Origin of the sequence: Cellulomonas algicola (assembly GCF_019024305.1) — a bacterium.
Classification (GTDB): domain Bacteria; phylum Actinomycetota; class Actinomycetes; order Actinomycetales; family Cellulomonadaceae; genus Cellulomonas; species Cellulomonas algicola.
Window position 1 is genome coordinate 341,842 of record NZ_JAHKSJ010000006.1, and the last position, 336,784, is coordinate 678,625.

The window sequence follows — 336,784 nt, forward strand, 5'->3', positions numbered from 1 at the left end:
CCCGTCGGCACCGTCAGCGTCCGCTGGGACAACGACTGCGACCCGCCGCACCCCTGGATCTACGGGCTGCACGTCGACGCCGGACACCGCGGCCGCGGGGCGGGCGAGGGGCTCGTGCACGCCGCCGAGGACGCGGCACGCGACCGCGGCGCCGCCGCGTTGAGCCTCGACGCCGACCGCGACGACCCCGTCGTCGGCTGGTACGAACGTCGCGGCTACCGGCGCGTCCGCCCGCACGAGCACCGCTGGACCAGCGTCGACCCGCGGACCCGCCAGGTGACCGCGTCGGGGACCGCGGCGACGTGGGTGCTGCGCCGGTCGCTCGACGGGCACGACGCCGACACCCGTGCCCGCACGACCGACGCCGGCAGCGGCACCGGGGAGGCCTCGTGACGTCCGCGCTGGAGCGGTACGACGCCCTCCCGCCCGTCGCCACGACCGACCTGCGCGGCACGTGGCGCGGTGCGGGGATCCCCACCGGTCATCCGCTCGACGGCGTGCTCGAGCACCTCGGCTGGTTCGGCAAGAGGTTCGACGACGACGACACCGCGCACCCGCTGCTGTTCCGGTCGGGCCACGGCGTGGTGCGCGTCCACCCGGGCCTGGTCCCGTTCGGGCTCGTGCTGCGCGCCGCCCCGCTCCTGCGGACACCGCCCGCCGCCGCGGCGTTCGCGCTCGTGCGGCCGTTCGTCACGACGCGTCGCCCCCGCGCCCGGCTGCGCGAGGTGTGCTACCGCGGCGTCGTCTCGGCCGCGATGGTCTACGACGACCTGCCGATCGTCGACGCGTTCCGCGCCGACGACGACGGCTCCGTGGTCGGTGCGATGGACGCGCGCGGCATGGCCGAGCCCTACCTGTTCCGGCTCCGCCGGGTCCGCTGACCCGGGACGACGAGCGCAGCGGCGGCGCGGCGGCGGCGCGGCGGCGGCGCGGCGGCCTGCGACGCCTCGTCGGCGCCTGGGCACGCCGGATCCGCGGATGCGACGGGCCACGTCGAGTCGGCGGATGCGTCTGGGGACAAGTTGGACGGTGGTCGGCGTCGCGCGGCTACGGTCCCGTCCCGTGCAGCGACTCAACCCGCCCCCGAACTGGCCCGCCCCGCCCGCCGGCTGGACGCCTCCGTCCGGCTGGCAGCCCGACCCCGCGTGGGGCCCGCCGCCGGCGGGCTGGGACCTGTGGGTCTCCGACGACGGCGGCACCCGCCGCGACCGCCAGGCCGCGTTCGGCCCCGTGGGGATCGTGGCGGGCGCGCTCGTCGTCGTCCTGGTGCTCGCGCAGGCCGCGCTCGGGATCTTCTCCGCGCGGGCCATGGGCAGCGCGGTCGGGTCCGCCCTGCTGCCGTGGCTGATCGTGTCGCTCTCGGTCCGCTACTCCCGGCGTGAGTGGCGGTGGTGGGCGATCGTGCTCGTGTTCTTCGCCGTCTGGGTGGTGCTGCGGCTGGTCAGCGCTGCGGGCCAGGCCGCCGGGGGCACCTGACGGCGGGACCGCGGTCAGAACGTGAGCAGCACCTTGGTCGCACGGCGCTCGTCCATCGCCTGGTAGCCCTCGGCGGCCTTCTCGATCGGCAGGGTGAGGTCGAAGACCAGGCCGGGGTCGATCTCCCGGTCCCAGATGAGCCGGATCAGCTCGGGCAGGAACCGGCGCACGGGTGCGGGGCCGCCGTGCAGGTGCACGCCGGAGAAGAACAGCTCCTCGCCGGGCAGCGCGACGTCGTGCGAGACGCCGACGTACCCGACGTGACCGCCGGGCCGGGTCGAGCGGATCGCCTGCATCATCGACTCCTGCGTACCGACGGCCTCGATCGTGCTGTGCGCGCCGAGCCCGTCGGTGAGCTCCTTGATCCGTGCGACGCCCGCGTCGCCGCGCTCCTCGACGACGTCCGTGGCGCCGAACCGGCGCGCGAGCTCCTGCCGGTCCTCGTGCCGGGACATCGCGATGATCCGCTCGGCGCCGAGCTGCTTCGCGGCGAGCACGCCGAGCAGGCCGACGGCTCCGTCGCCGACGACGGCGACGGTCTTGCCCGGGCCGACCTCGGCGGCGACGGCCGCGAACCAGCCGGTGCCGAGCACGTCGGACGCCGCGAGCAGCGACGGGATCAGGTCGGGGTCCGGCATGCCGGGCGTGGCGACGAGGGTGCCGTCGGCCAGGGGGACGCGCACGTGCTCGGCCTGCGCACCGGGGAGGGCGCCGGGCTGCCGGTGCACGCAGTGGGTCTGGTAGCCGGCCTGGCAGATCGCGCACGTGTTGTCGGACGCGAAGAACGTGCCGACGACGAAGTCGCCGACCTTCACGTGCGTCACGGCGGAGCCGACCTCCTCGACGACGCCCACGTACTCGTGGCCCATCGGCTGGTGGTCGACCTGGTCGGTGCCGCGGTAGGGCCACAGGTCGGAGCCGCAGATGCAGGTCGCGGCGAGCCTCAGGATCGCGTCGGTCGGCTCGACGATCGTCGGCCGCTCGGTCTCGTCGACCCGGACGTCGCCCGGGGAGTGCATGACGACTGCACGCATGGTGGTGGTGCCTCTCTGTCGGGACTCTGTCGGGATGCGTCCAGCGAACCCGACCGGCGTCGACGCGAGGAGTCCCTGACGTGGGGTGTACCGGCGGTGCACCCCACGTCACGGCCTGTCTCGCGGGCGCGGTCCGGCCTACCGTCGGGAGCATGGACAACCGGTCGGACGTGCGCGAGTTCCTCATGTCGCGGCGCGCGAAGGTCAGCCCGGAGGCGGCGGGCGTCGTGGGCGGCGCGAACCGTCGCGTCCCCGGCCTGCGGCGCAGCGAGGTCGCCGCGCTGGCGGGCGTGAGCGTCGAGTACTACGCGAAGCTCGAGCGCGGGGCGATCGGCGGTGCGTCGGCGTCCGTCCTCGACGCGGTCGCGCGGGCGCTCATGCTCGACGACGCCGAGCGGGCGCACCTGTTCGACCTGGCCCGGGCCGCCGACGGCATCCCGTCGTCCGGACGCGTCCGCCGACGGACGACGCGCTCGACGACGCCCCGGCCGAGCCTGCAGTGGGCGCTCGCCGCGATCACCGACGGCGTCGCGTTCGTCCGCGACCAGCGGCAGGACCTGCTGGCGACCAACGCGCTCGGCCGCGCGTTCTACTCCCCCGTGATCGGCGACGGCGGCCGCACGCCCAACCTCGCCCGGTTCCAGTTCCTCGACCCGGCGGCGCGCGACTTCTACCCGGACTGGGACCTGTTCGCGGAGATGTGCGTCGCGATCATGCGCGCGGAGGCCGGGCGCGACCCGCACGACAAGGGCCTCCAGGACCTGGTCGGCGAGCTGTCGACCCGGAGCGAGACGTTCCGCCGGCTGTGGGGCGCGCACGACGTGCGGACGCACGGCGCGGGCACCAAGCGGTTCCACCACCCGGTCGTCGGCGAGCTCGTGCTCGCGTACGAGGAGCTCGCGATCACCGCCGAGCCGGGCCAGGTGCTCATGGTCTACACCGCGGAGCCGGGGTCGCCGTCGGCCGAGCGGCTGCGCCTGCTCGCGTCGTGGGCGGCCGACCCGGTCCACGCGGCGACGCCGCCCGCATGACGCGCCCGCCCGCCGACGAGGAGACGCCCGTGGACCTGCAGGACTTCCTCGACCACGTCGGGGCACGCCGGCTGCTCGAGGCCGGCTCGCCCGCGCACGCCTTCCTGCACGACGCCGCCCAGGAGGCGATGCGCGTCGGTGCCGAGCTCAACACCGGGTACCGGACGCCCGACGACGTGCGCGCGCTTCTGTCCCGCCTCACCGGCCGCCCGGTGCACGAGTCCGTGACGCTCTTCCCGCCGTTCCACTGCGAGTTCGGCAAGAACCTGACGCTCGGGCGGGACGTCTTCGTCAACATGGGCTGCCGCTTCCAGGACGCGGGCGGCATCTCCGTCGGCGACGGCTCCCTGATCGGTCACGGCTGCACCGTGGTCACGTTGAACCACGCTTCCGACCCGGCCCGTCGGGGCGACATGCTCCCCGCACCCGTGGTGATCGGGCGCAAGGTGTGGCTCGGCGCCGCGGTCACCGTCGTGCCGGGCGTGACGATCGGCGACGGCGCGATCGTCGGCGCGGGCGCGGTCGTCACGAGGGACGTGCCGCCCGACACGGTCGTCGCGGGCGTGCCGGCGCGCGTCCTGCGGCCGACGGGCTTCTGCTCCACCGACGGCTGACGCCTCACGTCGGACCCCCGGCACGCGAGGCCCGACGCCCGGTGCGTCGGGGACGGCTGCGCCGACCAATTCGCAACCGATGGTTGCGTTGGGCCCCCGCCGGGTCTACCGTCATACGCAACCAATCGTTGCGAACAACGGGAGAAGCCATGGAGTTCGGCAGCATCGAGCGCGAGATCCACGTCGACGCGGCACCGGAGGTCGTGTTCGAGGTGCTCAGCAGCCCGGAGCACATCCGGGACTGGTGGAACGGCGCGGAGACCGACCTCTCCGCCGAACCCGGCAGCGGGACCGAGGTCGTGTGGGGACGCGGCACCGCCGACGAGCACGTCGAGCCGCTCACCGTCGTCGCGGCCGACCCGCCGCGGCTCTTCTCGTTCCGCTGGGTGCCCGACGACGCCGACGACCCCGTCGCTGCCGCGCTGCTCGTGACCTTCGAGCTCGTGCCCGCCGGGTCCGGGACGCTGCTGCGGCTCACCGAGACCGGCTTCCGCGAGAAGGGCTGGGAGGCCGCCGTCATGGAGGCCGCCTACGCCGACCACGTCAACGGCTGGGACGTGTTCGTCCCCGCCATCGCGGCGCACGCCGAACGGCTGGTCGCGACGCGATGAGCACGGCCGTCGACGACGACCTCTGGTCGGCGGTCGGGGACCCGACGCGTCGCCGCATGATCGACCTCCTGCTCACCGACGGACCGGGCACCGCGACCTCGCTCAGCGAGCGCCTGCCCGTGACGCGGCAGGCCGTCGCCAAGCACCTCGTCGTGCTCGACCGCGTGGGGCTCGTGCGCGTCACGCCCGCCGGGCGCGAGCGGCGCTACGAGGTCGACGAGGCCCAGCTCGCCCGTGCTGTCGCCCAGCTCGCCGACGTGGGCCAGGCCTGGGACGCCCGGCTCCAGCGCATCAAGCGGATCGCCGAGGCGATCGCACGCAGCCAGAAGAAGTGACCGGTACCCCGAGGAGAACCGGCACCGAGCAGAAGGAAGGGTTCGAGATGGTGGACATCATCCACAGGGTCGGCATGCGATCGGCCGCCCTGGACGACGTGTACGCGGCACTCACCACGATCGACGGTCTGTCGGGCTGGTGGACGACCGACACGACCGGCGACCCGGACGTCGGCGGGCTGCTGGCGTTCCGCTTCCCGCAGGGCGGCTTCGACATGGTCGTGCTCGAGTCCGAGCCGGGTCGGAAGGTCGTCTGGGAGGTCGTCGACGGTCCCGAGGAGTGGATCGGCACGACCGTGCGCTGGGAGCTCCGGCAGGACGGCGAGTACGTCATCGTGCTGTTCGCGCACGAGGGCTGGCGCGAGCCCGTCGAGTTCATGTCGCACTGCAGCACCAAGTGGGCCACGTTCCTGGTGAGCCTCAAGCAGCTCGTCGAGACCGGAGCAGGCGCCCCGGCACCCGACGACCTCGCGATCTCCGACTGGCACTGACCCGGGAGGGCCCGCCGGCTACGGGTGGACCGTGTGCGTCACGGGGTACCACGCGTCGCCGGCGGGCTCGCCGTCGAGGTTCCAGCTCCACGACTCGGTCGGTCGCACCCGCACGTACCAGCCGGGCCCGATCATCCCGGCCCGCTCGACGGGGTCGTCGGCGACGCCGTAGACGCGCACGCCGCGGGCCGTGAACGGGTCCATCGACGGCACGTCGTCGAAGACGATCGCGACGCGGCGCCGGCCCGCGAGCACGTGGCGGACCTTGCGCGTCCGCAGGACCGCCTCACCGCCCCCGAACCAGAACGCCTCCCCGTCGAACTCGCACGCGACCGGCACGACGTCCGGCTGGTCCTGCTCGCCGACGGTCGCGACGCGTGCGACCGGGTGGTCGCGCAGGTAGGCGACCTCCTGCGGGGTGAAGGCGGTGCCGTCCATCGTCCCTCCCGGGGTGTCGGTGCCCGAAGGTGCAGCGTCGTCGCGGTGAAGCCTTTCGGTCGGCCGACGGGCGCGCTCGGCCGGGTCCCACGCCCCTAGTGTGCGCACCACGCCGACACCCGGGAGGGCTCGATGACGAGACGGACGCGGTTCGGACTGACCGTCGGGGCGGTCGCGGTGCTCACGATGCTGCTGCCCGCGCCTGCGTGGGCCGGCGACGTGCAGCGTGAGGAGTTCACGCGCCCGCCCGCCGACCCGTGGCAGGTGATCGGGTTCGGCGGGGACCCGGTCACGAGCACGCGCGGCGGCGCGATCACGATCGGCCGCGAGACGCTCGTGATGCTGCTCGAGACCGCGGGGACGTCGGAGTGGACCGGCGCGTCGGGGCGGCTCACCGGGTGGGACGTCGACGTCCGGATGCGGCTCGGCCGCGACGCGACGGGCGCGTGCCTCGACGAGGAGACGGGCACGCCGCCGCCGACGCTCCTGTGGGTCGGCGACACCATGGACCTGGTCCAGGTCGGCTTCGCACCCGGCGAGGTGTGCGTGCTCTACCCGTACGAGGACCGCCAGGTGATCCCGCTCGACACGCACCGCTGGCACCGGTACCACCTCGAGGCGCGCGGCCAGCAGGTCCGGCTGACGGTCGACGGCCGCACGGTGCTGGACCGGACGTTCACGGGACGCGGCGCGGGGACGGTCGGGCTGGGGTTCGAGACGTACCGGGGCTCGTCCACGTGGGACTACGTCCGGTACGACACCGCCCCCGGCCGCCCGTGCACGATCCGCGGCACCGACGGGCCCGACGCCCTGACGGGCACACCGGACGCGGACGTCATCTGCGCCGGCGCGGGCGACGACCGCGTCTCGGGTCTCGGCGGCGACGACGTGCTGATCGGGGGCGACGGCGACGACGTGCTGCTCGGCGGCGGCGGCCACGACCTGCTGCAGGGCGGCTGGGGTGCCGACGTGCTCGACGCGGGCGCGGACAGCGGCCGGTCCGAGGGCGGTCAGGGCGGCGACCGCTTCGTCCTGGGGGCGGCCCCCGACGGTGCGCACCAGGTCGTCGGCGGTCCCGGGCACGACGTCGCGGACTACGGCGCGCGCTCGGCGCCGGTCACCGTGACGCTCGACGGCTTCGGCGGCGACGGGTCGGCCGGCGAGGGTGACGCCGTGGGTGCGCCGCCGCCGTGGAACGCGTCGCCCGACGTCGAGGAGGTGCGCGGCGGTGCGGGCGACGACGTCCTGACGGGCTCGCCGTGGCGGGACGCGCTCGTCGGCGGCCTCGGTGCCGACCTGCTGCGCGGACTGGGTGACGCGGACACGCTGCGCGGCGCCGACGGCGTCGAGGGCAACGACCGGCTCGACGGCGGCGACGGCGCCGACACGTGCACGGCCGACCCGCTCGACGTGCTGACGTCGTGCAACGACCGGTACCCGCCGTACCCGACACCGACGCCGATGCCCACCCAGTCCGGCACACCGACCCCGGCCCCGACCGCGACGACGTCCGGCGGCGCGGCGCCCGGACCGTCCGGCGGCGTGTCGCGCATCGGGCCCGCGCGCGTCCTGCCGACCGTCGCACCCCTGTCACCCGACCGTGGCTGAAACGTTTACCTCACGTCCGGACGGGCCGCCGCTGTAGCGGTCAAGCGCTGACGGGCGCACCCTCCTCACGAGCGGTCGCGCACCTCGCCGGTGGACGACGCGCCGCCCAGCACCCACCACGCACGAGGAGCTCCATGTCCCAGCGCACGAGAGTCGCCGCGCTGCTGTCCGCGGCCGTGCTCGCCATGTCGGGGATCAGCGCGATCACCGCCATGTCGGCACAGGCCGCCGCCGGCTGCAAGGTCGACTACCAGATCACGAACCAGTGGAACCCCGGCTTCGGGGCCAACGTCACCGTCACCAACCTCGGCGACCCGGTGTCGTCGTGGACCGTCGGCTGGACGTTCCCGTCGGGCCAGAAGGTCACGCAGGCCTGGAACGCCGACGTCACGCAGTCCGGCAGCGCCGTCACCGCACGCAACGTCGCGTGGAACGGCGCGGTCCGCACGGGCGGCACCGCGAGCTTCGGCTTCAACGGCACGTGGAGCGGGTCGAACGCCGTCCCGACGCAGTTCACGCTCAACGGCGTCGCCTGCACCGGCTCCACGACCGGGACCCCGACGCCCACGACGTCGCCCACCCAGAGCCCGACGCCGACCCCCACGCAGACCACGACTCCCCCGCCGCCGACGGGGACGACGCCCGTCGCGATCAACGGCCAGCTGCGCGTCTGCGGCGTCAACCTCTGCAACCAGTACGGCAAGCCGATCCAGCTCCGCGGCGTCAGCACGCACGGGCTGCAGTGGTTCGCGAAGTGCTACAACACCGCGTCGCTCGACACCCTCGCGAACGACTGGAAGGCCGACGTCCTGCGCATCGCGATGTACGTCAACGAGGACGGCTACGTCACCGACCCGGCCGGCTTCACGTCGCGCGTCAACAGCCTCGTCGACCAGGCCGAGCAGCGCGGGATGTACTCGATCATCGACTTCCACACGCTCACGCCGGGCGACCCGAACGTGAACCTCGAGAACGCGAAGACGTTCTTCCGCAACGTCGCGAGCCGGAACGCGGCCAAGACGAACGTCATCTACGAGATCGCGAACGAGCCGAACGGCGTCTCGTGGGAGCAGATCCGCACCTACGCCAACCAGGTCATCCCGATCATCCGGGCCGCCGACCCCGACGCCGTGATCCTGGTCGGCACGCGCGGCTGGTCGTCGCTCGGCGTGTCCAACGGGTCGAGCTCGGCGGAGATCGTCGCGAACCCGCTGTCGTTCCCGAACATCATGTACACCTTCCACTTCTATGCGGCGTCCCACCTGGACAACTACCGCGCCGAGGTGCGCAACGCCGCCGGAAGGCTGCCGCTGTTCGTGTCCGAGTGGGGCACCACGAGCGCGACGGGCGGCGGCACGGTCGACATCCAGTCGTCCACCGCGTGGCTCGACCTGCTCGACTCGCTCAAGATCAGCCACGTCAACTGGACGTACTCCGACGCGAACGAGAGCAGCGCGGCCTTCCGGTCGGGCACCTGCTCGGGCTCGAGCTACGGCACGTCGCAGCTGTCGCAGTCCGGCCAGTTCGTCCGCAGCCGCATCGTGACGGCGGACAGCTTCCCGACCGGCTGACGCCGCACCACCGCACACCCGCCGCCCCTCGGAGATCCGCCTCCGGGGGGCGGCGGTGCCTCGTCGTCGTCCGTGCCGGCCCCGACCGTCGCGGACGCCCCACCCCACGGCGGCGTCGCGGTCCGCCGCGGCCCGACGCCGAGCGACGCCGGTTGTCGTGAACGGGCGTCCTCGCCCGTCACCCGGGCATGACCCTCGCCGTACCTCCCGCCGCGCACCGCGCCGCGGCTGCGCTGTTCCTCGTCAGCGGCCTGTCCTTCGGCGGCTTCGTCGTCCGCTCCGCCGCGCTCAAGGCCGAGCACGGCCTCGACGACCGCGCGTACGGGCTGACGAGCGTGCTGTTCGGCGCGGTCGCGATCGCCACCATGCAGGCGCTCGGCCCGCTCCTTCGCCGCGTCGGCCCGGAGTCCGTCGCCCGGGTCTCCGCCGTCGCGCTCCCCCTCACGGTCGCGCTGCTGGGCGCGATGCCGGGCACGGCCGCCTACCTCGCGGCGATCGCGGTCGTCGCCGCCGCCAACGGGGCGCTCGACGTCTCGATGAACGCCACCGCGGTCCGCGCCGAGCAGCGGATCGGCCGTCCGATCCTCAGCGGCTGCCACGCCGCGTGGAGCGTCGGGATCACGGTGGCGACGCTCGCCGGGACCGCGAGCATCGCCGCGGGGGTCCCGACCGTCGTCCACCTCGCCGTCGCCGCGTGCGTGGCGGCGCCCGTGGCGCTCGCCGCCGGGAGACGACTGCCCGTGGCGGTCGAGGGAGCCGAGGCGGGCGGGCCGCAGCGCGGGAGCGACCCGGCGACGGACGCCCCGGCGTCGCGGTCGACCGACGGTCCCACGGGTCGACCGGTCCGCAAGCCGCGGTCTACCTGGTCCCCGGCGTTCGCGCGCGTGGCCGTCGTGGGCGTGGTCCTCATGGTCGCCGAGGGCGCCGCGCTCGCGTGGGGTGCGGTCCTGCTGCACGAGCAGCGAGGCGCGTCGCTCGCCGTCGCCGCAGCGGCGACCACCGCCTTCACCGCGGCCCAGACCCTCGGCCGCCTCGTCGGCGACCGACTGCGCACCGTATGGGGCGACCCGCGGCTCTTCCGACGCGGTGCGGTGGTCGGTGCGTGCGGGCTCGCGCTCGGCGTCGTCGCGCCGGACCCCGCGTTCGCGGTCGCCGGGTTCGCGCTGCTTGGCCTCGGTGGCGCGACGCTCGTGCCGATCGCGTACGCGGAGACCGGCCGCCTCGACCCGAGCGGGCAGTCCGCCTCCCGCCTCTCGGTCTTCGTCTACGCCGGAGTCCTCGCCGGTCCGGCGGCGATCGGACTGGTCGCCGGGGGCGCGGGCCTCGTGGCGGCCGTCGCGCTCGTCGCTCCCCTGCTCGCGGCGTCCGCGCTCGTCCTGCCCCGGTCGTCGACGCGACGCACGACCGCGCCCAGCGCGAGCGCCCCGACACCGTGAGTCGCGGTGCGGCGCGACGCACGCACCGCGAGCGGGAAGACCGCGTGCGGCATCGGGGTGAATGCCGTCGCCCCCGCCCGTGGGGGCACGTGAGACTGCGCGGGTGACGAGCGAGGAGTGGGCGGACCCGGGCTCCTTGCTCGGGCGCCTACGGCGTGGACGCGGCCTCGGTCACCGCGAGGCGATCGCCACGGTCGGTGCCGAGACGCTCGTGCTCGAGTGCCTCCGGCACGAGCCGCGGTGGGATCCCCAGGTCGACGAACGCGGCGAGTACTACGCGCGACTGGTGCTGCGGCTCGGCATCCCCGTCCACGCGATCCCGTTCGACCGCGACGACCCCGACGTCACCCGCGGCGTGCCGTTCGAGGTCCTGGTCGCGCTCGCGTCCGAGGGCTCGGCGGCTGCGGCGGCCGTCCTGCACACCTACTTCGAGTCGGCGGACGAGCCGGACTGGGGGGCCGTCGACGACGTCTGGCGAGACGGAGGCCCGGCGGCGCGGGACGGGCTCGTGGACGTCGTCCTCGGACGGATCGGCGACGCCGACCTCGCGGCGGTCGTCACGCGGTTCGAAGGCGGGCCGTGGGCCGCGTGGGCCGAGCACCCGCGGGTCGCCGTCGCGCTCGCCCGGGAGGTGCGCGAGCCGTGGCGCCGCCCCGACCTGGGCGACCGCACCACCGCGGAGCTCCACGACATCGCACTGGGGCCGGTGACCGGCGAGCGTCGCTGGGCGTCCGACGAGCTCGCCCGGCGGGGCGACCTCATCCTGCTGGACCTCGCCGAGCGCACCGACCTGCGCGACGGCAACGGGGCGATGCCGTGGCTCGGGTCGTCCGTCGTCCGGCTCGGCGGCGCGGCGCTCCCCCGAGCACGGGCCTGGGCGCGCGGTGACGACGAGTGGCTGCGGCACCTCGGACGACGGGTCGTCGGCGCGCACGGCACCGCCGCGGACGCGGACGACGTCCTCGCCTGGTTCGAGGCGGCCGTGTCCGTGGAGGACTGGTGCGCGACCGAGGGGTTCGCCGAGTGCCTCGGGCGGCTCCGGCACGTCCCGTCGGCGGTGCCGATCAGGCACGCGTGGGAGGTCACGCCGCACTCGCTCGCACGCACCCGCTACCTGCCCGCGCTCGTCGCGATCGACGGCGGCGCCTCGGAGGTCGACGAGGCCGTCGACGACTGCGAGAGCCTGACCCGGAGGGCCGCGCGCGCGGCGATGAAGCGCGTCAGCAGCGGCGGCTGACGCTTGGCGCGCGTCGGAGTCACGGCGTGCTGTCGTCGTTGGCGCCGAGACCTTGACTGCGAGTCGGGCACGTTCGTATCGTCTGCTCACGACGTCGCAAGAACTTGACATGCGCGTGCACAAAGTTGTGCGGAAGGTCGCAACACGCGTATCGAGGCGTCGGGCCGCTGCCTGCGCACTCAGCGGTCGCTCCTGGTCCACCACTGAACGCCGTGCACGTGCCGGCGGGGTCAGCGACCCCGCGACGCGTCCGGGGAGCACGCGGCCGACGACGACCGCGACGCGCCCGGCCGCACCCACGCGCTCGGCCCGGACCCGCCGCTGAGGCGGGAGAACGAGGACGACCCATGAGAAGGAACGTCAGGCACGCGGTCGTGGCGCTCGCCACGGCGGCGCTCGTCGCACCGCTCGGCCTCGCGCTCGTCGCGCAGGGCGCCGCCGCGGCACCCGTCAACCTCGCCGCGGGCAAGCCCGCGACGGCCAGCAGCACGACCGACGTCTACGGCGCCGGCAACGTCACCGACGGCAACCAGGCCACGTACTGGGAGTCGACCAACAACCAGCTCCCGCAGTGGGTGCAGGTCGACCTGGGCGCCGCCGCCACGGTCACGGACCTCGCGCTGAAGCTGCCCACCTCCGGGTGGGGAGCGAGGACCCAGACGATCACCGTGCAGGGTTCGACCACCGGCTCGACCTTCACGACGCTCAAGGCGCAGGCCGCGTACACGTTCGCCCCGGCGTCCGGGAACACCGTCGCGGTGGACGTCACCGACACGTCGGTGCGGTTCGTGCGGCTCAGCATCTCGGCGAACACCGGCTGGCCCGCCGGGCAGCTCGCGGAGCTCGAGGTGTTCGGCACGGCGGACCCGACGCCCACCCCGACGACGCCCACGACCACCCCGCCGACCGGCAAGGACCTCGCCGCCGGACGGCCGGTCGTCGCGTCGTCGACCGAGTGGACGTACGTCGCCGGGAACACGGTCGACGGGTCGCTGAGCACCTACTGGGAGGGCGCGGGCGGGCAGTACCCGTCGACCCTCACCGTGAGCCTCGCGTCGGCGAGCCAGCTCTCGGGCGTCGTCGTGAAGCTCAACCCCGACGCGGCGTGGGGCAACCGGACGCAGACGTTCGAGGTGCAGGGTCGTACCGGGACGGGCGCGTTCACGACGCTCGCACCCTCGGCGGCCCGCGCGTTCAGCCCGTCGTCGGGCAACATCGTCACCGTCCCGGTGACCGGCACCGCGTCCGACGTGCGGCTCGTGTTCACGGGCAACACGGGGGCGGGCAACGGGCAGGTCGCCGAGCTGCAGGTGCTCGGCACGCCCGCGCCGAACCCGGACCTCACGGTCACGGGCGTGACGACGTCGCCCGTGAACCCGACGGAGTCGACGGCCGTCACGCTGAGCGCGACCGTCCGCAACGCCGGCACGGCCGCGTCGGCCGCGACCTCGGTCGCGTTCCAGGTCGACGGGCAGACGGCCGCCACCGCGTCGGTCGGCGCGATCGCCGCGGGCGCGACGGCCACCGTCACCGCGTCGATCGGCGCACGCGCCGCGGGCTCGTACACGGTGGGCGCGACCGCCGACCCGGCGAACACGGTCGTCGAGCAGGACGAGTCGAACAACGCGTACAGCAGCCCGACGAGGCTCGTCGTCGCGCCCGTCCCGACGTCCGACCTCGTCCCCGTCGTGAGCTGGAGCCCGGGCAACCCGGCGGCCGGCGCAGTCGTCACGTTCACCGGGGCGGTCGCGAACAACGGCAACGTCGCGACGTCGTCGGGCGCGCACGCGCTCACCGTGACGATCAAGGACTCGACCACGGGTGCCGTCGTGAAGACCCTCACCGGCTCGCCCAGCGGCGCGATCGCGGCGGGCGCGACGAGCGCCACGGTCAACCTCGGCACCTGGACCGCAGCGAACGGCACGTACACGGTGTCGAGCGCCGTCGCCGCCGACAGCACCGAGGTGCCCGGCAAGCAGGCCAACAACGTCGTGACCGGCGGGATCTACGTCGGCCGCGGCGCGCACCTGCCGTTCGACATGTACGAGGCGGAGGACGGCCGCACGGGCGGCGGCGCGGTGCTCGTCGGGCCCAACCGCACGGTCGGCGACCTCGCGGGCGAGGCGTCGGGGCGCCGGGCGGCGACGCTGTCCGCCACGGGCGCCTACGTCGAGTGGACGCTCAAGAACCCGACGAACACGCTGGTCACGCGCTTCTCGATCCCGGACAACGCCGCGGGGACCGGCCAGAACGGCAGCATCGACATCCTGGTCGACGGGACGTTCCTCAAGCGCCTCGACCTCACGTCGCGGTTCGCGTGGCTGTACGGCAACGAGACCAACCCGAACAACCAGCCGGGGTCCGGCGGGCCGCGGCACATCTACGACGAGGCGAGCACCCTGCTCGGCGCGACCGTGCCGGCCGGCGCGACCATCCGCCTCCAGCGCACCGCGAGCAACCCGCTCCCGGTCACGGTCGACTTCGTCAACACCGAGGTCGCGACGGCGAACCCGAACCCGAACCCCGCGCAGTACGTGCAGCCCACGGGCTTCACGCACCAGGCCGTGCAGGACGCGCTCGACAAGGTCCGCATGGACACGACGGGCGCGCTCAAGGGCGTCTACCTGCCGACCGGCGACTACAGCACGAGCAGCAAGTTCCAGGTGTACGGCAAGCCCGTCGACATCGTCGGCGCCGGACCCTGGTTCACACGGTTCTTCGCGCCGAGCGGGCAGGAGAACACCGACGTCGGCTTCCGGGCCGAGGCGTCGGCGAACGGCTCGAAGTGGCGCGGCTTCGCGTACTTCGGCAACTACACGTCGCGGATCGACGGGCCGGGCAAGGTCCTCGACTTCACGAACGTCGCGAACATGACGGTCGACGACCTGTGGGTCGAGCACATGATCTGCATGTTCTGGGCGTCCAACATGGACTCCTCGACGATCACGAGCTCGCGCATCCGGAACACGTTCGCCGACGGCATCAACATGACCAACGGGTCGGCGAACAACCGGGTCGCGAACATCGAGGCACGCGGCACGGGCGACGACTCGTTCGCGCTGTTCGCGGCAACCGACGCGGGCGGCACCGGCCAGACGGGCAACGTCTACGAGAACCTGACGTCGCTGGTCACGTGGCGGGCCGCGGGCCTGGCCGTCTACGGCGGGTACGGGAACACGTTCCGCAACATCTACATCGCGGACACCCTCGTGTACTCCGGCATCACGATCAGCTCGCTCGACTTCGGCTACCCGATGGACGAGTTCGGGTCCGCCGCGCCGACGAGCTTCCAGAACATCTCGATCGTGCGTGCCGGCGGGCACTTCTGGGGCAACCAGACGTTCCCCGCGATCTGGGTGTTCTCCGCGTCGAAGAAGTTCCAGGGGATCCGGGTGAGCGACGTCGACATCGTCGACCCGACCTACTCCGGGATCATGTTCCAGACGAACTACGTCGGGAACCAGCCGCAGAACCCGATCACCGACACGACGTTCACCAACGTGTCGATCACCGGGGCACGCAAGAGCGGCGACGCGTGGGACGCGAAGTCCGGGTTCGGCATCTGGGTCAACGAGATGCCCGAGGCCGGGCAGGGGCCCGCGGTCGGCTCCGCGACGTTCACGAACCTGCGGATGAGCGGGAACGCGCAGGACATCAGGAACACGACGTCGACGTTCACGATCACCCGCAACTGACGCCGACGCGCTGACCGCCCGGGCCGGCTCCCTCCCCGGCCCGGGCGGCTGCGTCGCTCGCAGGCGACGTCAGCGGACCAGCCCGTTGCTGATCCGCAACGTCCCCTCGAGGCGGATGTCCTGCGACGACGAGCCCACGTACACGGGCACGCTGCCGGTGGGCGTCTGCCAGCGGTCGCGGTCGACGTCCCAGTAGGACACCGACTCCGGGCTGAGCGTCACGGTGACCTGCTTGCGCTCACCGGGCGCCAGCGTCACCGTCTCCCACCCCGCGAGCACCTTCGGTGCGGTCTCGACGCGCCGGGTCGGCAGGTTGCCGACGTACACCTGGACGGTCTCCGTGCCGGCCACGGCACCGGTGTTGCGGACGGCGACCTTCACCTGCAACCGCGGCCCGTCGGCCTCGCCGCCGCCGTTGCTGACCGTCGTGCGCAGGTTCCGGTAGTCGAACGTCGTGTACGACAGACCGTGACCGAAGGGGTACTGCGGCGTGATGTCGTCCTCCTCGTAGCCGCGGTAGCCGACGTAGATGCCCTCGGAGAACTGCTGGTCCAGCCCCTCGCCGGGGTACTGCGCAGGTGCGCTGGTCGGCGTGCTCTCCTCGTCGACCGGGTACGTCACGGGCAGCCGCCCGGACGGGTTCACGTCGCCGAACAGGATCCGCGCGAGCGCGTTGCCCTGCTCCTGCCCGCCGAACCACGACTGCACGACGGCCGGCACGTCCTGGTCCCAGTCGGACGTCTGGACGACGCCCCCGGTGCTCAGCACGACGACCGTGCGCGGGTTGGCCGCGGCGACCTGCCGGATGAGCTCGACCTGGCCGTTCGGCAGGTCGAGATCGGGCTTGTCGCCACCCTCGGACGAGTAGTCGCGGACGACGACGACCGCCGCCTGCGCGTTCCTCGCCGCGTCGGCGGCCGCGACGGCCTGCGGCGCGACGACCCCCTCGGGCGGCGTCCACCCGAGCTGGAAGACCGCCCCGGCGTCGGTGCCGCCGGGGCCGTCGTTGACGAACTCGACGCGCAGGTCGCGCGCGACGCCCGCCTCGAGGTCCACGTCGGCGGTGGTCGTCGTCGGCGTCTCGGCGCCGCCCAGCGGGGTCGTGAGGACCGGCTCGTCGTCGAGGTGCACGACCGCGGTCCCCGTGGTCGTGACGGCGAGCTCGTACGTGCCGGTCGCCGGGGCCGTGAGCTGCCCGGTCCAGCGGATCGACGCGCCCATGTCACGCGTCTGCAGCGGGAAGTGCGGGGACTGCGCGTTGAAGCCCTCGAACAGGAAGAACCCCGCGTTGATCGCCGCGTACGGGTCGGTGCGGTCCGCGATGGTGTCGGTGAAGTCGTCGTTCGCGAAGTACTCGGCGCGCAGGCCGGCGCCGTCGCCGAGCGCCGACGTGAGGAAGTCCGACGGGATCGGGTCGGGGCCCGGGATCAGCGCCGCCGACGTCACGGGGTCGGACCCGGCCACGTGCGTCACCCGCACGCCCGCGCCGACGCGGTCCTGGATGCCCTGCAGCGGGCTGACCGTGGACGTGGGCTTGACGAGCGAGCTGCCACCGCCGGCGACGGTCGTGTCAGCGTCCGCGCCGATGACCGCGATCGAGCCGACCGCGCTCGTCAGCGGCAGCGCGGCGTCGTCGTTCTTGAGCAGGACCATCGCCCGCTCGGCGACCGACCGCGCGAACGCGCCGTGCTGCTGCTCGGGCAGCGCCTGGATCACCGGCGGGTGGTCGAACAGGCCGAGGCCGAACATCGGGCGCAGGATGCGCAGCACCGCGTCGTCGATCCGCGACACCGGCACCTGGCCGGCGCGGACCGCGTCGAGCAGCGGACCGCAGAAGTAGCAGGTCCCGGGCCCGACCTCGGGGGTCGTGTTGCCGGGCATCTCCTGGTCCAGGCCGCCGAGGACCGCCGGGACGGTGCTGTGCGTCGCGCCGTAGTCGCTCATGACCCAGCCCTCGAAGTCGAGCTGCGTCTTGAGGATCTGGTTGAGCAGCTCGTCGCTCTCGCACGCGAAGACGCCGTTCACCTTGTTGAACGCGCACATCGCCGACCCCGGACGACCCTCCTCGACGCCGATCGCGAAGGGCCGCGTGTAGACCTCCTGCAGCGTGCGCTCGTCGACGACCGCGTTGCCGCCGGAGAGCCGGTTCGCCTCCTGCGTGTACACGTTGTAGTGCTTGATGTCCGCGACGACGGGGTGCTGCTGGATGCCGCGGATGACGCCCGCGCCCATCGTCCCGGACAGCAGCGGGTCCTCGCCCAGCGCCTCGAACGCGCGCCCGGCCTGCGCGACCCGGGCGATGTCGACGGCGGGGGCGAGCAGCACGTTGTGGCCGGTCCGGAACGCCTCGTCGCCCGCGACGTCGCCGTACTGCTGCGCGAGCGAACGATCCCAGGTCGCCGCCAGGGCGATCGGCGCCGGCAGCTGCGTGGCGCGCTGCCCGTTCACGTCCGGGTTCGCGATGCGCACGCCCGCGGGCCCGTCGGCCATGGTCAGCGCCGGGATGCCGAGGCGTGGGATCGGGCCGTTGTAGAACCCGTAGTAGTTGTTGAGCTCGCCGTGCATCATGTCGACCTTCTCGTCGAGGGTCATCCGACGCAGCAGGTCCCGGGCGCGCTCGGTGTCGTCCTCCGACTCGTCCCACCACCACACGGGCGGGAAGGACTGGGGCCGGAGCTCGGCGGCGATCTGGGCCTCGCGGTCGAGGTCCGGTTCGGCGGCGGCGGCGGGCACCGTCGCGGCGATCAGGGCGGTCGCCGACAGGGCGACGGCCAGGCGCGTGCGGGCGCGCCGAAGGAAGGGTGCTGACATCGTGGGGCTCCCCTGCACTGACGGCCGCGGCGGTGAAGGCGGGCTTCTCTGCCCCCGGCTGCTGCACGGCCGCGTCCAGTAGGTCACCCGATCGAGAGGGCGTCAAGGGTGCGCGGCAGGCGTCCAGGTCAGAGCCGGACGGGCCGCCCGCCGCGCTCGGCGACGAGCGGCGCAGCGCATCCCGGACGGGCCGCCCCTGACGCCGTCGCGGCCGCCGTCAGGCGTCGTCGCGCAGCCGCCGGTACGTCGTCGTCAGCCGGTAGTCCTTGCGCGGCCCGACGGCGTGCCAGACCTCCTCGTAGGCGTCGTCGCCGACGAACCGGCCGGTCACCGTGTACGTGTCGTCGCCGCACCCGTGCACGCCGGACCACCGGTCGTCGAGCAGGTCGAAGCCGTAGAACGGCCGCCCGTCGCCGAACAGCACGTCGACCGACCCGCCGTCCCCGGCCTGCAGCAGCAGCCGTCGCGCCGCGGGCCGCTCGTCGCCGCCGAACGTCAGGACGCCCTCCTCGACGCACGCGAGCCCGCCCTCCTCCCTCGGCGCGAACGTCGCCGTGCCGCGGAACGTCCCGTCGAGGCCGGCGCGCGCGTCGGCGACGCCGCGGTCGACCGACCACGTCCCGGCGAACCTCGCGAGCACGTCCACGTCCGTGACGGTCTCACGACGCGCCCGTGCGCCGGAAGCACAGGGAGCCGGCCCGCCCGGTTGCGACCCGCGGCGCCGCGCGTAGCGTGCGTGCTGGTCGACGACGACGACGCCTGAGGGGGCCAGCATGGTCGCGCGCACCGAGGTCGAGCACGTCCGGACGGACCCTGGTCTCCCGCCGGTCGCGGTGGTCGAGCGCGGCCCGCTCCCCGCCTCGCGTCGCGCCGTCCTCACGGTGGTCGCCGTCGTCGGCGCCGTCGCCTGGTCGATCCTCGCGCTTGTCCGCGGCGAGCAGGTCAACGCCGTGTGGTTCGTGTTCGCGGCGGTCTGCACCTACGTCATCGCGTACCGGTTCTACGCGCGGCTCGTGGAGTCGAAGATCGTGCGCCCGCGCGACGACCGCGCCACGCCCGCCGAGCGGTACGACAACGCCAAGGACTTCATGCCGACGGACCGGCGCGTCCTGTTCGGGCACCACTTCGCGGCGATCGCCGGAGCCGGGCCGCTGGTCGGGCCCGTGCTGGCCGCGCAGATGGGCTACCTGCCGGGCACCGTGTGGATCATCGTGGGCTGCGTGCTGGGCGGTGCGGTCCAGGACTACCTGGTGCTCACGCTGTCCGTCCGGCGCCGCGGCCGCAGCCTCGGCCAGATGGCGCGCGACGAGCTCGGTCGGTTCGGCGGCGTCGCGGCGCTCGTCGCGGTGTTCGTCATCATGATCATCCTCATCGCGGTCCTCGCCCTGGTCGTCGTGAACGCGCTGGCCGCGAGCCCGTGGGGCGTGTTCTCGATCGCGATGACGATCCCGATCGCGCTGTTCATGGGCGCGTACCTGCGGTTCCTGCGGCCGGGCCGGGTGTCCGAGGTGACGATCATCGGCGTCGCGCTGCTGCTCCTCGCGATCGTCGCGGGCGGCTGGGTGGCCGAGACGGACTGGGGTCAGGACTGGTTCTCCCTGAGCCCCGTCGCGCTCGCGTGGTGGCTCGCCGCCTACGGGTTCGCCGCGTCCGTCCTGCCCGTGTGGCTGCTGCTCGCCCCGCGCGACTACCTCTCGACGTTCATGAAGGTCGGCACGATCGTCCTGCTCGCGGTGGGCATCCTGGTCGCGCGGCCCGAGGTCCAGGCGCCGGCGGTGTCCTCGTTCGCCCTGCGCGGCGACGGGCCCGTCTTCGCGGGTGCGCTGTTCCCGTTCCTGTTCATCACGATCGCGTGCGGCGCGCTGTCCGGGTTCCACTCGCTCATCGCGTCGGGCACGACGCCGAAGCTGCTCGAGAAGGAGAGCCAGGCGAAGCCGATCGGCTACGGCGGCATGCTCACCGAGTCGTTCGTGGCGATCATGGCCCTGGTCACCGCCGTGGTCATCGACCAGCACCTCTACTTCGTGATGAACGCGCCGGCGGGCGCGACCGGCGGGACGCCCGAGACGGCAGCGGCGTACGTCAACGGGCTGGGCCTGGGGGGCACGCCCATCACTGCGGGGGAGATCGAGAGCGCCGCGCAGTCCGTCGGGGAGGAGTCGATCGTCTCGCGCACGGGCGGCGCGCCGACGCTCGCGTTCGGCATGTCGCAGGTGCTCAGCACGGTCCTCGGCGGGTCCGGCCTCGCGGCCTTCTGGTACCACTTCGCGATCATGTTCGAGGCGCTGTTCATCCTCACGACGGTCGACGCGGGCACGCGCGTCGCGCGCTTCATGCTGTCCGACAGCCTGGGCAACGTCGGCGGGCCGCTGCGGCGCTTCCGCGACCCGTCGTGGCGCGTCGGCGCGTGGGTCTGCTCGGTCGTCGTCGTCGGCGCGTGGGGGGCGATCCTGCTGATGGGCGTCACCGACCCCCTCGGGGGGATCAACACGCTCTTCCCGCTGTTCGGCATCGCGAACCAGCTGCTCGCCGCGATCGCGCTCACGGTGGTGACCGTCGTGGTCGTCAAGAAGCGGCTGTACCGGTGGGTGTGGATCCCGGCCGTCCCGCTGGTGTGGGACCTCGCCGTGACGATGACCGCGTCGTACCAGAAGGTGTTCTCCGCCGAGCCCCGGATCGGCTACTGGGCCCAGCACCGGGCCTTCCAGGACGCGCGTGCCGCGGGCGACACGTCGTTCGGCGTCGCCACGTCCCCCGCCGAGATCGACGCCGTCATCCGCAACACCGCCGTCCAGGGCACCCTGTCGATCATCTTCGCGGTGCTCGTGATCGTCGTGGTGGTGGTCGGTGCGGTCGTCGTCGTGCGGTCCGTGCGCGCGGGCGGCCTGCCCACGACCGAGGAGCCCGACGAGCCGTCCCGCATCTTCGCGCCCCGCGGGATGGTGCCGACCGCAGCCGAGCGCGAGGTCGAGGAGCTGTGGGACGCGCACGCCCGCGCGGCGTCCGGGACGGGGACGCGGTCGTGACCGGGCGGGGCGCCACCGTCGGGGTCCGCGCGGTCGCGCGCGCCGTCACGCGCGTCGCCCGGGGGGTGCACTGGTACACGACGTCGCTCCTCGGGGACCGCGACTACGACCGCTACGTCGCGCACCTCGCGCGCGTGCACCCCGACGTCGTGCCGCCGTCGGCCGCGCAGTACTGGCGCACCCGCCACGCGGAGGCCGACACGCACCCCGGCGCGCGCTGCTGCTGACGCGCCGCTCCGGTCCGGTCCGGCCGGGGCCGGTCCGTCCAGCCCGGCCAGGCCTGGTCCGGTCCGGTCCGGTCCGGTCCGGTCCGGTCCGCCGAGCGTCGGACGACCGTCTCGGGCCGACGACAGCCGCCGTCTCGGGCCTAGCCTCGGGACATGGCCGACACCGGAGTCCCCGGCCGCCTCGCACCGCTCCTGTCGCAGTACGACTGGGCGTGCGAGCGGCTCCTCGCGCGCCTCACCGGACCCGACGCGGACAGCGGCGACGGCGAACGCGTCGCGGTCCCGCCGCTCACGGACGTCGAGTACCTGTGGGAGCCGGCACCGGGAGCCTGGTCGGTCCGGCGGAAGGTCGACGGGCCCGGACGCGGCGCGACCGTGCTGGTCGGCGCGGGCGAGTGGGGTCGCGACGGTGGCAGGCCGCACCCGTGGCCGCCGCCCCTGACGACGATCGCCTGGCGCATGGCGCACGTCGCCGAGATGCTCCTGCTCCGCGCCGAGTACACCGTCGGCAGCCGGCAGGGCTCCGAGGCGGACCTCGTGTACCCCGGCACGGCCGACGCCGCCGTCGACCTCCTCGCCCGCGGGGTGCGCGCGTGGCGCGAGGCGCTGGTCACCGCCGACGACGCCGCCCTCGACCAGGTAGGCCGCTGCACCTACCCCGACGGCGACGACGCCGAGCAGCCGTTCCTCGAGATCGTGTGGTGGGTCAACCAGGAGGTCCTGCACCACGGCGCCGAGATCGCCCTGCTCCGCGACCTGCACGGCGCGCTGCACACGGGCTGACCGTCCGACCGTCCTGCGACCGCCGGTGCGTCGACCGGTCGGACGACGCCCTGCGGCCCTTTGGGTCGACCGGTCGGAGGACGCCCTGCGGCCCTTTCGGTCGACCGGTCGGAGGACGCCCTGCAGCCCGTTCACCCGCACGACGCACGGGACCGGCCGCGACGGTCGACCGATCAGGGGAAAAGTGCGAAACGGACATCGCGTACCGTGGGAGCGCGTGCACACTCGGGGGAGCGACGCAGGACGGCGTCGGTCATCGACGCCAGGAGGACCCGTGCTCGGCATCCGCAGGACCCACGACGACCAGCCGCTCCCGGCGCACGGAGACGACTGGTCCGCGGACCGGCTGAGCGTCTTCCACCGCCGCCTCGCCGTCGCCGCGTCGGGCGCACCCTCGCCCGGCCAGGTCGACGCGCTGCTCGACGAGGTTCCCACGACCCCGCGCAACGTCGCCGCGCTGCTGGAGCACCTGGTCGACGAGCACGCGCGACGAGCCCGCGCCGCCGGGCGCTCGCGCGCCGTGGTGAGCGCGCCCCTGCCCGACGGCGCCGTCGCACGCGTCGGGCACCTGCTCGTCGTGCGCTGGCTCACGCGCCGCCAGGAGATGGGACGCCGGGTCATCCGCCGCGTCGCGCACTCCCCCGCCGCCGTCACCGCGCCGTCCGAGCGCACCGGCTGGCTGCTCGTCCGCCACCTGACGGACGGCCTCACGACACCGGCGCCGGCCTGACCGTCGACCCTCCGCGACGCAGGCCGGCGCCGGCACCCACCGTGCCGCGCGGTCGACGGTCGACTGCCGTCCTCGACGACGGGCAGGCGCTCCGCTCGTCGTGACCGACGCCCCGACGCGCCCGTGCGTGCTTGACTGCGGCGCGTGACGTACACGCCCGGGGGTCCCGATGGCGCCTGAGACCGACATCTCGAAGCCTGAGGCGGTCGCGGCGATCCAGCGACGGACGCTGCGGGTCGTCGTCGCGAGCCAGGTGCTCGGCGGGGCCGGGCTCGCGGCGGGCATCACCGTGGGCGCGCTGCTCGCCGAGCAGATGCTCGGCTCGCAGCAGCTCGCGGGCGTCCCCGCGGCGCTCATGACGACGGGTGCGGCGCTCAGCGCGTTCCTCGTCGGGCGGCTCACGCAGCGCCGCGGGCGCCGGGTCGGCCTCGTCGCCGGGTTCGCGGCGGGCGGGCTCGGCGGGCTCGGCGTCGTCGCCGCGGCGGCCCTCGGCAGCGTGCCGCTGCTGCTCGGCGCGTTCCTGCTCTACGGCGCCGGGACGGCGACGAACCTCCAGGCCCGGTACGCGGGGACCGACCTCGCGCTCCCCGACCGCCGCGGGACGGCCGTCTCGGTCGCGATGGTGTCGACCACGCTCGGCGCGGTCGCGGGTCCGAACCTCGTGGCTCCGCTCGGCGAACTCGCGACCCGCCTGGGCCTGCCCGCGCTCGCCGGCCCGTTCCTCCTCGCCGGAGCGGCGTTCCTCGCGGCGGGCGCCGTGCTGCTCGTGCTGCTGCGCCCCGACCCGTACCTGGTCGCGCAGCGCCTCGACGCGGCGACCGCGCCGTCGACCGACCACGTCCCGGGACCCGTCGTCGCCCCCGGCCGCGGTGTGGCGGTCGGGGCGACCGTCATGGTGCTCACCCAGGTCGCCATGGTCGCGATCATGACGATGACGCCCGTGCACATGCGCGCCCACCACCACGACCTGACCGCCGTGGGCCTCGTCATCGGCATCCACGTCGGCGCGATGTTCCTGCCGTCCCTCGTCACCGGTCCGCTCGTCGACCGCGTCGGCCGCATCCCCATGGCGATCGCGTCCGCCGTGACGCTGCTGCTCGCGGGCGTGACCGCGGCCCTCGCGCCCGCCGACTCGATGCCGCTGCTGATCGTCGCCCTCGCGCTGCTCGGCCTGGGCTGGAACTTCGGGCTCATCGCCGGCACGGCCCTGGTCGTCGACGCCACCGTTCCCGCCAACCGCGCCCGCACGCAGGGCTCGCTCGACGTCCTCGTCGCCCTGGGCGGCGCGGGCGGCGGCGCGATGTCCGGCGTCGTCATGGCCGCCACGAGCTACGCGACGCTCTCGCTGATCGGGGGCGTGCTGTCGCTCCTGCTCCTGCCCGTGCTGCTGTGGACCCGGCGCCCGGTGCCCGCACCCGTCTGAGGACGCCGCACGCCGGTCACGTCGAGCCGTTCGGGGGTCGGCCGGGCGAGCTCGGGCCTACGCTCCGCTCATGACCGACCACGACCGCGGCACCTCACCGATCCCCGGCGAGGACCGCCTCACCCTCGTCGTGATGGCCGTGATGACGGGGATCGCCGCCGTGTGGACCGTCGTCGGGCTGGTCGTCGCGCTCGCGGCGTCGGCCGGGTGGGCCGTCTTCTGGGTCGGCTTCCTGGTCCTCGTGATCGCACTGCTCGGGCTCGGCTGGGCGGTGGTCACGCGTCGCGAGTACCTGCGGAAGGTCCGCAACGGCGACGTGATCGTGCGCGAGCCGTGGTCGGGCGCCGACCTGCTGCCGCCCGGCTGATCGCGCAGTCCCGGGGCACGTGCCACCCGCGCCCGCCCTGCCCCGCCCTCCCCTGCCCGCCCGCACGCGCCCGGCGGGGAGCGGTGCCTACACTGACCGCGCCGTCGGCGGTGGCCGCGGACTCCCCCTGAGCCCCGAGGAGCAGCCATGCGCGCGACCGTCATCCACGGCGAGCGGGACGTCCGCGTCGAGGACGTCCCGGACCCGGTCCTGCGCGAGGGCGGCAGCGGGCGCGACGCGGTCGTGCGGGTCGTCGCGGCGTGCGTGTGCGGGTCGGACCTGTGGACGTACCGCGGCGTGCAGCCCGTGCGGTCCCCCAAGCGCATCGGGCACGAGTTCATCGGGGTCGTCGAGCAGGTCGGCGACGCGGTCGAGCACGTCGCGGTCGGCGACGCCGTCATCGCCCCCTTCTACGTGTGCGACGGCACGTGCGTGAACTGCCGCAACGGCGTGAGCACGTCGTGCCTGCACGGCGGCTGGTGGGGCTCGAGAGACCGCGAGGGCGGCTTCGCCGACGGCGGCCAGGGCGAGCGTGTCCGGGTGCCGCTGGCCGACGGGACGCTCGTCGTCGTGCCGGACGTGGACCTGGAGAGCGAGTCGGGCCGCGCGCTCGTCCCGCACCTGCTCACCTTGTCCGACGTCATGGGTACCGGTCACCACGCGGCCGTCTCGGGCGGTGTCGGCCCGGGCTCGACGGTCGCGGTGGTCGGTGACGGCGCAGTCGGCCTGTGCGCCGTCGCGGCCGCCCGCCGGCTCGGGGCGTCGCGGATCGTCGCGATGTCCCGGCACCCGCAGCGGCAGGAGCTCGCGCGCGAGCTCGGTGCGACCGACGTGGTGCCCGAGCGTGGGGACGAGGGCGTCGCGCGGCTCAAGGAGCTCTTCGACGGCGTCGGCCCCGACGTCGTGCTCGAGTGCGTCGGGACGGCCGAGTCGATGGACCAGGCGCTGCGGTCGGCGCGGCCCGGCGGCCAGGTCGGCTTCGTCGGGGTCCCGGCGGGCGGTCCCGAGCTGCCGGTGCGGACGATGTTCGACACCAACGTCGGCGTGCGCGGCGGCGTCGCACCCGTGCGCGGCTACATCGAGGAGCTGCTGCCCGAGGTGCTCGACGGCCGCCTGCAGCCGGGCGTCGTGTTCGACCTCGAGCTCCCGCTCGACGAGGTCGCCGAGGCGTACGCCGCGATGGACGAGCGGCGCGCGACCAAGGTGCTGCTGCGCCCCTGACGCACGCCACGGGCACGCTCGCCGGTCCGCGGCGCCACGTCGAGCCGACGTCGCGGGCACGCACGCGCGCGACGACTCGCGTCGACGCCGTCGCGACCTGCGCGGACGGCCCGTCCTCGCGCGCGCCCCACCGCCTACGGTGTCCGGCGTGACCCGACTGCCGCTGCACGCCGCCGCCCTCTGCCTGCCTGCCCTGCTGGTCGCGGGGTGCTCGGGCGCACCGGAGGAGGCGGAGCCCGCGACGACCGTCCCGGCCGCGTGGCTCGACGACGCTGCCGAGGGCTGGCCCGGATCGGCCGGCCACGGCAGCTCCGCGCCGGTGCTGTCGGGCGACGACTGCGTCCTCACCGACGAGGTCGTCGCCCGCGGTGCGACGGCGCGCACCGACCTCAGCGGCTGGGGGCCGTACGGCGACGACGCGTCCGCCGACGACGCCTACCGCTACGTGTGCGAGTTCCGCGGCGACGACCTGAGCGCGCAGCTCCAGCTCATCCAGGCCGGCTCGCCCACCGACGCCGCGGCCACCGTCGACCTCTTCCTCGACCAGCGCACGACGTCGGACCAGGAGAACGAGGCGTCGACCGTGCAGGTCGCGGGTGTCGACGTGCACGTCAACCACCGCTGGTACCCCGGGCCGGGGTACGGCGAGGCGACCGCGCTGTTCCACGACGAGGACGCGGACGCGCTCGTCCAGCTCGAGGTCTCGTCGCTCGACGAGGACGCGTTCGAGGCGTACACCGCGCAGCAGGTCGCCGACGACCTCATGGAGCAGCTCGGGCGCGCCTGACCCGGCGGCCGACGGGGACCGCCGTCGTCAGGCCGCCACCGGCACGGTCGGCGCGAACGGCAGGATCTCCTCCTGGCCCCCGTCGACGACGAGGCAGCTGCTCTCCGGCACCTCGAGCCACGCACCGCGCAGGTCGCCGAGCGGCTCGGAGACGACGATCCGCGTGTCGTCGGACAGGTCGTGCAGCACGGGGTTGTCCGGGTACTGGTGGCGCAGCACGGCGACGTCCCGGTTGCGGAACAGCGAGCGCGAGCGCCCCTCCGACGAGTACCGGAACGCCCACAGCCGGCGGCCGTCGGTCACCGCGACGGTGCCCTGCACGGGGTAGGTGACGCCGTGGCGCTGCCCGGTGTCCTCGACGAGGCCGATCGCGGCGGCGACGGCGGACGGCGGGTCGTCCTGGAGCCCGAGGGTCAGCGCGAGGTGGAACAGCGTCTCGGAGTCGGTCGTGCCCTCGATGTGCGGGAAGAGCGACGGGTCGACGGCGAGCTGCAGGTCACGCTTGATGCTCGCGAAGCCGTCGACGAAGCCGTTGTGCATGAAGAGCCAGCCGTCGTGCCGGAAGGGGTGGCAGTTGGTCTGCTGGACGGCCGAGCCGCTGGTCGCACGGACGTGCGCGAAGACCGTGCCGGACCGCACGTGCGCCGCGAGCTCGCGGAGGTTCCGATCGCTCCACGCGGGCTCGATGCTGCGGAACAGCCCGGGTGTCGCGGAGTGCTCGTCGTACCAGCCGACGCCGAACCCGTCGCCGTTGGTCGGCTCGGCGCCGAGCCGGCTGTGCAGGCTCTGCACCACGAGCGAGTTCGCGGGCTTGTCGAGCAGCTCGTCGAGCGTGACCGGGGAGCCTGTGTAGGCGAGCCAGCGGCACATGGTCGGCCTCCTTGCCGGCGCCCGCGGGTCGGGCCCGTCGTGCTCACTCTGCGCCGGTTCGTCGGCGTTGCCCAGCCCCGCGGACGGTCATGAGCGCCGCGGCGACGGTGCGACGGGGCGCGGCACCGCCGCGCGGCGCCTCGAGCGCCGACACCGGGCCGCTCGACTATCGAAACTCACGGCCCTGAGCTGCGCGCGCGACGTCGCGTCGACGCCGGACCGGGCCGTCCGCACTTAATCGGTTCGGGATCCTGGCAACCCCTCGGCATTGCGTCCGAGTTGGTCCACACTCGGCGTCGATAACGATATCGACGCCGCTGGGCTCTCCTCACGCCCGCGGCACGTCCGGTCGCCGACCGCGTCGCACCGCCTCGCGGGACACGTCCGGACGACCTCCGCCCGTCCCGACGATCGGCACGAAGGAGTGCACGATGACCGATACTTTCGTTCGAAGCCGCGGCGGCCCCCGCCACCGGCGGCGCCGCCCGCTCGCGGCGCTGACGGCCCTGCTGGCCGCCGGCGCGCTCGTGGCCGCCGGCCTCGCGATCGCCAGCCCGGCGTCCGCCGCGGTGACGTCGAACTCCACCGGCACCAACAACGGCTGGTGGTACTCGTTCTGGACCGACAGCCCCGGCACCGTGTCGATGGACATGGGGTCGGGCGGGCAGTACTCGACGCAGTGGAGCAACACCGGCAACTTCGTGGCCGGCAAGGGCTGGCAGACCGGCGGCCGCAAGACCGTCAGCTACTCAGGCCAGTTCAACCCCTCGGGCAACGCGTACCTCACGCTGTACGGCTGGACCCAGAACCCGCTGATCGAGTACTACATCGTCGACAGCTGGGGCACGTACCGGCCCACCGGCACGTTCATGGGCACCGTCACGAGCGACGGCGGCACGTACGACATCTACCGCACGCAGCGCGTCAACAAGCCGTCCATCGAGGGCAACAGCTCGACGTTCTACCAGTACTGGAGCGTGCGTCAGCAGAAGCGGGTCGGCGGCACCATCACGTCCGGCAACCACTTCGACGCGTGGGCCTCCAAGGGCATGAACCTCGGCAACCACAACTACATGATCATGGCGACCGAGGGCTACCAGAGCAGCGGGTCGTCGAACATCACCGTCTCCGAGGGCTCGGGCGGCGGTGGCGGCGGGACCGGCGGTGGCGGCGGCGGGACCGGTGGCGGGGGCAGCTCGGGCTGCACCGTGACCGCGACGCGCGGCGACGAGTGGTCCGACCGCTTCAACGTCACCTACTCGGTCAGCGGCTCGAGCTCGTGGACCGTGAACCTGGGGCTCAACGGGAGCCAGTCGATCCAGAACTCGTGGAACGCGAACGTCTCCGGCAGCGGCTCGACCCGCACGGTCACACCCAACGGCAACGGGAACTCGTTCGGCGTCACCGTGATGAAGAACGGCAACAGCACGACGCCGTCGGCGACGTGCAGCGGCGGCAGCACCGGTGGCGGCGGAGGCGGCGGAGGCGGGACGGCGACACCGACGCCCACCCCGACGACGCCACCGCAGTCGTGCTCCGCGGGGTACGTCGGTCTGACGTTCGACGACGGACCGAACAGCGGGACGTCGAACCAGATCATCTCGACGCTCAACCAGTACGGCGCGACCGCGACCGTCTTCCCGACCGGGCAGAACGCGCAGAACAACGCGTCGCTCATGCAGGCCTACAAGAACGCCGGCCTGCAGATCGGCAACCACAGCTGGGACCACCCGCACCTGGTGAACATGAGCCAGAGCGACATCCAGTCGCAGCTCTCGCGGACCCAGCAGGCGATCCAGCAGACCGCCGGCGTCACCCCGACGCTGTTCCGGCCGCCGTACGGCGAGACGAACGCGACGCTCAAGTCGGTCGAGCAGTCGCTCGGCCTGCGGGAGATCATCTGGGACGTCGACTCGAACGACTGGAACAACGCGAGCGCCGACCAGATCCGGCAGGCGGCGTCGCGCCTGACGAACGGCCAGATCATCCTCATGCACGACTGGCCGGCGGCGACCGTCCAGGCCCTGCCGGGGATCCTGCAGGACCTGCGCTCGCGCAACCTGTGCGCCGGGCACATCTCGTCCTCGACCGGCCGGGCGGTCGCACCGTCCACCGCCGGCGGGGGCGGCGGCGGTGGTGGCGGTGGCGGTGGCGGTGGCGGCACCGGCTCGTGCACCGTGACCGCGACGCGCGGCGACGAGTGGTCGGACCGCTTCAACGTCACCTACACGGTGAGCGGCACCAGCAGCTGGGTCGTCACGCTGACGCTCAACGGCGGCCAGTCGGTGCAGAGCAGCTGGAACGCGACGCTGAGCGGCAGCGGCAGCACGCGTCAGGCCCGTCCCAACGGGTCGGGCAACTCCTTCGGCGTGACGTTCTACAAGAACGGGAGCAGCACGACTCCGGGTGCGACGTGCGCGACCGGGTAGACGTCACCTGAACGGGAGGAACGACCGGCCCCTCCCGGACCGAGGCCGTCCGCGCACGTCACCGCGGGCGGCCTCGGTCGCGTCCGGGCCCTGCCCACCAGCGGCACGTCCCGCCCGGGGCCGTCGGTCCCGAACAGAGGCTTCGATCTTGCCGCACCTCACGTGAAACGATAGCCTTCTATCGTTTCTCGATAGATCGACTCTCCGTGAGGTGCCCATGGGCCGGTTGGCCATCCTCGCCCTGCGCGTGGTGATCGTGCTCGCGTTCGCCGGGCTGCTGTTCGTGCAGTTCTTCCTCATGCCGGTCGTCTACCTGGATCTCCAGGACGCCGGCCCCGACGTCGCGCACCTGCGCTGGGGTCTGCCGGTCATCGGCTTCCTGTTCGCGCTCGCCGCCGAGGTCGCGCTGGTCGCCATCTGGCGGCTGGTGACGATGGTCAAGCGCGACACCGTCTTCTCGACGCGGGCGTTCCGCTGGGTCGACGTCGTCATCGGCTCCGCCATCGCCGCGACCCTCGTCGCGGTCGTGCTGTCGTTCCTGCTCGCCCCCGGCGAGGAGGTGCCGCCCGGCATGGTCATGCTCGTCGTGATCGGCGGCGTCGGCACCGCGCTCATCGCGCTCGTCGTGTTCGTGCTGCGCATGCTGCTCGCCAAGGCCGTCGCGCTCGACACCACCGCGACGACCCTGCGCGCCGAGCTCGACGAGGTGATCTGATGCCCATCGTCGTCGACATCGACGTCATGCTCGCCCGCCGCAAGATGTCCGTCGGCGAGCTCGCGGACCGCGTCGGCATCACGCCCGCCAACCTCGCGGTCCTCAAGAACGGGCGCGCCAAGGCCGTCCGGTTCACGACGCTCGAGTCGCTGTGCCAGGTGCTCGACTGCCAGCCCGGCGACCTCCTGCGCTGGGAGGCCGCCGCCGAGGGCGACCCCGACGACGACCTCCGCGCGGCCGGCTGACACGTCGGCCGGACGGACGCCCACCACGGGCCCGGCTCCTCGACGAGGGGCCGGGCCCGTGCGCGCTGCGCGCCGACATCAGGACGTCGCGCGCGCCGCCGCCGTCCTGGCGGGATCGGCCGACAGGACCACCGTCGCGCCACCCGCCTCGACGGCCTGCAGCGTCCGCAGCTGGAGCAGTCCCGGCTGCCCGTCGAGCAGCCGCGCCGCATTGGCCAGGGCTCGTGTCGCGGCGACCTCGGACCGCGCCCGCTCCAGAGCAGCGAGCCCCTGCGCCCGCGCCGTGACGACCTCGGCCGCAGCCCGCCGCAGCTCGGCCGGCACGATCACGTCGCGCAGCGCGAGCCGGTCGACCGCGAGCCCGACCTCGGCGGCAGCCGGCGCGACCGCCGCGACCAGCTCGTCCGGGAGGACGGTCCGGTCCGCGAGCAGCTCGTCGAGGGTCCGGCGCGCGACCGCCTCCCGCAGCGCGACCTGCATCGCGGCGTGGAGGAACGCGTCCGGCCCGTCGACGGCCTCGAACCACGTGCGCGGCTCGGCGACCCGCACGGCCGACGTCAGGCTCACCCGGACCGCGAGCCCGTCCCCGGTGAGGACCTCCTGGAGCGGCACCAGGACCACGCGCGGCCGCACGACCACGCGGACCGTCCGACGCCGCCACGCCGAGAGCCGGTGCCGGCCGGGGCCGAGCACGCGCTCGAACCGCCCGTCCTTGTGCACCAGGACCCGCTCCCACTCCTGCACGACCAGCCTCATCTGCTCGACCTCCTCCCGTCCGACGTCCCGGCGCCGACCGTCGGCACGGGGATCCTGCGTCCTGCGCGGGCGCACCGACCGGCGCGTGGTCGGGCCGGACACGGGGGACGTCCCGTCGTCGACGGGCGTCGCAGACCGCGTCAGGCCCGCTCGACCACGCGCCGGTCGGCAGACTGGGAGTCGAACCCACAACGCCTCCGAGGGCGCCTGCACCTGACGCAGGTGCTCCGGACGACACGCAGGACCCGCGGCGGCGACACCGCCCGGCTGCTTCCGGAGCGTGGGCGAGCGTAGGCGCGGGCAGCCGAACGACGCACCGGGTTATCCACAGCCCCGACCGCTCGGCTCGTCGCTCGGTCGGCGAGCCCGCCCGCCGCACGCTCAGCCCCCACCTGGTCTCGTCGACGACGAGGCCGGTCAGTTGAGCGACGCGTCCTCCGCGAACGTCGAGACGATCGCCAGGTCGCCGCCCTGCCGCCGCAGCACCCGCCGCCACAGCGTCGACGGGTCGGCGGTGACGGCGTCGTCGGGCTCCGCGGGCAGCACGTACCAGGACCCCTCCTCGAGCTCCCCCTCGAGCTGCCCCGCTCCCCAGCCGGAGTGGCCCGCGAACACGCGCACGCCCGTCACGAGGCCGGCGAGCGCCTCGGGGTCGGAGTCGAGGTCGACCAGGCTGAACGGCCCGACGAGCCGGTCGACGGTCGTCGGCAGGCGCGCGCCCGGGGGCGCGGTGACCACGCCGATCGCGCCGTCGAGCCCCACCGGTCCGCCCTGGAAGAGGGTCGCGGGCATGCTCACGTGGTCCTGCCACGCGGGGAGCACGACGTCGACGTCGACGGGCACCGGCCGGTTGAGGACGACACCGAAGGCCCCCTCGTCGCCGTGGTCCAGGACCAGCACGACGGCGCGGTGGAAGTGGGGGTCGAGCAGCCGGTTCTTCGCCACCAGCAGCCGGCCGCTGAGCGCCGGGTCGTCCGTCACCGTCCCATCATCCGCGACGCCTGCCGGACCCGCAGCGGGCCGGACGAGGCCCGTGCCGGGTGACGTGCACGGTCGCCCGCGCGGCGACGGACGGTGTCAGGGACGGCGGTAGACGGAGACGTGCGACGTCGACGACTCGTCGAACGGCGCACCCTCCCAGTCCGCCCACCGCGACTCGAGCTCGAGCCCGGCGAGCCGTGCCATGAGGTCGAGCTCCGCGGGCCAGACGTACCGGTGCGGGCTGCGGCCCAGACGGACGCCCTCCTCGCCGCCGAACCGCACGTGGTGCGAGACGACGAGCTGCCGCACGACGTCCACGGTGTCGACGCCGACGTACCCGGGCTCGACGGCGAACACCGTCGCGTGCTGCCCGGGCGGGAGGATCCGCAGCTGCGGGACCCACAGCTCGACGACGAACCGGCCGCCCGGCTCGAGGTGCGCGGCCGCGTTGCGGACGCACTCGACCTGCGCGTCCTGGCCGAGCAGGTTCGAGATCGTGTTGAAGACGAGGTAGACGAGCCGGAACGTGCCGTCGACGCGCGTCGTCGCCATGTCGCCGTGCACCACGGGCAGCGTCCGCTCGTCGACCTTCTCGCGAAGCCGAGCGATCATGGCCCGGGACAGCTCGAGGCCCGTGACCGGCACCCCGCGCCCGGCCAGCGGGATCGCGACGCGGCCCGTGCCGACGGCGAGCTCCAGGGCACGCCCGTCGCCGGCCAGCGCGGCGAGGCGGTCGACGGTCGGCCCGAGCACCTCGGGCGCGAACATCCCCTCGCCCGGGGTGTCGTACCGGGCGGCGACGTCGGCGTCCCACAGCTCGTCCTGCGTCAGGTCGAAGATCGAGCGCTCCATGACGACCAACCTCGCACCCGGAGCCGCGCGACCGGCACTCCTTTACCGCTGCCGCCAGGTATTGGAGGGGACCGCGTCGCACCGCGGTGGAAGGATCCGCGGGGTGACCGACACGGACAGCACCCCGGACACCGCGCCCGCACCGGCCCCCGTCGCGGTGTCATCCGTGCGGGCGGGCCTCGACCGGACGCGCGCCGCCTTCTCCTCGCTCGCGGACCGGCGCTACCGGTGGTGGTTCTCCGGTCAGGTGCTGTCGTCGTCGGGGCACGTCACGCAGGCTGCTGGACTCGCGTGGCTCGTGCTCGACCTGTCCGGACGCGCCGTCGACCTCGGGCTCGTGACGACCGCCGCGATGCTGCCGATCCTCGTCGGCGCGGCCCCCGCGGGCACGCTCGTCGACCGGTTCGACCGCCGCCGGCTGCTGCTCGTCACGCAGGTCCTGCTGCTCTCGCTCGGGGCCGTGCTGGCCGTCCTCACCGCGACCGGCGCGGTCACCGTGCCCCTCGTCCTCGCGTTCGCGTTCGCGTCGGGCGTCGTCGCCGCGGTCGACGGCCCCGCGCGGCAGGTGTTCGTGCTCGACCTGGTGGGCCCTGAGCGCCTGGCCAGCGCGGTCAGCCTGTACGAGGTCGTGATGAACGCGGCACGCGTCATCGGGCCGTCGGTCGGCGGCGTGCTGCTGGCGCTCGTCGGGCCCGCGGCGTGCTTCGCGTTCAACGCGACGACGTACCTGCTGCCGCTCGGCGTGCTGCTCGCGCTGCGCGGGCTGCGCGCCCGCACGCCGGTCCACGTCGGCGAGCGGCCCGCCGCAGGCTTCCGCGCGGGTGTCGCGTACGCGTGGGGGCAGCCCGTCATCCGGGCGTGCGTGCTCCTCGCGGCGGCGAGCACCATGATCTTCAACCAGGGCGTCATGGTCCCCGTCCTGGCGACCGACGCGCTCGGGCTGCCGCCGCAGGGGTTCGGCGCGCTCATGGCCGCGTTCGGCCTGGGGGCGCTGCCAGGGGCGATCGCGGCCGCGGGCGGCGGGGCGCCGTCCGGCCGACGCGTCGCCGTCCTGGCGTTCGCGACCGGCGTCGCGATCCTGCCCGTCGGTCTCGCTCCCGGGTTCGCGGTCGCGGTGGTCGCGGCCGCGGTGCTCGGGTTCGTCTCGATCTGGTGGGTCGCCGCGGCGAACACGCTCGTGCAGCTCGTCGCCGCTCCGCACCTGCGCGGCCGCGTCATGGGGGTCTGGACCGCCGCGCTGCCGGGGAGCGGTCTCGTCACGGCGCTCGCGCTCGGGGCCGTGACCGACACGTGGGGCGTCCGGTGGGCGTACGTCGCACTCGCCGCGTCGTTCCTCGCGGCAGCGGCGGCCGGTGCCCGTGCGCTCGTCGCCCACGACCGGATCACCGGCGACCCTGACCAGCCCTGACGCGCACGCCCGTCGCCCCGGGCGGGTCGGAGCCGCGGGGTCAGCAGCGGACGATCGAGCCGCCCGTCACGTTCGCGATCGTCAGGTTGACGGTGCACGGGTTCTCGACGACGCGCGCGCCGCCGGACAGCGCCAGGTTGCGGATCGCGATGTCGCGGTTGGCAGGCATCGTCGAGCGCGCGGCGAGCCGCACGTCTCCCCCGACGACGGTCCCGCTCGTCGCGGCGAGCGTGACGTTGGTGCAGTTCTCGATCAGGACGGGGTTGTTGCCGGTCCGGCTGATCTCGACCCGGTTGATCCGGAGCCCGCCGGACTCGGAGACGCAGAACACGCCGCGCCCGCCGCCGCTCGCCTTGACGGTGCCCACGGTGATGTTGGTCGGGTAGGACGAGCCGACGCGGCCCGCGCGGTTGGCGATGCGGAACGCGGCGTACCCGGTGCCGCTACCGGCATCCTGCGCGTCGACCGTGCCGACGGACGCGTTGATCGTGGCGTTGAGCAGCAGGCCGGACTCGCCGACGTCGCGTGCGGTGACGGTCCCGACGGTGAGCCCGTCGACGCCGTAGGTCTCGACGGCGTGCGACCCGGCGCCCGAGACGTACGCCCGGTCGATGGTGATGTTGCGCGCGTACCGGCTGGTGTCGCCGAGGTTGTCGACGCGCACGCCGATCCCGCCGCCGGACAGCCGCATGTCGACGTCCCGCAGCCGCAGGTTGTCGACGTTGCGCGCGAAGATCCCGTAGACGGGCGTGCCGGTGAGGTACAGGCGGGCGACCTCGATGTCGGTCGCGCCGCGCATGTACACGCCGGCGACGTTGCCGGAGCCGGACCCGGCGACGTGGATCGTGCCGCACGACTCGAGCGTCGTGAAGCTCGGCAGCGTGATGCGGGCGTTGGCCGACATGGTGCCGCTGCCGTTGACGACGACGCGCTGCTTGCTGGTGCGGCCCGCGTCGAGGCCGCCGATCGCGGTGTTGATCGCGGTGAGCATGTCGCTGCCCGACCAGAGCTCGCGGCTGCCGCGGTAGGCGCGCCAGGTGCTGCCGTCCTGGACGGCGGAGCCGTGCACGGTCGAGCCGGTACAGCTCGTGCCGGGCGCGGCGTGCCCGGGCGGGGCCGTGACGAGCGCGGCGACGGCGAGCGCGGTCGCGGTGAGCCCGGCCAGGAGCGCGGCGCGGACGGGTCGGTCGGCGCGTGCGAGGGGTGTGACCACGGTGTCCACCTTTCGAGGGTGACCGGGCCGGGTGGGCGGCACCCTCGGTCGGGCACCCCGACGGTCCGGTCGGCATCCCGCAGGCTAGGAGGCCCGAGCGGGCGGGGACAGGGTCTTGAATCGTTTCGGTAAACGCATTCCGCCCCCGTCGGGTGCGCCATCACGACGACCGCGCCGCGACCTCGCCCCGCTGCCGCGCGCGCCACACGACCAGGCACGCGAGGCCCAGCGCGAGCGTCCCGAGGATCGTCACCACCCGCCACACGATCGTCGCCGCGACGATCGCCGCCTCCTGCTCGACGCCCACGGCCGTCGTCCAGGCCCCGACCAGCAGCGCGTCGAGCAGCCCCAGCCCGAACAGCGGGAACAGGGTGAGCGGGTACACCAGCAGGAACGGCCCGAGCACGTCGACGACCGACAGGCCCGTCACCCCGCACGCCCGCAGCGCGACGAGCAGCACGAGCCCGTCCGCGAGCACCATGCCCACGAGCGCCACCATCGACGGCAGCAGGCCGCGCCGCAGGCTCGCCGACGACCGCGCACGCACGTCGACCATCGCCGCCGCCCACGCGTCGGCGTCGACCGTCGAGCCCCGCCGCACCGCCCCGACCACTCGCGCCGCCGCCCGACCGAGCCAGGCCGCGAGGTGGTCGCCGCGCAGGAGCAGCACGAGGCCCGTGAGCATCGCGCCCGCGACGAGCCCGCACAGCACGGCCACGACCCACTGCCGACGCTCGACCCCGCCCCACACGAGGAGCAGAAGGCCCAGCGTCGGCGCGAGGAACCGCACCGCGTAGAACTTCGCGGTGTTGAGCGTGACGCCCGCCATCCCCGCGGTCGGGTCGACGCCCCACGACCGGAACATCGCGACGCGCACCACGATGTCCGCGGGCGGCGGGGTGAACGTCGCGACCACGTTCGCCGTCAGGTCGTTCTGCATCGACCGGCGGAGCCCCAGGCCCGGCACGTAGGAGGTCAGGGGCACCGCGTTGAGCGCCTGCCGCAGCAGCAGCGCGAGCACGAGCGGCACGACGACGAGCACGGGGAGGCCCGCGAACGCGTCGGCGACCGCCGCCCAGTCGACCGCCCCGACGAGCCGCGTCACCGCGACCCACGCGCACGCGCCGACGACCAGCCACACGACGGCCCGCACCCACCGACGCCGACGGGCACCCGCGACGACGACCACCCCGACCCGTCCCTCGTCGCGCGCATCCGCGGTGCGTTCGTCGCCCGCGACCGCCGTGCCGTCGTCACCGGCTCCCGCGGTGCCGTCACCGGGCGACGTCATGCGGTGCCGGTGCGCGTCAGCGTCCCGAGCTGGGTCGCGTCCTTGTCGACGAACACCAGGTGGTCGTCCTCGAGCAGCGCCGTCACCGCGAGCGACAGCCACGGGTCGACGGCCGGGCACGCCATGCGCGTCGTCGCCCACGCCGAGAACGCGACACCCTCCTCGCTGCGCGACCACTCGCCCGTCATGCGGTTGCACCCGTCGGAGCCGGACGCGGTGCCGTCCTCCGCGAGCTCGAGGTACGCCTCGCCCTCCGTCGACGACGCACCCCACGACCCGACGACGTCCTCCCCGGCCGACCGCGGCTCGACGTCGGCCTCCGCGCACGCGACGAGCACGGAGGCGCACACCAGGGCCACGAGGACGAGCCGCGTCGGGCGCATGCCGCGATCGTAGGCCCGTCGGGCCGCGCCCACCGGGAGGAAACGGGCGATCCCACCTAGGGTGGCGAACACACCCGGACCGTCAGGAGGCGGCGTGTCGGACGCGGCGGTGAGCCTGCTGGTGCTCGGCGGCGTCGTCGGCCTGTTCGTGTGGAACCGGCTGTCCGTCGGCGTCGTCGCGATCCTCGCCGCCCTCACGCTCTGGGCCACCGGCCTGGTCGACGCGACGGCCGCTGTCGCCGGGTTCGGCGACCCCGTCGTGATCTTCATCGCGACGCTGTTCGTGCTGAGCGAGGGGCTCGAGTCGTCAGGCGTCACGGCGTGGGCCGGGCAGCTGCTGGTCAACAGCGCAGGGACGCGACGCGGTCCGCTGCTCGTCGCGGTCATGCTGCTGTCGGCGCTCATGGCCGCGTTCGTCACGCCGAACGGCGCGGCCGCGGCGCTGCTGCCGGTCGTCGTCCTCGCCGCCCGGCGGTCCCGGCAGGCTCCCGCCCAGCTGCTCATGCCGCTGGCCTTCGCCGCGAGCGCCGGTGCGCTGCTGGTGCTGTCGGGCAGCACGGTCAACGTGATCGTGTCCGACGCCCTGGCCGACGCGACGGGCGAGCGGTTCGGGTTCTTCGAGTTCGCCCTGGTCGGCGCGCCGCTCGTCGCCGTGACCGTCGCGGTCGCGGTGACGCTGGGACCGCGGCTGCTGCCCGAGCGCCAGCCCGACGTGGTGCCCGCGGACTTCTCCGACCACCTGGGCACGCTCGTCGAGCACTACCGGCTCGAACGGGGGTTCTTCCGGGCGCGCGTGCGGGCGTCGTCGGACCTGGTCGGGGCCGCGCTCGGCGACGTGGCGGCGCCCGACGACGTCGTGGTGCTCGGTGTGCAGCACCCGGACGGGCGCCCGGGCGGTGTCGAGGAGGTCATCGCCGCGGACGACGTGCTCGTGGTGAGCGGACCCAGCGACGCGGTCGCGCCGCTCGTCGCCGCGCACGACCTCGACGTCGTCGCGACCCCGCTGACCCGGCACACGCGCGAGGCGCTGCTGGGCCGTGAGGTCGGCGTCGCGGAGCTCGTCGTACCGCCGCGGTCCGCGCTCGTCGGGCGGCGGGTCTTCCCCGGCCTGCGGTTCGCGGACGTCTCGGTGCTGTCCGTCCGGCGGCTCGGGCTGCCCCGCGGCGCGCGTGCGACCGAGCTCGCCGAGGGTGACATGCTGCTCGTGCACGGGACGTGGCCGGCGGTCGAGGCGCTGTCCGGGTCCGACGACGTGCTCGTCGTCGACGACCCCGACCTCGTGCGCCGCTCGGTCCCGCTCGGGGCGACCGCGTGGCGGGCCGTCGCGGTCCTCGCCGTCACGGTCGGGCTGCTGGCCAGCGGCCTGGTGCCGCCCGCGGTCGCCGGGCTCGTCGGGGCCGTCGGGATGGTGCTGCTGCGCGTCGTGCGGCCCGCGCAGGCGTACCGGGCGGTGTCGTGGCAGACGGTCGTGCTGGTCGGCGGCCTCATCCCGCTGTCCACGGCGATCAGCACGAGCGGTGCGGCGGACCTCGTCGCGGGGTACCTGGTCGACCTCGTCGCGGGCGGGGACGCGCGCCTGCTGCTCACCGCGCTGTTCGTCCTCACGCTCGTGCTCGGGCAGGTCGTGAGCAACACCGCGACCGTCCTCATCGTCGTGCCGATCGCCGTCGCCGCCGCGCAGGAGTCCGGGGTCGCGCTCGCGCCCGTGCTCATGCTCGTCGCGGTGGCCGGGGCGGCCTCGTTCCTCACCCCGATCGCGACGCCCGCCAACATGATCGTGATGAACCCGGCGGGGTACCGGTTCGGCGACTACTGGAAGCTGGGGCTCGCGACGACGGCAGCGTGGTTCGTCGTCGCCGTAGGCCTGATCCCGCTCGTCTGGCCGACCGGCTGACGGGCGCGCAGGGGCACTGCAGGAGCACCACCCTCGAAGGAGACCACCATGGCGTTCGACCCGGTCCCGTCCCTCCCGCTCGTGCGCGCGCTGCGCGTCGAGGTCGTACCGCCTGACGCGGCCGCCCGGACCGTCGGCGTCGGCGTGACCAGCGACGGCGACCTCCCACCCGGCGTCGGCCTGGACCGCGACGCGCTCGCCGCGTGGGGGTTCCGCGCGACGCCCGGCGCGACCCTCGCGCTCCCCCGGCCCGGCGACGAGCCGTCGCTCGTGCTCGTCGGGCTCGGGCCCGCCGCGGACGTGACGCCCGCGGTGCTCCGCGACGCCGCCGCGGCGTTCGCGCGGGCCGACGGACGCGCCGCGCACCTCGCGACCGACCTGGCGGCGGTCCCGCTCACGGGCGGTTCCGGCGTGGGTGCCGCCGCACAGGCCGTCGTCGAAGGCGTCGTGCTGGGCCGCTACCGGTACGACCCGCTGCGGTCGGAGCCGGACACGGTCGCCGTCGAGCGGCTCGACCTGCGGGTCCCCGACGCCGACGCGTCCGCCGCACGCGACGGCGTCGCCCGTGGTCTGGTCCTCGCCCGCGCCGCCGCCCTCTCGCGCGACCTCGCCAACACGCCCGCAGGTCACCTCACCGCGCCGGACGTGGCCGACGTCGCGCGTCGCCTCGCTGCGGACGCCGGGCTCGAGATCACGGTGCACGACAAGGCGGCGCTCGTCGCGCTCGGGTGCGGCGGGCTGCTCGGGGTCAACGCCGGGTCCGCCGTCGAGCCGCGCATGGTCGTGCTGCACTACGTGCCCGAGGGCGGCGCGGCGCCCGGGCACCTCGGGTTCGTCGGGAAGGGCATCACCTACGACTCGGGTGGCATCAGCCTCAAGCCGTCGAACGCGATGCACGCGGCGATGAAGATGGACATGACCGGCGCCGGTGCCGTGCTCGCCGCGATGAGCGTGCTGCGCGAGCTGCGCGTGCCCGTGCGGGTGTCCGCGTACCTCGCGCTCACCGACAACATGCCGTCCGCGACCGCGACCAAGCTGGGCGACGTGCTCGTCACGCGCGCGGGCCGGACGATCGAGGTCGTCAACACCGACGCGGAGGGCCGGCTCGTCATGTCCGACGCGATCACGCTCGCGCAGGAGGACGGCGTCGACGCGATCGTCGACATCGCGACCCTGACCGGCGCGTGCCTCGCAGCTCTCGGACCGCTCACCGCGGGGCTGCTCGGCAACGACGACCGCGTCCAGAGGCTCGTCGAGGACGCCGCGGACGCCACCGACGAGCGCGTCTGGCGTCTGCCGCTGGACCGCCGGTACCGGTCGTGGATGGACTCCGAGGTCGCCGATCTCAAGAACCTCGGCGGGGAGTTCGCGGGCGCGATCACAGCGGCGCTGTTCCTCGCGGAGTGGGTCGGCGACACCCCGTGGGCGCACCTCGACATCGCGGGTCCGATGCGCTCGGAGAAGGACGACGCGTGGCGGACCAAGGGCGCCACCGGGTTCGGCGCGCGCCTGCTCGCCGAGGTCGCGTCGGCGTACCGCGCACCGGAATGACGGACCCGCCACGACGCGGCGCGCACGGGGAGGGCGTGCCCCGGGACGGGGTGCACGGCGACGGCGCGTCACGCGACGGCGCGCCACGCGGCGGCTCGCCGGAGGACAGGGAGCGACGGGCGCTCGTCGTGTCGATCGCCGCGTCGGCGGTCATCGGCGGTGGTGCGGTCGTCTGGGGGGTGCTCGCCGACTCGGGCGTGCTCGTGTTCGACGGCGTGTTCCTGCTCGCGGGCATCCTGCTCTCGGGCGTCTCGCTCGCCGCCGCCCGCGCCGCCGCCTCGCCGCCGACCGTCGAGTACCCGTTCGGCAGGCACGCCGTCACGCCGCTCGCCGTCGCGCTGCAGGGCGCCGCCCTGCTCGGCACGGTCGCGTACGCGGCGGCGGACGCCGTGACGACCCTGCTGGCGGGCGGCTCCGACGCGAGCCCCGCGACGATGCTGCTCTACGGCGTCACCAGCGCCGCCGTGTCGCTCGGCGTCGTCGCGTGGCTGCGGCGGACGAGCGGCTCGGACCTCGTCGACGCGGAGGTCGCGCAGTGGCGGGCCGGCGCCGTGCTGAGCGCGGTCGTCGGCGTCGGCGGTGCGGCCGCCCTCGGGCTCGACGCGCTCGGCGCGACGGCCGCGACGCGGTACGCCGACCCGGTGCTGCTGCTGGTGGCGTGCGCGGTGATCGTCCCGGTGCCGGTCGGGCTCGTGCGTGCGGCGGCGCGCGAGCTGCTGGAGGCGTCGCCGTCCGGGCCCGTGGCCGCGGCGCTCGCGGCTGCCGTCGCCGACGTGCGGGACCGGTTCGGGCTGCCCGAGCCCGTCGTGCGCGCGACGAAGCTCGGCCGCCGGCTGTACGTCGAGGTCGACTTCGTCGTGGAGCCGGGCACGTGGGACGTCGACGCGGAGGACCGGGTGCGGCGTGCGGTCGTCGACGCGCTCCGGGCGCTCGACGGGGACGTGTGGGCGACGGTCGAGGTCACCGGCGACCCGGACCTCGCCGCCTGAGCCTCGCCGGGGTCACTCCAGGTAGATCGACGCGCCGGGGCCCAGCGGGATGCCCAGCAGGTACCAGACGACGAGCAGCGCGCTCCACGTGACCAGCAGCGCGACCGTGTACGGGAGCATGAGCGAGATGACCGACCCGACGCCCACCTTGCGCCGGTAGCGCTCGGCGAAGATGACGATGAGTGCGAAGTACGGCATGAGCGGCGTCGCGACGTTGATCGGCGAGTCACCGACGCGGTAGGCGGCCATCGCGAGGTCCGGCGAGACGCCGAGCTGGATGAACAGCGGCACGAACACGGGCGCGAAGATCGCCCACTTCGGCACGACGCCGCCGATGAAGATGTCGATCACGGCCGTCATCGCGATGAGCCCGAGGATCAGCCAGACCGTCGACAGGTTCGCTGCCTCGAGCGCGTCCGCCATGCCGACCGCGGCGATCGTGCCGAGGTTCGAGTAGTTGAAGTACGCGATGAACTGGCTGATGACGAGCAGCAGGAAGATCAGGCCCGAGAGGTTCGCGATGGTCTTCGTCATCGGGTTGATGACGTCCATGCTGCCCTTCACCGTCCCGGCGCCCTTGCCGTAGCAGAGCCCCATGACGAAGAAGAACAGCAGGATGAGGAAGATGATGCTGTTCAGCAGCGGGGAGTCCTCGACGAGGCTGCCCGTCTCGGGGTTGCGCAGCGGCGCGCCCGGCGGCAGCGACAGCGCCAGGACCAGCAGCAGGACGCCGACGAAGCCCCAGAACGCCCAGCGCAGGCCGTTGCGCTCCTGCGGGCTGAGCTCCCCGCTCGCCGCGGCGGGGGCCGGGCCGACCTCGGGGTCGTCGGACGCGGGCGCCTCCTCCTCGCGGCGGTAGGTGCCGAGGCGCGGCTCGACGAACTTCTCCGTCAGGAGGGTCGCGACGACCGCGACGAGGAACGACGAGACGATCCCGAAGAAGAGGTTCCCGGTGATCGACACGTGCTGCGCAGGGTCGGTGATCGCCTCGTTGGTGATCTCCGTGAGCATCCCGTCCACCGGCGTGATCAGCAGGTTCACGCCGAACCCGCCGCCGACGCCCGCGAACGCGGCGGCGAGGCCCGCGAGCGGGTGGCGGCCGAGCGACGCGAACACCGCGGCGGCGAGCGGGATGAGGACCAGGTAGCCGGCGTCGGTCGCGATCGACGAGATGACGCCGAGCAGCACGATCGAGAACGTCACGAAGCGCGGCGGCGTGACCTTGACGAGGCGCTTGATGAACGCCCCGATGAGCCCGACCTCCTCGGCGAGCCCGACGCCGATCATCGCGACGACGATGACCCCGACCACGCCGAAGCCGTTGAAGTTCGCGACGGCCGAGGTGAACACGAACCGGATGCCGTCGGCGTCGAGCAGGCTCTGCGCGCTGACGGTCACCGTCTGGACCTCGTCGGACCCGAGCTGCGCCTGCTCGAACGTCACGCTGCTGCCCGCGGCCTGGAACACCGCCGACAGCACCATGATCAGCGCGATCAGCGCGAGGAAGATGATGACCGGGTGCGGGACCTTGTTGCCCGCCCGCTCGACCGCGTCGAGCACCTTCTGGAGAGCCCCGCGCTGCGCCGCGGGTTCCTGGACGACCTCGCTCACCGCACACCTCCGGACGGCTGGCACGGGCAGGCCCTTCTTCTGGGCTCCCCCGCTGGCGACGCTAGAGCATCCCGGACAGATCCGGCGGACGACGTGCACAGGGCCGGCCGCTCGGCCTCGGCGTCGGGCCGTCGGTGCGACGCATACCAACTAGTCGGTTGGCTCTTCCGTCGACCGCTCGACGCGCGTAACGTCACCAATGACACGAGTCGTCGACTCGTCCGACTCCTGGGAAGGCACATCGATGAAGATCCGACCCTCCGGAGGCCGTCTCGCCACCGTCCTGCTCGCCGCCGCCCTGGCCGGGATCGCCCCGGCCGGCACGTCCCCCGCGCTCGCCGCGGACAACCCCTACGAGCGCGGCCCCGCACCCACCACCGCCTCCGTCGAGGCGGTCCGCGGCCCGTTCGCCACGTCGTCCACGTCCGTGTCCCGATGGCTGGTCAGCGGGTTCGGCGGCGGGACGATCTACTACCCGACCGACCGCTCGCAGGGCACCTTCGGCGCGGTCGCCGTCTCGCCCGGGTACACCGCGCGGCAGTCGAGCATCGCCTGGCTCGGCGACCGGATCGCGTCCCAGGGGTTCGTCGTCTTCACGATCGACACGACGACCACGTCCGACCAGCCGTCGTCGCGCGGCGACCAGCTCCGTGCGGCACTGCGCTACCTCACGACCGGCAGCGCCGTCCGCGACCGCGTCGACGCCACCCGGCTCGCCGTCGCCGGTCACTCCATGGGCGGCGGCGGCACCCTCGAGGCCGCGAAGGACGACCCGTCGCTGCGCGCCGCGATCGCGCTCACGCCGTGGAACCTCGACAAGACGTGGCCCGAGGTCAGCACGCCCACGCTGATCGTCGGGGCGCAGAACGACTCGATCGCGTCCGTCACGACCCACGCCGAGCCGTTCTACGCGTCGCTCCCCGCGACGACACCGCGGACCTACGTCGAGCTGCGCGGCGCGAGCCACTTCGCGCCCAACACGTCGAACACGCCCATCGCCCGCAACGCGATCGCGTGGCTCAAGCGGTTCGTCGACCAGGACACCCGGTACACGCAGTTCCTCTGCCCGCCGCCGTCGGGCCTCGCCTACTCCGAGGTCCGCAGCAGCTGCCCGTTCTGACGGTCGCCGTCTCCCCGCAGGGCTAGCCTGCGGGGAGACGCACCGCCGACGACGGAGGACGCATGGACGACGCACCGGCACCGCAGCCCGACCCGCGCGACCCTCGCGCGCGCTGGGCGACGCTGCCCGAACCCGTGCGCATCGCCGACACCATCACGTCGCAGGCGAGCAGCGACGCACCCGACCCGGTGATGGGGCGCGACACGGAGACGGAGTTCATGCTCCGCAACGCAGGCTGACGAGACGTCGTCGATCGCCCGAACGTCCGCGCGGGGTGCGACGGAAGCGCTACGTTCACGTCCACGAGCACGCCACGGCTCCCTGGAAAGGCCGACGATGACGCGGACGCCGACGACCGCCCCCCTGCGCGAGACCCGAGGAGACGCCCTCCTGCGGCGCTGGCTCTCGCTCGGCGGGCTGCTCACCGCGACCGGCGTGGGCAACCTGATCGCGGCGCTCAACTGGAACGCGATCAGCCGCGGCTCCGGGGACGTCCGCGCGGTGGCGGCGATGGAGCGCTACGCGATCTGGGGCTTCCTCTTCCTGATCCTCGGTCAGGCCGTGATGACGCGCCGGGCGTTCCTCGAGTCGCGTCGTGGGGACCGCGTCGCGGAGGCACCGTCCGACGACGACGTCGCCCCCCGCACCCGCGCCGCGGATCTTCCGGTCCACCAGCTGCATGCTCCGGTCGACGACCTCGACGCCCCTCCCCGCCTCGCTCCGGCGGGGTGGCGCCGCGTCCTAGCGGGCTGGGCGGTGGTCGGCGCGGTGCTGGCCGCGGTGAGAGGCGCCTGGCTCGTCGCCGAGTGGGCCGACCACTGGTACGTCGCCGAGCGCTTCTACGCCGTCCACCTCGACCCGTCGAACCCCGCGGACCCGACCTACTCGGACATCGCACGGCTCCTGGGGTCGGGCAACGAGGCGCTGGTCACGGGCGCGGTGCTGCTCGTCGCCGCCGCCGCGCTGGTGGTCGCTGCCCGGCTGCTGCGCCGGGCCCGACCCGCCCGCTGACAGGCCATCGCGGCCCGCCACGACCGCGCGCCCTCCACGCGCGATATCTTGATGTCGAGATATCTGCCGTCTGCGTGGGAGGTCGGTCATGTGGGACCCGCAGCAGTACGCGCTGTTCGCCTCGCACCGCGGGAGGCCTTTCGCCGACTTGCTCGCGCGCGTGGGCGCCGGCCAGCCGTCGCTCGTCGTCGACCTCGGGTGCGGTGACGGGCCGCTCACGCTGAGCCTCACGCCGCGGTGGCCGGGGGCACGCGTCGTCGGGCTCGACTCCTCGCCGCAGATGCTCGACGCCGCCCGAGCGCTCGACGCCGACGGGCGCGTCGAGTGGGTCGAGGTCCGGGTCGAGGACTGGGACCCTGCCGCGCTCGGGCAGCCCGTCGACGTGCTCGTCACCAACGCGGCCCTCCAGTGGGTGCCCGGCCACCTCGACCTGCTGCCGCGCTGGGTCGACGCGCTCGCCGACGACGGCTGGTTCGCGATGCAGGTGCCGTCGAACTTCGACGCCCCGTCGCACGCGCTCATGCGTGAGGTCGCCGCCCGGCACGCGCGCGCCGACGACCTGCTCCCGGTCCTGCACCGCGCCGCCGCCGTCGCCGCGCCCGCCGAGTACCTGGGGGCGCTCGCGTCGCTGGGGCTCGACGCCGACGTCTGGCAGACGACGTACGAGCACGTGCTCGACCCCGAGGGCGCGCAGCGCTCGCCGGTGCTCGAGTGGGTGCGCGGCACAGGGCTGCGTCCCGTGCTCGACGTGCTCACCGACGACGCCGAGCGGGCGGCGTTCCTCGACGACTACGCCGCCACGCTCGACGCCGCGTACCCGCGGCAGCCGTGGGGGGTCGTGCTCGGGTTCACGCGCACGTTCGCCGTCGGGCACCGGCCGCCGCGCGCGTGACGGCCCGATCGGTTCGGCTGCACAGCGTCCGCTGACGCGCGCCCGACGGGTGGACGGCGTCAGCGGGCGCGCCCCACGAACGGACGGCGTCAGCAGGCGCGCACGCGGGAGGGCACGGCGTCAGCGGTTGACCATCGACATCCCCGCGTCGTTGTAGCGGTTCCCCGCGACGCCGACCCGCGCGGCGAGCCCGTCCAGGTCGGCGACCTCGTCGGCGGACAGTGCGAGAGCGGTCGCCCCCGCGTTCTCGGCGACCCGCTCGATCCGGCGCGTACCCGGGATCGGCACGACCCACGGCTGCTGCGCGAGCAGCCACGCGAGCGCGACCTGCCCGGGCGTCGCGTCCTTGGACGCCGCGAGCGCGCGCACGTGGTCGACGAGCGCCTGGTTCGCGGTGCGGTTCTCGGCGGTGAAGCGCGGGACGCGCTGGCGGATGTCGTCGTCGGCGAACGTCGTGGACGCGTCGACCGTGCCCGTCAGGAAGCCCTTGCCGAGCGGGCTGAACGGCACGAAGCCGATGCCGAGCTCGGCGCACGTCGGCAGCACCTCGGCCTCGGGGTCGCGCGTCCACAGCGAGTACTCGCTCTGCACGGCCGCGACGGGGTGGACGGCGTGCGCGGCACGGATCGTCGCAGCGCTCGCCTCGGAGAGCCCGAACGCGCGGACCTTCCCGGCGGCGACGAGCTCGCCGACCGTCCCGGCGACGTCCTCGATCGGCACGTCGGGGTCGACGCGGTGCTGGTAGAAGAGGTCGATCACCTCGGTGCGCAGGCGCTGGAGCGACGCGTCCGCGACGCGGCGGATCTGCTCGGGCCGGGAGTCGAGCCCGGCCATCTGCCCGTCCTCGATGTGCCATCCGAACTTCGTCGCGATCACGACCTGGTCGCGGACCGGTGCGAGCGCCTCGCCGACGAGCTCCTCGTTGACGTACGGGCCGTACACCTCGGCGGTGTCGACGAACGTGACGCCCAGGTCGACGGCGCCGCGCAGGACGCCGATCATCGCGTCGCGGTCGCCGGGGTTGGGGCCGTAGCTCATCGACATGCCCATGGCGCCGAGGCCGACGGCGGAGACGCGCAGGTCGGGTCCGAGCGAGCGGGTGTGCATGGTTCGACCGTACGTCCGGGCGCGCGTCGGTGGGATGCCCTGCCGGTACACGTCTCGACGAGGACTCCCCGCGGCCGCCGCGCGGTGGTCGGATGGTCGTGACGGCCGCGACGGCGACCGTCGGTACGGAAGGACAGCCGCATGGAACAGCTCGACACCCCGCCGACCACGAAGGGGCCCGCCGCCTGGTTCACGGGCGACGTCTGGTTCGACGTCCTCGCCGCCCCGCCCGCGCCGTCCCGCCTGCGCGTCAACCGCGTGCGGTTCGCGCCCGGGGCGCGCACGGCCTGGCACCGGCACGCCGCGGGTCAGGCGCTGCACGTCACGCAGGGCGTCGCCCGGGTCGGCACGCGCGACGGGCGCGTCCTGACGCTGCGCCCCGGCGAGTCCGTGTGGTGCCCGCCCGACGAGTGGCACTGGCACGGCGCAGGCCCCGACGCGTTCATGGAGCACCTCGCCATGTGGGAGACGGACACCCCCGACGGCGGCGCGACGTGGGCCGAGCACGTGACAGACGAGGAGTACGGGCGATGAGCGGCTGGACCGCCGAGGAGCTGGCGGTGGTCGAGTCGACCGACGAGCTGCGCGTCGCGTCGTACCGGCCCGACGGGACGCTGCGCCCGAACGTGACGATCTGGGTCGTGCGCGCCGGCGACGACGTGTACATCCGCTCCGCGTACGGCCCGGGCAACGGGTGGTTCCGGCGTGCGCAGTCGTCCGGGACGGGCCGCGTGCAGGTCGGCGGTCTGGAGAAGGAGGTCACGTTCGCGACACCCGCACCCGACGTGCACCCCGCGCTCGACGCCGCGTACCACGCGAAGTACGACCGGTACGGCGCGCGGATCGTCAACACCGTCGTCGGGCCGTCCGTCGTCGACGTGACCCTCCGCCTCGACCCGCGCTGACACGGCGTCGCGCCGAGCCGCGCGACACCGGTCCAGCGCGAGGAGGCGACGCCGCGCGGGACGGCACCGGCGCGGAGCGGCGGCCCTAGGCTCGACCGGTGCTCCGCCTCACCGACGCCCAGCTCGCGTTCGTCACCGAGCGCCACCTCGCGACGCTGACGACGCTGCGCGCCGACGGGACCCCGCACGTCGTGCCGGTCGGGTTCACGTGGGACGAGGTCGCCGGGGTGACCCGCACGACGACCGGACCGCGCAGCGTCAAGGCGGCCAACGTGCGTCGCGCCGTCGAGGGCGGTCGCGTCGCCCGCGCCGCGCTGTGCCAGGTCGACGGGCGGCGCTGGCTCACGCTCGAAGGCGAGATGACCGTCGTCGACGATCTTCCTGAGATCGAGGACGCCCTGCGCCGGTACGCCGAGCGCTACCGGCCGCCGCGGCCGGGCGTCGAGCGCGTCGTCCTTCGTCTGGCCGTCGACCGCGTGATGGCGTCGCGCGACCTCCGCTGACCGGCTGACGACCGCGCGCGCCGGCTCGCGGCCGCGCGCCGGGTGTCGGTGCTGTCGAGCGGGTCGGTTCAGACGAGCACGACGCCGTCGCGGGCGACGACGCGGCCGCGCGACACCACGAGCGCGCGCGGCGGGACGCGGACGAGCGCGTCGGGGACGTTCTCGGCGTCGAGCAGCACGAGGTCGCCGGGGGCGCCGACGACGAGGTCGTGGACGTCGCGCCCGACGAACGCGGCGGCGGACGACGTCGCGAGCCGGACGGCACCGGTGAGGTCGTCGTCGGTGCGCAGCCCGTGCAGGCGCGCGAAGCCGAGCGCGATGCGGAGCAGGTCGCCGTCGCCGAACGGGGACCACAGGTCGCGGATGCCGTCCGTGCCGAGCCCGACGGGGATGCCGCGCTCACGCATGCCGCGCCACGGGAGCGGTGCGGTGCCGACGGGCGCGACGGTCGCCCAGCCGATACCGGCGTCGCGGAGCTCGTCGAGCAGGTCCTCCTGGCGGCCGGCGGGGAGCTCGCCGAGCGCGAAGCCGTGCGACACGGTGACCTTGCCGTGCAGGCCGGCGCGTCGCGTGCGCTCGACGATGAGCTCGACCTGGAACGCGCCGAGGTCGCCGCGGTCGTGCAGGTGCACGTCCACGCCGACGCCGCGCCGCTCGGCGATCTCGAACAGCCCGTCGAGCTGCGTGACGGGGTCGCGGTCGATGCCTGCCGGGTCGAGCCCGCCGACGTGCGTGGCGCCCGCGGCGGCGGCCTCGTCGAGCAGGCGCAGGACGCCGGGACGTCGGACGACGCCGTCCTGCGGGAACGCGACGACGTCGACCTCGACCGCCCCGCCGAGGTCCTCGGCCGCTGCCCGGACGTGCTCGATGCCGCGCAGCCCGACGCCCAGGTCCACGTCGACGTGCGTGCGTGTGGCGGTCGTGCCGTGCCGGAGGAGCTCGCGCAGCACGGCCGTGGTCGACGCGACCGACGGGATGCCGTACCGGTCACGCTCGGCGCGCTCGTGCGCGATCCGCCCCTGCGTCGTCGCCTCGCCGCCGTACGACACCCACGGCTGCCCCCACCACGACTTGTCGACGTGCGCGTGCGCGTTGACGAACCCGGGGAGCGCGAGCAGGCCGCGCCCGTCGACGACCTCGGCACCCTCCGGCACGGCCGCGGTGCCCGCCGGGACGACGGCGCTCACGACACCGTCGGTCACCACCACGTCGGACGGCTCGGTTCCCCACGGACGGACGTTGCTCACGACGAGGTGCATGCGACCGACGGTAACCCGGTCGGGCGTCGCGCCCGGACGGTCACCGGGGGACGGGCGAGGACGGCTCGGAAGGCGGACGACCGGGCAGGACGGCCCGACGCCTGGTTCGCTACCGGGATGGCTCCCCCGCTCACCGCCCCGTCCGACGCCTGGACCGTCGAGTGCCGCGGCGTGCTGTTCGACGTCGACGGCACGCTCGTCGACTCGGCGGACGCGATCCGCTCGGCGTGGCGCTGGCTCGCGGAGACGATCGGGATCGACCCCGAGCCGATCGTCGCGGCGTCGGTGGCCGCGCGGGCGCAGGACCTGGTCGACCGGTTCGTGCCGCCGGACCTGCAGGCGCGGGCGCTCGACCTCTCCCGGGAGGCGGGCCTCGCCGCTGCGGCGTCGGTCGTCGCACTCCCCGGGGCGGCCGCGCTGCTCGACGCCCTCCCGTCGACGGCGTGGGGCTGCGTGACGTCCGGACGCGAGCAGATCGTCACCACCCGGCTGCGCGCGGCGGGGCTGCCGATCCCGTCGGTGTTCGTGACGTCGGAGGACGTGTCGCGGGGCAAGCCCGACCCCGAGCCGTACCTGCGGGGCGCCCAGGTGCTGGGCCTCGACCCCGCCGACTGCCTCGCGTTCGAGGACACGACGGACGGTGTCGCGTCGGCGCGCGCGGCGGGCATGCCCGTCGTCGCCGTGGTCGGCACGTTCGCGCCCGACGCGCTCGTCGACGCCGGTGCGACGGCGCTCGTGCACGACCTGCGTCGCGTGTCCGTCGGCAGCGCCGACGGCGTGCTCCGGGTGGCCGCCCGATGACCCGCCGCACGCTGCCCGGTGCCGGCTCGACGGCCCGTCGCACGCTCCCGGCCGGCGGATCGACGGCTCGGCGCACGCCCCCCGCGCCCGGCCGCCTCTCGCGCGGTCCGGTGACGTCGTCCGGCGGTGTGCCGACCGCGAGGCGCGTCGCGACGCTCGCGCCGTGGCAGCCGTCGGACGCCGAGGCGCTGGTCGCCGCCGTCGCGGAGAGCCCGGACCTCGTCCTGCAGCTGGGTGGCGGTGCGGTCCCGAGCGTCGACGCCGCGCGCGAGCTCATCGAGAGCCAGCTCGTGCAGTCCGCGGACCCGACGTGGGCGTTCGCGGTGCGCGTCGACGGGCGCGCGGTCGGGCACGTCGCGCTCGCGCACGTCGAGCACCGGCACGCGACGGCGTGGGTGTCGTACTGGCTGACGGCGAGCGAGCGGGGTCGCGGGCTGGCGACGCGGGCGGTCGCGTCGGTCGCGCGGTTCGCGTTCGACGACCTGGGCCTGTTCCGGCTCGAGCTCGGGCACCGTGTGAACAACCCGGCGTCGTGCCGTGTCGCGGTGGGTGCGGGGTTCGCGGCCGAGGGCGTCGAGCGCGCGAAGCTGCGGTACGGCGACGAGCGGTTCGACGTGGAGACGCACGCGCGGCTCGCGTCGGACCCCGACCCGGGTGTGGCGCTCCTCACGCTGAACGCCGGGTGAACGGACGCGGTCTCGCATTGCACTGAGTGCAACGGTGCACTTAGTGTCGCAAGAGTGACCATCGGACGACGCGCCGCGCTGCGGGAGAAGCACCACCGCGCGATCGTCGACGCCGCTGCGGCCCTCATGCGCGAGACCGGCGGCACCTCGTTCGGCGTCGACGAGCTCGCGCACCGCGCCGACGTGTCCCGCCGCACGGTGTTCAACCACTTCGAGTCGCTCGACGAGATCGTCATCACCGTCTGCGGCGACATCCTCGGCACGGTCGTCGACAGCTTCGAGTCGCACACCGCCCCCGACGCCGACGCGACGATGTTCGACGAGCTCGCGCACGCCCTGCGCGCCACCGACCTCGTCACCCCCATCGCCTACCTGACGCGCGTGCTCGGCAAGGACTCCGACGACGCGCTCACCCCGCGCCACGCCGCGCTGATCGGGCGCGCGTTCACCGAGGTCAGCGCGCGGATGTCCGCCGAGATGATGCGCCGCCACCCCGACGCCGACGAGCTCGACGTCCGCCTGCTCGTCGGGTCGCTCATGAGCGGCGCGCTCGTCCTGCACGGCTACTGGCACCAGGCCACGGGCGGTGGGGACGACGACCGCTCCCGCCGGGTCTGGGCCGACCTCGTCGAACGCCTCCTCGCCGCGGCCCGCACGGGCTACGGCGCGACGGGCACCCCACCGCCCGCCCTGCACTGACCCGCCCGGAGCCGCACCCATCCGCCCCGAGCCCCCACCGGCCACGCCACGGCCGGCACCGCACGACCAGCCCGCACCGCATCCGTCCTGACCGGAGAGACCCACCATGGCAGAGCTCCTGTACCGCCTCGGGCGCGCCTCGGCCCGCCACGCGCGCGCCGTCGTCGCCGGCTGGTTCGCCGTCCTCGTCGTCGTCGGCATCACGTTCGTCGCCTTCGGCGGCACCCTGGCCAGCGCGTTCACGATCCCCGACACCCCGACGGCCGAGGTCACGGACCAGCTCCAGCGCGAGCTCCCGTCGGCCGCGGGCGGCACCGGCACGGTCGTGATCTCGACCGAGGACGGGTCGGCGTTCACCGACGAGCAGAAGGCCGCGATCGTCGACCGCATCGAGACCGCGCGCGACGTCGACGGGGTCCGCGACGTCGTCGACCCGTTCGCGACGCAGGCCGACCTCGAGGAGCAGCGCCAGCAGCTCGACGACGGTCGCGCGCAGCTCGAGCAGGGCCGCGCGCAGCTCGACGCGGGTCAGGAGCAGCTCGACGCGGGCAAGGCGCAGCTCGAGGCCGGCCAGCAGCAGCTCGACGCGGGTCGCGCGCAGCTCGAGGCCGCCGCGCAGCAGGCCGCCGGTGCCGGTCCGGTCGCCGAGGCGCAGGTCGCGGCCCAGCAGGCACAGCTCGACGCGCAGCAGGCACAGCTCGACGCGCAGCTCGCGGTCGTGGCCGAGCAGCAGGCGACGATCGACGCGGGCCGCGACGAGCTCGAGGCGTCCGAGCCGCAGCTCGAGGCGGGCTCGACCCTGCTCGACATGGCGTCCGAGATCCGTCTGGTCTCGTCCGACGGCAGCGCCGTCGTGGTCCCGGTGTCGTTCACCGAGGCGTCCATGAACCTGGCCGACGACACCAAGGAGGGGCTGCTCGCCGCGTTCGACGAGCCCATCGACGGCGTGCAGGTCGACTACTCCTCCGAGATCTCGGGCGGCGTGCCCGAGCTGCTCGGCGTCGGCGAGGTCATCGGCGTCGTCGTCGCGGGCGTCGTGCTCGTCGTCATGCTCGGCACGTTCCTCGCCGCGGGATTGCCGATCCTGCAGGCGCTGCTCGGCGTCGGCATCGGCGCGCTCGGCGCGATGTCCCTGTCGGGCGTCGTCGACATGGTGTCCGTGACCCCGATCCTCGGCGTCATGCTCGGGCTCGCCGTCGGCATCGACTACGCGCTGTTCATCGTCAACCGGCACCGCCGCCAGCTCAAGCAGGGCTACGACGTGCACGAGTCCATCGGGCTCGCGAACGGCACGTCGGGCAACGCCGTCGTCTTCGCCGGCGCGACGGTGCTCATCGCGCTGCTCGCGCTCAACATCACGGGCATCCCGTTCCTCGGCCTCATGGGCACCGTCGGCGCGTTCTCCGTGCTCGTCGCCGTCCTCATCGCGATCACCATGACGCCCGCCCTGCTCAAGATCCTCGGCACGCGCGTCCTCAACACGAAGGAGCGTGCCGCGTTCACGGCCGCCGGCGCCGGGACCGGCGACGTCGTCGTGGCCGCACCCACCAAGCCGCTGCGACCCATGACCACCTGGAAGGCCGTCCTGGCCGCCCTCCTCAGCGTCGGGGCGCTCGTCGTCGTCGCACTGCCTGCGACCGAGCTGCGGCTCGGGCTGCCCGACGGCTCGTCCGAGCCGCACGACTCCACGCAGTACCGCGCCTACTCCACGATCGACGAGCGGTTCGGCGAGGGTCAGAACGGCACGCTCGTCGTCGTCGCGACGCTCCCCGAGGCGCCCGCCGAGGGTCAGGAGACCGTCGAGCAGGCCCGCATCGGCTCGGCGATCTTCGACCAGGACGACGTCGTCGCCGTCGCGCCCATCGGCTCGTCCGAGGACGGCACGACGATCGCGTTCCAGGTCGTGCCCGCCGAGGGCCCGACCAGCGAGTCGACCGAGGAGCTCGTGCACACGCTGCGCGCCCTGTCCGTCGACGGCGTCGAGTCCGTCGGCGTCGCGGGCCAGGCCAGCGGCAACATCGACGTGTCCGACACGCTCGCCGACTCCCTGCCGACCTACCTCGCGGTCGTCGTCGGGCTGTCGCTGCTCATCCTCATCGTCGTGTTCCGGTCGATCTTCGTGCCGGTCGTCGCGACGCTCGGGTTCATCCTGTCCTTCTTCGCCGCGATCGGCGGTGTCGTCGCGATCTACCAGTGGGGCTGGCTGTCCGGCGTCTTCGGCGTCGAGACGCCCGGCCCGGTGCTGAACTTCCTCCCGACGATCCTCGTCGGGATCCTGTTCGGCCTCGCGATGGACTACCAGCTGTTCCTCGGGTCCGGCATGCGCGAGGCGTACGCGCACGGCGCCCCCGCGCGCATCGCCGTCGTGCAGGGCCTACGGGCCGGGCGGGCCGTCGTCACCGCCGCGGCGATCATCATGATCTCCGTCTTCGGCGGCTTCGTGTTCTCGCACTCGGCGATGATCCGGCCCATCGGGTTCGCCCTCGCCTTCGGCGTGCTGGTCGACGCGTTCGTCGTCCGCATGGTGCTCATCCCGGCGCTCCTGCACCTCGCCGGCGACAAGGCGTGGTGGATCCCGAGGTGGCTCGACCGGGTCCTGCCCGACGTCGACGTCGAGGGCGCCGCCCTGGAGCGCCGCCACCCGCACGAGCACGAGACGCACCTCGACCCGGAGCCGTCCACGACCGCCTGACGCCCCCACCGGTCCGCGCCCGGGCCGTCGGCACCCCGACGGACCCGGGCGCCGCCGTCTGCCCCCCCGCCCCTCCTCGACCCGCCGAACGCAACGTCGTGTGCGCTTCGAGGGCTTCAGACGTGCCTGATGGCGCGTTCGGCGCGCGTCTCGTCGGGCGGCGACCCCCGTCGGTGACCTGATGGGATGGGTGCGTGACCGAGTGGACCGCGCCCCAGCCCTCAGGCCCCGACGACCCGCGTCGGCCGAACACCCCGTACGACCGTGTGCCGCCGCCGCTGCCGCCCGGGCAGGAGGCTCCCGTCAGCGGACCGCCGACGACCGGCGCGGGTGCGTGGTGGTGGGGGCTCGGGCTGCTGCTGTGCGTTCCGCTGCTCAGCAACCTGCTGGTCGTCGCGGGCGCGCTCGGGTACCGGGCCGCCGTGCGGAAGACGCTGACGCCCACCGGCCACGAGGTCGTGCGGCGGGCGGTGAACTGGCACCTGAGCCAGCTGCTCTACACGGCCGTGCTGCTGGCGGTGCACGTCGTGCTGCTCATGACGTTCGCGAGCGACGAGCCCGTTCCGCTGGCCAGCCCGGTGAGCACCGCGATGGGTCTGCTGGTGCTGCTGGTGATCTACGGGCTGGTGCTGTCGATCGTCTCCGCCAACCGGGCGTCGCGAGGCGACGTCACGCGGACCGTCGGCGCGATCCCGTTCGTCCGCGCCTGACGACGTCGCGCCCGACGGCGCCGCGCTCGACGGCCGGTGTCCGTCATGAGCGCTCCACCGACGGCTCGCTGACCCGGTCGCGCACCCGTCGCCCGGCGCGCACGCTGGACGACGGGAGTGGTGCGCGTGGAGTGGTTCGACGCCGAGGGCTACACCGTGGCGCGCGCGGCCGTGCAGCGCGGGGTCGCCGCCGTGTACGTCGTCGCGTTCGTCGCGGTGCTGCGCCAGTTCCGGCCGCTGCTCGGCGAGCACGGGCTGCTGCCGGTGCCGTCGTTCGTGGCGCGCGTGCCGTGGCGGTCGTCGCCGAGCCTGCTGCGCCGGTACTCGGACCGGCGGCTCGTCGTGCTCGGCTGGGTGGGGCTCGTCGTCGCGGCGTCGCTCGTCGTCGGGCTCCCGCAGCGAGGACCCTGGTGGGTGCCCACGGTCGCGTTCCTCGTCCTGTGGGTGCTCTACCTGTCGGTCGTCAACGTCGGGCAGGTGTTCTACGGGTTCGGCTGGGAGTCGCTGCTGCTGGAGGCCGGATTCCTCGTCGCGTTCCTCGGGTCCGACGACGTCGCGCCGCCGATCACGGTGCTCGTGCTGCTGTGGTGGCTCGTGTTCCGGCTCGAGCTCGGCGCCGGGCTCATCAAGTGGCGCGGCGACCCTGCGTGGCGCGACCTGACGGCGCTCTCCTACCACCACGAGACGCAGCCGATGCCCGGCCCGCTCAGCCGCCTGTTCCACCTGCTCCCCCGTCCGCTGCACCGCGTCGAGGTCGCCGCGAACCACGTCGCGCAGCTCGTCGTGCCGTGGTTCCTGCTGGTCCCCGGCCGGGTCGCGGCGATCGCGGCGGCGGTCGTCGTGGTCACGCAGCTCTGGCTCGTGCTGTCCGGCAACTTCGCGTGGCTCAACTGGCTGACGATCGTGCTCGCGCTCTCCGCGATCGACGACGCCTCCTGGGCCGCGGTGCTCCGCCCGTTCGGCGTCGACCTGCCCAGCACGCCACCGGCCCGGGATGAGCCGGTCGCCTACGTCGTCGTCGCCCTTGCCGTGTCCGCGCTGTGCGTCGTGCTGTCGTGGTGGCCGCTGCGGAACCTCGTCTCGAAGCACCAGCGCATGAACGCGTCGTTCAACGTCTGGCACCTGATCAACGCCTACGGCGCGTTCGGGACGATCACCCGGCAGCGCACCGAGGTCGCCGTCGAGGGCACACGTGACGCCGACCCCGGCCCGGGCGCCCGCTGGGAGGAGTACGGGTTCCACGGCAAGCCCGGCGACGTCCGCCGGCTCCCGCGGCAGTTCGCGCCGTACCACCTGCGGCTCGACTGGGGCATGTGGTTCCTCGCGCTCGGGTCGTCCGCACAGCTGCGCTGGTTCGTCCCGCTCCTCGTCAAGCTCCTCGAGGCCGACCGCGCGACGCTCCGGCTCCTGCGGCACGACCCGTTCGACGGCGAGCCGCCCCGCTGGGTCCGCGCCCGCACGTACCGCTACCGGTTCGCACGCCCCGACGAGCACCGCGCGACCGGCGAGCGCTGGGTCCGGGAGGACACGGGTGTCATGATCGACGCGCTCGACCTCGCGACGCTCGCCCGTCGCCGCTGACGGCGGAGCGGCCTGCTCGGAGGTCGACCGCACGGCACGACGGGCGGACGAACGGCGGACCGGCGGCAGGAGGCGCGACGACGTGCGCGTGGTGTGGGCGACGATCTTCCTCGACCTGCCCGGGGACCGGTTCCCCGACGGGGTCGCGTTCTGGCAGGCGGTGACCGCGACGCACCTGTCGGCGCCGCGCGGGCCGGGCGGCGAGTTCGCGACGCTGCTCCCCGGGGACGGCGACGCGTTCCTGCGGGTGCAGCGGTTCGACGACGGCCCGCGCGTGCACCTGGACCTGCATGTGGACGACGTGTCCGCGGCGGCCGCCCACGCCGTCGCGCTGGGTGCGACCGAGCTGCACCGCGAGGAGCACGTCGTGCTCGCGTCGCCCGGCGGTTTCGTGTTCTGCGTCGTGCCCGACGGCGGCGAGCGTCGGCGGCCGGCACCCGTCGACGGACCGCGCGGTGGGCGGGCGCGCGTCGACCAGCTCTGCCTCGACATCCCCGCACCCCTCGTCGACCGCGAGCGCGCGTTCTGGTCGGCGCTCACCGGGTGGGCCGTCACGGGCGACACCACGCGCGAGCTCGTCCCGCTCGCGCGGCCGGACGGCATGCCGGTGCGGCTCCTCCTCCAGCGTCTGGGCGACGACGACGGACGGGCGGAGGTGACGGCGCACGTGGACGTCGCGGCGGCCGGCCCCGACCGGGACGACGTCGTCGCGGAGCACGAGGACCAGGGCGCGGAGGTCGTCGCGAGCTTCGCACGGTGGACGGTCATGCGTGACCCGGCCGGCCTCGTCTACTGCCTGACGGGCCGATCCCCCGACACGGGCGTCGTGCCCGTGTGAGAGACCTCCGTGCGCACGGGTCGCACGCGTCGGAGGGTCGCGCCCCGGCACGGCCGTCGTACCCGTCCGCCCTACGCCGCATCCACCCGTTTTCTCTGGCCGACGGCACGGGCGGCGTGTGTAGCGTCGGCGCATGACTGCCGCTCCTACGCGCTTCCCCACCGACGCCGACGCCTGGCCGGCGTTCCTCGCCGAGACCGTCGACGCGTCCCTCGACACGGCCCGCGCCCACCTGGCGACCCTCAAGGACGGCACCGCGCGCACGACCGCGCAGGTGCTGGACCTGTGGGACCGCAGCGACCTGGCACTGGGGCGCGCATCGGCCGCCGCGCACCTGCTCGCGGAGGTCCACCCGGACGCCGACCTGCGGTCCGCCGCGGAGGAGCGCGCGCAGGCCGCGGAGGACCTCGCGACGTCGCGCGGCCTCGACCGCGACCTGTGGGAGGTCCTGGCGGCGACGACGGAGGACGGGCTCGACGACGACGCCCGCCGCCTGCGCGAGCACGTGCTGCGCGACTTCCGCCGAGCCGGAGTCGACCAGTCCGACGAGCAGCGCGCCAGGCTCAAGGCGCTCGCCGAGCGGTGCACCGAGCTCGGGCTGGAGTTCGCGCGCAACATCCGCGAGGGCACTCGCCGCATCCAGGTCCGCCCCGAGCAGCTCGACGGGCTGCCCGACGACTTCCGCGCCGAGCACCCCGCGGGCGACGACGGCCTCGTCACGCTGACGACGGACTACCCCGACCTCATCCCGGTCCGCACGTACGCGCGCGACGCGTCGGTGCGCGCGGCGCTGACGTCGGAGTACCTGCGCACCGCCTGGCCGGAGAACGGCCCGGTGCTCGCGGAGCTGCTGCGCCTGCGCGACGAGCGTGCGCACCTGCTCGGGTACGCGGACTGGCCGAGCTACGACGCCGAGGTCAAGATGATCGGCTCGGGCGCGGCGATCAGGGACTTCGTCGACCGGCTCGACGGCCTGACGGCGGACCGCGCGCGCGACGACGTCGAGGTGCTGCTGACCCGCTTCCGCGCGGACGACCCGGAGGCCGCCGCCGTCACCCCGGCCGACAGCCTCTACTACGACCAGGTCGTGCGGCGCGAGCAGTACGACGTCGACGCGCAGGAGGTCCGCCGCTACTTCCGCTACCCGCAGGTCCGCGACGGCGTCGTCGGCACGGTCAGCCGACTGCTCGGGCTGACGTTCGTGCCGGTCGAGGCGCCGACGTGGCACCCCGACGTGGACGTCCTCGACGTCGAGTCGGACGGCGAGCGCATCGGCCGCGTCTACCTCGACATGCATCCGCGGCCCGGCAAGTTCAACCACGCCGCACAGTTCCCGCTCGTGCCCGGTGTCGTCGGCGAGCACCTGCCCGAGGGCGTGCTGGTGTGCAACTTCCCGACGGGCACGATGGAGCACGACGACGTCGTGACGTTCTTCCACGAGTTCGGGCACCTGGTGCACGAGATCGTCGGCGGCGCGCAGCGCTGGGCCGCGTTCACGGGCGTCGCGACGGAGTGGGACTTCGTGGAGGCGCCGAGCCAGCTGCTCGAGGAGTGGGCGTGGGACCCGGGCGTGCTGCGCACGTTCGCGACGGACGACGCGGGCGAGCCGATCCCGACGGACCTCGTCGAGCGGATGCGTCGCGCAGACGCGTTCGGGCGCGGGGCGTGGACGCGCCGGCAGCTCAACTTCACGGCCCTGTCGTACGGGCTGCACGCGGCGCCACCCGAGGACCTCGACGCGTACACGGCCGAGATCGACGCGCGGTTCGGGCCCTACGCGGCGCTGCCGGAGACGCACCAGGTCACCGGTTTCGGGCACCTCGAGGGGTACGGCCCGGCGTACTACACGTACCTCTGGAGCCTGGTCATCGCGAAGGACCTGCGGACGGCGTTCGGCGACGACCTGATGAACCCGGAGGTGGGGCGCCGCTACCGCGACGCGATCCTCGCGCCCGGCGGCACGGCCGACGCCGCTGACCTCGTCGAGCGGTTCCTCGGGCGGGCGACGTCCTTCGACGCGTTCGAGACCTGGCTCGCGACGCGCCCCTGACGCCCGCCCGCACGGGAGCCGGGGTCGCCGCCGCGCCGGTCAGGACGGCGGCGGCCCCGGCGGTCCGCGGCGCGCTGCTCGGACCTCGGCACGATGTGCCGTCCCGGAGCGTCGCCCTCAGGGCGTGGTGCCGAACGTCCCCCACCGCTGCGGCCGACGACCGTCGACGAGCGAGGGGAACCAGGGCGTCTCGCCGACGGCCTGCTGGTGCGCGGTGAGCGCCATCGCGGCGGCGGCACGGCTGACCCGGTCGACACCGCCGGACCGCGTGAAGCCGACCTGACGGCCCCGGTCGTCCCGTTCGACGAGTCGCGTGATCGTGACGACCGACCCGTCGGCGAGCTCGACCGCGCGGCTGCGCCCGTACCCGGGGCGGATGCCCACGCCCTGCACCACGGTGACCCCGGCGAGCGCCGCCTCGAGCCGCCGCAGGTCGCGCACCGCGAGCGGCCGCAGCGCGAGCCACGCGGCGACCGTGCCGACCGGGACGCCGACGGCGCTGCCCGACAGCCACACGGCGACCGCGACGAGCGCGGCGACCAGCAGCCCACCCTGCGCGACGGCACCCAGGGCGGTCGTCGTCGGGGCACCGCTCACCGCACCGCTCGCGCCGGCGACCAGGGACAGCGCGGGCACCAGCGCGAGCGTCGTCGCGGTCACGACCACGGCGCGCATGACCCGCGGGCCGAGCGCGGCGTGCAGCCGACGTCGCTGGTGGCGCATTCCGCGCGGGGCCGCGACCGGTGCCGGCGGTGCGGCGGGGGCGAGGACGCGCGCGTCGGGGACGACGGCGAGCGGGGAGGTGGCGACGGCGACGGGCACGGCGCGCACGCTATCGGCGCCGATATGCCCGACTTGAGGGTTCGGCGTCCGATTCGCCCGACCGGAGCAGTGGGTCAGGAAAGACCGAGCACGCGTCCCAGGCCGGCGGTGACGGCGAGGCCGAGGGCGGTCCAGCCGAGCATGCTGCCGCCGAGGTACGCGACGAAGCGCCACCGGTTCGCCGGGGTGCCCTCGAAGCGCGGGGCGGGAGCCCAGCGGACGGTGTCGACGAGCGCGGCGACGCGCTGGCCGATCGGCTCGTCGTGGCGGGCGGTGACGGGTCCGGGCAGGGTGTCGGTGGCCATCGGGACGCTCCTCGTGAGTGCGCGGGGGGCGTCGCACGGACGCCCGGGGATGCGGGGTCGCCGGGGTCACCGGCCCCTCCATCGTCCCATCATGTGGACGCTCGTGGCCTGGGCCGAAAGGGCCATCTTCGTCACACCCGGACGGCTGTCCAGGCGCGCCGTCACCCCGCCCGCGCCGGTCCCGGGTCACGGTCCGGCGACGAACCGGAGGATTGGGGGCGAACCGTCACAACCGGGCGGTACCAGGCAGTAGGTTGTGCGGCCGTGGCCGTCACCCTCCAGTACATCGCCGAGCGCCCGACGCCCCTCGACCCCGAGGAGCTGTCACGGGTCGCCCGCCTCGTCGAGCAGGGGAACGCCGGCGCCCCGGACGGCGCTCCGCGTCTCGTGCCCGACACCGACCTGCCGGAGGCCGTCGTGCTGCGCGGCCGGACGGAGCTCCCCGTGCACCCGCTGCACGCGCTCACATCCCTGCTGCACTGGTGCGCGACGCTGACCGAGCTGCGTCGCGCGGTGCCCGACGCGTGGTGGTCGGTGCGCCTCGACCGCGAGCAGGTCCCCTGGGACGACGCGACGGGGTACGCGGTGCCGGGCATGGACGACCCGGAGCTCCTCGCGGCGCTGCGCTGACGGCATCGTTGGAGGGTTCCGCGCAATCATCGGCATGGCCCGAGGCCGTGGAGACGCTGCTCGTCCTGCCGGCGACGGTCGCCGAGATCGGGCTGCTGCTCTACCTGCTGGTCGTCGGCGTGCGGACGTCGGCCGCCCGACCGGCGATGCCGCAGCCCGCCGTCGTCGGCTGACCCCGTCGGCTCCTCCAGGCCGCGTCTGCGGTCCGCGTATCGGCTGTGAGCGGGACGGCACGCCGGGCTACCGTGCTCGGCGTGTCGTCGCGGATCGTCGAGTCCGTCGTCCCGCACAGGCTCGGCACCGGGTTCCGGTGGCTGCTCGCCTCGTCGTGGACGACGAACCTCGGCGACGGCATCGTCCTCGCCGCCGGACCCCTGCTGGTCGCGTCGCGGACCGACGACGCGTTCCTCGTCGCGAGCGCCGCGCTCCTCCAGTGGCTGCCGCCCCTGCTGTTCGGGCTCTGGGCCGGGGCGCTGACCGACCGGCTCGACCGCCGTCGGCTCGTCATCGCCGTCGACACCGTCCGGGCCGTCGTCCTCGCGCTCCTCGCGACCGCCGTCCTCGTCGACGCCGCCCCGATCGCGCTCGTCCTCGTCGCGATGTTCCTGCTCGGCACCGCCGAGACGTTCGCCGACAACGCGTCCTCGACCCTCGTGCCGATGCTCGTGCACCGCGACGACCTCGCCGTCGCGAACTCCCGCATCCAGGCCGGGTTCGTCACCGTCAACCAGCTCGTCGGCCCGCCGATCGGCGCGGCGCTGTTCGCGGCCGGGCAGGCGACGCCGTTCTTCGCCGACGCCCTGCTCGTCGCCGCCGGCGCCGTCATGATCTCCCGCCTGACGCTGCCGCCCGTCCACACCGAGCGGGTCGCGACGCACATCCGCCACGACATCGCCGAGGGTGTCCGCTGGGTCCGGCACCACGCGGCCGTCCGCACGCTCGTCCTGACGATCTTCATCTTCAACGTGACCTTCGGGGCCGCGTGGTCCGTGCTCGTCCTGTACGCGCAGCAGCGGCTCGGCCTCGGCGCCGTCGGCTTCGGGCTCGTCACGACCGTGCAGGCCGTCGGCGGGCTCGTCGGGACGTTCGGCTACGGGTGGCTCACCCGCCGGATCAGCCTCGCGAACCTCATGCGGATCGGCCTCGTCATCGAGACGCTCACGCACCTCGCGCTCGCGCTCACCACCACGGCCTGGTTCGCGATGGGCGTGTTCTTCGTGTTCGGCGCGCACGCGTTCGTCTGGGGCACCACGTCCGTGACCATCCGGCAGCGCGCCGTCCCGACCGTCCTGCAGGGGCGGGTCGGCAGCGTCAACCTGGTCGGCGTCTTCGGCGGGCTCGTCGTCGGCGCCGGGATCGGCGGTGTCCTCGCGCAGCACTACGGCGTGACGGCGCCGTTCTGGTTCGCGTTCGTCGGGTCGGCCGTGTTCGTCGTCCTCATCTGGTCGCAGCTGCGGCACGTCGCGCACGCCGACGAGCAGGACGCACCCGAGCCGGAGTGACGGCCCGCGCACGACGTGCCCGCAGGTCGCGCAGCGCGACCACGCCCGTGACGGCCCGCGGCGACAGGACGACGACGCCCAGCAGCAGCGCCTCCCAGAACGCCCACGTCGACGGCCCGTGCACCAGCACCGACTCGACGACCCAGCGCAGCATGAACCACGTCGACGGCAGGAACACCGCGACGAAGAACGCCGCGGCGAGCGCGTACCCCGTCACGTGCACCCACCGGTACCAGCGCGCCACCGCCAGGTCCCGTGCGGGTGCGGCCGCGAGCGCCGCCGCCTGCTCCGGGGTCAGCCGACGGACCGACCTCCGCAGCAGCAGGCGCGTCGTGCGGTCGAGCGACGTGCAGCCCAGCAGGGCCGTCATCACGGCGTAGACGTCGGACCGCAGGAACACGAAGAGCTGCACCACGATCGCCGTGAGCTCGATCATCACGACCGCCGCGAGGAACGCGTCCGGGCCGACGCCCGCGGTGCGCAGCGCCAGCGCCGCGCCCAGCACGAACGCGTCGAAGCCCATCCCGGCCAGCAGCGGCCCGACGCGGCGACGCGGCGGCAGCGCCCACAGGCCCGTCAGGTTGGTCTCGAACGTGAGGAAGTACGTCCGGCGGGTCACCCGCAGCCGCGCCGGGACGCCGAGCGCGGCCGCCGCGAGGACGTGCGCGAGCTCGTGCACGCCCGCCAGCACGTACGTCACGACGACGACCGCGGCGATGCTCTGCGCGGGGCTCGCCAGGAAGAACAGGTCGAGCGCGTCGGGGCGCACGCGCGGGACGGCGGCGACGAGGACGATCGACGTGAGGGTGGCGAGCAGGGCGAGCACGCCCGCCGTGCGACCGAACAACCAGGGGAGACGGATCCGCGGGGCGACGGCCCAGCCCGTGCCGGCGGGGCCGACGTCCTGCGGTGCCGGTGCCGCGACGGCAGACTCGTCGACCGCCGCGACGAAGCCGAGCCGGACGAGCGAGCGCGCGAACGACAGGACGTCGACGGGCTCGGGTGCGTCGGGCGGGGTCACCGCACGCTCGACGTCGGCGACCGTCCGCCCCTGCGCGAGCAGGGCCAGCGCCTGCGCGCCGACCGCCGGCAGCGCCACGAACCGGCCCGTCGCCGGATGCCCGACGACGACGCGGTCGCCCTGCGGGGTCGTCGTGAGGTCGTGGAGCCGCAGGACGGACGACGGGGTGACGAGGTCGGCGTCGAGCGTCGTCGTCATCGTCGGACCTCAGGCCGCGGCGCGAGCAGCGCGGGCGGGAGCCGTCGCGCAGACCGGGCAGTCGGGGTCGGCCGGCCACGGGTCGGTGCGGGTCGCGCCGTCGCCGCCGAGGTCGAGGAGCTGGTAGCGACCGGCCGCCGCGGGCGGCGTCAGGCCGGTGAGGTAGCGCATCGCCTCCATCGCGACGAGCCCGCCGAGCACCTGCGCGACGGGCCCGATCCCGCGGTTGCGGTGCTCCTGGCGCAGCACGAGCGGCCACTCCAGCGCGACCCGGTCGACGCCCTCCGCGAGGCGCTCGCGGTGCCGCACGAGGCACTCCTGGCAGGCGCTGACACCCGGGTCGACCGACCAGTAGAGCCCCTGCGTGTAGGCGAGCCCGCCGCGCACGAGCGGCACGCCCGCGGCGACGCACGCACCGTTGACCCAGCGGTCGATCTCGGCGGGGTCGTCGATCGCGTGCACCACGAGGTCGGGACGGAACCGGCGCAGCAGGTCCGCGACGTCCTCCTCGGAGTCGACGCGCCGCCGCTCGGCCGTGACGTGCAGCGCCGGGTCGAACGCGCGCAGCCAGTCCGCGACCCGCTCCGCCTTCGGCTGCCCGACCTCCGCCTCGGTGTAGGTGAACTGGCGCGCGAAGTTGCGCAGCTCGACCCGGTCCTGGTCGACGACCGTGAGTGTGCCGACGCCCAGCCCCGCGAGGCTCATGAGCGCCGCCGACCCCAGGCCGCCCGCGCCCAGGACGAGCACGTGCGCGGCGCGCAGGCGGCGCTGCGGCTCCTCACGCGGGACGTCGAGCGTCGTGAACGCGTCGAACCAGAACAGGTTGCTCGCGTAGCGCTCGCGGTCGTGGGCGTCGAACGTCTCGGGGGCGGCCGCGTCCTCGAGCCAGCCGAGGCCGTCGAGCTGCCGGACGACGGTCGTGACGTCGTCGTCGGAGGCGGCGAAGCCCTGCGCCCGCAGCGCCGCCGCGAGGGCGGGGACGTCGCGTGTCCCGTCGAGCAGCAGCCGCAGGAGCGCGAGGACCCGGCCGTCCGGGTCGGCGACCCGCACGCGGGTCTTCGGGTCGAGGCTGACGATCAGCTCGCCGTCGTGGGCGAGGCACGTGAGCGACTTGAGTCGGGGAACCATGACGTCCTCGTTCGGGTCCGGGGGCGGCGGCGTCGCTGCCAGTGGGCGCCGCCCGTCGGGCAGGCGGCGGGGCGAGGGCGCGTCCGGCGCAGGGGCCCTGACGCGCGGAGGCCGGCCCGGCGGTTGTGGCCGGGCCGGCCTCGGTACGTCGTCAGGCCGCGCCGTAGACGTAGGCGTCCGGGTCGAGGTGGATCCGCGTCGCGGTGATCTCCTCGACCTCCATGATCTCGATGGTCATCTGCTGTTCACCCCCCTGCTGTGGTCCGGTGCGCTGCCGTACCGGGCAGCAACACCCGACCAGGAGGGGCACCCCCGACATTTGATACTCGCGAGTACGTTTCTCACCCGGTGCTCACCCGGACCACGCAGCGGGACGGCCCTGGTCAGGCCGCGCGGACACGGGGACCCTGGACACGTGCGACGACGCCCACCCGCGGCCCGGCCGACGACCGGACCGGACCGCCCGACGCCCCCGCCGGCAACCCGTCCGGCGACCCGGTCGCCGGACCGCAGCACGTCGTCCCCGGCGCCCCGACGCGCGCGCCACGTCGTCGTCCTCGGCGCGGGAGTCGCAGGCCTCCTCGCCGCCGCCGCGCTCGCCCGGCCCGGTCGGACCGTCCTGCTGCTCGAGCGCGACGACCTGCCCGCCGCACCGCGGCCGCGTCGTGGCGTCCCGCAGAGCCCGCAGCCGCACGTCTACCTGCACCGCGGGCTCGAGGCCGTCGAGGAGCTGCTGCCCGGCACCCGCGCGGACCTTCTCGCGGCCGGCGCCGTGCCCTTCGACACCGGCGACCTCGCGTGGCTCGCGGCGTCCGGGTGGACCCCTCGCGTGCGTCAGCTCGTGATCCTGTCCGTGAGCCGCCCGGTGTTCGAGCACGTCGTGCGGCGACGCGTCCTCGCCCTGCCCGGGGTCGACCTGCGGACGGGCGTGCGCGTCGACGGCGTCGCCCACGCGCCGGTCGGCGGCCCGGACTCCCACCCGTGGGCCGTCGAGGTCGCCGACGGCGACCCGGTCCCGGCGGACCTCGTGGTCGACGCGACCGGCCGGTCGTCACGCCTGCCCGGCTGGCTCGAGCACCTCGGGGTGAGCCCCGCCCGCACGGACACGATCGACGCCCGGGTCGGGTACGCCTCGTGGCTCGTCGACCTGCCGCACGACCGCGTCGACGTGCCGGGGATCGTCGTGCAGGCGCAACCGGGCTCACCCGGCGGCATCGCGCTGCCCGTCGAGGACGGCCGCTGGATCGTCGGGGCCGTCGGCGCGGGCGACCAGCGCCCCCCGCGCGACGCCGACGCGCTGCGCGCGTTCCTCGACGAGCTGCCCGACCCCGCGCTCGCCGAGCTCGTCGACGCCGGCCGCACCGCGAGCGAGGTCGCCGTCCACCGGCAGACCGGCAACCAGCGGCACCGTTACGACCTGCTGCCCGACTGGCCCGACGCGCTGCTCCCGATCGGTGACGCGCTGTGCGCCTTCAACCCGATCTACGGCCAGGGGGTGACCGTCGCCGCGCTCGAGGCGCTCGCGCTGCGGGCCGCGGACCGACGCGGGGCGCTCGGCCGTCCCGGCGGCGCGCACGCGCTCGTGCGCCGGTTCCGGCGCCTCGCCGACCTCCCCTGGGGCATCGCGACCGGCGTCGACCGCGCCTTCGTGCCGTCGGCTCGGCGCCCCTCACCCGTCGACCGGGCCATGGGCTGGTGGATCGGCGAGGTCAACCTCATCGGAGCGCACGGCCACACCCGCGCGCAGCTCGTCCTCGGGCGGCTCTACCACCTCGTCGGGTCACCGCTCGCACTGCTGCACCCCGCGGTCGTGGCGGGCGTCGTGCGCGCCCGCGCGCGCGGCTACGGCCCCCCGGTGCCCCGCCCGCAGATCCTCGTGCCCGCCCCGGCCACCGCGCCCGACCCGGCCTGACGACGCGTCGCCTGCTCCCTGACCGTCGGTCAGGGACGGGTGACCCACGCGCGGTCCCGGAGGATCGTGCGGCCCGCGAGCTCGTTCGCCTCGCGCCACGCCTGGACGGTCCGCGGGCGGGCGCGGAACCACGTGTACTCCTGGGGCTCGGCGCGCGGGTCGAAGCCCGTGGCCGCGGCGAACGCGTCGGCGACGTCGTCCGGCACCGTGTCCGACGCCTCGACGTCCGCGTCGACGAGCACGACGTCGCGCGTCGCGCCGAGCGCGAGGCGGGCCCGGCCGCTCGCCACCAGGTTTCGCGCGGTCGGGGAGGCAGCGGTGGTCGAGACGAGGACCGTCTCCCCGTCCCAGAGGAAGGACAGCGGCACGAGGTACGGCTCGCCCGCGGCGTCGGCGGTCGCGACCCAGAGGTCGACGTCGGTGCGGAGCCGGTCGAGCGTGTCGGCCACGCGCTGCTCGGCGGTCCGGGCGGCGGGCGTCTCGGTCATCGCACTCCTCGTCGACGTGGGACGGCGTGAGCAGCCCGCCCGACGGCCCGAGTCTGGCAGACCCCGACGCCGGCGCCCGGCGCGCCGACGACTGGCTGCCGCCGACGTGCGACCACACGCCGGGCCGCTTCCCGTGCCCGCCTCGCCCCGTCGGGACAGCGCTCAGGCGGCGGTGACGTGCTTGACGACCTCGGCGACGACGTCCGGGTCGCGGAGGATGCGGCGGTGGCCGAGACCCGTGGTCGTGACGAGGCGCGCGCCGGGCCACGAGCGCGCGAGGCGCTCGCCGTCGGCGTGGTGCGCCTCCTTGTCCTGCGTGTCGTGGACGACGAGCGCCGCGGGCAGCGGCCCGTCGAGCTGCTCGACGCCGCGCGCGACGTCGAAGTCGGTGAGCGGGCGCCCGGCCCGTCGCTCCATGAGCGCGAGGAACCGCTGTCGGGTCGACTCGCCGAACCCGAGCACCTCGGCGAAGTCGCGCGTGTACGGCAGGGGGTCGGCCATGGGGGCGACGAGCGCGACGCGGTCGGCGGTGAGCCCGTCCAGGAGCGCGAGCGTCGTGGTGCTGCCGCCGAAGGAGTGCGTGACGATCGCGTGCGCGTGGCCGCGGGCGGCGACCACGGCGGCGAGGGTCTCGGCCATCTCGGGCATGGTCGCCTGCCGGGGTCCGAACGCGCCGGGTCCGGACTCGCCGTGGCTGAGCGCGTCGAACGCGACGACCTCGTGACCGGCGGCGACGAGCGGCTCGACGAACGCGGCGAGCTGCCCGCGGTGCCCGCCCCAGCCGTGCACGAGGTAGACGCGCGGCCCGCTCCCCCACGTCTGCCCGACGACGTGCCCCCGGCCGAGCGGGAGCGTCCAGCGCGTACCGCCGGGGATCGTCGTCGTGCGACGCGTGCCGGTCGGGCGGCACCAGAGGAAGAAGGCGGCTCGTGCGACGAGCGCCGGGGCGACGCGGTCCGCGAGGCTGAACGCGGTGCGCAGACCGCGCGGGGGACGTACATGTGAACGAACGGTCGTGCTTTTCTGCGCTGATGTCACAGTCATGGCGAGCTCCTGACGTCGGACGGTCGGACGAACTGGCCGCGGTCAGCGGCCGTGCGTTGCTGCGGAGCCGGCGGTGGCGAGGTCGTCGTCGGCCTGCGACGTGCGGATGCCCGCGAGCAGCCGCTCGAAGGCGTCGCGCGCCCGGCGCTCGGCCGCGGGGTCCCGCAGCAGACGGTGCGCGTGGAAGTGCCCGAGCATCACGCCGTAGAGGTCGTGCGCGAACTGCTCGGGCGACAGGTCGTCGCGGAACTGCCCCTCCTGGACGCCCGCGCGGTACATCTGGGTGATCGAGTCGACGAGGTCGCGGTGGTCGCGCACGAGCTGGTCGCGCACCGGCCCGGGGTCGTCGTCGAACTCGGGGGCGGCGGACACGAAGAGGCATCCTGCCGCGCTGGCCTGCGACGTCGCGAGCCAGTGCTCGAACAGCGCGCGCACCCGCGGCACGCCGCGCGTCGTCGCGAGCGCGGGCCGGACCACCTCGTCGACGAAGCTCTCCCGCGCCCGGGCCAGCACCGCGAGCTGCAGCGCCTCCTTGGAGCGGAAGTGCGCGAAGAGCCCGCTCTTCGACATCTCGGTCGCCGTCGCGAGCGAGCCGATCGTCAGCCCGGCGATGCCGAGGCGCCCGGCGATCTCGACCGCCCGGTCGACCACCGCCTGCCGCGTCGCGTCACCCTTGCCCATGCGGCAGTTCTAGCACGATCGTGCGGCCCGCAGGAAGACCTCCGCGAGCCTGTGCGTGCGACGGCCCGCCCGGTGGGATCCCGGGCGGGCCGTCGTCGTCCGGCGTCAGCGCAGGTACACGTTCGGCTTCGCGGGCAGCGTGAACGGCGCCCCCAGCGCGAACCCGGGGTGCGGCGGCTGGTTGTACGCGGTGTTCTGCCACGCGATCGCCACGCGGTACTGCTGGTCGTGCAGCAGCGTCCACAGCCGCGTGTCCGTCGGGATCGGCGTCGCGTAGATCCGCAGCGCGCTGTCGTCCGACGTCGGCCAGATCACCTCCTCGCGCCAGTCGCCGAGGATGTCGCCCGACAGCGTCGGCGTCGCCTTCGTGCCGTTGTTGCTGTGCACGCCCGACCCCGTCAGCAGACGCGTGTCGCCGCCCGTGCCGTACTTGTCGATGCGCGTCTGGTCGAGCAGCTCACGCGTCGTGTCGCCGTCCCACCAGGCCAGGAAGTTCGCCGACGACGGCTTGCGCGCGACGCCAGTGCCGGACGTGTTGCGCAGCTGCGAGTCGGACGACGACCAGGACTCGGCACCCGCCGAGCCGGACCAGATGTCGCCCGAGACCCCGCGCCCGTTGTCCGAGCCCGACGGTGTGCTCCAGAGGATCTGGCCCGTGCGGGCGTCCGCCATCCAGGAGTCGGGCTGGTTCGTCGACTCGGTGACCTTGTAGTACTCGAGTCCGGGCCGGCTCGGGATGAGGTCGCCGACGTGCCCGGCGTCGCCGTGACCCGTGCGGTTGGTCCACAGGCCCGTGCCGTTGTCGTCGATGGCCGCCGCGCCGTACAGGACCTCCTGCCGGCCGTCCCCGTCGACGTCAGCGACGGACAGCGAGTGGTTGCCCTGCCCGGCGTACGCGCTGTTGCCCGACGCGTTCGAGTCGAACGTCCACCGCCGCGTGAGCTTGCCGTCGCGGTAGTCCCAGGCGACGACGACGGCCCGCGTGTAGTAGCCGCGCGCCATGATGATCGACGGCCGGACGCCGTCGAGGTACGCGGTGCCGGCGAGGAACCGGTCGACGCGGTTGCCGTACGAGTCGCCCCAGCTCGACACCGTCCCGCGCGGCGGCACGTAGTCGGTCGTGGCGGCGATCGCGCCCGTCTGGCCCTGGAAGACGGTGAAGTACTCGGGGCCGGACAGGACGTAGCCCGACGAGTTGCGGTGGTCGGCGCTCGCGTTGCCGATCACCTGCCCCGTGCCCGACCGGGTGCCGTCGGCCGTCTTGACCGCGACCTCGGCCTTGCCGTCGCCGTCGTAGTCGTAGACCTGGAACTGCGTGTAGTGCGCGCCCGCCCGGATGTTGCGGCCCAGGTCGATGCGCCACAGACGCCGTCCGTCGAGCTCGTACGCGTCGAGGAACACGTTGCCCGTCACGCCGGACTGCGAGTTGTCCTTGGCGTTGGTCGGGTCCCACTTGAGGACGACCTCGAGCCGGCCGTCACCGTCGAGGTCGCCGACCGAGCCGTCGTTCGCGACGTAGTCGGACCCCGGCTTGCTGATGGGGACGTCGAGGTAGCCGTTCGCGAACGTCAGGGACGTCTCGGAGGTGGCCTGCTCGGCGCCGTCCACGACGGCCCGGACCGTGTAGGTCGCGCTCGCCGCGGCACCCGCGTCGAGGTAGCTCGTCGCGCCCGTGAGCGGCGACGCGTTCACCTTCGTCCCGCCGCGGTACAGGTTGAACCCCGTCGACGCGGACTCGGTCCCGAGCAGCCGCCACTGGACGAGGTTCCCCGACCCGCTGCGGACGCTGATGAGCCCGCGGTCCAGGTCCTCGGCCTGCCACGCACCCGACGGCGGTGGGGTGGTCGTCGTCGGCGTCGGGGTCGGCGTGCTGGTCGGGGTGCTCGTGGGCGTCGACGTCGGGGTGCTCGTCGGCGTCGTCGTGGGCGTGGTGCCGCCCGTGCAGGTCGTGCCGTTGAGCGCGAACGACGTCGGCGCGGGGTTCGACGAGCCGTTCCACCCGCCGTTGAAGCCGAACGACACGGTGCCGCCGGTCCCGATCCTGGCGTTGTACCCGGCGTCGCGGACGCTGACGGTCGCCCCGGACTGCGTGGCGGTGCCGTTCCACGCCTGCGTGACCGTCTGGCCCGCGCCGAACGCCCACGTCAGGGTCCAGCCGTCCACGGCGTCGCCGAGGTTGTCGATCTTCACGTCGGCACCGAAGCCGGTGCTCCACTGGTTCGTCACGGTGTACGTCACGCGGCAGCCCACGGCTGCCTCGGCGCCCGCGGCGGCGACGAGACCGCCCGTCGCCATCGTCGCGGCGGCGAGGAGTCCCGCGGCCGCCCGTCGTGCTGTCATGGCTTCCCCTTCGGTTCGCGCGCGGGCGGCGTCGCTCGCGCGCTGCGGACCCCGCGCCGCGGCCGGCAGTCCTCGGGCGGGGGTGGGTCGTCGCCTGACGTTAGGGAAGCGCTCGCCCGCGCGGGAGGCCTGGACACCAGGTGAAGCGTTTCGGGTTTGAACGATTCAAAGCCTGGGGCGATGTGCGCGCTCACATCCCCGCACGGCGCGCCCGACGCGTCGGGGCGGCCTCACCGACGCGTCGGGGCGCGGTGGCCGACACCGGTGCACGCCAGGGCTGGCTGACCGCGGCTCAGCTCGCGAGCTGGACGAGGTTGCCGCACGTGTCGTCGAGCACGGCCGTCGTCACCGGCCCCATCGCCGTCGGCGGCTGCACGAACCGCACGCCCGCGGCGGTCAGCCGCTCGTACTCGGCGTGCACGTCGTCGACCCCGAACGACGCCGCGGGGATGCCGTCCTCGACCAGACCGGCCTTGTACGGGCCGACGACGGGGTGCTTGTCCGGCTCCAGCAGGAGCTCGACACCGTCGGGGTCGGCGGGCGAGACGACGGTGAGCCACCGGTCCTCGCCGAGCGGGATGTCGTTCTTCGGCACGAAGCCGAGGACGCGGGTGTAGAAGTCGAGCGCCTTGGCCTGGTCGTCCACGAAGACGCTGGTCACGGTGAGGCGGATCATCGGTCGGTCCCTCCGGGGGTGTGGGTCTCGCTGGGGGCGCTCCCGCCTGTGCCACCGACGTCACGGACCGGCCAGCGGCGCGTGATCTCGGCGAGCGGGGACGTGTCGAGGTGGTGGAGCTTGTACCGGCCCTCGCGCCGGACGACGACCAGCCCTGCGGCCTCGAGCACGTCGAGGTGCTGGGAGATCGCCTGCCGGGTCGACGACAGGCCGTGCTTCATCGCGAGGCGCGAGCAGATCTCGAACAGCGACTGCCCGTCGCGTTCCTGCAGCTCGTCGAGGATCACGCGGCGCGTCGGGTCCGCGAGCGCCTTGTACACCTCGTCGGGCATGGGACCGTTATAGGCAAGTCGGCGCTTGCCTGTCAATCGGTACCAGGTCGGTTGTCGATTCCGGCTACCGCCGCGCGTCATCCCGGTGCACGGTGTCCCTGGACGCCGGGCCGACCCACCTCACCCACCCGGCACGCCGCCGGCCCGCCCGCCCGACGAGGAGCTGACATGACCGACGACCGCGACCGCTGGATGGTCCTGCTGTACGAGGACGAGAACCTGTGGGCGAACGCCACCCCCGAGCAGCAGGAGGTCTACCTCGTCCGGCACCGCGACTACGAGCAGAACGCCGCGGAGCACGACGTCGTGATCCTCTCGAGCGACGCGCTCCGGCCGACCGCGACCGCCACCACGCTGCGACCCGGCGAGGACCGGCTGACCACCGACGGGCCGTTCGCCGAGACCACCGAGCAGCTCGGCGGCTTCTACCTCGTCAAGGCCGCGTCGCAGGACGCCGTCGTCGACCACGCCCGCCGGCTCCCGCCGTCGTACACGATCGAGGTCCGGCCCGTCGCGATCCTCGACTTCTGAGGCGATGTCGATCGGGACACGGCCCCCCCGTCATCCCGCCGACACCCCGCACCGCCAGGAGGCCCCGATGCCCACGCAGCCCCGCCGTCGCCGCCCGAGTCTCGCGACGCCCTGCACCACGGCGACGGACCGGGGGGCGTCCGCATGAGGTTCGTCGTCCTCCGCTACGGCGGCACGTCGACCCGGCCCGCACGCGGGACGGACCTCCTCGACGAGCTCACGACCGGCGGGCTGCGCGGCACGCGCCCGGGCCCGCAGCCCGCCGGTCCGGCGTCGGCCTCCGCCGATCCGGCACCCGCGTCCGCCGGTCGTGGCTCCGATCCGGACGGTCGGGGCTCCGCCTCCGCAGGCTTGAGCCCCGCACCCGCCGAACACGGACCCGGTCCCGGCGACGACGAGGTCGCCGCCGCCCTCGCCTCGCTCCTCGCTCCCCCACGCGCACCGCGCGACGACCTCGCCGCGCTCGCCGCGGTTCTCGGCGTCACGACCGTGCTCGACGAGACCCTCGGATCCCCCGACGTCGCGACCACCGTCCGTTCCCGCGCGGAAGGGCTGACCCTCACGGACGGGACGGCCGCCGCACCGGACGGACCGCTCGTCGGGCTGCACGTCCTCGACGCGCCCGACCTCGACGCGCTCGTCGACGTCCTCACCCTGCTCCCCGCGGGCACGTTCGAGGTGCGCCCGGTGGTGGCCGCATGACCGCCCCCGACCCGGCCGACGGTCCGCGTACGCAACCGACGGGAGCGGACGCGTCCACCCGGGCGAGCGCGCTCGCGGGCGCCCCGACCTCGGCGCCCGGTGCGAGCACCGAGCAGCAGGCGGCCGACGCGGTCGCCACCGCGTGGCAGCAGCACTGGTCACGCCTGATCGCCCTGGTCATCGGGCAGTACGCGCGGCCGGACCTCGCGGAGGACGCGGTGTCCGACGCGTTCGAGTCCGCAGCCCGGCGCTGGCCCCTCGACGGCGTCCCCGCCAACACGGGGGCCTGGCTGCTGACGGCGGCGCGTCGACGTGTGCTCGACCGCCTGCGCACCGAGTCGGTGCAGCGACGCAAGGCGCCGCTCATGGTCGTCGACGACGAGATGCGCGCGGCCGCGTCCGCTGCCGTCGACCCCGGTGCGCACGTCGCCGACGAGCAGCTCCGGCTCGTCTTCGCGTGCTGCCACCCGGCGATCGCCCCCGACGACCGCGTCGCGCTCACGCTGCGCTTCGTCGTCGGGCTGTCGACCGCGGAGATCGCCCGGCTGCTGCTCGTGCAGGAGTCCGCGATGGCGGCACGTCTGACCCGTGCGAAGAAGCGCCTCGCCGCCTCCGGCATCCCCTTCGCGACACCGCCGGCCGACCGGCTCGACGAACGCCTCGACGTGGTCGCGACCGTCGTCTACCTGACCTTCACGTCGGGCTACCAGCCGGGTGCGGGCGACGTCCCGCTGCGCGTCGACCTGGGCGACGAGGCGATCCGCCAGCTCCGCGTGCTCGACGGGCTGCTCCCCGACCGCGCGGTCGTCCGCGCGCTGCTCGCGCTCCTGCTGCTCCAGCACTCCCGCCGCGACACCCGCCTCGACGCGGACGGCGCGCTCGTGCTGCTCCCCGATCAGGACCGCAGCCGCTGGCGCCACGACGACATCGACGAGGCCCTCACGCTCCTGTCGACCCTCACCCCCGAGGTCGCGCCCGCGCACGGCCCGACCGGCCGGACGACCAACGGCCCGGACGGCCGCACGACCGCTGCGCCCGGCCCGCGCCCGCCGATGACCCGGCTCGCCCGCGAGTACCTGCTGCAGGCGCTGGTCGCCGCCGAGCACGCCACCGCGCCGACGTCGGAGGCGACCCGCTGGGACGTCGTCGCCGCGCGCTACGCCGAGCTCGAACGCCTCACCGGCTCACCCGTCGTGCGCCTCGCCCGGGCGGTCGCCGTCGCGGAGGCCGACGGCCCGGACGCCGGCCTGCGCCTGCTCGACGGCCTCGACGAGGCGCTCCCGCGGCTCCACCGCGTACCGGCCGTCCGGGCCGAGCTCCTGGCCCGCGCGGGCCGCCGAGCGGCGGCCGCGGCCTCCTACCGCCACGCCCTCACCCTGGTCACCAGCCCGACGGAACGCACCCACCTCGAGTCACGCCTCGCCGAGGTCACCTCCACCTGAACGACCGGCGCCTCGCAGCGGGCGTCTCGTCGGTGCCGGTCGGCGGTGAGAGCGTCGAGCCCGTTCCGGCCGCCGGCGCTCACGCAGCGCGCAGGTACTCGGCGAGTGCCGTGGGCAGATCCGTCACGCCCGGCATCGTGATGCGGGCGTACTCCCCGAAGGCGTCGGCGAGGTCCGTGGCGACCACCGCGGGCCGCGCGAGCGCGACGTCCGCCCGGCCGTACACGGCTGCGCCCCGCCCGTCCTGCACCCAGTCCCACAGGTCGTCCGCGGCGACGCCGGCCGCGAGGCCGAACGTGGCGGCGTCGCGCACCGCCCGCAGGCGCTGGAGCCGCAGGCCGACGACCCACCGCATGTCCGCGCCCGAGGCCGCGAGCCCGTCCAGCACGCCGATCGCGCCGACGACCAGCGTGCCCGCGCCCGGCGGCGGCGGCTCCTCGTCCGTGACCGACCCCGTCGCGTCGAGCAGCCGGCCCAGGTCCGCCGCGAGGTCGTCGAGGCGGAGCAGCTCGCGGAGCGGGACGTCGTGCGCGCCCTCGTCGGTGACGCTCGTGGCGTGGGCCCCGCCCGTGACCACCACGACCCGCTGCACCTTCATGCGTGTGCTCCTCCCATGGTCCGCGCCGACGTCATCACGTCGTCGTCGCTCCCTTCACCTCGATGTCGATGTCGAACCAGTACGGCACCTTGTCTCCGGGCGCCAGCTGGTAGTCCGCGAGCAGCTGCTGGTCCTTGATGTGGCGCGCCTCGACCCACCTGCCCGTCCCGATCGAGAACGTGACGGACTCGATCGTGCCGCCGCTCTGCACGATCGCGTTCGTGGCGTACTGCACCGAGTGGCATGTGCGGGCGGCCTCGTCGAGCGGGACCCCCTTCTTCGCTGCGGCGCCGATGTGGGCCATCGAGCGCTCGTTGATGATCGTGCTGATGTGCACGGGTCGGCTCCGACCGTAGAACGACGCGCCGTACGTCGCCTCGAGGATCTTCATGGCGCGGATGGTCAGGTAGGTCTCGAGCGGTGTGCCTCGGGCCGTCATGGGCGGGCTGATCGGCAGCCACCGGTCCTGCTTCGGGATCCTGTGGAGGAACGCCTCGGCCAGCACGAGGGTCCTGGTCCCCTTCTGGTAGGTCCGCACCATCCGGCCCGCCTGCCCGCCGGGTGCCCGGACCAGGGTCTCGATCGAGACCTCGTCGGGACGGTCGTCCGGGATGTCGGTGAAGGTCCAGCCCGGCAGCCCGGCCTTCGGGTCGATGCTCTGGTAGAGGCCCGGCACCAGGGTGTCGGTCCGCGCCGGCGGCCCCCCGGGCCCGCCGGGGCCGGGCTGCCCGACGGGGCCGACCGGAGCCGGGCCGGTGGCCTGGGGGCCGACGGGACCCGTGGTGCTCGGGCCGGTCGTGCCCGGGCCCGTGGCGCTCGGGCCCGTGGCGCTCGGGCCGGGGGGGCCCGGCGGGAGGGCGGACGCCACGGTGGGCGCCACCGCGGCGGGGTCGAGCCCGAGCGACGTCGCGATGCGGCGGAGCGTGGGCCAGCGCATGGCCGCGGCGACGATCGCGGCGGAGACCATCGGGGCGGCGAACGCCCCGGGCACCGGGGCGACCGGGACCGCCAGGGCGGCCGGGGCCTGAGCGGGTGCGGGCAGCGCCTGCTGGTGCACCTGGCGCACGCGGCGCACGAGGAGCTGGAGGAAGCGACCGACGAGGCCCGGGTTCACCGCGGGACCGGGGCCGCGCGCGCGACCGAAGAGCCCCGGACGCACCACGTTGCCGGCCCGGCCGAACAGCGCGGTGTGCAGGGCTCCCAGGAGGGTCCGCATCCGCTGCACGACCGGTGGGCGCCCCGCCCCGGCCGATGTTCCTGCCCTCGGCGCCGGTGGACCGGAGCGCGGAGCGCCCGTGCTGTCCCCGCTGCGCTGTGCTGACACGGCCTCCGCGAGTCTCTGCTCCACCGCGTCGACGACCGGTTCGTCGAGCGGCCCGGCTCGCTGCACGGTCCGCCCGCTCATGAGGTCCGCGACGTGCCTGTTCCCGACGGCTCGCTGCAGGGCGAGCACGTGCGCGCGGGACGTCGGCGGGCCGGTGACGTCGACGGCCGTGGCCTGCGGGTCCGGGTGCGCCCGTGCGGGCGTGGGCCGCGGGGCGGCCCGTCGGGCGGGGGACGAGTCGCGCTCCTCGTGAGACGGCATCCGTCCTCCGCTCGATGGTCGTCCCGAACAACTCTGCGGCGACCACCGCCGGACGGGCACGCCGATCGGCTGTCCGTTCGGGAACCGTCCGTGCCCGCAGGGGCATCTGCTCGTGGACGACGCCCGTGCGGGCGACGACGGGTCCCCGGAGGGGTCAGGCGAACAGGAGGAGGGCGAGGAGGGTGAGGTTGAGGGCGACGACCAGGGCGACCACGACGACGAGGGCCGCGTGCAGCCACGGGCCGTTGCGGTCGGCGCCCATGAGGGTGCGGTCGCGGGTCAGGCGGACCAGCGGGATCACCGCGAACGGGATGCCGAAGCTCAGCACGACCTGGCTGAGGACGAGGGTCCACGTCGGGTCGGCCCCGACGGCGAGCAGCACGATCGCGGGCACGAGCGTCACGACGCGGCGGACCAGCAGCGGGATCCGGCGGTGGATCAGGCCCTCCATGATCGTCGCGCCGGCATAGGCCCCGACGGACGTCGACGCGAGCCCGGAGGCGAGCAGCCCGACGGCGAACGCGATCCCGACGGCGGGTCCGAGCGCGGAGACGATCGCGGCGTGCGCGCCCTCGATGGTGTCGGTCCCGTCGACGCCGCGCAGCGCGGACGCGGCCAGCAGCAGCAGACCGATGTTCACCAGCCCGGCGATGACGAGCGCACCGCCGACGTCCCAGCGGGTGGCGCGCAGCAGCCGGACACGCCCCTCGCCCGCGGGCGCGTGCCCGTGCCGGTCGCGCACGAGCGCGGAGTGCACGTAGATCGCGTGCGGCATGACGGTCGCGCCGAGCATGGACGCGGCGAGCAGGACGGAGTCGGTGCCGTCGAACCGCGGGACGAGCCCGGACAGCACGCCGCGCGCGTCGGGCGGGCTGACCAGCAGCCCGACGAGGAAGCCGACGGTGATGACGGCGAGGAGCGCGACGACGACGGCCTCGAAGCGACGCTGGCCGTACACGTTCTGGGTGGCGAGCAGGACCATCGAGACGACGCCGACGATGAGCCCGCCGAGCGGCAGCGGCACCCCGAACAGCAGCTGGAGGGCGATGGCGCCGCCGACGACCTCGGCGATGTCGGTCGCGGCGGCGACGAGCTCGGCCTGCCCCCAGAACGCGAGCCGCGGACCGCGTCGCATGCGCTTGCCGAGCACGCCGGGCAGGGAGTCGCCGGTGACGAGCCCGAGCTTGGCGGACTGGTACTGCACGAGCACGGCCATGACGTTGGCGGCGACGAGCACCCACAGCAGCAGGTACCCGTACCGCGCACCGGCGGTGAGGTTGGCGGCGACGTTGCCCGGGTCGACGTAGGCGATCGCGGCGACGAACGCGGGCCCGAGCAGCAGCGGCGTGCGACGCGGCTTGCGGCCTCCACCGGGGCCGACGGCCTCCGCGCGCTCGACGTCGGCGTCGACTCGGCTCACCGCTCCTCCTGAAAAGTTCGGGTGGCCGAAACTCTATACCCGGACGACCGCATCCTCAGGACGACAGGCCGAGGTCAGGCCGCCTCGACCTCGCGCACCCACGCGGTGGCCGTCTGGTGGAAGCCGACCTTGCCGAAGTACTCGCGCATCGCAGGCCCGGGGTCGACGTGCAGCTCGCGCAGGCCGTGCTCGGCGAAGACGCCGGAACGCCGGTACACGAACTCGCCCGGCGTGAAGTCGCGGAACCGCGTGGTCACCCAGTCGAGGTCGACGACGCCGACCCCGTCGCCGACGTCCCGCACGACGACCACCCCGACGACCTCGTCGCCGCGCGCGACGAGGAACGCCGACGCGTCGTCGGCCAGCGCGAAGCCCGGCTGGAAGCGCCCGATCTCCTCCGCGTGCACGTCGAGGAAGTGCCGCAGCCACGCGTCGCCGGTCCCGACGTCGACGACCGCGTAGGCGCGCTCGTCGTGCCGCTCGCGCAGCAGGCGCCACAGCCAGTAGACGTCGATGATCGCGATCGCCCCGTTCATCACGGCGAACGCCCAGATCCCGACGATCGCGTTGTAGCCCGTCGCGAGCACCGCCCCGATGAGGTTGAGCACGCGGAACCGCAGGACGCGCGCCTGCATGAGCGACACGACGACCAGGACCGATCCGAGCCACCCGACGACCTCGAGCCAGAGCATGCCCGCCAGTATCCCCGCCCCCGCGGGAGGCGCCCGGCCCCGGCGCGCACCGCTGCGCCGGACGGGTGGCTGCGCCGGTCGGGAGCGACGGATCCGCATCGTTAAAGGTCTCGACCCGGCCCGACGGACGGGTCGACCCTGGGTGGCATGGCGTCATGGTCGATCCACGAGGTGCCCGTGCCCGAGTCCGTCGACGCGCCCGGGGCCGGACCGCTCCTCGCGCTCACCGACGTGGCCAACCGTGTCATCGCGCACGAGTGGGGCAACCACGACTACGACCGCACGCCGCAGGAGGTCCTCGGCGCGCTCCGCGACCAGGCGTACGTGCGCAAGCCGCGCTTCCTCGTCACCGACGACGACGGGACGCCGCTCGGCTACCTCGCGATGCTGCTGCCGCTGCAGGAGAACACGCACACCGCGTACGTCGAGATCGGCGTCCTGCCCGAGCACCGCGGCCAGGGCATCGGGTCCGCGCTGCACGACCACGCGCTCGACGTCGCGCGCGCCGCAGGCCGCCGCTCGCTCACCGGGAGCACCGACCACCGCCAGGAGCCGCCCGCCGGCGACGGCACCCTCGTCCCGAGCACGGGCACGGGACGCGTCGCGGCCGACGCCCCCGCCGTCCGGTTCGTCGCGTCGCGCGGCTGGCAGCTCGAGCAGGTCGCACGCCGGTCCGTCCTCCCGGTGCCGGTCGACCCGGACGTCCTCGCCGCGCACCGCGCGCAGGCGCAGGCGTTCGCGGGCGACGAGTACCGGATCGTGCACTGGGGGTCCGCCGCCCCCGACGAGTGGGTCGACGAGTACGCGACGCTCAACACGCGCATGAGCACCGACGTCCCGCTGGGCGGCCTCGACTTCGAGGAGGACGTCTGGGACGCGACACGCATCCGCACGACCGAGGCGCAGTTCGTCGACCGCGGCATCGAGCTGGTCGTCGCGGCCGCCGAGCACGTGCCGACGCACACGCTCGCCGCGTACACCGTCCTCATGCTGCCGCCGGAGAACGAGGAGTTCGTGCACCAGGAGGACACGCTCGTGCTCAAGGAGCACCGGGGTCGACGGCTGGGGATGCTCGTCAAGGCGGCGAACCTCCAGCGGCTCGCGGAGGTCCGGCCGGGCGCACGACGGGTCGCGACGTGGAACGCGGAGGAGAACTCCTACATGCTGCGCATCAACATCGACCTGGGCTTCGCGCCCAGCGGCGGCTCGGGCGAGTGGCAGCTCCGTCTGGACGCGTGACGCGGGCTCGCCGACCGGTGTGGGCGGGGCTCGCTACCGTCCGCGCATGACCGCGCCACCCCTGCCCTGCCTGCTGTGCCGGACGCCGTTCACGTTCCAGGACGACGAGCCGGTCGGACCGTCCGGGAGCCTCCTGCTGGTCGGCCACGGCGGCTACCAGTCGGCGCTGTTCGACCCCGACGACGGTCTCGACGCGGGGGTCGAACGGCGCTCGCTGCGCGTCCTCCTGTGCGACCGGTGCCTCGTCGACGCGTCCCGTGCAGGCCTCGTGCAGCACGTCCACACGCTGCACCAGCGCCCCACGACGTCCGTGACTCCGTGGACGCCCGAGGACGAGGCCCCGTGGGACCCCGGGCCTGACGCGCCCGTGCCCGGCCGGGCCCAGGACTGAGGGCGGCTCAGGCGCCGACGGCGGTGCCGTGCGGCTGCGAGCGGGCCCACCAGCCGGACCAGCGCTCCTCGACCTCGGCGAACGTCGCGTCGTCGATGCCGTACGTCGAGAGCACCGCGCCGACCGTGCCGTGCGGCGGGTGGCTCGCGACGGGCACCTCGGCGATCACGAGGAACGACTCCGTGATGCCGTGCAGCTGGATCCCGAACTGGTGCTCCGCCTTGTAGACGAGCGTGCCGCCGAGCAGCGTGCCGTCGGGGCGTCGCGCCTGCACGTGCCCGCCCACCGGGATGCCGCGCACGCCGTGCAGCCCGGCGCGGTCGAGCAGCCGGTCGCTGCGGTCGCCCGCGTCGAGCCCGAACACCGACAGGGTGCGGCGCTCCTGGCCGGGGTGGGCACGCAGCAGGAACTGCAGCTGGTGGGCGAACTGGATCCAGCCCTCGTCGATCGGGTCGTACACGCCGTCGTACGTCGCGAGCCCGTCGTGGCTGCGGCGCGTGATCGTCAGGTGCGTGTGCCCGGGGTCGTGGGACGCGGCGGTCACGGCGATGACGTCGTGGCTCGGCGTCGTGAGCGTGTGCGAGAGGTTGTCGCCCTCGTACGACTGCCCGACGACCGGCTGGGCGATGAAGTAGTCGCGGATCTCGGCGTCGAGCCCGTCGTAGTCCCAGCCGAACCACTGCCGGACGAGCTCCGGCTGACGCAGGTGCGCCCACGCGGTGTGCAGGTCGGCGTGCAGGTCGAGCGACACGATCTCGCGGCGGTCGAGCGTCATCAGGACATCACCTCGGCGTCGTCGGAGGGTCCGTCACCGCCCGGTGCCGGACCCTTCCGACGGTAGTGCGACCGGCGCGCCGCCGCCTCACCACGCCGTCCCCGAGACGGGCGACGTCGCCCGGGGAGCCGTCAGCCCGTGGCGTCGAGCGGCAGGACGGCCAGGGCGTCCGGGTCGACGGCGAGCGGGACGACGCTGCCGTGGTCGAGCTGCACGCCGACGGGGGCGAGCGCGGTGACCGGCCCGATCCCGTCCACGTCGACGCGCACCTCCGACCGGCCGCGCCGCGAGGTCACCGCGAGCACCACGCCCTTGAGCCCGTCCTCCCCGATCGCGCCGACGACGCCGGGCGACGGGATGCGCTCCACGACGAAGGCACCTTCGGCCAGCGCGACGACGTCTTCGCGGTCCGCGGCGCGGCCGGTCCCGCCGCGCTCCCCGAGCGCGCGCACGAGCAGGGCGGCGGCCGCCGAGCTCACCGGCACGAACGCCTCGTAGCCGAGGAACTCGGCGACCCGACGGTCGGCGGGCCGCTGCCACAGGTCGGCGGGCGTGCCGACCTGCAGGATCCGACCCCGGTCCATGACCGCGACGCGGTCGGCGACGGCGAACGCCTCGTCCTGGTCGTGCGTGACGAGCACGGCGGTCGTGCGGGTCGCGACGAGCGCGGCGCGCAGGTCGACCGCGAGACGCTCGCGCAGCGACCGGTCGAGCGCGGAGAGCGGCTCGTCGAGCAGCAGCAGCCGCGGCCGGGGGGCGAGAGCGCGCGCGAGCGCGACGCGCTGCCGCTCACCGCCCGACAGGGTGGCGACGGGTCGCGGCCCGTAGCCCGCGAGGCCGACGAGGTCGAGCAGCTCGTCGACCAGCGCGGCGCGTCCCCCGGCCGCCCACGTCCGTCCGTCGTCGCTGCCGGGGCCGGACCCACGCCCGGCCGGGCGCCGCGCCGCGAGCCCGTACGCGACGTTGCCCGCGACGTCGCGGTGCGCGAAGAGCTGGCCGTCCTGGAACATGAGGCCGAAGCCGCGCCGGTGCACGGGCAGCCCGTCGACCGGCTGCCCGTCGAACGCGACGGACCCGCCCGCGAGCGGCTCGAGGCCGGCGACGGCCCGCAGCAGCGACGACTTGCCGCACCCTGACGGTCCGAGCAGCGCGACGACCTCGCCCGCACCGACGTCGAGGGACACCCCGTCGACGGCGGTCGTCCAGCCGCGCCGCCCGGCGGGGTACCGCACGACGACGTCCTGCACGCGCAGTCCGCTCACCAGTCACCTCCGGGGTTGCCGGCCCGCAGCCGTTCGCAGGCGGCGACGATGCCCGCGGTGAGCACCGCGAGCACGACGGACGCGGCGAGCGCCGTGCCGTAGGAGTCCGCGCCCGGCCGGCCGATGAGCCGGAAGATCACGACGGGCAGCGTGGGCCGGTCGGGGCGGGCGAGGAACGAGGTCGCACCGAACTCGCCGAGCGACGCGGCGAACGCGAACCCGACGGCGAGGCCGAGGGCGCGCGCGGCGACGGGCAGGTCCACGGTCGCGAGGACGCGGCCGGGGGCGGCGCCGAGGGTCGCGGCGGCCTCCCGCAGGCGCGGGTCGATCGCGCGCAGCACGGGCAGGACGGTCCGCACGACGAGCGGCACGGCGACGACGGCCTGCGCGACCGGCACGAGCACGGGCGACGTGCGCAGGTCGACGTCGAGCCCGAACGGCTGGTGCATCGACAGCAGGAAGCCGAACCCGACGGTCACGGCGGAGACGCCGAGCGGCAGCATGAACACCGCGTCGAGCCCGGCGACGGCCCGGCGACCGACCGCACGACGCGGCCGCCGCGACACGACGAGCGCGACGAGGCCGCCGACGACCAGCGCGATCGTGGTCGCGTCGAGTGCGACGCGCAGCGACGTCACGGCGGCGTGCAGCGGGCTGACGCCCAGCGTGTCCGCGGGCGCGGCGAGCGCGACGTAGTGGTCGACTCCCCACCCGTCGGTGGTGCGGAGCGAGCGCAGGACGAGGTTGACGAGCGGCAGCGCGAGCAGCACGACGACGACCGCGGTCACCGCGGCGGCGGCGAGGTCGAGCGCGTGCCCGTCGCCGCGCGGCACCCCGGCGGGCCGCCTGAGCGTCAGGGCCCGGACGGTCGCGGTCGGGGCGCCGAGGTCGAGGGCGCGCTCGCGACGCGCGCGCGTCCGCCCGGCGACGAGCAGCGCCCCGGCGACGACCACGAGCTGCACGACCGACAGCACCGCGGCGGCGCGCAGGTCGAGGAACTGCGTCGTCTGGATCCAGATCTCGGTCTCGATGGTCCCGAACCGCAGCCCGCCGAGGACGAGCACGGTGCCGAAGGCCGTCGCGGAGAACAGGAAGACGAGCGACGCGGCCGACGCGACCGCGGGTGCGAGCGCGGGCAGCACGACCGTCCGGAAGGCCCGCCACGGCGACGCGCCGAGCGCACGCGCGGCCTGCTCGGCGCGCGGGTCGAGCCGCTCCCACAGCCCGCCGACGGCCCGCACCACGACTGCGTAGTTGAAGAACACGAGCGCGGCGACGATGGCCGCGAACGTCCCGTCGAGCCGCAGGAACCCGAGCGGACCGCCGTCGACCAGCAACGACCGGAAGGCCACGCCGACGACGACCGTCGGCAGCACGAACGGCACCGTGACCAGCGCGCGCACGGCCGCGCGCCCGCGGAACGTCCGCCGGTACAGCACGAACGCGCCGGGCACGCCGAGCAGCACCGACACGACGGTCGCGACCGACGCCTGGGCCAGCGTCAGCCCGACGATCCGCCACGTGCGCGGTCGCGAGAACACGTCGGCGAAGCCCGACAGGTCGAGCGCGCCGTCGACGACGAACCCGCGCGCGACCATCACGACGACGGGCCACGCGAAGAACACCCCGAGGAACGCGACCGGGACCACGACGGCGGCGGTCCAGAACGCGACCGTCCCCGCCGACGGGCGCGCGCGCCCGCCCGGCGCCACGGGGGCGTCGGGCCGGGCGAGCGTCGTCGTCATCGGGTCAGCCCGCGACGATCTCCGACCACGCCGCGAGCCACTCCTCGCGGTGCGCGTCGACGTCGGCCGGTGCGACCTCGAAGGGCGCGTCCGCGAGCGGCGCCCAGCGCGCCCACTCCTCGGGCAGGTCGACCGCCGTGCTCACCGGGTACATGTACATCGAGCCCGGGATGTCGGCCTGCACCTCGTCGGACAGCAGGAAGTCGAGGAGCTGCTGCGCACCCTCGGGGTTCTCGGCGTTCGCGAGCACGCCCGCGTACTCGACCTGCCGGAAGCACGTGCCGAGCAGCGCGCCCGTCGTCGGCTCGTCGGCCTCGTCCGGCACGGTGAACGGCGGCGACGACGCGTACGACAGCACGACCGGGCGCGGCCCGTCGCCGCCACCGCCGCTGAAGTCCGTGTAGTACGCGTCCGACCAGCCCTCGGACACCTTCAGGCCGTTCGCGACGAGCGCCGTCCAGTAGTCCTGCCAGCCGTCCTCGCCCTTCGCGCCGACGGTCGCGAGCAGGAACGCGAGCCCCGGCGACGACGTGACCGCGCTCGGGACGACCAGCAGGTCCCGGTACTCGGGCTTCGTCAGGTCGTCGAGCGACGCGGGCTCCGCCACGCCGTGCTCGGTGAACCACGCGTGGTCGACGTTGAGGCACACGTCGCCGAAGTCGACCGCGGTCAGCGCGTCGGACCCGTCGACGGCGTACTGCGCGGCGTCCTCCGCCGCGGGCGCGGACGACGTGTACGGCTCGACGACGCCCTCGTCGATCGCGCGCGACGCGAACGTGTTGTCCACGCCGAACACCAGGTCGCCGAGCGGCGCGTCCTTCGTGAGGACGAGCTGGTTCACCAGGGCGCCCGCGTCGCCGGGCTGCACGACCTCGACCGTCAGGCCGCTCTCCTCCTCGAAGGACTCCAGCAGACCGTCGGACAGGCCGAACGAGTCGTGCGTGACCAGCGTGACGGTGCCGCCGCCCCCGCCGGACGCAGCGGGCGACGGGTCGCCACCGCCGATCGCGGAGCAGCCCGCGAGCGCGAGGACGGTCCCGGCGGCCAGCGCCAGGACGGGGACGGACGTGCGGCGGGGCGTGCTCGCCATCGGTGGTGCTCCTCCTTCGTCAGCAGGAGGGGGTCCCCGCACCCGTCGCACGGCGGCACCCTCGCAGGGGCGCGCCGACGACGACTGCGGAGACTGAGAAGCCCGACTCCCTACGCCGGTGTGAACCGGATCAGGTTCGAGGGTCTGCGGTGGTCCGCACTCTCAGCGTCCTGGCCGTCGGCGGGGCTGCCGGCGACGTGACGCTCCCCTGTCGTTCGCCTGCGATCCTACGCCCGTCCGACCAGCGGTCCGACCCGTCCGCGACTAGCGTGGACGCCGGTCCTGTCCCTGATGAACGCCCGGAGGTCTCCCCGCATGGACAAGCAGTCGACCGTCGCGAAGCTCGTGGGGATCGGCGGCGCGCTGGTCGCCGCGTGGCTCGCGCAGCAGGTGGTGGCCCAGGGGTGGAAGGCGACGCGCGGTCACAAGCCGCCGAAGCCCGAGGACGAGGGCGACTACCGGCTCGGCGAGGTCATCGCCGCCGCCGCGATCACGGGAGCGCTCGTCGGCGTCGCCCGCGCGCTCGCGACCCGCGGCACCGCCGCGTTCACCGCCCGCACGGAGACGGGCCGCGAGCTGGTCGACTGAGCCGGATCGCATCCGGCGTCGACGTGTCGGACGACACCTGCGAGGGGCGCCTCGCGAAGGTGCACGCGCACCGATCCGAGATCCGCGCCGCTGCCCGGCGCGCAGGTGCGACGCACATCGCCGTCGTCGGATCGGTCGCGCGGCGAGGACGGCCCGGCGTCCGACATCGACTTCCTCGTCGACGTCGACGTGCGTGAGGTCGGCCTCTTCCCGCTCATGGATCTCGCCCGAGAACTGGAGCAGGTCCTCGGCGAACGAGTCGACGTCGCCTCGCGACACGTGCTCGCCGACCACGTGGTCGCGTCGGTCCTCGCCGAGGCCGTCGCCGTCTGATCGGTGCGGGCCCGTCGCGATCCACGGGGGGGTGACCGCCCGACGGCCGACTAGATGACCGGCCACGCCTCCGTCGCGCGGTCGGGGGCGAGGGTCGGCAGCTGGTCGGTGTTGAAGACCTCGCGCAGGACGCGTCGCGCCGCGAACCAGCCGGAGAGCCCGTGCACGCCCGGACCGGGCGGCGTCGACGCGGAGCACAGGTACACACCGTCGCGCCCGGAGGCGTAGGGATCCCGGCGCGCGCTGGGGCGGGCGAACATCTGCGCGATGGTCGCGGCGCCCGCGGAGATGTCCCCGCCGACGTAGTTCTGGTTGTGGTGGTGCATCTGCGCGGCCGGGATGCAGCGCGACGCGACGACGACGTCGCGGAACCCGGGCGCGTACCGCTCGACGTGCGCGGTCACGGCCTCGGTGACGTCGACGTCGGAGCCGGCGGGCACGTGCGCGTAGGTCCACAGCGGCCGCAGGTCGCCGACGCGGCGGGACTCGTCGACGACGGTCGGGTCGCTCAGCAGCGTCATCGGACGGCGCGCGTGCCGGCCCGCCTGCACGGCCCCCTCGGACTCGACCATCTCGGCGCGCGTCCCGCCGAGGTGCACGGTGCCGGCCTGCCCGACCTCGGGGACGGTCCACGGCACGGGTTCGGACAGCACGAAGTCGACCTTCGCGGCGCCGTTGCCGTACCGGAACCGTTCGAGCGGCCGGCGGGCGCGCGGCGGCAGGTGGTCGCCCATGACGTCGAGGAGCGTGCGGGGCGAGGTGTCGAACAGGTAGGCGTGCGCGGGCGGCAGGTCGTCGCAGGTGCGGACGGGGTGGTCGGTGACGACCTCCCCGCCGTGCTCGACGAGGTCGTCGACGAGCGCCGCGACGATCGACCCGGAGCCTCCGCGCGGGATGGCCCACCCGGCGCCGGCGTGGCCGAGGGCCGCGAGCAGCAGGGCCGTCCCGGAGCCCGCGAGCGACGGCAGCGCGGTGATGGTGTGCGCGGCGACCCCCGTCAGGAGGGCGGGTGCGACGTCGTCGATGAAGGGGCGGTCCCACAGGCGGGTGCCCTGCTCCAGGACGCGCAGCCCGAAGTGGACGGCGGCGGGCGCGCCGTGCGGCAGCAGTCCCGCCGGGATGCTGCGCTTGTCGCCGAGCGCGACGCGCACGACGTGCCCGGGGTGCGCGGCGAGCGGCCCGACGAGCGACCGCCAGGCGGGCCCGTCGACGCCGAGGCGCTCCACCGTGCGGTCGAGGTCGTGGTACGCGATGCCGGCCCGACCGCCGGGCAGCGGCTGCGCGAACGAGATCTCGGGAGTCAGCAGCTCGACGCCCCGCGCGCGCAGGTCGAACGACCGGAAGAACGGCGACGCCCACGCCATGGGGTGCACGGCCGAGCACAGGTCGTGCACCATCCCGTCGGCCAGGCCGAGGTCGAGCGTGCGTGCACCGCCGCCGACGGTCGGCTGCCCCTCGAGGACCAGGACGCCGAGGCCCGCGCGGGCGAGCGTGACCGCGGCGGCGAGCCCGTTCGGACCGGACCCGACGACGACGACGTCCCGGTGGTGCGTCATGCCTCGATTCAACCCCTCCTCGCGCCCGAGCGGTGGGCGAACCTGGGCGCGCGCCTCAGAGGGGACCGATGTCGTCACTTCCGGTGCGACGCTCACGGTCCGCCTCGTCGGCGTCGGAGCCCGACCGCGCCCGCTCGAGGTCGGCGGTGAGCTCGTCGACGACGAGCAGCTCCCCGCGCACCTTCCCAGTGCGGTAGCCGGCACGGCCGACCATGTGCGCGGCGACGGGTGCGGTGAGCATCTGGAACAGCGCGACGAGGACGAGCGCCCACACCGCGCCGCCGGACCGCAGCCGCAGCGCGAGGCCGATGAGGCACAGCACCAGGCCGAGCACCTGCGGCTTCGTCGCAGCGTGCATGCGGGCCAGCAGGTCGGGGAAGCGCAGCGCGCCGACGCCCGCCGCGAACGCGAGCAGCGCCCCGCCGAGCAGGAAGATCACCGAGGCGACGTCGGCGACGGTGTCCCACCAGCTGTTCATCGGACCTCCCCCTCCGCCTGGCCGCCGTGCAGCTCCTCCGTGTCCTCGGGCTGCTCGCCCAGCGCCTCCTGCTCGGCCGCGGCGCGCGCGGCCTCCTCGGCGGCGATCTCCTCACGCGTGCGGACGCGCCCCTCGCCCTCGGGCTCGACGGCGGCGAACCGCGCGATCGTCACCGAACCGACGAACCCCACGAGCGACAGCACGACGAGGATCGGCACGACGTCGGCCCGCCGGTTGGCGGCGGCGTAGAGCGCGACGCCGACGATCATCGTGGCCACGACCACGTCGAGGGCGACGGTCCGGTCGAGCATCGACGGGCCCTTCTCGGCCCGGACGATCGCGAACGCGGCGCCCAGCACGAGCAGCACGCTGCAGATGACGACGACGACGGTCATGGCGGTCATGCGGTCACCCCCGCGGCGCGCAGCTCCTCGTCGGACGCGAACGCGCGCAGCACGCGCTCCTCCTGCTCGAGCACCGTGCGGCGCGCGGCCTCGATGCCGCCGCTCTCGTGCACGTCGAGCACGTGCAGGTAGAGCATCCCGGTGAGCCGGTGCGCCTCGACGACGAGCGACCCGGGCACGAGCGAGCAGAGCTCGGCCGTGAGGGTCAGGTACAGGTCGGAGTGGCTGCGCAGCTGCACGCCGATGACGGCGCCGCGCGGCGTGTACCGGGGACGCAGCGCGATCGCGCTGACCTCGGCGGACGCGCGGACCACGTCGAGCACGAACCGGCCCACGAGCACCGCGAGCCCGCGCGGCCGCACGCGGCCCTGGAACTGGATCGGCGCCATGCGCAGGCCCGTCGTGACGAGCAGCGCGAGCCCGGCACCGGCGAGGACGTTGCCGACGGACAGGTCGCCCCAGAGCAGCACCCACACGACCGTCAGCCAGACGACCGTCGCCCACTGCGTGCGCCAGCGGGACCGGCGCGGGTGCAGGCTCATCCGCCCACCTCCGCGACGTCGGTGCGGACGGCCGCGTCGGGCGCGCTGCCGGTCGTGTCGGCGGCGTCCGTGCCGACCTCGCCGCCCTCGCCGCCGTGCGCGGCCTCCTCGGTCACCTCGACGGAGACGCCTTTGCCGCGCTTCCCGTCGGGCAGCACGGCCTCGACGTACGGGGTGCGCTCGGTCAGCGCGTCGGCGGCCCGCTGGGTGTACGCGTAGAGCGGCCCGGCGGCGACCGTGAGGCCCAGGCCGAAGACGATGAGCGCGGCGGCGGGGCCGACCATGCCGAACGGCAGCCGCACGGGCGGCCGCTCCTCCTCGGGCACCTGCCAGAACGCCTTGTTCCACGCCTTGACCAGCGCGTACAGCGTGAGCAGCGACGTGACGACCGACCCGACGACCAGCACGTACGCGAGCGGCGTGCCGACCTGCACGCCCGCCTCGAGCAGCCCGAGCTTGCCGAGGAACCCGGACAGCGGCGGGATGCCCGACAGGTTCATCGCCGGCACGAAGAACAGGATCGCCAGCAGCGGCGCGAGCTTGGCCAGGCCGCCGAGCTTGGTCAGCGACGTCGACCCGCCCGCACGTTCGACGAGCCCCACGACGAGGAACAGCGCGGTCTGCACGGTGATGTGGTGGACCACGTAGTAGATCGCGGCGGTCCACCCGGCGTCGGTGGACAGGGCGATGCCGAACACCATGTACCCGATGTGGCTGACCAGCGTGAACGACAGCAGACGTTTGATGTCGTCCTGCGCGACGGCGCCGAGGATGCCGACGACCATCGTCGCGAGCGCGGCCCACATGAGGGCGTCGTCGAGCCTGCCCTCGGGGAAGAGCAGCGTCTGGGTGCGGATGATCGCGTAGACGCCGACCTTGGTGAGCAGGCCGGCGAACACGGCGGTGACGGGTGCGGGCGCGGTCGGGTAGGAGTCCGGCAGCCAGGCGGACAGCGGGAAGACCGCCGCTTTGATCGCGAACGCCAGGATCAGCAGCACCTGCAGGACGAGCCGCACCCCGGGGTCGATCTCCGGGAGCCGGATCGCGAGCTGGGCCAGGTTCACGGTGCCCGTCGCGGCGTAGATCGAGGCGAGCGCGACGAGGAAGAGGATCGACGAGAGCAGCGCGACGACGACGTAGATCGTGCCCGCCCGGATGCGCTCGCGCGTCCCGCCCAGGGTGAGCAGCACGAACGACGCGGCGAGCAGGATCTCGAACCCGACGTAGATGTTGAACAGGTCGCCCGAGAGGAACGCGTTCGCGACGCCCGCCGTCAGCACCAGGTACGTCGGGTGGAAGATCGAGATCGGCGCGGACTCCTCGTCGTCCTCCTGACCCTGGGCGAGCGAGTAGAGCAGGACGCAGAGGGTGACGGTCGCGGAGACCGTGAGCATGAGCGCCGACAGGCGGTCGGCGACGAGGTCGATCCCGACGGGTGCGGCCCAGCCGCCGACGTCGACGACGAGCGGGCCGTCGTCCGCGAGCACGAGGAGCGCGGCCGAGACGAGCACGACGATCACGAGCGCGACGACGCTCACGATGCGCTGGAGCGTCGGGCGCCGGTACAGCGCGAGCGCGAGGCCCGCGGCGGACAGCGGGACGACGACGGGGAGCGGCACGAGCCAGGTCCAGTCGGTCATCGCTCCCCCTCTCCTGCGGTGCGGGCCGGGTCCCCGGCCGGGCGGGCGGGCGCACCCTCGTCGGTCTCGTCGCGGATGGACGCGGCTTCCTCGTCGATCGAGCTGCCGGTGCCCTCGGTGTCGGCGTCGGTCGTCGCGCGTTCGTCGATCGCGGCGAGGCGCGCGATGCGGCGGTCCTCGACGTCGTCCTGCACCTCGTCGTGCCGGTGCAGCTGCCACGACCGGTACGCCATGGCCAGCAGGAACGCGGACAGGCCGAGCGTGATGACGATGGCGGTGAGGACCATCGCCTGCGGCAGCGGGTCGGTCATCTGCCCCTCGGGCGTCGCGCCGACGATAGGCGGCCGCCCCGCGGCACCGCCCGCGACGAGGAACAGCAGGTTCGCGCCGTTGCCGAGCAGGATCACGCCGATGAGGACGCGGCTCAGCGAGCGCTCGAGCAGCAGGTAGACGCCCACGGTGAACAGCGCGGCGATCGCGACCACCAGGACGATGTTCGGGCTCATGTCGATCACGGCTGCTCACCCGCCGCCCGGGCCGCGACGATCCGGTCCGCCTCGCTCACGGTGGCCTGCTCGTCGGGCGAGGAGCCGACGCTCGTGTCGTCCTCGCCCGTCTCGGCACGCCGGTCGATCTCGGCCCCGAGGCTGCGCAGGATGTCCAGCACGAGGCCGACGACGACCAGGTAGACCCCGATGTCGAAGAACAGGCTGGTCACCAGGTGGATGTCGCCGATGACCGGCAGGTGGATGTCGAGGATCCACGACTGCAGGACGGACCCGCCCGCGAGCTGCGCGACCAGCCCGACACCCGCGGACAGGAACAGCCCGAGGCCCAGCAGCAGACCGGGCTGCACGGGTGCCGCCTCGCCGAGCTCGTACCGGCCGCCCGCGAGGTACCGCACGATGAGCGCGATGCCCGTGACGAGACCCGCGGCGAAGCCGCCGCCGGGCGCGTTGTGCCCCGAGAAGAGCAGGTAGATCGAGTACACGAGCATCGTGTGGAACAGCAGCCGCACGACGACCTCGAAGATGACGGACCGCCGCTGCGGCGCGAGCGTCTTGCCCGCGCTGAGCCACTGCCGGTCCCGCGACGACGACGAGCCGCCCTCGGCGGGCAGGTCGTCCCGACGGCGGCGCAGGACCGCCATCGGGTCCTCGCTGCCGCCCCACACCGCCCGGTCGGCGGGCGCGTCGCCCGCGCGGTAGATCGCCCCGCCGCGACGCGAGAGGAAGACGAGCGACGCGACGCCGGTCGCGGCGACCAGCAGCACCGAGATCTCGCCCATGGTGTCCCACGCGCGGATGTCGACGAGCGTCACGTTGACGATGTTCTTGCCGCCGCCGAACTCGACGGCCTCCTCCGCGAAGTGCTCGGACACCGGCGCGTGGACGCGCGCGTTCGGCACGACGAGCGCGATCCCGGCGACGGTCAGCCCGACCGCGAGGCCGACGCCGAGCCGCACCCACCGGCTCGCGGCGAGCGGCCGGTCGGAGAAGTACGGGGGCAGGCGGCGCAGGACCAGCACGAACACCACGAGGGTCACGGTCTCGACGAGCACCTGGGTGAGCGCGAGGTCGGGGGCGCCGTGCAGCAGGAACAGGCCGGCCACGGCGTACCCGCCAATCCCGAGCAGGATCACGGCCTTGAGGCGTCGGCGTGCACGCGCGGCCAGGATCGCCGAGGTGACCGCGACGGCCGCGAACACGATCTGCGCGGGGTTGTCCCAGCGCCGCATCGACTCGGGCACGCTCGTCTGCGTGATGAGGACGGTCGCGACCGACCCGACGAAGACGATGAGGATGATGCCGAGGTAGAGCGGCAGCGAACCACGCTGCGTGACGGCGGTGACGTCGGCGGCGAAGTCGTCGAGCCGGCGCATGAACTTGCGGTAGACGCTGTCGGCCTCGGGCCCGCGGTACAGCCCGGACTGCCACCGCTCGACGCGGGCGCGGGCGAGGAACAGGAGCGTCCCGACGCCGAGGATCCCGAGCGTGAGCCAGAAGACCGGTGACACGCCCGCCCAGAGCGTGAGGTGCCCGGGCTCGCCGTACGGGTACGTGTCGGCGTAGGGCGCGAGCAGGTGCTCGCCCAGCTGCGGCAGCAGCGCGACGGCCAGGCCGAGCACGGCCAGGATCATCGCCGGCCAGACCAGCAGGAGCGTCGGGTGCGTGATCGGCGCGGGGGTCGCGTCGGGCTCGGCGCCCTCGTGCAGCGCCGGTCCGCCGCTCGCGTCGGGCGCCGCGGCCTCGGGGATCACGGCGGGCTTCGTCGCGAACGCGCCCCACCACAGCCGCAGCCCGTACGCGACGGTCAGCGCTGACCCGACCGCGACCATGACCAGCACGATCGGGCCGATCGCCCCCTCGTCGAGGTGCGCGACGCCCTCGAGCCCCGCCTCCTTCGCGACGTACCCGGCGAACGGCGGCAGGCCGATCATCGACGCCGTGGCGAGCCCGCCCGCGAGCGCCGTGAGCGGCAGCTCCTTGCCGACGCCCGACAGCCGCCGCAGGTCGCGCGTCCCGGTCGCGGCGTCGACGACGCCGACCACGAGGAACAGCGACGCCTTGAACATCGCGTGCGCGCCGATCATCGCGAGGCCCGCGAGCGCGGTCGCCTGCGTGCCGAGGCCGACGAGCAGCACGATGAGGCCGAGCTGGCTGACCGTGCCGAACGCGAGCACGAGCTTGAGGTCGTGCTGCCGCAGCGCGCGGTAGCCGCCGAGCAGCAGCGTCCCGCCGCCGAGGACGACGATCATCCAGCGCCACACGGGTGCGGTCGCGAACGCGGGCGCGAACCGCGCGACGAGGTAGACACCGGCCTTCACCATCGCGGCGGCGTGCAGGTACGCGCTCACGGGGGTCGGCGCGGCCATCGCGGCGGGCAGCCAGAAGTGGAAGGGCAGCAGCGCGGACTTGGTCGCGGCGCCCAGCAGCAGGCAGACGATCGCGACGGTGGCGATCGTCCCGCCCGGCGGGTCGGCGATGACGGCGGACATCCGGTACGTGCCCGCGGCCTCGCCCAGCAGCACGAGGCCGACGAGCATCGCGAGGCCGCCCGCGGTCGTGATGACGATGGCCTGCATGGCGGCGCGACGGCTCGGCTTGCGCTCCGAGTAGTGCCCGATGAGCAGGTACGACGTGACGGTCGTGAGCTCCCAGAACACGAACAGCAGCAGCATGTCGTCGGCCGTGACCAGCCCGAGCATCGCCCCGGCGAACGCGACGAACACGCCGCCGAACCGGCCCAGCCCGTGCGCCGTCACGGAGAAGTACCCCGCGCAGTAGACGAGCACGAGCGCGCCGACGCCGCCCACGACGAGCGTCATGAACCACGAGAGGGTGTCGAGCCGGAACGTCAGCTCGAGGCCCAGCGCGGGGATCCACTCGACGACCTCGACCGGGCCGTTCCCGGCCTGCACCTGCTGCGTCCAGGTGAGCGCCCAGACCGCTGCGGAGGCCGGTGCGAGGGCCAGCACCCAGAACGCGCGACGCCCCAGCAGACGGACCAGGGTGGGCGCGACGACGGCTGCTGCGAGGTGCACGGTGAGCAGCAGCAGCACGCGTCCGGCTCCGTCCTGTCGGGGGCGGGTGGTCGGTCGGGAGGCTTCAAGGAGTTGGTCAAGATCCTATCAACCGCTTTCCCGTGGTCGTCCCACGGCGGCCGCCGCCACCCGTCTGCCGCACTCCCCCGACGGCCCCGTCGTGGCGCCCGGGTCGGCGCCCCACGCGGTCCCCGTGACGGGGTCGCCGGGGCATGAGGGGCGAGCGCGTGCCGCGTGCGTCCGGACGTCCCGTCAGGGCCGTCCGGGTCGCCGTTACGGTGTGCGCGTGAGCGTGCTGCAGTGGGTGTGCCTGGCGGTCGTCGTCGCCGCGACCGTGGTCGGCGTCGCGCTGTTCTCCCGGGGCGTCGTCGCCATCGTGCGGACCGTGCGCATCGGCCGCGTCGCCCCCGGCCGGTCCGGTCCCGTCGGCACGCGCCTCGCGACGCTGCTGCGCGAGGTCGTCGGGCACGGACGGTTCCAGCACCGGCCCGTCGTGCGCGTCGCGCACTGGGTGGTCATGGTGTCGTTCCCGCTGCTCGTGCTCACGCTCGTCGCCGGGTACGGGCAGGTCGTGTCGCCGACGTGGGCGCTGCCGCTGATCGGGCACCTGTGGCCGGTCGAGTGGGTGGTCGAGGCGTTCGCGTGGGCCGCGCTGCTCGGGATCGTCGCGCTGTTCGTCCTGCGGCTGCGCATCTCGCCGCGGGCCGCCGCGCCCGAGGTCGAGCGTCGCCGGTCGCGGTTCTTCGGGTCGAACCAGGCGCAGGCGTACTTCGTCGAGGCCACGGTGTTCGCCGTCGTCGCGGCCGTGCTGGTGCTGCGCGGCCTCGAGTACGCGCTGCTCTCGCAGGCCGGCGAGACCGGGCTCGGGCTGCACTTCCCGCTCACCGCCTGGTTCGGCGGCTTCTGGGCAGGCGGGTCGACGGCCGCGCTGGAGACGGCGGTCGTCGTGGCCGCGACCGTGAAGATCGTCGTGTCGATGTCGTGGTTCGTCGTCGTCGGCCTGCAGCCCACGATGGGCGTCGCGTGGCACCGGTTCCTCGCGGTCGTCAACGTCTACGCGCGCCGCGAGCCCGCCGGCGGTCCCGCGCTCGGGCCGCTCGTGCCGCTCACGCTCGCCGACGGCACGGCTGTCGACCTGGCCGCGCTCGAGGACCTGCCCGACGACGCCCGCCTCGGCGCGGGCGCGATCGAGGACCTGTCCTGGAAGCAGCTCCTCGACACCGCGACGTGCACCGAGTGCGGCCGCTGCCAGGACCAGTGCCCGGCCTGGGCGACCGGCAAGCCGCTGTCCCCCAAGCTCGTCATGCTCTCGCTGCGCGACCACGCCGCCGCCACGGCCCCCTACCTGCGCGCGACAGCCGCGGCGGGCGCGGTGACGGAGGGCACGGCGGCCCCGGTCGACCGCCGCGCAGCGGTCGAGGACGACCCGCACGCCGGCGTGGACCTGGTCGCCGCGGGCGTCATCGACCCCGACGTGCTCTGGGCGTGCACCACCTGCGGTGCCTGCGTCCAGCAGTGCCCCGTCGACATCGAGCACGTCGACACGATCGTCGACGTCCGCCGCTACCAGGTGCTCATGGAGTCCGCGTTCCCCAAGGAGCTCGGCGGCACGTTCACCAAGCTCGAACGGCAGGGCAACCCGTGGGGCCTGCCCGCGCGCGCCCGGCTCGACTGGGCCAAGGGACTCGACTTCGACGTGCCCGTCGTCGGTGCCGACGTCGAGTCCGCCGCCGACGTCGACTACCTGTTCTGGGTCGGCTGCGCGGGCGCCTACGAGGACCGCGCGAAGAAGACGACGCGTGCCGTCGCCGAGCTGCTGCACGCCGCCGGGGTGTCGTTCGCCGTCCTCGGCGACGGCGAGACCTGCACCGGCGACCCCGCCCGCCGCGCGGGCAACGAGCTGCTCTACCAGATGCTCGCGTCGCAGAACGTCGAGGTGCTCAACGAGGTCGGCGCGCAGCGCATCGTCGTGACCTGCGCGCACTGCTTCAACACGATCAGCCGCGAGTACCCGCAGCTCGGCGGCCGGTTCACCGTCCTGCACCACACCGAGCTGCTCAACACCCTCGTCGCCGACGGGCGGCTGGTGCCGGTGGAGCCGGGCGCCGACGCGGGTGCGGGTGGGGGCACGGTCGGCCAGCGGATCACCTACCACGACCCCTGCTACCTGGGCCGGCACAACCAGGTCTACACGCCCCCGCGCGAGCTGCTGGCCGCGATCCCCGGCGCCGAGCTCGCCGAGATGCCGCGCAACCGCGAGACGTCCTTCTGCTGCGGCGCGGGCGGCGCGCGCATGTGGATGGAGGAGTCCGTCGGCACCCGCATCAACGCGACGCGCGCGGCCGAGGCGATGAGCACCGGAGCCGACGTCGTCGCGACCGCCTGCCCCTACTGCACGGTCATGCTCTCCGACGGGGTCGCGGCGGTCGCCGCGTCCGACGGGGGCGCCGACGGCACGGCAGCCGCAGGTCCGGGCGCCGAGCCGGTCGGCACGGACGCCCCCGCAGGTCCGACCTCGCCCGCCGGCCCGGACCGCGGGCCCGCCGGCGGTGCGCCCGCCCGCGCGTCGGTGGGAGTCCCCGAGGTCGCCGACATCGCCGTCCTCCTGCGCGACTCCCTCCGCGCCCCCACCCTCTGACGCCCCGTCAGCGCGGGCCGTCGCCCGGTGGCGGGTCAGTCGTCCTTCGGCTTGGTGTACACCGCGTGCATCGCCGCCTTCGCCTTGTCCGGGAGGACCGCGGCGGCGGCCGTCTGCATGCGGGCCTTGAGCGAGTGCACCTCGATCTTGTCCTTGCCCTTCATCAGCGCCTCGTACCCCTGCCGCGCGACGTCGGCCGGGTCGTCCTTCGGGCTGTCCGCGACGGGCGTGTCCTCCATGCCGGCCTGCTCGAAGAAGCTCGTGTCGGTCGGCCCGGGTGCGAGCACCGTGACGGTGACGCCCGTGCCCTCGAGCTCGTGCCGCACCGCCTCCGCGAACGAGGTGAGGAACGACTTCGACGCCGCGTACGTCGCGTAGTACGGGCCGGGCTGCGTCGCGGCGGTCGACGACGTCACGAGCACCCGCCCGGAGCCGCGCTCGACCATCGCGGGCAGGAGCGCCTTCGACAGCCGCACGGTCGACTCGACGTTGAGACGGATCGTCTCGAGCTCGCCGTCGAGCGGCGTCTCCACGAACCGGCCGCCCTGCGCCGTCCCGGCGTTCAGCGCGAGCGCGTCGACGGGCCGGCCGAGCGCGCGCACCTCGGCGAGCAGCGTCTCGACGCCCTCCACCGTCGACAGGTCGGCCTGGACCGCGCGCGCCGCGACCTCGCCGCCGAGCCGGTCGGCGACCAGGGAGACGTCCGCCTCCAGGGCCGTGAGGAGCAGGTCGAACCCGCCGTCGGCGAAGCACTGGGCGAGCTCGAGCCCGATGCCGCTCGACGCGCCGGTCACGACGGCGAGCGGGCGGGGCTGGCCGATCGGTCGGTCGGGCACGGCGGTCTCCTCGCTCATCGCGGGCCCACGCCGGTTTCCTCACGCAGACCGTCGACGCTAGGCGCGCCCACCCTCGCCCGCACCTCGGCCCCAGCCGACCCCCGCTCCTCGGGCGCCGGGCTCGACGACCCGGCGGCGTGCGGGGGGTGTCCCCCACCCCCACCTCGTCGGGGCACCCGATGGATCGGGCAGCGCCGCGCGGGCGACGGTGGACGTGTCCGCATCGTCCGGTCCCTCCCGGCCGGACGTGCCCCCGACACCGGGCCACCGCCCGCGGAAGGAAGTCCCATGCGCAGCACCGCACCGACGCACCCCGCGACCCCCGACCAGCCCGTCCCCGAGGGGACCCCCTCGACCGCAGGCCCCGGCCCTCTGCGCCACCGGCGCGCCCTTCGCGGCGCGGCCGCGCTCCTCGCCGCGGGCGCCCTCGTCGGCGGCACGCTCGTCGCGCCGGCGACAGCCGGAGCACCGACCGCCACGACCGGCGCACCCGCACCGGAGCAGGCCGACCAGGCGCGCGGGGGGCACGGTCGCGACACCGTCCGGGGCGCGGTCGACGCGCTCGTCCGCGACGACGGGTTCCCCGCCGCGCTCGCGTCGGTCCGCGACGAACGCGGGCGCACCCGCCACCTCGTCGCCGGGGTCGGCGACCTCACCACGGGCGCGCGGGTCCCGACGGACGGCCAGGTCAGGTTCGCGAGCAACAGCAAGACGTTCGTCGCCGTCGCCGTCATGCAGCTGGTCGGCGAGGGGAAGATCGAGCTCGACGCACCGATCGGCACGTACCTGCCGGGCCTGGTCGACAACAGGCGCGACGGTGCTGAGCGCGTCGACGGCGCGACCATCACGGTCCGGCAGGTCCTGCAGCACACGAGCGGGATCCCCGAGTACCTCGACGTGCTGCTCTCCGACGGGCTGTCAGGCGTCGACGCGATGATCGACACGTACGTCCAGCCCCGCGCGCTGCTCGACGCGGCCATGACGCGACCTGCCACGTTCGCGCCGGGCTCGTCGTGGTCGTACAGCAACACGAACTACGTGATCGCCGGGCTGCTGGTCGAGGAGGTCACCGGGCGCCCGCTGCACGAGGTCCTCACGCAGCGCGTCATCGAGAGGGCCGGCCTGCGCGACACGTACCTCCCCGCGGTCGGCGAGCGCGTGATCCGCGGCCGCCACCCGCACGGCTACCACTCCGACACCCCCGGTGGGACTCTGCGCGACGTCACGGAGCTCGACCCGAGCGCGGCGTGGGCCGCAGGGGACGTGATCGGAACCCCGAGCGACCTGATCCGCCTCTACACCGCGATCCTCGACGGCCGCCTGGTCGGCGCGGCGGAGCTCGCCGAGATGCAGAAGACCGTGCCCGTGCCCGCCGAGTGGGGTCCGATGCGGTACGGCCTGGGGATCGCCGAGACGGCGCTGAGCTGCGGCGGCGTCGCGTGGGGTCACGGCGGCGACATCTTCGGCTACTCGACGCGCGAGGGCGTGACGACCGACGGCCGCGCCGCGTCCGTGGCGGTCACGGCGCTCCCGTCGTCGGTCTCGGACCCGGCTGCCATGCAGCACGTCGACGCGGTCATCGACACGGCCCTCTGCGCGTGATCGCCCCGGCCCCCCGCCGGACCTGACCCCGTCCGCACGCACGACGCACGACGCACGACGCACGACGAGAACGACATCAGCGCCGCCAGGGAGCCCCTCCGCGGCGCTGATGTCGTTCTCGGCGCGGGTGGGTCGACGCCAGGCGACGCAGGAGCGTGAGGGGTCGGGTGGGCTCGGCGGGGCGGTCAGGGGGTGGGGTCGTCGGCCAGGCGGCGCAGGAGCGTGAGGAGCTGCGCGCGCTCGTCGGGGGCGAGGCGGTCGAGGCGGCCGGCGACGCCCTCGTGGCGTCGGGCGGAGACGTCGGCGAGGAGCGCGCGGCCGGCGTCGGTGAGCTCGATGAGGGTGGCACGGCGGTCGGTGGGGTCGGCGATCCGGCGGACGAGACCGTCGGCCTCGGCGGCGTCGACCTTCGACGTGACCGACCGCGGGGCGACGTCGAGGGCGGACGCGACGTGCCCGAGCCGCAACGGTCCGTCGCAGTGCTGGAGGACGCGCAGCATCCGGACCTGCCCGGGCGCCTGGCTCGCCGGCCCGAGCGACGAGGTGGCGGAGCGGCGGATGTCACGCAGCAGCCGGTGCAGGAGGTCGAGCAGCTCCGCGGACTCGTCCCCCGCGGTCGGCCCGGCGATCGCGGGCGCGGGGGCCGGGTCGGTGGCAGCGTCGTCGTGCGGGCTCACGGCCGTGACGGTACCCGCCTCGCGAACAGTTGTGAACCAACGACATAGTGAGTTAACCTCAGCATCGCGTGCTCACCCGGCACGTCCCCCCGCACGAAGGGAGACGCCTCATGTCTCTCCCCCACCACCCCGGACCCGCGCCCACCGGCATGGGTCGCGGCGGCGGCAACCCGCAGATGCGCGGCTTCGCCCGCGACCGGTCCGTCAGCCGCCGACGCCTCTCGCGCGCCACCCTCCGCCGGATCCTCACCTTCGCCCGGCCGCACCGCCGCGCCCTCGCCGTCTTCCTCGTCCTCATCACGCTCGAGGCCGGCGCCGGCGCACTGCCGCCGCTGCTGTTCAAGCACCTCATCGACGACGGCATCACGCAGGGCGACACGCGCCTGGTCGTCCTCATCGCCGTCGCGGTCGCCGCGCTCGCGGTGCTGTCCGCCGGGCTCGCCGTCGCCGACCGCTGGGTCTCGTCCCGCATCGGCGAGGGCCTGATCCTCGACCTGCGCACCGCGGTCTTCGACCACGTGCAGCGCATGCCCCTCGCGTTCTTCTCCCGCACCCGCACCGGCGCGCTCGTGCAGCGGCTCAACGGCGACGTCCTCGGCGCGCAGCAGGCGTTCACCTCGACGCTGCAGAACGTCGTGAGCAACGCGCTCACCGTCGTGTTCGTGCTCGCCGCGATGCTGTCCATGTCGTGGCGACTGACGCTGCTCTCCCTGATCCTGCTCCCGCTGTTCGTGCTGCCCGCCCGCTGGTTCGGGCCGCGGATCGCCGCCGTCACGCACGAGTCGTACGAGCTCAACGCGCAGGCCGCGCAGACCATGCAGGAGCGGTTCAACGTCGCGGGCGCCCACCTGGTCAAGGTGTTCGGCGACCCCGAGCGCGAGTCCGCCGCCTACGCCGAGCAGGCCTCCCGCGTCCGCGACATCGGCGTCAAGCGCGCCCTCTACGGCACGTGGTTCCGCGTCGGCCTCACGACGCTCGCCGCGATCGCGACCGCGATCGTCTACGGGCTCGGCGGCCTCGCCGCGATCCAGGGCGAGCTCACCGTCGGCGTCGTCGTCGCGCTCGCGTCGTACCTCGGCCGGCTCTACGGCCCGCTCACCGCGATGTCGAACGTGCAGGTCGACGTCATGACCGCGCTCGTCAGCTTCGAGCGCGTCCTCGAGGTCCTCGATCTCGAGCCCACCGTGACCGACGCGCCGGACGCGCACAACCTCCGCGACGACGTCGCCGCGCGCGGCGCGAGCGTCGAGCTCGACGCCGTGGGCTTCCGCTACCCCACCGCCGACGAGGTGTCGCTCGCGTCGCTCGAGTCCGTCGCGACGCTGCGTGCCGACACCGCCGAGGACACGCTCGGCGACGTCTCGTTCACGGTGCCCGCCGGGCACCTCGTGGCACTCGTCGGCCCGTCGGGCGCGGGCAAGACGACGATCTCCCAGCTCGTCACGCGCATGTACGACCCGACGCGCGGCTCGGTCCGCATCGCGGGTGCCGACCTGCGCGGCGTGACGCTCGACTCGCTGCGCGCGACCGTCGGCGTCGTGAGCCAGGAGGCCCACCTCTTCCACGACACCATCGCGGGCAACCTGCGGTTCGCCCGGCCCGACGCGACCGACGCCGACCTCGAGCGCGCGCTGCGCCAGGCGCACGTGTGGGAGCTCGTGATGCGCCTGCCCGACGGGCTCGAGACCGTCGTCGGCGACCGCGGCTACCGCCTGTCCGGCGGCGAGCGCCAGCGGCTCGCGATCGCGCGGCTGCTGCTCAAGGCGCCCGACGTCGTCGTGCTCGACGAGGCCACGGCGCACCTCGACTCCGAGTCCGAGGCCGCCGTGCAGGCCGCGCTCGACGAGGCCCTCGTGGGCCGCACGTCGCTCGTCATCGCGCACCGGCTGTCGACGGTCCGCCGCGCCGACTCGATCGTCGTCGTCGACCGCGGCCGCGTCGTCGAGCACGGCACGCACGCCGAGCTCGTCGCCCGCGGCGGCCTGTACGCCGACCTCTACCGCACCCAGTTCGCCGCGGACACGGTCGACGCCGCCTGACCCGTCAGCGGTGGGACGTGCGGACCAGGCCGCCCGCGACCGTCTGGACGAGCGCGTCCTCGATCGCCGCCGCGCGCCAGTCGGGGCGCAGCGCGTCGGGACCGTCCGTCGCGGCCCACCGTCGCCAGGCCGTCCCCGCGTACGACCCGGCGTACGCCGCACCGAGCCCGACGAGCGCGGCGACGACGTGCGACCCGGGACTCCGCCGCTCGACGACCGACAGGGCGACGGCACCCAGTGCTCCCCCGACGAGCCGGCCGGTGAATGCGGGGAACGCGGTCCGCGGCGGCGCCGACGGCAGCTTGTCCCCGGCCGCTTCACCCAGCACCGCGAGAGCGGCGAGCCCGCGCAGCAGCGCCGGGCCTGGACCGTGCCGCCCGCGCGTCCCCGCGCCGACGGGCACACGGATCGCTGCGGAGGCGCGCCCGCCGACGGCGAGCCCGAGGACGGCGGACCGGATCACCACACCCATGCGCCGTGTCTACGCGCCCGACGCCGCTCCGGCATCTCGACCGCGTCTTCCCCGGCGGAGGCGGCCGTCAGGTCAGCGGAAGCGGCCCAGGTGGATGCCCACGAACGCGAGGGCGGCGATCGTCTCGCCGTCGCGGATCGTGCCGTCGGCGACGAGCGCCAGGACGTCGGCGAACGGCACGGTCCGCACGGTGTCGATGCCCTCCTCGACCCGCCCGTGCCCGTCGTCGTCGACGAGCGGCGACAGCCCGCGCGCGAGGAAGACGTGCTCGGGCGCGTCGGCGATGCCGTTGAGCGCGTCCATCCGCCCGACGGCGGTCCACGCGCGCGCGGCCAGGCCGGTCTCCTCCGCGAGCTCGCGCTGCGCGGCGACCAGCGGGTCCTCGCCGTCGGTGCCGCCCGCGGGGACCTCGACCGAGACGGCGCCGGTCGTGTAGCGGCGCTGCGACACGAGCACGACCTCGTCGTCGTCGGTGAGCGCGACGACGAACACCGAGTGGTTGCGCACCTCGACGACCCCGTAGACGCCGGGTCCGCCGTCGGGGCGCAGCACCTGGTCCTCACGCACGCGGATCCACGGGTTCTCGTAGACGACGCGGCTCTCGGTGGTGGTCCAGCCGGCGTGCTCGCTCACAGGTCGGCGGGGTCGACGAGGAAGTCGGCCTCGTCGGCGATCTCCCCCCCGAGCACCCCGTGGAGGGCGCGCGTCACGGCCTGGACCTGCGGTGCGGCGCGGCCGCGCGCGACCTTGTGCGGGAACGACGGCTTCTCCATCTCGAGCTCCTCGACGAGGAGCGGCTCCCAGTGCACGCGGTACGCGACGACGCCGTCGGCGGTCCACGGCAGGTCGCGCAGGAGCGGCGGGAGCTCGGTCTCGGCAGCGGCCTCGACGGCGATGGTCCCGTCGACGCCGAGGTCGACGAGGATCCCGTAGGACTCGGCGGGCGGCGGAGACGCGAGCATGACCTCGTCGAACGCGGCGGCCTCGGCCATGAGGCGCGCACGCTCGGCCTCGTCGTCGACGCCGAACTGCTCGAGCGCGGCGCGCAGCCCGGAGCCGCCGGCCTCGGTGATGCCGCCGGCGCCGCTGGTCGACCCGCGCCCGACGCCCGCCATGGGTCCGTCCCAGCGGGACGTGGGCTCGGACAGCCGCGCGCGCGGCACGACGGTCTGCACGACGGACAGCGCCTCGGCGGGCTCGAGCCAACGGTCGGTCAGCAGCGTGAGGTCGATCGCGCCGTCGACGTCGGGCGTGAGCACGACGCCGGACCCGCCGACCCGCACGGCACCGCCGAGCCGCCGCGCGCACGCGACGAGCCACTGCACGACGCGCTCCTCCTCGCGGACGGGCAGGCCGTCGGGGAACGCACGCTTGAGCCCGTCGCGGTCACCGCCCGGGTAGGGGCGCTCTCCGCGCTCGCGCGGGCAGTCGAGGTCGTAGACGACGGCGGTCGACGCGGGCAGCCCGAGTCCCACGGCGTCCTCGGGCGACACGCTGAACGGCCCGCTGAGCGCGGACAGTCGCGCGAGGCGCAGCGCGCGCACGGCGGGTGCGGCGGAGACCGCGCGGATGCCGAGCGCGGCGGTCACGGGTCGCACGAAGCCGCGCTGCTGGGGCACCTCCTGCGTCGACTCCTCCCAGTGCGCCTGCGCGAACCGGGAGATCGCGAGGACCTCGATCTCGTCGACCTCGATCCCCTCGGGCAGCCCGAGCAGGTGCCGGTCGCGGATCGAGGCGTCCTTGACGTTCAGCCGCGGGGGTGCGTCGGCCATCCGCTCAGACCTGCGTCCGGTGGAACGACTGGAAGGACCGCGACGCGGTCGGCCCGCGCTGGCCCTGGTAGCGCGAGCCGTACGCGGCGGAGCCGTAGGGCTGCTCGGCGGCGGACGTCAGGCGGAAGAAGCAGAGCTGGCCGATCTTCATGCCGGGCCACAGCAGGATCGGCAGGGTCGCGACGTTCGACAGCTCGAGCGTGACGTGCCCGGAGAAGCCGGGGTCGATGAAGCCCGCGGTCGAGTGCGTGAGCAGCCCGAGCCGGCCGAGCGACGACTTGCCCTCGAGCCGCGCGGCCACGTCGTCGGGCAGCGTGACCTGCTCGTACGTGGAGCCGAGGACGAACTCGCCGGGGTGCAGCACGAACGGCTCGCCGTCCTCGACCTCGACCAGGCGCGTGAGGTCGGGCTGGTCGGCCGACGGGTCGATCACCGGGTACTTGTGGTTGTCGAACAGCCGGAAGTACCGGTCGAGGCGCACGTCGATGCTGGACGGCTGGAGCATCGCCGGCTCGTACGGGTCGAGCCCGACGCGGCCCGACTCGAGCTCGGCCCTGATGTCACGGTCGGAGAGCAGCACGGGCCCACGGTAGTCGCCCGGACGCCCGTCCGGTTCACCCCGCCCGGGGCTGTGGACACGCGTCGCCCGCGCGCGCTGCACGGACGTGCGGAGGGGCGACGTTCTCGATATCGCCCCCGGCGGCTATCATCCTTCCGTGAGGCGCGTGGGAGCGCTCTCGCACCGATCAGACGCCGCGTCAGACATCCCGACGACGGACCGCGCCGACGCGGATCCACGGGGGAGGCGGGCACGGACGTCTCCGAGCACCCGAGGAAGTCCAATGCGGTTCGGCCACTTCGACGACGCGGCGCGCGAGTACGTCATCACGACGCCCCACACCCCCTACCCGTGGATCAACTACCTCGGGTCTGAGCAGTTCTTCTCGCTGCTCTCGCACCAGGCGGGCGGGTACTCGTTCTACCGCGACGCCAAGATGCGCCGCCTCACGCGCTACCGCTACAACAACATCCCCGCCGACGCGGGCGGCCGCTACCTCTACGTGAACGACGGCGGCGACGTGTGGACCCCGTCGTGGCTGCCGGTGAAGGCGGACCTCGACCACTTCGAGGCGCGGCACGGCCTGGGCTACTCGACGATCACCGGTGAGCGGAACGGTCTGCGCGTGCAGACCCTGTTCTTCGTCCCGCTCGGCGAGAACGCCGAGGTGCAGAAGGTCACCGTCACGAACACGTCCGACGCCCCGAAGTCGGCGACGCTGTTCTCGTTCGTCGAGTTCTGCCTGTGGAACGCGCAGGACGACCAGACGAACTACCAGCGCAACCTGTCGATCGGCGAGGTCGAGGTCGAGCAGGACGGCCCGCACGGCTCGGCGATCTTCCACAAGACCGAGTACCGCGAGCGCCGCGACCACTACGCCGTGTTCGGCGTGAACACGCGTGCGGACGGCTTCGACACGGACCGCGACACGTTCGTCGGCGCGTACAACTCGCTCGGCGAGGCGTCGGTCCCGCGCGCCGGGCGGTCCGCGAACTCGGTCGCGTCGGGCTGGTACCCGATCGGCTCGCACTCGGTCGTCGTCGAGCTGGCCCCGGGCGAGTCCCGCGAGCTCGTCTACGTGCTCGGCTACCTCGAGAACGCGGACGAGGAGAAGTGGGCCGACGACGCCCACCAGGTCGTCAACAAGACGGGCGCGCACGCGCTGCTGGGCCGGTTCGCGACGAGCGAGCAGGTCGACGCCGCGCTCGAGGCGCTCAACGCCTACTGGACGAACCTGCTGTCGACGTACTCGGTGTCGAGCACCGACGAGAAGCTCGACCGGATGGTCAACATCTGGAACCAGTACCAGTGCATGGTCACGTTCAACATGTCGCGCTCCGCGTCGTTCTTCGAGACGGGCATCGGCCGCGGCATGGGCTTCCGCGACTCCAACCAGGACCTGCTGGGCTTCGTCCACCTGATCCCGGAGCGCGCGCGCGAGCGGATCATCGACATCGCGTCGACGCAGTTCGCGGACGGCTCGGCGTACCACCAGTACCAGCCGCTGACGAAGCGCGGGAACAACGACATCGGCTCGGGCTTCAACGACGACCCGCTGTGGCTCATCGCCGGCGTCGCCGCGTACATCAAGGAGTCGGGCGACTGGAGCATCCTCGACGAGCCGGTGCCGTTCGACAACGAGCCCGGCTCCGAGGTCCCGCTGTTCGAGCACCTCACGCGCTCGTTCCAGTTCACGGTCCAGAACCGCGGCCCGCACGGCCTGCCGCTGATCGGCCGCGCCGACTGGAACGACTGCCTCAACCTCAACTGCTTCTCGACGACGCCCGGCGAGTCGTTCCAGACGACCGAGAACCAGGCGGGCGGTGTCGCGGAGTCCGTCTTCATCGCCGCGCAGTTCGTGCTGTACGGCGCCGAGTACGCGAACCTCGCGGAGCGTCGTGGCCTGGCCGACGTCGCGACCGAGGCGCGCAAGTACGTCGACGAGGTCCGTGCCGCGGTGCTCGAGCACGGCTGGGACGGCCGGTGGTTCCTCCGGGCCTACGACTACTACGGCAACCCGGTCGGCACCGACGCGAAGCCCGAGGGCAAGATCTGGATCGAGCCGCAGGGCTTCGCCGTCATGGCGGGCATCGGCGTCGGCGACGGCCCGGACGACGCGGACGCCCCGGCGATCCAGGCGCTCGACGCGGTCAACGACATGCTCGGCACGCCGCACGGCCTGGTGCTGCAGTTCCCGGCGTACACGACGTACCAGATCGAGCTCGGCGAGGTCTCGACGTACCCGCCCGGCTACAAGGAGAACGGCGGCATCTTCTGCCACAACAACCCCTGGGTGATCATCGCCGAGACGGTCGTGGGGCGCGGTGCGCAGGCGTTCGACTACTACAGGCGGATCACCCCGGCGTACCGCGAGGAGATCTCCGACACGCACAAGCTCGAGCCGTACGTGTACGCGCAGATGATCGCGGGCAAGGAGGCGTCGCGCGCCGGCGAGGCCAAGAACTCGTGGCTGACGGGCACGGCCGCGTGGAACTTCGTCGCGGTGTCGCAGTACCTGCTGGGCGTCCGGCCGGACTACGACGGCCTGGTCGTCGACCCGCAGATCGGCCCCGACGTCCCGTCGTACACGGTCACCCGCGTGGCCCGTGGCGCGACGTACGAGATCACGGTGACCAACTCCGGGGCGCCAGGTGCGCGCGGTTCGCTGACCGTGGACGGTGCCCCGGTCGAGGGCAACACCGTGCCCTACGCTCCCGCGGGGGCGACGGTCCGCGTCGCCGTGACGGTCTGAGCACGGCCACGAGGGACGGGGCAGGGACATGACGTTGCTCGACGCGGCGCCCACCGAGGTGCGCACGGACGACCCGCGGGTCGTCACGATCGCGGACGGCGCCTGGGCGGTCGACGTCCTCCCGGGCACCGGCGCGTCGCTCGGTGCGGGCCGCATCCGCACGTCGGACGGCGTCTGGCGCGACCTGCTCCGTCCCACCAGCCGGGGCGGCCGCGGGGTCGTCGAGAAGTGCGCGAGCTTCCCGATGATCCCGTGGTCCAACCGCGTGCGTGACGGCGCGCTGACGTTCCGCGGCCGGACGCACCGGCTGCAGCGTGACTGCGCCGACGGCACCGCGATCCACGGTGCCGTCCGGTACGCGCGGTGGGACGTGCTCGACCGGACGCCCGGGTCGGTCACGGTGGGCATCGACACGCGCGAGCACGTCGGGATCAACTTCCCGTGGCACTTCACGTCGACGATCACGTACGCGGTGCGCGGCGGGACGTTCGAGGTGACGACGACGCTGCGGAACGTCGACGGCGAGGCGTTCCCGGGCGGCTTCGGGCACCACCCGTACTTTCAACGGTCGCTCGCACCCGTCGGCGCGGTCGCCCCGCGCCCGCTCGGCCACCCGGTCGTGCAGGTGCCCGCGCACGCGTGCTACCCGGGTGTGCCGATGCCGACCGGCCCGTCGGGGCCGCTCACGCCGCGCGCGGACTTCCTGGCCCCGCGCGTGCTCGACGGCGCGTTCATCGACGACGTCTACAACGCGCGCGACACCGACAAGCCGATCACCATCCGGTACGAGCAGCCGGACGTGACCGTCGACCTCACCGCGGACCCCGTGTACGAGCACCTCGTGTTCTACGCGCCGCGCGGTCGCGCGTACTTCGCGATCGAGCCCGCGACGAACGTCAACGACGGCGTCGCGCTGTTCGAGGCCGGCGTGCCCGGTACCGGCGTCTTCGTGCTCGAGCCCGGTGAGGAGCGCACGGGGTCGTTCGCGATCGCCGTCACGGTCTGACCGCTGGCGCCTGACGCCCGGGCCGCACCACGGTGCGCCCGGGTGTCGTCGTGGCCAGCCGCAGCGTGCCGGCGATATAGTCATCGTCCTTGACGATCATTTGTGTTGACCGTCATGGTGCGTGACGAAAGGTCGCGATGTCCCCCTCGCCCGCCACCGACCTCGGTGCGCTCGCCGCCCGCGTGCGCACCGCGCTCGACGACGAGACCACGCACCGTCTGGCCGCCGCCGGGCACGCCGGCCTGCGCCCGCTGCACCGCACCGTGCTCGCCGCCCTCGACGACGACGGCACCCGGGCGACCGCGGTCGCGCGCCGGACCGGCCAGCACAAGCAGGTCGTCGGGACGTCCGTCGACGAGCTCGAAGCCCTCGGCTATGTCGAGCGCCGCACGGACCCCGCCGACCGGCGCGCCAAGCTCGTGGTGCCCACCGCCCGCGGGCGCGACCACCGCCGGGTCCACGCCGCCATCCTCGACGACCTCGCGACACGCCACCGCGACGCCGTCGGCGAGCGGATCTTCACGCTCGCCGTCCGCGTCCTCACCGACGTCGCCGACCGTCAGGAGCGCTGGCGGGACGCGCATCCGACGGACGACGGCTGACACCTGACCGGCCCAGTGCCGGACGTCCGTTCGGATCACCCGCCCCTTCACCCGATCGGGTGCGGCCAGGCCGCCGACGTGCGCCTACGCTGACGAAAATCCGGACCGTCCGGTCACGCGCGCCGTCGCTGCGGGCACGCGGGCCCCAGGTCGTCCGACCACCACAGGACCGACGATGCTGAAGTCACGCCCCGCCGCCGCTGCGCTGACGCTCGCGCTGACCGCCGTCGCGCTCACGCCGCTCGCCGCCTGGAGCGCGCCCGCGCCCGTGTCCGACCCCACGACCGGTCCCGTGCTGCACGCGCGCGACGACCTGCCCGCGTACGAGCCGCCGCCCGCGACCGACGTCCAGCCCGACCAGGTGCTCGTGCGGTTCGCGCCCGGCGCGTCGAGGTCGACGCAGTCCTCGACGCTGTCGGCCGCCGGCGCGGCGACCACCGGCGAGCTCGTCCCCGGCACCCGGTTCGTCGCGGTGCCCGTCGGTGACGAGGACGCCGAGGAGGTCGCCGCACGCCTCGCGCAGGACCCCGACGTCGCCGAGGTGCAGGTCGACCACGTCCGGCACGCGTTCGGGTGGACCAACGACCCGCTGCTGTCCTATACGTGGCCGTACCTCGACCTCACCCGTCAGCCGCGCGCGTGGGAGGCGACGCGCGGGCAGGGCGTCGTGATCGCGGTCCTCGACTCCGGTGTCGCGGGCGCGCACGAGGACCTCGCCGGACGCGTGCTCACGGGCAGGGACTTCGTCGACGCCAGCGGCGCCGACACCGACCCGAACGGGCACGGGACGATGGTCGCCGGGACGGCCGCCGCGATCGGCAACAACGGCAAGGGCACCGTCGGGGTCGCGTACGGCGCGACGATCCTGCCCGTCCGCGTCCTCGACGCCGCCGGGAACAGCACGGACTCCCGCGTCGCGAGCGGCATCGCCTACGCGGTCCAGGAGGGCGCCGACGTCATCAACCTGTCGCTCGGCGGGCCCGGCACGTCGCAGGTGCTCTTCGACGCCATCGACGCGGCGGTCAACGCCGGCGTCGTCGTCGTCGCGGCGGCCGGCAACGAGGGCGACCAGGTGCGGCAGTACCCCGCGGCGTACGCCCCGCAGATCAAGGGCCTGCTGTCCGTGTCGGGCACCGACTACGCCGGGGCGCTCGCCGGCTGGTCGACGTGGGGCGACACCGTCTCGATCGCAGCGCCCGGGCACGACGTCGTCGGCCCCCGCGCCCAGGGCGGCTACTCCATCGGCTCCGGCACGTCGTTCGCCGCACCGGCGGTCAGCGGCGCCGCGGCCCTCGTGCTCGCTCGTGAGCCGGCGCTGTCCCCCGACCTCGTCGAGCAGCGCCTGGTGTCGACAGCGCGCGACGCAGGCCCGCGCGGCTACGACCCGTACTACGGCGCGGGCGTGCTCGACGTGGCCGCCGCGGTGACCGCCGTGGTCACCCAGCCATCGGATCAGCGCGCGGCCGCGGGCGTCGCGCTCGACCGCGCCCCCGCCGACCCGGGCTCGAGCGACGACACGCCCGTGACGGCCCGTGCGCTGTCCAGCGGTTCCACCGCCACGGCCACGCTCTCGCCCGAGGGCGACGTCGACTGGTACTCGGTCGCGCTCCCGGCCGCGGGCACGTACCGCGCGCACGTCGGCCAGACCTCCGAGGGCGACCCCGCCGCGGGTCCGCTGCTCGACCTCGTCGTGGAGGTCCAGGACACGTCGGGGGCGGTGCTCGGGCGCGCGGATGACGGCGACGAGACCGAGCCGGAGGACGTGTTCGTGCAGGTCGCCGCCGCGACGACGGTCCTCGTCGGCGTGTCGAACGCGAACGGCTCGGCGCCCGCCGACCGGACCTACGAGCTGCGTGTGGAGCAGGGCCCGACGGCGCCGTTCACGCCCACCTTCACCCCGCCCGCGGACCCGGCGCGCACGGACGTCGGCGTCCTCGCGGCCGGTGACGTGACGGGCGACGGCAAGGACGACGCGGTCACGGTCGAGCCCCGGGGCGGCGTCTACGTCTACCCGGGCAAGGGCGACGGCACGCTCGCGACGCCCGTGAACGTGCCGGTGCCGGGCATCGTGATCGACGGCCACGGCGTCGCGGTCGCGGACTTCACTGGCGACGGCAAGAACGACGCGGTCGCGACGACGTCGACGGGGTTCGTGCTGCTCACGCAGGCGGCGGGCTCCCTGGGCGTCGCGGGCCAGACGCCCGTGACCTTCGGCGGCGCGGCGTTCGGTGGCTTCGACATCGCGGCGGTGAAGTGGGACGCCGACAGCTTCGTCGATGTCGTCGTCTCGACCAGCCGGCCGAGCATCCAGGTCTTCCGCGGCAACGGCAGCGGCGTGTTCACCCCGGTCGCGGAGGCCCTGACGACGCAGTCGGCGCAGTACCTCGCCGTCGGCGACGTCACCGGAGACGGCAGGCCCGACGTCGTGACGACGCACGCCGTGCACCCGCAGGCGGCCGACGGCACGCTCGCAGCCCCCGTGGCCATGCCGTCCGCAGGCGGTCCGCTCGTGACCGCGGTCGCGGTCGGCGACGTCACGGGCGACGGGCGGGCCGACGTCGTCCGGCTCAACGGCAGCGCGGTCCGCGTCGACGCCGCCCTCGCCGGCGGTGGGTTCGCAGCGACCAAGGAGTACCCGGCGGGCGGCGAGTCGGGGGGTGACCTCGTCATCGGGCAGATCGACGCGGACACCCGCAACGACGTGCTCGTGTCGAACGCCTTCGACATGCGCGTGAGCCTGCTGCGTCAGAACAGCGACGGCACGCTCTCCGCGCCGATGCCGTCGCCGATCGAGCAGACCGTGTACGACCGCCCGGGGCAGCTCGCGCTCGCGAAGCTCGACGGTGACGCGCGCGTCGACGCGGTCCTCGCCGAGGGAGGCGTGATCGCGCTGCAGCAGACCGTCCCGTCGGGGTCGACGTCGCGCGGCTGGCTGCGGTCCACCAGCATCGCCCCTCACGCGTCGGGCGTCGCGGTCCAGCCGACGATCCGCCTCGGCTTCGCGCGCGACCTGGCGACGGTCACGAAGGCAACCGTGCGGCTGCTCGACGGGACGGGCGCCACCGTCGGCACCGCCGCGCCCGTGTGGGACGGCGCCACGAGGACGGTCAGTCTCACGCCCGACAAGAACCTCGCCGCGGGGCAGCACTACTCGGTGGTCGTCTCGGGCGTCACCGACGGCGTCTCGAACGCGACGCTCCCCGCCCCGATCCGCATCCCGTTCACGGTCGCCGCCGGCGGCGACCGCTACACGCCGGTCGAGCCGTTCCGCGTCGTCGACACCCGCGACCCCGCGACCCCGGGGACGTACGGCGCGGTCCGCTCCGGCCAGCGGCTCGTCGTGTCGCTCGCCGGGCTGCTGCCGCCCGACGCGACCGCGGTCGTCATGTCGATCACCGCGACCCGGCACGACTCGCTCGGCAACGTGCGCGCGTTCCCGACGGCCGCCGACGGCTCGGGCCCGACGCCGAACTCGGCGAACCTCAACGTCGTCCCGGGAGTCGACCAGCCGAACCTCACGACGGTGCAGCTCGGTGCGGGCCAGACGCTCGCGGTCATGCCCGAGGGGCCCACGACGCACCTGATCCTCGACGTCTTCGGGTACTACAGCCCGGGCGGCGCGAGCGGCTACGTCCCGGTCACCCCGCGCCGCGTGCTCGACACGCGCAACGGCACGGGCGTCCCCGCCGGAGCGGTCACGGGTGGTCGGTGGGTCGACCTGCAGGTGAGCGGGACCGGCGGGGTGCCCGCGGACGCGACGGCCGTCGTCCTCAACGTCGCGGGCACCAACGTCCAGGGCGCCACGTTCGTCAGCGTGCTGCCGACCCCCGACCTCGGCGAACCGTGGTCCGGGCCGTCGACCTCGAACCTCAACCTCTACCCCGGCCGTGACCAGGCGAACCTCGTGACCGTCAAGGTCGGCGAGAACGGCCGCGTGCGCTTCTGGGTCAACCAGAGCGCCACGCACCTCGTCGCGGACCTCGCGGGCTACTACACCGCGACCGGCACCAACGGTCTCGTGCCCGTCGCACCGACCCGCGTCGCCGACTCGCGCGTCCCGCTCGGCTTCAGCGGCATCCTCCGCGCGGGCCGCTCGATGGACGTGAAGATCGGCGGGACGAGCGCGGTGCCCAGCCAGGCGAGCGCCGCGGTGGTGAACCTCGCGGGCGTCCAGCCGCCGGGTCTGACGCACGTGCGCGTCTTCCCGACGACGGTGCCGGCGTCGCTGCCCGAGGTCGCGAGCATCAACCTCGTGCCCGGCCGCGACGAGTCGAACATGGCGATCCTGACGCTCGGCGTCGACGGGAAGTCGACCTTCTACGCGCAGTCCTCGGACGTGCACATGGTCGTCGACGTGTTCGGCTGGTTCCGCACCTACCGCTGACGCCGCGCCGACCCGCCGCACCGCGGCCGCGGCGGGGCCGGGCGGTGCTCGTCAGAGGTCGAGGACGAGCGTCGCCCCCCAGTCGTGCGTGCGCTCACGCCGGAACCCGACGCGCTCGTAGAACGCGATCGCGCCGGTGTTGCGCGCGTCGACGCCCAGGTGCAGGCCGGTCACGCCGCGGGCCCGCAGCGCGTCGGCCAGCGCCTCGATGAGCCGGCGCCCCCAGCCCTGCCCCTGGGCGCGCGGCAGCAGGTCGATGTGCAGGTGGGCGGGGTACCGGTCGTAGAGCTCGTCGGGGCTGCCCGCCCACTCGTGGATCCGGCGCACGAGCACGTGGTCCTCGGTGCCGTCGCCCGGGTCCTCCGGCACCGGGTGCTGGGCGCGCAGCGTCGGCCACCAGTGGGCCTCGAGCCACGCGTCGAACGTCGGGGTGTCGGCGGTGCCGACGACGTAGCCGAGCACGCCCTCGTCGTCGGCCACGACGAACGTGAGGCCCGGGTCGGCGACGGGGTACGGCCCGGCGTAGAGGTGCGCGAGCAGGTCGGGGTTGCGGTACAGGTGCGTCGCGTCGCCCCCCGCGGCTCCCGTCAGCAGGCAGATGCGGTACATCGCGGCCAGGTCGGACGGGTGGTACGGGCGGAGCACGGCAGCCATGCGCCCGACCTTCTCACGGGCGCCGCGGGAGCCGGGCCGGTTCGGGTGCGGCGGGGGTGCGGACGCGACTTCGCGGGGCACGCCGTGCCGGGTATGCTGTCCGGGCCGACGACGGCGACCGACGTCTCCGGGGCTCGCGAGCCCCTGACGAGCGCAGAGGTCACCGGCCGGACGGTCACGCGGGTGTAGTTCAATGGTAGAACTTCAGCTTCCCAAGCTGATGGCGCGGGTTCGATTCCCGTCACCCGCTCCACGCGATCGCCTCGGCCGGTACCCCTCGGGTGCCGGCCGTCGTCGTTCCCGGGTCGCGTGTGCGCGGGCGGGCTACTCGGCGGCGGGGTTCCAGCCCGGCATGCCCGGCCAGTGCGCCCACTCCTCGAAGTGCCGCACGCGGCCGTCGCCCGCGAACCGCAGGATCCACAGGTCCCGGTACTCGTGCGGCTCGTCGCCCCCGTAGTGCACCTCGACCCGGACGACCGCGGTGTCGCCCTGCACCGCGACGGGTTCGGCGCGCATCGTGAAGGGCGTGTCGTCCGACCAGAACTCGCGGACGGCCTCGAGGCCGTCGAGCCCGTCGTCGTAGGCGGACCGCAGGTAGCGCACGTCGGCGGTGAAGAGCTGGTCGAGACCCGCGACGTCGTTGCCGCGCCACGCCCGCTCGTACCCGTCGACCCACGTCATGACGTCCATGGGGTCGAGTGTCGCGCCCGGCACCCGGCTCCGCACCGGCAGGCCCCCGACCAGGGCGGACGTCCAGTTGCGCACGTCCCGTGAAGGGCCCGGTGAGGCCCTTGTGGCGCGCGCGAGGGCGTCGAGAGGGTGGGGGCGGCGCGTGCCGGCCAGCAGGCCGCACAGGGGCGGCCGACGGCACGCCGGCAGGGGGAAGCATGCAGTTGCGCAGATCAGCACGCACGCTCGTCGCGGCGCTCGCCGCACTCACCGTCGCCGCCGCGGTCGTCCCGACCGCGACCGCCGCGTCCGCGGCACCGACCGGCGGCGACAGGACGTCCCGCTCCGAGGCCGCACGCGTCGACCGCGTGAAGGTCCCCGACCTCGGCTGGTTCGACTGCAGCCCGCTGTTCGGGTCCACCGCGCAGTGCGGGGTGGCAGCGCTCCCGCTCGACTACGACGAGCCACGCGGCGCGACGACCGAGGTCGCGGTGCTGCGGATCCCGGCGACGGACCCGGCACGGAAGATCGGCACGCTGTTCCTCAACCCCGGCGGGCCGGGCGGGTCGGGCGTCGAGATCGCGGCCGCCGCGCCGCAGTTCCTGGCCCCCGAGCTGCTCGCGCGCTTCGACGTCGTGGGGATCGACCCGCGCGGCACGAACTACAGCAGCAACGTGCAGTGCTTCAAGGACGTCGGCCAGCAGGCGGCAGCGGTCTCGGGGCTGACGGGCGTCGCGTTCCCGGTGGGCTACGCGGAGACGAAGGCGGCGGTCGCGTCGTCGGAGAAGTTCGGGCGCGCGTGCTCGACGACCGGCAAGCCGCTGTCCGGGTCGATGTCGACGGCCGAGGTCGCGCGTGACATGGACGTGCTGCGCCGCACGTTCGGCGACGCGCAGCTCACGTACCTGGGCTTCTCGTACGGGTCGTACCTGGGCAGCGTGTACGCGAACCTGTTCCCGGACCGCGTCCGAGCGCTCGTGATCGACGGCGTGCTGGACCCGACCGCGTGGGCGGGGACGCCCGCGACCGCGTCGGTGCCGCAGACGCAGCGGCTGCGCTCCGGCGAGGGCGCGTGGAAGGCGCTGCAGGAGATCCTCGACCGGTGCGCCGAGGCCGCGGACGTCTGCCAGACGGCGGCGCTCGGCGAGCCGCACGCGGTGTACGACGGGGTGATCGACGGGCTCAAGCAGCAGCCGGTGGACATCGTCGACCCCGACACGGGCGAGGTCGTCTTCACGCTCACCTACGCGACGTTCGTCTCGTTCCTGCTGTCCGACCTGTACGCGCCCGACGGCTGGCAGTGGGTCGACTCCGACATCTCGTTCGTCGCGTCGCTCCAGGCCGGCGGCACGGGCACGCCGGAGGGCGCCGAGGCGAACGCCGCCCTCGTCGAGCGGTTCCGCACGCTCCAGGCGGAGCAGGACGCGGCCGCGGCGCAGGAGGCCGCGCAGCGCGCCGCGCTCGGCCTCGGCTTCCCGTACCCGAACGGGCTCGACGCGTTCCAGTCGGTGCTGTGCACGGACGGGCTCAACCCGTCGAAGGCGTCGCAGTGGCCCGCCGCGGCCAGGCGGGCCGACGCGGACGCCCCGGGCTTCGGCCCGCTGTGGACGTGGGCGTCGGCGCCGTGCGCGTCGTCGACGTGGACCGTCCAGGACGAGGACGCCTACCGCGGCCCGTTCTCGCGCTCGTCGGCGCACCCCGTGCTCGTCGTCGGCAACTACTGGGACCCGGCGACGAACTACGAGGGCGCGGTCGGTGCCGACGCGGTCCTCGGCAGCAGCCGCCTGCTGTCGAGCGACAGCTGGGGTCACACGGCGTACGGCACGTCGGCGTGCGTGACCGACGCGGTCGACGGCTACCTGCTCGCCGGGACGCTGCCCGCCGAGGGCACGGTGTGCGTGGGTGACGCGCAGCCGTTCGTCGTGCCGGACCAGGCGCGCAAGGCCGCCCCCCAGCGGGCGCTGCCGCCGGTCGTGCCGCCGCTGCCGGGGGCCGCACCGCGAGGCTGACGCCGTCGCGCCACGCGGGACACGAGGGCCGGGTGCCGTCCGACGGTGCCCGGCCCTCGTGCATGTCGACACCCGCGGCCGCGCGCGTCGAGGCCTGGCCGCGTGCGCACGACGGTCACCGATCTCGCACGTCGGCGTCGGTCGTCACGCGTCAGGCCCGCGCGTTGACGGCGCCCGGGCGCGGGAGAACACTCCGAAGCATGCGGACCCCCGCGGGCGACGGCGCCCGCGGCGCGGCGGGTGCGCGGCCCGGCGGCCGGCGCACCACGGACGAGGTGCCCATGTCCCCGGTCGACGACTACCGCGACCTGCTCGACGCCGCCCGGCACCGGGCGGTCGAGTGGCTGGACCAGGTGCCGGAGCGACCCATCCCGCCCGCGGCGGACGTCGGCGAGGTCAAGGACGCCCTCGGGCGGACGCTTCCCGAGTCGACGCAGGACCCGCGCGCGGTCCTCGACCGGCTCGCCGACGCGGTCGAGCCGGGGCTGCTGGCCAGCCAGTCGCCGCGGTTCTACGGCTGGGTCATCGGCGGCACGTACCCGGTGGCGCTGGCCGCGGACTGGCTCGTCAGCACGTGGGACCAGAACGGCGGCATGCGGCACTCGTCACCGAGCACGACGGCCGTCGAGGACCTCGCGGGCGAGTGGCTGCTCGACCTGCTGGGGCTGCCCGCGGCGTCGGCGGTCGGGTTCGTGACGGGCGCGACGACCGCGAACCTCGTCGGGCTGGCCGCGGGGCGCGAGCACGTGCTGCGCAAGACCGGCTGGGACGTCAGCACCGAGGGCCTCACGGGTGCGCCGCGCGTGCGGCTCATCGCGGGCGCGGAGCGGCACGGGTCCGTCGACCTCGCGGCGCGCTACCTCGGGCTCGGGGCGGCACGGCTCGTGCCGTCCGACGACCAGGGACGCATCGCGGTCGACGCGCTCGCGGACGCACTCGCCGACGGCGACGGGCCTGCGATCGTCTGCCTGCAGGCGGGCAACGTGCACTCGGGCGCGTTCGACGACGTGGGCGCGGCGGTCGCGGTCGCGCACGAGGCCGGTGCGTGGGTGCACGTCGACGGCGCGTTCGGGCTGTGGGCGGCGGCGTCGCCGCGCCTCGCGCACCTCACGCACGGGTACGAGACGGCGGACTCGTGGGCGACGGACGCGCACAAGACGCTCAACGTGCCGTACGACAGCGGCATCGCGATCGTCGCCGACCGGGAGGCGGCACGGACCGCGCTCGGCATCCGCGCGAGCTACCTCGTCGCGGCCGAGACGAGCGACCCGCACGAGACCGTCCCCGAGATGTCGCGCCGCTCGCGCGGGGTGCCGGTGTGGGCGACGCTCGCGTGGCTCGGGCGGCAGGGGGTCGCGGCGCTGGTCGAGCGGCTCGCCGACGGCGCGACGGCGCTGGCCGAAGGGCTCGCGCGCATCGACGGCGTCGAGGTCGTCAACGACGTCGTGTACACGCAGGTGTGCGTCGCGCTGGCCGACGACGCGCGCACCCAGGCGGTCGCGGCGGCGCTGCGCGAGGAGGGCGTCGCGTACGCGTACACGTCGCACTGGCGGGACCGCGACGTGATCCGGTTCTCGGTGAGCAACTGGGCGACCGACGACAGCGAGGTCACGGCGACGGTCGAGGCGGTGCGGCGCGCGGTCGCGTCGGCGGGCGGGAGCTGACGGCGGTGCCGCGCGCCGGGGGCGACCCGCGAGCGCCGCACGCGTCCGGCAGCTCGCCGACCGCGGTGACGCCCCTCGTCCCGGACGCGGCACCGGACGTCGCGCCGCACGGCGCCCGGACCGGGTCCGCGCACGTCGGCCGCGCCGTGTCCGCCCACGTCACACGACCGCAACACGCTCGTGGCGACAGCGACACCGCGCGGGTCGACGCTGGGGACATGACGCCCGTGCCCCCGCCCGAGGCCCCCTCCCGGGCCGACGTGGCCCTCACGCGCCCGCACCACGGTTCCGACTCGCAGCACCGGTCGGCGTTCCCGGCGATCGCGAGCTACGCGTTCCTGTCGGACTGCGAGTCGAACTGCCTGATCTCGCCGTCGGGCGCGGTCGAGTGGATGTGCGTGCCGCGACCGGACTCGCCGAGCGTGTTCGCGTCGATCCTGGACCGTGCCGCGGGCTCGTTCCGGGTGGGTCCGCACGGGATCCGGGTCCCGACGGCCCGCCGCTACCTGCCGGGCACGCTCGTGCTCGAGACGACGTGGCAGACGCCGACGGGCTGGCTCATGGTGCGCGACGCGATGGTCATGGGCCCCTGGCACAACACGACCGAGCGGTCGGCGACGCACCGCCGCACGCCCACGGACGACGACGCCGAGCACATCCTGCTGCGCACGATCACGTGCGTGAGCGGGACCGTCGACCTGCAGGTCGAGTGCGAGCCGGCGCTCGACTACGGACGCGGGCACACCGAGTGGGAGTACACCGGCGCCGACTACCACGCGGTGCAGACCGTGCCGCAGGAGGAGGGCGACCTGAGCCTGACGCTCACGTCGAGCCTGCGGCTCGGGGTCGACGGGCGGGCCGCGTCGGCGCGGACGCGCATGTCGAACGGCGACAAGGCGTTCGTCGCGCTGTCGTGGTCACCGCTGCCCGCGCCGCGCACGTGGGAGCAGGCGGCCGACATGTCGTGGCGCACGCAGGAGTACTGGCGGGAGTGGATCACGCTCGGCGTCTTCCCCGACCACCCGTGGCGCACGTACCTCCAGCGCTCCGCGCTCACGCTCAAGGGTCTGACGTACGCGCCGACGGGTGCGCTGCTCGCGGCGGCCACGACGTCGCTGCCCGAGACTCCCGGCGGCGAGCGGAACTGGGACTACCGGTACGCGTGGATCCGCGACTCGACGTTCGCCCTGTGGGGCCTCTACACGCTCGGCCTGGACCGCGAGGCGAACGACTTCTTCGCGTTCATCCACGACGTCTGCCGCGGGAACAAGGACCTGCAGATCATGTACGGCGTCGGCGGCGAGGACCGGCTCGACGAGTCGGAGCTCGGGCACCTGTCCGGGTACGAGGGCGCGCAGCCCGTGCGCGTCGGGAACGCGGCGTACGACCAGCAGCAGCACGACGTCTGGGGTGCCGTGCTCGACTCGGTGTACCTGCACGCCAAGTCGCGCGAGCAGCTCCCCGAGTCGCTGTGGCCCGTCCTCAAGCTCCAGGTCGAGGCCGCGATCAAGCACTGGCACGAGCCCGACCGCGGCATCTGGGAGGTGCGCGGCGACCCGCAGCACTTCACGTCGTCGAAGCTCATGTGCTGGGTCGCGCTCGACCGCGGCGCACGGCTCGCGCGGATGCACGACGAGCACGACTTCGCCGAGCAGTGGGCCAAGCTCGCGGCCGAGATCCACGCCGACATCTGCCGCAACGGCGTCGACTCCCGCGGCGTGTTCGTGCAGCGGTACGGCTCCGACGCGCTCGACGCGTCCCTGCTGCTCGTGCCGCTGCTGCGGTTCCTGCCGCCCGACGACCCGCGCGTGCGCGCGACCGTCCTCGCGATCGCCGACGAGCTCACCGTCGACGGCCTGGTCCTGCGGTACCGCGTCGAGGAGACCGACGACGGGCTCGAGGGCGAGGAGGGCGCGTTCACGATCTGCTCGTTCTGGCTGGTCAGCGCGCTGGTCGAGATCGGCGAGGTCGAGCGCGGGCGGGCGCTGTGCGAGCGGCTGCTGTCGTTCGCGTCGACGCTCAACCTGTACACCGAGGAGATCGACACCCGCACCGGCCGTCACCTGGGCAACTTCCCGCAGGCGTTCACGCACCTGGCACTCATCAACGCGGTCATGCACGTCATCCGCGCCGAGGAGCGCGTCGGCCACGACGGCATCCACTTCGAACCCCCCAACCGCGGCGGCTGAGGCTCCCTGCGTCCCGGCAGGCACGCCCGCGCACGTCTGGTGTGCGACGTCGTCCGGGGAGAGCGACGTCGACGCCTCCGTCTCGGGACGATGTCGCAACCTCGCCGAGCGGAGACGATGGGACAGACTCTTCCCCGTGACGGACCTGCTCTCGACGCCGGTGCGACCGGCCGACGGGTCGGACGCGGGCGTCACGCTCGACGACTTCCGCCCCGACTGGTCGCGCGTCGTCGACCCCGGCGACGAGCCGACGCCCGCCGACCTGGCCCGCGCGCACGCGGAGGCCGAGCGGCTGCTCGCGGACCACGGCGTCACGTACGGCGCCGACGCTCCCGAGGGCGGCGCGCACCCGTGGCGGCTCGACCCGGTCCCGGTGGTCGTCGACGAGCCCGAGTGGACGGCCCTCGACGCGGCGCTCGTGCAGCGGGCCGAGCTGCTCGACGCGGTCCTGCAGGACGTGTACGGCGCGCGTCGCCTGCTCACCGACCAGCTCCTGCCCCCGACCACCGTGCTCGCGCACCCCGGCTTCCTCCGCCAGGTCGACGGCCTGCGGATGCCGGGCGGGCGCGAGCTCGTGCTCACCGCGACGGACCTCGTCCGGGACGGGTCCGGCGCGTGGTGCGCGGTCGCCGACCGCACGCAGGCACCGTCGGGCGCGGCGTACGCGATGGAGGACCGGCGCGTCGTCGCGCAGGTCATGGCCGGCACGTACCGGCAGGCGTCGATCCAGCGGCTCGGCCCGTTCTTCCACGCGCTGCGGCAGGCCCTGCGCGACGCGGCGCCGCGCGAGTCCGACGAGCCGCGCGTCGCGCTGCTGTCGTCGGGGCCCGCGAGCGAGACCGCGTTCGACCAGGCGTACCTCGCGTCGATGCTGGGCCTGCCGCTCGTCGAGGGCGGCGACCTGCTGGTCCGCGAGGGACGCGTGTGGATGCGCGGCCTCGACGGGCTGGAACGGGTCGACGTGCTGCTGCGCCGCGTCGACGCCGAGTGGTGCGACCCGCTCGACCTGCGCGCCGGCTCGCGGCTCGGTGTCCCCGGGCTGGTGCGGGCGGTGCGCGCGGGCACGGTCAGCCTGGTCAACCCCCTGGGCAGCTCGGTGCTCGAGAACCCGGCACTGCTCGCGTACCTGCCCCGTCTCGCGCGCACGGTCCTCGACCAGGACCTGCTGCTGCCGTCCGCCCCGACGTGGTGGTGCGGCGAGGACGCGTCCCGGCAGCACGTGCTGACCAACCTCGCGAGCCTCGTGCTGCTGCCGACCGCGCGCGGCGCCGACGGCGGCGCGATCCTCGGCTGGACCCTCGGCCACCGCGAGCGCGCCGACCTCGCGGACCGGATCGCCGCCGAGCCCTGGGCGTGGGTCGGCCAGGAGCCCGTCGGGCCCGCCGGGCCGGTCGTCGACGGCGCACCCGTGGGTGTCGGGTCCGAGCTGGCCACCGCCGACGGCGTCGGTCCCGCCGACCTCGGCCCGCGCGCCGCGGTGCTGCGCACGTTCGCGGTCGCGCACCGGTCCACGTACGCGGTGATGGCGGGCGGACTCGCGCGGGTCGCGCCCCAGGCAGTGGTGTCGTCGGCGACGGGGGCGACGGCGAAGGACGTGTGGGTGCTCGCATCGTCGACCGAACCCGTCGCGGAGACCGCCGACGAGACGCCCGCGGAGACGGTCGTCGCGCGCATCCCCGCGACGGGCATCTCGCCGCGCACCGCGGAGAACCTGTACTGGATGGGCCGCTATGCGGAGCGCGCCGAGGACCGCACGCGCGTGCTGCGCGTCGTCGCCGACCGCTGGGACGACTTCCACGCGCGCCCGGCGTCGGCAGGCGGGCGCGCGCTGACCGTGCTGCTCGCGAGCCTGACCCCCGACGCCCTGCCCGCCGAGCACGACGGCGACACCGCCGGCCCGCCCGCGCTGCGGGCGCTCGCGCTGGACCCCCGACGCGACGGCACGGTCGCGCGGTCGGTGCGGCGCCTCGGCGCGTGCGCCGCAGCCGTGCGCGACCAGCTCTCGACCGACACGTTCGGCCCGATCGCGCGCATCGAGCGGGCGCTGCGCGACGAGCGCGCCCGCAGCCGCACCCCGCGGTCGGCGTCGTCGGCGGCCGACCTGCGCGCCGTCACCGCCGGGCTGCGGCCCGCGCTCGACGGCGTCCTCGAGGGGCTGCTGGCCGTCGCGGGCATCGCCGCCGAGGGGCTCGTCCGTGACGTCGGGTGGCGGCTCCTCGACGCGGGCCGTCGCATCGAGCGCGCGCAGCACCTCGTCGAGACGCTGCAGGCCACGCTCGTCGACCAGCGCCCGGTGACCGCCGACCGCCTGGTCCTGGAGTCGGTCCTCACGACGCACGAGTCCGTCATCACCGCGCGTCGCCGGTACCAGGGTGGCGCGCGCGTGCCGCAGGTGCTGGACCTCCTGGTGGTCGACCGCACGAACCCGCGGTCGCTGGCCTACCAGCTCGACCGCCTCCAGGAGGACCTCGCGGCCGTGCCCGTCGCGGGCGCGTCGACCGACCAGCGCGACCACCTGCTCGGTGACGTCGTGGCGCTCGTCGAGGAGCTAAACCCCGCCGCGGCCTCGGTCGTCGGCACGGACGGCCGGCGGACGCGGCTCGCCGAGACGCTCGAGTCGATGCGCTGGCGGCTGCGCTCCGCCGCCGACGAGATCGAGAAGGTGCACTTCGTCCGCCCCGCGCCCGGCCAGGCGCTCGAGGACCTCTGGGACGCGCCCGCATGAGCCGCACCTACGACCTCGTGCACCGCACGACGTACACCTACGCGCAGCCCGTCACCGACTCCTACGGCCGCACGACGCTCACGCCCCGCGACGTGCCGGGCCAGGCGTGCCTCGCGACGACGCTCGACATCGACCCGGCGCCCGCCGACACCGCCGCGCACGTCGACTACTTCGGCAACCGCACGACGTACTTCGGCGTCACCGAGCCGCACACGCGCCTCGTCGTGACGTCGCGGTCGACCATCGAGGTGTCGCGGGCGGCCGAGCCGGAGCCCGACCGGCTGCCCACGATGCCGTGGGAGGAGGTCGCCGAGTCCGTCCGCGACGGCGTCGCGACCGTCGACGAGCACGCGCTGGTCCGGCTGCGCGAGGCCCTGCTCCCGTCACCGCACGTCAGTCGCACGCCCGCGGTCCGGGACTTCGCGGCGCCCACCCTGACCCCGGGCCGCCCGATCGGCGAGGTGCTCGTCGACCTCGCGCACCGCATCCGCACCGAGCTCGCGTACCGCTCGGGGTCGACGACCGTCCACACCACGCAGGACCAGCTCCTCGCGCAGCGTGCCGGGGTCTGCCAGGACGTCGCGCACCTCATGATCGCGGCGCTGCGGCTGCACGGCCTGCCCGCCCGCTACTCGTCCGGCTACATCGAGACCCGCCCGCCCGCGGGCCGCGAGAAGCTGCGCGGCGCCGACGCGTCGCACGCGTGGGTGTCGGCGTGGGCGCCGGGGGCGGGGTGGGTCGAGATCGACCCGACCAACGACCAGCTCGTCGACGACCGGTACGTGCTGCTCGGCTGGGGCCGCGACTACCACGACGTCCCGCCGCTGCGCGGCGTCATCTTCACCGAGGGCCGTGGTGCGCACCCGTCGGTCCAGGTCGACCTGGTCCCGTCGGGCAGCGACCCGTTCCTCTGACGTCGCGCGGGCTGCAGGCCGACGGACCAGCGGACGGGCGGCCGTGCAGACGGGCGCACCGGCGGACGGACGCACCGGCGGACGACCGCACGGCAGACCGGCGTACACCGGCGGACGGGCGGACGGGCGGACGGGCGCAGCGGCGGACGGGCAGACGGCCGATCCCGTCGTCAGCGCAGGTCGCGCGCCCGGTCGGTGAGCTCGTCGGGCGTCACGACGAACCCGCCGCTGTCCACGACGGTCCCGCCCGCGACCCGCCACAGCGTCGCGGCGACCCGCGCGACGGACGGGGTCACGCGCGACCGCGCGATGAGGTGCAGCTGCGACGGCTGCTCCTGGAGCAGCTCGGTCGAGTCCGGCGGCTGCCACGCGACGTGGTAGGCCCACGTCCCGTACTGCCGCTGGTCGACGGTGGAGAGCACGAGCGGGACCTCGCGCGCGCGGGCGGCGCGGATCGTCACGACGCCGTCGTACTCGAAGGCGGCGGCGACCGAGAACGGCTGCGCGGTCGGGTCGGCGGGCTCGGGCGTCGGCGCGTCGGCCGGGCCGATGCGGGCGCCCGCGAGGGCAGGCCGGACGAGCGGGACGACGTCCTGCGGAGCGAGCGGGAGCGGCGACCAGAGGGTGAGGTCGACGGCCGCGGCGGGGTCGGGGGCGACGACGCGCGACCCGTCGGCGGGCAGGACCGCCCCGCGCACGCGCCGCGCGGCGGCGACGGTCCATCCCTCCGCGAGGTCGTGCCGTGACGCGGGGTCCCCGGGCGCACCGTCGGTCCGCGCGGGCTCCGACCCTGACCCGTCGTCTCCGGCACCCACGACGAGGCTCCAGGCGTCGAGCTCGCGCGCGCCGAGGCCGAGCGCTCGCGCGACGGGCTCGCCGAGCCGGACGGGACCGTCGAGCGCGGCGGACGCGTCGAGCCGGAGGAGGCCGGTGGTGGGGCGCGGCGCCTCGACGACGATGCCGCGGAACCGCGCGCCCGTGGGCCGGGCGGCGGCGGGCCGCTCGCCAGGGTCGAGCGGCTGACGTTCCCAGGCGGCGCCCGGGAACCACGCGGCGGCGAGCGGGCGCACGTCGGTGCCGGCGGGCAGCACCAGGACGTGCCGGCCGACGAGCGGCGCGGGGATGACCTCGGCCAGGATCATGCGCGGACCGTACCCCCGGATTGCTGCGGGCAGGTTTCGGCAGGGTGTCGGACGCGGCGAGTCCCTCGGACACGCCGGATCCGCAGGTCAGGGCCTAATCGCTTCAGGTGTCCACATCAACACAACCCTTTGCACACCGCTGTGGACAGACCCTGTGGACAAAAGTTGCGGCGCCCCCGCACCGACGCCCGTCAGCGGGACGGACCGGTGCGAGGGCGCCGCGGGGCGACGGGCGACGGGCGACGGGCGACGGGCGACGGGCGACGGGCGACGGGCGACGGGCGACGAAGTCAACCGCGCACGCCGTCAGGCGCACACGTCGTCAGGCGCACACGACGTCAGGCGCGCACGTCGTGCAGGTGGTGCACCAGGTCGTGCACGAAGTACTGGCCGAGCGTGCGGACCGTGAACACCGACCCGTTCGACCGGCGGCCCGGGCGCTCCACCTGGTCCTCGCGCACCGCGTCGAACCGGTCCGCGATCACGTCGGCCGCGTCCGCGAGCTCGTCGGCGACCAGCACCGGGTCCTGCAGGTCGTACCGGTCCGCGAGCGCCGTCGCGTCCTGGTCCCAGTTCTCGAACAGCGGGTCGTCCTGCTCGAGCATGAGCGCGAGGCGGCCGTCGAACACCCGGAGCACGTCCCGCACGTGCGCGCCGTACTCGAGCACGCTCCACACCTGCGGCTCGGGGCGCACCCGCGCGTCCTCACGGTTGAGCGCGGAGATCCACCGCGGCGTGAGGTCGCGGACCGTGCCGCCGATCGCGTGCACGTCGACGTCGGCCGCCTGGAACCCGCACTCCGGGCACGGCTCGCGCAGCACCCAGGTCCAGTCCTTGGTGTCGGGCTCGATCGCCGGGGCGGGCTGGGCGGCGGGGGCGTCGGCGGGGGCGTCGGTCGTCGGCTCGCTCGTCATGCCCGCACGCTAGACGCTCCGCGCCACCGTGTCGCCGCCTCGTCCACACCTGTCGCCGGCTCGACGTCACGTGTCCGTCGGGGCACGCCGACGACGTCGCCGGGACCGCCGACCGCACCGGAGCCGACGTCGACCACGACACCCGTCAGACGAACCCCGCCGCGTGCAGCGCGCCGTACTCCTCGTCCGTGAGGACGCGCGAGCGCAGCAGGAACCGCACGCCCTCGGGCGCCTCGAGCGAGAAGCCCGCGCCGCGGCCCGGCACCAGGTCGATCGTCAGGTGCGTGTGCTTCCAGTACTCGTACTGCGCGCGCGTCATCCACACGGGCACGCTCGCCCCGTCGCCCAGGTCGAGGTCGCCCAGGTGCACGTCGACGTCGCCCGTGATCAGGTCGCCCGACGGGTAGCACATCGGCGACGACCCGTCGCAGCACCCGCCCGACTGGTGGATCATCAGCTCGCCGTGCTGCCCGCGCAGCGTCCGCAGCATGTCGAGCGCGGCGTCCGTCGCCGCGACCCGCTCCGGAAGTCCCATCCCGCCTCCTCCCCCGCCCGGCGACGACCGGTGCCCCGGCCGGCCGCCGTCGGGCGGCGTCGCTCGTCGTCCCGACCCGTGCCTCACGGTCGCGGCGGAAGCTCCCCTCCGAACCTCCGCCGCGACCGCGTGCCCGCCCGTCAGAACAGCCCGAGCGACTCCTGCGTGTACGACACGAGGAGGTTCTTCGTCTGCTGGTAGTGGTCCAGCATCATCTTGTGGTTCTCGCGGCCGACGCCCGAGCCCTTGTAGCCGCCGAACGCCGCCGCCGCGGGGTACGCGTGGTAGCAGTTCGTCCACACGCGGCCCGCCTCGATGTCACGGCCCGCCCGGTACTGGATCGCCGCCTCGCGGGACCAGACACCGGCGCCGAGGCCGTACAGCGTGTCGTTGGCGATGGAGATGGCGTCCTCGTAGTCCGAGAACGACGTCACCGCCACGACGGGACCGAAGATCTCCTCCTGGAAGACCCGCATGGAGTTCTTCCCCTCGAAGATCGTCGGCGTCACGTAGTACCCGCCCGACAGGTCGCCCGACAGCTCCGCCCGGTGCCCGCCCGTCACCACCCGCGCCCCCTCCGCGCGGCCGATGTCCAGGTAGGACAGGATCTTCTCGAGCTGGTCGTTCGACGCCTGCGCGCCGACCTGCGTCTCCGTGTCGAGCGGGTCGCCCTGGCGCATGCTCTCCGTGCGCAGCTTCACGGCCTCCAGGAACTCGTCGTAGATCGACTCCTGGATGAGCGCGCGCGACGGGCACGTGCACACCTCGCCCTGGTTGAGGGCGAACATCGCGAAGCCCTCGAGCGCCTTGTCGTAGAACCCGTCCTTCTCGCGTGCGACGTCCTCGAAGAAGATGTTCGGGCTCTTGCCGCCGAGCTCCAGGGTCACCGGGATGATGTTCTGGCTGGCGTACTGCATGATCAGCCGGCCCGTCGTGGTCTCGCCCGTGAACGCGACCTTCCGCACGCGCGGCGACGACGCGAGCGGCTTGCCCGCCTCGACCCCGAACCCGTTGACGACGTTGACGACGCCCGCGGGCAGCAGGTCCCCGATCAGCTCCATGAGCAGCAGGATCGACGCGGGCGTCTGCTCGGCCGGCTTCAGGACGACCGCGTTGCCCGCGGCCAGCGCCGGGGCGAGCTTCCACGTCGCCATGAGGATCGGGAAGTTCCACGGGATGATCTGCGCGACCACGCCGAGCGGCTCGTGGAAGTGGTAGGCGATCGTGTCGCCGTCGATCTCCGAGATCGACCCCTCCTGCGCCCGGATCGCGCCCGCGAAGTAGCGGAAGTGGTCGATCGCGAGCGGGATGTCGAACGCGAGCGTCTCGCGCACGGGCTTGCCGTTCTCCCACGCCTCCGCCGCGGCGAGCATCTCGAGGTTCTGCTCCATGCGGTCCGCGATCTTGTTGAGGATCACGGCCCGCTCCGTGGCGGTCGTCCTCCCCCACGCGCGCGACGCACCGTGCGCCGCGTCGAGCGCACGCTCGACGTCGTCGGCGTCGCCCCGGCCGACCTCGGTGAACGTCCGGCCCGTCACCGGGCTGGGGTTCTCGAAGTAGCGGCCCGACGCGGGCGCGACGAACTCACCGCCGATCCAGTGGTCGTAGCGGTCGCGGTAGGAGATGAGGCTGCCGGGCTGTCCCGGCGGCGCGTAGACGGTCATCACGCCTCCCTGGCGGGGTCCGCGGGCGAAGGCTTGTGGCGCACCCGCGGTCGCGGCGTCGTTGCCGCGACACGCCCACGCTAGGCACGCGCCGTTGCACGACCGTTGCACCGGCTGCTGCGTGGGCGGCACGGGCGGACCGTCCACCCGGTGCTGGGTACCGCGTTGCGGCCGTGGGCGGTCACGAGACCCGGGTCGACCGGTCGCCGTGTCGTCGAGCGCGCCATCGGGTCCGGTTCGGGGGCGCGTTCGCCCGGGCGCTCGACGGCCGGGGCCGTGGCGGGGCCGCCTGCAGGGCGGTGCGCGGCGACGTCAGCCGGCGCGGTGGGTCGCCAGGCGGTGGGACAGGAGGTCGAGGCGGCCGCGGGCCTGGACGTGCGCCGGGGTGCCGCGGGGGGCGAGGACGGCGAGGCGCTGCCACGCCTGCCAGTCGTCGGCGCCGTCGTCGGACGACACCCACCGGGAGACCGCGCCCTCCTCGGGGCTGGCGAGCACGGCGGCGCGCAGGTCGGCCCGCAGGTCCTCGCGGATGCGCTCGACGCCGGGCGCGACGGACCGCGGCAGGACGACGCCCGGGTGGTTGGCGAGCGCGGCGACCACGTCGCCGACCTCCAGCAGACCGCGCACGGTGTCCGCGTCGGACCGGATCGGCGCGGTGAGGCGGTAGGGGCGGGACGGCGACAGCAGCGGCCCGACGACGCGGCGCAGGCGCGACACCTCGGCGCGCACGGTCACGTCGGACAGCACGTCGTCGCTGAGCTGCACGGCGAGCTCGTCGGCGGTGAGCCCGGCGTGGTGCTGCGCGAGGAGCAGCAGGATCTCGGCGTGCCGCAGCGTGAGTCGCACGTCGCGGCCGTCGAGGTGCAGCGTCGGCACCGCGGGACCGAGCACGCGGAGCCGCGCGCCGACGGCCGTCCGCTGCCCGCCGGTGATCGCGGTGACGACCCGGTCCGACGGCAGCTGCAGCACGGGCCCGGCGGCCGCGCGGGCCAGCTCGGCCTCGACCGCGGCGACGGTCGCACGCACCAGCGACATCATCACGGCGGTCGCGACGACGGGACCGCCCGTGACGTCGAGCACCCCGAGCACCTGCCCGGACGGTGCGCGCACGGGCGCGGCGGTGCAGTTCCACGGGTGCACGGTGCGCGCGTAGTGCTCGGTCCCGACGACCTGCGCGGGCCGCTCGGTGACGAGCGCGACACCGGGCGCGTTCGTCCCGGCGCGGTCCTCGCTCCACACGGCACCCTCGACGAACCCGACGCTCTCGACCTTGCGGCGCACGTCGCGGTCGCCCTCGACCCACAGCAGGCGACCCGCGTCGTCGGTCAGCGCGGTGATCCACCCCGCGCCCGCGCCCGGCCGGACCAGCAGGTCGCGCACGACGGGCATCGCGGCCGAGAGCGCGTGCCCGCGGCGGTAGGAGGTGAGCGTGCGGCCGGACATGTCGACGGGCGGCGCGGGGACCTCGGGGTCGACACCGCTGCGCGCGCTGCGTCGCCACGAGTCGGCGACGAGGCGTCGGACGTGCTGCCCGGCGAGGCGCCCGGTCGTGACGAAGTACTCGTGGGCGACCCGCACGGAGTCGTGCTGCGACATGACTCTCCCCTCGACCCACCGCCGAGCACTGCCCCCCGTGACCTCCGAGTGTACGAATCGTCCGCTATTTCCGCGCGGGTGTTCGGGAACGTGTCGTCGTGGTCTCGCCGGGCCCCGGGGGCCTCCGCTCGGACCGGCGGCCGTCGGGCGTACTTCCCGTGCCGTCGCGCGCTCCTTCTTCGTGGCGCGGCGGACGTCCACCGGCGTGCCCGGGCAGCGTCGGCTGCCCTTTCGTGCACGGTCTGCCGCGGCCCGGGGCCGCGCGACTAGCCTGACGAAGGTCGAGGGAGACGGGATGGCCGAGCGCATCTGCGACGTGTGCGGCGCCGTGAACCCGGCGACGGCCGAGTTCTGCCGGGTGTGCGACACGTACTTCGGCTGGGACGGCGGGCAACCGCCGACCGGCCCGACGAGCGCGCCCACGACGACCGCGCCGGTGACGGGCCCCGCGACGACGGCGACCGCGCCCGCACCGACGACGAGCACTGCGACGACCGCACCCTCCCCCACGACGCCCGCACCCGCGACGCCGGCGGCCGGGACCGGGCCGGTCGGGGTCGCCTCCGGGTCCACGCCCGCCGCGGAGCTGCGGCCCGAGGAGCGCGCCGAGGTCCCCGTCGTGTCGCCCGAGCAGGCGGCCGTCGTCGTCACGAAGGACACCCCGGGCACGTTCACGCTGTCGCTGAAGAACGTGTCGCCGGTCGTCGACGGGATGGTCGTGCACGCGCTCGCGCCCCCGTCGTGGCTGGTCGTGACGCACGACGACGCGAACCTCATGCCGGGCGAGGCACGCACGGTCACGGTGACGCTCGCCGCACGCGCCGGGGAGCCGGTCGTCGCACAGAACCTCGACCTGCCGATGCTCGTGCGGTCGTCGCTCGACCCGACGAAGGCCGCGCCGGTCGCCGTGCGGGTCACCGTGCCGCCGTACGGCCCGCCGCCGACGCTCACCACGCGCCCGCACCTGCTCCAGCTCGACGACGCGACCGACGGCGCGTTCACGGTGACGGTCGACAACCGCGCGTCGAACCACCCGCGGCACTACGCGCTGACCGTGCAGGACGACGAGGACGTCGTGCGTGCCGACGTCGTGCCGCCCGCGGTCGACGTCCCGGCGCTCGGCACCGCGGACGTGCGCGTGCGGTTCAGCGCGCCTGCGCCGGACCCCGGTCGCGAGGCGACGCGGCGGCTCACGTTGTCGGCGTCCGACGACGACGGACCCGTGTCGACGTCGGTCACGGTCGTGCAGCGCACGGCCGCGGAGGAGGAGCCCGAGCCGTTCACGGTGCGCCTCGAGCCGAGCCACCTGCACGTCGTCGGGACGGAGACGGGCGCGTTCGACGTCATCGTCGACAACCGGGCCGAGGACGACGGGCTCGCGGTCGACGTGACCGGCCGCGACCCCCAGCGCCTCGTCGCGTTCTCGTTCGGGCACGACCGGTTCGTCGTGCCGGGCGGCCGGGCGACGCGCGTGCACGCGCTACTGCGGACCAGCGCCCCGGCGCCGGGCACGTCGGCGTCGCGGCCGTTCTCGGTCGTCGTGTCGGACGGGCGGCGCGAGGTCGAGGCGACGGGGGTGCTCGACGTGAGCGCACCGGCCGACCCGATCACGACCGCACGGCTGCAGGTTTCGCCGGCGACGTTGTCCACCGAGGCGCGACGCGGGGCGTTCGCGGTCGACGTCGACAACCGTGCCGGCACGTCGCCGCTGACGGTGCGGCTCGCGGCCCGTGACGAGCTCGGGCAGGCGCGGTTCACGTTCTCGCAGGACCAGCTCACGGTCGCTCCCGGTCAGGTCGCGCGCGTGCAGCTCTCGTTCGACGCGCCCCTGCCCGACGGCGGGACGCAGCGGTCCCGTGCGATGACGGTCGTGGCGAGCGACGCCGCCGGGTCGGTCGAGGGTGCGGCGACGCTCACCCAGACGGCACGCGACTGGCGGCCCGTCGCGAAGCGGTGGCTCGTGTGGCTCGGCGCGCTCGCGATGATCGCGGGGGCGCTGCTGCCGTGGCTCGACGGTCAGGTCGTCGACCTCGAGCTCGTCGTGACGGAGGCGTCGACGGGCAACGAGGTCGCGATCAGCATCGCGGCGGCCGTCGCCGCGACCCTGCTGGTCGCGCTCCTCGCGCTGATCATGCTGCTCGGGCTCACCGGGACCGGGAAGCAGATCCGGCGGTCGGCGATCCTCGCCGCGCTGCTCGGGATCGGGGCGCTCGTCGCACAGCTGCAGTTCCCCGTCGACGACGCGTTCGTCGTGACCAACGGCGTGCCGCTGATCCTCGTCGGGGCGGTGCTCGGGTTCATCGGCGGGGTGTTCGCGCGGCCGCGAGCGCGCTCCTGACCAGCGGGCGGGCACGGGGACGTGTTTCTGACAGAACGTGAGACGATGTCACCATGCCCAAGATCATCGGCGGGTCGCTGCACGAGCACCGCGAGCAGACGCGCAGCAAGCTCTTCGCCGCGCTGTCCGCCCTCATGGCCGAGCGCGGCTTCGACGCCATCACGCTCGCCGAGATCGCCCAGGCCGCCGGCGTCGGACGCACCGCCGTCTACAACCACTTCCCCGACAAGGAGGCGCTGCTCCTCGGCTTCATCACGCACGAGACCGAGCAGTACACCGCCACCCTGCAGCGCTCGCTCGACGACATCGACGACCCCGTCGAGCAGCTCCGCACCTACGTCCGGCAGCAGGCGTCGCTGACGCGCGTCTACCACCTCGCCCCCGGGCCCGAGCTGCGCTCCGTCCTGTCCCGCGGCGCGCAGCAGCGGGTCCGTGAGCACGTCGTCGTCGTCGAGCAGATCCTGCGCCGCATCCTCGCCGCCGGGATCGAGTCGGGCGTCTTCCCCGACCAGGACGTCGACACGATCGTCCCGCTCGTCAACGCGTGCCTGTCCGGGCGCGGCGTGCCCCAGGGCGGCGCCGAGCGCGAGCGCGCGATCGAGCAGACCGAGACGTTCGTGCTCCGCGCCGTCGGCGCCCTCACGCCCGTCCCCGCCTGACGTGCCGCACCGCGACAGCCGACCCGGCCGACGCCCCGGGCCGGGCGGCCGGGGCCGTCCCGGTCGCGGGGGTCAGCGCCCCGACGACCAGCGCCGACAGCCCACGTCCGACGACCGGCGCGCCCGCCCCGGCGGTGACGACCGACGCACCCGCCCGAGCGGCGACGACCGACGCACCCGCCCGAGCGGCGACGACCGACGCGCACGCCCGACGAACGACGAGCGACGCGCACGGCCCGGCGGCGTCGACGACCGGCGACCGCGGTCCAGCACCGACGAGCGGCGCGACCAGCGGCGGGAGCGGCGCGGCACGCCGCCTGCGGCACGGTCCGCGCGCGAACGGGGGACGTCGCAGACCGCGGCGCGCCCGACGGGGACGCTCGTCGAGCTCACCTACCTCGACGGGCTGCGCGACGTGCTGCACGACGAGGTCGTCGAGGTGCTGGCTCCGCGCCGCGCACCCGTCGACGTCGCCGGTCGGGACGACGCGCTCGCGGTCCGGCTCGACGGCCCGCTCGCCGACGTCCTGCGGCTGCGCACCGCCGTCGCCGCGTACGTCTCCCTGCACTTCGACGTGCCGCGGCCCAGGTCGCTGACCAGCGGCGACCACCTCGCGCGCATCGTCGACGCCGTCTACGCGTCGCTGCGCGTCGCCGGCTCGTCGTCGTTCCGGTTCGAGGCGGCCGGGTCGGACTCGGCCGTCTTCGCGCGGCTCGCCGAGCTGCTGCACGACGCGACCGGCCTGCAGCACGACCCCGCCGACGGCCAGCTGGTCGTCCGCGTCCGCCGCGGCGCGCGCCTGCCGGGCGTCGACGCACGCAGGACCGGCGCCGGTGGACGCGGGGCGGGCGGGCGAACGACGGCAGACGTCGACCCCGGCTGGGACGTGCTCGTGCGCGTCGGTCCGCGCCCGCTGTCCGCGCGGACGTGGCGCGTCACCGACTACCCCGGCGCGCTCAACGCGACGATCGCGGCGGCGATGGTCCGCCTGGGCGGCGTGCGGGACGAGGACCGCGTGCTCAACCTCATGTGCGGCTCGGGCACGCTGCTCGCCGAGCGCCTGCTGGCAGGCCCGGCCGCGACCGCCGTCGGTGTCGACGTCTCCGCCGAGGCCCTCGACGCGGCCCGCGCCAACCTCGCCGCCGCGCACGTCCGCGCGACACTCGTCGCGGCCGACGTGCTCACGAGCACCCCCGGCGCCGACGGGCCCTGGGAGGCCGGGGCGTTCGACCTGGTGCTCGTCGACCCGCCGTGGAGCGCGCTGCACGGCGACCACGCGTCGGCCGTCGACGTGCACGCCGGGGTGCTGCGGGCCGCACGGGCCGCGGCGGCACCGGGAGCACGGAGCGTCGTCGTGACGCACGAGGTCAAGGTCATGGAGCGCTGCCTGCGGGAGGCGTCCGCGCTGTGGTCCGTCCGCGACACGTTGCGGGTGTTCGCGAAGGGCCACCACCCCCGCGTCTACGTGCTCGACGCGGTCTGACCGCTCGGCGCCCGGTCGGTGGGCTCAGCCCCGGCGGCCGGGGGCTCGTTCTCCTCGATCCACGCGTCGATGCGCAGCCATGACGCGAACAGCCACTCCTCGGCGGCGTCGCGGTCGCGCGGCACGTCCGCAGGGGCGACGCTCCACCCCTTCATGACGATGCGCTTGTCCATCGGCAGCTCGCGCCAGATGTCGTGCACGGTGACGAGCCGGTCGAGCCCGGTGTGCCCGACGAACACGACACCGGCGTCGGGCGCCTCGTCGAGCGCGGACAGCACCCCACCGGCGTGCGGCGCCATGACGTTGGTCATCTGCTCGGCCTGCACGGCGAGCTCGTCGCGACCCTCGCGCCGCAGCGCGTCGATGCGGGCGCGCCGCCGTCGGGGCGTGAAGTTGCCGCCCTCGGGGAAGATCAGCAGCGCACCGCGCGGCCCGAGCCCGTCGGCGAGGTCCCCGACGGCCGCCGCGAGGCCGGGAGCACCGTCGCGGCGGGCCTTGCGCGGGGTGATGAACTGCGTGGGCAGACGGTTGAGCAGCACGTCGATCGCCGGGTCCCACTGCAGGGTGTCCTTGAGGACGATCCGCGGCTCACGGTCGAACCAGTTGAGCAGCGCGTGGACCAGGATGAACGAGTCGCCGGGTCCGGCGTGCCGGCTCGCGACGACGATCGGCTGCCCGGTGAGGACCGTCCCGAGGTCGGCGTCGACGATGTCGATCCTCAGGCGCAGCGTCCAGCGGACCTGCCAGAAGAGCACCTGCATCATGCGTCGGGCCAGCCGGTAGTGGGCCCGCTCGAAGGCCGGGCGGTGGATCGCCCACCCGAACCCGGACCCGATCCACAGCCCGAGCAGCGCGACCAGGCACGCGGCGTCCCACAGGACGTAGAAGCTCGCCATCCACAGCGCGCGAGAGATGCGCAGACGCCCCGGCAGGGCCCACGTCACCGCGCCGAGCACCAGCAGGACGAGCATGAGGCTCGTCGGCACCAGCAGGACCGCGAGCGCGACGATCGCGGGTGCGAGCACGACCCGCCGCACCCACCGGGGCGGCAGGCGCCACGTCATGACCGGGCCTCGAGGTACGCGCGCGTCGCCTCGCGGGCGGCGTCGATGCGTCGTCGCGTCGCGTCCATCCGCCGGTACGACCCGAGCTTCTCGTCGCCGGGTGCCGGACCGCCGCTGGGCAGGACGTGCACCGCGACGTCCTTCGGGACCCGCTCGATCTCGCGCGTGAACCGGTGCCTGCGCGCGATCTCGAAGCTCACCCGCGCCACGTCGCTCGGCTTCTCCGGCGCCACGACCGCCTCCTCGATCCGTCCGACCTGGAGCACGTACACCGTCGTCGCGCCGCGCTCCACGGCCTCGCCGAGCGGGATGGAGTTCACGATGCCCCCGTCGACGAAGTGCTCGTCGCCGATCTTCGTCGGCGGCAGGACGCCGGGCACCGACGACGACGCGAGCACCGCGGGGATGAGCGGCCCGCTGTCGAACCAGCGCTCCGCGGTCCGCTCGATGCACGCCGCCGCGACGGCCAGCGGGACGTCGAGCTGCTCGAACGTCCGGTCGGCGCCGAGCATCTCCTCGAGCAGCGCACGCAGCGGTGCGGGGTCGTTGAGGTGCGTCCTCGAGCGCGCGAGCCGGCGCAGCTGCTTGGGCCACGAGTCGCCGTAGACGGCCGCGGCGGCCGGCGACGCCCACGCCTGCAGCAGCGTCTCGACGACCGACGGCGTCGGGTCCGCCGCGACGGCCGCGCCGTTGATCGCGCCGATCGACGTGCCGACGACCGTGTCGGGCCGGATGCCCGCCTCGAACAGCGCCTGGAGCATGCCGACCTGCACGGCGCCGCGCACACCGCCGCCGCCCAGCACGAACCCCACCGTCATGACCGGATCGTGGCACAGCCGACGACGCAGGGCCCGGCGACGTCCCCAGGCCGCCGCCGCTGGTCACGGCCGAGCCGCCCGGTGTCGAAAGTGAGGCGCGAATCGCTTCAGACGGTGGCCCGAAAGGGCAGGTCGTCCGCAGGGTGGAGGCCCTAGGGGGACGCGACCTCGGCGGACGGCAGCGAGGCCGGTGCCGGGACGCGCTCACGGGGCCGTCCCGCATCGAGAGGAGACCCGCACACATGACCGTCCGTGCACGCCCACGCACGCTCTTCGCCGCCCTGGCGGCGGTCGCGGTGGCCATCGGCGCCGCCGTCGTCACGTCCGCACCCGCCTCCGCCCACGGTTCCGTCACGGACCCGCCCACCCGGAACTACCGGTGCTGGGAGGTCTGGGGCTCGGACCACCTCAACCAGAACATGAAGAACGTCGACCCCATGTGCTGGGGCGCGTACCAGCACGACCCGAACGCGATGTGGAACTGGAACGGCCTGTATCGCGAGAACGTCGGCGGTCGGCACGAGGCCGTCATCCCGAACGGGCAGCTGTGCTCCGGCGGCCGCACCTTCTCGCCGCGGTACGACTACCTCGACACGCCCGGCCCGTGGGTCGCGAAGAACGTCCCGACGAAGTTCCAGCTCACGCTGACCGACGGTGCGAAGCACGGCGCCGACTACCTGCGCATCTACGTCTCGAAGCCGGGCTACGACCCGACCACCGAGGCGCTCGGCTGGGACGACATCACCCTGGTCAAGGAGACCGGGCGCTACCCGACGACGGGCCTGTACCAGACCGACGTCGACCTCACGGGCTACAGCGGCCGTGCCGTGCTGTTCACGATCTGGCAGGCCAGCCACCTCGACCAGCCGTACTACCTGTGCTCGGACATCAACATCGGCGGCACCAGCACGCCGACGCCGACCGTGACCCCGACGCCGACGGTCACGCCGACGCCGACCGTCACGCCGACGCCGACGGTCACCCCGACGCCGACCGTCACGCCGACTCAGAGCCCGACGCCGACGCCCACGCACACCTCGGGCCCGGGCACCTGCACCGCGACCGTGAAGGTCGTGAACTCGTGGAGCAACGGGTTCGTCGGTGAGGTCACCGTCAAGGCCGGCTCCAGCGCGATCACCGGCTGGCACACCGCGATCGGCGGCACGACCGTCCAGCAGGCGTGGAGCGCCACCCTGTCCGCCGCGAACACGCTGACCAGCGTCGACTGGAACAGCAAGCTCGCCGCGGGCGCCAGCACCACCGCCGGCTTCATCGGCAGCGGCAACGGCCAGGGCGTCTCCGCGGTCTCCTGCGGCACGCACTGACCGACCGGCTCCACCGCACCACCCGGACGCCCGTCGTCCTGACCCGCACGGGTCGGGCGGCGGGCGTCCGGCATCCCGACCGTGGTCCGGTCGGCGGGTGCGGCGCTCGTCGTCCCAGCGGCGGACCGCGGCGGTCGGCGGGCTCATCGCGGCGCCGGTCGGCGGCGTGCGGTGCCGACGGGGTCCTTGGTCGTGACCGCGGCGCGCGGCAGGATGAGCCCGACCGACCCGCCCGACGACCGACGGAGCGCCCCGTGCCGAGCGACCCCCCTGACCACGAGCCCACCGGCCCGGACCCGTCGGACGAGCGCCGCACCGAGCCGCCCTCGCTGTTCTGGCGCCGTCGCGGCTACTGGCTGCTGCTGCTCGTCGCCGCGGTCGTCGCCCTCGGCCTCACCTTCGCCTCGCGGCTCCAGTGACCGCGCGTCCGGGGTCGGCTCAGTCCAGCGGACCGGGCGCGAAGTAGCCCTGGACGTCCTCCAGCAGACGCACGCTGCCCGCGTCGTTGTAGAGGACGTGCCCGCCCGGACCCAGCCCGACGACGGCGCTGTTCGCGAGGTCGATGCCCTGCCGCGTGTTGAGGTTGCTCGCGAAGGGCCGCGACGCTCCCGCGGGGTAGGCGGTGACGTACGACGTGGGCGCCGTACCCGCGGTGCTCGTCAGGTTGACCGCGAGCGCCTGCGCGTCGGCCGGGATCTCGATGCCGCGTCCCGGGGCGCCGACGAGCCGCTCCTTGCCGGCGCCGAGCAACCCGTCACCGGTCGTGAGCCGCCGGTGGTCGAGCGGGTAGAACGAGACGCCACCGCTCTCCGTGTACCAGCCCTGGACGTCGACGACGACGTCCGTCCGGCCCGCGTCGTTGTAGATCTCGATCGACCCGTCCTCCGCGAGGGGGACGACCGCGAGGTTGGCGACGTCCTGCCCGCGGCGGGCGTTGAGGACGCTGGTCGACCGTGCCGCGGTGAACCCCGTGGGGTAGGCGGACAGGTAGGACGTCGCCGCCGTCGTGCGCGTCGCCGTGAGGTTGACCGCGACCGCGACCGCGTCGGCCGGCATGTCGGTCGCGAGCTCCGCGAGGTCCACGCGGCGCGCCTCGCCGGCGTCGAGAGGTCCACCGTCGGTGCGGGAATCCAGCACCCGTTCGGGCGTCACGGGGACGTAGCCGGCACCGGACGGGCTGCCGCTGTCGTAGTACCCCTGGAGGTCGACGACGACGTCGGTCGGGCACGCGTGGTTGTAGAGCTGCACCCAGTCGGCCGGGTCCTCGTAGCGGGTGCCCACGCGGATCGTCGTCAGGTTCGCGACGTCTGCCCCAGCACGCGCGTTGACGATGCTCGACTCCGCGCCCGTCTCGTACCCGACGATGTTCATGCCGACCGCGATGTAGTCGGCGGCGCACTGCGTGCGCGTCGCGGTCACGTTGAGCACGAACGCGACGGGCTCGCCCGGCAGAGCGGGCATCGGGAACTTGTACCACTCGTTCCGCTGCATCGGACCGTGCCCGTTGACCCGGGTGTCCACGACACGTCGGGGGACGACCGGCACGTACCGGCCCGCGGCGAGCATGGCGAACGACGTCTCCTGCCACGGCCCGTACGTGCTGTAGAGGGCGTCCCACACGCCGCCGCCCAGCAGCTCGTACGGCGCCGGGTACGTCCGCCCCCAGTTGTCGTAGCTGGGCATGTACCGGCCGGCGGGGTCGACCACCCGCATCGCGGCGCGACCCGCGGGCTTCTCGGCGGGCAGGTCGAGGACGAAGCGACCGGGATCGACCGGGTCGTCGGCGGTCGTGGCCGAGAGGAGGACCGTGCCGAAGCTGCCGTCGGCGTTCACGGCGACGATCTCGACGCGCATGGCGGCGAGACCCTGGTTGGTCGTGATGGAGAAGACCCGGCCGCTGAACGTCCTTCCCGCTGCCGCGGCAGGCGCCGCGACCCCCGCGAGCAGGAGCCCCACCACGAGTGCTCCCACAGAGGCGAGCGCACCGAGCACGCGCAGACGCACGACGTTTCCCCGTCCCGCCGCGCACGGTCGGCGACGGCACCCCACCCTGGCGGCCTCGCGCGCGTCAGCCCATCGCCCGAACGGGTGATGTCGCTGGTCCCTGCCGCGGCGGCGGGCAGCCGCTGCCCACCGCCGCGTGCCCGACAATGGGGGGCGTGACCGCGACGCCCTCCACCCGGCTGCCCCGTGTCCGCGCCTCCGAGCTCGTCGGGCGGGGGTGGCTCAACACCGGCGGGCGGGACGTGACGCTCGCGGACCTGCGCGGCAAGGTCGTCGTGCTCGACTTCTGGACGTTCTGCTGCATCAACTGCCTGCACGTCCTCGACGAGCTGCGCGAGGTCGAGGAGCGGTTCCGCGACGTGCTCGTCGTGGTCGGGGTGCACTCCCCGAAGTTCGTGCACGAGGCCGACCCGGTCGCGCTGGCGGCCGCCGTCGAGCGGTACGAGGTCCACCACCCCGTGCTCGACGACCCGGGGCTCGTCACGTGGTCGGCGTACACGGCCCGCGCGTGGCCGACGCTCGTCGTGGTCGACCCCGAGGGGTACGTCGTCGCGCAGATGGCCGGCGAGGGGCACCGGCACAACCTCGAGGTGCTGCTCGACGAGCTCGTGGCCGAGCACGACGCGAAGGGCACGCTGCACCGCGGCGACGGCCCGTACGTGCCGCCCGCGCCGACCGCCGGGACGCTGCGCTTCCCCGCGAAGGCCGTCGCGCTCCCCGGCGGGTCGCTGCTCGTCGCGGACGCCGGGCACCACGCGCTCACGGAGGTCGCGGCCGACGGGTCGACGCTGCTGCGGCGCCTCGGGTCCGGCGAGCGCGGGCTGGTCGACGGCGGGCCGGACGACGCCCGGTTCAGCGAGCCGAACGGCCTGGCCCTCGTGCCCGACCACCTGCGGGACTCGCTCGGGTACGACGTGCTCGTCGCCGACACCGTCAACCACGCGTTGCGCGGCGTGCGCCTGGCCGACGGCCACGTGACGACCGTCGCGGGGACGGGTGAGCAGCTCATGGTCGGTGCGGCCGACAACGTGCGCGGCGGCGGCACGGGCGCCGGGTACGACGGTCCGGCGCTCGACGTGCGCCTGTCGTCGCCGTGGGACGTGGTGTGGTCCGACGCTCTCGGCGCGTTCGTCGTCGCGATGGCCGGCAACCACACGCTGTGGTCGTTCGACGGGACGCGGCTGCGGCACGTCGCCGGGACCATGAACGAGGGCCTGCTCGACGGGTCGGGCGCCGACGCGTGGCTCGCCCAGCCGTCCGGGCTGTCGGTCGGGCCCGACGGCCGCGTGTGGGTCGCCGACTCCGAGACGTCCGCGCTGCGCTGGCTCGACCCCGCCGACGGGACCCTGCACACCGCCGTCGGCGAAGGGCTGTTCGACTTCGGCCACCGCGACGGGCGCGCCGACGATGCCCGCATGCAGCACCCGCTCGGCGTCGCCGCGCTGCCCGACGGGTCCGTCCTCGTCGCCGACACCTACAACGGCGCCGTGCGTCGCTACGTGCCGCCCGCCGACGGCGAGCCCGCCGGTGCCGGCGAGGTGACGACCGTGGCGGGCGACCTCGCCGAGCCGAGCGGCCTCGTCGTGCTGACCGGGGGCGCGGCCGGTGACGGCGGGCTCGACGTGCTCGTCGTCGAGTCGGCGGCACACCGCGTCACGCGCGTCGCGCTCCCGGCCGGTGCCGGCCAGGTCGTCGACGGCGGCGCCCACCGCACGCAGCGACCCGTGACGGACCTCGCGCCCGGCGACGTGCTGCTCGACGTCGTGTTCACGCCCGCCGCCGGCCAGAAGTACGACGACCGGTACGGCCCGTCGACCCGCCTGCAGGTGTCCTCGACACCGCCCGGGCTGCTGCTCGACGGCGCGGGCGACGACGTCCCGCTGACCCGCGCGCTGCGCCTCGACCCGGCCGTCGGCGACGGTGTGCTGCACGTGACCGCGCACGCGGCGTCGTGCGACGCCGACCCGGCCGTCGAGTACCCGGCCTGCCACCTCAACGCGCAGGACTGGGGCGTGCCGGTCCGCGTCGTCGAGGGCGCTCCGACGACGCTCACCCTCCCCCTGCACGGCTGACGCCGCACCGGGGCACCGGTCAGGAGGCCCCGAGGACCGCGACGGCGACCAGGGCGTCGAGCGAGGTGTCGACGACCTCGCCCGTCGCGGCCGTCGCGGAGACGCCGATCTCGACGACCCACGGGCCGTGCTCGACCACCGTCGTGGACGACTCGGCCTGCGTCACGTCGACCGGTGCGCCACCGCGCGCGACTGCGGACGCCGGCCCGTCGGACGGGTCACCGGGACGGCGCATGAGCACGGCCCACCCGGCACCGCCGAGCGTCTCGGTGGCGGCGGCCGCCAGCGCGCACAGCCGCGGGACGATCCCCGACTGCGCGGCGACGATCGCGGCGGTGCCGGCCACGACGACGCGCTCGGCGGTCACGGCCGGGTCGGCGGTCGTCGGGGCCGCGGCTCGGAGCGCGCGCGCCCGGGCCCGCTTGGCCCGGTACTGCGCCATGTCGGCCTGCCGGAACAGGTGCCGCGCGGACGTCGCGCCGGTCACGGCCGTCGTCGCGATGCCGTAGGAGATCGCCGCGCCGTGCGGGAGCGGGAACTCGGCCACGGTCGCCGCGACGACCTCGGCGACCTCGACGCGGCGCCGCCCGACCGTCACGAGGCAGAACTCGTCACCACCGATGCGCGCGGCGGTCGAGCCGGGCAGCGCGTCGGACGCGCGCCGCAGGACGTCCGCGACCGAGCGGAGCAGGTCGTCGCCGGTATCGTGGCCGAGCTCGTCGTTCACGCGCTTGAGGCCGTCGACGTCGCACATGACGATGCACGTCTCCAGGCCCGACTCCAGGGCGGACTCCGCCGCGGAGTCCGCGACGCGGCGATTCGCCAGACCCGTCAGCGGGTCGTCGGCGACCAGGTGCCGCACCTGGCCCTCGAGGTCCACGCGCGCGATCGCACCGCCCAGCAGCGCGCCCAGCACCTCGGCACGCGCGAGGTCGTCGACGCCGAACAGCGGCGACCCGAGCTCGCGCATCGCGTACAGCTGGCCCCAGACGGCACCGTTGACCACGACGGGCGACGCGAGCGCCGACGCGCCGTCGATCTCGCGCAGCGTCTGCACCTCGACCGCGTCACCCGCGCCGGCGTCGGAGCCCGTCACGGGCCGGCCGGCGACGTCCACGGCGTGCGCGACCCAGCTGACCCGGTCCCGGATGAGCCGTCGCAGCGCGGGGCGGTCGTCGGCGCGGTACGACGCGCGCACGCGCCACACGAGGCGCGGGTCCGCGGGCTCCGGCACGACGCGGACGACGCGCGCGGTGTCCTGCTCGATGCGCAGCACCGCGAAGGAGCTGGCACCCAGCATGTCGACGCCGGCGGTCGAGGCGACCTCCACGACCTCGTCGAGGGTGCGGCAGCGGTCCAGCCGGTGCGCGGCGGTCGCCAGGCCCCGGACGCCCACGAGCGCCGCAGCAGACCGATGGTCCCTGCGGGTCCCCTCGGCGGTCCCCCGGCGCGTCACGCGCCCATCATCGTCCCTCGGACACCTGTCCGAACAGTTGAGGGCATGAGAGGTCCATGAGATCACCCCGCCGCCGCGTCGGATCGGCCCGCCGGCGGGTCCGGTGCGGCACCAATTGCCCCGATCGTGCTGAGCCGAACGGGTGAGGCGGGCGTGCCCCGCGTCGACGCTCCGCCGTCCCGCCGCCGAAACCATTCGCCGGGTTGTCGACGCTCGTCGGACGCGGCGACCCTGACGCCACCCTGCCCCCTGGCGGCCGCACGACCCGGCGAGCCGCCGGCAGGAGGCGCCCCGCGGCGACGACGCCGCACGTCGGAAGGAGTCCCGCCATGTCCACCGTCACCGCCCTGCGACGCAGAGCCCTCGTGGGCGCCGCGATCGCCGGGCTCGCCGCCGCGACGCTCGTCGCGCTGCCGGCGTCGCGCGCCGAGGCCCACGGCGGCCTCACCTACCCGCAGACGCGCACGTACGCGTGCTACCTCGACGGGCTCGCGGGCGGACAGGCCGCCGGTCAGGCGGGCAACATGCTGCCGACCAACCCGATCTGCCAGCAGGCGCTCGCAGCCAGCAACTACCCGTTCTACAACTGGTACGGCAACCTGCTGGGCACGATCGCGGGCCAGCACCAGACGATCGCCGACGGCACGCTCTGCGCACCGGACCCGAAGTTCGCGGCGTTCAACACGCCGAGCACCCAGTGGCCCACGACGAGGCTGCAGTCGGGCGGGCGGATCACCTTCCAGTACGCGGCGACGGTGCCGCACCCCGGCTGGTGGACGCAGTGGATCACCAAGGACGGCTGGGACCCGAGCCAGCCGATCGGCTGGGACGACCTCGAGCCCGCGCCGTTCGACCGCGTGCTCAACCCGCCGACCCGCTCGGGCGGCCCGACCGGCCCCGAGTACTACTGGACCGCGCAGCTGCCGCAGAAGACCGGCCGGCACGTGATCCTGTCGATCTGGGAGCGCACCGACAGCCCGGAGTCGTTCTACAACTGCTCCGACGTGGTCTTCGACGGCGGCGGCACGACCGACCCCGGCGACCCGGGCGACCCCGGGGACCCGGTCGACACGACGGCGCCGACCGCGCCCGGCACCCCGACCGCCGCAGCCGTCGACGGGACCACCGCCTCGCTGACCTGGGCGGCGTCGACCGACGCGGTCGGCGTCACGGGCTACACGGTGCACGACGCCGCGACGGGGGCCGTGCTGGCGCGGCCGACCTCCCCCGCGACGACCCTGTCGGGTCTCACCCCCGGCACCTCGTACTCCGTCTACGTGACCGCGACCGACGCCGCGGGCAACGTGTCCGCACGGTCGTCGACGCTCACGTTCAGCTCCGGGACGGTCCCCGTCGGGTCGTGCTCGGTGAAGTTCGACGTGTCCAACGCCTGGTCCGGCGGCTTCGTCGGCAACGTCACCATCTCCAACGAGTCGATGACGCCCGTGAACGGCTGGCAGCTGACCTGGACCTTCACGAAGGGCGAGAAGGTCACGCAGGCCTGGAACGGCACGGCCACGCAGTCCGGGGCCGTCGTCACGGCACGCAGCGCCGCGTGGAACGGGACGATCGCGCACCACGGAGCGGTCACGTTCGGGTTCATGGGGTCGAGCAGCGGTGCGCCGGGTCAGCCGACCGGGGTCGCGCTCAACGGGCTGCCCTGCGCGCTCGCCTGACGAGCGCCTCGCCGCGGGTCACGAGGGTCCGGTCGCCACGGCGGCCGGGCCCTCGGCCGTGCGTGGCGCGGGACGCGTGCGCGGCCGATCGCGCGCAGCGCGAGTGCGTCCGGCAGGTCGCGGGGAGCAGGAGGTACGCCCGACGAGCGGCGCGAGCGAGGCGCGGTCAGGCGCTCGCCGTGATGGCGCCGACGACGCGGACCTTCACGGCGACACCGTCGACGGCCGGGGGCAGCGGGGTGGACCGCCCGCGCGCGGACACGTTCACCTGGAGCAGATACCCGTCGCCGTCCGGTGTGATCCCGATCCCCCGCACGTCTGGTCGCCCGGCGAGGTCGGCGCGCAACCGTTCTTTCGCTGCACGCGCCTGCTCGAGATCCGCCATGCTGCACCGCTTCCCGCCGGCCCACGCCGACGTCGGGCGGCTCGCCGGGCAGGGTCAGGTGGCGAGCGTCGCACCGAGGGCGTCGAGCACAGCATCGATCGGGTTGAGATAGGTCAGCCCGGACCCATTCTCGCCTCCCGTCTCCGAACCCGCAAAGAGCAAGCCCAGGGCGACGCCGTCCTCCCGGTACACGAGCGACCCCGAGTCGCCGCCGCGCGAGAACGCCGACGCACCCGTCGACTCGACCTCGATCTGCCCGTCGAACGCGATCTCGCCGAGCTCCTCGCCGTAGCCCACGACGACGTCGTCGAGCTCGATCGCGGTGACCTTGCCGTGCGTGACGGACGTGGTCCGGCCGATCTTCGCGACCTGCTCGTTGCCGACGGCCGGTGCGGTCGTCGTGACGAGCCCCACCGGGTAGCGCAGGTCGACCTCGGGGTCGTCGAGCAGCGCGACCGCGCAGTCGACGGTGGCCCGGCCGTGCGGCTCGAGCTCGACGCGGCCCGCGAGCTCGCCGACCTTGTCGCGCGAGGTGCGGCCGCCGTCGGCCGGTCCGGGCTGGAGGACCGGGTCGCCCATCCGGGCCGACGGCGTGCCCGACAGCACGTGGTAGTTGGACAGCGCGTGCATGCGCCCGTCGACGACGACGAACGCGCCGAGGGTCCCCGCCGACACCTTCGCGTGCGCGATCGAGACCCCGGGCCGCAGCGGCCGCACGCGGCCGGTCTCGCCGAGCGAGCGGGCCGTCACGACGGGCGGACGCAGGGTGATCGACGGACCGCCGCCGGGTCCCGCGAGCGTGCGGATCCGACCCGTGCGCCGCACGTCGGCGGCCGGCCCGACCTGCTCCGCGACCTTGCGCGCGATGCTCCGCACCGCCGGGAAGCCCAGCCGGTAGCGCACGGCGACGCCGTACCCGCCGTCGGCCAGCGGGGCGAGCCCCAGCGCGAGCGGCACCGCCGCGGCGTGCATGTCCTGCACCTGCACGCGTCGCTGCGCGAGCTCCCGCACGTAGTCGCTGACCTGCGCCTTGACCTCGCGCGCCTCGCGCTCGTCCATCGATCCCATCGACCCCCCTGCCGATCGCCGCCCGGTGGTGTCCCGGTGCTTGGCGGCAAGTCTGCCGCGTCGCACCGACACCCGCCGGGCGACGTCCGCGGTCGTGGCAGGACGCACGACGACAGGGACGCGGGACCGCAGCCGCCGCACCCGGCGACGGGCGCGGTGGGTCAGCCGCGCGGGGGGAAGATGCCCTGGAGCGCGATGATGAACGTGAGCACCAGGTACGGCGGCAGGTTGTCGTGCGGCAGCCCGCCGCCGGTCACCGACAGCGCGCCGGGGCTCATCGTCAGCGCACCCGGGCCGCCGCCGTAGAGGTCCTCGGTGACCCGGCCGAGGCGGCTCGTCGCCCAGGCCGCACCCGACGGGTTGCCGGTCGTGCCGCGGGTGCCGTCGGGCAGGGTCGCGACGGGGTGGCCGTGCACGGGCATCTCGGACTCGAGCAGCGTGACGGTCTGCGACCCGAGCTGCTCGCCGAGCACGACGTGCTGCAGGCCCGGGCCCTGACCGTGGTGCACCGGGCTGCGCCCCTGCAGGTCGGGCAGCCCGAACGTGCTCCTGCCGTCGCCGCCGTAGGTCGTGCCGAGCAGCGAGAACAGGGCGGTGTTCTGGGAGATGGGCATGAGCTGCCCGTTGCACAGGGCCCACCCCTTCGGGGCGAAGTTCCCCGCGAACATGCGGATCTCGGCGACGAACGGATCAGCCATGGGTCAGTCCCTGCTGGGGAAGATGCCGACCAGCGCGATGACGGCCTGGAGGGCGGCGTACGGGGGCATGTTGGGGTGCGGCTGCGAGCCGCCGACGTGCGCGACGAGCCCGTCCGCCATGACGGCCTGGGGCGTCGGCCCGTAGTGCGGCGCGTCGGTCGAGGCCCAGCGGGCGGCGCCCGGGACGGAGCGGTCGGCGGTGGACGCCGCGCTGACCGGGTGCGTGTGCGGCGGCAGCTCGCTCACGGTCAGCGTGTGCGTCTCGGCGCCGCCCGCCTGGCCGAGGGTGAACCCCGGGCCGACGTGCACCGGGACGCGTCCGCGCAGGTCCGGCAGCGCGAAGTTCACGCGTCCGTCGCCGCCGTACTGGGTGCCGAGCAGCGAGAACAGCGCCTGGTTCTGGTTGATCGGCAGGAGCTGGCCGTTGCACTGCGCCCAGCCGCGGGGCGGGTAGCCGAACGCCGTGAGGCGGATCTCGGCGAGGAAGGGTTCCGACATGGCGTGTCCTCAGTCCTGCTGGGGGTAGAGGCCGAAGAGCGAGATGATGAACGACACCGCGAGCACGGGGTGCCGGTTCTCGTGCGGCTGCGAGCCGCCCGCCGGACCGACCGCGTCGGCGGCGAGCGTGGTGCTCGGCGTGACCGACGGTGCCACGAACGCGGGTGCCGTCGACGCCGCCCACACCGCCCCCGCGGGCGACGGGCCGGTCGCGGCGGCGACCGACGCCTGCGGCCGGTGCGTGTGCTGCGGGATCTGCGGCGTCGACAGCGTCACGGTCTCGACGCCGCCCGTCTCGCCGAGCACGTACGTCGTCGTCGAGCGCGTCCCGCGCCCGACGTGCAGCGGCGAGCGCCCGCGCAGGTCGGGCAGCGCGAACGTGTTCACCCCGTCGCCGCCGTACGTCGTGCCGAGCAGGGTGAACAGCGTGTCGTTCTCGGAGATCGGCACGAGGCTGCCGTCGCAGAACGCCCAGCCCGCAGGGGCGAAGTTCCCGGCGAACATGCGGATCTCGCCGATGTACGGCGTGGACATCATGCCTCCGTCCCGGCGTCGGCGGCGGGGCCGCGCGTGCCGTCGGTCGTCGGGTGGGTCAGGTCGGTGGGGTCGGCGGCGCCGGGGTCGTGGCCGGTGGGGTCGGCTCCGGCGGGGGCGTCGTCGGGGACGACGAACGTCGCGACGAGCAGCGCGCCGTCGGGGTGCGCGGCGCTCGGCACGGCGAGCAGCGTCTGGGGCCCCGCACCGGGCAGGTCGAGGACGACCGTCTCCTGACCGGTGCCCGCCGGGGCCAGGAACGTGACGTCCCACGTCGCCCAGCCTGCCGAGGTCCGGCGGTCCGAGCAGGACCGGACGGTCCACGTGCCGTGCGGGCCGGCGGGGACGACGGCGCCCACGGCGGCACGCCAGTCGGACCAGGTGGCGACAGTCACGGGCGGGCCTCCAGCAGCACGTCGAGCACCGTCCCGGCGGTCGGCGAGGGGGCCTCGGCGTCGTCGACCGGGACGAACCCGAGCCTCGCGTAGAGGGCGGCGGCGCGCACGTTCGTCGCCCGGACGTGCAGCCGCACCGTCGTACCGGCCGCGTGGGCGTCGGCGAGGACGTCGCGGAGCACCGCGGTGCCGGTCCCCCGGCCCTGGTGGTCCGGGTGCACGGCGACGTCGAGGACGTGCACGACGCCGGCCTCGCGCCGCGCGGTGACCAGGCGGCCGACGGGGACGCCGTCGACCTCGACGACCGCGTCGTCGGTCGCCGTCGCCGCGAACGCGGCCTCACGTGCGGCGTGCTGCCCCCGCAGGAACGCTGCCGTCGTCGCGTCGTCCCAGCCGAACCCGGCGACCTCGTCGGCGCGCGTCGCGGCGTAGAGTTCGGCCACGAACGCGGTGTCGGCGGGCGACGTGCGGCGCAGGGTGAGCACGGCCGGTCCTCCCCGGAGACCCACTAGACGGTCCGGTCGACGACGGCCTCGAGGTCCGTGCCGTCGGGGCCGACCGGTCCGACGAACAGGACGAGGTCGCCGTCGTCGTGCGAGAGCGTGCGGATCGCGCCGGGCAGGTCCTGCGTCGACGCCGCGCGGAACGTCAGGGCGAACGCGTCGGCCGTCGGCGCGGCACCCGCGGGTCCGGTCACCGCGGCCAGCGTGAGGACGTGGGTCGTGCCGTCGGCGTCGGTGCGGAACCGGCTGCCCACGAGCGCCCGCACCGCGGCGAGCTCGAGCGGGAGGGTGCGGCGCGACAGCGGGACGCCGACCGCGACGGCGACGGCCCCCACCGCCACGGCCCCGGCGCCACCGGCGAGGACGGCGCGGCGCGAGACGGTGCGGCGCTGGAGCACGGCGTCCTCCTGTCGGGCGGGGCGTGCGGGGGGCCTCGAGGGCAGGTCGGCACGGTGGTCAGGGGTGTGCGCGACGGGGGTGCGGAAGGTCGCGCGGCGTCGTGAGCCTACGAGGTTTCACCCCCGCCGCCGGACCCTCGCAGCGGGTGAATCCTTCTACGCTGACCCGGTGCCGCACCGCGCTGACCTGCGATTTCACCGATTCGTCGCCATTGCGGCGGTCCTGGCGGGTGGTTTGTCGGGCTCGGTCCTGGCCGCCCCTGCCGCCGTCGCCGCGCCGACGCCGCTCGTCGTCACGACGACCGCCGACGCGTCCGTCGACGGGACGTGCTCCGACGCGACGCCGGCGACCCTGTCGCTGCGTGAGGCGCTGTGCCAGGCGCAGTCGCTGACCGACGCCGCGGTGACCCTCCCGGGCGGCGTCGTCACCCTCACCGCCGGTGCACTCGTCTACGCGCCGACGTCGGGCGGTCGGACGCTGACCGTCACGGGTGCGGGCCGGGACGCCACGCGGATCGACGCGCACGGCGCGTCGCGGGTGCTCGACCTCGACCCGCTCGGCGTGGGGCGCGTGGACGTCACCGTCAGCGCGGTCACGCTCACGGGCGGACGCCCGACGCTCGCCGACCCGTGGTGGGGCGGCGGCGCGGTCGTCGCGGGGTCGGCGGTCGCCGGTGCGCCCGACACCCTCACGCTCAGCTCGTGCCGCGTCACGGCCAGCACCAACGTGCCCGCCGGCATCTCCGACCAGGGCGCGGTCGGCGGTGGGGTGCAGATGAGCGGCGGGTCGCTCACGGTCCGCGACTGCCTGCTCGACGGCAGCACCGCGACCGACGCGGCCGGCGGCGCGATCGCCTTCGTGGGGGTCGACCCGGACGACGCGGTCGTCGTCGAGCGGTCGAGGTTCGAGCTCAACACCTCGGTGGGCGCGCTCGGCGCGGGCGTGACGGGCGGCGGTGGGCTGTTCGTCGCGGGCGACGTCGACGTGACCGTCACCGGCTCGACGTTCCTGGGCAACCGGGTGACGACCACGTCGGGTGCGTCGGCGCAGGGCTCCGCGGTCCTCGTCGAGTCCGGCACCGCGACCGTCACCGGCTCGACCGTCGTCGCCAACACCGTGACCGCGTCCGCGGGGACGCCGTCGTCGTTCGGCGCGCTCGTCCTCGCCCACGGGCAGGTCACCGCGTCCCGCCTCGCGGGCAACGCGACCACCGTCGGCAGCACCGTCACGCGCGACGCCGTGCGCGGCGGCGCGACCGTGCCGGGCAACTGGTGGGGCTGTGTCGACCCGGCCGCCGCGACCGGGTGCGACACGGCGCCCGACGCGGCGACCCTCGAGCCGTTCGCGCGGCTCGCGCTCGCCGCGTCGCCGACGATCGACCTGCCGGGCCGCACGTCGGCGATCAGCGCCGCCGTGACGATGTCCGACGGCTCCGCGGTGCCCGCCGCGCTGGCCGCGGTCCTGGCCGACGTCCCGCTCACCTGGTCGACGACCGCGGGCTCGCTCGCCGGGAGCGACGCGACGCTCGGGTCCGACGTCGCCGCCGGCACCACCCTCACGATCGCCGCGGGCGACCCGCGCGTCTCGCTCACCGTCGACGGCTCCACGGCCGGCACGACCGTCACGACCGCCGTGCCCGCGAGCATCGCCGCGCAGCCGACCGCCGCGAGCGTCGTCGAGGGCACGACCGCGACGTTCTCCGTCGGGGCGACGGGCACGCCCACCCCCACCGTGCAGTGGCGCACCGCGGCACCCGGCTCCTCGACCTGGACGGACGTCCCCGGCGCGACGGGCACGACGCTCACGGTCACCGGCACGACGCGCGCCTTGGACGGCACCCGGTACGTCGCCGTCGTGCAGAACGGCTACGGCGCACCCGTCACGTCGCTCGCCGCGACGCTCGAGGTCCGGTGGGGTGCCGAGACGACGGCCGACCCCGTCGACGTCACCGTCGTCGCCGGGCAGGACGCGGTCTTCACCAGCGACGCCGCCGGCACGCCGCAGCCCACGACCACCTGGGAGCGGTCGGCCGACGGCACGACGTGGGCGCCCGTCGCGTCGGCGACCGGCACGACCCTCACGCTGCCCGCGGTCGCCGCGACCGACGACGGCCTGCGTGTCCGGGCCGTGCACACCGGCGAGACCGTCGCCCGGTCCGCCGCCGCACGGCTCACGGTGCAGACACCACCGACCCTGTCCCCCGTGGCCGGCGTGACCGTCGCCGACGGCGGCACCGCGCAGCTCACGACCGTCGTCGGCGGGGCGCCCGCACCGGCCGTCCGCTGGCAGCGGCTCGTCGACGGGACGTGGACCGACGTGCCCGGCGGCGTCGGCGCGACGCTGTCCGTGGTCGTCGACCCGACCTTCGACGGGGCGCGGTACCGGGCCGTCGCGACGTCCGTCCTGGTCACCGGGACCGTCTCGGTCACGAGCAGCGAGGCCCTCCTCGACGTGCGGTACGGGCCGGTCGTCGACGTCCAGCCGCAGCCGGTCACCGCGCTCGCCGGCGCGAGCGCGCTGCTCACCGCCGCGGCGCACGGCAACCCCGCGCCGAGCGTGCAGTGGCAGACGTCCGCCGACGGCACGACGTGGACCGACGTGCCCGGTGCGACCGGCGTCTTCTACACGCGCCTCCTCTCGGCGTCCGACGACGGGCTCCTGGTGCGCGCGCGCTTCACCGGCCACGGCGCGGCGGAGACCGCCCCCGCGACGCTGACCGTGCAGACCCGACCGACCCTGGCGCCCGTGGCCGACGTGACGGTCGTCGCCGGTGCCACCGCGCAGCTCACGACCGTCGTCGGCGGGTCGCCCGCACCCGCGGTCCGCTGGCAGCGGCTCGTCGACGGGCCGTGGACCGACGTGCCCGGCGGCGTCGGCGCGACGCTGACCGTCGTCGGGGACGCCTCGCTCGACGGGGCTCGCTACCGGGCCGTCGCGACGTCCGTCCTGCTCGACGGCACGTCCACCGCGACCAGCACCGAGGGCGTCCTGCACGTGCTGCACGGGCCCGTCGTCGACGTCCACCCCGTCGCCGTGACCGGTGTCGTCGGCGGCAGCGCGCTGCTCACCGCGGCCGCGCACGGCAACCCCGCGCCGACCGTCCAGTGGCAGACGTCGACCGACGGCACCACCTGGAGCGACGTGCCCGGCGCGACCGACGTCTTCTGGACGCGCCTCCTCTCCGCGTCCGACGACGGCCTGCAGGTGCGGGCCCGCTTCACCGGTCACGGCGTCGCCGACACCAACCCGGTGACGCTCACCGTCCAGGACGCGCCGACCGTCACCGATCCCGTCGCGACGACCGTCGACGCCGGCGGCACTGCCACGTTCACGGTGGGCGTCACCGGCCTGCCCACGCCGACGGTGCAGTGGCAGACGTCGGCCGACGGCAGCACGTGGACCGACGTCGCGGGCGCGACCGGCACGACGTACACCGTCACGGCGACCGACGCCCTCCACGGGTCGTCGTACCGCGCCGTCGCGGCCAACGTGCGCGGCACCGCGACGTCCGCCGCCGCGACGCTGGGCGTCCGCACGCCGCCGGCCGTGAGCTCCCCGGCCGACGTCGTCACGCGCCCCGGCGAGGACGCCACGTTCACGGTGACCGTCTCGGGCCGTCCCGCGCCGGACGTCACCTGGGAGACCTCGACCGACGGCACCGCCTGGACGCCCGTCGCGGGTGCCGTCGGCACCACGCTCACGGTCACGGCCGACGCCGCCGACGACGGGCTGCTCGTCCGTGCGGTCGCGACGTCGACCCTCGGCAGCGGTCCGGCGACCGTGCGCAGCGCCCCCGCGACGCTCACCGTCGTGCCCGACCCCGTCGAGGTCGCCGGGCCGAGCGTCGGCGCGCCCGTCGCGTCCGTCGCCGGGACCCCCACGACCGTCACGTTCGTCGTCCTCGGGTCGGGCCTGCAGGGCCGGTGGGAGGAGTCGCGCGACGGCGGCGCCACGTGGGCGCCCGTCGGACCGTCCGTCGCGACCAACACCATCACCGGGGTCGCGTCCGTGCGGTCGCTGCGGTCCGCCGCCGCACCCGCCACGCGCACCGCGTTCACCGCGACGTTCACGCCCACGCGCGCCGACGACGGGATGCAGCTGCGGCTCGTCGTCGTCGACGCCGCGGGCGAGACCGTCCTGCGGCCCGTGACCGTCTCCGTCGCCGCGGCCCCGAGCCCGTCGCCGAGCGCCGCGCCCGGCGCGGCCGGCTCCGGCAGCGGGACCGGCTCGTCGGCGGGCTCGCGCGCGACCGGGACCGGTGGCGCGGTAGCCGGCGGACGGCTGTCGAGCACCGGCAGCACCGTCGCCCCGATCGCGGCGGCTGCGGGTCTGCTGGTCGTGCTGGGCGCGGCAGGTGCGCTCCTCGGCAGGCGTCGCCGCACCTGAACGGGCCGTCGGGCCTGACGCGTCGCGTCCGTCGTCGTCCGCGCCCCGCGGGCGTCGTGCCCGACGCGTCGCGTCAGTCGTCCTCCGCGCGACGACCGACCGGCCGGGCGTCGTCGGGTGGTGCGCCCACGACCGCGACCGGCCTCGCGTCGTAGGGCTCGGCCGTCACGTCGGCGCGCCGGACGCGGTCGAGGCGGAACCAGCGCACGTCGTCGCGCGTGCGGCACCACGCCGCGAGGTACCAGCGGCCGTGCGTGCGCGTGAGGACGATCGGCTCGACGCGACGGTGCGACGCGTCACCGGCGACGGTCACGTACTCGATCGCGAGGACCCGCTCGCGGGACAGCGCGTCCTCGACGGCCCGGAGCACCCCGGGAGAGGCGACAGCCGCGACGCCAGGCGCGGACGACCGGGCCGGCGAGCCCTGCGCGCCGCCGTCGGAGGGCCCGGACGCGCCGCTCTGCGTGCCCGCGCGTCGCGACCATCCCACGCGCGCAGCGGCGTCGGCCGACGCCGCGTCGGGTCGCGTCCACACCCGCTGCGAGAGCGCCTGCGCGCGGGCGCGGTCGGTCGCGGGCATCGCGTCGAGCACCTTGTCGCGCGCCGTCCGGGCGTCGACGCCGAACGGGCTGCCGGGCGGCAGCGCGTCGACCGCGAGCGCGAGCGCCACCGCCTGCGCGGGCGTGAGGGCGACGGGCGGCAGCGTCGCGCCGACGAGCACGTAGCCGCCGCCCGCTCCGGCCTGCGCGACGACCGGCAGGCCGGCCTGCTGGAGCGCGCTGACGTCGCGCTTGACGGTGCGCGTGGTGACCTCGAACAGCCGCGCCAGACGCGCGCTCGTGGTGCCGCGCGGGCCGACGCGGCGCAGCTCCTCGGCCATCGCGTACAGGCGGTCGGTGCGGTTCACGAGCGGGCTCCCGGGGTCGTCGTCGGACCTCCCATGATGGTGACACGAAGGTGACATGCCGGTGTCACCGACGTCGCGGGACGCTGGTGCCATGACCACCACGCACCTGATCCTCGTCCCCGGTTCCTGGCTCGGCGGATGGGCCTGGGACGACGTCCTGCCCGGGCTGCGCGCCGCCGGGCTCGTCCCGCACGCCGTCACGCTCCCGGGCCTCGACCCGTCCGACGACGCGTCGGCCGTGACGCGCGCCGACCACGTCCAGGCCGTCGTCGAGCTCGTCGACCGGATCGCCGACGACGGCGACGACGTCGTGCTCGTCGGCCACTCGGGCGGCGGCGCCGTCGTCGGGGAGGTCGTCGACCGGCGGCCCGACCGCGTCCGCCGTGCCGTCTACGTCGACAGCGGTCCGCTCGAGGACGGCAACGCGCTCGTCCCGGACCTGCCCGCCGACTCGGCGGGCCAGGCGTTCCCGTCGTGGGAGGAGCTCGCGGACGGCGGGTCGAGCCTCGAGGGCCTCGACGACGCCGCGCTCGCGCGGCTCCGGGAGCGGGCGCTCCCGCACCCCGCCGGCGTCGCACGCGCCGCGGTGCACGTCAGCGACGAACGCCGGTTCGCCGTCCCCGTGACCGCGATCTGCACGAGCCTGCCGTCGGAGGTGCTGCTGACGATGGTCGACGGCGGTCCGCCGCTGCACACCGAGATGGGCCGCTACGACGTCACGTACGTCGACCCGCCGACCGGGCACTGGCCGATGTTCAGCCGCCCCGACGACCTCGCCGCGGCCCTGGTCGACGCCGCGCGAGCCTGACCCTCGGTCCGGGTCTGGGACGCGCGCCCGGTCGGACGCTGCACCACCTGCACCTCGGGAGCACCCCGCTCCGCTCGGCCCGCCTGTCAGCGCGAGCCCGACACCAGTCCGAAGGTCAGACGGCCGGAGCGCCCTGCCCATGTCCGCGCAGCGCGACGCCCCGGCGACCGTCGGGTCACCGGGGCGTCGTGGCTGTCCGGGCGGGAAGCCGCCGGGGTCAGGCGCCCGCGGGGGGCGCCGGGGGGGCCTGCGGGGGCTGCTGCTGCTGGACCGGCTGCACCGGGGTCTGCTGCACCGGCTGGACCGGCTGCTGGACCACGGGCTGGGCGACGGGCTGGGCCGTCCCGACCGTGCGGTGGTCGACGACCTCACGGTGCGAGGTGTTGCTGCGCTGCGCGTTGATGATGAGCGCCAGGATCAGCGCGAGCACGCCCGCGCCGATGCAGATGTACCCGATCATCGTCAGGTCGATGGCGTCGATGCTGTCCCGCACGCCGAACGCGAGGATCGCGCCGATGACGATCAGGGCGATGCCGCCTCCGATACCCATGCGTGGCTCCTTCCGTCCCGTCGAACTCCCGTTCGGGACGCCCGTCGAACTTCGTCGAACTGGGCGGCGCTCGACTCTTGACAGAGGAGTTTGGCGCGGGTAGTGGAACCTCGCATCTGGAGGCGGCATCGTCACCCGGTCAGGTCATCCGGCCACGTCCGTCAGCCCAGGACGTCCGGGTACGCCACGTCCGCCTGACCCAGCACGTGCTGCGCGAGGAACGCCTCGACCACCTGGTACCAGACGACCGCGTGCTGCGGGCTGAGGATCCAGTGGTTCTCGTCAGGGAAGTAGAGGAACCGGTGCGGCGTGCGGCCCTCGTCGTCCGCCGGGAGGCCCGATCGGGACACGAGCTCGTACCAGAGCCGCAGGCCCTCGCCGATCGGCACCCGGTAGTCCTTGTCGCCGTGCACGACCAGCATGGGCGTGACGATCTTGTCGACGAACCGGTGCGGGGAGTTGTCGAGCGCCATCTCGGCGGTCATCTCCCGCTCCCAGTAGTACGCCGCGTCCGTCGTCGGGCCGAACTGGTCCAGCGCCCACAGGCTCGCGTGCGTGACGATCGCCTGGAACCGGTCCGTGTGCCCGGCGACCCAGTTCGCCATGTAGCCGCCGAACGAGCCGCCCATCGCCGCCGTGCGGGACGCGTCGACGTCGTCGCGCGCCTCCGCGACGTCGGTGATCGCCATGAGGTCCGTGAACGGCGCCTCGCCCCACGAGCCCCACCCCGCCTGGATGAAGTCCTGCCCGTAGCCCGTCGACAGCGCCGGGTCCGGCAGCAGCACCGCGTACCCCTGCGCGACCAGCAGCCACGGGTTCCACCGCCACGACCACGTGTTCCACGAGCCCAGCGGGCCGCCGTGGATCCACAGCAGCAGCGGGGCCGGGGCGTCGGCGCTCGCACCGTCGGGCAGCGCGAGCCACGCGCGCACGCGTCGCCCGTCGCCGACCGTGGTCTCCACCTCGGTCAGCATGCCCGGGACGCTCGGCGTCGCGACGGGCCCGACGAGGGGCGTGGCCAGGACCGGCGCACCCGTCTCGGCCGCCGCCGCCAGGTCGATGCGGACCGGGTGCGCGGGCGCCTCGTACGACGAGCGCAGCGCGTACGCCGTCCGCCCGTCGGGGCTGACCTGCACGTCGGTGAACACCGCGTCGTCCGCCGTCACGCGCGTCACCGCGCCCGACGCGAGGTCCACGCGGAACACCGGCCCGCGGCCGTCGTCGTCCGCGAGCACCAGCAGCGCGTCCGAGCCCGGCAGCCACACCGGGTCGTGCGGCCAGCGGTCCCAACCGTCGACGAGCGGGCGCGCGTCACCGCCAGCCAGCGGCACGACCTGCAGGGAGACGTGGGGCGCCTGGTGCGGCGTCGACACCGTCTCGCGCGTGAACACGACCCAGCGGCCGTCGGGCGACACGACCGGCCCGTACACGTCTGCGGCGTCGTCGGCCACGAGCGTGCGCCGCTCACCGCTCGCCACGTCGATCGCGACGACCTCGCTGCGCTGGTCGCCGCGCGCCAGGTACCGCGTCCACCCCGTCACGACCGTGCGGCCGTCCGGCGTGATCGCGGCCGACTGCTCGACGAGCGCCGCTCGCGCGTCGGGCGTCGCGTCGCGCAGCGTGAGCCGCGGGTCGCGGTCGCCCGCCAGCGGCGTCACGACGTCCGCGGACAGGTCCGCCGTGAACAGGTGCGGCGCGTCCGGTCCCAGGTCGTGGTCCCAGTACCGGACCGGGTACGCGTCGTGCAGGATCGCCGCGATCTTCTTGTCCTTGCGGGCTTTGCGCAGCTTCTCGTCGGTCTCCGCGTCCGGCGCCGAGGGGAGCACGTCGCTGCTCACCAGCACGACCGACGCGTCCTTCGCCGTCCGCACCCCGCCGACACCCGCCACCCGGTCCGCCACCACGCGGGCCTCCGCGTAGTCCGCGGGCAACAGCCACAGCGCCGGGACCGGGTCGTCGTCGCCGTCTTTCGCGTCCGGGTCGGGCCGGGCGCTCGTGAACAGCAGGTCGCCCGACGCCGTGAACGCGGCGCTGGCCTCGCCCTTCGCGCTGCGGGTCAGGCGTCGGGCCGGCTTCTCGCCCGACGGGTCGACCTCCCACAGCGCGGTCACGTACTTGGTCCGCTTGGCGTCGAGCGTCGCCACGGCCGTCACCAGCCGCGTCCCGTCGGGCGAGAGCACCAGCCCGGACACCCGCGGGATCCCGACGTACGCGTCGAGGTCGTGGAACGGCGTCGCCGCCGACGCACCGTCCCCGGCGTCACCACTCCCCGCGCCTCCGGCCGCCGGTCCGCCACCGCCGCCGCCGGCCGCCGGGCCGCCGCCGCCGCCGGTCGTCTGCTGGTCCAGGGTCTCGTCCGCGCCGCCGCCGGCGCCGCTGTCAGTCGTCATCGTCACCGCCCCGTCCTATCACGCCCACCTGACCAGGCTCTCCCATCGACCCGGTCCTGGTGACCGGACCGGCCGCGGAAGCGGTTCTCATCGCCGGGTCGCCGGTCCGCCCAGAACCGACGTGGTCGTCGACCCGGGGCTCGTGACCCGAAACGCCGACGACGCGGTACCCAGGACCGGGTCGCCGGTCGCATGCGAGCGATGCGGCCACCGTCCTGACCAGAGCCCGGGACGCGCCGAGGTCGGCGGCCGTGAACCGCAGCAGGCGCACCCGCCCCGTCGCCAGCAGCGCGTTCTGCCGACGACGGTCGCGCAGGAGCGCCTCGGGCGCTTCGTGCACGTCGCGGCCGTCGATCTCGGCCAGAAGCCACCCGCCGTCCCGCAGACGCCAGCCGAGATCCGCGCGGCCGAGGAACGTCCCGTCCGCGGAGCGGACGACGACCTGGAGGTCGTCCGGCGGCAGTCCCGCAGCGATGCAGTCCACGCGGGCGAAGGTCTCCAGCGGTGACTCGGCACGCGGGTCGACGAGGTCCCAGACGTCTCGCACGGATGCTGCGCCTCGTCGGCGCTCGACCAGTCGGCGCACGTCGGACAACCCGTGCGCCGGCAGCAGCCCTCGTCGCAGGACGTCGTCGAGGACGGCGACGGCGTGACGTGCGCCCAGCTGAGGGACCGCCTGCGCGAGCGCCCATGGCAGCCGGGCGACATTCCCCGCCCCGTACCTGCTGACAGGGAAGGGAAGGGGGTCACCGAAGCATCGGACGGTGATGCCGTCACGATCGCGGAGATGACGTCCGCCCGGGAGCGCCACCTCCGGTCGGACGACCGCCGGCAGTCCGGCGACGCCATGCAGCACGAGCGCCGCGCCACCCACCGCGATCGCCTCAGGACCGAAGGCGAGGAGCCCGAGCCACGCGCTCTCCTGACGTCGCTCGTCGAGCGAACGCCTGCGCCCGGGCTCGACGTCGTACACCGACCACGCGCGGCGCGACCATCGACCCGATGAGACGAGCCGCGAGCGTCGGCTTCCGCCGATCCCTGCGAGCGACGCCTGCGCGGCCGAGACGAGCCCGCCCTGACGCCGAGCGAGCGTGAGCAGCGACAGCGGGACGTCGCACCTGGCTGGCATGCGCCGACCTCACCGCGTCCGATCACTGCGGGTCTCGCTTTGCGACCGGACCTGTGGACGCGCACGACTCACCTGACGCCTGTGCACGTCTCGATGCCGCGATCCACCGGCCGCTACCCCGCGGGACCCGGGTCTCGTTACCGCTAGGTGCACCTTTGCGGTACCCAGACCCGGGTCGGACTGCTGCCGAGAGCGAGGAGGCCGGCGGCCGGAGGGCCGCCCGGCCGGCCGCCGGGGGTTGTCAGGCGCCGGCCGGGCGGGCGGGGCGGCGCCTCAGGGGCGGTAGACCTGGACGACCGACGGGCGGGGGCCACCCCAGCGGCCGGCGGACAGGGAGCCGGGGGCGACGTAGTCCGGGAAGTAGGACTGCTGGGCCGCCCACGTGCCGTCCTCGCCCGGGTGCTGGACGGCGACGTAGACCATCTCGTCGCGGTCGCGGACCACGGGGCCGCAGGTCTCGGCGCCGCGCGGCACGGCCAGGAACTGCTGGACGCGGCCGCGCTCACGGCCCTCGAGCGGCACCTTGAACAGCCCGTCGCAGTACCCGATGGTGCCGGGCTGCCCGTCGGTCGAGATCCACAGGTTGCCCGAGGAGTCGAACGCGACGTTGTCGGGGCAGGAGATCGGCGACACCTTCTCGGGCGGGAATCCCGCGAAGTACGTCCCGGTCGTCGTCGCGGGGTCGCCGCAGAGCAGCAGGATGCTCCAGCCGAACGTCGTGGACCGCGGGTCGTTCGACGACTCGGTCAGCTCGACCACGTGCCCGTTGCGGTTCGTGACGCGCGGGTTCGGCTCGGTCGCCCCCTCCTTGCCGGCGGCGCCGCGGTCGGTGTTGTTGGTGCACGCCACGTACACGCGACCCGTCACCGGGTTGGGCTCGACGTCCTCGGGGCGGTCCATCTTGGTCGCGCCGACGGCGTCGGCCGCGAGCCGCGTGAAGACCAGGACCTCCTCCGTCGTGAAGCCCGGCACCTGCGACACCCCGTCGAGCACGAGCGGGATCCACTGGCCCGTCCCGTCGAACGCCCCGTCGGACGGCAGCGCGCCGGTCCCGGTGATCTCGGAGACAGGCGAGTCGCCGAGGAACCGCGCGACGTACAGGTTGCCCGCGGTGAGGAGGCGCTTGTTCGCGTCGCGGTGCCGCCGGCCCTCCCGGTAGCGGTCCTTCGAGACGAACTTGTACAGGTAGTCGAACCGCTCGTCGTCGCCCATGTACGCGGCGACGTGGCCGGACCGCCCGACGATGACGTTCGCACCCTCGTGCTTGAACCGGCCGAGCGCGGTGTGCTTGACGGGTGGCGCGGTCGGGTCCTCGGGGTCGACCTCGACGATCCAGCCGAAGCGGTGCGGCTCGTTCTCGTAGCCGGGGTTGCGCGCGTCGAAGCGCGGGTCCACGTCCTCCCAGCCGCGCGTCGTCGCCTTGTCCGCGAACCCGTACCGCTTGTCGGCCGCCGACGTGCCCGCGGTGCGGAAGTACTGGTTGACGTTCTCCTCGCCCGACAGGACCGTGCCCCACGGGGTCGTGCCGCCCGCGCAGTTGTTGAGCGTGCCGCGCGGCGTGGTGCCGGCCGGGTCGGCGACGGTCCGCAGCAGCGCGGAACCCGCTGCGGGGCCGGAGAACGTGAACGGCGTCGACGCGGTGATCCGCCGGTTGGCGCGCGCGCCGACCTTGTAGGTCCACGGCTTGCCCTTGCGCTCGCGGTACAGGCCGACGACGGACAGGCCGTGCGAGGCCATCGCGACGCGGCGCTGCCGGTCGAGCTCCTCGGGCGTCGTCGCGGGCGGGAACATGATGTTCTCGTTCGTGTACTCGTGGTTGACCACGAGCACACCCGAGCGGCCGTCGCGGTCCTCGAGGACCTCGACGTAGTCGCAGTTGTAGCCGAACAGGCGCTCCGCGACCTCGGGCGTGACCGTCGCGGGGTCGAACCGGTCGCGCGACGACAGGAGCGGGTCGCCCCAGCGCACGAGCGGACGCCACTGGTACCCGGCGGGCACGGTGAACGCGTCGGTCGCGGCGGGGACCGGAGCGATCGGGGTGAACCCCAGACGACCGCGGGGGCCGCCGCCCGGGCCGTGCGCGACGGCCGGCGTCGCGTCGCCGAGGACGGGCGCGATCGCGACGGCCGCACCGGCCACGACGGCGCCCGCGAGGACGGCGCGTCGGCTCAGCGCGGCGTCGACGACGTCGCGGAAGTACGGGTTGTCGGTCGTGTTCGGGACGGGCTGCGCGCACGCGTCCCCGCACTTGAGGTGGCACGTCACGGGCGAGCGCTTGCCCGACGTGTGCCCCGCCATCGGCAGGAACGGCAGGAGCGCGCGGCGGGAGGGGGTGGGTCCGGGACGGTCGTCGGTGGTCGTCATGCGCGGGCCTCTCGGAGGGCGTCGGGCGGGGGCGACGACAGCCAACAACCCGGAGGATCCCGACGAACCGCCGCCCGGTGAGCGACCGGTGAACACCCGGCGAACGTTCCCGCCCTCACCCGCTGGGCTCCCGACCACCGCGATCCGGGTCTCGGTACCGGAACTGGACGTCGACCGGTCACGACGCCCGGGTCGCCGACCGGACGTGCGGTGGTGGCGGTGAGCGTGCTGACAGCCCGGCGGTCGGGTCGACGGTCAGGCGGTGGGCGTGCCCGCGTCGCGCTCGTCCGCGCGGCGGGCGGCGCGCGCGTCGACCTGGTGGGCGTCGCGCTCGGCGAGGCCCGCGAGCATCGCGTTGTACTCGTCGAGCTCGACGTCGCCCTCGCGGTCGACCTTCCGGTCCCGACGGCGCGCGGTCCGCTCGTCGTCGCGCGCCCACGCGAACCCGACGCCGATCGCGAGCGCGAGCGTCGGGATCTCACCGATGCCCCACGTGATCGCGCCGCCGATCTGCTGGTCGGCGAGCGCGCTCGGCCCCCACGGGCGGCCCATGAGCCCGAACCAGTCGGCGACCAGGAGCGTCTCCCCCGAGACGAGCGCGACGCCGAAGAACGCGTGGAACGCCATCGTCGCGAACAGCAGCAGGAGCCGCTGCGGGTACGGGAGGCGCCGCGGGCCGGGGTCGATCCCGACGAGCGCGTTGACGAACAGGTACCCGGCGAGCGTGAAGTGCACGACCATCGCGAGGTGCCCGACCGGGGACCGCAGCGACCACTCGAACAGGCCGGTGTAGTAGAAGGCGATCATCGAGCCGACGAAGTTCACGGCCGCGACGACGGGGTGCGCGAGGAACGACCCGACGCGGCTGTGCACCAGCACGAGGATCCACTCGCGCGGGCCGCGGGAGACGTCGTCGCGCAGCCGCGTCGAGCGGACGGGCAGCGCGCGCAGCGCGAGCGTCACGGGCGCGGACAGCGCGAGGAAGATCGGCACCACCATCGCGAGCACCATGTGCTGCACCATGTGCGCGCTGAACAGCACGTGCCCGTAGAGCGCAGGCCCGCCCGACGTCGTCCAGCCGAACAGCAGCATCCCCGCCGTCCACGACGCGGTGCGCGCCCACGGCCACGTGTCGCCGCGGCGACGCAGCCGCAGCACCCACCGCCAGTAGACGACGAGACCCGCGACGGCGGCGGACGCGAGCAGCAGGTCCCAGCGCCACTCGGTGAGCCAGCGGAGCGTCGTCGGCTCGGGCGGCAGCGGGTGGCCGGTGAGGCGGTACGCGGGCGACGGGTCGACGGGCGGCTCCTCGGGCACGGGCGGCGCGGTCGAGCCGAGGGCGACGGCGACGCCCGAGACGGCACCCATGACGGCGAGCTCGACGAGCACGAGCCGCCAGAAGAGCGCGCTGCTCGCGCGCCGTGCGGCGTCGACCAGAGCAGCAGCGGTGGCCGACGTGCCCCGTGCGCCGGACGACCCGCCGGCCGAGGAGGGGCGGCCGGACGAGGCGGTCGAGGAGGTGGCGCGCGCGAGTCCGGACGTCGAGGTGGCGGCCGGCGACGCTGTCGGCGCCGGCCCGTCGGACGACGCACCGGCGGCGGACGAGCCCGTCGTCGCCGGGACGCCCGAGAGCGCGTCGACGCGCGGCGCGACCGCCGCACCGCCGGTCAGGCGCGGGATGACGGCCCGCCGGTGGGCGAGGCCGAGGAGCCCGAGCACCCCGAACAGCGCGACCTTCGCGAGCAGCAGCACCCCGTAGGTCGTCGTGAGGTCGGACCAGCCGTCGGTCCGCAGCAGGCCGTTGACCAGGCCCGAGACGGCGACGGCGACGAAGCACCACCCGGCGATGACCGAGTACCGCGCGACGGACGCGGACAGGTCGGTGCCGACCCACCGGACGACGACGGCGAGCGCGGCGAGCGCCCCGATCCAGACCGCGGCCCCGACGAGGTGCACGACCATCGACGACGTCGCGAGGTCGTGCCCGGACGCCCCCGCGGCGTGCCCGGTCTGCGCCTGCTGGTAGAGCGCGACGAGCACGACGACGGCCGTCCACGCGGCACCGGTGGGCGTGGCGACGACGAGCGACAGCGCGGTGACGACGGCGGCCGCGGTGGTGACGAGCAGCAGCGTGCGGCCGAGGTCGATCTGCGTGACGAAGACGCCGAGCTCCTGCCCGAACTGCGCGGAGTCGACGGGGCGCCCGGCGACGTTCGCGTAGGTGAGGACGAGGTGCACGAGCGACGCGACGGTCCACACGCCGCCGGCCCACGCGGCGACGAGGAGGCTGCGCGGGTAGGCGCGACCGTCGGCGCGGCCGGGCGTGGCGCGCGCGTCGGCGGCGAGCACGGGCTGGCGGCGCGGCAGGACGCCGATCGCGAGGACGAGCGCACCGAGGGCGACGGCCCCGGCGAGCTCGGTGAGCGTCTCCGCGACGGGCAGCCCCCAGCGGACGGCGGCGCCGGGGTCGGCGAGGACGCGCGGCGCGACGGCACCGGAGAACGCGACACCCGCGAGGACGGCCACGACCGCCGACGCGACGAGCACGACGACCCGCACGGCCGCGGGCAGCGCCGCCCACCGGGCACCGCGGTCGGCACGCGGCGACGCTCCCCCGCCGGCGCGCGACGACGCGACGGACCCACCGGTCGAGCCGGGGGTCCGCGCGTCGCCGCGCACCGGGGTCGTCATCTCTCCAGCCTAGGTCGCGCTGCTCAGGCCGTCGGCCCGGCCGGGTCGCCCTCGGACGTGCCGGTGCCGGGCGTGCCGGTGCCCGACGTGCCGGGGCCGGGTGCACCGGTCCCGGCCCGAGGGCCGCCGGCGTCGTCGGGCCGGCGACGCAGCAGGTACCAGGCCGCGACGCCGCCCGCGATCACGAGGACCGCGCCGATGCCGATGAGCAGCGGCCCGGCGACGGCGGGCTCGTCGGCGCTGTCGTCGGCGTCCGGGACCGCCGACGCGGTCGGGTCGGAGGTGGGTGCCGAGGACGCGCTCTCGCTCGCCTCCGGTGACGGTGACGGCGACGCGTCGTCCGCCGTCGGCTCGGGCGCCGGGACGGCCGCGCCCCCGGTGCCCGCGACCGTCGCTGCGGTCGCGGTGAAGCCGAGCGTCCCCTCGATGGGGTGCCCGTCGGCGGACGTGACGCGCCAGGCCACGGCGTACGCACCCGCGGGCAGCTCGCCCGCGAGCGGCTGCGCGACGGTCGCGTCGACGAGCTCGGCCGCGCCCGCGCTCACCACGCGCCCGTCGGCGGCGGTCACGACGACCTCCGTCCCGATCGCCGTCGCGGGCATGTCGAACGTGAGGGTCACGCGGTCCGGTGCGAAGGCGACCGTCGCCCCGTCGGCCGGGTCGCTGGCCCGCAGGGTGTTGTGCGCCTGCGCGGCCGGCGCGCCGAGCAGCGCGAGCGCCCCGACGACTCCGACGACGGCGACGACGCGCCCGAGCGTCGAGCCCGCGGCCCGACGCAGCCCCCGGGGACCGCGGCCCTCGGTGCGGGCGTGCAGGGACGGAGGCGTGACCCGACGGGCGGCGGTGCGGAGCATGTCGTCCAGCATCGCCCACCTCACGCCGTGCCCCCGCGTCGCCGGGACGTGACGACCGCCACGACGAGCGCCGCCAGCCCGAGGAGCAGCCCGACGCCCCCGAGGACGCGCGCGACGGTGTCGGGCTGCTCGTCCGCGGTGCCGGTGGCCGCGCCGGACGCGTCGACGTCGGCCACGGGTGCGGCGGTCGCGTCGTCGGCTGCCGCCGCGTCGTCACCGGGAGCGGCCGTGGTGGTGAAGACGGGCGCCGGGTGCTCGGGCTCGCCGCCGTCACCGGCGACCTCGTCCCAGTCCACGACGGTGCCGTCGCTGTACGACTGGTGCGCGGGCAGGACGAGGTCGAGGCCGACCTCCTCGGGCAGCGGCCCCGCGGAGATCGCGAACTCCTGGAACTGCCCGTCGCCGATCTCCGCGCCGGGCGTCGCGGTCCAGGTGACGCGCGCGGGTGCCTCGGTGATCGTCGTGCCGTGGCTGTCGACGGGCGCGTCGAGCGGCGCCTTCTCGACCGTCGCCGTCCAGCCGGGGACGGGTCGGGTGGAGACGTACAGGAACGGGGTGTCGGTCGGGAGGTCGACGACGACCTGCGTCGTGACGGCCGTCGCCGACTCGTTCGGCACCCGGAACGTCAGCGCGCTCCAGCCGCCCGCGACGGTGCTCTCGGGGATGACGCGGACGTGCGCGTCGGCGGCGCTGGGCAGCACGGCGGCGCCGAGCCCGAGCGCCGCGACGGCGGCGACGCGCCCGGCCAGCCGGGCGGCTCCCGCGGAGCGCTGGCCGCGCCGCGCGGAGACCGGGACGCCGAGCGCCGCGCCCGTGCCGTGAGGGTCGGACGGACGGTCGGGTGCGGCGAGGTGGGCGGACGTGCGGGCGTACTGAGGCATGAGGATCCTTCGGGGCGTCGCGGACGTGGGGTCCGCGGGTGGTCGTGGTGGGCGCAGCACGCCGCGACGGCGACCCGGCGGGTGCGGGACCGTGACGCGGTGGCGGCGGAGCCCGCGCGACGACCAGCCCCGCTCCGTCGAGACGTCGGAGGTCGGTGTGGGCGCGTCAGCGCGCGGGAGGTGCGGGCGGGCCCGAGGGTGGCCCGCGCCGCGGGTGCGCGCGCGACCAGGGTGCGCGAAGGGGCGCGACGGAGGCGACGGGGCCGACGAGCGTCCCGCCGACCGGCACGGCGACGGGGCCCGGCACGACGACGCGGGGCCGCAGCCAGGCGAGCAGCCAGTGCAGCGCGCGGTCGCCGCCCGCGACGACGAGCGCGGTGAGCACCGTCGCGACGACGTGCAGCACGAGCATCGCGGACGCACCGAGCAGCGGGGTCGCGACGCCGTGCGGGTCGGCGCAGGCGAGGGTGCCGACGGCCTGCCCGGCGTGCGCCACGTGGTCGGCCGCCTGACCGGCGAGGTGCGCGGCGTGGTCCGTCGCCCGGGCGGCGAGGTGCGCGGTGTGCTGCGCGGCGGTGTGTGCGGCGTGCGGGTCGGCCACGCCGGCGGCCGGTCCGGCGGACGCGGCACATCCCGTGGCGGAGAGGACCGTGAACGCGTGGTGCAGCACCAGCTGCCCGGCGCCGAGCACCGCGGTGACCGCGACGACCCCGAGCCGACGGCCCGCGAGCGCGACGCAGACCGCGAGCACCAGCGACGTCAGCGCCACGAGGACGACGCCCGCAGGAAGGCGGCCACCACCGAGGACGTGCGCCAGGCCGGCGAGCGCGACGACGACGGACGCGACGACGCCCGCGCGCACCAGGCGCCAGGGTCCCGTCGTCGCGGAGGGCATCCGGTCACGGTAGCCGCGCGGGTGCGGCACCCCGAGCCCGTGAAAAGTTTCGTGCGCCCGCGACCAGGCGGGACGCGCGCCCTCACCCGCGGGTGTGACGGGGAACACGCGGGTGCATGCTCGGTGTTGGGGACGAACGGCCGCACGCGCCGCCGCACTCCGCCACGCTGTCAGGTCGGGCCGGCTCGCCCCCGCGACACCGCATCGCCCGCTCCACCGTCCCCCCGCACCTCGCACCTCGCCGTCGAGAAGGACCGATGCCCGCAGACGCCGCCACGGCCACCGCCCCGCCGACCACGTTCCACGCCCCGACCCACCGGGAGATCCGCACGATCCTCGGCGGGCTCATGCTGGGCATGTTCCTGGCGGCGCTCGACCAGACGATCGTCGCGACGTCGATCCGCACGATCGGCGACGACCTGCACGGCCTGTCGCTGCAGGCGTGGGTGACGACGGCGTACCTGCTCACGGCGACGATCTCGACGCCGTTGTACGGCAAGCTCTCCGACATCTACGGCCGCAAGCCGTTCTACCTGCTGGCGATCGGGCTTTTCGTCACGGGCTCGCTGCTGTCCGGCACCGCGGGGTCGATGTACGAGCTCGCGATGTTCCGCGGGCTGCAAGGGCTGGGCGCGGGCGGTCTCATGGCGCTGGCCATCACGATCCTCGGCGACCTGGTCGCGCCACGGGAGCGCGCACGTTACCAGGGGTACTTCCTCGCGGTGTTCGGCACGTCGTCGGTGCTCGGGCCGGTCATCGGGGGCTTCTTCGCGGGCGCCGACGAGATCCTGGGGATCACCGGGTGGCGGTGGGTGTTCCTGGTGAACGTGCCGATCGGCGTCCTCGCGTTCGTGGTGATCTGGCGGGTGCTGCACCTGCCGCCGCTGCAGCGGGTCGAGCACCGCATCGACTGGCCGGGCGCGCTCGCGCTCGTGGTCGCGCTGGTGCCGTTGCTGGTCGTCGCCGAGCAGGGCCGCGAGTGGGGCTGGTCGTCGACGCGCTCGATCGGCTGCTACGTGACGGGCGCCGTCGGGCTGCTGCTGTTCTGGCTCGCGGAGCGGCGCGCCCGGCAGGACGCGATCCTCCCGCTCTACCTGTTCCGCAACCGGACGTTCGGCGTGGGCGCGGCCGCCAACGTCGTCATCGGCCTCGGCATGTTCGGCGGGCTCGCGACGCTGCCGCTGTACCTGCAGATCGTCCGCGGCCAGACGCCGACCGAGGCCGGCCTCACGCTCATCCCGTTCACCGTCGGGATCATGTCGGGGTCCGTCATCGCCGGTCAGACGACCGCCCGGACCGGACGGTACAAGGTGTTCCCCGTCATCGGGACGATGCTCATGGTCGTCGGCGCGCTGCTGTTCTCGCGGCTCGCGGTCGAGACGCCGTTCTGGCAGATCTTCGCGGCGTCGGTCGTGTTCGGCCTGGGCCTGGGCCTGACGATGCAGCCGCTCGTGCTCGCGGTGCAGAACGCGGTCGCGATCCGCGACATGGGCGTCGCGACGTCGTCGTCGCTGTTCTTCCGGCAGATGGGCGGCACGCTCGGGACGGCCGTCTTCCTGTCGATCCTGTTCTCGACGGTCGGCGGCAACATCCGCGACGCGTTCGCCCGCCTGCTCCCGACGCCCGAGCTCCAGGCCGCGCTCACCGACCGTGCCGTGCTGAGCAACCCCGCGAACGCCGCGGTGGCCGACGCGATCCAGGGCAGCGGGTCGCTGCCGTCGCTCGACGACTCGTCGTTCATCGGCTCGCTCGACCCACGGCTCGCGCAGCCGTTCCTCGAGGGCTTCGCGCAGTCCGTCGACCTGGTGCTGCTGATCGCCGCCTGCATCATGGTCGTCGGCGTGGTCCTGACCATCCTGCTGCCCGAGCTGCCGCTGCGGACCGTGTCCGGCATCGAGGGGCGCCTGGCCGAGAGCGAGGGCACCTCGCCGCCCGCCGCCGACCCGGACGTCGAGACGCCGCGCACCGCGGGCGGCCCCGTCACGGCGATCGGCGGGGTCACCGCGACCGTCGCGGACGCCGACGCGGCCCGCCGCGAGGCCGCCGCCGCACCCGGTGCGCACACCGACCTGCCGGAACGCTGAACCTCCCGACCCGTGCCACCGTTGAACCGGTGACACGACGGAGCCCAGCACCGGAGGCCGCGATGCCGCAGATCCAGGAGTCCCCCGCCCTCTCCACCGACGCCCCCGCCGCCGCGCACGCGTGCGGCGGATGCCTCGACCGCAGGCAGGTGCTGCAGCGCGCCGGTCTCGTGACGATGGGCGTCGCCGCCGCGGGCGTGCTCGCCGCCTGCTCGTCGGGCGGGTCCGGCGACGGCGGGTCAGGGGGCGGTGGTGGCGGCGGGTCGACACCCGCGGCCGACGGCGCGCTCGCGCAGGTCTCCGACATCCCCGTGGGCGGCGCGATCTCCGCGACCGGCGCCGACGGCAAGCCGATCCTCCTCGTGCAGCCCGAGGCCGGGACCGTCGTGGCCCTGTCCGCGGTCTGCACCCACCAGGGCTGCACGGTCGTCGTCGACGGCGACGAGCTCAGCTGCCCCTGCCACGGCTCGGTGTTCGACCTGACCGGCACGAACGTGTCCGGCCCGGCACCCGAGCCGCTCCCCCCTGTCGAGGTGCACGTCGCCGACGGCGCCGTGCTGCCCGGGAAGGCGTGACCGCCATGACCGCTCCCACCACCGGCACCCCGCGCACGGTCGCGGGTCGCCGCCCCATCGCGCTCGGCCTGCGCGTCGTGCTGGCCGTGTGCGTGGTCGCGTCCGCCGTCGTCCACCTGATCCTGTGGAACGACGGCATGAAGAACGTCGACGTCGTCGGCCAGGCGTTCCTGCTCAACGGCGTCGCCGGCCTCGTGCTCGGCGTGCTGCTGCTCGTCTGGCGGTCCGTGTGGCCGCTGCTCGGCGCGATCGCGTTCGGCGCCGCGACGCTCGGCGCGTTCGTCGTCGCGACGACCGTCGGGCTGTTCGGCGTGCACTCGCGCTGGGAGGGCACGAACGAGTGGATCTCCGCGATCACCGAGGCGCTGGCGATCGTCCTCGGCATCGTCGCGATCGTCGTCGAGCGACGCCTGGTCGCGACCGCTCAGCCGCTCGCGTCCACCTGACGACCCGGCGGTTCACCGGCCGGCACCGCACGTCCGCCGGCCTCGTCGTCGCTCGCGCGGAAGGTCCGTCGCGCCGGGTGTGACGGACCTTCCACGCCAGGTGCGTCCGTCAGCCCCAGACGAGTCCCTGCGCGGGGTCGGCCAGCACCGACGCGACGTCGGCGAGCACCCGCGCGCCGAGCTCGCCGTCGACGAGACGGTGGTCGAACGACAGCGCGAGCTGCGTGACGTGCCGCGGCTTGACCTTGCCCTTGTGCACCCACGGCTGGAGCCGGATCGCGCCGAACGCGAGGATCCCGGCCTCGCCGGGGTTGAGGATCGGCGTGCCCGTGTCGATGCCGAAGACGCCGACGTTGGTGATCGTGATGGTCCCGTCGGCCATGTCCGACGGCGACGTGCGACCCGCGCGCGCGGTGGCCGTGAGCTCACCGAGCCCGCGCGCGAGCTCCAGCAGGCTCAGGCGGTGCGCGTCCTTGACGTTCGGGACGACGAGCCCACGGGGGGTCGCGGCGGCGATGCCCAGGTTGATGTAGTGCTTGTAGACGATCTCCTGCGCGGCGTCGTCCCACGACGCGTTGATCTCCGGGTGGCGGCGCACCGCGAGCATGAGCGCCTTCGCCGCGATCAGCAGCGGCGTGACGCGCACGTCGGCGAACTCCTTCTCCCCGCGGAGCCGCTCGACGAGCCGCATCGTGCGCGTGACGTCGACCGTGTGGAAGACCGTGACGTGCGGGGCGGTGAACGCGCTGGTCACCATCGCCTCGGCGGTGCGCTTGCGCACCGACTTCACGGGGACGCGCGTCTGGCGGCCGTCGGGCGAGACCGTGCCGCTCGCGAGCCACGGCTTGTCGTCGCCGGGGTACGTCGCGAGCGTGCGCGCCTCGGCCTGCGCGGCGTGCGCGAGGACGTCCTCGCGCGTGACGATCCCGCCCGGGCCGGTCGGCGTCACGGAGTCGAGGTCGACGCCGAGCTCGCGGGCGAGCTTGCGCACCGGGGGCTTGGCGAGCGCGTGGGCCGACGCCCGCGACGTGCCGCCCGTGGTCGGGGAGACGGCACCGCCCGCGGACGTCCCGGTCGCCGCCGTGCCCGCTCCGCCCGCCGTCGAGGCCGCCGCTCCCGTCGGCGCGCCGCCGCGGGGACGACGCGTGGCACCCGGGTCCGCGAGGCCGTACCCGACGAGCACGGCCTGACGGCCCTCACCGGTCGACGTCGCGTCCGTCCCGGCCCCACCCGCTGCCGACGTCGTCGCGGCACTCGCGTGCGCGGTACCGGCCGTCCCGGCGGCGCCCGCTGTGGTCGTCGCCAGCCCGGCCGAGGTCCGCTCCGCAGGCGTGCCGCCGAGGCCCGCCGCCGCGCGCGCCGTGGTCGCGTCGGCGCCGACCCCCGCCGCCGTCCGGCTCCCCGTCGCGCTCGTGCCGCCGTCGAGTCCCGCGGCGTGCTCCTCACGCGCCTGCTGCTCCGCCGCACGTCGCGCCGCCTCGGCCTGCTCGCGCACCGCCGCGACCTCGTCGGCACCGCCCGGCTCGACGCCCGCGTGCCGGTCGCCGCCGCCGCGGTGCCCGTGCTCGATCGCGCCGCCGCGCCCCGAACCGGGCGCGGGTGGCTCGCCCGTCGGGTCGGTGTCGATCTCGATGATCGGGGTGCCGACGTCGACCGTCTGCCCGGGTTCCACGAGGATCGCCGAGACGACGCCCGTCCACGGGCTGGGCAGGTCGACGAGCGACTTCGCCGTCTCGATCTCGACGATGGTCTGGTTGACCTCGACGGCGTCCCCGACCGCCACGTGCCACGCGACGATCTCGGCCTCGGTCAGGCCCTCGCCCGCGTCGGGCAGCGGGAACTGCTGGTAGGTCGGCACGTGCGGGTCCTCCTCGGACGGGGGCGGTCGGCGAGCGGGTCGGGTGAGCCCGCGCCGCCGCGTCAGGGGTGGCGACGCAGCGGCGCGGGCAGAGCCGTCAGAACGCGAGTGCGCGCTCGACGGCGTCCAGGACCCGGTCGAGACCGGGCAGGTAGTCGTGCTCGACCTTCGCGACCGGGTACGGCGCGTGGAACCCGCCGACGCGCAGCACCGGCGCCTGCAGGTGGTAGAAGCACTCCTCGGTGATGCGGGCCGCGACCTCGCCGCCCGTCCCGTACAGCACGGGGGCCTCGTGCACGACGACGCAGCGGCCGGTGCGGCGGACCGACTCGGCGACGGTCGCGGTGTCGAGCGGGGACAGCGCGCGCAGGTCGACGACCTCGACGCTCGTGCCCTCGGCGGCGGCGGCCTCGGCGGCCTTGAGCGCGGTCTGCACGGTCGGCCCGTACGCCACGACGGTGACGTCGGTGCCCGCGCGCACGATCCGCGCCTTGTCGAGCAGCGGGCCGTCGGCGGGCGCGTCCAGGTCGACGTCGCCCTTCTCCCAGTAGCGGCCCTTGGGCTCGAAGAAGATCACCGGGTCGGGCGACGTGATCGACTGCTGGATCATCCGGTACGCCTCGACCGGGCTGGACGGGCTGACGACGCGCAGGCCTGCGGTGTGCGCGAACAGGACCTCGGGCGACTCGGAGTGGTGCTCGACCGCGCCGATGCCCCCGCCGTACGGGATGCGGATGACGACGGGCAGCGTCAGGCGGCCCTGCGAGCGGTAGTGCATCTTCGACAGCTGCGTCGTGATCTGGTCGAACGCGGGGAAGACGAAGCCGTCGAACTGGATCTCGCACACCGGGCGGTAGCCACGCAGTGCCAGGCCGATCGCGGTGCCGACGATGCCGGACTCCGCGAGCGGCGTGTCGACGACGCGGTCCTCGCCGAAGTCCTTCTGCAGGCCGTCCGTCACGCGGAAGACGCCGCCGAGCTTGCCGATGTCCTCGCCCATGAGCAGCACGCGGGGGTCGTTCTCGAGCGCGCGTCGCAGGCCCAGGTTGATGGCCTTCGCGAACGTCAGACGCTGCGTGCCGCGGGTGCCGGCGTCCGCCGCGCGCACCTCGGTCGTGGTCGTGCTCACCGGTGGCTCCCTTCCCGCGACTGGCCGGCGTCCGTGAACGACGCCTCGTACCGCTCGAACCAGGCCCGCTCGCCCTCGACGACGGAGTGCGGCGTGGCGTAGACGTGCTCGAACATCGACGCCGACGACGGGCGTCCCATCGCCCGCACCTCGGTGCGGATGCGCTCGCCGAGCGCGTCGGCCTCGTCAGCGACCTGCTCGACGAACTCCGCCGACAGCTCACCGAGCTGCTCGAGGTGCAGCCGCAGGCGGTCGATCGGGTCGCGGCGGCGCCAGTACTCCTCCTCCGCGCTGGACCGGTAGCGCGTCGGGTCGTCCGACGTGGTGTGCGCGCCCATGCGGTAGGTGAACGCCTCGACGAACGTCGGGCCGCCGCCGGTGCGCGCGCGCTCGAGCGCCTGCTGGGTGACGGCGTAGGTCGCGAGGACGTCGTTGCCGTCGACGCGCACCGACGGGACGCCGAAGCCCGGTCCACGGTCGGCGAGCGGCACGCGCGCCTGCTTGGTCGTCGGCTCGGAGATCGCCCACTGGTTGTTCTGGCAGAAGAACACGACCGGTGCGTTGTTGACGGCGGCGAAGACGAGCGCCTCGTTGACGTCGCCCTGCGACGTCGCGCCGTCGCCGAAGTAGACGACGACCGCCGCGTCCCGGTCCGGGTCGCCCGTGCCGACCAGGCCGTCGCGCTGCAGGCCCATCGCGTAGCCCGTCGCGTGGAGCGTGTGCGAGCCGATGACGAGCGTGTACAGGTGGAAGCCGTGCGCGACCGGGTCCCAGCCGCCGTGGTCGATGCCGCGGAACAGCCGCAGCACCTGCGCGAGGTCGACGCCGCGGGCGTGCGCGACGCCGTGCTCCCGGTAGCTCGGGAAGACGTGGTCGCGCGGGCTCATCGCGTGCGCCGAGCCGATCTGCGCGGCCTCCTGACCGAGGCCCTGCGCGAAGAGGGCGAGCTCACCCTGACGCTGCAGCGACGTCGCCTCGGTGTCGAAGCGGCGCACGAGCACCATGTCGCGGTACAGCGCGCGCAGGCCGTCGGCGTCAAGGTGCGCGACGCGGGCGTCGAGGTCGGGGTGCGGGACGCGCTCACCCGTGGGAGTCAGCAGCTGGACGAGACCGTCGTCGGTCGGCGGGCTGGTCTGGCTCACGCGGTTCTCCTTCACGCCGGCGGCGGTGGCCGCTCGTGGTCGGGCAGTCCGGGTCGTTGGCTCGAACCTACGTCAGCGTAGGCTACGCATGCGTAGGTTGCCCGCGAACCCGACGAACAAGGCTCGTCCGGACGCGTTGTGGGACCCCTACAGACCCCTTCGGCGGTTTTCAGCCGGTCGCGTCCTCACAGAACCCCCCGTGACCAGCCGATGACAGGGGTGAGGCGGTGAGCGCCACCGCGGGAAGGGGCCCGACGATGCGCGACGACGAGACCGGCACGACCGGCGGCACCACCACGCCGCCGCCCTCCTCCCGCACGGCCGAGGTCGGGCACGTGGTGTCCGAGCATGACGTGCGGCTCGCCCTGGCCGCCCTCGAGCTCGAGGACCGAGCTCTCACCGTCCACCGCGCGACCGCCTTCCTGACGGCGCTCGGCGTGACGGTCACGCACGCACCGCTCCCAGCGACGCCCTGGTCGGGCGACCCCGCCGCCATGACCCCCACCGAGGCGGGCGCCCCGGCGTCCGACCACGTCGAACGGGACGTCACCCGCGCCGGACATGCCTCAGCTCCCACCGCCCGCGTGACCGTGCGCATCCCTGCCGGGGAGAGCGACGACGACTCGGTCGAGGGGGACATCGCGAACCTCATGGAGGTGCTCGCCCACCTCCAGGACCGCCTGCCCACGCCGACGCCCGAGGAGCTCCGGAGCCGGCCGCGCGTCGCCCTGCCGCACGCCCAGCCCGCCCGCCCGACCGTCCGCGCCTCGGTCCGCCGCCGCTCCATCGCCTGACGAGGTCGCCGTCCCGCCTGCTCGCCCTCATCCCGGGACCCGCTCGCTCGCCCTCACCTGCCCGGATCCCGCGCTCGCTCCTTCCCGACCGTCGTCCCACCTGCATGCCGTCTCGCCGACCGGCCCGTCGGCGTCGGGTGGCCTGCGACCCGGTGGCATGCTGGAGCCGTGAGCCGAGTCCCGCTGCGCAAGGCCCTCGCCGACCTCCCGCCGTACGTCCCCGGGGCTCGCGCCCCCGTCGGCGCGGCCGCGTACAAGCTGTCGTCGAACGAGAACCCGTACCCCCCGCTGCCGTCCGTCGTCGCGGCGATCGCGGACGCGGCCGTCGACGTCAACCGGTACCCGGACATGTACGCGACCGAGCTGGCCGAGGCGATCGCGACGTCGCTCGGTGTCGCCCCGGAGAACGTCGTCACCGGCTGCGGCTCGGTCGCGGCGCTCGGTCACGTGCTCACCGCGGTGTGCGAGGCGGGCGACGAGGTCGTCTTCCCGTGGCGGTCGTTCGAGGCGTACCCGATCGCGGTCTCGCTCGCCGGGGCGGAAGGCGTGCGCGTCCCCGTCGGTGCCGACGGGCGACTCGACCTCGAGGCGATGGCCAAGGCCGTGACCCCCCGGACCAAGGCCGTGCTGGTGTGCACGCCGAACAACCCGACCGGCCCCGCGGTGCACGCCGACGAGCTCGCGGGCTTCCTCGCGGCCGTCCCGTCGCACGTCCTCGTGGTCGTCGACGAGGCGTACGTCGAGTTCGTCCGCGACGACCGTGCCGCCGACGGGCTCGCGGTGTTCGCGGAGCACCCCAACGTCGTCCTCCTGCGCACGTTCTCGAAGGCCTACGGCCTGGCCGGTCTGCGGGTCGGCTTCGCGGTGGCCCGCCCTCGCCTGGCGACGGGGATCCGCGCGGCGTCGACGCCGTTCGGCGTCTCGCACGTCGCGCAGCTCGCCGCGCTCGCGTCGCTGCGGGCCCGTGACGAGCTGCTGCACCGCGTCGACGCGATCGTCGCCGAGCGCACGCGCATGCTCGACGGGCTGCGTGCGCAGGGCTGGACGGTCCCCGACTCGCAGGCGAACTTCGTGTGGCTGCCCCTCGGCGACCACGCCTCGTCGTTCGCGGAGCGCTGCACGCGCGCGGGGGTGCTCGTCCGCCCGTTCGCGGGCGACGGCGTCCGCGTGAGCGTCGGCGAGCCCGAGGCGACGGACCTGTTCCTCGAGGTCGCGGCGGACGCCCACCGCCGCTGAGCGCCGCCCGGAGACGACGCGACCCTCGGTCCGGACCCACGGTGAGCGTCACGACGTCGTCGCGTACAGGGTCATCGACTCGACGCGCCACGTCCCCTCGTACCAGCTGAGCGTGGCGAGCATGTCGTACCGACCGCCGTCGATGACGCCGCCGACCGCCGCCCCGTCAGCGTCCACGAGCTGTGCGTCGTCCTCGACCAGCACTGCGGTGACCGCGTACCACGATCCCGGGACGGCTTCGGTCGTCGCCGGGTCGACGAGCGTCAGCCCACCGTCCACCTCGGTGATGCCGCTCGCGGCGAGCGTGACGACCCGTTCGGCGACCTCGACGCAGATGCCGCACGTGTCCGCGTACGTCCCCTCCAGCGCCGCGACGGAGCCCGTCGTCCGCGCGTGCGTCCAGAGGACGAGGACGTGCTCGACGGCCGCGAGGGCTCCGGTGCTGTCGCCGACGGCCATCGCGGCGGGCTGCTCCGGCGCGGGAGCCGCCCGGCCGGGCAGGACGCGTTCCGTCGATGACTCGCCGGACGTCGTCCGCTCAGGCCGCGCAGGTCGCCGCGACGCGTCACGGGTCGGCGCGTCGCGGGTCGGCGCGGCAGTCGCGACAAGCGCCGTCGACGCATCGGTGCTCGCGGTCGGCGCGGGTCCTGTGCATGCCGTCAACGCGGCTGTCGCCGCCAACACCACGGCGAGCCGCGTGGCGTGACGTCGCCCGGTGGCGCGTCCCGACCCGACGAGCCGCTCCGACAAGGCGCACGCGAGCGGGTGCCGATGGCAGGATCGACGCATGTCGTTCGTGGTGAGGGTGCTGATCAACGGCGTCGCGATCTGGCTCGCGACCCTCGTCCTGTCGGGCCTGACGATCGTCGGTGCCGACTCCAACCTCGAGCAGGTGGCGATCATCCTGCTCATCGCGCTCGTCTTCGGGATCGTCAACGCGGTGGTGAAGCCGATCGTCGCGTTCCTGTCGATCCCCCTGTACATCCTGACGCTCGGCCTGTTCACGCTGGTCGTGAACGCCCTGATGCTCATGCTCACCGCGTGGATCACGGAGCAGACGAGCTGGGGCCTGCGCATCGACAACTTCGGCACCGCCGTGCTGGGGGCGCTGATCATCTCCATCGTGAGCTTCGTCCTCTCGGTCATCGTCCCCGGCGACCGGGACTGACCCCTCGGCACCACGGACGCTGTGGTCGTCCCTCTGCCGAGGGCTGCGGTCTGCGGCGCCTGCGGCGCGGCCGGCCTCATCCGGACCTCCCCGGCGGCGCGGTCAGCGGGCCGCCCTGCGCCAGCCGGTCGGGGCGTGGCAGCCCGGTGAGCGGGTCGGTGGCGACGACGTCCGGGTCGCGCGTGGCGACGAACTGGAGGGTCGTCGCGGTGGTGCCCGGCGGTCCGAGCACCGTCTCCGCGGCTCGCGCGAAGTCGCGGAGCTGGGGGTCGTCGAGCTCGGCCTCGACGGCCTCGGTCAGGCGCACGTACCGGGCGACGCTGTGCGCCTCGACGAGGTTCCGGACCGCCGGTGCTCCCGCCTCCTGGGCGTCGCCCGTGACGACGCGGACGTTCCGCGACCCGCGGTCGGGCCGCCCGTCGCTCTGCGGCGCGATGTCCCCGCTGTCGCGGACGTGCAGCACCTGGACCCCCGCAGGCATCGGTCCGCGTGGGATGTCCGGCGACCCGACCGTCAGCACGGCGGCGATCCGGTAGGTCCCCGCGAGGGCCGTGGCCACACTGGTCGCGACCATCCCGCCCTGGCTGTGGCCCGCGAGCATCACGGGGTCGTCCTCCCGGATGCCCGCGAGCCGCATCGCCTCGATCACCGCCGGCGTCATCGACTCCGGCAGATCTGCCTCGAGCAGCGCGTCCGTCCCGGCGTCCATCGGGTTGACCCCGTTCAGCGAGGGCGACTGCGTCCCCGGGATCTCGACGACCCACGACACCGAACCGTCGGGCTTGACGAGCCGCTGGATCGAGACCGTGCCGTCCGGCGTCCCTGGCACCGCCGCCACCGACCCGTCGCGATAGCTGAGCGCGATGTTCGCGACGACCATGGCGAGGTCCCGGGGCACGGGGAGCTGCGCCGCACCCACGCGCGGCACGACGACCGTGGGGCTCGGCGCGGGCAGGAGCCACGCGAGCCGCCGGACGAGCACGGGCACCCGCAGGTCCGGTGGCACGCGTGAGGCCGTCGGCCCGAGGAGCGTGGTCGCGAGCCCGAGGGTCAACAGCTCGGCCCGCCCGTCGGCCACGAGCACGGCGGTGAGCCGCTGAAGGGCCCGCATGCGCTCGCGCACCACGTCGTCGGCGCGACCCGACGGCCACGCCCACGCAGCGCGCACGGCGGTGTCGAGCGCGACGGCACGCACCGCGACCGAGGCCACGCCGGCGGCGGCGACACCGAGCAGCGGACGGACCAGCGGCAGCGCAGGGAGCAGCGCGTCGAGCACCGGCTCGCCGCCGACGACGACGCGCATCAGCCGGTGCACCCCGGACTCGGCCGAGTCATAGGTGACGACCGCGGCACGGACGCGACGCCCCAGGGCTCGTGCCTCGTCCGCCCAGCGACGCGGCGACGCGGGCCCCTCCCGAACGGCGTGGAGCGCGGCGGACGCGGCCTTGCCCTCGGCAGTCAGGAGCGCGGGCCGAGCGGTGTCGACTGCGACCGCGAGCGCGCGGTCGGCGACGTCGAGGTGGTCGGCGACGCGGTCGAGCATCGTCCCCGCCCGGTGCATCTCCGCGGTGTCGACGACGTCGGGGCGCCCGCCTCCGACGATCGTCAGCCCGCCGTCGCTCACCAGGTACCACCCACGAGACCGCCCGCCGGTCCGGCCGTCGCCGCCGCGTCGGCGGTGTGTGCGGCCCGTTCGGCGACCTCGATCGCGTCGGCCGTGCGCCGCAGCCGGGCGTCGAGGTCGTCGAGCGCGTGCAGGTACCGGGTGACGGTCGGCGACCGCCACTCGACGCGACGCGCGGCGAGCACGAGCCGGCGCGCCTCGTCGACATGAAGGCGCGCCGTGCGGACGTGTGGTGCGATCGCGCTGGCCATGTCGGGGACGCTAGGAGCGGAGGACGAGTCCGCGTCGATCCTCGCTCGGCGCTGGTGGACGGGCGCGCTCAGGTCCGGGCTGTGGACGGCTCGATGCCACCACGCACGGCCGGACACCGACACCGACACAGGCACCGACCCGTTCCACCAGCACCGGACGTCCGCCGTCGACCCGCCGGAAGTCGCGCCGTCGACCCGCGACCCGCGACCCGCGACCCGCGACCCGCGACCCGCGACCCGCGACCCGCGACCCGCGACCCGCGACCCAGGCTCCGCCTCGTGCACGCGGAGCAACAAGCCACCGGCCCCGCGGGGCGACGCCCGTCCGGGGTGGACCACCGGGTTACCGTGCGCACGTGCCCCACCGCCTCCCCGCGCCGCTCGGCGTGCTCGCCGTCGTCGTCGGGTCGCTCCTGTTCGCGGTCAACGGCACGGTCGCGAAGCTCGCGATGCAGGCCGGCCTCAGCCCCACGCGGCTCGTCGAGATCCGGTGCGTCGGGTCGGCCGTCGTGCTCGTCGCCGCGGTCCTCGTCGTCGGCGCCCGTCGGCTGCGGCTGCGCGACCGGCGCGAGCTCGTGTCGCTCGCGGTTCTCGGCGTCGTCGGCGTCGCGCTCGTCCAGTGGCTCTACCTGACGGCGATCTCGCGGCTGCCCGTCGGCATCGCGCTGCTCATCGAGTACACCGCTCCCCTGCTCGTCGCCCTCTGGGCGCGGTTCGTGCTCAAGGAGGCCGTGCACCGTCGCGTGTGGTGGGCGCTCGTGGCGTGCCTCGGCGGGCTCGCGCTCGTCGCGCAGGTCGGCGAGGGCGTGGGGCTCGACGCGCTGGGACTGCTCGCCGCGGCCGGCGCCGCGGTGTCCCTCGCGGCCTACTACCTGCTCGGCGACAAGCTCCTCACGGCGCGCGACCCGCTGTCGACGCACGCGTGGACCATGGCGTTCGCGGCGCTGTTCTGGGTCGTCCTGCAGCCCGTGTGGACCTACCCGTACGGGATGCTCGACGACGCGGTCGACGTCCCCGGCACCGTCGCCCCGCCGCTGTGGCTGCTCGTCGTCTGGATCGTCGTCCTCGGCACCGTCGTGCCGTACCTGCTCTTCCTCGTCGGCATCCGGTCGCTCGGCCCCGCGCGCGCCGGGCTGCTCGGGATGGTCGAGCCCGTCGCCGCGTCGGCGTCCGCGTGGGTGTTCCTCGGCGAGGTCATGACGGTGGTGCAGCTCGTCGGCGGCGCCGTGGTCCTCGGCGGCGTCGTCCTCGCCGAGACCGCCCGCCAGCGCCGCCCCGCCGACGAGCCCGCGGGCGTCCTCCCGGACACCGTCGCCCCCTGACCACCTCCCGGTCGACGCGAGGTAGCACAAGCGCTACGGTGGTCCCGTGTCTTCCTCTGTCGGGCTTCGCGAGCTCCGCCAGAACGCGTCTGCGGTGCTGCGTCGGGTCGAGGCCGGCGAGCACATCGGGGTGACGGTGAGCGGACGCCGCGTGGCCGAGCTCGTGCCCGCCGCGGCAGCGAGCTGGCAGCGCGGCGACGCGGTCGCGGGTATCTGGACGGGCGCCGACTACGGTTCTCTCGAGCGGGACGCGTTCGACGACTCCTTCCGCGACCCCTTCGACGGCCGCGGCCCCGTCGCGTGAGGTACGTGCTCGACACCTCGGTGCTGATCTCCGAGGCGTTCACCTCGTCACCCGACGGCGAGTACGCGATCAGCGCGGTGACTCTCGCCGAGCTCCACTACGGCGTTCTCGTGGCCACCGACCACAGTCGACCCGAGCGGCTCCGTCGGCTGGCCGCCGTCGAGCGGACGTTCACCGCGCTCCCCGTCGACGCGACCGTCGCCGCGAGCTACGGTGCGATCGCGGCGGCGGTGCGTGCGGGCGGGCGGCAGCCCCGGGCCCGTCAGATGGACCTGCTGATCGCGGCGACGGCTCACGCGCACGACGCGGCGCTGCTCACCCACAACCTCGACGACTTCGTCGGGGTGCGTGAGCTCGTCGAGGTGCGGGAGCCCTAGCCCCACCGCGTGGTCCGGGCGAGCCGCACCAGCCTCGTCACCACTGCCAGCCCGATCCTCCGCCGTGCGACGACCGCAGTCCGGCGGACGCGCCGACGGACCGCGGGGCCGCTCTGGGATGATGGCGGCATGTCCTCCCCCGACGTCACCGCCCCGTCCGCGCGCGTCCGTCTGGCCGACGCGTCCCCCGCGATCGCGCTCGGCCCGCTGGACGGCCGGTACCGCGCGGCGGTCGCCCCGCTGGTGGACCACCTGTCGGAGGCGGCGCTCAACCGCGAGCGGGTGCACGTCGAGGTCGAGTGGCTGATCCACCTGACGCGGCACGAGGTGGTGCCGGGCGCGCCGACGCTGTCCGCGGCCGAGGAGCAGTACCTGCGCGACGTCGTGACGACGTTCGGCGCGGCGGAGGTCGCGGAGCTCGCGGAGATCGAGCGCGTCACGGTGCACGACGTGAAGGCGGTCGAGTACTTCCTCAAGAAGCGCCTGGCCGACGCGCCCGCGACGCTCGGCGACGACACGGTGCTGCCCGGCGCGAGCGAGCTCGTGCACTTCGGCTGCACCAGCGAGGACGTCAACAACCTGTCGTACGCGCTGATGGTGCGGGGTGCGGTGCAGGACGTGTGGCTCCCGGCGGCGACGGCGCTGACGGACGAGGTCGCGGCCCTCGCGCACGAGCACAAGGACCAGCCGCTGCTCGCGCTGACGCACGGTCAGCCGGCGACGCCGACGACGCTGGGCAAGGAGCTCGCGGTGCTGGCGCACCGGCTGCGGCGGCAGCTGCGGCGGATCGCGTCCGACGAGTTCCTCGGCAAGATCAACGGCGCGACGGGGACGTTCGGCGCGCACGTCGTCGCGGTGCCGGGCGCGAACTGGCCGGTCGTGAGCCGCACGTTCGTCGAGCACCTGGGCCTGACGTGGAACCCGCTGACGACGCAGATCGAGTCGCACGACTGGCAGGCGGAGCTCTACGCCGACGTCGCGCGGTTCAACCGGGTGCTGCACAACCTCGCGACGGACGTCTGGACGTACATCTCGCGCGGGGTCTTCATCCAGATCCCGGTGGCGGGTGCGACGGGCTCGTCGACCATGCCGCACAAGGTGAACCCGATCCGGTTCGAGAACGCCGAGGCGAACCTGGAGCTCTCGTCGGCGCTGCTGGACACGCTCGCGTCGACGCTGGTCACGAGCCGGCTGCAGCGCGACCTGACCGACTCGACGACGCAGCGCAACATCGGCCCGGCGTTCGGGCACTCGCTGCTCGCGATCGACAACGTGCGCCGCGGCCTGCGGGCGCTCGACGTGGACGCGGACCTGCTCGCGCGCGAGCTCGACGAGAACTGGGAGGTGCTCGGCGAGCCGGTGCAGTCCGCGATGCGTGCGGCGTCCGTCGCGGGGGTGACCGGCATGGAGAACCCGTACGAGCGGCTCAAGGAGCTGACGCGCGGGCGCCGGCTGACGGCGGACGACATGCGCGAGTTCATCGGCGGCCTGGGGCTGCCCGACGACGTCGCGGCACGCCTGCAGGCGCTGTCGCCCGCGTCGTACACGGGGCTCGCGTCGGAGCTGGTCGCGTACCTCGACCACTGACCGGCTCGCGCTCCTCGCGCGGTCGGCTCCTCGGGTCGAGACGCGCGTCGTCCGTGGCGTCGGGACGAAGGTCCCGGACGGCGGGGCGGTGCGCGGACGATCGTCGTCCCTGGCGCGCCCCGAGGCTGGTCCGAGCCGAACGAGTGAATCGGACAGTTCGGGTAAATCGATCTCGTTGCGCCGTTCGCGCTACAGTTCGACGCGTCGTCAGCGAGAGCGCTTCCAGCAAAGCCGCAGGTCCATGCGTCCGTAACGTTTCGACCGATTCTCACCGTGCTCTCATCTGGTCGAACCGCTTCGATCGGGAACGCTCTCATCGCTCCTGACCTGCGGAAGCACACCGGTGGCACACGGACGGGTGACGCGATCTGGACAGGTGCCCGTGAAGGGCTGCACAATCGTGCACCGATCCGTCCTGTTCCTCCGGTTCCTCCCTCTTCCCGGCAAGGATGCCCACCGTGACCCTCATGCAGAAGGCGATCACACCAGCGCTCACCCGCGCGATCCTGACCGCGGGGCACGACCGTGTGGCCGGCTACGTGGTGCGCGCCGAGGACGTCGGCTTCGCGACCACCCCGGCACAGCTCTTCGAGGTGCACGGCCTCGGGTACGAGGGGTCGCCCTTCAGCCCGTGGGACCGGTCGATCGACATCCTGCGGTTCGAGTCCTCGCCGCAGCTCCAGTACCGCGACGTCCCCGGCTACATCCTCCCGCTGTGGTGGCTCCGGCACTCCCGCATCCCCCCGGGCGCCGAGCTCATCCGCGTCTACGAGGACGGCACCGCGACGCTGCTCGCCCGCTACGGCGACGTCGGCACCGGGTGGACGGTCACGCAGCTCGGCGCCCGGCGTCCGGCCCTGGCATCGCTCTCACGCTGCGTCGGACCCGTCGCCAAGTGGCACGGCGCGTACCTCGAGGCGGACGTCGTCGACGGCGGCCACACCGTGGTCCTCGCGCTCGCCAACCCGCCGCTCGCCGAGACCGGCTTCCACCAGGCGCCTTCGGGACGCTGGTACCGCCGGGTCGCCCGTGAGGACGTCACCGAGCTGTTCGAGCTCGACCTGACGGCCCGCTGGAACGGCCTGTCCGTCCGCGTCGTCGACCAGTGGCAGGACGCGCAGCGCTACGTCGTCGCGCGCATCTCGCACCTCGGCGACGACATCGAGCGCGCCGAGCGCCTGCACCTCGAGCGCGTCGAGGCCGGTGTGTACGAGGGAATCGTCTACGCCGCCGAGCTCACCGACATCCAGACCAACCAGGTCGTCCCGCACACCTGGGCCCCCGGGCCCGCCGCGCAGCGGCACCAGGTGGCGTACTGACGACCGCACGGACCGAGGGAGCGGCGATCCCCCCGCTGTGATCCCTCTCGAACGCGTGCCGGGCCTGGCCCTCCCCCCCGTCCAGGCCCGGCACGCACCATGTCCGGGGTGCGCACCTCGCTGACACGTGTGGGTCCGCCCGCACCGACGCCCCTGGTACGGACGGCCGGAGAGTCAGCGGGCCGCCGCGCCCACGGTCCTGGCCACCGGGCCGGCGCCCGTCCCCACGACCGTCGGGACCTCGATCGCCGCCAGCTCCGCGAGCGCCGCCGCGTACGCGACCGCGTCACCGGCCCGCGCCGCCTCCCGTGCGCGGACGGTCGGGGCGTGCAGCGTGGACCGGGTGCGCCGGCGCAGCGACCGCTCGGCCCGCTCGTCGCGGGCGTCCTCCGGCAGGGCGGCCAGTGCGGCCTCGAGCCCGCCGAGCACGCGCGTGCGCTGCGCGACGACCGCCGGGTTCCACTCGCGCACACGCTGGTCGGCCTCGTAGGCGTCCGCCGCGGACACGACGATCTGCCGCGCGGACTCGACGGCCGCGTGCTCCGCGGGGGCGTGCTCCGCGACGGTGTGCAGCGTGACGAGCCGGACGCCGGGCAGGTGCCGGACGCCGGGGTCGACGTCGTGCCGCAGGGCGAGGTCGACGACGGTGAGCGGACGGGCGTCGACGTGCGCGCGCGCGGCGGCGAGCGCGTCCACCTGCAGGACCGCACCCGCGGCTCCGCTGCACGCGACGACGAGGTCGACGCCGCCGAGCTCGGCGGCCAGGTCCGCACCGGCGGGCAGTGCCCGGACGCCGCGGGCCGACGCGAACTGCCCCGCCCGGCCGCTCGGCGAGTAGACGCGGACGTCGGTGCACCCCCGGGCCTTGAGCGCGGCGAGCGTCGCGCCGGCGTAGGAGCCGGTCCCGACGAGCACGCACGAGACCTCGGACCACGGCACGAGCCCGCGCTCGGCGATGTCGAGGGCGACACCGACGACGGAGCGCCCGGCGGCGCCGAGCCCGGTCTCGGACTCGACGGCACGGGACACGCGTGACGCGGCCTGGAAGAGGGACTCGAGAGCGGACGTCGTGGTGCCGTCGCGACGCGCGGTCGTCAGGGCGCGGCGGACCTGCCCGGCGATCTCGCGCTCGCCGACGACCATCGACTCGAGCCCGCTCGCGACGGCGAACAGGTGCTCGCCCGCCGCGGTGCCGGTGAGGGGGCGCAGGTGCGTGAGGACCTCGTCGGGGTCGTACCCGGAGCGCGTGGCGACGGCCTGCGACGCCGCGGCCAGGGCGGCGGGCGTCTGGTCGACGTCGCCGACCTCCAGGTACAGCTCGAACCGGTTGCACGTCGCGAGAACGACGGCACCGGTGACGGGGGTGGACGCGCGCACGAGCTCGCGACCCACGGCGTGCACGTCCGACGAGAGACGCTCCAGCACGGCGAGGTCGAGGTCGTGGTGACTGGCGACCAGGGACAGCAGCACCACGTCCCCGATTCAATCATCCCGACATTTGTCGGGCACAATCGAGGGGTGCCTCTTCCCGTCACACATCCCCTCGCCGACGGCCGCACCGCGCATTCTCCGCTGGTGCGCGCGTATTCCGGCGAGCGGCCCTCGCGGCGCCCCGTCTGGTTCATGCGCCAGGCGGGTCGGTCGCTGCCCGAGTACCGCGCGCTGCGGGCCGGGACGGCGATGCTCGACGCGTGCCTCGACCCGGAGATGGCGAGCGAGATCACGCTGCAGCCGGTGCGGCGGCACGACGTGGACGCGGCGATCTTCTTCTCGGACATCGTGGTGCCGCTGCGGCTCGCGGGCGTCGACGTGGAGATCAAGCCGGGCGTCGGTCCGGTGATGGGCGCACCGGTGCGCACGGCGGCGGACGTCGCGGCGCTGCGCGACCTCGGCCCGCTCACGGCCGAGCGTCTGGCACCGGTGACCGAGGGTGTCGCACGCACGGTCGCGGGCCTGGGGAGCACGCCGCTGATCGGCTTCGCGGGTGCGCCGTTCACGCTCGCCGCGTACCTCGTCGAGGGCGGCCCGTCGCGCGACCACCTGGCTGCCCGGACGCTCATGCACGCGGACCCGGAGACGTGGACGGCCCTGACGTCCTGGACGGCCGAGGTGACGGGCGCGTTCCTGCGGGCGCAGGTGCTCGCGGGCGCCAGCGCGGCCCAGCTCTTCGACTCGTGGGCGGGCTCGCTGAGTCTCGCCGACTACACCGCGCACGTCGCGCCCGCGTCGGCGCACGCGCTCTCCGCGATCGCCGACCTCGACGTCCGCCGCGTGCACTTCGGCACCGGCACGAGCGAGCTGCTGGTCGCGATGCGCGACGTCGGCGCGGACGTCGTCGGCGTCGACCACCGGCTGCCGCTCGACGAGGCGAACCGCCGCCTGGGCGGGCGCACGCCCCTGCAGGGCAACATCGACCCCGCGCTCCTCGGGGCGCCGTGGCCCGTGCTCGAGGCGCACGTGCGCGACGTCGTGGCGCGCGGCCAGCAGGCGCCCGGGCACGTCGTGAACCTGGGCCACGGCGTCCCGCCGGACACCGACCCCGAGGTCCTGACCCGCCTGGTCGGGCTCGTCCACTCGCTGTGACCACGGGCGGCCCGACCTGGGACGCGGTCGTCGTCGGCGGCGGCGTCGCGGGGCTGGTGGCCGCACGCGAGCTGGCCGCGGCCGGGCTGCGCACGGTCGTCCTCGACGCCGACACCGAGCCCGGCGGCGCCGTCCGCGGGCACACCGTCGCGGGTCTGCGGCTCGACGCGGGTGCGGAGTCCTTCGCGACGCGCGGCGGGACGGTCGCGGCCTACCTCGACGACCTCGGGCTGGCCGGCCGCGTGTGCCTGCCCGCGTCGCACGGGTCGTGGGTGCACCTGCCGTCGGGCGACGGCCCGCTGCCCCGGACCGGGCTGCTCGGGATCCCGTCGGAGCCGTTCGCGGCCGACGTCCGCCGCACGATCGGCCTGGTCGGAGCGCTGCGGGCGTCGCTCGACCGCGTCCTGCCCGCCCGGGTCGGGGCGTCGGCGTCGTCGCTCGGCGCACTCGTCCGGGCACGGCTGGGGGCGCGCGTCCTGGACCGGCTCGTGCGTCCCGTCGTCGCGGGCGTGCACGCGTCCGACCCCGACGACCTCGACGTCGGCGCGGTGTCGCCCGGGCTGCCCGCCGCGCTGCGCGAGTCGCGCTCCCTGACGCGGGCCGTGCGGACCCTGCGCGCGGCGGCGCCCGCCGGGTCGGCGGTGCAGGGCCTCGAGGGCGGGCTGCACGTGCTGGTCGACACGCTCGTCGCCGACCTCCGGGCGCAGGGCGCCGAGGTCCGGACCGGCGCGCGCGCGCGTCGCCTGCGGGCGCTCACCGGGGTCGCCGCGGACGGGCCCGACGGGCAGCCGTACGACGTCGAGCTCGACGACGGCACGACGCTGCGCAGCCGCCGCGTGGTGCTCGCCTCACCGGCGGCCGCCGACCTGCTCGCCGAGCACGCACCGGGCGCGGCGCTGCCGCCGCTCGACGCGGGCGCCGTGGTCACCCTGGTCACGCTCGTGGTGGACGCCCCGGCGCTCGGCGCCGCGCCGCGCGGCACGGGCGTGCTGGTGGCGCGCGAGGCGTCGGACGTCACCGCGAAGGCGCTCACGCACGCGACCGCGAAGTGGCCGTGGCTCGCGCGGACCGTCCCGGCCGGGCGGCACGTGGTGCGCCTGTCGTACGGGCGGGCGGGCGACGTCGACCGGGTCCCCGACGACGAGGACGCGCTCGTCGACCTGGCTCTGCGGGACGCCTCGGTGCTGCTCGGGGTCGGCCTGGACCGCTCGGTGCTGGCCGGCAGCGCGGTCGTGCGCTGGACGCAGGCGCTGCCCCGGCCGAGCGCGGCGCACCGGGAGGCCGTCGCGCAGGTCCGCGCGGCGGCCGCGGCGCTGCCCGGCGTGGCGGTGTGCGGGGCGTGGACCGCGGGCAACGGTCTCGCGTCGGTCATCCCGGACGCGCGGGCGGCCGCGACGGCACTCGTCACCTGACGCGGATCGGCTCGGGCCTGACCCCGCTCGCGCGCAGCGGTGAGGATTACCTCACATTTCCCGAGGCGCTTTTCTGACAAGTTGTCGTCACCCGCGGGAAATCGTGACGCACGACATTCTGGAGGCCCGGGGAATCGGCGGGACGACGTATTTTCTGACAGCCTGTCAGTTCGATGTCACACCGTTCACGTGAGCATTACCACGAACCACGCTCACGCTTCGACACCGGCCACCGGGGCGAGGGACACTGGGCGGCATGCCCCAGCACGTCCGCATCGGCACGCGCGCGAGCACGCTCGCGCTGACCCAGACGGGCCACGTGGCCGACGCCCTCGCCGCGCACGGCGACCTCGACGTCGAGACCGTGCGCGTCCGCACCGACGGTGACCGCCTCACCGGCTCGCTCGCCACGCTCGGCGGCACCGGCGTGTTCGTCACCGCGCTGCGCGACGCGCTGCTCGACGGACGCTGCGACGTCGCCGTGCACTCCCTCAAGGACCTGCCGACCGGCGACGCCGACGGGCTCGTCATCGCGGCGGTACCGGTGCGGGAGGACCCCCGCGACGCCCTCTGCGCACGCGACGGCCTCACGCTCGCCGGGCTGCCGGACGGCGCGCGGGTCGGCACCGGCTCGCCGCGCCGCGCCGCCCAGCTGCTGCGCGCCCGTCCCGACCTCGACGTCGTGGACATCCGCGGCAACGTCGACACCCGGCTCGGCCGCGTCGCCGGGTCGGCCACCGGTCCCGGAGACCTCGACGCGGTCGTCCTCGCGCGTGCGGGTCTGGCCCGCATCGGGCGGCTGGAGGCCGTCACCGAGCTGTTCGACGCCGACGTGATGCTCCCCGCACCGGGGCAGGGCGCGCTCGCCGTCGAGACCCGCGCGACCGGCCTGACGACCGACCTCGCGACGCCGCTGGCCGGCGCGCTCGCCGCCCTCGACCACCGTCCGACGCGGGTCGCGGTGCTCGCCGAGCGTGCGCTGCTCGCCCGGCTCGAGGCGGGGTGCGCAGCCCCGGTCGGCGCGCTCGCGACGCTCGACGGCGACGTGCTCACGCTCGAGGCGGTCGTCGTCCGCACCGACGGCAGCGCGGCCCTCCGGCAGCGCCGCAGCACGACGCTCGGCGGCACGCCCGCCGAGGACGCCCTCGCGGCCCGTGCGCTCGGCGCGACGGTCGCCGACGACCTCCTCGCGATCGGCGCCGCCGACCTCGCCGACCTCGGGCACGCACGATGACCGCCCGGCAGCCTCCCGTCGACGGCACCGTGAGCACGGCGGGCACCTCTGCCCGCACCGCGAGCACGGGGAGCGGCGCCGCCGGCGACGCACACCGCTCGGTCCCGGCCGCGGCCGGCCCGCTGGCGGGGTGGCGCGTCCTGGTCCCGCGGCCCGCCGCGGGCGTGAGCCCGGCTGCCGTCGCGCTCGCCGCCGCCGGCGCGGAAGCCGTCGTCGTGCCGCTCGTCGAGACGGTTCCGCCCGAGGACCCGACGCCCGTCGACGACGTCCTGCTCGCGCTCGGCGCGGGCTGGTACGGCTGGCTCGTCGTCACGAGCCAGGCGGCCGTGCCGGTGCTGGAGCAGCGCGCCGCACACGCGGGCCGCACGCTGGCCCAGATCGTCGCCGACGCGGGCGTGCACGTCGCGGCCGTCGGACCCGGGACGGCCCGGGCGCTGCGCGAGGCGGGCGTCGAGCCGTCGCTGGTCCCCCGGGGCGAGTCGACCGCGCGCGCGCTCGTCGCGTCCTGGCCGGCGCTGCCGTCGGGCAGGGACTCCACGACCGGCGCCGACGGCACGACCGGCCCGGCGCAGCGCGTGCTGTTCCCGCGCGGCGACCTGGCCGCCCCGACGCTCGCCGACGGCCTGCGGGCGCGCGGCTGGCAGGTCGACGACGTCGTCGCCTACCGCACGGTGCCCGCGGCCCCGCCGTCGGCCGAGGTCCGCGCCGCGTGGGCCGACGGGTCGATCGGCGCGGCGCTGCTGACGTCGGCCAGCACGGTCCGGGAGCTCGTCGCGCAGCTCGGGGCGCCGCCCGCCGGGACCGCGCTCGTCGCGATCGGCCCGACCACCGCGGCCGAGGTCGAGCGTCTCGGCCTGCCGCTCGCGGGCGTCGCGCAGGAGCAGACGATGACGAGCCTCGTCGCCGCCCTCGCGTCGGCGGTCGGCGACGTCGTCACCCGTTCGTCCGCCACCCCCGACGGTGAATCCGCGACGCCCCCTGAGGCCGCCGCACCGACACCCCCCACCCCCCGCTCCGAGGAGCACGCGTGACCACCTCCCTCCCCCGTCCCGGCCGGGTCCGCCCGCGCCGCCTCCGCACGACGACCGCGATGCGCCGTCTCACGGCGGAGACCCGTCTGCACCCCGCGGAGCTCGTCCTCCCTCTCTTCGTGCGCGAGGGACTGACCGATGCGCGGCCGATCGCGTCGATGCCGGGCGTCCTGCAGCACACGCGCGACTCGCTCAAGGGCGCCGTGTCGGACGCTGCCGCGGCCGGGCTCGGCGGGGTCATGCTGTTCGCGATCCCCGAGGTCCGCGACGCGGTCGGCTCGCAGGCCACCGCCCCCGACGGCATCCTCAACCTCGCCATCGCGGACGCGGTCGCCGAGGCCGGCGACGCGCTCGTCGTGCAGGCGGACCTGTGCCTCGACGAGTTCACCGACCACGGGCACTGCGGCGTCCTGACCCCCGCGGGCGCGGTCGACAACGACGCGACGCTGGTCCGCTACGCGGAGATGGCGCTCGCGCAGGCCGCCGCTGGCGCGCACCTCGTGGGGCTCAGCGGGATGATGGACGGCCAGGTCGGCGTGGTGCGCGACGCGCTCGACGACGCCGGCCACGACCAGGTCGCGGTGCTCGCCTACGCGGCGAAGTACGCGTCGGCCTTCTACGGCCCGTTCCGGGACGCCGTCGAGTCGCAGCTCGAGGGCGACCGTCGGACCTACCAGATGGACCCCGCGAACCGCCGGGAGGCGGCGCGCGAGGTCGCGATCGACATCGCCGAGGGTGCCGACGTGGTCATGGTGAAGCCCGCGATGTCCTACCTGGACGTGCTCGCCGACGTGGCGGCCGTGTCCACCGTTCCGGTCAGCGCCTACCAGGTGTCGGGCGAATACGCCATGATCGAGGCCGCCGCCGCGCACGGCTGGATCGAGCGCGAACGGGCGATCCTGGAGTCCGTGCTCAGCATCCGTCGTGCGGGTGCCGATCACGTGCTCACCTACTTCGCGACGGAGCTGGCCGCGTGGCTGGCGGAGGAGAAGTCATGAGCCGGTACGGCAGCAGCGAGGCGGCGGTCGCCGGCCGCACGAGCGCGGAGACGTTCGCGCACGCCCAGGCCGTGATCCCCGGCGGTGTGAACTCCCCCGTGCGCGCGTTCGGCGCCGTCGGCGGCACACCGCCGTTCATCGCGTCGGGCAGCGGCCCGTACGTCACGGACGTCGACGGGCACGAGTACGTCGACCTCGTCGGCTCGTGGGGTCCGGCACTGCTGGGCCACGCGCACCCGGAGGTGGTCGAGGCCGTCCAGGCCGCCGCGGCGCGCGGTCTCGGGTTCGGCGCCCCGACGGTCACCGAGGTCGACCTGGTCGACGAGATCCGCTCGCGCGTCCCTGCGGCGGAGATGGTGCGGCTCGTGTCGACCGGTACCGAGGCGACGATGACGGCGCTGCGTCTCGCGCGCGCCCACACCGGTCGCGACCTCGTCGTGAAGTTCGCCGGCTGCTACCACGGGCACGTCGACGCGCTGCTGGCGTCCGCGGGCTCGGGCGTCGCGACGCTCGCGCTGCCCGACTCGGCCGGTGTGTCGACGGCCGTCGCGGCCGAGACGATCGTGCTCCCCTACAACGACGTCGATGCCGTCGCGGAGGCCTTCGCGACGCACGGCGACCGGATCGCCGCGGTCATCACCGAGGCCGCACCCGCGAACATGGGCGTCGTCCCGCCCGGACCCGGCTTCAACGCCGAGCTGCGCCGCCTCACGGCGGAGCACGGCGCGCTGCTCATCCAGGACGAGGTCCTCACGGGCTTCCGGGTCGGCTTCTCCGGCTGGTGGGGCCTCGAGGGCCTGCGCGAGGGCTGGGCCGCGGACCTGTTCACGTTCGGCAAGGTGATCGGCGGCGGGCTCCCCGTCGCTGCCGTCGGCGGTCGCCGTGACGTCATGGGCCACCTCGCTCCGGTCGGCCCGGTCTACCAGGCGGGCACGCTGTCGGGGAACCCGGTCGCGACCGCGGCGGGCCTGACGACGCTGCGGCTCGCCGACGCGTCGGTGTACGCGCGGATCGACCAGACGGCGGCGACGCTGCGCACCGAGCTGTCGCGCGTCCTGGCCGACGAGTCCGTCCCGCACAGCGTGCAGTGGGCGGGCAGCCTCTTCAGCACGATGTTCGGCCCCGAGGCGGCGACCCACGGCGTGCGCGACTACGCGGCGGTGCAGGCGAGCGAGGCGTGGCGGTACGCGCCGTTCCACCGCGCTCTGCTCGAGGCGGGCGTCTACGCGCCGCCGTCGCCGTTCGAGGCGTGGTTCGTCTCGGCCGCGCACGACGACACCGCGGTGGACCGCGTCCTGTCGGCGCTCCCGGCGGCCGCGCGCGCCGCGGCAGCAGCGACGCCCCCGGCCTGACGCCCGGCGCCGCTGCCCGACGACGGCCGCTCGCCGCGCCGCCACGAGCACGAAGGCCCGCCACCGTCCAGCACGAAGGCCCGCCACCGTCCAGCCCGGTGGCGGGGCTTCTCGTCCGTGGCGCCCGGCGAGGAGTGGGGGGCGGCCGGGCGGCGCCCGGCGGCCGGGGGCGGCCGCCCCCGGCCGCCCGCCCCCCCCCCCCCCGCCCCGCCGGGGGGCGGGCCTTCTCGTCCGTGCCGCCCGACGAGGAGAGGGCGGCGTCCGGACGGCGCCCGGCGGCCGGGGACGGCCGACCACCGGACGCGGGTCCTCAGTAGGTGAACGCGGCAACCCGCGACCGCAGGTCCGCGGACATCCGGGCGAGCTCCTCGACGTTCGTGCCCATCTGGGCGAGCACGTCGGAGCTCGTCGCGGCCGACGTCGCGACGCCGGTGATGTTCGTGGCGATGTCCCCGGTGCCGGCCGCGGCGTCGGCGACCCCGCGCGACATCTCGGTCGTGGTCGCGGTCTGCTCCTCGATCGCCGACGCGATCGTGAGCTGGTGGTCGTTGATCGCCTCGATGATCGAGGAGATCTCGCCGATCGCCGACACGGCGCCGGTGGTGTCGGTCTGGATCGCCTCGACGCGGCGCGCGATGTCCTCGGTCGCCTTCGCCGTCTCGGACGCGAGCTCCTTGACCTCACCCGCGACGACGGCGAAGCCCTTGCCGGCCTCTCCGGCACGCGCGGCCTCGATGGTCGCGTTGAGCGCGAGCAGGTTCGTCTGCTCGGCGATCGACGTGATGACCTTGACGACGTTGCCGATCTCCAGGCTGGACTCGCCGAGCTTCGCGACGCGCTCGTTGGTGAGCTCGGCCATCTGCGTCGCCTGGTGGGCGACCTTCGCCGCCTCGGACGCGCTCTGCGCGATCTCCCGGATCGACGACCCCATCTGCGCCGACCCGGCCGCGACGGACTGCACGTAGCGCGAGACCTGGTCCGCGGTGGACGCGACGACCCCCGCCTGCGCGCTCGTCTCCTCCTGCGCGGCGCCGACCTGCTGGGCGGCGGCCGACAGCTCCTCCGCGGCGGCCGCGACGGTCTCGGCCGCCTCGACGACCCCGGCGAGGGTGGACCGCACGGACCGCTGCGCGACGCCGAGCGCCTCGGCGGTCTGCCCGACCTCGTCGCGCGAGCGGACGGGCGCCTCGACGGTGAAGTCGCCGCGGGCCATCGCCTGCAGGCTGCGGCGGACGTCGTCGACGGACCGGCGGATGCCCCGCACCACGAGCCACGTGAGCACCGCGGCGATGACGAACGCCGTGGCGAGGTTGGTGACGAGCACGATCATCGCGTTGCTCGCACGGTCCTGGGACTGGCGGGCCAGGCTCGTGATGAACGCGGTGTTCTCGGCCGCGGTCTGGTCGAGCTCGGCCACGTAGGCCTCGATCGCGGGCTGACCGATCTCGTCGCGGATGCGCGCGTACTCGTGCAGGTCCTCCTCGAGCGCCGCGGGGACCAGCTGCTCGTCGCGGATCTGCAGCCAGGCGTCGTACTTCGTGAGGAAGTCCTGCCACGACTGCTCGCCGCCCGCGGCGCTCGCGGTGTAGGCCGCGATCTGCGGGTCGAGCTCGGCGTCGTTCGACTCGAGCGCGCGACGCCAGTCGCTCTTGGCGGTCGGCTCGTCGGAGGCGGCGATCTGGGCGACGATCATCCGCGCCTTGAGCTGGTTCTGGTGCACGAGGTCGCGGACGTCGCTGATCTGGCTCTGCCCGTCGGCCATGGTCTTCATGTCCGCCCGCGTCTGCTGCAGGACGAGCACGGCGTACCCGGACGAGAGCAGCACGATCGTGCCGGCGACGCCGAGCGTCACGAGGATCTTCGTCTGGATGCCGCGGTCCGCGAACCACGACAGGCGGCGACGGGACGACGTGGACTGGGGCATGCGGGCCTCTCGCTTCGGACGGCGAGGGGGCGGACGTGCGGACGACCGGCGGGCTTGCCGGGTCCTCGACGCCCCCTGCGACGGCGCCGTGACGCGTGGCGTCGCCGTCCTTCCGTTCGGTCGGTCCGGCGTCCTGCTGAGCGTTTTCTGTGAGGTCGATCCGTCGGGTTCGACCCAGAGCGTCCTGGACGTTCGTCCGACTGCAGACGCTCGTCGCGCACCGGTGCGACGGTGACCTGCGCACGCGTCGTCAGGGGGGCGACGCGGACCGCCCCGGACGACGGCGACGACGGGAGCGGGAGTGCGCCCGGAGTCAGCCCCAGGTGGGCGGGTCCAGCTCGCTCGACGGGGCCGGACGGGGGAACGGGACGCTCGGCGTCGGGCGCCAGGCCGCGCGCGGCTGCCACACCGTCGGCCTGTCGTCGGGGCCGTCGGCGGGCTCGTCGGCGTGCGGCCAGAGCGAGTGCGTGGGGTGGCCCGGCGCGCGCTCCGCGACGTGCGCGTCGGGCTGGTCGTGCAGCGCGTGGGCGGGCCCGGTGGCGTGGCCGTGCCGGCTGGCGTCGTGGCCGAGCGCGGCGAACGGGTCGTGCCGCACGGCCGGGACGGCGGTCACGGGCTGCACCCGGATGTTCCACGTGCCGGCGTGCGGTCGGTAGGTCCGCCCGGCCGTCCCGGGTGCCGCGTCGTCGCGGTGGCCGGGCTCGTCGTGCATCGTCACGTGGGTGTCGCCTCTCGTCGCTGGCGGGACGAGTATCCCCGAGAAAGGGTGCTCATGCGACATATCGGACGCCGTGCACCGCATCGGGTGAGGAGGCGGGGCGACCGCTGGCGACGCCTCACCGGATCGGGTGAGGGGCGCGCGACGCGCCCCGCGGGAGCGGACGGTCAGACCGGGTGACCGGTCCGGGGCGCGGGCCGTGAGGCGCGCGTCAGACGGCGGTCGCGACGACCTTCTCGTCCGCGCCGGCACCGGCGGTCTCGGCGCGCGCGGCGGCCTGGTCGGCGCGGTAGGCGCGCACGGACCAGACGATCGCGGCGACCCAGACGACCGCGAGGACACCGAGGACGACGCCCTCCTGCGGCTCGCCCTTCCAGCCGACCCAGTCGCTGCGGACGAGCGTGCGGGTGTTGGTGAGGACGATGACGCCGCCGACGGCCGAGCCGAGGATGCGCGGCGGGACGTGCCGCACGAGCCACGCGGCGATCGGCGCGGCGACGAGCCCGCCGAGCAGCAGCGCGAGCGCCCACGTGAGGTTGACTCCCTGGGAGCCGATCGCGACGAGGAAGCCGACGCTCGCGGCGAGCGCGACGAGGAACTCGGAGGTGTCGATCGAGCCGATGACCTTGCGGGGCTCGAGCCGGCCGCTCGCGAGCAGGGCCGGCGTGCCGATCGGCCCCCACCCGCCGCCGCCGCTCGCGTCGACGAAGCCGGCGACCAGGCCGAGCGGGGCGAGGAACCGCTTGCGCAGCGGCAGGTGCCGGCGGTCGGTGCGCAGACCGAAGAGCGTGAACCGCACGAGCAGGTAGACGCCGAGGCCGAGCAGGATGAGCGACATGGCCGGCGCACCGGCCTCCGTCGAGAGCCGCGACAGGAACTGCGCCCCGACGAACGCGCCGATCGCCCCCGGGACGCCGACGCGCAGGACGACCTTCCAGTCGACGTTGCCGAACCGCCAGTGCGAGACGCCCGACGCGAGCGTCGTGCCGATCTCCGCCAGGTGGACCGTCGCGGATGCGGCCGCGGGGTTGGTGCCGATGGCGAGCAGCAGCGTCGAGGACGTCACGCCGTACGCCATGCCGAGACTGCCGTCGACGAGCTGCGCGGCGAGGCCCGCGAGGGCGAGGAGCAGGAGCTGCGGCACGGGAGACCTCGGGGGACGACGACGGAGGACGGCTTTCCCGATAATCCCGAGTGACTTACTTGCAATTCAACCGTCGACCGGATGCTGAGACCCGGTGCTCAGGGATTGGTCCAGGCGTCCTCGTGCGCGGCCATGTCCCGGACGTGCGCGGGGAGCTCCCCCGCGACGAGCGCCGCGAGCGTGACCTCGTCGAGCACGCTGCGGACGCTCGCCCGCAGCGCGATCCACACGTCGAGCAGCGACGCGGCCGACCCCTCGTACTCCAGGCTCGGCGGGCGCTCGTCCCGGACCGTCACGAGCGGGCCGTCGACTGCGCGGATGATCTCCGCGAGCGTGATCTCCCCCGCGGGCCGGGCCAGGCGGAAGCCGCCCGACCGGCCGCGGACGCTCGCGACCAGCCCGCCGCGACGCAGGTCCCCGAGGATGCGCTCGAGGAAGCTGGACGGGAGCCCCTGGCCGGTCGCGAGGTCCTCCGCCGCGACCGGGTCGCCGTGCGGGCTGCTCGCCAGCTCGGCGCACGCCCGCACCGCATAGTCCGCCTTCGCCGAGACACGCATACCGGCATTGTGCCCTCGCCGGGCCCGGGACCTGCGCACCCGCCGACCTGCCCGAGTCGTCCCGGGCGGGTGCGCGACGGCGCGCGCGGGTCAGGCGCCGACGGCGCCCCGCAGCAGGTCGTCGAGCGTCACGCCGTCGAGCACCTCGCGCAGCCGCTGGTCGGTGAGCTCCCAGAGCGCGGGCAGGTGGCGGGCGACGCCGTCGTAGGTGAGCCGCCCCGGCGGGACCGCCCGGACCGTCACGAGCGGCCCGTCGAGGCCCCGGACGACGTCGCCGACCGCGATCTCCCGCGCCTCGCGCGCGAGCGAGTAGCCGCCGTGCGCGCCGCGTCGCGACGTCACGAAGCCGAGCTTGCGCAGGTCGTTGAGGATGCCCTCGGCGTACTGCTGCGGCAGGTCCTGCTCGACGGCCAGCTGCTCGACCTTGACGACCTCGGGCGCGTGCTCGGCGAGCAGCAGCAGCGCCCGGACCGCGTAGTCAGCCTTGGCGGAGACGTGCACGGGCGGTCACCCCCGCGCCGGTCGGGTCGACGGTCGACAGCGTCGGCGCGGCCGCGGACGGCTCACGCCGGCCCGCTCGCGGACGACGGCACGAGCGCGGGCGACGACACGGGCACGGCGGCGGCGGACGCGTGCGGCCGCAGCCACACCCGCTGGCCCTCGGTGAGCCCGAGCCCGTCGGCCTGTCCCCGGGTCAGCTGCACCCACGGCGTCGACCCGTCCTCGGCACGCGTCTCGGCGCGCACCTCGTACCCGACGCGCAGCAGGCGCGTGACGGTCACGGGCAGTGCCCCGGGTCGGTCGTCCTCGACGATCTCGATGTCGTGCGGGCGCACGAGCCGGCCGCCCAGGCGCGTCGTCGGGCCGAGGAACTGCATGACGAACTCGTTCGCCGGGCGGTCGTAGAGCTCCGCGGGCGACCCGACCTGCTCGATCCGGCCCTGGTTGATGACGACGATCGTGTCGGCGACCTCGAGGGCCTCCTCCTGGTCGTGCGTGACGAACAGCGTCGTCACGTGGACCTCGTCGTGCAGGCGGCGCAGCCAGTCCCGCAGCTCCTTGCGCACCTGCGCGTCGAGCGCGCCGAACGGCTCGTCGAGCAGCAGCACCTCGGGCTGCACCGCGAGCGCCCGCGCGAGGGCCATGCGCTGCCGCTGACCGCCCGAGAGCTCCGACGGCAGCCGGTCCGCGAGCTGCTCGAGGTGCACGAGCTCGAGCAGCTCGTCGACGCGCTTGCGGACCTCGTCCTTCGGGCGGCGGCGGATCTCGAGCCCGAAGGCGACGTTGCGGCGCGTGCTGAGGTGCTTGAACGCCGCGTAGTGCTGGAACACGAACCCGACGCTGCGCCGCTGCGGAGGGAGCGCGGTCGCGTCGCGCCCGGCGATCTCGATGGTGCCCGTGTCGGGGTGGTCGAGGCCCGCGATGATGCGCAGGAGCGTGGACTTGCCGCCGCCGCTCGGGCCGAGCAGCGCGGTGAGGCCGCCCGCCGGCACGTCGAGGTCGATGTCGGTCAGGGCGGGGAACGTGCCGAACCAGCGGTTCACCCCGCGGACGACGATGCTCATCTCTTCTCCTTCGGTCGCAGCGCGGTGATCACGACGATGAACAGCACCGCGACGAGCATGAGGACGAACGCGGCGGCGAACGCGGCACGCTGCGCGTCGGGCCCGAACTCCTGGTACGCGTCGTTGACGAACAGGGTGAGGGTCTGGGACTGCCCGGCGACGCTGCCGCTGACGACGCGGACCGCCCCGAACTCGCCGAGCGAGCGGGCCAGGCTGAGGACGACGCCGTACGCCAGCGCCCACTTGATCGTCGGGAGGGTGATGCGCCACAAGCGCGCCCACCCGCCCGCGCCGAGCGACTGCGCGGCCTGCTCCTGCTCGACGCCCGCCTCCTCGAGCGTCGGGACGACCTCCCGGACGACGAGCGGCAACGACACGATGACGGTCGCGAGCACCATGCCGGGGACCGCGAAGATCACCTGGAACCCGGCCTGCTCGAGCGCGGGCCCGAACCAGCCGTTCGTGCCGTAGACGAGGATCAGCGCGACGCCGACGACGATCGGCGAGATCGACACGGGCAGGTCGATGACGGCGTTGAGCAGCCGGCGGCCGGGGAACTCGTAGCGGGCGAGCAGGATGCCGATGCCGACCCCGAAGATCGTGTTGACCACCACCGCGAGACCCGCCACGACGAGCGTCAGGCGGGCTGCGGCGACGAAGTCGGGCGAGGTCAGCACCTCGAGGACCGGCACGAGGCCGTCGGCGAACGTGTAGCGGACCACCGTCGCGACCGGCAGCGCGACGAGCGCGAGCACGTAGGTCACGGCGATCACGCGCAGCACGAGCCGGATCGCGGACGGCTGGCGCCGCCGGCGGGTGGGCGGCCGGGCCGCGGTGGGCGCGGGTGCCGGGGCGAGCGCGGGGGCGGTGCCCGTGCCGTCGCGGTCGGTCAGGGTCGTCGGCTCAGCCACGGCGTGCCGTCCTTCGCTGCAGGGCGTCCAGCAGGACGAGGACCACGACGGCCACGACCAGCAGCAGGACCGCGACGCTCGCGGCGCCGACCGGGTCCTGCGACTCGATGAGCTTGAGGACGTACGCGGACGACACCTGCGTCTTGCCGATGAGGTTGGCCGAGATGAGGATGACCGACCCGAACTCGCCGAGCGCCCGCGCGAAGCTCAGCGCGGCACCGGAGACGATCGACGGCGCGATCGTCGGGAGCACGATGCGGCGGAACGTCGTCGCGCCGCTCGCGCCGAGGGACGCGGCCGCCTCCTCGACGTCGCGCTCCATGTCGATGAGCACGGGCTGCACCGACCGGACGACGAACGGCAGCGTGACGAACAGCAGCGCCAGCACGACGCCGGCCTGCGTACCGACGAGGTTGACGCCGAACGGACCCTGCGGGCCGTAGAGCGAGATGAGGACCAGGCCCGCGACGATCGTCGGGAGCGCGAACGGGATGTCGATGACGACCTCGACGGCGCGCTTGCCCCAGAAGTCGTCGCGCACGAGCACCCACGCGACGAGCGTGCCGATCACGGCGTTGACCGCGGTCACCAGCAGGGCGGCGCCGACCGTGAAGCGGATGGTCGCGACCGCCTCCGGCGTGGTGACCGCGTCCCAGAACGCGCCGAACCCGTCCTCGAAGGCCGTCGACGCGAGCGCGGCGATCGGCAGCAGCACGAGCAGGCTCAGCCACAGCACGCCGACGCCGAGCCCGACGGCCGACCCGCGCCCGAGGCGGGAGCGACCGTCGGGGGCGGGGCGACGCCCGCGCGCGACCGGCGCGGGCGTCACCTCCTCGGTCCTGGTCACGAGCGTCATGACCGTTACTTGCGCAGCTGCGCGACGAGGCCGTTCTCCTTGTCGAAGAGCTCGGTGTTGACCGTCTTCCAGCCACCGAGGTCCTCGACCGTCACGATCGTCACGTCCGGGAACGGCTTCGACGGGTCGTTCGCGCCCTCGACGTCCGTCGCGGCCGTCGCGTCGCCGACCGGGCGGAACCCCTTGCTGCCGAGGATGAGCTGGCCCTCGTCGGACCGCACGAAGTCGAGGAAGTCCTTCGCCTGCTGCGGTGCGTCGACGGTCACGGCCGCCGCGTTCTCGATGAGGAACGTGGTGTCCGGCACGACGTAGTCGAGCGCGATGCCCGACGCGCGCGCCGCGATCGCCTCGTTCTCGTAGGAGATGAGCACGTCGCCCGTGCCGTTGACGAACGCCTCGGTCGCGGTGCGGCCGCTGTCGTTCCAGCTCACGACGTTGTCGACGAACGCGCCCAGGTACGCCTCCGCGGCGGCCTTGTCGTCGTTCTCGCCGAGCGCCTGCGAGTACGCGCCGAGCAGGTTCCACTTCGCGGAGCCGGACGTGCCGGGGTCCGCGGTGACGATGCCGACGCCGGGCTTCACGATGTCGTCCCAGCCCTCGATGCCGAGCGGGTTGCCCTCGCGGACGGCGAGGACGACGACCGAGTGGGACACGATCCCCTTGTCCTCGTCGGACGCCCAGTCCTCGGCGACGAGCCCCTCGTCGGCGATGGCCTGCACGTCGGGCGTGAGCGAGAGCGCGACGACGTCGGCCGGCTGGCCGGCGATGACGGCCCGGCTCTGCGCGCCGCTCGCGCCGTACGAGGCGGCGATCGTGACGTTCTCCCCCTCGGGTGTCTCGGCGAACGCCTCGCCGAGCGCGTCGTAGGCCGACTTGATGACGGCGAAGCCGACGAGGTCGATCGTCGTGGGCTCGGCGGCCGCGCCGGAGTCGGCCGTGCTGTCCGTGCCACCGTCCGCGGCCTCGGAGGACGCGCAGCCCGCGGCCGTCAGCAGGGAGACAGCCGCGATCGCGAGCGCCGTTCCGATCCGTGCTCGACGCGTGGTCTGGGCGTTCATGGGACTCCTCGAGGAGGGGGTCGTGCGGGGGCACGACGACGGGTCGATAAACCTGAGTAGGTCGGTCGCAATTGTAGGGAAGAGCGTCCACGGTGTGACCAGCCCGTCTCACGTGCTGATCCGGAATACCCCCGGGGGGTACCGTGTTGGGACGGGCATGACGACGACCGGGGAGGCCACCGTGCACGGGTACACCGACGCGAAGGACGACTACCTCAAGCGGCTGCGCCGCATCGAGGGGCAGGTCCGCGGGATCGCCCGCATGGTCGACGAGGACGTCTACTGCATCGACGTCCTCACCCAGATCTCCGCCGTCACCAAGGCGCTGCAGGCCGTGAGCATCGGCCTCGTCGAGGACCACCTCGGCCACTGCGTCGTCGACGCGGCCCGCAAGTCCCCCGAGGAGGGCGCCGCCAAGGTCCGCGAGGCCTCCGACGCGATCGCCCGCCTCGTCCGCAGCTGACCCCGCTCCCCCACCCGATCAAGGAGAGACCCATGTCCCAGACCACCACGTTCGGCGTCGACGGCATGACCTGCGGCCACTGCGTGCACGCCGTCACCACCGAGCTGTCCGCCCTCCCCGGCGTCACCGACGTCGCCGTCGACCTCGTCGTCGGCGGGTCGTCCACCGTCCGCGTCACGTCCGACGCCCCGCTCGCCGACGACACGGTCTCCGAGGCCGTCGTCGAGGCCGGCTACGCCGTCACCCCCCGGAGGTCCCTGCTGTGAGCACCCACGACGAGCGCCCGACGACGGGCGCACCCGTCGCACTCGTCGACCTCGACGTCGAGGGCATGACGTGCGCGTCGTGCGTCGCGCGCGTCGAGCGGCGCCTCAACCAGGTGCCGGGCGCGTCGGCGACCGTGAACCTCGCGCTCGAGACCGCACACGTCGAGCTGCGGCCGTCCGACGACGGGAGCGTCGCGGACGACTCCGCGCTGCTCGCGGCCGTGCGGCGCGCCGGGTACGACGGGCGCGTCACGGCTCGTCGCGGGGACGCACCGGCGACGCACGGGGCGCACGAGGGCCACGACGCCCACGCCGGTCACGACGCGGCGCACCACGAGTCCCAGCAGGACTCGGGCACGCGCGTCGTCGACCCGCACGCGACGGTCGACCACGCCGGTCACGGCGTCGCCACGGTCCCGGCCGGGCACGAGGGCGGGCACGCGCACGGCATGGACCCGTTCGAGCACGCGCTCTCGGGTCACGCGATGGCACCCGGGCACGAGATGGACGCCGACGAGGACACCTCGGCCCCGACGGACGCGCGCGGCACCGACCTGCGACGACGCCTGCGGGTCGCGACCGTGCTCACGGTCCCCGTCCTGCTGCTGTCGATGATCCCGGCGCTCCAGTTCACGGGATGGCAGTGGGTCGTCGCCGCGCTGGCCCTGCCGGTCGCCACGTGGGCGGCCTGGCCGTTCCACAAGGCGGCCGCGCGCGCGGCCCGGCACCGCGCGTCGACGATGGACACCCTCGTGTCGATCGGCATCGTCGCGGCGACCGGCTGGTCGCTGTGGGCGCTGCTGCTCGGGGGCACGGGCGAGCTCGGCGTCACCATGACGCCGACGCTGTTCCCCGCCGCCGACACCGGCCACGGCGAGGCCATGCCCGAGCTGTACTTCGAGGTCGCGGCCGTCGTCACGACGTTCCTGCTGGCCGGCCGCTACGCCGAGCACCGGTCCCGCCGCCGCGCGGGCGACGCGCTGCGCGCGCTGCTCGACCTGGGCGCGAAGGACGTCGCGCTCCTGGTCACGGGCCCGGACGGGCGCCGCGTCGAGCAGCGCGTGCCCGTCGGCCGCCTGGCCGTCGGCGACGAGTTCACCGTGCGGCCGGGCGAGAAGGTCGCGACCGACGGCGTCGTGGTGTCCGGCACCAGCGCGCTCGACACGTCGCTGCTGACCGGCGAGCCCGTCCCCGTGGACGTCGGTCCCGGTGACGAGGTCACCGGCGCGACCGTCAACACGGCGGGTGCGCTCGTCGTGCGCGCGACGCGCGTCGGCGAGGAGACGCGGCTGGCCCAGATCGGCCGGCTCGTCGCCGCGGCGCAGACCGGCAAGGCGCCCGTGCAGCGGCTCGCGGACCGCATCTCGGCGGTGTTCGTGCCGGTCGTGCTCGTCCTCGCGGTCGGCACGCTCGCCGCATGGCTGCTCACGGGCGGGTCGGTGCAGGCCGCGTTCACCGCGGCCGTCGCCGTCCTGATCATCGCGTGCCCCTGCGCACTCGGGCTCGCGACGCCGACCGCGCTGCTCGTCGGCACCGGCCGCGGCGCGCAGCTCGGCATCCTCATCAAGGGTCCCGAGATCCTGGAGAACACCCGCACGGTCGACACCGTCGTGCTCGACAAGACGGGCACCGTGACCGAGGGCCGCATGGCGCTCGTCGACGTGCTGCCCGTCGCCGGCACGACGCGCGACGACGCCCTGCGCTACGCCGCCGCCGTCGAGCAGCTCGCCGAGCACCCGGTCGCCCGCGCGATCGCCGCTGCCGCGGACGGCTCGTCCCAGGAGACGGCCTCCGGTGTCGGCGCGGACGGCGTCGCGATCGGCGCCGACCAGGTGCACGACTTCCGGGCGCACGCCGGTCACGGCGTGTCCGGGGTGGTCCGCACGGCGCACTCGGGCGTCGGACTCTCACGTCGCGTGCTCGTCGGTCGCACCGGCTGGCTGCGAGAGGAGGGCGTCGACACGACCCCGGTCGACGACGCGGTCCGGCGTGCGGAGGACGACGGCGCGACCGCGGTCGTCGTCGCGTGGGATGGCGCCGCACGCGGCGTGCTGGTCCTGCGCGACCCGGTGAAGCCGACGTCCGCGCAGGCGGTCGCCGAGCTGCGGGCCCTCGGGCTGCGCCCCGTGCTCCTGACCGGCGACAACCTCGGCGCCGCGCGCGCCGCGGCCCGGTCGGTCGGGATCGCGGAGGACGACGTGATCGCGCAGGTGCTGCCGGCCGACAAGGTCGCGCAGGTCCAGCGGCTCCAGGCGGAGGGCCGTCGTGTCGCGATGGTCGGCGACGGCGTGAACGACGCAGCCGCGCTCGCGACGGCGGACCTGGGCCTCGCGATGGGTACGGGCACCGACGTCGCGATCGAGGCCGCGGACCTCACGCTGGTCCGCGGCGACCTGCGGACGGCCGGCCAGGCGGTGCGGCTGTCGCGCAAGACCCTGTCGGTGATCCGGCAGAACCTCTTCTGGGCGTTCGCGTACAACGTCGCGGCGATCCCGCTCGCGGCGCTCGGGCTGCTCAACCCGATGATCGCGGGCGCGGCGATGGCGTTCTCGTCGGTCCTCGTCGTCGGCAACTCCCTGCGCCTGCGCACCTTCGCCTGACGCGCCGGACGACGGCCGGTTCCCCTCGGGGAGCCGGCCGTCGTCGTACCGCCACCGCTGCGTCGCCCGCGAGCGCGTCAGCGGAAGCGGCGGCCCTCGTCGCTGCGGTACGCGAGCGCCGCGAGGACCGCGAACAGCACGGTCCAGCCGACGAGCACGGGCACGGCCCATGCGTACGCCTCGTAGCCGGTGGTCGCCTGGACGGCGAGGTCGCGGGCCGCACGGGACGGGAGCGCCTTCGAGATCGCGTCGAGCCACGTCGGGAACGCCTCGGGCGGCAGGAACAGCCCGCCGGCGAACGCGAGCGGGAAGAGGGTCGCCTGGACGACGGCGATGGCCGCCTTCGACGACATGCGGTAGCCGATCGCGACGCCCAGCAGCAGGAACGGGACCGCGACGAGCGGCACGACCACGACCGCGGCGAGCGCCCGCCCGACGGGCAGGACGGCCTCGGTGAGCAACGCGCCGATGAGCACGAGCGGGATCAGCGCGAGGTACGCCCACAGCACCCCGTTGAGCACGCGACCCGCGAGCCGCGGACCGGCACCGGCGGGCAGGGTCCGCAGGTACGGGTCGAACGGCAGCGCGCGGTCCTCCGCGACGCCGACGCCGAACGTGAACAGGCACGTCGACATCACGGCGAACGTGCCGAGCTGCGTGACCGCGGCCGTCGCGACCAGCGGGTCCTCCGCGACGGCCCGCTGCGGGACGACGAAGAACAGCAGCGCGAGCGCGGGGAACAGCAGGTTGCCGAGCACCGCGATCGGGATGCGGACGGTCTCGATGAAGTTGAGCCGGGCGTGCAGCAGGGCGAGCGGCCAGAACGGCCGCACGCGCGCGACCGGTCGCGGCGCGGTGGTCGTGGTCATCGGAGGGCCTCCTCGACGTCGTCGTCACGGCGGGACCGGTCGGTCGCGCCCGGGTCGGCACCCGCCGCGCCGCCCCGCTCGGTGAGCGCGAGGAACGCCTCCTCGAGCGACGCGCCGCGCACCTCCAGGTCGGCGAACGGCTCCTCCGTGCCGACGAGCGCGCGGACGAACGCGTCGGCGTCCTCGGCGAGCACGGTCCAGCGGCGGCCGCCCGCGTGGTCGTCGGCCTGGGCGGTGTGCGCGCCCGGCAGCGCCCCCGGGTCGAGCAGCGACGAGGCCGGGAGCGTGAGCAGCACGCGCCGCAGGCCGACGAGTCCGATCACGGCCTGCAGGGTGTCGTCGGCGAGGATCCGCCCGCCGCCGACCACGACGACGCGCTCCGCGAGCGCCTCGACCTCCTCGAGGTAGTGGCTCGTGAGGACGACCGTCGCACCGTCGGCGTGGTAGTCGCGCAGCGCCTGCCACAGGATGTGCCGCGCCTCGACGTCGAGGCCGGTGGTCGGCTCGTCGAGCAGCACGAGCCGGGGCCGTCCGACGAGCGCGAGCGCGACCGCGAGCCGGCGCTTCTGACCTCCCGACAAGCCGCCCGTCTGGCGCTTCACGAGGTCCGTCATGCCGAAGCGGCCCAGCACCTCCGCGCGCGACATCGGGTCCGGGTAGTGGCCGCCGACCAGGTCGACGACCTCGCCGACCGTGAGCGTCGCGGGCAGGCCCGTCTCCTGCGGCGTCGTGCCGAGGCCGATGCGGGACGCCGCGCTGCGCGGGTCGCCGCCGAACAGCCGGACCGTGCCGCTGTCGGGCTTGCGCAGGCCGCTGACGAGGCTGAGCAGCGTGGTCTTGCCCGCGCCGTTCGGACCGAGCAGGCCGACGAGCTCGCCGTGCTCGACCCCGAGGCTCACGTCGTCGAGCGCGGTCACCGCACCGAACCGGCGCGTCACGTGCTCGAGCTCGAGGACGGCGTTCACAGCCGTCCCCCGAGCAGGTCGCGCAGCGCGCGCGTGTACCGGGCGAGCGCGGCGCGCCCGGTGTCGCTGAGCTCCACGTAGGTCACCGGTGTCCGGCCCTCGTGGGTCTTGGTGATGGTCACGTACTCCGCCTCCTCGAGTCGGCGCAGATGGGTCGAGAGGTTGCCCGCGGTCATGTCGAGCAGCTGTTGCAGCCGCGGGAAGCTGATGCGGTCGCCGCGGCTGAGGGCGGAGAGCGCGGACACGACGCGCAGGCGCGCCTCGGTGTGGATGACGGGGTCGAGCGGGGCGTCAGGCACGGCGCCTCCGCCGCCCCCGGACCGCCACGTACGTGCCGGCGACGAGCATCCCGCCACCGCCGGCGAGGGACATCGTGAGGTAGGTGCCGGGCAGGCCGACGTGCGCGCTCGCACCGCCGACGACGGCGATCCAGCCACCCAGCAGGTACATCGGCAGGTCGTCCCAGAGCGCCCCGCCGGCGAGGTACAGGAGGCCGACGACGAGCGCCGCGAGGGCGTTGCCCGCGAGCGCCGACACCTCCGGCGGCGCACCGGCGTCGGCGAGCGCGGTGACGATCAGCGCCTGGGTGACGAACCCGATCGCCCACGACCACCCGTACAGGGCACCGGTCCGGGCGCTGGCACCGACGAGCCCGCGGCTGCGGTGCAGGACGTGCCACAGCGTCCCGACCGTGCCGAGGACGCCGAGGGTGATCGCGACTCCCGCGGCGAGCCCCGACGGCGTGCCGTCCTCGTTCGCGGAGAGCCACATGAGCCCGTACCCGACGAGCCACACGGTGCCCCAGAGCGAGAAGAGGAACGTGCCCGACGGGTAGGCGGCGAACGCGGACCGTCGTCCGGCGGCGATGACCGCGAGCGCCTGTGCGGGGTCGAACGGCTCCTCGCCCCGGCCACGCTCGGCGTCGCGCGGCTCGTCGCCTGCCCGGTCGCCGACGGTGCCGTCCGTGTCGCCAGTCATCGCCGCCCCCTCGGTCCACGCCGTTTCGTCCAACTTTGCTTCACAAAGTAGTTTGTGGGCCCGGACGAACGCAAGGGTCGACATCGACGTGCCGGCCGCCGCCGCGGTCTGGGCTGCACCGCGGTCAGGGCTGCAGGGTGGTCGATCCGGGCACTCCCCCGTTCGGGTGCCCGGCGCGCACGGCCCGGTTGCCCCGCGCTACTGTCTGCCACGCGCCCGACCTGGGCGCATTCGCACCGTTCCGGAGGTACGTCGTGAAGGTCAGGAAGAGGTCGGCCGTCGCGGCCGCCGCCGTCGCGTTGGTCATGGTCGGGGTCGCCGCACCGGCGCAGGCCGCGGACTTCACCGTCTACTCCACGACGTACAAGTCGAGCGTCTACTACAACGACGGGAACAACACGCTGCGACTGTGCGACGTCGTCGACCGTGACGGGGACGGCGCCCACATCAGCACCTCGCTCGGCCACTGGACGTACGTCTACAACGGCTGCACGTGGATCCAGAACGTGCCCGACAACGTGCGGATGACCGTCGACGTGTGCGACTGGATCTACATGTCCTCCAACCGCAACCGCTGGTTCTGCCAGAGCATCACGATCACGTCCTGATCGCGTTCGCGGCACCGCCCCGGCCGGCTCGTCCCGCGACGGGCCGACCGGCGCGCACCCCGACCCTCGACGGCCGCCGTCCTCCGCGGCACGGCCGCGCGTCCCGGCACAGCCTGCTGTCAGCGCACGTCCAGGTGCGCGACCTAGGCTCGGACGCATGACGACGACGGCGCCCGGCGACGCCACGCCCGCCGACCCGCGCCGCACCGGCGCCACCGGCGGCTCGACCGTGACGTCGCCCCCCGACGAGGACGCCCGGCCCCCGTTCGCCCCGCCGCCCGGTCCGCGCGCGGTCCGCCGCCGCCTCACCGCCGAGATCTGGATCGTCCTCGGCCTGTCGCTCGGCCGGTCCGGCGTCTACGCCGTGGTCGCGATCCTCGACCGCCTCACGCGCGAGGAGTCGCTCGGCAGCCAGACGGCGACGCTCAACCCCAGCCGCTCCCCGCGCCCCTGGCTGGACCTCACCTACCAGCTGCTGTCGATCGGGTTCGCGCTCGTCCCCGTGGCGCTCGCGCTGTACCTGCTGTCCGCCAACGGCCGCTCGGCGGTCCGCCGGATCGGGCTCGACGGCACGCGGCCGTGGCGCGACCTCGGCGTCGGCGCCGGGCTCGCGGCGCTCATCGGGATCCCCGGCCTCGGCCTCTACGCCGTCGGGCGCCTCCTCGGCATCACCGTCGAGGTGCAGGCCGCCGCCCTGAACGCCGCCTGGTGGACCGTCCCCGTCCTCGTGCTGTCGGCGCTGCAGAACGCGCTGCTCGAGGAGGTCATCGCGGTCGGGTACCTCATGGAGCGGCTGCGCGACCTGCGCTGGAGCGGCCCGACGATCGTCGTCGCGAGCGCACTGCTCCGCGGCTCGTACCACCTGTACCAGGGGTGGGGCGCGTTCGCGGGCAACGTCGTCATGGGGCTGCTGTTCGCGGAGTACTACCGCCGACGCCGGCGGGTCATGCCGCTCGTCGTCGCGCACACGCTCATGGACGTGTTCGTGTTCGTCGGCTACGCGCTCGTGCCGGACGAGTGGCGGGACGCGCTGCTCCTGTCCTGACACCCAGGACGCTGACCGGCCGCCGCGTCAGCGCAGCCGCACGAGTCCCGCGGCGGTGGGCGTGAAGCCGCACGCGTCGAGGTAGAACGCCCGGAGGCGGTCCTCGAAGTCGACGTGCAGCCACTCGCAGCCCGCCGCCGCCGCGTGCTCGCGGGCCGCCTCGACGAGCCGCACCCCCACGCCCCGCCGCCGCACCCGCGCCGCGACCGACGTGTCTTCGAGGAACGCGTGCCCCCTGCCGTCCCACGGGACGTTGACGAACCCGACCAGCCCGCGCGCGTCGCGGGCGGTCACCCACCCGAGGCTGTGCCGCTCGACGAGCCGGTTCCACGGGTCGTCGGACGGAGGGTGGTCGAACGCCTCGGCGTGCAGCGCATTCAGCTCGTCGTCGGTGAAGGCGCCGCGCCATGCGACGGCGACGTCGTCGCGGGCGGGCTCGGTGTCGGCAGGTCCGGGGCTCATCGCGCCATCCTCCCGGCGCGCAGCGGCCGCCGGGCACCCGGTCGTCCCGGTGCCCGGCGGCCGATCACGTCAGACGACGGCCGAACCGCGGCCGACCGCCCGGACGAACGACTTCGTCGCGAAGCCGCTGACGATGAGCACGACGCCGCCCACGAACGCGAACAGGCCCAGCAGGACCATGACGACCGCGATCGTCTCCTGCGGGTTGATGAGCACGAGCAGCCCGAACAGGAACGACACGAGCCCGAACGTCAGCACCCAGTACCAGCCGATGTCCCGCGCCCGGTACAGGGTCACCGACGCGATGATCGCGAGGACGCCCAGCACCAGGATCCAGAGCGAGATCAGGTAGAACACGACGGTCACGGACTTGTCGGGCCACACCATCGCGATCACGCCGAACGCGATCCCGACCAGGCCCGCGACGGCCCACCACCCGGCACCCGGCTCCTTGCGGTTGCCGAGCCACATCCCCAGCGACAGCACGCCGTCGATGACGGCGAACACGCCCCAGATCCACATGAGCAGCGTCGCCGTGTCGATCGGTCGGACGAGCATCAGCAGACCCAGGACCAGCAGCACGGCTCCTCGCAGGACGGGGAGCCACCAGATCTTGCGCAGCGTCGTCTCGACCTCTGCGCCCACCTCGTCGACCACGTGACCTCCTCGGGCACACGCCCCGGGGCACCTCGCGGGACCGCACCCGCACGCCAACGGTGTCCCTCGACGGCCACGCTAGACCTGCGGATCAGGACGAAGCGCGTCGAACACGCCCGCACCGGACAGCCGGTCCCGTCCCACGTCACGTGCAGGCTCCCGGGCAGACGGGCCCTCGCTGCCTAGACTCGCCGGTATGTCGTCGACGCCGCCCTCGGGTCGTGCGGCCGCGGTCGACGCGGACCGCACGCGCGGCGGCGCGCCCGACGGACCGACGGTCGACGACCACGGCGGCGACCCGGCCGAGGCGCGCGTCGTCGTCGAGGACGTCCCGACCGTCCGGGTGCACCACCCGACCGACCTGCTCAACGCCGTGGTCGCCGCGGTCGCCGTGGTCCTGGTCCTCGCGCTCGCGTTCTACGCGCCCAACACGACGAGCGGCGTCGCGGAGGACGTCCAGGGCTTCGCCGACCTGCTGCGGAGCATCCTGTTCATCCCCGTGCAGCTCCTCGAGGTGCTGGTCGCGCTCGTCATCCCGCTCGCGGTGCTGGCCGAGCTCGCGATCCGCCGGCTCGGCCGGCAGCTCCTGGAGGGCGTCACCGCGGCCGTCGTCGCCGTCGCGCTCAACGAGGCGCTGCGCTTCGTCATCGTCGAGTGGGCGCCCTCCGACCTCGCCGACGGCCTCTCGATCCTCGTCAAGGGCGACCTCGTCGTCTCGCTGCCGCCCGTGTTCGCGATGGTCGTCGCGCTCCTGACCGTCGCCGGTCCCCGCGGACGCCGCCGCACCGTCGACTGGTCGTGGAACGTCCTGTGGATCAGCGGTGCCGTGCTGCTCATCATCGGACGCGTCTCGCTGCCAGGGCTCGTCGTGTCGCTGCTGCTCGGGCGCGTCGCGGGCATGGTGGTGCGGTACGTGTCCGGGGTGCAGTCCGAGCGCGCGTACGGCACGAGCCTCCTCGACGGCATCCGCCGTGCGGGCTTCGAGCCGGCCCGCCTCGCCCGCGTCGCCGACGACACGACCGACACCGACGCGGCCCGGCTCGCCGAGCGCGAGGGCACCGAGCCGGTCCAGCTCGACGGGTCGCCCGCGTCCCGCGCCCTCACGCGCTCGACCGGGAACCGCGTCTACGAGCTCACGACGACCTCGGGCGACGAGCTCGACGTGCTCGTCATCGACGGCGACCGGCAGGTCGTCGGCGGCCTCGAACGTCTCTGGCGCTCGATCCGCATGCGCGGCATCGAGGGCCGCTCGGTCGTCTCGCTGCGGCAGGCGACGAGCCGGGCCGCGCTCCAGGCCTACGCCGCACGCGCCGCCGGCGTGCGCACACCGCAGCTGCTGTCGATCGCCGAGGCCGAGGACTCGATGCTCCTCGTGCAGGAGCGTCCCGGCCGGGCGGTGCCGCTCGCCGACCTGCCGCCCGAGCGCATCACCGACGACCTGCTGCGCGAGATCTGGGCGCAGCTCCAGCTCGCGCACGTCGCCGGGGTCGCGCACCGCGCGCTGACCAGCGACGTCGTGCTCGTCGACGACCTCATCGGGCAGCCCGTCGTGTGGCTCGTCGGGTGGGAGAAGGGCGACGTCGCGTCGTCCGACCTGGCGCGACGGATGGACGTGACGCAGCTCGTCGCGCTCCTCGCGCTGCGCGTCGGGGCGACCCGCGCGCTCGAGTCGGCCGCCGCCGTGCTCCCCGAGGCCGACCTCGCCGCCGTCGGGCCGCTGCTCCAGACCATCACCCTGCCGCGCGAGACCCGCGAGGAGATGCGCGCGCACAAGCAGGTGCTCGCCGACCTGCGCACCGAGCTCGTCGCGCGCCTGCCCGAGGCGTCGGTCGAGCCCGAGCAGCTCGTGCGGTTCGGCGCCCGCACCGTCCTGACCATCCTGCTCACCGTCGTCGCGATCTTCGCGATCCTCACCACGATCAACGTCGAGCAGATCGGCGACGCCCTCTCCGAGAGCGACTGGCGCTGGTCCGTCATCGCGTTCGCGCTCGGCATGAGCACCCTCGTCACCGCAGCGCTGGCCTTCGTCGCGTTCTCGCCCGTCCGTCTGCCGGTCTGGCGCGCGACGCTCGTCCAGACCGCAGCGACGTTCGTCGCCCTCGCCGCGCCCGCAGGCATCGGCCCCGCGGCGCTCAACCTGCGGATGCTCACCAAGCGCGGCGTCTCGACGACCCTGTCCGCCGCGACCGTCGCGCTCGTGCAGGTCAGCCAGTTCATCGTGACCCTCGTCCTGCTGCTCGGGCTGACGATCATCTCCGGCCGCAGCGAGTCGCAGCTGCCGATCTCCGGGGCGATGCTCGTCGCGATCGGCATCGTCGCCGCGCTCGTCGGCGCCTCGCTCCTGGTGCCGCCCGTGCGGCAGTGGGTGCTCGCCAAGTCGCTGCCCACGCTGCAGCGCACGTGGCCCCGGCTCATCGAGGTGCTCGGGCAGCCCTGGCGGCTCGCGCTCGCGGTCGGCGGCAACCTCGCCATGACGCTCGGCTACATCCTCGCGTTCGACGCGTGCCTGCAGGCCCTCAACCAGGACGCGAGCCTCATCCAGGTCGCCCTGGTCTACCTCGCCGGCAACACCGCGGGCGCGCTCGTGCCGACGCCGGGCGGCATGGGCGCGGTCGAGCTCGCCCTCGCGGGCACGCTCACGACCATCACCGGCATCAACGCGGGTGTCGCGACGTCCATCGCGATCCTGTTCCGCGCGCTCACCTACTGGCTGCGGATCCCCTTCGGGTGGGCCGCGATGCGCTACCTGCAGCGCCGCGGCGAGCTCTGACGCCCGCTCCAGGGCACCGCTGCGCCCGAGCCGCGGCAGGCGCCCGCGCCGACGACGGACGGGCCGGCACCCCGTGCGGGAGACCGGCCCGTCCGCGGGTCCGTCGTGCGGCGACTGACGTCAGGCGAGCGCCTTGGCCTTGAGCCGTGCGAACTCGTCGGGCGTGATGACGCCCTGGTCGAGCAGCGCCTTCGCCTCCGTGATGTGCTCCGCCGGCGACTTGCCCGCGACCTCCCGGATGTAGGAGTCGGTGTCGGCCTTTTCCTGCTTGACGGCGTGCATCTGGCGGTCGGCCATGCCGTTGCCGCGCGCGATCACGTAGATCAGCGCGGTGAGGAACGGGAAGACGATCAGGCCGACGATCCACACGGCCTTCCACCAGCCGCTGAGCGTCCGGTCACGGAAGAGGTCGGTGAGGATCTGGAAGAGGATGACGAGGTACGCGAAGAACAGGAACCACCAGATCAGCAGCCAGAACCAGTCCCAGAAGCTGTCCATGCGACCTTCTCTCGGAAGCGAGCCGCCCCGAGTGGCGAGCCCGGTGAACCGAGGCTAGCCACAAACCGCCCGGAACCGGGCGAGGCGGACCGAGGCGTCGCTGCGCCCGGTCCGGGTCCGCGGTCACGCCCGCGACGCGTCCCCCGCGGGACGGCGCCCGCGCGCCGTCCCGTGGGGGCATGCGAACGGCCGGCCCCGGGCTGAGCCGGGACCGGCCGTTCGTGAGGTGGTGTCGTCGTCAGGCGGCGAGGTAGTCGCGCTGCGCCGGGACGAGCTCCAGAGTGTGCTGCCGCTCCGCGAGGGCCGCCCATGCCTGCAGGCGCGAGGCCGGGAGGACGAAGGGGGTGGCTGCCTCGGAGGGGTCGACGGAGAACCCGCGCTGGTCCATGTCATCTTCCTGTCTGTTCGGTAGCCCGGCTGACCTCGTGGGTCCCGTGGCTTTGCGTCCCCCCCTTGCGGAGGGTTTGCCGTTTCGCTGACAAGTCCGACATTAGAGCAACATGAGACGAGAAGGGAAGCGCTACCAGTCACCAGTTTCGTACGGCCGTCCAATTCACCCGGTCGGCGCACCCGGGAGGCCGCTTCCGCGTGAAGACGCGGCTCGGCACGTGTCACCGCACCCCGTCGTCCACGATCCGGAAGGCCAGCTGGGTCTCCCAGCGGCTCATGTCGGGCTCCACGCGCGGGTCCGTCAACATCAGCTCTAGTCGGCAGCCCCAGGCCTCGCCGCCCTCCGCCGGCCACCGGTCCCACGCCTCGCCGTGCGCCTCGGCCCACGCCAGCACGTCCGCCGTCACCTGGACCAGCTCGTCGGGATGACCTACGTGCGTCGTCACCACGTACCGGCCCGCGGGCAGCACCCCGGGCGTCACGTCGCCGTCTGCCTCCGCGACCGCCTCGTCGAGCGGCAGCCCGGCCTCGACCAGGAGCTCACGCTCCATGTCGACCACGCGGTACCGGAAGAACGGCGGGCCCGCCGGGGCCAGCGAGTGCGCCTCCGCCCACGCGAACAGGTCGTCGAAGCTGTCCGCCAGGGACGGCAGCGACGCCGTCGTCACACGCGCCGCGATCCCCACGTACGGCACCTCGGGCCGCTCGACGACCACGGGCTCCGCGCGCCGACGCTCCATGCGCCGAGCCTAGGGCGACGCCCGTCACCGCGCCGCACGACCGCACCTCACGACGGGTCGAGCACGTCCCCGCACAGCGCCGCGCGCACCGACGCGGTCCCGACGCCCGCCTCCCACGACCCGCCGGGCCCGGCCGCACCCAGCACGTGCCGCGGGACCGGGAGGACCAGGCCGCCGAGCACCGGGCCGTCGTCCGGGACGAGCGTCCCGCCGCGCACCGTGCCGCCCACCTCCGCCACGACGTCCCCCGTCGCGTCGCTGACCCGCACGCTCAGCCGCGTCCCGTCGCGCGCCTCCTCCTGGTCGGCGACCACCCACGTCACGGTCGCGTCGGCGGGACCACCGACCTGCCGCGTCACCCCGAGCCGGGTCTGCCGCACCACCTCGGGGACGTGCAGCTCGACCGACGCGATCGGCGGGTCCTCCCCCATCGGCCGGTCCGCGAACCCGCACGCGCGGTCCGACGCCGGGGTCACGACCGTCGACTGCACGGCCGCGAGCGCGACCGCCGCGGCGCAGAGCACGACGGCACCGACCGTCGTCGCGACCGCACCACGGCGTGCGGCCCGTGCGCGCCGGCCGTCCACGGCGACGCCCCGGCGACGTCCCCGCGGCCCGTCCGGTCGTGCGACGCCGCGACCGACCCGGACGTCGGTGCCGCACAGGGAGTCCGCGAACGTGCGGCGCTCGGGGTCCCACAGCGGCCGTACGAAGCCGACGAGCAGCAGCACGTCGAGCGTGTGCGCGGCCGCCCGGACGAGTGTCCGCACCGGACCCAGCGGCCGACTGTCCGCTCGCCCGACCACGACGACGCCCACGACCCGCTTGCCCGGCGTCGCACCGGTCCAGGCCTGCAGCGCGAGCAGCACGAGCCACGTCACGCCGACCGACACCAGCACGCCGACGCCCGGGACCGGGTTGGTGCCGCCCAGCACGACCGACCACTCCCACGGCCACCCGCCCGGTCCGATCACGAGGAACGTCACGGCGCCGACCACGGACGCGTCGAGCGCGAGCGCCACCGCCCGGCGCCACCAGGGCGCGGACGTCCGCGGGTCCACGTCCTCGTGGACGTCGGCGGACGCGTCCACGGCGGCTGTCACGCCGAGCATCCTGGCAGGACGGCGCGGTCACGATGGGGTGAAATGCCGGGTCGTGCGGTCGGTGACGTCGGCGGCCCGAACCGCTCCGGCGAGCCCCGCGCGTCCGGCCGGGGCTTCGTCGTGCGCGGGCCGGGCGACCTCGTGCACCGGCGGGCCCGTCAGAAGCGTCCGGGGCGGGGTCGCCTGCGCGACCGTCGCGCGACGGAGTGCGCGGGCCGGACGCGTCAGGCCGGCGGGGGCGGTGGCGGGGTCGGGGACTCGTCGCGGAGGCGCGGCTCGGTGCGGCGGGACGGGGTGTGGCCGGCCTTGTCGGCGTAGAACGCACGGATCTCGTCCATGTCGGCACGCACGTCACCGGTCAGCGTGAGCGTCGGCCCCAGGCCCGTCGTGCGCGTCGTGCGGTCGACGTAGCCGAGCGTCACGGGCAGGTCGGTCGCGCGCGCGATGCGGTAGAAGCCGGACTTCCAGCCGTCGCCGCGGCGCGTCCCCTCGGGCGTGACGACCAGGTAGAACCGTTCGCCGCCACCCAGCCGCGCGACGATCTCGTCGACCAGCCCGGCCGGGTCGCGCCGGTCGACGGGGATGCCGCCGAGCGCCCGCATGAGCGGGCCCGCGACGCCGCGGAACAGCGTGTGCTTGCCGAGCCAGCGGAACGTCAGGTCCGCCTCGCCCGCGATGGCCAGCATCAGCACGAAGTCCCAGTTCGACGTGTGCGGGGCGCCGATGAGCAGGCCCGCACCGTCCGCCGGGACGCGCTCGGTGCGCAGCGTCCAGCGGCTGACCCGCCAGTACGCGCGCGCGACCGTGCGGCGGACGCTCACGAGCCCGCCACCGCGTCGACCGTCGCGCCGGGGACACCGGCCGCACCGCGAGCACCGGACGTACCGGCCTGCGCGCGCACCGCCGCGAGCAGGCGCGCGACGATCTCCTCGCCGCCCGCGACGCCCGCACGGCGCGTCACCGTGAGGTGCGGGGTCTGCCAGCCGGCCTCGTGCAGCTCGCCGTGGGCCGGGCGGAACGCCCGGTCGGCCGCCACGAGCAGGTCGGCGTCGAGCAGCGAGTCGCCGGCTGCGAACGTGAGGTCGGCGCCGACGCGCTGCGCGACCTCGGCGACCGCGGCGGACTTCGTCAGCGGGGCGGGCACGCAGTACACCTTGCGCCCCTGCAGCGACACCGTCCACCCGCGCGCCGCGCACCACGCGGTGAGGTCGTCGACGAACGTCGGCGGCAGCAGGTCGCGGTGGACGACGAGGTACGTGAACAGGTCCTCCGCGACGCGGTGCTTGCGGACCCACGGCTGCTCGGCGACGACGCGCAGGTGCTCGACGACCTCCGCGAGCGGCGCGCACTCCCCCAGCCGCGCGTGCACGGTCGCCGTCCAGTCGGCGCACGGCTCGCCGTCGACGAGGATGTGGCCGCCGTTCGACGTCACCGCGTACCGCGGACCCGGCTCGGGGAAGCGCACGCGCGCGTACTGCTTGCGGGTGCGCGTCGTCGTCGGGACGAACCACGCCGCCTCGACGAGGTCGCCGATCATCTCCTCCGCGTCGCGCGTCCAGAACGACACCGGCTCGCCCTCGAACACCTCCGCGACCGTCATCGCGGGCGCCTGCTCGTCGTCGCCGCCGAGCCGCAGCGCCGCCGCCGAGTAGATGAGCGTCCGGTCCAGGTCGCACGCGACCACCACGGCGCTCACGCGTCACCCCGCACGGTCAGGCCGTCGGCGCCCGTCGCGCCGGCGGTGAACCGCGGGTGGATGAGGCCCACGCACGAGTAGGGCAGGTCGGCGACGGTCTCCACGGGTACTCCTCGTTCGGCGGCCAGGTGCCGGACGTGCGCGACGTCGGCGGGGTCGACGTCAGGGCGGACGAGGACACGCCACGGTACGCGGCGCAGCAGCACGCGCGTCGTCTCGCCCACGCCCGGCTTCACGAGGTTGACGTCCCCGATGCCGTACTCCTCGACGATCCGCTCGACCGCGGCCCAGCCCGCCCAGTCGACGTCGGCGTGCGCGTCGGCCAGGCCGCGCCAGTCGCGCTCGACGGCGTCACGCACGTCGCCGAAGCGCGCCGCGACCGCGTCGAGGAACCGCCCCGACACGTCCGCGGGCGCGAGGTCGGCGTAGAACTTCGCCCCGTGGAACTGGTCCGGGCCGATGAGGTCGCGGTTGAGCACCGTGCGCGACACGAGCCCCGACACCGTCGAGTTCAGGCACGCCGACGGCACGAGGAAGTCGTCGCGCGTCCCCGCGAGCCGCACGCAGCGGCCCGGGTCGGCGAGCACCGCGAGGTCGCGCGGGAACGCGACGCCGGTGCGCCGCTCGTGGTCGACCAGCGCGGCGTCGAGCTCGCGCGCGATCGCGCCCTTGCCCGTCCAGCCGTCGACGAACACCACCGACGCCGGGTCGTGGTGCGCCGCGAGGTACCGCAGCGCGACGTCGTCGATCCCGCGGCCCCGCACGATCGACACCGCGTGGTGCGGCAGGTCGACGTCGTGCACGAGCTGCGCCCAGCGGCGGACCAGGATGCCGACCGGCGTGCCCGCACGGGCCAGCGACACGAGCGTCGCGCCGTCGCCGCGCGCCGCCAGGATCTGCTCCGCGACCACGCCGACCGCGTGCGCGAGCCGCTCCGCACCCGCCTCGAGCGCCTCGGCGAACAGCCGCACGTACGCCGCGCTCGGCTGGTACTCGACCGGCAGCGACTCCGCGTAGTGCGCGCCGCCCGACTGCACGGCCTCCTCGCGCTCCTCGACGGGCGCCTCGAGCGCCACGCCCGACAGGTCCGTGAGCAGCCACGTCACCTCGTCGGGCGCGTACGACCCGAACGCGGGACCCCGCAGCGGCTCGGGCAGGACGACGCCGGCCGCGCGGGTCGCCGTCGCGCGCTGCGCCGCGGCGTCCGGGAGCACCACGAGCAGGACGTCGTCGCTGTGCGCGGCGACCTCGTCCAGCAGCCCGGCCGGTGCGGTCAGCGCCGCGGTGTCGCCCGGCGCGTCGGTCACCACGACGACGGCGTCGAACCGGTCGCCGGGCGTGGTCGGCGCCACGTTGTAGGCGAACCGGCGGTGGCCGGGGTCACCGGGCGCCGCGTCGGCGGGGTCGTCGTGCGCCGGGAAGGTCAGCGACGAGCGGATCGCGTACGCCGCGTCGTCGACGGCCAGGACCGGCGAGCGCGTCGTCGTCGAGAAGCGCACCTCGGCCGTGCCGTCGAGCGTGACCGCCAGCGCCTCGGCGAGTCGCAGCGGTGCGTCCATGAGCTCCTCGGTCCCGAGGACGAGGACGCGGTCCCCGGCGACGAGCGCACCCGACGGGCCGTCCGCGAGCGCGTCGCGCAGCGCGGCCGCGCAGGCCGGGAGCGTGACGTCGAGGGTGCGTCGGTCGTCCGCGTCGACGCCGTGCCGCCCCGTCTCGGGCAGCGTCGCCGGCCAGCCGACGTCGACGCGCCGCACCGGTGCCCGGCCCGGACCCGCGTCGTCGGCGCGTCTCGGGCCCGCGGGCGCGGCGGCGTCGACCTCCGCGACGAGCGTCGCGCCGCGGGTCACCACGTCGGCCGGGGCCTCGACCTGTCCCGCGGCCAGCGCGACGACGTCGATGCGCGTGCCCAGGCGGTCGGCGAGAGCGGCGGCGCGGGCGCGGTCGTCGTCGGTGCGCAGGTCGACGAGCGTCGCGACGACGTACCGGTCCCGCACCGCGAGCCGGTGCACGGCCTCGATCGTGTGCAGCGCGGTCGTGCCGGTGGACAGCTCGTCGTCGACGAGCACGAGCGGTGCGGCCGACGCGAGCAGCGCCGGGTCGGCCGGGAGGAGCAGGTGCGTCGTCGCGTGCGAGTGGTCCTCCTCGAACGCCCCGACCGACGGCACGCCCGCGACGGGTCGCCGCGTCGAGTGCAGGTACGGCGCACCGCCGAGCGCGTCGGCGACCGCGTGACCGAGGGCCGTCGCCGTCTCCGCGTACCCGAGCACGACGGCCGGCGCCGTCACGTCGGCCACCAGGTCCGCGACGACGCCGGGCAGGAGCGTGGGCGCGACGGGGTCGCCGTCGAGGGCGTCGCGCAGGACGGCGCCCGCGCTCAGCAGGCGGTCGTCAAGGTCCGCGCCGGTGTCCGCCGCCTCGACCGGCGGCGGCCCGACGAGCGACCGCGACGCGAGCGCGCCCAGCAGCAGGCCTGCGCCGCGGACCACGCGCGGGTCCGTCGGGACGTGCTTGCCGAGCACGCGGGACACGAGCAGGTGCGCGCGGCGCGGGTTGCGGCGCACCGCGAGCCCGACGAGGTCCGTCAGGTCGAGGCCGACGGCGGATCCGGTCGTCCGCAGGGTGAGGTCGAGCCGGTCCGACACCCACGCACCGGTCCACGTCACCGCCGACGCAGCGCCGGGCGCGTCCGAGCGGGGCGCGTCGACGTGCGCCGTCACGCGCGTCCCGCCGTCGCGGCCAGCAGGTCGACGAGGCCGACGTCCTCTGCGGCGACCCCGAAGGCCCGTGCGCGCAGGATCGTCCGCTCGGCCCAGGACAGGTGCGGCTTCGACTCGTTCATCTTGTTGCCGTAGCGCGACGCGGAGACGCCGGACCGGCCGGCCGCCTCCAGGACGTCGGTCGCGTCGGCGTACTCCTCGTGCGTGACGACGGACAGGGCGTGCACCACGGGCACGTGGCTGGGGTGGATGACGGTCTTGCCGGTGAGGCCGTTGACCTTGTCCAGCACGACCTCGCGGATGAGTCCGTCCAGGTCGCGCGTGATGAGGTCGGCGCGCAGGCGGTTCGCGTCGTGCTGGTCGAACGGCGTGTGCCGCAGCTGCGGCTTGAACAGCCGCTCGTCGCTGCTGAAGTACTCCCACACGGGCCCGGTGACGACGAACCCGGTGCCGTCCGCGCGGCCCAGGACGTTGATCACGTCGGTGAGCACGCCCGCGACGAGCCGCACGTCCCAGATCGTCAGGTCCCGCCCGCGCCGGATCCCGTAGACGCTGCACAGGTCCGTCGCGCCGGTCCGGACCGCGAGCACCGACGAGCGGTGCTTGTCGAGGAGCCGCTGCACGCCGAGCAGCGCGTCCTCGCGCGTCTCGCGGTGGATGATCTCGGGCGACTCGATGACGGGCATCGCGAGCAGCCGGACGCCCGCCGTCGCCGCCGTGTCGTCGACCGCGTCGAGGAAGGCCGCGCCGTGCGTCTCGGTGAACTTCGGCAGCACGAAGCCCGACAGGATGCGCGCGTCGTCGCCGAGGGCCGTGACGATCGCCGGGATCTGCTCGGGGTTGCGCACGCGCACGAACACGAACGGCGCGGCGGCCTCGTCGCGGGCGAGCTCGCGGAGCTGCGCGACGACGTTGCGCTCGGCCTCCGGGACGTCCGCGTCGGCGACCGCGTCCTCCAGGCACACGACCGAGCTCACGGCACCCGCGGCGGCACGTCGCACCAGGTCAGGGGCCAGCTGCGGCCGCGTGCCGGGCATGTAGAGCGTCGCGCCCAGCGCCACCGCGAGCAGCGCGGGCGGGCACGAGCGGCCCAGCGCCTCGGGCGGCCGGGAGAACAGGCGCTCGACGTCCTCGTCGGGCAGGTGCGAGAAGTGGCGCGCGCTCACGCGGCGCCCGGTCCCGGGGGTGTGGTGACCTGCATGTCGACTCCGTCCGTCAGCGGCCCGCCGCAGGGGGTGGTGCGGGGCGCGCGCACACGGTAGCCCAGCGGTGCTACGTGCACCGCGCGTCCAGGTGAACGTCCGGTGCACACCGTGGGTTCCGCCGCCGCCGACAGCGGTCGCGCCGCCCACCCGACCGGCCCGTCCTCGCGCCGGTGTCACCCTCGCGGCCCCGACGCCGTCGACCCGGGCCTGGTGACCGGTGCGGTGCCCTGAGCGGTACCCAGCCCCGGGTCGCGCCGGTCGAGCGTGGGTCGTGCGGTGGCGCGGGCGCCGGTCGAGCGTGGGTCGTGCGGTGGCGCGGGGCGTCGATCCGTCGTGGACGCCGCGGTCAGGTGAGGGGGGTCCAGGGGTCGACCCACGTGATCGACGTGAAGCCGTACGCCAGGCACGCGTCGCGGAAGGTGCCGTGGACCAGCTCGTCCTCCGCGCGCAGCACGAGCTCGCCCGCGACCTGCGTGATCGACAGCGCGACGAGCACGCCCGACGCGGGCTCACGGTCGAGCGCGACGTCGACGCGCGCGCCGTCCGCCGTCTCGACGAGCAGCGCCCCGCCCCACCGGAGCGTCTCCCCGGACGGCGAGAAGGCGAGCACGACGAGCCGCTCGAGCCGCCGGACCTGCCGCAGGTCGAGGCGCAGGACGTCACCGTGGTCCCGCGCGGCGACGACGACGTAGCGCGAGGTGCCGACCGGCGCGACGGACAGCCCGCGCGCCTCGTCGAGCACCGACGACTCCCCTGTCGCGAGCCGGTACGCCGCCGCGAGCCGCAGGTCGCCGATGTGCTCCGACACCGCCGCCCGGACGGTCAGCACACCGATCCCGGACTGGAGGCGGTCGAGCGTGAGCGTCGGGCGGTCGTCGGTGAGCGACGCGCGCCCACCCGGTGCCAGCCGGTCGGGCGCGTAGCCGAGCACGAGGTCGCCGGCCGCCGCGGACGGACGCGGGCGCACCGGTCGCGACGCCGCCGTGGGGGTCGTCGCGCCGGACAGGTCGAGCGACGCGCCTGCCGGCGCCGACGACCCACGCGCGGGCGACGACAGGTCCAGCGACGTCCCGGACGCGGACGCCGGCGCCGACGGGCGCGCGGACGACGGCAGGTCCAGCGACGTCCCGGACGACGACGACGGCGACAGGTCGAGCGACGTCCCACCCGCCGGCGCGGAGGAGGGCGCGGACAGGTCGAGCGACGTGCCCTGCGACGCGGACGGTCGCGGAGCGGGGGACGCCGGCACGGCCGGCGCAGGAGCGGCAGGCCGCGCGGGCGTCGCGGACGGACGCGAGAGGTCGAGCGACGTCTCGGGCGCGGACGTCCCACGGGCGGGTCGGGCACCCGACGACGCACCCGACGACGTCCCACCCGGGGCGGGACGAGCCGGGGCGTCCGGGTGCAGTCGCCGGCGCCGCAGCCAGGGCAGGTCGTGCCGCGGCGGAGCCCCCGCCGGGCCGAGGCCGACGCCGCTCACGACCGCAGGCCGTGGTCGCGCAGGATGCCCGCGATCCCGTCGGCGTACCCCTGCCCGACGACCTTGAACTTCCAGTGCGGGCCGTTGCGATAGAGCTCGGCGAGCACGAGGCCGGTCTCGGTCGACAGCGCGGGCGCGAGGTTCTCGGACACGACGAGCTCGTCGTCCCCGGCGAGGTCGAGCACCCGGACGCGCGCCTCGCGCAGCTGCCCGAGCGAGCGCCGGTGGCCCAGGCCCTCGTTGATGTAGGCGACGACGACGATGCGCGACACCTCGGGCGGCACGTCGCGCAGGTCGACCTCGATCTGCTCGAGGTCGCCGGTGGACCGGGCCTTCTCGAGCTGCGCGACGGACAGGTCGGGCGACGTGAGCTGGTTGAAGAACACGACGTGCTCGCGCGAGAGCAGCTGGGTCGCGTCGTCGCACAGCAGGGTCGCGACGACGAGGTTGTCGACGAGCACCGTCTCGGGCGACGCGAGCGCGACGCCGACGACGACGCCCGTGAGGTGCGGGATCTCGCGCGTGAGGTTGGCGTTGCCGCCACGGGGCATGGGTCGGGCTGCCATCAGAGGTCTGCTCACAGGTCCAGGTCGGAGCGGGCGAACTTCGTACGGAGGAACGAGCCCTGCGTCATGAGGGCGTCGGCGTCCTGGTGCTGCACGGCGTCGAGGGTGGCCGCGACGGACGTCGTGAGGGTGTCGATCTGGATCATCAGCGCCTGCGTCGGCGTCACGCCGCTCCCCCGCGGGACGTCGCGCAGCGACTCGCCGACGGCGAGGTACGACCGCAGAGTCGTCGGCAGGTAGTCCGTCGCGGTGCCCTGCACGGACATCACGGCGTACACGTCGAGCGGGCGGACCTCGGCGGTGTCGACGACCTCGCGCAGCAGGTCGGTCAGGCGGCGCGCGTTGACGACGGCTGCGACGGGCAGGTCGCCCGACCGGGAGTTGACCAGGCGGACGACCTCGGCGACGGCACGGCGCAGCTCGGCGGGGCTGTCGCCGGACGCGACCGGCGGCTGCACGACGGCGACGGGCTCGTCGCGGTCGCGCAGCCGCTGCCAGAACCCCCGGCGGCGACCGCCGCTCTCAGGACTCGAGCTCACGCCGGCGGGTGCGCTCCAGGTACGGCTGGGCGCGCTGGATCTGGCCCTCGAGGGCGGTGACGGTCTGCGCCATGGAGTCGACGGCCTGCGCGCGGAAGGTGTCGAGCGCGTCCATCGTCTGGAAGACGTTGTCGAACGCGGCCTGCAGCTTCGCGACGTCGAGCGTCGCCTCGGACGCCTGCTGGTTGATCGCCGCGCCCTGGATCTTGAGCTGCTCGGACGTCGACTCGATGAGGTTCGAGGTGACGGTGTTGAGCGCCGTGATCTGGTCGAGCACGAGCTTCTGGCGCGAGAGCGCCTGCGCGACGATGACGGCGGTCCGCAGCGCGGCGACGGTCGTGGTCTGCGCGCGGTCGACGCCCTTGATGAGCTCGAGGTTGTTGCGGCGGACCAGGTCGAGCGCCATGTAGCCCTGCACGGACACGGCCATCTGCGTCATGAAGTCCTGGCGGCGCTGGCGCACGGGGAACAGCGCGTCGGCGCGCACGGCGTCGGCGTCCTCCTGGCGACCCGCGGCCTCGAGCTGCGCGATCTTCTCGACGAGCGCGTCGTCGAGCGCGGACGCGAGCGAGTTGTACTCGGCGAGGCGGCCCATCGCGGCCCAGAGGTTCGCCTTCTCGGTCTCGATGGCCGCGTTGTCCTTGCGGAGCTCGTCCTGGCCGGACGCGAGCGCCTTGATGATCGCGTCGAGGTGCTGCTGCGCCGACTGGTACTTCGCGAAGTACTGGTCGATCTTCGAGCCGCCCGGGATCCACTTGAGGACCTTCTTGGCGCCCGTGAGGTCGGCCCGGTTCGGGTCGAGGTCCGTCACGGTGTTGCGCAGGTCGACGAGCGTGTTCGCGACGCGCGTCTGGGCGTCGCCGGTGTTCTTGCCCTTCACGATCGCGGCAGGGCGGTCGAGCATGCGGCTCGACACGGTCGCGGCGGCGCGCATGTCCTGCTCGCCCATCGAGGTGATCGACGCGACCTTCTGGCTGAACGCGGGCGACTTCGCGTCGATCGCGGTGAGCTCGGCGACGAACGCGTTCGCCTTCGTCCGCAGCTCGACCTGCTTCGCGTCCTCGAGCGGCACGGCCCCGACGGCCTGCTCCTCCTTGACCACGACGACCGCGGCGGGCGGCGTGAGGACGAGCGCACCGGGCGCCGGCGCCGCAGGGGCGGGGGCGGTGGGCGTCGACCCGAGGTCGAGCTCGGACATGGGGAGACCTCCAGGCAGGGCGTTCGGGCGGGTGGCCCGGCGCCGCCGGGCACGGGAACGACTCTAGGACGCGGCGGGGGTGCGTGTGCTCGTCCGGCCGGGCGGATCCTCCTGCGGACCGACGTCGTGGCCCGGTCCGCGTGGATAGCATCGCTCGGAACCCCGGCGCCGGAACGGTCGTTGGGATCGTCCGACGGGCGGGAGAGCCGCTCCCCCCGGTCCGCGAAGGAGGAGCACGTGTCTCTCAGCCTCACCAAGGGCGGGAACGTCAGCCTGACGAAGGCGGCGCCCGGGCTGACCGCGGTCGTCGTCGGTCTCGGCTGGGACCTGCGCACGACGACCGGCGACGACTTCGACCTCGACGCCTCGGCGATCGTGGTCGGCGCCGACGGCAAGGTCCTCTCGGACAAGCACTTCGTCTTCTTCAACAACCTCACGAGCGCCGACGGCTCCGTGCAGCACCTCGGCGACAACCTCACGGGTGAGGGCGAGGGCGACGACGAGCAGCTCAAGGTCAACCTCGCCGGTGTGCCGGCCGAGGCCGACAAGATCGTCTTCCCCGTCTCGATCTACGACGCCGACAACCGCCGTCAGACGTTCGGCCAGGTGCGCAACGCGTTCATCCGCGTCGTGAACCAGGCGGACAACAGCGAGCTCGCGCGCTACGACCTCTCCGAGGACGCGTCGACCGAGACGGCGATGGTCTTCGGCGAGCTGTACCGCAACGGCGAGGAGTGGAAGTTCCGCGCGGTCGGCCAGGGCTACGCGTCCGGTCTCGCGGGCATCGCCCGCGACTTCGGCGTCGGCGTCTGATGGGCGTCGTCCTCGCCAAGGGCGGCAACGTCTCCCTGACGAAGGAGGCGCCGAACCTCACGAAGGCGCTCGTCGGGCTCGGCTGGGACGTCCGCACCACGACGGGTGCCGGGTTCGACCTCGACGCCAGCGCGCTGCTGGTCGGTGCGAACGGCAAGGTCCTGTCGGACGCGCACTTCGTCTTCTACAACAACCTGACCAGCCCGGACGGGTCCGTGACGCACACGGGCGACAACCGGACGGGCGAGGGCGACGGGGACGACGAGGCGATCGTGCTCGACCTGGCGGCGGTGCCCGCCGACGTCCAGCGCATCGTCTTCCCCGTCTCGATCTACGACGCACCCGCGCGGCAGCAGAGCTTCGGGCAGGTGCGCAACGCGTTCATCCGCGTCGTCGACCAGTCCGACGGCAACGAGCTCGCGCGGTACGACCTGTCCGAGGACGCCTCGACCGAGACGGCGATGATCTTCGGGGAGATCTACCGCAACGGCGCCGAGTGGAAGTTCCGCGCGGTGGGCCAGGGCTACGACACGGGCCTGGCCGGGATCGCGACGGACTTCGGCGTCCAGATCGGCTGACCGCCGCACGGCCGGCCGCAGTCGCTCCTAGACTGCGGTCGGCCCTGCAGCGGCCACCCCCACCCCTTCACGAGATCGAGAGTCCCGTGTTCTTCCGCATCTTCGGCTGGTCGCTCGCCGTCACGATCGTGTCGCTCGTCGTCGCGTTCTTCTACGGCGGCTGGAACGCCTTCGTGCTGTGCCTCATCCTCGGCGTCCTCGAGGTGTCGCTGTCCTTCGACAACGCGGTCGTCAACGCGAAGATCCTCGAGCGGATGAGCCCGTTCTGGCAGCGGATCTTCCTCACCGTCGGCATCGCGATCGCCGTGTTCGGCATGCGGCTCGTCTTCCCGCTGCTCATCGTCGGCATCACCGCGAACCTCAACCCGGTCGAGGCGATCTCCCTCGCGATGGAGAAGGGCGACCCGCACGAGCCCGGCACCTACGGGTACCTGCTCAACGAGGCGCACCCGCAGATCGCGGCGTTCGGCGGGATGTTCCTGCTCATGCTCTTCCTCGACTTCATCTTCGAGGACCGCGAGATCACCTGGCTGTCCTGGCTCGAGAAGCCCCTCGCGAAGATCGGCAAGCTCGACCAGCTCTCCGTCGTCGTCGGCGGCATCGCGCTCGTCCTCGCCGCGGAGCTCCTCGCGGACGACCCGGCGATCGTCATGGTCTCCGGCGTGCTCGGCATGATCACGTACATCGCGGTCAACGGTCTGGGCTCGCTCTTCAACGTCCCCGACGCCGCCGACGCCGACGCGCCCGCCGAGGCCGAGGCCGTCGCCGACAAGGCCGTCGCCGAGAAGTCCACGGGCCGCTCCGGCCCGACCGAGCTCGCGAAGGCCACCGGCAAGGCCGGCTTCTTCCTCTTCCTCTACCTCGAGGTCCTCGACGCGTCGTTCTCGTTCGACGGCGTCATCGGCGCCTTCGCGATCACGCCCGACCCGATCATCATCGCCCTGGGCCTCGGCTTCATCGGCGCGATGTTCGTCCGGTCGATCACCGTGTTCCTGGTCCGCAAGGGCACGCTGTCCGAGTACGTCTACCTCGAGCACGGCGCGCACTGGGCGATCGGTGCCCTCGCTGCGATCCTGCTGGTCAGCATCGGCTTCCACGTCGACGAGATCATCACGGGCCTCGTGGGCGTCGCGTTCATCGGTGCGGCCTTCGCCGCGTCGGTCCGCCGCAACCGTCGGGAGCGCGCCGCGCACCCGGGCGGCTCGGAGGGCGACCGCGAGCCGCAGCTGACGTCCACCCCCTGACCTCCCGACCCACCCGCCCCGTCGAAAGGCCGCACGTGTCCGTCAACCTCACCAAGGGCCAGACCGTCTCGCTCACCAAGTCCGACGGCGGCACCCTGACGCAGGTCCGCATGGGCCTCGGCTGGGACGCCATCAAGGTCAAGGGCCTGTTCGGTCGCGCGAAGGAGAAGTCGGTCGACCTCGACGCCTCGGCGCTGCTGTTCGACGCGAACGGTGCGCTCGTCGACCAGGTGTGGTTCAGCCAGCTGGCGAGCAAGGACGGCGCGGTGCAGCACACCGGCGACAACCGGACCGGTGCGGGCGACGGTGACGACGAGTCCATCCGCGTCGCGCTCACCGGCGTGAACCCGGCGGTCACGACGCTCGTGTTCGTCGTGAACAGCTACACGGGCGAGACGTTCGCGCAGATCGAGAACGCGTTCTGCCGCCTGATCGACGAGACGACCGGCCAGGAGGTCGCCCGCTACGACCTGTCGGGCTCCGGCTCGCACACCGCGCAGATCATGGCGAAGGTGACGCGGGACGGCGCCGGCTGGAGCATGACGGCGCTCGGCGTCCGCACCAGCGGCCGCACGATCAAGGACATGCTGCCGGCGGTCTCGCAGGTCCTCTGACCGACCCCGCACAGCGCCTGAGGGCGGGTCACCTTCCGGGGTGCCCCGCCCTCAGTCGTCGTCCCAGCCACTGGCGGCAGCCTTCGTCGAGCGGACGGAGAGGACGTTCTCACCCGTCACGCCGGTACCCGTCGTCCACTCGCTGAGGCCGCTGACGAGGACCCGGTTGCGGGCGGACGACGCCTCGCGCAGCACCACCGCGAGCAGGTACGCCTCCAGGCTGAGGCCGTCGCTCCGTGCCCGCGTCGCCAGCACGTCCCGCACGTCCTCGGGAACGTCATCGATCCGCAGCGTCACCACGTCGGCGGTCTGCCTCGGCGACCTTCCTCCCGGCACTCGATCACTGGTCGGCCGCCGTCAGCCCTCGACGGTCGTGAGCGCTGTCGGCTCGCGACGGACCCCGAGGTCGAGGCTCCGATCGGAGAGGACGGTCTGCCCGCGACGTCGCCGGTGACGGCGGCGGAGCTCCGCGGGGATCGCGTGGGCGCGGCGGCGGGACGGCAGGAAGCGCAGGAAGAAGACGAGGCGCAGGGTCCAGGCGAGCGGGCCGGTGATGCTCAGGCCCCAGATGTCGGCGACGCCGTGGCCGACGCCGAACGCGGCACCCTGGCCGAGCCCGAGGTAGCGGAACGGCAGCCCGGGGCGGCTCTGCAGCGCGCGGGCGACGTTGCGGCCCACCTGGTCGCCGGCCTTGATCGCCCACAACGCGTTCGCGGGGACCGGTTCGTGCGTGCGCGGGTGCAGCACGCGTGCCGCGTCGCCCGCGGCCCAGACCCCGTCGCGGACCGTGAGGTCGGGCAGCGTGCGCAGGCGGCCGTCGTCGTCGCGCGCGAGCGGCTCGGTGCCGGGCAGGCGCACCGGTCGCTGACCCGTCGTCGCCAGGACCGTGCGCGAGCGGATTCGCGTGCCGTCGGAGAGCGTGACGCCGTCGTCGTCGGCGGACGTGACGGCGACACCGGTGCGGACGTCGACGCCCAGGCGGTCGAGCTCGTGCTCGACCCGCCGGGCGAGGCGTGGGCGGCGCGCGTGCAGGGCGGGGACGACGCGGTCGCCGCGGTGGACCAGGACGACGCGCCCGGGCCGACCGCCGCAGCGGTCCGCGAGCGCGGCGGCGAGCTCGGCCCCGGCGAGGCCGCCGCCGACCACGGCGACCGGGTCGGCGTCGTCGTCGACCGCCTCGGCGCGGGCCGCAAGCGCCTCCAGACCGCCCGGGTGCCGCAGCGTGAGGCCGCGGCCGATCAGGCCGTCGACCTCGTCGACCGGCTCGCCCGCACCCGTGCCGAGGACGAGCGCGTCGTACGACGTGGTCCCCCGAGCGCTCCCGTCGGCGGGCCGGTACGTGACCGTGCGGGCGGACAGGTCGACGTGCTCGACGCGGGCGTGCACGACGGTCGCGAGCGGCATGGCCTCGGCGAGCGGTGTCTGCGTGAGGTGTGCGGGCAGCAGGCCCGACACGACCTCGCCGGTGAAGCCGTGGAAGTTGTGCACGAGGTTGTCGGACACCACGACGATCTCGACGGACCCGTCGCGGAGCATCCCCCGGACGCGGCGCACGAGGGCGCCGTAGGCGTGCAGCGTCACGTACCCGCCGCCCAGCAGGACGACCCGCCGCGTCACCGCGCCGCTCCTGCCGCGACGAGCGCGCCCCCGGTGACGCCGTCCACCGCCTCGACACCGGTCGCCGACGTGCTCGCGCCGCCGGGACCGCCGACCACGGCCGGCGACCCGGCGGTTGTTGCCGGCTCTCGCGGTGTGTGCGGTGACGACGCCCGGGTCGCGGGGCTCGTCGTGGCGAGGACCGTCGGGTGCGGGTCGGCGGCGGGGACGGCGAGCGGGCGGCCGAAGGTCGTCGGCGGGGCGGCGCGGAACCCGAGGCTCGCGAAGCGGCGGGCGATCGCGCGGACGTGGTCGACCTGGTCGAGCGTCGGGACGCCCAGCGAGAAGTGGCCGGTGTGGCCCGACAGGGCGAGCAGCGCGGTCTCGGCGAAGCAGCCGTACGTGAACCCGGGCGGCTGGCCGATGTCGCCGCCGCGCAGCCGCAGACCCGGCACGGAGACGACACCCCCGTCGACGACGGTCACGTCGGGCCGCTCGACGAGCAGGTCCGGGGACGTGTTGCGGGGCTGCGTCGCGTCGAGCACGACCGCGCCGGGGGCGAGGTGCTCGGACCGGAGGACCGCGTCGGCGGCGGCGGTGAGAAGCACGACGACGTCGCACGCGCGGACGTCGTGCAGGTCGGTCGAGATCGTCGTCGGGACGCGCCGGCAGACCTCACCGGCCAGCGCGCCGAGCCGGCCGCCCGCACGGGCGACGAGGGTCAGGTGCTCGACGGCACGGTCGCGGGCGAGCAGGCGGACGAGCGTCGTGCCGACGCTGCCGGTCGCGCCGACGACGGCGACGCGGCGCGCGCGGTCCGGCTGGGCGGCGAGCAGCGCCCGCAGCTGGTCCTCGACGATCGCCGCGGTGTAGGCGTTGCCGTTGGTGACCCCGATGTCGGTACGGCCCGCGAGCGTCGACCCGCCCGACGTGACCGTCGCCGTCAGCGCCCCGAGGCCCACGATCCCGGCGCCCCGCCGTGCCGCGAGGTCCACCGCGGCGCCGACGCGGTCGCGCGCGGCGTGCGGGGCCTCGAGCATGTGCCGGGCGCCGAACGGGACGAGCACCACGCGACCGACCGGGTCGGGCGTGACGTCGGGCAGGCGCACCCGGGCCATCGTGAACGGCCGCAGCGGGAGCCGGCGGACCGCCCGGTCGGCGACGCCCTCGGGGACGCGACCGAGCGGCGACCAGACGCGCGCGAGGTCGTCGGACACCCGGGCCCGCGGGTGGACCAGGAACGCGAACGGGACGGCACTCATCGGCGGTTCTCCAGGGGATCGCGGCCGCGCTGGGCCGGTCGTGGGTGCAGCCCGGGGGCCGCGACGGAGGTGAAGAGGTCCGGCGGCGGTGGCCAGATACGTCGGTCACCCGGTCGGCCGCCCCTGCACGCCCATGCTCGTCGCGCCCGCGCACCCGGGGCGTCCGCCACTGGTCGCGTCGTCGACGGCCCGTCGTCCCCCGCCGGTCTGGTCCCGCGCCCGCGCATCCACCCGCCGGCGGACATCCGCACCGCATCAGGCCCGCCGCATGCGGGGGTGTCCCCGAGGGGACATCCGGGGGGATCCCGGATGTCGACGCACGTGCCGGGCTCCCTAGGTTCGGGCCATGACCTCCGACCAGCCCAGCGCGACCCTGACCGCCCCACCCGCGGCCGCCGTCGCTGCCGCCACCGTCGCTGCCCCGCCACCGGACGTGGCGGACCGCCGCTCGCTGGCCCCGGACCTCGCGCGCGGCATGCTGCTGCTGTTCATCGCGCTCGCGAACGTGTGGGGCTACCTGTGGTCGACCGGTGAGGCAGGGCCCGGGGGGCGACCGGCGGGCGGGTCGGGCGTCGACCACCTGGTCGACGCGCTGACCGCGTTCTTCGTCGACGACCGGTCACGGCCGATGTTCGCGATCCTCTACGGGTTCGGGCTCGCGACGATGGCGAGCCGGCTCGCGGCACGCGGCGAGGACCGCAGGGGCGCTCGTCGGGTGCTGGCGCGGCGCGGCGCGTGGCTCGTCGTGCTGGGCCTCGTGCACTCGGCGCTGCTGTTCGGCGGCGACATCCTCGCGGCCTACGGCGTGACGGGCCTGGTCGCGCTGGCGTTCCTGCACCGGTCGCGCGTGACGCTGTGGATCTGGTTCGCCGCGGGCACGCTGCTGTCCACCGCCGCGGGCGTGGTCGTGCTGGTGTTCTTCGAGGAGGGCTTCGGTGGCGACGGCGCCCCGACGACGAGCTACGTGGCGTCGGTCGGCGAGCGGCTGGTGTCGTCGGGCGCCTCGATCGGGCTCGCGGCCGTGCTGCTGTTCTTCGTGCCGCAGGTCGTGCTCGGCATCCTGCTGTCCCGTGCGGGCTGGCTGACCCGCCCGTGGGAGCACCGCCGCCGCCTCGGTCAGGTCGTCGTCGTGGCGCTCGCCGTCAACGTCGTCGGCAACCTGCCGTGGGCGCTCGTCGTCGGGCACGTGTGGGAGCCGTCGGCCGCCGTCGGCGGGGTGCTCGAGATCGTCCACATCGCGTCGGGCGTCGTCATGGGCCTCGGGTACGTGTGCCTCTTCGGCTGGCTCGCGGCCGTCTGGCACGACCGCCGCGACCTGCCGGTGGTGCGGGCCGTCACAGCGGTCGGCGAGCGGTCGCTCACGTCGTACCTGCTGCAGTCCGTGATGTTCGCGCCGCTGCTGAGCGCGTGGGGCCTCGGTCTGGGCGGCCGGATCGGCACGGCGACGGCCGCCGCGCTCGCTGTGACCGTCTGGCTCGTCACGGTCGCCGTCGCCGTCGCGCTCGACCGCGCGGGCCGCCGGGGACCTGCCGAGGTGCTCCTCCGCCGCCTCACGTACGGCCGCCGGTCACGGTCGGCCGCGTGACGCCTCAGGCCTGGGCGCCGGGCAAACGCGAGCGCCAGGTGTGGGTCGGCTCGTAGCCGAGGAGACGGCGGGCCTTGTCGATGGACAGCAGCGTCTCGCGGCCCTCGACGGGGCGGCGGAGCTCGACGTCCGGGAACTCGGCGGCCAGCAGCTCGGCCGACGGGGTGTCGAGCACGGTGTCGGGCGCGGCGATGATGAACGCCTCGAAGCCCGTCAGGTCGCTCTCCAGGGCCAGCCGGACGGCCTGCGCGCCGTCGCGCGCGTCGATGTAGCCCCACAGGTTCCACCGGCGCGACTGCGCGGTGAAGTCGCGGAACGCCGGGTAGTCCTCGTCGACCATGACGTTCGAGAACCGCAGGCCGATCAGCTTCGCCGACGGGTCCCAGCGCGTGAAGTGCCGAGCCATCTCCTCCTCGACGGCCTTGCCGAGCGAGTACGTGCTCTCCGGGCGGACGGGGGACTCCTCGTCGACGGGCGCGTACGGCGGCGGGGTGTCGAACGGCAGGCCGAGGACGGTCTCGCTCGACGCCCAGACGACGTCGCGGATGCCCGCCCGGCGCGCGGCGGAGAACACGTGGTGCGTCGCGACGACGTTGTTCGCGAACGTCGCACCGCTGGGGATCAGGCCGGGTGCGGGGATCGCCGCGAGGTGCACGACAGCGTCGACGCCCTGGTAGCGGTCGTCGATGCCGGTCAGCGCCTCGGTCACCTGGCCCAGGTCGGTGAGGTCGACGCGCGTGAACAGCGCCGGCTGCCCCGGCGGTGGCGGGGCGACGTCGACGTTCACGACCTCGTACCCGTGCGCGGCGAGGTCCTCGACGACCGCCCGTCCCAGCTTCCCGCTGCCACCTGTCACCACGACGCGCGTCATGCCCCGACCGTAACCCGGCACCCGCGGACGCCGCCGACCGTCCTACGCGTAGCGGCGGTGCTGGAGCGGCAGGAAGCGGTCGACCGAGTGGCGGAGGCTGAACCGCGGCTTCCGCAGCCGCACCTCGACCGAGTAGTAGTCGGCCCACTTCCGGAACGCCTCGTAGCCGCGCCAGTCGAGGTCCAGGCCCTCGACGACCTCGACCGCGCGCGCCGCGAGGTCCGGCCAGCCGAACCGTCGGGCCGCCTCGTACGGGTCGGTGACGCGCGCGAGCAGCGGGTCGCGGCCGTCGGACGGCGGGACCTCGCCGTCGAGCACGAGCTCGGCGATCGCCCGGACGCTCGTGGCTCGGTCCACGAACGGGAGGGTCAGCCGCTCGAAGTCGTCGACGAGCACCTGCGGGAACCCCGGCGTCTGCGCGGTGTACTCGCCGCGCCACCCGAACGCCGTCGCGGCCTGGTTGAACTGGTGCACGAACCGCTCCGCCGCGGTCTGCTGCCCGTCCGCGGGCGTGCACTCGACGGTGATGGTGCGGACCCGGTCGATCCGCGCCTGCGGCTCGCACCGCACGACCATCGCGACGTCACCCGACCGTCCCCGGAACACCGGCCCGCCACGCGTGAAGCCGCGCTCCGCGAGGAGCGGCTCGAGCGCGCCGGGCAGGTCGAAGGCCGCGCCCGCGGTCGTCTCGGCGCTCACTCGGCGTCGAGCCAGGTACGGGCGGGCGGGAGCAGCGCCTCGAGCTCGGGCCACAGCGCGTCGGGGAGCTCGGCCGACGCGGCCGCGACGGTCTGGGCGACGCGCTGCGGGCGGCTCATGCCGACGATCGTCGCCCCGACGCGCGGGTCGCGCAGCGAGAACTGCAGCGCCGCGGTCGCGATGTCGGTGCCGTGCTCGGCGCACACGCGTCGCATGGCCTCCGCCGCGTCGAGCACCTCGGGCGGCGCCTCGCGGTAGCCGTACGTCGTCGGGCCGCCCTCCTGCTTCGCGAGGATGCCGCCGCCGTGCACCGCCGCGTTGAGGATGCCCATGCCCTGCCGCTCCGCCTCGTCGAGGAGCAGGCCCGCGGACCGGTCGAGCAGCGTCCAGCGGTTGTGCACGAGCAGCACGTCGAACACCCCGAGCGCCAGGTAGCGCGCGATCTCCTGCACGCGACCGCCCGCCAGTCCGATCGCGCCGACCTCGCCGGACTCGCGCAGCGCGACCAGCGCCTCGACCGCGCCGCCCGAGCCCGCGAGCTCGTCGAACGACCAGGTCTCCGGGTCGTGCAGGTGCACGAGCGGCAGGTGGTCGAGCCCGAGGCGCTCGCGGCTCTCCGCGACCGACGCGCGCACGCGGTCGCCCGAGTAGTCGCCGTCCAGCGGGTCGACCTTCGTCGCGACGGTCACGCCCGCGGGCAGCCCGCCGACCTCGCGCAGCGCCGCGCCGATCCGCCGCTCGCTCTCGCCGTCGCTGTAGCCGTTCGACGTGTCGACGAACCGGATCGGGCTGTCGAGCGCCGCGAGCACGGTCGCGACACCCTCGTCGGCGGGCACGTCGCGGCCGAACAGGCCCGGCATGCTGCCCAGCGGACCGCCGCCCAGGCAGACCGCGGACACCTCCAGTCCCGTGCGGCCGAGCGGGCGGATCCAGCCGGGCGTGCCGGGGGCGAACGACGTCATGACGGGCTCCTGAGGCGATCACGGATCGGCGGCGATCCGACGGCGGCGGGCTCGTCGCATTCCATCACGGGACGAGACACCCGGCCGCGCACGTTCCGCGGCCGGGGCGACGACGAGGTCGACGTCCGCCCACGTGGCGCGACGCGCTCGCCACCCGCCGAGCTGCCCCGCGGTGCGACGGGCCGAACCCGACCGTGCCGCGGTCAGCGCAGACGCGCGAGCGAGTCCAGCGCGGCGACGGGGTCCGGGCCCAGCGGGAACAGCACGGCCGACGACACGCCCGCGTCGAACAGCGCGTCGAGCCGGGCACGCGCCGCGGCGGGCGTCCCGACGATCCCGAGGTCGTCGACCCACGCGTCGGGCAGCGCGGCACCGAACTCCTCGGGCGACCCGACCGACGCCCGCAGGGCGGCGATCTCGTCGGCGTACGGCAGCGGCGCGAGGTGCGGCGCCCAGTCCGGCTCGCCCACCCACGCGAGCGCGGGCCGCGCCAGACGACGGGCCGCGTCGGCGTCGTCGTCGACCGCCGCGACGCAGTACGCGACGACCCGGTGCTCGCGCGTCGGGGCGATGTGCGCGAGGGCCGCAGCGACGTACTCGGGCGTCACGGGCTCCGCGAGCACGGTCCCGTCGGCGTAGCGGCCCGCCACCGCGAGCGACTTCGGACCACGCACGCCCGCGAGGATGCGCGGCGGGTGCGCGGGCGGCGACTCGAGCTGCACGCCGTCGAGGTGCACGTACCGGCCGTCCGCGTCGACGCGCTCGCCGTGCACGATCGCGCGGACCGCCCGCAGGTGCTCCTCGAGCATCGTGAGCGGGCTCGCGGGCCACGCACCGACCTGTCGCATCCACGCGGGCATGCCGTGCCCGATGCCGACGTCGACGCGGCCCGGGAAGAGCTCGGCGAGCGTCGCGGCCTCCATCGCCGTGAACGCGGCGTCCCGCACCGCGGCGGGCAGGATCCCGACGCCGACCCGGATCCGCTCGGTCCAGGCGAGCACGGCCGCCGCCTGCGCGACCCCGCCGCGGAAGAAGCAGTCCTCGACGACCCAGATCTCGTCGAAGCCCAGCTCCTCGGCACGGCGGGCGAACTCCCGCACGCGTCCGACGGGCAGGTCTCGGGGCAGCAGCACGCTGGTCGCGCGGTCGGTCATCGTCGTCCTCCTCGTGGCGCACCCGCCCAGGTCCGGGCGGACGACGACCGCGGCGTCAGCCGGCGGCGGCCTCGAGGAAGCGCTCGAGCAGCGGGCCCGCGGTCGTCGAACCGTAGTCTCCGACATCCACGAACACGGCGACCGCCAGGTCGCCCTGGATCGCGATCATCCACACGTGGTTCTGGAGGTTGGCCGCGTCGCCGAACTGCGCCGTGCCGGTCTTCGCCATGACCTCGCCACCGGGCGTGTCCTGCAGGAACGACCCGCCACCCTCGGTGACGACCGCGCGCATGAGCGTCCGGAGCGCGTCGGCCTCGGCGCTGGTCAGCGGGACGTGCGGCCGCGACGTCGCCGCCGCGGCCGTCGGGGTCGGCCCGTCCGACGCACCCGCGGTCGCGTCGTCGTCGGTCCCAGGGGCGGCAGCGTCGGCGTCGACGACGAGCCGCGGCGTGACCGTCGCCCCCGCCGCGACCGACGCGGCGACCGTCGCCATGCCGAGCGGCGACGCCAGCACGCGCCCCTGCCCGATCATCGACGCGGCGTGGTCCGTGCCGTCGGAGTCCGACGGGACCGCGCCGAGGAACGCCGCGAAGCCGAGGTTCGCGTCCGGCACGAGGCCCAGCGATCCCGCGGCGTCGACCAGCGCCGACTGCTGCGCCTTGTCGCGCGCGGAGATGAAGGCCGTGTTGCACGACTGCGCGAACGCCGTGCGCAGCGGGACCTCGCCCAGCGCGCTCGACGGGTAGTCCGGGAAGTTCGAGAACTGGCGGCCGTCGACGCTCGTCGTGGGCGGGCACGACACCGGGGAGTCCGCGGTCAGGCCCGACCGCAGCAGCGCGAGGGCGCTCGCGACCTTGAACGTCGAGCCGGGCGCGTACTGGCCGAGCGTCGCGGTCGACATGCCCTCGCCGCCGGGACCGCTCGCAGCGGCGACGACGTCACCCGTCGACGGGCGGATCGCGACGATCGCGCTCGCCGGGCCGACGTCCTCGAGGATCGTCTCGGCCTCGGTCTGCGTGGCCGGGTCGATCGTCGTGCGCAGGTCCGTCCCGGGCGTCGGCTCGGTGGCGAACAGCTGCCGCACCGCGACACCGTCGGCCGGGACCGCCTCGACCGTCAGGCCGGGGCGCCCGCGCAGCAGCGCGTCGTACTGGCGCTGCAGGCCCGACAGGCCGGTGAGGTCACCCGCGGCGATCGCGCCCTCCGACTTCTCGACGATCTCCGCCGTCGCCGAGCCGACCGTGCCCAGGATCGGCCGGGCGAACCGCCGGGTCGGGGCCAGCGGGATCGTGTCGGCGACCGCGCGCACCCCGGGGGTCGCGACCAGCGCGTCGACGTCGTACTGCGGGTCGCCGTCGCGCACCACGATGGCCTCGACGAACGCCTTCGGGCCGGCCGCCGCGACGCGCTGCACGTAGGCCTCGACGTCGAGCGCGAGCGCAGCGCCGAGCGCACGGGCGGCCGCGTCCTGCCCGGCCGCGTCGACGAGCGTCTTGTCCACGCCGACGCGCCGGACGCCGCGCGGCTCGACGATGACCTGGTCGCCCGCGCCGAGCACCCGGCCGCGCTGCGCCTGCACGCGCGTGACGCGCAGCGTCTCGGTGGGCTGCAGGTCGGGGACGAGGACCCCGGGCGTCCACGCGACGCGCCACACCTCGGCGTCCTCGGCGTCGCGCGCGAGGGACACCTGCGTCGCGTACGTCCAGTCGTCGTCGCTGTCGTCGACGTCCCACGTGTACGTGAGCTCGGCCGTCGCGGAGTCCGGGTCGTCCTCCGGGACCGTCACCTCGCCGCGCTCGACGTCCGGCACCCACGGCTCGACGCCCGCGAACGTCGCCGTGCGCAGCTCCGCCGCGGCGGCCGCGTCGCCCGAACCGGCGGCGAACTCCACGGCGGCGAAGTCGCCGGTCTCGATCGCCTTGGTGAGCGTGTCGATCGCCTCGTCGGGGCCTGGGGGCTTGGGCGAGCACGCCGTGAGCGTCCCGACGACGAGGAGCGTCGCCGCGCCGACCAGCCCGAGCGCCGCAGGTCCGCGGCGGTGACGCGGTCGCGGTCGGAGGGCGGGCGCGTCGTCGCGCGCGCGGTCGAGCGTCATCAGGTCTCCTGTCGTCGGACCGGCGGCGGCGCCGGCCCGTCTGCGTTCCGTCCGAGCGGTCATCCTGGCCCGTCACGCAGGCCGGGGGCCAGCGAGTTCGCGAGGCGGGACGTGTCCGGGCAGCGTGGCACCACCCGCGGCGGGAGCGGGTGGGAACACGGAACCCTTCACCCTTCCTCCTCACCGCCCGGCCGTCCGTCGGGCGGCGACCGGGACGTGGGTCCCGGGTCGGCGGCGCGGGACGACGGTGCGGGACGACGGCGCGGGCGTGAGCGCGAGCTGGTGGCGGGGCGGGTGCGGCCGCCGGCACGGACAGGTCGTGGCGCGCGGTCCCGACGGGCCGTCGGGACTCGGCGCCGGCGCGCGGGGGGACCGCTCAGCGGTCCGGCAGCGACGTCCCCGTGAGGTCCTCGGCGACGTGCCACAGCCGCGCGGCTGTCGCGTCGTCGCGCATCCGCCGCGAGAGCCGCGCGGGTCCCGGCGGGCCGACGATGCCGAAGGTGCCCGACGGCCCAAGGTAGGCGCCCTGCGCGACGTCGCCGGTCGCCGCGAGCAGCAGCGACCCGACGCCCTCGGCGGGCGACATCGACGGCAGCAGCGAGCGCTCGCCGAACGGCGACCGGGGTGCGCTGTCGCGTCCGAGCGACGCGCCCGCGGTCTGCAGGTTGGTGCGCGTGAACCCCGGGTGCGTGACGGTCGAGAGCAGCGGCCAGCCACGCCGGTCGGCGACGTGCGCGAGGTGCCGCGCGAGCAGGACGTCCGCGAGCTTGGACTGCGCGTACGCGCGCCAGGCGCCGTAGCGGCGACGGCCCTGGAGGTCGTCGAACCGGATGCGCCCGACGTGCGCGACGCCGCTGCCGGTCCACACGACGCGCGGCGCGGGTGCGGCCAGGAGGAGCGGCAGCAGGCGGTTCGTGAGCGCGAGCGGGCCGAGCGCGTTGGTCGCGAGCTGCAGCTCGAAGCCGTCGACGGTCTCGTGCCGGTCCGGCACCGCCATGACGCCGGCGTTGTTGAGCAGCGCGTCGAGGTGCGGCAGGTCGCGGGCGAGCGCGTCGGCGAAGGCGGCGACGGACGACAGGTCGGCGAGGTCGAGGAGCCGCAGCTCGACGTCCGCGCCGGGGACGGCGGCGCGGATCTCGCCGACGGCGGTCGTGCCCTTGGCCTCGTCGCGCGCGGTGAGGACGACGTGCGCTCCCGCGGCGGCGAGCCGCTGGGCGGCCTCCCGGCCGAGGCCGCTGTTGGCGCCGGTCACGACGAACGTGCGGCCGGTCTGGTCGGGGACGGGCTGCACGGTGCACTCCGGGGCTGGACGACGGGGGGGACGGCGGGCCGGACGACGGGTCGAGGACGAGGCGTCGCCCACTCTCGCACGCGCACCCGGCCCCGGCGCGACGCGGGGCTACGGGTCGACGAGGACCGACGCGACGCCGGGCTACGCGTCGACGAGGACTGGCGCGACGCGGGGCTACGCGTCGACGACGACCGACGCCCGACGTGGCCAGAGCGCCGTGGCGGCGACGGTCGCGCCCGCGCACACCACGGCGAGCACGACGGCGGCGCCGGTGAGTCCGCCGGCGCCCAGCCAGCCGGCGACGGGGTAGGTGACGAGCCAGCACGCGTGGGACAGCGAGAACTGCGCGGCGAAGGCGGCGGGACGGTCGGCCTCGGGCAGGTCGCGCACGACGAGCCGGCCGACGGGGACCTCGGCGCAGGCCCACCCCGCGCCGACGACCAGCCAGATCGCACCGACGAGCACGAGCCCGGCGGGCGACGGCACGCGCAGCGCGACCGGGACCAGCGCGGTCGCGGCCGTGAGAGCCGCGGCGCCGCCCAGCATCACGGTGCGGTCGGGCAGCCGGGCCAGCACGCGCGGCACGAGGAGCGCCGCGACCATCGACCCGGCCCCGTTCGCGGCGAGGAGCAGCGCGACGGCGGTGTCGCCCTGCCCGAACGTCGAGCGCGCGATCACGACCGTCTGGACCAGGACGAACGCGCCCGCGGCCGCGACCGCGAGGTTGAGCGCGAGGACGGGTCGCAGCGCGGGGGTCCGGACGAGGAGCACGGCGCCGTGCCGCACGCGGGCCCCGAGCGGCAGCTCGGCGAACCCCGGGTCGCCGCGGCCCGTCGACGCCCGCGGCCGCCCGATCGCGACCGTCGCGACCAGGACCGCCGACGCGGCGAACCCGACCGCGGTCCCGACGAAGAGCGCGTGCGACGGGATGAGCAGCAGGAGCGCCGCGGCGAGCACGGGCGACAGGACCATCTCGAGGTCGTCGGCGAGCCGGGCGAGCGACAGGGCCTGCGTGTACTCGCGCTCGTCGGGCAGGACGTCGGGGACGAGCGCCTGCCAGGTCGGGGTGTGCGTCGCGGACGCGGCCTGCAGGACGAGGACGAGGACGTAGACCTGCCAGGTCGCGTCGACGAACGGCAGGAACAGCGCGGCGGCGGCGCGGACGACGTCAGCGGTCACGAGCACGGCGCGGCGAGGCAGGCGCACGACGAGGGCTGCGGCGAGGGGCGCGACGACGACGTACGCGACCATCTTGATCGCGAAGACCGTGCCGAGGACCTGGCCCGCGCGGTCGCCCGCGACGTCGTAGGCGAGCAGCCCGAGCGCGACGGTCGCGAGCCCGGTGCCGACGAGGGAGACGACCTGGGCGGTGAACAGCCGGCGGAACGTGGGGTGGGCGAGCGCGGTCACGAGGTCGGGTGGCTCCGGTGGTGGGCGGGGACGTCCTCGATCGCGTGCTGCGCCTGGTAGACGGCCTGCGTGACGAGCGTGCGGGCGTGCTCGTCGACGAGCGAGTAGAAGACGCGCGTGCCCTCCTGGCGGGTCTTGACGATGCGTCCCCAGCGCAGCTTGGCGAGGTGCTGGGAGACGGACGTGGGCGACTTCTCGACGATGTCGGCGAGGTGGTTGACCGACAGCTCGCGCTCGCGCAGGGCCAGGACGATGCGGACGCGCGTGGGGTCGGCGAGCAGGGAGAACACCTCGACGACGAGGTCGACGTAGGGCGAGTCGATGCCGAGGCCGTCTTCCCGCATATCTGCATGCATGCGCAGATAGTAAGCACGGTCCGCGGGGCGCAGGCGAGTTCGGCCGCCCGGATCCCCGTTTTCGCAGGTCACGCGACCAGAAGTTCCGAGACCGTTCTCACAGGCGCTCGGCTACCACCGTTCGCGGAGCGGCCCGTACGGTCGACCGCCGGGCCGCCGCCGCGTCCCTCGGCCTCGCGGCCGCCGACCGACCGGAAGTCCCACGATGTCGACCTGGGCGTGGCTCCTGATCGCCCTCAGCCTGTCCGCCGACGCGTTCGCCGTCGCGCTCGGCAAGGGCCTGCACATCCGCCGCCTGTCGTTCCGCGACACCGCCGCCATCGCCGTCGCCTTCGGCGCGTTCCAGGGCCTCATGCCGCTGCTCGGCTGGCTGCTGGGCGTGCGGCTCGCCGACTCCATCACCGAGGTCGACCACTGGATCGCCTTCGGGCTCCTCGCCGTGATCGGCGGGAAGATGCTCTACGAGGCGTTCACGCAGGGCGACGACGACGAGCCCGACGAGGACCACATCGGCCTGCGCGAGCTGCTCGTGCTGTCGGTCGCCACGAGCATCGACGCGCTCGCCGTCGGGATCGGGTTCGCGTTCCTCGACGTGCCGATCGTCGGCGCCGCCGTCCTCATCGGTGTCGTGACGCTCGTCGTCTCGCTCGCCGGGGTCCTGATCGGGCACCGCGTCGGCGTCCGCTTCCGCGGGCCGGCCGAGGTCGTCGGCGGCGTCATCCTCATCCTCATCGGCGTCCGGATCCTGCTGGACCACCTGGGCGTCTGGTAGCCCGGACGCACGCCCCGGGCGGCCGCGACCCGCGTCCCGCAGCGGGTCGGCGGCGCGACGCTACGGGCGCAGGCGGGTCGTCGGGACGATCTCCGACGTCTGCGACGTGCTCGACCAGCGGAGCTCGGCGACCGCGTTCCGCAGGTTGTCGAAGTACTCGAGGACGATCGGCACCGACTGCCCCGCGGTCAGGGTGACCGTCCCGGTGTCGACGCGGCGGGAGTGGTTCGTCCACCGGTCGATGACCAGCCTCCCGTCGACCCACAGCCGCACGCCGTCGTCGGACGTCGTCGCGAACGTGTACGTCTGCGAGTACCGCGGCACGACCGACCCGCTCCACCGGACCGAGAACGTGTCCGCGCCGATGCCGCTCACGGGTGCCGCGAGACCCCAGTCGAACGCGATGCTCGGGTCGGTGCGCGTCACCGTCGTGCCGGTGAGGTCGACGTCGTCGTAGTAGACCGCGCGGAGCCCGCGCAGCCCCAGCGTCGCGGTCAGCGTCGTCGCCGCGGACGGTGTCCGCCACGTCCGGCTCGCGGCCGTCGAGCCGTCCGACCACCGGTCGAGCTCGTAGGTGCGCCCCTGCGCGTCCTGCTGCGACGGCACCGCGAGCCGCAGGTCGAAGCCCGCCCACGACGTGAGCGTCGTCGGGCCCGTGACCGTCTGGCCGTTGACCGTGAGCGTGCGTCCGGCGGGCGACGTCGCGAGCGTCACGTCGACCGTGCGCGGCAGGAAGTCGCGTGTCACGGTCGTCGTCGCACCCTGCGAGTCCGTCGCGGTGAGCGCGATCCGCAGGTGGCTGTTCGCGGCCGCGGCGAGGTCCTCGGGGCCGGGGGCCTCGAACGACACCGACGTGCCGGTCACCGGGCCGAGGAACGGGTGCGTGTGCTGGTCGTGCACGCGCACGACCGTCCACGACAGGCGCGACCCGGGCACCGTGCCGTCCTGCGCGTCGGTCGCCGAGCCGCTCAGCGTGTACGACTGGCCGACGACGAACGTCGCCCTCGCGGCGGGCGAGGTGATCTGCGCGGTCGGCGCGGTGTTGCCCGAGCTGATCCGGGTCGTCACCGCGGCCGACGTCGCGCCCTGCGGGTCGCGCACGCGCAGCGTCGCGGTCCACGTGCCCGCCGCGTAGGTGTGCTGGACGGTCGGGCTCGTGGTCGTCGCGTCGGGCGTCCCGTCGCCGAACTGCCACAGGTAGGTGAGCGCACCGCCGTCGGGGTCGCTGCTGCCGCGGCCGTCGAGCGTCGTGGTCAGCGGTGCCGCGCCGCTCGTCGGGGACGCGGTGAGCGCCGCCGTCGGCGCCCGGTTGGCGGTGCCCGTGTACGCGAGCCGCCGGATCTCTCCGCCGTTCGCGTACGTCGTGTAGTAGAGCGCCTGGCTGCCCGACCACGGCCCGAACTCGAGGTGCACGGCCGCGCCCAGGCCCGTCGAGACGTCCGTGCGCACCCCGCCCTCGAGCATCATGAGCTTGCCGCAGTTGTAGTCGCTGAACAGGTACCCGTCCTCGTAGGCCGCGGGCCAGACGCCGTCGGGGACGAACGCGCCGCCCGTGATCGAGCCGCAGCCCGTGCTCCGGCCGTAGTCGTGGATCGGGTTCGTCATCCCGGCCGGGAGCGCGCCGCCGCAGCTCGTCGCCGATCCCGTCTGGGCGCAGTGCCCCTCGCGCACCGGCCAGCCGTAGTCCGCGCCCGACGCGCCGAGGTCGATCTCCTCCCACACGTTCTGGCCGACGTCGTTGACGTGGAAGACCGTGCCGCTCGCGTCCGGGTCGAACGCGAACCGGAACGGGTTGCGCAGGCCCCACGCGAACGTCTCGCGGCAGATGGTCCCCGCCGCCGCAGGGGCCAGGCGGCAGGACGCCGACCCGGTGCCGAGGAAGGGGTTGCCCGGGGCCGGGGCGCCGGTGGTCCGGTCGACGCGCAGGATCTTGCCGTTCAGCACGTTGCGGTCCCGCGACGCGTCGTTGTTGCCGCCGCAGCCGCTGTCGCCCTTGTAGTCGCAGCCCCCGTCGCCCGTCGAGACGTAGAGGTACCCGTCCTTGCCGACGTGCACGTCGCCCGCGTTGTGGTTGCCCGCCGGGCTCGCGATGCCGTCGAGCAGGACCGTCTCGCTCGCCGGGTCCACCACGTTGTCGTCGCCGAGGACGAAGCGCGACACCCGGTTCACCGGTGCACCGGCCGGGGTGCCGCCCTGGCTCGTCGGGCACGTCGTGCCGGTGCGCGCCGTGTAGAAGAGGTAGATCGCGCGCGTCGCCGGGTCGGGGTCCGTCGCGACGCCCAGCAGGCCGCGCTCCGAGTTGGTGCACAGACGGCTCGACAGGTTCAGCGCGGGCGTCGCGAGCAGCGTGCCCGCGGCCGTGCGCACCCGCAGGCTCCCTGACTGCTGCGTGACGAGCATGCGGCCGTCGGCCGTGAACGCGATCGCGGACGGGTTCGGCACGGTCGCGACGAGCGACTCCGTGAACCCCGCCGGGACGGCGGCTGTCGCGGGTGGTGGACCGGCCACGACCAGCCCCGCGGCGACGAGCGCCCCCGTCACCACGGCCACGAGCGCGCGCATGCCGTTCATCGAGGGCCCCCGTCCTCGTCGACGCGTCAGGCCGCCACCATCCCCCCGCACGCGCCGGACCGCAACGCCCCGGACCGATTCAGCGACGGTCGGAGCCGCGCCACGCCGGGTCTGGGCCCTCGCTGTCGTCGACCCGGCGCTGAGTACCGGAGATCGACCGGTTGCGGTGCCCAGCCCCGGGTCGCCGAGGTCAGGGTGGGCGCGGGCGAGGGTGGCGGGCGGGCGAGGGTGGCGGGCGGGTGAGGGTGGCGGGTGGGGCTGGTGGTGCCGGGTCAGCCGCCGATGATCACCGTCGGGCAGCCCGGGCCCGGGACGACGGGGGTGCCGTGCATGCTCGTGTCGGCGAGGCGCGCCGCCGGGAAGTTCCCGATCAGCACCGTCAGCGAGCCCATCGCGATGCCGTTGGGCGCGGGCGACACGCACGGGATGCCGCCGGGCATCGCGTTGGCGACGGCGGCCGGCTGGTTGCCGATGAGGACGGTCATGACGCCGGCCGCGGGTGTGATCGGGCCGCCGACGTGCGGCTTCGGGCCGTCGAACAGCGGGCACAGGGCGGTGTCGCCGACGCGCAGCGCGGGTCCCATGGGCATCTGCGGTCTCCCGTCGGGCGGACCGCCGGGGCGGTCGCTGTGCATGCGGTCGGGGCGCCCGCGGTCGGGACGCCTGCGGGCGGGGTGCCTGCGGTCGGCGGGCGGACGGTCAGGGGGCGGGCGGCGGGGCCGGGACGGCGAGCTGACCGCTGAAGACGAGCGCGTCGTCGCACTGCGTGGGCGGCGACGTCTCGTTCTGCGGCTGCCCGGGCGCGCGGCAGATCACCGACATCGTGAGGGCCGTGCCGGACGGCAGGACGATCGGCGTCTGGAAGTGGAAGTCGTTGTCGCGGAAGTTCTCGAGCGCGACGTCGAACAGCACCGCGGGGTCGCCGCCGGCCGGGGTCTGGGTGAGCAGCAGGCGGCCGAAGTCGCCCTGCGGGTTGTTGAGGACCAGGTCGGTGAGCCGGAACGTGCCGCCGTCGGGCACCACGAACGGGTCGGCGTCGACCGCGGTCGGGGACGGCGGCGTCTGCACCGTCATGCGCTGCGTCGTGGGCGTGAGGATCTCGGTCGGCGGCAGGAAGTTCTGCGTGAGGTCCTCCATCTGCGCGACCTGCTCCTGCGCCGCGGCGGCGGCCTGCCCGGCACCGTTCGACGCCTGCTGCGCGGAGGTCGCGGCCTGCTGCGCGGCGGCGGCGGCCTCCTGCGCCTGCGCGACCTCGTCCTCGACCGACGACTTCGCGGCTGACTCGATCACGGGCTTCAGGAGCGTGAACCACAGCAGCGCGAGCAGCGCGAGCAGGAGCAGCAGGGCGAGCAAGGCCTTGAAGAACCACTTGGGGATCGTCGCGACCTGCACGTGCGCGCCGTCGAGCAGCACCGGCGTGGTGTTCTCCGCGGCGGCGGTGACCGTGAACGGCATCGTGACGTCGGGGCCGCGCCACAGCCGCTTCTCGGGCTTGACGCGCACGTCGGCGAACTCGACGGTGCCGGGGTTCACGGCGAGGATCTGCGGGCGCACGCGGAAGGCGAGCGCGCCGTTGTCGTCGGCGGCCGTGAGCGACACCGTCACAGGGACGTTGCCGCGGTTGTCGAGCGCGACGCGGTGCCGCGCCCCGCTCCGGCCGTGCGACGTGCGCGGCAGCAGCTCGGCGGTGGTGTCGAGGAACGGCAGGACCTCGACGACGCCCTCGGGGATCACGGTCTCGTCGACGTGCTCGAACGGGACGACGCGGATGCCGAAGTCGAGCGTCCCCGCGGGCACGGCCGCGGACCGCGGCGGTGCGAACCGCACGGTCGCCGTCGTGGTCGTGCCCGGGTAGAGGCCTTCGATGACGGCCGGCTCGACCGTCGTCCATGCCGCGGGCGCGCCCAGCACCTCGATGCGGTAGCCCTCCACCACGTCGCCCGTGTTCCGGATCTGCAGCGGGACGACCGCCTCGGTGCCCGGGCTGAGCTCCACACGCGCCGAGTCCAGCTTCGCCGTCGTCGTCATGCTCGCGACGCTAGGAGCGGGCACGCGCGCGCGGTACGGCGTCCGGCCCGGCCGTGGGGGCACCGCGGCTGCCCGTTGAGTCGTTGTTGACTGCACGATCAGTGCGCCCCGGCACGCTGTCCGTCAGTGCACCCGAGCAGCGGGTGCCACGGCGCAGGGGGCGACGATGGACAGGGTGGCCGTGTGGGTCAGCGCGAGGGACCCGATCTCGGAGGCGGGGGTGGTGAGCGCGCTGCGGCCGCGGCCCGAGGTGCGCGTGGTGCCCGCGGAGGAGGCACCGAACGCGCAGGTCGCGGTCGTGATCGCGGACTCGGTGGACGACGACGCGCTGCGCCTGGTCAGGATGGTGCGGCGGCAGAGCGCCGCGCAGGCCGTGCTCGTCGCGGGCCGCCTCGAGGACGGCGACGTGGTCACCGCGGTCGAGGCCGGCGTGCTCGGGCTCGTGCGCCGCGCCGAGGCCACGCCCGACCGGCTCGTCCGCGTGATCTGCGGCGCCGCCACCGGTGAGGGCAGCGTGCCCCCCGACCTGCTGGGACGCCTGCTCGACCAGGTCGGCACGCTGCAGCGGCAGGTGCTGCGGCCGCGCGGGCTCACGTTCACCGGGCTCGCGTCGCGCGAGATCGAGGTGCTGCGGCTCGTCGCCGACGGGTACGACACCTCGGAGATCGCGCAGCACCTCGCGTACTCCGAGCGAACCGTGAAGAACGTGCTGCACGACGTCACGACCCGCCTGCAGCTGCGCAACCGGTCGCACGCCGTGGCGTACGCGCTGCGCGAAGGTCTCATCTGACCGCTGCCCCTTCGGCACCTTCCGGCTGCCCCGACGGCTGACCGGGCGCGGGTGCTCGGGCCGTGCGGCGGGCGGCACCGTGAGGGGTCCGCACCGCGGAGGGCAGGAGGAGGCGTCGTGCGCCGAGCACTCACGGCCGGGCTGGTCGCCGCCGTCGTGCTGCCCTCGGCGGTCCTCGCGGCGTCGGGGGTCGGGCCGCGGCCCGCGGCGCTGCCGACACCGCTCGTCACCGAGCCGCGGCTCGCGTACGCGGACTCCGAGCAGCGCCTGATGTCGGTCCTCGTCAGCGACCCGCCCGAGCCCGAGCCTGAACCTGAGCCCGAGCCCGAGCCCGAGCCCGAGCCCGAGCCCGAGGATCCCGGCGGGATCGCCGCCGGCCCCGGCGGTGCCGGTGGGCTGCTCGGCGCGGCCGCCCCTCCCGTCGCCGGCCGGACCGTGCTGCCTGCCTTCGGCGACCTCGACGTCGAGGACATCGGGTTCGACGACGTCGTCGAGCAGGACCACCGCTACGACGCCGAGGGCTCGGTGCAGCAGCCGGGAGGCCGGCCCGGCGGCCGGTTCGAGACGCAGCCGCCGACGGCGTTCGTCAGCGCGCGGCACCTGCCCGAGGGCGACGTGTACGTGCGCTACGAGGCCACCGAGGACCTCCCGACGCAGGTCGTCCGCATCACGTGCGACGCGGCCGTCGAGTCGCACCCCGTGATCTCGCCCGACGGCACGTGGATCGCGTGGGCCACGACGCGCGACGGGACGTGGTCGATCGTCCGGGCCTCGATCGACGACCTCGCCTTCCCGGACGACCTCGACTGGTGCGAGGAGGTCGGCGACCAGGCCGAGGCGGTGACGACGGGCGGGGCCGACGAGACGTGGCCCGCGTGGACGTCGGACAGCGACCGGATCGTCTACAGCAGCACCGAGTCCGACCCGCTGGGCGACCTGTGGTCGGTGTCGACCGACACCCTCGTGCCGGTCCAGCTCACCCGCGGACCGGCCGCCGAGACGCAGCCGACGGTCTCGCCGTGGGGCGACACCGCCGCGACCGTCGCGTTCACCACCTCGCAGTTCCGCACCGACGGCTCCCTCGGGCTGGTCGGCATCGGCAGGGACGGGCAGCCCGCGAGCCTGTTCGAGGGCAACGACGGCGCGGTCGTCGACCTCTACCCGCCCGGCGCCGGCACCGAGGAGTACCCGGGCCGCGTCCAGGCGTCCGAGCCCACGTTCGGCCAGGTCGACGACGTCGCGTGGCTGGCCTGGACGAGCCGGGAGGTGGACCCCGCGGGCGACGTGTGGGTCGGGTTCCTCGACGACAGCGAGGCCGGCATCACCGTCGAGTTCCAGGAGCCCGTGATCGCGACGCTGGGGCGCAGCGAGTCGCACCCGTCCTGGGGGTCCGTGTTCGAGAGCGGCGAGGGCGAGACGCCCGCGGCGTACCTGACCTTCACCGACGCACCGCGGCTCATCGACATCCACGACGTGCGCGCCGACGGCAGCGGGGACCTGCGGATCCTGGCGAACCGCACCGAGCAGCCGCCGCCCGACGAGCCGAGCGCGCCGCCGCCCGAGCCGCTGCACGAGCTGTCGCCCGCGTACCACCCGGCCGGGGACGAGCTCGCGTACGCCTCGGAGAACGCGGCGCCCCTGCCCTTCGGGTGGTCCCTCTCGCAGGTGCTCCGGAGCACGCCGGCCGACCAGAACGCGGGGACCGTCCTCGACTACCCGGCCGGTCCGTTCGACGCCGAGCCGGCGTGGTCGCCCGACGGCACGCGCGTGGCGTTCGCCCGCTCGCCCGACCCGACGGGCAACGCGCCGACCCTGCTCTACGTCGCCGACCTCTCCACGAGCCCCGCGACGGTCACGCAGGTCACCGAGGGGGCCGAGGGGCTGCTCTTCGAGGACCACGACCCGACGTGGACGCCCGACGGGTCACGCCTGTTCTTCAGCCGCTGGTTCCTCGACGACCGTGGCGAGGACGTGCCGCCCCCCGAGCGGTACGCCGTCACGGCCACGACCATCTGGTCGGTCGACGCGGCAGGCACGGCGCCCGCGCAGCCGTTCGTCGTGGGGGACCCCTGCTTCCCCGCCGCCTCGTGCCCGCAGGTGGTCGCGGGGCGTTCCCCCGCCCTGTCGCCCGACGGAACGCGCCTCGCGGTCGTCGACCTGGGCACCCGCAACCTCGGCCTGGGAGGACTGCCGCTCACCGGCGCCGTCGCGCTCGGCGGGATCGGGATCCTCACCCTCGACACGACCGGGACCGGATCCCCCGTGCAGAGCGCCGTCGCCCTCACGGGCATCCGCAACGACGGCAGCGCGACGCCCTCCCGCCCGGTCGTCGACGGCACCGACAACCCGGCGTGGTCGCCCGACGGCACCGAGATCGCGTTCTCCGCGCACCGCGCGGGACAGCCGAAGCAACGCGGCATCTGGGCGGTGTCGGCCGCCGAAGGATCGGGCCTGCGGGTCGTCACCGACACCCAGGGGAACCAGGACGAGCCCGCGTACCGGCCGTACGCCGACCTCGCGGTGACGCTCGCGGCGGCGCCGGCGCCCGACGGCTCGACGACGCTGACCGTGACCGTGAGCAACGCCGGTCCCGGCCTGGTGCGCGCGGCGCAGGTCGACGTCGAGCTGCCGCCCGGGCTGACGACGACCGGTCTGCCGGGCTGCACCGTCGCCGGTCAGCAGCTGACGTGCCCCGTCACGACGCCCCTGCCGCCGGGCGGGACACCCGTCGCGCTCGCCGTCCCGGTCCGGGGCGCCGCGACCACGGCGGGGCCGATCACCGCGGTCGTCACGAGCACGAGCCCCGAGCGGGACGTCACCGACAACACCGCGACGCTCACGCCGGCCGCACCCGGCGTGTCCGTGACGGTGGTGGTCACGCCCACGCTGTGGGTCGGCGGGCTGCCGGGCACCGCGACGTTCACGGTGACGAACCTCGGGTCCCAGCCGGCCGAGGACGTCACGCTCACGACGACGTTCCCCGGGCTCGTGACGACGACGGGCGGCGACCCGTGCACGTCCGGTCCCGGCGTCTGCGCGCTCGGGACGGTCGCGCCGGGCACACCACGCGTCGTCGAGGCGACCCTGCGCGCCGCGGCCGTGACCGGTCCCCCGCAGAGCGGGCTCGTCACGGGTGTCGTCGGCACGTCGTCGCCCGACCCCGTCGCCGCCGACGACACCGCGAGCGCACCTGTCGAGGTGCGGGCGCCCGAGCTGCTCGTCGTGCCGACCGTCCTGCGGCCCGGCGGCGTCGCGTTCGTCAACGGCCGCTGGTTCCCGCCCGGCGAGCCCGTCCGGCTCTCGTGGTCCACCGGGATCATGAGCGCACCGGGCCCGTACGTCCCGCTGGCCGACGGGTCCTTCCAGGCGTCTGTGCCCGTCGTCGCCGACACGATCCTCGGCCCGCGCCGCATGGTCGGGACCGGCACGTCACCCGGTCCGCTGTTCGGGGAGGTCGACACCGACCTGCTGGTGAACCCGAGCTCGGTCGCCGCCCCCGACTTCCTGTTCCGGAGGTGACGTCGTGATCGGCTCGGTCGACGAGGCGCTGCGCGCGCTGGTCCGTGAGGCGGTGGACAGCACGTCCGTCGAGGTCGTGCTCGACGCCCCGACGAAGGACTGGGCCGCGCGCCGCAACGCACCCACGGTCGACATGTACCTGTACGACCTGCGCGAGGACCTGCGGCGACGGTCGCGCGGGTTCCTCGAGAACCGGGTCGAGGGCGCGGTGCAGACCCGGTTCCAGCCGCCGCGGCACTTCCGGCTGTCCTACCTGGTCACCGCATGGACGCAGCGCCCGGAGGACGAGCACCGGCTGCTCGACGCGGTGCTCGTGCACCTGCTGCGGTTCGACGCCCTCCCCGCGCGCGTGCTCGAGGAGCGGCTCGTCGCCGCGGGTGCGCGCGTCCCGCTGTTCGTCGGCCTGCCGCCGCCCGAGGACCGCGGGTTCGCGGACGTCTGGTCCGCGCTCGGCGGTGAGCTCAAGCCGTCGATCGACGTCGTCGTCGACGTGCCCGTCCTCACGCCCGTGCCCGGCGACGTCCTCGGACCTCCCGTGCAGCAGCCGCTCACGGTCGACCTGCGGGACACCGACGGTGGGGGCACCGACACGGGCGTGCACCGGCACGTGCCACCCCCGCCGTCCGCGCCCGACGGCTCTCCGGGGTCGGCGTCCGGGTCGTCGTCGAGCGGCGACGGGCGCGGCGGTGCCCGGCCCGTCGCGCGCGCCCGGAGGCGGCGGTGAGCGCGGAGCCCGCCGGACGGGACCGGGCCGGTGCCGCGTTCGGGTTCGACACGGGTGCCGCGCCCGCGGTCGCGGCCGGTGCCGGACCCCGAGCCGCGCGGGCAGGCGACGCGAGCACCGCGCACGTCCTGGCCCGGCTCGCGGCCGTCGAGGAGCGCGTGCGGGCGCTCGTCGCCCGGCGGCGCGTCGGCGACCCGCAGCCCGACGACCCGTTCCGCGGGCTGTACCTCAACGACGAGACCGTCGACCGGCTGCTCGCCGGGCACGGCACCGAGGTCCTGTCCGCCGAGGTCGACGACCGGACGCGCGCGGCCGAGCAGGCCGCCGACGCCGCCGAGGCCGCGGGCCACGTGCTGCGGCTGCGCACGCTGACCCGCGCGTTCGCGCTCGACGACCTCGACGTGGAGCTGCTGCTGGTGGCACTCGCGTGCGAGGTCGACGTGCGGTTCGAGCAGCTCTTCGGCTACCTCAACGACGACGTGACGCGACGACGGCCGTCCGCCGCGGTCGCGCTCGCGCTGTGCGGCGTGCCCCTCGCGTCGGCGTCCGGGCGGCACCGGCTGCAGCACGGCCCTCTCGTGCGCGGCGGGCTGCTCGAGGTCGAAGACCCCGACCGGCCGCTGCCGGGCCGCCCGTTGCGCGTGCCCGACCGGGTCGTCGGGCACCTGCTCGGCGACGACGCGCCCGACCCCGCGCTCGCGTCGGTGCTGGTCGACGACGAGGACGTGCCGTGGGGCGACCCGGGCCGGCTCGTCGCCGCGCTGTCCGCCGGGGCGCCGCTCGTCTACCTGCGGGAGCCGCCCACCGGGTCCGGGCGCGTGCTCGCCGTCCGGGCGCTGCAGGCCGCGGGACGCGGTGCGCTCGTCGTCGACGGTGCCGCGGTCGCGGCCGTGCCCGACCCGGAGACCATCGCCCGGACCGCGGCGCGCGAGGCGCTGCTCACGGGCGCGGGTCTCGTCGTGATCGGCACGGAGCCGCTCACGGACCAGCCGCGCGCGTCGCGGGCGCTGCTCGCCGCGTCGCCCGTGCTCGTCGTCGGGCGCACGACCTGGGACCCGACGTGGAGCGAGTGGCCGCCGCTGCTGCTCGACGTGCCGCCGTCGACCGTCGCCGAGCGCACGACGCTCTGGCAGCAGTCGCTCGGCCGGTCGACCGACGGGGCGTCCGACGGCGACCCGATCGACACCGCGCGCACGACCGCGCCCTACCTGCTGCGTCCCGAGCAGGTCACGCGCGCGGCGCGCGCCGCGCGGCAGCAGGCCACGCTCGACGGCGGGCTCACCGCCGAGCACGTGCGCGTCGGCGCACGTGCCGAGAACGGGACCGCGCTCGAACGGCTCGCCCGGCGCATCGAGCCCGCGGTCGGCTGGGACGACCTCGTGCTGCCGCCCGACGTGCTCGGCTCGCTGCAGGAGGTCGCGACGCGCGCACGGTTCCGCGAGCAGGTGCTCGGCGACTGGCGCATGCGTCCCGGCGGCGGGCGCGGGCACGGCGTCGCGGCGCTGTTCGCGGGCGACTCCGGCACGGGCAAGACGATGTCCGCCGAGGTCGTCGCGCACGAGCTCGGGCTCGACCTGTACGTCGTCGACCTCGCGACCGTCGTCGACAAGTACATCGGCGAGACCGAGAAGAACCTCGAGCGGATCTTCGCCGGAGCCGCCGGGGTCAACGCGGTGCTGCTGTTCGACGAGGCCGACGCCGTGTTCGGGCGGCGCAGCGAGGTCAAGGACGCGCACGACCGGTACGCCAACATCGAGTCCGCGTACCTGCTCCAGCGCATGGAGACGTTCGACGGGCTCGCGATCCTCGCGACCAACCTGCGCGCGAACATCGACGACGCGTTCATCCGCCGGCTCGACGTCGTCGTCGACTTCCCCGTGCCCGACGCCGGGCAGCGCGTCGCCCTGTGGGACCGCAGCCTCGGGGTCCTGGTGCCGCGCGACCCCGACGTCGACCTGACGTTCTGCGCGGACGCCTTCGAGCTCGCCGGCGGGGCCATCCGGTCCGCCGCCGTGACCGCTGCGTACCTCGCCGCGCAGGACGGCGGGACCGTCGCGATGCGTCACGTCGTCGCGGCCGTGTACCGCGAGTACCGCAAGCTCGGGCGTCTCACCCTGCCCAGCGAGTTCGGCCACTACTGGAGCCTGCTCGCCTGACCTCCGGGCCGCCCTGCCCGATCGGGCCGAGCGGAGTGCCCGACGGGGTGGACCGGGCGCTCCTGCCGGGCGGCGGCGTGCGGTGGCAGCGTCGAGCGGGTCGAGGAGGACCTGCGTCGAGAGGGGCCGACGATGCACAGCCACGACCACCTGGAGGGCACCGAGACGCTGCGGCCCAAGGCCGCCCGCGCCGACGAGCGCGACACCGCCCCGGTCGTCGCGCGCGCGCTCGCGGAGGGACGCCCGGACCGGCTCGACGCGAGCGGGCTCACGTACCTGCAGCGGACCGCGGGGAACGCGTCGACGGCGGGCCTGGTCGAGGAGGAGCGCTCGCCCGTGCTCGACGTCGTCGGGTCCGGCGGCGGCCGCCCGCTCGACGCGGACACGCGCGCGGACATGGAGGGCCGGCTCGGTGCCGACTTCGGGGACGTCCGGGTCCACACCGACGGGGCGGCGTCCGACTCGGCGCGCTCGGTGGGGGCGCACGCGTACACCGTCGGCTCGGACATCGTGTTCCAGCGCGACGCGTACGACCCGACGTCCACGGCGGGCCGCACGACGCTCGCGCACGAGCTGACGCACGTCGTCCAGCAGCGCAGCGGACCCGTCGACGGCACCCCGACGGGGAGCGGCATCAGCGTCTCCGACCCGGGCGACCGGTACGAGACGGCCGCCGCCGCGAACGCCGAGCGCGTCATGGCCGACCCCGCGCCGGCCGCCGCGACCGCCTCCCCCGACGCCGCCCGCGCCGCCGACGCCACCGTCGTGGCGCAACGCCAGGACGAGGAGGAGCCGGCGGAGGAGGAGCAGGTCCAGGGCTCGTTCGTCCAGCGCGAGGAGGCCGCCGAGGAGGAGATGGAGGAGGGCTGAGCCCGCACGGACGTCCGGCTCGCGCCGACGCCCGATCGGGCAACCACACCGGCCCTCAGGGGCGTCCGGGCGGACCACCGCCCTCCCGACCGCCCGCAGCACGCTGACCAGTACGACTCCCTGTGCCCGAAGGAGGGGACATGCCGACCTACCTGTCACCCGGCGTCTACGTCGAGGAGGTGGAGGCGGGCACCCGGCCCATCGAGGGGGTCGGGACGTCCGTCGCCGCGTTCGTCGGCCTGGCGGCGAAGGGACCGTTCAACACGCCGACGCTCGTCTCGAACTGGACGCAGTACGCCGAGACGTTCGGCGACTTCCTGCCGAACTCGTACCTCGCGCACTCCGTGTACGGGTACTTCCTCAACGGCGGCTCGAACGCCTACGTGGTCCGGATCGGCGCCGACGGTGCCGCCGCCGACGACCCCGAGGCGCAGCCGCGCACCCGCACCTCGCCGAAGGCGCTGCCCGCGGTCCCGCAGGCCGTGCTGGGCGCGTACAAGGTGTCGGCGTCGGACAAGGCGCCGAAGACGAAGAAGCTCAGCGTCGAGGTGGCCGAGCCGGGCGGCGACAACCCGCCGGACGACCACTTCAAGCTGGTCATCCACGTCGACGGCAAGGCGACCGAGACGTACGACCACGTCACCACCAAGCGCGGCGACGACAACGTCGCGACCAAGGTGAACGCGCAGTCGAAGCTCGTCACGATCGAGGAGCTCGCCAGCGGCAGCGCGCTGGCGAAGCCGGACAAGGGCATCGCGGACCTCGTCGAGCCCGAGCCGGAGCCCGAGCCGCCCGCCACGGGCGACCTCGGCGCCGACGACTACATCGGCGACGCGGCCGACCGCACCGGGTTCTCGGGCCTGGAGGCGATCGACGAGATCACGATCGTCGCCGTCCCGGACCTCGTCGCCGCGCTCGAGCAGGGCGCGATCGACCTGGAGACGTTCCAGGCCGTGCAGCTCGCCGTCATCGCGCACTGCGAGCTCATGGGCGACCGCATGGCGATCCTCGACCCGCCGCCCGGGCTCGGCCCGCAGGCGATCAAGGACTGGCGCGTCGACACCGCGGGCTACGACTCCAAGTACGCGACGCTGTACTGGCCGTACATCAAGGTGTTCGACCCCGCGTCCGGCTCGAACAAGTTCGTGCCGCCGTCGGGCCACATGGCCGGCATCTGGGCGCGCAACGACGACACGCGCGGCGTGCACAAGGCGCCCGCGAACGAGGTCGTCCGCGGGGCGATCACGCTGCAGACGCAGATCACGCGCGCCGAGCACAACCTGCTCAACCCGGTGGGGATCAACGCGATCCGCACGTTCCCCGGCCGCGGGGTGCGCGTCTGGGGCGCCCGGACCCTGTCGTCCGACCCGGCCTGGCGCTACGTCAACGTGCGGCGGCTCTTCAACTACCTCGAGGAGTCGATCCTCATCGGCACCCAGTGGGTGGTGTTCGAGCCGAACGACGACGCGCTGTGGGCCCGCATCCGCCGGACCATCTCCGCGTTCCTCGTCAACGAGTGGCGCAAGGGCGCCCTGTTCGGGCTCAGCCCCGAGGAGGCGTTCTTCGTCCAGTGCGACCGGGAGACGAACCCCGCCGAGGGGATCGACGCGGGCCAGGTCGTCTGCCGCATCGGGGTCGCGCCGGTCAAGCCCGCCGAGTTCGTGATCTTCCAGCTCTCGCAGTTCTCCGGCGGCACGAGCCTCGTCGGCGAGTGACCGGTCCCGACGACCACAGGAACGGTGAAACATGGCACTCCCCGACACCTTCGACCTCGCCACCGCGTACTCGTTCTCGGTGAAGATCGACGGCATCCAGATCCCGCACGTCATGGAGGTCAGCGGGCTCAAGGCCGAGGTCGACAAGGTCACCTACCAGCAGCAGGCGTCCGACGGGAAGTTCGTCACGCGCCAGATGATGGGCCGCCAGAAGGCCGGCGAGTTCAAGGTCAAGCGCGGCCTCACCGACTCGACGACCGTCACGGACTGGCTCAAGGCGGTCTTCGAGGGCAAGCTCGCCGACGCCCGCAAGACGGCCGAGGTCGCGATCTACACGTCCGACAACCAGCTGCTCAAGCGGATGAACTTCCGCAACGTGTGGGTCAAGGACGTCGAGCTCGGCGGCACCCTCAAGGCCGGGTCCACCGAGCCGCTGTCCGAGACGTTCACGGTCTGCTGGGACGAGATGGAGTTCGCCTGATGCGACGCTCCCTGCCCGTCCAGCTGGACGCGCCCGAGGTCGACGAGGTGCCCGCCGGCACACCGTCGGCCTCGGCCGTCCGGCGGGACGCGCTGCGCACCGAGTTCGACTTCCAGCTCCCGCGCGGGTACCTGGACGGCGACGGCGTGCTGCACCGGCACGGCACCATGCGGCTCGCGACGGCCCGCGACGAGCTGCTGCCCCTGTACGACGCGCGCGTGCAGGAGAACCCGGCCTACACGACGGTCGTGCTGCTGAGCCGCGTCATCACGTCGCTCGGCACACTCGGCGCGGTCACGCAGAGCGTCGTCGAGAACATGTTCGCGTCCGACGTCGCGTTCCTGCAGGACCTGTACCGCCGCATCAACGCCGAGGGGCACACGCGCGCCGCCGTGACGTGCCCGTCGTGCCGGCACCGCTTCGACGTCGACATCTCCGGTGGGCGCCTGGGGGAATCGTGACGTACGCGCCGGCCCGCATCCGGGAGGAGGTCGCGTACGTCGCCTACCACTTCCACTGGTCCCACGACGAGATCCTCGACCTCGAGCACCCGCAGCGGCTCGCCTACGTCCAGGAGATCGCGGCGATCAACCGCCGCATGAGCGAGGAGCGCTGACGTGCGCTGGCCGTGGCAGCGGGACGCTGGAGTCCCGCCCGTCGCCGACCCCGGGACGCGCGCGTCGCACCCGGGTGCCGGTGTCGTGGCGGGCGCGGCACCTGGCGCCGGACCGTCGGCGGCAGCGTCGGCGGGCGCGTCGGCGGCTCCGACCGCGGCCGCCACGGCCGCGGACGCGCCCGGTGCGCGGGAGTCGACCTCCGGGTGGGCGTTCCTCCCGCCGCTGCAGCGGACCGTCCGGCCCGTCGAGCTGACCAGCCGCCCCGTCGCGTTCCTCGCCGACCTGCCCACGCGCGCGGCGCTGCCGTTCACCGGGTCGATGACGCACGTCGTCGACCACCGCGCCCCGTCGGGCGTCGTCGACGGCGACGGCGACCGCTCCGCCCCGCCCGTCCAGCGGTCCGCCGACGTGGACCTCACGCTCCTGCCCCCCGCACCGCGTGCCGCCGCCCCCGTGCAGCGCCGCACCGGCGGCCTCGTGGGCCTCGACTCGGCGCCGGCGGGAACGCCACGACTGCGGGCCGTGCCCGTGGACCCGCCGGCGCCGGACGTCCCGACCGTCACTCCGGCGGGCCCGCCCGCGGACACCCCCCGGGGCGGGGACGGCTGGACCGCCGACGGGTGGACCGCGCCCGGTGGGACCGACGCTCCCGCCTCCGAGGGGTCCTGGCGCGACGGCGACGCGACGACGGTGCCGATCGGGCCACCGCCACCGCCGCCGACCGTCGCCCCCGCAGCGCCCGCGGCACCCGCAGTGCCCGCGCGGGCCGACGGTGGCGCCGCCGTGCAGCGCCGCGTGGGCCTCGGGGCACCGATCAGCCGATCACCGCTCGCGAGCGCGCCGCCGGACCTGCCGCTCGTGCCGCGCGACGCGAGCACGTCCGCGCATGCGGCGGGCTCCCCCACCGCACCGGCGGACCGGCGGACCGCCGGCTCGGCACCCGTCGCCGGGGAGCACCTGGCCGCACAGCCGGCGTCGGGCGGTGACGGTGACGCTCGGCCGTCCGCTGGTGCGACGTCGGCGGCGTCGGCCGTGCAGCGGTCGACCGACGCCCCCGGCGGCGGCCGCGCCGAGCCCGGGTCCACGTCCGCCGAGGTCGTGCAGCGGTCGACCAGCCTCTCGGGCGGTGTCCCGGCCGTGCACGTCGACGCGCCCGCGCCGACCGGCGCGCCCCCGCTGGACCTCGTCCGACCGTCGTCGGACGGGCCGTCGGCGGCGAGCGTGGGCGCCGACGGGCCCGTCGGGCGGGCAGGTCGTGACGTCGACGGGTCGACGACCGTCGCGGGTGCAGGACCGAGCACCGCCGACGCGTCGGGCGACCGCGGCTCGAGCGACGACGGCACGTCCGCCGCACACCGCGCAGCCGGCTCCGGTGGCGCCTCCCGCGCGAGCGGCGGCTCCCCGTCGACCGCCGGGCCGAGCGACGCGAGCTCGCCGCCGCCCCTCGGGACCAGCGCCGCAGCCCACAGGACGGTCGGTGACGCGCCGAGCGTCCAGCGCGCCGTCGGGGACCCGCGGACGCCCGGCGGACCGGGGGCGCTCACGGCACCAGACTCGGCGTCCGCGTCGAGCCGGGCCGACACCCCCGGCGGGTCGTCGGCCCCCGCCGTCCGTCCCGCCGCACCGCGGCCGGCACCCTCGTCGGCGGACGCGCTCGCCGTGGTGCAGCGGCGCACCGACGCGGGTGCGTCGACCGGGGACGGCGCGGCACGCGCGACAGGTGACGCTGCCGTGCCGTCGACGCTGCTGCCCGCCACCGACGCCGCCGTGAGCCAGGGCGCAGCGGACGCGCCCGGCGGGCGGACCGCGCACGGCGCTGCCGGCGGCGGCGAGACCGGGTCGGCACCCGACGGTCCGGGCCCGAGCGCGGGCGGGTCCGGCGCACGTCGGACGGACGCGACGGGCACCACGGACGCGACGAGCACCTCGGGCACCGGGGCCGCGGTGGCGGACGCACCACTGCCCGCGGGCGCACCCGCGTCGTCGAGCCTGCTCGCCGCGGCCGCCCTCGACGCGTCCGTGCCGGGGTCCGTCCCCACGCTCGGCGACGCGGCCCCCCTGACGACCGGCCCGGCGGCCGACGGGGCCGGGCCGACGACCGGGTCGGGCGCGGGACCGGGGGGCGGCGGTGCCGGACCTGCCGCGGACCTCCCGCTCGCCGCCCCTGCCACCCCCGTGCCCCCGGCCGCCCCGGCTGCTCCCGCTGCGGACCTCACGCTCGCGACGCCCCCGGCGCGCGTCCAGCGGTCGACCGGGTCGCCCACCGGCGCCGGGGCGACGTACGGCCCCGACCGGCGCGTCCCCTCCGGCGGTGCGCAGCCCCTGCGCGGCACGACGACGTCCCACGAGCCGGGCGGGACGACGACCACCCCCGCGAGCGGCACGTCGCACGGCACCCCGACGACCGAGGGCCCGACGTCGGCGCCGACAGCGAGCGCCACGGTCGTCCAGCGCGCGGTCCCCGGCGACCACCCGACCGCACCGGCAGCACCGGCCGCACCGACCGCACCTGCCGGCAGCGCCGACACGGCCGACACCGACGGCCCGGCGTGGACCGAGCCGTCGCCCACGGCACCCCCGGGCGGCGGTGCGGCCGTGCCGCTCGGCGCCCCCCGCGCCGCGGCCGCGCCGGACCTCCCGCTCGTCGCACGCCCGACCGCCGCGCCGGACGCGACGGCCTCGGCGGGACCGGGCGCGACGACCGGCGCGGGTCCCGCGCAGGCGCTGAGCGTCGGACCCCTGCTCGCGGGCCGCCCGGCGCCGGTGCAGCTCGCCGACCGCCCCCCGACCCTGCTGGCCGGTCAGGTCGCGACGCGTCGCGCGGTGCCGGTCCAGCGCACCGTCCCCGGTGCCCCCGCTCCCGCGAGCCCGCGGACGGGTGGCGCGACGCTGACCACGCCCGTCCTCGACCGCACCCGCGGGGGTGGCGCGTCGGCGGTCGGGGCCGTCGCGTCCCGCCGCGCGGACGGGTCGACGGACCCGGTGCCGAGCCACGGCGCCGACCTGGCCGTGGCCCTGACGGGCACGTCGCCCGCACGCTCCACGACGCACCCGGACGCTGCCGACGACTCCCGGCCCACGGACGTGCCCGCCGTGCTCCCCGTGCCGTCCGCCACCGCCTCGCCCGTCGACGGAGCCCTCGTGACCCTCCAGCGCACGTCCGCGCCGGGCACGTCCGCGACCACCGACCGGCCCCTGACGCCCCTCTCCCCAGGCGGTGCCGGGGCGCCGGTCGGCCCGACGGTGTCCCGGCCGACGACGCCGGTCCGCGCCGACGCCTCGTCGGCCGACACCACCGCGACCGGGACGACGGAGGTGCCGGGCCCCCTGCCGCTGGTCCAACGCCGCGTCGAGCCCACGTCGACGCCGCCCACGCTCCCGCCGGAGCCCCCCGCGGCACCGCCCACGGTCCAGCGCAGCGACGACGCCGCTCCCCCGCCACCGGTCGCGACGCCGGTCGCCGCCGCCGACGCCGCGGGCGCGGCACCGGAGGGGTCGGGCGCGTCACCGTTCGCGACGGCGACGCCGGCGGACCTCGACGAGCTGGCCCGGCGGCTCATGACGCCGCTCATGCGCCGCGTGCGCGGGCAGCTGCTCGTGGACCGCGAGCGCCGCGGCACGCGGATCGACCGATGACGAGCAGCACGAGCAGCACGAGCAGCACGAGCGCCACGACGAGCGGGAGGAGGGACCGATGCTGGAGGACACCGCGACAGCCGTCGGGCTGCAGTACGTCGTGACGGTCGACGGGCACAAGCTCGGCACGTTCGCGTCGTGCGAGGGCCTCGGGCTGGAGGTCGTCGTGGAGAGCCGCGAGGAGGGCGGCTTCAACACGGGCGTCTGGCAGCTGCCGACGCGCGTGAAGTACCCGAACGTCAAGCTCACGCGCCCGCTGGGCAAGGAGACGGCGGACGTCATGGCGTGGCTGTCGACGGTCAGCCAGGGGCTGGTCGCGACGACGGCGAGCATCGAGGCGCGCACGACGGACGGCACGACGGTCGTGCGGTGGACGTTGCAGGGCGTCGTGCCGATCCGCTGGACGGGCCCGTCGCTGACGCCGGACACGACGAAGGTCGTGACGGAGACGCTCGAGCTCGCGCACCACGGCTTCGGCAAGGGGGCGTGACGTGGGATCCGCGACGGGGTTCAACGCGAGCGCGGCGTCGGCGGCACCGGCGGGCGCGTCGACGCTGACGCACGCGAAGCTCGACCTGCACGAGCCGTCGAAGGACGGCGCCCTGGACAAGCCGGGGCCGCTCATCGGGTCGGTGGACTTCCAGTTCAACCCGAAGGAGCTGACGCTCCAGAAGTCGGCGAAGTGGACACGCCCGACGACGAAGGGCAGCAAGCGGTCGAGCCCGCCGCAGTACCAGGGGCCGCAGCCGTCGAAGCTGACGCTCGAGATGTTCCTCGACGAGTCGGTGTTCTTCGACCCGGCGAAGAAGCAGGACGGGTCGGTCGTCAAGACGGTGGAGCAGCTGTTCAAGTGCTGCGTGCCGACCGACGCGTCGCACGGCCAGAAGAAGGACTCCCCGCCGTGGGTCAAGTTCTCGTGGGGCGGCCTGACGGGGTTCCTCGCGTACATCGAGCAGGTGCAGGTGAAGTACACGCTGTTCACGCCTGCGGGGCTGCCGGTGCGGGCGGTGTGCACGGTGACGCTGCAGGAGCTCGCGGGCGAGCCCCCGGGCACGAACCCGACGTCGGGCGGCCGGGTGCCGCACCGCGAGCACGTGGTCGTGCAGGGCGACACGCTGCCGGGCGTCGCGTACCAGGAGTACGGCGACGCGTCGTTGTGGCGGGCGGTCGCGGACGTCAACGGCGTCGACGACCCGGCGCGGCTGCGTCCCGGGCGGCGGCTGCTGCTGCCGACGGCCGACGAGCTGCTGCGTCAGGCGCCCCCGACGGCCCCGCGCACGCCGCTGACGACACCGCGCGCGGGCTCGCCCGCGGTGACCCCCGCACCGCGCAGGGAGGTGGCCGGTGCCGTTCGGTGAGGAGCACAGCGCGACGCTGCTGATCACGGTCGACGGGACGCCCCTGCCGGCCGACGTCGCGCCGCTGCTCGTGTCCGGGTACGTCGACAGCGCGCGCAGCGTGCCGGACCTGTTCGTGCTGCGGTTCTCCGACGAGCACGGGACCGTCCTGAAGAAGGGCGGGTTCGCGATCGGCGCGCAGGTCCAGCTCCAGGTGCAGTCGAGCGGCCCGGGTGGCCCGAAGCCGCTGCTCAAGGGCGAGGTCACGGCGGTCGAGGCGGAGCTCGACCCGGAGGGGCTGCACACGGTGGTGCGCGGCTACGACGTGTCGCACCGCCTGTTCCGGGGTCGCCGGATGGAGGCGTACCGGAAGATGAAGCCGGGCGAGATCGTCCGCAAGGTCGCGCAGCGCGCGGGGCTCGCGGTGGGCACGGTCTCGTCGCAGGGGTCCGTGATCGAGCACGCGGTGCAGGACGACGTCGACGACTGGACGTTCGTGTCGACGCTGGCCGACGAGCTCGGCTGGGTGCTGCGCGTCGTCGACGGCAAGCTCCAGGCCGGGCCTCCCGCGCAGGCGACCGCGGCGCCCGCGACGAGCGGCGAGGCCCGCAAGGACCCGCTCGTGCTGGAGAAGGGCGTCAACCTGCAGTGGCTGCGCGCGACCGTGACCGCCGCCGGGCAGGTGCCCGACGTCGAGGTCCGCAGCTGGGACGTGAAGCAGAAGAAGGCGCTGGTCGGCACGGCCACCGCGACGACGGTGAGCGCGCAGCTCGCCGACGCCGACCCGGTGAAGCTCGCGAAGAAGTTCGGCGGCCCGACGCTCGTCGAGTCCGCGTCGTCGCTCGACACGCAGGCCGCGGTGAACGCGCGCGCGAAGGCGCTCGCGGACCGGATCGCGGGCGGGTTCGCGGAGCTCGAGGGCGCGGCGCACGGCAACCCGGCGCTGCTCGCGGGCGGGTCGGTCGCGGTGCGCGGGATCGGCTCGCCGTTCGACGGGCAGTACGTGCTGACCGCGGTGCGGCACGACTTCGACGCCGAGGGCGGGTACGTCACGTCGTTCACGGTCGCGGGCGCGTCCGAGCGGTCGCTGCTCGGCACCGTGCTCGGGTCGACGGGCGGCGGGCTGGGCGTCGCGGGCGGTCCGACGGGTCGCACGCCGACGCTCGGCGTCATGCAGGCGATCGTCACCGACGCCAAGGACCCCGAGGCGCTCAACCGTGTCCGCATCACGCTCCCCGTGCACTCCGACACGTACGAGTCGGGGTGGGCGCGCGTCGTGCAGCCGGGAGCGGGCGCGTCGCGCGGCACGGGCATGCTGCCCGAGGTCGGCGACGAGGTGCTCGTCGCGTTCGCCGAGGGCGACCTGGGCCAGCCGTACGTCCTGGGCGGGCTCTACAACGGCAAGGACAAGCCCGACGCGGACCAGGTCGGCAGCTCCGACGGCAAGATCCAGAAGCGCGTCTTCGTGTCCCGGACCGGCATGCGCGTCGAGCACCTGGAGAAGCCCGGTGCGGAGGAGCTGACGATCTCGACGAACGCCGGTGCGCAGAAGATCCGGCTCGTCCAGAAGCCCGACGCGGCGATCGAGATCATCTCGGAGGGCCCGGTCACCGTCACCGCGAAGAAGGAGGCGACGGTCACCGCGCAGAAGGACGTCTCGGTGACGAGCCAGACCGGCGCGGTCAAGGTCAAGGGCGTCGACGTGACGATCGAGGGCTCGAAGTCGGTCGCCGTGAAGGGTCCGCAGGTCACCGTCGAGGGCACCGCGAGCGCCGAGGTCAAGGGCGCCGCCGTCAAGGTCGCCGCCCAGGGCACGGCCGAGCTGTCCGCGACCGGCATCACCACCGTCCGCGGCTCGCTCGTGAAGATCAACTGAGGGGGCGCGACGTGGGCCAGGAGTTCATCGGCGCCGGGTGGGCGTTCCCCGTGCGCACCGACGCGACGGGCCGCATCGCGCTGTCCCGCGAGGGCCGCGAGATCGAGGAGAGCATCCGTCTGATCCTCGCGACGGCCCCCGGCGAGCGTCCGATGCGACCCGAGTTCGGCTGCGCGGCGCACGACCACGTGTTCGCCCCGGCGGACGCGTCGACCGCGGGCGCGATCGCCGACGCCGTCCGCGTCGCGCTCGACCGGTGGGAGCCGCGCATCGACCTGCAGGACGTCCTGGTGCGCTACGACGAGGTCGACCGCGGCCTGCTGTACATCGACGTGCAGTACGCGCTGCGCGGCACGAACGACCCCCGCAACCTCGTCTTCCCCTTCTACACGATCCCCGACGAGCGCCCCGGCACCCCCGCGGGCACGGGCGCCGCCGGGCCGACGGGCGGAGGTGCCTGACGTGCTGCCCACCCCGAACCTCGACGACCGGCGGTTCCAGGACCTCGTCGACGACGCGAAGCGCATGGTGCAGCGACGCTGCCCGGAGTGGACCGACCACAACGTGTCCGACCCGGGCGTGACGCTCATCGAGACGGTCGCGTTCATGGCGGACGAGCTGTTCTACCGGCTCAACCGCGTGCCCGACCGGCTGTACGTCGCGTTCCTCGACCTGCTGGGCGTCACGCTGCACCCGGCCGGCGCGGCGACCGTCGACGTGACGATGTGGCTGTCCGCGCCGCAGCCGGAGACGGTCGTCGTGCCCGAGGGCACCGAGTCCGCGACGCAGCGCGGCGAGGGCGAGGAGCCCGTCGTGTTCGCGACGACCGCGGAGCTGCGCATCCCGCCGCGCGAGCTGCGGCACGTGCTCACGCAGCGCCCGGGCGGCGAGCCCGTCCCGCACGACGAGCAGCTCTCCTTCCGCGAGCAGTTCCCCGTCTTCGCGGACGTCCCGCAGCTCGACGACGTGCTGCTGCTCGGGCTCGACGACGCGGCCCCGTCGTGCGTCGTCGTCCTGCGCTTCGACTCGGACGTGCAGGGCGTCGGCGTCGACCCGCGCCACCCGCCGATCGTCTGGGAGGCGTGGGACGGCCGGTCGTGGGTGTCGTGCGACGTCGACAGCGACGGCACGGGCGGCCTCAACCGGCCGGGCGACGTGGTGCTGCACGTCCCGCCGACGCACACCGCGCACGTGCTCGCCGACCGCCGCGCGGGCTGGCTGCGCTGCCGCGTCGTCCCGCCGGACACCGACTACACGGGCTACTCGGCGTCGCCGACGGTGCGTGAGGCGAGCGCGTTCACGATCGGCGGGACCGTCGCGGCGATCCACGCGGCGACGGTCCTGGACGAGGTCGTCGGGCTGTCCGAAGGGACGTACGCGCAGGTCTTCCCGCTCGAGCACGGGCCTGTCGTCGCGGGTCCGCCGCTCACGCTGGAGGTCGCCGCCGGGCCCGGCTGGGACACCTGGACCGAGGTCGACTCGTTCGCGGGGCACGAGCCGGACGACCAGGTGTTCCGCGTCGACCGCGCCGCGGGCGAGCTGCACCTCGCGCCGGCCGTCCGCGAGCCCGACGGGACGCTGCGCGCGTACGGCGCGGTCCCGCCCAAGGGCGCGCCGATGCGCCTGCCCCGCTACCGCACCGGCGGCGGGCCCGACGGGAACGTCGCCCCCGGGACCATCCAGGTGCTGCGCGGCGCGGTCCCGTTCGTCGACCGCGTCTCCAACCGGCGGGCCGCGGTCGGCGGCGTCGCGGCGGAGAACGTCGACGAGGCGAAGGAGCGCGGACCGCTCGCGCTGCGCGTCCGCGACCGGGCCGTCACGACCGAGGACTACGAGGAGATCGCACGGGCCGCGACGACCGGCGTCGCACGCGTCCGCGCGGTGGCCGCGGGCGACGGCGCCGACGCCGGGGCTGTGCGCGTGCTCGTCGTGCCGACCGCCGTCCCCGACGCCGCGGGGATGCTGCGGTTCGAGGACCTCGTGCCGCCCGCCGACACGCTCGCCGCGATCGCCGACCACCTCGACGACCGCCGGCCCGTCGGCGCGCGCGTGCTCGTCGAGCCGCCGTTCTACCAGGGCGTCACCGTCGTCGCGCGCCTGTCCCCCCGCCCCCGCGCCGACGTCGCGCTGCTCGCGACCGAGGCCGAGCGCGCGCTCTACCGGTACTTCGACCCGCTCACGGGCGGGCCGGACGGCGACGGCTGGCCCTTCGGCCGGCCCGTCCAGGCAGGCGAGGTCTACGCGGTCCTCCAGCGGCTGTCCGGCACCGAGCTCGTCGAGGACGTCAAGCTGTTCGCCGCCGACCCCATCACCGGCCGCCGCGGCGAGGCCGTCCAGCGCATCGACCTCGACAAGCACGCGCTCGTCTTCTCCTTCCGGCACCAGGTGCGGGTGGCGAAGCGCTGATGCCCGACGTGCGCAGCAGGCGCGGCATGGTCGACGGGCTCACGACGCCCGTCCCGATCGGCACGCGCCTGCCCGCCGTCCTCCAGGAGGACGACTTCCTGCTGCGGTTCGTCGCCGCGATCGACGACACGTTCGCGCCCGTCCACCTCACGCTCGACGCGCTCGCCGCGTACGTCGACCCGCACCTCGCGCCCGCCGACTTCCTCGAGTGGCTGTGCGCGTGGGTCGGCATCGAGCCCGACCAGACGTGGAGCGTCGAGCGCCGGCGCGAGGTCGTCGCGCACGCGTCCGCCGTGCACCGGTGGCGCGGCACGACGCGCGGCGTCGCCGAGGCCGTGCGGCTCGTCGTCGACGGCGACGTCGAGGTCACCGACACCGGCGCCGCCGGCTGGTCCGCGACCCCCGGCGGCCCGGTCCCCGGGGAGGCCGTGCCCGGCCTGCTCGTCCGCGTCCGCGCGAGCGGTCCCGTCGACCGGCGGCGCGTCGAGCGCGTCGTCGCCGCCGTGACCGCCGCGCACGTGCCCTTCACGCTCGACCTGGAGGAGGAGACCTCATGATCGTGTGCCCGTCGTGCGGCAGCCGGAACGAGGACGACGAGCAGTTCTGCGGCGAGTGCGGCAACTACCTCGACTGGGACGAGGTCCAGGTCGTCGAGGAGCCCGCCGCCGTCGCCGCGGCACCGGCCACGCCCGCACCCGTCGTGTCCCCCGCACCTGTCGCCGAGGCCGCACCTGTCGCCGAGCCCGCACCCGCCGCCGGTACGGCGACACGTGAGGTCCCGTCGCCGCGCACCGCCGCCCGCCACCAGGCGACCGACGCACCCGCACCGTCGGGGAGCGGCGACGACTCCCGACGGGTCGCAGACGACGGCGTCCCGGGGGCGGAGGTCGCGGACGCGGCCACCGACCCCGCCGACCCCGCGGCCGCCCAGCGGGACGCCGAGGCACGCGCCGCGGCCGAGCAGGCCGCCGCGGACCAGGCGGCCGCCGAGCGTGCGACCGCCGAACGCCGGGCCGCGGAGCGCGAGGCCGCGGACCGTGCGGCCGCCGAGAAGGCCGCGGCGGAGAAGGCCGCGCGCGACGAGGAGGCCGCGCGTCAGGCTGCCGCCGACGCCGCCGCCGCGCAGCAGGCCGCCGAGGCACGGGCCGCCGCGGAGAAGGCCGCGGCCGAGAAGGCGGCGGCCGAGCGAGCGGCCGAGGAGAAGGCGGCCGAGGAGAGGGCGGCGCAGGAGCGGGCCGCGCGCACCGCCGCCGCGGCGGCGCTCGTCGCCCCGCCTCCCCCGGCGCGTCCCGCGGCCCCCGCCGCGCCGCAGCAGCCCACCGCCGTGAAGCCGGGGGCACCGCAGGCACCGCGCAAGCCGCGCCCCGCGCCGAAGGCCGACGAGGCCCCGCCCGCACCGGGCGACCTCGTCTGCGGGCACTGCGGCGCGGGCAACGCCCCCACGCGCAAGTTCTGCCGCCGCTGCGGCACGAGCCTCGCCGACGCACCGGTCGCGCAGCGCCGGTCGTGGTGGAGCCGGCTGTGGCGCCCCGAGCCCAAGGCCGCGCGCACCGCCGGTTACCGGCCGCCGCGCCGGCGCCGCTTCCCGACGCGGCCCGTCGTCGCGATCGTCGTCATCGGGGCGATCGTCGCCGCGGTGCTCGCGTTCCGGCCCGAGATCGAGCGGGCCAGGATCTCGGTGCTCGACCGCATCCAGGGCAACACCGCCGTCAACCCGACGCAGATCGCCGCGTCGAGCGAGCTCCCCGACCGGCCCGCCAAGCAGATCCGCGACGGCGCGACCAACCTCGCGTGGTCCCCCGCGGCGCCCGGCGACGGCGTCGGGCAGTTCGTCGACATGGCGTTCGCGCAGCCGTTCCGGCTCACGCGCGTGCTCGTCATCCCCGGTGCGTCGGACGTCGAGAAGGACTACCTCGAGGGGTCGAGCCCGCGCGTGCTCACGCTCACCGCCACCACGTCGGCGGGCACGCAGCAGACCGTCGACCTGCCGCTCGCCGACCGCGTCGGCCTGCAGAGCGTCGCGACCGCGATCGACGACGTCGTGGCGATCCGCCTGACCATCAGCTCCACGTACCGCGCGACGCCCGAGACCCACGTGGCGATCGCGGAGGTGGAGCTCCGCGGCCGCTCGTGACGGCCGGACCGGCGGTGACCGGCGACGAGGCGGGCGCGACCACGGGCCCCACAGGCGTGAGCCGCGGTGCGGGACGGCCGCGCAGCGGTGCCGCGCCCGTCGCACGGTCCGCGACGGCGGCCACCGCAGGCGACGGCTCGTCACCGACGGCGACCCCCAGGGTGTCGAGCATGGCCCGGTAGCCCTGCGACGCCCGGTGCGCGGCGGCGGCGTCCCCGGCCGCGGTGAACGCCGTCACGAGCACGCGCCACGCGTGGTCCCGGCACTCGTCGAGCCGGATGGCCCGGGTCGCCGCGGCGACGGCACGGTCGAAGCGGCCGCGCTCCATCTCGAGCTCGGCGAGCTCGACGGCGGCGTCGGCGGCCGTGAGCCGCAACCGCTCACGCTCGGCGACCACCCAGTCCGCGGGCCCGTCCTCGGGCAGCAGGTCGCCGGCGTGCAGGTCGACGGCCCGTGCGAGCTCGGCGCGCGCGCCCGCGTCGTCGCCCGCGGCCCGCAGCCGTCGGGCCTCCCGCACCGCACGGTCGAGCTCGGCGACGTCGCTCGTCGACCCGGGGCGCAGCACGAGCGTGTAGGTCTCGCCGTCGCGCACGACCAGCCGGCTGCTGCGCGTCGGGACGCCCGGCTCGAGCGCGCGCCGTACCGCCGACAGGCTCACGTGCAGGTTGTGCAGCGCCGCGCGCGGGTCGAGGTCGCCCCACAGCGCCTCGGCCAGCTGCTCGCGGTGCACCGGCCGGCCCGCGTGCAGCGCGAGCACCCGCAGCGCGGCGCGGGCCCGCGGACGGACGCCCGACAGGTCCGCGTCGACCCCGTCGACGCGCAGGCGGAACTCCCCCAGGCAGCGGACGTCGACCAGCGGCACGCCGCCCCACACGGGGTCGTCGACCGCGTGGGGCCGCCGCACCGGGGAGCCGGGCGTCGCCGCGTCGAGCACCGCCCACGGCCGCACGTCCACGCCGTGCTCCTCGGCGGTCGCGGTCGCGAGCCCTCGCAGCTCGGCGCCGCCGTCGGGGTCGGTCGCCGCGAGCGCGGCGTACGCGTACGCCAGCGCGCCCGGTGCGCCCGCCCGGCGCGCGACCGCCTCCGCGGTCCGGGCGTCCTCGCGCGCCTCGGGCAGCTGCTGCGCGGCGGACGCGAGCGCACGGCACGCCGTCGTCCAGGCCGCCGGGACCGCCGCGTCGAGGTCGCGCCAGCACCGGTCCAGGTCGTCCCAGACGTCGGGCTCGGCCGACCCCGCGGTCAGCGCGGCGAGCGCCGCCCACGTCCGCACGAGCGCGGCACCCCACGGATCCCCGGACCGTTCCGACCGGGCGGCGATCGCCGCCGCCTCCGCCCTCGCCGTGCGCGTGCCGTCCGCGCCGACCACCAGGCCGTGCGCGAGCCGGGCGAGCCACGGCAGGTCGTGCGCGCGCGCCGCGGTGTGCACGCGGTCGAGCGTCGTGAGCGTCCGCCCGGGGGCTCCGGGCGTGAGGACCGCGTCGGCGAGCGCGGCCCCCAGGGCGAGGGCCGGCGGCGCGTCGGGGTCCGCGGCCGCCCGGCGCAGCGCGTCCCGGCCGGCCCGGTGCGCACCCGCGAGCACGAGGCACAGCCCCTCCGCGAGCGCCCGGTCCACACCGGTGAGCAGCGCGGCGCCCCGCACGGCCGTCGAGGGGTCCCGCCGGGTCGCCGCCCGGACGACGGACGCCCACGAGCCCGCGGCCGTGGACGTCCAGTCGGTGTCGTGCGCGTGCACCGGTGGGCGCGCCGGTGGTGCGTCGCTGCGTGCGACGAGCACGGCCCGTTCCCGCCACGCGAGCGTCGCGGCGGGGCCGAGGTGCGCGGCGTGCGCGGTCCGCAGGTGGCGGTGCAGGACGCGCGGCAGGCGGTAGCGGACGCCGTCGTCGGTCCGCGCGAGCGACCACCGCCGGTCGAGGGTGCGCAGCACGTCCGCGGCGGCGTCGGCCGCCGGGTCCGGGTCCCCGACCAGGTCGGTGACACGCCGGGCGGTGAGGTCGTCGAAGGCCGACCCCCAGTGCAGGACGTCGAGCTGCGCGCGGTCGAGGGGCGCGAGCACCTCGTCGACCAGGTAGTCCCGCGCGTACCCGGTGTCGGTGTCGAGGCTGCGCACCGCGCGTCGCCGGTCCGCGGGCAGCAGCCCCGACGTCGACCGGTGGAACAGGTGCACGGCGGCCGCCCAGCCCTCGGTCTCGTCGGTCAGCAGCTCGACGTCGTCGGGCGCCAGCGGGTGCCCGTACACGTCGCGGAACAGCCGGTCGACCTCCCAGACACGCAGCCGCAGGTCGTCGGCGTCGACCACGGTCGGCGGCGGGAACTCCGACCGCGCGAGGCTGAACGTGGGCCGTCGCACCGTGCCGAGCAGGACGTGCACGTCGGGGGTCGACGGCAGCAGCAGCCGCTCCAGGTCGTCCTCCACGCGCCCGACCAGCAGCTCGTGCGCGTCGTCGAGGACCAGCAGCGTCGGTGCGCGTCGCGCCAGCACCGACCGCCCGACCTCGTCGGGCGCCAGCAGCTCGGTGCGCGTCCCCGACCGCACGGCGATGCCCGCGGGCGTGCAGCGCCCCCACACCACGGGCAGCCGGCTCGTGCGCGCCCACTGCCGCATGACGGTCGTCTTCCCGGACCCGCGCGGGCCCACCACCAGACCGCACCGCGTCGTCAGGACGTCGTCCAGCCGGTGCATCAGTGCACGCCGGACCACGCCTCGCCCGGCGGTCGGGACGCTCGCGCCCACCACCGGGTCGGCGACGGCATCGCGCCCTCGCGACATCGAGCCCCCCGGACCCCCTGGGTGCCGGGCAGCCCCCGTCGCCGGCACCTCTCCGGCGATCCTCGCAAAGTCACGGACGCCACGACAGGGCGATACCGGGCGAAATACTGCGATACGGGATGCCGACCGGGCCCTCGGCGTCGCGGGTCGCGCGGGGAGTCCGCGGTCGTCGGCTCCGCGAGCGCGGTCCGTCGGGGGACGGCGCCGCGCCGGCGCCCCGGCGCGCGGGCCCGACCGTCCCGACGTAGCGTGGCGCGTCCCCGACGCACACGGAGCGTGGTCCCGATCGTGACCGGTCCCCATCACCACGACGTCCTCGTGATCGGCGGCGGCAACGCCGGCATCTCGCTCGCGGCGAAGCTCCGCCGCGACGGCTGCCGCGACGTCGCGGTCGTCGAGCCGAAGGACGTCCACGAGTACCGCCCGCTGCTGTCCTACGTCGCGGGCGGCATGGCGACCCTCGACGACCTGCGCCGACCGCAGGCCGACGCGATGCCGCCCGGGGTCCGGTGGTACCAGGACGCGGTGACCGCGATCGACCCGGCTCGGTCGGCGGTCCGCCTCGCGAGCGGCGGCGAGCTCACGTACACCGACCTCGCGGTGTGCCCCGGTTCGCAGGTCGACTGGGACGCGATCCCGGGCGCGCAGGACGCCGTCCGCGCCGGGTCCGCGTCGACGAGCTACCTCCCCGAGCACGCGCCGGCGGCCTGGGAGCTGCTGTCGTCGCTCACCTCGGGCACGGCCGTGTTCGCGATGTCCGACCGCCACGTCCCGTGCGCCCCGGTCGGCCTCAAGCCGCTCTTCCTGGCCGCCGACCACTGGCGCCGGGCCGGGGTCCTCGACGAGATCCGGGTCGAGCTGCTGCTCGAGGCCGACCGGCTGGTCGACCTCCCGGAGTCCGACCGTGAGCTGCGGGCGGCGGCGGCCGGGTACGGCGTGCACGTCCGGACGTCGACCGCGGTCGAGCACGTCGACGCGACCGCCCGACGCCTCCGGCTCCGGACCCCGGGCGGCACCGACGACCTCGCGTACGACGCCCTGTTCCTCGCGCCGCCGCACCGCGCGCCGCAGTGGCTGGCGTCGAGCGGCCTGACCTCGACGAGCAGCGACGGGTTCCTCGCGGTCGACCCGCGGACGCTGCAGCACCCCGACCACCCGACCGTGTGGGGTCTGGGCGACGCGGCCGAGGTCGACGCCCTCCCCTCGGGCGGTGCGCTGCGCAGGCAGGTCCCCGTCGTCGCGCACAACATCGCCGCCCGGCGCACGGGCGCGACGATGCGGCACTACGACGGGTACTCGGTCGCTCCCGTGACGACGTCCCGCAGCCGGCTGCTGCTCGCGGAGTTCGACCGTCGACGCCGGCCCGAGCCGACCGTCCGCGTGCCGGACCTGGCACGGCCGCGCCGCAGCCTCCTGCTCTTCGACCGGTACCTCGAACCGCCGATCTACTGGCGGCGACTCCTCCGCGGCAAGGTGTCCTGAGCGACACGGACGTCGGCACGCGACCGGGGTGACCGGGCCCGCGCCAGGCGCCGTCGGGACGGCTGAGCTCAGCCGCGCACCGGCTCCGGCTGCGCGGCGTGAGCGGGGTCCAGGGCGTCGTCGTGCCACCGGAAGCGGCTGACGAGCGCCCGGGCGGCAGGCACGCGTGACACGGCGACGAAGGCCGCGTAGCCGAGCGCACCGCCGACGACGTTGAAGACCAGGTCGTGCACGTCGGCGACGTGCCCCCCGCCCAGCAGGTGCGCGGTGACCCCCTGCGTGACCTCGATCGCGAGGCTGACGACGGCCGCCACCGCCACCGCCCGCCACCACGTCACCCGGGCCACGAGCAGCGGCACGAGGAACCCGAGCGGCACGAAGACCACCACGTTCATCACCGCGTCGGCGACCTCGTACGGCGTCCACGGCACCACGACGACGCCGTTGGTCCAGGGCTCGCTGCTCACCGGCTTGTCGAGGTAGATCGGGAAGACCGTGTTCGCGAGGACCCCGGCGGCGTAGACGCAGAGCACGACCGCGACGGCGGCGCGCGGCACGGAGAGCCGTCCGCGGCGGGCCAGCGACCACAGCAGCGCCGCGAGCACTGCGGCAGCGAGGGGGACGACGACCGGGAGGACGGGGACCTGACGAAACACGCGTGACCTGTTCTGTACGACGACGCTCCGGCACGTCGACGGGTCGACGGCACCGCCTCACAGTGCCAGCCGTCGCGTCGCAGGTCGTCCGCCCGTGGTCGGACACGGGTCGGTCGCGCGTCCGCGGGCAGGTCCGGAGGCGGCACGGATCCAGAGGCGGACGGGATCCGGGGGTGCCGGTGGCGTGCCGAGAGGGGGGTGGCACGCCACCGGCGCTTCGGGCGGTCCGCGGTTGACGCGACCGTCGGCCCACCCGCCCGGACCCGGCTGACTCGCCGTCGGGTCCGTCTGCGAATGTAGCGATCCGGACATCTCCTGCCCAGGGGTGCAGCGACCCTCCCCGGCGTGCGACGTGCCGACAGGCCTGTCGGGTCATCGGAAGGTGGGGCCCGGTCGGGCGCCGGACCCGGTCGGCACGGTCAGGCCGCGTCAGGACGGTCCGCCCGGCTCCCCCGGTGCGGCGTCGGCCGCCGTCGGCGCCGCGGTCCCGGACGTCGCCCGCGACGCGGCCGCGGCGGCGCGCTCGGTCAGCAGCCGACGCTCGCGGGGGGTCGGCGCGATCGTGGCGGCGTGCTCGAGCTCGTCGGCGGCCTCGCCGTGCCGGCCGAGCCGCGTGAGCACGTCGGCGCGCACGGCACCGAGCAGGTGGTAGCGCGCGAGTCGCGGGTCGTCGCGGATCGCGTCGACGGCCGCGAGCGCCGCCTCAGGCCCGTCGGCGTGCAGCACGGCGACGGCCCGGTTGAGGTCGACGACGGGCGACGGCGCGAGCTGCGCCAGCGCGTCGTACAGCGCGACGACCGCCTCCCAGTCGGTGTCCTCGAACCGCGCGGCCCGGCTGTGGGACGCGGCGATCGCGGCCTGCAGCGTGTACGGGCCGAGCGGCCGGCCGAGCGTCGTCGCGCGGTCGAGCGCCGCGAGCCCGTGCATCACGAGCGTGCGGTCCCAGCGCGTGCGGTCCTGGTCGGGCAGCAGCACCGGTTCACCGGCGGCGTCCGTGCGGGCGTCGAACCGCGACGCCTGGAGCTCCATCAGGGCGACGAGCCCGTGCACCTCGGGCTCGCGCGGCAGCAGGCCGGTGAGCGCCCGGCCCAGCCGCATCGCCTCCGCCGCGAGGTCGCGCCGCACCCACGAGTCGCCGCTGGTCGCGGAGTGCCCCTCCGTGAAGACGAGGTAGACGACCTCCAGCACCGACGCGAGCCGGGCGGGGAGCTCGTCGGCCTGCGGCACCTCGAACGGCACGCGCGCCTCGGCGAGCGTCCGCTTCGCGCGGGAGATCCGCTGCCCGATCGTCGGCGACGGGACCAGGAACGCGCGGGCGACCTCGTCGGTCGTGAGCCCGCAGAACAACCGGAGCGTGAGCGCGACCCGCGACTCGCGCGGCAGCACGGGGTGGCACGTGAGGAGCACGAGCGCGAGCAGGTCGTCGTCGACCGGCCGGTCCACGACCGCGTCGGCGCCGGGCTCGTGCCGCCCGTCCACCGCCGCGAGCGCGTACTTCACGTCCCGCGTCTGCTCGCGCCGGATCACGTCGACCGCGCGCCGCCGCGCCGCCGTCATGAGCCACGCGCCCGGCCGGTCCGGGACGCCGTCGCGCGGCCACTGCTCGAGCGCCTGGACGAACGCGTCCTGCGCGAGCTCCTCCGCGAGCCCGACGTCCCGGACCAACCGGGTGAGCGAGGCGACGAGGCGCGGCGACTCGATGCGCCAGACGGCCTCGACCGCGCGCCGCGGGTCGGTCATCGTCGCGTCCCGTCGCCTCGCCGCTCCCGTCGCCTCGGGTCCGGTCAGCCGTGCTGCGCCTCGATCCGCTCGGCGAGCTTCTCCTCCGCCGCCGCGACCTCGGGCGTGTACGCGTCGCCGAAGTCCTCGATCGACGCGATCGGCCGGATCTCCAGGACCGCGCGCGGGCCGGACTGGTTCGCGGGGCAGCGCTTCGCCCACTCGACGGCCTCCTCGAGCGAGGACACCTCCCAGATCCAGTAGCCCGCGATGAGCTCCTTCGCCTCGACGAACGGCCCGTCGACGACCGACGTCGTCCCGCCCTCGAACACGACGCGCGCGCCGCGCGCGCTCGGCAGCAGCCCCTCCCCGCCGAGCATGATCCCCGCCTGGACCAGCTCCTCGTTGTAGCGGCCCATCTGCTCGAACATCTCGGTGGTCGGCTCGATCTTGTCCTCGTCGGCGCCCGCACCCTCGATCATCACCAGGACCTTCATGACCGTTCTCCTCCTCGTGGTGGTCCGCCCCGACGCTAGTGCCGGACCGGCTCTCACTCCCCTCGTCGAACGGCCCGGACGTTCTTCGACACGCCTTCCCGACGAGTTTCCCGACGTGTCTGCCGCCACGGCACGGCACCGAGGAGGGCGCCGACGGCGAGGCCCAGCCCGTGACCGTCGAGCGCGACGGTGAGCGTGACCGCGACGACGCCCGCGAGCGCCGCGGCGGCCGGGAGCGCGACGCGGCCGCCGCGGTGGCGCAGGTCCGCCACGAGAAGCGCGACGACGACGCTCGCGACCGGGCCCGCCACGAGGTAGCCGGGGCCGATGCCCGTGAGCAGGACGTACGGGACCCAGAACGCCGCGTAGACGAACGGCAGCAGGGGTGGCGCCGCGCGCTCGCGCCACGCGCGGACCAGCAGGAGGCCGACCAGGCCCCCGACAGCGTCGGAGGTGCCGGCCTCGACGAGGGACGGGTTCGCGACCGTGAGGACGACCGCGGCCACGAGCCCGCCGCCGACCGCCGCGGCCAGCCACCACCCCGTCCCCCACCGACGCTCGACGGCCCACCCGACGAGCACCAGACCGGCCAGGTTGAACGCGTACTGCCCCCACCACGTCTGCACGAGCATCGACGACCCGAGCCGCCACCACTCGCCGTCCGCGACGAGAGACGGGTCGCGCGTGAGCGCGTCGTGCACCGCCGGGACCAGCAGCCCGACGACGCCGAGCACCGCGACCAGGACCGCCGTGACGAGGGTCGCCCACGGTCGCCGTGCCCCCCAGGCGCGCTCCGCGGTCAGTCGTGGGTCGGCCGGGTCCGCCGGCGGCAGGGTCACCGCCGGGGGACGCCGCGGCGGATGCGGTCGGTGAGCGCCTCGTACGTCGACCCCGGACCCTCCCAGCGCGACTCGACGAACCACGTCGCGCCCGCCTCGGCGAGCGCGTCCGCGTGGTCCTGCGCCTCGGCCGGGTCCTCGGGCAGCACGCCCTGCAGGACGATCTCGAACGGGCCGGCGTCGGGTGCCCGGTGCTCGCGCACCCAGGCGGCGATCTCGGTGACGTGCTCCGGGCCGAGGTGCTCCATCGCGCGGTCGCCGCGCAGCTGCGGGACGACGCCGTCGTAGCGCAGCGCGCGTCCCATCGACCGGTCGCTCGGGAAGGCCCCGACGACCCAGATCGGCACGCGCGGCTGCTGGACGGGCCGGGTGCCGATGCGCAGGTCCTCGACCTTGTGGTGGTGGCCGTCGTAGGAGAACGTCTCGCCGCGGAACGCGAGGTCGAGGATCGCGAGGTGGTCGTCGAGCAGCTCGGCGCGCTCGCGCGTGCTCGTGAGCTCACCGGACACGCCGACGAAGCCGCGGTCGATCGGCACACCCAGCCCTGCGGGGATGACGAGCCGGCCGTGCGAGAGGTGGTCGACGGTCACCGCCTGGCGCGCGACGACCCACGGGCGGCGGCGCGGGAGCGCGAAGACGAGCGCGCCGAGCGTGATGCGCCGCGTGCGGACGGCGGCTGCGGCGAGCACCGCCCACGGGTCCCACACGTCGCCGTCGAGGCCGAGGTCGATCGCGTCCCACGTGAAGAAGCCGTCCCAGCCCGACTCCTCGGCGTCGACCGCCATGCCGAGCACCTGCTCCGTCGTGCCGAACGTGCCGACGATGCCGAACTTCATCGTTCCCCCTGTCGTCGCAGCCGATGCCGGCGACGCTACCGACGACCACCGACACCGTCGCCGGGTCGGCCAAAGGCCTTGGGCGTGTGGGTGGTCCGTCGGAGGATGGGTGCGTGACCGACGACGCCCACGCACCGGCGAGCCCGGCCCAGCCCGATCCCCCCGCGCCGCGGACGGACGCCCACGGGGATCGTTCCGCCGACGCGAGCACGCCGCCCGACCGTCCTGGCTGGGTGCGCGACACCGTCGTCTTCCTGTCCGGCCAGACGGTCTCGCTGTTCGGCTCGATGCTCGTGCAGTACGCCGTGCTGTGGCACCTCACGCTCGAGACCCGCTCGGGTGCGGTCCTCGCGCTGTCGTCGGTGTTCGGCTTCCTGCCGCAGGCCGTCGTCTCGATCTTCGGCGGTGTCTGGGCGGACCGGCACAACCGCAAGCTGCTCGTCGTCGGCGCCGACGCGACGATCGCGGTCACGACGCTCGCCCTCGCGCTGCTCATGCTGTCCGGCCACGACGACCTGTGGCTCATCTACGCGGCGCTCGCGATCCGCTCGGCGGGTGCCGGCGTGCAGACCCCGGCGGTCGCCTCGCTGGTCCCCCAGATCGTCCCGACGCGCCACCTCATGCGCGTCAACGGCATCAACGCGACGATCCAGTCGGCGATGATGCTCGTCGCCCCGGCCGCCGCGGCCGCGGTCTACGCGAGCGCGGACATCGTCGCGGTGTTCTTCGTCGACGTCGTCACCGCGGTGATCGGCATCGGGATGCTGCTCCTGGTCCCGGTCGCGACGATCGTGCGGACGCAGGGCGACGACGGCCCGACGAGCTACTTCGGGGACCTCGTCGGCGGGCTGCGGTACATCGCGGGGCACGCGTTCGTCCGCTGGGTGCTCGTGCTGTTCGCGGTCGTGTTCGTGCTCATCGTCGCCCCGTCGTACCTGACGCCGCTCATGGTGGCGCGCACCTTCGGGCCCGAGGTCTGGAAGCTGACCGCGAACGAGCTCGCGTTCAGCATCGGGATGCTCGTCGGCGGTGCGGTGGTCGCCGTCTGGGCGGCGAAGCGGAGCCGGGTCGGGCTCATCATCGGGTCGACGCTCGCGTTCGGCGGCATCTCGATCGGCCTCGGCGTCTCGACGAACCTGTGGGTGTTCCTCGGGTTCATGTTCCTGCTCGGGCTCGCTGTGCCGTTCTTCTCGACGCCGTCGACGACCGTCCTGCAGGAGACCGTCGAGCCGGAGATGCAGGGCCGCGTGTTCGGGTTCGTCGGGATCGTCATGGCCGTCGCGATGCCGCTGGGCATGGCGGTGTTCGGGCCGCTCGCCGACGTCGTCAGCGTCGAGCTGCTGCTGGTCCTCGCGGGCGTCGCGCTGTTCGTCGTCGTGGGCGTCGCGCTCGCGATGCCGTCGGGCCGACGCGCGGTCGAGGACGCCCGACGTCAGTCGGCGGCCACCGAGAAGGACGCGGTGACGACGGACGCGTGACGGCCGCCGGCGTGACCGCCGCGTGAGAGGGACGCCGCTCGCCGGCGGGTCTCAGGAGGTCCGCGCGACCGGCTGGCGCAGGATCGTGCGCAGCCTCTCCGGCGCGGTGCGGCGCGCGTCGCCGAGGTAGATCTCGTGGTGCTTGCCCGTCAGACGCAAGCCCTGCGCGGGCACGAACTCGTGGTGCAGCGCGTCGAGCACGGGCCCCTCGGCGTCGTACGGGCCGACGTGCAGCGTCTGGACGCACAGCCCCTCGTCGAGCCGTTCGAGCCGGACCTCGTCGAGCCGCGGCGCACCGCCCTTGCGCGCGACGGTCTCCCGCGCGGTCTCCACGTGCTCGGCGGTGAGCCAGTCGGGCGTGAGGACCAGCAGCGTCCAGTCCCAGCGCGACTTGTCCCGCGCGCTCGTGAACGACTCCATGTCCGCCGACCACCACAGCCCCTCGAGCGGCATGACGGTGTAGTCGCGGCCGAGCTGCGTCTTGCTGAGGAACTTCAGCGCGTACGCGAGCGGGTACAGCGACGACACGGCCGCGGTGTACGCGGGTGCGGTGTTCGGGTCGCCGTGGCCGTCGACCGCGAGGTACGTGAGCCGGGGGACCTCGACGACGTCGAACCGGCCGCGCCGGGCCGTGTACGTCGAGAGCTCCTTCTTGAGGTCGACCTTGTCGGCAACCGGCCCGTCCGCCATGAGTCCCCCTGCGCGTCGTCGCCACCACCGTCCCTGCCCGGCATCGTGCCAGGTCGGGGCGTGCGGGCGACCACGGTGCGCACGACCGCCGCGCCCCGGATGCGGGACCCGTCCCGCTGCCGCAGGCTGAGGCCCCGCCCGATGCTCCCCCCCTCCCGGAGGTCCCGTGCCGACTGCCCTGCCGCCCGTCCGCGGGGTCGCCCTCGACGACGCCGTCACGCAGGTGCTCGGTCCGGACGCGAGGCTGCGCGACGCGCAGGCCGACGCGCTGCGCGGCCTCGCCGAGCGGGACACGCTGCTGGTCGCGCGGACGGGCGCGGGCAAGTCCGCGGTGTACGCGATCGCGACGCTGGTCGCCGCGCGGCTCACGCTCGTCGTCTCGCCCCTCGTCGCGCTGCAGCGGGACCAGGCGCAGTCGCTGCGCGAGGTCGGCCTGCGGGCTGCCACCGTGAGCTCCGCGGTCTCGCGCGGGAAGCAGGCGCAGGCGCTCGACGACGCCGCGCACGGGAGGCTCGACGTGCTGCTCCTCGCACCCGAGCAGCTGCACCGCGGGCCGGTCGTCGAGGCGCTCCGGGACGCCGACGTCGGCCTCGTGGTCGTCGACGAGGCGCACTGCGTGAGCGAGTGGGGGCACGACTTCCGGCCCGACTACCTGCACGTCGCGTCGGCGGTGCGCGCGCTGGGCGGACCGCGGGTGCTCGCGATGACGGCGACCGCGTCGGCGCACGCGCGCGACGAGATCGTCGAGCGGCTGGGCCTGGACGACCCGCGCGTGCTCGTGCACGACGCCGACCGCCCGAACATCTGGCTCGGCGCGGTCCCCGCGTCGACACCGGCCGACCGCGACGCACGCGTCGTCGACGAGGTCCTCGCCACGGAGGGTGCCGTCATCGTGTACGCGCGCACCCGGTCGCACACCGAGGAGGTCGCCGAGCTGCTCGACCGCGCGGGGCGTCCGGCCCTCGTCTACCACGCAGGTCTCCCGGCGAAGGAGCGGGCGCGGGTGCAGGACACGTTCCTCGACGGGCGGCACGACACGGTCGTCGCGACGAGCGCGTTCGGCATGGGCGTCGACCGGGCCGACGTGCGGGCCGTCGTGCACGCGGGCCCGCCGCCGTCGCTCGACGCGTACTACCAGGAGGTCGGCCGCGCGGGACGCGACGAGGAGCCCGCACGCGCGGTCGTCGTGCACCGGCCCGACGACACGGCGCTCAACCGGTTCCTGCGCAGCGGTGCCGGCGCGAAGCCCGGCACGCTGCGCGCGGTGCTGGCTGCGACGTCCGACGAGCCCGTGGACCGGGCGGCGGTGGCCGAGCGCTCGGGCCTGGGCGCCCGCACGGTGTCACGCGCGCTCGCGGAGCTCGCCGCGGCCGGTGCGGTGCGCGACGACGGCGGGCTGTGGACCGCGACCGGCACGCCCGCCGGCGAGGCCGTCGCCGCGGTCGCCGAGGCCCGCGAGCGCCGCGCGACCCTCGACGCGTCGCGTGTCGAGCTCGTCCGCACGTATACGGACACGACCGACTGCCGCCGGCGCCTGCTGCTCGAGCTGCTGGGCGAGGTGCGCCCCGACCCGTGCGGCGCGTGCGACTCGTGCGACCGCGGCACGAGCGCGCCGGCCCGTTCGACGGGCGTCCGGCCCGGTCAGGCGGTGCGGCACGAGCGGTTCGGCGACGGCACGGTCTCGGTCGTCGAGGCGGACCGGCTCACGGTCCTGTTCGAGGAGCACGGGTACGTGACGCTCGACGCGGCCGTGGCGCTCGACTCGGAGCTGCTGACGGTCCGCTGACGCCGGCGCCGGCCCGCCGCAGGCTCGGCGGCCCGGCGTGCTCGCTCCCGTCCGCCACCGACATCGGTGTCGGTCGCCTGACCTGCGTCGCGACCCCTCTTCCGCGACGCCTGCACCCCGCGCCATGATCGGCACGGGTGCCCGGTTCGTCCGGTGCGGCCCGCCGCACGTCCCGTCACACCGCACGACGCTCCACGTTCCCGCACCGAACGCCCGAGAAGAGGACGGACCATGGCGACACCCGACACGATCGTGCTCGTGCACGGCCTCTGGATGACCCCGCGCTCCTGGGAGCACTGGGTCCCGTACTACGAGGCGAAGGGCTACCGGGTGCTGACGCCCGGCTACCCCGGCTTCGAGATCGAGGTCGAGGCGCTGCGCGAGAACCAGGAGCTCATCGCGACGCTCACCGTCCCCGAGGTCGTCGAGCACCTGGCCGCCGTGATCGAGGGCCTGGACGCGCCGCCGATCATCATCGGCCACTCGTTCGGCGGGACGCTCACGCAGCTCCTGCTCGCGCGGGGCCTCGGCGCGGCGGGCGTCGTGATCGACTCGGCGCCGACCGAGGGCGTGCGGGTGACGCCTCCGTCGCAGATCAAGTCGCTCAGCCCCGCGTTCACGGACCTGCACAGCCGGCACGGCGCCGTCGCGTTCACCCCGGAGCAGTTCCACTACGCGTTCGCGAACACCCTGAGCCGCGAGGAGTCCGACGCGGCGCACGAGCGGTACGCGATCGCCGCGCCCGGCGCGTGGATCTGGGCGTACGGCCTCATCGCCAACTACAAGCCGGGTCACCAGGAGACGTGGGTCGACTACAGCAAGGACCGCGCACCGCTGCTGTTCATCGCGGGCGGGAAGGACCACATCATGCCCGCGTCGGTGAACCGCTCGAACGCCAAGCACTACGACAAGTCCCCGGCGGTGACGGAGCTGTTCGAGTTCCCTGACCGGGACCACTGGACGTGCGCGGCGCCCGGCTGGGAGGCCGTCGCCGACAAGGCGCTCGACTGGGCGGTCGAGCACGCCCACGCCCGCGCCGACGCCTGAACCGCCCCGCCCGGACGCTGCCCGGCGGTAGCGTCCGGGCATGGCGCGCGACGGAGGGCTCCGGCCCGTCGAGCTCGAGGAGCACGACGGTGATCCCGGCCGGTCCTCGACGCCGCACGACGGCGACGTCGCGAGTCCGGGTGCGACCGGGGGGTGGCGCGCGCACCACGGCAGCCGGCGCGGGGTGCTCCTGGTCGGAGCGGCCGTCGCGGCGGTGGTCCTCGTCCTCGGGGGCGTGCAGGTCGTGCTCGACCGGCGGGCGGCGGCCGTCGACGCGCGGATCGCCGCGCTGCCGGGGGCGAGCGCGGACGTCGGCACCGCGCTCACGACGCTCTGGCAGCTCCCGCCCGACCTGCTGTGGTACCCGCTGCTGACCCGGGGCACGGTCGGGATCGGCCCGGCGGTGCTGGACGACGGGGCGCACGCGGTCGTCGCGCGCGACCTGCGCACGGGCCGGGTGGCGTGGTCCGTGCCGATCGGTCCGCCGGCCCGGGTGCCCGAGGGTGGCTGGACGGGCTCGATCACCTGCGCGCCGCCACCGGCGGGCCTCGCGGACCCGAACCACGTGCCCGACGTCCTCGTGTGCCACACGTCGGACGTGCGGCCCGACATGCCCGACGAGCCCGGGACCGCCGGCACGGCGCCGGCGTCCGAGGCGTGGTCCCGCGTCGTCGCGGTGGACCTGCGCGCGCACTCCGTCCGGTCGTCCGTGGACGTCGCACGCACGCACGCCGCGGCGGTGCTGGGCGACGTCGTCGCCCTCGGACTCCTCGACGGCGAGCGGCACGTCGAGGTCGTGGCGGTCGACACGGCGACGGGCATCGAGCGGTGGCGGTACCGCGACCCCCAGCCGCTGCCCGAGTACGCCGAGGACTCGTCGTGGGTCTCGTTGAACGCGGCCGGTGGGCACGTCGTCGTCTACGGCCCCGACGGCGAGGCCTACGCGCTCGCCCCCGACGGCACACGCGTCGACGGCGTCCGGGCGGAGAACGGCTGGCTCGACGCGCGGTGGCTCGCCGTCCCCGCCCGCGACGGCACCAAGCGCGTGCTGCGTCCGGGCGAGCCTGACCTGGTGGTGCGGGGCACGCTCGCGCCGCGCACGCTCGACGACGGCAGCGCGCCCGGTCTCGAGGTGTCGACCATCGGCTCGCGCGCGTGGGGCTGGGACGCGGCGACCGGCGCGCAGCGCTGGGAGAGCGACGTCGCGCTGTCGTCGCCGCTCGAGCAGACGGTCGCCGTCGTCGACGGACGCGTCCACACGACGGCCACGTCCGGCGTCAGGACGCTCGACGCGCGCACCGGCGAGCTGCTGTGGTCGTACGACGTCCCGGAGGGTGTCGTGCGCAGCGGCGTCATGTGCGACGGCCCCCACGTCACCTTCCTCACCAGCGCGGGCAGCGACCAGGGTGACCTGGCGCTCGTCGTGCTCGACCGCCGCACCGGCGGGCTCGTCCGGAGGATGCCGCTGCCCCCGGACGTCTCCTGGGCCTACCCGCTCGGGCCGTACGTCCTCGGCGCGACCGACGAGCGCGCGGTGGTCCTCGGCTGAGCGGTCCCCGGCCGGTGGTCGCACCGCCGCGCGGAGGTACCCTCGCGCATGGCCAGTGGCGAGCGACTCTCCTTCGTCGAGCTCGTCGAGGACGACGACCACGACGCCCGCACCCCCGACGCCAGGACGCGCGACGCGGAGGCCGCGCCCGTCCGGCGGTGGCGGCGTCCCGCGACGCTCGTCGGCGCGGTCGTCGCCGTCGTCGTGCTGGCCCTCGTCGTCGTGCAGGGCGTCGCGGACGCGCGGGCGCGAGGCGTCGACGCCCGGGTCGCCGCCCTGCCCGGCGCGCTGGCGGACGTCGGCGACAGCCTCGAGCCGCTGTGGACGCCCGACGACGCGTGGTGGCCGACGGCGACGTCCGGCGGGGCCGCGTTCGGCACGACCCTCGCGAGCGACGGGACGACGGCCCTCGTCGCGCGCGACGTCGACACCGGCGAGGAACGCTGGTCGGCGACCGTCGCGCCCGCGGTCCCCGGTGCACCTCCGACCGACGCACGGTGCGTCCCGCCGGAGGGCGAGGGTGCGCCCGAACCGGCGACGATGGTGTGCTTCGCGACCGACGCGCAGAGCTCGACCGGCTCGATCGACCCCGACGCGGCGTCCCGGCCCGGCACCTGGTCGCGGCTCACGGTCGTGGACCTGCGCGACGGGACCGTGGTCGCCGCGCACGACCTCGCGGAGCCCGCGCTGCACGCGGCGGTCCTGCGGGACGTGACCGCGCTCCTGCGCGTCGACGCCCAGGGGTACGTCGAGGTCACCGCGGTCGACCCGGTGTCCGGCGAGGAGGCGTGGCGGTACCGCCACCCCACGGTGCTCCCCGGCGCACGCGACGACCGCTGGTCGTACGTCACGGAGTCGGCCGGGCACGCGGTCGTGCAGACGCCGTTGCAGGTGCTCGTCCTCGACCCGGCGGGCCGGCTGCGTGAGGACCTGCGCGACGCCCAGACGTGGGCGGGGCCGTTCCTGCAGGCGTCGCGCGACGGGCGCACCCTCGTGGTCCGGGCGGGGCGGCCCGACCTCGAGGTGCTGGGCGACTTCGCGGCGCGGCAGCTCGACGACGGCAGCCTGCCCGGCCTCGAGGTGTCGTCGACGGGCGGCCAGGTCTACGGGTGGGACGCGGACACCGGCGAGCAGCGCTGGCAGGTGCAGCTCGACGTCGGCCCGATCTGGTCCACCCTCGTCGTCGACGGGCGCGTGCACCTGGCGACGCGCACGGGCGTCGCGGCGCTCTCCGGGCGGACCGGCGAGCTCCTGTGGTCCTACGACCTGGCGCCCGGCAGCACGCCCTCGCAGCTGCTCACCGACGGGCCGCACGTGCTGGTCGAGCAGGTCGACCCGCGGGGCGTCGACGGGTCGGTGCTCGTGGTGCTCGACCGCCGCACGGGGGCGCACGTGCGGGACCTGAGCATGCCCACCGGCCTGCAGGGCGTCATCCCGTTCGGGCACCGGCTCCTCGCCTTCGCGGCGGAGGCGGTCGTCCTGGGCTGAGTCACCGGCGCCGGACCTGCTCGACCACGGGCCGGTGCCGTCGCGACGTCAGGTGCCCTCGACGAGACGTGAGGCGCCCCGCCCCCCGACGAGCGGTGCGGGGAACCGCGGCACGACCGACGTCCCCGCGAGCCACCCGCTCAGCCGGTGCGCCTCCGCCTCGACCGCGGCGGTGGCCTCCCGTCCGACGTCCTCCAACAGGTACAGCTCGACCTGGCCGTCCGCGGTGACGGTCCACGCGCCGACGATCCGCCCGTCCACCCAGATCGCCGCGCCGCCGTTGCCGACGGAGTCGTAGACCTGCGCGCGGTGCGGGCCGACGTACCAGTCCCGGTCGGTCCAGCCCATCGTCGTCGGGTCGAGCCACGGCAGCAGCGCGACCCACGGCTCGACGGGCCCGACGGGGTCGACGTCGCCGGGCAGCACCCACCCGGTCGCGCCGCCGTCGAGCGCGACCTCGACGGCCCGGACGTCCGCGAGCGCGCGCCGCACGTCGCGCAGCGTCGACCCGAGCCACCACGTCACGTCCGCCTCGGTGGCGGGTCCGAACCGGCCGAGCCACGCGCGCACGAGCGTCGCGCGCGCCTCGTGCTCGTCGAGCGGCTCGATGTCGCCGCCGAGCCAGTCGCGCGCGAGCACCCACGTCGGTCGGGACGCCGTCCAGCGGCCGAGGTTGCCCGCCCGCACGACCGTGCCCGCCGCCTGCAGGCACGTGAGCACGCGGGACGCGATCGAGAAGGTGCCCGCCCATGGCTTGTCGCCGCCGTAGGCGACGCGCGCGTCGATCACCGCGAGCCGCTGCCGCAGCTGCGTGGACGTGAGCGGCTCCCCGTCCGCGAGCTCGGCGACCGTCGCGGCGACCGCCTCGTCGAACCACCGCGCGCCGTCGGTCGCGAGCCCGGCCGCCACGACGTCCTTGATCAGCCGACGACGCTCCGTCGCGGCGACCTTCGCGCTGCACGCGGCCTGCACGACGGGGAGCACGTCGCGCGGGACGGCGAACAGCGTCCGACGCATCGCGAGGTGCTTGACCAGCGTGCGGTCGACGTAGAACGCGCGGTCGAGGTCGTCGACGGTGAACCCGTCGGTGCGCGCCCACGCCGACAGGTAGAGGCCTGCAGGATCCGTCGCGTGCAGGCAGACGACGCTCGCGGCGGCGTCCTCGACGGTCGGGCGGCGGTACGGGCCCGCGACGGCGTGGCGTCGGGCGATCCGGGCGCGGCGCTCGGCCGTGTCGAGGTGCTGCACGGGCCGATCGTCGCAGGTGGTCCCGACGTCAGCCGACGAAGACGCAGAACGGGTGGCCGGAGGGGTCGGCGTAGACGCGCAGCGGCTCCTCGGGGTCGTCGGTGCGGTCGAACAGCAGGCGGGCCCCGAGGGCGGTCGCGCGCTCGTGGGCGGCGTCGAGCGCGGCGACGTCGGGCACGCTCGTGTCGAGGTGGAGCTGCTGCGGGACCGTGTGGTCGGGCCACGTCGAGGGCGGCAGGTGCTCGACCTTCTGGAACGCGAGCGGGACGCCGTCGTCGTTCCGCAGCACGAGCCAGTCGTCGCCGTTCGGGTCGGGCTCGCCGGGGGCGGGCGGCTCGTCGCCGTCGCGGTAGCGGAGCCCGAAGAGCTCGCGGTAGAACTCGGCGAGCCCGCGCGGGTCGGTGGTGTCGAGGACGACCTGGCGGATGACGGGACGGACGTCGGGCATCGGGGACCACCTCCGCGGGCCACACTGGTCCTGCCTGCCGGCGCCCGCCAGTCGGCGAACGCTCAGCGCGCGTCCCGCGTGGCCGATTTACTTACTGACCAGTTGGTAATCGCTCGCTAGACTCCTGCCGCGCTCGAATCGATTCGCCCGTCGGTGCGCACCGCACCCGCACCACCCGCACCAGCCCGCACCCGCTCGTCCGCCCTGCACCGCCGCCGTGAGAGGACCCGTCCGTGCCGCACCCGTACCAGGACCCCGCGCTCCCCGTCGCCGAGCGCGTCGCCGACCTCGTCGGGCGGATGACCCTCCCCGAGAAGGTCGGCCAGATGATGCAGCTCGACGCGCGCGAGGACGTCCGCAGCCTCGTCGAGGACATGCACGTCGGCTCGATCCTGCACGCGTCCCCCGAGCACCTGCACGAGGCCGTCGAGCTCACCGCGCAGACGCGTCTGCAGATCCCGCTCCTGGTCGGCGAGGACTGCATCCACGGCCACTCGTTCTTCGAGGGCGCCACGATCTACCCGACCCAGCTCGGCATGGCCGCGTCGTGGGATCGCTCCCTCGCCGAACGCGTCGCGCGCGCCACCGCCGTCGAGGTTGCCGCCACCGGCATCCACTGGACCTTCTCGCCCGTCCTGTGCATCACGCGCGACCTGCGCTGGGGCCGCGTCGACGAGACCTTCGGCGAGGACCCGTTCCTCATCGGCGAGCTCGCGTCCGCGATGGTCGCGGGCTACCAGGGCGACGGCCTGCACGACCCGACCGCGATCCTCGCGACCGCCAAGCACTTCGCCGGGTACTCCGAGACGCAGGGCGGGCGCGACGCGTCCGAGGCCGACATCAGCCACCGCAAGCTCCGGTCCTGGTTCCTGCCGCCGTTCGAGCGCGTCGCCCGCGAGGGCTGCCGCACGTTCATGCTCGGCTACCAGTCGACCGACGGCGTGCCCGTCACCATCAACGACTGGCTGCTGTCCGACGTCCTGCGCGGCGAGTGGGGCTACACCGGCACGCTCATCACCGACTGGGACAACGTCGGCCGCATGGTCTGGGAGCAGCACATCCAGCCCGACCACGTTCACGCCGCCGCGGCCGCCGTGAACGCGGGCAACGACATGGTGATGACGACCCCGCAGTTCTTCGCGGGCGCGCAGGAGGCCGTCGCCGCCGGGATGCTGGAGGAGGCCGCGATCGACGCCGCCGTCGCGCGCATCCTCACGCTCAAGTTCGAGCTCGGGCTGTTCGAGGACCCGCGCCGTCCCGACGCCGCCCGGCAGGCCGAGGTCGTCGGGTCCGCCGAGCACACCGCGCTCAACGTCGAGGTCGCCCGGCGCTCGCTCGTGCTCCTGACCAACGACGGGACGCTGCCGCTCGCGGGCGGGCTGACCGCCGACGCCGGCTCGGGCCGCGCGCTGCCCGCCGACCGCCCGCGTCGCGTCGCGGTCGTCGGACCCAACGCCGACGACCCCGACACGACCCTCGGCGACTGGGCCGGGCGCTCCGGCCAGGCGGACTGGCTGCCCGACGGCCACCCGCGCCACATGATCTCGACCGTCCTCGACGGCCTGCGCGACCACGTCCCCGGTGACTGGACCGTCACGCACGCACGCGGAGCCGAGATCCTCACGCTCGAGCCCGACCCGGCCGGCGCGTTCTTCCCCGACGGCCAGCCCCGCCCGCCGGTCGTCGTGCCCGCCGACGTCGACGACGCGCTGATCGCCGAGGCCGTCGCCGCCGCGCAGGACGCCGACTACGTCGTCGCCGTCGTGGGCGACCGCATCGAGCTCGTCGGCGAGGGCCGGTCCACCGCCACGCTCGACCTCATCGGCGGGCAGGTCGCCCTGCTCGACGCGCTCGAGGCCACCGGCACGCCGATGGTCGTGGTCGTCGTCGCCTCCAAGCCGCTCGTCCTCCCCGCCTCCGCGCACCGTGCCGCCGCGATCCTCTGGGCCGCGAACCCCGGCATGCGCGGCGGGCAGGCCGTCGCCGAGGTGCTGCTCGGCCTGGTCGAGCCGACCGGCCGCCTGCCGATCTCGTTCGCCGCGCACGTCGGCCAGCAGCCCACGTACTACAACCAGATCCCCGGCCAGCACGGCGACCGGTACGCCGACCTCACGCAGCGCCAGCCGTTCGCGTTCGGCGAGGGGCTGTCGTACACGACCGTCGCGTACTCCGACCTGCGGATCTCGACGCCCGACGTCGGCGCCGGGGACACCGTCCGGGCGCAGGTCACGGTGTCGAACACCGGCGAGCGCCCGACGCGCGAGACCGTCCAGGTGTACGTGCGCGACGTCGTCACGTCCGTCACGTGGGCCGACAAGGAGCTCAAGGCGTACCGGCAGGTCGACCTCGCACCTGGCGAGTCCGTCGACGTCGACCTCACGCTGCCCGTCGCCGACTGCACGATCGTCGACCGCCGCGAGCGCCGCGTCGTCGAGCCCGGCGCCTTCGACCTGCTCGTCGGCCCGTCGTCGCGCGACGAGGCCCTCCTGAAGGCCCGCTTCACGGTCGCCTGACTCCCCCGCGTCCACCCGCGTCCACCCGTGGACGCACGGGCGGACCCTGAGGACCGCAGGCCAGGTCCCAGGGTCCGCTCCGGGTCGGTCCCCGATGTGCCGAGCACGGCCGGCGCAGGAGGCTGGGATCACCGCCGAGACGCGACCGACGCGTCCGGCGGCCCAGGAAGGAACTCCCGTGAACATCCACGACCAGATGAGCCGCCAGGGACTGGTCCGACCCGTCCAGGGCCGCGTCCTCGCCGGCGTGTGCGCCGGCCTGGGTCAGCGGTTCGGCATCTCGCCGTGGGCGGCCCGGCTGCTGTTCGTCCTGCTGCTCATGGTCATCCCCGGCAGCCAGATCCTCGTCTACCCGATCCTCTGGATCCTCATGCCGTCGGAGTCCCCGCAGCCGGCCTACGCCTACGGGCCGCCGCGCGCCTGACCCGACCTACGACCGGCGGCCGCGACCTGGAGGGGGTCCGGCCGCCGCGTCGTGTCGTCAGGGGTCTCGTGTCGTCAGGCGTCAGGGGGCGACGCGGCCGTGGGCGTTGAACGCGGCGTGCGTCAGGGGCATGAGACCCGCCCAGAGCGACTCCATGCGCTCCGCGACCATCTCGATCTCGCGCTGCGGGAACGACGGCACCGTCGCGCGCTCGTCCTTGGTGCGCAACGACAGGAAGTGCATGAGCGAGCGCGCGTTGCACGTCGCGTACATCGACGAGAACAGGCCCACGGGCAGCACCGCACGCGCGACCTCACGGGCGACCCCGGCGGCGAGCATGTCCTGGTAGGCGTCGTACGCCCCCTGGTACGACGCGAGCATCGAGCGGGTCACGACGTCGTGCTGCTCGGGGGTGCCGTCGACGAACTCGTACCGGCCCGGCTTGCCCTGCTGGACGAGCTTGCGCTCGGGCGACGGGACGTAGAACACCGGCTGCAGCTCGCGGTAGCGGCCCGACTCCTCGTTGTAGGAGAAGCCCGCGCGGTGCCGGTGGAACTCGCGGAACACGAAGATCGGCGCCGAGACGAAGAAGGTCATCGAGTTGTGCTCGAACGGCGTGCCGTGGCGGTCGCGCATCAGGTAGTTGATGAGGCCCTGCGAGCGGCTCGCGTCCTTCTCGAGCTCCTCGAGCGACGCCTCGCCCGCGGTCGACACCCGGGCCGCGAACAGCACGTCCGCGTCGTGCGCGGAGTGCCGGACGAGCTCGACGGTCACGTCGTCGCGCACCTGCACGGGCTCGTGCTCGGGGGCCTGCGTCGCGGGCTGGGTGTCGGGCTGCAACGACACGTCGGGATCCCTTCGTCGGGCGCCGCGTCGCGACGCTCCGCACACCCTACGGCTCCCCGGGACACCGGCCGGCGACGGCCCACCGGGGGCCGTCGAAGTCGCGCGACGCCGGTCGTCAGGCCCGCGCGGACGTCCTCGGCGCCCCCTGGCGCGCCGTCCGGCGCACCCGCAGGTCGACCAGGTCGTACCCCTGCGCGACCTCGTTCCACCGCACGACGGGCGGCCCCGCGACCTCCAGGTCGACGGCCAGGAGCGTCGTGACGAACGCCTCCGTCTCGGCCATCGCGAGCGGCGCGCCCGGACACTTGTGGTGCCCGTCGCCGAAGCTCAGCAGGGTCGGCGGGACCGCGCGCGGGACGTCGCGGCCCGGGCAGAGGTGGTCGCCGTCGGGTCCCGCGACGCGCGCGTCGGCGTTCGCGGCCCGCACGTCGACGTCGAGCACGGACCCGGCGGGCACGTGCACCGGGCCGTCGGGACCGTCGAGGGTCAGCGGCGCCGTCGTCTCGCGCAGGACGTGCGCGACGACGGGTTCGAGCCGCAGCACCTCGTCGAGGATCGCGAGCCGCTCGTCGCGCGCCGCCGCGCGGTACCGGGCGCGCAGCACGTCGTCGTCGAGCAGGTGCCAGACGGCCGCGGTGATGAGCTCGCGCGTCGTCGCCATGCCCGCCGCCGCGTACGTCACGCACTCCGTGAGGACGTCGAGGTCGCTGAACCCGTCGTCGAGGAGCTGGCTGATGAGGTCGTCGCGACGCCGACGCCGGCGCGCGCGGATCGCCGGGCGGACGTCGAACGCGTAGAACCGCAGCATCGCGGTGCTGCGCCGCGCCGCGAGCCAGCGCCGCAGCCATGGGCCGGCCCCGGGCGGGTCGGGCGCGAAGAAGACGTCGAGCCGCCGGTGCAGCCCTGGGGACGCGGCCCGGTCGATGCCGATGACCGTCGCCGCGACCTGCACCGCCATGCCCATCGCGAGCCGCGCGACGTCCGACCAGCGGTCGGTCCGGACGGTCGCCACCAGCCGCCGAGCCGTACCCTCCAGCCACGGGCGGTACGACTCGACCGTCCGCGGCGCGAAGAACCGGGCCGCGGCGCGCCGCTGCGCGTGGTGCTGCTCGCCCTCGAGGTAGAGGATCGGCGGCCGGATGCGCGGCCCCGTCGTGCCGCCCGCACCACCGGTCCGGTGGAAGTTCTCCGCGTTGAACCCGCCCTGCCGCGTGTGCTCCGGGTGCCGCAGGACCGTGCGCGCGAGCTCGAACGAGCGGATGCGCCACCGGCCCTCGCCGACCTGCTCGAGGTCGGGCGCCGTCCCGTCGCCGGGCTGCGTGAGCTTGCGGGCCGGGCAGCCACCGGCGTCCACGGGAGAGCCTGCGTCGTCTCGTACGTCGGTCACCGGCGGCCCCCTCGGCCCTGAGTCAGGGCCTCATGCTGCCATCGCGACGGGGCTGCGCGCCCGGCGAGCCGTCGTCGGGAACGTCCCCCTAGACGACGGTGTTGACCTTCTGCATGGCGGTGCTGGTCACCTGCTGGAGGACCGCGGGGTCGACCGGGGCGAAGCCACCGGCGACGATGCTCACGGAGACGTTGCCCGACGCCACGACGACGACGTCGAGAGTGAACGAGATGTCGAAGCCGCCCGACTCGGTCGGAGCCGCCGCCAGCCGGACCGCGAGCGTCCGGTCGCCGTAGTTGGGCATGTCGAGCGCCGAGATCGTCATCGTCGTCGCCGTACCGTCGGCAGCGGTCTCGGTGTACTGCGGACACGTCGACAGCGCCTCGACCAGGTCGTCGAGCGCCGCCTCCCGCAGCGACCCCTCCCAGGTCTCGATGATCTCGGCGAGGAACTGGAACGTCTCCGTCCCGAACGACGCCTCCCCCCGCGCAACCGGCTCACGCTCGGCACGGTCGCCCGAGAGCCCTTCGACGACCTCCTCGCACGCGGGCGGGTCGTAGATCGAGGCTTCGTCGTCGCCGGTCAGCGCGTCCTGCTCGTCGGCAGGGCCGTCCTCCGAGGTGTCCTGCGTCCACCCCGGCGGCATCTCCGCCTGCGTCAGCAGAGCGGCGTCGATCTCCGCCTGCGTGAGGGACCTGGCCTCGACCACCGGCGGGGGCGTGGTCGCGGACGTGGCCGTGGAGCTGGACGTGACGGCGGGTCCGCCGACGGTGTCGGCCTTCTCCGGACGCGGCGAGCACCCCGCGACCAAAGCGATCGTGAGCGCCACGAGCGTCGTCGTGAGCCTCCGGGTCTGGCGGACGTCGATCATGGCCTGAGCCCACCTCAGCGCCGCCGGTCCGGACAACGTCCCATCGGGTGAGCGAAGGGGCAGTCCGCGACGACCGCACGGACCGCCCGCGGCGGCCATCGCGAGCGGTTAGCCTGACGCTCGTCCAGACCTGGGGGTGGTCGTCGTGCCGGTCGAGCGCATCGCGCTGGTGTCCGACGTCCACGGCAACATGACGGCGTACGACGCGGTGCTCGCCGACATCGACGCGCGCGGGATCGGGACCGTCCTCAACCTCGGCGACGTCGCCGGCAAGGGCCCGCGCGGCTCGGCCGCCGTCGCCCGCACCCGCGAGCGCTGCGCGGTCACGGTCCGCGGCAACTGGGACGACTTCATGCCCGGACCCGGACCGTTCGACGACCCGGCCGTCACGTGGTGGCGCGACGAGCTCACCGCCGACGACCGCCAGTGGCTGCGGTCGCTGCCGCTGTCGCACGACCTCGTGGTGTCCGGGCGGCACGTGCGGCTGTTCCACGCGTCCGCGACGAGCGTCTACACACGCGTGTTCTTCCAGCACACCGACGACGAGTTCGACGGGATGTTCGCGACGACACCGATGACCGGCGACGGCCCGGCGCCCGACCTGGTCGTGTACGGCGACGTGCACGACGTGTACATCGAGACGCGCGAGGGCCGCACGCTCGCCAACGCGGGCAGCGTCGGCAACCCGCTCGACGAGCCGACCGCGTCCTACCTCGTGCTCGAGGGCATCGTGGGCGGCACGCGCGACGACCCGTTCGCGCTCGGGGTCGTGCGGGTGCCGTACGACGTCGAGGCGGAGATCGCCGTGGCCGTCGCCGTCGGCATGCCGACCGTCGAGGCGTACGCGGTCGAGCTGCGGACCGCGGTGTACCGCGGGTTCCACGCGGAGCGCGGGCTGCGCGCCCCGGACGTCGCAACGACGCGCTGACGTCGCGCGTCGACCGGTGGCGCCCCCGGCGCGCTGCCATGGCACGTCGGCTGGCGTCGCACCTGCACACCGACGTCAGCGCGTCGGCACCTGCCCGGGGCGCGGAGCCCGCGCGCGCGTCCTACCGGTCGCCGACCTTCTGGTCGGCCGCGTCCTGCGCCGTGTCGATCTGCTCGTCGTGCTTCCCGCCCGTGACGGACGACGCCGCGTCGGCGCCCTTGTCCAGCGCGGAGTCGCTGGCGTTCTCGCCCTTGTCGCTCTTCAGCGCGTCGGACGCCTTGTCGCCCAGGTCGTCGATGCCCATGGGGTGCTCCCTGCTCGGTCCAGCCGTCACGCCGCACTGCTGGACCGCCGTTCCATGCTGCGCCCGTCCGGCGGCACCCGCACGCGCACCCGGACCCGGACCCGACGCCGGACCCCGACCCGAGACGGGCCGGTGGGCCCGATGAGTTCCCGGGGCGCACCGGGTCGGTAGGGCAGCGGTGCCTCGGAAGACGGTGCCGCCCCGCACCGACGACGGAGGACCAGATGACCGCGACACCCGTGACCGCCCCGACGACCGGCCTGCTCGACGTGGGCGACGCCCGGCTGCACTACGAGCTGCGCGGGTCCGGCCCGCTGGTCGTGCTCGTCGCGGCGCCCATGGACGCGGACGCGTTCGCGCCGCTCGCGGACCTGCTCGCGACGGACCGGACGGTCCTGACGACCGACCCGCGCGGCATCCGCCGGTCGACCGTCGCCGACCCGGACGCCGACGCGACCGTCGAGCTCCGCGCCGACGACGTGGCCGCGCTGGTCGCGCACGTCGGTCTCGGGCCGGCGGAGCTCGTGCTCGGGTCGTCCGGCGGCGCGGTGACGGTGCTCGACCTGGCGACCCGGCACCCCGACGCCGCCCGGGTGGTGCTCGCGCACGAGCCGCCCCTGCACGCGGTCCTGCCCGACGACGCCGAGCTCGCGGAGCGGACGCGGCGCATGGTCGACACGCACCTGTCGGGCGACGTCGTGGGGGCGTGGCAGCAGTTCATGGAGATCGCGGACATCCCGATGCCGCCCGAGCTGGTCGCGCAGATGTTCGGCGGCGACCGGTCACCGCAGGACGTCGCCGACGACCACATGCAGTTCGCGCACATGCTCTGGCCGACGGTCCGCTACCGGCCGGACGTGGACGCGCTGCGCGCCTCGCCGACGCGGGTCGTCGTGGGGATCGGCGAGGAGTCCGCCGGGCAGCTGTGCGACCGGTCGTCGCGGGCTCTTGCCGCTCTGCTCGGCGTCGAGCCGGTCCTGTTCCCGAGCGACCACATCGGCTTCGTCGAGGACCCGCCGGCGTTCGCCGCGCGCCTCCGCGAGGTCCTGTGGCCGGCCCCGCCGACGGCGGCCTGAGCGCCACCGGCCACCGGCCACTGCCTGCCGACCGCGTCGACCCGGTGCTGGTGACCGGAGACCGGGCCTCAGCGGTCACGATCACCGGGTCGACGGCGGTCTGGCGGCCGGACCCGCGGTCAGGGAGGCGGGTCCGCGGTCAGGCAGGCGGGTCCGCGGTCAGGCGGGCGGCGCGGAGGGTGAGGTAGCGGCGCTCCGGGACGGACGTCGCCGCGGCGGCGGCCCGGTGGTACGCGGCACGAGCGGCCGCGGTGTCGCCCGCCGACTCGAGCAGGTGCGCGCGGACCGCGTCGAGCCGGTGACCCGGCAGGTCGACGTCGTCGAGCAGCCGCAGCCCCGCCTCGGGCCCGTCGACCATCGCCACGGCGACCGCCCGGTTCACCGCGACGACCGGGCTGCCCGTCATCCGCTCCAGCAGCCCGTACAGCGCGACGACCTGCGGCCAGTCGGTGTCCGCCGCGGTCGCGGCGCGATCGTGCACGGCGGCGACGGCGGCCTGGAGCTGGTACTCGCCGACCGACCGCGCGCCGATCGCCTCGTCGAGCAGCGCGAGGCCCTCGGCGATCAGGGCCCGGTCCCAGCGGCTGCGGTCCTGCTCGGGCAGCGGCACGAGCTCGCCCGACGCGTCCGTGCGGGCCGGTCGGCGCGCGTCGGTGAGCAGCATGAGCGCCAGCAGGCCCGTGACCTCGGGGTCGGCGGGTTCGAGCGCGTGCAGCCAGCGGGTCAGGCGGACGGCCTCGTCGGACACGTCGACCCGGTGCAGGTCGCCTCCCGACGTGCTCGTCGACCCCTCCGTGAACATCACGTAGAGCACGTGCAGGACGCTGCGCAGCCGGGCGGCGCGCTCGTCGGGCGCGGGCATCGCGAACGTCGACCCGGCGTCGGCGACGCGCCGCTTCGCGCGGCTGATGCGCTGCGCCATGGTCGCCTCGGGGACGAGGAACGCCCGCGCGATCTCGGCGGTCGTGAGGCCCCCGACGGCGCGCAGGGTGAGCGGGATCGCCGACGACGGCGTCAGCGCGGGGTGGCAGCAGAGGAACAGCACGGTGAGGGAGTCGTCGTCGCCCGCTGCCTGCGACGTGACGGCCTCCTCGGCGGCCCACCGCTCCTCGCGTCCCCGCCGCGACCGGTCCGACCGCACGGCGTCGAGCAGCCGCCGGGTCGCCGTCTGGAGCAGCCAGCCGAACGGCTTCTCCGGGACGCCGTCGCGCGGCCAGTGCGTGACGGCCACGACGAGCGCCTCCTGCACCGCGTCCTCCGCGGCGGCGAAGTCGCCCGACCGGCGCCCGAGCACGCCGAGGACCTGCGGCGCGAGCGTGCGCAGCAGGTCCTCGGGCAGCGCCGCGTCCGGCGTGGTCAGGCGACGCCGTCCGCGGTGCGCAGGTACTCGCGCATGCCCTCGACGGCGGTCGGACCGCCGTCGAGCATGACGCGCCGCAGGTGGATCGGCTGGCCCGTCGGCACGCCACCGCGGCCCGGCACCGCGGACACCAGGGCGGCGATCTCGACCGCCCGCTCCTCGGTCTCCACATCGACGATCTGGTACCCGGCGAGCCACTCCTTGAACTCCGCGAACGGGCCGTCCGTCACGACGGGTGCACCCGCCGCGTCGACGCGCACGATCTTCGCGACGTCGGGGCCGGTGAGGATCGCCGTGGCGACCAGCTCGCCGCTCGCCTCGAGCTCGCTGTTGAGCGCGGCGTAGTAGTCGAGGTGGGCGGTGATCTCCTCGGGCGTCCACTCCTCCATCGGCGTGGGGTCGGCACCGGGCTGGAAGTCGACCCCGATCAGGTAGCGCGGCATGTCGTTCACTCCTCGTGCTCGTCGTGCCCAGACTGGCACTCTCACCCGGGGAACGGAGCCGGTGCGCGGTTCTCGACATCGGCGGCCGCCGGCGTCGCGACGCGTCGCGGGCGACCGGTGGCGGCGAGCGCGGCCGCGGCGACGAGCACGACGGCCGCGGCGGGCAGGGGCAGCGCAGCCGGGCCGGACCGGTCCACGACGGCCGCACCGAGCGCAGCGCCGACGGCGATCCCGAGGTTGAAGACGACGGGGATCACGGTGCCCGCGGTCGCGCGGTGCTCGGGACCCGCGGCCCGCAGGATCGCCGTCTGCGCGAGCGGTGGCAGGGCACCGGTCGTCACGCCCCAGGCGGCGACCACGACCACCGCGACGGCCGGGTGCGCACCGACCGCCCCGAGCGCGACGAGCGCGGCCGCGACCAGGACCGTCGTCACCACCAGCGTCGCCGCGGGCCTCCGGTCCCCGACCTTCCCGACGACGGCCACGCCCACCGCCGACGCGACGCCGAACAGGAGCAGCAGCCCGCTGACACCACCGGGCAGGTCGCCGGCGGGCCGCTCGACGAGCCGCGTGACGAACGTGAACGCCGCGAAGTGGCCGACCAGCACGAGCCCGACGAGCCCGGCGACGACCAGCACGGGCCGCAGCGAGGGCCGTGCAGCCGCACCCGCCGCGGCACCGGCACCCGTCGCGGCGCTCGCACCCGTCGCAGCACCGGGACCCGCCGCGGCGCTCGCACCCGCCGTGGCGCCCGCGCCACCGCCGTCCGCGCCCACGCCCGCGGCTCCCGCGCCTCCGCCTGCCTCCCCACCGCCTGCGGGCACGCCGACCGCCCTGACCACGACCCGCACCAGCACCGCGGCGACGACGGCCAGCACCGCGAGCGCGACGAACGCCGCGCGCCAGTCCCACGCCTGCGCGACGACGCTCGCGAGCGGCGTCCCGAGGACGGTCCCGAGCGTCGCGCCGCCGAGGACGACCGCGATCGCCCGCGCGAGGTGGGACGGGTCGACCAGGTCGGCGGTGTGGGTGTTGACGGCGGCCCACAGCAGCCCGGTCGCGGCGGCTCCGGCCGCCCGCGCGCCGACGGCGACGGTGTACGTCGGGGCCAGGGCGGTGAGCACGGCGCTCGCGGCGAAGACGACGAGCGCGGCCGCGACGACGGTCTGCCGGTCGAACCGTGCGGTGAGCCGGACCAGCGGGAACGTCGCCACGACGACCGTGAGCGCCCACAGCGACACGAGCAGCCCGGTGCGGGCCTGCGCGACGCCGAGGTCGGCGCTCATCGCGGGGAGCACGGCGGTCGGCAGCATCTCGCCGGTGACCATGACGAAGGTGGCGCCGCCGAGGACGAGGAGGCTGGGCCAGGGAGGTCGGCCGGTGGTGTCCATGAGCGCGACGCTAGAGTTTGACATCAGTGTGAAGGTCAAGGGGTCGGCGCACGCGCGCGCCGGCCGCGTCGAGGGAGCGGTGGTCGTCGTGAAGATCGGTGAGCTGTCCCGCCGCACGGGCGTCTCGACGCGGCTGCTGCGCTACTACGAGGAGCAAGGGCTCATCTCCCCCGCACGCTCCGCCAACACCTACCGCGAGTACGACGAGGCCGACGTCGCCCAGGTCGAGCGCGCGGTCGGGCTGGTGCGGTCGGGCCTCCCGACGCGGCTGGCCAAGGTGGTCCTCGACCTCGAGCGGACGCAGGACGAGGACCTCGCGGCGTCGTGCCCCCGCACGGTCGCGGAGATGCTGGCCGAGGAGCTCGAGGGCCTCGACGACCGCATCGCATGCCTGACCGCGAGCCGCCGGACGATCCACGACTTCCTGGTCCGCACGTCGCACGCGGCCGACGTCCTGGAGGCCGCGCGCACGCCGTCCTGACGCGGCTGCGCGACAGATCGGACGGCCGTCCTATTCCTTTGTGACTGCTGTCACGGCTAGCATGCACCGTCCGGTTCGCACCACGACGGAGGTCCGCTGTGCAGCAACGCCACAAGCTCACCGTCCTCGTCTCGGCCCTCGCCCTCGCCGGCGCGGCCGTCGCGACACCCGCCGCCGCCGCCGACACCCTCGGCGGCCCCGGCCACGGAGGAGGCCACGGCTACCCGCCGAGCGCCGCCCAGAAGTTCTCCAAGAAGGTCACCGAGCGCGCCGTCTTCCGGCACCTGCAGGAGCTCCAGCGCATCGCCGACCGCAACGACGGCAACCGTGCCGCGCTCACCTCCGGGTACGAGGCCAGCGCCCGGTACGTCGAGAAGACGCTCCGCAAGGCCGGCTACACCACGACGCGCGACCCCTTCACGTTCGACCTCGAGGTCGAGGACGCCGCCACCCTCACCGTCGCGGGTGGCCCGACGTACACGGTCGACCAGATGACGTTCGCCGTGAACACGCCCGTCGGCGGCATCACCGCGCCGACCGCCTCGCCGCTCGACACGTTCGGCTGCACGGCCGAGCAGTGGGCCGGTGTGCCCGCGACCGGCACGATCGCCGTCATCAGCCGCGGCGGCTGCAACTTCTCGGTCAAGGCACAGCTCGCGCAGGCCGCCGGCGCGGTCGGCGTCGTCGTCTACAACAACCTCCCGGACACCCTGCTCATCGGCACGCTCGGCGAGAACAGCGGCGTGACCATCCCCGCCGCGGGCGCCACGCTCGAGGACGGTCAGGCGCTCGCCGCGACCCCGGGCGTCACCGTCACGCTCGACACCCGCGTGCACACCGAGACCCGCGAGAGCTTCAACGTCATCGCGCAGACCAAGGCCGGCCGCCAGGACAACGTCGTCTTCCTGGGCGCGCACCTCGACGGCGTCGAGGACGGCCCGGGCATCAACGACAACGGCACGGGCTCGGCGACGCTGCTCGAGACCGCCGTCCAGCTCGGCCGTGACAAGAAGATCCCCAACGCCGTGCGGTTCGCGTGGTGGGGCGCCGAGGAGCTCGGGCTCATCGGGTCGACCGCGTACGTCGAGGACCTGGCGGCGCAGCGGGGCGAGCTCGACAAGATCGCGACCTACCTGAACTTCGACATGGTCGGCTCGCCGAACTACGTGATCGGCGTGTACGACGCCGACCAGTCGACCTACCCGGCCCCCGTGCCGGTCCCGCCGGGCTCGCCCGAGACCGAGGAGGTCTTCACCGACTACTTCGACTCGATCGGCCAGCCCTGGGTCGACACCCCGTTCTCGGGCCGGTCCGACTACCAGGCGTTCATCCTCAACGGCATCCCCGCGTCCGGCCTGTTCACGGGCGCCGACGACGTGAAGACCGAGGAGGAGGTCGCGCTGTTCGGCGGCACCGCCGGGATCACGATGGACCCGAACTACCACTCGCCGGGCGACGACATCTCGAACGTGAACCGCGAGGCGCTGCGGATCATGACGGGCGCCATCGCCTACGCGACGTACAGCCTCGCGCTCGACACGTCCGCCGTGAACGGCGTGGAGAGCCCGACCAAGCCGCGACCCGGCCACGGGCACGGGCCCGGCAAGGGTCGCAGCGGCGTCGGGACGTACGGCCACCAGGAGGGGTGGGACCGGGCGTCCTGACACAGGCACGCACCCGCGCCGGTCGGAGGAGGGACCGGTCGGCGCGGGTGCGGACCGCGCGGCACGACGGGGTGCGTGCGCGGCGCCGATCACCCCGCGCGCGCCGGCGTGCGGGGTGATCGCGACCTCCGAGGCCGTCACGGCGACGTGACGTCACTCCGGCGCGCGCCACGTCGTGACGGCCGGACCACTCCACCGTGACGGCGATCTCGGAGCGCCGCGTCAGGACGGGCGCGTCGCCTTGCCGTCGAGCCACAGCGTGTCGGAGTCGTCGCGGTGCGTGCCCGACGTGCCGACGTGCTTCTGGCTGATCGACGGGCCCTTCGTGATGACGTGGACCATCGCCATGCCGTGCCCGCGGCCGAGCCCGTAGTCGTCGGCGAGCCACGCGAGGATCTCCCCCGCCTTGGTCCCCGGGCCGTAGCCGCGGGCCGTCGCCTGCTCGAGCAGCTGGCGCGGCGTGAGGCCGGTCTTGTCCTCGACGGCGTCGAGGTACGCCTGGAACGACATGGGCATCTCCGAGGGTGCGTGACGGACGGGTCCGGACGGTCGCGCCGCAGGTCAGGGACCATGGTGCGCCCGCCGCTCGTGGACGATCCTTGCGGGGACCACCGACAGAGGGAAGGCTCGTCGTCTCGACGTGACCCGTCCCCGGGCCACGGTGTCGACGACCGGACGGAGGGGCATGGGGCACGACCACGCGCACGGCACCGCGGACCACCGCGGGCGACTGGCGGTCGCGTTCGGCATCTCGGTCGCGATCCTGCTGGCGCAGGCGGTCGGGGCAGCGGTCACGGGGAGCCTCGCGCTGCTCGTCGACACCGCGCACGTGCTGACCGACACGGGCGGCCTCGCGCTCGCGCTGGTCGCCGCGCACCTGTCGCTGCGACCGCCGTCGCCGACCCGCACGTGGGGCTACCGGCGTGCGGAGGTCCTCGCGGCGCTCGCGCAGTCGGCCGTGCTGCTCGTCGTCGGCGTGTACGTGCTGGTCGAGGCCGTGCAGCGGCTCGCCGACCCGCCCGAGATCCCGTCGACCACGCTCGTCGTCTTCGGCCTGATCGGACTCGCCGGCAACCTCGTCGCACTCGGCGTGCTCGCGTCGAGCCGATCGGACAACCTCAACCTGCGGGCCGCGTTCCTCGAGGTCGCGAACGACGCCCTCGGGTCCCTCGCGGTGGTGATCGCCGCCGTCGTCATCGCGACGACCGGGTGGCTCCGCGCCGACGCGGTCGCGGCGCTCGTCATCGGCGCGCTCATCCTGCCCCGCGCGATGCGCCTGCTGCGCGAGACGACGAGCGTGCTCCTCGAGTCGACCCCGCCGGGCCTCGACCTGGACGAGGTGCGCGCGCACCTGCTGCGCGTCGAGCACGTCCGCGAGGTGCACGACCTGCACGCGTCGCTCATCGCCACGGGGCTTCCCGTCATCAGCGCGCACGTCGTGGTCGACGACGGGTGCTTCTCCGACGGGCACGCGGGCCGCATCCTCGACGAGCTCCAGGAGTGCGTCGCGCGGCACTTCGACCTGTCCGTCGAGCACTCGACGTTCCAGGTCGAGACCGCGTCGCACCGCCGCCACGAGCACCCGAGCCACGCCTGACCGCGGTCCGCGCGCACCGTCCCGGACGAACCGGGCGCAGGACCCGATCTGTGCGCTGATCTGCACAGACCCTCCACCGCACCGCCCCGCGACCGCGTCCGCGCCGCTGCCCGGCTTCCTACGGTCGGACCGTGCCCACGACGCGCCACACCGCCGCCCCCCACCCACGTGCCGCCCGGCACGCCCGACGCCTGCGCAGCCGGCCCTGGTTGCGCGTGACGGCCGTGACCGCCGTCGCCGTGGTGGCGTTCGCGGGGACCGCCGCTGCGTCGCTCTACGTCCGGCTGCGCGGCAACGTCGAGACGGTCGACACGAGCGGCCTCGTCGACGTGCCGCTGCCCACCGACACCGAGCCGCCCGACCCCGACGACCCGAACGCCGGGCGCGCGGTGAACCTGCTGGTGATCGGGTCGGACGACCGCAGCGGCGAGAACGGCGCGATCGGCGGGTACGTCGAGGGGCAGCGGTCCGACACGACGCTGCTCGTGCACGTGTCCGCCGACCGCCAGCGCGTCGACGTCGTCTCGATCCCGCGCGACTCGCGCGTCGACATCCCCGCGTGCAACCTCACCGGCGGTGGCGCGATCGAGCCGCGGCGCGGCAACTTCAACGACGCGTTCGCGCTCGGCTGGGACCACGGCCACGACCTCGAGTCGGCCGCGGCCTGCACGATCATGACCGTCTACGAGAACACCGGGATCCTCGCCGAGCACACCGTGATCGTGGACTTCAGCGGGTTCCAGGGCATGGTCGACGCGATCGGCGGGGTGTCGATCTGCGTGCCCGCCGACATCGACGCCGACTACGTCGACCTCACGCTCGCCGCCGGTCAGCACCACCTCGACGGGCCCACCGCGCTCAACTTCGCGCGCGCCCGCAAGGGCAAGGGGCTGGGCGACGGGTCCGACACGAACCGCATCGGCAACCAGCAGCGCCTCGTCGCGGCCATGGTCGACGAGGTGTTCGCGAAGAACGTGCTCACCGACGTGCCCGAGCTCGTCGGCTTCCTCGGCGCGGCGACGCAGTCGCTGACCGTCGACCCCGCGCTCAAGGACTCGATGATCGGCCTGGCCTTCAGCCTCCGGTCCGTCCGCGCGGAGAACATCACGTTCCTGACGGTGCCGTTCGTCGCGAGCACGGAGAAGAAGAACAAGGTCGACTGGACCGCCGCGGCGGACACCCTGTGGGCGAACGTCCTGGCCGACCGGCCGCTCACGGAGGCGGCCGCTCCCCCGCCGGGCACGGACGGCTCCGGCGGGGCGGGCGGCGAGGACGGGACCGGTGGGGCGGGCGGCTCGCCGGCGGGTGGTGCGCCGACGGGAGGCGCGACGTCCGCACCCCCGGACACACCCGTCCCGTCGCAGACCAGGAAGGCCGGGCGTGAGCCGTTCACCGTGAACGACACGACCGCGGTCTGCGCCTGATCCGGAGCGACGCATCTGCTCGGCCGCGCGGCACGAGAGGAACTGAGCACGCGACCCGTCACGGGGCCCGCGAACCGCGCCGGGGCGGGCTCCACGACGGGGTCGTCGGGGGTGCGATGCGGTGCGCCGGCGTGTGGACGGCGTCAGCCGGCGTCCGGGTCCTGCTGGGCGTGGCGGTCGAGGAACGCGTAGACCTCGGTCGCGTCGACGCCCGGAAAGGCGCCTGTCGGGAGCGCCGAGAACACCTGCTGGTGGATGCGCGCGCTGGGCCACGAGGCGTCCGCCCAGCGGGCGGTGGCGTCGGCGGGCGGGCGGCGGCAGCAGGCCTCGTCGGGGCAGGTCGAGCGGTGCCGGACGGTCGTGTCGCGGCCGCGGAACCACGTCGCCGACGCGAAGGGGACGCCGACGGCGAGCGCGACCTTGCCGGTGGTCGCCCAGCCGGTCTGCGTCGAGCACCAGAACGTCCCGGCGGGGGTGTCGGTGAGCTGGTAGGACTCGGTGGCCTGGTCGCGACGGGCGAGGGCGCGGCGCACACCCCAGCGGCGGCACACCATCTGACCCTCGATCGCGCCGGTGACGTCGGTCGGCAGGACGAGTCCGTCGTTGGCGTAGGCGCGGAAGATCGCGCCGTCCTCGGCGACGCGCAGGAAGTGCAGGCGGATGCCGAGGTGGTGCGTCGCGAGGCTCGTGAACCGCTGCGCGGCGGCCTCGTGCGTCACGCCGAACGCGTCGCGGAAGTCCTCGATCGCGAGGTCCTTGGCGCGCTTGCGCTCCTCGAGGAAGCCGACGGCTGCGGACTGCGGCATGAGGCAGCACGAGGCGAAGTAGGTGATCTCGAGGCGTTGGCGCAGGAACGCCTCGTACGACGTGGGGCGCTCGTGGCCGAGGACGCGGTGCGCGATCGCCTGGAGCGCCAGCGAGCGCAGGCCGTGCCCGCCGGGGGTCGACGCGGGCGGCAGGTAGATGCGGCCGTTCGCGAGGTCGGTGACGGTGCGGGTCGAGTGCGGGAGGTCGTCGACGTGCCGGATCGTCAGGCCGAGCTGCTCGGCCATGCGCGACACCGTGCGGTGCGTGAGGGCGCCCGACGTGTACCCGGCGCGGCGGGCCATGTCCTCCGCGAGCGCCTCCAGGTCGGGCAGGTAGTTGTCGCGGGCCTGCCGTTCGAGGCGCAGCTGCGTGTTGACGCGGCGGGCCTCCTCGGGGGTCGCGACGGCCTCGGTCGCGCGGCGGGTGAGCTCGGTGTGCAGGCCGACGAGCTGCTCGAGGACGGGCGTCGGCAGGCTGCGGTTGGGGCGGACCGTCGGGAGGCCGAGCTGCGCGAACTCGGGGGTCTGCTGGGCGCGGTCGAGCGCGATCTCCAGGGCGGCGCGGCGCGTGGGCGGCTCGTCGTCGAGCAGGTCCGGCACGGTCACACCGAGCGCGTCGGCGAGGTCGCGCAGGAGGGCGAGGCGGGGTTCGCGGCGGCCGTTCTCGACCAGCGACAGCAGGCTCGGGGTCACGCCGACGGCCTTGCCGAGCTGGTCGAGGGTCATGCCGCGCGCGGTCCGGGCGTGCCGCAGGCGGCGTCCGAGCGTCAGGGCGTCCGCGGCGGGGACGTTGCTCATCCCTTCACGATATGTCAAGAACGTCGATACTTGACGGCCGCTGCGGTCGGCAGACCCCGGGTGGTTGACGTGAGGATCGAAGGGAGACGTTCCTTCGTCCCCCGTCCTCGTCTGGAGCACCCGATGACCGTCACCTCGCTGCCGCCCGCCGCCCGCACCGACGCGCCCGTGCGCGACCTGCGGGCGTGGGTCGCCGACGTCGCCGACCTCACCGAGCCCGACGCGGTCGTCTGGTGCGACGGGTCCGACGCGGAGCGGGAGGCGCTGCTCGCGCGCATGGTCGAGACCGGCACGCTCCTGCCGCTCGACCCCGTCCTGCGGCCCGGCAGCTACCTCGCGCGGTCCGACCCCTCCGACGTCGCGCGCGTCGAGTCGCGCACGTTCATCTGCTCGCGCTCGGAGGCCGACGCGGGCCCGACGAACAACTGGCGCGACCCCGACGCGATGCGCGCCGAGCTCGCAGGGGTCTTCGCCGGGTCGATGCGCGGCCGGACGATGTACGTCGTCCCGTTCTCGATGGGTCCCGTCGGCGGCCCGATCTCGCAGGTCGGGGTGCAGCTCACGGACTCGCCGTACGTCGTCGTCGGCATGGGCACGATGACGCGCGTGAGCCGGGCGGTCGTCGACCTGATCGACGGCGGTGCGCCGTTCGTCCCCGCGGTGCACTCGGTCGGCATGCCGCTGCGGACCGCCGACGGGACCGAGCGTCCCGACGTGCCCTGGCCGTGCGACGACACGAAGTACGTCGCCCACTTCCCCGAGACCCGCGAGATCTGGTCGTACGGCTCCGGGTACGGCGGCAACGCGCTGCTCGGCAAGAAGTGCTTCGCGCTGCGCATCGCGTCCGTCATGGGCCGCGACGAGGGCTGGCTCGCCGAGCACATGCTGCTCATCCGCGTCACCTCGCCGCAGGGCCGCCGGTACCACGTGGCCGCCGCGTTCCCGTCGGCGTGCGGCAAGACGAACCTCGCGATGCTCACGCCCACGCTGCCCGGCTGGCGCGTCGAGACGCTCGGCGACGACATCGCGTGGCTGCGCCCCGGGCCCGACGGGACGCTGCGGGCGATCAACCCCGAGGCCGGGTTCTTCGGCGTCGCCCCCGGCACGTCCGTCGCGACCAACCCCGCCGCGATCGCGACGCTCGACCGGGACACGATCTTCACCAACGTCGCGCTCACGCCCGACGGTGACGTCTGGTGGGAGGGCCTGACGCCCGAGCCGCCCGAAGGGCTGGTCGACTGGACCGGCCGGCCGTGGACGCCCGACTCCGGCCGCCCCGCCGCGCACCCCAACTCGCGGTTCACCGTCGCTGCCGCGCAGTGCCCGACGATCGCCGACACGTGGGAGGACCCCGACGGCGTCCCGCTCGACGCGATCGTGTTCGGCGGCCGCCGCGCCACCAACGTGCCGCTCGTCGTGCAGGCGCACGACTGGGAGCACGGCGTCTTCCTCGGCGCGACGATCTCCTCCGAGCAGACCGCCGCCGCCGAGGGGACCGTCGGCGAGCTCCGCCGCGACCCCTTCGCGATGCTGCCGTTCTGCGGGTACGACATGGCCGACCACTGGGCGCACTGGCTGCGCGTCGGGGCCTCGCTCGACCCGGCGACCCGACCGCTGATGTTCCAGGTCAACTGGTTCCGCAAGGACGCGTCGGGCCGCTACCTGTGGCCCGGGTTCGGGGAGAACATCCGCGTGCTCGCGTGGATCGTGGCCCAGGTGGACCGCGCGCGCGGGGTGCGGACAGACGTCGGCGCGACCCCCAGCCCGGTCGGCCTGCTGCCCGCCCCCGACGCGCTCGACCTCGCTGGCCTCGACCTGCCCGACGACGACCTGGCGGCGCTGCTCGACGTCGACCCCGCGACGTGGTCGGTCGAGGCGGACCTCACGGACGACTTTCTCGCGGGCTTCGGCGACCGCGTCCCCGACGCCCTCCACGCCCAGCTCGCCGCGCTCCGCACCCGCCTCACGTCGTCCTGACGGGGCAGCCCGCCACGGCGATACCGACATGGCTGCCGTTCCGGGGCGACGAACGGCACGCATGTCGGTATCAACGACGCGGCGTCGTCGGGGAGTCGTCGCGGCGTCGTCGCGGCGTCGTCGGGGAGTCGTCGGGGAGTCGTCGCGGCCACGTGGGGCGTCGTCGCGGCGACCGCGGGGCGCCGGTCGCGCTGTCGTCGGGGCGTCGGTCGCGCTGTCGTCGGGGGCGTCGGCTCAGGTAGCCGACGGGCCGGGCGGGTCAGGGGTGGTCGGTGCGGAGGCGGGCGTGCAGGTGCATGTCGTGGTGGCCGTCGGCGTGCAGCGCGTGCCCGCGTCGCACGCCCTCCGCGCGGCAACCCAGCAGCTCCGCGACCCGGCACGACGCGTCGTTGCGCGTCGAGTGCTCGACCTCGACGCGGTGCAGGCCGAGCTCCTCGAACGCCCAGCGCAACGCCTCGGCACCCGCCCGCACGGCGACGCGGTGGCCGCGCGCGGCCGGCACGACCCAGTACGCGAGCGCGCCGAACCCTTCGTAGAGGTTGAGGTGCGTGAGCGCGACGCGACCGACGACGGTGCCGGTCGGAGCCGTGCCGAGCCGACGCAGGGGTGGCGCGGCGAGGTGGCGGGGAGGCACGGTGCGCGGCACGGGTCCTGACGTCGGCACGGCGTGCGGCGCGGGTCCCGACGAGGGCACAGCGTGCGGCACGGGTCCCGACGAGGACACAGCGTGCGGCACGGGTCCCGGCGAGGGCACAGCGTGCGGCACGGGTCCCGGCGTCATCGCGGCGGATGTCTCGACGGACGGCTCGCCGGGCTGCGACGACGGTCGGGCGTGCGCTCCGACGCCCGCAAGCGCGAGCACCGGAGCGGATGTCGGGGCGGGGGTCGGCGCGGGGACACGCGCCGGTGCCGTCGCCGGCTCGGGCTCCGCGGGCTGCGTCGGGGCGACGACGACCGCCCACTCGACGGCCCGCTCGTCGCGCCACGCGGCATTCTTCGCGTCGATCCACGCGAGCGCCTCGTCGTCGTCGGACATCGACCGGGCGTGCCACCAGCGGATCGCGGGGTCGTCGTAGGCGGCGCGGACGGTCGTCACGTCGGCGGGCGCCCAGGGCCGCAGGAGGAGACCGTCGGCGGTGAGCGACGGCTGGGGGCGCACACCCCACCGACCGGGCAGGACGACAGGCGCAGCGAGCAGCGGCACGGCGGAATCATCCCGGTTCGACCCGCCGGACGCAGCACGCCACGCGGGAGGACCCGGTCCGGGTCGGTGCGACGGAGCGCCGAGGGCCCGGCGGGACCTGCGACGACACGACGCACACCGTCCACGAACGGCGTCGCCCGGACCCGGACGGTCGGGCGTCGCACGGACCCGCACGGCCGGGCGAGGGCCGGCGCGCGAGTGCCGACCGCCGGACGCGGGCGGCGCGCTACTCCCCCACGAGCCCGTCGACGGACTGGCGCAGCAGGTCGGCGTGACCGTTGTGCCGCGCGTACTCCTCGATCATGTGGACGAGGATCCAGCGCAGCGACGGCGTGGTGCCGTCGGACGACGGTCGTCGGGCGAGCGTGTCGAGCCCGCCGTCGGCGAGCGCCCGCTCGGTGCGCACGCGCGATCGCTCGACGGCGCCCTCCCAGAGCGCGCGCAGCTCCTGCGGGGAGTCGGCGCCGGCCGACGTCCACTCCCAGTCGCGGTCGGCGTCCCAGTCCGCGACCTCCCACGGCTCGTCGGTGGGCTCGTCGTGCAGGCGCGCGCCGAACCACTCGTCCTCGACCCACGCGACGTGCTTGAGCAGCCCGCCGAGCGTCATGTCGGTCGGGGCGAGCCGCGCGGTCAGGCCGGCGGTGTCGAGGTCGGCGGTCTTCCAGCGCAGCGTCGCGCGGTGGAAGTCGAGGAACCCCAGCAGCGTGGTGACCTCGTCGGCGGCGACCGGCGGCTCCGGGCGGCCCTGCTCGTCGATGACGCTCATGCGCCCATCCTGGCGGACCCCCCGGACGCCGCGGGCGGGCCGACCGCATCGCGGCTGCGGCTGCGACGACGGGCCACGACGGCTACGACGCCTGCGGCGGGTCCTCCCCGACGAGCCCGTCGACGGCCTCGCGGAACAGGTCGGCGTGGCCGGTGTGGCGGCAGTACTCGTCGATCAGGTCGACGAGCACGCGCCGCAGGTTCGGCGACCAGCCGGACTCGGTCGTGAACAGCGACGGCTGGTCGAGCCCGCCGCGCGCCAGGGCCGCGGCCCACCCGGCCCGCGAGCGTGCGACGGCCCGCTGCCAGAGCGCGTAGAGCTCCTCCGGGGTGTCGGACGCGGCGGAGTGCCAGTCCCACTCGGGGTCGGCCTGGAAGTGCTCCTGCCGCCACGGCTCGGTGAGGTGCTCGCCGTCGACGAACTCGGCCATCTTCATCTCCTCGACGAGCGCGAGGTGCTTGACGAGGCCACCGAGGGTCATGGCGGACGGCGGGAAGGGGCGGTGCAGGGCGTCGGCGTCGAGGCCGCCGACCTTCCAGGCGAACTGGGCGCGGGCGCGCTCGAGGGAGAAGAGCAGCATCTCGGTCTCGTCGGCAGTCGCGGAGGGTTCGGTGATCCGGGTGTCGAGCGTGTTCTGGGTCATGGCGGCGACGCTAAGGTCGATACCGGACGTTCCGCTTCCGGTTGGAGAATCCGATGCCTGACGCGAGCCCGACGGCACGCGCGCTGCGCACCCTCGAGCTCATCCAGGGCCGCCCCGGCATCACGGCGGAGGAACTCGCGGGTGAGCTCGGCGTGACCGAGCGTGCCGCCCGCCGGTACGTCGGCGTGCTGCGCGAGGCGGAGATCCCGGTCGAGTCGACGCGCGGCCGGTACGGGGGCTACCGCCTCGGGCGCGGGGTCCGCCTCCCGCCCGTGACGTTCAGCGCGGCGGAGGCCCTCGCACTCGTCATGGCGGCGCTCGACGGCCACCACGAGGCGGGCGACCCGGCGGGCCCCGTCGGCGCGGCGCTCGGCAAGCTCGTGCGCGCGCTGCCGGCGGGCGTCGCCGCGCAGGCGGAGGTCGTGCGCCGGACCACCGCCCCCGCGCCCGACCGGTCCGCCGCGCGCCCCGACCCGACGACGACCGCGGTCCTCGTGCAGGGCTGCGCCGAGCACCGACGGATCCGCCTCACGTACCGGTCGGGCAGCGGCACCGAGTGGGACGCCGACGTCGAGCCGTGGTCCGTCGTCGTGCGGCACAGCCGCTGGTACCTGCTGTGCCGGACGGCCCGCGACGAGGTGCGCGCGTACCGCGTCGACCGTGTGCGCGCCGCGACCGTGCTGGACGAGGTGTTCACGCCGCCCGCGGACCTGGACCCGGTCGCGCTGCTCGAGGAGAACCTCGCGACGGGGTGGGAGTACGCGACGGAGGTCGAGATCGACGCACCGCTCGACGACGTCGCACGCTGGGTGTCCCCCGCGCTCGGGCGGCTCACGGCGGTCGACGAGCGGACGACGCGTCTGGTGGGGAGCACGAGCAACCCCTGGTGGTACGCCGAGCAGCTCGTCCGGACGCCCGCGCCCTATCGCGTGATCGGCTGCCCCGAGCTGCGGGAGACGACGCGCGCGCTGGGGCGACGCCTGCTCGACGCGGCCGGCTGAGCGTCGCCGGTCCGGCGATCTGGCGGCGCGGTGAACTGGACGTACGTCCATGACCAGGGCCCAAGGACTGCCGCATGTCACCCGGATGAGTGACACTAGTCAGACACCCCTTTCTTCCGCGCACATCCGCGCGCCCGAAACCGATGGGACCACCATGAGAGCCCTCACCCGCCGCACCCTGACCACCGGCGCCGTCGTCGCGACCTCCGCGATCCTCGGCGTCCTCGCCCCCGCCGTCGCGTCCGCCGCCGACAGCACCGGCGGTGCACCCACGACCACGACCGGGCAGGCTGACGTCGAGGAGGTGACGTCCGTGTCCGCGATCACCGCGATGTGGCTCTGGGACAACTCCGTCGACCCCGCGCAGGACGGTCGCGGCACCGGCTACGCGTTCGCCACACCCGGCGGCGTCGTCGCGTTCGCGCAGGAGCACGGGCTGGAGACGATCCACGTCTCCGCGCCCTGGGCCTCCGACGAGGGCCCGGTCGCCACCTGGATGACCGACACGCTCGTCGCGCTCGACGCCGCGGGCGTCGACGCGGGCGTGCTCGGCGGCGACGCACCCTGGCTCGACAACCCCGCGCTCGCCGTGCAGTGGATGACCGCCGCGACGCACGACCGCCCGGTCACGCACGTGCAGCTCGACGTCGAGCCGTGGACGCTGCCCGCGTGGCAGGCGGACACGCAGGCCGCGAGCGCGCAGTGGCTGCACATGCTCGACGTCGTCCGCGCCGCGATGCCCGCGGGCGTCGACCTCGCCGTCGACGCACCCTGGTGGCTCACGACGGTCGCGAGCCCCGACGGCACCGGGACGCTCTTCGACGACGTCCTCGAGCGCGTCGACCGCGTCGGCATCGTGACGTTCATCGACCACGCCGAGGGCGACACGGGCATCCTCGCGAAGTCCGCCCCTGCCGTCGCCGCCGCGGAGGCCGCCGCGATCCCGTACACGATCGGCCTCGAGACCGACACCCCCGCCGTCGCCGGCGGCGCCGAGTTCACGTTCTACGACGACGGCGCGCAGGCGCTCGAGCGCGAGGCGCACGAGGTCGCCGTCGCCCTGGCCGGCCAGACCTGGTTCCGCGGGATCGCCGTGCAGCACTACGAGGCCTGGCGGGACCTGATCGACCGCAGCTGACGCGCAGGCGGGTGAACGCTCCGACGGGAGCGTTCACCCGCCCGTCCTTGCTCGCTAGCGTCGCCGTCGAGGAGGACCCGTGGACGAGGCGTCGAAGCCGCTCGCGGCGCACCACTGGGTGCGCACGCCCGCGATCGCCGCGCGCCTGACCGCCGACCGCGAGGAGCACCGGAAGCGTCGCCGGACCGCGTGGCTCGTCACCGTGGCGGTGTGCGGGCACCAGGCACTGCTCGTCGGCGACATGGTCGTGCGGGCCACGAGCGACTCCGAGGAGCTGCGCAAGTCCGCCGCGTTCGTGTTCTTCCTCCTCGGCGTCACGTCGATCCTCTTCGGGCTGCTCGTGTGGTGGGCGTGGCGCCGGGTCGTCGAGGTCCGCCCCGTCGTCCTGCCCCTCGACGCGACCGTGGCCGAGGCCGTCGGGATCCCCGAGCTCGAGTCGACCCCCCGACCCCACCTCAGCCTCACCGGCCAGGTCGAGCTCCCGCGCCGCTGGTAGCGCACGACAGCCCAGGACGTCCCACCGGTCGGTGACCGCCCGCGCAGCGCCGGTCCGGCGCCCTCCGACACCGACCGCGCACCGGCCCGGGATGCCGGACCGGCTGCACGTCGGCAGGGTGGGGGCATGTCGTCCGTCACCGTGCCCCGGTCCGCACCGCTCGCACCCACGTCGTCCGACCGCGTCCGGCAGGTCGTGGTCGTCGTCGGCGCGCTCCTCGCGATGGCCGGCGCGGCCTTCGGGTCGGGCGCGTTCGGCGGGCAGCAGGTCGAGGACGCGGCGGGCGGCGCGCTGTCCGCCGACGCCACGCCGCTCGCACCCGACACGCCGGCGTTCCGGATCTGGTCCGTCATCTACCTCGGGCTGCTCGCCTACGCCGTCTACCAGGCGCTCCCCCGGAACGCCGCGCGGCCGCGTCTCCGGGCGACGGGGTGGTGGGTACTCGCGTCGATGGTCCTCAACGCCGCCTGGATCGGCGTCGTCCAGCAGGGCTGGGTCGTCGGGTCCGTCGTGGTCATCGCGACGCTCCTCGCGGTCCTCGCGGTCCTGCTCGTGCGCCTGGTCCGCACGCCCCCGGACAGCGCGGCGCAGGCGGTCGTCACCGACGGCACGATCGGTCTCTACCTCGGGTGGGTCAGCGTCGCGACGCTCGCGAACATCGCGGCGACGCTCGTCGTGCTCGACGTCGGCGGGCTCGGCCTCGGCGCGACCGCGTGGTCGGTCGTCGTGCTGACCCTCGCCTCCGCGCTCGCGGTCGCGTACGCCGTCTTCGCCCGGACACGGCCCGTGATCGCCGTCGCGATCGGGTTCGCGATGGCCTGGGGGCTGGCGTGGATCGCCGTCGGCCGCACCTCCGGGTCGCCCGAGGACCCGGTCGTGGCCGGGGCGGCGGCCGCTGCGTCCGTCGTCGCGATCGCCGCCCCGGTCGTCACGACGCTGCTCGCGCGCCGGTCCGCGCGCTGACGCCGCGCGCGCGGCGGGACGTGGGTCAGCTGCGCGCGACCTGCGCCGACAGCACCTTGTCGACCGCGGGCAGGAACGCCGGCAGGTCGTCGGGGTTGCGCGACGTCACGAGCGCGAACCCGCCCGCGTCGTCCGTCACGACCTCCTCGTCGCGCCACTCGCCGCCCGCGTTGCGGACGTCGGTGCGCAGTGACGGGTACGAAGTGAGCGTCACGCCGCCGAGCACCCCGGCCTCGACGAGCGCCCACGGTCCGTGGCAGATCGCAGCGATCGGGCGGCCCGACGCGGCGAACGCCCGCACGAGGCCCACGGCCTGCTCGTCGAGCCGCAGGTTGTCCGCGTTGATCGTGCCGCCCGGGACGAGCAGCAGGTCGTAGTCACCCGCGTCGACGTCCGCGAACGTCGTGTCGGGCGTGACGGTGCGGCCCGGGTCCTTGTCGCCGACGAGCGTCTGCACGGGGTCCGACGACTGCGCGGCGACCGTGACGTCGACGCCCTGGTCGCTCAGGTGGTCGACGGGGACGACGAGCTCGTCCTGCTCGACGCCGTAGTTCGTGACGATCGCCAGGACCCGGCGACCGGTGAGGGTGCTCTCGGACACGTCTGCCTCCTCGCGGTGGCGGGAGCGCCGTCGGCTTCAGCGCGCCCCGTCACCGTAGGCGCGGCCCGCGCCGGTCACCACCGCTGGGGCTGCTCCGGGGGCTGCTGCTGCGGCGGCTGCCACGGGTGCGGCTGCTGCGCGGCACCCGGGGGCGGCGGCGTGCCGAACCGTCCGGGGGCCTGCGGCGGCGAGGGCGTGCCGAACCTGCTCGGCGCCTCGGGAGGCGGGGGCGTGCCGAACCGGCTGGGCGCGGCGGGCGGAGCCGTGAACGACGGCTGCGTCGCGTACCCCGGCTGACCGCCGTACACGGAGGTCGGGTCGACCGGCGGCGGCGGCGCGTAGCCGGGCGCCGCACCGTACGCCGGGGCGCCGTACCCGGGAGCCGCGCCCACGGTCACCGGCTGACCACCCCCGAACCCGGTCCCGGACGGCGGCGGCGGGGTGCCGAAGCGGCTCACGCCCGGCGTGCCCGCTCGGCCGGCGGCGGCGGTCGCCTGGGCCATCGCGAGCCGCCCGCGCAGGTCGCGCAGCTCGGCCTCGACGGGCCACTCCTTGAACGCGAACACGAGGATCGCGACGAGGCTGACGAGCGGGAGCACGCCGAGGATGCCGAGCCACGGGCTGTACCCCGCCTTGCGCGCGACCCGTACGGCCACCCACACCGACACGACGGTGACGAGCCCGTAGACGACGAGGTAGGCCGTCGCGTATCCCGCCGCGTAGGCGGGCGACGGCGTGCACGCCCCGTAGGCGGAGCAGTCCACCGCTGCCAGCACGTCGCGCCCCCTCACCCGTGCGGACGGTCGCCGCACCAGGCTCGGACGTCATCGGCACGCGCGCCCGGTGGGATGACCTGCGACGACGACGGTCACCCGCCGCGAGGCCGCACGTCACCCGTCCGGAGCAGCGCGTCGCCCGCCGCCCGCGAGCGGCACTCCGCGGTCGGCCCAGCGGTGCACGCGTCGCGGTCAGCCCACGCGCTCGAGGAACGCCAGCACACGCTCGCGGAGCAGCGCGGCGGCGTCCTCGTCGTAGGCGGGCAGGCTCGCGTCGACGAACAGGTGCTGGTCGCCCGGGTACAGGAACAGCTCGCCGTCGGGGACCGCGTCGACGAGCTCGCGCGCCGCCTCGACGTCGCCCTCGCCCACGAAGACCGGGTCGGCGTCCATGCCGTGCACCTGCACCGCGACGCGGTCCGGCCACGCGGACCCGAGCGCCTCGGGCGGCACGCACGACCCGACGAGCACCGCACCGGCCACCCCCGGGCGGCTCTGCGCGACGGTCTGCGCCGACATGACGCCCAGCGAGATCCCGAGGACGACGAGCCGGTCGGGCAGCCCACGCACCGCTGCGACGCCCCGGTCGACGACCGTCTGGAAGCCCGTCTGCTCGGCGTACCCGATGCCGGACTCCAGGTCGTCGAAGGTCCGCCCGTCGTACAGGTCGGGCACGTGCACCGTGTGCCCGGCCGCGCGCAGCGTCTCCGCGAGCGTCTGCACGCCCGGCGTCAGCCCCTGCGCGTGATGGAACAGCACCACCTCGGCCACGTCGTGCTCCCTCCGTGATCGGCCCGCGGGCCACCGTCGGCCGCGGCACGCGACCGGGCTCGAGCCTGTCAGCACCCTCCGACACCGCGCGCGCCGAGCGCCGTGCGGACCGGGCGCCGCAGGTCGGGCGCGACGGCGCGGCGCCGGGGTGCGCGGCGCGGCCCGACGGGTTGTGATGGACGCAGGCCCCCACCCACGACAGGTGCAGCACCCATGACCGTGCCCACCCTCACGCTGAACAACGGCGTCGAGATCCCGCAGCTCGGCTTCGGCGTCTTCCAGGTCCCGCCGCAGGACACCAAGGGCGTCGTGCTCGAGGCGTTCGAGGTCGGCTACCGGCACATCGACACCGCGCAGATGTACGGCAACGAGGCGGGCGTCGGCGCGGCGCTCGCGGAGTCCGGCCTGTCGCGCGACGACGTGTTCGTCACGACGAAGCTCAACAACGGCTTCCTCGAGCACGACGCCGCGCTCGACGCGGTCAAGCGCTCGCTCGACGCGCTCGGCACCGACCACGTCGACCTGCTCCTCATCCACTGGCCGCTGCCGACGGTCGCGGACTACGTCGCGCGCTGGCGCACGCTCGAGCAGGTCTACGCCGACGGCGGCGCCCGCGCGATCGGGGTGTCGAACTTCCAGCCCGCTCACCTGCACCGGCTGCGCGACGAGACGACGGTGACGCCCGCGGTCAACCAGATCGAGGTCCACCCCTACCTGCGCAACGACGAGGCGCGCGCCGCAGGGCAGGAGCTCGGGATCGTGACCGAGGCGTGGTCGCCGATCGCGCAGGGCAAGGTCCTCGACGACCCGGTGCTGCTGCGGATCGCGGAGTCGGTGGGCCGCACCCCCGCGCAGGTGACGCTGCGGTGGCACGTGCAGCGCGGTGACGTGGTCTTCCCGAAGTCGGTGACGCGCAGCCGCATGGAGGAGAACTTCGCGCTGTTCGACTTCGAGCTGTCGGCGACCGACATGGCCGACATCGACGCGCTCGACCGCCACGAGCGCACCGGTCCGGACCCCGACGTCTTCGACTACGTCCCGGCGACCTGACGGGACGTCCTGACTGGACGACCTGAGCACGACGACGTGACGACGACGGGCGGGGCCGGCCGGGTCCCGCCCGTCGACCGTCGCGCGGTCGGTCAGGCGAGCGGCAGCACCAGGAGCGTCTCGTTGCGCGACGGGTCGCCGCTCGGCGACGGGTCGGTCACGTACTCCTCCCAGAAGTCGCCGCGACCCGGGCGGCCGTGCTCGGCACGCGCCGCCTCGACCTCCGCCCACGCGGCACCGAGGTCGTCGTACGACCCGACGTGCAGCCCGACGAGCGCGGGCCCGCCGGCGAGCTCGACGACCTCGACCCGACCGGCGAGCGGACCGTTCTCGAGCCCCTCGACCGGGAACCCGGCGGCGACGTCGACCGTGTCGGTCGGCATGCCGTGGTACCAGCCGAGCGCCGGCCCGGAGATGCGGGCACCGGCCTCGCCGACCGTGCGCGCGACCTCGCCGTACGCGGTGTCGTAGAACGCGGCGAGCTCGTCCATGCGCACGTGGCGGCGCACGACGGCGACGGTCCGGGTCGGCTGGTGGCGGACGTCGACGTCCATGGGTCCTCCTCGAAGGATCGCGGTCCTGCCCCCAGCATCCCGCACGAACCGGGCACCCGGGCGTCGCGAGCACGGTAGCCTCCGGAGCGCTCGAGGTCCCGCCCGCCCGTCGGGCGTCCGCCGCTGCGAGGAGTCCCATGGCCGAGCCCGTCGTCGTCGCCCCGCCGAGCGCCGCCTACCCGTGGGCGCGCGTCCTCGGCTGGACCGCGCTGCTGCTCGCGGCCGTCGCCGCGGTCGGCGTGGTCGGGGCGGTCGCGTACCTCGTGGACGGGTGGCTGCACCCGACGTCGTGGGGGGACCTGGCGGGCGCGATCCTGCTGACCTGGTCGTGCGTCCCCGCGCTCGTGGCGCTGCCCGTGGGCCTGCTGCAGGCGCACCGCGGGGTGGGTCCCCGCTGGCGGTCCGTCGCGACCGTGGCGATGGCGGCACCGGCGCCGGCCCTCGCGGTGACGATCCTGCTGGCCCGCACGGTGGCCGACGTCCTGGCCTGAGGCCCCTCGTCAGTCGTCCGTGCGCCAGCGGGCTGCGGCGTACCAGCCGAGCACCACCGTCGTCGTGATCTCGATCGCGGAGAAGTAGGCGTAGTGCAGCGCGGTCTCGCCGACGAACAGCGAGCCCACCTGCACGACCGTCATGACGGACGCCGCGACGACGGTCCCCCAGCGCGCGACGCGGTGGGGGGCGACGCGCGAGACGAGCACCATCCCGATGGGGATCGTCGCGGCGCAGACGACGTCACCGCCGTCCGTGTGGCCCGTCTACGAGCAGCTCGTCGGGACGCTCGCCGAGGCCGGCTTCGACGACGACCTCGCGCACCGCGCCATCCACGCGCTCGGGAGCATGCTGCTCGGCTTCTCCCGCGAGCTGTTCGAGCCCGACGGCGACACCCTCGCACCGGACCCCGGCGAGACCCCGGTCGGCGAGGACCTGCCGCACCTCGCGCGCATGGCCGCCTCCGTCGTGCACGAGACCGACGGCGCCCTGTCGGTGTGCGACACCCGCGCCGAGTTCGAGTTCACGCTCGACCTCGTCCTCGCCGGGCTCGACCGGCACCGCCTGGCCCGCAGCGGCGCCTGAGCCGGGTGACCGAGCACGGCGACCGGGTCAGCCGGTCTGGCGGCGCGGGATCCGCCGCACCGCGCGCTTGCGGCCCGGCATCCACACCCCGACCGGCCTGCCGGACTCGACGGCCTGCGCGTCCTCGACGCGACCCGCCTCCCGGTACGCCTCCGCCAGGGCCGCGCGGCTCGCGATCGTCTGCGCGTCGTCGGGGCCGAGGATCCGCTCGTCGTCGACGCACGCGCGCTCGAGCAGCTCGACGATGTCGTCGAGGCGGTCCTCCTCGCGGTACACCTCGATGAGCAGCAACCGGCTCGCGGCGGTGTCGACGTGGTCCGGGCCGAGCATGCGCTGCCGGTCCCGGAACGTCTTCTCCAGGAGGGGGACGGCCTCCTCGGCGCGGCCGGCCTCGCGGTAGGCGACGGCGAGGTTGTTGCGGCTGGTGAGCGTCGCGGGGTGCAACGGGCCGAGGACGCGCGCGCGGTCGGCGAGCGTCGCCTCGAGCAGCGAGAGCGCGTGGTCAGTGCGTCCCGCGTCGTGGTGCACGAGCGCCAGGTCGCCGCGCGTCGCGAGCGTCTCCGGGTGCTCGGCGCCGAGCACGCGCTGCCGGTCCGCCATGACGCGTTCGAGCACGCGCACCGCGTCACGCAGCCGGCCCGCGTCCCGGTAGGCGAGGCCCAGGTTGTTCGCGCTCGTCAGCGCCTCGGGGTGGTCCGGGCCCAGGACGCGCTCACGGTCCGCGAGCGTGCTCTCCAGCAGCGGGATCGCCCGGTCCAGCCGGCCGGCGTCGTGGTACGCCAGCGCGAGGACGCTGCGGCTCGTGAGGGTGTCGGCGTGCTGGTAGCCGTGCGTGCGCTCGGCGTCGGCGAGCATGCGCTCGAGCAGCGGCAGCGCGAGGTCGGGACGTCGGGCGTCGCGGTACGCGAGCGCGAGGTTGCCGCGGCTGGTCAGCGTCACGGGGTGGTCCGGGCCGAGCGCGCGCTCGGCGTCCCGCAGCGTCGCCTCCAGCAGAGGGAGGGTCCGGTCCAGGCGGCGCGCGTCGCGGTGGAACGGCGCCATGTCGTTGCGGCTCGTCAGCGTGTCCGGGTGGTCGCGGCCGAGCAGGCGCTGGCGGTCCGCGAGCACCCGCTCCAGCAGCGGGTACGCCCGGTCGGAGCGGTGCGCGAGCCGGTGCGTGAGGCCCAGGTCGCGGCGCGCGGCGATCGTGTCGGGGTGGTCGGGGCCCAGGATCCGCTCGGCGTCCTCGAGCCCGCGGGCCAGCAGCGGGAGCGCCTCGTCGAGCAGGCCCGCGTCGCGGTACGCGAGCGCGAGGTTGGTGCGGCTCGCGAGCGTGTCCGGGTGCTCGCCGCCGAGCGCGCGGCGCGACGCCGACAGGTTGCGCTGCAGCATCTCGAGCGCACGCTCGGTCATGCCCGCGTCGCGGTACGCCATCGCGAGGTTGTTGCGGCTCGTGAGCGTCGCGCGGTGCACAGGCCCCAGGACGCGCTCGGCGTCCTCGAGCGTCGCGACGAGCAGCGGGATGGTCCGGTCGAGCCGGCCGACCTCGCGGTGCGCGAGCGCCAGGTTGTTCCGCGCGGTGAGCACGTCGACGTGGTCCTCGGGCAGCAGACGCGCCGCGGTGTCGACCAGCCGTTCCCAGTACGCGACGGCCTCGTGCGCCAGGCCCGCGCGCGTCAGGCTCGTGCCGGCCTCCCACAGCACCGGGTGCCCGTCGGGCTCCCACAGGACGCCACGGACGTCGAGCCCGGCGACCGTCGCGGCGCACCGGCGGAACACGTGCGCGGTCAGCGCGGCATGACCGAGACCGTCGTCCGCGGGCCACGCCTCGAGCAGCGCGTCGGCCACCGCCCGCAGCACGGTGTCGACCGTGCCCTCGTCGAGGTGGTCGCGCGCGACCTGCTGGACGAGCGGGTGCACGTGCGCGAGCGTCGCGTCCTCGGGCGACCCGTCGACGAGCGACGCGAGCCCGACCGCGCACAGGTTCAGCAGGCCCTGGTGCAGCTCCTCGGGGGTCACGGCCGCGGCCGACGACGTCCACCGCCGCCGCCAGGTGCGCGGGCGGACCAGGTCGTCGATACCCGCGACCGCCGACGACGTCGCGAGCAGCTCGACGGGGAAGGTCGGGCCGAGGACGCTCACGAGCACGAGGACGAGCTGCGCGACGCCGAACGGCTCGAGCGCGTCGGCGTCGTCGACCGCGAGCGTGCCCGTGGCGAGCACGGACGCGGGGACGTCGGCGCCGCCGTCGTCGGGGAGCTGGAGCGCGCGGCGGCGCTCGGCGAGACGCTCGACGTAGTCCTCGACCGTGCCGCCCGCGACGCGCAGGTCGCCGACGGCGTGCGTGAGTGCGAGCGGCACGCGGCCCAGGTCGTCGACGAGGCGCTCGACGTGCTCCGCGGCCGCGTCGGGCGCGACCGTCGCGACGAGTGCGCCCGCCTCGTCGCTCGACAGCCGGTCGACCGCCACGGCCCGTCCCCCCGACCGCGGCAGCACGTTGTTGCTCTCGCTCGTCAGGACGACCTGACCGGTCGTGCCGCGCGGCCACAGGTCGGTCAGCAGGCTCGGGTCGGGGACGCCGTCGAGCACCACGAGCCACCGCCGCCGCGTCGACACCAGCCACGCCAGGAACGCCGCGGCCGCGGACTCGTCGGCACCGCTCGACGTCGTCGGGTGCACGACGCGGTCCGCCGCGGCGAACGTCGTGAGGATCCCGTCGCGCGTCGACCCGGGGACCCAGACCAGCAGGTCGACCGCACCCGCGTCCCACATGGCGTGCGCGTGCGCACCCGCGGCGGCCGTCGCGCCGTACCCGGGCGGGCCGGCGAGCAGGGTCGTCGTGCCGACGGCGAGCCCGCCGTCCTCGTCGGTGAGCGCCGCCAGGAGCTCGGTGCGCGCGGGGTGGTCCGGCGCGTGCGCCGGCGGGTGCCCGACGCAGACGGGCCAGCTGACGTCGGCGCGCGCGTCCTGCTCACGGCGGCGGCGCAGCTGTCCGGGTGTCGCGGTCGACTGCGTCCAGCGGCCCGGACCGGCGTCGGCGGTGACCCAGCCGGCGATGTCGGCGTGGTCGGCGAACTTGCGGGCCGGGACGACCTGGAGCGCGGGCGCGTTGGGCTGGTCGGGCCGTGGGTCGCTCAGCAGGACCCCGACCAGGAGGTCCTCGGCCACGAGCGCGCCGCCCGCGTGCCCCGCCCAGGAGCCTCCCGGCGGGCCTCCGGGGGGTGCGGTCGCGAGCTCGACCGACCAGCCGCGCGCACGGGCGCGAGCCCCGGGCCGCACGACGATGCCGAGCTCGCTCGCGAGCGAGCCGCCGTCGGCGGTGCCGGTGCCGTCGGTGCCGTCGGCGTCCGGCCGGGCAGGTGCAGCCGGAGCAGCAGGAGCAGCAGGAGCAGCAGGTATGGCAGGTGCCACCGCGCGGCCTGCGGCGAAGCCGACCACGAGGCACTCGGTCGCCTCGTCGGGCTCCGACCACGCGGTCGTGAACCCGTCCGACGACGGCACGAGCGGCTCGTCGTCGGTGCACAGCAGCAGCGCGATCTCGGCCTGCGGGTGCGTCCAGATCAGCGCCGCCGAGCGCAGCCGCGTGCCGCCCGCGTCGCCGAGCGCGCGGACGCGCAGCCGGACCGGCAGGTTCTGCTTGCTCAGCCACTCGGGTGTCACGCCGCCCGACGGCGGGCGCAGGCGCGCGACGGGCAGGTTCCGGCCCAGCACGCGGCGCGCGGTGAGCACGAGGCGTGGCGAGATGAGGTAGCCCGCGGCGACCGCGTTGCCGTCGTCGGACTCGATCCGCACGACGCGTGCGAGGGGGACGTGCGGGGCGTCCGGCGCGTCGGTGGCGACCTGGTCGAGGGCAGGCTCGGCCGACGGCGTGACCGGCTCGTCACGCTGTGCGGCGACCTCGACGTCGACCATCCCCGGACTCCTTCGCGCCACCCGTGGCAGGCGGCAACGTGCGCGTGTCACGGCGGTCGGGGTGGTGGTGCGGCCATCGCCCCGTCGCCGCGTCGGCCGAGTGTGCCACGCCACAGCCGCGCGACGGTTGCCCAGGGCGCGCGCTTCTGGACGGGCGCCCGACACGTCGTGCCGGAGACGGCCGTGGCGCGCGTCGTCGCTGGTCACAGCGTTGCGCACGCGTGTCACGCCCCGGTGTGCGGGTGGGCGGCGCGCTGCCGCGAGGACATCGCCGCAGGTGCGGACCCCGGCCGTCGACGCGGTCCCGCCGACCGCACTCCGCCATGTCGGCCCCACGTCCGTCAAGCCCCCGGAGGACGACTCCGACAGGACGGGACATCCGGACCGCGGGCACCCGACGTCCCGACGCGCACGGAGCGGCGCGTCGGGACCGGTCCGTCCCGGATCGTCCGCCCGTGATTTCACCCGCGCCCCGGCCGGGACGGCTACGGCGATCGGGGGACCCCGCCGGGCGACGTAGGCTCGGACCGTGGCCACGTTCTCCGCCGTGACGCGTCAGCACATCCTCCAGGCGATCGGGGAGCACGACTCCCGCGGTCGCGACGACTTCCTCGGCGTCTACGGGTTCGCGCCCGACGACGGCTACGCGCTGCTGCACGAGGGGCGCGTCTACGAGCCGCGCGCGATCGTCGGCGTCGCCCACCGGTACGCGACGGGCCGCCTCGGGATCGCCGACGAGGTCGCCGTCGACGCCGCGACCGCCGTCCTGCGCAAGCGCGGGTTCGACGTCACCGAGCCCGCCGTCGCGACCCGTACCCCCGTCGCCGCCGCCCGGCCGGCGCGCGCGCCCCGGTCCACGACGCGCACGTCGACGCCCCGCACGACGACGCGGGCCAGCAGCGCGGCACCCGAGCGGGTCGCGCCGATCTGCCCGACGTGCTCGATGACCCTCCCGGCCACAGGCGTCTGCGACTACTGCGGCTGACGGCCGCGACGGCCTGCGCGCACCGACCGACGGCGCCGACGCCGGGATGCTCAGCCGCGCGGCTCCAGCACCACCACCGCGGTCTCGGTCGGGCGGCGCGTCGCGAAGCCGTCGAGGTCCTTGCCGAGCTTGCGGTACTCCGACCACAGCCGCTCGCGCTCGGCACCCGCGGCCGCCCGCGCCCGCACCGCCCGCGACCCGTCCTTCAGGACGACCGTCGCCTCGGGGTGCGCCTGCAGGTTGAGCCACCACGCCGGCTCCGGCGCGGCCCAGCCGTTCATCGCGAGCGTGACCAGGTTCGGCCCGTCCTCCATGTACGCGACGATGGCCTCGCGCTCCTGCCCCGTCCGCCGGCCTGTCGTGCGCAGCACGAGCGTCCCCCACCGGTCGGGACGCGGACGCCAGAGCCCGCGCCGACCGCCGGTAACCCTGTACATCGCGCGGTGCACGACCCAGGCGGTGCGGACGAACCACCGCGGCGGCAGCCGGGGGCTGCGCGCCTCGTCGACCTGACCTGCCGTCTCGTCCATGGCCGCTCCCCGGTCCGGGCGTCCGCGGTCCGGCGCCGGCCCGCAGGTCGCACGCTACCGACGCGGCCGGGTGCCCGGGAACACCCGTTGCGTCCGGATCGGTAGCGCGGTCCCGCACCAGGCGGACGCGCGCGCGTGGGCAGGCAGGCGGCTCGGCCGCCCGGGCGGTCAGGTGAGGACGACGCCGCCATCGGAGGTGACCTGGTCGACGTCCGCGTCGTCGAACCACCGACCGTGCTCGCCGAGGTACCGGAACGTCACCGTCGAGCCGACCGGCACCTTGACGGACGCGCTCGACGTGCCGTTCGACCGCTTCTTCAGCGGGTGCAGCCCCGGTGTCCAGCCGTTGAACGAGCCGACGACGCTGACCGGGCCGTCGAGCGCCGCCGTCGGCAGCGAGAACGTGAGCGTGCAGGTGGCGGACGCGGCGGAACGGGACTTCTTGAGCACGGGCGGACCACTCTTTCCCTCGGACGGGCGACCCTGACGCGCGCATCGTGGCGCACGCATGTTTCGTGCGGTGACACCGTCCGGTGAGCGTGAGGTGACGGCCGGGTGTCATCGGGCGCGCCACGCCCGCGACCGGCCGACAGCGGCCCGTCCGGCGGTCAGCCGGCGAGGACGACGAGGCGCTGGGTGGCGCGGGTCATCGCGACGTAGCGGTCGACCGCGCCCTCGATCCCGTCGCCGAACGACTCGGGCTCGACGAGGACGACGAGGTCGAACTCGAGGCCCTTCGTGAGGACGGGTGCGAGCGACCGCACCCGGTCGCCCTCGGGGAAGGTCGGGTCGCCGACGACGCACGCGACGCCGCCGTGCGACGCGAGCCACTCCTCGATGACGCTCGCGAGGTCGGCCCGACGGCCGTGCTGCACGGGCACGCCGGTCCGGCGCACGGACGTCGGCACGTTGGCGTCGGGCAGCGCGGCACGGATCACGGGCTCGGCCTCGACCATGACCTCCTCGGGCGTGCGGTAGTTGAGCGTGAGCGACGCCGTCTCGACGCTGGCCAGGCCGACGCGGGCCAGCCGCTCGTGCCACGACTCCGCGAAGCCGTGGCGGGCCTGCGCGCGGTCGCCGACGACGGTGAGGCTGCGCGACGGGCAGCGCGCGAGCAGCATCTGCCACTGCGCGTCGGTGAGCTCCTGCGCCTCGTCGACGACGACGTGCGCGAACGGCCCGGCGAGCGGGTCGGACGGCTCGTCGTCGCCGGCGGGGTCGACGAGCGCGTCGCGCAGGTCCTGACCCTTGAGCATCGACATGAGCAGCAGCTCGCTGTCGTCCGCGGCGATCAGCTCGTCGACGACGCGCTGCCGCTGCTGCTGCTCGACAGCCCGCTCGGCCTCCCGGCGGCGTCGCCGCGCGGGCGCGTCGGGGTCGCCGAGCCGCGCGCGGGCGGCGTCGAGCAGCGGCAGGTCGGACGTCGTCCACGCGCGCGGGTCGTCACGCTGGAGCAGCCGCACCTCGTCGGGCGTGAGCCAGGGTGCGCACAGCCGCAGGTAGGCGGGCACGGACCACAGGTCGGCGACGAGGTCGGGCGCGTCGAGCAGCGGCCACGCGCGGTTGACGGCGCGCGCCAGGTCGCGGTCGCGCAGCAGCGCGCGGCGCAGCTGGTCGGTGGGCACGTCGTCGTCGTGCTTGTCGACGAGGATCTCGAGCAGCGCGTCCCACACCTGCGCGCGCGCCTCGTTGTGCGGGGTGCCGGGCTCGGGGGCGTCGAACGCCTCGGCCCAGTCGGTCGCGCTGAGCCGGACGTCGGCCCACGGCGTCTCGACGGTCATGGGCGCGGTCGGCGGCCGCTCGGAGAACCGGACGGCCGGCTCGATCGCTCGCACCATCGCGGCCGACGCCTTGAGCCGTGCGACCTCCGGGTCGCCCTCGTCGACAGCCGTCGCCCCCTCGGGCACCAGGTCCGCCAGCGTGCACGTCCGCACGCCCTCCTCGCCCAGGCTCGGCAGCACGTCGGACACGTAGTCCAGGTACGGCTGGTGCGGCCCGACGAACAGCACGCCGCCGCGCCGGTGCCCGAGCCGCGGGTCGTGGTAGAGCAGGTACGCGGTGCGGTGCAGCGCGACGACGGTCTTGCCCGTCCCCGGTCCGCCGTCGACGACGAGCGTCCCCTGCGAGCCCGCGCGCACGATCGCGTCCTGATCCGCCGCGATCGTGCCGAGCACGTCCCGCATGCGCGCCGACCGGTCCGCGCCGAGGCTCGCGACGAACGCCGACTGGTCGTCGAGCGCCGCGTTCGCCGAGAGCCCGTCGGCCGTGAACACCTCGTCCCAGAAGTCCGTGACGCGCCCGGCCGTCCACCGGTACCGCCGCCGGCTGACGACACCCATCGGGTTGCCGTGCGTCGCCCCGAAGAAGGGCTCCGCGACGGGCGACCGCCAGTCGACCAGCAGCCGGCGGCCCTCGACGTCGGTCACGCCGAGCCTCCCGACGTAGACCGGCTCGCCGCCGTCGGCCGGGACGACGCGGCCCAGGCACAGGTCGAGGCCGAACCGCTGGAGCACGCGCAGCCGCCCCGACAGGCGGTGGATCTCCTGGTCACGCTCGAGAGCCGCCGTCCCGTGCCCGCCGGGTGCGCGGCGAGCCTCGTCCAGGCGGGCTGCCACGTCGGCGCGCTGGTGGTCCAGGGTGGCCGCGAGCGCGGCGAAGAACTGCTCGTCGGCGGCGACGAGGACCGGGTCGGCCTTCGCCGCGAGGGAGTCGGGGAGGTGGAACGCGCTGGTCGTCTGGGAGGTCACGGTCGGCGATTCTTCGCCGCGAGGGGGGTCTTGCCGCAAGACCCCCGGTGCTCTATACGTTGAGAGTGGCGGGGATGTCCCCGCCGTCGTCGTGTCCGGGGGCGTCCACGCGCTCGCGCGGGCGCGGGCGCCGCTCGACTGCTCGCCCCCAGAGCGTCGCGGCGCCGATCGACGCGGCGAGCAGCACCGCGGTCCCGACGACGTCGAGCACGTAGTGGTTGCCCGTCGTCAGCACGACCCCCGTCATCGCCAGCGGGAACAGCCACGCCGCCCACGCGACGCGCGGGTGCGAGGTCCGCAGCGCGAGCCACACCGCGTACGCGCACCACGCCGAGAACCCGACGTGCATGCTCGGCATCGCCGTGTGCGAGGAGCCAGGCGTCGGTGCGCTGCGGTCCCCGAGCGGGTCGTGCCGCCGCACGACGTCGACGACTCCCGCGAGCGCGAACCGCGGCGGCGACATCGGGACCGCCCAGTACACGGGCAGCACCAGCAGCATCATCGCCAGCAGGGTCCGCCGCGCCTGCAGGTACACCTCGGGGTGGCGCACGAACACCCACACCAGGACGCCGAGCAGCACGAGGTAGTACGACCGGTAGACGTCGACGGCGGCGACCTCGACCCACGTCGGCTGCGCGACCAGCCACCGGTTCGTCGCGAGCGCGACGTCGATCCCCAGCGTCCGCTCGACGTCCTGCAGGGCGAGCGCGTGCGCCGTGGCGGCGGCGACGTCCCGCGCGACGTGCGCGTGCACCCACGTGAACACCGTGAACGCACCGAGCACGACGACGAGCTCGACGAGCGCGCGGGGGCGTCGCGTCGAGGGTCCTGGCCGCTCCGTCGCGCCGGGCACGCGCCGATCCTGCCAGCACGCGCGGCCACCGCGACAGCGTCCGGTCGGAAGTCCGCCCGGGTCCCACGGCCGCGTGCCGCGGGGGCGCGACGGTCGGGCGACGTCTACGCCGGGTCGTCGCGGGCGGGGCGGCCGGGGCGGCGGACCGCTGTCGCGTCGCGCGGCAGGCGGCCCGCGTCGGCGAGCGCGCGGCGCAGGATCAGGTCGACCTGGGCGTTGAGGCTGCGCAGGTCGTCCGCGGCCCACCGGGCGAGCGCGTCGTGCGTCGCCGGGTCCAGGCGGAGCAGCACCTGCCGGCGCTCACGCCGCGGGGGCGTGGCGCCGGCAGGCTCGGTGCTGCTCTCGCCGGGGGTCACCGAGGGCTCACGAGTAGAGCGAGCCCGCGTTGACGACGGGCGTCGCGCGGCTCTCGCCGCACAGGACGACGAGCAGGTTCGACACCATGGCGGCGCGGCGCTCGTCGTCGAGCGACACGATCCCGTCGCGCTCGAGGCGACCGAGCGCGTCCTCGACCATGGACACCGCGCCCTCGACGATGCGCTCGCGGGCGGCGATGATCGCGCCGGCCTGCTGACGCTGGAGCATCGCCTGGGCGATCTCCGGCGCGTACGCGAGGTTGGAGATGCGCGCCTCGATGACCTCGACACCGGCGATGACGACGCGCGCCGCGACCTCGGAGGCGATCTCACCCGACACGAGGTCGGTCGCGCCGCGCAGCGACCGCTCGCCCGCGTCGGCGTCGTCGTAGGGGTGCGACATCGCGACGTGGCGCAGCGCCGACTCCGACTGGACCTTGACGAAGCCCTCGTAGTCCTCGACCGCGAACGTCGCGCGCGCGGTGTCGGTGACCTGCCAGACGACGATGCACGCGATGTTGACGGGGTTGCCGTCGGCGTCGTTGACCTTGAGCTCGCTCGTCTCGAAGTTGCGGACCCGGACGGAGACCTTCTTCTTGGTGGTCAGCGGCACGGTCGCGACGAGGCCCGTGCGGCGGATGGTGCCGAGGTAGCGGCCGAAGAGCTGGACGACCTTGGTCTGCCCGGGGCTGATGACGGTGACGCCCGACGGGACGAACAGCGACACGACCAGCAGCAGGACGCCGAGGGCGCCCAGGCCGGGGGCGTCGTCGGCGTCGGCGAGCGCGATCAGGACGATGCCGAGCGCGATGAGCCCGAAGAACAGGAGCAGGACCAGCAGCGCGACGGCCGTGCCGCCGGACGGTGCGGGGCGTTCCACCACCTCGACACGCGCCCCGGCGTGGCCGACGGGACGGCCGCTGGGGTCGCCGCCGACGGAGTCCTGCGGGGGCGTGGTCGGGTCGGGCATGGTGCTCAGCTCCTCGGGTCCGGCGCGCCGTCGGCGCGCGACTCCTAATGTGATATCACATTAGGTGGAGCGAGGAACAGGTGTGTGACGAGGCAGGCCGGACGACGCGCACCGCGTCAGTCGTCGGACCCGAGTCTGCCCCTCACCAGCGCGAACGCGCGTCCCATGTTGAGCGTCCACCCCACGCCGAACACCTTCGGACCGATCAGGTGCTCCGCGTCCGGGTCCCAGACGCGCTCCTTGAACCGCTCGACCGTCGGCATGCGGAACTCGTACGGCACGAACCCGACGACCTTGCCGTTCCACTCGCGCTCGTCGGCCGGGGTGCGGAGCTCCTTGACGACCGCCGTGACCGCGAGGGCCAACGAGATCAGCCGGAGGATGCCTTGCAGGTCGGGCCGCCGCCGGGCGGCTTCGTCGTGGGACACGCTGCGCCTCCTGAGTCGTGGTGAGCCCATGATCCACCCGCCGTCGTCAGCGGTGAAGGGTCACCTCGGCGCCGCCCGACGCGAGGTCGAGCACGCGGACGTGGTCCACGAGCATCGTCGCGGGCAGGGGCACACCCGAGGCGTCGTTGCCCGGCCACCGGCCACCGACGGCCAGGTTGAGCAGCAGGTGGAACCCGTGCCGGAACGGCCACGGCCCTGGCACGTCGTCGGGCGTCACGCGGTGGTACTCCGTGCCGTCGAGGTCCCAGACGACCGCGTCGTCGGTCCACGTCACCGCGTAGACGTGGAAGCCGTCGGCCAGCGGCGCGGACGCCTCGTGCGACCCGCCCACTCCCCCGCCGATGCCCGCATAGCCGGGGCCGTGGACCGTCCCGTGCACCGTGCGCGGCTCGGCACCGACATGCTCCATGACGTCGATCTCGCCGCACGCCGGCCACCCGACGTCCTCGAGGTCGTCGCCGAGCATCCAGAACGCCGACCACGTGCCCGCGCCCCAGGGCTGCCGGATCCGCGCCTCGACGCGACCCCGCCGCACGGTCAACCGCCCCAGCGTCGTGAGGCGGGCCGACGTGACGTCACCGTCCGCCTCGCGCCGTGCGGTGATCGCGAGCCTGCCGTCCCCGGTCAGGTGCGCGTTCCGCGTCGACGCCGTGTACCGCTGCAGCTGCTCGTCCCCCCACCCGCCCGCACCCGTCTCGTGCCGCCACACCCGCACGTCGGGCGGCGACCACGCCAGCCCGCGGAAATCGTCTGCCCACACGACCTGGCGGTCCTCGTCGCGCGCCATCCCGCCTCCGTGGTCCAGGGCGCCACCGCGCGATTGCCTGCGTCATGTCGGCCGCCAGAGCCGCGCGGTGGCGCATTCACTCATCTGGGCGGCCACCGCGGTTTGCTCCCGTGTCGGGCGACGGGCAGAGTCGGTCGCATCCCTGAGCAGACCGTGGCGCAGCGTCGACGGTGCTCCGCGTCGGCCTCACCTGCCTGCAGCCATCCACCGCCTCGATCGCGCCATGCGTGGCCGTAGGGCTTCTCGACGTCCGCACGGCTAGGTTGCCGCACCGCTCGAGCGCGGGGTCAAGGGGCACGCATCGGAAGCAGGGCATGCTTCCGGCCGCGCAATCTGTCTGCGAAGCGGGCGGACCAGCGGCCCGCCAAGCCGACGGAGAGGCGCCCGGACGACGGCTAGCTCATGAACCGATCGAAGTCCGCGACGTCGACGTTGATCTGGGGGCAGCCGGAGTCGGCGAACTGGTTGACTGCGGCCTGGCTCCCGAGCCCAACTCCCCGACCACCCGACCAGACGCCATATCCGCGAGTGCTGTTGTAGATGATGAACGTGTTGTTCGACGCACGAAGCATGCGCATGAAGTCTCCATTGCTCACCGTGACGCGCTTCACGCCAGCGCCGCTCCATGCGTCGACGGTCGACTGGTCGCCGATCAGAGCCAGGTGTCCTCCGTCGAGCAGCCCGAAGCCGTACGTTCCGTTCCAGATCAGCGTTGCCATGTCATCCTCCGGTACTACATCAGGGAGAGCGGGGTCGGGGTCGGGGTCGGGTGCTGGACTGATGCCACCGCCGTCGCCGATATATTCGAAGTGCCACGGCTCCTGCTGGCCGTTGTTCGGATTGCCGTCATGGGCCCACGTCGGATGCGTCCAGCCGTACTGATCACAGTTCGCTCTCAGCCACAGGTGCTTTTCGCTGGTGAAGCTGTTGATCGTGTCGCCCAGGTCAACGGCTTTTCCCCACCCGTGATTCGATGTCCCTGGGGTAGCAGCGAACTTGCCCTTCCGGGCTTTCACGCTGACCTGCGCCGCGTAGTCGCGGTACGCGTCTGTAACGGCGATGTTCCGGCCGAATCGCGCCTTATAGGAGGCGTTGAGCCGTTCAAAGTCGGCCGCAGCGCCCGGGTGCAGATACTGCGAGCTCGCCCATGACAGCGCACGGAGAGCACCAAGGGGAATCTTGCCGTTCGAGTAACCCCCCCACGCCATGCCCGAGCCGGCCAACGCGGGAGCCGCACCCAAGGCGACGATGCTGGCTGCCGCCGCTCCACCGACGAGGACGGTGCGTCTAGACAGAGCGTTCAGGTCCGTTCGGGCGCGTCGTTGGTGCGCCATCTCCACCCCCTGTGGTTGCCACGTCGCGTAGCAGGAACGTACTGGATCGACCGGAGCGCTCGACCCCGAATGCCACACCGGTTTCCGAGAGTGGCGCCGGACAGTCCTCGTCTCCCGTACGGTCGGGCTCGCAGGAGGTGGTCCACGAGAGCTCGGCCTCAGTGCGCGGTAGAGCGATCATGGTCGGCCGAGTCGGGGGCGTCACCGACCACCCTCGGTGACTGCCCGATTCCGTCTGGCGCCGACGGCGCGCGGTCCGGTACGACGACGGACGGGCGCGACACCTCGCGGTGCCGCGCCCGTCGCGGGGGGAAGACCTCAGAGGGTCAGGACGCCGAGCAGGTGATGCTCGGCCACGTCCAGTTGCCACCGTGCTGGACGGTGAAGCCGAACGAGGTCGTCTGGCCGGCCGACAGCGCACCGCTGCCGCTCGGACGCATCGTCATGACGTTGCCGGACGAGTCCCACGTCGGGGAGCCGTTCCAGGTCGCGATGATCTTCTGCGGCGAGCGGACGGTCACGGTCGACTGCCAGCTGCTGATGTTGGTGTTCGCGCGGATGGTCACCGTGCCGTTGAAGCGGTCGTTCCACTTCTGGCCCTCGGAGTACGTCGCCGTGCAGCTCGGGGTGCTGCCGCCCGGGTTCGTGGGCGTCGGCGTCGGGTTCGGGTCGGTCGGCGTGGGCGTCGTCGGGTTGGGGTTGGGGTTGGTCGTCCCGCCCGCGTTCAGCTGGTTGAGGACGCTGGTGTACGCGGCCTTCTTGTTGCCGGACCCGTCGAAGAGCAGCGGTGTGCCGGAGGCGCGCCACGAGTCGGAGTCGCGCACGCCCCAGACGGTGATGCCCGTGCAGCGCGCGACGGAGAGGCAGGCCTGCACGACGCCCTGGTACTGCTGCGCCTGCGAGGAGCCGGAACCCTCGATGTCGAGCTCGGTGATCTGCACGTCGACGCCGAGGGCGGCGAAGTTGCGCAGGGTCACGTCGTAGTTCGACGGCACCGGGTTGCCCGAGTTGAAGTGCGCCTGGAAGCCGACGCAGTCGATCGGCACACCGCGGGACTTGAAGTCGCGGACCATGTTGTAGACGCCCTGCGTCTTGGCGTGCGACCAGTTGTCGGTGTTGTAGTCGTTGTAGCAGAGCTTGGCGCCGGGGTCGGCGGCGCGGGCGGCACGGAACGCGGCCTCGATCCAGTCGTTGCCGGTGCGCTGCAGGTTCGAGTCGCGGCGACCACCGGACGACCCGTCGGCGTAGGCCTCGTTGACGACGTCCCAGGCGTAGATCTTGCCCTTGTAGTAGGACGCGACCTGGGTGACGTGGTTGAGCATCGCGTTGCGCAGGTCGGTGCCGGACAGGTTCTGCATCCAGCCGGGCTGCTGCGAGTGCCAGGCGAGCGCGTGACCGCGGACCTGCTTGCCGTTCTGGCGGGCCCAGTTCACGATCCGGTCGCCGTTGGAGTAGCTGAACTGGCCACGGTTGGGCTCCGTGGCGTCCATCTTCATCTCGTTCTCGGCCGTGATCATGTTGAACTCGCGGTTCGCGATGTTCGTGTACGTGCCGTCGCTCAGCTTGTTCGCGGCGATGGCGGTGCCGAAGTACCGATTGGTCTCGCCGGCGG

The 336,784-nt window shown here is 74.8% G+C and carries 303 protein-coding genes, 1 tRNA gene and 2 riboswitches (1 of these 306 cut by a window edge); of the genes, 145 read left to right on the plus strand and 159 right to left on the minus strand.

Features of this window, described 5'->3' with window-relative positions:
* The 3 genes from KOV94_RS05710 to KOV94_RS05720 all read left to right on the plus strand — a co-directional run.
* On the plus strand, positions 1-393 hold the 3' portion of the coding sequence (locus KOV94_RS05710; RefSeq protein ID WP_218051465.1) for a GNAT family N-acetyltransferase. Its footprint begins 231 nt before the window's first position; 393 of the gene's 624 nt are visible here — the last part of the coding sequence; its start codon lies beyond the left edge, outside the window; it ends in the stop codon at positions 391-393.
* On the plus strand, positions 390-881 hold the full coding sequence (locus KOV94_RS05715; protein ID WP_218051466.1) for a GXWXG domain-containing protein: 492 nt from the start codon (positions 390-392) through the stop codon (positions 879-881). Before KOV94_RS05710 ends, KOV94_RS05715 begins: the two co-directional genes overlap by 4 nt.
* A gap of 181 nt (positions 882-1,062) precedes the next feature.
* Positions 1,063-1,476, plus strand: a complete 414-nt coding sequence (locus KOV94_RS05720; protein WP_124341722.1) for a hypothetical protein — start codon at positions 1,063-1,065, stop codon at positions 1,474-1,476.
* Between the two features lie 14 nt (positions 1,477-1,490).
* Here the strand turns inward: KOV94_RS05720 and KOV94_RS05725 are convergent, their stop codons facing one another.
* Positions 1,491-2,510 carry a zinc-dependent alcohol dehydrogenase family protein gene (locus KOV94_RS05725; RefSeq protein ID WP_124341723.1) on the minus strand — a complete coding sequence of 340 codons (1,020 nt, stop codon included), beginning with the start codon at positions 2,508-2,510 and terminating at the stop codon, positions 1,491-1,493.
* A gap of 152 nt (positions 2,511-2,662) precedes the next feature.
* On the opposite strand from KOV94_RS05725, the gene KOV94_RS05730 reads away from it, so the two are divergent.
* From KOV94_RS05730 to KOV94_RS05750, 5 genes are all read left to right on the plus strand, one after another.
* Positions 2,663-3,541 (plus strand): helix-turn-helix transcriptional regulator, encoded by an 879-nt coding sequence (locus KOV94_RS05730; RefSeq protein WP_124341724.1) that lies wholly within the window; start codon positions 2,663-2,665, stop codon positions 3,539-3,541.
* Positions 3,538-4,155 (plus strand): DapH/DapD/GlmU-related protein, encoded by a 618-nt coding sequence (locus KOV94_RS05735; RefSeq protein WP_225916114.1) that lies wholly within the window; start codon positions 3,538-3,540, stop codon positions 4,153-4,155. The genes KOV94_RS05730 and KOV94_RS05735 overlap by 4 nt, the downstream gene beginning before the upstream one ends.
* 149 nt (positions 4,156-4,304) lie before the next feature.
* Positions 4,305-4,766: an SRPBCC domain-containing protein gene (locus KOV94_RS05740; protein ID WP_218051467.1), complete on the plus strand. Its 462-nt coding sequence runs from the start codon at positions 4,305-4,307 to the stop codon at positions 4,764-4,766.
* Positions 4,763-5,101 carry an ArsR/SmtB family transcription factor gene (locus tag KOV94_RS05745; protein WP_218051468.1) on the plus strand — a complete coding sequence of 113 codons (339 nt, stop codon included), beginning with the start codon at positions 4,763-4,765 and terminating at the stop codon, positions 5,099-5,101. Before KOV94_RS05740 ends, KOV94_RS05745 begins: the two co-directional genes overlap by 4 nt.
* Positions 5,098-5,592, plus strand: coding sequence for an SRPBCC family protein (locus tag KOV94_RS05750; RefSeq protein WP_235843295.1), 495 nt, complete (start codon positions 5,098-5,100; stop codon positions 5,590-5,592). The genes KOV94_RS05745 and KOV94_RS05750 overlap by 4 nt, the downstream gene beginning before the upstream one ends.
* Before the next feature lie 18 nt (positions 5,593-5,610).
* On the opposite strand, the gene KOV94_RS05755 is transcribed toward KOV94_RS05750, so the two are convergent.
* Entirely contained in the window at positions 5,611-6,030 is a 420-nt protein-coding gene (locus KOV94_RS05755; protein WP_124341727.1) for a PPOX class F420-dependent oxidoreductase, read from the minus strand.
* Between the two features lie 132 nt (positions 6,031-6,162).
* Here KOV94_RS05755 and KOV94_RS05760 point away from each other — a divergent pair, with 132 nt between their 5' ends.
* The 5 genes from KOV94_RS05760 to KOV94_RS05780 all read left to right on the plus strand — a co-directional run bounded on the left by KOV94_RS05760 (position 6,163) and on the right by KOV94_RS05780 (position 15,577).
* Positions 6,163-7,638, plus strand: coding sequence for a hypothetical protein (locus tag KOV94_RS05760; RefSeq protein WP_218051469.1), 1,476 nt, complete (start codon positions 6,163-6,165; stop codon positions 7,636-7,638).
* Positions 7,639-7,772: 134 nt separating this feature from the next.
* Complete coding sequence (locus tag KOV94_RS05765) at positions 7,773-9,209, plus strand: cellulase family glycosylhydrolase (protein WP_218051470.1); 1,437 nt, start codon at positions 7,773-7,775, stop codon at positions 9,207-9,209.
* A 188-nt stretch (positions 9,210-9,397) separates the two neighbouring features.
* Positions 9,398-10,645 carry an MFS transporter gene (locus tag KOV94_RS05770; protein WP_218051471.1) on the plus strand — a complete coding sequence of 416 codons (1,248 nt, stop codon included), beginning with the start codon at positions 9,398-9,400 and terminating at the stop codon, positions 10,643-10,645.
* 103 nt (positions 10,646-10,748) lie between these two features.
* Complete coding sequence (locus tag KOV94_RS05775) at positions 10,749-11,882, plus strand: hypothetical protein (protein ID WP_218051472.1); 1,134 nt, start codon at positions 10,749-10,751, stop codon at positions 11,880-11,882.
* A gap of 347 nt (positions 11,883-12,229) precedes the next feature.
* Positions 12,230-15,577, plus strand: a complete 3,348-nt coding sequence (locus tag KOV94_RS05780; protein ID WP_218051473.1) for a discoidin domain-containing protein — start codon at positions 12,230-12,232, stop codon at positions 15,575-15,577.
* Between the two features lie 69 nt (positions 15,578-15,646).
* Here the strand turns inward: KOV94_RS05780 and KOV94_RS05785 are convergent, their stop codons facing one another.
* Together KOV94_RS05785 and KOV94_RS05790 are read right to left on the minus strand one after the other, a co-directional pair.
* Positions 15,647-18,388 carry a glycoside hydrolase family 3 C-terminal domain-containing protein gene (locus tag KOV94_RS05785; protein WP_218051474.1) on the minus strand — a complete coding sequence of 914 codons (2,742 nt, stop codon included), beginning with the start codon at positions 18,386-18,388 and terminating at the stop codon, positions 15,647-15,649.
* A 217-nt stretch (positions 18,389-18,605) separates the two neighbouring features.
* Complete coding sequence (locus KOV94_RS05790; protein ID WP_218051475.1) at positions 18,606-19,034, minus strand: DUF6314 family protein; 429 nt, start codon at positions 19,032-19,034, stop codon at positions 18,606-18,608.
* A 127-nt stretch (positions 19,035-19,161) separates the two neighbouring features.
* Here KOV94_RS05790 and KOV94_RS05795 point away from each other — a divergent pair, with 127 nt between their 5' ends.
* The 8 genes from KOV94_RS05795 (at position 19,162) to KOV94_RS05830 (ending at position 26,952) form a co-directional block, all read left to right on the plus strand.
* Positions 19,162-21,414, plus strand: a complete 2,253-nt coding sequence (locus tag KOV94_RS05795) for a carbon starvation CstA family protein (protein WP_218051476.1) — start codon at positions 19,162-19,164, stop codon at positions 21,412-21,414.
* A complete protein-coding gene (locus KOV94_RS05800) occupies positions 21,411-21,641 on the plus strand; it encodes a YbdD/YjiX family protein (RefSeq protein ID WP_162353835.1) in 231 nt (76 codons plus the stop codon). The genes KOV94_RS05795 and KOV94_RS05800 overlap by 4 nt, the downstream gene beginning before the upstream one ends.
* A 153-nt stretch (positions 21,642-21,794) precedes the next feature.
* Complete coding sequence (locus KOV94_RS05805; protein WP_124341156.1) at positions 21,795-22,424, plus strand: DinB family protein; 630 nt, start codon at positions 21,795-21,797, stop codon at positions 22,422-22,424.
* Positions 22,425-22,698: 274 nt separating this feature from the next.
* Entirely contained in the window at positions 22,699-23,154 is a 456-nt protein-coding gene (locus KOV94_RS05810; protein WP_124341157.1) for a hypothetical protein, read from the plus strand.
* A gap of 169 nt (positions 23,155-23,323) precedes the next feature.
* Positions 23,324-24,577 carry an MFS transporter gene (locus tag KOV94_RS05815; protein WP_218051477.1) on the plus strand — a complete coding sequence of 418 codons (1,254 nt, stop codon included), beginning with the start codon at positions 23,324-23,326 and terminating at the stop codon, positions 24,575-24,577.
* 70 nt (positions 24,578-24,647) lie between these two features.
* Positions 24,648-24,944, plus strand: a complete 297-nt coding sequence (locus KOV94_RS05820) for a hypothetical protein (protein ID WP_124341159.1) — start codon at positions 24,648-24,650, stop codon at positions 24,942-24,944.
* A 147-nt stretch (positions 24,945-25,091) separates the two neighbouring features.
* Positions 25,092-26,165, plus strand: coding sequence for a zinc-dependent alcohol dehydrogenase family protein (locus tag KOV94_RS05825; protein WP_124341160.1), 1,074 nt, complete (start codon positions 25,092-25,094; stop codon positions 26,163-26,165).
* Positions 26,166-26,313: 148 nt separating this feature from the next.
* Entirely contained in the window at positions 26,314-26,952 is a 639-nt protein-coding gene (locus KOV94_RS05830; protein ID WP_218051478.1) for a hypothetical protein, read from the plus strand.
* A 27-nt stretch (positions 26,953-26,979) separates the two neighbouring features.
* On the opposite strand, the gene KOV94_RS05835 is transcribed toward KOV94_RS05830, so the two are convergent.
* Positions 26,980-27,822 (minus strand): class II glutamine amidotransferase, encoded by an 843-nt coding sequence (locus tag KOV94_RS05835; protein WP_218051479.1) that lies wholly within the window; start codon positions 27,820-27,822, stop codon positions 26,980-26,982.
* A gap of 431 nt (positions 27,823-28,253) precedes the next feature.
* Here KOV94_RS05835 and KOV94_RS21065 point away from each other — a divergent pair, with 431 nt between their 5' ends.
* The 3 genes from KOV94_RS21065 to KOV94_RS05850 all read left to right on the plus strand — a co-directional run bounded on the left by KOV94_RS21065 (position 28,254) and on the right by KOV94_RS05850 (position 31,211).
* Positions 28,254-30,251: a glycoside hydrolase family 11 protein gene (locus KOV94_RS21065; RefSeq protein ID WP_218051480.1), complete on the plus strand. Its 1,998-nt coding sequence runs from the start codon at positions 28,254-28,256 to the stop codon at positions 30,249-30,251.
* 217 nt (positions 30,252-30,468) lie between these two features.
* Complete coding sequence (locus tag KOV94_RS05845) at positions 30,469-30,966, plus strand: DUF2975 domain-containing protein (protein ID WP_124341164.1); 498 nt, start codon at positions 30,469-30,471, stop codon at positions 30,964-30,966.
* Positions 30,966-31,211 carry a helix-turn-helix domain-containing protein gene (locus KOV94_RS05850; protein WP_124341165.1) on the plus strand — a complete coding sequence of 82 codons (246 nt, stop codon included), beginning with the start codon at positions 30,966-30,968 and terminating at the stop codon, positions 31,209-31,211. The genes KOV94_RS05845 and KOV94_RS05850 overlap by 1 nt, the downstream gene beginning before the upstream one ends.
* Before the next feature lie 78 nt (positions 31,212-31,289).
* On the opposite strand, the gene KOV94_RS05855 is transcribed toward KOV94_RS05850, so the two are convergent.
* The 3 genes from KOV94_RS05855 to KOV94_RS05865 all read right to left on the minus strand — a co-directional run bounded on the left by KOV94_RS05855 (position 31,290) and on the right by KOV94_RS05865 (position 33,800).
* On the minus strand, positions 31,290-31,967 hold the full coding sequence (locus KOV94_RS05855; RefSeq protein ID WP_218051481.1) for an SPFH domain-containing protein: 678 nt from the start codon (positions 31,965-31,967) through the stop codon (positions 31,290-31,292).
* A 417-nt stretch (positions 31,968-32,384) separates the two neighbouring features.
* Entirely contained in the window at positions 32,385-32,948 is a 564-nt protein-coding gene (locus tag KOV94_RS05860) for a YqgE/AlgH family protein (protein WP_124341167.1), read from the minus strand.
* A 96-nt stretch (positions 32,949-33,044) separates the two neighbouring features.
* Positions 33,045-33,800: a class I SAM-dependent DNA methyltransferase gene (locus KOV94_RS05865; RefSeq protein WP_200829597.1), complete on the minus strand. Its 756-nt coding sequence runs from the start codon at positions 33,798-33,800 to the stop codon at positions 33,045-33,047.
* A gap of 103 nt (positions 33,801-33,903) precedes the next feature.
* On the opposite strand from KOV94_RS05865, the gene KOV94_RS05870 reads away from it, so the two are divergent.
* A complete protein-coding gene (locus KOV94_RS05870) occupies positions 33,904-35,208 on the plus strand; it encodes an MFS transporter (protein WP_160142792.1) in 1,305 nt (434 codons plus the stop codon).
* A 40-nt stretch (positions 35,209-35,248) separates the two neighbouring features.
* Here KOV94_RS05870 and KOV94_RS05875 read toward each other — a convergent pair whose 3' ends face one another.
* The 3 genes from KOV94_RS05875 to KOV94_RS05885 form a co-directional block, all read right to left on the minus strand.
* The gene (locus KOV94_RS05875; RefSeq protein WP_200829870.1) at positions 35,249-36,421 is read right to left on the minus strand and encodes a hypothetical protein; all 1,173 of its coding nucleotides are present in this window, start codon (positions 36,419-36,421) and stop codon (positions 35,249-35,251) included.
* A gap of 160 nt (positions 36,422-36,581) precedes the next feature.
* Complete coding sequence (locus KOV94_RS05880; RefSeq protein ID WP_218051482.1) at positions 36,582-37,712, minus strand: flippase-like domain-containing protein; 1,131 nt, start codon at positions 37,710-37,712, stop codon at positions 36,582-36,584.
* On the minus strand, positions 37,709-38,095 hold the full coding sequence (locus KOV94_RS05885; protein ID WP_124344382.1) for an META domain-containing protein: 387 nt from the start codon (positions 38,093-38,095) through the stop codon (positions 37,709-37,711). The genes KOV94_RS05880 and KOV94_RS05885 overlap by 4 nt, the downstream gene beginning before the upstream one ends.
* Positions 38,096-38,189: 94 nt before the next feature.
* On the opposite strand from KOV94_RS05885, the gene KOV94_RS05890 reads away from it, so the two are divergent.
* From KOV94_RS05890 to KOV94_RS05900, 3 genes are read left to right on the plus strand one after another with little or no spacing between them, the layout of a single operon-like run.
* On the plus strand, positions 38,190-39,989 hold the full coding sequence (locus KOV94_RS05890; RefSeq protein ID WP_124344383.1) for an SLC13 family permease: 1,800 nt from the start codon (positions 38,190-38,192) through the stop codon (positions 39,987-39,989).
* Between the two features lie 48 nt (positions 39,990-40,037).
* Entirely contained in the window at positions 40,038-41,540 is a 1,503-nt protein-coding gene (locus KOV94_RS05895; protein ID WP_218051483.1) for a leucyl aminopeptidase, read from the plus strand.
* 35 nt (positions 41,541-41,575) lie between these two features.
* Positions 41,576-42,529 carry a cation efflux transmembrane domain-containing protein gene (locus tag KOV94_RS05900; RefSeq protein WP_200829700.1) on the plus strand — a complete coding sequence of 318 codons (954 nt, stop codon included), beginning with the start codon at positions 41,576-41,578 and terminating at the stop codon, positions 42,527-42,529.
* A gap of 12 nt (positions 42,530-42,541) precedes the next feature.
* Here KOV94_RS05900 and KOV94_RS05905 read toward each other — a convergent pair whose 3' ends face one another.
* Positions 42,542-44,140, minus strand: coding sequence for an AbgT family transporter (locus tag KOV94_RS05905; protein WP_124342885.1), 1,599 nt, complete (start codon positions 44,138-44,140; stop codon positions 42,542-42,544).
* 244 nt (positions 44,141-44,384) lie between these two features.
* Between KOV94_RS05905 and KOV94_RS05910 the strand changes: the two genes are divergently transcribed.
* The 4 genes from KOV94_RS05910 (at position 44,385) to KOV94_RS05925 (ending at position 47,163) form a co-directional block, all read left to right on the plus strand.
* Positions 44,385-45,260 (plus strand): alpha/beta hydrolase family protein, encoded by an 876-nt coding sequence (locus KOV94_RS05910; RefSeq protein ID WP_124342884.1) that lies wholly within the window; start codon positions 44,385-44,387, stop codon positions 45,258-45,260.
* A gap of 62 nt (positions 45,261-45,322) precedes the next feature.
* The gene (locus tag KOV94_RS05915; RefSeq protein ID WP_124342883.1) at positions 45,323-45,499 is read left to right on the plus strand and encodes a heme biosynthesis protein HemY; all 177 of its coding nucleotides are present in this window, start codon (positions 45,323-45,325) and stop codon (positions 45,497-45,499) included.
* 97 nt (positions 45,500-45,596) lie between these two features.
* A complete protein-coding gene (locus KOV94_RS05920) occupies positions 45,597-46,271 on the plus strand; it encodes a hypothetical protein (RefSeq protein ID WP_218051484.1) in 675 nt (224 codons plus the stop codon).
* Positions 46,272-46,359: 88 nt separating this feature from the next.
* Entirely contained in the window at positions 46,360-47,163 is an 804-nt protein-coding gene (locus KOV94_RS05925; protein WP_124342881.1) for a methyltransferase, read from the plus strand.
* 120 nt (positions 47,164-47,283) lie between these two features.
* On the opposite strand, the gene KOV94_RS05930 is transcribed toward KOV94_RS05925, so the two are convergent.
* The gene (locus tag KOV94_RS05930; protein WP_218051485.1) at positions 47,284-48,270 is read right to left on the minus strand and encodes an aldo/keto reductase; all 987 of its coding nucleotides are present in this window, start codon (positions 48,268-48,270) and stop codon (positions 47,284-47,286) included.
* Positions 48,271-48,411: 141 nt separating this feature from the next.
* Between KOV94_RS05930 and KOV94_RS05935 the strand changes: the two genes are divergently transcribed.
* From KOV94_RS05935 to KOV94_RS05945, 3 genes are all read left to right on the plus strand, one after another.
* A complete protein-coding gene (locus KOV94_RS05935; protein ID WP_124342879.1) occupies positions 48,412-48,804 on the plus strand; it encodes a (R)-mandelonitrile lyase in 393 nt (130 codons plus the stop codon).
* On the plus strand, positions 48,801-49,175 hold the full coding sequence (locus tag KOV94_RS05940; RefSeq protein ID WP_124342878.1) for a DUF2255 family protein: 375 nt from the start codon (positions 48,801-48,803) through the stop codon (positions 49,173-49,175). Before KOV94_RS05935 ends, KOV94_RS05940 begins: the two co-directional genes overlap by 4 nt.
* Positions 49,176-49,273: 98 nt before the next feature.
* Positions 49,274-49,678: a pyridoxamine 5'-phosphate oxidase family protein gene (locus KOV94_RS05945; RefSeq protein WP_124342877.1), complete on the plus strand. Its 405-nt coding sequence runs from the start codon at positions 49,274-49,276 to the stop codon at positions 49,676-49,678.
* A 68-nt stretch (positions 49,679-49,746) separates the two neighbouring features.
* Here the strand turns inward: KOV94_RS05945 and KOV94_RS05950 are convergent, their stop codons facing one another.
* On the minus strand, positions 49,747-50,937 hold the full coding sequence (locus KOV94_RS05950; protein ID WP_124342876.1) for an amidohydrolase: 1,191 nt from the start codon (positions 50,935-50,937) through the stop codon (positions 49,747-49,749).
* A gap of 117 nt (positions 50,938-51,054) precedes the next feature.
* Here KOV94_RS05950 and KOV94_RS05955 point away from each other — a divergent pair, with 117 nt between their 5' ends.
* The 8 genes from KOV94_RS05955 to KOV94_RS05990 all read left to right on the plus strand — a co-directional run bounded on the left by KOV94_RS05955 (position 51,055) and on the right by KOV94_RS05990 (position 60,994).
* Positions 51,055-51,738, plus strand: coding sequence for an HAD-IA family hydrolase (locus KOV94_RS05955; RefSeq protein ID WP_124342875.1), 684 nt, complete (start codon positions 51,055-51,057; stop codon positions 51,736-51,738).
* The gene (locus KOV94_RS05960) at positions 51,735-52,424 is read left to right on the plus strand and encodes a GNAT family N-acetyltransferase (protein WP_218051486.1); all 690 of its coding nucleotides are present in this window, start codon (positions 51,735-51,737) and stop codon (positions 52,422-52,424) included. The genes KOV94_RS05955 and KOV94_RS05960 overlap by 4 nt, the downstream gene beginning before the upstream one ends.
* 54 nt (positions 52,425-52,478) lie before the next feature.
* A complete protein-coding gene (locus KOV94_RS05965) occupies positions 52,479-53,123 on the plus strand; it encodes a TetR/AcrR family transcriptional regulator (RefSeq protein WP_308160393.1) in 645 nt (214 codons plus the stop codon).
* 106 nt (positions 53,124-53,229) lie between these two features.
* Entirely contained in the window at positions 53,230-55,815 is a 2,586-nt protein-coding gene (locus KOV94_RS05970; protein WP_218051487.1) for an MMPL family transporter, read from the plus strand.
* A gap of 194 nt (positions 55,816-56,009) precedes the next feature.
* Complete coding sequence (locus KOV94_RS21185; RefSeq protein WP_218051488.1) at positions 56,010-56,525, plus strand: magnetosome magnetite crystal formation protein family; 516 nt, start codon at positions 56,010-56,012, stop codon at positions 56,523-56,525.
* A 126-nt stretch (positions 56,526-56,651) separates the two neighbouring features.
* Positions 56,652-58,106: a lipase maturation factor family protein gene (locus tag KOV94_RS05980; protein WP_218051489.1), complete on the plus strand. Its 1,455-nt coding sequence runs from the start codon at positions 56,652-56,654 to the stop codon at positions 58,104-58,106.
* An 82-nt stretch (positions 58,107-58,188) separates the two neighbouring features.
* Complete coding sequence (locus KOV94_RS05985) at positions 58,189-58,944, plus strand: VOC family protein (protein WP_218051490.1); 756 nt, start codon at positions 58,189-58,191, stop codon at positions 58,942-58,944.
* A gap of 133 nt (positions 58,945-59,077) precedes the next feature.
* The gene (locus tag KOV94_RS05990; protein WP_124341572.1) at positions 59,078-60,994 is read left to right on the plus strand and encodes a M3 family metallopeptidase; all 1,917 of its coding nucleotides are present in this window, start codon (positions 59,078-59,080) and stop codon (positions 60,992-60,994) included.
* A 117-nt stretch (positions 60,995-61,111) separates the two neighbouring features.
* On the opposite strand, the gene KOV94_RS05995 is transcribed toward KOV94_RS05990, so the two are convergent.
* Positions 61,112-61,816 carry a hypothetical protein gene (locus tag KOV94_RS05995; protein WP_124341571.1) on the minus strand — a complete coding sequence of 235 codons (705 nt, stop codon included), beginning with the start codon at positions 61,814-61,816 and terminating at the stop codon, positions 61,112-61,114.
* Between the two features lie 74 nt (positions 61,817-61,890).
* Positions 61,891-62,121, minus strand: a complete 231-nt coding sequence (locus KOV94_RS06000) for a chemotaxis protein CheW (protein ID WP_124341570.1) — start codon at positions 62,119-62,121, stop codon at positions 61,891-61,893.
* Positions 62,122-62,385: 264 nt separating this feature from the next.
* Here KOV94_RS06000 and KOV94_RS06005 point away from each other — a divergent pair, with 264 nt between their 5' ends.
* The 3 genes from KOV94_RS06005 to KOV94_RS06010 all read left to right on the plus strand — a co-directional run bounded on the left by KOV94_RS06005 (position 62,386) and on the right by KOV94_RS06010 (position 64,253).
* On the plus strand, positions 62,386-62,751 hold the full coding sequence (locus KOV94_RS06005; RefSeq protein WP_124341569.1) for a hypothetical protein: 366 nt from the start codon (positions 62,386-62,388) through the stop codon (positions 62,749-62,751).
* Between the two features lie 47 nt (positions 62,752-62,798).
* Positions 62,799-62,924 (plus strand): hypothetical protein, encoded by a 126-nt coding sequence (locus KOV94_RS20955; RefSeq protein WP_263974725.1) that lies wholly within the window; start codon positions 62,799-62,801, stop codon positions 62,922-62,924.
* Positions 62,925-62,996: 72 nt separating this feature from the next.
* Positions 62,997-64,253 carry an MFS transporter gene (locus KOV94_RS06010; protein WP_218051491.1) on the plus strand — a complete coding sequence of 419 codons (1,257 nt, stop codon included), beginning with the start codon at positions 62,997-62,999 and terminating at the stop codon, positions 64,251-64,253.
* Here KOV94_RS06010 and KOV94_RS06015 read toward each other — a convergent pair.
* The 3 genes from KOV94_RS06015 to KOV94_RS06025 form a co-directional block, all read right to left on the minus strand.
* Positions 64,189-65,472 carry a hypothetical protein gene (locus KOV94_RS06015; RefSeq protein ID WP_218051492.1) on the minus strand — a complete coding sequence of 428 codons (1,284 nt, stop codon included), beginning with the start codon at positions 65,470-65,472 and terminating at the stop codon, positions 64,189-64,191. The genes KOV94_RS06010 and KOV94_RS06015 overlap by 65 nt on opposite strands.
* A gap of 9 nt (positions 65,473-65,481) precedes the next feature.
* A complete protein-coding gene (locus KOV94_RS06020) occupies positions 65,482-66,600 on the minus strand; it encodes a HesA/MoeB/ThiF family protein (RefSeq protein WP_218051493.1) in 1,119 nt (372 codons plus the stop codon).
* Positions 66,601-66,751: 151 nt separating this feature from the next.
* Positions 66,752-66,910 carry a hypothetical protein gene (locus tag KOV94_RS06025; RefSeq protein WP_218051494.1) on the minus strand — a complete coding sequence of 53 codons (159 nt, stop codon included), beginning with the start codon at positions 66,908-66,910 and terminating at the stop codon, positions 66,752-66,754.
* A 105-nt stretch (positions 66,911-67,015) separates the two neighbouring features.
* On the opposite strand from KOV94_RS06025, the gene KOV94_RS06030 reads away from it, so the two are divergent.
* Positions 67,016-68,512, plus strand: coding sequence for an NAD(P)/FAD-dependent oxidoreductase (locus tag KOV94_RS06030; RefSeq protein WP_218051495.1), 1,497 nt, complete (start codon positions 67,016-67,018; stop codon positions 68,510-68,512).
* 29 nt (positions 68,513-68,541) lie between these two features.
* On the opposite strand, the gene KOV94_RS06035 is transcribed toward KOV94_RS06030, so the two are convergent.
* From KOV94_RS06035 to KOV94_RS06060, 6 genes are all read right to left on the minus strand, one after another.
* Positions 68,542-69,000, minus strand: a complete 459-nt coding sequence (locus KOV94_RS06035) for a pyridoxamine 5'-phosphate oxidase family protein (RefSeq protein WP_218051496.1) — start codon at positions 68,998-69,000, stop codon at positions 68,542-68,544.
* Between the two features lie 162 nt (positions 69,001-69,162).
* Complete coding sequence (locus tag KOV94_RS06040; RefSeq protein WP_218051497.1) at positions 69,163-70,044, minus strand: alpha/beta fold hydrolase; 882 nt, start codon at positions 70,042-70,044, stop codon at positions 69,163-69,165.
* A 42-nt stretch (positions 70,045-70,086) separates the two neighbouring features.
* On the minus strand, positions 70,087-70,725 hold the full coding sequence (locus tag KOV94_RS06045) for a TetR/AcrR family transcriptional regulator (RefSeq protein WP_218051498.1): 639 nt from the start codon (positions 70,723-70,725) through the stop codon (positions 70,087-70,089).
* Between the two features lie 105 nt (positions 70,726-70,830).
* On the minus strand, positions 70,831-73,065 hold the full coding sequence (locus tag KOV94_RS06050) for a rhamnogalacturonan lyase family protein (protein WP_218051499.1): 2,235 nt from the start codon (positions 73,063-73,065) through the stop codon (positions 70,831-70,833).
* 292 nt (positions 73,066-73,357) lie between these two features.
* Positions 73,358-73,741, minus strand: coding sequence for a VOC family protein (locus KOV94_RS06055; RefSeq protein WP_225916119.1), 384 nt, complete (start codon positions 73,739-73,741; stop codon positions 73,358-73,360).
* The gene (locus KOV94_RS06060; RefSeq protein WP_124341560.1) at positions 73,738-74,073 is read right to left on the minus strand and encodes an ArsR/SmtB family transcription factor; all 336 of its coding nucleotides are present in this window, start codon (positions 74,071-74,073) and stop codon (positions 73,738-73,740) included. Before KOV94_RS06060 ends, KOV94_RS06055 begins: the two co-directional genes overlap by 4 nt.
* A gap of 168 nt (positions 74,074-74,241) precedes the next feature.
* On the opposite strand from KOV94_RS06060, the gene KOV94_RS06065 reads away from it, so the two are divergent.
* The 3 genes from KOV94_RS06065 to KOV94_RS06075 all read left to right on the plus strand — a co-directional run bounded on the left by KOV94_RS06065 (position 74,242) and on the right by KOV94_RS06075 (position 76,748).
* A complete protein-coding gene (locus KOV94_RS06065) occupies positions 74,242-74,604 on the plus strand; it encodes a YciI family protein (RefSeq protein ID WP_225916120.1) in 363 nt (120 codons plus the stop codon).
* A gap of 144 nt (positions 74,605-74,748) precedes the next feature.
* Positions 74,749-75,306, plus strand: coding sequence for a YciI family protein (locus KOV94_RS06070; protein ID WP_218051500.1), 558 nt, complete (start codon positions 74,749-74,751; stop codon positions 75,304-75,306).
* Entirely contained in the window at positions 75,303-76,748 is a 1,446-nt protein-coding gene (locus tag KOV94_RS06075) for an RNA polymerase sigma factor (RefSeq protein ID WP_218051501.1), read from the plus strand. Before KOV94_RS06070 ends, KOV94_RS06075 begins: the two co-directional genes overlap by 4 nt.
* Before the next feature lie 79 nt (positions 76,749-76,827).
* On the opposite strand, the gene KOV94_RS06080 is transcribed toward KOV94_RS06075, so the two are convergent.
* The 4 genes from KOV94_RS06080 to KOV94_RS06095 form a co-directional block, all read right to left on the minus strand.
* Positions 76,828-77,346 carry a hypothetical protein gene (locus tag KOV94_RS06080; protein WP_218051502.1) on the minus strand — a complete coding sequence of 173 codons (519 nt, stop codon included), beginning with the start codon at positions 77,344-77,346 and terminating at the stop codon, positions 76,828-76,830.
* A 34-nt stretch (positions 77,347-77,380) separates the two neighbouring features.
* Complete coding sequence (locus KOV94_RS06085) at positions 77,381-78,562, minus strand: hypothetical protein (RefSeq protein ID WP_218051503.1); 1,182 nt, start codon at positions 78,560-78,562, stop codon at positions 77,381-77,383.
* A 523-nt stretch (positions 78,563-79,085) separates the two neighbouring features.
* Positions 79,086-80,273, minus strand: a complete 1,188-nt coding sequence (locus KOV94_RS06090; protein WP_124341576.1) for an Nramp family divalent metal transporter — start codon at positions 80,271-80,273, stop codon at positions 79,086-79,088.
* 152 nt (positions 80,274-80,425) lie between these two features.
* Positions 80,426-81,043 (minus strand): hypothetical protein, encoded by a 618-nt coding sequence (locus KOV94_RS06095; RefSeq protein ID WP_124341554.1) that lies wholly within the window; start codon positions 81,041-81,043, stop codon positions 80,426-80,428.
* Positions 81,044-81,190: 147 nt separating this feature from the next.
* On the opposite strand from KOV94_RS06095, the gene KOV94_RS06100 reads away from it, so the two are divergent.
* Together KOV94_RS06100 and KOV94_RS06105 are read left to right on the plus strand one after the other, a co-directional pair.
* Complete coding sequence (locus tag KOV94_RS06100; protein WP_218051504.1) at positions 81,191-82,282, plus strand: GNAT family N-acetyltransferase; 1,092 nt, start codon at positions 81,191-81,193, stop codon at positions 82,280-82,282.
* Between the two features lie 46 nt (positions 82,283-82,328).
* Positions 82,329-82,673 carry a hypothetical protein gene (locus KOV94_RS06105; RefSeq protein ID WP_124341552.1) on the plus strand — a complete coding sequence of 115 codons (345 nt, stop codon included), beginning with the start codon at positions 82,329-82,331 and terminating at the stop codon, positions 82,671-82,673.
* Between the two features lie 7 nt (positions 82,674-82,680).
* On the opposite strand, the gene KOV94_RS06110 is transcribed toward KOV94_RS06105, so the two are convergent.
* The 4 genes from KOV94_RS06110 to KOV94_RS06125 form a co-directional block, all read right to left on the minus strand.
* Positions 82,681-83,448 carry a hypothetical protein gene (locus KOV94_RS06110; RefSeq protein ID WP_124341551.1) on the minus strand — a complete coding sequence of 256 codons (768 nt, stop codon included), beginning with the start codon at positions 83,446-83,448 and terminating at the stop codon, positions 82,681-82,683.
* 131 nt (positions 83,449-83,579) lie between these two features.
* Positions 83,580-84,710 (minus strand): ABC transporter ATP-binding protein, encoded by a 1,131-nt coding sequence (locus tag KOV94_RS06115; protein ID WP_372449448.1) that lies wholly within the window; start codon positions 84,708-84,710, stop codon positions 83,580-83,582.
* Complete coding sequence (locus KOV94_RS06120; protein WP_218051505.1) at positions 84,707-86,455, minus strand: ABC transporter permease; 1,749 nt, start codon at positions 86,453-86,455, stop codon at positions 84,707-84,709. The genes KOV94_RS06115 and KOV94_RS06120 overlap by 4 nt, the downstream gene beginning before the upstream one ends.
* Before the next feature lie 4 nt (positions 86,456-86,459).
* On the minus strand, positions 86,460-87,545 hold the full coding sequence (locus KOV94_RS06125; protein ID WP_218051506.1) for a thiamine ABC transporter substrate-binding protein: 1,086 nt from the start codon (positions 87,543-87,545) through the stop codon (positions 86,460-86,462).
* A gap of 90 nt (positions 87,546-87,635) precedes the next feature.
* A riboswitch (TPP riboswitch) is annotated at positions 87,636-87,765 on the minus strand.
* Positions 87,766-87,860: 95 nt separating this feature from the next.
* On the opposite strand from KOV94_RS06125, the gene KOV94_RS06130 reads away from it, so the two are divergent.
* Together KOV94_RS06130 and KOV94_RS06135 are read left to right on the plus strand one after the other, a co-directional pair.
* Positions 87,861-88,133, plus strand: a complete 273-nt coding sequence (locus KOV94_RS06130) for a DUF4235 domain-containing protein (RefSeq protein ID WP_124342899.1) — start codon at positions 87,861-87,863, stop codon at positions 88,131-88,133.
* 105 nt (positions 88,134-88,238) lie between these two features.
* Positions 88,239-88,466: a nucleotidyltransferase family protein gene (locus KOV94_RS06135; protein WP_218051507.1), complete on the plus strand. Its 228-nt coding sequence runs from the start codon at positions 88,239-88,241 to the stop codon at positions 88,464-88,466.
* Positions 88,467-88,516: 50 nt separating this feature from the next.
* Here KOV94_RS06135 and KOV94_RS06140 read toward each other — a convergent pair whose 3' ends face one another.
* From KOV94_RS06140 to KOV94_RS06170, 7 genes are read right to left on the minus strand one after another with little or no spacing between them, the layout of a single operon-like run.
* A complete protein-coding gene (locus KOV94_RS06140) occupies positions 88,517-90,022 on the minus strand; it encodes a phytoene desaturase family protein (RefSeq protein WP_124342897.1) in 1,506 nt (501 codons plus the stop codon).
* A 55-nt stretch (positions 90,023-90,077) separates the two neighbouring features.
* Positions 90,078-90,500 (minus strand): monovalent cation/H(+) antiporter subunit G, encoded by a 423-nt coding sequence (gene mnhG, locus KOV94_RS06145; protein ID WP_124342896.1) that lies wholly within the window; start codon positions 90,498-90,500, stop codon positions 90,078-90,080.
* Positions 90,497-90,904 carry an MrpF/PhaF family protein gene (locus KOV94_RS06150; protein ID WP_225916121.1) on the minus strand — a complete coding sequence of 136 codons (408 nt, stop codon included), beginning with the start codon at positions 90,902-90,904 and terminating at the stop codon, positions 90,497-90,499. Before KOV94_RS06150 ends, mnhG begins: the two co-directional genes overlap by 4 nt.
* Positions 90,901-91,446: a Na+/H+ antiporter subunit E gene (locus KOV94_RS06155; protein WP_124342895.1), complete on the minus strand. Its 546-nt coding sequence runs from the start codon at positions 91,444-91,446 to the stop codon at positions 90,901-90,903. Before KOV94_RS06155 ends, KOV94_RS06150 begins: the two co-directional genes overlap by 4 nt.
* On the minus strand, positions 91,443-93,086 hold the full coding sequence (locus tag KOV94_RS06160; protein WP_225916122.1) for a Na+/H+ antiporter subunit D: 1,644 nt from the start codon (positions 93,084-93,086) through the stop codon (positions 91,443-91,445). The genes KOV94_RS06155 and KOV94_RS06160 overlap by 4 nt, the downstream gene beginning before the upstream one ends.
* Positions 93,083-93,592 (minus strand): Na(+)/H(+) antiporter subunit C, encoded by a 510-nt coding sequence (locus KOV94_RS06165; RefSeq protein WP_124342894.1) that lies wholly within the window; start codon positions 93,590-93,592, stop codon positions 93,083-93,085. The genes KOV94_RS06160 and KOV94_RS06165 overlap by 4 nt, the downstream gene beginning before the upstream one ends.
* A 5-nt stretch (positions 93,593-93,597) precedes the next feature.
* Positions 93,598-96,648 carry a Na+/H+ antiporter subunit A gene (locus KOV94_RS06170; RefSeq protein ID WP_218051508.1) on the minus strand — a complete coding sequence of 1,017 codons (3,051 nt, stop codon included), beginning with the start codon at positions 96,646-96,648 and terminating at the stop codon, positions 93,598-93,600.
* 268 nt (positions 96,649-96,916) lie between these two features.
* On the opposite strand from KOV94_RS06170, the gene KOV94_RS06175 reads away from it, so the two are divergent.
* On the plus strand, positions 96,917-99,268 hold the full coding sequence (locus KOV94_RS06175; protein WP_124344609.1) for a (Fe-S)-binding protein: 2,352 nt from the start codon (positions 96,917-96,919) through the stop codon (positions 99,266-99,268).
* 35 nt (positions 99,269-99,303) lie between these two features.
* On the opposite strand, the gene KOV94_RS06180 is transcribed toward KOV94_RS06175, so the two are convergent.
* Entirely contained in the window at positions 99,304-100,104 is an 801-nt protein-coding gene (locus KOV94_RS06180; RefSeq protein WP_308160394.1) for an SDR family NAD(P)-dependent oxidoreductase, read from the minus strand.
* A gap of 288 nt (positions 100,105-100,392) precedes the next feature.
* Here KOV94_RS06180 and KOV94_RS06185 point away from each other — a divergent pair, with 288 nt between their 5' ends.
* Positions 100,393-101,706 carry a serine hydrolase domain-containing protein gene (locus KOV94_RS06185; protein ID WP_218051510.1) on the plus strand — a complete coding sequence of 438 codons (1,314 nt, stop codon included), beginning with the start codon at positions 100,393-100,395 and terminating at the stop codon, positions 101,704-101,706.
* Between the two features lie 185 nt (positions 101,707-101,891).
* Here the strand turns inward: KOV94_RS06185 and KOV94_RS20625 are convergent, their stop codons facing one another.
* Positions 101,892-102,383: a MarR family winged helix-turn-helix transcriptional regulator gene (locus tag KOV94_RS20625; RefSeq protein ID WP_124341904.1), complete on the minus strand. Its 492-nt coding sequence runs from the start codon at positions 102,381-102,383 to the stop codon at positions 101,892-101,894.
* 110 nt (positions 102,384-102,493) lie between these two features.
* Between KOV94_RS20625 and KOV94_RS06195 the strand changes: the two genes are divergently transcribed.
* Positions 102,494-104,422, plus strand: a complete 1,929-nt coding sequence (locus KOV94_RS06195) for an ABC transporter ATP-binding protein (RefSeq protein ID WP_218051511.1) — start codon at positions 102,494-102,496, stop codon at positions 104,420-104,422.
* A 4-nt stretch (positions 104,423-104,426) separates the two neighbouring features.
* Here KOV94_RS06195 and KOV94_RS06200 read toward each other — a convergent pair whose 3' ends face one another.
* The 4 genes from KOV94_RS06200 to dcd form a co-directional block, all read right to left on the minus strand.
* Positions 104,427-104,894: a hypothetical protein gene (locus KOV94_RS06200; RefSeq protein WP_218051512.1), complete on the minus strand. Its 468-nt coding sequence runs from the start codon at positions 104,892-104,894 to the stop codon at positions 104,427-104,429.
* A gap of 72 nt (positions 104,895-104,966) precedes the next feature.
* Positions 104,967-105,527 carry an NUDIX domain-containing protein gene (locus KOV94_RS06205; protein ID WP_218051513.1) on the minus strand — a complete coding sequence of 187 codons (561 nt, stop codon included), beginning with the start codon at positions 105,525-105,527 and terminating at the stop codon, positions 104,967-104,969.
* Positions 105,524-106,666, minus strand: a complete 1,143-nt coding sequence (locus KOV94_RS06210; RefSeq protein WP_218051514.1) for a hypothetical protein — start codon at positions 106,664-106,666, stop codon at positions 105,524-105,526. The genes KOV94_RS06205 and KOV94_RS06210 overlap by 4 nt, the downstream gene beginning before the upstream one ends.
* A gap of 4 nt (positions 106,667-106,670) precedes the next feature.
* On the minus strand, positions 106,671-107,246 hold the full coding sequence (gene dcd / locus KOV94_RS06215; protein WP_124341909.1) for a dCTP deaminase: 576 nt from the start codon (positions 107,244-107,246) through the stop codon (positions 106,671-106,673).
* Between the two features lie 262 nt (positions 107,247-107,508).
* Between dcd and KOV94_RS06220 the strand changes: the two genes are divergently transcribed.
* The 4 genes from KOV94_RS06220 (at position 107,509) to KOV94_RS06235 (ending at position 115,969) form a co-directional block, all read left to right on the plus strand.
* Positions 107,509-109,977, plus strand: a complete 2,469-nt coding sequence (locus tag KOV94_RS06220) for a glycoside hydrolase family 94 protein (protein WP_218051515.1) — start codon at positions 107,509-107,511, stop codon at positions 109,975-109,977.
* A gap of 28 nt (positions 109,978-110,005) precedes the next feature.
* Positions 110,006-110,983: an aldose epimerase family protein gene (locus tag KOV94_RS06225; protein WP_124341911.1), complete on the plus strand. Its 978-nt coding sequence runs from the start codon at positions 110,006-110,008 to the stop codon at positions 110,981-110,983.
* Between the two features lie 137 nt (positions 110,984-111,120).
* Positions 111,121-111,585: a MarR family winged helix-turn-helix transcriptional regulator gene (locus KOV94_RS06230; protein ID WP_218051516.1), complete on the plus strand. Its 465-nt coding sequence runs from the start codon at positions 111,121-111,123 to the stop codon at positions 111,583-111,585.
* 175 nt (positions 111,586-111,760) lie between these two features.
* Positions 111,761-115,969, plus strand: coding sequence for a S8 family serine peptidase (locus KOV94_RS06235; protein WP_218051517.1), 4,209 nt, complete (start codon positions 111,761-111,763; stop codon positions 115,967-115,969).
* Positions 115,970-116,020: 51 nt separating this feature from the next.
* Here the strand turns inward: KOV94_RS06235 and KOV94_RS06240 are convergent, their stop codons facing one another.
* Complete coding sequence (locus KOV94_RS06240; protein WP_218051518.1) at positions 116,021-116,623, minus strand: GNAT family N-acetyltransferase; 603 nt, start codon at positions 116,621-116,623, stop codon at positions 116,021-116,023.
* Positions 116,624-116,802: 179 nt separating this feature from the next.
* Between KOV94_RS06240 and KOV94_RS06245 the strand changes: the two genes are divergently transcribed.
* A tRNA-Gly gene (locus KOV94_RS06245) sits at positions 116,803-116,876 on the plus strand.
* Between the two features lie 71 nt (positions 116,877-116,947).
* On the opposite strand, the gene KOV94_RS06250 is transcribed toward KOV94_RS06245, so the two are convergent.
* Positions 116,948-117,313 carry a nuclear transport factor 2 family protein gene (locus KOV94_RS06250; protein ID WP_124342991.1) on the minus strand — a complete coding sequence of 122 codons (366 nt, stop codon included), beginning with the start codon at positions 117,311-117,313 and terminating at the stop codon, positions 116,948-116,950.
* 197 nt (positions 117,314-117,510) lie between these two features.
* Here KOV94_RS06250 and KOV94_RS06255 point away from each other — a divergent pair, with 197 nt between their 5' ends.
* The 5 genes from KOV94_RS06255 to KOV94_RS06275 all read left to right on the plus strand — a co-directional run bounded on the left by KOV94_RS06255 (position 117,511) and on the right by KOV94_RS06275 (position 126,793).
* Entirely contained in the window at positions 117,511-119,301 is a 1,791-nt protein-coding gene (locus KOV94_RS06255) for an alpha/beta hydrolase (RefSeq protein WP_218051519.1), read from the plus strand.
* A 281-nt stretch (positions 119,302-119,582) separates the two neighbouring features.
* The gene (locus KOV94_RS06260) at positions 119,583-120,965 is read left to right on the plus strand and encodes a pyridoxal phosphate-dependent decarboxylase family protein (RefSeq protein ID WP_218051647.1); all 1,383 of its coding nucleotides are present in this window, start codon (positions 119,583-119,585) and stop codon (positions 120,963-120,965) included.
* 218 nt (positions 120,966-121,183) lie between these two features.
* Positions 121,184-123,154, plus strand: a complete 1,971-nt coding sequence (locus KOV94_RS06265; protein ID WP_218051520.1) for a glycoside hydrolase family 15 protein — start codon at positions 121,184-121,186, stop codon at positions 123,152-123,154.
* A gap of 136 nt (positions 123,155-123,290) precedes the next feature.
* Positions 123,291-125,879, plus strand: a complete 2,589-nt coding sequence (locus KOV94_RS06270) for a circularly permuted type 2 ATP-grasp protein (RefSeq protein ID WP_218051521.1) — start codon at positions 123,291-123,293, stop codon at positions 125,877-125,879.
* Positions 125,876-126,793, plus strand: coding sequence for a transglutaminase family protein (locus KOV94_RS06275; RefSeq protein ID WP_218051522.1), 918 nt, complete (start codon positions 125,876-125,878; stop codon positions 126,791-126,793). The genes KOV94_RS06270 and KOV94_RS06275 overlap by 4 nt, the downstream gene beginning before the upstream one ends.
* A gap of 170 nt (positions 126,794-126,963) precedes the next feature.
* Here KOV94_RS06275 and KOV94_RS06280 read toward each other — a convergent pair whose 3' ends face one another.
* The 5 genes from KOV94_RS06280 to KOV94_RS06300 form a co-directional block, all read right to left on the minus strand.
* Positions 126,964-127,935, minus strand: coding sequence for a hypothetical protein (locus tag KOV94_RS06280; protein WP_218051523.1), 972 nt, complete (start codon positions 127,933-127,935; stop codon positions 126,964-126,966).
* Positions 127,936-128,273: 338 nt separating this feature from the next.
* On the minus strand, positions 128,274-128,849 hold the full coding sequence (locus KOV94_RS06285; RefSeq protein ID WP_124342857.1) for a DinB family protein: 576 nt from the start codon (positions 128,847-128,849) through the stop codon (positions 128,274-128,276).
* Positions 128,850-128,994: 145 nt separating this feature from the next.
* Positions 128,995-129,384, minus strand: a complete 390-nt coding sequence (locus KOV94_RS06290; RefSeq protein WP_124342856.1) for a DUF779 domain-containing protein — start codon at positions 129,382-129,384, stop codon at positions 128,995-128,997.
* 140 nt (positions 129,385-129,524) lie between these two features.
* Positions 129,525-131,048 carry an acetaldehyde dehydrogenase ExaC gene (exaC, locus tag KOV94_RS06295; protein ID WP_218051524.1) on the minus strand — a complete coding sequence of 508 codons (1,524 nt, stop codon included), beginning with the start codon at positions 131,046-131,048 and terminating at the stop codon, positions 129,525-129,527.
* Between the two features lie 312 nt (positions 131,049-131,360).
* Positions 131,361-132,644 carry a transcriptional regulator gene (locus tag KOV94_RS06300; RefSeq protein ID WP_218051525.1) on the minus strand — a complete coding sequence of 428 codons (1,284 nt, stop codon included), beginning with the start codon at positions 132,642-132,644 and terminating at the stop codon, positions 131,361-131,363.
* A 295-nt stretch (positions 132,645-132,939) separates the two neighbouring features.
* Here KOV94_RS06300 and KOV94_RS06305 point away from each other — a divergent pair, with 295 nt between their 5' ends.
* The 3 genes from KOV94_RS06305 (at position 132,940) to KOV94_RS06315 (ending at position 137,124) form a co-directional block, all read left to right on the plus strand.
* Entirely contained in the window at positions 132,940-134,982 is a 2,043-nt protein-coding gene (locus KOV94_RS06305) for an amino acid adenylation domain-containing protein (protein WP_218051526.1), read from the plus strand.
* A gap of 53 nt (positions 134,983-135,035) precedes the next feature.
* Positions 135,036-135,641 (plus strand): TetR/AcrR family transcriptional regulator, encoded by a 606-nt coding sequence (locus KOV94_RS06310; protein WP_218051527.1) that lies wholly within the window; start codon positions 135,036-135,038, stop codon positions 135,639-135,641.
* Positions 135,642-136,056: 415 nt separating this feature from the next.
* The gene (locus KOV94_RS06315; RefSeq protein WP_308160396.1) at positions 136,057-137,124 is read left to right on the plus strand and encodes a methyltransferase; all 1,068 of its coding nucleotides are present in this window, start codon (positions 136,057-136,059) and stop codon (positions 137,122-137,124) included.
* Here the strand turns inward: KOV94_RS06315 and KOV94_RS06320 are convergent.
* Together KOV94_RS06320 and KOV94_RS06325 are read right to left on the minus strand one after the other, a co-directional pair.
* Positions 137,103-138,188: a 1-acyl-sn-glycerol-3-phosphate acyltransferase gene (locus KOV94_RS06320; protein WP_218051528.1), complete on the minus strand. Its 1,086-nt coding sequence runs from the start codon at positions 138,186-138,188 to the stop codon at positions 137,103-137,105. The two genes, KOV94_RS06315 and KOV94_RS06320, sit on opposite strands and share 22 nt — an antisense overlap.
* Complete coding sequence (locus tag KOV94_RS06325) at positions 138,185-139,006, minus strand: patatin-like phospholipase family protein (RefSeq protein WP_124343750.1); 822 nt, start codon at positions 139,004-139,006, stop codon at positions 138,185-138,187. Before KOV94_RS06325 ends, KOV94_RS06320 begins: the two co-directional genes overlap by 4 nt.
* A gap of 242 nt (positions 139,007-139,248) precedes the next feature.
* Here KOV94_RS06325 and KOV94_RS06330 point away from each other — a divergent pair, with 242 nt between their 5' ends.
* Complete coding sequence (locus KOV94_RS06330) at positions 139,249-140,331, plus strand: lytic polysaccharide monooxygenase auxiliary activity family 9 protein (protein WP_124343751.1); 1,083 nt, start codon at positions 139,249-139,251, stop codon at positions 140,329-140,331.
* Between the two features lie 254 nt (positions 140,332-140,585).
* Complete coding sequence (locus KOV94_RS06335) at positions 140,586-140,750, plus strand: hypothetical protein (protein ID WP_218051529.1); 165 nt, start codon at positions 140,586-140,588, stop codon at positions 140,748-140,750.
* 19 nt (positions 140,751-140,769) lie between these two features.
* On the opposite strand, the gene KOV94_RS06340 is transcribed toward KOV94_RS06335, so the two are convergent.
* Positions 140,770-142,302, minus strand: coding sequence for a hypothetical protein (locus tag KOV94_RS06340; protein ID WP_124343752.1), 1,533 nt, complete (start codon positions 142,300-142,302; stop codon positions 140,770-140,772).
* 179 nt (positions 142,303-142,481) lie between these two features.
* On the opposite strand from KOV94_RS06340, the gene KOV94_RS06345 reads away from it, so the two are divergent.
* Positions 142,482-144,407 carry an NHL domain-containing thioredoxin family protein gene (locus tag KOV94_RS06345; protein WP_218051530.1) on the plus strand — a complete coding sequence of 642 codons (1,926 nt, stop codon included), beginning with the start codon at positions 142,482-142,484 and terminating at the stop codon, positions 144,405-144,407.
* 19 nt (positions 144,408-144,426) lie between these two features.
* Here the strand turns inward: KOV94_RS06345 and KOV94_RS06350 are convergent, their stop codons facing one another.
* On the minus strand, positions 144,427-145,863 hold the full coding sequence (locus KOV94_RS06350; protein ID WP_124343754.1) for a GGDEF domain-containing protein: 1,437 nt from the start codon (positions 145,861-145,863) through the stop codon (positions 144,427-144,429).
* A 329-nt stretch (positions 145,864-146,192) separates the two neighbouring features.
* Between KOV94_RS06350 and KOV94_RS06355 the strand changes: the two genes are divergently transcribed.
* Positions 146,193-147,539: a lytic polysaccharide monooxygenase gene (locus tag KOV94_RS06355; protein WP_124343755.1), complete on the plus strand. Its 1,347-nt coding sequence runs from the start codon at positions 146,193-146,195 to the stop codon at positions 147,537-147,539.
* 166 nt (positions 147,540-147,705) lie between these two features.
* Here KOV94_RS06355 and KOV94_RS06360 read toward each other — a convergent pair whose 3' ends face one another.
* The 8 genes from KOV94_RS06360 to KOV94_RS06395 all read right to left on the minus strand — a co-directional run bounded on the left by KOV94_RS06360 (position 147,706) and on the right by KOV94_RS06395 (position 152,018).
* Positions 147,706-147,924, minus strand: coding sequence for a hypothetical protein (locus tag KOV94_RS06360; RefSeq protein ID WP_124343756.1), 219 nt, complete (start codon positions 147,922-147,924; stop codon positions 147,706-147,708).
* A gap of 54 nt (positions 147,925-147,978) precedes the next feature.
* A complete protein-coding gene (locus KOV94_RS06365) occupies positions 147,979-148,992 on the minus strand; it encodes a chymotrypsin family serine protease (protein ID WP_225916123.1) in 1,014 nt (337 codons plus the stop codon).
* 161 nt (positions 148,993-149,153) lie between these two features.
* Positions 149,154-149,690, minus strand: a complete 537-nt coding sequence (locus tag KOV94_RS06370; protein ID WP_218051531.1) for a phage tail protein — start codon at positions 149,688-149,690, stop codon at positions 149,154-149,156.
* 3 nt (positions 149,691-149,693) lie between these two features.
* Positions 149,694-150,188, minus strand: a complete 495-nt coding sequence (locus tag KOV94_RS06375; RefSeq protein ID WP_218051532.1) for a phage tail protein — start codon at positions 150,186-150,188, stop codon at positions 149,694-149,696.
* Between the two features lie 9 nt (positions 150,189-150,197).
* Positions 150,198-150,722, minus strand: coding sequence for a phage tail protein (locus tag KOV94_RS06380; protein WP_218051533.1), 525 nt, complete (start codon positions 150,720-150,722; stop codon positions 150,198-150,200).
* The gene (locus tag KOV94_RS06385) at positions 150,722-151,117 is read right to left on the minus strand and encodes a hypothetical protein (protein WP_124343761.1); all 396 of its coding nucleotides are present in this window, start codon (positions 151,115-151,117) and stop codon (positions 150,722-150,724) included. Before KOV94_RS06385 ends, KOV94_RS06380 begins: the two co-directional genes overlap by 1 nt.
* Positions 151,114-151,602, minus strand: a complete 489-nt coding sequence (locus KOV94_RS06390) for a GNAT family N-acetyltransferase (RefSeq protein ID WP_218051534.1) — start codon at positions 151,600-151,602, stop codon at positions 151,114-151,116. The genes KOV94_RS06385 and KOV94_RS06390 overlap by 4 nt, the downstream gene beginning before the upstream one ends.
* Positions 151,603-151,625: 23 nt before the next feature.
* Positions 151,626-152,018 carry a DUF6916 family protein gene (locus tag KOV94_RS06395; RefSeq protein ID WP_124343763.1) on the minus strand — a complete coding sequence of 131 codons (393 nt, stop codon included), beginning with the start codon at positions 152,016-152,018 and terminating at the stop codon, positions 151,626-151,628.
* A gap of 169 nt (positions 152,019-152,187) precedes the next feature.
* Here KOV94_RS06395 and KOV94_RS06400 point away from each other — a divergent pair, with 169 nt between their 5' ends.
* Positions 152,188-156,405 carry an immunoglobulin domain-containing protein gene (locus KOV94_RS06400; protein WP_218051535.1) on the plus strand — a complete coding sequence of 1,406 codons (4,218 nt, stop codon included), beginning with the start codon at positions 152,188-152,190 and terminating at the stop codon, positions 156,403-156,405.
* A gap of 73 nt (positions 156,406-156,478) precedes the next feature.
* On the opposite strand, the gene KOV94_RS06405 is transcribed toward KOV94_RS06400, so the two are convergent.
* The gene (locus KOV94_RS06405; RefSeq protein ID WP_218051536.1) at positions 156,479-157,312 is read right to left on the minus strand and encodes a helix-turn-helix transcriptional regulator; all 834 of its coding nucleotides are present in this window, start codon (positions 157,310-157,312) and stop codon (positions 156,479-156,481) included.
* A gap of 91 nt (positions 157,313-157,403) precedes the next feature.
* Here KOV94_RS06405 and KOV94_RS06410 point away from each other — a divergent pair, with 91 nt between their 5' ends.
* Complete coding sequence (locus KOV94_RS06410) at positions 157,404-158,120, plus strand: alpha/beta fold hydrolase (protein WP_218051537.1); 717 nt, start codon at positions 157,404-157,406, stop codon at positions 158,118-158,120.
* 217 nt (positions 158,121-158,337) lie between these two features.
* On the opposite strand, the gene KOV94_RS20630 is transcribed toward KOV94_RS06410, so the two are convergent.
* From KOV94_RS20630 to KOV94_RS06450, 8 genes are all read right to left on the minus strand, one after another.
* Positions 158,338-158,670, minus strand: a complete 333-nt coding sequence (locus KOV94_RS20630; protein ID WP_225916124.1) for a DUF6458 family protein — start codon at positions 158,668-158,670, stop codon at positions 158,338-158,340.
* A gap of 161 nt (positions 158,671-158,831) precedes the next feature.
* Positions 158,832-161,060 carry a S9 family peptidase gene (locus KOV94_RS06420; protein ID WP_218051650.1) on the minus strand — a complete coding sequence of 743 codons (2,229 nt, stop codon included), beginning with the start codon at positions 161,058-161,060 and terminating at the stop codon, positions 158,832-158,834.
* Positions 161,050-162,189 (minus strand): type IV toxin-antitoxin system AbiEi family antitoxin domain-containing protein, encoded by a 1,140-nt coding sequence (locus KOV94_RS06425; RefSeq protein WP_218051538.1) that lies wholly within the window; start codon positions 162,187-162,189, stop codon positions 161,050-161,052. Before KOV94_RS06425 ends, KOV94_RS06420 begins: the two co-directional genes overlap by 11 nt.
* Before the next feature lie 273 nt (positions 162,190-162,462).
* Positions 162,463-164,553 (minus strand): PhoX family protein, encoded by a 2,091-nt coding sequence (locus KOV94_RS06430; RefSeq protein WP_218051539.1) that lies wholly within the window; start codon positions 164,551-164,553, stop codon positions 162,463-162,465.
* A 255-nt stretch (positions 164,554-164,808) separates the two neighbouring features.
* Complete coding sequence (locus KOV94_RS06435; protein WP_225916125.1) at positions 164,809-167,244, minus strand: bifunctional copper resistance protein CopD/cytochrome c oxidase assembly protein; 2,436 nt, start codon at positions 167,242-167,244, stop codon at positions 164,809-164,811.
* Between the two features lie 23 nt (positions 167,245-167,267).
* Complete coding sequence (locus KOV94_RS06440) at positions 167,268-168,110, minus strand: copper resistance CopC family protein (protein ID WP_218051540.1); 843 nt, start codon at positions 168,108-168,110, stop codon at positions 167,268-167,270.
* 8 nt (positions 168,111-168,118) lie between these two features.
* Positions 168,119-168,979, minus strand: a complete 861-nt coding sequence (locus KOV94_RS06445) for a YcnI family protein (RefSeq protein ID WP_218051541.1) — start codon at positions 168,977-168,979, stop codon at positions 168,119-168,121.
* A 166-nt stretch (positions 168,980-169,145) separates the two neighbouring features.
* Entirely contained in the window at positions 169,146-169,874 is a 729-nt protein-coding gene (locus tag KOV94_RS06450) for a hypothetical protein (RefSeq protein WP_218051542.1), read from the minus strand.
* 257 nt (positions 169,875-170,131) lie between these two features.
* On the opposite strand from KOV94_RS06450, the gene KOV94_RS06455 reads away from it, so the two are divergent.
* From KOV94_RS06455 to KOV94_RS06465, 3 genes are all read left to right on the plus strand, one after another.
* Complete coding sequence (locus tag KOV94_RS06455; protein WP_218051543.1) at positions 170,132-171,958, plus strand: MDR family MFS transporter; 1,827 nt, start codon at positions 170,132-170,134, stop codon at positions 171,956-171,958.
* 62 nt (positions 171,959-172,020) lie between these two features.
* Positions 172,021-172,533, plus strand: coding sequence for a QcrA and Rieske domain-containing protein (locus KOV94_RS06460; protein ID WP_218051544.1), 513 nt, complete (start codon positions 172,021-172,023; stop codon positions 172,531-172,533).
* 5 nt (positions 172,534-172,538) lie between these two features.
* Positions 172,539-172,979, plus strand: coding sequence for a hypothetical protein (locus KOV94_RS06465; protein WP_124344628.1), 441 nt, complete (start codon positions 172,539-172,541; stop codon positions 172,977-172,979).
* Positions 172,980-173,088: 109 nt separating this feature from the next.
* Here KOV94_RS06465 and KOV94_RS06470 read toward each other — a convergent pair whose 3' ends face one another.
* The 3 genes from KOV94_RS06470 to pdhA form a co-directional block, all read right to left on the minus strand.
* Complete coding sequence (locus tag KOV94_RS06470; RefSeq protein ID WP_218051545.1) at positions 173,089-174,837, minus strand: dihydrolipoamide acetyltransferase family protein; 1,749 nt, start codon at positions 174,835-174,837, stop codon at positions 173,089-173,091.
* A gap of 97 nt (positions 174,838-174,934) precedes the next feature.
* Positions 174,935-175,966 (minus strand): alpha-ketoacid dehydrogenase subunit beta, encoded by a 1,032-nt coding sequence (locus KOV94_RS06475; RefSeq protein ID WP_235843397.1) that lies wholly within the window; start codon positions 175,964-175,966, stop codon positions 174,935-174,937.
* Complete coding sequence (pdhA, locus tag KOV94_RS06480; RefSeq protein ID WP_124342433.1) at positions 175,963-177,123, minus strand: pyruvate dehydrogenase (acetyl-transferring) E1 component subunit alpha; 1,161 nt, start codon at positions 177,121-177,123, stop codon at positions 175,963-175,965. Before pdhA ends, KOV94_RS06475 begins: the two co-directional genes overlap by 4 nt.
* 242 nt (positions 177,124-177,365) lie before the next feature.
* On the opposite strand from pdhA, the gene KOV94_RS06485 reads away from it, so the two are divergent.
* Complete coding sequence (locus KOV94_RS06485; RefSeq protein ID WP_218051546.1) at positions 177,366-177,902, plus strand: hypothetical protein; 537 nt, start codon at positions 177,366-177,368, stop codon at positions 177,900-177,902.
* Positions 177,903-178,070: 168 nt separating this feature from the next.
* Positions 178,071-179,138, plus strand: coding sequence for a histidinol-phosphate transaminase (hisC, locus tag KOV94_RS06490; RefSeq protein ID WP_218051547.1), 1,068 nt, complete (start codon positions 178,071-178,073; stop codon positions 179,136-179,138).
* A 48-nt stretch (positions 179,139-179,186) separates the two neighbouring features.
* Here the strand turns inward: hisC and KOV94_RS20635 are convergent, their stop codons facing one another.
* Positions 179,187-180,041: a DUF6318 family protein gene (locus KOV94_RS20635; protein WP_308160401.1), complete on the minus strand. Its 855-nt coding sequence runs from the start codon at positions 180,039-180,041 to the stop codon at positions 179,187-179,189.
* Here KOV94_RS20635 and KOV94_RS06500 point away from each other — a divergent pair.
* The gene (locus tag KOV94_RS06500) at positions 179,926-180,306 is read left to right on the plus strand and encodes a phage holin family protein (RefSeq protein WP_124342429.1); all 381 of its coding nucleotides are present in this window, start codon (positions 179,926-179,928) and stop codon (positions 180,304-180,306) included. The two genes, KOV94_RS20635 and KOV94_RS06500, sit on opposite strands and share 116 nt — an antisense overlap.
* 76 nt (positions 180,307-180,382) lie before the next feature.
* On the opposite strand, the gene KOV94_RS06505 is transcribed toward KOV94_RS06500, so the two are convergent.
* Together KOV94_RS06505 and KOV94_RS06510 are read right to left on the minus strand one after the other, a co-directional pair.
* On the minus strand, positions 180,383-181,930 hold the full coding sequence (locus KOV94_RS06505) for a lipase family protein (RefSeq protein ID WP_218051548.1): 1,548 nt from the start codon (positions 181,928-181,930) through the stop codon (positions 180,383-180,385).
* Entirely contained in the window at positions 181,927-182,181 is a 255-nt protein-coding gene (locus KOV94_RS06510) for a hypothetical protein (RefSeq protein ID WP_124342427.1), read from the minus strand. Before KOV94_RS06510 ends, KOV94_RS06505 begins: the two co-directional genes overlap by 4 nt.
* Positions 182,182-182,537: 356 nt before the next feature.
* On the opposite strand from KOV94_RS06510, the gene KOV94_RS06515 reads away from it, so the two are divergent.
* The 5 genes from KOV94_RS06515 to KOV94_RS06535 all read left to right on the plus strand — a co-directional run bounded on the left by KOV94_RS06515 (position 182,538) and on the right by KOV94_RS06535 (position 187,090).
* Positions 182,538-183,503, plus strand: a complete 966-nt coding sequence (locus KOV94_RS06515; RefSeq protein ID WP_218051549.1) for an EamA family transporter — start codon at positions 182,538-182,540, stop codon at positions 183,501-183,503.
* A gap of 46 nt (positions 183,504-183,549) precedes the next feature.
* The gene (locus KOV94_RS06520) at positions 183,550-183,807 is read left to right on the plus strand and encodes a type II toxin-antitoxin system Phd/YefM family antitoxin (RefSeq protein ID WP_124342425.1); all 258 of its coding nucleotides are present in this window, start codon (positions 183,550-183,552) and stop codon (positions 183,805-183,807) included.
* A gap of 5 nt (positions 183,808-183,812) precedes the next feature.
* Positions 183,813-184,184, plus strand: coding sequence for a PIN domain-containing protein (locus KOV94_RS06525; protein WP_235843395.1), 372 nt, complete (start codon positions 183,813-183,815; stop codon positions 184,182-184,184).
* Between the two features lie 129 nt (positions 184,185-184,313).
* Entirely contained in the window at positions 184,314-185,771 is a 1,458-nt protein-coding gene (gene purB / locus KOV94_RS06530) for an adenylosuccinate lyase (RefSeq protein ID WP_124342423.1), read from the plus strand.
* A 467-nt stretch (positions 185,772-186,238) separates the two neighbouring features.
* Positions 186,239-187,090: a UCP033725 family protein gene (locus KOV94_RS06535; protein ID WP_210728402.1), complete on the plus strand. Its 852-nt coding sequence runs from the start codon at positions 186,239-186,241 to the stop codon at positions 187,088-187,090.
* 174 nt (positions 187,091-187,264) lie between these two features.
* Here KOV94_RS06535 and KOV94_RS06540 read toward each other — a convergent pair whose 3' ends face one another.
* Positions 187,265-188,563: a glutamyl-tRNA reductase gene (locus KOV94_RS06540; protein WP_200829673.1), complete on the minus strand. Its 1,299-nt coding sequence runs from the start codon at positions 188,561-188,563 to the stop codon at positions 187,265-187,267.
* 45 nt (positions 188,564-188,608) lie between these two features.
* On the opposite strand from KOV94_RS06540, the gene hemE reads away from it, so the two are divergent.
* The 6 genes from hemE (at position 188,609) to hemL (ending at position 195,700) form a co-directional block, all read left to right on the plus strand.
* Positions 188,609-189,673 carry a uroporphyrinogen decarboxylase gene (hemE, locus tag KOV94_RS06545; RefSeq protein WP_218051550.1) on the plus strand — a complete coding sequence of 355 codons (1,065 nt, stop codon included), beginning with the start codon at positions 188,609-188,611 and terminating at the stop codon, positions 189,671-189,673.
* Positions 189,670-191,085, plus strand: a complete 1,416-nt coding sequence (hemG, locus tag KOV94_RS06550) for a protoporphyrinogen oxidase (protein WP_218051551.1) — start codon at positions 189,670-189,672, stop codon at positions 191,083-191,085. The genes hemE and hemG overlap by 4 nt, the downstream gene beginning before the upstream one ends.
* 256 nt (positions 191,086-191,341) lie before the next feature.
* Positions 191,342-192,319, plus strand: coding sequence for a hydroxymethylbilane synthase (gene hemC / locus KOV94_RS06555; protein WP_218051552.1), 978 nt, complete (start codon positions 191,342-191,344; stop codon positions 192,317-192,319).
* Positions 192,316-193,350 (plus strand): uroporphyrinogen-III synthase, encoded by a 1,035-nt coding sequence (locus KOV94_RS06560; RefSeq protein WP_218051553.1) that lies wholly within the window; start codon positions 192,316-192,318, stop codon positions 193,348-193,350. The genes hemC and KOV94_RS06560 overlap by 4 nt, the downstream gene beginning before the upstream one ends.
* Positions 193,347-194,348, plus strand: coding sequence for a porphobilinogen synthase (gene hemB / locus KOV94_RS06565; RefSeq protein ID WP_218051554.1), 1,002 nt, complete (start codon positions 193,347-193,349; stop codon positions 194,346-194,348). The genes KOV94_RS06560 and hemB overlap by 4 nt, the downstream gene beginning before the upstream one ends.
* Positions 194,345-195,700, plus strand: a complete 1,356-nt coding sequence (hemL, locus tag KOV94_RS06570) for a glutamate-1-semialdehyde 2,1-aminomutase (protein WP_124342565.1) — start codon at positions 194,345-194,347, stop codon at positions 195,698-195,700. The genes hemB and hemL overlap by 4 nt, the downstream gene beginning before the upstream one ends.
* A gap of 310 nt (positions 195,701-196,010) precedes the next feature.
* On the opposite strand, the gene KOV94_RS06575 is transcribed toward hemL, so the two are convergent.
* The 9 genes from KOV94_RS06575 to KOV94_RS06615 form a co-directional block, all read right to left on the minus strand.
* Positions 196,011-197,624: a methyl-accepting chemotaxis protein gene (locus tag KOV94_RS06575; RefSeq protein WP_218051555.1), complete on the minus strand. Its 1,614-nt coding sequence runs from the start codon at positions 197,622-197,624 to the stop codon at positions 196,011-196,013.
* A gap of 313 nt (positions 197,625-197,937) precedes the next feature.
* Positions 197,938-198,342, minus strand: coding sequence for a hypothetical protein (locus KOV94_RS06580; protein WP_218051556.1), 405 nt, complete (start codon positions 198,340-198,342; stop codon positions 197,938-197,940).
* A 211-nt stretch (positions 198,343-198,553) separates the two neighbouring features.
* Positions 198,554-199,486 (minus strand): sulfite exporter TauE/SafE family protein, encoded by a 933-nt coding sequence (locus tag KOV94_RS06585; RefSeq protein ID WP_218051557.1) that lies wholly within the window; start codon positions 199,484-199,486, stop codon positions 198,554-198,556.
* Between the two features lie 98 nt (positions 199,487-199,584).
* On the minus strand, positions 199,585-200,043 hold the full coding sequence (locus KOV94_RS06590) for an RrF2 family transcriptional regulator (protein ID WP_218051558.1): 459 nt from the start codon (positions 200,041-200,043) through the stop codon (positions 199,585-199,587).
* A 90-nt stretch (positions 200,044-200,133) separates the two neighbouring features.
* On the minus strand, positions 200,134-200,544 hold the full coding sequence (locus KOV94_RS06595) for an RrF2 family transcriptional regulator (RefSeq protein WP_124341030.1): 411 nt from the start codon (positions 200,542-200,544) through the stop codon (positions 200,134-200,136).
* A 62-nt stretch (positions 200,545-200,606) separates the two neighbouring features.
* Positions 200,607-201,608, minus strand: coding sequence for a sulfate/molybdate ABC transporter ATP-binding protein (locus KOV94_RS06600; protein ID WP_124341031.1), 1,002 nt, complete (start codon positions 201,606-201,608; stop codon positions 200,607-200,609).
* Positions 201,605-202,519, minus strand: a complete 915-nt coding sequence (locus tag KOV94_RS06605; RefSeq protein WP_308160403.1) for a sulfate ABC transporter permease — start codon at positions 202,517-202,519, stop codon at positions 201,605-201,607. Before KOV94_RS06605 ends, KOV94_RS06600 begins: the two co-directional genes overlap by 4 nt.
* Positions 202,512-203,375, minus strand: coding sequence for a sulfate ABC transporter permease subunit CysT (gene cysT / locus KOV94_RS06610; protein ID WP_218051559.1), 864 nt, complete (start codon positions 203,373-203,375; stop codon positions 202,512-202,514). The genes KOV94_RS06605 and cysT overlap by 8 nt, the downstream gene beginning before the upstream one ends.
* A gap of 5 nt (positions 203,376-203,380) precedes the next feature.
* Entirely contained in the window at positions 203,381-204,433 is a 1,053-nt protein-coding gene (locus KOV94_RS06615) for a sulfate ABC transporter substrate-binding protein (protein WP_218051560.1), read from the minus strand.
* A gap of 157 nt (positions 204,434-204,590) precedes the next feature.
* On the opposite strand from KOV94_RS06615, the gene KOV94_RS06620 reads away from it, so the two are divergent.
* The 3 genes from KOV94_RS06620 to KOV94_RS06630 are packed head-to-tail and all read left to right on the plus strand — an operon-like array spanning position 204,591 to position 207,762.
* On the plus strand, positions 204,591-204,896 hold the full coding sequence (locus KOV94_RS06620) for a metal-sensitive transcriptional regulator (RefSeq protein WP_210728618.1): 306 nt from the start codon (positions 204,591-204,593) through the stop codon (positions 204,894-204,896).
* Positions 204,897-204,928: 32 nt separating this feature from the next.
* Positions 204,929-205,162: a heavy-metal-associated domain-containing protein gene (locus KOV94_RS06625; RefSeq protein ID WP_124341034.1), complete on the plus strand. Its 234-nt coding sequence runs from the start codon at positions 204,929-204,931 to the stop codon at positions 205,160-205,162.
* The gene (locus KOV94_RS06630) at positions 205,159-207,762 is read left to right on the plus strand and encodes a heavy metal translocating P-type ATPase (protein WP_308160405.1); all 2,604 of its coding nucleotides are present in this window, start codon (positions 205,159-205,161) and stop codon (positions 207,760-207,762) included. Before KOV94_RS06625 ends, KOV94_RS06630 begins: the two co-directional genes overlap by 4 nt.
* A 77-nt stretch (positions 207,763-207,839) precedes the next feature.
* Here KOV94_RS06630 and KOV94_RS06635 read toward each other — a convergent pair whose 3' ends face one another.
* Genes KOV94_RS06635 through KOV94_RS06650 form a run of 4 tightly spaced genes read right to left on the minus strand, consistent with a single transcriptional unit; the run spans position 207,840 to position 210,574 of the window.
* Positions 207,840-208,631, minus strand: coding sequence for an ABC transporter permease (locus KOV94_RS06635; RefSeq protein WP_124341036.1), 792 nt, complete (start codon positions 208,629-208,631; stop codon positions 207,840-207,842).
* Positions 208,628-209,596: an ABC transporter ATP-binding protein gene (locus KOV94_RS06640; RefSeq protein WP_218051561.1), complete on the minus strand. Its 969-nt coding sequence runs from the start codon at positions 209,594-209,596 to the stop codon at positions 208,628-208,630. Before KOV94_RS06640 ends, KOV94_RS06635 begins: the two co-directional genes overlap by 4 nt.
* The gene (locus tag KOV94_RS06645; protein WP_124341038.1) at positions 209,593-209,895 is read right to left on the minus strand and encodes a transcriptional regulator; all 303 of its coding nucleotides are present in this window, start codon (positions 209,893-209,895) and stop codon (positions 209,593-209,595) included. The genes KOV94_RS06640 and KOV94_RS06645 overlap by 4 nt, the downstream gene beginning before the upstream one ends.
* Positions 209,888-210,574 carry a hypothetical protein gene (locus KOV94_RS06650; protein WP_200829588.1) on the minus strand — a complete coding sequence of 229 codons (687 nt, stop codon included), beginning with the start codon at positions 210,572-210,574 and terminating at the stop codon, positions 209,888-209,890. Before KOV94_RS06650 ends, KOV94_RS06645 begins: the two co-directional genes overlap by 8 nt.
* Before the next feature lie 254 nt (positions 210,575-210,828).
* On the opposite strand from KOV94_RS06650, the gene KOV94_RS06655 reads away from it, so the two are divergent.
* Together KOV94_RS06655 and KOV94_RS06660 are read left to right on the plus strand one after the other, a co-directional pair.
* Positions 210,829-211,182: a hypothetical protein gene (locus KOV94_RS06655; RefSeq protein ID WP_124341039.1), complete on the plus strand. Its 354-nt coding sequence runs from the start codon at positions 210,829-210,831 to the stop codon at positions 211,180-211,182.
* Positions 211,183-211,339: 157 nt separating this feature from the next.
* The gene (locus KOV94_RS06660; RefSeq protein WP_124341040.1) at positions 211,340-212,227 is read left to right on the plus strand and encodes a CPBP family intramembrane glutamic endopeptidase; all 888 of its coding nucleotides are present in this window, start codon (positions 211,340-211,342) and stop codon (positions 212,225-212,227) included.
* 27 nt (positions 212,228-212,254) lie between these two features.
* Here KOV94_RS06660 and KOV94_RS06665 read toward each other — a convergent pair whose 3' ends face one another.
* Positions 212,255-212,689 carry a GNAT family N-acetyltransferase gene (locus tag KOV94_RS06665; protein ID WP_124341041.1) on the minus strand — a complete coding sequence of 145 codons (435 nt, stop codon included), beginning with the start codon at positions 212,687-212,689 and terminating at the stop codon, positions 212,255-212,257.
* 69 nt (positions 212,690-212,758) lie between these two features.
* On the minus strand, positions 212,759-213,346 hold the full coding sequence (locus KOV94_RS06670; RefSeq protein ID WP_124341042.1) for an HdeD family acid-resistance protein: 588 nt from the start codon (positions 213,344-213,346) through the stop codon (positions 212,759-212,761).
* 196 nt (positions 213,347-213,542) lie between these two features.
* Here KOV94_RS06670 and KOV94_RS06675 point away from each other — a divergent pair, with 196 nt between their 5' ends.
* Entirely contained in the window at positions 213,543-216,116 is a 2,574-nt protein-coding gene (locus KOV94_RS06675; RefSeq protein WP_218051562.1) for a lysylphosphatidylglycerol synthase transmembrane domain-containing protein, read from the plus strand.
* A gap of 120 nt (positions 216,117-216,236) precedes the next feature.
* Here KOV94_RS06675 and KOV94_RS06680 read toward each other — a convergent pair whose 3' ends face one another.
* From KOV94_RS06680 to KOV94_RS06735, 12 genes are all read right to left on the minus strand, one after another.
* Positions 216,237-216,614 (minus strand): SHOCT domain-containing protein, encoded by a 378-nt coding sequence (locus KOV94_RS06680; protein ID WP_218051563.1) that lies wholly within the window; start codon positions 216,612-216,614, stop codon positions 216,237-216,239.
* Between the two features lie 238 nt (positions 216,615-216,852).
* Entirely contained in the window at positions 216,853-217,002 is a 150-nt protein-coding gene (locus tag KOV94_RS06685; protein WP_160142783.1) for a hypothetical protein, read from the minus strand.
* 16 nt (positions 217,003-217,018) lie between these two features.
* Positions 217,019-217,093: riboswitch (cyclic di-GMP riboswitch) on the minus strand.
* A 132-nt stretch (positions 217,094-217,225) separates the two neighbouring features.
* Positions 217,226-217,744 carry a GyrI-like domain-containing protein gene (locus tag KOV94_RS06690; RefSeq protein WP_218051564.1) on the minus strand — a complete coding sequence of 173 codons (519 nt, stop codon included), beginning with the start codon at positions 217,742-217,744 and terminating at the stop codon, positions 217,226-217,228.
* A gap of 47 nt (positions 217,745-217,791) precedes the next feature.
* Complete coding sequence (locus tag KOV94_RS06695) at positions 217,792-218,847, minus strand: RDD family protein (protein WP_218051565.1); 1,056 nt, start codon at positions 218,845-218,847, stop codon at positions 217,792-217,794.
* Positions 218,848-219,071: 224 nt separating this feature from the next.
* Complete coding sequence (locus tag KOV94_RS06700; RefSeq protein WP_218051566.1) at positions 219,072-219,668, minus strand: 1-acyl-sn-glycerol-3-phosphate acyltransferase; 597 nt, start codon at positions 219,666-219,668, stop codon at positions 219,072-219,074.
* Positions 219,665-220,543: an HAD family hydrolase gene (locus KOV94_RS06705; protein ID WP_218051567.1), complete on the minus strand. Its 879-nt coding sequence runs from the start codon at positions 220,541-220,543 to the stop codon at positions 219,665-219,667. The genes KOV94_RS06700 and KOV94_RS06705 overlap by 4 nt, the downstream gene beginning before the upstream one ends.
* A complete protein-coding gene (locus tag KOV94_RS06710; RefSeq protein ID WP_218051568.1) occupies positions 220,540-223,260 on the minus strand; it encodes a phosphoribosyltransferase in 2,721 nt (906 codons plus the stop codon). Before KOV94_RS06710 ends, KOV94_RS06705 begins: the two co-directional genes overlap by 4 nt.
* Complete coding sequence (locus KOV94_RS06715) at positions 223,257-224,426, minus strand: HpcH/HpaI aldolase/citrate lyase family protein (RefSeq protein ID WP_218051569.1); 1,170 nt, start codon at positions 224,424-224,426, stop codon at positions 223,257-223,259. Before KOV94_RS06715 ends, KOV94_RS06710 begins: the two co-directional genes overlap by 4 nt.
* Before the next feature lie 385 nt (positions 224,427-224,811).
* Complete coding sequence (locus tag KOV94_RS06720) at positions 224,812-225,714, minus strand: hypothetical protein (protein ID WP_124344313.1); 903 nt, start codon at positions 225,712-225,714, stop codon at positions 224,812-224,814.
* Positions 225,715-225,941: 227 nt separating this feature from the next.
* Complete coding sequence (locus KOV94_RS06725; RefSeq protein WP_124344312.1) at positions 225,942-226,511, minus strand: TerD family protein; 570 nt, start codon at positions 226,509-226,511, stop codon at positions 225,942-225,944.
* Between the two features lie 11 nt (positions 226,512-226,522).
* Positions 226,523-227,050 carry a hypothetical protein gene (locus KOV94_RS06730; RefSeq protein WP_218051570.1) on the minus strand — a complete coding sequence of 176 codons (528 nt, stop codon included), beginning with the start codon at positions 227,048-227,050 and terminating at the stop codon, positions 226,523-226,525.
* Positions 227,034-228,248 carry a toxic anion resistance protein gene (locus tag KOV94_RS06735; protein ID WP_124344310.1) on the minus strand — a complete coding sequence of 405 codons (1,215 nt, stop codon included), beginning with the start codon at positions 228,246-228,248 and terminating at the stop codon, positions 227,034-227,036. Before KOV94_RS06735 ends, KOV94_RS06730 begins: the two co-directional genes overlap by 17 nt.
* Positions 228,249-228,485: 237 nt before the next feature.
* On the opposite strand from KOV94_RS06735, the gene KOV94_RS06740 reads away from it, so the two are divergent.
* The 4 genes from KOV94_RS06740 to KOV94_RS06755 all read left to right on the plus strand — a co-directional run bounded on the left by KOV94_RS06740 (position 228,486) and on the right by KOV94_RS06755 (position 231,497).
* Positions 228,486-229,061: a TerD family protein gene (locus tag KOV94_RS06740; protein ID WP_124344309.1), complete on the plus strand. Its 576-nt coding sequence runs from the start codon at positions 228,486-228,488 to the stop codon at positions 229,059-229,061.
* A complete protein-coding gene (locus tag KOV94_RS06745) occupies positions 229,061-229,639 on the plus strand; it encodes a TerD family protein (protein ID WP_124344308.1) in 579 nt (192 codons plus the stop codon). Before KOV94_RS06740 ends, KOV94_RS06745 begins: the two co-directional genes overlap by 1 nt.
* 86 nt (positions 229,640-229,725) lie before the next feature.
* Positions 229,726-230,883: a DUF475 domain-containing protein gene (locus tag KOV94_RS06750; protein ID WP_124344307.1), complete on the plus strand. Its 1,158-nt coding sequence runs from the start codon at positions 229,726-229,728 to the stop codon at positions 230,881-230,883.
* A 35-nt stretch (positions 230,884-230,918) separates the two neighbouring features.
* Positions 230,919-231,497 (plus strand): TerD family protein, encoded by a 579-nt coding sequence (locus KOV94_RS06755; protein WP_124344306.1) that lies wholly within the window; start codon positions 230,919-230,921, stop codon positions 231,495-231,497.
* 51 nt (positions 231,498-231,548) lie between these two features.
* Here KOV94_RS06755 and KOV94_RS06760 read toward each other — a convergent pair whose 3' ends face one another.
* The 3 genes from KOV94_RS06760 to KOV94_RS06770 all read right to left on the minus strand — a co-directional run bounded on the left by KOV94_RS06760 (position 231,549) and on the right by KOV94_RS06770 (position 234,355).
* Complete coding sequence (locus tag KOV94_RS06760; RefSeq protein ID WP_218051571.1) at positions 231,549-231,752, minus strand: hypothetical protein; 204 nt, start codon at positions 231,750-231,752, stop codon at positions 231,549-231,551.
* A gap of 102 nt (positions 231,753-231,854) precedes the next feature.
* A complete protein-coding gene (locus tag KOV94_RS06765; RefSeq protein WP_218051572.1) occupies positions 231,855-233,114 on the minus strand; it encodes an NAD(P)/FAD-dependent oxidoreductase in 1,260 nt (419 codons plus the stop codon).
* Positions 233,111-234,355, minus strand: coding sequence for a semialdehyde dehydrogenase (locus KOV94_RS06770; RefSeq protein WP_225916129.1), 1,245 nt, complete (start codon positions 234,353-234,355; stop codon positions 233,111-233,113). Before KOV94_RS06770 ends, KOV94_RS06765 begins: the two co-directional genes overlap by 4 nt.
* 346 nt (positions 234,356-234,701) lie before the next feature.
* On the opposite strand from KOV94_RS06770, the gene KOV94_RS06775 reads away from it, so the two are divergent.
* A complete protein-coding gene (locus KOV94_RS06775; RefSeq protein WP_218051573.1) occupies positions 234,702-235,940 on the plus strand; it encodes a DUF418 domain-containing protein in 1,239 nt (412 codons plus the stop codon).
* Positions 235,941-235,944: 4 nt separating this feature from the next.
* Here the strand turns inward: KOV94_RS06775 and KOV94_RS06780 are convergent, their stop codons facing one another.
* From KOV94_RS06780 to KOV94_RS06815, 8 genes are all read right to left on the minus strand, one after another.
* Entirely contained in the window at positions 235,945-236,811 is an 867-nt protein-coding gene (locus KOV94_RS06780) for an NAD-dependent epimerase/dehydratase family protein (protein ID WP_218051574.1), read from the minus strand.
* A 42-nt stretch (positions 236,812-236,853) separates the two neighbouring features.
* On the minus strand, positions 236,854-237,510 hold the full coding sequence (locus tag KOV94_RS06785; RefSeq protein ID WP_218051575.1) for a hypothetical protein: 657 nt from the start codon (positions 237,508-237,510) through the stop codon (positions 236,854-236,856).
* Complete coding sequence (locus KOV94_RS06790; RefSeq protein ID WP_218051576.1) at positions 237,507-238,472, minus strand: aldo/keto reductase; 966 nt, start codon at positions 238,470-238,472, stop codon at positions 237,507-237,509. The genes KOV94_RS06785 and KOV94_RS06790 overlap by 4 nt, the downstream gene beginning before the upstream one ends.
* A 203-nt stretch (positions 238,473-238,675) precedes the next feature.
* Entirely contained in the window at positions 238,676-239,626 is a 951-nt protein-coding gene (locus KOV94_RS06795; protein WP_218051577.1) for an LLM class flavin-dependent oxidoreductase, read from the minus strand.
* 55 nt (positions 239,627-239,681) lie between these two features.
* Entirely contained in the window at positions 239,682-241,721 is a 2,040-nt protein-coding gene (locus KOV94_RS06800; RefSeq protein WP_218051578.1) for a penicillin-binding transpeptidase domain-containing protein, read from the minus strand.
* Positions 241,722-242,097: 376 nt separating this feature from the next.
* Positions 242,098-243,012 (minus strand): SDR family NAD(P)-dependent oxidoreductase, encoded by a 915-nt coding sequence (locus tag KOV94_RS06805; protein WP_218051579.1) that lies wholly within the window; start codon positions 243,010-243,012, stop codon positions 242,098-242,100.
* A 174-nt stretch (positions 243,013-243,186) separates the two neighbouring features.
* Positions 243,187-244,422 carry an MFS transporter gene (locus KOV94_RS06810; protein ID WP_218051580.1) on the minus strand — a complete coding sequence of 412 codons (1,236 nt, stop codon included), beginning with the start codon at positions 244,420-244,422 and terminating at the stop codon, positions 243,187-243,189.
* Positions 244,419-244,778: an ArsR/SmtB family transcription factor gene (locus KOV94_RS06815; protein ID WP_218051581.1), complete on the minus strand. Its 360-nt coding sequence runs from the start codon at positions 244,776-244,778 to the stop codon at positions 244,419-244,421. Before KOV94_RS06815 ends, KOV94_RS06810 begins: the two co-directional genes overlap by 4 nt.
* A gap of 205 nt (positions 244,779-244,983) precedes the next feature.
* On the opposite strand from KOV94_RS06815, the gene KOV94_RS06820 reads away from it, so the two are divergent.
* The gene (locus KOV94_RS06820; RefSeq protein ID WP_218051582.1) at positions 244,984-245,550 is read left to right on the plus strand and encodes a manganese efflux pump MntP; all 567 of its coding nucleotides are present in this window, start codon (positions 244,984-244,986) and stop codon (positions 245,548-245,550) included.
* Between the two features lie 60 nt (positions 245,551-245,610).
* Here KOV94_RS06820 and KOV94_RS06825 read toward each other — a convergent pair whose 3' ends face one another.
* From KOV94_RS06825 to KOV94_RS06835, 3 genes are all read right to left on the minus strand, one after another.
* A complete protein-coding gene (locus KOV94_RS06825; RefSeq protein ID WP_218051583.1) occupies positions 245,611-248,121 on the minus strand; it encodes a PQQ-dependent sugar dehydrogenase in 2,511 nt (836 codons plus the stop codon).
* 272 nt (positions 248,122-248,393) lie between these two features.
* Positions 248,394-248,711 (minus strand): PAAR domain-containing protein, encoded by a 318-nt coding sequence (locus tag KOV94_RS06830; RefSeq protein WP_218051584.1) that lies wholly within the window; start codon positions 248,709-248,711, stop codon positions 248,394-248,396.
* Positions 248,712-248,820: 109 nt separating this feature from the next.
* Positions 248,821-250,149, minus strand: a complete 1,329-nt coding sequence (locus KOV94_RS06835) for a COG1470 family protein (RefSeq protein WP_218051585.1) — start codon at positions 250,147-250,149, stop codon at positions 248,821-248,823.
* A 166-nt stretch (positions 250,150-250,315) separates the two neighbouring features.
* Between KOV94_RS06835 and KOV94_RS06840 the strand changes: the two genes are divergently transcribed.
* From KOV94_RS06840 to KOV94_RS06920, 17 genes are all read left to right on the plus strand, one after another.
* A complete protein-coding gene (locus KOV94_RS06840) occupies positions 250,316-250,939 on the plus strand; it encodes a response regulator transcription factor (protein ID WP_124341081.1) in 624 nt (207 codons plus the stop codon).
* Between the two features lie 117 nt (positions 250,940-251,056).
* Positions 251,057-254,458 carry a DUF11 domain-containing protein gene (locus tag KOV94_RS06845; RefSeq protein WP_218051586.1) on the plus strand — a complete coding sequence of 1,134 codons (3,402 nt, stop codon included), beginning with the start codon at positions 251,057-251,059 and terminating at the stop codon, positions 254,456-254,458.
* A gap of 4 nt (positions 254,459-254,462) precedes the next feature.
* On the plus strand, positions 254,463-255,182 hold the full coding sequence (locus KOV94_RS06850; protein ID WP_124341079.1) for a Pvc16 family protein: 720 nt from the start codon (positions 254,463-254,465) through the stop codon (positions 255,180-255,182).
* A complete protein-coding gene (locus KOV94_RS06855; protein WP_308160408.1) occupies positions 255,179-257,338 on the plus strand; it encodes an ATP-binding protein in 2,160 nt (719 codons plus the stop codon). Before KOV94_RS06850 ends, KOV94_RS06855 begins: the two co-directional genes overlap by 4 nt.
* Before the next feature lie 132 nt (positions 257,339-257,470).
* The gene (locus tag KOV94_RS06860; RefSeq protein ID WP_124343997.1) at positions 257,471-258,208 is read left to right on the plus strand and encodes an eCIS core domain-containing protein; all 738 of its coding nucleotides are present in this window, start codon (positions 257,471-257,473) and stop codon (positions 258,206-258,208) included.
* Positions 258,209-258,348: 140 nt separating this feature from the next.
* The gene (locus tag KOV94_RS06865; RefSeq protein ID WP_124343996.1) at positions 258,349-259,923 is read left to right on the plus strand and encodes a phage tail sheath family protein; all 1,575 of its coding nucleotides are present in this window, start codon (positions 258,349-258,351) and stop codon (positions 259,921-259,923) included.
* A 31-nt stretch (positions 259,924-259,954) separates the two neighbouring features.
* The gene (locus KOV94_RS06870) at positions 259,955-260,404 is read left to right on the plus strand and encodes a phage tail protein (RefSeq protein ID WP_124343995.1); all 450 of its coding nucleotides are present in this window, start codon (positions 259,955-259,957) and stop codon (positions 260,402-260,404) included.
* Entirely contained in the window at positions 260,404-260,865 is a 462-nt protein-coding gene (locus KOV94_RS06875; protein ID WP_124343994.1) for a hypothetical protein, read from the plus strand. Before KOV94_RS06870 ends, KOV94_RS06875 begins: the two co-directional genes overlap by 1 nt.
* A complete protein-coding gene (locus KOV94_RS06880) occupies positions 260,862-261,020 on the plus strand; it encodes a DUF6760 family protein (RefSeq protein WP_013769342.1) in 159 nt (52 codons plus the stop codon). The genes KOV94_RS06875 and KOV94_RS06880 overlap by 4 nt, the downstream gene beginning before the upstream one ends.
* A gap of 1 nt (position 261,021) precedes the next feature.
* Positions 261,022-264,657 (plus strand): hypothetical protein, encoded by a 3,636-nt coding sequence (locus KOV94_RS06885; RefSeq protein ID WP_218051587.1) that lies wholly within the window; start codon positions 261,022-261,024, stop codon positions 264,655-264,657.
* Positions 264,658-264,715: 58 nt separating this feature from the next.
* Complete coding sequence (locus KOV94_RS06890; RefSeq protein ID WP_124342847.1) at positions 264,716-265,147, plus strand: phage tail protein; 432 nt, start codon at positions 264,716-264,718, stop codon at positions 265,145-265,147.
* 1 nt (position 265,148) lies between these two features.
* Positions 265,149-266,015 (plus strand): CIS tube protein, encoded by an 867-nt coding sequence (locus tag KOV94_RS06895; RefSeq protein WP_124342848.1) that lies wholly within the window; start codon positions 265,149-265,151, stop codon positions 266,013-266,015.
* The gene (locus KOV94_RS06900; protein WP_218051588.1) at positions 266,002-267,870 is read left to right on the plus strand and encodes a VgrG-related protein; all 1,869 of its coding nucleotides are present in this window, start codon (positions 266,002-266,004) and stop codon (positions 267,868-267,870) included. The genes KOV94_RS06895 and KOV94_RS06900 overlap by 14 nt, the downstream gene beginning before the upstream one ends.
* Before the next feature lie 11 nt (positions 267,871-267,881).
* Positions 267,882-268,331 carry a GPW/gp25 family protein gene (locus tag KOV94_RS06905; protein WP_124342850.1) on the plus strand — a complete coding sequence of 150 codons (450 nt, stop codon included), beginning with the start codon at positions 267,882-267,884 and terminating at the stop codon, positions 268,329-268,331.
* Position 268,332: 1 nt separating this feature from the next.
* Positions 268,333-270,276, plus strand: a complete 1,944-nt coding sequence (locus tag KOV94_RS06910; protein WP_218051589.1) for a putative baseplate assembly protein — start codon at positions 268,333-268,335, stop codon at positions 270,274-270,276.
* Positions 270,276-270,833: a phage tail protein gene (locus tag KOV94_RS06915; protein ID WP_124342852.1), complete on the plus strand. Its 558-nt coding sequence runs from the start codon at positions 270,276-270,278 to the stop codon at positions 270,831-270,833. Before KOV94_RS06910 ends, KOV94_RS06915 begins: the two co-directional genes overlap by 1 nt.
* Complete coding sequence (locus tag KOV94_RS06920; protein ID WP_218051590.1) at positions 270,830-272,410, plus strand: zinc ribbon domain-containing protein; 1,581 nt, start codon at positions 270,830-270,832, stop codon at positions 272,408-272,410. The genes KOV94_RS06915 and KOV94_RS06920 overlap by 4 nt, the downstream gene beginning before the upstream one ends.
* On the opposite strand, the gene KOV94_RS06925 is transcribed toward KOV94_RS06920, so the two are convergent.
* Complete coding sequence (locus KOV94_RS06925; protein WP_225916130.1) at positions 272,337-275,090, minus strand: AfsR/SARP family transcriptional regulator; 2,754 nt, start codon at positions 275,088-275,090, stop codon at positions 272,337-272,339. The two genes, KOV94_RS06920 and KOV94_RS06925, sit on opposite strands and share 74 nt — an antisense overlap.
* 375 nt (positions 275,091-275,465) lie before the next feature.
* On the opposite strand from KOV94_RS06925, the gene KOV94_RS06930 reads away from it, so the two are divergent.
* Entirely contained in the window at positions 275,466-276,659 is a 1,194-nt protein-coding gene (locus tag KOV94_RS06930; RefSeq protein WP_308160411.1) for an NAD(P)/FAD-dependent oxidoreductase, read from the plus strand.
* A 68-nt stretch (positions 276,660-276,727) separates the two neighbouring features.
* On the opposite strand, the gene KOV94_RS06935 is transcribed toward KOV94_RS06930, so the two are convergent.
* The 5 genes from KOV94_RS06935 to KOV94_RS06955 all read right to left on the minus strand — a co-directional run bounded on the left by KOV94_RS06935 (position 276,728) and on the right by KOV94_RS06955 (position 281,206).
* Positions 276,728-277,315 (minus strand): VanZ family protein, encoded by a 588-nt coding sequence (locus tag KOV94_RS06935; RefSeq protein WP_124343647.1) that lies wholly within the window; start codon positions 277,313-277,315, stop codon positions 276,728-276,730.
* A 429-nt stretch (positions 277,316-277,744) separates the two neighbouring features.
* Positions 277,745-279,055 (minus strand): RNA polymerase sigma factor, encoded by a 1,311-nt coding sequence (locus KOV94_RS06940; protein WP_218051593.1) that lies wholly within the window; start codon positions 279,053-279,055, stop codon positions 277,745-277,747.
* 44 nt (positions 279,056-279,099) lie between these two features.
* Complete coding sequence (locus KOV94_RS06945) at positions 279,100-279,531, minus strand: YciI family protein (protein WP_218051594.1); 432 nt, start codon at positions 279,529-279,531, stop codon at positions 279,100-279,102.
* Positions 279,532-279,584: 53 nt separating this feature from the next.
* A complete protein-coding gene (locus tag KOV94_RS06950; protein WP_218051595.1) occupies positions 279,585-280,370 on the minus strand; it encodes a rhomboid family intramembrane serine protease in 786 nt (261 codons plus the stop codon).
* Complete coding sequence (locus KOV94_RS06955) at positions 280,367-281,206, minus strand: LLM class flavin-dependent oxidoreductase (protein WP_218051596.1); 840 nt, start codon at positions 281,204-281,206, stop codon at positions 280,367-280,369. Before KOV94_RS06955 ends, KOV94_RS06950 begins: the two co-directional genes overlap by 4 nt.
* A 113-nt stretch (positions 281,207-281,319) precedes the next feature.
* Between KOV94_RS06955 and KOV94_RS06960 the strand changes: the two genes are divergently transcribed.
* Positions 281,320-282,684: an MFS transporter gene (locus tag KOV94_RS06960; protein WP_124344460.1), complete on the plus strand. Its 1,365-nt coding sequence runs from the start codon at positions 281,320-281,322 to the stop codon at positions 282,682-282,684.
* Positions 282,685-282,735: 51 nt separating this feature from the next.
* Here KOV94_RS06960 and KOV94_RS06965 read toward each other — a convergent pair whose 3' ends face one another.
* Positions 282,736-283,374 (minus strand): GyrI-like domain-containing protein, encoded by a 639-nt coding sequence (locus KOV94_RS06965; protein ID WP_124344459.1) that lies wholly within the window; start codon positions 283,372-283,374, stop codon positions 282,736-282,738.
* Positions 283,375-283,540: 166 nt separating this feature from the next.
* On the opposite strand from KOV94_RS06965, the gene KOV94_RS06970 reads away from it, so the two are divergent.
* The 4 genes from KOV94_RS06970 to KOV94_RS06985 all read left to right on the plus strand — a co-directional run bounded on the left by KOV94_RS06970 (position 283,541) and on the right by KOV94_RS06985 (position 289,244).
* Positions 283,541-285,160: a RecQ family ATP-dependent DNA helicase gene (locus KOV94_RS06970; RefSeq protein WP_218051597.1), complete on the plus strand. Its 1,620-nt coding sequence runs from the start codon at positions 283,541-283,543 to the stop codon at positions 285,158-285,160.
* Positions 285,161-285,391: 231 nt separating this feature from the next.
* Positions 285,392-286,207 carry an alpha/beta hydrolase gene (locus tag KOV94_RS06975; protein ID WP_124343966.1) on the plus strand — a complete coding sequence of 272 codons (816 nt, stop codon included), beginning with the start codon at positions 285,392-285,394 and terminating at the stop codon, positions 286,205-286,207.
* 40 nt (positions 286,208-286,247) lie between these two features.
* Positions 286,248-287,756 carry an outer membrane protein assembly factor BamB family protein gene (locus KOV94_RS06980; protein WP_218051598.1) on the plus strand — a complete coding sequence of 503 codons (1,509 nt, stop codon included), beginning with the start codon at positions 286,248-286,250 and terminating at the stop codon, positions 287,754-287,756.
* A gap of 48 nt (positions 287,757-287,804) precedes the next feature.
* On the plus strand, positions 287,805-289,244 hold the full coding sequence (locus KOV94_RS06985; RefSeq protein ID WP_218051599.1) for an outer membrane protein assembly factor BamB family protein: 1,440 nt from the start codon (positions 287,805-287,807) through the stop codon (positions 289,242-289,244).
* A gap of 48 nt (positions 289,245-289,292) precedes the next feature.
* Here KOV94_RS06985 and KOV94_RS06990 read toward each other — a convergent pair whose 3' ends face one another.
* Both KOV94_RS06990 and KOV94_RS06995 read right to left on the minus strand, forming a co-directional pair.
* Positions 289,293-290,492 carry a winged helix DNA-binding domain-containing protein gene (locus tag KOV94_RS06990; RefSeq protein ID WP_218051600.1) on the minus strand — a complete coding sequence of 400 codons (1,200 nt, stop codon included), beginning with the start codon at positions 290,490-290,492 and terminating at the stop codon, positions 289,293-289,295.
* A gap of 28 nt (positions 290,493-290,520) precedes the next feature.
* On the minus strand, positions 290,521-290,940 hold the full coding sequence (locus KOV94_RS06995; RefSeq protein WP_124343970.1) for a VOC family protein: 420 nt from the start codon (positions 290,938-290,940) through the stop codon (positions 290,521-290,523).
* Positions 290,941-291,173: 233 nt separating this feature from the next.
* Here KOV94_RS06995 and KOV94_RS07000 point away from each other — a divergent pair, with 233 nt between their 5' ends.
* Both KOV94_RS07000 and KOV94_RS07005 read left to right on the plus strand, forming a co-directional pair.
* Positions 291,174-293,453 (plus strand): exo-beta-d-1,3/1,6-glucosidase, encoded by a 2,280-nt coding sequence (locus KOV94_RS07000; RefSeq protein WP_218051601.1) that lies wholly within the window; start codon positions 291,174-291,176, stop codon positions 293,451-293,453.
* 178 nt (positions 293,454-293,631) lie between these two features.
* On the plus strand, positions 293,632-293,877 hold the full coding sequence (locus KOV94_RS07005; protein WP_235843524.1) for a PspC domain-containing protein: 246 nt from the start codon (positions 293,632-293,634) through the stop codon (positions 293,875-293,877).
* Positions 293,878-293,958: 81 nt separating this feature from the next.
* Here the strand turns inward: KOV94_RS07005 and thyX are convergent, their stop codons facing one another.
* The 3 genes from thyX to KOV94_RS07020 all read right to left on the minus strand — a co-directional run bounded on the left by thyX (position 293,959) and on the right by KOV94_RS07020 (position 296,981).
* Positions 293,959-294,717, minus strand: coding sequence for an FAD-dependent thymidylate synthase (gene thyX, locus KOV94_RS07010; protein ID WP_200829786.1), 759 nt, complete (start codon positions 294,715-294,717; stop codon positions 293,959-293,961).
* A gap of 121 nt (positions 294,718-294,838) precedes the next feature.
* On the minus strand, positions 294,839-296,110 hold the full coding sequence (locus KOV94_RS21190) for a cytochrome P450 (RefSeq protein WP_218051602.1): 1,272 nt from the start codon (positions 296,108-296,110) through the stop codon (positions 294,839-294,841).
* A gap of 88 nt (positions 296,111-296,198) precedes the next feature.
* Positions 296,199-296,981 carry a hypothetical protein gene (locus tag KOV94_RS07020; RefSeq protein ID WP_218051603.1) on the minus strand — a complete coding sequence of 261 codons (783 nt, stop codon included), beginning with the start codon at positions 296,979-296,981 and terminating at the stop codon, positions 296,199-296,201.
* 145 nt (positions 296,982-297,126) lie between these two features.
* Between KOV94_RS07020 and KOV94_RS07025 the strand changes: the two genes are divergently transcribed.
* Entirely contained in the window at positions 297,127-297,909 is a 783-nt protein-coding gene (locus tag KOV94_RS07025) for a metallophosphoesterase family protein (RefSeq protein ID WP_218051604.1), read from the plus strand.
* Between the two features lie 121 nt (positions 297,910-298,030).
* On the opposite strand, the gene KOV94_RS07030 is transcribed toward KOV94_RS07025, so the two are convergent.
* Positions 298,031-298,213: an antitoxin gene (locus KOV94_RS07030; RefSeq protein WP_124343984.1), complete on the minus strand. Its 183-nt coding sequence runs from the start codon at positions 298,211-298,213 to the stop codon at positions 298,031-298,033.
* Positions 298,214-298,437: 224 nt separating this feature from the next.
* On the opposite strand from KOV94_RS07030, the gene KOV94_RS07035 reads away from it, so the two are divergent.
* Positions 298,438-299,289, plus strand: coding sequence for an alpha/beta fold hydrolase (locus tag KOV94_RS07035; RefSeq protein WP_218051605.1), 852 nt, complete (start codon positions 298,438-298,440; stop codon positions 299,287-299,289).
* 139 nt (positions 299,290-299,428) lie between these two features.
* Here KOV94_RS07035 and KOV94_RS07040 read toward each other — a convergent pair whose 3' ends face one another.
* Genes KOV94_RS07040 through KOV94_RS07050 form a run of 3 tightly spaced genes read right to left on the minus strand, consistent with a single transcriptional unit; the run spans position 299,429 to position 302,483 of the window.
* Complete coding sequence (locus KOV94_RS07040; RefSeq protein WP_218051656.1) at positions 299,429-300,649, minus strand: RNA polymerase sigma factor; 1,221 nt, start codon at positions 300,647-300,649, stop codon at positions 299,429-299,431.
* Positions 300,646-301,092: a YciI family protein gene (locus KOV94_RS07045; RefSeq protein ID WP_124344303.1), complete on the minus strand. Its 447-nt coding sequence runs from the start codon at positions 301,090-301,092 to the stop codon at positions 300,646-300,648. The genes KOV94_RS07040 and KOV94_RS07045 overlap by 4 nt, the downstream gene beginning before the upstream one ends.
* Positions 301,093-301,133: 41 nt before the next feature.
* Positions 301,134-302,483, minus strand: a complete 1,350-nt coding sequence (locus tag KOV94_RS07050) for an MFS transporter (RefSeq protein WP_225916131.1) — start codon at positions 302,481-302,483, stop codon at positions 301,134-301,136.
* On the opposite strand from KOV94_RS07050, the gene KOV94_RS07055 reads away from it, so the two are divergent.
* Both KOV94_RS07055 and KOV94_RS07060 read left to right on the plus strand, forming a co-directional pair.
* Positions 302,482-302,964, plus strand: a complete 483-nt coding sequence (locus tag KOV94_RS07055; RefSeq protein WP_225916132.1) for a MerR family transcriptional regulator — start codon at positions 302,482-302,484, stop codon at positions 302,962-302,964. The genes KOV94_RS07050 and KOV94_RS07055 overlap by 2 nt on opposite strands.
* A gap of 98 nt (positions 302,965-303,062) precedes the next feature.
* The gene (locus tag KOV94_RS07060; protein ID WP_218051607.1) at positions 303,063-304,628 is read left to right on the plus strand and encodes a M20/M25/M40 family metallo-hydrolase; all 1,566 of its coding nucleotides are present in this window, start codon (positions 303,063-303,065) and stop codon (positions 304,626-304,628) included.
* A gap of 222 nt (positions 304,629-304,850) precedes the next feature.
* On the opposite strand, the gene KOV94_RS07065 is transcribed toward KOV94_RS07060, so the two are convergent.
* The gene (locus KOV94_RS07065; protein ID WP_124344002.1) at positions 304,851-305,138 is read right to left on the minus strand and encodes a DUF4287 domain-containing protein; all 288 of its coding nucleotides are present in this window, start codon (positions 305,136-305,138) and stop codon (positions 304,851-304,853) included.
* 175 nt (positions 305,139-305,313) lie between these two features.
* Between KOV94_RS07065 and KOV94_RS07070 the strand changes: the two genes are divergently transcribed.
* Both KOV94_RS07070 and KOV94_RS07075 read left to right on the plus strand, forming a co-directional pair.
* The gene (locus KOV94_RS07070) at positions 305,314-306,225 is read left to right on the plus strand and encodes a cation diffusion facilitator family transporter (RefSeq protein ID WP_218051608.1); all 912 of its coding nucleotides are present in this window, start codon (positions 305,314-305,316) and stop codon (positions 306,223-306,225) included.
* Positions 306,226-306,356: 131 nt separating this feature from the next.
* Positions 306,357-307,649, plus strand: a complete 1,293-nt coding sequence (locus KOV94_RS07075) for an LCP family protein (RefSeq protein WP_308160413.1) — start codon at positions 306,357-306,359, stop codon at positions 307,647-307,649.
* Positions 307,650-307,792: 143 nt separating this feature from the next.
* On the opposite strand, the gene KOV94_RS07080 is transcribed toward KOV94_RS07075, so the two are convergent.
* Positions 307,793-309,253 (minus strand): helix-turn-helix domain-containing protein, encoded by a 1,461-nt coding sequence (locus KOV94_RS07080; RefSeq protein WP_218051609.1) that lies wholly within the window; start codon positions 309,251-309,253, stop codon positions 307,793-307,795.
* A 123-nt stretch (positions 309,254-309,376) separates the two neighbouring features.
* Here KOV94_RS07080 and KOV94_RS07085 point away from each other — a divergent pair, with 123 nt between their 5' ends.
* Positions 309,377-311,230 (plus strand): phosphoenolpyruvate carboxykinase (GTP), encoded by a 1,854-nt coding sequence (locus KOV94_RS07085; protein ID WP_218051610.1) that lies wholly within the window; start codon positions 309,377-309,379, stop codon positions 311,228-311,230.
* Between the two features lie 259 nt (positions 311,231-311,489).
* Here the strand turns inward: KOV94_RS07085 and KOV94_RS20645 are convergent, their stop codons facing one another.
* The 3 genes from KOV94_RS20645 to KOV94_RS07100 all read right to left on the minus strand — a co-directional run bounded on the left by KOV94_RS20645 (position 311,490) and on the right by KOV94_RS07100 (position 313,843).
* A complete protein-coding gene (locus tag KOV94_RS20645; RefSeq protein ID WP_308160414.1) occupies positions 311,490-312,434 on the minus strand; it encodes a GNAT family N-acetyltransferase in 945 nt (314 codons plus the stop codon).
* Between the two features lie 226 nt (positions 312,435-312,660).
* Entirely contained in the window at positions 312,661-313,200 is a 540-nt protein-coding gene (locus KOV94_RS07095) for a DinB family protein (RefSeq protein WP_124344006.1), read from the minus strand.
* Between the two features lie 82 nt (positions 313,201-313,282).
* On the minus strand, positions 313,283-313,843 hold the full coding sequence (locus tag KOV94_RS07100; protein ID WP_218051611.1) for a mycothiol transferase: 561 nt from the start codon (positions 313,841-313,843) through the stop codon (positions 313,283-313,285).
* 53 nt (positions 313,844-313,896) lie between these two features.
* On the opposite strand from KOV94_RS07100, the gene KOV94_RS07105 reads away from it, so the two are divergent.
* The 4 genes from KOV94_RS07105 to KOV94_RS07120 all read left to right on the plus strand — a co-directional run bounded on the left by KOV94_RS07105 (position 313,897) and on the right by KOV94_RS07120 (position 317,441).
* On the plus strand, positions 313,897-314,844 hold the full coding sequence (locus KOV94_RS07105; protein ID WP_218051612.1) for a helix-turn-helix transcriptional regulator: 948 nt from the start codon (positions 313,897-313,899) through the stop codon (positions 314,842-314,844).
* Between the two features lie 154 nt (positions 314,845-314,998).
* Positions 314,999-315,982 (plus strand): hypothetical protein, encoded by a 984-nt coding sequence (locus KOV94_RS07110; protein ID WP_218051613.1) that lies wholly within the window; start codon positions 314,999-315,001, stop codon positions 315,980-315,982.
* A 79-nt stretch (positions 315,983-316,061) separates the two neighbouring features.
* Positions 316,062-316,478: a hypothetical protein gene (locus tag KOV94_RS07115; protein WP_124344431.1), complete on the plus strand. Its 417-nt coding sequence runs from the start codon at positions 316,062-316,064 to the stop codon at positions 316,476-316,478.
* 126 nt (positions 316,479-316,604) lie between these two features.
* Positions 316,605-317,441: a TspO-related membrane protein gene (locus tag KOV94_RS07120; RefSeq protein WP_124344432.1), complete on the plus strand. Its 837-nt coding sequence runs from the start codon at positions 316,605-316,607 to the stop codon at positions 317,439-317,441.
* A gap of 25 nt (positions 317,442-317,466) precedes the next feature.
* Here the strand turns inward: KOV94_RS07120 and KOV94_RS07125 are convergent, their stop codons facing one another.
* The 3 genes from KOV94_RS07125 to KOV94_RS07135 form a co-directional block, all read right to left on the minus strand.
* Positions 317,467-318,042 (minus strand): type 1 glutamine amidotransferase domain-containing protein, encoded by a 576-nt coding sequence (locus tag KOV94_RS07125; protein WP_124344433.1) that lies wholly within the window; start codon positions 318,040-318,042, stop codon positions 317,467-317,469.
* A 74-nt stretch (positions 318,043-318,116) separates the two neighbouring features.
* The gene (locus tag KOV94_RS07130) at positions 318,117-318,818 is read right to left on the minus strand and encodes a hypothetical protein (RefSeq protein ID WP_124344434.1); all 702 of its coding nucleotides are present in this window, start codon (positions 318,816-318,818) and stop codon (positions 318,117-318,119) included.
* 192 nt (positions 318,819-319,010) lie between these two features.
* The gene (locus KOV94_RS07135) at positions 319,011-319,589 is read right to left on the minus strand and encodes a dienelactone hydrolase family protein (RefSeq protein WP_218051614.1); all 579 of its coding nucleotides are present in this window, start codon (positions 319,587-319,589) and stop codon (positions 319,011-319,013) included.
* Positions 319,590-319,802: 213 nt separating this feature from the next.
* Between KOV94_RS07135 and KOV94_RS07140 the strand changes: the two genes are divergently transcribed.
* Entirely contained in the window at positions 319,803-320,639 is an 837-nt protein-coding gene (locus KOV94_RS07140) for an aldo/keto reductase (protein WP_162353622.1), read from the plus strand.
* A gap of 92 nt (positions 320,640-320,731) precedes the next feature.
* Here KOV94_RS07140 and KOV94_RS07145 read toward each other — a convergent pair whose 3' ends face one another.
* Positions 320,732-321,193, minus strand: a complete 462-nt coding sequence (locus tag KOV94_RS07145) for a GyrI-like domain-containing protein (protein ID WP_124341459.1) — start codon at positions 321,191-321,193, stop codon at positions 320,732-320,734.
* 137 nt (positions 321,194-321,330) lie between these two features.
* On the opposite strand from KOV94_RS07145, the gene KOV94_RS07150 reads away from it, so the two are divergent.
* Positions 321,331-321,684 (plus strand): hypothetical protein, encoded by a 354-nt coding sequence (locus KOV94_RS07150; RefSeq protein WP_124341460.1) that lies wholly within the window; start codon positions 321,331-321,333, stop codon positions 321,682-321,684.
* Positions 321,685-321,693: 9 nt separating this feature from the next.
* Here the strand turns inward: KOV94_RS07150 and KOV94_RS07155 are convergent, their stop codons facing one another.
* Positions 321,694-321,897: a DUF6326 family protein gene (locus KOV94_RS07155; protein ID WP_160142806.1), complete on the minus strand. Its 204-nt coding sequence runs from the start codon at positions 321,895-321,897 to the stop codon at positions 321,694-321,696.
* 4 nt (positions 321,898-321,901) lie between these two features.
* Between KOV94_RS07155 and KOV94_RS07160 the strand changes: the two genes are divergently transcribed.
* On the plus strand, positions 321,902-322,270 hold the full coding sequence (locus KOV94_RS07160) for a TetR/AcrR family transcriptional regulator C-terminal domain-containing protein (protein ID WP_218051615.1): 369 nt from the start codon (positions 321,902-321,904) through the stop codon (positions 322,268-322,270).
* 27 nt (positions 322,271-322,297) lie between these two features.
* Here KOV94_RS07160 and KOV94_RS07165 read toward each other — a convergent pair whose 3' ends face one another.
* A complete protein-coding gene (locus KOV94_RS07165) occupies positions 322,298-326,161 on the minus strand; it encodes a tetratricopeptide repeat protein (protein WP_218051616.1) in 3,864 nt (1,287 codons plus the stop codon).
* 529 nt (positions 326,162-326,690) lie between these two features.
* On the opposite strand from KOV94_RS07165, the gene KOV94_RS07170 reads away from it, so the two are divergent.
* A complete protein-coding gene (locus tag KOV94_RS07170; protein WP_124341463.1) occupies positions 326,691-327,146 on the plus strand; it encodes a ScoMcrA-related endonuclease in 456 nt (151 codons plus the stop codon).
* A 50-nt stretch (positions 327,147-327,196) separates the two neighbouring features.
* Here the strand turns inward: KOV94_RS07170 and KOV94_RS07175 are convergent, their stop codons facing one another.
* The 10 genes from KOV94_RS07175 to KOV94_RS07220 form a co-directional block, all read right to left on the minus strand.
* Positions 327,197-327,676, minus strand: a complete 480-nt coding sequence (locus KOV94_RS07175) for a nitroreductase/quinone reductase family protein (protein WP_218051617.1) — start codon at positions 327,674-327,676, stop codon at positions 327,197-327,199.
* 168 nt (positions 327,677-327,844) lie between these two features.
* On the minus strand, positions 327,845-328,126 hold the full coding sequence (locus KOV94_RS07180) for an isoamylase early set domain-containing protein (RefSeq protein ID WP_218051618.1): 282 nt from the start codon (positions 328,124-328,126) through the stop codon (positions 327,845-327,847).
* Positions 328,127-328,284: 158 nt separating this feature from the next.
* Positions 328,285-330,423 carry an RNA polymerase recycling motor ATPase HelR gene (helR, locus tag KOV94_RS07185; RefSeq protein ID WP_124341466.1) on the minus strand — a complete coding sequence of 713 codons (2,139 nt, stop codon included), beginning with the start codon at positions 330,421-330,423 and terminating at the stop codon, positions 328,285-328,287.
* A 52-nt stretch (positions 330,424-330,475) separates the two neighbouring features.
* A complete protein-coding gene (locus KOV94_RS07190) occupies positions 330,476-331,276 on the minus strand; it encodes a phosphatase PAP2 family protein (protein ID WP_218051619.1) in 801 nt (266 codons plus the stop codon).
* A 104-nt stretch (positions 331,277-331,380) separates the two neighbouring features.
* Positions 331,381-331,632, minus strand: a complete 252-nt coding sequence (locus KOV94_RS07195; protein WP_218051620.1) for a type II toxin-antitoxin system antitoxin — start codon at positions 331,630-331,632, stop codon at positions 331,381-331,383.
* Positions 331,633-331,639: 7 nt separating this feature from the next.
* The gene (locus tag KOV94_RS07200; RefSeq protein WP_218051621.1) at positions 331,640-332,602 is read right to left on the minus strand and encodes an SPFH domain-containing protein; all 963 of its coding nucleotides are present in this window, start codon (positions 332,600-332,602) and stop codon (positions 331,640-331,642) included.
* Between the two features lie 116 nt (positions 332,603-332,718).
* Positions 332,719-333,030, minus strand: a complete 312-nt coding sequence (locus tag KOV94_RS07205; protein WP_124342541.1) for a DUF5808 domain-containing protein — start codon at positions 333,028-333,030, stop codon at positions 332,719-332,721.
* 46 nt (positions 333,031-333,076) lie between these two features.
* The gene (locus KOV94_RS07210; RefSeq protein WP_218051622.1) at positions 333,077-333,838 is read right to left on the minus strand and encodes a glycoside hydrolase family 16 protein; all 762 of its coding nucleotides are present in this window, start codon (positions 333,836-333,838) and stop codon (positions 333,077-333,079) included.
* Positions 333,839-334,233: 395 nt separating this feature from the next.
* Complete coding sequence (locus tag KOV94_RS07215; protein ID WP_200829678.1) at positions 334,234-335,172, minus strand: M15 family metallopeptidase; 939 nt, start codon at positions 335,170-335,172, stop codon at positions 334,234-334,236.
* Between the two features lie 326 nt (positions 335,173-335,498).
* Positions 335,499-336,784 (minus strand): glycoside hydrolase family 10 protein (locus KOV94_RS07220; protein ID WP_218051623.1); only part of this gene is annotated, 1,286 nt, incomplete at its 5' end.

What these genes read in the sequence shown, in the direction of transcription:
- KOV94_RS06310 (WP_218051527.1), top strand. Translation starts at nt 135,036, where the DNA reads ATGCCCAAGATCATCGGCGGGTCGCTGCACGAGCACCGCGAGCAGACG.
- KOV94_RS06775 (WP_218051573.1), top strand. Translation starts at nt 234,702, where the DNA reads ATGACCTCCGACCAGCCCAGCGCGACCCTGACCGCCCCACCCGCGGCC.
- KOV94_RS06800 (WP_218051578.1), bottom strand. Translation starts at nt 241,721, where the DNA reads ATGACGCTCGACCGCGCGCGCGACGACGCGCCCGCCCTCCGACCGCGA.
- KOV94_RS06130 (WP_124342899.1), top strand. Translation starts at nt 87,861, where the DNA reads ATGGACAAGCAGTCGACCGTCGCGAAGCTCGTGGGGATCGGCGGCGCG.
- KOV94_RS07200 (WP_218051621.1), bottom strand. Translation starts at nt 332,602, where the DNA reads ATGCCCGACCCGACCACGCCCCCGCAGGACTCCGTCGGCGGCGACCCC.
- KOV94_RS06995 (WP_124343970.1), bottom strand. Translation starts at nt 290,940, where the DNA reads ATGCCCGACGTCCGTCCCGTCATCCGCCAGGTCGTCCTCGACACCACC.
- KOV94_RS06615 (WP_218051560.1), bottom strand. Translation starts at nt 204,433, where the DNA reads ATGAACGCCCAGACCACGCGTCGAGCACGGATCGGAACGGCGCTCGCG.
- KOV94_RS07080 (WP_218051609.1), bottom strand. Translation starts at nt 309,253, where the DNA reads ATGAGCAACGTCCCCGCCGCGGACGCCCTGACGCTCGGACGCCGCCTG.
- KOV94_RS07175 (WP_218051617.1), bottom strand. Translation starts at nt 327,676, where the DNA reads ATGGACGAGACGGCAGGTCAGGTCGACGAGGCGCGCAGCCCCCGGCTG.
- KOV94_RS06675 (WP_218051562.1), top strand. Translation starts at nt 213,543, where the DNA reads ATGTCGTCGACGCCGCCCTCGGGTCGTGCGGCCGCGGTCGACGCGGAC.
- exaC (WP_218051524.1), bottom strand. Translation starts at nt 131,048, where the DNA reads ATGACCGTCTACGCGCCGCCGGGACAGCCCGGCAGCCTCATCTCCTAC.
- KOV94_RS05745 (WP_218051468.1), top strand. Translation starts at nt 4,763, where the DNA reads ATGAGCACGGCCGTCGACGACGACCTCTGGTCGGCGGTCGGGGACCCG.
- KOV94_RS06815 (WP_218051581.1), bottom strand. Translation starts at nt 244,778, where the DNA reads ATGCATGCAGATATGCGGGAAGACGGCCTCGGCATCGACTCGCCCTAC.
- KOV94_RS05780 (WP_218051473.1), top strand. Translation starts at nt 12,230, where the DNA reads ATGAGAAGGAACGTCAGGCACGCGGTCGTGGCGCTCGCCACGGCGGCG.
- KOV94_RS06460 (WP_218051544.1), top strand. Translation starts at nt 172,021, where the DNA reads ATGCCGCAGATCCAGGAGTCCCCCGCCCTCTCCACCGACGCCCCCGCC.
- KOV94_RS05920 (WP_218051484.1), top strand. Translation starts at nt 45,597, where the DNA reads ATGACGCGGACGCCGACGACCGCCCCCCTGCGCGAGACCCGAGGAGAC.
- KOV94_RS06075 (WP_218051501.1), top strand. Translation starts at nt 75,303, where the DNA reads ATGACCGCCCCCGACCCGGCCGACGGTCCGCGTACGCAACCGACGGGA.
- KOV94_RS05725 (WP_124341723.1), bottom strand. Translation starts at nt 2,510, where the DNA reads ATGCGTGCAGTCGTCATGCACTCCCCGGGCGACGTCCGGGTCGACGAG.
- KOV94_RS06945 (WP_218051594.1), bottom strand. Translation starts at nt 279,531, where the DNA reads ATGAAGGTCCTGGTGATGATCGAGGGTGCGGGCGCCGACGAGGACAAG.
- KOV94_RS06780 (WP_218051574.1), bottom strand. Translation starts at nt 236,811, where the DNA reads ATGACGCGCGTCGTGGTGACAGGTGGCAGCGGGAAGCTGGGACGGGCG.
- KOV94_RS20630 (WP_225916124.1), bottom strand. Translation starts at nt 158,670, where the DNA reads ATGGGTATCGGAGGCGGCATCGCCCTGATCGTCATCGGCGCGATCCTC.
- KOV94_RS05805 (WP_124341156.1), top strand. Translation starts at nt 21,795, where the DNA reads ATGGCCGACACCGGAGTCCCCGGCCGCCTCGCACCGCTCCTGTCGCAG.
- KOV94_RS05815 (WP_218051477.1), top strand. Translation starts at nt 23,324, where the DNA reads ATGGCGCCTGAGACCGACATCTCGAAGCCTGAGGCGGTCGCGGCGATC.
- KOV94_RS05820 (WP_124341159.1), top strand. Translation starts at nt 24,648, where the DNA reads ATGACCGACCACGACCGCGGCACCTCACCGATCCCCGGCGAGGACCGC.
- KOV94_RS07150 (WP_124341460.1), top strand. Translation starts at nt 321,331, where the DNA reads ATGGCCGAGCCCGTCGTCGTCGCCCCGCCGAGCGCCGCCTACCCGTGG.
- KOV94_RS06770 (WP_225916129.1), bottom strand. Translation starts at nt 234,355, where the DNA reads ATGAGTGCCGTCCCGTTCGCGTTCCTGGTCCACCCGCGGGCCCGGGTG.
- cysT (WP_218051559.1), bottom strand. Translation starts at nt 203,375, where the DNA reads ATGACGCTCGTGACCAGGACCGAGGAGGTGACGCCCGCGCCGGTCGCG.
- KOV94_RS05940 (WP_124342878.1), top strand. Translation starts at nt 48,801, where the DNA reads ATGAGCGGCTGGACCGCCGAGGAGCTGGCGGTGGTCGAGTCGACCGAC.
- KOV94_RS06920 (WP_218051590.1), top strand. Translation starts at nt 270,830, where the DNA reads ATGATCGTGTGCCCGTCGTGCGGCAGCCGGAACGAGGACGACGAGCAG.
- KOV94_RS06325 (WP_124343750.1), bottom strand. Translation starts at nt 139,006, where the DNA reads ATGACGGTGGGGTTCGTGCTGGGCGGCGGCGGTGTGCGCGGCGCCGTG.
- KOV94_RS07050 (WP_225916131.1), bottom strand. Translation starts at nt 302,483, where the DNA reads ATGGACACCACCGGCCGACCTCCCTGGCCCAGCCTCCTCGTCCTCGGC.
- KOV94_RS06975 (WP_124343966.1), top strand. Translation starts at nt 285,392, where the DNA reads ATGGCGACACCCGACACGATCGTGCTCGTGCACGGCCTCTGGATGACC.
- KOV94_RS21065 (WP_218051480.1), top strand. Translation starts at nt 28,254, where the DNA reads ATGACCGATACTTTCGTTCGAAGCCGCGGCGGCCCCCGCCACCGGCGG.
- KOV94_RS06120 (WP_218051505.1), bottom strand. Translation starts at nt 86,455, where the DNA reads ATGACGACGACGCTCGCCCGGCCCGACGCCCCCGTGGCGCCGGGCGGG.
- KOV94_RS05765 (WP_218051470.1), top strand. Translation starts at nt 7,773, where the DNA reads ATGTCCCAGCGCACGAGAGTCGCCGCGCTGCTGTCCGCGGCCGTGCTC.
- KOV94_RS06220 (WP_218051515.1), top strand. Translation starts at nt 107,509, where the DNA reads ATGCGGTTCGGCCACTTCGACGACGCGGCGCGCGAGTACGTCATCACG.
- KOV94_RS06280 (WP_218051523.1), bottom strand. Translation starts at nt 127,935, where the DNA reads ATGATCCTGGCCGAGGTCATCCCCGCGCCGCTCGTCGGCCGGCACGTC.
- KOV94_RS06285 (WP_124342857.1), bottom strand. Translation starts at nt 128,849, where the DNA reads ATGACGAGCGAGCCGACGACCGACGCCCCCGCCGACGCCCCCGCCGCC.
- KOV94_RS06000 (WP_124341570.1), bottom strand. Translation starts at nt 62,121, where the DNA reads ATGGCCACCGACACCCTGCCCGGACCCGTCACCGCCCGCCACGACGAG.
- KOV94_RS06275 (WP_218051522.1), top strand. Translation starts at nt 125,876, where the DNA reads ATGAGCCGCACCTACGACCTCGTGCACCGCACGACGTACACCTACGCG.
- KOV94_RS06665 (WP_124341041.1), bottom strand. Translation starts at nt 212,689, where the DNA reads ATGAGCCCCGGACCTGCCGACACCGAGCCCGCCCGCGACGACGTCGCC.
- KOV94_RS07210 (WP_218051622.1), bottom strand. Translation starts at nt 333,838, where the DNA reads ATGGCGCGCGACGAGGACCGCCAGGTCGTGTGGGCAGACGATTTCCGC.
- KOV94_RS05865 (WP_200829597.1), bottom strand. Translation starts at nt 33,800, where the DNA reads ATGGAGCGCTCGATCTTCGACCTGACGCAGGACGAGCTGTGGGACGCC.
- KOV94_RS06890 (WP_124342847.1), top strand. Translation starts at nt 264,716, where the DNA reads ATGCTGGAGGACACCGCGACAGCCGTCGGGCTGCAGTACGTCGTGACG.
- KOV94_RS06735 (WP_124344310.1), bottom strand. Translation starts at nt 228,248, where the DNA reads ATGTCCGAGCTCGACCTCGGGTCGACGCCCACCGCCCCCGCCCCTGCG.
- KOV94_RS06265 (WP_218051520.1), top strand. Translation starts at nt 121,184, where the DNA reads ATGACGCCCGTGCCCCCGCCCGAGGCCCCCTCCCGGGCCGACGTGGCC.
- KOV94_RS05760 (WP_218051469.1), top strand. Translation starts at nt 6,163, where the DNA reads ATGACGAGACGGACGCGGTTCGGACTGACCGTCGGGGCGGTCGCGGTG.
- KOV94_RS05930 (WP_218051485.1), bottom strand. Translation starts at nt 48,270, where the DNA reads ATGCACACCCGCTCGCTCGGACCCGACCTGCGCGTCTCCGCCGTCGGC.
- KOV94_RS06915 (WP_124342852.1), top strand. Translation starts at nt 270,276, where the DNA reads ATGCCCGACGTGCGCAGCAGGCGCGGCATGGTCGACGGGCTCACGACG.
- KOV94_RS07120 (WP_124344432.1), top strand. Translation starts at nt 316,605, where the DNA reads ATGTCGTCCGTCACCGTGCCCCGGTCCGCACCGCTCGCACCCACGTCG.
- KOV94_RS06360 (WP_124343756.1), bottom strand. Translation starts at nt 147,924, where the DNA reads ATGGCGGATCTCGAGCAGGCGCGTGCAGCGAAAGAACGGTTGCGCGCC.
- KOV94_RS06830 (WP_218051584.1), bottom strand. Translation starts at nt 248,711, where the DNA reads ATGCCCATGGGACCCGCGCTGCGCGTCGGCGACACCGCCCTGTGCCCG.
- hemC (WP_218051552.1), top strand. Translation starts at nt 191,342, where the DNA reads ATGCCCCAGCACGTCCGCATCGGCACGCGCGCGAGCACGCTCGCGCTG.
- KOV94_RS07045 (WP_124344303.1), bottom strand. Translation starts at nt 301,092, where the DNA reads ATGCCGCGCTACCTGATCGGGGTCGACTTCCAGCCCGGTGCCGACCCC.
- KOV94_RS06370 (WP_218051531.1), bottom strand. Translation starts at nt 149,690, where the DNA reads ATGGCTGATCCGTTCGTCGCCGAGATCCGCATGTTCGCGGGGAACTTC.
- KOV94_RS06345 (WP_218051530.1), top strand. Translation starts at nt 142,482, where the DNA reads ATGGGGGGCGTGACCGCGACGCCCTCCACCCGGCTGCCCCGTGTCCGC.
- mnhG (WP_124342896.1), bottom strand. Translation starts at nt 90,500, where the DNA reads ATGAACAGCTGGTGGGACACCGTCGCCGACGTCGCCTCGGTGATCTTC.
- KOV94_RS05885 (WP_124344382.1), bottom strand. Translation starts at nt 38,095, where the DNA reads ATGCGCCCGACGCGGCTCGTCCTCGTGGCCCTGGTGTGCGCCTCCGTG.
- KOV94_RS06860 (WP_124343997.1), top strand. Translation starts at nt 257,471, where the DNA reads ATGCACAGCCACGACCACCTGGAGGGCACCGAGACGCTGCGGCCCAAG.
- KOV94_RS06980 (WP_218051598.1), top strand. Translation starts at nt 286,248, where the DNA reads ATGGCGCGCGACGGAGGGCTCCGGCCCGTCGAGCTCGAGGAGCACGAC.
- KOV94_RS06210 (WP_218051514.1), bottom strand. Translation starts at nt 106,666, where the DNA reads ATGGCCGACGCACCCCCGCGGCTGAACGTCAAGGACGCCTCGATCCGC.
- KOV94_RS06355 (WP_124343755.1), top strand. Translation starts at nt 146,193, where the DNA reads ATGTCCACCGTCACCGCCCTGCGACGCAGAGCCCTCGTGGGCGCCGCG.
- KOV94_RS06925 (WP_225916130.1), bottom strand. Translation starts at nt 275,090, where the DNA reads ATGCACCGGCTGGACGACGTCCTGACGACGCGGTGCGGTCTGGTGGTG.
- KOV94_RS06290 (WP_124342856.1), bottom strand. Translation starts at nt 129,384, where the DNA reads ATGGGACTTCCGGAGCGGGTCGCGGCGACGGACGCCGCGCTCGACATG.
- KOV94_RS05795 (WP_218051476.1), top strand. Translation starts at nt 19,162, where the DNA reads ATGGTCGCGCGCACCGAGGTCGAGCACGTCCGGACGGACCCTGGTCTC.
- KOV94_RS06625 (WP_124341034.1), top strand. Translation starts at nt 204,929, where the DNA reads ATGTCCCAGACCACCACGTTCGGCGTCGACGGCATGACCTGCGGCCAC.
- KOV94_RS05770 (WP_218051471.1), top strand. Translation starts at nt 9,398, where the DNA reads ATGACCCTCGCCGTACCTCCCGCCGCGCACCGCGCCGCGGCTGCGCTG.
- KOV94_RS06465 (WP_124344628.1), top strand. Translation starts at nt 172,539, where the DNA reads ATGACCGCTCCCACCACCGGCACCCCGCGCACGGTCGCGGGTCGCCGC.
- KOV94_RS06420 (WP_218051650.1), bottom strand. Translation starts at nt 161,060, where the DNA reads ATGACGACTGACAGCGGCGCCGGCGGCGGCGCGGACGAGACCCTGGAC.
- KOV94_RS07085 (WP_218051610.1), top strand. Translation starts at nt 309,377, where the DNA reads ATGACCGTCACCTCGCTGCCGCCCGCCGCCCGCACCGACGCGCCCGTG.
- KOV94_RS06165 (WP_124342894.1), bottom strand. Translation starts at nt 93,592, where the DNA reads ATGAGCCCGAACATCGTCCTGGTGGTCGCGATCGCCGCGCTGTTCACC.
- KOV94_RS06230 (WP_218051516.1), top strand. Translation starts at nt 111,121, where the DNA reads ATGTCCCCCTCGCCCGCCACCGACCTCGGTGCGCTCGCCGCCCGCGTG.
- KOV94_RS05825 (WP_124341160.1), top strand. Translation starts at nt 25,092, where the DNA reads ATGCGCGCGACCGTCATCCACGGCGAGCGGGACGTCCGCGTCGAGGAC.
- KOV94_RS06690 (WP_218051564.1), bottom strand. Translation starts at nt 217,744, where the DNA reads ATGGAGCGTCGGCGCGCGGAGCCCGTGGTCGTCGAGCGGCCCGAGGTG.
- KOV94_RS06195 (WP_218051511.1), top strand. Translation starts at nt 102,494, where the DNA reads ATGTCTCTCCCCCACCACCCCGGACCCGCGCCCACCGGCATGGGTCGC.
- KOV94_RS06445 (WP_218051541.1), bottom strand. Translation starts at nt 168,979, where the DNA reads ATGCCTCAGTACGCCCGCACGTCCGCCCACCTCGCCGCACCCGACCGT.
- KOV94_RS06330 (WP_124343751.1), top strand. Translation starts at nt 139,249, where the DNA reads ATGACCGTCCGTGCACGCCCACGCACGCTCTTCGCCGCCCTGGCGGCG.
- KOV94_RS05960 (WP_218051486.1), top strand. Translation starts at nt 51,735, where the DNA reads ATGACCCGCCGCACGCTGCCCGGTGCCGGCTCGACGGCCCGTCGCACG.
- KOV94_RS07160 (WP_218051615.1), top strand. Translation starts at nt 321,902, where the DNA reads ATGGGGATCGTCGCGGCGCAGACGACGTCACCGCCGTCCGTGTGGCCC.
- KOV94_RS07110 (WP_218051613.1), top strand. Translation starts at nt 314,999, where the DNA reads ATGAGAGCCCTCACCCGCCGCACCCTGACCACCGGCGCCGTCGTCGCG.
- KOV94_RS06600 (WP_124341031.1), bottom strand. Translation starts at nt 201,608, where the DNA reads ATGAGCATCGTCGTCCGCGGGGTGAACCGCTGGTTCGGCACGTTCCCC.
- KOV94_RS05785 (WP_218051474.1), bottom strand. Translation starts at nt 18,388, where the DNA reads ATGTCAGCACCCTTCCTTCGGCGCGCCCGCACGCGCCTGGCCGTCGCC.
- KOV94_RS06050 (WP_218051499.1), bottom strand. Translation starts at nt 73,065, where the DNA reads ATGACAGCACGACGGGCGGCCGCGGGACTCCTCGCCGCCGCGACGATG.
- KOV94_RS06575 (WP_218051555.1), bottom strand. Translation starts at nt 197,624, where the DNA reads ATGCCCCAGTCCACGTCGTCCCGTCGCCGCCTGTCGTGGTTCGCGGAC.
- KOV94_RS20635 (WP_308160401.1), bottom strand. Translation starts at nt 180,041, where the DNA reads ATGATCGCCACCTGCTCGAGGTTGGAGTCGGCACCGACGATCGTCAGG.
- KOV94_RS06155 (WP_124342895.1), bottom strand. Translation starts at nt 91,446, where the DNA reads ATGAGCCTGCACCCGCGCCGGTCCCGCTGGCGCACGCAGTGGGCGACG.
- KOV94_RS05895 (WP_218051483.1), top strand. Translation starts at nt 40,038, where the DNA reads ATGGCGTTCGACCCGGTCCCGTCCCTCCCGCTCGTGCGCGCGCTGCGC.
- KOV94_RS06725 (WP_124344312.1), bottom strand. Translation starts at nt 226,511, where the DNA reads ATGGCAGCCCGACCCATGCCCCGTGGCGGCAACGCCAACCTCACGCGC.
- hemL (WP_124342565.1), top strand. Translation starts at nt 194,345, where the DNA reads ATGAGCCGGTACGGCAGCAGCGAGGCGGCGGTCGCCGGCCGCACGAGC.
- KOV94_RS06590 (WP_218051558.1), bottom strand. Translation starts at nt 200,043, where the DNA reads ATGCGTGTCTCGGCGAAGGCGGACTATGCGGTGCGGGCGTGCGCCGAG.
- KOV94_RS05950 (WP_124342876.1), bottom strand. Translation starts at nt 50,937, where the DNA reads ATGCACCTCGTCGTGAGCAACGTCCGTCCGTGGGGAACCGAGCCGTCC.
- KOV94_RS06255 (WP_218051519.1), top strand. Translation starts at nt 117,511, where the DNA reads ATGCAGTTGCGCAGATCAGCACGCACGCTCGTCGCGGCGCTCGCCGCA.
- purB (WP_124342423.1), top strand. Translation starts at nt 184,314, where the DNA reads ATGTCCTCCCCCGACGTCACCGCCCCGTCCGCGCGCGTCCGTCTGGCC.
- KOV94_RS06095 (WP_124341554.1), bottom strand. Translation starts at nt 81,043, where the DNA reads ATGCTCTGGCTCGAGGTCGTCGGGTGGCTCGGATCGGTCCTGGTCGTC.
- KOV94_RS05955 (WP_124342875.1), top strand. Translation starts at nt 51,055, where the DNA reads ATGGCTCCCCCGCTCACCGCCCCGTCCGACGCCTGGACCGTCGAGTGC.
- KOV94_RS05850 (WP_124341165.1), top strand. Translation starts at nt 30,966, where the DNA reads ATGCCCATCGTCGTCGACATCGACGTCATGCTCGCCCGCCGCAAGATG.
- KOV94_RS07055 (WP_225916132.1), top strand. Translation starts at nt 302,482, where the DNA reads ATGAGCGCGACGCTAGAGTTTGACATCAGTGTGAAGGTCAAGGGGTCG.
- KOV94_RS06040 (WP_218051497.1), bottom strand. Translation starts at nt 70,044, where the DNA reads ATGACTGTGACATCAGCGCAGAAAAGCACGACCGTTCGTTCACATGTA.
- KOV94_RS06430 (WP_218051539.1), bottom strand. Translation starts at nt 164,553, where the DNA reads ATGACGACCACCGACGACCGTCCCGGACCCACCCCCTCCCGCCGCGCG.
- KOV94_RS06650 (WP_200829588.1), bottom strand. Translation starts at nt 210,574, where the DNA reads ATGACTGGCGACACGGACGGCACCGTCGGCGACCGGGCAGGCGACGAG.
- KOV94_RS07100 (WP_218051611.1), bottom strand. Translation starts at nt 313,843, where the DNA reads ATGACCCAGAACACGCTCGACACCCGGATCACCGAACCCTCCGCGACT.
- KOV94_RS05925 (WP_124342881.1), top strand. Translation starts at nt 46,360, where the DNA reads ATGTGGGACCCGCAGCAGTACGCGCTGTTCGCCTCGCACCGCGGGAGG.
- KOV94_RS06535 (WP_210728402.1), top strand. Translation starts at nt 186,239, where the DNA reads ATGCAGAAGGCGATCACACCAGCGCTCACCCGCGCGATCCTGACCGCG.
- KOV94_RS06870 (WP_124343995.1), top strand. Translation starts at nt 259,955, where the DNA reads ATGGCACTCCCCGACACCTTCGACCTCGCCACCGCGTACTCGTTCTCG.
- KOV94_RS07105 (WP_218051612.1), top strand. Translation starts at nt 313,897, where the DNA reads ATGCCTGACGCGAGCCCGACGGCACGCGCGCTGCGCACCCTCGAGCTC.
- KOV94_RS05935 (WP_124342879.1), top strand. Translation starts at nt 48,412, where the DNA reads ATGGAACAGCTCGACACCCCGCCGACCACGAAGGGGCCCGCCGCCTGG.
- KOV94_RS05915 (WP_124342883.1), top strand. Translation starts at nt 45,323, where the DNA reads ATGGACGACGCACCGGCACCGCAGCCCGACCCGCGCGACCCTCGCGCG.
- KOV94_RS05990 (WP_124341572.1), top strand. Translation starts at nt 59,078, where the DNA reads ATGACTGCCGCTCCTACGCGCTTCCCCACCGACGCCGACGCCTGGCCG.
- KOV94_RS07145 (WP_124341459.1), bottom strand. Translation starts at nt 321,193, where the DNA reads ATGGACGTCGACGTCCGCCACCAGCCGACCCGGACCGTCGCCGTCGTG.
- KOV94_RS07070 (WP_218051608.1), top strand. Translation starts at nt 305,314, where the DNA reads ATGGGGCACGACCACGCGCACGGCACCGCGGACCACCGCGGGCGACTG.
- KOV94_RS05740 (WP_218051467.1), top strand. Translation starts at nt 4,305, where the DNA reads ATGGAGTTCGGCAGCATCGAGCGCGAGATCCACGTCGACGCGGCACCG.
- KOV94_RS06300 (WP_218051525.1), bottom strand. Translation starts at nt 132,644, where the DNA reads ATGTCGCAGCACGACTCCGTGCGGGTCGCCCACGAGTACTTCGTCACG.
- KOV94_RS06745 (WP_124344308.1), top strand. Translation starts at nt 229,061, where the DNA reads ATGGGCGTCGTCCTCGCCAAGGGCGGCAACGTCTCCCTGACGAAGGAG.
- KOV94_RS06985 (WP_218051599.1), top strand. Translation starts at nt 287,805, where the DNA reads ATGGCCAGTGGCGAGCGACTCTCCTTCGTCGAGCTCGTCGAGGACGAC.
- KOV94_RS06080 (WP_218051502.1), bottom strand. Translation starts at nt 77,346, where the DNA reads ATGAAGGTGCAGCGGGTCGTGGTGGTCACGGGCGGGGCCCACGCCACG.
- KOV94_RS06235 (WP_218051517.1), top strand. Translation starts at nt 111,761, where the DNA reads ATGCTGAAGTCACGCCCCGCCGCCGCTGCGCTGACGCTCGCGCTGACC.
- KOV94_RS07140 (WP_162353622.1), top strand. Translation starts at nt 319,803, where the DNA reads ATGACCGTGCCCACCCTCACGCTGAACAACGGCGTCGAGATCCCGCAG.
- KOV94_RS06060 (WP_124341560.1), bottom strand. Translation starts at nt 74,073, where the DNA reads ATGCCCGACGAGGTGTACAAGGCGCTCGCGGACCCGACGCGCCGCGTG.
- KOV94_RS06260 (WP_218051647.1), top strand. Translation starts at nt 119,583, where the DNA reads ATGTCCCCGGTCGACGACTACCGCGACCTGCTCGACGCCGCCCGGCAC.
- KOV94_RS06160 (WP_225916122.1), bottom strand. Translation starts at nt 93,086, where the DNA reads ATGACCGACTGGACCTGGCTCGTGCCGCTCCCCGTCGTCGTCCCGCTG.
- KOV94_RS06790 (WP_218051576.1), bottom strand. Translation starts at nt 238,472, where the DNA reads ATGACGTCGTTCGCCCCCGGCACGCCCGGCTGGATCCGCCCGCTCGGC.
- KOV94_RS07155 (WP_160142806.1), bottom strand. Translation starts at nt 321,897, where the DNA reads ATGGTGCTCGTCTCGCGCGTCGCCCCCCACCGCGTCGCGCGCTGGGGG.
- KOV94_RS06250 (WP_124342991.1), bottom strand. Translation starts at nt 117,313, where the DNA reads ATGGACGTCATGACGTGGGTCGACGGGTACGAGCGGGCGTGGCGCGGC.
- KOV94_RS07095 (WP_124344006.1), bottom strand. Translation starts at nt 313,200, where the DNA reads ATGAGCGTCATCGACGAGCAGGGCCGCCCGGAGCCGCCGGTCGCCGCC.
- KOV94_RS06110 (WP_124341551.1), bottom strand. Translation starts at nt 83,448, where the DNA reads ATGACGCTCGACCGCCGCGAGATCGTGTCGCTCGACCTGCACGCCGAC.
- KOV94_RS06685 (WP_160142783.1), bottom strand. Translation starts at nt 217,002, where the DNA reads ATGGACCAGCGCGGGTTCTCCGTCGACCCCTCCGAGGCAGCCACCCCC.
- KOV94_RS06045 (WP_218051498.1), bottom strand. Translation starts at nt 70,725, where the DNA reads ATGGGCAAGGGTGACGCGACGCGGCAGGCGGTGGTCGACCGGGCGGTC.
- KOV94_RS06820 (WP_218051582.1), top strand. Translation starts at nt 244,984, where the DNA reads ATGTCGACCTGGGCGTGGCTCCTGATCGCCCTCAGCCTGTCCGCCGAC.
- KOV94_RS06240 (WP_218051518.1), bottom strand. Translation starts at nt 116,623, where the DNA reads ATGGCTGCCGTGCTCCGCCCGTACCACCCGTCCGACCTGGCCGCGATG.
- KOV94_RS06140 (WP_124342897.1), bottom strand. Translation starts at nt 90,022, where the DNA reads ATGACGCACCACCGGGACGTCGTCGTCGTCGGGTCCGGTCCGAACGGG.
- KOV94_RS06835 (WP_218051585.1), bottom strand. Translation starts at nt 250,149, where the DNA reads ATGACGACGACGGCGAAGCTGGACTCGGCGCGTGTGGAGCTCAGCCCG.
- KOV94_RS06365 (WP_225916123.1), bottom strand. Translation starts at nt 148,992, where the DNA reads ATGGGATCGATGGACGAGCGCGAGGCGCGCGAGGTCAAGGCGCAGGTC.
- KOV94_RS06380 (WP_218051533.1), bottom strand. Translation starts at nt 150,722, where the DNA reads ATGTCCACGCCGTACATCGGCGAGATCCGCATGTTCGCCGGGAACTTC.
- KOV94_RS06425 (WP_218051538.1), bottom strand. Translation starts at nt 162,189, where the DNA reads ATGCCAGCCAGGTGCGACGTCCCGCTGTCGCTGCTCACGCTCGCTCGG.
- KOV94_RS06865 (WP_124343996.1), top strand. Translation starts at nt 258,349, where the DNA reads ATGCCGACCTACCTGTCACCCGGCGTCTACGTCGAGGAGGTGGAGGCG.
- KOV94_RS05910 (WP_124342884.1), top strand. Translation starts at nt 44,385, where the DNA reads ATGAAGATCCGACCCTCCGGAGGCCGTCTCGCCACCGTCCTGCTCGCC.
- KOV94_RS06035 (WP_218051496.1), bottom strand. Translation starts at nt 69,000, where the DNA reads ATGACCGAGACGCCCGCCGCCCGGACCGCCGAGCAGCGCGTGGCCGAC.
- KOV94_RS07035 (WP_218051605.1), top strand. Translation starts at nt 298,438, where the DNA reads ATGACCGCGACACCCGTGACCGCCCCGACGACCGGCCTGCTCGACGTG.
- KOV94_RS06185 (WP_218051510.1), top strand. Translation starts at nt 100,393, where the DNA reads ATGCGCAGCACCGCACCGACGCACCCCGCGACCCCCGACCAGCCCGTC.
- KOV94_RS07165 (WP_218051616.1), bottom strand. Translation starts at nt 326,161, where the DNA reads ATGGTCGACGTCGAGGTCGCCGCACAGCGTGACGAGCCGGTCACGCCG.
- KOV94_RS06100 (WP_218051504.1), top strand. Translation starts at nt 81,191, where the DNA reads ATGGCGTCATGGTCGATCCACGAGGTGCCCGTGCCCGAGTCCGTCGAC.
- KOV94_RS05970 (WP_218051487.1), top strand. Translation starts at nt 53,230, where the DNA reads ATGGCAGAGCTCCTGTACCGCCTCGGGCGCGCCTCGGCCCGCCACGCG.
- KOV94_RS06320 (WP_218051528.1), bottom strand. Translation starts at nt 138,188, where the DNA reads ATGACGTGGCGCCTGCCGCCCCGGTGGGTGCGGCGGGTCGTGCTCGCA.
- KOV94_RS06825 (WP_218051583.1), bottom strand. Translation starts at nt 248,121, where the DNA reads ATGAACGGCATGCGCGCGCTCGTGGCCGTGGTGACGGGGGCGCTCGTC.
- KOV94_RS05730 (WP_124341724.1), top strand. Translation starts at nt 2,663, where the DNA reads ATGGACAACCGGTCGGACGTGCGCGAGTTCCTCATGTCGCGGCGCGCG.
- KOV94_RS06150 (WP_225916121.1), bottom strand. Translation starts at nt 90,904, where the DNA reads ATGACCGCCATGACCGTCGTCGTCGTCATCTGCAGCGTGCTGCTCGTG.
- KOV94_RS06105 (WP_124341552.1), top strand. Translation starts at nt 82,329, where the DNA reads ATGACCGCGCCACCCCTGCCCTGCCTGCTGTGCCGGACGCCGTTCACG.
- KOV94_RS06435 (WP_225916125.1), bottom strand. Translation starts at nt 167,244, where the DNA reads ATGACGACCCCGGTGCGCGGCGACGCGCGGACCCCCGGCTCGACCGGT.
- KOV94_RS06065 (WP_225916120.1), top strand. Translation starts at nt 74,242, where the DNA reads ATGACCGACGACCGCGACCGCTGGATGGTCCTGCTGTACGAGGACGAG.
- KOV94_RS05880 (WP_218051482.1), bottom strand. Translation starts at nt 37,712, where the DNA reads ATGACGTCGCCCGGTGACGGCACCGCGGGAGCCGGTGACGACGGCACG.
- KOV94_RS07030 (WP_124343984.1), bottom strand. Translation starts at nt 298,213, where the DNA reads ATGGGCATCGACGACCTGGGCGACAAGGCGTCCGACGCGCTGAAGAGC.
- KOV94_RS06225 (WP_124341911.1), top strand. Translation starts at nt 110,006, where the DNA reads ATGACGTTGCTCGACGCGGCGCCCACCGAGGTGCGCACGGACGACCCG.
- KOV94_RS06660 (WP_124341040.1), top strand. Translation starts at nt 211,340, where the DNA reads ATGACGACGACGGCGCCCGGCGACGCCACGCCCGCCGACCCGCGCCGC.
- KOV94_RS06500 (WP_124342429.1), top strand. Translation starts at nt 179,926, where the DNA reads ATGTCGTTCGTGGTGAGGGTGCTGATCAACGGCGTCGCGATCTGGCTC.
- KOV94_RS06635 (WP_124341036.1), bottom strand. Translation starts at nt 208,631, where the DNA reads ATGACCACGACCACCGCGCCGCGACCGGTCGCGCGCGTGCGGCCGTTC.
- KOV94_RS06305 (WP_218051526.1), top strand. Translation starts at nt 132,940, where the DNA reads ATGGCCGAGCGCATCTGCGACGTGTGCGGCGCCGTGAACCCGGCGACG.
- KOV94_RS06875 (WP_124343994.1), top strand. Translation starts at nt 260,404, where the DNA reads ATGCGACGCTCCCTGCCCGTCCAGCTGGACGCGCCCGAGGTCGACGAG.
- KOV94_RS05735 (WP_225916114.1), top strand. Translation starts at nt 3,538, where the DNA reads ATGACGCGCCCGCCCGCCGACGAGGAGACGCCCGTGGACCTGCAGGAC.
- KOV94_RS06410 (WP_218051537.1), top strand. Translation starts at nt 157,404, where the DNA reads ATGACCACCACGCACCTGATCCTCGTCCCCGGTTCCTGGCTCGGCGGA.
- KOV94_RS07215 (WP_200829678.1), bottom strand. Translation starts at nt 335,172, where the DNA reads ATGGCGCACCAACGACGCGCCCGAACGGACCTGAACGCTCTGTCTAGA.
- KOV94_RS06020 (WP_218051493.1), bottom strand. Translation starts at nt 66,600, where the DNA reads ATGGTTCCCCGACTCAAGTCGCTCACGTGCCTCGCCCACGACGGCGAG.
- KOV94_RS06620 (WP_210728618.1), top strand. Translation starts at nt 204,591, where the DNA reads ATGACGACGACCGGGGAGGCCACCGTGCACGGGTACACCGACGCGAAG.
- KOV94_RS07020 (WP_218051603.1), bottom strand. Translation starts at nt 296,981, where the DNA reads ATGATCGACGTCCGCCAGACCCGGAGGCTCACGACGACGCTCGTGGCG.
- KOV94_RS05845 (WP_124341164.1), top strand. Translation starts at nt 30,469, where the DNA reads ATGGGCCGGTTGGCCATCCTCGCCCTGCGCGTGGTGATCGTGCTCGCG.
- KOV94_RS06510 (WP_124342427.1), bottom strand. Translation starts at nt 182,181, where the DNA reads ATGGCCAGCGCGATCGCACCACACGTCCGCACGGCGCGCCTTCATGTC.
- KOV94_RS06680 (WP_218051563.1), bottom strand. Translation starts at nt 216,614, where the DNA reads ATGGACAGCTTCTGGGACTGGTTCTGGCTGCTGATCTGGTGGTTCCTG.
- KOV94_RS06965 (WP_124344459.1), bottom strand. Translation starts at nt 283,374, where the DNA reads ATGGCGGACGGGCCGGTTGCCGACAAGGTCGACCTCAAGAAGGAGCTC.
- KOV94_RS05855 (WP_218051481.1), bottom strand. Translation starts at nt 31,967, where the DNA reads ATGAGGCTGGTCGTGCAGGAGTGGGAGCGGGTCCTGGTGCACAAGGAC.
- KOV94_RS06795 (WP_218051577.1), bottom strand. Translation starts at nt 239,626, where the DNA reads ATGACCGACCGCGCGACCAGCGTGCTGCTGCCCCGAGACCTGCCCGTC.
- KOV94_RS06055 (WP_225916119.1), bottom strand. Translation starts at nt 73,741, where the DNA reads ATGATCCGCCTCACCGTGACCAGCGTCTTCGTGGACGACCAGGCCAAG.
- KOV94_RS06455 (WP_218051543.1), top strand. Translation starts at nt 170,132, where the DNA reads ATGCCCGCAGACGCCGCCACGGCCACCGCCCCGCCGACCACGTTCCAC.
- KOV94_RS06200 (WP_218051512.1), bottom strand. Translation starts at nt 104,894, where the DNA reads ATGGGTGTGGTGATCCGGTCCGCCGTCCTCGGGCTCGCCGTCGGCGGG.
- KOV94_RS06375 (WP_218051532.1), bottom strand. Translation starts at nt 150,188, where the DNA reads ATGTCGGAACCCTTCCTCGCCGAGATCCGCCTCACGGCGTTCGGCTAC.
- KOV94_RS06450 (WP_218051542.1), bottom strand. Translation starts at nt 169,874, where the DNA reads ATGCCCTCCGCGACGACGGGACCCTGGCGCCTGGTGCGCGCGGGCGTC.
- KOV94_RS05755 (WP_124341727.1), bottom strand. Translation starts at nt 6,030, where the DNA reads ATGGACGGCACCGCCTTCACCCCGCAGGAGGTCGCCTACCTGCGCGAC.
- KOV94_RS06015 (WP_218051492.1), bottom strand. Translation starts at nt 65,472, where the DNA reads ATGACGACGACGCTCGACGCCGACCTCGTCACCCCGTCGTCCGTCCTG.
- KOV94_RS06955 (WP_218051596.1), bottom strand. Translation starts at nt 281,206, where the DNA reads ATGAAGTTCGGCATCGTCGGCACGTTCGGCACGACGGAGCAGGTGCTC.
- KOV94_RS06125 (WP_218051506.1), bottom strand. Translation starts at nt 87,545, where the DNA reads ATGGCGAGCACGCCCCGCCGCACGTCCGTCCCCGTCCTGGCGCTGGCC.
- KOV94_RS06070 (WP_218051500.1), top strand. Translation starts at nt 74,749, where the DNA reads ATGAGGTTCGTCGTCCTCCGCTACGGCGGCACGTCGACCCGGCCCGCA.
- KOV94_RS06440 (WP_218051540.1), bottom strand. Translation starts at nt 168,110, where the DNA reads ATGCTGGACGACATGCTCCGCACCGCCGCCCGTCGGGTCACGCCTCCG.
- KOV94_RS06840 (WP_124341081.1), top strand. Translation starts at nt 250,316, where the DNA reads ATGGACAGGGTGGCCGTGTGGGTCAGCGCGAGGGACCCGATCTCGGAG.
- KOV94_RS07065 (WP_124344002.1), bottom strand. Translation starts at nt 305,138, where the DNA reads ATGTCGTTCCAGGCGTACCTCGACGCCGTCGAGGACAAGACCGGCCTC.
- KOV94_RS05835 (WP_218051479.1), bottom strand. Translation starts at nt 27,822, where the DNA reads ATGTGCCGCTGGCTCGCCTACACAGGCTCCCCGGTCACGCTCGACGAG.
- KOV94_RS06085 (WP_218051503.1), bottom strand. Translation starts at nt 78,562, where the DNA reads ATGCGGACCCTCCTGGGAGCCCTGCACACCGCGCTGTTCGGCCGGGCC.
- KOV94_RS06940 (WP_218051593.1), bottom strand. Translation starts at nt 279,055, where the DNA reads ATGACCGACCCGCGGCGCGCGGTCGAGGCCGTCTGGCGCATCGAGTCG.
- KOV94_RS06485 (WP_218051546.1), top strand. Translation starts at nt 177,366, where the DNA reads ATGCGCGACGACGAGACCGGCACGACCGGCGGCACCACCACGCCGCCG.
- KOV94_RS06560 (WP_218051553.1), top strand. Translation starts at nt 192,316, where the DNA reads ATGACCGCCCGGCAGCCTCCCGTCGACGGCACCGTGAGCACGGCGGGC.